This is a genomic window from Mycobacterium sp. 48b (assembly GCF_048282725.1).
GTDB lineage: Bacteria > Actinomycetota > Actinomycetes > Mycobacteriales > Mycobacteriaceae > Mycobacterium.
This window is the reverse complement of the sequence record NZ_JBLVUL010000001.1, coordinates 686447-1137386: the sequence shown is the minus strand read 5'-3', so window position 1 is coordinate 1137386 and position 450940 is coordinate 686447. Positions and strand designations below refer to the sequence as shown.

General features: G+C 67.4%; 418 protein-coding genes, 7 tRNA genes, 1 other RNA gene and 6 pseudogenes (2 of these 432 cut by a window edge). 214 read left to right on the top strand and 218 right to left on the bottom strand.

The genetic code is table 11. From position 1 onward, the window contains the following. The 3 genes from ACNQR1_RS05350 to ACNQR1_RS05340 form a co-directional block, all read right to left on the bottom strand. Positions 1–1024: the 5' portion of a PP2C family protein-serine/threonine phosphatase gene (locus ACNQR1_RS05350; RefSeq protein ID WP_418050283.1), read on the bottom strand. It extends 188 nt beyond the left edge of the window; the window shows 1024 of its 1212 coding nt (coding positions 1–1024); its start codon is at positions 1022–1024; its stop codon lies off the left edge, out of view. 125 nt (positions 1025–1149) lie between these two features. Next, positions 1150–1557, bottom strand: coding sequence for a hypothetical protein (locus ACNQR1_RS05345; protein WP_418044565.1), 408 nt, complete (start codon positions 1555–1557; stop codon positions 1150–1152). Positions 1558–1612: 55 nt separating this feature from the next. After that, positions 1613–2581, bottom strand: coding sequence for a TerC family protein (locus tag ACNQR1_RS05340; RefSeq protein ID WP_418044564.1), 969 nt, complete (start codon positions 2579–2581; stop codon positions 1613–1615). Between the two features lie 237 nt (positions 2582–2818). On the opposite strand from ACNQR1_RS05340, the gene ACNQR1_RS05335 reads away from it, so the two are divergent. The 5 genes from ACNQR1_RS05335 to ACNQR1_RS05315 are packed head-to-tail and all read left to right on the top strand — an operon-like array spanning position 2819 to position 10393. Next, positions 2819–6751, top strand: a complete 3933-nt coding sequence (locus tag ACNQR1_RS05335; protein ID WP_418044563.1) for a Pls/PosA family non-ribosomal peptide synthetase — start codon at positions 2819–2821, stop codon at positions 6749–6751. Then, positions 6748–8085, top strand: a complete 1338-nt coding sequence (locus tag ACNQR1_RS05330; RefSeq protein ID WP_418044562.1) for a M1 family metallopeptidase — start codon at positions 6748–6750, stop codon at positions 8083–8085. The genes ACNQR1_RS05335 and ACNQR1_RS05330 overlap by 4 nt, the downstream gene beginning before the upstream one ends. Further along, positions 8082–9332, top strand: coding sequence for a hypothetical protein (locus ACNQR1_RS05325; protein WP_418044561.1), 1251 nt, complete (start codon positions 8082–8084; stop codon positions 9330–9332). The genes ACNQR1_RS05330 and ACNQR1_RS05325 overlap by 4 nt, the downstream gene beginning before the upstream one ends. A gap of 24 nt (positions 9333–9356) precedes the next feature. Next, positions 9357–10055: a glycosyltransferase family 2 protein gene (locus ACNQR1_RS05320; protein WP_418050282.1), complete on the top strand. Its 699-nt coding sequence runs from the start codon at positions 9357–9359 to the stop codon at positions 10053–10055. Then, a complete protein-coding gene (locus ACNQR1_RS05315) occupies positions 10052–10393 on the top strand; it encodes a DUF2304 domain-containing protein (RefSeq protein WP_163666925.1) in 342 nt (113 codons plus the stop codon). Before ACNQR1_RS05320 ends, ACNQR1_RS05315 begins: the two co-directional genes overlap by 4 nt. Here the strand turns inward: ACNQR1_RS05315 and ACNQR1_RS05310 are convergent. The 3 genes from ACNQR1_RS05310 to ACNQR1_RS05300 are packed head-to-tail and all read right to left on the bottom strand — an operon-like array spanning position 10390 to position 13735. Next, positions 10390–10971 carry a TetR/AcrR family transcriptional regulator gene (locus tag ACNQR1_RS05310; RefSeq protein ID WP_418044560.1) on the bottom strand — a complete coding sequence of 194 codons (582 nt, stop codon included), beginning with the start codon at positions 10969–10971 and terminating at the stop codon, positions 10390–10392. The two genes, ACNQR1_RS05315 and ACNQR1_RS05310, sit on opposite strands and share 4 nt — an antisense overlap. Before the next feature lies 1 nt (position 10972). Beyond that, positions 10973–12754, bottom strand: a complete 1782-nt coding sequence (locus ACNQR1_RS05305) for an N-acyl-D-amino-acid deacylase family protein (protein ID WP_418044559.1) — start codon at positions 12752–12754, stop codon at positions 10973–10975. Positions 12755–12793: 39 nt separating this feature from the next. Continuing rightward, positions 12794–13735 carry a GDP-mannose 4,6-dehydratase gene (locus ACNQR1_RS05300; RefSeq protein WP_418044558.1) on the bottom strand — a complete coding sequence of 314 codons (942 nt, stop codon included), beginning with the start codon at positions 13733–13735 and terminating at the stop codon, positions 12794–12796. Positions 13736–13791: 56 nt separating this feature from the next. On the opposite strand from ACNQR1_RS05300, the gene ACNQR1_RS05295 reads away from it, so the two are divergent. The 6 genes from ACNQR1_RS05295 (at position 13792) to ACNQR1_RS05270 (ending at position 20772) form a co-directional block, all read left to right on the top strand. Beyond that, positions 13792–15555 (top strand): hypothetical protein, encoded by a 1764-nt coding sequence (locus tag ACNQR1_RS05295; RefSeq protein ID WP_418044557.1) that lies wholly within the window; start codon positions 13792–13794, stop codon positions 15553–15555. Between the two features lie 58 nt (positions 15556–15613). Continuing rightward, positions 15614–18058, top strand: a complete 2445-nt coding sequence (locus tag ACNQR1_RS05290; protein ID WP_418044556.1) for an EspA/EspE family type VII secretion system effector — start codon at positions 15614–15616, stop codon at positions 18056–18058. A gap of 230 nt (positions 18059–18288) precedes the next feature. Then, the gene (locus ACNQR1_RS05285; RefSeq protein ID WP_418044555.1) at positions 18289–18954 is read left to right on the top strand and encodes a hypothetical protein; all 666 of its coding nucleotides are present in this window, start codon (positions 18289–18291) and stop codon (positions 18952–18954) included. Positions 18955–19204: 250 nt separating this feature from the next. Then, positions 19205–19507 carry a hypothetical protein gene (locus ACNQR1_RS05280; RefSeq protein ID WP_418044554.1) on the top strand — a complete coding sequence of 101 codons (303 nt, stop codon included), beginning with the start codon at positions 19205–19207 and terminating at the stop codon, positions 19505–19507. Between the two features lie 27 nt (positions 19508–19534). Beyond that, a complete protein-coding gene (locus ACNQR1_RS05275; protein ID WP_418044553.1) occupies positions 19535–19903 on the top strand; it encodes a carboxymuconolactone decarboxylase family protein in 369 nt (122 codons plus the stop codon). After that, complete coding sequence (locus ACNQR1_RS05270; protein WP_418044552.1) at positions 19900–20772, top strand: alpha/beta fold hydrolase; 873 nt, start codon at positions 19900–19902, stop codon at positions 20770–20772. Before ACNQR1_RS05275 ends, ACNQR1_RS05270 begins: the two co-directional genes overlap by 4 nt. 12 nt (positions 20773–20784) lie before the next feature. Here the strand turns inward: ACNQR1_RS05270 and ACNQR1_RS05265 are convergent, their stop codons facing one another. Then, positions 20785–21363, bottom strand: coding sequence for a winged helix-turn-helix transcriptional regulator (locus ACNQR1_RS05265; protein ID WP_418044551.1), 579 nt, complete (start codon positions 21361–21363; stop codon positions 20785–20787). A 129-nt stretch (positions 21364–21492) separates the two neighbouring features. On the opposite strand from ACNQR1_RS05265, the gene ACNQR1_RS05260 reads away from it, so the two are divergent. Beyond that, positions 21493–21912, top strand: coding sequence for a DUF1761 domain-containing protein (locus tag ACNQR1_RS05260; RefSeq protein ID WP_418044550.1), 420 nt, complete (start codon positions 21493–21495; stop codon positions 21910–21912). Positions 21913–21943: 31 nt separating this feature from the next. On the opposite strand, the gene ACNQR1_RS05255 is transcribed toward ACNQR1_RS05260, so the two are convergent. Both ACNQR1_RS05255 and ACNQR1_RS05250 read right to left on the bottom strand, forming a co-directional pair. Next, positions 21944–22019 (bottom strand) — tRNA-Thr (locus ACNQR1_RS05255). Positions 22020–22075: 56 nt separating this feature from the next. Beyond that, entirely contained in the window at positions 22076–23284 is a 1209-nt protein-coding gene (locus ACNQR1_RS05250; protein WP_418044549.1) for a DNA polymerase III subunit delta', read from the bottom strand. Positions 23285–23387: 103 nt separating this feature from the next. Here ACNQR1_RS05250 and ACNQR1_RS05245 point away from each other — a divergent pair, with 103 nt between their 5' ends. Next, complete coding sequence (locus tag ACNQR1_RS05245; RefSeq protein WP_418050281.1) at positions 23388–24971, top strand: adenylate/guanylate cyclase domain-containing protein; 1584 nt, start codon at positions 23388–23390, stop codon at positions 24969–24971. Position 24972: 1 nt separating this feature from the next. Here ACNQR1_RS05245 and topA read toward each other — a convergent pair whose 3' ends face one another. The 3 genes from topA to ACNQR1_RS05230 all read right to left on the bottom strand — a co-directional run bounded on the left by topA (position 24973) and on the right by ACNQR1_RS05230 (position 28778). After that, a complete protein-coding gene (gene topA, locus ACNQR1_RS05240; RefSeq protein WP_418044548.1) occupies positions 24973–27780 on the bottom strand; it encodes a type I DNA topoisomerase in 2808 nt (935 codons plus the stop codon). A 103-nt stretch (positions 27781–27883) separates the two neighbouring features. Further along, the gene (locus ACNQR1_RS05235) at positions 27884–28477 is read right to left on the bottom strand and encodes a hypothetical protein (protein WP_418044547.1); all 594 of its coding nucleotides are present in this window, start codon (positions 28475–28477) and stop codon (positions 27884–27886) included. A 97-nt stretch (positions 28478–28574) separates the two neighbouring features. Beyond that, positions 28575–28778 (bottom strand): cold-shock protein, encoded by a 204-nt coding sequence (locus ACNQR1_RS05230; protein WP_003882601.1) that lies wholly within the window; start codon positions 28776–28778, stop codon positions 28575–28577. 300 nt (positions 28779–29078) lie between these two features. Between ACNQR1_RS05230 and ACNQR1_RS05225 the strand changes: the two genes are divergently transcribed. Together ACNQR1_RS05225 and ACNQR1_RS05220 are read left to right on the top strand one after the other, a co-directional pair. Beyond that, positions 29079–31424, top strand: a complete 2346-nt coding sequence (locus ACNQR1_RS05225) for a DEAD/DEAH box helicase (RefSeq protein WP_418050280.1) — start codon at positions 29079–29081, stop codon at positions 31422–31424. A 295-nt stretch (positions 31425–31719) separates the two neighbouring features. Further along, a complete protein-coding gene (locus ACNQR1_RS05220) occupies positions 31720–32745 on the top strand; it encodes a PAS domain-containing protein (protein WP_418044546.1) in 1026 nt (341 codons plus the stop codon). Here the strand turns inward: ACNQR1_RS05220 and ACNQR1_RS05215 are convergent. The 5 genes from ACNQR1_RS05215 to ACNQR1_RS05195 are packed head-to-tail and all read right to left on the bottom strand — an operon-like array spanning position 32742 to position 34996. Continuing rightward, a complete protein-coding gene (locus ACNQR1_RS05215) occupies positions 32742–33050 on the bottom strand; it encodes an Rv3654c family TadE-like protein (protein ID WP_418044545.1) in 309 nt (102 codons plus the stop codon). The two genes, ACNQR1_RS05220 and ACNQR1_RS05215, sit on opposite strands and share 4 nt — an antisense overlap. A gap of 31 nt (positions 33051–33081) precedes the next feature. Beyond that, complete coding sequence (locus tag ACNQR1_RS05210) at positions 33082–33366, bottom strand: TadE family type IV pilus minor pilin (protein ID WP_418050279.1); 285 nt, start codon at positions 33364–33366, stop codon at positions 33082–33084. A 38-nt stretch (positions 33367–33404) separates the two neighbouring features. Then, a complete protein-coding gene (locus ACNQR1_RS05205) occupies positions 33405–33608 on the bottom strand; it encodes a DUF4244 domain-containing protein (protein WP_418044544.1) in 204 nt (67 codons plus the stop codon). 27 nt (positions 33609–33635) lie between these two features. After that, a complete protein-coding gene (locus ACNQR1_RS05200; protein ID WP_418044543.1) occupies positions 33636–34217 on the bottom strand; it encodes a type II secretion system F family protein in 582 nt (193 codons plus the stop codon). Then, a complete protein-coding gene (locus tag ACNQR1_RS05195; protein WP_418044542.1) occupies positions 34214–34996 on the bottom strand; it encodes a type II secretion system F family protein in 783 nt (260 codons plus the stop codon). Before ACNQR1_RS05195 ends, ACNQR1_RS05200 begins: the two co-directional genes overlap by 4 nt. A gap of 11 nt (positions 34997–35007) precedes the next feature. Between ACNQR1_RS05195 and ACNQR1_RS05190 the strand changes: the two genes are divergently transcribed. The 6 genes from ACNQR1_RS05190 to ACNQR1_RS05165 all read left to right on the top strand — a co-directional run bounded on the left by ACNQR1_RS05190 (position 35008) and on the right by ACNQR1_RS05165 (position 41204). Then, the gene (locus ACNQR1_RS05190) at positions 35008–35223 is read left to right on the top strand and encodes a hypothetical protein (RefSeq protein WP_418044541.1); all 216 of its coding nucleotides are present in this window, start codon (positions 35008–35010) and stop codon (positions 35221–35223) included. 120 nt (positions 35224–35343) lie between these two features. Next, the gene (locus ACNQR1_RS05185; protein WP_003882610.1) at positions 35344–36054 is read left to right on the top strand and encodes a hypothetical protein; all 711 of its coding nucleotides are present in this window, start codon (positions 35344–35346) and stop codon (positions 36052–36054) included. Between the two features lie 61 nt (positions 36055–36115). After that, complete coding sequence (locus tag ACNQR1_RS05180) at positions 36116–37360, top strand: ImmA/IrrE family metallo-endopeptidase (protein WP_003882611.1); 1245 nt, start codon at positions 36116–36118, stop codon at positions 37358–37360. 16 nt (positions 37361–37376) lie between these two features. Beyond that, positions 37377–38579 carry a tyrosine-type recombinase/integrase gene (locus ACNQR1_RS05175; RefSeq protein ID WP_021269098.1) on the top strand — a complete coding sequence of 401 codons (1203 nt, stop codon included), beginning with the start codon at positions 37377–37379 and terminating at the stop codon, positions 38577–38579. Then, complete coding sequence (locus tag ACNQR1_RS05170; protein WP_003882613.1) at positions 38566–40797, top strand: tyrosine-type recombinase/integrase; 2232 nt, start codon at positions 38566–38568, stop codon at positions 40795–40797. Before ACNQR1_RS05175 ends, ACNQR1_RS05170 begins: the two co-directional genes overlap by 14 nt. Beyond that, positions 40794–41204, top strand: coding sequence for a DUF6262 family protein (locus ACNQR1_RS05165; protein WP_003882614.1), 411 nt, complete (start codon positions 40794–40796; stop codon positions 41202–41204). Before ACNQR1_RS05170 ends, ACNQR1_RS05165 begins: the two co-directional genes overlap by 4 nt. Here the strand turns inward: ACNQR1_RS05165 and ACNQR1_RS05160 are convergent. Next, positions 41201–41860 carry a TetR/AcrR family transcriptional regulator gene (locus ACNQR1_RS05160; protein ID WP_003882615.1) on the bottom strand — a complete coding sequence of 220 codons (660 nt, stop codon included), beginning with the start codon at positions 41858–41860 and terminating at the stop codon, positions 41201–41203. The genes ACNQR1_RS05165 and ACNQR1_RS05160 overlap by 4 nt on opposite strands. A gap of 143 nt (positions 41861–42003) precedes the next feature. Here ACNQR1_RS05160 and ACNQR1_RS05155 point away from each other — a divergent pair, with 143 nt between their 5' ends. The 4 genes from ACNQR1_RS05155 to ACNQR1_RS05140 all read left to right on the top strand — a co-directional run bounded on the left by ACNQR1_RS05155 (position 42004) and on the right by ACNQR1_RS05140 (position 46846). Beyond that, complete coding sequence (locus tag ACNQR1_RS05155; protein WP_003882616.1) at positions 42004–42516, top strand: PaaI family thioesterase; 513 nt, start codon at positions 42004–42006, stop codon at positions 42514–42516. Positions 42517–42575: 59 nt separating this feature from the next. Beyond that, positions 42576–43136, top strand: coding sequence for a TetR family transcriptional regulator (locus tag ACNQR1_RS05150; protein ID WP_079710224.1), 561 nt, complete (start codon positions 42576–42578; stop codon positions 43134–43136). Positions 43137–43209: 73 nt separating this feature from the next. Then, complete coding sequence (locus tag ACNQR1_RS05145) at positions 43210–43635, top strand: DUF6188 family protein (RefSeq protein WP_003882618.1); 426 nt, start codon at positions 43210–43212, stop codon at positions 43633–43635. Between the two features lie 124 nt (positions 43636–43759). Then, entirely contained in the window at positions 43760–46846 is a 3087-nt protein-coding gene (locus ACNQR1_RS05140) for an RND family transporter (protein ID WP_003882619.1), read from the top strand. 99 nt (positions 46847–46945) lie between these two features. Here the strand turns inward: ACNQR1_RS05140 and ACNQR1_RS05135 are convergent, their stop codons facing one another. Both ACNQR1_RS05135 and ssd read right to left on the bottom strand, forming a co-directional pair. Continuing rightward, a complete protein-coding gene (locus tag ACNQR1_RS05135; RefSeq protein WP_418044540.1) occupies positions 46946–48016 on the bottom strand; it encodes a TadA family conjugal transfer-associated ATPase in 1071 nt (356 codons plus the stop codon). After that, the gene (gene ssd, locus ACNQR1_RS05130) at positions 48013–49098 is read right to left on the bottom strand and encodes a septum site-determining protein Ssd (protein ID WP_418044539.1); all 1086 of its coding nucleotides are present in this window, start codon (positions 49096–49098) and stop codon (positions 48013–48015) included. The genes ACNQR1_RS05135 and ssd overlap by 4 nt, the downstream gene beginning before the upstream one ends. A gap of 429 nt (positions 49099–49527) precedes the next feature. Here ssd and ACNQR1_RS05125 point away from each other — a divergent pair, with 429 nt between their 5' ends. Further along, positions 49528–50385 (top strand): HAD-IB family hydrolase, encoded by an 858-nt coding sequence (locus ACNQR1_RS05125; RefSeq protein ID WP_418044538.1) that lies wholly within the window; start codon positions 49528–49530, stop codon positions 50383–50385. 427 nt (positions 50386–50812) lie between these two features. On the opposite strand, the gene ACNQR1_RS05120 is transcribed toward ACNQR1_RS05125, so the two are convergent. Beyond that, on the bottom strand, positions 50813–51553 hold the full coding sequence (locus ACNQR1_RS05120) for an oxidoreductase (protein ID WP_418044537.1): 741 nt from the start codon (positions 51551–51553) through the stop codon (positions 50813–50815). A 126-nt stretch (positions 51554–51679) separates the two neighbouring features. Between ACNQR1_RS05120 and acs the strand changes: the two genes are divergently transcribed. Further along, positions 51680–53641 (top strand): acetate--CoA ligase, encoded by a 1962-nt coding sequence (gene acs, locus ACNQR1_RS05115; RefSeq protein WP_418044536.1) that lies wholly within the window; start codon positions 51680–51682, stop codon positions 53639–53641. A gap of 80 nt (positions 53642–53721) precedes the next feature. Here the strand turns inward: acs and ACNQR1_RS05110 are convergent, their stop codons facing one another. Continuing rightward, positions 53722–54357 (bottom strand): S1 family peptidase, encoded by a 636-nt coding sequence (locus ACNQR1_RS05110; RefSeq protein WP_418050278.1) that lies wholly within the window; start codon positions 54355–54357, stop codon positions 53722–53724. Positions 54358–54531: 174 nt separating this feature from the next. Here ACNQR1_RS05110 and ACNQR1_RS05105 point away from each other — a divergent pair, with 174 nt between their 5' ends. Together ACNQR1_RS05105 and ACNQR1_RS05100 are read left to right on the top strand one after the other, a co-directional pair. Further along, on the top strand, positions 54532–55053 hold the full coding sequence (locus tag ACNQR1_RS05105; protein ID WP_418044535.1) for a phage holin family protein: 522 nt from the start codon (positions 54532–54534) through the stop codon (positions 55051–55053). Then, positions 55053–56027: an alpha/beta fold hydrolase gene (locus ACNQR1_RS05100; protein WP_418044534.1), complete on the top strand. Its 975-nt coding sequence runs from the start codon at positions 55053–55055 to the stop codon at positions 56025–56027. The genes ACNQR1_RS05105 and ACNQR1_RS05100 overlap by 1 nt, the downstream gene beginning before the upstream one ends. Here the strand turns inward: ACNQR1_RS05100 and marP are convergent, their stop codons facing one another. From marP to nth, 4 genes are read right to left on the bottom strand one after another with little or no spacing between them, the layout of a single operon-like run. Next, positions 56028–57218: an acid resistance serine protease MarP gene (gene marP / locus ACNQR1_RS05095; RefSeq protein ID WP_418044533.1), complete on the bottom strand. Its 1191-nt coding sequence runs from the start codon at positions 57216–57218 to the stop codon at positions 56028–56030. An 11-nt stretch (positions 57219–57229) separates the two neighbouring features. After that, a complete protein-coding gene (locus ACNQR1_RS05090) occupies positions 57230–58006 on the bottom strand; it encodes an NUDIX hydrolase (RefSeq protein ID WP_418044532.1) in 777 nt (258 codons plus the stop codon). An 11-nt stretch (positions 58007–58017) separates the two neighbouring features. Next, complete coding sequence (locus ACNQR1_RS05085; protein WP_418044531.1) at positions 58018–58665, bottom strand: TlpA family protein disulfide reductase; 648 nt, start codon at positions 58663–58665, stop codon at positions 58018–58020. A 7-nt stretch (positions 58666–58672) separates the two neighbouring features. Beyond that, positions 58673–59353: an endonuclease III gene (gene nth / locus ACNQR1_RS05080; RefSeq protein WP_044521023.1), complete on the bottom strand. Its 681-nt coding sequence runs from the start codon at positions 59351–59353 to the stop codon at positions 58673–58675. A 189-nt stretch (positions 59354–59542) separates the two neighbouring features. On the opposite strand from nth, the gene ACNQR1_RS05075 reads away from it, so the two are divergent. Together ACNQR1_RS05075 and crp are read left to right on the top strand one after the other, a co-directional pair. Then, the gene (locus ACNQR1_RS05075; protein WP_418044530.1) at positions 59543–59770 is read left to right on the top strand and encodes a hypothetical protein; all 228 of its coding nucleotides are present in this window, start codon (positions 59543–59545) and stop codon (positions 59768–59770) included. A gap of 87 nt (positions 59771–59857) precedes the next feature. After that, positions 59858–60532, top strand: a complete 675-nt coding sequence (gene crp, locus ACNQR1_RS05070) for a cAMP-activated global transcriptional regulator CRP (protein ID WP_003883807.1) — start codon at positions 59858–59860, stop codon at positions 60530–60532. A gap of 8 nt (positions 60533–60540) precedes the next feature. On the opposite strand, the gene ACNQR1_RS05065 is transcribed toward crp, so the two are convergent. The 3 genes from ACNQR1_RS05065 to ACNQR1_RS05055 are packed head-to-tail and all read right to left on the bottom strand — an operon-like array spanning position 60541 to position 61948. Beyond that, on the bottom strand, positions 60541–61338 hold the full coding sequence (locus ACNQR1_RS05065) for an MBL fold metallo-hydrolase (protein WP_418044529.1): 798 nt from the start codon (positions 61336–61338) through the stop codon (positions 60541–60543). Further along, a complete protein-coding gene (locus tag ACNQR1_RS05060; protein WP_418044528.1) occupies positions 61335–61790 on the bottom strand; it encodes a RidA family protein in 456 nt (151 codons plus the stop codon). The genes ACNQR1_RS05065 and ACNQR1_RS05060 overlap by 4 nt, the downstream gene beginning before the upstream one ends. Beyond that, complete coding sequence (locus ACNQR1_RS05055; protein ID WP_075908995.1) at positions 61787–61948, bottom strand: DUF4177 domain-containing protein; 162 nt, start codon at positions 61946–61948, stop codon at positions 61787–61789. Before ACNQR1_RS05055 ends, ACNQR1_RS05060 begins: the two co-directional genes overlap by 4 nt. A gap of 44 nt (positions 61949–61992) precedes the next feature. Here ACNQR1_RS05055 and ACNQR1_RS05050 point away from each other — a divergent pair, with 44 nt between their 5' ends. Together ACNQR1_RS05050 and ACNQR1_RS05045 are read left to right on the top strand one after the other, a co-directional pair. Further along, positions 61993–63024 carry an ArsA family ATPase gene (locus tag ACNQR1_RS05050; RefSeq protein WP_418050277.1) on the top strand — a complete coding sequence of 344 codons (1032 nt, stop codon included), beginning with the start codon at positions 61993–61995 and terminating at the stop codon, positions 63022–63024. Continuing rightward, positions 63024–64157 carry an ArsA family ATPase gene (locus tag ACNQR1_RS05045; protein WP_418044527.1) on the top strand — a complete coding sequence of 378 codons (1134 nt, stop codon included), beginning with the start codon at positions 63024–63026 and terminating at the stop codon, positions 64155–64157. The genes ACNQR1_RS05050 and ACNQR1_RS05045 overlap by 1 nt, the downstream gene beginning before the upstream one ends. Here the strand turns inward: ACNQR1_RS05045 and ACNQR1_RS05040 are convergent. The 5 genes from ACNQR1_RS05040 to ACNQR1_RS05020 form a co-directional block, all read right to left on the bottom strand. Further along, positions 64124–64984, bottom strand: coding sequence for a serine hydrolase (locus tag ACNQR1_RS05040; protein ID WP_418044526.1), 861 nt, complete (start codon positions 64982–64984; stop codon positions 64124–64126). The genes ACNQR1_RS05045 and ACNQR1_RS05040 overlap by 34 nt on opposite strands. Then, complete coding sequence (locus tag ACNQR1_RS05035) at positions 64981–66393, bottom strand: amino acid permease (RefSeq protein WP_418044525.1); 1413 nt, start codon at positions 66391–66393, stop codon at positions 64981–64983. The genes ACNQR1_RS05040 and ACNQR1_RS05035 overlap by 4 nt, the downstream gene beginning before the upstream one ends. Positions 66394–66419: 26 nt before the next feature. Further along, entirely contained in the window at positions 66420–67787 is a 1368-nt protein-coding gene (locus tag ACNQR1_RS05030) for a diaminopimelate decarboxylase (RefSeq protein ID WP_418044524.1), read from the bottom strand. Between the two features lie 123 nt (positions 67788–67910). Then, positions 67911–69527 carry a PucR family transcriptional regulator gene (locus ACNQR1_RS05025; RefSeq protein ID WP_418044523.1) on the bottom strand — a complete coding sequence of 539 codons (1617 nt, stop codon included), beginning with the start codon at positions 69525–69527 and terminating at the stop codon, positions 67911–67913. A 92-nt stretch (positions 69528–69619) separates the two neighbouring features. Further along, complete coding sequence (locus ACNQR1_RS05020; protein ID WP_418044522.1) at positions 69620–69949, bottom strand: WhiB family transcriptional regulator; 330 nt, start codon at positions 69947–69949, stop codon at positions 69620–69622. 326 nt (positions 69950–70275) lie between these two features. On the opposite strand from ACNQR1_RS05020, the gene ponA2 reads away from it, so the two are divergent. The 4 genes from ponA2 to ACNQR1_RS05000 all read left to right on the top strand — a co-directional run bounded on the left by ponA2 (position 70276) and on the right by ACNQR1_RS05000 (position 75119). Further along, positions 70276–72726, top strand: coding sequence for a transglycosylase/D,D-transpeptidase PonA2 (ponA2, locus tag ACNQR1_RS05015; protein ID WP_418044521.1), 2451 nt, complete (start codon positions 70276–70278; stop codon positions 72724–72726). Between the two features lie 27 nt (positions 72727–72753). Next, positions 72754–73698, top strand: a complete 945-nt coding sequence (locus ACNQR1_RS05010; protein ID WP_418044520.1) for a metallophosphoesterase — start codon at positions 72754–72756, stop codon at positions 73696–73698. Continuing rightward, positions 73695–74801, top strand: a complete 1107-nt coding sequence (locus ACNQR1_RS05005) for a PLP-dependent cysteine synthase family protein (protein WP_418044519.1) — start codon at positions 73695–73697, stop codon at positions 74799–74801. Before ACNQR1_RS05010 ends, ACNQR1_RS05005 begins: the two co-directional genes overlap by 4 nt. 244 nt (positions 74802–75045) lie before the next feature. Continuing rightward, positions 75046–75119, top strand: a tRNA-Pro gene (locus ACNQR1_RS05000). Positions 75120–75175: 56 nt separating this feature from the next. On the opposite strand, the gene ACNQR1_RS04995 is transcribed toward ACNQR1_RS05000, so the two are convergent. Further along, positions 75176–75418 (bottom strand): cytoplasmic protein, encoded by a 243-nt coding sequence (locus ACNQR1_RS04995; RefSeq protein WP_418044518.1) that lies wholly within the window; start codon positions 75416–75418, stop codon positions 75176–75178. Further along, a complete protein-coding gene (locus tag ACNQR1_RS04990) occupies positions 75411–76538 on the bottom strand; it encodes a serine/threonine-protein kinase (RefSeq protein ID WP_418044517.1) in 1128 nt (375 codons plus the stop codon). Before ACNQR1_RS04990 ends, ACNQR1_RS04995 begins: the two co-directional genes overlap by 8 nt. A gap of 69 nt (positions 76539–76607) precedes the next feature. Between ACNQR1_RS04990 and ACNQR1_RS04985 the strand changes: the two genes are divergently transcribed. Genes ACNQR1_RS04985 through ACNQR1_RS04975 form a run of 3 tightly spaced genes read left to right on the top strand, consistent with a single transcriptional unit; the run spans position 76608 to position 78653 of the window. Then, on the top strand, positions 76608–77102 hold the full coding sequence (locus ACNQR1_RS04985; RefSeq protein ID WP_418044516.1) for an SRPBCC family protein: 495 nt from the start codon (positions 76608–76610) through the stop codon (positions 77100–77102). A gap of 57 nt (positions 77103–77159) precedes the next feature. Continuing rightward, entirely contained in the window at positions 77160–77948 is a 789-nt protein-coding gene (locus ACNQR1_RS04980) for an acyl-CoA thioesterase (protein ID WP_418044515.1), read from the top strand. Positions 77949–77990: 42 nt separating this feature from the next. Continuing rightward, positions 77991–78653 (top strand): phosphodiesterase, encoded by a 663-nt coding sequence (locus ACNQR1_RS04975; RefSeq protein ID WP_418044514.1) that lies wholly within the window; start codon positions 77991–77993, stop codon positions 78651–78653. A 23-nt stretch (positions 78654–78676) separates the two neighbouring features. On the opposite strand, the gene ACNQR1_RS04970 is transcribed toward ACNQR1_RS04975, so the two are convergent. From ACNQR1_RS04970 to ACNQR1_RS04960, 3 genes are read right to left on the bottom strand one after another with little or no spacing between them, the layout of a single operon-like run. Then, the gene (locus tag ACNQR1_RS04970; RefSeq protein WP_418044513.1) at positions 78677–78829 is read right to left on the bottom strand and encodes a hypothetical protein; all 153 of its coding nucleotides are present in this window, start codon (positions 78827–78829) and stop codon (positions 78677–78679) included. 46 nt (positions 78830–78875) lie between these two features. Beyond that, entirely contained in the window at positions 78876–79340 is a 465-nt protein-coding gene (locus ACNQR1_RS04965; RefSeq protein ID WP_211156325.1) for a GatB/YqeY domain-containing protein, read from the bottom strand. A gap of 20 nt (positions 79341–79360) precedes the next feature. Then, positions 79361–80035: an SIMPL domain-containing protein gene (locus tag ACNQR1_RS04960; protein WP_418044512.1), complete on the bottom strand. Its 675-nt coding sequence runs from the start codon at positions 80033–80035 to the stop codon at positions 79361–79363. Positions 80036–80074: 39 nt separating this feature from the next. On the opposite strand from ACNQR1_RS04960, the gene ACNQR1_RS04955 reads away from it, so the two are divergent. From ACNQR1_RS04955 to ACNQR1_RS04935, 5 genes are read left to right on the top strand one after another with little or no spacing between them, the layout of a single operon-like run. Then, positions 80075–81070, top strand: a complete 996-nt coding sequence (locus ACNQR1_RS04955; RefSeq protein WP_418044511.1) for a hypothetical protein — start codon at positions 80075–80077, stop codon at positions 81068–81070. Continuing rightward, positions 81067–81654 (top strand): DUF4129 domain-containing protein, encoded by a 588-nt coding sequence (locus ACNQR1_RS04950; RefSeq protein ID WP_418044510.1) that lies wholly within the window; start codon positions 81067–81069, stop codon positions 81652–81654. The genes ACNQR1_RS04955 and ACNQR1_RS04950 overlap by 4 nt, the downstream gene beginning before the upstream one ends. Beyond that, positions 81651–82778, top strand: coding sequence for a DUF4350 domain-containing protein (locus tag ACNQR1_RS04945; RefSeq protein WP_418044509.1), 1128 nt, complete (start codon positions 81651–81653; stop codon positions 82776–82778). The genes ACNQR1_RS04950 and ACNQR1_RS04945 overlap by 4 nt, the downstream gene beginning before the upstream one ends. Beyond that, positions 82775–83734 (top strand): AAA family ATPase, encoded by a 960-nt coding sequence (locus tag ACNQR1_RS04940; RefSeq protein WP_418044508.1) that lies wholly within the window; start codon positions 82775–82777, stop codon positions 83732–83734. Before ACNQR1_RS04945 ends, ACNQR1_RS04940 begins: the two co-directional genes overlap by 4 nt. Then, positions 83734–85056: a DUF58 domain-containing protein gene (locus tag ACNQR1_RS04935; protein ID WP_418044507.1), complete on the top strand. Its 1323-nt coding sequence runs from the start codon at positions 83734–83736 to the stop codon at positions 85054–85056. The genes ACNQR1_RS04940 and ACNQR1_RS04935 overlap by 1 nt, the downstream gene beginning before the upstream one ends. Here the strand turns inward: ACNQR1_RS04935 and ACNQR1_RS04930 are convergent. Continuing rightward, positions 85053–86045, bottom strand: coding sequence for a stage II sporulation protein M (locus tag ACNQR1_RS04930; RefSeq protein ID WP_418044506.1), 993 nt, complete (start codon positions 86043–86045; stop codon positions 85053–85055). The two genes, ACNQR1_RS04935 and ACNQR1_RS04930, sit on opposite strands and share 4 nt — an antisense overlap. Before the next feature lie 32 nt (positions 86046–86077). On the opposite strand from ACNQR1_RS04930, the gene ACNQR1_RS04925 reads away from it, so the two are divergent. From ACNQR1_RS04925 to lfrA, 3 genes are read left to right on the top strand one after another with little or no spacing between them, the layout of a single operon-like run. After that, a complete protein-coding gene (locus ACNQR1_RS04925; RefSeq protein ID WP_418044505.1) occupies positions 86078–86911 on the top strand; it encodes an RDD family protein in 834 nt (277 codons plus the stop codon). A 52-nt stretch (positions 86912–86963) separates the two neighbouring features. Beyond that, a complete protein-coding gene (locus tag ACNQR1_RS04920) occupies positions 86964–87539 on the top strand; it encodes a TetR/AcrR family transcriptional regulator (protein WP_418044504.1) in 576 nt (191 codons plus the stop codon). Positions 87540–87565: 26 nt separating this feature from the next. Further along, positions 87566–89092 carry an efflux MFS transporter LfrA gene (gene lfrA, locus ACNQR1_RS04915; protein ID WP_418044503.1) on the top strand — a complete coding sequence of 509 codons (1527 nt, stop codon included), beginning with the start codon at positions 87566–87568 and terminating at the stop codon, positions 89090–89092. Here lfrA and ACNQR1_RS04910 read toward each other — a convergent pair. Further along, on the bottom strand, positions 89083–89619 hold the full coding sequence (locus ACNQR1_RS04910; RefSeq protein WP_418044502.1) for a DUF1772 domain-containing protein: 537 nt from the start codon (positions 89617–89619) through the stop codon (positions 89083–89085). The genes lfrA and ACNQR1_RS04910 overlap by 10 nt on opposite strands. Positions 89620–89660: 41 nt before the next feature. On the opposite strand from ACNQR1_RS04910, the gene ACNQR1_RS04905 reads away from it, so the two are divergent. Together ACNQR1_RS04905 and ACNQR1_RS04900 are read left to right on the top strand one after the other, a co-directional pair. Continuing rightward, positions 89661–90413, top strand: a complete 753-nt coding sequence (locus ACNQR1_RS04905; protein WP_418044501.1) for a class I SAM-dependent methyltransferase — start codon at positions 89661–89663, stop codon at positions 90411–90413. Between the two features lie 16 nt (positions 90414–90429). Next, entirely contained in the window at positions 90430–91353 is a 924-nt protein-coding gene (locus ACNQR1_RS04900; RefSeq protein WP_418044500.1) for an AraC family transcriptional regulator, read from the top strand. On the opposite strand, the gene ACNQR1_RS04895 is transcribed toward ACNQR1_RS04900, so the two are convergent. Continuing rightward, entirely contained in the window at positions 91325–92488 is a 1164-nt protein-coding gene (locus tag ACNQR1_RS04895) for a cation:proton antiporter (RefSeq protein ID WP_418044499.1), read from the bottom strand. The genes ACNQR1_RS04900 and ACNQR1_RS04895 overlap by 29 nt on opposite strands. 9 nt (positions 92489–92497) lie before the next feature. After that, the gene (locus ACNQR1_RS04890; RefSeq protein WP_418044498.1) at positions 92498–93808 is read right to left on the bottom strand and encodes a carotenoid oxygenase family protein; all 1311 of its coding nucleotides are present in this window, start codon (positions 93806–93808) and stop codon (positions 92498–92500) included. A gap of 58 nt (positions 93809–93866) precedes the next feature. Between ACNQR1_RS04890 and ACNQR1_RS04885 the strand changes: the two genes are divergently transcribed. From ACNQR1_RS04885 to ACNQR1_RS04875, 3 genes are all read left to right on the top strand, one after another. Next, the gene (locus ACNQR1_RS04885; protein WP_418044497.1) at positions 93867–94385 is read left to right on the top strand and encodes a PadR family transcriptional regulator; all 519 of its coding nucleotides are present in this window, start codon (positions 93867–93869) and stop codon (positions 94383–94385) included. Positions 94386–94455: 70 nt separating this feature from the next. Next, entirely contained in the window at positions 94456–95178 is a 723-nt protein-coding gene (locus tag ACNQR1_RS04880) for a PadR family transcriptional regulator (RefSeq protein ID WP_418044496.1), read from the top strand. A gap of 19 nt (positions 95179–95197) precedes the next feature. Further along, complete coding sequence (locus tag ACNQR1_RS04875; protein WP_418044495.1) at positions 95198–95881, top strand: hypothetical protein; 684 nt, start codon at positions 95198–95200, stop codon at positions 95879–95881. Here ACNQR1_RS04875 and glpK read toward each other — a convergent pair. Continuing rightward, positions 95878–97341 carry a glycerol kinase GlpK gene (gene glpK, locus ACNQR1_RS04870; protein WP_418050276.1) on the bottom strand — a complete coding sequence of 488 codons (1464 nt, stop codon included), beginning with the start codon at positions 97339–97341 and terminating at the stop codon, positions 95878–95880. The genes ACNQR1_RS04875 and glpK overlap by 4 nt on opposite strands. Positions 97342–97442: 101 nt before the next feature. Between glpK and ACNQR1_RS04865 the strand changes: the two genes are divergently transcribed. Next, positions 97443–98207 carry a class I SAM-dependent methyltransferase gene (locus tag ACNQR1_RS04865; RefSeq protein ID WP_418044494.1) on the top strand — a complete coding sequence of 255 codons (765 nt, stop codon included), beginning with the start codon at positions 97443–97445 and terminating at the stop codon, positions 98205–98207. A 6-nt stretch (positions 98208–98213) separates the two neighbouring features. Here ACNQR1_RS04865 and ACNQR1_RS04860 read toward each other — a convergent pair. Together ACNQR1_RS04860 and eccA are read right to left on the bottom strand one after the other, a co-directional pair. Continuing rightward, positions 98214–99203 (bottom strand): annotated as a pseudogene (locus ACNQR1_RS04860) (AAA family ATPase); the annotation flags it as partial. 54 nt (positions 99204–99257) lie between these two features. Next, positions 99258–101066 (bottom strand): type VII secretion AAA-ATPase EccA, encoded by a 1809-nt coding sequence (gene eccA, locus ACNQR1_RS04855; protein WP_418044493.1) that lies wholly within the window; start codon positions 101064–101066, stop codon positions 99258–99260. A gap of 69 nt (positions 101067–101135) precedes the next feature. Between eccA and ACNQR1_RS04850 the strand changes: the two genes are divergently transcribed. The 13 genes from ACNQR1_RS04850 (at position 101136) to ACNQR1_RS04790 (ending at position 110616) form a co-directional block, all read left to right on the top strand. After that, positions 101136–101453, top strand: a complete 318-nt coding sequence (locus ACNQR1_RS04850; RefSeq protein ID WP_418044492.1) for a hypothetical protein — start codon at positions 101136–101138, stop codon at positions 101451–101453. Next, positions 101450–101806: a YbaB/EbfC family nucleoid-associated protein gene (locus ACNQR1_RS04845; protein WP_418044491.1), complete on the top strand. Its 357-nt coding sequence runs from the start codon at positions 101450–101452 to the stop codon at positions 101804–101806. The genes ACNQR1_RS04850 and ACNQR1_RS04845 overlap by 4 nt, the downstream gene beginning before the upstream one ends. Before the next feature lie 260 nt (positions 101807–102066). Further along, positions 102067–102351 (top strand): hypothetical protein, encoded by a 285-nt coding sequence (locus tag ACNQR1_RS04840; RefSeq protein ID WP_418044490.1) that lies wholly within the window; start codon positions 102067–102069, stop codon positions 102349–102351. Positions 102352–102600: 249 nt separating this feature from the next. Next, positions 102601–103668: a hypothetical protein gene (locus ACNQR1_RS04835; protein WP_418044489.1), complete on the top strand. Its 1068-nt coding sequence runs from the start codon at positions 102601–102603 to the stop codon at positions 103666–103668. Between the two features lie 23 nt (positions 103669–103691). Beyond that, complete coding sequence (locus tag ACNQR1_RS04830; RefSeq protein WP_418044488.1) at positions 103692–103985, top strand: PE domain-containing protein; 294 nt, start codon at positions 103692–103694, stop codon at positions 103983–103985. Positions 103986–104033: 48 nt separating this feature from the next. Further along, on the top strand, positions 104034–105116 hold the full coding sequence (locus tag ACNQR1_RS04825; RefSeq protein ID WP_418044487.1) for a PPE domain-containing protein: 1083 nt from the start codon (positions 104034–104036) through the stop codon (positions 105114–105116). Further along, positions 105113–105925, top strand: a complete 813-nt coding sequence (locus tag ACNQR1_RS04820; RefSeq protein ID WP_418044486.1) for an ESX secretion-associated protein EspG — start codon at positions 105113–105115, stop codon at positions 105923–105925. Before ACNQR1_RS04825 ends, ACNQR1_RS04820 begins: the two co-directional genes overlap by 4 nt. A gap of 77 nt (positions 105926–106002) precedes the next feature. Beyond that, the gene (locus tag ACNQR1_RS04815; protein ID WP_418044485.1) at positions 106003–106272 is read left to right on the top strand and encodes a WXG100 family type VII secretion target; all 270 of its coding nucleotides are present in this window, start codon (positions 106003–106005) and stop codon (positions 106270–106272) included. A gap of 20 nt (positions 106273–106292) precedes the next feature. Further along, on the top strand, positions 106293–106583 hold the full coding sequence (locus ACNQR1_RS04810) for a hypothetical protein (protein WP_418044484.1): 291 nt from the start codon (positions 106293–106295) through the stop codon (positions 106581–106583). A gap of 98 nt (positions 106584–106681) precedes the next feature. Beyond that, positions 106682–107461: an ESX secretion-associated protein EspG gene (locus ACNQR1_RS04805; RefSeq protein ID WP_418044483.1), complete on the top strand. Its 780-nt coding sequence runs from the start codon at positions 106682–106684 to the stop codon at positions 107459–107461. Between the two features lie 94 nt (positions 107462–107555). Then, a complete protein-coding gene (locus ACNQR1_RS04800) occupies positions 107556–108464 on the top strand; it encodes a 3-oxoacyl-[acyl-carrier-protein] synthase III C-terminal domain-containing protein (RefSeq protein ID WP_418044482.1) in 909 nt (302 codons plus the stop codon). 42 nt (positions 108465–108506) lie between these two features. After that, positions 108507–108827, top strand: coding sequence for a hypothetical protein (locus ACNQR1_RS04795; protein ID WP_418044481.1), 321 nt, complete (start codon positions 108507–108509; stop codon positions 108825–108827). A gap of 31 nt (positions 108828–108858) precedes the next feature. Beyond that, the gene (locus ACNQR1_RS04790; RefSeq protein ID WP_418044480.1) at positions 108859–110616 is read left to right on the top strand and encodes a hypothetical protein; all 1758 of its coding nucleotides are present in this window, start codon (positions 108859–108861) and stop codon (positions 110614–110616) included. Between the two features lie 4 nt (positions 110617–110620). On the opposite strand, the gene ACNQR1_RS04785 is transcribed toward ACNQR1_RS04790, so the two are convergent. The 16 genes and pseudogenes from ACNQR1_RS04785 to eccCa form a co-directional block, all read right to left on the bottom strand. Further along, positions 110621–110917 (bottom strand): hypothetical protein, encoded by a 297-nt coding sequence (locus tag ACNQR1_RS04785; RefSeq protein ID WP_418044479.1) that lies wholly within the window; start codon positions 110915–110917, stop codon positions 110621–110623. Then, positions 110914–111366, bottom strand: a complete 453-nt coding sequence (locus ACNQR1_RS04780; protein ID WP_418044478.1) for a YbaB/EbfC family nucleoid-associated protein — start codon at positions 111364–111366, stop codon at positions 110914–110916. The genes ACNQR1_RS04785 and ACNQR1_RS04780 overlap by 4 nt, the downstream gene beginning before the upstream one ends. Positions 111367–111368: 2 nt before the next feature. Further along, the gene (locus ACNQR1_RS04775) at positions 111369–112310 is read right to left on the bottom strand and encodes a hypothetical protein (protein ID WP_418044477.1); all 942 of its coding nucleotides are present in this window, start codon (positions 112308–112310) and stop codon (positions 111369–111371) included. 117 nt (positions 112311–112427) lie between these two features. Beyond that, positions 112428–113969 carry a hypothetical protein gene (locus tag ACNQR1_RS04770; protein ID WP_418044476.1) on the bottom strand — a complete coding sequence of 514 codons (1542 nt, stop codon included), beginning with the start codon at positions 113967–113969 and terminating at the stop codon, positions 112428–112430. A gap of 6 nt (positions 113970–113975) precedes the next feature. Beyond that, positions 113976–114212 (bottom strand): hypothetical protein, encoded by a 237-nt coding sequence (locus ACNQR1_RS04765; protein ID WP_418044475.1) that lies wholly within the window; start codon positions 114210–114212, stop codon positions 113976–113978. 2 nt (positions 114213–114214) lie between these two features. Beyond that, the gene (locus ACNQR1_RS04760; protein WP_418044474.1) at positions 114215–114472 is read right to left on the bottom strand and encodes a ubiD family decarboxylase; all 258 of its coding nucleotides are present in this window, start codon (positions 114470–114472) and stop codon (positions 114215–114217) included. Next, positions 114469–117021: a toxin glutamine deamidase domain-containing protein gene (locus ACNQR1_RS04755; RefSeq protein ID WP_418050275.1), complete on the bottom strand. Its 2553-nt coding sequence runs from the start codon at positions 117019–117021 to the stop codon at positions 114469–114471. The genes ACNQR1_RS04760 and ACNQR1_RS04755 overlap by 4 nt, the downstream gene beginning before the upstream one ends. 3258 nt (positions 117022–120279) lie before the next feature. Continuing rightward, positions 120280–120780 (bottom strand): annotated as a pseudogene (locus ACNQR1_RS04750) (alpha/beta hydrolase); the annotation flags it as partial. Between the two features lie 525 nt (positions 120781–121305). Beyond that, positions 121306–122007, bottom strand: a pseudogene (locus ACNQR1_RS04745) (glycerophosphodiester phosphodiesterase); the annotation flags it as partial. A 1455-nt stretch (positions 122008–123462) separates the two neighbouring features. Further along, positions 123463–129273, bottom strand: a pseudogene (locus ACNQR1_RS04740) (alpha/beta hydrolase); the annotation flags it as partial. A gap of 2802 nt (positions 129274–132075) precedes the next feature. Next, on the bottom strand, positions 132076–132372 hold the full coding sequence (locus ACNQR1_RS04735) for a hypothetical protein (protein ID WP_418044473.1): 297 nt from the start codon (positions 132370–132372) through the stop codon (positions 132076–132078). A gap of 4 nt (positions 132373–132376) precedes the next feature. Further along, positions 132377–132841 carry a YbaB/EbfC family nucleoid-associated protein gene (locus ACNQR1_RS04730; RefSeq protein WP_418044472.1) on the bottom strand — a complete coding sequence of 155 codons (465 nt, stop codon included), beginning with the start codon at positions 132839–132841 and terminating at the stop codon, positions 132377–132379. 245 nt (positions 132842–133086) lie between these two features. Further along, positions 133087–134511: pseudogene (locus ACNQR1_RS04725) on the bottom strand (MinD/ParA family ATP-binding protein); the annotation flags it as partial. A 51-nt stretch (positions 134512–134562) separates the two neighbouring features. Further along, positions 134563–135945 (bottom strand): type VII secretion-associated serine protease mycosin, encoded by a 1383-nt coding sequence (gene mycP, locus ACNQR1_RS04720; RefSeq protein ID WP_418044471.1) that lies wholly within the window; start codon positions 135943–135945, stop codon positions 134563–134565. Next, entirely contained in the window at positions 135945–137375 is a 1431-nt protein-coding gene (gene eccD, locus ACNQR1_RS04715; protein ID WP_418044470.1) for a type VII secretion integral membrane protein EccD, read from the bottom strand. Before eccD (ACNQR1_RS04715) ends, mycP begins: the two co-directional genes overlap by 1 nt. Then, positions 137372–141370 carry a type VII secretion protein EccCa gene (eccCa, locus tag ACNQR1_RS04710; RefSeq protein WP_418044469.1) on the bottom strand — a complete coding sequence of 1333 codons (3999 nt, stop codon included), beginning with the start codon at positions 141368–141370 and terminating at the stop codon, positions 137372–137374. Before eccCa ends, eccD (ACNQR1_RS04715) begins: the two co-directional genes overlap by 4 nt. A gap of 85 nt (positions 141371–141455) precedes the next feature. Between eccCa and eccD (ACNQR1_RS04705) the strand changes: the two genes are divergently transcribed. Beyond that, positions 141456–142922, top strand: a complete 1467-nt coding sequence (eccD, locus tag ACNQR1_RS04705) for a type VII secretion integral membrane protein EccD (RefSeq protein ID WP_418044468.1) — start codon at positions 141456–141458, stop codon at positions 142920–142922. Here eccD (ACNQR1_RS04705) and eccB read toward each other — a convergent pair whose 3' ends face one another. Further along, a complete protein-coding gene (eccB, locus tag ACNQR1_RS04700) occupies positions 142923–144428 on the bottom strand; it encodes a type VII secretion protein EccB (RefSeq protein ID WP_418044467.1) in 1506 nt (501 codons plus the stop codon). It lies immediately after the preceding gene. 65 nt (positions 144429–144493) lie between these two features. On the opposite strand from eccB, the gene eccE reads away from it, so the two are divergent. After that, positions 144494–146200, top strand: a complete 1707-nt coding sequence (gene eccE, locus ACNQR1_RS04695; RefSeq protein ID WP_418044466.1) for a type VII secretion protein EccE — start codon at positions 144494–144496, stop codon at positions 146198–146200. Between the two features lie 15 nt (positions 146201–146215). Then, a complete protein-coding gene (locus ACNQR1_RS04690; protein WP_418044465.1) occupies positions 146216–146920 on the top strand; it encodes a DUF5336 domain-containing protein in 705 nt (234 codons plus the stop codon). Here ACNQR1_RS04690 and ACNQR1_RS04685 read toward each other — a convergent pair. Further along, positions 146850–147995, bottom strand: a complete 1146-nt coding sequence (locus ACNQR1_RS04685) for an acyltransferase family protein (protein WP_418044463.1) — start codon at positions 147993–147995, stop codon at positions 146850–146852. The two genes, ACNQR1_RS04690 and ACNQR1_RS04685, sit on opposite strands and share 71 nt — an antisense overlap. A gap of 48 nt (positions 147996–148043) precedes the next feature. On the opposite strand from ACNQR1_RS04685, the gene ACNQR1_RS04680 reads away from it, so the two are divergent. Both ACNQR1_RS04680 and ACNQR1_RS04675 read left to right on the top strand, forming a co-directional pair. Then, positions 148044–149513: a glutamate--cysteine ligase gene (locus ACNQR1_RS04680; RefSeq protein ID WP_418044461.1), complete on the top strand. Its 1470-nt coding sequence runs from the start codon at positions 148044–148046 to the stop codon at positions 149511–149513. A gap of 18 nt (positions 149514–149531) precedes the next feature. Further along, complete coding sequence (locus ACNQR1_RS04675) at positions 149532–150212, top strand: class I SAM-dependent methyltransferase (RefSeq protein WP_418044459.1); 681 nt, start codon at positions 149532–149534, stop codon at positions 150210–150212. Between the two features lie 9 nt (positions 150213–150221). Here the strand turns inward: ACNQR1_RS04675 and ACNQR1_RS04670 are convergent, their stop codons facing one another. From ACNQR1_RS04670 to ACNQR1_RS04610, 13 genes are all read right to left on the bottom strand, one after another. Continuing rightward, positions 150222–151802 carry a DUF222 domain-containing protein gene (locus tag ACNQR1_RS04670; protein ID WP_418044457.1) on the bottom strand — a complete coding sequence of 527 codons (1581 nt, stop codon included), beginning with the start codon at positions 151800–151802 and terminating at the stop codon, positions 150222–150224. A 45-nt stretch (positions 151803–151847) separates the two neighbouring features. After that, positions 151848–152963 carry an ergothioneine biosynthesis PLP-dependent enzyme EgtE gene (egtE, locus tag ACNQR1_RS04665; protein WP_418044455.1) on the bottom strand — a complete coding sequence of 372 codons (1116 nt, stop codon included), beginning with the start codon at positions 152961–152963 and terminating at the stop codon, positions 151848–151850. Next, positions 152960–153925, bottom strand: coding sequence for an L-histidine N(alpha)-methyltransferase (gene egtD / locus ACNQR1_RS04660; protein ID WP_418044453.1), 966 nt, complete (start codon positions 153923–153925; stop codon positions 152960–152962). The genes egtE and egtD overlap by 4 nt, the downstream gene beginning before the upstream one ends. Then, positions 153922–154614 carry an ergothioneine biosynthesis protein EgtC gene (gene egtC, locus ACNQR1_RS04655; RefSeq protein WP_418044451.1) on the bottom strand — a complete coding sequence of 231 codons (693 nt, stop codon included), beginning with the start codon at positions 154612–154614 and terminating at the stop codon, positions 153922–153924. The genes egtD and egtC overlap by 4 nt, the downstream gene beginning before the upstream one ends. Next, complete coding sequence (gene egtB / locus ACNQR1_RS04650) at positions 154614–155900, bottom strand: ergothioneine biosynthesis protein EgtB (RefSeq protein ID WP_418044449.1); 1287 nt, start codon at positions 155898–155900, stop codon at positions 154614–154616. The genes egtC and egtB overlap by 1 nt, the downstream gene beginning before the upstream one ends. Further along, positions 155897–157168: an ergothioneine biosynthesis glutamate--cysteine ligase EgtA gene (gene egtA / locus ACNQR1_RS04645; protein ID WP_418044447.1), complete on the bottom strand. Its 1272-nt coding sequence runs from the start codon at positions 157166–157168 to the stop codon at positions 155897–155899. The genes egtB and egtA overlap by 4 nt, the downstream gene beginning before the upstream one ends. 76 nt (positions 157169–157244) lie before the next feature. Then, positions 157245–157886 (bottom strand): sensor domain-containing protein, encoded by a 642-nt coding sequence (locus tag ACNQR1_RS04640; RefSeq protein ID WP_418044445.1) that lies wholly within the window; start codon positions 157884–157886, stop codon positions 157245–157247. A 17-nt stretch (positions 157887–157903) separates the two neighbouring features. Next, the gene (locus tag ACNQR1_RS04635) at positions 157904–158431 is read right to left on the bottom strand and encodes a hypothetical protein (protein WP_418044443.1); all 528 of its coding nucleotides are present in this window, start codon (positions 158429–158431) and stop codon (positions 157904–157906) included. A gap of 112 nt (positions 158432–158543) precedes the next feature. Next, positions 158544–158981 carry a Fur family transcriptional regulator gene (locus tag ACNQR1_RS04630; protein ID WP_418044441.1) on the bottom strand — a complete coding sequence of 146 codons (438 nt, stop codon included), beginning with the start codon at positions 158979–158981 and terminating at the stop codon, positions 158544–158546. 50 nt (positions 158982–159031) lie between these two features. Further along, on the bottom strand, positions 159032–159469 hold the full coding sequence (locus tag ACNQR1_RS04625; protein WP_418044439.1) for a hypothetical protein: 438 nt from the start codon (positions 159467–159469) through the stop codon (positions 159032–159034). A 204-nt stretch (positions 159470–159673) separates the two neighbouring features. Beyond that, a complete protein-coding gene (locus tag ACNQR1_RS04620; RefSeq protein ID WP_418050274.1) occupies positions 159674–160765 on the bottom strand; it encodes a DUF4185 domain-containing protein in 1092 nt (363 codons plus the stop codon). A gap of 40 nt (positions 160766–160805) precedes the next feature. Beyond that, positions 160806–161840, bottom strand: a complete 1035-nt coding sequence (locus ACNQR1_RS04615; RefSeq protein WP_418044437.1) for an aspartate-semialdehyde dehydrogenase — start codon at positions 161838–161840, stop codon at positions 160806–160808. A 2-nt stretch (positions 161841–161842) separates the two neighbouring features. Beyond that, complete coding sequence (locus tag ACNQR1_RS04610) at positions 161843–163108, bottom strand: aspartate kinase (RefSeq protein ID WP_418044435.1); 1266 nt, start codon at positions 163106–163108, stop codon at positions 161843–161845. A gap of 87 nt (positions 163109–163195) precedes the next feature. Here ACNQR1_RS04610 and ACNQR1_RS04605 point away from each other — a divergent pair, with 87 nt between their 5' ends. From ACNQR1_RS04605 to ACNQR1_RS04595, 3 genes are read left to right on the top strand one after another with little or no spacing between them, the layout of a single operon-like run. After that, positions 163196–163795: a nitroreductase family protein gene (locus ACNQR1_RS04605; protein ID WP_418044433.1), complete on the top strand. Its 600-nt coding sequence runs from the start codon at positions 163196–163198 to the stop codon at positions 163793–163795. A 43-nt stretch (positions 163796–163838) separates the two neighbouring features. Then, a complete protein-coding gene (locus ACNQR1_RS04600) occupies positions 163839–164780 on the top strand; it encodes a UTP--glucose-1-phosphate uridylyltransferase (RefSeq protein ID WP_418044431.1) in 942 nt (313 codons plus the stop codon). Then, positions 164777–166147, top strand: coding sequence for an alpha/beta hydrolase (locus tag ACNQR1_RS04595; RefSeq protein ID WP_418044429.1), 1371 nt, complete (start codon positions 164777–164779; stop codon positions 166145–166147). The genes ACNQR1_RS04600 and ACNQR1_RS04595 overlap by 4 nt, the downstream gene beginning before the upstream one ends. A gap of 7 nt (positions 166148–166154) precedes the next feature. Here ACNQR1_RS04595 and ACNQR1_RS04590 read toward each other — a convergent pair whose 3' ends face one another. The 3 genes from ACNQR1_RS04590 to ACNQR1_RS04580 are packed head-to-tail and all read right to left on the bottom strand — an operon-like array spanning position 166155 to position 168864. Then, positions 166155–166877 carry a GntR family transcriptional regulator gene (locus ACNQR1_RS04590; RefSeq protein ID WP_418044427.1) on the bottom strand — a complete coding sequence of 241 codons (723 nt, stop codon included), beginning with the start codon at positions 166875–166877 and terminating at the stop codon, positions 166155–166157. After that, on the bottom strand, positions 166874–167560 hold the full coding sequence (locus tag ACNQR1_RS04585) for a cysteine hydrolase family protein (protein WP_418044425.1): 687 nt from the start codon (positions 167558–167560) through the stop codon (positions 166874–166876). The genes ACNQR1_RS04590 and ACNQR1_RS04585 overlap by 4 nt, the downstream gene beginning before the upstream one ends. Continuing rightward, complete coding sequence (locus ACNQR1_RS04580) at positions 167557–168864, bottom strand: cytosine permease (protein ID WP_418044423.1); 1308 nt, start codon at positions 168862–168864, stop codon at positions 167557–167559. Before ACNQR1_RS04580 ends, ACNQR1_RS04585 begins: the two co-directional genes overlap by 4 nt. Before the next feature lie 189 nt (positions 168865–169053). On the opposite strand from ACNQR1_RS04580, the gene ACNQR1_RS04575 reads away from it, so the two are divergent. From ACNQR1_RS04575 to ACNQR1_RS04545, 7 genes are all read left to right on the top strand, one after another. Beyond that, on the top strand, positions 169054–170307 hold the full coding sequence (locus ACNQR1_RS04575; RefSeq protein WP_418044421.1) for an ammonium transporter: 1254 nt from the start codon (positions 169054–169056) through the stop codon (positions 170305–170307). A 133-nt stretch (positions 170308–170440) separates the two neighbouring features. Then, positions 170441–171745, top strand: coding sequence for a type III glutamate--ammonia ligase (gene glnT / locus ACNQR1_RS04570; protein WP_418044420.1), 1305 nt, complete (start codon positions 170441–170443; stop codon positions 171743–171745). A 14-nt stretch (positions 171746–171759) separates the two neighbouring features. Further along, complete coding sequence (locus ACNQR1_RS04565; protein WP_418044418.1) at positions 171760–172629, top strand: glutamine amidotransferase; 870 nt, start codon at positions 171760–171762, stop codon at positions 172627–172629. Beyond that, entirely contained in the window at positions 172617–173303 is a 687-nt protein-coding gene (locus ACNQR1_RS04560) for a protein glxC (protein ID WP_418044416.1), read from the top strand. Before ACNQR1_RS04565 ends, ACNQR1_RS04560 begins: the two co-directional genes overlap by 13 nt. Continuing rightward, a complete protein-coding gene (locus tag ACNQR1_RS04555) occupies positions 173303–174595 on the top strand; it encodes an FMN-binding glutamate synthase family protein (RefSeq protein WP_418044414.1) in 1293 nt (430 codons plus the stop codon). Before ACNQR1_RS04560 ends, ACNQR1_RS04555 begins: the two co-directional genes overlap by 1 nt. Continuing rightward, positions 174592–175785 carry an NAD(P)/FAD-dependent oxidoreductase gene (locus ACNQR1_RS04550; RefSeq protein ID WP_418044412.1) on the top strand — a complete coding sequence of 398 codons (1194 nt, stop codon included), beginning with the start codon at positions 174592–174594 and terminating at the stop codon, positions 175783–175785. The genes ACNQR1_RS04555 and ACNQR1_RS04550 overlap by 4 nt, the downstream gene beginning before the upstream one ends. Before the next feature lie 11 nt (positions 175786–175796). After that, positions 175797–176441: a helix-turn-helix domain-containing protein gene (locus ACNQR1_RS04545; RefSeq protein ID WP_418044411.1), complete on the top strand. Its 645-nt coding sequence runs from the start codon at positions 175797–175799 to the stop codon at positions 176439–176441. A gap of 13 nt (positions 176442–176454) precedes the next feature. Here the strand turns inward: ACNQR1_RS04545 and ACNQR1_RS04540 are convergent, their stop codons facing one another. Continuing rightward, a complete protein-coding gene (locus tag ACNQR1_RS04540; protein ID WP_418044409.1) occupies positions 176455–176670 on the bottom strand; it encodes a hypothetical protein in 216 nt (71 codons plus the stop codon). Positions 176671–176988: 318 nt separating this feature from the next. On the opposite strand from ACNQR1_RS04540, the gene leuA reads away from it, so the two are divergent. Further along, the gene (leuA, locus tag ACNQR1_RS04535) at positions 176989–178818 is read left to right on the top strand and encodes a 2-isopropylmalate synthase (protein WP_418044407.1); all 1830 of its coding nucleotides are present in this window, start codon (positions 176989–176991) and stop codon (positions 178816–178818) included. A gap of 50 nt (positions 178819–178868) precedes the next feature. Next, positions 178869–179255: an SHOCT domain-containing protein gene (locus tag ACNQR1_RS04530; protein ID WP_418044405.1), complete on the top strand. Its 387-nt coding sequence runs from the start codon at positions 178869–178871 to the stop codon at positions 179253–179255. A gap of 21 nt (positions 179256–179276) precedes the next feature. On the opposite strand, the gene ACNQR1_RS04525 is transcribed toward ACNQR1_RS04530, so the two are convergent. Next, positions 179277–180266 (bottom strand): DEDDh family exonuclease, encoded by a 990-nt coding sequence (locus ACNQR1_RS04525; RefSeq protein WP_418044403.1) that lies wholly within the window; start codon positions 180264–180266, stop codon positions 179277–179279. Positions 180267–180363: 97 nt separating this feature from the next. Between ACNQR1_RS04525 and ACNQR1_RS04520 the strand changes: the two genes are divergently transcribed. Both ACNQR1_RS04520 and ACNQR1_RS04515 read left to right on the top strand, forming a co-directional pair. After that, positions 180364–181584 (top strand): MurT ligase domain-containing protein, encoded by a 1221-nt coding sequence (locus ACNQR1_RS04520; RefSeq protein ID WP_418044401.1) that lies wholly within the window; start codon positions 180364–180366, stop codon positions 181582–181584. A 5-nt stretch (positions 181585–181589) separates the two neighbouring features. Then, positions 181590–182291, top strand: coding sequence for a type 1 glutamine amidotransferase (locus ACNQR1_RS04515; protein ID WP_418050273.1), 702 nt, complete (start codon positions 181590–181592; stop codon positions 182289–182291). Here the strand turns inward: ACNQR1_RS04515 and ACNQR1_RS04510 are convergent, their stop codons facing one another. Then, complete coding sequence (locus ACNQR1_RS04510; protein WP_418044400.1) at positions 182292–183002, bottom strand: MBL fold metallo-hydrolase; 711 nt, start codon at positions 183000–183002, stop codon at positions 182292–182294. It abuts the gene before it with no gap. Between the two features lie 523 nt (positions 183003–183525). On the opposite strand from ACNQR1_RS04510, the gene ACNQR1_RS04505 reads away from it, so the two are divergent. Next, positions 183526–184797 carry a hypothetical protein gene (locus ACNQR1_RS04505; RefSeq protein ID WP_418044398.1) on the top strand — a complete coding sequence of 424 codons (1272 nt, stop codon included), beginning with the start codon at positions 183526–183528 and terminating at the stop codon, positions 184795–184797. A 108-nt stretch (positions 184798–184905) separates the two neighbouring features. On the opposite strand, the gene recR is transcribed toward ACNQR1_RS04505, so the two are convergent. Together recR and ACNQR1_RS04495 are read right to left on the bottom strand one after the other, a co-directional pair. Beyond that, positions 184906–185517 (bottom strand): recombination mediator RecR, encoded by a 612-nt coding sequence (gene recR, locus ACNQR1_RS04500; protein ID WP_003883644.1) that lies wholly within the window; start codon positions 185515–185517, stop codon positions 184906–184908. Next, complete coding sequence (locus ACNQR1_RS04495; protein WP_418044396.1) at positions 185518–185850, bottom strand: YbaB/EbfC family nucleoid-associated protein; 333 nt, start codon at positions 185848–185850, stop codon at positions 185518–185520. Between the two features lie 148 nt (positions 185851–185998). Here ACNQR1_RS04495 and ACNQR1_RS04490 point away from each other — a divergent pair, with 148 nt between their 5' ends. Next, complete coding sequence (locus tag ACNQR1_RS04490) at positions 185999–186727, top strand: Rv3717 family N-acetylmuramoyl-L-alanine amidase (protein WP_418050272.1); 729 nt, start codon at positions 185999–186001, stop codon at positions 186725–186727. On the opposite strand, the gene ACNQR1_RS04485 is transcribed toward ACNQR1_RS04490, so the two are convergent. Further along, positions 186724–187161, bottom strand: coding sequence for an SRPBCC family protein (locus ACNQR1_RS04485; protein WP_418044395.1), 438 nt, complete (start codon positions 187159–187161; stop codon positions 186724–186726). The two genes, ACNQR1_RS04490 and ACNQR1_RS04485, sit on opposite strands and share 4 nt — an antisense overlap. A 74-nt stretch (positions 187162–187235) precedes the next feature. On the opposite strand from ACNQR1_RS04485, the gene ACNQR1_RS04480 reads away from it, so the two are divergent. Further along, positions 187236–188639, top strand: coding sequence for an FAD-binding oxidoreductase (locus ACNQR1_RS04480; RefSeq protein ID WP_418044393.1), 1404 nt, complete (start codon positions 187236–187238; stop codon positions 188637–188639). Between the two features lie 13 nt (positions 188640–188652). Then, positions 188653–189966 carry a class I SAM-dependent methyltransferase gene (locus ACNQR1_RS04475; RefSeq protein WP_418044391.1) on the top strand — a complete coding sequence of 438 codons (1314 nt, stop codon included), beginning with the start codon at positions 188653–188655 and terminating at the stop codon, positions 189964–189966. 20 nt (positions 189967–189986) lie between these two features. Here the strand turns inward: ACNQR1_RS04475 and ACNQR1_RS04470 are convergent, their stop codons facing one another. The 3 genes from ACNQR1_RS04470 to ffs all read right to left on the bottom strand — a co-directional run bounded on the left by ACNQR1_RS04470 (position 189987) and on the right by ffs (position 193441). After that, positions 189987–192002: a DNA polymerase III subunits gamma/tau gene (locus ACNQR1_RS04470; RefSeq protein WP_418044389.1), complete on the bottom strand. Its 2016-nt coding sequence runs from the start codon at positions 192000–192002 to the stop codon at positions 189987–189989. A 26-nt stretch (positions 192003–192028) separates the two neighbouring features. After that, the gene (locus tag ACNQR1_RS04465) at positions 192029–193312 is read right to left on the bottom strand and encodes an aminotransferase class I/II-fold pyridoxal phosphate-dependent enzyme (RefSeq protein ID WP_418044387.1); all 1284 of its coding nucleotides are present in this window, start codon (positions 193310–193312) and stop codon (positions 192029–192031) included. Positions 193313–193346: 34 nt separating this feature from the next. After that, positions 193347–193441, bottom strand: an RNA gene (ffs, locus tag ACNQR1_RS04460) — signal recognition particle sRNA small type. 71 nt (positions 193442–193512) lie between these two features. On the opposite strand from ffs, the gene ACNQR1_RS04455 reads away from it, so the two are divergent. From ACNQR1_RS04455 to ACNQR1_RS04425, 7 genes are all read left to right on the top strand, one after another. Next, positions 193513–193598, top strand: a tRNA-Ser gene (locus ACNQR1_RS04455). Positions 193599–193682: 84 nt separating this feature from the next. Continuing rightward, a complete protein-coding gene (locus ACNQR1_RS04450; protein WP_418044385.1) occupies positions 193683–194453 on the top strand; it encodes a hypothetical protein in 771 nt (256 codons plus the stop codon). Positions 194454–194504: 51 nt separating this feature from the next. Continuing rightward, positions 194505–195527, top strand: coding sequence for a S1C family serine protease (locus tag ACNQR1_RS04445; protein ID WP_418044383.1), 1023 nt, complete (start codon positions 194505–194507; stop codon positions 195525–195527). A gap of 3 nt (positions 195528–195530) precedes the next feature. Continuing rightward, positions 195531–197063, top strand: a complete 1533-nt coding sequence (locus tag ACNQR1_RS04440) for a PucR family transcriptional regulator (RefSeq protein ID WP_418044381.1) — start codon at positions 195531–195533, stop codon at positions 197061–197063. Positions 197064–197138: 75 nt separating this feature from the next. Then, complete coding sequence (locus ACNQR1_RS04435) at positions 197139–198389, top strand: NAD(P)/FAD-dependent oxidoreductase (protein ID WP_418044379.1); 1251 nt, start codon at positions 197139–197141, stop codon at positions 198387–198389. Positions 198390–198449: 60 nt separating this feature from the next. Continuing rightward, positions 198450–198914: a GreA/GreB family elongation factor gene (locus tag ACNQR1_RS04430; RefSeq protein ID WP_418044377.1), complete on the top strand. Its 465-nt coding sequence runs from the start codon at positions 198450–198452 to the stop codon at positions 198912–198914. A 25-nt stretch (positions 198915–198939) separates the two neighbouring features. Then, positions 198940–199506, top strand: coding sequence for a TetR/AcrR family transcriptional regulator (locus tag ACNQR1_RS04425; RefSeq protein ID WP_418044375.1), 567 nt, complete (start codon positions 198940–198942; stop codon positions 199504–199506). Here ACNQR1_RS04425 and ACNQR1_RS04420 read toward each other — a convergent pair. Continuing rightward, positions 199490–200056: a TetR/AcrR family transcriptional regulator gene (locus tag ACNQR1_RS04420; RefSeq protein ID WP_418044374.1), complete on the bottom strand. Its 567-nt coding sequence runs from the start codon at positions 200054–200056 to the stop codon at positions 199490–199492. The two genes, ACNQR1_RS04425 and ACNQR1_RS04420, sit on opposite strands and share 17 nt — an antisense overlap. 85 nt (positions 200057–200141) lie before the next feature. Here ACNQR1_RS04420 and ACNQR1_RS04415 point away from each other — a divergent pair, with 85 nt between their 5' ends. From ACNQR1_RS04415 to ACNQR1_RS04405, 3 genes are read left to right on the top strand one after another with little or no spacing between them, the layout of a single operon-like run. After that, positions 200142–200933, top strand: coding sequence for an SDR family NAD(P)-dependent oxidoreductase (locus ACNQR1_RS04415; protein WP_418044372.1), 792 nt, complete (start codon positions 200142–200144; stop codon positions 200931–200933). A gap of 46 nt (positions 200934–200979) precedes the next feature. Further along, a complete protein-coding gene (locus tag ACNQR1_RS04410) occupies positions 200980–201846 on the top strand; it encodes an SDR family NAD(P)-dependent oxidoreductase (RefSeq protein WP_418044371.1) in 867 nt (288 codons plus the stop codon). Next, positions 201843–202862 (top strand): aldo/keto reductase, encoded by a 1020-nt coding sequence (locus ACNQR1_RS04405; RefSeq protein ID WP_418044369.1) that lies wholly within the window; start codon positions 201843–201845, stop codon positions 202860–202862. Before ACNQR1_RS04410 ends, ACNQR1_RS04405 begins: the two co-directional genes overlap by 4 nt. Before the next feature lie 10 nt (positions 202863–202872). Here the strand turns inward: ACNQR1_RS04405 and ligD are convergent, their stop codons facing one another. From ligD to ACNQR1_RS04390, 3 genes are all read right to left on the bottom strand, one after another. Next, the gene (gene ligD / locus ACNQR1_RS04400) at positions 202873–203922 is read right to left on the bottom strand and encodes a non-homologous end-joining DNA ligase (protein ID WP_418044367.1); all 1050 of its coding nucleotides are present in this window, start codon (positions 203920–203922) and stop codon (positions 202873–202875) included. Between the two features lies 1 nt (position 203923). Then, positions 203924–204982, bottom strand: coding sequence for an ATP-dependent DNA ligase (locus tag ACNQR1_RS04395; protein ID WP_418044365.1), 1059 nt, complete (start codon positions 204980–204982; stop codon positions 203924–203926). 83 nt (positions 204983–205065) lie between these two features. Next, a complete protein-coding gene (locus ACNQR1_RS04390) occupies positions 205066–205983 on the bottom strand; it encodes an alpha/beta hydrolase (protein WP_418044363.1) in 918 nt (305 codons plus the stop codon). A gap of 61 nt (positions 205984–206044) precedes the next feature. On the opposite strand from ACNQR1_RS04390, the gene ACNQR1_RS04385 reads away from it, so the two are divergent. Next, entirely contained in the window at positions 206045–207073 is a 1029-nt protein-coding gene (locus tag ACNQR1_RS04385; RefSeq protein WP_418044361.1) for an alcohol dehydrogenase catalytic domain-containing protein, read from the top strand. On the opposite strand, the gene ACNQR1_RS04380 is transcribed toward ACNQR1_RS04385, so the two are convergent. Together ACNQR1_RS04380 and ACNQR1_RS04375 are read right to left on the bottom strand one after the other, a co-directional pair. Beyond that, positions 207063–208289: an aromatic ring-hydroxylating oxygenase subunit alpha gene (locus ACNQR1_RS04380; protein WP_418044360.1), complete on the bottom strand. Its 1227-nt coding sequence runs from the start codon at positions 208287–208289 to the stop codon at positions 207063–207065. The two genes, ACNQR1_RS04385 and ACNQR1_RS04380, sit on opposite strands and share 11 nt — an antisense overlap. Beyond that, positions 208286–209212, bottom strand: coding sequence for a metal-dependent hydrolase (locus ACNQR1_RS04375; RefSeq protein ID WP_418044358.1), 927 nt, complete (start codon positions 209210–209212; stop codon positions 208286–208288). The genes ACNQR1_RS04380 and ACNQR1_RS04375 overlap by 4 nt, the downstream gene beginning before the upstream one ends. A 73-nt stretch (positions 209213–209285) precedes the next feature. Between ACNQR1_RS04375 and ACNQR1_RS04370 the strand changes: the two genes are divergently transcribed. Continuing rightward, the gene (locus ACNQR1_RS04370; RefSeq protein WP_418044356.1) at positions 209286–211238 is read left to right on the top strand and encodes a flavin-containing monooxygenase; all 1953 of its coding nucleotides are present in this window, start codon (positions 209286–209288) and stop codon (positions 211236–211238) included. Positions 211239–211241: 3 nt separating this feature from the next. On the opposite strand, the gene ACNQR1_RS04365 is transcribed toward ACNQR1_RS04370, so the two are convergent. From ACNQR1_RS04365 to ACNQR1_RS04345, 5 genes are read right to left on the bottom strand one after another with little or no spacing between them, the layout of a single operon-like run. Then, positions 211242–212531, bottom strand: coding sequence for a cytochrome P450 (locus tag ACNQR1_RS04365; protein ID WP_418044354.1), 1290 nt, complete (start codon positions 212529–212531; stop codon positions 211242–211244). After that, positions 212528–213691: a hypothetical protein gene (locus ACNQR1_RS04360; protein WP_418044352.1), complete on the bottom strand. Its 1164-nt coding sequence runs from the start codon at positions 213689–213691 to the stop codon at positions 212528–212530. The genes ACNQR1_RS04365 and ACNQR1_RS04360 overlap by 4 nt, the downstream gene beginning before the upstream one ends. Before the next feature lie 15 nt (positions 213692–213706). Beyond that, the gene (locus ACNQR1_RS04355; RefSeq protein WP_418044350.1) at positions 213707–214630 is read right to left on the bottom strand and encodes a metal-dependent hydrolase; all 924 of its coding nucleotides are present in this window, start codon (positions 214628–214630) and stop codon (positions 213707–213709) included. Next, entirely contained in the window at positions 214627–215526 is a 900-nt protein-coding gene (locus ACNQR1_RS04350; protein ID WP_418044348.1) for an alpha/beta fold hydrolase, read from the bottom strand. Before ACNQR1_RS04350 ends, ACNQR1_RS04355 begins: the two co-directional genes overlap by 4 nt. Beyond that, positions 215523–217313: an N-acyl-D-amino-acid deacylase family protein gene (locus ACNQR1_RS04345; protein ID WP_418044346.1), complete on the bottom strand. Its 1791-nt coding sequence runs from the start codon at positions 217311–217313 to the stop codon at positions 215523–215525. The genes ACNQR1_RS04350 and ACNQR1_RS04345 overlap by 4 nt, the downstream gene beginning before the upstream one ends. Positions 217314–217362: 49 nt before the next feature. Here ACNQR1_RS04345 and ACNQR1_RS04340 point away from each other — a divergent pair, with 49 nt between their 5' ends. After that, positions 217363–219105: a DUF3556 domain-containing protein gene (locus ACNQR1_RS04340; RefSeq protein ID WP_418044345.1), complete on the top strand. Its 1743-nt coding sequence runs from the start codon at positions 217363–217365 to the stop codon at positions 219103–219105. Here ACNQR1_RS04340 and ACNQR1_RS04335 read toward each other — a convergent pair. Next, positions 219065–219682, bottom strand: coding sequence for a TetR/AcrR family transcriptional regulator (locus ACNQR1_RS04335; protein WP_418044343.1), 618 nt, complete (start codon positions 219680–219682; stop codon positions 219065–219067). The genes ACNQR1_RS04340 and ACNQR1_RS04335 overlap by 41 nt on opposite strands. Before the next feature lie 239 nt (positions 219683–219921). On the opposite strand from ACNQR1_RS04335, the gene ACNQR1_RS04330 reads away from it, so the two are divergent. Further along, entirely contained in the window at positions 219922–220998 is a 1077-nt protein-coding gene (locus tag ACNQR1_RS04330) for an ATP-dependent DNA ligase (RefSeq protein WP_418044341.1), read from the top strand. Here ACNQR1_RS04330 and ACNQR1_RS04325 read toward each other — a convergent pair. After that, entirely contained in the window at positions 220992–221846 is an 855-nt protein-coding gene (locus tag ACNQR1_RS04325; RefSeq protein WP_418044339.1) for a hypothetical protein, read from the bottom strand. The genes ACNQR1_RS04330 and ACNQR1_RS04325 overlap by 7 nt on opposite strands. A 53-nt stretch (positions 221847–221899) precedes the next feature. After that, a complete protein-coding gene (locus tag ACNQR1_RS04320) occupies positions 221900–224701 on the bottom strand; it encodes a helix-turn-helix transcriptional regulator (RefSeq protein WP_418044337.1) in 2802 nt (933 codons plus the stop codon). Positions 224702–225018: 317 nt separating this feature from the next. Here ACNQR1_RS04320 and ACNQR1_RS04315 point away from each other — a divergent pair, with 317 nt between their 5' ends. Continuing rightward, entirely contained in the window at positions 225019–225321 is a 303-nt protein-coding gene (locus tag ACNQR1_RS04315; protein WP_418044335.1) for a hypothetical protein, read from the top strand. Here ACNQR1_RS04315 and ACNQR1_RS04310 read toward each other — a convergent pair. Beyond that, positions 225318–226619 (bottom strand): carboxylesterase family protein, encoded by a 1302-nt coding sequence (locus ACNQR1_RS04310; protein ID WP_418044333.1) that lies wholly within the window; start codon positions 226617–226619, stop codon positions 225318–225320. The genes ACNQR1_RS04315 and ACNQR1_RS04310 overlap by 4 nt on opposite strands. Before the next feature lie 70 nt (positions 226620–226689). Here ACNQR1_RS04310 and ACNQR1_RS04305 point away from each other — a divergent pair, with 70 nt between their 5' ends. The 6 genes from ACNQR1_RS04305 (at position 226690) to ACNQR1_RS04280 (ending at position 232432) form a co-directional block, all read left to right on the top strand. Next, positions 226690–227862: a flavohemoglobin expression-modulating QEGLA motif protein gene (locus ACNQR1_RS04305; RefSeq protein ID WP_418044331.1), complete on the top strand. Its 1173-nt coding sequence runs from the start codon at positions 226690–226692 to the stop codon at positions 227860–227862. Then, positions 227859–228851: a hypothetical protein gene (locus ACNQR1_RS04300; protein WP_418044329.1), complete on the top strand. Its 993-nt coding sequence runs from the start codon at positions 227859–227861 to the stop codon at positions 228849–228851. Before ACNQR1_RS04305 ends, ACNQR1_RS04300 begins: the two co-directional genes overlap by 4 nt. Positions 228852–228893: 42 nt before the next feature. Continuing rightward, entirely contained in the window at positions 228894–229262 is a 369-nt protein-coding gene (locus ACNQR1_RS04295; protein WP_418044328.1) for a hypothetical protein, read from the top strand. A 13-nt stretch (positions 229263–229275) separates the two neighbouring features. Then, on the top strand, positions 229276–230157 hold the full coding sequence (gene gluQRS / locus ACNQR1_RS04290) for a tRNA glutamyl-Q(34) synthetase GluQRS (protein WP_418044326.1): 882 nt from the start codon (positions 229276–229278) through the stop codon (positions 230155–230157). A 95-nt stretch (positions 230158–230252) separates the two neighbouring features. Then, positions 230253–231671, top strand: a complete 1419-nt coding sequence (locus ACNQR1_RS04285) for an ABC transporter permease subunit (protein ID WP_418050271.1) — start codon at positions 230253–230255, stop codon at positions 231669–231671. Next, positions 231668–232432 (top strand): amino acid ABC transporter ATP-binding protein, encoded by a 765-nt coding sequence (locus ACNQR1_RS04280; protein WP_418044324.1) that lies wholly within the window; start codon positions 231668–231670, stop codon positions 232430–232432. Before ACNQR1_RS04285 ends, ACNQR1_RS04280 begins: the two co-directional genes overlap by 4 nt. Here the strand turns inward: ACNQR1_RS04280 and ACNQR1_RS04275 are convergent. The 3 genes from ACNQR1_RS04275 to ACNQR1_RS04265 all read right to left on the bottom strand — a co-directional run bounded on the left by ACNQR1_RS04275 (position 232419) and on the right by ACNQR1_RS04265 (position 235727). After that, positions 232419–232994, bottom strand: coding sequence for a TetR/AcrR family transcriptional regulator (locus ACNQR1_RS04275; protein WP_418044322.1), 576 nt, complete (start codon positions 232992–232994; stop codon positions 232419–232421). The genes ACNQR1_RS04280 and ACNQR1_RS04275 overlap by 14 nt on opposite strands. Before the next feature lie 11 nt (positions 232995–233005). Further along, entirely contained in the window at positions 233006–234352 is a 1347-nt protein-coding gene (gene hpnE, locus ACNQR1_RS04270) for a hydroxysqualene dehydroxylase HpnE (RefSeq protein ID WP_418044320.1), read from the bottom strand. Positions 234353–234413: 61 nt separating this feature from the next. After that, entirely contained in the window at positions 234414–235727 is a 1314-nt protein-coding gene (locus tag ACNQR1_RS04265; protein WP_418044318.1) for an acetyl-CoA hydrolase/transferase family protein, read from the bottom strand. Between the two features lie 73 nt (positions 235728–235800). Here ACNQR1_RS04265 and ACNQR1_RS04260 point away from each other — a divergent pair, with 73 nt between their 5' ends. After that, positions 235801–237009 carry an MFS transporter gene (locus tag ACNQR1_RS04260; protein WP_418044316.1) on the top strand — a complete coding sequence of 403 codons (1209 nt, stop codon included), beginning with the start codon at positions 235801–235803 and terminating at the stop codon, positions 237007–237009. Between the two features lie 7 nt (positions 237010–237016). On the opposite strand, the gene tgt is transcribed toward ACNQR1_RS04260, so the two are convergent. Next, the gene (gene tgt, locus ACNQR1_RS04255; RefSeq protein ID WP_418044314.1) at positions 237017–238261 is read right to left on the bottom strand and encodes a tRNA guanosine(34) transglycosylase Tgt; all 1245 of its coding nucleotides are present in this window, start codon (positions 238259–238261) and stop codon (positions 237017–237019) included. A gap of 78 nt (positions 238262–238339) precedes the next feature. Between tgt and ACNQR1_RS04250 the strand changes: the two genes are divergently transcribed. Continuing rightward, entirely contained in the window at positions 238340–238777 is a 438-nt protein-coding gene (locus ACNQR1_RS04250; RefSeq protein WP_418044312.1) for a lipoprotein LpqH, read from the top strand. Here the strand turns inward: ACNQR1_RS04250 and ACNQR1_RS04245 are convergent. Beyond that, positions 238764–239687, bottom strand: a complete 924-nt coding sequence (locus tag ACNQR1_RS04245) for a haloalkane dehalogenase (protein WP_418044310.1) — start codon at positions 239685–239687, stop codon at positions 238764–238766. The genes ACNQR1_RS04250 and ACNQR1_RS04245 overlap by 14 nt on opposite strands. Positions 239688–239825: 138 nt before the next feature. Between ACNQR1_RS04245 and ACNQR1_RS04240 the strand changes: the two genes are divergently transcribed. From ACNQR1_RS04240 to ACNQR1_RS04225, 4 genes are all read left to right on the top strand, one after another. Continuing rightward, the gene (locus ACNQR1_RS04240; protein ID WP_418044308.1) at positions 239826–240320 is read left to right on the top strand and encodes a lipoprotein LpqH; all 495 of its coding nucleotides are present in this window, start codon (positions 239826–239828) and stop codon (positions 240318–240320) included. A gap of 106 nt (positions 240321–240426) precedes the next feature. Then, entirely contained in the window at positions 240427–241779 is a 1353-nt protein-coding gene (locus ACNQR1_RS04235; protein ID WP_418044307.1) for a PE-PPE domain-containing protein, read from the top strand. Positions 241780–241802: 23 nt separating this feature from the next. Then, positions 241803–243569, top strand: a complete 1767-nt coding sequence (locus tag ACNQR1_RS04230; protein ID WP_418044305.1) for a penicillin-binding transpeptidase domain-containing protein — start codon at positions 241803–241805, stop codon at positions 243567–243569. A gap of 64 nt (positions 243570–243633) precedes the next feature. Beyond that, entirely contained in the window at positions 243634–243864 is a 231-nt protein-coding gene (locus ACNQR1_RS04225) for a hypothetical protein (protein ID WP_418044303.1), read from the top strand. Between the two features lie 10 nt (positions 243865–243874). On the opposite strand, the gene ACNQR1_RS04220 is transcribed toward ACNQR1_RS04225, so the two are convergent. From ACNQR1_RS04220 to ACNQR1_RS04205, 4 genes are all read right to left on the bottom strand, one after another. Continuing rightward, positions 243875–245581 (bottom strand): diol dehydratase reactivase ATPase-like domain-containing protein, encoded by a 1707-nt coding sequence (locus ACNQR1_RS04220; protein ID WP_418044301.1) that lies wholly within the window; start codon positions 245579–245581, stop codon positions 243875–243877. Continuing rightward, on the bottom strand, positions 245578–245910 hold the full coding sequence (locus ACNQR1_RS04215; protein WP_418044299.1) for a diol dehydratase small subunit: 333 nt from the start codon (positions 245908–245910) through the stop codon (positions 245578–245580). Before ACNQR1_RS04215 ends, ACNQR1_RS04220 begins: the two co-directional genes overlap by 4 nt. Beyond that, positions 245907–248126, bottom strand: coding sequence for a propanediol/glycerol family dehydratase large subunit (locus tag ACNQR1_RS04210; protein ID WP_418050270.1), 2220 nt, complete (start codon positions 248124–248126; stop codon positions 245907–245909). Before ACNQR1_RS04210 ends, ACNQR1_RS04215 begins: the two co-directional genes overlap by 4 nt. A gap of 88 nt (positions 248127–248214) precedes the next feature. Further along, entirely contained in the window at positions 248215–249570 is a 1356-nt protein-coding gene (locus ACNQR1_RS04205) for a WS/DGAT/MGAT family O-acyltransferase (protein ID WP_418044297.1), read from the bottom strand. 92 nt (positions 249571–249662) lie between these two features. Here ACNQR1_RS04205 and ACNQR1_RS04200 point away from each other — a divergent pair, with 92 nt between their 5' ends. From ACNQR1_RS04200 to ACNQR1_RS04170, 7 genes are read left to right on the top strand one after another with little or no spacing between them, the layout of a single operon-like run. Next, positions 249663–250067, top strand: coding sequence for a hypothetical protein (locus tag ACNQR1_RS04200; RefSeq protein WP_418044295.1), 405 nt, complete (start codon positions 249663–249665; stop codon positions 250065–250067). Then, positions 250027–251820 (top strand): peroxidase family protein, encoded by a 1794-nt coding sequence (locus ACNQR1_RS04195; RefSeq protein WP_418044293.1) that lies wholly within the window; start codon positions 250027–250029, stop codon positions 251818–251820. The genes ACNQR1_RS04200 and ACNQR1_RS04195 overlap by 41 nt, the downstream gene beginning before the upstream one ends. After that, positions 251817–252287, top strand: coding sequence for a hypothetical protein (locus tag ACNQR1_RS04190; RefSeq protein ID WP_418044291.1), 471 nt, complete (start codon positions 251817–251819; stop codon positions 252285–252287). Before ACNQR1_RS04195 ends, ACNQR1_RS04190 begins: the two co-directional genes overlap by 4 nt. 5 nt (positions 252288–252292) lie before the next feature. Continuing rightward, positions 252293–253654, top strand: coding sequence for a hypothetical protein (locus ACNQR1_RS04185; protein ID WP_418044290.1), 1362 nt, complete (start codon positions 252293–252295; stop codon positions 253652–253654). Continuing rightward, on the top strand, positions 253639–255054 hold the full coding sequence (locus ACNQR1_RS04180) for a Dyp-type peroxidase (RefSeq protein WP_418044288.1): 1416 nt from the start codon (positions 253639–253641) through the stop codon (positions 255052–255054). Before ACNQR1_RS04185 ends, ACNQR1_RS04180 begins: the two co-directional genes overlap by 16 nt. Further along, complete coding sequence (locus tag ACNQR1_RS04175) at positions 255051–255515, top strand: DoxX family membrane protein (protein ID WP_418044287.1); 465 nt, start codon at positions 255051–255053, stop codon at positions 255513–255515. The genes ACNQR1_RS04180 and ACNQR1_RS04175 overlap by 4 nt, the downstream gene beginning before the upstream one ends. Next, entirely contained in the window at positions 255472–256026 is a 555-nt protein-coding gene (locus tag ACNQR1_RS04170) for a nitroreductase family deazaflavin-dependent oxidoreductase (RefSeq protein ID WP_418044285.1), read from the top strand. The genes ACNQR1_RS04175 and ACNQR1_RS04170 overlap by 44 nt, the downstream gene beginning before the upstream one ends. On the opposite strand, the gene ACNQR1_RS04165 is transcribed toward ACNQR1_RS04170, so the two are convergent. Beyond that, positions 256023–256580: a TetR/AcrR family transcriptional regulator gene (locus ACNQR1_RS04165; RefSeq protein ID WP_418044283.1), complete on the bottom strand. Its 558-nt coding sequence runs from the start codon at positions 256578–256580 to the stop codon at positions 256023–256025. The two genes, ACNQR1_RS04170 and ACNQR1_RS04165, sit on opposite strands and share 4 nt — an antisense overlap. A gap of 107 nt (positions 256581–256687) precedes the next feature. On the opposite strand from ACNQR1_RS04165, the gene ACNQR1_RS04160 reads away from it, so the two are divergent. Then, positions 256688–257551, top strand: coding sequence for an SAM-dependent methyltransferase (locus tag ACNQR1_RS04160; protein WP_418044281.1), 864 nt, complete (start codon positions 256688–256690; stop codon positions 257549–257551). 47 nt (positions 257552–257598) lie between these two features. Here the strand turns inward: ACNQR1_RS04160 and ACNQR1_RS04155 are convergent. The 3 genes from ACNQR1_RS04155 to ACNQR1_RS04145 form a co-directional block, all read right to left on the bottom strand. Further along, positions 257599–257689: transfer RNA gene (locus ACNQR1_RS04155), tRNA-Ser, on the bottom strand. A gap of 41 nt (positions 257690–257730) precedes the next feature. After that, positions 257731–258183, bottom strand: coding sequence for a nucleoside deaminase (locus ACNQR1_RS04150; protein WP_418044279.1), 453 nt, complete (start codon positions 258181–258183; stop codon positions 257731–257733). Between the two features lie 9 nt (positions 258184–258192). Continuing rightward, complete coding sequence (locus ACNQR1_RS04145; RefSeq protein WP_418044277.1) at positions 258193–258699, bottom strand: tRNA adenosine deaminase-associated protein; 507 nt, start codon at positions 258697–258699, stop codon at positions 258193–258195. 98 nt (positions 258700–258797) lie between these two features. Between ACNQR1_RS04145 and ACNQR1_RS04140 the strand changes: the two genes are divergently transcribed. After that, positions 258798–259742, top strand: a complete 945-nt coding sequence (locus ACNQR1_RS04140) for a prephenate dehydrogenase (RefSeq protein ID WP_418050269.1) — start codon at positions 258798–258800, stop codon at positions 259740–259742. Here the strand turns inward: ACNQR1_RS04140 and ACNQR1_RS04135 are convergent. From ACNQR1_RS04135 to ACNQR1_RS04115, 5 genes are read right to left on the bottom strand one after another with little or no spacing between them, the layout of a single operon-like run. Further along, positions 259705–260292: a putative glycolipid-binding domain-containing protein gene (locus ACNQR1_RS04135; protein WP_418044275.1), complete on the bottom strand. Its 588-nt coding sequence runs from the start codon at positions 260290–260292 to the stop codon at positions 259705–259707. The genes ACNQR1_RS04140 and ACNQR1_RS04135 overlap by 38 nt on opposite strands. Beyond that, positions 260289–261071 carry an ABC transporter permease gene (locus ACNQR1_RS04130; protein WP_418044273.1) on the bottom strand — a complete coding sequence of 261 codons (783 nt, stop codon included), beginning with the start codon at positions 261069–261071 and terminating at the stop codon, positions 260289–260291. The genes ACNQR1_RS04135 and ACNQR1_RS04130 overlap by 4 nt, the downstream gene beginning before the upstream one ends. Continuing rightward, the gene (locus ACNQR1_RS04125) at positions 261068–261730 is read right to left on the bottom strand and encodes an ABC transporter permease (RefSeq protein WP_418044271.1); all 663 of its coding nucleotides are present in this window, start codon (positions 261728–261730) and stop codon (positions 261068–261070) included. Before ACNQR1_RS04125 ends, ACNQR1_RS04130 begins: the two co-directional genes overlap by 4 nt. Positions 261731–261733: 3 nt before the next feature. Beyond that, the gene (locus ACNQR1_RS04120; protein WP_418044270.1) at positions 261734–262840 is read right to left on the bottom strand and encodes an ABC transporter ATP-binding protein; all 1107 of its coding nucleotides are present in this window, start codon (positions 262838–262840) and stop codon (positions 261734–261736) included. Beyond that, positions 262837–263751, bottom strand: a complete 915-nt coding sequence (locus ACNQR1_RS04115) for an ABC transporter substrate-binding protein (protein ID WP_418050268.1) — start codon at positions 263749–263751, stop codon at positions 262837–262839. The genes ACNQR1_RS04120 and ACNQR1_RS04115 overlap by 4 nt, the downstream gene beginning before the upstream one ends. Positions 263752–263904: 153 nt before the next feature. On the opposite strand from ACNQR1_RS04115, the gene ACNQR1_RS04110 reads away from it, so the two are divergent. Beyond that, a complete protein-coding gene (locus ACNQR1_RS04110; protein ID WP_418044268.1) occupies positions 263905–264300 on the top strand; it encodes a LapA family protein in 396 nt (131 codons plus the stop codon). A 4-nt stretch (positions 264301–264304) separates the two neighbouring features. On the opposite strand, the gene ACNQR1_RS04105 is transcribed toward ACNQR1_RS04110, so the two are convergent. Both ACNQR1_RS04105 and ACNQR1_RS04100 read right to left on the bottom strand, forming a co-directional pair. Continuing rightward, complete coding sequence (locus ACNQR1_RS04105; RefSeq protein WP_418044266.1) at positions 264305–265327, bottom strand: phosphotransferase family protein; 1023 nt, start codon at positions 265325–265327, stop codon at positions 264305–264307. A 9-nt stretch (positions 265328–265336) separates the two neighbouring features. Continuing rightward, complete coding sequence (locus tag ACNQR1_RS04100; protein ID WP_418044264.1) at positions 265337–265945, bottom strand: histidine phosphatase family protein; 609 nt, start codon at positions 265943–265945, stop codon at positions 265337–265339. A 48-nt stretch (positions 265946–265993) separates the two neighbouring features. On the opposite strand from ACNQR1_RS04100, the gene ACNQR1_RS04095 reads away from it, so the two are divergent. Then, on the top strand, positions 265994–266749 hold the full coding sequence (locus tag ACNQR1_RS04095; protein WP_418044262.1) for an SDR family NAD(P)-dependent oxidoreductase: 756 nt from the start codon (positions 265994–265996) through the stop codon (positions 266747–266749). A gap of 66 nt (positions 266750–266815) precedes the next feature. Next, positions 266816–267550, top strand: a complete 735-nt coding sequence (locus ACNQR1_RS04090; RefSeq protein ID WP_418044260.1) for a GntR family transcriptional regulator — start codon at positions 266816–266818, stop codon at positions 267548–267550. Positions 267551–267555: 5 nt separating this feature from the next. Here ACNQR1_RS04090 and ACNQR1_RS04085 read toward each other — a convergent pair whose 3' ends face one another. From ACNQR1_RS04085 to ACNQR1_RS04060, 6 genes are all read right to left on the bottom strand, one after another. After that, positions 267556–268890, bottom strand: a complete 1335-nt coding sequence (locus tag ACNQR1_RS04085; protein ID WP_418044258.1) for an MFS transporter — start codon at positions 268888–268890, stop codon at positions 267556–267558. Positions 268891–269073: 183 nt separating this feature from the next. Further along, positions 269074–269772 (bottom strand): phosphonatase-like hydrolase, encoded by a 699-nt coding sequence (locus tag ACNQR1_RS04080; protein WP_418044256.1) that lies wholly within the window; start codon positions 269770–269772, stop codon positions 269074–269076. A 26-nt stretch (positions 269773–269798) separates the two neighbouring features. Continuing rightward, positions 269799–270938: a TIGR03364 family FAD-dependent oxidoreductase gene (locus ACNQR1_RS04075; RefSeq protein ID WP_418044254.1), complete on the bottom strand. Its 1140-nt coding sequence runs from the start codon at positions 270936–270938 to the stop codon at positions 269799–269801. A gap of 88 nt (positions 270939–271026) precedes the next feature. Further along, positions 271027–272904 carry an alkyl/aryl-sulfatase gene (locus ACNQR1_RS04070; RefSeq protein ID WP_418044252.1) on the bottom strand — a complete coding sequence of 626 codons (1878 nt, stop codon included), beginning with the start codon at positions 272902–272904 and terminating at the stop codon, positions 271027–271029. Between the two features lie 18 nt (positions 272905–272922). Next, the gene (locus tag ACNQR1_RS04065) at positions 272923–273822 is read right to left on the bottom strand and encodes an NAD(P)-dependent oxidoreductase (RefSeq protein WP_418044250.1); all 900 of its coding nucleotides are present in this window, start codon (positions 273820–273822) and stop codon (positions 272923–272925) included. After that, positions 273819–274688, bottom strand: coding sequence for an NAD(P)-dependent oxidoreductase (locus ACNQR1_RS04060; RefSeq protein WP_418044248.1), 870 nt, complete (start codon positions 274686–274688; stop codon positions 273819–273821). The genes ACNQR1_RS04065 and ACNQR1_RS04060 overlap by 4 nt, the downstream gene beginning before the upstream one ends. Before the next feature lie 103 nt (positions 274689–274791). Between ACNQR1_RS04060 and ACNQR1_RS04055 the strand changes: the two genes are divergently transcribed. Then, positions 274792–275130, top strand: coding sequence for a winged helix-turn-helix transcriptional regulator (locus tag ACNQR1_RS04055; protein ID WP_418044246.1), 339 nt, complete (start codon positions 274792–274794; stop codon positions 275128–275130). Between the two features lie 13 nt (positions 275131–275143). On the opposite strand, the gene ACNQR1_RS04050 is transcribed toward ACNQR1_RS04055, so the two are convergent. After that, positions 275144–275644 carry a metallophosphoesterase family protein gene (locus ACNQR1_RS04050; protein ID WP_418044244.1) on the bottom strand — a complete coding sequence of 167 codons (501 nt, stop codon included), beginning with the start codon at positions 275642–275644 and terminating at the stop codon, positions 275144–275146. 62 nt (positions 275645–275706) lie between these two features. On the opposite strand from ACNQR1_RS04050, the gene ACNQR1_RS04045 reads away from it, so the two are divergent. Beyond that, positions 275707–276063, top strand: a complete 357-nt coding sequence (locus ACNQR1_RS04045) for a Fe-S protein (protein WP_418044242.1) — start codon at positions 275707–275709, stop codon at positions 276061–276063. Positions 276064–276164: 101 nt separating this feature from the next. Next, the gene (locus tag ACNQR1_RS04040; protein ID WP_418044240.1) at positions 276165–276542 is read left to right on the top strand and encodes a hypothetical protein; all 378 of its coding nucleotides are present in this window, start codon (positions 276165–276167) and stop codon (positions 276540–276542) included. Positions 276543–276737: 195 nt separating this feature from the next. Here the strand turns inward: ACNQR1_RS04040 and ACNQR1_RS04035 are convergent. Together ACNQR1_RS04035 and ACNQR1_RS04030 are read right to left on the bottom strand one after the other, a co-directional pair. Next, positions 276738–276810 (bottom strand) — tRNA-Arg (locus ACNQR1_RS04035). Positions 276811–276847: 37 nt separating this feature from the next. After that, positions 276848–276939, bottom strand: a tRNA-Ser gene (locus tag ACNQR1_RS04030). Between the two features lie 88 nt (positions 276940–277027). Here ACNQR1_RS04030 and hisC point away from each other — a divergent pair. Both hisC and ACNQR1_RS04020 read left to right on the top strand, forming a co-directional pair. Further along, positions 277028–278110: a histidinol-phosphate transaminase gene (gene hisC, locus ACNQR1_RS04025; RefSeq protein WP_418044238.1), complete on the top strand. Its 1083-nt coding sequence runs from the start codon at positions 277028–277030 to the stop codon at positions 278108–278110. Then, positions 278107–278568 carry a DUF4334 domain-containing protein gene (locus tag ACNQR1_RS04020; RefSeq protein WP_301681388.1) on the top strand — a complete coding sequence of 154 codons (462 nt, stop codon included), beginning with the start codon at positions 278107–278109 and terminating at the stop codon, positions 278566–278568. The genes hisC and ACNQR1_RS04020 overlap by 4 nt, the downstream gene beginning before the upstream one ends. Here the strand turns inward: ACNQR1_RS04020 and ACNQR1_RS04015 are convergent. Then, positions 278565–279110 carry a TIGR03086 family metal-binding protein gene (locus ACNQR1_RS04015; RefSeq protein WP_418044236.1) on the bottom strand — a complete coding sequence of 182 codons (546 nt, stop codon included), beginning with the start codon at positions 279108–279110 and terminating at the stop codon, positions 278565–278567. The two genes, ACNQR1_RS04020 and ACNQR1_RS04015, sit on opposite strands and share 4 nt — an antisense overlap. A gap of 19 nt (positions 279111–279129) precedes the next feature. Here ACNQR1_RS04015 and ACNQR1_RS04010 point away from each other — a divergent pair, with 19 nt between their 5' ends. Further along, on the top strand, positions 279130–279945 hold the full coding sequence (locus tag ACNQR1_RS04010; RefSeq protein ID WP_418044234.1) for a crotonase/enoyl-CoA hydratase family protein: 816 nt from the start codon (positions 279130–279132) through the stop codon (positions 279943–279945). Here ACNQR1_RS04010 and ACNQR1_RS04005 read toward each other — a convergent pair. Next, positions 279932–280840 carry an NAD-dependent epimerase/dehydratase family protein gene (locus ACNQR1_RS04005; RefSeq protein WP_418044232.1) on the bottom strand — a complete coding sequence of 303 codons (909 nt, stop codon included), beginning with the start codon at positions 280838–280840 and terminating at the stop codon, positions 279932–279934. The genes ACNQR1_RS04010 and ACNQR1_RS04005 overlap by 14 nt on opposite strands. Next, the gene (locus ACNQR1_RS04000) at positions 280841–281263 is read right to left on the bottom strand and encodes a hypothetical protein (protein ID WP_418044230.1); all 423 of its coding nucleotides are present in this window, start codon (positions 281261–281263) and stop codon (positions 280841–280843) included. A 46-nt stretch (positions 281264–281309) separates the two neighbouring features. On the opposite strand from ACNQR1_RS04000, the gene ACNQR1_RS03995 reads away from it, so the two are divergent. Next, complete coding sequence (locus ACNQR1_RS03995; protein WP_418044229.1) at positions 281310–282707, top strand: PLP-dependent aminotransferase family protein; 1398 nt, start codon at positions 281310–281312, stop codon at positions 282705–282707. A gap of 13 nt (positions 282708–282720) precedes the next feature. On the opposite strand, the gene ACNQR1_RS03990 is transcribed toward ACNQR1_RS03995, so the two are convergent. The 3 genes from ACNQR1_RS03990 to ACNQR1_RS03980 form a co-directional block, all read right to left on the bottom strand. Further along, the gene (locus tag ACNQR1_RS03990) at positions 282721–282870 is read right to left on the bottom strand and encodes a hypothetical protein (RefSeq protein ID WP_418044227.1); all 150 of its coding nucleotides are present in this window, start codon (positions 282868–282870) and stop codon (positions 282721–282723) included. 61 nt (positions 282871–282931) lie between these two features. Continuing rightward, positions 282932–283660 carry a cutinase family protein gene (locus tag ACNQR1_RS03985; RefSeq protein ID WP_418044225.1) on the bottom strand — a complete coding sequence of 243 codons (729 nt, stop codon included), beginning with the start codon at positions 283658–283660 and terminating at the stop codon, positions 282932–282934. A gap of 140 nt (positions 283661–283800) precedes the next feature. Next, positions 283801–284718, bottom strand: coding sequence for an acyl-ACP desaturase (locus ACNQR1_RS03980; RefSeq protein WP_418044223.1), 918 nt, complete (start codon positions 284716–284718; stop codon positions 283801–283803). A gap of 208 nt (positions 284719–284926) precedes the next feature. Here ACNQR1_RS03980 and ACNQR1_RS03975 point away from each other — a divergent pair, with 208 nt between their 5' ends. Further along, on the top strand, positions 284927–285952 hold the full coding sequence (locus ACNQR1_RS03975) for a linear amide C-N hydrolase (RefSeq protein WP_418044221.1): 1026 nt from the start codon (positions 284927–284929) through the stop codon (positions 285950–285952). Here ACNQR1_RS03975 and ACNQR1_RS03970 read toward each other — a convergent pair. Beyond that, a tRNA-Ser gene (locus tag ACNQR1_RS03970) sits at positions 285953–286042 on the bottom strand. It lies immediately after the preceding gene. A gap of 19 nt (positions 286043–286061) precedes the next feature. Continuing rightward, complete coding sequence (locus ACNQR1_RS03965) at positions 286062–286574, bottom strand: MarR family winged helix-turn-helix transcriptional regulator (RefSeq protein WP_044513800.1); 513 nt, start codon at positions 286572–286574, stop codon at positions 286062–286064. Between the two features lie 67 nt (positions 286575–286641). On the opposite strand from ACNQR1_RS03965, the gene ACNQR1_RS03960 reads away from it, so the two are divergent. Next, positions 286642–287619, top strand: coding sequence for an NAD(P)H-quinone oxidoreductase (locus ACNQR1_RS03960; RefSeq protein ID WP_418044219.1), 978 nt, complete (start codon positions 286642–286644; stop codon positions 287617–287619). Here ACNQR1_RS03960 and ACNQR1_RS03955 read toward each other — a convergent pair. Then, positions 287616–288812, bottom strand: a complete 1197-nt coding sequence (locus tag ACNQR1_RS03955; RefSeq protein WP_418044217.1) for a cysteine desulfurase-like protein — start codon at positions 288810–288812, stop codon at positions 287616–287618. The two genes, ACNQR1_RS03960 and ACNQR1_RS03955, sit on opposite strands and share 4 nt — an antisense overlap. Positions 288813–288936: 124 nt before the next feature. On the opposite strand from ACNQR1_RS03955, the gene ACNQR1_RS03950 reads away from it, so the two are divergent. Genes ACNQR1_RS03950 through ACNQR1_RS03930 form a run of 5 tightly spaced genes read left to right on the top strand, consistent with a single transcriptional unit; the run spans position 288937 to position 293963 of the window. Beyond that, entirely contained in the window at positions 288937–290898 is a 1962-nt protein-coding gene (locus tag ACNQR1_RS03950) for a DUF6541 family protein (protein WP_418044215.1), read from the top strand. A gap of 35 nt (positions 290899–290933) precedes the next feature. Further along, a complete protein-coding gene (locus tag ACNQR1_RS03945) occupies positions 290934–291446 on the top strand; it encodes a bacterial proteasome activator family protein (protein WP_418044213.1) in 513 nt (170 codons plus the stop codon). A gap of 6 nt (positions 291447–291452) precedes the next feature. Continuing rightward, entirely contained in the window at positions 291453–292250 is a 798-nt protein-coding gene (locus ACNQR1_RS03940; protein ID WP_418044211.1) for an ABC transporter ATP-binding protein, read from the top strand. Further along, complete coding sequence (locus ACNQR1_RS03935) at positions 292240–293136, top strand: glycosyltransferase (protein WP_418044209.1); 897 nt, start codon at positions 292240–292242, stop codon at positions 293134–293136. The genes ACNQR1_RS03940 and ACNQR1_RS03935 overlap by 11 nt, the downstream gene beginning before the upstream one ends. Beyond that, positions 293133–293963 (top strand): ABC transporter permease, encoded by an 831-nt coding sequence (locus tag ACNQR1_RS03930; protein ID WP_418044207.1) that lies wholly within the window; start codon positions 293133–293135, stop codon positions 293961–293963. Before ACNQR1_RS03935 ends, ACNQR1_RS03930 begins: the two co-directional genes overlap by 4 nt. 4 nt (positions 293964–293967) lie before the next feature. Here ACNQR1_RS03930 and ACNQR1_RS03925 read toward each other — a convergent pair whose 3' ends face one another. From ACNQR1_RS03925 to ACNQR1_RS03915, 3 genes are all read right to left on the bottom strand, one after another. Next, the gene (locus tag ACNQR1_RS03925) at positions 293968–294387 is read right to left on the bottom strand and encodes a pyridoxamine 5'-phosphate oxidase family protein (protein ID WP_418044205.1); all 420 of its coding nucleotides are present in this window, start codon (positions 294385–294387) and stop codon (positions 293968–293970) included. Positions 294388–294485: 98 nt separating this feature from the next. Continuing rightward, positions 294486–295133: an MspA family porin gene (locus tag ACNQR1_RS03920; protein WP_418044203.1), complete on the bottom strand. Its 648-nt coding sequence runs from the start codon at positions 295131–295133 to the stop codon at positions 294486–294488. A 614-nt stretch (positions 295134–295747) separates the two neighbouring features. Further along, positions 295748–296218 carry a carboxymuconolactone decarboxylase family protein gene (locus ACNQR1_RS03915; protein WP_418044201.1) on the bottom strand — a complete coding sequence of 157 codons (471 nt, stop codon included), beginning with the start codon at positions 296216–296218 and terminating at the stop codon, positions 295748–295750. A 103-nt stretch (positions 296219–296321) separates the two neighbouring features. Here ACNQR1_RS03915 and ACNQR1_RS03910 point away from each other — a divergent pair, with 103 nt between their 5' ends. Then, on the top strand, positions 296322–297680 hold the full coding sequence (locus ACNQR1_RS03910; protein ID WP_418044199.1) for a PLP-dependent aminotransferase family protein: 1359 nt from the start codon (positions 296322–296324) through the stop codon (positions 297678–297680). Here the strand turns inward: ACNQR1_RS03910 and ACNQR1_RS03905 are convergent. Beyond that, positions 297677–298303: a trimeric intracellular cation channel family protein gene (locus tag ACNQR1_RS03905; RefSeq protein WP_418044196.1), complete on the bottom strand. Its 627-nt coding sequence runs from the start codon at positions 298301–298303 to the stop codon at positions 297677–297679. The genes ACNQR1_RS03910 and ACNQR1_RS03905 overlap by 4 nt on opposite strands. Positions 298304–298351: 48 nt before the next feature. Between ACNQR1_RS03905 and ACNQR1_RS03900 the strand changes: the two genes are divergently transcribed. The 5 genes from ACNQR1_RS03900 to katG all read left to right on the top strand — a co-directional run bounded on the left by ACNQR1_RS03900 (position 298352) and on the right by katG (position 303956). Further along, positions 298352–298774, top strand: a complete 423-nt coding sequence (locus tag ACNQR1_RS03900) for a GtrA family protein (protein WP_418050267.1) — start codon at positions 298352–298354, stop codon at positions 298772–298774. A gap of 74 nt (positions 298775–298848) precedes the next feature. Continuing rightward, on the top strand, positions 298849–299763 hold the full coding sequence (locus ACNQR1_RS03895) for a hypothetical protein (protein WP_418044194.1): 915 nt from the start codon (positions 298849–298851) through the stop codon (positions 299761–299763). Between the two features lie 61 nt (positions 299764–299824). After that, positions 299825–301207, top strand: a complete 1383-nt coding sequence (locus tag ACNQR1_RS03890) for an FAD-binding protein (protein WP_418044192.1) — start codon at positions 299825–299827, stop codon at positions 301205–301207. A 102-nt stretch (positions 301208–301309) separates the two neighbouring features. Then, positions 301310–301714, top strand: a complete 405-nt coding sequence (locus ACNQR1_RS03885) for a Fur family transcriptional regulator (RefSeq protein ID WP_418050266.1) — start codon at positions 301310–301312, stop codon at positions 301712–301714. 34 nt (positions 301715–301748) lie between these two features. After that, a complete protein-coding gene (gene katG / locus ACNQR1_RS03880; protein ID WP_418044191.1) occupies positions 301749–303956 on the top strand; it encodes a catalase/peroxidase HPI in 2208 nt (735 codons plus the stop codon). A 64-nt stretch (positions 303957–304020) separates the two neighbouring features. Here the strand turns inward: katG and ACNQR1_RS03875 are convergent, their stop codons facing one another. From ACNQR1_RS03875 to ACNQR1_RS03865, 3 genes are read right to left on the bottom strand one after another with little or no spacing between them, the layout of a single operon-like run. Further along, the gene (locus tag ACNQR1_RS03875) at positions 304021–304650 is read right to left on the bottom strand and encodes a TetR/AcrR family transcriptional regulator (RefSeq protein WP_418044189.1); all 630 of its coding nucleotides are present in this window, start codon (positions 304648–304650) and stop codon (positions 304021–304023) included. Positions 304651–304660: 10 nt separating this feature from the next. Beyond that, positions 304661–304876 carry a hypothetical protein gene (locus tag ACNQR1_RS03870; protein ID WP_418044187.1) on the bottom strand — a complete coding sequence of 72 codons (216 nt, stop codon included), beginning with the start codon at positions 304874–304876 and terminating at the stop codon, positions 304661–304663. Between the two features lie 3 nt (positions 304877–304879). Next, positions 304880–305950, bottom strand: coding sequence for an oxygenase MpaB family protein (locus ACNQR1_RS03865; RefSeq protein ID WP_418044185.1), 1071 nt, complete (start codon positions 305948–305950; stop codon positions 304880–304882). A gap of 139 nt (positions 305951–306089) precedes the next feature. Between ACNQR1_RS03865 and ACNQR1_RS03860 the strand changes: the two genes are divergently transcribed. The 5 genes from ACNQR1_RS03860 (at position 306090) to ACNQR1_RS03840 (ending at position 318527) form a co-directional block, all read left to right on the top strand. Next, complete coding sequence (locus tag ACNQR1_RS03860) at positions 306090–306854, top strand: decaprenylphospho-beta-D-erythro-pentofuranosid-2-ulose 2-reductase (RefSeq protein WP_418044184.1); 765 nt, start codon at positions 306090–306092, stop codon at positions 306852–306854. Beyond that, a complete protein-coding gene (locus tag ACNQR1_RS03855) occupies positions 306854–308725 on the top strand; it encodes a galactan 5-O-arabinofuranosyltransferase (protein ID WP_418044182.1) in 1872 nt (623 codons plus the stop codon). The genes ACNQR1_RS03860 and ACNQR1_RS03855 overlap by 1 nt, the downstream gene beginning before the upstream one ends. Then, complete coding sequence (locus tag ACNQR1_RS03850; RefSeq protein WP_418044180.1) at positions 308715–311984, top strand: arabinosyltransferase domain-containing protein; 3270 nt, start codon at positions 308715–308717, stop codon at positions 311982–311984. The genes ACNQR1_RS03855 and ACNQR1_RS03850 overlap by 11 nt, the downstream gene beginning before the upstream one ends. 79 nt (positions 311985–312063) lie before the next feature. Then, positions 312064–315330, top strand: coding sequence for an arabinosyltransferase domain-containing protein (locus ACNQR1_RS03845; RefSeq protein WP_418044178.1), 3267 nt, complete (start codon positions 312064–312066; stop codon positions 315328–315330). Further along, complete coding sequence (locus ACNQR1_RS03840; RefSeq protein ID WP_418044176.1) at positions 315327–318527, top strand: arabinosyltransferase domain-containing protein; 3201 nt, start codon at positions 315327–315329, stop codon at positions 318525–318527. The genes ACNQR1_RS03845 and ACNQR1_RS03840 overlap by 4 nt, the downstream gene beginning before the upstream one ends. Positions 318528–318604: 77 nt before the next feature. Here ACNQR1_RS03840 and ACNQR1_RS03835 read toward each other — a convergent pair whose 3' ends face one another. The 13 genes from ACNQR1_RS03835 to glf form a co-directional block, all read right to left on the bottom strand. Beyond that, a complete protein-coding gene (locus ACNQR1_RS03835) occupies positions 318605–320014 on the bottom strand; it encodes a phytoene desaturase family protein (protein ID WP_418044174.1) in 1410 nt (469 codons plus the stop codon). A 276-nt stretch (positions 320015–320290) separates the two neighbouring features. Continuing rightward, positions 320291–321844 carry an acyl-CoA carboxylase subunit beta gene (locus tag ACNQR1_RS03830; RefSeq protein WP_418044171.1) on the bottom strand — a complete coding sequence of 518 codons (1554 nt, stop codon included), beginning with the start codon at positions 321842–321844 and terminating at the stop codon, positions 320291–320293. After that, positions 321841–327282 (bottom strand): polyketide synthase Pks13, encoded by a 5442-nt coding sequence (pks13, locus tag ACNQR1_RS03825; RefSeq protein WP_418044169.1) that lies wholly within the window; start codon positions 327280–327282, stop codon positions 321841–321843. The genes ACNQR1_RS03830 and pks13 overlap by 4 nt, the downstream gene beginning before the upstream one ends. Positions 327283–327331: 49 nt before the next feature. Next, positions 327332–329221, bottom strand: a complete 1890-nt coding sequence (fadD32, locus tag ACNQR1_RS03820; RefSeq protein WP_418044167.1) for a long-chain-fatty-acid--AMP ligase FadD32 — start codon at positions 329219–329221, stop codon at positions 327332–327334. A gap of 253 nt (positions 329222–329474) precedes the next feature. After that, positions 329475–330488 (bottom strand): cutinase family protein, encoded by a 1014-nt coding sequence (locus ACNQR1_RS03815; RefSeq protein WP_418044165.1) that lies wholly within the window; start codon positions 330486–330488, stop codon positions 329475–329477. Between the two features lie 39 nt (positions 330489–330527). Then, entirely contained in the window at positions 330528–330980 is a 453-nt protein-coding gene (locus ACNQR1_RS03810; protein WP_418044163.1) for a hypothetical protein, read from the bottom strand. Between the two features lie 74 nt (positions 330981–331054). Beyond that, complete coding sequence (locus ACNQR1_RS03805) at positions 331055–331966, bottom strand: alpha/beta hydrolase-fold protein (protein ID WP_418050265.1); 912 nt, start codon at positions 331964–331966, stop codon at positions 331055–331057. Between the two features lie 167 nt (positions 331967–332133). Beyond that, complete coding sequence (locus ACNQR1_RS03800; protein WP_418044161.1) at positions 332134–333129, bottom strand: esterase family protein; 996 nt, start codon at positions 333127–333129, stop codon at positions 332134–332136. Between the two features lie 321 nt (positions 333130–333450). Continuing rightward, positions 333451–335496 (bottom strand): flagellar motor control protein ZomB, encoded by a 2046-nt coding sequence (zomB, locus tag ACNQR1_RS03795; RefSeq protein WP_418044159.1) that lies wholly within the window; start codon positions 335494–335496, stop codon positions 333451–333453. Beyond that, positions 335474–336415 carry a decaprenyl-phosphate phosphoribosyltransferase gene (locus ACNQR1_RS03790; protein ID WP_418044158.1) on the bottom strand — a complete coding sequence of 314 codons (942 nt, stop codon included), beginning with the start codon at positions 336413–336415 and terminating at the stop codon, positions 335474–335476. Before ACNQR1_RS03790 ends, zomB begins: the two co-directional genes overlap by 23 nt. Further along, positions 336412–336945 (bottom strand): phosphatase PAP2 family protein, encoded by a 534-nt coding sequence (locus ACNQR1_RS03785; protein ID WP_418044156.1) that lies wholly within the window; start codon positions 336943–336945, stop codon positions 336412–336414. Before ACNQR1_RS03785 ends, ACNQR1_RS03790 begins: the two co-directional genes overlap by 4 nt. A gap of 1 nt (position 336946) precedes the next feature. After that, complete coding sequence (locus ACNQR1_RS03780; protein WP_418044154.1) at positions 336947–338887, bottom strand: glycosyltransferase; 1941 nt, start codon at positions 338885–338887, stop codon at positions 336947–336949. Further along, positions 338884–340125, bottom strand: a complete 1242-nt coding sequence (glf, locus tag ACNQR1_RS03775) for a UDP-galactopyranose mutase (RefSeq protein WP_418044153.1) — start codon at positions 340123–340125, stop codon at positions 338884–338886. Before glf ends, ACNQR1_RS03780 begins: the two co-directional genes overlap by 4 nt. A 241-nt stretch (positions 340126–340366) precedes the next feature. Here glf and ACNQR1_RS03770 point away from each other — a divergent pair, with 241 nt between their 5' ends. After that, positions 340367–341311, top strand: a complete 945-nt coding sequence (locus tag ACNQR1_RS03770; RefSeq protein ID WP_418044151.1) for a hypothetical protein — start codon at positions 340367–340369, stop codon at positions 341309–341311. 127 nt (positions 341312–341438) lie between these two features. Next, a complete protein-coding gene (locus tag ACNQR1_RS03765; RefSeq protein ID WP_418044149.1) occupies positions 341439–343055 on the top strand; it encodes an N-acetylmuramoyl-L-alanine amidase in 1617 nt (538 codons plus the stop codon). A 12-nt stretch (positions 343056–343067) separates the two neighbouring features. Here ACNQR1_RS03765 and ACNQR1_RS03760 read toward each other — a convergent pair whose 3' ends face one another. The 3 genes from ACNQR1_RS03760 to ACNQR1_RS03750 are packed head-to-tail and all read right to left on the bottom strand — an operon-like array spanning position 343068 to position 345470. After that, positions 343068–343892: an HAD family hydrolase gene (locus ACNQR1_RS03760; protein WP_418044147.1), complete on the bottom strand. Its 825-nt coding sequence runs from the start codon at positions 343890–343892 to the stop codon at positions 343068–343070. Further along, entirely contained in the window at positions 343892–344710 is an 819-nt protein-coding gene (locus ACNQR1_RS03755) for a lysophospholipid acyltransferase family protein (RefSeq protein WP_418044146.1), read from the bottom strand. The genes ACNQR1_RS03760 and ACNQR1_RS03755 overlap by 1 nt, the downstream gene beginning before the upstream one ends. Positions 344711–344717: 7 nt before the next feature. After that, entirely contained in the window at positions 344718–345470 is a 753-nt protein-coding gene (locus ACNQR1_RS03750) for a lysophospholipid acyltransferase family protein (protein WP_418044144.1), read from the bottom strand. Positions 345471–345560: 90 nt separating this feature from the next. Between ACNQR1_RS03750 and ACNQR1_RS03745 the strand changes: the two genes are divergently transcribed. Beyond that, a complete protein-coding gene (locus tag ACNQR1_RS03745) occupies positions 345561–347144 on the top strand; it encodes a Rieske 2Fe-2S domain-containing protein (protein WP_418044141.1) in 1584 nt (527 codons plus the stop codon). Next, entirely contained in the window at positions 347141–347476 is a 336-nt protein-coding gene (locus ACNQR1_RS03740; RefSeq protein WP_418044139.1) for a hypothetical protein, read from the top strand. Before ACNQR1_RS03745 ends, ACNQR1_RS03740 begins: the two co-directional genes overlap by 4 nt. On the opposite strand, the gene ACNQR1_RS03735 is transcribed toward ACNQR1_RS03740, so the two are convergent. Beyond that, positions 347473–348288 (bottom strand): DUF5718 family protein, encoded by an 816-nt coding sequence (locus tag ACNQR1_RS03735; RefSeq protein ID WP_418044137.1) that lies wholly within the window; start codon positions 348286–348288, stop codon positions 347473–347475. The two genes, ACNQR1_RS03740 and ACNQR1_RS03735, sit on opposite strands and share 4 nt — an antisense overlap. A 125-nt stretch (positions 348289–348413) precedes the next feature. Between ACNQR1_RS03735 and ACNQR1_RS03730 the strand changes: the two genes are divergently transcribed. Beyond that, positions 348414–349190: a hemerythrin domain-containing protein gene (locus ACNQR1_RS03730; RefSeq protein WP_418044135.1), complete on the top strand. Its 777-nt coding sequence runs from the start codon at positions 348414–348416 to the stop codon at positions 349188–349190. Here the strand turns inward: ACNQR1_RS03730 and ACNQR1_RS03725 are convergent. Together ACNQR1_RS03725 and serS are read right to left on the bottom strand one after the other, a co-directional pair. Beyond that, positions 349180–352539 (bottom strand): BTAD domain-containing putative transcriptional regulator, encoded by a 3360-nt coding sequence (locus ACNQR1_RS03725; RefSeq protein WP_418044133.1) that lies wholly within the window; start codon positions 352537–352539, stop codon positions 349180–349182. The two genes, ACNQR1_RS03730 and ACNQR1_RS03725, sit on opposite strands and share 11 nt — an antisense overlap. 30 nt (positions 352540–352569) lie before the next feature. Further along, on the bottom strand, positions 352570–353829 hold the full coding sequence (gene serS, locus ACNQR1_RS03720; RefSeq protein ID WP_418044131.1) for a serine--tRNA ligase: 1260 nt from the start codon (positions 353827–353829) through the stop codon (positions 352570–352572). 166 nt (positions 353830–353995) lie between these two features. Between serS and ACNQR1_RS03715 the strand changes: the two genes are divergently transcribed. The 3 genes from ACNQR1_RS03715 to ACNQR1_RS03705 all read left to right on the top strand — a co-directional run bounded on the left by ACNQR1_RS03715 (position 353996) and on the right by ACNQR1_RS03705 (position 356045). Beyond that, entirely contained in the window at positions 353996–355423 is a 1428-nt protein-coding gene (locus ACNQR1_RS03715; protein ID WP_418044129.1) for a septum formation family protein, read from the top strand. Positions 355424–355426: 3 nt separating this feature from the next. After that, a complete protein-coding gene (locus tag ACNQR1_RS03710; RefSeq protein ID WP_418044127.1) occupies positions 355427–355777 on the top strand; it encodes a metallopeptidase family protein in 351 nt (116 codons plus the stop codon). Positions 355778–355841: 64 nt separating this feature from the next. Next, positions 355842–356045, top strand: coding sequence for a hypothetical protein (locus ACNQR1_RS03705; RefSeq protein ID WP_418044126.1), 204 nt, complete (start codon positions 355842–355844; stop codon positions 356043–356045). On the opposite strand, the gene ACNQR1_RS03700 is transcribed toward ACNQR1_RS03705, so the two are convergent. Together ACNQR1_RS03700 and pheA are read right to left on the bottom strand one after the other, a co-directional pair. Continuing rightward, positions 356042–356731, bottom strand: a complete 690-nt coding sequence (locus ACNQR1_RS03700; RefSeq protein ID WP_418044124.1) for a histidine phosphatase family protein — start codon at positions 356729–356731, stop codon at positions 356042–356044. The two genes, ACNQR1_RS03705 and ACNQR1_RS03700, sit on opposite strands and share 4 nt — an antisense overlap. Further along, complete coding sequence (pheA, locus tag ACNQR1_RS03695) at positions 356728–357672, bottom strand: prephenate dehydratase (RefSeq protein ID WP_418044122.1); 945 nt, start codon at positions 357670–357672, stop codon at positions 356728–356730. Before pheA ends, ACNQR1_RS03700 begins: the two co-directional genes overlap by 4 nt. A gap of 145 nt (positions 357673–357817) precedes the next feature. Between pheA and ACNQR1_RS03690 the strand changes: the two genes are divergently transcribed. From ACNQR1_RS03690 to ACNQR1_RS03675, 4 genes are all read left to right on the top strand, one after another. Further along, a complete protein-coding gene (locus ACNQR1_RS03690) occupies positions 357818–358612 on the top strand; it encodes a DUF2470 domain-containing protein (protein ID WP_418044120.1) in 795 nt (264 codons plus the stop codon). Between the two features lie 46 nt (positions 358613–358658). Beyond that, positions 358659–359408: a CPBP family intramembrane glutamic endopeptidase gene (locus ACNQR1_RS03685; protein WP_418044118.1), complete on the top strand. Its 750-nt coding sequence runs from the start codon at positions 358659–358661 to the stop codon at positions 359406–359408. A gap of 25 nt (positions 359409–359433) precedes the next feature. Then, positions 359434–360696 (top strand): LCP family protein, encoded by a 1263-nt coding sequence (locus ACNQR1_RS03680; RefSeq protein ID WP_418044116.1) that lies wholly within the window; start codon positions 359434–359436, stop codon positions 360694–360696. 138 nt (positions 360697–360834) lie between these two features. Further along, a complete protein-coding gene (locus ACNQR1_RS03675; protein ID WP_418044114.1) occupies positions 360835–361383 on the top strand; it encodes a ferritin in 549 nt (182 codons plus the stop codon). 11 nt (positions 361384–361394) lie between these two features. Here ACNQR1_RS03675 and ACNQR1_RS03670 read toward each other — a convergent pair whose 3' ends face one another. The 3 genes from ACNQR1_RS03670 to ACNQR1_RS03660 are packed head-to-tail and all read right to left on the bottom strand — an operon-like array spanning position 361395 to position 363746. Next, the gene (locus ACNQR1_RS03670; RefSeq protein WP_418044112.1) at positions 361395–362267 is read right to left on the bottom strand and encodes a glycerophosphodiester phosphodiesterase; all 873 of its coding nucleotides are present in this window, start codon (positions 362265–362267) and stop codon (positions 361395–361397) included. Between the two features lie 5 nt (positions 362268–362272). Further along, entirely contained in the window at positions 362273–363364 is a 1092-nt protein-coding gene (locus ACNQR1_RS03665) for a DUF4328 domain-containing protein (protein WP_418044110.1), read from the bottom strand. A 40-nt stretch (positions 363365–363404) separates the two neighbouring features. Beyond that, the gene (locus ACNQR1_RS03660) at positions 363405–363746 is read right to left on the bottom strand and encodes a rhodanese-like domain-containing protein (RefSeq protein WP_418044108.1); all 342 of its coding nucleotides are present in this window, start codon (positions 363744–363746) and stop codon (positions 363405–363407) included. A gap of 436 nt (positions 363747–364182) precedes the next feature. Between ACNQR1_RS03660 and ACNQR1_RS03655 the strand changes: the two genes are divergently transcribed. The 4 genes from ACNQR1_RS03655 to ACNQR1_RS03640 all read left to right on the top strand — a co-directional run bounded on the left by ACNQR1_RS03655 (position 364183) and on the right by ACNQR1_RS03640 (position 367150). After that, positions 364183–364341: a hypothetical protein gene (locus ACNQR1_RS03655; RefSeq protein ID WP_418044107.1), complete on the top strand. Its 159-nt coding sequence runs from the start codon at positions 364183–364185 to the stop codon at positions 364339–364341. 146 nt (positions 364342–364487) lie between these two features. Beyond that, complete coding sequence (locus ACNQR1_RS03650) at positions 364488–365111, top strand: superoxide dismutase (RefSeq protein ID WP_003883955.1); 624 nt, start codon at positions 364488–364490, stop codon at positions 365109–365111. A gap of 208 nt (positions 365112–365319) precedes the next feature. Then, entirely contained in the window at positions 365320–365856 is a 537-nt protein-coding gene (locus ACNQR1_RS03645; RefSeq protein ID WP_418044105.1) for a peptidase, read from the top strand. A gap of 895 nt (positions 365857–366751) precedes the next feature. Then, the gene (locus tag ACNQR1_RS03640) at positions 366752–367150 is read left to right on the top strand and encodes a transcriptional regulator (RefSeq protein WP_418044103.1); all 399 of its coding nucleotides are present in this window, start codon (positions 366752–366754) and stop codon (positions 367148–367150) included. A 53-nt stretch (positions 367151–367203) separates the two neighbouring features. Here ACNQR1_RS03640 and ACNQR1_RS03635 read toward each other — a convergent pair whose 3' ends face one another. The 3 genes from ACNQR1_RS03635 to ACNQR1_RS03625 are packed head-to-tail and all read right to left on the bottom strand — an operon-like array spanning position 367204 to position 370138. After that, a complete protein-coding gene (locus ACNQR1_RS03635; protein WP_418044101.1) occupies positions 367204–368343 on the bottom strand; it encodes a hypothetical protein in 1140 nt (379 codons plus the stop codon). Beyond that, positions 368340–368831 carry an ImmA/IrrE family metallo-endopeptidase gene (locus ACNQR1_RS03630; RefSeq protein ID WP_418044099.1) on the bottom strand — a complete coding sequence of 164 codons (492 nt, stop codon included), beginning with the start codon at positions 368829–368831 and terminating at the stop codon, positions 368340–368342. Before ACNQR1_RS03630 ends, ACNQR1_RS03635 begins: the two co-directional genes overlap by 4 nt. A 38-nt stretch (positions 368832–368869) precedes the next feature. After that, the gene (locus ACNQR1_RS03625) at positions 368870–370138 is read right to left on the bottom strand and encodes a hypothetical protein (protein ID WP_418044097.1); all 1269 of its coding nucleotides are present in this window, start codon (positions 370136–370138) and stop codon (positions 368870–368872) included. 145 nt (positions 370139–370283) lie between these two features. On the opposite strand from ACNQR1_RS03625, the gene ACNQR1_RS03620 reads away from it, so the two are divergent. The 8 genes from ACNQR1_RS03620 (at position 370284) to rraA (ending at position 375492) form a co-directional block, all read left to right on the top strand. After that, positions 370284–370940: a DUF6474 family protein gene (locus ACNQR1_RS03620; RefSeq protein WP_418044095.1), complete on the top strand. Its 657-nt coding sequence runs from the start codon at positions 370284–370286 to the stop codon at positions 370938–370940. A 10-nt stretch (positions 370941–370950) separates the two neighbouring features. Beyond that, positions 370951–371475, top strand: a complete 525-nt coding sequence (locus ACNQR1_RS03615; RefSeq protein ID WP_418044093.1) for a hypothetical protein — start codon at positions 370951–370953, stop codon at positions 371473–371475. Between the two features lie 39 nt (positions 371476–371514). After that, positions 371515–372183 carry a YcnI family protein gene (locus ACNQR1_RS03610; protein WP_418044091.1) on the top strand — a complete coding sequence of 223 codons (669 nt, stop codon included), beginning with the start codon at positions 371515–371517 and terminating at the stop codon, positions 372181–372183. Further along, a complete protein-coding gene (locus ACNQR1_RS03605; RefSeq protein WP_418044089.1) occupies positions 372180–372686 on the top strand; it encodes a copper resistance CopC family protein in 507 nt (168 codons plus the stop codon). The genes ACNQR1_RS03610 and ACNQR1_RS03605 overlap by 4 nt, the downstream gene beginning before the upstream one ends. Continuing rightward, positions 372662–373516 (top strand): CopD family protein, encoded by an 855-nt coding sequence (locus tag ACNQR1_RS03600; RefSeq protein WP_418044087.1) that lies wholly within the window; start codon positions 372662–372664, stop codon positions 373514–373516. The genes ACNQR1_RS03605 and ACNQR1_RS03600 overlap by 25 nt, the downstream gene beginning before the upstream one ends. Before the next feature lie 90 nt (positions 373517–373606). Next, entirely contained in the window at positions 373607–374179 is a 573-nt protein-coding gene (locus ACNQR1_RS03595) for a hypothetical protein (protein WP_418044085.1), read from the top strand. A 44-nt stretch (positions 374180–374223) separates the two neighbouring features. Next, positions 374224–374988, top strand: coding sequence for a MerR family transcriptional regulator (locus tag ACNQR1_RS03590; RefSeq protein WP_418044083.1), 765 nt, complete (start codon positions 374224–374226; stop codon positions 374986–374988). 21 nt (positions 374989–375009) lie between these two features. After that, complete coding sequence (gene rraA / locus ACNQR1_RS03585; RefSeq protein ID WP_418044081.1) at positions 375010–375492, top strand: ribonuclease E activity regulator RraA; 483 nt, start codon at positions 375010–375012, stop codon at positions 375490–375492. A 64-nt stretch (positions 375493–375556) separates the two neighbouring features. Here rraA and ACNQR1_RS03580 read toward each other — a convergent pair whose 3' ends face one another. Then, positions 375557–377026: a flavin-containing monooxygenase gene (locus ACNQR1_RS03580; RefSeq protein ID WP_418044079.1), complete on the bottom strand. Its 1470-nt coding sequence runs from the start codon at positions 377024–377026 to the stop codon at positions 375557–375559. Between the two features lie 79 nt (positions 377027–377105). Between ACNQR1_RS03580 and ACNQR1_RS03575 the strand changes: the two genes are divergently transcribed. After that, entirely contained in the window at positions 377106–377747 is a 642-nt protein-coding gene (locus ACNQR1_RS03575) for a TetR/AcrR family transcriptional regulator (RefSeq protein ID WP_418044077.1), read from the top strand. Between the two features lie 24 nt (positions 377748–377771). Beyond that, positions 377772–379007 (top strand): DNA polymerase IV, encoded by a 1236-nt coding sequence (gene dinB / locus ACNQR1_RS03570; RefSeq protein ID WP_418044076.1) that lies wholly within the window; start codon positions 377772–377774, stop codon positions 379005–379007. A gap of 11 nt (positions 379008–379018) precedes the next feature. Here dinB and ACNQR1_RS03565 read toward each other — a convergent pair whose 3' ends face one another. Next, complete coding sequence (locus tag ACNQR1_RS03565) at positions 379019–379450, bottom strand: hypothetical protein (RefSeq protein WP_418044074.1); 432 nt, start codon at positions 379448–379450, stop codon at positions 379019–379021. 75 nt (positions 379451–379525) lie between these two features. On the opposite strand from ACNQR1_RS03565, the gene ACNQR1_RS03560 reads away from it, so the two are divergent. After that, positions 379526–379816: a YiaA/YiaB family inner membrane protein gene (locus ACNQR1_RS03560; protein WP_090429826.1), complete on the top strand. Its 291-nt coding sequence runs from the start codon at positions 379526–379528 to the stop codon at positions 379814–379816. A 3-nt stretch (positions 379817–379819) separates the two neighbouring features. Here ACNQR1_RS03560 and ACNQR1_RS03555 read toward each other — a convergent pair whose 3' ends face one another. From ACNQR1_RS03555 to ACNQR1_RS03545, 3 genes are read right to left on the bottom strand one after another with little or no spacing between them, the layout of a single operon-like run. Next, on the bottom strand, positions 379820–380824 hold the full coding sequence (locus ACNQR1_RS03555) for a PHP domain-containing protein (protein ID WP_418044072.1): 1005 nt from the start codon (positions 380822–380824) through the stop codon (positions 379820–379822). A gap of 9 nt (positions 380825–380833) precedes the next feature. Beyond that, entirely contained in the window at positions 380834–381211 is a 378-nt protein-coding gene (locus tag ACNQR1_RS03550; RefSeq protein ID WP_418044070.1) for a thiol-disulfide oxidoreductase DCC family protein, read from the bottom strand. A gap of 60 nt (positions 381212–381271) precedes the next feature. Next, positions 381272–382618, bottom strand: coding sequence for an NAD-dependent succinate-semialdehyde dehydrogenase (locus tag ACNQR1_RS03545; RefSeq protein ID WP_418044069.1), 1347 nt, complete (start codon positions 382616–382618; stop codon positions 381272–381274). Between the two features lie 151 nt (positions 382619–382769). Between ACNQR1_RS03545 and ACNQR1_RS03540 the strand changes: the two genes are divergently transcribed. Then, positions 382770–383621, top strand: a complete 852-nt coding sequence (locus ACNQR1_RS03540) for an LLM class F420-dependent oxidoreductase (protein ID WP_418044067.1) — start codon at positions 382770–382772, stop codon at positions 383619–383621. 501 nt (positions 383622–384122) lie between these two features. Here the strand turns inward: ACNQR1_RS03540 and ACNQR1_RS03535 are convergent. The 6 genes from ACNQR1_RS03535 to ACNQR1_RS03510 all read right to left on the bottom strand — a co-directional run bounded on the left by ACNQR1_RS03535 (position 384123) and on the right by ACNQR1_RS03510 (position 394867). Beyond that, positions 384123–384833 carry a hypothetical protein gene (locus ACNQR1_RS03535; RefSeq protein WP_418044065.1) on the bottom strand — a complete coding sequence of 237 codons (711 nt, stop codon included), beginning with the start codon at positions 384831–384833 and terminating at the stop codon, positions 384123–384125. A 16-nt stretch (positions 384834–384849) separates the two neighbouring features. Next, a complete protein-coding gene (locus ACNQR1_RS03530; RefSeq protein WP_418050264.1) occupies positions 384850–385950 on the bottom strand; it encodes a Tox-REase-5 domain-containing protein in 1101 nt (366 codons plus the stop codon). Positions 385951–386004: 54 nt separating this feature from the next. Continuing rightward, on the bottom strand, positions 386005–386325 hold the full coding sequence (locus tag ACNQR1_RS03525; RefSeq protein WP_418044063.1) for a type VII secretion target: 321 nt from the start codon (positions 386323–386325) through the stop codon (positions 386005–386007). Between the two features lie 43 nt (positions 386326–386368). Next, positions 386369–387835, bottom strand: coding sequence for a glutamate synthase subunit beta (locus ACNQR1_RS03520; protein ID WP_418044061.1), 1467 nt, complete (start codon positions 387833–387835; stop codon positions 386369–386371). Next, the gene (gene gltB / locus ACNQR1_RS03515) at positions 387828–392408 is read right to left on the bottom strand and encodes a glutamate synthase large subunit (protein WP_418044059.1); all 4581 of its coding nucleotides are present in this window, start codon (positions 392406–392408) and stop codon (positions 387828–387830) included. The genes ACNQR1_RS03520 and gltB overlap by 8 nt, the downstream gene beginning before the upstream one ends. 401 nt (positions 392409–392809) lie before the next feature. Further along, positions 392810–394867 carry a heavy metal translocating P-type ATPase gene (locus tag ACNQR1_RS03510; protein WP_418044057.1) on the bottom strand — a complete coding sequence of 686 codons (2058 nt, stop codon included), beginning with the start codon at positions 394865–394867 and terminating at the stop codon, positions 392810–392812. 61 nt (positions 394868–394928) lie between these two features. Between ACNQR1_RS03510 and ACNQR1_RS03505 the strand changes: the two genes are divergently transcribed. Both ACNQR1_RS03505 and aqpZ read left to right on the top strand, forming a co-directional pair. Beyond that, positions 394929–395729 carry a PaaI family thioesterase gene (locus ACNQR1_RS03505; protein ID WP_418044055.1) on the top strand — a complete coding sequence of 267 codons (801 nt, stop codon included), beginning with the start codon at positions 394929–394931 and terminating at the stop codon, positions 395727–395729. A gap of 113 nt (positions 395730–395842) precedes the next feature. Continuing rightward, on the top strand, positions 395843–396616 hold the full coding sequence (gene aqpZ / locus ACNQR1_RS03500) for an aquaporin Z (RefSeq protein WP_418044054.1): 774 nt from the start codon (positions 395843–395845) through the stop codon (positions 396614–396616). Position 396617: 1 nt separating this feature from the next. Here aqpZ and ACNQR1_RS03495 read toward each other — a convergent pair whose 3' ends face one another. The 4 genes from ACNQR1_RS03495 to ACNQR1_RS03480 form a co-directional block, all read right to left on the bottom strand. Further along, positions 396618–397442, bottom strand: a complete 825-nt coding sequence (locus tag ACNQR1_RS03495; RefSeq protein ID WP_418044052.1) for a hydrolase — start codon at positions 397440–397442, stop codon at positions 396618–396620. Positions 397443–397491: 49 nt separating this feature from the next. Continuing rightward, the gene (locus ACNQR1_RS03490; protein ID WP_418044050.1) at positions 397492–398043 is read right to left on the bottom strand and encodes a Dps family protein; all 552 of its coding nucleotides are present in this window, start codon (positions 398041–398043) and stop codon (positions 397492–397494) included. Positions 398044–398113: 70 nt separating this feature from the next. Next, positions 398114–399013 carry a DNA-3-methyladenine glycosylase family protein gene (locus tag ACNQR1_RS03485; RefSeq protein WP_418044048.1) on the bottom strand — a complete coding sequence of 300 codons (900 nt, stop codon included), beginning with the start codon at positions 399011–399013 and terminating at the stop codon, positions 398114–398116. A 9-nt stretch (positions 399014–399022) separates the two neighbouring features. Further along, positions 399023–399382, bottom strand: coding sequence for a DUF427 domain-containing protein (locus ACNQR1_RS03480; protein WP_418044046.1), 360 nt, complete (start codon positions 399380–399382; stop codon positions 399023–399025). Positions 399383–399433: 51 nt separating this feature from the next. Here ACNQR1_RS03480 and ACNQR1_RS03475 point away from each other — a divergent pair. Both ACNQR1_RS03475 and ACNQR1_RS03470 read left to right on the top strand, forming a co-directional pair. Continuing rightward, a pseudogene (locus tag ACNQR1_RS03475) lies at positions 399434–400415 on the top strand (aldo/keto reductase). A gap of 21 nt (positions 400416–400436) precedes the next feature. After that, positions 400437–400892 (top strand): SRPBCC family protein, encoded by a 456-nt coding sequence (locus ACNQR1_RS03470; protein WP_418044044.1) that lies wholly within the window; start codon positions 400437–400439, stop codon positions 400890–400892. 38 nt (positions 400893–400930) lie between these two features. Here ACNQR1_RS03470 and ACNQR1_RS03465 read toward each other — a convergent pair whose 3' ends face one another. Beyond that, the gene (locus ACNQR1_RS03465) at positions 400931–402325 is read right to left on the bottom strand and encodes an NAD(P)/FAD-dependent oxidoreductase (RefSeq protein WP_418044042.1); all 1395 of its coding nucleotides are present in this window, start codon (positions 402323–402325) and stop codon (positions 400931–400933) included. Positions 402326–402430: 105 nt separating this feature from the next. Here ACNQR1_RS03465 and ACNQR1_RS03460 point away from each other — a divergent pair, with 105 nt between their 5' ends. Then, positions 402431–402652 (top strand): hypothetical protein, encoded by a 222-nt coding sequence (locus ACNQR1_RS03460; RefSeq protein WP_418044040.1) that lies wholly within the window; start codon positions 402431–402433, stop codon positions 402650–402652. Positions 402653–402709: 57 nt separating this feature from the next. On the opposite strand, the gene ACNQR1_RS03455 is transcribed toward ACNQR1_RS03460, so the two are convergent. From ACNQR1_RS03455 to ACNQR1_RS03440, 4 genes are all read right to left on the bottom strand, one after another. Further along, positions 402710–403528, bottom strand: a complete 819-nt coding sequence (locus tag ACNQR1_RS03455; RefSeq protein WP_418044038.1) for a class I SAM-dependent methyltransferase — start codon at positions 403526–403528, stop codon at positions 402710–402712. A gap of 62 nt (positions 403529–403590) precedes the next feature. Beyond that, entirely contained in the window at positions 403591–404607 is a 1017-nt protein-coding gene (locus ACNQR1_RS03450) for an NAD-dependent epimerase/dehydratase family protein (protein ID WP_418044036.1), read from the bottom strand. Beyond that, positions 404604–405110 (bottom strand): nuclear transport factor 2 family protein, encoded by a 507-nt coding sequence (locus tag ACNQR1_RS03445; RefSeq protein ID WP_418044034.1) that lies wholly within the window; start codon positions 405108–405110, stop codon positions 404604–404606. The genes ACNQR1_RS03450 and ACNQR1_RS03445 overlap by 4 nt, the downstream gene beginning before the upstream one ends. Before the next feature lie 42 nt (positions 405111–405152). Further along, positions 405153–405557: a hypothetical protein gene (locus ACNQR1_RS03440; protein WP_418044032.1), complete on the bottom strand. Its 405-nt coding sequence runs from the start codon at positions 405555–405557 to the stop codon at positions 405153–405155. 35 nt (positions 405558–405592) lie between these two features. On the opposite strand from ACNQR1_RS03440, the gene msrA reads away from it, so the two are divergent. Then, positions 405593–406108 (top strand): peptide-methionine (S)-S-oxide reductase MsrA, encoded by a 516-nt coding sequence (msrA, locus tag ACNQR1_RS03435; RefSeq protein ID WP_418044030.1) that lies wholly within the window; start codon positions 405593–405595, stop codon positions 406106–406108. A 4-nt stretch (positions 406109–406112) separates the two neighbouring features. On the opposite strand, the gene ACNQR1_RS03430 is transcribed toward msrA, so the two are convergent. After that, positions 406113–407474: a cytochrome P450 gene (locus tag ACNQR1_RS03430; protein WP_418044028.1), complete on the bottom strand. Its 1362-nt coding sequence runs from the start codon at positions 407472–407474 to the stop codon at positions 406113–406115. Positions 407475–407567: 93 nt separating this feature from the next. On the opposite strand from ACNQR1_RS03430, the gene ACNQR1_RS03425 reads away from it, so the two are divergent. Continuing rightward, positions 407568–408137, top strand: coding sequence for a TetR/AcrR family transcriptional regulator (locus ACNQR1_RS03425; protein ID WP_418044026.1), 570 nt, complete (start codon positions 407568–407570; stop codon positions 408135–408137). A 19-nt stretch (positions 408138–408156) separates the two neighbouring features. Here ACNQR1_RS03425 and ACNQR1_RS03420 read toward each other — a convergent pair whose 3' ends face one another. Beyond that, a complete protein-coding gene (locus ACNQR1_RS03420; protein WP_418044024.1) occupies positions 408157–408795 on the bottom strand; it encodes a TetR/AcrR family transcriptional regulator in 639 nt (212 codons plus the stop codon). A 68-nt stretch (positions 408796–408863) separates the two neighbouring features. Between ACNQR1_RS03420 and ACNQR1_RS03415 the strand changes: the two genes are divergently transcribed. Further along, entirely contained in the window at positions 408864–410108 is a 1245-nt protein-coding gene (locus ACNQR1_RS03415; protein ID WP_418044022.1) for a zinc-dependent alcohol dehydrogenase, read from the top strand. After that, entirely contained in the window at positions 410105–410551 is a 447-nt protein-coding gene (locus ACNQR1_RS03410) for a DUF4345 domain-containing protein (RefSeq protein ID WP_418044021.1), read from the top strand. The genes ACNQR1_RS03415 and ACNQR1_RS03410 overlap by 4 nt, the downstream gene beginning before the upstream one ends. On the opposite strand, the gene ACNQR1_RS03405 is transcribed toward ACNQR1_RS03410, so the two are convergent. Next, entirely contained in the window at positions 410504–411097 is a 594-nt protein-coding gene (locus tag ACNQR1_RS03405; protein WP_418044019.1) for a TetR/AcrR family transcriptional regulator, read from the bottom strand. The two genes, ACNQR1_RS03410 and ACNQR1_RS03405, sit on opposite strands and share 48 nt — an antisense overlap. A gap of 54 nt (positions 411098–411151) precedes the next feature. On the opposite strand from ACNQR1_RS03405, the gene ACNQR1_RS03400 reads away from it, so the two are divergent. Further along, entirely contained in the window at positions 411152–411823 is a 672-nt protein-coding gene (locus tag ACNQR1_RS03400; protein ID WP_418044017.1) for a class I SAM-dependent methyltransferase, read from the top strand. Here ACNQR1_RS03400 and ACNQR1_RS03395 read toward each other — a convergent pair. The 5 genes from ACNQR1_RS03395 to ACNQR1_RS03375 all read right to left on the bottom strand — a co-directional run bounded on the left by ACNQR1_RS03395 (position 411820) and on the right by ACNQR1_RS03375 (position 416002). Next, positions 411820–412875 carry a prenyltransferase gene (locus ACNQR1_RS03395; protein ID WP_418044015.1) on the bottom strand — a complete coding sequence of 352 codons (1056 nt, stop codon included), beginning with the start codon at positions 412873–412875 and terminating at the stop codon, positions 411820–411822. The two genes, ACNQR1_RS03400 and ACNQR1_RS03395, sit on opposite strands and share 4 nt — an antisense overlap. 33 nt (positions 412876–412908) lie before the next feature. Beyond that, a complete protein-coding gene (locus tag ACNQR1_RS03390; RefSeq protein ID WP_418044013.1) occupies positions 412909–413646 on the bottom strand; it encodes a class I SAM-dependent methyltransferase in 738 nt (245 codons plus the stop codon). Then, positions 413640–414884: a glycosyltransferase family 4 protein gene (locus ACNQR1_RS03385; protein ID WP_418044011.1), complete on the bottom strand. Its 1245-nt coding sequence runs from the start codon at positions 414882–414884 to the stop codon at positions 413640–413642. The genes ACNQR1_RS03390 and ACNQR1_RS03385 overlap by 7 nt, the downstream gene beginning before the upstream one ends. A gap of 130 nt (positions 414885–415014) precedes the next feature. Beyond that, on the bottom strand, positions 415015–415470 hold the full coding sequence (locus ACNQR1_RS03380; RefSeq protein ID WP_418044009.1) for a PPOX class F420-dependent oxidoreductase: 456 nt from the start codon (positions 415468–415470) through the stop codon (positions 415015–415017). Next, entirely contained in the window at positions 415445–416002 is a 558-nt protein-coding gene (locus ACNQR1_RS03375) for a hypothetical protein (RefSeq protein ID WP_418050263.1), read from the bottom strand. Before ACNQR1_RS03375 ends, ACNQR1_RS03380 begins: the two co-directional genes overlap by 26 nt. A 129-nt stretch (positions 416003–416131) precedes the next feature. Here ACNQR1_RS03375 and ACNQR1_RS03370 point away from each other — a divergent pair, with 129 nt between their 5' ends. The 6 genes from ACNQR1_RS03370 (at position 416132) to ACNQR1_RS03345 (ending at position 421616) form a co-directional block, all read left to right on the top strand. Further along, positions 416132–416410 (top strand): hypothetical protein, encoded by a 279-nt coding sequence (locus ACNQR1_RS03370; RefSeq protein WP_418050262.1) that lies wholly within the window; start codon positions 416132–416134, stop codon positions 416408–416410. Positions 416411–416446: 36 nt separating this feature from the next. Continuing rightward, positions 416447–417241 (top strand): DUF427 domain-containing protein, encoded by a 795-nt coding sequence (locus ACNQR1_RS03365; protein ID WP_418044007.1) that lies wholly within the window; start codon positions 416447–416449, stop codon positions 417239–417241. 75 nt (positions 417242–417316) lie between these two features. Then, on the top strand, positions 417317–419146 hold the full coding sequence (locus ACNQR1_RS03360; protein ID WP_418044006.1) for a hypothetical protein: 1830 nt from the start codon (positions 417317–417319) through the stop codon (positions 419144–419146). Positions 419147–419315: 169 nt separating this feature from the next. After that, complete coding sequence (locus tag ACNQR1_RS03355; RefSeq protein ID WP_418044004.1) at positions 419316–419756, top strand: hypothetical protein; 441 nt, start codon at positions 419316–419318, stop codon at positions 419754–419756. Continuing rightward, positions 419753–421039 carry a hypothetical protein gene (locus ACNQR1_RS03350; protein ID WP_418044002.1) on the top strand — a complete coding sequence of 429 codons (1287 nt, stop codon included), beginning with the start codon at positions 419753–419755 and terminating at the stop codon, positions 421037–421039. Before ACNQR1_RS03355 ends, ACNQR1_RS03350 begins: the two co-directional genes overlap by 4 nt. A gap of 10 nt (positions 421040–421049) precedes the next feature. Further along, positions 421050–421616 (top strand): isochorismatase family protein, encoded by a 567-nt coding sequence (locus tag ACNQR1_RS03345; RefSeq protein ID WP_418044000.1) that lies wholly within the window; start codon positions 421050–421052, stop codon positions 421614–421616. On the opposite strand, the gene ACNQR1_RS03340 is transcribed toward ACNQR1_RS03345, so the two are convergent. Next, the gene (locus tag ACNQR1_RS03340) at positions 421609–422424 is read right to left on the bottom strand and encodes an enoyl-CoA hydratase/isomerase family protein (protein ID WP_418043999.1); all 816 of its coding nucleotides are present in this window, start codon (positions 422422–422424) and stop codon (positions 421609–421611) included. The genes ACNQR1_RS03345 and ACNQR1_RS03340 overlap by 8 nt on opposite strands. 52 nt (positions 422425–422476) lie before the next feature. Here ACNQR1_RS03340 and glgX point away from each other — a divergent pair, with 52 nt between their 5' ends. The 6 genes from glgX (at position 422477) to ACNQR1_RS03310 (ending at position 429333) form a co-directional block, all read left to right on the top strand. Next, positions 422477–424612 carry a glycogen debranching protein GlgX gene (gene glgX / locus ACNQR1_RS03335; RefSeq protein ID WP_418043997.1) on the top strand — a complete coding sequence of 712 codons (2136 nt, stop codon included), beginning with the start codon at positions 422477–422479 and terminating at the stop codon, positions 424610–424612. Positions 424613–424912: 300 nt separating this feature from the next. Then, the gene (locus tag ACNQR1_RS03330) at positions 424913–425374 is read left to right on the top strand and encodes a MarR family winged helix-turn-helix transcriptional regulator (RefSeq protein WP_418043996.1); all 462 of its coding nucleotides are present in this window, start codon (positions 424913–424915) and stop codon (positions 425372–425374) included. After that, positions 425371–426198 (top strand): ATP-binding cassette domain-containing protein, encoded by an 828-nt coding sequence (locus tag ACNQR1_RS03325; RefSeq protein WP_418043994.1) that lies wholly within the window; start codon positions 425371–425373, stop codon positions 426196–426198. The genes ACNQR1_RS03330 and ACNQR1_RS03325 overlap by 4 nt, the downstream gene beginning before the upstream one ends. Before the next feature lie 43 nt (positions 426199–426241). Beyond that, on the top strand, positions 426242–426994 hold the full coding sequence (locus ACNQR1_RS03320) for an ABC transporter permease (protein WP_418050261.1): 753 nt from the start codon (positions 426242–426244) through the stop codon (positions 426992–426994). 72 nt (positions 426995–427066) lie between these two features. After that, positions 427067–428224 carry an acyl-CoA dehydrogenase family protein gene (locus tag ACNQR1_RS03315; protein WP_418043992.1) on the top strand — a complete coding sequence of 386 codons (1158 nt, stop codon included), beginning with the start codon at positions 427067–427069 and terminating at the stop codon, positions 428222–428224. A gap of 8 nt (positions 428225–428232) precedes the next feature. Then, complete coding sequence (locus ACNQR1_RS03310) at positions 428233–429333, top strand: acyl-CoA dehydrogenase family protein (RefSeq protein WP_418043990.1); 1101 nt, start codon at positions 428233–428235, stop codon at positions 429331–429333. Here ACNQR1_RS03310 and ACNQR1_RS03305 read toward each other — a convergent pair. Genes ACNQR1_RS03305 through treS form a run of 3 tightly spaced genes read right to left on the bottom strand, consistent with a single transcriptional unit; the run spans position 429283 to position 433871 of the window. Continuing rightward, on the bottom strand, positions 429283–430785 hold the full coding sequence (locus ACNQR1_RS03305) for an MFS transporter (RefSeq protein ID WP_418043988.1): 1503 nt from the start codon (positions 430783–430785) through the stop codon (positions 429283–429285). The genes ACNQR1_RS03310 and ACNQR1_RS03305 overlap by 51 nt on opposite strands. A gap of 18 nt (positions 430786–430803) precedes the next feature. Continuing rightward, the gene (locus ACNQR1_RS03300; protein WP_418043986.1) at positions 430804–432126 is read right to left on the bottom strand and encodes a maltokinase N-terminal cap-like domain-containing protein; all 1323 of its coding nucleotides are present in this window, start codon (positions 432124–432126) and stop codon (positions 430804–430806) included. After that, a complete protein-coding gene (gene treS / locus ACNQR1_RS03295; protein ID WP_418043985.1) occupies positions 432123–433871 on the bottom strand; it encodes a maltose alpha-D-glucosyltransferase in 1749 nt (582 codons plus the stop codon). Before treS ends, ACNQR1_RS03300 begins: the two co-directional genes overlap by 4 nt. Before the next feature lie 285 nt (positions 433872–434156). On the opposite strand from treS, the gene ACNQR1_RS03290 reads away from it, so the two are divergent. Genes ACNQR1_RS03290 through ACNQR1_RS03280 form a run of 3 tightly spaced genes read left to right on the top strand, consistent with a single transcriptional unit; the run spans position 434157 to position 435970 of the window. Then, positions 434157–434546: a hypothetical protein gene (locus tag ACNQR1_RS03290; protein WP_418050260.1), complete on the top strand. Its 390-nt coding sequence runs from the start codon at positions 434157–434159 to the stop codon at positions 434544–434546. Between the two features lie 23 nt (positions 434547–434569). Continuing rightward, positions 434570–435367, top strand: coding sequence for a HugZ family protein (locus tag ACNQR1_RS03285; RefSeq protein WP_418043983.1), 798 nt, complete (start codon positions 434570–434572; stop codon positions 435365–435367). A 33-nt stretch (positions 435368–435400) separates the two neighbouring features. Continuing rightward, positions 435401–435970 (top strand): orotate phosphoribosyltransferase, encoded by a 570-nt coding sequence (locus ACNQR1_RS03280; RefSeq protein ID WP_418043981.1) that lies wholly within the window; start codon positions 435401–435403, stop codon positions 435968–435970. Between the two features lie 119 nt (positions 435971–436089). Here ACNQR1_RS03280 and ACNQR1_RS03275 read toward each other — a convergent pair whose 3' ends face one another. The 4 genes from ACNQR1_RS03275 to ACNQR1_RS03260 all read right to left on the bottom strand — a co-directional run bounded on the left by ACNQR1_RS03275 (position 436090) and on the right by ACNQR1_RS03260 (position 439928). Further along, the gene (locus tag ACNQR1_RS03275) at positions 436090–437130 is read right to left on the bottom strand and encodes an ABC transporter ATP-binding protein (protein ID WP_418043979.1); all 1041 of its coding nucleotides are present in this window, start codon (positions 437128–437130) and stop codon (positions 436090–436092) included. Continuing rightward, a complete protein-coding gene (locus ACNQR1_RS03270; protein WP_418050259.1) occupies positions 437127–437831 on the bottom strand; it encodes an ABC transporter permease in 705 nt (234 codons plus the stop codon). Before ACNQR1_RS03270 ends, ACNQR1_RS03275 begins: the two co-directional genes overlap by 4 nt. A gap of 80 nt (positions 437832–437911) precedes the next feature. Continuing rightward, positions 437912–438784 carry an ABC transporter permease gene (locus ACNQR1_RS03265; protein WP_418043977.1) on the bottom strand — a complete coding sequence of 291 codons (873 nt, stop codon included), beginning with the start codon at positions 438782–438784 and terminating at the stop codon, positions 437912–437914. 7 nt (positions 438785–438791) lie between these two features. After that, a complete protein-coding gene (locus ACNQR1_RS03260; protein WP_418043975.1) occupies positions 438792–439928 on the bottom strand; it encodes an ABC transporter substrate-binding protein in 1137 nt (378 codons plus the stop codon). A gap of 68 nt (positions 439929–439996) precedes the next feature. On the opposite strand from ACNQR1_RS03260, the gene ACNQR1_RS03255 reads away from it, so the two are divergent. The 3 genes from ACNQR1_RS03255 to ACNQR1_RS03245 all read left to right on the top strand — a co-directional run bounded on the left by ACNQR1_RS03255 (position 439997) and on the right by ACNQR1_RS03245 (position 443184). Continuing rightward, positions 439997–440428 (top strand): hypothetical protein, encoded by a 432-nt coding sequence (locus ACNQR1_RS03255; protein WP_418043973.1) that lies wholly within the window; start codon positions 439997–439999, stop codon positions 440426–440428. A gap of 37 nt (positions 440429–440465) precedes the next feature. After that, entirely contained in the window at positions 440466–440894 is a 429-nt protein-coding gene (locus ACNQR1_RS03250; RefSeq protein WP_418043971.1) for a TIGR03668 family PPOX class F420-dependent oxidoreductase, read from the top strand. Positions 440895–441000: 106 nt separating this feature from the next. Continuing rightward, entirely contained in the window at positions 441001–443184 is a 2184-nt protein-coding gene (locus ACNQR1_RS03245) for an elongation factor G-like protein EF-G2 (RefSeq protein WP_418043969.1), read from the top strand. Here the strand turns inward: ACNQR1_RS03245 and ACNQR1_RS03240 are convergent. Beyond that, positions 443181–444455, bottom strand: coding sequence for a cytochrome P450 (locus ACNQR1_RS03240; protein WP_418043967.1), 1275 nt, complete (start codon positions 444453–444455; stop codon positions 443181–443183). The two genes, ACNQR1_RS03245 and ACNQR1_RS03240, sit on opposite strands and share 4 nt — an antisense overlap. Position 444456: 1 nt before the next feature. After that, entirely contained in the window at positions 444457–445017 is a 561-nt protein-coding gene (locus tag ACNQR1_RS03235; protein ID WP_418043965.1) for a carboxymuconolactone decarboxylase family protein, read from the bottom strand. Between the two features lie 82 nt (positions 445018–445099). On the opposite strand from ACNQR1_RS03235, the gene ACNQR1_RS03230 reads away from it, so the two are divergent. The 3 genes from ACNQR1_RS03230 to ACNQR1_RS03220 all read left to right on the top strand — a co-directional run bounded on the left by ACNQR1_RS03230 (position 445100) and on the right by ACNQR1_RS03220 (position 447823). Further along, positions 445100–445669: a TetR/AcrR family transcriptional regulator gene (locus ACNQR1_RS03230; protein WP_418043963.1), complete on the top strand. Its 570-nt coding sequence runs from the start codon at positions 445100–445102 to the stop codon at positions 445667–445669. A 42-nt stretch (positions 445670–445711) separates the two neighbouring features. Next, positions 445712–446428 (top strand): SDR family NAD(P)-dependent oxidoreductase, encoded by a 717-nt coding sequence (locus ACNQR1_RS03225; protein WP_418043961.1) that lies wholly within the window; start codon positions 445712–445714, stop codon positions 446426–446428. Positions 446429–446671: 243 nt separating this feature from the next. Then, a complete protein-coding gene (locus ACNQR1_RS03220) occupies positions 446672–447823 on the top strand; it encodes an MCE family protein (protein WP_418050258.1) in 1152 nt (383 codons plus the stop codon). A 2-nt stretch (positions 447824–447825) separates the two neighbouring features. Here ACNQR1_RS03220 and ACNQR1_RS03215 read toward each other — a convergent pair whose 3' ends face one another. From ACNQR1_RS03215 to ACNQR1_RS03200, 4 genes are all read right to left on the bottom strand, one after another. After that, entirely contained in the window at positions 447826–448491 is a 666-nt protein-coding gene (locus ACNQR1_RS03215; protein WP_418043959.1) for a hypothetical protein, read from the bottom strand. A gap of 44 nt (positions 448492–448535) precedes the next feature. Beyond that, entirely contained in the window at positions 448536–449438 is a 903-nt protein-coding gene (locus ACNQR1_RS03210) for a DMT family transporter (RefSeq protein WP_418043957.1), read from the bottom strand. 115 nt (positions 449439–449553) lie between these two features. Next, positions 449554–449832, bottom strand: coding sequence for a hypothetical protein (locus tag ACNQR1_RS03205; protein ID WP_418043955.1), 279 nt, complete (start codon positions 449830–449832; stop codon positions 449554–449556). A 118-nt stretch (positions 449833–449950) separates the two neighbouring features. Continuing rightward, positions 449951–450643, bottom strand: coding sequence for a histidine phosphatase family protein (locus ACNQR1_RS03200; protein WP_418043953.1), 693 nt, complete (start codon positions 450641–450643; stop codon positions 449951–449953). 29 nt (positions 450644–450672) lie between these two features. Between ACNQR1_RS03200 and ACNQR1_RS03195 the strand changes: the two genes are divergently transcribed. Further along, positions 450673–450940, top strand: the beginning of a protein-coding gene (locus ACNQR1_RS03195; RefSeq protein WP_418043951.1) for an O-methyltransferase. Its footprint extends 392 nt past the window's final position; 268 of the gene's 660 nt are visible here — the first part of the coding sequence; the start codon lies at positions 450673–450675; its stop codon lies beyond the right edge, outside the window.

Genomic DNA, 450940 nt, shown 5'->3' with positions numbered 1-450940 from the left:
CCTCGAACAATCCGTCGGTGAGCAGCACCAGACCGTGTCCTTCCGGCAGGGCCAGTCGGTCTACCGGCCACTCCTTGGCACCCAGACCGAGCGCGGAGCCAGCGGTGGGCTCGATCCATCGCGCGGCACCGTCGCCGTGTACCAGCAGACCCGGATGTCCGGCGCGCACCGCGTCGAACTCTCCGCTGTCGGGATCGAGCGCCAGGCTGACCAGGGTCGCGAAGATTCCCGGTCCGTGGCGCTCCGTGGTCAGGATGCGGTCGAGCTGACGCATCCGCTCGTTGCCCCGCAGCCCGGCGAATGTCAGTGCGCGCCAACCGATCCGCAGGGCCACCCCGAGGGCGGCCTCGTCCGGGCCGTGTCCGGCGACGTCGCCCATCATCACGTGCACGGTCCGGTCGGGGGTCTGCACGATGTCGTAGAAGTCACCGCCCAACAGGGCGTCGCGTCGGCTGGGCAGAGATTTGGTGACGATCTCGACTCCCGGATCGTCCAGCAGCAACGCCGAGGGCAGCAGGCCGCGCTCGAGACGAGCGTTCTCCCGTTCGCGCAGCCGGCTGGCGTGCAGGTCCACCGCGGTCAGCTCGGCGCGCTTGCGCTCGATGGAGTACACCAACGCGCGTCGCAGCATCTCCGGATCGACACGTCCCTTGACGAGATAGTCCTGTGCGCCCGAGGCGACCGCGGATACGCCGAAATGCTCGTCGTTCAGACCGGTGAGCACGATGACCGGGACCGCAGGGTCCAGCCTGCCCAGCCGGTGCAGCGCATCGATGCCCTGAGCGTCGGGCAGATTCAGGTCGAGCAGTACACAGTCGGGTCGGTCATCGACCAACACTCGCTCGGCGGCCGCCATGGACTGCACCCAGACCAGGTCGATGTCGGCGGTATCGGCCACGTCGGCGATCTGCTCTTCGACCAGTAATGCGTCGCCACGGTCGTCCTCGACCAACAACAGTGACAACCGCCGGCCTAGAGGGGGACCGGCCAGTGTGGCAGAGGGGTACGGCTGCTCCGCGCGCATGGGATCACGTCCTTCACTCACTGAGGCCACCCGGTCGCGCTGACCTCTGTTTTAGTGACGACGTGGTCGAGAATACCTAGACGTGGGCGTCAATTCCCCGGCAGTCGACCAATTACCGGTCGGGATCAGGAGGCCCGGGCCTGCGAGCGCAGCTCCAGCCTGCGCAGCACGTCCGCACCGAGGGCACGCGGGTCCTGATCCGCCGCGGCGGCGATGAACGTCACACCGTCGGCGACACCCGCCGCTTCGATGTCGGCGATCAGACCGGCGAGGCCGTCGACGGTACCGACGTAACGGACCTCGGCCGCGGAACCGGCGACCTCGAGTCCCCGGCGCGCAGACCGGTAGTCCCCGGCCACCGCGACCGCGATGTCGAGGATCACCGAGACGGCGTCGTCCTCGGACTTGAGGCCGGACCGGATTCGGCGCGCCTGGGCCAGGTCGGTGGCAGAGATGCGCACCGTCGGCTCGTCGCCGTCGGTCAACTCGGTCCAGGTTTCGGTGTCCGCCACGAATATCCGCACCCGCGCCACGCTATGTGCAGATAGCGCACTTGCACAGAGTTACGTTCAGGCCGAATGCAAGGAACTAACGCGCGTCCCGCACCCGGGTCTTGTACAGGCTCGCGACGGTGGTGACAGCCAACGTGACGATGATGACGCCGAGGCTGGCCAGCGTCGGGATCTCCGGCACGTGCACGGGCTCGCCGCCGTTGATGAACGGCAGCTCGTTCTCGTGCAGTGCGTGCAGCACCAGCTTGACGCCGATGAAGGCCAGGATGAACGCCAGCCCCTGCGACAGGTAGACGAGCCGCTTGAGCAGGTCGCCGAGCAGGAAGTACAGCTGCCGCAGACCCATCAGGGCGAACACGTTGGCGGTGAACACCAGGTAGGGCTCCTGGGTCAGTCCGTAGATCGCCGGGATCGAGTCCAGCGCGAACAGCAGGTCGGTGGTACCCAGCGCGACGATCACCAGGAACATCGGCGTCATCAGCCGCTTGCCGTTCTCGTGCACCCACAACTTCAGGCCGTCCCACTGGTCCGTGGTCCGCAGGTGCTTGCGGGCGAACCGCACCACGCCGTTGTCGCCGTCGTCGTCGTGGTCGGTGTCACGAACCAGGTTGATCGCGGTGTACACCAGGAACGCGCCGAAGATATAGAACACCCAGGAGAACTGGTTGATGGCCACCGCACCGAGCGCGATGAAGATGCCGCGGAAGATCAGCGCCAGGATGATGCCCACCAGCAGGGCCTGCTGCTGGTAGATCCTCGGCACCTTGAAGCTGGCCATGATGATCAAGAAGATGAACAGGTTGTCCACCGAGAGTGAATATTCGGTGAGCCAGCCGGCGAAGAACTCAAGTCCGAACTGGTGGCCGTGGAAGTACCACACCCATACGCCGAAGGCCACCGCCATGCCGATGTAGATCGACAGGTACGTCGCGGTCTCCCGCGTGGTGGGTTCGTGTGGGCGCCGCCCGATCACGACGACATCGAACAGCAGAACGGCGATCGTCACGGCGAGGGTGACAATCCATTCCAGCTGGGTTACCTGCATCAACAATCCTCCGGTCGTCAAAACGCCGGAGGTCTCTTCCACCGGAAACACGCACCGGCCCGCGACACCGATCGATCATTGACGACCGACGTGATGACGACATCGCAGCGAAGGAATACTCCCCTCCGGCGACCAGTCTGCCTGACGGATCCCACGAACCGAAATCGAACCGGCACGCCGCACCGACCCGCCGTGCGCCACTGGGCCGTCGCGGCGGCGGCTTAGTAGTTTGTAGTCGTGACAGCTGCCGCCGGTGCGCACGAGATTCCCCCTCAGTACGTGCTATCCCCACTGGCCCCCGAGCCGCGCACACTCGTCGACATCCTGCACGACACAGCCCGGCGCTTTCCCGACGCGCCGGCCCTCGACGACGGCACCGTCCAGCTCACCTATGCCGAGCTGATCGCCGACGTCGCCGACAGCGTGGCCTGGCTGGCGGCGCGCGGTATCGGCCGCGGCGACAAGCTCGGAATCCGGATGCCCTCGGGCAGCTATGCGCTGTACGTGGCGATCCTGTCGGTGCTGGCGTGCGGCGCGGCCTACGTCCCGGTCGACGCCGACGACCCCGACGAACGGGCCGAGCTGGTGTTCGGCGAGGCCAATGTGGTCGGCGTGATCACCGAGGCCGGCCTGGTGCGCGGGCCGGGTTCGTCGCGCGGCTGGCGGGCCGCGGCGCCGCTGGGTCGTGACGACGCCTGGATCATCTTCACCTCGGGATCCACCGGCACCCCGAAAGGTGTGGCAGTCACCCATCGCAGCGCCGCAGCGTTCGTCGACGCCGAAGCGCGAATGTTCCTGCAGGACAACCCGATCGGACCCGGAGACCGGGTGCTGGCCGGACTGTCGGTGGCCTTCGACGCATCCTGCGAAGAGATGTGGCTGGCGTGGCGGCACGGCGCGTGCCTGGTGCCCGCTCCCCGGTCGCTGGTGCGCAGCGGCATGGATCTGGGCCCCTGGCTGGTGAGCCGCGACATCACCGTGGTGTCGACGGTCCCGACGCTGGCCGCACTGTGGCCGGCCGAGGCGCTGGAAGCGGTGCGGCTGTTGATCTTCGGCGGCGAGGCCTGCCCGCCCGAGCTGGCGGCCCGGCTCGCGGTGGACGGTCGCGAGGTGTGGAACACCTACGGCCCCACCGAGGCGACCGTCGTCGCCTGCGCCGCACCGCTGGACGGCCAGGGCCCGGTCAGCATCGGCCTGCCGCTGGCGGGCTGGGACCTGGCCGTGGTCGACAAGGACGGCCTGCCGGTCGCCATCGGCGACGTCGGCGAACTGGTGATCGGCGGGGTGGGTCTGGCCCGCTACCTCGACCCGGAGAAGGACGCCGAGAAGTACGCACCGATGCCGACGCTGGGCTGGAACCGGGCCTACCGCAGCGGCGACCTGGTGCGACTGGAGGCCGACGGGCTGTACTTCCAGGGCCGCGCCGACGATCAGGTCAAGGTCGGCGGCCGCCGCATCGAACTGGGCGAGGTCGACAACGCGCTCGTGCACCTGCCCGGCGTCAGCGGCGGTGCGGCCGCCGTGCGCAAGACCGCCAGCGGCACCCCGTTGCTGGTCGGCTACATCGCCAGCACCGATCCGGATTTCGACCTGGCCGCCGCGCGCACCGCACTGTCCGAGTCGCTGCCGGCCGCCCTGGTGCCCCGGCTGGTGCTGCTCGACGAACTGCCCACCCGCACATCGGGCAAGGTGGACCGCAATGCTCTGCCGTGGCCGCCGCCCGGAGGCGCCGATCAGGACGCCCCGCAACTCGACGGCACCATGGGCTGGCTGGCCGGACTGTGGCGCGACGTACTCGGCACACCCGTCGAAGGGCCGGAGGCCGATTTCATCGCGCTGGGCGGCGGTTCACTGTCGGCCGCACAGCTGGTGGCGGCACTGCGCCAGCGGTATCCGCTGGTGACCGTCGCCGACCTGTACGACCATCCTCGGCTCGGCTCACTGGCCGGCTATCTCGACGAGCTCAAGCCGCCGCCGCAGATCCAATCCCGCGAGGTCAAACCGACACCGTGGTTCACCCAGGCCGCACAGGTCGCGTTGTCGCTGCCGCTGGCCACCCTCACCGGCATGCAATGGGTGGTCTGGCTGGCACTGCTGAACAACGTGGCCGCCCAGACCGGGATCGTGACGTGGGCGCATCCGCTGAGCTGGTGGTGGGTGCTGGCCGGATTCCTGCTGTTCGTCACACCGCTTGGCCGCATGGGCATCGCGGTGCTGTTCGCCAGGATGCTGCTGAGCGGACTTGAGCCCGGCACGTACCGTCGCGGTGGTCCGGTTCACCTGCGGGTCTGGATCGCCGAGCGACTGGCCGATGCCAGCGGCGCGGAGAACCTCGCCGGTGCGCCGTGGATGGTCTACTACGCCCGCGCCCTCGGCAACAGCGTCGGCAAGGGCGTCGACATGCACTCGGCACCGCCCGTCACGGGCATGCTCAAGATCGGCCACCGTGCCTCGGTCGAGCCCGAGGTGGACCTGACCGGGCACTGGATCGACGGCGACCTCTTCCACGTCGGGCCGGTGACGATCGGTAACGACGCCACGATCGGCGCCCGCACCACGCTGCTTCCCGGGGCGAGCGTCGGCAAGAACGCCGATGTCGCCCCCGGCTCCGCGGTGACCGGCAAGGTCAAGAACGGTCAGTACTGGAAGGGCTCGCCCGCCGTGAAGTCCGGCAAGGCCCGTCACCCGTGGCCCGATCACCGGCCGGGGCGCGCCCCGGTGTGGGTCGCGGTGTACGGCGTGTCCTCACTGCTGCTGGCCGGCCTACCGCTGCTGGCCCTGGCCGCGGGACTCGCGGTGATCGTGTGGGGTGTACGCAACACCGCCTCACCGGCCGACGCCCTGCTACCCGCGCTCGCGTGGACGCCGGTGGCGGCCGGCGCGGCGCTGCTGACCTACGCCGCGCTCACCGTGATCGGGGTGCGCATCCTGTCCATCCGACTGTCGGAGGGCTACCACCCCGTGCGCAGCCGGGTCGGCTGGCAGCTGTGGACCACAGAACGCCTGATGGACGCGGCCCGCAACTACCTGTTCCCGATCTACGCCAGCCTGCTCACGCCGTGGTGGCTGCGTCTGCTCGGCGCGAAAGTCGGTAAGGACACCGAGATCTCGACCGCCCTGTTCACCCCGAAGTTCACCGAGGTGCAGGACGGCGCGTTCCTCGCCGACGACACCATGGTGGCGTCCTACGAACTGGGCGGCGGCTGGATCCACGTCGCCAAGGCGACGATCGGCAAGCGCGCCTTCCTGGGCAACTCCGGCATCACCCAGCCAGGCCGCAAGGTGCCCAATGACGGCCTGGTGGCAGTGCTGTCGGCCACGCCACACAAGGCCAAGGCCGGCTCGTCGTGGCTGGGCAGCCCACCGGTTCGGCTGCGCCGCAACGCCACCGCCGCCGACGCGCTGCGCACGTTCCATCCGTCGGTCCGGCTCAAGATCATGCGCTCGGCGGTCGAGACCTGCCGGTTGATCCCGGTGATCGTCACCTTCGCGATCGGCATCTCCGTGCTCGGCGCGCTGCAGGCGGTGACGATCCGGTTCGGTTTCCTGTGGGCAGCGCTGCTCGGCGGCGTCGTGCTGCTGGTCGCCGGCATGGTGGCCGGGACTGTCGCGGTGATCGCCAAATGGTTGGTGGTAGGCCGAATTCGCGCGGTCGAACATCCGCTGTGGTCGTCGTTCGTCTGGCGCAACGAGGTGTCGGACACCTTCGTCGAAACCGTCGCCGCACCCTGGTTCGCCCGGGCCGCCAGCGGAACCCCGGTGATGAACCTGTGGCTGCGCGGACTGGGCGCCTCGATCGGACGCGGCGTGTGGTGCGAAACCTACTGGCTGCCCGAGGCCGATCTGGTGACCCTGGGCAGCGCCGCCACCGTCAACCGGGGCTGCGTCGTGCAGACCCACCTGTTCCACGACCGCATCATGCGATTGGACAGCGTTGTGCTCGAAGAAGGTTCGACGCTGGGGCCGCACTGTGTGGCGCTGCCCGCCGCCAAGTTGGGCGCCGGCGCCACGGTCGGGCCGGGCTCCCTGGTGATGCGCGGTGACGAGGTGCCGCCGTCGACGCGCTGGCAGGGCAACCCGATCGCACCGTGGAACATGTTCGGCAAGAAGCGCGCGGCCGAGAAGTCCGCCGAAAAGTCCGCCAAGAAGACAGAAGAACCCGCCGCGTGACCCGATCGAAGAAGGCTGCAAAGAAATTGGCACCCCCGCCCGTGATCGACCCGTATCTGCCGCGCAACGGCAACTTCGGGTACCGGGTGTCGCGCTACGAACTCGATCTCGAGTACAAGGTGGCGATCAACCGACTGGCGGGGACGGCCACGATCACCGCGGTGACGTTGGCCGCGCTGCGCAACTTCACCCTCGACCTGTCCGACGCCCTTGCGGTGTCGCGGGTCTCGGTGAACGGGCGCCGCCCGGCCCAGTACCGATGTTCGGGCGGGAAGTTGTCGGTCAATCTGTCATCGGCATTGCCGGCCGGGGCGGCGATGACCGTCGTCGTCCGCTACAACGGAACCCCGCGCCCCATCGAATCGTATTGGGGTGACGTCGGTTTCGAGGAACTGTCGAACGGGGCCCTGGTGGCCGGCCAACCCAACGGGGCGGCCTCCTGGTTCCCGTGCGACGACCATCCCAGCTCGAAGGCCAGCTACCGGATCCAGATCAGCACGGACAGCCCGTACTACGCCCTGGCCAACGGTGAGCTGATCTCCCGCAAGGCTCGCGCCGGTCACACCGTGTGGACCTACGAGCAGGCCGAACCTACGTCGAGCTACCTGATCACCCTGCAGATCGGCCAGTACGAGAGCCAGCGCCTGACCAAGACACCGGTGCCTATGCACGCTGTGTTGCCCGCCCGGTTGCGCCGCGAGTTCGACCACGACTTCGAGCACCAGCCGCAGATGATGAAGTTGTTCATCAAGCTGTTCGGCCCGTATCCGCTGGCCAGCGGTTACACCGTGGTGGTCACCGACGACGACCTCGAGATACCGCTGGAAGCCCAGGGCATCTCGATCTTCGGGGCCAACCACTGCGACGGGCACCGCGGAGCCGAACGGCTCATCGCCCACGAGCTGGCCCACCAGTGGTTCGGCAACTCGGTGACGGCGCGGCGCTGGCGCGACATCTGGCTGCACGAGGGGTTCGCGTGCTACGCCGAATGGCTGTGGTCCGAGCATGCCGGCGGCCACACCGCCGCGGAGTGGGCCGAGCACTATCACGAGCGCCTGCGTGACAAGCCCCAAGACCTTCTGCTGTCCGATCCCGGGCCCGAGGACATGTTCGACGATCGCGTCTACAAGCGCGGCGCGCTGACCCTGCATGCCTTACGAACCCGGATCGGTGACCGGAATTTCTTTGCGCTGCTGAGGGATTGGACCGCCCGCTACCGGCACAGCACCGCCTTCACCGACGATTTCACCGGGCTGGCCGCCGGCTACACCGACGAGCCGCTGCAACCGCTGTGGCAGGCCTGGCTGTATTCGAAAGAGCTGCCGGACCTGTGACCGATGCCGGCGGAGCTCCCGCCACAGGCCCCATCACGCGCAGCAGCGTCGCCCGCGTCGGACTGGCGACGGCGATCAGTGCGCTGTGCGGTTACGCCGTGCTCTACCTGGCCGCGCGTGACCTCGAGCCCGCCGGGTTCTCGATCTTCAGCGTGTTCTGGGGTGCGTTCGGTCTGGTGACCGGCGCCGCCAACGGCCTCCTGCAGGAGGCCACCCGCGAGGTCCGCTCGTCCAGACACCGCGACCTCACCGGCGGCCCCACCACCCACCCGATGCGGATCGCCGGTCTGGTCGGCATCGCCGCCGCCGTGGTTATCGCGGTCAGCTCACCGCTGTGGAGCTCACACGTCTTCGCCGAGTCGCGGGCCCTGAGTGTGGTGCTGCTCAGCGTCGGGCTGGCCGGATTCTGCCTGCACGCCACCCTGCTCGGAATGCTCGCCGGGGTGAACCGCTGGACCGAGTACGGCGCCCTGATGGTCACCGACGCCGGGATCCGGGTGGCGGTCGCCACGGCGACGTTCGTGCTCGGCTGGGGACTGGCCGGGTTCCTGTGGGCCACTGTGGCCGGTGCGGTGGCCTGGCTGATCATGCTGATCGCCGCACCGGCTGCCCGCCTGTCCGCCGGCCTGCTGACCTCGGGCAGCCCCGCGACGTTCCTGCGCGGGGCCGCGCATTCGATCGCCGCGGCCGGCGCCAGCGCCATCCTGGTGATGGGTTTCCCGGTACTGCTCAAGGCCACCTCGGGTGACCTGGGCGCGGCAGGCGGTGTGGTGATCCTGGCGGTGACGCTGACCCGCGCCCCGCTGCTGGTGCCGCTCACCGCGATGCAGGGCAATCTCATCGCGCACTTCGTCGACCAGCGCGACAAACGGCTGCGAGCGCTTCTGGCACCGGCAGCCGCTGTGGCTGCGCTGGGCGCCGTGGGCATTGCCGCTGCCGGGTTGCTCGGGCCCTGGCTGCTGCGGGTGGGGTTCGGCGACGAGTACCGCGCGGGCGGGACACTGCTGGCCTGGCTAACCGCGGGCGCCGTGGCCATCGCGATGCTCACGCTGACCGGAGCGGCGACCGTCGCCGCGGCATTGCACCGGGCCTACGCGGCGGGTTGGATCATCGCCACGGTGGCGGCGGTGGCCCTGCTGCTGCTGCCGGTCGAGCTGGAGACGCGGACCGTCATCGCGCTGCTGTGCGGACCCCTGGTGGGAATCGCGGTTCACCTGGGCGCGCTGGCGCGTGCAGCCCTGAAATGAGCGTGTAGTTTGGTGCCCATCGACATGCGCTTTCACGACGTTTGGATCATCATCCCCGCCTTCAATGAGGCGAGCATCATCGGCGACGTCATCTCCGACGTGCGCTCAGTTTTTCCTAACGTGGTCTGCGTCGACGACGGCAGCCGTGACGGCACCGCCGAATTGGCGCTGAAGGCCGGCGCACATGTCGTCCCGCATCCGGTGAACCTCGGCCAGGGAGCGGCAATCCAGACCGGCGTCGAATACGCGCGCAGCCGGCCCGGCGCCCGCGTGTTCGCCACGTTCGACGCCGACGGTCAGCATCAGGTCAAAGACGTGATGCGGATGATCGACCGGCTCGACGGCGACGAGGCCGACCTCGTGGTGGGCACCCGGTTCGCCAACCCCGACGCCCACGCGGTCACCCACACCCCGCCGCTGAAGCGGATCATCCTGCGCGCCGCGGCATTCCTCAGCCCGCAGAGCCGCGCACTCGGACTCACCGACGCCCACAACGGCCTGCGGGTGTTCGACAAGAAGGTGGCCGACGAACTCAACCTCACCATGAACGGCATGAGCCACGCCGGGGAGTTCATCGCGTTGGCGTACGAAAACCGTTGGCGTGTGGTCGAGGAACCGGTCGAGATCCTCTACACCGACTATTCGAAGTCGAAGGGGCAGCCGCTGCTCAACGGGGTGAACATCATCTTCGACGGGCTGTTACGCAGGAGGATGTCCCGGTGAACTGGATTCAGGCACTGCTGATCGTCGCGGTGCTGGTGCTGTTGGCGTACCTGCTGGGGTCGCGGCGCAGTGCACGGTCCAAGGCGTGGGTGAAGGTCGGTTTCGTGTTGTTCGTGGCCGCGGGCATCTATGCGATCCTGCGGCCCGACGACACCACCGTGGTGGCCAATTGGCTTGGGGTGGACCGCGGTACGGACCTGATGGAGTACATGCTCATCATCGCGTTCGTCTTCGTCACGCTGTCGACATACCTGCGCATCAAGGACCTCGAGCTGCGCTACGCCCGGCTGGCCCGAGCCGTCGCCCTGCAGAACGTGCGGGTGCCGGAGGACACCTAGCGGCTGAGCAACGCCGCAAGCATGGCGATCCGGGCGTCCTCGAGTTCCGGCATCGGCAGCACGCGGCGCACCATGGCCGCGCCGTCGAACGTGTTGATCACGATGGTCAGCAATATGGCGAGAACATCCTCGGGAATCTGATCGGCTCCCGGCGCGCTCTTGGCGGTTTCGTAGATGTTGTCGATGTACTCGGCGAGCACCGTCTGCAGCGGGCCCCGCAGCTTTTCGTCGGTGCGGGCCGCCATCATGAGCTCATGCCACACCGTGTTGGTGTCGCTGCCCGCGATGTCGCGCAGGATCGTCAGCACCGCCGGTAGCGGCGGCTGCTCGGCGGGGATCTCCGCGGCCAGCTTGCTTCCCGACTCCAGCTGTCGGCGCGCCACCTCTTGGGCCGTGGCGGCCATGAAGTCGCTCATGGTCGGGAAGTGCCGGAACAGCGCGCCGTCGGAAACCTTGGCCCGCTTGGCGATCACCGCCGCCGAGGCTTTGGCGTAGCCCACCTCGATGATGGTGTCGATGGCGGTGTCGAGTAGTCGGGCGACGGTTTCCTCGCGGCGCTGCTGCTGGGTTCGGGCCATCTCAGACCGGCGTATGGTCCAGATGCTCAGCGCCGGCGCGCAGGTAGCGACCCGATTTCACCGACTCACCGTAACCGTCGCGGAACTGGCCGTTGCGGAACACCACGGCACCGTTGACCGCCGTCGCGACGACGGCGTCGTCGCTACGGTTCACCATGCGGCTCAGGCCACCATAGAACGGGACCGACTCCTCGTGATAAGCCTCCACCGTGTCGTTCAGCCCCGCCGGGTCGATCACCACGAAGTCGGCCCGGTCACCTTCGCGCAGCGTGCCGGCCGAGACACCGAACCAGTCGGCCACCTCGGCGGTCAGCCGGTGGATGGCATGCTCGGTGGTCATGAACGGTCGCCCGGCCAATTGGGCGTCGCGCACCCGCTTCAGCAGCTTCACCGGGTAGTTGTAGAACGCCATGTTGCGCAGGTGCGCACCGGCATCCGAGAAGCCCATGTGCACCGAGGGATCCTTGGCCAACCGGTCGAGGTACTTCGGGCGGTTGTTGGCCACGATGGTGGTCCAGCGGACGTTGCGCTCACCGTTGTCGACCAGCACGTCGAGGAACGCGTCGAGCGGGTGGATGCCACGCTCGTCGGCGATCTGGCCGAAGCTCTTGCCGATCAGCGTCTTGTCGGGGCATTCGACGATCGTGGCGTCGTGGAAGTCGCGGTGCCACAAGGTCGGTCCGAGCACGCGGCGGTCGAAGGACTTGCGGAACCGGCGGCGGTACTCGGGGTCGGCGAGCAGCTTGTTGCGCTCGAACTGGTCCTTGAGATGCAGGGCTGCGGTTCCCGCGCCGAACTCCTCGAATACCGGCAGATCGATTCCGTCCGAATACAATTCGAACGGCACCGGCAGGTGCTGGAAGCGCACCTTGGCACCCAGGACGCGGTTGAGCAGCCGGACGCCCGGCCCCAGCACCCGCACCGCACCGGGCGAGGACTTGGCGTCGGCGGAGACCAGCAGGCTCATCCGGACGCCCCGGCGGCGGCCGAACATGCCGCTGCTCTCCAGGAAGAAGTTCAGTGCCTCATGGATTTTGGCGACATTCGGCGCGCTCTGCAGCATCCGGCCGCGCTTACGCAGCACCTTGATCAGTCGCCGGCGCTCCCGCCAGGTCGCGAACGTCGACGGCAAGGCACGGGACCGGAACCGGTCTCCGTCGAGCTTGTCGATCGCGGCGTCCATGCCGGACATTCCGAGCATGCCCGCTTCCAGAGCCTCGTCGAGCCGGGCCGCCATGGTCTCCAGTTCGGCGTCGGTCGGCGTCACCCCGCGAGTGGTGGCCCGGTCCAGCCCCAGCACCGAGGCCCGCAGATCCGAATGACCCAGCAGCGACGCGATGTTCGGGCCGAGCGGCAGGTCGTCGATCACCTTCACGTACTCGGCCGGGCCTGACCACGTCTTGTGCTGCTGCAGCGCGCCCAGCACGAACTGACGCGGGACCGCCTCGACGCGGCTGAACAGGTCGGCGGCGTCCTCGGTGTCCGAGTAGACCGTCGACAACGAACACATGCCGAGCAGGACGGTGGTGACGCCGTGCCGCACCGATTCGCGCAGGCCCGGATCGAGCAGGACCTCGGCGTCGTAGTGGGTGTGCACGTCGACAAAACCGGGGAGCACCCACTTGCCTCCGGCGTTGATGACATCCGGGCAGTCGGTCTCATCGAGGGGCGTGGCCGATACGGCAACCACCACCCCGTCGCGAATCCCCAGCGTACGGACCTGCGGCGGGGCGCCGGTGCCGTCGAACCACAGGCCGTTGCGAACGATGACGTCGTAGGACATGACGCAACGCTAGAGCAGAAAGTGAGTACTCACAATCTTTTAGTGAGAATTACCCCGGAAGAATTCGACCGTCCTGGGAATCCCGGCCGCCAGATCCACCTGCGGCCGCCAGCCCAGCACGTCCCGGGCCCGGCTGATGTCGAGCTGGGAACGTCGCAGGTCACCGAGCCGCGGCGGGTGCATCTCCGGCTCGTCTGCGGCGCCGACCGCCAGGGCGATCGCGGTGTGCATTTCCCGGGTCGACGTGTCCACGCCGGTACCGACGTTGAACCGTTGACCGCCGCCATTCGGCCCGGACGCCTTCACGAAGGCGTCGACCACGTCGTCGACGTACACATAGTCACGGGTGTCGCTGCCGTCACCGAAGATCTTGGTCGGCCTGCCGGCCAGCAGCGCCTGGGCGAAGATCGCCACGACACCGGCCTCACCGTGCGGATCCTGACGCGGGCCGTACACGTTGGCCGGGGCGATGTGCGAGCAATCCAGGTTGTACAGATTGCGGAACATGTTGAAGTAGACCTCGCCGGCCACCTTGCTCGCCGCATACGGCGAAGCCGGATTGGTCGCGACGTCCTCGCTCGTCGGATACGTCGGCGGGGTGCCGTACACCGAGCCGCCCGAGGACGTGTGCACCACCTTGCGTACGCCGGCCTGACGCGCCGCCTCGGCCAACCGGACCACGCCCACCACATTCACCGTGGAGTCCAGTTGCGGATCGTCCACCGAGCGCTTCACCGAAATCTGCGCGGCCAGGTGGAAGATCACCTCGGGCTGAGCGTCCTTGAGCAGGCCCAGCAGGTCGGCGTCGACGATGTCGGCTTTGACGAACTCGAAGTTGTCGTTGTTGTCGGCGCTGCTGAGGTTCTCTGCCCGCCCCGAGCTCAGGTCGTCGAGCCCGACGACGCTGTGCCCGTCCGCCAGCAGCCGGTCGACCAGCGTCGATCCGATGAAACCCGCAGCTCCTGTCACCAGTGTTCGCACGGCCTCACCATACCGACGGCGACTGCGGCCCCGCTGTGTCCGTACAGTCGGCAAGAGTGAACAAGGTCGCCCGCACTGCCGCCGCGCTGATCGCGCTGCATCTGGTGGTCCGGGCGATACTCGCGTTCGGGGGCTACTTCTACTGGGACGATCTGATCCTGATCGGCCGGGCCGGGACCCAGGATCTGCTGTCGCCGTCCTTCCTCTTCGACGATCACGACGGCCACGTCATGCCCGCGGCGTTCCTGGTGTCCGGCGCGGTCACCCGGGTGGCACCGTTCTCCTGGGTGCTGGCCGCCGCGAGCCTGGTGGTGATGCAGCTCCTGGCGTCCTTGGCACTGCTTCGCGCGTTGTGGGTGATCCTGGGCTGGCGGCCGGTGCTGCTCATACCGCTGACCTTCGCGTTGTTCACGCCCCTGGCGTTGCCCGGGTTCGCGTGGTGGGCGGCGGGGCTGAACACACTGCCGATGCAGGCCGCACTGGCCTGGGTGGTCGGTGAGGCGGTGCTGTTCGTGCGGACCGGGGCGTCGCGGCATGCCATCACCGGTGTGCTGGTGTTTCTCGGCGGGTTGTTGTTCTTCGAGAAGGCCGCGGTGATCCCGTTCGTCGCGTTCGCGGTGGTGGCTCTCTTGGGATATGTGACGGGGACTTTCTCGGTGCGGGAGGTGTGGCAGCGCGGTCTGCGACTGTGGGTCGGATGCCTGGCGCTGACCGTCGCGTGGATCGGGGTGTACCTCCTCGTCGTCGACCAGAAGCGGTGGAGTTTCGACCTGGCGATGACCTGGGACCTGCTCAGCAGGTCCTTCACCCATGGCATCGTGCCCGGGCTCGTGGGCGGGCCATGGTTCTGGCAACGCTGGGCGCCGGCCTCGCCGTGGGCCACCCCGCCCGTCTCGGTGATGGTGCTGGGCTGGGTGGTGCTTGTCGTCGCCGTTGCGGTGGTGCTGGTGCGCAAGACCCGCATCTGGCCGGTGTTGGTCGTGGCGCTCGGTTATGCCGTGGCCTGCCAGATTCCGATCTATCTGATGCGCTCGTCCCGGTTCACCGCCTTGGAGTTGGCGCAGACCTTGCGCTACCTACCTGATCTGGTCGTGGTGCTGGCACTGCTGGCGGCCGTCGGATTCTGCGCGCCGAACCGCGATTCACGGCTCTCTTCCCTACTCTCTGCGTCTCGCGCCCGGACCTGGGCGTGCGTCTGCCTCGCCGTGCTCTTCGTGGCCAGCAGCCTTTACTCGACCTTCACCTTCTTGAAGGTGTGGCAGGACAACCCGGTGCCGGCCTATCTGAACAACGCCCGGGCGTCGTTGGCGTCCACCTCTTCGGCCGCGCCCCTTCTGGATCAAGAGGTCGATCCATTGATCCTGCAACGGGTGGCGGCGCCGGAGAACCTGGCCAGCCACATGTTCGCCCTGGCGTCACCCAGGCCCGAGTTCGCCTCGGCGACAACCGATCTGCGGATGTTCGACCGCACCGGAAAACTCGTCGACGCCAAGGTGACCTGGGTGCGCACCATCGTCGAGGGCCCGCAGCCGAAATGCGGGTTCCTGGTGCAGCCCGATGAACCCGTCGTCATGCCGCTCGACGGACCACTGCTGCCGGCCGACTGGACCACCGAGATCAACTACCTGGCCAACAGCGACGGCTCACTGACCATGGCCCTCGCTGAAGGGCCCGAGGTGAAGGTCCCGGTCCGGCCCGGGCTCAACCGCGTCTTCGTCCGATTGCCCGGCGCGGGCCAGTCGATCGCCGTGCAGGCCAACACCGCCGCCCTGTCGGTGTGCATCTCCCCCGGACCTGTCGGATTCCTGGCACCGAGGTAGTTCGGGTGCTGAGATACTGAGGGTCGTTTTCGGGATCCTGTGTCGAGGGGGACGGTCTGTGGGCGCGCTGGATGGCTTCTATTCGACGTGGAACAAAGCGCGGGAAACCTTCGGAGTCGGCACCCCTACCGACGGCAGCCAGCACGATGGCAGCTCCCAGCTGCTGAAGATGAAAGGCATGGTCGAGTCGGCGTCCAAGCATGACGGCTGGCAGGGAAAGGGAGCCGAGGCCTACGCCGCGGCGAACAAGCAACACGCCGACGTGTACCAGAAGCTCGCAGACCTCGACAAGAAGATGGCCGCCGAGGTCACCAACGCCGCGAACGTCGTCACCCACGGTCGCACTCAACTCGACACCACGAAGTCCTGGGTCGACAGCGCGGTCAACTCGCTGCCCAGTTCACTCAGCGCCCAAGCCCGCGAGAAAAGCCTGATCCCGATCGCCAAGGAAGGCATCACCCAGGTCAACAACACCGTCAGCACCGCCAACGGGGACATGCTCAAGATCGGCTTCCGCGTCACCGAACTGAAGAACGGATTCGACGAACTCCAGAATCAGAAGCTCGGGCCGGGAGACAAGAAGGGCGACGCCGAAGGCGTCAAAGATGAGGACGGCGACGGCAAGCCTGACGAGGACAAAACGCCGGCCGAGACCGGAGCTCAGGATTCCGAAGCCCTACAAAATGGCGAACTGACACCCGAGGAGCGTGAGCGGCTGATCGCGAACACCACGCTCGATCCCACGCAGCAGGCAGCTCTAGACAGAGGCGACCTAAAGCTCCCACCAGAGCGGATGGCATATCTGCAGGGTTTTTCTCGGGCTTTCGGCGACAAGACGCCAGCCGAGATCGAAGCCATTATGGACAAGGCTGATGCAAAGGCGCCCGGCACTGGTGGACGTGTTGCAGACGTATTCCAACTCGCCTCGAACGAACACATCAAAACTGGACTTTCCGAAACGAACCCACCTTCGATCGATCAGCCGGCGAGCGGCGGGAAGTATGCGCTGCCGGAAGGGGTCCAGAAGGTGCTAGATGGCCCAGCTATGACCCAGGATTACACCGGCGGTGTCTTCCAAGATGGTCGCTGGATAGTTCCGCAAGAACCGGCCGGTCCGCTACATCCGACTCCCGGATTAAACGACCTCGCAGACGTCATTCAGCGAGGCAACCGTGACCTACAGGCTGGCACTGCATTAGATTCGGGACTCTTCGCGAAGAGCCAAGAGATGCTCGACCAGTCGAACCACTTGCCAGTCGCCCAAGTTAACGCACCAGGCGGAGAGGCTGCTGACCGGCCACATTGGTACCACGAACAGGTCGACCCAACGCTGCAGAACATGTTTAATGCGGTCAACAAAGATGACATTGTCATACATGACTCCATGGTCGGTGACCCCAAAATCCACGAACCGTACGGCAACACAACAGTTCTGACCCCCGAAGGGCAGAAATTCCTAGATAATCTCTCGCAGCATCAGTGGCAGGACGACGGCCTAGCGGCAGGCGGCCTATTCGATTGGGTCGGCGACACCGCAAACAATGACGTGAACAACCGAGCCGCCGATACCGCTCATGCGCTGGCCGAGTACACGAGCAACAACAATCATCAGTTGTTGAATCTGGGTGGCGGCGATCAACCGCTCGGCCAGGTGAATCCGGAACTCACACGAGACTGGGCCCGGGCCTTGTCACCCTACTTCGACGACATGGTCGGCCAACACGACAATGACAGCAACGGGGTTTTTTCTCCGTTGGATCCGGACGGCGCACCATCCCCTGAAAACACACGTCACGTAATGAGCGTATTGGCCTCAGACCCTCCACCACCCGGCGCGAAGCCGGATGACGACCACCCGCTCAGTGCTAGTGAAATTGCTTTCAATAGCGTGAAATCGCACGTCGAATCCGCCCTTAGCGAAGCAGCTTTATCTGTCCCCGATCCTAACGTTGGAGACAACGACCAGGCAGCGCGTCACGCCGGGAAATTACAGGCGGCGTTCGATCTGGGAACTTGGGACGAGGCGGCAGACAGGATGAAGAATGACTTCGACGCGAAGCATTCAGCCTGGGAACTGCGGAGTCACCTATTCGATCTGGCGAAGTATGCGGGTGGGATCTCCGGCGTACCCCACGCAGGAGATGTTGGCGGAGCATTCGCGCTCGGCAAAGAGCTCCTCATTGGGCACGAACCAAAGCTGAACACTCCGCCCAATCTAAATTTGCCTGACACGTACCAAATCGACAAACGCATGGCCGAAGCATTGATCGGGGCGAAGTACGGCGATCCATCGATTTTCGGTAACGCACTCGTGGGCAACGAGTTGATCCCTCCGAAGCAATCCGGCACCGACGATTTCAATACCTTCCGGCAGCACATTACAGACTATCTCAACTCAATCGATAATAGGAACCCAGATCCAACTAGCGGGTTCAGCGAGCTGGTGGACAAGTACTGGAAGACTTATACAACGGCCGTCAACGAAGGAACCCCACCGACATGATGACGCGATGGATTGCGGCAATTCTCGTCGCTGCGGCACTCAGTGGGTGCACGCCAGATTCTCAACCACGGCCAGACCGTTCCTCCCCTACGAGCAATCAATTGTTTCCGAACTGGCCCCCGCTGCTGAACGAGTTTAGATTCCATTGGACCGCGGCGCCGGGGATCGACTTGACGACCGGACCCGCTGTACTAGTGCGTGCGTACATCGAGTCATACGAGATCGCCAATATGACATTCGACATTACGAATTTATACCCTGGATTTCTTCGTGCGACGCCCGAGAACCAACCCAACTCCGGCAACTATTCAGCAGAACTCATAGGTATCCGCCCACTGTGGGCCTACACAAATAGCGAACCCCCAAGCGGTGTGCAACATTTTGGATTCAATACCGATCACCTCTTAGAGATCGCTACCGTGGAGCACGGATATCGAGCAACAATTTGCACCGGTTCATACGCCAACTTCATTAAGAGCTCAATTCGCCCCGATGTTTTCGTCTCGGTTTCTTCACGGGAAACCGCGGATGGAGCCATTCCCGATCCCTATTCTGCCATGGCGGGAATATCGGTCCGACAAGTGGAATTCAATCAAGAAGATCCGAGAATTCCTGCAGGCAGTCCCGATGCTGTCAAGGATAAGCAGAGCGGTCCAGCCCCGGCTCCTCAAACCGATGTTTTCGGCAATTGGTTCATAACCGGATCGAGTGGCTCTGGGTGGGGTCCCGTAACACGCCCGGTCCTCGGCAATTTCCCGACACCGGATGTGCTACGACAGTGTAGCGAAGCCATGCCCGACAACGAGTCTCGACGACGGGAGATCATGACGGGATTTAAGGACCAACCGCCATCACATGACGATGCGGTACCTGGTTGGCCACTAAAGGCTGAGTAGCAAATTCAAGGGATTCAGGATCGAATTTCCTATACCCGGCCGCGCCATCATTTCGATGCGTCAACGATCGCAGCGCATTGTCGCCATCGCCGTATGCCTGACTTTCGTTGTACCCGGATGCAATCCAACGTCCAGCCCCAGGAAGACAGCAGGCGAGGCGACGGCAACGGCTTCCAATCAGACCCGGCACGACCTCGAACCCCTGACCAAACGTTTCCCAGCCATCGGCAATCCGACCGCGGCTACGTGGATGAGCGGCACCATCGGCGCACAGTCAGATAGCCGGGTCACGGTGCCGGGTCCCTCGGTCTACTGGATCGAAGCAATCATCGAGCTTGAACCAGCCACTGCAGACACGCTGCGGTCGAAATACGCGCCCACGGCAGCCGGCAAGACTCCGAACCTCAACGACGGCCTTCGGGCCGAGGTACCTGCCGGCACCTTCCTCACCAGCCCCGCGATGGATAGCGCACTCAGCAACAACGATTGGCGATCTACGGCCTATCTGCACAGCAGCTCAAACACCCTGGTAATGCGGTCGGTCGACAATTAATTCGGACGTGATGCCAAGCTGGCAGGCATGACTGACGACGTACGTGAACAAGGTCTGCGGGTCCTCCAAGAGATGGTGCCGCATCTGTCGGAGAAGAACGTCGAGCCCGACGGTTCCTTCGGCGATGAACTGCTGGCAATCGGGGTCGACAATGTCTTCGGCCGGCTGTGGAGCCGTGAGGGGCTGAGCCGCCGCGACCGCAGCCTGGTCACCATGGGCATCCTGATCGCCATGCGTGCCACCGACGAGTTCGAGTCGCACGTCAGGATCGGCCTGCGAAACGGCCTGACGGAGGACGAGATCGCCGAGTTGATCTACCACTCGAGCGGATACGCGGGCTTTCCCAACGCCAACACCGCGATGAAAGTGGCCAAACGGGTACTCGAAGGTTCGTGACCGCAGTAACCCATCACCGGACCACCGTCGACGGCGTCGACACCTTCTACCGTGCGGCCGGCCCCGTCGACGCCCCGGTCCTGCTCCTCCCCCACGGCTACCCGGCCTCGTCCTACGTCTACCGCAACCTCATGGCGCGCCTCGGCGACCGATGGCGGCTGATCGCGCCCGATCTCCCCGGATTTGGTTATAGCGCAACACCTTCACCCGATGACTTCGACTACACGTTCGCCGCGTACAGCCGCTTTCTGCAATCCTTCGCCGACGCGATGGATCTCAGCCGCTACGTGATCTGGTTGCACGATTACGGTTCTCAGTTCGGTTTCCAGCTGGCCATCGCCAAGCCGGAACGTGTTGCGGGCCTTGTCATTCAAAACGGCGACATCTACAAGAACGCCTTCGGCCCGAAATACGACTTCCTCAAGGAATCGTGGAACAACCCCGGGCCCGAGTCACGGCGCAGGATCGCCCAGTACGTCACCCTGCACGGATTCGAGACCGAGTTCCGCGGTGAGCTTCCCGACGACGTCGCCGACCGGATCAGCCCCGACCTGTGGACGCTGCACTGGTCATTGATGTGCACACCGGAGCGCATCGCCAACCTGATCCGGCTGTTGGAGGACCAACCCACCACGCTGGACTGGTTCGCCGACGAACAGGACTACCTGCGTCAGCATCAACCGCCGGCATTGATCGTGTGGGGTCCGCACGACGGCTATATGCCGGAGCAATCCGCGCAGGCATATCGACGCGATCTGCCCGACGCGCCGCTCCACCTGCTCGGCGGCGGTCACTGGCTGCTGGAAACCCACCTTGACGACGTGGTTCCCCTGGTCGACGAGTTCCTGACGAAGACCTATGCCAACTGAGGCACGAACCGGTTACCTGACACCAGCTCGGTCCGGCGGGAACACCGTGCGAAGGATCTGCACGTCACCCTCGAAGACTCCATCGGCGAGCGCTGTGTCCACCGTGATCGCTCCGGCTGCGAGCCCGACGACAGTGTCGGGCGAGGCGCTGAGGACCGAGGCGGGCCGCTCCTGCGGGACGTGTGCACGCGGTCCGTCCTCGTCGATGCACAAGACCATGAGGAAGCCGTCGGTCTCGATTCCGAGTTCGACGGGAGGGCTGGCGGTGACGCCGACCAGCAGGGCTGGCAGGGCAAGCGTGAGCCAGCGAGGTCGGAACACGTCATCGCCACGCCCCGACGCGAGCAGCGGAGCGCCCCACCTTCCCAGCGCTTCCATCGGCTCCCGGAGCGCCGCACCCCAAGGCGTGAGTCCGTACACGACCCCGGTGTCGTCGAGGCGTCGTTCGACGATACCGTCCGCCTCCATGGCGCGAAGCCGCTCTGCCAGCAGGTTGGTGGCTATTCCTCCGAGCGAGGTCTTCAACTCGCTGTAACGCATCGACCCGGGAAGCAACTCCCGCACGATCAGCAGCGTCCAACGGTCGCCCACGACATCTAGCGACCGAGCGAGGGCACAGAACTGCCCGTAGGTACGAGACGCTTTCTGATTGATTTTTTCAACCATACTTGATTTTATCAATCACACTGGGATGGATGTCGAACGGAGGGGGCGATCTCGATGGCGTTGAACATCAGTTGGCTGGCGGTAGTCGTCGCAATGGCGGTCGGAATGGTCATTGCATGGGTTTGGTACAGCGACTGGGGCCTGGTCGGAAGTGCCTGGCGAAAGCTGACCGGAGTAACCAAAGCGGACTCGGACCGAGTCGGCAAGCGCCCCTTCGCAGTTCTACTGGTGTCGCTACTCGTCACGGCGATCGCGCTCACCGTCGCCTGCTCAGTCACCTTCGGGTTCTTCGGCAGCGATTCACTCTGGCTTGCCCTGGCGGTCGGAGTCGCGACCTGGCTCGGGTTGTCGTTGTCAACGTTGGCGCAACACAACGCTTTCGAGTTGAAACCGGCACAGCTCACCGTGATCAACAGCGCGTATCAGCTGGCGCTGTTCGTCGGTATGACTCTTGCCATCGGCCTGCTGGCGTAGCGGGGACGAGCGCATCGGTCCGACCAAAAAATGGAGCCACCCAGGGGAATCGAACCCCTGACCTATTCATTACGAGTGAATTGCTCTACCGACTGAGCTAGGGTGGCGCGCTCGGCGAACCGGGCGGCACGAGTCTACGGCAGTCATGCCCGAGCCTCCAAAGTCACCCACGCAACGCCTGCCCGACGGTCGCCACCATGGCGTCGACCGCGAACTTCGGCTTGACGTTGGTGGCCAGCGCCTCACGGCATTCCAGCACCGCCTCGATACAGCGCAACAACCGGTCCGGTGGCACGTGGGCGGCCATGGCCTCCACTTTCTCGGCCATGTCCGGGTGGTTCGCCGTGACACCGCCTGCTCCCGACGACACCAGCAGCGCATCCCGGAAATAGGTGGCCAGGTCGATCAGGGCCCGGTCCAACGCATCGCGGGAGGCCCTGGTCTGGCGGGACTTCTGCCGCCGCTCCAGCTCTTTGAGCGCTCCGGTGGTGCCGCGGGTGGTGGCCGCGGTGCCTTTTCCGGTCCCGCCGGCGCCCAGGGCGGTCTTGAGCTCCTCGGTCTCGGTCTCGTTGCGCCCGGCGGTCAGCGCGAGCGCCTCGGCCTCGGCGACGGCCACCATCTCCTCGGCGGCGGCGAACGCCCGCGCCGGGGTCGCGGCGTCCCGGGCCAACCCCAACGCCCGTTTCCGGCGCTCCCTGGCCTCCGGATCGGTCGCCAGCCTCCGAGCCCGGCCCACGTGGCCGCCGCTGACCGAGGCCGCCCACCGGGCATCCGCCTCGGACAGCCCGTCTCCGGTGATCAGCACGTCGGCGATGGCATCCACCGACGGCGTGGTCAGCGCGACGTGCCGGCACCGCGAGCGCAGCGTGATCGCGATGTCCTCGGGGTCCACCGAGGGCGCGCACAGCAGGAACACCGTCGACGGCGGCGGCTCCTCGACCACCTTGAGCAGCGCGTTGGCCGCACCTTCGGTGAGCCGGTCGGCGTCCTCGATCACGACGATCTGCCAGCGCCCGGTCCCGGGCCGACGCGACGCGATCTGGACGATCTCGCGCATCTCCTTGACCGCGATCGACAACCCCTCGGGCACGATCCGGCGCACATCGGCGTGCGTTCCGGCCATCGTCGTCGTGCAGGCCCGGCATTCACCGCAGCCCGGAGTCCCCTCGGACGTGCACTGCAGGGCAGCCGCGAAGCACAGCGCCGCCACCGACCGTCCCGATCCGGGCGGGCCGGTGATCAGCCAGGCATGTGTCATGGTCCCGACGGTGGTGCCACTGTGTGGCGAATCACCCCGGGCGGCCAGCGCGGCCGCCACCAGCTCCTGTTCCACCGCATGCTGGCCCACCAGCCGCGCAAAAACCCCGCTCATCGTCCCCAACAGTAGTGGTCAAGCCGACACAACCACGTCACAGCAGGCGCTCAACGTCCCTGCGGCCCGATACGGTGAACGGGTGACCGCGGAGGCAATCCCCATGAGGCGAATCAACGCATTCGTCCGGTGGGTGGCGCGTACCCCGTGGCCGGTGTTCACGCTGGGCATGCTGCAGGCCGACATCATCGGCGCGCTGTTCGTGCTCGGCTTCCTGCGTTTCGGGCTGCCGCCCGAAGACCGCATCCAGCTCCAGGATCTGCCGGTGTTCAACCTGGCGATCTTCCTGGGCTATCTGTTCGTGTCGTTCACCATCGGCGCCTACCTGGCCCTGCGGCTGCTGATCCCGGTCATCCGGTGGCAGCGCCGCGACACCCTGCTGACCAAGTCGGACCCCAGCATCACCGAGCTGGCCCGCGTGCGCGCGCTGAAGATGCCCTTCTACCGCACCCTGATCAGCGTCACGAACTGGTTCCTGGGCTCGATCGTGTTCATCGTGGCCAGCTGGCCGGTGGCCAGCAAGTCCGCTCCGGTCGTCCTGGTCGCCACCGCCCTGGGCGCGACCGCCACCGCGATCATCGGCTACCTGCAGTCCGAGCGCGTGCTGCGGCCCGTCGCGGTGGCCGCGCTGCGTGGCGGCGTGCCGGAGAACTTCCGGGCCCCCGGGGTGATCCTGCGCCAGGTGCTCACCTGGGTGCTCTCGACGGGCGTGCCGGTCCTGGCCATCGTGCTGGCCCTGGTGGCCAGCAAGTTCTCGATCCTGACCGCATCGGCCGACCGGCTCATCACCCCGCTGTTGCTGCTGGCCATCGCCGCGCTGGTGATCGGGCTGGCCGGCACCGTGCTGGTGGCGATGTCGATCGCCGATCCGCTGCGCCAGCTGCGCTGGGCGCTGGGCGAGGTGCAGCGCGGCAACTACAACGCGCACATGCAGATCTACGACGCCAGCGAGCTGGGCCTGCTGCAGGCCGGCTTCAACGACATGGTGCGTGAGCTGGCCGAGCGGCAACGGTTGCGTGACCTGTTCGGCCGGTACGTGGGTGAGGACGTGGCCCGTCGCGCCCTGGAGCGCGGCACCGAGCTGGGCGGCCAGGAGCGCGATGTGGCGGTGCTGTTCGTGGACCTGGTGGGTTCGACGCATCTGGCGTCGACCATCCCGGCCGGCGACGTGGTGAACCTGCTCAACGAGTTCTTCCGCGTCATCGTCGACACGGTCAACAGGCACGGCGGGTTCGTCAACAAGTTCCAGGGTGACGCGGCGCTGGCCATCTTCGGCGCCCCCATCGAGCATCCCGACGCCTCCGGTGGCGCGCTGGCTGCGTCCCGAGAACTGCATGACGAGCTGCTCAGCGTGCTGGGCAGCAACACCGAGTTCGGCATCGGGGTCTCGGCCGGACGCGCGATCGCCGGCCACATCGGCGCTCAGGCCCGCTTCGAATACACCGTGATCGGCGACCCGGTGAACGAGGCCGCCCGTCTCACCGAGCTCGCCAAGTTGGAGGAAGGCCACGTACTGGCCTCGGCGATCGCGGTCAGCGGCGCGCTCGATGCCGAGGCGTTGAGCTGGGATGTCGGCGAGATCGTCGAGCTGCGCGGGCGCACCGTGCCCACCCAGTTGGCCCGCCCGATGAACCTGGTGCTGCCTCGCGACCTGGCGCGCGAAACCGAAAGCGACGTGACGAGCTAGGTCACGCCTTCTTGGCGGCAGCCTTCTTCGCCGGGGCCTTCTTGGCGGGCGCTTTCTTCGCAGCCTTCTTGGTGGCCTTCTTCACCGGGCCGCGGGCCCGACGGTCGGCCAGCAGCTCGGAGGCCCGCTCGTCGGTGATCGACTGCACGTCGTCGCCCTTGCGCAGGCTGGCGTTGGTCTCGCCGTCGGTGACGTAGGGACCGAATCGGCCGTCCTTGATCACCATCGGCTTGCCCGACGCAGGATCGGTGCCCAGCTCACGCAGCGGCGGGGCCGCAGCGGCCTGGCGCCCACGGCGTTTCGGCTCGGCGTAGATCTTCAGGGCCTCGTCGAGGGTGATGGTGAACATCTGTTCCTCGGTGGCCAGCGAGCGAGAATCGGTGCCGCGCTTGAGGTATGGACCGTAGCGGCCGTTCTGCGCGGTGATCTCCTCGTTGTTCGACGGGTCGACGCCGACCACTCGCGGCAACGACAGCAGCTTGAGCGCGTCGTCGAGCGTCACCGTCTCCAGATCCATTGTGCGCAACAGCGATCCGGTGCGCGGCTTGGGGCCCGTCGGCTTCTTGCCCTTCTTGGCCGTCGTCCCGGCATCGGGATCCTCGGGCGGTTCCGGCAGGATCTCGGTGACGTAGGGACCGAAACGTCCGTCCTTGGCGACGATTTCGTGACCCGACACCGGATCGACACCCAGCACGCGACCCTCTTGCGGTGTGGCGAAAGCCTTTTCGGCCAGCTCCAGGGTCAGCTCATCCGGAGTCAGCTCGTCCTTGAGGTTGGCGCGCTGCGGCTTGAGCTCACCGGGATTGTCCGGGTCGGCAATCATCCGCTCCAGGTACGGCCCGTTGCGGCCCACCCGGACCACCACCGCGCGACCCTCGTCATCATCGAAAAGCTTGATGGAGTTGACTTCTCGCGCGTCGATGCCCTCGAGGTTCCCGCCGACGAGGTGCTTGAGCCCACCGGCGCGGGCGATCGAGCCCTCGACGCCGTGCTCGCCGCCGAAGTAGAAGTTCGACAGCCAGTTGGTGCGCTGCTCCTGGCCGTTGGCGATCTCGTCGAGCTCGTCCTCCATGGCCGCGGTGAAGTCGTAGTCCACCAGCCGGCCGAAGTGCTGCTCCAGCAGTCCGACCACGGCGAAGGCGACCCAGGACGGCACCAGCGCGCTGCCCTTCTTCTGCACGTAGCCGCGGTCCTGGATGGTCTTGATGATCGAGCTGTAGGTCGACGGACGGCCGATGCCCAGCTCTTCGAGGGCCTTAATCAGCGAGGCCTCGGTGTAGCGGGCCGGAGGGCTGGTCTGGTGGCCGTCGGCGGTCAGATCGGCAGCATCGACGCGCTGGCCCTGCGTCAGGTTCGGCAGGCGGCTCTCGGCGTCGTCGGACTCCCCGCCGGCCAGCTCGTCGATGCTCTCGACGTAGGCCTTGAGGAAGCCGGGGAACGTGATGGTGCGACCGGATGCGTTGAAGACGACCTGCTCGCCGCCGGCGGCCGTACCGGCGATGCGCAGCGACAGCGTGGTGCCGCGGGCATCGGCCATCTGCGAGGCCACGGTGCGCTGCCAGATCAGCTCGTAGAGCCGGAACTCGTCGGTGTCGAGCTGGGCGTGCAGCTGGCCCGGGGTCTGGAACACGTCGCCGGCGGGGCGGATGGCCTCGTGCGCCTCTTGGGCGTTCTTGACCTTGCGGGTGTACTGCCGCGGCGACGGATGCACGTACTCGGCGCCGTAGAGCTGCTGCGCCTGGTTGCGGGCGGCGTTGATGGCCGACTCCGACAACGTCGTCGAGTCGGTACGCATGTAGGTGATGTAGCCGTTCTCGTACAGCCGCTGCGCGATGCTCATGGTGCGCTCGGAGGAGAACCGCAGCTTGCGGGCGGCCTCCTGCTGCAGCGTGGAGGTCATGAACGGCGCGTAGGGCTTGCGCGTGTACGGCTTCTGCTCGACGGAACTGACGGCCAACTGGGCGCCGCGCAGTCCGGTGGCCAGGGCTCCGGCGCTGGCCTCGTCGAGCACGAGCACCTCGTCGGGCTTCTTCAGCTGGCCCAGCGAGTCGAAATCACGGCCGGCGGCGACGCGGCGGCCGTCGACGGTGTTGAGCTTGGCGGTGAACCGCGGCGGGGTGGCCTGCGGGTCCGACACACTGGCGTCCAGCTCGGCGCTGACGTCCCAGTAGGCGGCGCTGCGGAACGCCATGCGCTCCCGCTCACGCTGCACGATGATTCGCGTGGCCACCGACTGCACCCGGCCTGCCGACAGCTTCGGCGCGACCTTCTTCCACAGCACGGGCGACACTTCGTAGCCGTAGAGCCGGTCGAGGATGCGGCGGGTTTCCTGCGCGTCGACCAGGGCGATATCCAGGTCACGGGGGTTTTCCGCGGCAGCTCGGATGGCGGGTTCGGTGATCTCGTGGAACACCATCCGCCTCACGGGCACCTTGGGCTTCAGTGTCTCCAGCAGATGCCAGGCGATCGCCTCACCCTCGCGGTCACCGTCCGTCGCGAGGTAGAGCTCGTCAACACCCTTGAGCAGGTCCTTGAGCTCGGTGACGGTGCTCTTCTTGTCGGGGCTGACGATGTAGAGCGGTTCGAAGTTGTCGTCGACGTTGACCCCGAGTCGCGCCCAGGGCTCGGATTTGTACTTCGCGGGCACGTCGGCGGCATTGCGCGGCAGGTCACGAATGTGTCCGCGGGAGGATTCGACCACGTAATTGGAGCCCAGGTAGCCGGCTATCTTGCGCGCCTTTGTCGGCGACTCGACAATCACGAGTCGCCGGACATTCTCCTTGCTACCGCTGCCGCTATCGCCAGCCAACTGTGCCTACGCTCCACTTCTTTAGTTGCCGCGCCACGCCCGGCAACTGACAATTTCGCATTACGCGCGAGCCTACGCAAACCGGCTCTCCGCGTATGCACCATTAAATACGTGGCCAATGCGCCAACGCCGCGGGATCCCCGGGTGGTTCCCCCACGTTCTCGACCAGGCGTGATAGCCGTCGCCGCCCACTGATCCGCAGGGCCGGATGGGTTCCTCTGGTCCCGATCAATGTCGGGGCGATCCCCACCCGCATCATGGCCGCGGCCAGCACCGGGTGGGTATCGGGTGCGTGTGGGTCCAGTCCCAGCAGGTAACGGTCGTCGGCCTCAGGTGTGCCTGCCGCCAGCGTCCAGGCCCGCAGCTCGCGGGAACCGGGCAGCCATCCGGCCGGAACCGTCTTGACCGCGCCCCGGGTCCACTCCCCCGCGATCAGCATCAACTGCGGGTCCAGGGCGGTGCGCACCAGCGGGTTGTTCTCGTCGGTCCGCGATATCTCCGATATCAGGCCGGCCTCGCTGATCATCTCGGCCAGGCCTTGCGCGCGCCAAAGCTCGTCGACGACCACCGAAATCCGGGCCGCCTGCTGGCCGCCCTGGCCGGCCAGCACAACCTGCCCCGGCCCGGCGAGCACCCCGGTCAGGTCGGCCACCGCAGGCGGCACCGACTCTGCCGAGAAGAAGGACAGCTGGCTCACAAATTGACACTAAGCCAGCGCGAGCCCCAAAAACGAGAACACCCCCGCGGTGTCCGATGTGGACTCACGCGGGGGTGTCTCGTTGGGTTTGTTTGGCTCAGATGGCCCGAACACCCGTGGCCTGCGGCCCCTTGGGGCTCTGGCCAACCTCGAACTCAACCTTCTGGTTCTCCTCCAGGGTGCGGAATCCGCTGCCCTGAATTTCCGTGTAGTGGACAAACACGTCGGCAGAGCCGTCCTCCGGAGCGATGAAGCCGAAGCCCTTTTCCGCGTTGAACCACTTCACAGTTCCCTGTGGCATCTTTTGTTCTTTCCTTCTCTTTCAACCGGGTGCGGTCCACCGACTTCCGATGCACCGGGCCCGTTCCGACCGCCATCCTTCGTGGAGTCGCCCGGAACTGACCCGACCTACAACCCTCGCAGGAACCGCGATCGCAACGACGATCCTGCGAGTGCGAGTACAAACACAGAAGCTGCGACCGTGATCAGTCAACCATGTTCGGGTCGGCTGCGACAGTCTTGGCGTGCGGCGCGTGGTGAACAATTCGTTTACAAATCCGGGCCGACGTCGGCGGGGTAGATCGCAGGAGGAAGAACAGTGCTGGATCAGGGGTCAGATTTCGGCCGTGAGCTGCTCGCTTGCGCTGTCGACGGCACCCCCTCCGGCGAAGATCCGCTACGCCATGTTGCGGATATCCCTCCGCGGCACGGCAAACCACAACAGTGGCCACAATGGGCCCATCCTGAGGTCGTCCAGGCGTTGACCGACCGCGGGATCACCGCGCCGTGGTCCCACCAACTCGCCGCCGCCGATCTGGCCCACAGCGGGCGCCATGTGGTGGTGTCCACGGGCACCGCGTCGGGCAAGTCGCTGGCCTACCAATTGCCGATCCTGTCGGCACTCGCCGAGAATCGTCAGGCGCGGGTGCTGTACCTGTCGCCGACGAAGGCGCTCGGCCACGACCAGCTGCGCACCGCGCAGAATCTGACCGAGACCGTCGTCGCACTGCGCGACGTGGCGCCCGCACCGTATGACGGCGACAGCGCCACCGAGGTGCGCAGGTTCGCCCGCGAGCGCTCACGATGGATCTTCTCCAACCCCGACATGATCCATCTGTCGTTGCTGCGCAATCACGCCCGCTGGGCAGTGTTCCTGCGTCACCTCAAGTTCATCGTCATCGACGAATGCCATTACTACCGTGGCATTTTCGGTTCGAACGTGGCCATGGTGCTGCGCCGGCTGCTGCGGTTGTGTGAACGGTATTCCGACGGCGGTGCTGGCCTTTCTACGCCGACGGTGATTTTCGCGAGCGCCACCACGGCGTCACCGGCCGAAACCGCCGCCGAGTTGATCGGGCAGACGGTCGCCGAGGTGACCGAGGACGGCTCGCCGCAGGGCGCGCGCACGATCGCGCTCTGGGAACCGGCCCTATTGGACGACCTCATCGGCGAAAACGGCGCGCCGGTGCGACGTTCGGCCGGTGCCGAGGCCGCGCGGGTGATGGCCGACCTGATGACCGAAGGCGCGCGCACCCTGACCTTCGTCCGGTCCCGCCGCGGCGCCGAACTCACCGCACTGGGAGCCCGGGACAGGTTGGAGAACACCGCACCCGAGCTCGCGGATCTGGTGGCGTCCTACCGGGCCGGTTATCTCGCCGAGGACCGCCGCGAGCTGGAACACGCGCTGGCCGACGGACGACTGCGCGGGCTGGCCACCACCAACGCGCTCGAGCTCGGCATCGACATCGCCGGGCTGGATGCGGTGGTACTGGCTGGGTTTCCCGGTACCGTCACCTCGTTCTGGCAGCAGGCCGGCCGCTCCGGCCGACGTGGCCAGGGCGCGCTGATCGTGCTGATCGCCCGCGACGATCCCCTGGACACCTATCTCGTGCACCATCCGGCGGCACTGTTGGACAAGCCGATCGAACGGGTGGTGATCGACCCGACGAATCCGCACGTGCTGGGCCCTCAATTGCTCTGTGCCGCAGCCGAGCTGCCGCTCACCGAGGCCGAGGTCCGGCTGTGGAATGCCGATGCCGTGGCCGAGACCCTGGTCGACGACGGGTTGTTGCGCAAGCGTCCGGGGGGCTATTTCCCCGCTCCTGGGGTGGATCCGCACCCGGCCGTCGACATTCGCGGCTCCAGCGGCGGCCAGATCGCGATCCTGGAGGCCGATACAGGCCGGATGCTGGGCAGCACCGGCGCCGGCCGGGCGGCAGCCACTCTGCACCCCGGAGCGGTGTATCTGCACCAGGGCGAGACCTACGTCGTCGACTCGCTGTCTTTCGAGGACGGGGTGGCGTTCGTGTACGCCGGCGATCCCGGTTACAGCACGTTCGCCAGGGAGCTCACCGACATTTCGGTCACCGGGCCCGGCGAGCGCGCGACGTTCGGCCCGGTCACGGTGGGTCTGGTCCCGGTGTCGGTGACCAACACCGTGGTCGGCTACCTGCGCCGCCGCATCGATGGAGAGGTCATCGACTTCGTGGAGCTGGACATGCCGCCCAGCACCCTGGACACCATGGCGGTGATGTGCACCGTCACCCCGGAAGCATTGCAGGACAACGGCATCGACCCGCTGGCCGTCCCGGGGAGCCTGCATGCCGCCGAACACGCCTCGATCGGCCTGTTGCCGCTGGTGGCCAGCTGCGATCGCGGAGACATCGGCGGCGTCTCGACGGCTGTCGGACCGGTGGACGGCCTGCCCTCGATCTTCGTCTACGACGGTTATCCGGGCGGTGCCGGCTTCGCAGACCGCGGATTCCGCAATCTGGGTACGTGGTGGGGCGCGACGGCCGATGCGATCGAGGCCTGTGAGTGCCCGCAGGGTTGCCCCTCGTGCGTGCAGTCACCGAAGTGCGGTAACGGCAACGACCCGCTGGACAAAACGGGCGCGGTGAAAGTGCTCCGCCTGGTGCTCGGCGCGCTGAGTACTTCCTCAGCGTGATCCCCCGACCGCGTTGACGACCGACCCCTCGACGGCCGACTACGCGGATCGACAACTACGTGGCTGCATTCGGCCACGCCGAACACACAGACGTTGCGACGAACGGTCGGACAACGCGATCCGTTCCCAATCCCGGAGGCCGGGCGCAGTGGCAAATTACGTGAACTCACTCATGTTTGCAACCCGACAGACCCTACTTCCGGAAACTGGTGACCGGAATCCGCAGTTTCATAGTGCGGATTCCGTCGTCATCGGGTGCGAAGCCGGCCGGGGTAGCGCCGGTAAAATCCTCCGCATGACCCACGACTGGCTGCTCGTGGAGACACTGGGTAGCGAGCCTGTTGTGGTCGCACGAGGTCTGCAAACGAAGAACCTCGTCCCGATCAGTGTGTTTCTGCGCCGAAATCCGCACCTGATGGCGATTCAGAGCGCCATCAGGGAAACCGTGCAGGCCGGCCAGGGCCTCAGCAGCATCACGCCCAAGAAGGACCGCGTAATCCGCACCGAGGTGGTGCGGATGTCCGACGGACACATTCACGGGGTACACGTGTGGATCGGGCCGGCCGATGCCGAGCCTCCGCAGCGCCCCGTTCCCGGCCCACTGGTCTGGGATCTGACCGCAGGCGTGGCCACCGACACCGCCGAATCCCTGCACAACAGCGGCATGAATCCGGCAACCGAATCCACCCACGACCGGGCGTTCGCCGACGACCTGCCGGCCCGGGATCTCAACGGCAGTGAGGCCAAAGTGCTGGCCATGACGATCAAACCGGTGGTGGGCAACACCTTGTGCACCACCTGGGACGTCACCGACCATCGCGGGGAGGCGATCACGGTGGGTTTCGTGGCCCGGGTGGTCGCAGAGCCCCACGACGACGGATCCGATCGGCTCATCTGCCGGGCGATGAACTGGCGCAGTGAGCGCGAGAATCCCGTCGTCCGCCCGGACAACCTCGCCCAACGCATCCTCGACGGGCTGGCCCGGCCCGGCGTGCACCGGGCTCTGGTCGGCCTCGACGACTGGAAGCTGCTCAAATGGCTCGACGAGCCCGCACCGTTCTTCGACTGGCGTAACCGCGACGGCGGGAAGGCCCGTATCCACCCGGCCGACGCACGGCACATGGCCCGGATGACCACGGACTTCTCCGACGGCGCCACCACCGCCGTGCTTCGGATGCGCGCCGAGGACGGCGGCTGGCGTCCGGTACACATGACGATCAACCGGGTCGAACTCGACGACGACACGTTCGCGGGGCTGATCGCCCTTCGCCTGCCGACCGACGACGAGGTCGCCGCGGCAGATCTCGACGCGCTCGACTAGCCGTTTTCCACCGGCCCCGCGCGCGCAGCTGCCCGGGCCGGTCCGACTCCCCACCGACCGAGGCGGACCGGGACCGACACCTCGAGCACCACGTCGAGGCCGTCGATCCGACAGCCGTCGAGCACCGACCGCATTCGGACCGCGATCTGAGTGGCCTGCCGGCACGCCGCATCCGGGCCGGACACCACGGCGCCGGCGGCACCCAGGGCAGCCAGGTCCGCCGCGGCCTGCGCCCGGTGCCGGGCCGTCACCGCCGCACCGAGATAGGCGCCGCCTGCCGCGAATGCGATCACCATCGCGATCATGGCGGCGGCCAGCAGTGTGGCCGCGCCCCGCTCATCCCACGCCGGGTTCGGGGGCGGCTGCGGCCTCGGCGGACACCGTGAACCCCGGTAGCACCGTGGCCGCACTGACCCGGGCCACCACCAGACCGCCGTCCTGCCCGACGTGCACCACCGCACCGGACGGAGCGACCCGGCGAGCGGCTGCCGTCGCCGCCTCACCCTCACCACGGGCCGCCAACCGGGCGGCTTCGCGCGCGGCGTCGACGCAGCGGATCTGCATGCCCACGGCGCCGAGGCCACCGACGCACAACACCAGAACCGCCACCAGTGACGCGATCGCGAAGGCGGCCTCGACGGTGACCGCACCCCGGTCATCTAGACGTTGGTGTTCAGTGCCCGGCTGATGATGTTGGTCAGCGCGCTCACGATCGAGTCCCCGGTGACCACGGTGTACAGGATCGCCCCGAAGGCCGCCGCGGCGATGGTCCCGATTGCGTACTCGACGGTGGACATCCCCGATTCGTCGGCCAGCAACAGCGCCGCCCTGGCATTTGCCCTCCGGATCATGTTTCCTGCCATGACTTTTCCTCCCTTTGCGATGTGTGTTCACAACAGACCTGAACCCAGCACGTCACCGGCGAGGCCGGCGACGACAGGTATGACACCCAGACACAGAAACGCCGGCAGGTAGCACAGTCCCAGCGGACCGGCGACCAGAACCGAGGCGCGTTCCGCCACCGCGTCAGCGGAAGTCGCGGCATCGTGCCGGGTCTGGGTGGCCAGCTCCGCCACCCCGCCTGCCAGGGCACTGCCGGAGGCGGCCGACCGGCGCGCCAAGCGCAACAGCGCTTCGGCGTTCCTGTCCGTGGGTGCTGCGATATCCCCTGCGGCCCAGGCCACGCCCGGATCCGCTCCGAGTGCCAGCAGTTCGGCCGCCCTGCGCAGCACCGGCGCAAGCGCCGGTGGAGCTGACGGGGTGACGGCGGCAGCCGCGGTCGATACCGCCATACCGGCGGACAGACAGGCAGCGAACAAGTCGAACGTCGAGGCCGCGGCAAGCGGATCGTCGGCCCGCACCGGCTGCAGATATGTGCGCGTCGGGGGTCCCGGTGCAGCGCGGGTCCGCACCCGGGCCGGGTCCGCACCGATCAGCAGGGCGGCGGCGAGAAGCACTGCTGCCCAGCTCATCTCAGCGCCCGTTCGGTGATCCGATCCGACCACATCAGCCCGGCACAGGCCAGGAGGACACCGATGACCAGCAGCCAGCCGCCCACTCCCGCACCGCACAGGAACGCCAACGGCCGCGCACCGATCAGCTGGCCCAGCGCGATCCCGGCCACCGGCAGCCCGGCGAGCACCGCCGCGGTGGCGCGCGGGCCCGCCATCGCCGCTTCGACGTGCGAGGAGAAGCGTTCACGCTCAACGATGTCGCGCTGCGCAGTGCGCATCAGAGTGGCGATCGAGAGTCCGTGCGCGTGGGCCAGGCGCCAGCATGCGGCGAGCCGCTCCCAGTGCATGGGCAGTTGGGAGGCCGTCGCAACATCTTCCAACCCGGCCGCGACGTCGGCGCCAAGGCGGGCCCGGGCAGCCACGGCGCTCAGGCCCCGCTGAACCGGTCCGGACACCTCGCCGGCCGCGGTGCCGAATGCCGTGACCGGATGGACACCCGTGCGCAGTTCACCCACCAACACGTCGAGGGCGGCCTGCAGTGCGACGGACTCCTGCTGTCGCGCAAGCCGGATGCCGCGGCGCCTGCGCCGGATCACCACCGTTCCGGAGATCACCGCCACGGCGAGGGCGACCGGTAGTGGAACCAGCCAGGCCACAACAACTCCCACCGCCACAATCGGCGCTGCCCGCACCCGGCGCCGCCGGGGTGCGTCTGCCCGCTTGAGTGCGGCTGCCCGTCGGGGCGTGGCGGGCCACAGCAGCAGTGCGGCCGCCAGTGCCAGGGCGCTGGCCGTCACCGCGTCACCCGTTGCCCGACGAGCGCAGCGAGAGCCTCGGCGCCACAACCGAACCCGGTGTCAGCATTCCAAGCCGTCACCACTTCAAGGTCGCCGCGGGCAGCTCGGCGCAGCACCGCGATCTCGGCGAGCCTGCGCTGCCCGGCACCGTCACGCCCGACGTGCAGCAGAACCTGCCGCGTTTATCAGTAGTTAACTACACAATGTGGGCGCACAATGCGTGTTGAACTGCGTATTTATCGTCGGGTACATGTACTCTAAGAGTGTGCGTAGCAATATCAACCCTCTCGCCACGCCGATGCGGCGTGTTGCTTGCGCTCTCTGTTTTTGTGTGCGAAATTCGCCGTGTGAACCTACAAGAGCGGTTGCGCAAGGCGGTGTCGGATCATGGGCCGTCGTTGGCGACTCTGCGTTACGACTTGGAGGTGGTGATCCCCAAGGTTGGCCAGATGTGGCAGCCGTTGTTCGAGGATCCGTTGGATATTCATGGTCAGGCGTTTTGTACGTGTGTGCGCCAGATGGTGTTGAGGATGCGCGAGCTTCGCAAGCCGATCCCTGGGGACACGTTGTTGACTTCTCGTGGCAGTGGGTTGTCGGTGCAGATCGCCGATTCGCGGGGGATGGATTTTCGTGCGCGACGGTGGCCGTCGAAGGTGTTGCACGGGGAGCGAGTTCGGGTGGTGACGCATCCGACGGGCGGCGATCTTCGGGTGCTGCGGCCGCCGAAGGCTCAGGTCGACGAGCAGATGTTGTTGGACGAGGACGAGCCGGCGCAGTTGTTTCCGTCGCCGATTGTGACTCCGGCCGGTACACCGGATATCTTCGCCCTGTGGTGGCCGACCGACGATGGGTGGGGATTGTCGGAGGCGGTGTTGGCGTTCGTGGTGGATGTGGACAATGCGTCGCGGGTGCAGATTTTGGCAACCGAGCCGCTGCCTCCAGTCACCGACTCTCCGCTGGTGACTCCGTCGGCGCAGGGTCAGGGGCCCAGGGACGACTTCGGCGAGTACGAGCCGCCGGCGCTGGGGACGGGCGAGGATCCCGAGGAGCCGGCTTAAGGGGTCGTGGTGTCGGGGGTCGATGCGAATGTCGGCGGGTGGCTGTTGAATCGAGGTCGCAATGACGACGACCGTGGACGTGTATGGGTTGCGGGTCAACCAGGCCCGGGTCATGCGCGCGATGACTGCCACTGCGGTGATGGAAGCGTTGGGCTGGAAGCATTCTCGGCTGAACCGGTTGGAGAAGTCGACCACGACGGCGTTGCCGATCAAGGATTTCGACCGGCTGGTGGCGGTGTTGCGGTTCCCGGCGAAATTTTTCACCACCGCTCCGACGTCGCGGGTGCACCAGTCGGATCTGTTGTTCCGTGCGCCGCGGTCGATCACGGCGACCGAGCGGGAGTATTTGGCGCAGTTCGCGGCATTGGCTGGGGAGTTTCTCGACGAGCTCAATGGCCGCACTCAGTTACCTGCGGTGAAGTTGCCGATACTTCCGATCGACACCGCAGTGACCCAGGCCGCTGCGGCGGTGCGTGCCAGTTGGGGGTTGGAGCACGATCAGCCGATCGAGTACCTGACGCATGAGATCGAGCGCAGCGGTGTGGTGGTCGTGGTGCGCCGCTTGCTGACCTCCTCGTCACGGCGGATCCTGGGTGACGGGGATTCCACCGGCAAGATCGACAAGCATTTGGGTTATTCGGTGCGTGTCGGGGAGTTCAATACCCGGCCGTTGATCGTTGTGCGGCAATCGAATTCGTGGGAACGGACCCGCTGGACGCTGGCTCATGAGGTGGGTCATCTGGTGTTGCATGCCTCGGGCAGCGTCACCGAGGCCTGCGAGGAGCAGGCGTCGCAGTTCGCCTCGGAGTTGTTGGCGCCGGCGGCGGTGCTGGCCAAGGACGTGTCGCGGGCTCCGTCGCTGGCGGAGTTGTTGCCGGTGAAAGCAAAGTGGGGTGTGTCGCTGGGGGCGTTGATCAAGCATCTGCATACCTCGCAGTTGTTGACTGGGGCGCGGTTTGAGGCGTTGCGCCGCCAGCTCTACACCCGGGTCAATCCGGATACCGATACGACGTGGGGTCGGGTGGAGCCGGGCTGGAATGACCGTGAGGTGGAGCGGCCACGATTGATCAGCAAGTGGCTGGAGATGGCGTTTTCGGCGCGTTCGGCGGCGATGCTGGCCCCCTATGACTTGGTGTGGCCGCAGGATCTGCTGGAGGACTTCATGGCCGGGCAGCGGGCCGCCCCGGGCGCGGCGGCGGTGCGGGTGGCCGCCGGCAGCGGCAGAGCGACGGTCGGACCCGGGTCATCGGCGCCCAGTACGGGCAGCAATGTGATTCCGTTGCGGCAGCGAAGCCGGCGCGGCTAGAACACAAGGGGGGCCGGTGGCGCGAGTGCAGCGGGTGATCTTTGCCGACCAGCCTGTCACCTACACGGTCGTTGGCGCCGATCATCTGCCGGTGGCCCCGGCTGCGGAGTATCTGAGGTTTCTGCGTGAGGGGGGCGCGTCCCCGCACACGGTGCGTGGCTACGCCGCGGGGTTGGCGCGGTGGTTCACGATGCTCGAGCACACCGGCCATCGCTGGGATGACTTCCCCACCACCCTGTTCGGGCAGTACTTGCAGTATCTGCGGACTGGGGATCTGCCCGGGACACCGCGCCTGGGTGCCCCCGAGACCAAGATGGTGACCAGTTCTTTGCAGCCGCGGGCGGCTGCGGTGTTGTCGATGTATCGCTATCACGCTGATGCCGGCACCACCGAGGTGCCTTATCGGCGTTTGGTCACTCAGCGGGGCAGCTGGCGGCGCCACAACCGCTACGTCGGGTTCCTCGACGGCGTCGGGCCCCACCGCGACGGCGAGCACCCGATCTACCCGGTGCGCACCCCGCGGCGATCGGCTACCCCTGTCTTGTCGCCTGCCCAGGTGGCCACGATCCTCGATGGCTGCTCGGTGCAGCGCGACGGGGACTGGACCGGCGGGGCCGCCGCGGTGCGCAACCGATTGTTTTTCGCAGTACTGGCCGAAACGGGAATGCGTCTGGGCGAGGCCTTATCACTGCGGCACAACGATTTTCATATCGGCGCCGGTGCGACCCCGTGGATCGACATTGTGGAGCGCCAAGATCATCCCCATGGTGCTCGGGTCAAGACCGGGCCGCGGCGGATCTATGTCGGTGATGACCTGGAGGCACTGTATTCAGAGTATGTGTGGCAGTTGGTCGCGATGAACGCCGACCAGGTGGTCGATGATCTGTCGAATCATTTCGTGTTCGTCAATCTGCAACGGGGACCGCGTTTTTCGCCGATGCGCCAGGAGAACATCTACGAGAAGGTGCGCGGGCTGCGCACAGCGCATCGGAGTCTGCCGCCGGATTGGTCACCGCACTGGCTGCGCCACACTCACGCCACCGCGTTGCTGCTGGCGGGGGTGCCTGAGCATGTGGTGATGCGGCGTCTGGGCCACGCCGATGTGCAGACCACTCTGTCCACCTACGGCTGGGTCACCCAGGACGCGGCGATGCGTTCACTGGCCGAGTGGAAAAACTATGTCGCCGGATGGAAAGGACTTCACGATGGCCAGCAATGAGGGCCGCCTGACCACACCGGTAGGCGACCTCGGTGCGGTGGCGTGGCAGGCGCAGTGGGCCCAGGTACCCGCCGAATGGCGCCGCCCGGCCTATCAGGTGCATCTGCCCCCGGCAGATCGGGTGTTCCTGTCCCGCAAGAACGATCTGCCGCCCGCTGCGACCGCTGGGGTGTACGACTTCACCCCGCAGGCCACACCGGCGCGGTTCGCCGACGAGATCGCCTGGTGGGTGTGGGTGTGCTACCACGAGGGGCTGCGCAAGATCGAGCATTCCCTGCTGCGCTGGGCCACCCAGGCCATCAGCGCCGCCGCGGCCGAGTACCGCAGTGCGCACGGCCGCCACCCGGTGAGCATCACCGACCTGGCGGTCAACGACATGGTGCGCCACGCGGTCGTGGTGTTCGAGCGGCGCAATGCGCGGCTGCCCGCCGGCGGCACACGCCGCAATATTGTGGGCCTGATCGAGCATCTGCACCTGTTTGTGTCGGTGCGGGCCAGCGCCATCGACTGGTGGGCCTATGACACCTGGGATCTGCGGGCCGATCCACGGATCCCGCAACGCGAACACGAACCGTGCCACGAGAAGACGGTGCGCATCGGCGCGATCGAACCAGCGTGGCTGCGCGAAGGGGTGCGGTTTTGGCTGCGCACCTGCCTGGATGCGGAGTTGCTGCGCTGGTCATCGGCAGTCGATCGTGCCCGCGAGATGGCGCGCCATTTCGGTGAATTCGTGATCGCGCGTGGCTACACCGATCCCGTCTTATCCGATGACCCGGCGCAGCTACGCCTGATTTTCACTACCTACAACGAATACCTGCGCTCCCCAGCCGCGGCTGCCCGACCTGACAAGCCGTTGTCTGCCACGGCGATCGGCGACAGCCAATCTCAGATCCAGAGCTTCTACACGTTCATGCTCGACCATGCACCCGAGGCCGCGGCAGCCACCGGCGATGCGCGTTGGGAGAACCTGTCCGCGGCGCACACCCGGTTGTGGGGGCCGGCGTTTCGCACCCGCCGCGCCCACCGCACCCGGGAATTGACCTGGTACTCCACTGGAGAACTGCAGCAGATGCTGGCCTACCTCGACGTGCTCGCCGCCCAACGGGGCGCCCTGGTGTCGGTGACCCATCCCGATGGCACCGTGTCGCTGATCAAAGGCCTCGGCGACCCCCAGGCCGCCCGGATCTGGCTGCTGCAAGCACTGACTGGGCGGCGGGCCTCAGAAATTCTCATGCTCGATCACCACCCGCTCGAAGCGATCCCCGGCGCGGCGCGGCCCACCGCCACCGATGACCCCGATGTGTTCGTGGCCAAACTGCGCTACCAACAGACCAAAGTCGACGGGGTCATCCCCACCATCCTGGTCGAGCAGGCCGTGGTCAACGTCATCGCCGAGCAACAGCGCTGGCTCGCCGACACCCACCCCAGCCTCACCCCGAAATACCTGTTCATCGCGGTCAAACAAAACCTGGCCGGGCGCCGGCCCCGCCCGTATGCAACGTATCGGGCCTCCCTGGACAAGCTCGATGCCATCCATGGTCTCAGCGATGCTGCGGGAAACCCGTTGCGGTTCACCCAAACGCATCGGCTGCGCCACACCCGGGCCACCGAACTGCTCAACGACGGCGTGCCGATCCACGTCGTCCAGCGCTACCTGGGCCACAAGAGCCCCGAGATGACCATGCGTTATGCCGCGACACTGGCCGCGACCGCCGAAGCGGAGTTCCTCAAACACAAGAAGATCGGCGCTCACGGCACCGACATCGGAATCAGCCCGTCTGACATGTTGGACATGACCCAGCTCTCAGTGCGCACCGACCGGGTCTTGCCCAACGGGGTGTGCCTGCTGCCGCCACTGAAAACCTGCGACAAGGGCAACGCCTGTCTGTCGTGCGGGCATTTCGCCACCGACGCCACCCACCTCGACGAACTCAAAGATCAGCACGCCAAGACCACGGCGCTGGTCGAGATCAGACGTCAGCAGTACCGCCAGCGCACCGGCCGCGAACTCACCGATGACAACGTATGGGTCGCCCAACGCCTGCGCGAATTGCATTCCCTGCAAGCCATCCTGGACCGCCTGACCGCAGATCAACGCACCCATCAGGAGGCGATCGCCGGGGCCGGGACGGCCAACCGCATCCCGCTGCAACCTGTGGCCACCCGCGGTGCGCACGATTCAGCACTGCGCAAAGCCGATCCTCACACACCCGCATGACCGTCACCCCCGCCTCCCTCACCGCCCTTGAGGCCAGCGCCCGCAAACGCAGCGCCGACGTCGAGGCCCGTATCGATCGGGCCCTGAAGAAGATGCGCAAGCAGGGCCTCGACATCAACGTCAGCAGCCTGGCCCGCCACGCCGGAGTGTCACGCAGCGTCATCCACCGCCGCCCCCAACTGCGAGAACAGATCCGCACCACCCAGCCGCTGGCCGCCGCCCCCGATCCACCGCCACCACCGGCTACCGACACCGAGAGCAGCATCATCACCGCGCTACGGACCCGCCTGAAGGCACGAGACGCCCAGATCGCCGACCTGAAAGCCCAACTGCGCGAACGCGACCACATCATCGCGACCCTGCACGGGCAACTGGCCGGCAAACCCCACCCGGACACCAACTCCTAGCTGGCTGGTTGTGCGGGTCGCTGCGTGGTTTGCGCGGTGATGAAGTCGTCGACGATGCGGGTGCAGTCGTGGTGGCCGATGGCGCGTAGGCCGGTCATTCTGGCGAAGACCAGGGGGCCGACCAGTTGGCACAGTGCCAGTTCGATGTCGAGTTCGCCGAGTTGGTCGAAGGTTTCGGGGCTGTGCAGGATTTCGTCGAAAGGCCGCCGGTACTGCTCGATCACCCGGGTGCGCAGCATGCTGGCGGTGGCGTGTTGGCCGGTATCGCTGTCGCTGTCGTGCGTTTCGGTGGGGCCCAACGCGGCCCAGGCCAAGGTGGTGACGTGCAGCGGCGCTTCGGCGAACAGGTCGGCTTGGCGCGAGAGCAGTTCGATGAGCCGCTCACGCAGGGTGCCGCTGGTCGGGGCGGGCGGGATGACTTGGGGCAGAAGGCGTTCGAAGGTGGCCGCGAGCAGTTGTGAGGAACTGTTGAAGTGGCGGTAGAGGGTGGTGCGGGCGACCTTGGAGGCTTTAGTGACCGCGTCGATGGTGACGGCTTCGATCCCACCGGTTTTGAGCAGGTTGGCCGCGGCGTCGAGCAGTCGGGTGCGCGATCGGGTGCGGCGCGGGTCGACGTCGTCCTCGTCGTCGGGTGCCGCCGCGGGTTCTGTCCCCACCTGACCTCCTGGTGTTCCGATCGCCGGTGCGTTGCCCCCGCTCTCCCGGTTATGGTACCGATAGTAGCGCAGCGAAACTGCTAGTACCGGCGGTCCCGGGTCGGGACGCGGTGGCGGGGCTGCCCGGGTGTGAGGAGGCCGTGATGGGTGCTGATCAGCCGCAGCGGTTGCCGTCACACACGCCGACCTGCATGGGCTGCGGGCCGGACAATCCGCACGGTTTGCAGCTGGAGGTGTTTCGGTGCGGCGATGAGGTGTTCGCTGATCTGGTGTTCGATGAGCGTCATATCGGTGCGCCGGGGCTCGCACACGGTGGCGCGATCGCCGCGGCCTGTGATGACGTGCTGGGGTTTTCGTTGTGGATCGCGGCCACCCCGGCGGTGACGCGCCGTTTGACGGTGGACTATCTGCAGCCGGTGCCGTTGGGATGTACGCATCGGCTGACCGCGCGGATCGCCACCCGCGAGGGCCGGGCGTTGCATGTGGACGGGGTGGGGGTCGGCGTGGACGGTGTCACCCGGTTCACCGCCTCGGCGGTGTTCATCACGGTGGATGCGGCCCATTTCGCCGCCCACGGTGACATCAGCGGTTTCGGGGAGTTGTTCGCCGAGCTGGCCCGCTACGGTGGCGCCGGCCCCGACGCGGGGTCGCGGTGAGCGCGCCCACCGCCGCACCCCGGGACCGGGTGCGGCGCCCGCGCCGGCCGGCGGCCTCGGTGTGGGCGCGTCGCGAGGCGATCCTGGATGCCGCGTGGACGGTGGCCTCAGCACACGGTTTTGACGGTGTGCAGATGCGTGCGGTGGCCGCGCAGGCCGGCATTGCCGCCAGCTCGCTGTATCGGCATTTCCGATCCAAAAGCCATCTGCTGGTGACGGTGCTGGCCCGCGAATTCGAACGTCTCGACACCGAATTCGTCTGGAGTACCGGTGAACTGGCGCCGCAGGCCCGGCTGGGGCGGTTGACCACCCACCTGCACACAGCCTGGCAGGCCAACCCGCACCTGACCGAGGCGATGGTGCGTGCGTTCGTCGTGGCCGACACCGAGGCCACCAGCGCGATCGAGCACGCTGTCGCGGTGATCGAGGACATGCTGGCCCGCGCCCTGGGCGGGCCCACACCCAGCGCACATGACCGGGACGTGGCCAGCCTGATCGCCGACGTGTGGCTGGCCAACCTGATCGCCGTCATCGGCGGCCGGATCGATGCGGACCTGGCCCGCGAACGCATCGACCGCACAACCCGACAGCTGGTGCACGGCACCCACACCACCACTTAGCGATACTAGTAGTATCGCTGCGCTACTCCCAGTACCATAAAGCGACACAACGACGTGTCGAAGGGAGCCGGGCATGCATACCCCCTGGATCGAGCGGTGCACCGTTCAGCGTGTCTCGTTGCGCGACGGATTGGTGCTCGACCTCGACGATTACAACGAATTGGTGATCGCCACCCCGATCCGGCTGACCCTGCCGCCGATCGGATCGTCTTATCCCGAAGAGCAGGTCCTCATCGACCCGGGCAACGTCTCGGTCCAGCAGCGTCCGTTGCTGGACCTGGCCGGCGCGGTGTGCACGGGGGCGTGGTGCGACGAGGGCGGCGGGTTGCACCTGGGTTTTTCCCGCGGGCATCGCATCGATGTCGCCCCCCAGGAGGCCGCGACCTCCTGGGAGCTCTACGGCAAACGCCACGGCTACATGGCATGCCTGCCCCGCGGGCGGGTGCGGGTGGTGCGCCACGACCTGCCCGACGACGAATCTGAGGACACCGCAAGTTAATTCACCCCCCACCGCGCCCAGCCGCAACCATGGCCCGAAAGGTCGGCGCGGCCCTTCCGATCCTCGTGTGGGACTATTAGTATCGTAGCGATACCGATAGTTTCGTTTCTTGGGAGGCGTGGGGATGGGCGATCGAACCGGAGATGCTGGGCCTTCCCGTGGCCGGCGCGGCGTCGATCTGTCCGGATCTTCGGAATACAGCGCCCGGTTGGGTCGGCTCGCGGCGTTCACGGTGGGCCACAAGGCATTGGTGATCGGTGGATGGATCGCGGCCGCGGTGGTGCTGGCGCTGCTGTTCCCGCAGCTGGAGACGGTGGTGCGCCAACAGTCGGTCGATCTGATCCCGCGTGATGTGCCCTCGTTTCAGACCGTGGACCGCATGAGTGAGGCGTTCGGTGAGCAGGGCTCCAAGACGATGCTGTTCGTCGCGATGCAAGACCCGGCCGGTCTGACCCCCGATAATCAGCTGCGCTATCAGGATCTGGTGGGGCGGTTGCGCGCCGATCACGACCATGTCCTGCTGGTCCAGGATCTGCTGGCCGACCCGGTCACCAGAACCCAGGCGGTCAGCGGTGACGGCAAGGCCTGGTATCTGCCGGTCGGGGTGGCCGGCACGCTCGGTGATCCCACCGCGGCCGAATCCGTGCAAGCCGTGCGCGATCTCACCGACACGGCATTCGCCAACACGTCCACCACGGCCTATGTGACAGGGCCACCGGCCACGTTCGCCGATCAGATCGCCTCAGCCGAGCACGACCTGGTGTTCATTTCGATCGCCACCGCCGGGCTGATCGCGCTGATCCTGCTGATCGTGTACCGGTCGGTGTTCACCGCGCTGCTGCCGCTGCTGGTGATCGGGATCAGCCTGGCCGTCGGGCGTGGGGTGCTCTCTGCCCTGGGGGAAATCGGCATGCCGGTCTCGCAGTTCACCGTGGCGTTCATGACCGCGATCCTGCTCGGCGCCGGCACCGACTACACCGTGTTTCTGATCAGCCGCTACCACGAACAACGCCGCGCCCAGGTGCCCGCCGAGCAGGCGGTCATCGCGGCCACCGCCAGCATCGGCCGAGTCATCCTGGCCTCGGCGGGCACCGTGGCCCTGGCCTTTCTGGCCATGGTGTTCGCCACCTTGAGTGTGTTCGCCGGCCTCGGTCCGGCCTGCGCGGTCGCCGTGGCAGTCGGATTCGCCGCCACCGTGACCCTGCTGCCGCCGGTGCTGGCGCTGGCGGCCACCCGCGGCATCGGCGAACCCAAACCCGACCGCACCCGCCGCTACTGGAACAGCGTGGCCGTGGCCGTGGTGCGTCGCCCGGTGCCGCTGCTGGTCATCAGCCTGACCATCCTGGTGGCACTGTCAGCGGCCGCGGCGACCATGACCATCAGCTACGACGACCGCCAAGGACAACCCCCCACCACCGCCAGCAACCAGGGCTATCAGCTGCTGGACCGCCATTTCCCCAAAGACGTCGTCATCACCGAATTCCTCGTCGTGGAAAACCCGACCGACATGCGCACCGGCAAAGGCCTGGCCGACCTCGACGAGATGGCCTCACGCATCGCCCAAATCCCGGCCGTGACACGTGTTTCCGGGATCACCCGACCGGCCGGGCAACGCCTCGACCAAGCCCAACTGTCCTGGCAGAACGGACAAATCGGCGACAAGATGGCCGACTCGGTCGCCCAGGGCAACGACCGGCGCACCGACCTGGACAAGCTCACCCACGGCGCCGACCAACTCGCCGACGGCCTGGCCCAACTCGACACCACCGTGCGCACCGCGCTCACCCCCCTGGGCGGTGTACTCACCCAAGCCGGCGCCGCCGGTGAGAACATGCAGCGCTTCGGCCCGCTGCTGCAACAACTCTCAGCCACCGCACCCGAGGTCGACACCGCCATCCAAGCCGGCCCCGGCATCCGACCCCTGGCCGAACGCGCCCAGACCGCCATCGCCGCCCTCGACCCGCTCGTCACCGCACTCAACACCTCACCGTGGTGTATCACCACCCCGCAATGCACCCAGATCCGCGACCAGGTCAGTATCCTGACCACCCTGCGCGACAACGGATTCTTCACCCAACTCGCCACCCTGGGCGACCAGTACAACCCGGCCACCAACGCCACCGTCACCGGCACCCTCACCGAAGTGCAACACACCGTGGCCACCATGAACAACGCCTTCAAAACCCTCGGCAACCCCGAAAACCTGACCGCCAACATCGGCCGACTCCAACACGGCATCAGCCAACTGGCCTCCGGCGCACGCGCCCTGGCCACCGGCGTGCACACCCTGGCCGACAGCAACATCCAAATGCTGTCCGGGATGAGTCAAATCGCGGCCCAACTGCAAAACTCCGCCCGCGCCACCGCCGGATCCGATGCCGCCACCGGCTTCTACCTGCCCCCCGAAGCCTTCGACAACCGCCAATTCGCCGACGTCGCCAAACACTTCCTCTCACCCGACGGCAAAACCGCCCGCTTCGCCATCGACACCAACACCGACCCCTACAGCGGCGAGGCGATGAACCTGGCCCGCCAGATCACCGACGTCGCCAACACCGCACGCCCCAACACCTCCCTGGACCACGCCACCGTCTCGGTCGCCGGATTCCCCGCCGTCAACTCCGACATCCAACGCCTGCTCTCATCCGACTTCACCCAACTGGCCATCGCCACCCTGGTCATTGTCGGACTCATCCTCATCGCCCTGCTACGCGCCCTGATCGCCCCGCTATATCTGCTGGGCACCGTCGTGCTGAACTACCTGGCCTCACTCGGTATCGGAGTCATCGTCTTCCAATGGATCCTCGGCCACCAAATCGCTTGGCCCGTACCACTACTAGCGTTCATCATCCTCGTCGCCGTCGGCGCCGACTACAACATGCTGCTCGTATCCCGACTCCGCGAAGAATCCACCCACAACATCCGCGTCGGCGTGCTGCGCACCGTAGCCACCACCGGCTCAGTCATCACCTCCGCCGGCCTCATCTTCGCAGCCAGCATGTTCGGCCTGATGATCGGATCGGTAGCCATCATGATCCAAACCGGACTCATCATCGGCTGCGGACTACTGCTGGACACCTTCCTCGTACGCACCCTCACCGTCCCAGCCATCGCCACCCTGCTCCGCCAAGCCAGCTGGTGGCCACAACGCCCCACCACACCCACAACACACCCCACACCAACACCACAACCAGCCACCGCCACAACCTGACAGCGCTAAGAAATTTCAACCACAGTCACACGCGGCATTCCCGATTCACACCGATCCGCCAAAACCCGCCCCGCAGAGCGCAGATCATCGAGTACAGCACTACAGATAAGCATGTCGCCCACGGTCGCAAACACCATCCCGATCACCGTCAGCGACAGTCGAGGACACCCGCAACCGACCTACAGATAACACGGCCGCAGCCAGCTGACTGACCAACGCTGCGCGGTCCAAACCGCCGAGCGCACCGAGGGCCTCGAGCCGGGCCGGGACCTCCGCGGGGCTGTTGGCGTGCACGGTGCCCGCCCCGCCGTCGTGCCCGGTGTTCAGCGCGGCCAACAGGTCCACCACTTCGGCGCCGCGAACCTCACCGACCACGATCCGGTCCGGACGCATCCGCAATGCCTGCCTGACCAGGTCGCGCACCGTGACCTCACCGACGCCCTCGACGTTGGCGCCCCGGGCCACGAGCTTGACCAGATGTGGATGCGGGGGCGCCAATTCGGCGGCGTCCTCGACACACACGATGCGTTCGTGGGCGGGGACGGCGCCGAGCGCCGCGGCCAGGAGGGTGGTCTTGCCACAGCCGGTACCGCCCGAGATCAGGAACGCGAGCCGGGCCCGGATGATGGCGCGCACCAGGCCCGCGGCCTGAGGCGGGATCGCCCCGGACCGGGTGAGCGTGTCGAGATCCTGCGTGGCCGGACGCAACACCCGCAGCGACAGGCAGGTGCCCGCCGCCGCGACGGGCGGCAGGACCGCATGCAGACGCACGGTGAATGCCCCGATGCCGGTGAGCTGGCCGTCCACCCAGGGTTGCGCCTCGTCGAGCCGGCGCCCGGCCAACAGCGCCAGCCGCTGTGCCAGCCGGCGCACCGCGGCCTCGTCGGCGAAACGCACTGTGCTGCGGTGCAATCCGCTACCGTCGTCCACCCACACCGCATCGGGCGCGGTGACCAGCACGTCGGTGGTCGACGGGGCGCGCAGCAGTGGCTCCAGGACACCTGCACCGGTCAGTTCGGTCTCCAGCAGCCGCAGGTTGCTCAGCACCTCGGTATCGCCGAGCAGCCCACCGGACTCGGCCCGGATCGCCGCGGCCACCGCGCCCGGGTTCAGTGGGGCGGCGTCGGCCGCGAGCCGTTCGCGAACGCGGTCGATCAGTGAGGCGCTCATGCTGCCCCCGCCTCGTGCGCGGGGTGACCGGCCAGCACCGTCAGCACCCGGCGCGCCGCTGATCCCAACGCCGACCGTGGGCGCACCCGCAAGCCACCACGCTCCAAGACCTCGGCGATGCCTGCCTGCGGTCGCATCGCCGCCAGCAGAGGCAGGTCCACGATGCGGGCCACCTCGGCCGCGCGCAGCCCGCCCGGCGACGGGCCGCGCACCACGACACCGGCATTCGGGTTGCAGGCCAGCACCCACGGTCGAGCGGCCGCGGCCGCGGTGCACGACCTCACGTCGGCCGGTGTCACCAGGACCACCAGATCAGCCGCGGCCAAAGCGGTTTCGGCCGCTTCGGTGGCGCGTCGCGGCACATCGCAGACGACGGTGACGCCGCCGCGGCACCCAGCGTCGATGACGGCGCCCAGCGGCCCCGCCTCGATGTCGGCACCCGAGCGCCCGCTGGAGAGCACGCTGACCCCGTCTCGACACGGCAACGCGTCGCGCAGCGCGGGATAACCGAGCCGCCCGGCCTGTAGAGCCAGATCCGGCCAGCGCAGGCCGGCCAGATCCTCACTGCCTGCCACCAGGTCGATCCCCCCGCTCCACGGGTCGACCTCGACCAGCAGCGCGGCCGGGGCTGATTGCGCCAGTGCCACCGCGAACACCGACGCCCCGGCGCCCCCTCGGGCGCCCAATACCGCCACCGCGGGACCTCGACCGGCGTCATCGCGGGAGGCGGCCTCGGACAGGACCGCCACCAGCTCGGCATCCTGCGCAGGAAGCGTTACGAGATGTTGCGCACCGACAGAGATGGCCGCCTGCCAGTCGTCCGAACGCGGGGCGTCGTTGCCGACCAGGATCACCCGGGCGCGCCTGGGCAGCCCCCGGGCAGCGCACCGCTGCGCAGCCGGAGCGTCGAGCACCACCGCGGCAGCCGCCATCCAGGCCTTGCGCCCTGAGGGATCGTCGACGACGACGAGGCCGACGCCGGCGGCAGCGGCCACCCGTGACACGTCATCGCGCAGCGGTGGGTCACCGATCAGCGTCAGCACCGTGCCGGACGGACTGTTCGAGGTGTTCGGGACGGCCATATGCCCACCCTGCGGGCAACCATCGGGCGGGCGCCATCACCAAATCGCGGATTGTGGATGAAGTCCGCGCTGTGGATAGATCCGGGCCGAGAACACGCGAGAACACGCCGGGCGACACGCTGAAAATACGGTTCCGCAACCAACACGGCTGCGCGGCCAAAGATTCTTCCCCCGAAAAAGGGACGACCCCCGCCAGGGGGGAGGAGGCGGAGGTCGTCGTGTATCAGCCCCGGGGGGTCGGGCTGATACACCCTCGGCATAAGCCGAGTAATGCTCACTATACACACGGAACTGCCAAAACATGCAAGAGACACCTGCGCGGGCTACCAGACGGGATTCCGGAATCACCGCCCCGGAGAATGTGTCGTGAACTGCCATTTTGCGTTACCCGTCAGATGGCGGCACACAGGTGCCTCTATGCTGGCGCTTGTGACCGCATCCGATCGGGCTGCCGGGGAATTGATCGCACAGCAATCCGGGCCACAGGATGGTCGGCCAGTGCGCACCGCAGCCTTCTTCGACCTCGACAAGACTGTCATCGCCAAGTCCAGCACCCTTGCTTTCAGCAAACCTTTCTTCAACCAGGGTCTGCTGAACCGTCGCACCGTTCTCAAGTCGACGTACGCCCAGTTTCTGTTCCTGATGTCGGGCGCCGACCACGACCAGATGGACCGGATGCGCAGCTACATCACCAACATGTGCACGGGATGGGATGTCGAACAGGTCAAGTCGATCGTCGGCGAGACCTTGCACGACATCGTCGACCCGCTGGTGTTCGCCGAGGCAGCCGAGCTGATCGCCGACCACAAGCTGTGCGGCCGCGACGTCGTCGTGGTGTCGGCCTCGGGTGAGGAGATCGTCGCGCCGATCGCCAGGGCGCTGGGCGCCACCCACGCGATGGCCACCCGCATGGTGGTCGAGGAAGGCCGCTACACCGGCGAGATCGCGTTCTACTGCTTCGGCGAGGGCAAGGTCGAGGCGATCCGGGCCCTGGCCGCACGCGAGGGCTACTCACTGGACCACTGCTACGCCTACTCGGATTCGATCACCGACATCCCGATGCTCGAATCCGTGGGTCACCCCACCGCTGTCAATCCGGACCGGGGCCTGCGCAAGGAGGCATCCTCGCGCGGCTGGCCGGTGCTGACCTTCACCCGACCGGTGTCGTTGCGCGACCGGATTCCGGCGCCGTCGGGGGCCGCGCTGGCCACCACCGCAGCCGTCGGGATCAGCGCCCTTGCGGCGGGTGCGCTGACATATTCACTGTTGCGCCGCTTCACTTCCTGACCTACCGCATGTAGTAGCTGACGCCCCGGCGTAACGATCAGAAGTCGAGTGCCTTTCACCCTTGCTGTGACCGTGGTCACGTAGTACAAAGGAACCACGGAAGCTTGGATGAGGCCAAGAGTTAGCCGGAAGAGAAGGCTAGATCTCCCGAACCGAGCTCCCCAGCACGGGTTCCGGCACCCACGCGGAGCACATGCCGCGGAATAGGCAAAAGTGTTGCGGGCCTGCGTGATTGCGAAGAGCGGACGGCCACGACGGCCCTTTGGGTAGGGTTGCAGCCGAAGCGCATTGCAAGGACGCCGAGGCCACCCACGCAACCCACCTGGCACGCTTGGTAACCGGTATCCGTGCTAGCGGGCGACGAGCCGAGACATCGTTTCGGACCGTCGCCCGCTTTCGTTTGCTGAGGACCCTTTGAAAAGAACCGTCAGCCCGCCGCGGACTGGGCGATCTGCAGCGCCTCCCGCGCGCCGCCCTTCAGCCCCTCACTACTGAGCAGCAGCCATGCGGTCAGCCCGTCGGGTGTACCCGAGGCGAATCCCCGTGCGGCAGCCCGGTACTCCCCCGACTTCCGCATCCAGTGCACCTCGGGAACCCCGAGCCCGTGCGGGTCCAGCCCGCTGGCGATGGTCACGAGCCGCGAGACCGCGCGGGCCACCACGCCGTCGGCGATGCCGAACGGCGCCAGGCTCAGGAGTTCGCCGTGGGCGACCGCGGCCAGCACCGGGGCGGGAACCTTGGATCCGCCGGCCAGGATCTCGGTCAGCAGCTCGAGGCGACGGCCGACGTCGGGATCGGTCCGCGGCCGGCCCAGGTGCTCGTCGTCGGTGAGGTCCGCGGCGGCCAGGGCGTGCAGCCGGGCCAGTGCCTGCATCGGGGCCCGCTGCCAGACCCCGACCAGCGCGGTGGCGCCACCTTCGAGTGCCTCGGAGACGCGAATGGCGCCCGCGGTGACCGGGTCGGGTTCCCCGTCGGCAGACAGCTGGACGGCCCCGCCGTCGAGCACCGCCGAGGCCCGCGCCGCGCGCAGCGCCGCTTCAGCCGCGGTCTGCGGCCAGCCGCGCAGATTGAACTTGTGTCGATGCGCCCGGCCCAGGGCCTCACGCGCCTCGTCGCTGGCCGCAGAAACACCGGGCAGGTCGACCAGCGGTGCGAGTGGATCGGTCATATGCGAAACGCTAGCCGACCGCTGAACACCATCGCGCCGACCGTTGGGCGCATCAGGACAGCCGCCCGGCAACCGCCTTGTGAGGTCCCAACGCCGCTGCAACCTTTGGTGACTAGGCTCACACCCATGTCAAACGCGCCAGCGACGCCTACCGAAGTCCCGTCAGCCTATCCGCCGCCTGCCGATTTCGCGGCCAACGCCAACGCGACGGGCGAGTTGTACGCCGAGGCCGAGAAAGACCGGCTGGCTTTCTGGGCCGCCCAGGCCAACCGGCTGAGTTGGCAGACCCCGTTCAGCGAGGTTCTCGACTGGTCGGAGGCACCGTTCGCGAAGTGGTTCGTGGGCGGCAAGCTCAACGTTGCCTACAACTGTGTCGATCGCCACGTCGAGGCCGGCAACGGTGACCGGGTGGCGATCCACTGGGAGGGTGAGCCCGTCGGCGACGCCCGCGACATCACCTACGCCCAGCTCAAGGACGAGGTCAGCAAGGCCGCCAACGCGCTGACCGCCCTCGGCCTGACCGCCGGCGACCGCGTCGCCATCTACATGCCGATGGTGCCCGAGGCCATCGTGGCGATGCTGGCCTGCGCCCGCCTGGGCGCCATGCACAGTGTCGTGTTCGCCGGGTTCTCGGCTTCCGCGCTCAAGGCGCGCGTCGAGGACGCTGCGGCCAAGCTCGTCATCACCACCGACGGCCAGTACCGGCGCGGCAAGGCCGCCTCCCTCAAGTCCGCGGTAGATGAAGCAGTCTCGGATCAGCCGTCGGTCGAGCACGTCCTGGTGGTCCGCCGCACCGGCATCGACGTGAACTGGACCGAGGGCCGCGACCTGTGGTGGGACGAGACCGTGGAAACCCAGTCGACGCACCACGATCCGGAGGCGTTCGACTCCGAGCAGCCGTTGTTCCTGCTCTACACCTCCGGCACCACCGGCAAGCCCAAGGGCATCGTGCACACCTCGGGCGGCTACCTCACCCAGGCGGCGTACACGCACTACAACGTGTTCGACCTCAAACCCGAGACCGACGTGTACTGGTGCACCGCCGACATCGGCTGGGTCACCGGGCACACCTACATCACCTACGGACCGCTGGCCAACGGCGCCACCCAAGTGGTCTACGAGGGCACCCCCACCTCCCCCACCGAGCACCGCCACTTCGAGATCATCGAAAAGTACGGCGTCACAATCTATTACACGGCGCCCACGCTGATCCGCACCTTCATGAAGCTGGGCCGCCAGATCCCGGCGGCCCACAACCTGTCGAGCCTGCGGCTGCTGGGTTCGGTCGGCGAGCCGATCAACCCCGAAGCGTGGCGCTGGTACCGGGAGGCCATCGGCGCCAACAAGACTCCGATCGTGGACACCTGGTGGCAGACCGAGACCGGGGCCATCATGATCTCCCCGCTGCCCGGTGTCACCGCGGCCAAGCCCGGTTCGGCGATGACGCCGCTGCCGGGCATCTCGGCCAAGATCGTCGACGACGACGGCAACGAACTGGTGCCCGGCGCCGACGAAGCCGAGCACGTCACGGGTTACCTGGTGCTGGACAAGCCGTGGCCGTCGATGCTGCGCGGCATCTGGGGTGACCCGCAGCGGTTCAAGGAGACCTACTGGTCGCGCTTCGCCGAGCAGGGCTGGTACTTCGCCGGTGACGGCGCCCGCTACGACTCTGACGGCAACATCTGGGTGCTGGGCCGCATCGACGACGTCATGAACATCTCCGGGCACCGCATCTCGACCGCCGAGGTGGAATCGGCCCTGGTCGGACACTCCGGGGTGGCCGAGGCCGCCGTGGTCGGCGCATCCGACGACACCACCGGTCAGGCCATTTGCGCGTTCGTCATCCTCAAGGCCAGCGCCCACGGCGGGGCCGACACCATGATCGACGAGCTGCGCGCCCAGGTGGCCACCGAAATCTCCCCGATCGCCAAACCTCGCGAGATCCACGTGGTGCCCGAGCTGCCCAAGACCCGCAGCGGCAAGATCATGCGCCGGTTGCTGCGCGACGTGGCCGAGGGCCGCGAGCTCGGTGACACCTCGACGCTGGTCGACCCCAGCGTGTTCGAGGCCATCCGCGCCAGCAAGTAGGCCCCCTCCGCGGAACTGCATTCCCGGTTGTCAAGCGCGAGGTTTGACGACCGGGAATGCAGTTCCGCGGCAAGGCGGGATCAGCCGATCGGGACGTAACCCGTTCCCGGTCGGTTCTTGGCGGTGATGTCCGCCAGCTGCGTGTTGAACGACATCGTCACCGCCGGCGTGTGCAGGGGCACGAATTTCACCACACAGGTCGGCAATTCCTCGGAGAAGGCGCCGTGGATCATCCCGACCAGCCGGTTGTTGACCGTGACCGGCGCACCCGAGTCACCGGGCTGACCACACACCTGGTTGACGATGGTGCCGGGGTCCTGACCGGGACCCCACGTGACGCCACATGAATAGCCCGTCGTGCGGCCCAGCTTGCAGGCCACGTCGCCGAACACCGGATCCGGTCCGAGCCCGTCGATCTGGAAACCGTTGACGTTGTTGGTCGGGGTCACCTTGGCCGGGTCGAACTGGATGACGGCGTAGTCCAGGTTGTCGTTGCCTGCCACCATCGTGCCCAGCACTCCGGCGCTGTCGGCTCCTTCGGCAGAGACGGTTGCACCCGGTCCGCCGCAGTGTGCGGACGTGAAACCGATGAGGCGGCCCGCGCCGTCGTGCCCGATGGTGGTGAGCGTGCAGAACGAATCGCCGTTGACGACGATGCCCGAGCCGCCGCCCAGCACCACCGGCGGATCAGCATGTGCCGGGGCCGGAGTCAGCATCGCCACAATGGCGATGATCGGTGCACCAATCAGCCACTGCCAGCGGTGTCTGCTCGTCAAGTGTCCTCCGATCGACGCGCCCGACCCGCGCACTTCAAGAATGCGCTCAGTCTACTAAGACGCGGATGTCGGCCGGGATCGTTAACGGCTTCGCCGCATGGCAACATGAACGCCATGAGCACAGGCGACCGCAGGGACGGCGTTCCGACGACGGTGACCTCGATTCCGCTCGTCGACCCGCATGCCCCCAAGCCGGACCCCTCGATCGGCGACCTGGTCAAGGACGCCACCGCGCAGGTATCCACCTTGCTGCGTGCCGAGGTGGAGCTGGCCAAGGCCGAGATCACCCGCGATGTGAAGAAGGGCCTGACCGGCAGCGTGTTCTTCATCGCCGCGCTGGTGGTCCTGTTCTACTCGACCTTCTTTTTCTTCTTCTTCCTGGCCGAGCTGCTCGACACCTGGCTCTGGCGCTGGGTGGCCTTCCTGATCGTGTTCGGGCTGATGGTGCTGACCACCGGTGCGCTCGCGGTGTTCGGCTTCCTGAAGGTGCGACGGATCAAGGGTCCGCAGCAGACCATCGAATCGGTCAAGGAGACACGCGAGGCACTCACGCCCGGTCACGACAAGGCCGCCGCGGCCATTGGAACGGCGTCGGCTGTCCAGACCAGGCCGGCCACCGACCCGTCAGGCTGGTAATGCCCCCACCCGACCCGTCGATCACCAGGATCGAGGGGCCATGGCGGCATCTGCAGGTGCACGCCAACGGCATTCGCTTCCATGTCGTGGAGGGCGCGAGCTCGCAGCCCGACCGTGTGGTGGAGGGCGAGAGCTCGCAGCCCGACGCGGACCGCCCGCTCGTCATCCTTCTGCACGGGTTCGGGTCGTTCTGGTGGTCGTGGCGTCATCAACTCACCGGGCTGTCCGGCGCCCGGGTCGTGGCCGTCGACCTGCGCGGCTACGGCGACAGCGACAAGCCACCGCGGGGCTACGACGGCTGGACCCTGGCCGGGGACACCGCCGGACTGGTGCGCGCGCTGGGCCACAAGAGCGCGACACTGGTCGGGCACGCCGACGGCGGCTTGGTGTGCTGGGCAACGGCCGTCCTGCATCCCCGGGTGGTCGACGCGATCGCCCTCGTCAGCTCACCGCACCCGGTGGCGCTGCGGGCCTCCACCTTGACCCGCCGTGACCAGGGCCGGGCCCTGTTGCCGTCGATGCTGCGCTACCAACTGCCCGCGTGGCCCGAGCACACGCTGACCCGGCATGACGGCGCCGAACTGGAGCATCTGGTCCGCAGCCGGGCCGGGGCCAAATGGCAGACCAGCCAGGACTTCTCCGACACCATGGGCCATCTGCGCACGGCCATCCAGATTCCGGGAGCCGCGCACTGCGCACTGGAATACCAGCGGTGGGCGGTGCGCAGCCAACTGCGCAGCGAGGGCCTGCGGTTCATGCGCTCGATGAAGCGCCCGATCAGCGTTCCCGTGTTGCACATGCGCGGTGACGCCGACCCGTACGTCCTCACCGACCCGGTGCACCGCACCCAGCACTATGCACCGCACGGTCGGTACGTATCGATCACGGGTGCAGGGCATTTCGGCCATGAAGAACAGCCCGACGCGGTCAACGAGCAGCTGGGCCGATTCCTGGCCCAGCTGCACGCCAGGTGATCAGGAGTTGATGCACGTCCCGGTAGCCACCCGCTGGGTGTTGCCGACCTTGGCCAGCTGACGCTCGACTTCCTTGGCGGTCAGCACAAACCCGGTGTCGGCATCGTCGACGGCCGCACCGAACACCACGCCGAGCACCTTGCCCGCCCGGTTGATCATCGGCCCGCCCGAATTGCCTTGCCGCACCGTCCCCCTGACCGTGTAGACCTCACGGGTGACGGTGGTACTCCGGTAGATGTCGGGTCCGTTGAGCTCGATGATCTCGCGCACGCGGGCCGGGGTGGCCAGGAAGTCACCGCCACCCGGGTAGCCCATCACCACGGCGTCGGTGCCCTTCGGCGCCGGTTGTTCGGCGAACTGCAGCGGGGTGATCGGCAGATCCGGCACGTCGAGGATCGAGATGTCGGCGTTGGGGTCGTAGGAGACCACACCGGCGTCATACGTCTTGCCGTCGGCCTCGATGGTCACGCTGTCGGCGCCGGCCACCACGTGGGCATTGGACATCACCCGGTTGGGCGCGACCACGAACCCGCTGCCCTCCAGCACCTTCTGGCAGCTCGGCGCGATGCCACGGATCTTGACCACGCTGGGCCGGCTGGTCGTCACGATGGGATCGGTGGCCAGGGCGGCGTCGGGGGCGTCGACGTTGACGATCGGCGTCCGGCCGAACGGCTCGAGCACATCGGGCAGCCCCGAGGTGTCCAGGAGGGCCGACAACCGGTTCGGCACCGACCGCATCCAGTCCGGCGCCACTTTGTCGACCTCGGTAAGCACACGCGAATTCTTCACTGCCGCAGCCAGATTGGGCTGATCAGAGGAGGTCAGCAGGCTACCCAGCAGCCAGGAGGCGACCAGGACCGCAACCAGCATCAGGCTCACCCCGACCACCGAGTCCAATGCCCGGAACAGGCGGTTGCGGATGGTGCCGCGCACGGCACGGCCCAGCACCACACCGGCGATCTCACCGATCACCACGAGCGCGAGGATCAGGAACAGCGTCGCGAACAGCTTGGTGCGATCACCGCTGACGTGCGGGATCACGTGCGGCGCCAACAGCACGCCTGCCACCGCACCGAGCACCACACCGATGAACGACAGCAGGGAGCCGAGCGCGCCCGAGCGCCAGCCTGAGATGGCTGCAACGAAGCCGATGCCGAGGATTGCGAAATCGAGCCAAACCGAGGGTGTCATCTATATCCACTTCAACATGGGGCTTCACCGTAACCGTTGTCATGCCCGACGAGGGCCATTGCGTCATCGAGTCCGCGGACGTCCTCGGTGTTCCAGGGCTTGGCCCAGCCCGCGACGTCGAGGATCGCCGAGATGACCTGGCCGGTGAAACCCCACACCAGCATCTCGTTGAGCAGGAAGGCGGGTCCGGCGAACCGGCTGGTGTTGGCCTCGCGGTACACCATCAGCCGGTTCTCCGGGTTGATGAAGGCCCGCACCGGAACCCGCGCCACGACGGCGGTCTCGGATTCGTCGACGACGGCCACCGGGCCCGGGTCTGGCGAATATGCCAGCACCGGGACCACATGGAATCCCGACGGCGGGATGAACATCTTCTCCAAGGTGGCCAGCGGGTAGAGCCGGCTGGTGTCGATGCCGGTCTCCTCCCACGCCTCGCGGAAGGCCGTGCCGACCGGACCCTGGTCGCCGGGATCGGTGGCCCCGCCGGGGAACGCGGCCTGGCCGGCGTGGTGGCGCAGTGTCGAGGCGCGGACCGTCACCAGCAGGTCGGCATCCTCGGGAAGGAGCGGTGGCGCGCCCTCGGGCGGGCCCGAGAACAGCACCAGCACCGCGGCGTCGCGGCGTGCGCCGGCCCGGGCGGCTTGATTGTTGGCCTCGACGATCCCGGCCAGCACGTCCTTGGGCACCCGCCTGCGGTAGGCGTCCGGCACCCGGTCGAGGTTGTCCACCAGCGGCTTGAGCCAGGCCGGGGCGGCATCCGGGAACAGCCCGTCGCGCGTCGATCTCACCCCGGGTGCTCCTATCGGCTAGAGCGGATCTTCTCGTCGACCGCCGCCGCGATCTCGTCGGCGCTGACGAACGAACGGGGGAGGATCCCGGCCACGCTACCGTCCGCGCGCAGTACCACCGTCGCAGGCATGACATTGGGCACCTTGAGCCCGGCCGCGACCAGTCGCCGGCCGTCCTGCAGCGTCGGCAGGTGCACTCCCAGTTCGGCCAGCCGCACCAACGCGGCCGTCTCGTTCTCGTCCTGATGCACGGTCACCACCAGCACGTCGTCACCGACCCGGCGTTGGTATTCGGCCATCGCCGGAAGCTCGTCGGCGCACGGCCCGCACCAGTAGGCCCACAGGTTGAGCACCACGGTCCGGCCCGCGAGCGTGGATGCCACGTCGACGGGCTTCCCGTCACCGGCACAGTCCAGGGTTATCCCGCGCAACGCCTCGGGTCCCTCTCCCTTCCCCGGCCCGGGACACGGCGGCAGATCGGCGCGGGCGCGCGGACCGGCCAGGGCTTCGGGGGTATCGGCGTCGCGGTGATCGCGGGACGTGGACTGCCCCGCCCCGGCCTGCGGTGCCGGCTCGTCGCGCAGTTCCATCCAGAACGCGGTGCCCAGGGCCACCAGGACCACGAGGACCACCACGGTCCAGCGGGCCGATCTGCTCATCGTGCGTTCACAGCCCTGCCAACGCCAGTAGATGCTCAGTCTCGGGGCCTTTGACCAGCGCGGCAGCGGTCTCCGGGTCGGTGGGCCCGAGCCCGAAGGACGGGCAGTCCTTGGCCAGCACGCACACCCCGCAGGCGGGCTTTCGGGCGTGACAGACCCGGCGGCCGTGGAAGATCACCCGGTGGCTGAGCAGGGTCCATTCCTTGCGTTCGATGAGCTCACCGATCGCGAACTCGACCTTGACCGGGTCTTCCTCCGTCGTCCAGTGCCAGCGGCGCACCAGCCGCCCGAAGTGGGTGTCGACGGTGATCCCGGGGATGTCGAAGGCATTTCCCAGGATGACGTTGGCGGTCTTGCGCCCCACCCCCGGCAGGGTCACCAGGTCCTCGATGTTGTCGGGCACCTCGCCGTCGAACCGGGCCACCAGCTCCTGGCCCAGCCGGATCAGCGAGTTGGTCTTGTTCCGGTAGAAGCCGGTCGGCCGGATCAGCTCCTCCATCTCGGTGCGATCGGCCTGCGCGTAGTCCAGCGCCGTGCGGTATTTGAGGAACAACGCGGGCGTCGTCAGGTTCACCCGCTTGTCGGTGCTCTGCGCCGACAGGATGGTCGCCACCGCCAGCTCGAGTGGATTGGTGAAGTCGAGTTCGCAGTAGACGTGCGGAAAAGCCCGGGCCAGTTCACGATTCATCCGTCGAGCCCGACGAACCAGGCCCAGGTGGGTTTCGGTGTCCCACTTCTTGGACCTGCGGGTTTTCCCTTTCGGGGTGGCAGCCGCAGTCACGTCAATCAGCGTACTGACCTCGCCGGACATTCTCCTGCGCGGACCGGTGATGATTCGTGACCCCACTGAGACCTACGCCGTGTTAACTACTGCCTTGTGTCGTGGTTGCTGGTAGCGCTCATCCCGGGCTTGCTCATGCTGGCGGCGTTCGGGCTCGAACGACTCGAATCGGGATTGGCGCGCGAACCGGCCCCCGAGGCCGTCATGCCCCGCGTCAAGCCGATGATCATCGACCTCGATAGTGAGCGTTTGCCGACGCGGTACTACGAGCCGCAGACCATCAATACCGGGTTTCCTGCGTCTCGACCTGTCAATCGTGTGTAGCGTGGGCTAGTCGCGAAACCGCGTACCTCTAGACTGAGCAGGAAGTATCAGTAAGAGGACAACACACCCAATAGCTTAAGGGGCAACGTGGACGAGATCCTGGCCAGGGCCGGAATCTTCCAGGGCGTCGAACCGACCGCCGTTTCGGCGCTGACGAAGCAGTTGCAGCCCGTCGACTTCCCGCGCGGGCACACGGTCTTCGCCGAAGGCGAGCCCGGCGACCGCCTGTACATCATCATTTCCGGCAAGGTGAAGATCGGCCGCCGTTCGCCTGACGGCCGCGAGAACCTGCTGACCATCATGGGACCGTCGGACATGTTCGGCGAGCTGTCGATCTTCGACCCGGGGCCCCGTACCTCGAGCGCCACCACCATCACCGAGGTGCGCGCGGTGTCGATGGACCGTGACGCGCTGCGTGCGTGGATCGCCGACCGTCCCGAGATCGCCGAGCAGCTGCTGCGCGTGCTCGCTCGCCGTCTGCGTCGAACCAACAACAACCTGGCCGACCTCATCTTCACCGACGTTCCCGGCCGCGTGGCCAAGCAGCTGCTGCAGCTGGCTCAGCGGTTCGGCACCCAGGAAGGTGGGGCGCTGCGCGTCACGCACGACCTGACGCAGGAAGAGATCGCCCAGCTCGTCGGCGCGTCCCGCGAGACCGTCAACAAGGCACTGGCCGATTTCGCCCACCGCGGCTGGATCCGGCTGGAGGGCAAGAGCGTGCTGATCAGCGACTCCGAAAGGCTGGCGCGCCGCGCGCGGTAGTGAGCCCGCTAAGCACGCAGGTAGTCCAGCTGGGCCTGTACTGATTTCTCGGCGGCATCCCAGAGTTTCTCGTCGACGTCGGTGTAGACGTGCTCGACGACCTGTCGGGCCCCGGCGTCTTCTCCGAGTTCCCTCAACGCTGCCCGTACCTGGTCCAACCGCTCCTCGCGGTGGGCCAGGTACATCGCGGTCACCGCGTGGAGATCGGGAAGGTCCGGTCCGTGCCCGGGAAGCACGGTGCGGGCGCCCAGCCCCTGCAGCCGGTGCAGGGATTCCAGGTAGTCGCGCAGGCTGCCGTCCTCTGTGTCGATGACGGTGGTGCCACGCCCCAGCACGGTGTCCGCGGTCAGCACCGCGTCGTCGAGCACGAACGACAGCGAATCGACGGTGTGCCCCGGGGTGGCCATCACCTTGATCCGCAGGCCGGCGGCGTCGATCACCTCGCCGTCGGACAACGGGCCGCCCAGACCGCGCAGGAACCCGCTGCCGACCGAGCGCACCACCGCCCCGGTGGCATCCACGAGCTTGTCGATCCCGCCGGTGTGGTCCTCGTGCTTGTGGCTGATCAACACCAGCGCGACGGTGCCCAGCTCGGCGATCCGGGCGATGTGCGCCTCGTCGTCGGGACCGGGGTCGACGACGACGATCTCGTCGCTGCCAGGGCCGCGCAACACCCAGGTGTTGGTGCCCTCCAGCGTCATCAGGCCCGGGTTGTCGCACAGCAAGACGGAGGCCGATACTGTGTCCGTCTCGATGACCGGCCGCAACAGCCCGTAGGCCGGGTGTTCGGTCACGCTGTCACTCACGCGGTTTCGACGATGATCTCGACTTCGACCGGCGCGTTGCGCGGCAGCTCCGACACGCCGACGGCTGAGCGTGCGTGAGCGCCTGCCTCACCGAAGATCTCACCGAACAACTCCGAGGCGCCGTTGATGACGCCGGGCTGCCCGCTGAATCCGGAGGCGGAGGCGACGAACCCCACCACCTTCACGACCCTGACGACGGAGTCGATGCCCACCAGCGCGTGCACTGCCGCCAGCGCGTTGAGGCCGCAGATCCGGGCCAGCTCCTTGCCCTGCTCGGGGCTGATCTCGGCGCCCACCTTGCCGGTGGCCTGCAGCTCGCCGCCCTGGATCGGTAGTTGACCAGCGGTGTAGACGAGATTGCCGGTGCGGACCGCGGGAACGTACGCGGCCAGCGGCGCGACGACGTCGGGCAGTTCGATGCCGAGTTCGGCCAGCCGTGCGGTCACGGTCATTTCGGCCGCTTCAGGTAGGCGACGTGCTGCTCGCCCGTCGGACCCGGCAGCACGGAGACCAGCTCCCAGCCGTCCTGTCCCCACTGGTCAAGAATCTGTTTGGTGGCGTGGGTCAACAACGGCACCGTGGCGTATTCCCACCGGGTTGGTTCGCTCATGGACTGAGCCTATCGGTCGGACTCACAGGCTTGGTTAGCATGCACTGGTGGCAACCACTGAGAGCGGCGCCAAACACGTCGGCTGGCCGTCGCGGCTGACCAAGGCCCGGCTGCATTTCGTAACGGGCAAGGGCGGCACCGGCAAGTCGACCGTGGCCGCGGCCCTGGCACTGGCGCTGGCCGCCGGCGGCCGCAAGGTGCTGCTGGTCGAGGTCGAGGAGCGCCAGGGCATCGCGCAGCTGTTCGACGTGCCGCCGCTGCCGTATGAAGAAGTCAAGGTCGCCACGGCAGACGGCGGCGGTCAGGTCAATGCGCTCGCGATCGACATCGAGGCCGCGTTCCTGGAATACCTCGACATGTTCTACAACCTCGGCCTCGCCGGCCGGGCGATGCGTCGCATCGGGGCCATCGAGTTCGCCACCACCATCGCGCCCGGTCTGCGTGACGTGCTGCTCACCGGCAAGATCAAAGAGATCGTGACGCGCACGGCGAAGGACGCCAAGGGCAAGCGCGGCGTCTACGACGCCGTGGTGGTGGATTCGCCTCCCACCGGCCGCATCTCGCGGTTCCTGGACGTCACGAAGGCGGTTTCCGACCTGGCCAAGGGCGGGCCGGTGCACTCCCAGGCCGATGGTGTGGTCAAGCTGCTGCACTCCGAGCAGACCGCCATTCACCTGGTCACCCTGCTGGAGGCTTTGCCGATCCAGGAGACCTTGGAAGCGATCGAGGAGCTCACCGAGATGGGGCTGCCGATCGGCAGCGTCATCGTCAACCGCAACATCCCGGCGTACCTTCCCGCCGGGGATCTGGCCAAGGCCGCCGAGGGCGACATCGACGCCGACGCGGTCCGAGCCGGTCTGGACAAGGCCGGGATCACGTTGGCCGACAACGACTTCGCGGGCCTGCTCACCGAGTCGATCCAGCACGCCACCCGCATCGCGGCCCGCGCCGAGAGCGCCGAACAGCTCGACGCCCTCGACGTGCCCCGCCTCGAACTGCCCGCGCTGGCCGACGGTGTCGACCTGGGCAGCCTGTATGAACTCGCCGAAGCACTCGAACAGCAGGGGGTCAGATAGTGAGTACCACACCGCCCGCCCTTGACATGCACACGATCCTGTCCGACACCGCCAACCGCGTCGTAGTCTGTTGCGGCGCAGGCGGAGTCGGGAAGACCACCACCGCAGCCGCCATGGCACTGCGGGCCGCTGAATACGGCCGCACGGTCGTGGTGCTCACCATCGACCCGGCCAAGCGACTGGCCCAGGCACTGGGCATCAAAGATCTGGGCAACACCCCGCAGCGGGTTCCGCTGGCGCCTGAGGTCACCGGCGAGCTGCACGCGATGATGCTGGACATGCGCCGCACGTTCGACGAGATGGTGGTGCAGTACTCGGATCCCGGCCGCGCAGACGCCATTCTGGAGAACCAGTTCTACCAAACCGTCGCCACGTCGCTCGCCGGCACGCAGGAGTACATGGCGATGGAGAAGCTCGGCCAGCTCCTGGCCGAGGACAAGTGGGATCTGGTGGTGGTGGACACCCCGCCGTCCCGCAATGCGCTGGACTTCCTTGACGCGCCGAAACGGTTGGGCAGCTTCATGGACAGCCGGTTGTGGCGCATGCTGCTGGCGCCGGGGCGGGGCATCGGCAAGCTCGTCACCGGCGCGGTAGGCCTGGCCATGAAGGCCCTGTCCACCGTGCTGGGTTCGCAAATGCTTTCCGATGCAGCAGGTTTCGTTCAGGCGCTGGACGCCACGTTCGACGGTTTCCGGCAGAAGGCCGACAAGACATACGAACTGCTCAAGCGCCGCGGCACCCAATTCGTCGTGGTTTCCGCGGCCGAGCCCGATGCCCTGCGTGAGGCCTCGTTCTTCGTCGACCGGCTCTCGAACGAGCACATGCCGCTGGCCGGGCTGATCCTGAACCGCACCCATCCCACGCTGTCCGACCTGCACGCCGAGAAGGCCGAGGAAGCCGCCGACGAGTTGGCGGCAGCGGATCCGGATTCGCTGGCCGCGGCGGTGCTGCGCATCCACGCCGACCGGGCCCACACCGCCAAGCGCGAGGTGCGGCTGCTGTCCCGGTTCACCGGCGCCAACCCGCATGTGGCGATCGTCGGCGTGCCTTCGCTGCCGTTCGACGTGTCAGATCTCGACGCGCTGCGCGCGATCGCGGATCAGATCACCGGAGAGGCGGCCGACGCCGCCTGACCGGCGTCCTCCAGATAGCGGCGGATCTCGTTGCCCAGCAGTCCCATCGCGTCCAGGCACGGATCGCGATGGTCCTCACCCCAGGCCCAGTTGGCCAGGACGGCGTAGCCCACCCGGTGTCCGCTGGCGGCGTGCCCGACGCATCCGATGTCGATGCGCGCATCGGAGATGGTTCCGGTCTTGTTCCAGAGTTCGAAGCCGGCGTCGGGCTCGGTGTGGGCCAGTGGGTCCAGGCCGAATGCCCGGGCCACCATGGACAGATCGGTGTTGACGCCGAGCCATCGCCGGACCCGCTCGGACGCCGCGGCGCCGTGGATGTCGCCCGCGTGCAGGCGGGCGACGAAGTCGCACAGTTCGGCGGCGCTGCCCATCGAGAGCGTGAGCGGATCATCCTGGGATCGGTTCAGCCGCACCCGGTCTCGTAATCCGCTGGCGGTGAATCCGAGGTCGCGGGTGGCGCGCTGCACCTCATCGAGCCCGAGCCGGCGAAGCAGCATGTTGGTGGCCATGTTGTCGCTGACCGCACCGATCAGCAGGCACAGGTCATCGATCCGGTGGTCCTGCTGCCGCAGCAGGTAGAGGATGCCGGAATCGGCCACCTGGTCCTCGGCGGTGGCGGAGACGATTTCACCCGGGTCCAGGGTCGCGTCGCCGAACCGGCGCGCCACCTCGGACAGCAAGAAGACCTTCCCCACACTGGCCGTCTTGAGCACGCGGTCCGGGGTGTGTTCCCACAAGATCTGGTCGGTGTTCAGGTCGGTGACGCGGGCCGACCAGGTCGCAGCGTCGGCCAGCCAGGACGAGGCCCGGGAGAAGAAGCCGCTCATGCCAATTCGGCGGCTTCAGCGTCGACGGGCATCCGCCCGAACCGCTTGCGCAGGACGTACGCGACGACGACCACGACCAGGCTCAGCACGCTGGCCAGCAGCTGGACGCGCTGATCGACGTCGAACAGCATGGCCAGCAGGGCCAGGACGAAACACGCGATCACCACGACGGTCAGATACGGGAAGAACCACATCTTCAGCGTCAGCTTGGACGGGTCTTCACGTTCGATGGCCCGGCGTACCCGCAGTTCGGAGATGCCGATCATGATGTACATGAAGATCGCGACCACGCCGCACGAGTTCACCAGGAACAGGAACAGAGAATCGGGTGCGATGTAGGCGAGCACCACGGAGATCCAGCCGATGACCGTGCTGGCCAGCACGGCCCGGGTCGGAACGCCGCGGGAGTTGGTGCGCACCAACCACTCCGGCGCGTCGCCGTGCGATGCGAGGACGCGCAGCATGCGCGAGGACGTGTAGATCGACGAGTTCAGCACCGAGAGCACCGCGGTGAGGATGACGAAGTTCATGATCGCGCCGGCGCCGGGAATCTCCAGTTTGTCCAGCGCGGCCACATACGGGCTGGACAGCACGGACGCGTCGTTCCACGGCAGGATGCACACGACCAGGAAGATCGACCCGACGTAGAACAGGATGATCCGCCAGATGACTCCGGTGGTGGCCCTGGCCACCGACTTCGCCGGCTCGGCGCTCTCCGCGGCGGCGATGGTGACGATCTCGGCTCCGCCGAAGGCGAAGATCACCACCACCACGGCGCCCAGGATCGCCCCGACGCCGTTGGGCGCGAAGCCGCCGTGGGACACCAGATTGCTCAGTCCGCTGGTGTCGCCCGGCCACAGTCCCAGGACCCACAGCAGGCCCAGCACGATGAACGACACAATGGCGGCGACCTTGATGCCGGAGAACCAGAATTCGAATTCGCCGAACCACCGCACCGAGATCAGGTTGGTCACGGTCATCACGGCCATCAACAACATGGCCATGAGCCACAGCGGCAAACCGACCCAGACGGACAGGATCTTCGCCCCGGCAACGGCTTCCACCGCGATGATGATCACGTAGTAGTACCAGTACAACCAGCCGAGGGTGAAGCCCGCCCACGGCCCGATCCCCATCCGGGCGTAGTCGGCGAACGCACCGGTCCTCGGCTTTGCGACCACCATCTCGCCCAGCATGCGCAGGGTGCACAGCACCAGCGCGCCGGCCAGAACGTAGGACAGGATCGCGGCGGGGCCTGCGGTCTTGATGACCGCACCGCTACCGACGAACAGCCCGGCACCGATGGCACCGCCGATCGCGATCATCGTCATGTGTCGCGTTTTCAGCGACCTGGCCAGGCCGGAGCGGGGTTCGTCGGTGGAGGACGACTGGGATGTCGAATCGAGCATATGGGCGGTCGCAATCAGTCGGAGGGTCAGGCGGACGGGAGCAGAGGCAGCGGCGCAAGAGACGGTTCGCCTGCCTCGGCGACGATCTGTTCGATCGTCTGGGCCCGACGGGCGAGCGACCAGCGTCGGTCGCCCTCGGCGTCGGTCCCCACGGTGTAGACACCGGGTCGGGGCAGCGCGTTGTACGAGAAGTGGGTGGAGAAGTAGTAGCCCCCGGTATCCGGAACGGCCACCAGGTCTCCCCCGCGAATGAACGGCAATTCGCGGCCGACGGCCAGCATGTCACCGGTGAAGCAGGCGGGCCCGGCCACATCCTGTACCCGCACGGCGTCGTCGCGGCGCCGTCCCTGCGGGTCGTAGATCTCGACTCGCAGTGGCCACGCCTCGGGCGCGAAGATCGTGCGGGTGGCCACCTGCACACCGGCGTGGGTGATGGCGATCGGCCGGCCTCCGGTGACTTTCGTGTACTCGACCCGGGCGACGATGGTGCCGGCCTTGGCCGTCAGCGCGCGTCCGAATTCGGTCACCAAGGCGTACGTGCCGTCGAACAGCTGCGGCACCGCAGCCTCCAGCACGGCACGGTGATCGGCGAAACTCGGTGTGATGTCGTCGGAATCGAAGTTGACCGGCAATCCTCCGCCGATGTCGATCCGCTGGATCTGCCGGAAGCCGACCCGTGCGGTGATCTCGGCGGCGAGCTCTGCCACCAGCCGTACGCCCTCGGCGGCGTGGTCGAGGCTCATCCCCTGCGATCCACTGTGCACGTGCAACTGGGTCAACCAGGGCCGGGCCGAGAAGGCGTCGATGATTTCGACGCGGTGGTCGGCCAGCCCGATCCCGAACTTGGAGGTGGCCGTGGCCGTACTCATGGCGCCGATGGTGCCTGCGCCGGTCTGCGGATTGAGCCTCATCCCGATCACCGACCGAGGCCGACCCGTCCGAGCGATCGCCTGATCGACGCGTGCCAGTTCCTCGAAGTTGTCGATGTTGAACGACGCACCCAGCTCGAGCGCCTTCTCGATCTCCGTGGTGGTCTTGGCCGGAGAGTCGAACACGATGCGTTGGGCCGGGAAGCCCGCGGCCAGGGCCAGTTCGAGCTCACCGGGGCTGGCCACCTCGCATCCGAATCCCACCTGGGCGAAGCGCGCAAGCACCGGGCGCAGGGTGATCGCCTTGGCTGCGATGGTGTGCAGTGCCGGCATGCCCGGCGGGTATGCCTCGTTCAGCGACCGCATCAGTTCATCGAGGGTGTCCAGGTCGATGACTCCGCACATCGGGTGCAGGTCGCCGATGAATCCCTGCCGAACCACACCGGCCACGATTTCGCCGCGCCGGTTCAGGAGTGTGTCCGGATCCGGCAGTGGTGGCCCGGTGCGCAGTGGTGCATCAATCACAGATAAACCCTATGAATACAGCCCCTGGTGGGGAGAGCCATGCGGGCTGAGGAATTCCGTGCGGATCTTCGTCGGATTCGGAGGAAGCCCCCGAGACCCCGATGGCGGTATCTCCGAAATGCACTAACCGGATCCGCGATTCTTGTCGATGTCGACGGGCGGGCGGCCGGCACGGACCTCACCGCGTCGTTCCCACAGCAGAAGCCCTAGGGATGCGCGGAGCCGGGCTGCCGCCGAGTGCAGGTCGATACCGGAGACCACCCGGATCCGGTCCAGTCGGTACCGCAGCGAATTGGCGTGGATGCTCAACTGGCGGGCCGCTCCGCTCAGGTTGCCCGGGTGGTCGAGCACGGCCCCTACGGTGTCGACGAACGCCGTGCCGTGGTCGGTGTCGTGTCGGCGCAGGGCCGACAGCGGTTCGGTGATCGTGTCGGCCATCGGATCGAGCAGATCGGCCGCCCGGACCAGGGTGAGCGCGTCCTGCACGTCGGCCGCGGTGAGCACCGGCCGACGGTCGCGCGGCTGGTGCGCGGCCTCGAGTGCGGCCGCGTCGAGGACCTGACGCGCGACGATTGCGGAGTTCCGCAGGTAGGCGATGGTGCCGACGACGGGCCCGACTGCGACCGGGCCGGCGTGGGCGGCCGAAACCCGGGTCAAGTGCCTCGACAGACTCTCGGCCAGATCCGCCTCGGCGGACTCGTCGTCCTGCACCGGCAGCACGGCGAAGAGATCGGCCCCGACCCGCGCCGTCCGCGCGCCGGCCCGCAGGGCCTGAACATGGAACATCAGGGAGCGGGACGCGGGCGTATCGGAGCCGAGCGCGACGACCGCATGTCGGGTGTCCGGTTGCAATCCGAGTAGCGTCGCCGGGACTCCGGGGTCCACGCCACGCGAGAGCAGGTCGACCAGAGCCGACTCCTGGAGCCTGCGCTCGTACTGATCGCGGTGCACTTCCCGCAGCATCATCGCCGCGGCGGTCTGGCGGACCTGCAGCAGCAGTTGTCGTAGTTCTTCGCGATCGGTGTCGTCCTCCAGCGCCGCCCAGATCGTGCCGAGCGTTTCGGAGCCGGATTTCATCGCGACCACCATGCGGGCCGGGTCGTCATCCTCGGCGTTGCGCACGACCACGTCATCGGATCGCCAGACCGCGGGCAGAAATCCGGTGGACATCAGCCGTTCGACCCGCCACGCGGGCACCGCGCCGCCCAGGATGGTCTGGTTTCGGATCGGGTCGACACCAGGCCCGACGACGGCATATGCCAGGACTCGAGACTCCAGATCCTCGATCGTCACCGGAGCGCCGGTCTGACTGCTGATCCACCGGGCCAGGGCCTGCAAGTTGTCCACCTGTGGGGCCGGGCTGACGATGCGGCCGGCACCGAGCAGCCGGACCAGGACCCGGAACAGCTCGCTCCAACCCACCCATGGCGAACGGCGGAACAGCCTGGTGCAGTGGCTGGGCAACATCGATACGTCGGTCGTGGCGTCGGGTGGAAGCACAACGGCCGCAGCGGTTCCCACTTCGTCGAGCAACGATCCGAGCGCGAACCGGTCTTCGATGCGAGTGCTGACCAATACGATGGTGCCGCTGTAGTCCGCCCCCGGGATCCCGGGCTCGTGCAGAGCGACGTCACTCAACAACGGATCGTCGCCGGTTTCCTCCGCAGGCAGCGGCATCAACATGCCGGCGGCACCGGAAACCATCGCCGACAACGGAAGAACGCTGACAGGCTCACTCACTGCCGCTGATTACCATGTGCCACAACCGAATACACTACCGTCGGCTGCGATTTGGCGCGCGCGGACAGGGCCCCCGCGCAAGGGCATGGGGATTAGACCGCGCTGCGGTGGTGCTTGCGCTGGGCGGCGAAGAACTCGGCCCAGGAGATGACTTCGGGATGCTGCTTGAGCAGGGCACGACGCTGACGTTCTGTCATCCCGCCCCAGACTCCGAACTCCACGCGGTTGTCCAGCGCATCGGCACCGCATTCGAGGATCACCGGGCAGTGCCTGCAGATCACGGCGGCTTTACGTTGTGCGGCACCGCGGACGAACAGCTCGTCCGGATCGGCCTGACGGCACCTCGCCTGCGAAACCCAGGCGATCCGGGCTTCGCCCTCGCCTCGGTGGACCAGGTTGGGGGCTGGGATGGAAGCGTTCATCTTGTCTGCGACAGTTCGTGTACCTGACACCAGCGATCCCTTCGTTCCAGCCATCTCCCCAGATGGCGGGCGTTGAACCTTCCGGTGTAGAACGCCATTGCGATCTACGCCACATTGCGCCAGCCTGTGTTACCTGGATCGCACTGTGTGTCCAAGCTAGGTGGTCAGAGGGTATTTACGCAACAGTTTGCGAACCACTTTTTTGGGACGGCCGTGCCGTCTGACCGTCTTCCCGGCCCGCCGCGGTATTTCTGCAGGCAAGCGCGATGAGCCGGTGGGCCCCGCTCACAGGAAACGCGCCGCAGGGAGATAGCTACTCTGTACCCATGCCGGAGCAGCCGACACGACCGCCCGCGCAGCCACCCCAAGCGGTCACCATCATCAAGCTTGCCTGGTGCTGCCTGTTGGCCAGCGTGCTGGCGGCCGCGTTCATGTTCCCTGTCGTGGGTGGCATCGGCCTGATGTCCAACCGGGCTTCCGACGTGGTGGCCAACGGTTCGGCGGCACTGGTCGACGGCGAGGTTCCGCAGGTCTCGACCATGGTCGACGCCAAGGGCAACACCATCGCCTGGCTGTATTCACAGCGCCGGTTCGAGGTGCCGAGCGATCAGATCGCCAACACCATGAAGCTCGCCCTTGTCTCCATCGAGGACAAGCGGTTCGCCGAACACAACGGCGTGGACTGGCAGGGCACGCTGACCGGCCTGACCGGATACATGCGCGGCGACGCGGACACCCGCGGCGGTTCGACCATCGAGCAGCAGTATGTGAAGAACTACCAGCTGCTGGTCGTCGCCCAGACAGACGCCGAGCGCCGCGCCGCGATCGAGACCACCCCGGCCCGCAAACTGCGTGAGATCCGGATGGCCCTGACGCTGGACAAGACGTTCACCAAGCCCGAGATCCTGACCCGCTATCTCAACCTGGTCTCGTTCGGCAACGGCGCGTTCGGTGTTCAGGACGCCGCGCAGACCTATTTCGGCGTCAACGCCTCCGAGCTGAACTGGCAGCAGGCCGCCCTGCTCGCCGGCATGGTGCAGTCCACCAGCGCGCTCAATCCCTACACCAACCCGGACGGCGCGCTGGCCCGGCGGAACCTGGTGCTGGACACCATGATCGACAACATCCCGCAGGAGGCCGCGGCACTGCGGGCCGCCAAGCAGCAGCCGCTGGGCATCCTGCCGCAGCCCAACGAGCTGCCCCGGGGCTGCATCGCCGCCGGTGACCGGGCGTTCTTCTGCGATTACGCGCTGGAGTACCTGGCCCGTGCCGGGCTGTCCAAGGAGCAGGTCGCCAAGGGCGGCTATCTGATCAAGACCACGCTGGACCCGGATGTGCAGGGCTCGGTGAAGTCGGCGATCGACAGCATCGCCCGGCCGGACGCCCCCGGCGTCGCCAGCGTCATGAGCGTGATCAAGCCGGGTAAGGAGTCGCATCCGGTCCTGGCGATGGGCAGCAATCGCACCTACGGCCTGAACACCGATGCCGGCGAGACCATGCAGCCGCAGCCGTTCTCACTCGTCGGCGACGGCGCCGGGTCGATCTTCAAGATCTTCACCACGGCCGCGGCCATGGACATGGGGATGGGCATCAACACCCAGCTGCCTGTGCCCGGCTTCTTCCAGGCCAAGGGCCTGGGCAGCAGCGACACCCCGGGATGCCCGAAGGAAACCTGGTGCGTGAAGAACGCCGGCGGTTACCGGGGCTCGATGAGCGTCACCGATGCCCTGGCCACCTCGCCCAACACCGCGTTCGCCAAGCTCATCTCCCAGATCGGCGTGCAGCGGTCGGTCGACATGGCGGTCAAGCTGGGCCTGCGGTCCTATGCATTGCCCGGCACCGCCCGCGACTACGACCCGGAGAGCAACGAGAGCCTCGCCGACTTCGTCAAGCGCCAGAACATCGGCTCGTTCACGCTGGGCCCCATCGAGGTCAACGCGCTCGAGTTGTCGAACGTGGCGGCCACGCTGGCCTCCGGCGGAACCTGGTGCCCGCCCAACCCGATCGGTCAGGTGCTCGACCGGCACGGCAATGAGGTGTCGGTGACCACGGAGACGTGCGAGCAGGCAGTGCCCGAGGGGCTGGCCAACACCCTGGCCAACGCGATGAGCAAGGACGACCAGGCCGGCGGTACCGCCTCCGGGTCGGCCGGTTCGGTGGGCTGGGATCTGCCGATGTCGGGCAAGACCGGCACCACCGAGGCGCACCGCTCGTCGGGCTTCCTGGGCTTCACCAACCAGTACGCGGCGGCCAACTACATCTATGACGATTCCACCAGCCCCGGCGAGCTGTGCTCGTTCCCGCTGCGCCAGTGCGGGGACGGCGACCTGTTCGGTGGCAACGAGCCGGCCCGCACCTGGTTCACCGCGCTGAAGCCGATCGCCAACAACTTCGGGCCGGTCGCCCTGCCGCCGACCGATCCGCGCTACGTCGACGGCGGCCCCGGCTCCGTGGTTCCGACCGTCAACGGCCTGGACGAGACGGCCGCGCGCCAGCGGCTCAAGGAGTCCGGATTCCAGGTGGCCGACGGAGCCGCCTCGGTCAACAGCAGCTCGCGCTACGGCACCGTGGTCGGCACTTCGCCCGCCGGGCAGACGATTCCGGGCTCGATCATCACGATCCAGGTCAGCAACGGGATCCCGCCCGCCCCGCCGCCTCCTCCGGTGGCGTTCCCGTTCCCGGGCGGCCCGCCGCCCGAGATCGGCCAGACAGTGGTCGAGATCCCCGGACTGCCTCCGATCACCGTGCCGGTGCTCGGGCCTCCACCACCCCCGTGACGACCGGTTCGCAGTAGGCTTGCCTGCATGTCAGTGAAGAAGGCAGCTGCCGTCACCGCCAGTTCGTTGGTTGCCGGGATCGGCTACGCGTCCCTCATCGAGCGCAATGCGTTCGTGCTGCGGGAAGCGACCATGCCGGTACTGGCCCCGGGCTCGTCGCCCCTGCGCGTGCTGCATCTCTCCGATCTACACATGCGTCCCAACCAGCGCCGCAAGCAGGCCTGGCTGCGTGATCTCGCTCGCCTTGAGCCCGATCTGGTGGTCAACACCGGCGACAATCTGGCCCATCCGAAGGCCGTCCCTGCCGTCGTGCAGTCTTTGAGTGACCTGCTCTCGGCGCCCGGCCTGTTCGTGTTCGGCAGCAACGACTATTTCGCGCCGCGGCTGAAGAACCCGCTGAACTACGTCACCAACCCGCAGCACCGCTCGCACGGTGAGCCGCTGCCGTGGCAGGACCTGCGCGCGGCGTTCACCGAGCGCGGCTGGCTCGACATGACCCACATCCGTCGCGACGTCGAGGTGGCCGGGCTGCACATCTCGGCGGCCGGTGTCGACGATCCGCACCTCAAGCGCGACCGCTACGACACCATCGCGGGCCGGGCCAACGGAGCGGCCAACCTGACGCTGGGCCTCACGCACTCCCCCGAGCCTCGCGTGCTGGACCGCTTCGCGGCCGACGGCTATCAGCTGGTGCTCGCCGGACACACCCACGGCGGACAGCTGTGCCTGCCGTTCTACGGGGCCATCGTGACCAACTGCGAGCTGGACCGGTCCCGGGCCAAGGGCGCCTCGAAGTGGGGATCGCACATGCAACTGCATGTGTCCGCGGGCATCGGCACGTCGCCGTTCGCGCCGCTGCGGTTCTGCTGCCGTCCGGAGGCCACTCTGCTGACACTGGTCGCGGCGCCGACCGGAGGCGGGCACGTCGGGATCAGGGCCGGGCAATCCAGCCCGACCGTCTCGGCCCGGTGAGCGAACCTGGCTGTACCGCGTCGCACCCCCGGCCACGCCGGTGGGTCGACAATGCGGTGCGGTTGATCGAGGCCGATTCCAAACGCAGCGCGGACACCCATCTGCTGCGCTATCCACTTCCCGCGAAATGGCGCGAGGAAGTGGATGTCGCGCTGTATCTCAAGGACGAGTCCACACACATCACCGGCAGCCTCAAACACCGGCTGGCCCGTTCCCTGTTCCTGTACGGGTTGTGCAACGGCTGGATCGGTGAGGGCACCACGATCATCGAAGCGTCGTCGGGCTCGACCGCGGTGTCGGAGGCATACTTCGCGGCGCTGCTGGGTCTGCCGTTCATCGCGGTAGTGCCCGCCTCGACCAGCGGTTCGAAGATCGCGCTGATCGAAGCCCAAGGCGGCCGTTGCCATTTCGTCGCCGAGTCGTCGCAGGTGTATGCCGAGGCGCACAGGTTGGCCGAGGAGACCGGCGGCCATTACCTGGACCAGTTCACCAACGCCGAGCGGGCCACCGACTGGCGTGGCAACAACAACATCGCCGAGTCGATCTATGAGCAGATGCGCCTGGAACCGCATCCGGTCCCGGAGTGGATCGTGGTGGGAGCAGGCACCGGCGGCACCAGCGCGACCATCGGCCGCTATATCCGCTACCGCAGGCATGCCACGCAGTTGTGTGTCGTCGATCCGGAGAACTCGGCGTTCTTCCCGGGCTACGCGCAGGACCGCGACGACGTCGTCACCGGTGCGTCGTCACGTATCGAGGGCATCGGCAGGCCGCGGGTGGAACCGTCGTTTCTGCCAGGGGTGGTCGATCGGATGATCGCCGTGCCCGACAGCGGATCGGTTGCCGCGGCCCATCACGCGAGCCTGGTGCTCGGACGCCGGGTCGGGCCGTCGACCGGGACCAATCTGTGGGGTGCGTTCGGACTGCTGGCCGAGATGATCGCGCACGGCCGCAGCGGCTCGGTGGTGACCCTGCTGGCCGACAGCGGTGACCGCTACGCCGATACCTACTTCGACGCGGACTGGCTCAGCGCCCAGGGGCTGGACACCTCGGCGTCCGCGGCGGTGCTCTCGGAGTTCGAACGCTCGGGCAGCTGGTCCTGATCGGTCTCGGCCGTCAGGAACAGCCACAACGCTGCCAGGGCGAAGAAACCCAGGTAGATGAAGGCGCCCAACACGGTCATGCGTCGTATAACGCCGCCGAGGTACCCGTTGCTTCCCGTTGCCCGCAGATTTCTACGCCGGGGTCGTAGCCGGTGCCTCGCAACGACCCACAGGTGGAACTCGGCGCCGAGGTGGCCGTTTGGCTTTCGAGGTACCCGGTGCGATACGCTGTCGGAGCTTCACGCGGGGTGTGGCGCAGCTTGGTAGCGCGCTTCGTTCGGGACGAAGAGGTCGTGGGTTCGAATCCCGCCACCCCGACAGTGCAAGCAAGGCCCAGTCCAAAGAAATCCGGTCTGGGCCTTGCTTTTTATCGGTCAGAACCACCGGGCGTGCATCTTCTCCAGGAATGCCGGGCTCATCGGGCAGCCCGACCCCTCAGCAATGACGCTGTCGATTCCGCACCGGGGACACAGAGCGGTCTGACCCTCGTCGATCCACTCGACGATCTCGGTGGGCGGGTAGATCGCCAGACAGTAGAAGCACCCGCACCTGGCGGATTCACCCAGGTGCGCGCGATTGCCACGGCTGTGTGAGTGCGCGGCAACGACGTCACTCATGCGGGTGGCCCTTCTTGCCGTGCCCCTTGCCGTTCCCGTGGCCGTTTCCGTTGCCGATCCCGGGACCCTGGTCTCCCTCGTCCTCCGGTTCCGTCGGCGCGAACGTCGGAATGCTCGTCGCCGCAGGCACGGTCGGCTCGACAGAGGTGGTCACCGGCGTGACCGGAGCCCGCTGCGGTGGCGGGTCGGAGATCAACAGGATGGCCGCGAGGACGACACCGGTCAGCAGACCCGCGGTCAGCAGTGCCATCCGGACGCGCGAGCGGCGGGGCGGAGCCGGCGGTGGCGCGGCGGGCAGCATCAGGGTGGCGGGCCGCGGCGGCGCCGCGTGCAGCGCGGCAAGCATCTCCGCGGCGTCGGCGAAGCGATACGCAGGATCCCGCGCCATCGCGCGTTCCAGCACGTGGACGAGAGCCGGATCGACGTCCGGACGGAGCATCCCGATCGGCATCAGCGGCTCGTCGAGCACCGCGCGCATGGTGGCGACCGGATTGCCGCGTTCGAACGGGAGCTGTCTGGTCAAGGCCTCGTAGCCGAGGACGCCGAGCGCGTAGAGGTCATCCGTCGGCGCGGCCGGCCGGCCGGTGATCCGTTGCGGGCTCAGGTAATTCGCGGTGCCGAACACCATCCCGACGCGGGTGTGGGCGGCGCCCTCGGTCTTGGCTATTCCGAAGTCGGCGAGCTTGGCGGTGCCGGAAGCGGTGATCAGGACGTTGCCGGGTTTGATGTCGCGGTGCAGGATGCCCGCGTCGTGTGCGGCGGTCAGCGCACGGAGCAGGTCGGCCAGCACCCAGCGCACGCGGTCGGCCGGCAGCGGACCGCGGGCGATCTCCTCGGCCAGAGTGGGCCCGGGCAGTCGTTCCATGACGATGTACGGCGTCCCGTGGTCTTCACCGCTGTCGTGGACCGCGACGATGTTGGGGTGGTTCAGCGCGGCAGCGGCCCGCGCCTCGTTCTCGAAACGCCGGCGCGTCACCTCGTCGGCGGCCAGGGACGGATAGAGCAGCTTGATCGCCACCGGACGCGACAGCCTGGTGTCCCAGCCATCGTGCACCTCGGCCATGCCGCCGCGGCCGAGTACGCCGCGTAGCTCGTAGCGGCCGCCGAGCGCCGCCGTCATAGGTCCCCTCTCCGGTAAGCGCTTTGTACCCGAGTATCCCGCAGTGTCGTCGTGCGGCATGCTGGCACCATGCCCCGGTTCACGCTGGAATCCGCGGATGCCGATTTCTTCACCACGGCACCGCACATCTTCACCTATCAGAAGCGGTTCGACGCTCCGCCCGAAAAGGTATGGGAGTCGCTGGTATCCGATGAGTCCCTGGCCGCGTGGGGACCGTCGATAACCGAAGTGAAGTGGTCGACCCCACGCCCCTTCGGCGTCGGCACCTCCCGCGAGGTGACGCTGGCGCCGGGCGTGGCGCGGGTGCACGAGACGTTCTTCCGCTGGGAGGAAGGCCGCCGTTACTCGTTCACGGTCGATCACGCCAGCATTCCGTCGCTGCGCAGGTTCGCCGAGGACTACCTGATCGAACCCGCCGGCCAGGGGCAGACGCAGTTCACCTGGATCGTGGCGATCGAGCCCAAGCCGTTGTTCGCGATTCCGTTCAAGGCCCTGGCGCCGGTGGTGAAGGCTGCCTTCGGCCGGCTGGCCTCGGACGGTCAGCGCTATTTCGCCGACCGCTGAGCCGCAGGCAACCAGGTGTGAGCACGGTCCCAACCAAGCAGTTGATAGCCTCGGCCGATGGCCGCGCTGAGCTGGATCGCCCAACTGTTGCAGTTCGATCGCCACGGCGATGACTTCTGCATCCGCGAGCCCCGCCGAGGTGCGGTCGAGCGGCTGTTCGGCGGCCTGATCGCGGCGCAGTCGCTGGGGGCGGCCGGGGCCACGGTCGACGACGGCAAACTCCCGCAGTCGCTGCACGCCTATTTCGTCCGCGGCGGACGCTACGACGCCGACGTCGAGTTCCACGTCGACCGCATCCGGGACGGACGCGCGTTCGCCACCCGCCATGTCACCGCCAGCCAGGGCGGGGCGGTGATCCTGGAGATGATCGCCTCGTTCCACCATCCCGAACCGGGAATCGACTGGTCCCCGGAAGCACCGCCGGCGCTGGAGTTCGCCGCGGCGGTCCCCAAGGCCGAGGTGCTGGATTTCGGGGACAAGTTCGAACTGCGCACCACCCACGACGACGCCTCGGAGTTCGCCATCCCGCCGTTCTGGGTCAGGGCCAGCACCCCGATCGAGGATGATCCGCTGATCCGGGCCTGCACGCTCACCTTCATGTCCGACCTCGGCCCGGTGCCCTCGGCGCTGCCACCGGATGTCCGGCTTCGTTCCGATCTCGGGTTCGCGGCCAGCCTGGACCATTCGATCTGGTTTCACCGGCCCTTCCACCCGGAACACTGGCATCGCTACGAGATCCAGCCCGCCAACCACAACGACTCGCGGGGTCTGGCGGTCGGATCCCTCTACGACTCCGACGACACGCTGATCGCCAGCGTCACCCAGGAAGCGCTCTGGCGGATCTAACCCAGGCGTTTGCAATGCCCTCTGGGCGGGCAGTCGGTGGTCATGAAAATCTCCGATGCCGCATCCTGGCCGGTCGAACTGGGCGCGTCGGTACGGCACCGGCGGCTGTTCCACCCGAGCGGCGTGCTGGCCCGCGGCAGTCTTGAGCGCACCGCACCCGCAGACAGAGGCCTACCCCTCTATTCGTGTGAGGTCGTCGGCAGATTGTCGAAGGGGATCGGGACACCTGATTCCGTACCCGACATCGCCGGCCTGGCCTGGCGGATGCCACCGCAACTGTCTGGCACACCATGGGACGTGCTGCTGGCCTCGACGCTGGCCGGCAATCGATTTCTGTTGTGGCCGGCCAACTCCTGGGCCGGTATCACCTTCTCCAGCGTGATGCCGATGAGATTCGACGGCGCCTTGTGGTGGCTGCGGGCCCGCCTCAGCACCGAGTTCGACGGCGCCGGACTCTCGCTCGACAGCGTGAACAAACAGCTGGAACGGGGCGGGATCCAGTTCGACATCGAACAGTCCCGGCTCGCCGGTGAATTCGAGCCGCTGGCCCAGCTGTCGCTGCGCGAGAAACTTCCCCACGGCCGCGATGTCTCATTCGACCCCGCTCTGCACACCGCAGCCGAGGTTCACATGGCGCCGGACTGGCTGGCCGATGTCCGGCGGGTCACCTACCGCCGCAGCCGGATCGGCCGCTCCGCTGAATAGCCAGGCATCGGGTGGCCCAGCGCTCAGTCGGGCGGCTCGTGGCTGGTGCTTTCGGACGTATCGACGTCCGGGGTGTCTTCCGGGACTTTCTTGGCTCGGCTCTTGCCCGCCGCGTCGCTGTCGGCACCGCGATTGTCGCGGTGCTCTTCGTCGTAGATCCCCTTACCTGTAGGCATACGCCTGAGATACCCGTTGACTCGGGATTCAACCGGTTTGCAGGTGCTACAGCCGCGCCTTGACCGCCGCCGACAGCCGCGCACCGTCGGCCTTACCCGCGGCAATGGCCGTCGCCGCCTTCATCACCTGACCCATCTGACGCATGCCGGGCCGCTCCCCGATCTGCTCGGCGACCTGCGCGATGGCGGTGTCGGCCACGTCGGCCAGCTCGGCGTCCGTGAGCGGAGTGGGCAGGTATTCGTCGATGACGCGGGCCTCGGCGTGCTCGTTGGCCGCGAGTTCGCCGCGGCCGTTCTGGGTGTAGATCTCGGCGGCCTCACCGCGCTTCTTCGATTCGCGGGCCAGAACAGCGATCACCTCGGCGTCGGACAGCTCCCGGGCCTGCTTACCCGAGACCTCCTCGCTCTGGATCGCGGCCAGCACCATGCGCAGCGTGGCGGTGCGCAGCTTGTCCTGCGACTTCATCGCACCGGTCAGGTCGGCACGCAGCTTGTCCTTGAGGTCGGCCATAGCGTCAACCTACGCTGCGATCAGCCCTCGCCCGCCGTGAATTTCGCATCGACCGACACCGCGACCTCGATATCGGCGGGGGAAAAGTCCAGTTCTGGCGCACCGCCGCCCTTGGCGGCAGCCATCGCGCGCATGGCCACCGGGGCCGATGAACCCTCCGGAGCCCGGCCCAACATCCCGGCGTCGCCGATCGCCACCGGCCGGACCGGTCCGAGGCCCAGCGCGTCGGAGTACCGCTGGGCCCTGGTGACCGCGTCACGCACGGCGCCGGTGTGCACCTGGGCGACGAGCTCGTCGCGATGCCCGGCGGTCAGTGCCCATTCGATCCGCGACAGGGAAAAGCCGCCGGTGTCGGTGACGTGGCCGCCGACCCATCGCGCCATGGCGGTGAAATCGCTGAACTTGACCTCGAACCCGACGCTGGCGTGGTGCACCAGCGGCAACTGTTTGCCCTCGTTGTTCCAGGGCCGGTCGGCCCAGGTGCGCACGTGGCCGGTGGACCACCAGGTGACCGGGCCGCCATCGGGGTTGTGCAGCGGCGTGATCGAGGATTTCACCGCGTCGAGATCGCGGACCACCCGCTCGTACACCGGCTCGATCGCCGGTCCTTCGTAGCCGAGCGTGGCGTGGACCGTCGCACGTTCGGGCGGCTGAAAGGCGGAGAACGACCCGCGCACGATGATCTCGGTCGGCATGCCCACACCGTAGTTGCTGACGGGAACTACGGTGAAGGGATGACGAGCGGCCGACCCCACCTTGCTCACTTTTCGGCAGGGAACGTCATCCCGCTTCGTCCGTTGAGCCTGACCGACATCTTCAACGGAGCGGTCGCCTATGTCCGCACCAACCCCAAGGCCACGCTGGGACTGGCCACCGTGGTGGTGCTGGCCTCGCAGATCATCACGCTCGCACTGCAAATCGGGCCGCTGTCAGCGCTCGGCGAATTCGACTCCACGCTGCAGGGTGAGGCTCCCTCGTCCGGGACCATCGCGGTGTTCGCCGGTGGCGTGTTCACCGGCATCGTCGTCACGACGCTGGCCTCGCTTCTGCTCAGCGGCATGCTCACCGTGGTGATCGGCCGCTCGGTGTTCGGTGGAAGCATCACGATCGGTGAGGCCTGGCAGCGGGTGCGTGGCCGACTGCCCGCGCTGATCGGGCTGACCGTGTTGCAGGCCCTGGCTCTGGCCGTCGTCATAGCCGGCGTGGCGGTGGTGATCGCCGGTGCGGGCAGCGTCGGCGGCGGCCTGGCCGCGTTCGCGGTAGGTGCACCGTTGGTGCTGCTGACCCTGGCCGCGGTGCTCTACGTGTCGACGGTTCTGCTGTTCGCTCCCGCCGTGATCGTGTTGGAACACCTCGGGATCGTCGCGGCGGTCAAGCGCTCATTCACGTTGGTCAGCAAGGACTTCTGGCGGGTGTTGGGCATCTGGGTACTGGCCACGATCGTGGCCGCGGTGATCGGCTGGGGCGTGGGCGCGCCGTTCAACGTGGCCGGGCAGATCATGACGATGATCGCCGACGGCCCCACCATGCCTGCACTGATCCTCAGCGCCGTCGGCTCCGCGATCGGGCAGATCGTCACCGCACCGTTCAGTGCCGGCGTGGTGGTGCTGCTGTACGCCGATCGCCGGTTCCGGGCCGAGGCGTTCGATCTCATGCTGCAGACGGGTGCGGGTGCACCGGTCGAGACCGCCGACCAACTCTGGCTGCCTGCCCCGGTACATCTGAGGTGACGAGCATCGACATCGACCGTGACGCCGCACACGACGCCGCGCAGAACGAACTGTCCAAGCCGATCTACCCCCGGGCTTCACCGGCCGACCAGATCGGCGACTGGCTCCGGGATCTGCTGTACCGGATCAGCGCCGCCGGCTCGACGATCCCCGGTGGCTGGTTCACCATCACGGTGCTGGTGATCCTGGTCGTGGCGGCCGTCGTGGTGGCCGTGCGGATCGCGCGGCGCACGATGCGCACCGCGGGCACCGCGGACCATGCCCTGTTCGGCAGCCAGGAGCTCAGCGCCGCACAGCACCGATCGATCGCTGAACAACATGCCGCACAGGGCGATTGGTCGGCAGCTATCCGGCACAGGGTCCGTGCCCTGGCACGCGGCCTCGAGGAATCCGGGGTCCTCGACGCTGTACCCGGCCGCACCGCGACCGAACTCGCTCGCGACGCCGCAGCGGCGCTGCCCGCGCTGTCCACCGAACTGCACAGCGCGGCAAACACATTCAACGATGTCACCTACGGTGAGCAACCGGGTACCGAATCTGCATACCTGGCGATCGCGGCGCTCGACGAGGTCCGGGTGCGATGAGGCAAGGTTCGGGGAAACACAGACTCCGCACGGCCCGCTGGGTGCTGCTGGCCTTCGCCGTCATCGTCGCGGTGGCTGTGGCGACCGTCTATCTCACGGCCCCGCGCCCGGGCGGGGTGATGGACCCCGAGTCCACCTCACCCGAGGGCACACACGCGTTGGTCAGCCTGTTACGTGACCACGGAGTCGAGGTGATCACCGCCGCCAACGTCGACGAGGTGACCCGCGCCGCCCGGCCCGGCACCCTGCTGGTGGTGGCACAGACGATGTTCCTGTCCAGCGAGAAAACCGTTGCCCGACTGGCCGATGCACCCGGTGACCTGTTGCTCGTCGCACCGACCGGGCTCACCCGGGAGAAGCTTGCCCCGCAGATCCGGCCCGACAAGCCGACGGAGTTCGGTGGCGGTGAGCCGGATTGTGAACTGCCCGAGGCAAACCGGGCCGGCACGACACAGCTGGGCAGCACCGATACCTACGAGGCCGCAGGCAGTACGCCGGTGACCCTCTGCTACGACGGGGCACTGGCGCGCTACCACGACGGGCCACGCACCGTGACCGTGGTCGGCACGGGCGACTTCATGACGAACTCGCGCCTGCTCAAGGAGGGCAACGCGGCACTGGCGATGAATCTGGCCGGCGCCGCCCCGCGGGTGATCTGGTACGCACCACAGCATTTCGAGGCCAGCTCGACGGCGGACGGCAAGCTGTCGGATCTGATGCCGCCACAGGTCCGATGGATCGTCCTGCAGCTGTGCCTGGTGGTTGCGCTGCTGGCGGTGGCCCAGGCCCGGCGGCTCGGCCCGTTGGTCGCCGAATCCCTGCCGGTCGTGGTCCGCGCCTCGGAGACCGTCGAGGGGCGTGGTCGGCTGTACCGCTCCCGCCGGGCCCGCGACCGGGCCGCCGGCGCGCTACGCACCGCGGCACTGGGCCGGCTGTTGCCGAGGCTCGGTTTGAACACCGCAGCGCCACCGCAGGCCGTCGCGGCCGCGGTCGCCGCACGCTGCGGTACTACTGCCGGCTCCGCCGGCCATCTCCTGTTCGGGCCACCCCCGGCCACCGATGCCGAACTCGTCCACCTCGCCCACCATCTCGACGACATCGAAAGGCAGGTCGCACAGTCGTGACTCAGCCCACCTCCGAGAACGCCCGTGAAGCCCTTCTGGCCCTGCGCAACGAGATCGCCAAGGTGGTGGTCGGCCAGGACGCGGTGATCAGCGGCCTGGTGGTCGCGCTGCTGTGCCGCGGGCACGTGCTGCTCGAGGGCGTGCCCGGCGTGGCCAAGACGCTGTTGGTGCGCACCCTGGCCGCGGCGCTGCAGCTGGAGTTCAAGCGGGTGCAGTTCACACCGGACCTGATGCCCGGCGACGTCACGGGTTCGCTGGTGTACGACGCGCGCACCGCCGAGTTCGAATTCCGCTCCGGTCCGGTGTTCACGAACCTGCTGCTGGCCGACGAGATCAACCGGACACCGCCGAAAACCCAGGCGGCACTTCTGGAAGCGATGGAGGAGCGGCAGGTCAGCGTCGACGGAAGCCCCCGGCCGCTGCCCGATCCGTTCATCGTGGCGGCCACCCAGAACCCGATCGAGTACGAGGGCACCTATCAACTGCCGGAGGCCCAGCTGGATCGTTTTCTGCTGAAGCTCACTGTGCCGCTGCCACCGCGGGATCAGGAGATCGCGATCCTGGGCCGGCACGCGCACGGTTTCGACCCGCGTGACCTGTCGGCGGTGCAACCGGTGGCCGGTGCCGCCGAGTTGGAAGCCGGGCGCGACGCGGTGCGCCAGGTGCTGGTCGGCGACGAGGTGCTGGGCTACATCGTCGACATCGTCGGCGCCACCCGGCATTCCCCGTCGCTGCAGCTCGGGGTGTCACCGCGTGGCGCGACCGCACTGCTGGCCACGGCGCGGTCCTGGGCGTGGCTGTCCGGCCGCAACTACGTGACCCCGGACGACGTCAAGGCGATGGCCCGGTCCACGCTGCGGCACCGGGTGGCGTTGCGCCCGGAGGCCGAGTTGGAGGGCGCCACCTCCGACGGGGTACTGGACGGCATCCTGGCCGCCGTCCCGGTGCCACGCTGATGGTTCTCACCGGCCGCGCGGGTCTGGTGGCACTGGTCTGCGTGCTGCCGATCGCGTTGGCCCCCTGGCCGGCAACGGCTTTCGCGGTGCTGGCGGCGCTGTTGGCCGCGGCCGTGGCGACCGATGTCGTGCTGGCCGGCGGTATCGGCGGCCTGCAAATGACCCGCGGCGGTGAGTCCACCGCGCGCCTGGGCCAGACCGTCGATGCGGTGCTCACCGTGCGCAATGCCGGGCGCCGCCGGGTTCGCGGTGCGATTCGCGACGCCTGGCCGCCAAGCGCGTCGGCGCAACCACGCGCACACCAGGTGAACATTCAAGCCGGCCAACAGGTTTCCCTGGCCACGCGGTTACATCCGGTGCGCCGCGGTGATCAACGGTGCGAAGTGGTCACGGTGCGCTCGATCGGCCCACTGGGGCTGGCCGGGCGTCAGCGCTCACAACAGCTACCTGGACAGGTACGCATCCTGCCGCCGTTCCTGTCCCGCAAGCACCTGCCCTCCCGGCTGGCCAGGCTGCGCCAGCTCGACGGTGCCATCCCGGTGCTGATCCGCGGTCAGGGCACCGAATTCGACTCGCTGCGTGAATATGTGGTCGGTGACGACGTCCGTTCGATCGACTGGCGTGCCACGGCCCGGCGCGCCGACGTGGTGGTGCGCACCTGGCGTCCGGAACGCGACCGGAGGGTCGTGATCGTGCTCGACACCGGACGCACCTCTGCGGGCCGGGTCGGGGTGGACCCGACCTCACTGGATCCTGGCGGGTGGCCGCGTCTTGACTGGTCGATGGACGCGGCGCTGCTGCTGGCGGCGCTGGCCTCCCGGGCCGGGGATCATGTCGATTTCCTGGCCATCGATCGGGTGACCCGCGCGGGGGTGTTCAATGCCTCGCGCACCGAACTGCTGGCCGCCCTGGTCTCGGCGATGGCTCCCTTGCAGCCCGCGCTGGTGGAATCCGATGCGACCGCGATGGTTTCGGCAGTGTCGCGCCGGGTGCGGGGCCGGGCGCTGGTGGTCCTGCTGACAGACCTGAATGCCTCTGCCCTCGACGAGGGGTTGATGACGGTGCTGCCGCAACTGTCGGCACGCCATCAGGTGTTACTGGCCGCGGTCGCCGATCCGCGGGTGGACCAGTTGGCAGCCGGTCGTTCCGATGCCGCGCAGGTCTATGACGCCGCCGCTGCCGAACGGGCCCGCAACGACCGCCGGGCGATCGCGTCGCGACTGCGCGGGCACGGCGTCGATGTGGTCGATGCCCGCCCCGAAGACCTCGCGCCGGCGCTGGCCGATCACTACCTGGCGATGAAGGCGGCGGGAAAGCTCTAGGCGGTGGGAACCAGATCGGGTGCGTCCTCGAGGTCGCCGCTCTCCCCCGCCCGGGCGGCCTTGCGCCCGAAGTGGAATACATAGCCCAGGAACGCCAACTCTGCGGCGATACCGATGCCGATCCGCATCCACGTCGGTAGCGGCGACGGGGTCACCAGCGCCTCGATCAGGCCGGACACCAGTAGCACGACCGCCAGTCCGACCGCGGCCGCGACCACTGCCCGGCCCTGTTCGGCCAGCACCTGCGCCCGGGGCCGGTTGCCGGGCGCGATCACAGTCCAGCCCAGGCGCATCCCCACCGCGGCCGCCAGGAACACCGCGGTCAGCTCCAGCAGGCCGTGCGGGGTGATCAGACCGAGGAACAGGTCCCCCTTGTCCGCGCTGAACATCAATCCGGCGATCAGGCCGAGGTTCGCCGCGTTCTGGAACAACACGTACGGGATGGGCAGCCCGAGCAGGATCGCGAACGCGATGCATTGGGCGGCCACCCAGGAGTTGTTCACCCAGACCTGCAGGGCGAACGACCCGGCCGGGTGCTCGCTGTAGTACGACGCGAAGTCGTGGTTGACCAATTCGTCGATCTCGCTGGGGGTTCCGACGGCCGCATGCACCTCGGGGTTGCCCGACACCCACAATGCCAGCGCCACCGTCACGATGAAGAACCCCACGGCCGACCCCAGCCACCAGCGCCAGGACCGGTAGGCGACCACCGGGAAGGACACCGTCCAGAACCGGACGAACTCACGCCACAGCGGGGCGTGCGCGCCGGTCACCGCGGCACGCGCCCGGGCCACGAGCCCCGACAGCCGTCCCACCAGGACCGAATCCTGCGAGGCCGATCGCACCATCGACAGATGGGTGGATACCCGCTGGTAGAGGTCGACGAGCTCGTCGACCTCGGCACCGGTCAACCGGCGGCGTCGTTTTACCAACTGCTCCAACCGGTCCCAGGTGGGGCGATGGGCGACGACGAACGCATCGACATCCACCTGGCAAAGCGTAGTCGGTAGCGTGTCTCGGTATGGTTTGGCAGCCCGCGCCGGTGGTGACCGGCGACGCCGTCGTCCTCGACGTCGCGATCGCCCAGTTGCCCGTGCGCACCCTGGCCGCACTGATCGACATTATGGTGATCGCCGTCGGGTACGTGGTGGGCGTGGTGTTGTGGGCGATCACCCTGACCCAGCTGGACGAGGCATTGTCGGCCGCGATTCTGATCATCTTCACGGTGCTGACCCTGGTCGGTTATCCGGTGCTGATGGAGACCGCGACCCGTGGCCGGTCGCTGGGCAAGATGGCGTTGGGTCTGCGGGTGGTCGCCGAGGACGGCGGCCCGGAACGATTCCGCCAGGCACTGTTCCGCGGGCTGGCCGGCTTCGTCGAGATCTGGATGCTCACCGGTGGACCCGCGGTGATCTGCAGCTTGGTCTCGGCCAAGGGCAAACGGCTCGGCGACATCTTCGCCGGCACCGTGGTGATCAGTGAGCGCGGACCCAGGCTGAACCCGCCTCCGGTCATGCCCCCGGCGCTGGCCTGGTGGGCCGCCTCGCTGGAACTGTCCAGCCTGGGCCCCGAGCAGGCCGAGCTGGCCAGGCAGTTCCTGTCACGCTCGGCTCAACTCGAACCGCGCATCCGCCATGAGATGGGCCACCGAATCTTCGGCGAAGTGGCCTCCCGCATCTCGCCACCGCCGCCGCCGGGTGCGCCGGCCGAGTACGTGCTGGCCGCAGTGCTGGCCGAACGGCACCGACGCGCATTGGCCCGGCTGATGCCTCAGGCCCGCGCAGCGACGTACCCGGCGCCGTATCCCGGTTATCCTCCCGCCCCTCCGACCAGCGGATTCACCCCACCCAGCTAGGGTGTGGGACATCACTGTCTCATTTTGATCCGGCCGTGCTACATTTTGATGCATGACCAGTTCGGCATCGACGCACAGCGGGCCGCGGGAGCGCACCCGTAAGGCGATTCTCGATGCCGCGATGACGGTGCTGGCCGACAATGCGACGGCGTCACTCAGCGATATCGCGACCGCCGCCGACGTCGGCCGCAGCACCGTGCACCGGTACTACCCGGAGCGCACCGACCTTCTGCGTGCCCTCGCCCGGCACGTCCACGACCTCAGCAACGCCGAGATCGACCGCGCGGACCCGACTCACGGTCCCGCCGACGAGGCACTGCGCCGCGTCGTGGAAAGCCAGCTCGACCTGGGTCCCATCGTGTTGTTCGTCTACAGCGAGCCGACGATCCTGGCCGATACCGAGCTGGCGGCCTATCTGGACACCGGCGACGAGGCGATCGTCGAGGTGCTCAACCGAGCGTCAGTCGACAGGCCCGAATATCCCCCAGGATGGGCCCGGCGGGTGTTCTGGGCGCTACTGCTGGCCGGCTATGAAGCCGCCAAGCAGGACGGCACCCCCCGCCACCAAATCGTCGACGCCATCATGACCAGCCTGACCGCGGGCACCATTCAGCTCCCGCGCGGCTGACCCCAAACTTTGCTTGGAGAAACCCAATGTCCACCTGCCTCGAAGGCAGCCCGGCTGTGACGCCGACCCCGAAACGCGCCTGGGTGGCGCTCGCGGTCCTGATGCTGCCGGTACTGCTGATCGCCATCGACAACACCGTGCTGGCCTTCGCCCTTCCGGCGATCGCCGAGGATTTCCGTCCCGCGGCGTCCACCCAGCTGTGGATCGTCGACGTCTACTCCCTGGTGCTGGCCGCGCTGCTGGTCGCCATGGGCGGGCTCGGTGACCGGTTCGGCCGGCGCCGCCTGCTGCTCATCGGTGCCACGGGCTTCGCGATCGTCTCGGCGGCCGCGGCCTTCGCACCGAGCGCGGCCTACCTGGTCGCCGCGCGTGCGGCGCTCGGCGTCTTCGGCGCGATGCTGATGCCGTCGACGCTGTCGCTGATCCGCAACATCTTCGTCGACGCCTCGGCGCGCCGGCTCGCCATCGCCATCTGGGCCTCGTGCTTCACGGCGGGCTCGACGCTGGGCCCGATCGTCGGCGGCGCGCTGCTGCAGCATTTCCACTGGGGTTCGGTGTTCCTCGTGGCGGTCCCGATCCTGCTGCCCCTGCTGGTGCTCGGACCCCGGCTGGTGCCCGAATCACGTGACCCGAACCCGGGCCCACTGGACCTGCTGAGCGTCACGCTGTCGTTCACCGCGATGTTGCCGTTCGTGTGGGCGATCAAGACCGCGGCCCACGACGGCTTCTCCGGCAGTGTCGTCGCCGCGTTCGCGATCGGCGTCGTCTCCGGCGTGCTGTTCGTGCGCAGGCAGAACCGCAGTGCCACACCAATGCTCGACATGGGCCTGTTCTCCTATGCGCCGTTCAGCGCGTCGATCCTGGCGAACTTCCTGTCGATCGTCGGCCTGATCGGGTTCATTTTCTTCATCTCGCAGCACCTGCAGCTGGTGCTCGGCCTGTCGCCACTGGCGGCCGGTCTGGTGACCCTGCCGGGCGCGGTGGTGTCGATGATCGCGGGCCTCGCGGTGGTCAAGGCCGCCAAGCGGTTCGCGCCGGACAAACTGATGATCTTCGGCCTGGTGTTCGTCGCGGCCGGATTCGGCTTGATCCTGGCCTTCCGTCACGACCTGTCGGTGGCCGCGGTGATCGCGTCGTTCGTGGTGCTGGAGTTGGGTGTCGGCGTGTCACAGACGGTGTCCAACGACACCATCGTGGCGTCGGTGCCCGCGGCGAAAGCCGGTGCGGCGTCGGCGGTCTCGGAGACCGCGTATGAGCTGGGCGCCGTGGTGGGCACCGCGACCCTCGGCACGATCTTCACGGCGTTCTACCGCAACAACATCCAGGTGCCCGCCGGACTGACCCCGGCACAGGCCGCCGACGCCGGCGAGAGTATCGGCGGGGCCACCTCCGTGGCCGCCGATCTTCCCGCCGAGATCGGTCAGCGCCTGCTGGATTCGGCGCGTACAGCGTTCGACTCCGGCATCGCGCCGACGGCGATCATCGCGGCGACGCTGGCGCTGACGGCGGCCGGCATCGTGGCGGCCGCGTTCCGCAGACAGGCTCAGCGGTAACGCAGTCCGATCAGCAGCAGCACCGCACCGATGAACCCGGACGCGGTGCGCACATGGTTCCACGCGGTCCAGCTGCTGAGGTAGGCCTGCCATTCCGCGGCCGCGTCGGCCATGTCGATCTTGTCGAGATGGTTGTTGAGCGGCACGTTGAACGCCATGGTGATCAGCACTCCGAGGACGCCGAAGATCGCGCCGGCCAGCAGATACCAACTGCCCGGCCGGCCGATCTGGGCCACCGCGGTCGCGCCGACGATCACCGACAGCAGCGCCGAGCCGAACAGGAACAGCAGAAACGGTGCGTTGGTGTTGGCCTCGGCGTTCATGCCGCGCATGGCGGTGACGGCGTCAACGGGGCCGGTACGGTCGAGGCCGCGCATCACGAACGTGGAGAACGCGTAGAAGATTCCGCCCGCGGCGGCACTGCCGAGGGCTGCGGCTGCGGTGAGCACGACGGCTGGGCTGATGGTCATGGCTTCAGTCAACGACGCCGAGGTGAGACGTTCCATCGCCGAGAATCCCGATTCCATACGCGATCGTCTCGCACACCTCGCGCTGCCAAGATGGACCCGTGACGTTCGACGAGTTGGTGGCCGAGGCCGAGGCGACATCGGTGGACGGCTGGGACTTCTCGTGGCTGGACGGCCGGGCCACCGAGACCCGGCCGTCGTGGGGTTATCAACGCCTGATGAGCCGGCGGTTGGCGACGGTGTCCTCGGCGTTGGACATCCAGACCGGCGGCGGCGAGGTGCTCGCCGGAGCCGCAGAATTCCCACCGACCATGGCGGCCACCGAATCCTGGCCGCCCAACCTCGACCGGGCCACCCGGCTGCTGGGACCTCGCGGCGTCGTGGTGGTCGCCGATCCCGACGAGCCGCCACTGCCGTTCGCCGATGCGGCATTCGATCTGGTACTGAGCCGGCACCCGGCGACTGTGTGGTGGGACGAGATCGCCCGCGTGTTGGCCCCCGGCGGTACGTATTTGGCCCAACATGTGGGCCCGGCAAGTGTTTTCGAGCTGACCGAGTTCTTTCTTGGGCCCCAGCCCGAGGCTCGCAGGGCGCGTGATCCGGAAACCGAGTCCGCCGCGGCGTGTGCCGCCGGCCTCGACATCGTCGACCTACGTGCCGAGCGGCTGCGGATGGAGTTCTTCGACATCGGTGCTGTGGTGTACTTCCTGCGCAAGGTGATCTGGATCGTTCCCGGCTTCACGGTCGACACCTACCGTGACCGACTCGAGCAGTTGCACCGGCAGATCCAGGCCGACGGTTCGTTCGTCGCGCATTCGGCGCGCCACCTCATCGAGGCACGCAAGCCGGGTTGAGCGCTACCCTACTGTCGTGGACGCCCTGGTAGGACTGCTGGACGGGGTCCGCGCTCGGGGTGCGTTCGTGCTGCGGCTGCGCATGGATCCGCCCTGGTCGCTCGCCATCCGCGACGAGGCACCGCTGGCGCTGATCTGTCAGACCCGCGGGGATGCCGTGATCGTAGGCACGCGCAGCGGCACGTTCCGGCTGGGTCCAGGCGACGTCGCCCTGACCCGCGGCACCGAAAACTATGTCTTCGCAGACGATCCGGCTACACAGCCGAGCGTTGTCATCAACCCCGGCCAGCGCTGCACGACCCTGTCCGGTGAGGATCTGCACTTCGAGATGTCGCTGGGCCTGCGCAGCTGGGGCAACAGCGCGACCGGAACGTCGGAGTCGATCGTCTGCGCCTACGAGGGGCGCAGCGAGGTCAGCGCCCGACTGCTCGATGCGCTGCCGGTGTTGCTGGTGCTACGGGCGCACGAGTGGGACACCCCGCTGGTCGACCTGCTGTCCATCGAGGCGGGCCGCGACGGACCCGGGCAGGAGGCCTATCTCGACCGCCTGCTCGACCTGCTGCTGATCGGAGTGCTGCGCACGTGGTTCGACCACGGCAATGCACCGTCGTGGTGGCAGGCCGAACAGGATCCCGTCGTCGGGCCCGCCCTCAAATTGATCTACAACAATCCGGCACATCCGTGGACCGTGGCCAATCTTGCCGCGGCCGTTGGATGTTCGCGTGCCGTGTTCGCCCGCAGGTTCACCGATCAGGTCGGCGAGCCGCCGATCGCATTCCTCACCGGCTGGCGCCTGGCGCTGGCGGCCGACCTGCTGCGCGGCACCGAGGCCACGATCGCCGCGGTGGCCCGGCAGGTCGGCTACTCCACACCGTTCGCGTTGAGCAGTGCGTTCAAGCGGTCCTACGGCATCAGCCCGAACGAACATCGGGCGGTGTGACGGCCGCCCGGCGTGCGGCCAACACCCCGGTGATCGAGGTGGTCGCGATGGTCAGCAGCGCGCCGAGCATCAGGGCCGCGGGCTCGCCCGGCGCCAGCAGGTGCTGCTCGGTGCCGAGGGTGGCGGCAGCGACAGGGACGCCGAGTTGGGCAGCGGAGAACACCGCGAGTGTCACCGGCTGACCGAACAACCCGCCCGCGCTGTGTGCGATCATCGCACCGAGTCCCAAAGCCACACCGAGGACGATGAATTCGGGATGGTCGGCGAGTTCACGCACCTGCAGCGATGCGCCCAGCCAGACGAAGAACAGCGGGCCGAAGAACCCGTCGGTGATACCGAACAGCTGCCGGGCCAGCCGGCGGGGCTCCCCGATGGCCGCCACCACCAGACCCAAGGCGAAACCGGCCAGCATGATCGAGACATGGGTGGCCAACGCGACCGCCGAGAGCCCGAACAGGAAGATCAGGCTGAGCCGAAGCTCGAGCGCGAACTTGTGCTTCGAGGAGTAGTGGTGCAGGCGCCGGCGCAGACCCCGCGCATACGCGGCCCGCAGGACCAGGAACAGCAGGCCCGCGCTACCCGCGATGGCCAGCGCGCCCATCGCCGCACGCGGGGCCCGCTGAATGTCGATCACCAAGGGCAGCAACACGATCGACGCGGTGTCGGCGATCGCGATCTGGGCGGTCACCGACAGCACGTGGGGTCCTTGCAGACGCAGGCCGTCGATCACCGGCAGAGCCAGGGCGGCCGACGACGACGCCATCAACACCGCGTACAGCGCTGCGTGTCCGGTGCCGAACGCGCGGGCGATCGCCACGCCGAGTACCGCGGCCACCGCCCCCACGAACACCGCCCGCAGCAGCGCCTTGGGTATCGCGCTGCGCAACGTGGTGTCGCGCACGGGGACGTGGGTGCCGACGACGAACATCACCAGGGCGAAACCGATGTTGGCCAGCAGCGTGAAGGTCGGGTCGTCGTGGTCGACGATGCCGAATCCGGTTCTGCCGAACACGATCCCGGCGATAAGCTCACCGATCACCACGGGGATGCGCAACCGCGGCACGGCAGCCAGGACCGGCCCGGTCAGGCCGATGACCGCGACCAGAGCCAGTGTGTCGAATCCGAAGCCGGCCACCGGCTCACATTAGGCGCTGATCCAGTTCCCGTGGAACCCGTAGGGCACGCGATGCGGCAGTCTGATGGTGGCGACGGGCTTTCCGCCGAAGTCCGACGCATCCAGGATCACGAGGTCGCTGCCGTCGCGCTCGGGGTTGTACACGTAGCCCAGGTACCACCCGTTGCTCTCGTCGGCCCGGCCCGCACCTGGGACGAACACGGCCTCCCCGGGCCCGCCGGATCCGAGTTCGTGGCGCACGCCGGTACCGGTGGTCAGGTCGTAGCGAATCCAGGCGCTGTCCGCGACGGACACCGAGTACCGGGCGGGCAGACCGGCCAGGCGGTCGTCGATGCGGGGGAACTCCACCCCGAGATCGTCGAGCTGACGTTCGCGGACCGTCCCGGCGGCCAGGTCGATCCGCCACTCCCACAGCACGCCCTCGACGTCGAACCCGCCGCCGTTGCGCCACAGCTCCGGATAGCGAACTGCCTGCAGCACAATCGCATTACCGTCACCATGGGCGTTGGCGACATGGAACACGTAGCACGGATCGATGTCGAACCAGCGGATCGGCGCATCGGGGTCGTCGCGGCGCAGCACACCGAACCGGGCACCGTGGTCGTCGCTCCAGCGGTACGGCATGTCCCCTTCGCCCTTGACCGCGATGTCGAGATCGAACACCACAGGCAGGTCCATGAAGATCACGTGGCCCGCGGTCATCGCGAAGTCGTGCATCATGGTGTGCGCCTTGACATCCACCGGCCGGTTGACGGTCAGTTCGCCATCGGCGTCGGCGCGGTGATAGGTGACGTAGGGCTCGAAGAGGCTGCCGTATCCGAAGAAGTGCAGCTCGCCGGTCGTCGGGCAGATCTTGGGGTGCGCGGTCATCGAGTCGACGAGCTTGCCACCGAAGTCGTAGGCGCCGACGGTTTCCAGGTCGTTGGTGATCTCGTAGGGCAGTGAGGATTCCACCAACGCCAGGGTCTTGCCCGCGTGGTTCACCACGTGGGTGTTGGCGACGGCCGACCGCAAATTTCGCGTGCCGTCCTTGTTGTACAGCGGAAAGTCCTCGATGAAGCTGTCGGTCCGCACCCAGCGGTTGCGATACCACTCGGCGGCGCCGCCCTCGATACGGATGCCGTGGATCATCCCGTCACCGGTGAACCAGTGCTGGGTCGCCTGGCGCGGATTGGGGCCGTTGCGCAGGTACCAGCCGTCGAGTTCGGCGGGGATCACGCCATCGACATGCAGGTGGTGTTCGTCGAGTTCGTCGGCCACGGGTGCGTAGTTGCCGCGCCGGAAGAAGTCGGTCTCGCCGATGGGCAGGGCTGAGGTCATGCACCCCACAGTGACATTCCACAACTGACATGTCAAGAGTGGACGGTAGACTGCCGACATGAGTCTTCGCATGGCGGCACTCGGCCTGTTGGCACAGCACCCCGGCAGCGGCTACGACCTGCTCAAGCGGTTCGAGAAATCGATGGCCAACGTCTGGCCCGCCACCCAGAGCCAGCTGTACGGCGAGCTCAACAAACTGGCGGACGCCGGCCTGATCGAGGTGTCGGCGATCGGCCCGCGCGGCCGCAAGGAGTACCGCATCACCTCGGCCGGGCGCACCGAACTGGAGCGCTGGATCACCAATCCCGCCGCCGACCCACCCGAACGCAGCGCCGGGCTACTGCGGGTGTTCCTACTGGGCGAATTGCCCCGCGACCAGGCCGGCGAGCACCTGGCGGCGCTGGCCGCCCACGCCGACGCCGAGGTGGCTCGGCTCAAGGAACTCGAGGCCTCGATCCCCTGGTCGGACACCGACGAGGACCTCTACGGACACGCGGCGCTGGAATACGGCCTGCGCTTCAACGCCATGCAGGCCGAGTGGGCACATCGACTCAAAAAGGCTATCGACAACCGATAGATTCCGATATATCGTTGACGCATCGGCAGCGCGAACAGCGCTCCTCAACGACAACGAAGGATTTACTCCAATGACCCACCCATTCAATTCACAGAACGGCGGCTTCGGTTTCGTACCGCTCGGCCGCGAAGAGGCTCGCATCATGTTCCGCCAGGCCCGCAACGCCCGCCGGGACATGCGCGAACAGATGCGCGCACAGGCAGAAGCCGCCCGCGAGGGCGTCGACTCCACCTGCCAGACCGGTTTCGGCTTCGACCCGCGCGGCGGGCGAGGCTTCGGCTTCGGTTTCGGCCCCGGACCGCTCGGCGGTGTCGTGGGCGGACCGTTCGGCGGGCACCGTGGCCGCGGCGGGCGCCGCGGTCGACGCGGCGATGTCCGTGCCGCCATCCTGACCCTGCTGACAGAGCGGCCCATGCACGGCTACGAGATGACCCAGGAGATCGCCACCCGCAGCCACAACCTGTGGAAGCCCAGCCCGGGCTCGGTGTACCCGACACTGCAACTTCTGGTCGACGAGGGCCTCATCGTCCCGACCGAATCCGAGGGCAGCAAGAAGACCTTCGAGCTGACCGAGGAAGGCCGCCAGGCCGCAGCCGGAATCGAGACCGCGCCCTGGGACCAGATCACAGAGGACGCCGATCCCGCTGCCATGAACCTCCGCGGCGCCCTCGGCCAGCTGATGGCCGCCGTCGGGCAGTCGGCCTATGCCGCAGGCGAGGACCAGCAACAGCGCATCCTCGACATCATCAACAACGCCCGCCGCGAGGTCTACCAGGTCCTCGGCGAGGAGTAGCGGCCCGTAGGCTGCCTTTGTGAACAGCCTCGTCACAACCATCGCGCCGGCCGTCGTCGCAGTCCTGACCGCGGCCGGCGCGGTCATCGGACTCCAATTCCGTGATGTCGACGCCTACGAGCGCCGGCGCAACATCTGGCAGTGGCTCCTTGTCCTGCTCGCCGCCGCCGCGACATTGGGGGCCGTCGGTTCGGCATCCGGCGTGGGAAGCGTCATCGAGGCCACCATCATGGCGGTGGTCGGGGTGGCCGCCGTCGTGCTCGCGCACGTGTTGTGGCGCCGGCGTGTTCCCGACGCCGAACCCCGCAACATCGCGATCGCGACCGCCGCCGCTGCGTGCGCGGTCCTGGTCATCATCGGCGTGACCATGCTGACCTACACCGGGAGCAAGGGCTGCCGTCAGGCCGATCCCCTGGTGCAGTCCAGCCGCGCGAGCTCCGGCGCCCTCATGCCGACGATCGAGGCCAACCAGGGACCGACGGTCGGCGACTTCAACGACTGGGCCAAGATCATCCGAGAGCAGGCCGATCAGGTGACCGACGGCGAGGTCGCACAGCACGCGCATCGAATGGGCGAGCTGGCAGGACAGATCGCCGAGGCCGTCAGGAACAACGACAAGGCCGAGCACGCGCTGCTCGGCAAGCAGTACTACGACGAACTCGGGTCCATCCTGCAGAAGTGCCAGATCCAGGTGACCCGCTAGATCTCGACCCAGTCCAGGGTGCGCGAAACAGCCTTGCGCCAACCGGCGTAACCCACAGAGCGCTGCGCGTCGTCCCAGTGCGGGCTCCAGCGCTTGCCCTCCTGCCAGTTGGCCCGTAGGTCGTCGGCACTCTCCCAGAACCCGACCGCGAGCCCGGCGGCGTACGCCGCACCCAGCGCCGTGGTCTCGGCCACCACCGGCTTGACCACGTCGACTCCCAGCACGTCGGCTTGGATCTGCATACACAGCGCATTGGCGGTGATGCCGCCGTCCACTTTCAGAACCTCAAGGTGCACACCGGAATCGGCCTCCATGGCCTGCACCACGTCGCGGCTCTGGTAGCAGATCGCCTCCAAGGTGGCCCGGGCCAGATGGGCGTTGGTGTTGAAGCGGGACAGCCCGACGATGACGCCACGGGCGTCGGAGCGCCAGTAAGGGGCGAACAGCCCGGAGAACGCGGGCACGAAGTACACGCCGCCGTTGTCGGTCACCTGCCTGGCCAGGGCCTCACTCTGCGCCGCACCGCTGATGATGCCAAGCTGATCGCGCAACCACTGCACCGCCGATCCGGTCACCGCGATCGAACCCTCAAGGGCGTAAACGGGTTTCGAATCGCCGAACTGGTAGCACACCGTCGTGAGCAGGCCGTTGTCCGAACGCACGATCTTCTCGCCTGTATTGAGCAGCAGGAAATTGCCTGTGCCGTAAGTGTTCTTGGCCTCACCGGGCTCCAGGCAGACCTGCCCCACCATGGCCGCCTGCTGATCGCCGAGGATTCCGGTTACCGGCACCTGCCCGGCCAGCGGACCGTCGTCACGGGTGATCCCGAACGAGGCCGGGTACGACGACGGCTTGATCTCGGGCAGCATCTGGCGCGGAATCGAGAAGAACGACAACAGTTCGTCGTCCCAGTCCAGGGTTTCCAGGTTCATCAACATGGTTCGGCTGGCGTTGGTGACGTCGGTGACGTGCACGCCGCCGCGGTAACCGCCGGTGAGGTTCCAGGTCACCCAGCTGTCGGGCGTGCCGAAGATGGCGTCGCCGTTTTCCGCGTCACGCCGGACCCCCTCGACGTTGTCCAGGATCCATTGGATCTTGCCGCCCGAGAAGTACGTCGCGGGCGGCAGCCCCGCCTTGCGCCGGATCACGTCACCGCGGCCGTCGCGGTCCAGCGCCGCGGCGATGCGGTCTGTGCGGGTGTCCTGCCAGACGATCGCATTGTGATACGGCCGCCCGGTGTGGCGGTTCCAGACCAGCGTGGTCTCCCGCTGGTTGGTGATGCCCAGCGCGGCCAGGTCCCCGGCCACCAGGTTGGTCTTGTTCAGCGCGGTCATGATCGCCGCCGAGGTGCGTTCCCAGATCTCGACCGGATTGTGTTCCACCCACCCGGCCTTGGGCAGGATCTGCTCGTGCTCGAGTTGATGGCGCCCCACCTCGGCACCGCCGTGATCGAAGATCATGCACCGGGTGCTGGTGGTGCCCTGGTCGATTGCAGCTACGAAGTCCGCCACTGTGCCCCTTTCCCGGGTCGCTGTCGCTCCTGCCCGCCGAAACGTCCATCATGGCTTACATGGCTCCCGACCCCTCAGATATCGACCGGATGCCACGGGGCGGGTTCCGCGCGTCGTGCCTGGACCGGCTGCTCGAGACCGACCGGTTGGAGTACCTGGACCGCGACGACGTCAGCGAATCAACCAAGAGCCAGGTGATCGGGGCGCTGGACTGGACCGGCCGGTTCTTCAAGAACCATCAGCGCTTCGCCGCGATCGCCCTCGATCTGCTCGCCGACGTGCCCGATCCGCGGATCCTGGAATTGGGTGCCGGGCACGGCGGGGTGTCGCGCCAACTACTGACCGATCACCCGTCGGCCCGCGTCACCGTCACCGACGTCGACCCGGAATCGGTAGCCCGGATCGCCGCCGGTGACCTCGGCAGCCATCCCCGTGCCGAGGTCCGCCAGATGGACGCCACCGCGATCGACGCCGCCGACGACAGTTACGACCTGGTCCTGTTCGCGCTGTCGTTCCACCACCTGCGCCCCGCACAGGCCGCCCAGGTGTTCGCCGAGGGCACCCGAGTCGCCCGCACCCTGCTGATCATCGATCTGCCGCGGCCACCGGCCCCGCTGCACCTGTTGCGCCTGGCGACGATGCTGCCCGCATCCGTGCTGCTCCCGTTCGTGCACGACGGCGTCATCAGCTCGCTACGCAGCTACAGCCCCTCGGCATTACGCAGTCTGGCCCGCCATGCCGACCCGTCGATCGAACTCACCCTGCGCGGCGGCCTGACCTCGCCCCAGATCGTGATCGCCGGGCGCGCAACATGAATCGTGTCAGGCTCGCCTTTTGACCTGAGGAGTTACCGCGAAGAAGTCGGCCACGGTGGAAGCCAGCTCCAGGAAGGCCTGCCGTGTCGGACCGCTGAGGAAGCCGAGGTCCACCTCCGCACCTTCGGCCAGGTGATCGTCGAACGGGATCACGTGCAGCGCCCGCACCCTGGGCAGGAAATGGTTGGACAGCTGCCCCATGTCCAGACCGAGTGCGCCCGGCCTCGATGCGCTGACCACCACGATCGCCTTCGGCACCAGGTGTGAATAGCCGTTGCGCTCAAGCCAATCCAATGTGGCGAGTGCGCTTCGCGCCGAGTCGATGGCAGGCGAGGCCACGATCACGATCGCGTCCGCAGCGTCCAGCACACCCGCCATCGCCGAGTGCACCAGCCCGGTACCGCAGTCGGTCAGGATGATGTTGTAGAAGCGCTGCAAGACACCGAGCACTCCGCGATAGTCATACTCCGAGAAGGCTTCTGAGGTGGCCGGGTCCCGCTCGGACGCCAGGATCTCCAACCGGCTCGTGCTTTGAGAGGTGTGCCTCCGGATGTCGGAGTAGCGCGAGATACCGTCGTCGAGGAGCACGTCGCGCACCGTGGAGGCGCACTCGTTGGGTCCGCGCTGGGCCAGTGTGCCGAAGTCGGGGTTGGCGTCCACCGCGATCACCCGGTCGCCACGGGTCGCGGCCAGCGTGGCCCCCAACCCGACGGTGGTGGTGGTCTTGCCCACCCCGCCCTTCTGGGACAGCAGGGCGATGTTGAACGGACCGCCGACCACCGGCTGGTTGACGCGGTCCATCAGCGACTTGCGGCCGGCCTCCTGCTCTGAAACTCCCGGGTTGATGCCGGTCGCCCGGTAAACAGCCTTGCGCCAGCCCGTTTTCGGCGTCGGCGCGGCGCGAACCAGACCGAGGTCGCCGTTGCTCGGCACCACCGACGGAGGCTGGATCGCAGCGCTCCCCGGCCTGGTGGACGTGAACGGAGTCTGCTCCGGCGGCCCGAGCGTGAGGCGCTCGTCATTGCTGTCGGTCATGGCTGCTTCCTTCCGTCAACTCGATGCCGTCATGCCGAGCACCTGCTTGAGTGCGGCCTGCATGTCGGCCAACTCGATCCGCATCAGCTGCGACTCGTCGAGTTCCGACAGGTTCATGCCGTGGATCTCGCTGAGCCGGTATTCGCGTTCCTCTTCGGCTGCCTCGATCACGTTGCGCACGAACCGGCCGTTACCGGCGAGGTCGATACCGGGGCGCAGTTGTCCGGTCGAGTCGAGTGCCTCGCTCTGGCACAGCGCGACGCACGAGCTGACGAGTTCCTCATGGGCGGCGTCGGACAGTTCGGAATCCCTGGTGCGGGCGACCAGTTTTCCGATGTCCCCGAGTTCGGTCGGCCCGTACGAACCGAACCGGATCCGTTTGGTGAACCGCGATGCCAGGCCGTCGTTGGAGGCCAGGAAGCGGTCGATCTCGGCGTCGTAGCCGGCGATGATGACGACCAGCCGGTCGCGGTCGTTCTCCATCCGGGCCAGCAGGGTGTCGACCGCCTCACGGCCGAAGGCGTCGCCGCCGGACAGCCCGGTCTGGATCAGCGTGTAGGCCTCGTCGATGAACAGCACCCCGTCCATCGCCGAGTCGATCAGCGCGGTCGTCTTGATCGCGGTGCTGCCGAGATGCTGGCCGACGAAGTCGTGACGCTTGGCCTCCACGATGTTCGGCGTCCGCAGCAACCCCAGCCCGCAGTAGGTCTGGGCGACCACCCGGGCGATCGTGGTCTTGCCGGTCCCGGGCGGGCCGGTGAACGCCAGGTGCAGACTGTGCGCCGCCGAGCTCAGGCCCTTGTCCCCTCGGACCTTTGCCAGCATCGCCGCCGACTTCAGTTTGGCGACTTGAAGTTTGACCTCTGACAGGCCGATCTGCCGGTCCAGCTCCTCCTGCGCCGCCCGCAGATACTCGTTGCCGCGCTCCGACAGATCGTCGGCCATCAGGTCTTCCGCCGACGGCACGCTGGCCGGGTCCCAGCGGTCCGAGCGCGAGTCGACGATCTCCTTCGAGGTGATCACCAGGCGGTACTTCGGATCGGCCAGCGCGGCGGCGTTCGCCTCGAATCCAGGGTCCTCGCTGTAGATCCGTTCGAAGATCACCCGGGCGTCCTGCTCCTCGCCCATCTCCCGCAGGGTGAGTCCCTTGCAGAACTCCGCGGCGCGCCGGGCTCCGGGGACCGGACCCTCGATCGCCCGGTCGAGCCGGCGGATGCCCTCGCCGAACAGTCCCATCTGCGCGCACGCCGACCCGACCATCAGATCGGCGCCGGCGCCGATGTAGCTGTCGGTGAACGATCCCGACCTGCTCAACGCACTCAGTACGTCAGGCCAGCGCTGTGTGGTGAAGTGCAGTACCCCACGGATGTAGGCACAGATCTCGCCGGTGTCGCCGTCGGCCGGCGTTGCGGTCTGTTCCAGCTTGTCCAGCACCTGCTCGGCTTCGTCGAAATCCTTGGCACCAATCATGCTCGCGGCGTACGCGAGCCACATCTCGGTCTTGGTGCTCAACGGGTAGTCGAGATAGAGGCCGGTCTGGAAGCGTCCGCTCAACGCCCGTTGCGGCAGCCCGAGTCGGCGCTGCTCACGAAACAACGAGAGTGTGCTGGTTCGGTAGAGGTGGTAGATGACCTCGGGACTGGAGTCACCGGTGGCCGCGCGACCCAACCACGCATCGCACATGTCCGGGTCGTACTCGGTGGCCCGGCGGAACGCCAGCGCCGCGTACGGCAGGTCGCGCTCGGTCTCCAGCCCGTCGATGGGAATGCCGAGCGACAGCACTCCGGCATCGAAAACGCGCTGCGCATCGGTAGATCCACTCATCGGAGGTGACACATCTCCTCACTGCACGGTCAGCCGCGATTCGCCCGCGAGTGTACTAAGTTGAGCAGAATGGCACAGCCGGTGCAGTCAGCTGGTGGAACGATTGCGGTGCACACCACCGAACGCGGTCTGCCCGTAGCGCTCCGCCTCGACCCCGTCGAGTTGAAGAAGCCGCCTGCGCAACTGGCCGATGAGATCATGGCGCTGTGCCGATTGTCGGCGGCCCGCGCTCAGGTCGACCGCAGGCGCGGCCTCATCGAAAAGGGTTACAGCGCATCGGTTATCGATCCACTGAAGCTGGCCACCGAAGACGAGCTGGCCCGTGCCGAGGACGAGGCGCTCGGCGAGGAGGACGACCCGCCGCCGACCTGGGGCAGGTCGGTATGACCAGTCTCGCCGACTCGCTGGTCGGCCGCATCCGCAAGCAGCGCGATCTTGTGCAGGCAATGGATGAGCACTGCCAATCGATTTCGGCACGCGTCACCAGCCGTGACGGAAATGTCAGTGCCGAAGTCGACGGCATGGGTGCGATGACCGGGCTGTGGCTCGGGCCCGCCGCACACAAGCTGGGCGCCGACGCGCTTGCCAAGCTCATCGTCGAAACTGCCAGCGCCGCTGCACAGGTCGCGTCGGCACGGCAGCAGTACCTCACCGAGGAGTTTGCTCAGCGCATGCAGGAACTCGGCCAGGCGTCGCTGACCCGTTGGGACGGCGGCTCTTTCGAACCCGAGCGTCAATAACCGCCGGGCAAACGACCTCACATTCCGAGGGGCGACCAACGGGTTGCACCCTGAACTGCGGTGCAGTCGTCAGCCTGCCCGCACGACTCGCCCACGAATTGCTTATCCAGCAATTTTTGCCGTCGCACTAATTACCGATTCGAACGATCTACACGCATAATTCGCGCAAAATTCAGTTAGCTGCGAGCCACTGGCGCCGCTATAGTTTATTGGTCTCGTGCCCCACAACCCCCGCGTCAAGCTGGAAAGGTATTAGCACGATGAGCGACATTTTTGCCGCCAAACCCGCCGGGATGGCCACCTTCTCCACTGCCAGCGAAGCCGCAGGATCTGCGATAACCGCGGCCGGCTCCGCCGACTCAGCGGCGATGCTCATGTCGGCGGCGGCGGCGCTCGGCCCGATCGGAGCGGTCTACCTCGCGGCCTTCGGCCCAGCTCAGGCCAATAATCTGGCGGGGACGCTGCTGGTGGGCGGGGTGCATGCCGCCACCAGCGCCGCCACCGAAATGTCCCGGTCCGCCGTCCTGTCCAACGACGACGCCTAGGCCTGACGCGATATGCCCACAGTTTTGCCTCCCCGGCCGGTAACCCCCGTCGGCCAGTTGGCTCAGCAGGTTCCCGGCTACGACGCCACCCCGGTTATCGCTGCTCAAGAACAGAACCTGCAAGAGTTTCTGAATTTGCCAGTACGACAAATTCTGGAACGCCTGGGTTTGCCGCCAATTGCAGATCAAAAGCCCGCGGAAGAACCGCCGCCCGAGGGTCAACCCGAACAGCAGCCGCCGGCCAATCCGATGGATCCGAGCGCATTGATCAGCCCCGTCACCGATGCACTCAGCTCGTTGGGCAGCGGGATGTTCGAGGGCGTCGACCCGACGACGATGCTGCAGTCCATCTCCAAGATGTTCGACTCGACCGGCAGCTCGATGCAGAAGTCTGTCGATTCGGTGGGGGACGCGTGGCAGGGCGCCTCCGGCACGGCCGCAGCGTCCAAGTCAACCTCCGCGATCTCCGACGGGGCCGAGGTCGGTGCCCAATCCGATGCGCTGAGGACCAGCTTGACGGCGGCAGCGGCCGACGTCGGGCAGGCCCGGGTCCGGCTCATCGAGATCATCACCGAATTCGCCGCGACAATCGCGGCCATCGGGCCCATGATCATCTTCCCGTGGGGATGGGCAGCAGCAATCGCCGCTGCCAACAAGGCAATTGCCACCACGGCCGAGGTGATGACCGAGCTGCAGACTTCGCTGGCGGCTCAGGCCGGCAAGGTCACCGCGGCCGGTGCGCCGGTGGGTATCACCGCTGCGCCCGAGGGTGCGTCCTCGCTGGCCGGCATGGCCTCCTTGATGCCGATGGCGATGAAGGGCGCCGAGGCCGGGATGCAGGCCGGCACCGGAGCGGCGTCGGCGGCTGCCAGTCAAGCGGCCGCGAATCCCGCGATCGATCCGATGGACCCGGCCGCCGACGCTGCAGGAGAAGGTGAAGGCGGCGCCGCGATCGCGGGCGCGGGAATGGGCGCGGGCGGTGGCGGCGGCAGTGCGATCGGCGGTGGCGCGCTGGCCCCCCGCTCACTACCCATGTCATCGATGATCCAAGCCGAAAGTGCAAGTACCACAGCGCAACCAGCTGCCGCGCGCGTGGGCGGTGTGGCGTCTCCCGGCATGATGGGCGGCGCACCCATGGGTGCGATGGGCGCCGGGCAGGGGGCCAATGCGTCCTCGAGCAACAACCACACGTCGGCGTCGTTTCTGCACACCACCGACCAAGGCAGCGAGATCGTCGGCGATCTCGGCACTGCGGCACCCCCGGTCCTCGGAGAGGCCGACCCCTATCAGACCCCGGACGTCGAACTCCGGATCTAGCCAGCCAGACAAGGAGAACCGCCATGGCCGACAACGCCGGCATGTCCATCCAGCCCGGAGAAGTCCAGGAGATCAGCCGTCAACTCGACGAGCTCGCCAACCGCGTCCAGCGGGTGATGACCGACGAGGCGCCCAACCTCACGGTGACACCGTCGGCCCGTGACGAGGTGTCGCAACGAATTGCCCGGACCCTCAACGAGGTCCACACCTCGTTCGGTACCTCCACCGACGAGGGCATGACCGAGATTCACGAAGTGGCGGCGACGCTGCGCGGCCATTCGTCCAACATCGCCGCTTCCGAGGACTTCGCCGGCTGATATCCGCACGATCATCTGGTTTCTGTCGACGAGGGGAGGTTTCCGGGCGTGGGGTTCACCGACGTTGCGTGGGAGTCGCGCAGCACTGAGCAGCTGGCTCGCGACCTCACCGAGGGGCCCGGTCCGGCGTCGGTCGGCGGGGCCGGTGCGGCCTGGATCCGGGTTGCCAACGAATTGGCCACCGTGTCTGGTGATTTCGACAAGCTGGTGGCGCGCCTGCGGACCGTCTGGGACAGCCAGGCCTCCGACGCGGCGGCACAGCGCCTGGAAGAGTTCGGCAAGTGGTTGCAGGCGATCAGTCTCAACGCGGCCGGCAACGGTCAGCGTGCTGAAGAAGCGGCCGTTGCCAACACCGTGGCAGTGCTGGCGATGCCCAGCGTGTCAGAGGCGGTCGAGGCCAAGACCGCCCAGGACATGATGGCCTCGCTGGCCGCCTACAACGGGGCCGTGCTGACCGGGACGTTCGCCGAGTTCGACGCGGCCGCCACAGCCGACCAGGCCAATGCTGCGGCCGTGATGCAACAGTACGAGGAGGCCGCCGCTCCACTGGCCCAGCCGTGGGAGCAGCCTCCGCCGCCGCAGGTGTCCAAAGGCAATGCGCTCAAGGCCGAACAGGGCACCGACGCCGGGTCCGGCGCGGGCGGTGGGGCATCCGGCGGTGCGGCCACAGTACCACCGCCGCCGCTGGCCCCCATGCTCGCACCGGGCGTCAAGTCGAGCGCCGACCCGAAGGCGTTGCAGAAGACCGGGTTCACCGGTGCGGGTGGTTCCTCGGGCACCGGGATGAGCGGGGCTCCCTATGCCCCGATGGGCGCCATGGGCCGTAACGACCAGCACCGCGACTACGAATCCGTACAACCGGCGGCGACTCTGGACGGGGCGGGAGAACCGGGAGCCGGGGTATCCGACGCCGGGCAGGCCTGGCTGCCCGCCGCTCAGCAGAACGACGCACCGTTCATGGTGTCGAACGTCAGTTGGGGTCCCGATACCGCGGTGTTCGACGAACTCGCCGCGCCCGAGGTGCCCGCAGGCGAGGGGTTCGCCGACGAACCTGAGCGCACTCTGGAGCAGGTGGACAACCGCTGGGTGACTCCGCCCGTCATCGGCGTCGACCGGGGGCTGAACCTGTGACGGCCTCTCTCGTACCACGGTTCGTCGTCACCGACGACGAACTGCACGTCCTGGCAGCACGTCTCGGAGTCCAGGCGCTGCCGCTGGTGCTGGACCTGCGCACCCGGCACCCCACCGAGACGGCCCGCGCCGAAGCTCTCGGTCATGCCACCCGGAGCCTGACCGAGCGCGGCCTGCTGTCCGCCGGGGAGGTGGGTGCCGAACTCGCCGCGGTCGTGCAGTCGCTGCAGCGGCCAGACCGCGAGCTCGCCATGCGCCTGGTCACCCCTGACGGGCTGGCCCGCGTCACGGTGGTGCGGTATGGCGCGCAATGCATCTCGGGCTGCCGGGTGGGCAACGACATCACGCTGGATCTGGTCGACGACGGCGTAAACCTGTCCAGCGCCGCGGGCGCCCTGTTGCGCCGGCTCCCGGCATCCGCGCCCGCCGAGATCAGCCCGGTCGGCGCCCCGCTCGCCGACGTCAGCCAGGCACTCTCGGACACCCATGACGCCGCGGTGCTGTCCGACCGGATCCGGGCACTGGGGGCCGATCCACGCTCCGCGATGACGCTCGGTTCGGCGCTGGCGTCGCGGTTGGCGTTCGCCGAGATCGTCTACTACGCGCTCGATGACGACCTCGACCGAATCTCGCGGTCCGCCGGGGCGGTCGGCATTTTCTACACCAAGCGGGGACGGATCGCGGCGGCCCCGAGCGCCTCTCCCAGCGGCCAGTTGTGGACCACCCTCAAGCCGGGGTCGGGCCACACGATCAAGCAGGCCGTCGGCCAGCTTGTCGAGCTGTCCAGCTACAGATGGGGGGACTGCTAGATCCGCTCCGTGTTCACCAGCGAATTCTCAACCACCATCCGGCGATTCGCGCCGGACATGACAAAGAGAGGTAAGGCATGACGCTCCATCTGACGCCTGCGGAAGCTCAGCAAAAGATCGAGAACATCGACAAACAGATGATGGATGTCAGGCGGCTGGCTTCCCAGATCCTCGACCAGACCGAGTCCATGACGGCCAGTTCGTGGACGGGCGGCAAGGCGGCGAAGTTCCGCGGCATCATGACGCAGCACCACGAAGACTTCAACTACGTCATCAACAACCTGCAGCACATCGTCGACAAGGGAAAGTCTGACATCAACGCACTTGTCAGCCACGACGCCGACTAGAAATCGAAAGGTTTTGATCAATGGACACGGATAGCATTCGGTATCAGTACGGAGCCAACTACGCGTCCCTGGACGACATTCAGGGAGCGACCAACAACGCGCAGGCCATGCGCGAAGAGGTCAGCCAGGTCTTCGCCGCCCTGCAGGGCGTGTACGAGGGCGAGGCCGCGGCGACGCTGCACCAGAAGCAGGTTCAGATCCTGGAGCAGATGGACGCGATCCTCAACGAGATCACCCAGACCCGCACCGGGGGCAACCAGTCGCAGGAGGACGCTGCGGCGCTCGACGCCCACCTTGCCGGCGGCTTCTAGGACCGCAGTCTCGTCGGCGGGCTCGGTTGTCGGCTCCATCGCGACCGGGCCCGCTTGCGCGTCCCATTTTCCAGTGGCCAGAAAGAAAGGGGCTCAACATGATCACTGACGAAGTGGCCCCGCTGCGCCACGAGGTCGAGCCGTGGTTCATGAGCGGCTTCGCGTTCCGCTGTGTCTGGGAGGCGCTCGGCCTCGACAATCTGCCGTCCCCGCTGTCGTACCGCCACCGCGGGCGGACCTACATGTCCGAGGTCGAGGCCGACCGCACCACCGTGCTGGCCCGGTTGCGCGCCAGCTTGAACCCGAACCGGGTTCGTATCCTTGAGGCTCTGCGCTATCCGGCATACCTGCTGCAGGGGTTCGGCCAGGTCGAGTCCGGCCAGGTGTACCGACTGCTCGGCGTGATCGGCACGACGGGTTACTGCGCGGTCATCACCCAGGACCCCAGCGAGCAGCTCATCTTCGGCGAAGACGTCCAGATCATCGGCTGCGTGAACATCGACTTTCCTCAGGTGGTCCTGGAAGCTCTCCCGGCCTATGAGCCGGGCACCCGGCCCCGTAAGGAAGAACTGCTCGAGGACGAGACTCCGGCATCGGCCCTGCGGGACGCGAAGATCACCGGCTCGATCGTGCTCAGTGGTTCTCCCGAGTTCACCATGGACTATCAACTCCTCAATGCCGATCACCTGACCCTGATCAACCTCGCCGACGACGGTGCGTACGTCGTGAACGAGGGCACGAAAGCGTTTCAGATCATCCCGGCGACGGTGCCCAATCTCATGCAGGTCTTCAAGAAGATCGAGAAGCGGCAATCAGAAGCCCTGGCGGAGAAGCTCTCTGCCGAGCAGGCGGACCGGGAGTTCGATGCCCTACCTTGACACCGTTTCCGTCTACGTACCCGAGGGTGCGGACAGCCAGGGCCGCCCGAAACATCTCGCGACTGCCGCCTCCGAGATGCAGTCGGTCCACGAGATGGTCGAGATGGCCGGGCGTCAGATCGACGGCTCCGCGCTGGCCGCGGCGGCAGACAGTATGGCCGCCTCCTTCCATTGCGGCACTCTGTATCAGGGCGAACATTTCTGGCCGATACAGAATTCACTCCAGCAGTCCATACTCGGCAGAACATCCGCCGGATCCGCCACAGAGATCCGCCAGTTCTGTTCGGGCGGCCTGTACGGCGTGATGCTCGCCGACGCCGTGCTGCAGGCGGGTTGGGCCGGCGACTATGCGATGGTGACCGGCGGCGACAGCATCTTCTACTTCGACCGGCACGAGTATGCGGCCAGCCCCGCCACCGAGGGTTCGCTGCTGGGAGACAGCGGCTTCTGCGCGCTGATGAATCGCGACCACGGGTTCGCCCGCGTTGTGTCTGCCGCCGCACGCTCGCACAATCCGTCTGCCGGCATGATGCACGGCAGGGCTGACGGTGCCATCGACGATCCGACGTTTCCGACCTTGGCGGATTGGATCGCCAGGTGGGAAGACTACGACCGGCGCGGTCAAGGCACGGTGAGAGACAACGCGATAGCCAGTTTCCGGGTGGCCGTCGACACCGTGACCGAATGCTACGAACGCGCAGGCGTGCAACCGGACGCCATCGATTGGTTCGCCCCGTCCTTCATCGAGCCGAGCTATGTCACGGACATGCTGGCCAAACAGACCTTCCTGCAACCTGCACCGGGGCTGTACGAGTTCGCCGCACAGTTCGGGCACCTGACCGTCTCGGATTTCGGCGTGAACCTCGCCTATCTGATGAACAACAGGATCGCCAAGGTGGGCGACCTGGTACTGCTGTTCGCCGCAGGGAATTTCGTCAACTGCGCCGCAGTGCTTCTGCGTATTGAGAAAGAGGTGACCCTGCCATTCAACATGCCGGCGTGACACCGAGATTCACATGAATGATCACCGCAGAGGAGAAAACTCATGACCAACCCGTGGAGCGGCCTGGACGCCGACACCGTGAACAAGAAGCTCTACCTCGACCCGACCGTCATCGCAGATGTCAACAGGGTCTTCGAACCGTATGAGGAGAGTCTCGAAACCCTCATCGGCGATTCGCTCGACGAGACCACGGGATATTTCGGAACGCCGGAAAATCCCCTGGCAGGTCTTGTTCAGAAGGTGTTCGACGCCCGCGGCAAGGAATTGACCGATTACCTGAAGGAGCAGCTGTCGCAGACGCAGGGCTTCGTCAAGACTGCCCGGGATGCGGCGGAGGCCATGCGGACCTCCGAGAACGACTAGACAGAGTACGGACGGGACGGCGTAGAACACCATGAGCGGCTTCGGTAACTACCTCGGCGCCACGATGGGCACGAGCACCAACGAAGAGGGCAAAAGTGGCGCCGTCTATGACAACGCCTTCGTCACCAACTCCAACTACCCCAAACGCGCTGCGCTGATCGGCGAGGACGGCAAGTTCGTCCAGTTGGACTCAGATCTGCAGGACGAGAACAAGGTCGCCGAGTACAAGCCGAACAGCGCGCTGCTCGGCGAAGTCCCCGGATTGATATCGGACAACAGCACGTACCTGGAGGTGCAGGACAAACTCTCCGGTCCCGAGTCCCTGAACTGGGAGGGCAAGTCCTTCATCTTCATGCGCAAGGAGAGGGACTCGCTCAATCCCGGCAAGATCGAACAGCTGGGCAAGGACTGGACGGAACACGGCGAGACACTGAAGACGACCTCCAAGGATTTCAAGGAGACCGTCAACAAGACGATCGAGGGAAAGTGGTCCGGTGAGAGCGCCGCGGCCGCCGAAGCGGCCTCCAAACAGGTGACCAAGACCTCGATCTACGACTTCACCCTGGCTTCCGACGCGATCGCCGACAGACTGACCGTGCTCCACGATGCGTTCACCAGTCTTCGGGACCAGTTCCCGACCTACGCCAACGACCAGTTGATCGAAAAAGGTGATTTCGACAAGGCGAAGCTCGACGCGAAGATCGCCGATTTCAATTCCAAGTACCACATCGACGGCAGTGGCTACCTGCGCAACAACGATGACGGTTACGTGACCGCGGCCGACGCGCTCAAACAGCTGGACGAGATCAACCGCTCCATCGACGCCTATCAGAAGGCGGTTCAGCTGTTTCAGAACATCTACAACCCGACCGTCGGGGCGGTCACGAAGAATTTCCCCAACCTGCCGACCCCGCCGAACATGAAGTACGGGGATCCGACCGCTCCGGGTGGCCCGGGCGGCGATCCCTCCGGCCCTGGCGGGCCCGGTGGCACCAGCCCCTTCAAGCCCGGTGGCGGCAGCGGCATCAAGCCCTTCGACCAGTCCGCCTTGGACAAGTTGAAGACCGACAAGCCGACCGACCTCGACAAGTACAAGCCGATCGACCAGAAGCCCACGGACCAGAACGATTCCACGACCGATCCCACCAAGGATGCCTTGGACAGCCTGACCGATCCGGTCAAGTCCGCGATCGACTCGGCCACCAACGCCGCCAAGGATGCGTTGGGCCAGGCGATGGACGCCGCCAAGAACGCCGCGGGGCAGAACCCGTTGGGGCAGGGAATGCAAGGTCCGCCGGAGGGCGTCCTCGGCCTCGGGCCACAGGGGCTCGGCGGTGCGGGTGCGGGCAAGGGCGCAGGCGGGGCCGGTGGCGGAGTTCCCCTGCGCGGTATGCCAAGTGGTCTTCCGACCACGGCACCCGCGACCACTGCGGCAAAGGTCACCGCCCCGGCCGCCGCGGCGGGCCTGGGCGCGGGCGCGGGCAGCCCCGGTGCGGGTGCTCCGGCTGCCGGCCAGCGCGGCGATCAGAACGGCAAGGGCCACCAGGTCAACAAGGCACTGCGCCGCAAGAAGAACGGCAAGGACGTCATCGGCGACGCGGACGCGTCGGTTCCGGTGGTCGGGGCGAACGAGGAGGCGGAGCAGCCCGAGAACGCGCCCGCCGAGCAGTCCGAGTTCCGTCGCCGTATCCCGCAGCGGGACGGTACCTGGCAGCCCAGCTCGGCAGTCCAGCCCGGTCCGGCGCGCCCGGCCCGTACACCGCAGTTCACGCAGGAACGCTCGGAGTGAAGCCTCAGGGCTTGTCTTGTTGTTCCAGAGCGTCGGCGGTGACCCGCAGGCCCTCGGCGTAGTAGTCGAGCAGGTTGGTCTTGGCGGTGATCGACCCGTCGACCCAATCCAGCTGCGCCTTATAGCCTTTGTCGCCGCTGGCGAACCTGTTGCCGATCTTGTCGTGCCCCCAGGCCTCACCCTCACCGCCGAGGAACTGCATCAGAGCCGAGTGCACGGCTTTCATGTCGTTGCTGACAAAGGCGAGGTATTGCGCGGTGCCCCGCAACTCGGCAGGGGTGACACCCAGCGGCACGGTCATCGCACACTCCTCACGGTGGGGTAGTCGTCCGGTTCTTCCTCGCCGTCGCCATGCGGCACCCGCACCGGCGTATGGGGCGACAACAGATCTCGGATGTCGGGGGCGCCGTCGACGATGTCGGACAGCGAGGGCATCTCCTCGCGCCGTCGCGCCAGCGGCGCAAGGAGTTCCGCGATCTTGCGCTCGACGTCGCGGGCGGCTTCCTGGGCCGCGACGGTGATGTGCCCTCCCAGATCGGCCAGCTCATGTTCATCCAGATAGGATTTGCCGACCGCGGTCCGGATCACCACACCGTCGGAGTCGACGGTGACCGCCACGGTCCCGTCGGCGCGAGTGACTGTGGCGGACAACGCCGCCCGCGCCTTCTCGACCTCGGCGAGCTCGGCGAACTGTTCCTGTACGAGCGCAAGCGCATTGATGAGTTCGTGCCGTGCCGCATCGCTGTCCATGCCTAGTCCCCGTCTCCCCCAGCGGCCGCCGATGCGCCGCCGCCATCGGGCGTCGAAGCCTTGGTGCTGCGCGCCGCGGCTCTACCCCGCACGCCTCCGGTGACGGCAGTGGGCACCGATCCGAGGACTGAGACGGGGTCGATGGGCTGACCGGTGGCCAGTGCGCCTGTCACCTTCTTCGACATGCCGGCGACGTAACCGACGGCAGCACCTTTCAGTGCCGAATTGCCCAGTGCGCGCTGGCCGTAGATGCTGACGGTGCCCTGGGTCGCGCCGCCCACGGTATTGGCCAGTGCGACGACCCCGAGCCGGTTCCAGTCGACGCCGGTCTGATGCCCGTTGGACTGCTGTACCCCTTGAATGAACACTTCTTGTCCCAGGGCTTCGGCGGCCTCGACGCCGGCCTTCTTGATGATGCGGTGCACGGTCGTCTTCGTCATCGCCTTGCCCAGATCGGTCATGACGTCTTTGAGCAGCACCGCCACCATCCGCTGGATCGCGGCGGACGTCGTCGTCTCGATGAGCGGAATCTGGGCTGCCGATGCGCCGAAGGTCACTGACGTCTGAGCCAGTGCCCAGGAGATCTCGAATGCCGCGATCGCCAGCGAGGTCAAGATCTGGAGCTTGGTGTATTCGATGTTTTTGCCGGTGCTTTCGGCGAGCGTCCCGAGCGCCGCCATCGCATCGGCGAGTTTGTCGACCGTGGCGTCGCCGTCGAACAACATCGCAAACTGCTTGTCCGCGGCGCCGGCCGTGACGCCCTGCAGGACCGAACTCGTGCTGGCCCGCATCCGGTTCAGTTCGGGTATCAGATCTCTCAATTGTTCGGCGCGATCACCCCATTCACCGCCGATGCGGTACATGGCGTCTTCGTCGCCCTTCGGCCATTGCGATCCGACGAGGTAGGACACCCACTGTAAAGGGCCGGGAATCTGCAGGGTCACGCGATCCCCCGTCGGCGAAAAGTTCCGTGCAGCATTGAGATTCAACGCTATTGCGCGCTACCGCACTCCGCCATTTCTGACGGCCTTGTTCGCCGAGAGTTCAGCTACCCGCCAGTTCTAGGTCAGAAGACCCGCCAAGCTCAGCTGGTTGGCCGCGGCATAGACCTGCGCGTCGGGACGGTCACCGAAAATCGCTGCGACGTCGTCCACCGTGGCGGTGCGCTCGGTGGCTGTCTCCAACAAGGCCTGGCACGCTTGCACCGTCGCTACTCCGGTCTGGGTCACCATATCGGCCACTGTCTCCTCCGGGGTCCAGATGGCCGGGAACGGCACGTCGAGTTCATCGGATGTGTCGGTGCTGCCGCGATACCACTGACCGTTCGACCACCAGAAGCAAAAACTGAGCAGCCCGTTGCGATTTCGGGTGTTCAGCACCGAGTCATTGACCCACGCAGGCGCTCCCCCGTAGAGATCGGGCAGCGGACCACCACCGTTGTAGGCGGCCTCCAGCAGTTCGGAGTTCCATTTGCCCCCGGAGAGCACCGCACGGTCACCGGGCAGCAGGAACAGCGTCGACCCGCTGCGAACATCACTCTCGAACCAGGCATAGCCGGGATAGATACGCGGGCCCCAACCCGATCCGGTTCCCTCGTAGGCAGCCGAGATCACCGCCCAGCGGGCCAGCAGGTCGGGAAGCGGCGGGATCTGGTCGGTGACGACGCCTTCGCGTCCGGCATCCTTGTCGGCGGCGGCCGCGGCCGCGGCCCGAGCCGCGTCGCGCCCCTGCGCATCGATCCCGGCGGTGTAGCCGGCCAGCCACACCGGCACCTGCCTACGCGGATAGGCGTCGAGGTCGTTGCGGTAGTGCTCGGCCGCAACGATCTGGTCGTCCGGGAACGGCTCGTCGCCATAGTCGTAGTCGACGGTCGCCTGACCGGTGTTGGTGACGTTCAACAGCAGTCGCCACCACGGTCCGGCACTCATGCGGGCCGAGACCTCGCGTTGTCGGCGCACCAGGTCGGCGATCGACTGGGGCACCGGGACCAGGCCGGTGCGGTCCTGTGCCCAGAACTGCAGCTGGGCGATCTGGGAGGTGACGGTGAAGGCGAACGTCGCGGAGAATTCCTCCCAGCCTTCCGGGCCGAGCTGAGCCAGCTGCTGCACGATCGAGTCGATGAGGCGGGACGCCTCCTCGGCCGTCGCGGTGTCTGAACTGGTCGGCGCGGCGCCGGCCGCCGGCGCGGGCGGCTCGTCGACGATCGTGAAGTCGGCGATCGCGGCGGGATCGTCGGCTGCGGCCAGTCGGAACTGGCGCTCGAACTCGGCCATGAAGGCCGACTCGTCAGAGGCGGCACCGTTCGAGGAGGCCGCACCGCTGGGCCGGGTCGCGGGTTCCTGTGCGCTGAACTGGTCGCGGGCCTGTTGCGGCGGGATCGACGACGACACCTCTTCGATGCGCCCGGAATCCCCGACCAGGAAGATCGACCGGCCGACCGGGATGTCGAGGAACGCCATCGGATCGCTGTCGTCGATGTCGACCGGTGCGTACACGCTCCAGCCCTTGTCGAACCGATCGGCCGCCAGACCGTCGGTCGGGTAGTCGAGCCCTCGGGTCCGGATCCAGTCCGTGACCAACGAGATTGCCTGTGCCGCTTCCATTGCCCCCTACCTTCCCAGCTTCTGCTGTTCGGCTTCGATTTCGTCGGCCAGCGCCGAGCGTTCGGCTTGTTGGCGCGCCAGCAGCTCGGCGCTGAATGCGGTCCAGGCCGCGTCCTGCTCGGACGTCATCTGAGTGCCGTGCACCTCGGACTCGACATCCGGATGAATCTCCAAGAACTGGTTGAACAGCGCACCCATCTCCCGGCTGTGCCTTCGGTTGAGCTCGATGCGTCGCGGGTCCATGCCTACTCCTCGTCACCCTCGTACAGCGCCAACTGGTCGAAAACCACCAACGCCACCCGTTCCGGGTCATCGGTCGGGTGCACCCGCAGCGTGTGGTGCGGATTCGGTGCATCGTCGACGATGATCACGTTCTTGATCCCGGCCGGGAGGTTCGCCGGCCAGTCGATCTCGTCGGTGGGCTCCTCGACCAGCACCCGCGCGCGCTTTCCGCGCAGGCCGGTCTGGTCATAGCGCAGCGGCGTGGGCTTCTGGCTGGTCATGTGCTGTCCTCTTCCTGATCCTGCGGACGGTCGTCGTCGGGCCCCCTCATGGGCGGCAGATCGGGCGGATTGTCCGGATCGATGCCGAGACCTGCGTTCACACTGCCACGGCTGCGGGTGGAGCTGGCAACGATGGCTTCATAGATCTCGTCGCCGACGCGCCCCTTGGCGCGGTTCCGCTCGACCAGCTGATCGAACGTCGGGTTCGGTTCGTTTTCGTTCAGCCATTCCGCCATCGCGCGGTCCGCCATCAGGGAGCGGGTCCAGGTGCGGATGGTCGCTCGCATCCCGTACATCGTCCTCGCCCGTTCCTCGGCGCTGACACCGTCGCGCAACAGCTGGTCCCGCAGCTCCCGCATCCGCAGCTCGTACGTGGTGTAGACGGTGCGGGTGTCCTCGTCGGACAGGGTCCCGGCAGAGTAGTGACTGTGCGTGGCGCCGTCGATGATGGCTTCGTAGACCGCGTCGCCCGACAGCCCTTTGCGTTCGTACCTGGCGACCAGATCCTCGAACGACGGATTGCTCTCGTTCGCCGACAGCCAGTCGGCGGCCGGGCGGTTCTCCATCAGCTCCCGGGTCCACGCCCGCAGCGAGCTGCGCAGGCCCGCCAGGGTCCTGGCGCGGTCCTCCGCGCTGACGCCGTCGCGGACCATCTGCTCGTTGAGCGCCCGCAGCCCGAGTTCGAACTGCGAATACACCGCACCGGTCTCGATGTCGGAAAGACTGCCCGGGGCCAGGCGGCTGTGGATCGAGGTGTCGACGATCGCCTCGAAGATCGCGTCCCCGGTCAATCCGCGTTCCGCATTGCGCGCGACCAGCTCCTCGAATGTCGGGTTGGTTGTGTTGCGCGACAGGAACTCTGCGGCGTCCTGGTTGCTCATGAGCTGATAGGCCCAGGTGCGCAACGAGTTCCGCAGTTCCGATAGCTGCCGGGCACGTTCCTCGGCGCCGACGCCCGCCTCGACGAGCCGGGCGTTCAGCTCGCGCATCCGCGCTTCGCCGTCGCTGAACGCCCCGATCGCCTGTGCCTCCGACAGGGAGCCGGATGCGTGGTCGGGAAGGCCGAGCAGGCTGAGCGGATCCGCCCCGGCGATCGGCAGATGCTTGACGAAGTCGATGGAGGTGTTGTCCAGCAGCCGACGTCCGAGATCCGGTTCAGCGTCGGTCTCCAGGATCGCGATGGCGATGGGCTCGGGCAGTCGGGGGTTGTCGACTTCCAATTGCGGCATCATCTCGTCGAGCACCGCCTGGCCTTCGGCGCTGAGCCCGTCGTACATGTCCTCGGCCCGCATCTTGATCTGATACAGAGCGCCTTGCAGGTTCTCGAGATCACTGCCCCAGGTGAACCCGCGACGTGCCCAGGCGTTGCTGCCCTGCCCCTCGGAGGTCAGTTCGATCCGGTGGACCCCGGACCGCACGTAGTGGCGCTCCAGTCCGTCCGACAGTGCCTTGGAGAACCCTTTGCCTCGGTGTTCTCCGTCGAGGGCCATCAGCGCGTTCTCGACCACGAGGTTGCCGTCCTGGTCGCGGGAGAACACCCGGTCGACGGACCCGATCTCGGTGTTGCCGTGCAGGATCGTCCCCGAGAGGAAGACCTCGCCGGTGTCAGGCGATGCCGTGGCCCGGAACTCGACGCGGTAGAGCCCATACGTTCCTGACAGACGCTCGGCAAGCTGTTGCAGGCGCTGCGGATCGGGGCTGTCGACCACGTCGCCGAGCGACACCGCAGAATCCTCCGGGCCGCCCGACACATCGCCGACGGAGTCGGCGGCACCCAGTCGCAACGGCACGTCGTGCAGCGGGTTCACTGCGTCGCCATTGGCGTCGAGATAGCCGACCGCGGTGCGATCGACGGCCGCCTGACCCCAGTGCGGCGGCCATCCCGACCGCTCGCCCGTCTCCCGATCGATCAGGTAGATCTCATCGCCGTCATTGACCGCCAGGTACGCATGCCCGCCGCTGCGTCCGCCCCGCCAGCGCGACGTCACCACAGCCGACGAGCCGTCACCCAGCCGCCGAAGCGTCTGGGCCACGTCGTCGTAGTCGGCAAATCGTGCCGTGGATCCGACAGCTTCGTACAGTGCCCGGGCCGGTACGCCGGTGCGGGTGGGTACGACGTCCACCCGGTAATCGCGGCCGTACCGCTCCGACAGCCGGTCGGTTACATCGTGTGCGCAGTTCTGCACGGGGTTCTGCGCCTCGGCGGTGGCAAGGAGGCCTTGGACGTCACCGATCGCATAGCCGGCATCGGAGTCGACGTACCTGACGGCGTGCCAGTTGGTGTTGGTGAGCAGCCTTTGGCCCAGGTCGGGATGGCCGGGAGCGGTCAGGCGGGCCAGGTCGATGGGCTCTGGCAGGCGTGGGTGGTCGGGTTCGAGCCGGTGGACAACCTCGTCGAGAACGTACTGCGCCTCGGGGCCGACCTGTGCCCGTAGCTTCTGGGCGGAGCTTTTGATGCTGTTCAGTGAATCCTGCAGTTTGGCTGCGTCCGGCGCCCAGCCGAAACCCCAACTGGCCCAGGCGTACGCGCCGTCCCAGGCGGCTTCCATCTCGATCCGGTCGACGCCCGAGTGCACATAATAGGGCTCCAACTGTTTGGCCAGGGCCTTGGAGAATCCCTTTCCGCGATGGGACGCACTGGTGATCTCGATCATCCCGTGGAAGGCGACCAGATTGCCCGCGGCGTCACGGTGATACGACCAGTAGATGGTTCCGATGCGCTTGCCGTCGCTCAGGATGTAGCCGGCGATCCCCGTGGCCTCGTCCGGCACCCGCTGCAGCTCGACCCGGAACGGCCCGTACACCCCGGAGAGATCCTGAGCCATCTGGTGTACCCGTTGCTGATCCGCTGCGTTGTCGACGACATCGCCGACAGGTTCGGCATACCGACTGTCCACCTGACGGGCGGCGGGATCCTGACCGCGATACTCCTGTTGCCTCGCCGGGTAATCGCTGTCCCCCGGATGACCTCGGACATCGCCGATCGCATCGGCGGCATCGAGGTACCTGACCCCGCTCCAGCGGGTTCCGGTCAACAGGTCGCGGCCCAGCTGCGGTTCCTGATCAGTGGCGAGGGCTGCCACATCGAAGGGCTCGGGGAGGTCCGGGCGGCGTGGATCAAGGCGCTGCACAAGGTCATCGAGAACCGCACGCACCTCCGGACTGACCTGATCGCGCAGTTGCAGTGCTGCGTTCCTGACGCTGTCGAGCGACGCCTGCAACTTCGCCGGATCGGGGTTCCAGCTGAAACCTTGACGGGCCCAGGCGTAGCCACCGTCCTGCTCGGTACGCAGCTCGACCCGGTCGACTCCGGAGATCGCGTAGTAGCGCTCCAGCTGCGTACGTAACCCCTTCGAGAAACCCTTGCCGCGGAAGTCTTCGTCGGGAATCTCGATCACGTTCTGATGAGCGACCAGATTGCCGTCCCCGTCGCGGACGAAGGTCACCTGCATGAACCCGATTTCCTCATCACCGTTGAGGATCGCGCCACCGACGATGACTTCACCGGACCGCTCGTCGGCTATCGCGCGGAACATCTCGACGCGGTACGGGCCGTACACACCCGACAGATCCGCGGCCAGTTGCTGCACCTGTCCGGTATCGAGGTTGTCGACGATATGCCCGAGTGGTTCGAGGTAGGTGGTGTCGACCCGGCGGGAGGTGGGGTCTTGCGCCCGGTAGTCCTGTTGTCTGGTCAGGAAGCCGTCGGCGTCCGGCAGACCTTTGACATCGCCGACGCTGTCGGCGGCACGCAGTGAAACCTGTACGGGCTCATCGCCGATCGGGTGGACTGGCTCACCGTTCTCGTCGAGGTATCCGACGGCGGTGCGGTCTACCGCGGCCTCGCCCCAGTGCGGTGGCCACGGCGAGTACTTGCCGGTGCGTGGATCGAAGAGCCGCACCTGCCGGCCGTCGGTGACCGCGAGGTAGGCGTGGCCACCCTGACGGCCGCCACCGGACGCCCAGCGCGACACCACGATTGCCGAGGACCCGGCGGGCCTGCCCAGCAGTTCGGCCTCGATGTCGGCATAGGTCGCGAACTGGGAGCGGGACTGCGCCGCCTCGAACAGCGCCCAGGCAGGCACCCCCGTACTCGACGGTGCGACGGACAGATCGAAGGGCCTGCCGTAGAGCGTCGACAGCTCGCCGGCCACCCCGTAGGCGCAGTTGTCGCTGCCTGTACTCGCAGTCGAGTCACGCCCGAACAGGTTCTGCAGCCAGCCTTTCAGGCCGGTGCGCGTCGGAGCGACGGGTGTGGAGTCCAGATACTTGGCGTAGTGCACGCCGTTACGGCCCGGCACCGCCCCGGTACCGTCCAGCAGGCGCCTGCCCAGATCAGGTTCGGCGGCGGTGGTCAGGTTGGCCAGGTCGATGGGTTCGGGCAACCGCGGGTTGGCTGGATTCAGCTGTTGCACAACCTGATCCAGGAGCGCCTTGGCCTCGTCGCCGACGGACTCGCGCAGCGACGCGGCCGACATCTTCACCCGGTCCAACGACTCCTGCAGTTGGCGAGTACCCGGATCCCAGGCATAACCCCGTCGGGCCCAGGCGAAGGCGCCCTTGTCGTGAGTGGTCAGCTCGATCCGGTCGAAACCGGAGTGCACGTAGAAGCGTTCGAGCTCGGAGGTCACCGCCTTCGAGAATCCCCTGCCGCGCAACGGCGTGCCGTCGGGCAACTTCTCATCGATGACGAAGCCGCTGTGATACGCGACGAGGTTGCCGGCGCTGTCCCTGTCGAACGACCGCTGGACCTTCCCGATCTTGACGTCGCCGTCGAAGATGTCGCCGGTCAGCATGACCTCGCGCGGCAGGTTCACCGCGCTGAATTCGATGCGGTAAGGCCCGTACACGCCGGACAGGTCCTCGGCGAGCCGGCGAACCCTGGCGTGGTCAGAGACGTTGTCGACCACGTCACCCAGCGGCTCGGCATAGCGGGTGTCCACCAGCCGCGTGGCGCGATCCTGCGCGCGATACTCGGCCTGTCGCCGGGTGAAGTCCGGATCAGTCTGGGGGCCTTGCACATTGCCGACCGCATCGGCCGCGTCGAGCTGTAGCGGCACATCGGTGGTCATCGGCCCGACCGGGTCGCCGTTGGTCTGTAGATAGCCGACAGCGGTCTGGGTCACCGCGTGCTGACCCCAGTGCGGGGGCCACGGCGAGTACTTCCGGGTGTGCGGGTCGTACAGCTGCACCTGACCGTCGACCTTTACGGCCAGATAGGCGTGACCCCCCTGCCGTCCACCGGCCCACTGCGACGTCAGCACGGCCACCCGAAGCGACGGGTCACCCAGCAGTCTGGCCTCGACCTCGTCGTAGGTCGCGAACGTTGCATCGGATCCGACGGCCTGGAACAGTGCCCGCGCCGGCACACCGCGCCGCGACGGGGTGGCGTCCAGGCCGAACGTGCGGCCGAACAGCGTCGACAACTCGTCGGCGACCGTGACGGCGCAGTTGGGCGGCCGGCGCCACAGCGCGTTCCAGAATCGTCGGCCCCCCACTCGATCTCCGGCGGGTTCGACGGTGCGCAGCAATGGCTGCCGGCGGCTGCGTCCCATCTCGGTGCGGTGCTGCTCGGTGGTGACGGCATCGGTGGGCCCGGCGGCGACGCGCCCGAGATTCGTCGTCGCTTCCGTGTTCAGGAAGTACGTGTGGTGGGTGCCGCCCGTGAGCAGGCGGTTCATGCCCGACGGCGGCTCGGCGGTGACCCGCACGGCGCCAAAGGAATCCATCGCCGGGTCAGTGCCGAGGCCGATTCCGAGGATCCGGCCGTTGGAGCCGGAGGTACGCCCGCCCAACGCGGTGACGACATCTCGCGATGAGGAGGCGACGAACACGTTGTCTGCGCCGATGCCGAACTCGCCGGCGGTACGCACCGGGCCCGCCCCGGGTGAGCCGACCAGGGACACGGTCCGGACCTGCCCGGCCAATCTCCCGTTCTGACCGGCATATCCGGTGGTGGTCGAACCGTAGGAGTAGCCGAAGACGTGGTTGCCGGTGAAGTGGCTGCCGTCGCCGGCGAGTGTGTCGCGGGCGGCGTTGAATGACGTGATGTCGCTGTAGAGGATGTCACCGCCGGTGCGGGCCATGCCGTGCCCGGCGGCCCGCAAGGTGCTCCAACCGCTGGGGGCGTCGTAGCCGACCCACGCGATCGACGCCGCCGACAATCCCGGGTTCTCCTGCTGCACGGCCTGCAGGTGATGGAGTGCGGAGGTGGTGTTGAAGCCGAGCAGCGAGTCCACCGTGGTACCGACACCCGGCACGTGCCAGGACACCGAGTCCGCGGTGTAAGGGTCCGCGCCGTAGCTGAGTACAGCCCGTCCGTCGCCGCCGAATTCTGTCGTATCAAAGGCCAGCAGCATCGGTCCGTCCACCCCGGCCTGTGCGGCGTCGACGTCTGCCTTGCGCAACGCGAGATCGAGTTTGTCCATCCGGCGGAGGAACTTCTTCTCCGCACCGCTCAGCCGTTCCCCCCGATCCGCCTTCGACTGGACGGCATCCGCCTGTTCCCGCATCTGTTGCAGGACATTGCGGTTCGCGCGGTCGCGGTCGGCAGCGCTGATCCCTTCGGCGTTGCCGATGTGCTGCGGGTATGTCTCTATGACGGCGCTGCGTTGCTCGTCGGTCAGGCCGGACCACCAGCGGGCATTGTTGGCCGCCCGCGCCGACGCCTCCTCGGCCGGCCCCATCGGGTTGCGAAGTTCGTCGGGCCGCACCGGCGGAATCCGCCGCGCCAAGGCATCGTCGGCCACCTGCCGAACCGTCTCGCTGAGGGCGGTTTCCGGCGCAGTCACCGAACTTTCATGCTCGGTGGACGATCGCGTGGGTGCATCTCCGAGCATGCTCCCGGTTCGGCCCGGATGGTCGGTGGCGACCCAGTCCACACCGAGGTCCCGGGCGAACTGCACGTCGGCCTCGTTGTTGACCGTCCAGCAGTAGGTGGCCAGTCCTCGCGCGGCGGCCGCCCCGACGAGTTCGGGATTGTTGCGCAGCGTTTCGATGGACGGGCCGATGGCTGTGGCACCCACGATGCCGGCCAGGTACCGGGCCGACGGGCCCAGCAGTACGGTGGGGACGTCCGGGGCGGCCATGCGAACCCGAACCAACGCGTCCGGGTAGAACGAGATCACCGCCGCCTTCACCAACTGGTCCGACCCCGGATTCGTCAGCCCGTGCCGTTCCAGCGCGGCGACCACCTCGCGCTCGATCTTCAAACCTTGCTGCGCAGGATGTTTGGTTTCGATGAACAACGTCACCGGCCGGTCCGCATCCTGGGCGAGCTGGATGAACTCGTCGAGGGTCAGAATGCCGTGACCGTCGAAGTCGAGCGCCTGCAGCTCGGCCAGCGTCATGTCGCCGACCCGGCCGGTGCCGTTCGACGTGCGGTCCACGGTCTTGTCGTGGATCAGCACCAACTCACCGTCTTTGGTGAGCCGGACATCGCATTCGAGCGCGTCGGCCCCCTGCCGCAAGGCTTCGGTGTACGCGGCCCGGGTCTGCTCCGGGAAGTCGTGGGAAGCGCCCCGGTGGGCGACCACCTGCGTTCCGGCCCGCTCCGCCGGAGTCCGCGAGTCCGCCTGGGTGACAACCTGATTACCGGTGAACGGTCCTGGCTCTCCCAATGTTCGGCGGGTTGCGTGGAATGCGGTGAGGTCCCGGTACAGTGCCCCGCTGTCACCGATCCAGGCAATGGCGGCCGAGTCCTGCGCTCCGGAGGTGTGCAGCCCGTCGAGAGCACGGACGGTCACGGTGCCCAGCTGCTCGATCGATCCGCGTGCGGTCTGCCAGGTCACGCTTGAGGCGTGGTACGGATCGGCGCCGAAGCTGATGACGGCGTGGCCACTGCCGTTGAAGGCCGAGGTGTCCAGGGCAAGCACCAGCGGGGGATCGAGGCCGGCCCGCGCCGCGTCGGCGTCGGCCTGCCGTACCGCGAGGTCGAGCCGGTCGATGCGTTCCAGGAAGGCACGTTCTTCGCGGGTGGTCTGCCCGAACTGATCGAGTTTGGTCCGGATGTGGTCGGCCCGGTCCCGGTAGTGCTGCAACGCAGCACGATTCGCGGTGTCGCGTTCGGCGGCCGGCCTGTTGTCGATGTTCCCGTGCGCCAGACCTTCGGGGAGTCCCTGGACCCTGCCGATGGCGGCCGCGGCGAACTGGTTGTGCCAGCGCCCTCGGTGGACAGGTTCGCCGTTACTGCGCAGGTAGCCGACGGCGGTCTGCGTCACCGCGTCCTGTCCCCAGTGCGGGGGCCATCCCGAATACTGCCGGGTGTGCGGGTCGAACAGGTACACCCGGCCGTCGATGTTGACCGCCATATAGGCGTGCCCGACGGGCTGCCCTCCGCTCCAGCGCGAGGCCATGACCGCCATCGAGCCCGACGGCATGTCCAGCAGCGTCTCCTCCACCTGCATGTACGTCGCGAAATCGGCGCTGGATCCGAACGCCTTGAACATCGCCCGAGCGGGGGTTCCACGGCGTGACGGCGCGACGTCGAGCTGGATGTCGCGGCCGGTCCGTGCCGACACTTCTCCGGCGAGAACCTGGGCGCAGTCGCTGCCCCGGGTCCAGCTCGGGATGCGGTTCCGTTGGTGAGTGTCGGTCGGGTGAAAGGCACCGGGATCGTCGTCGAGCCGCATGACCGGTCGGGCTGCCGCGGGTTCGATGGTGCGGGAACCGTTTCCGTCGACGGTGCGGTGCGGTTCGACGTGCGTCCGCTCGGGATGCCCCGCGGCGATGCGGCCGATGTTGGTCAGCGATTCGGTGCGGACCGCATTCGACGGAGTGACCAGCCACTGCCGGGTCCCCGGACCGTCGGTTTCCAGATAGTCGAAGTAGGCATTGTGAGTCGTCAGGGTGTCCTTGCGATCCATCGAGGCAGGGAATTCGGCACTGACGCGTTGCGCGCCGAACGTATCCATGGCCGGGTCGGTGCCCAGCCCGATTCCGAACCGGCCCTGCGAATCCGACGTTCGCCCACCCAGTCCGGTTACGAAGTCGCGCGACGACGAGGCGACGAAGACGTTGCGGGTGTCGATCCCGAAATCACCGGCACTCCGTATAGGACCGGCACCCGGTGAGCCGACCAGGGTCACCGTGGTGATGTGCGGCGCCAACCGGCCTCCGGCACCCGCGTAGCCCGTGGTGGTCGACCCGTACGAATGGCCGAACACATGGTTGCCGTTGAAATGGCTGCCGTCACCGGCGAATGCGTCGTGCACCGCGTTGAAGGTGCTGATGTCGGTGTAGAGCATCTCGCCGCCGGCGCGGGCCAGGCCGGGCCGCGCCACGCGCGCCGAAGCCGAGTCGTTCGGTGCGTCGTAACCCAGCCACGCGATCGACGCTGACGACAGCGAGGGGTTCTCGGTTCGTGTCGACTGCAGGATGTTCAACGCGCAGTGCATGATGTAGTCGAGCTTGTCCAGCTGCGACCCCAGTCCGGGCACGTACCACGACACCGAATCCGCGGTGTACGGGTCGACTCCGAAACTCACCAATGCGCGTCCGTCACCGCCGAACGCCCCCAGGTCCAGGGCCAGCAACAGCGGATGGCCCACACCGGCCTGCTGGGCCGCCACTTCCGCTCGCTGCATAGTGTTTTCGAGTCGGTTGATCCGTCGTAGGAAGTCCAGGTCGCGATTGCCGGGATCCTCGCCGGCGTCGACTTTGGCCTGCACCGCCGCGGCGCGCTCGGCATGGCGCCGTAGCATCTCCCGGTTGGCGGCGTCGCGAACGGCAGCGGGAATGCCTTCGGCGTTACCGATCTGCTGCGGAAACTCCTGGAGCAGTGCCTGTTGCTGCTCCTCCGACAAACCCGACCACCAGGCGGCGTTGTTGCGGGCCCGCGCCACCGCCTGCGATTCCCTGCCAAGAGGGTGCACCAGGTCGTCGGCGGCCAGCGGCGGAATCCGTTGCCCCAGGGCCTCTTCTGCCACCGCACGCGCCACCGACGGCTCGATCTCGCCGGCGTGCCACCGCGGATTCCACGGCCGTCGCGGGCCTTCGTGCTCTACCTGGGTATCGCCGTCCAGTCGCAGCGGCCGTCCGGCCGCCGGATCCACCGTGCGCCCGTCCACAACCCTTCGGTGTCCCTCGAGGTCCAGCCTGTCGGTGCGGCCGGCAGCGATCCGCCCGGAATTGGCCAGGGATTCGGTGCGCACCGGCGGGCCGTCGCCCTCACTCACATGGTGGTGGTAGCTCTTGTGTGTCCCGACGGTGCTCGCCGTGTTCATCGACGCCGGGAACTCGGAGGTGACCCGGACTGCGCCGAATTCGTCCATCGCCGGATCCATACCCAGCCCGCGTCCGGCGAAGCGGCCGTTCTGCTCCGCCCTGCGCCCTCCGAAGCCGGTGACCGGATCCCGCGACGAGGACGCGACGAACACGTTGCCGGGGTCGAGCCCGAATTGACTGGCATGGTGCATCGGTCCGGCGCCTGGGGAGCCCAGCAGTGTCACGGTGCGAACGTCGTTGGCCAGACGTGCCCCCCGGCCCGCGTAGCTCACGGTGGTCGAGCCGTAGGAGTGGCCGAAGATGTGGTTTCCGGTGAAACGGCTGCCATCTCCGGCCACGGTGTCACGGGCGACATTGAACGCCCGGATGTCGGAGTACAGGATCTCGGCGCCGGCGCGCGCCAACGCTGGGCTCAGTACCCGGCCACTGGCTGCGCCGTTCGGAGCGTCGTATCCGATCCAGGCAATCGACGTGGCCGCGAGTGTGGGATCTTCGCGCATCGTCGACTGCACGTGGTTCAGCGCGTTGCGCATGTTGCCTTCGAGCTTGTCGACCGTGGTCGCGAATCCGGGCACCAGCCACGACACCGAATCCGCCTGATACGGATCGGCCCCGAAGCTGACGACCGCCCGGCCGTCGCCACCGAACTCGAACGGGTCCAGCGAGAGCACCATCGGGCCGCCAACCCCGGCCTGTGCCGCGTTCGCCGCCGCTGCCTGCAGCGCGAGATCCAGACGATTCACCCGCAACAGGTTGGCGAGGTCGGTCTTTCCCGGTCGCACACCACGGTCGATCATCGACTGCACGTGGTCCTGGAAGCGCTTGATCGCCAGGCGGTTCGCGGCGTCGCGGGCTGCCGGCGGGATACCTTCCGCGTTACCGATCCGCGACGGATACGACTCGATCAGCGCCTGTCGCTGCGCATCCGTCAGACCTGACCACCACACGGCATTGTCGCGGGCCCGCGCCACCGCGTCCCCGGCCCTACCCAGCGGATTGACCAGGTCGGCGGCGCCTGCGGGCGGAACCCGCTGCGCCAGAGCCGCATCCGCCACCGCACGGGTTGCCGTGTGCTGGGTCTGGCCGCCGGCCGGGGTCCAGGTGGGTTCGGTGACGGCGTGCTGCGGGTCGACTTCGATGTCGGCATCACGCCACCGCGGATTCCACCAGTTGCGGCCCTGGGTGTTGTTCCGTGCACCCGCCGGTTCGACGGTTTCCCTGCGAGTTCCGAAGAAGCGCCCGGGTCGCTCCGCCATGGTGCGGTGTGGTTCGAGATCGAGTCGTTCAGTGTGCCCGGAAGCGATGCGGCCGACGTTGGTCAGCGACTCGGATCGGACCGCGTTGGCCGGTGTGACCAGCCACTGCCGGGTGCCCGGGCCGTCGGTCTCCTGGAAATCGAAGTACGCGTTGTGGGTCGCGGTGGTGTCCTTGCGGTCCATCGACGCCGGGAACTCCGCGCGGATCCGCTGCGCGCCGAAGGTGTCCATCGCAGGATCGGTGCCCAGACCCCGGCCCCACCGCCCGTGCGAATCTGGCGTACGCCCACCGATGCCCGTCACGAAATCCCGGGAAGACGACGCCACGAACACGTTGCGGGGGTCGATCCCGAAATCACTGGCGCTCTGCAACGGGCCCACGCCGGGTGAACCCAGCAGCGTGATCGTGCTGACGTGCTCCCCCAACCGGCCGCCACGTCCGGCGTAACCGGTGGTCGTCGACCCGTACGAATGCCCGAAGATGTGATTGCCGGTGAAATGGCTGCCGTCGCCGGCGAACGCGTCGCGGGTCGCGTTGAACGCGCTGATGTCGGCGTGCAGGATGTCGCCGCCCGCCTCTGCCAGCTTCGTACTGCCGACCCGGACTGTCGCCGAGTCGTTCGGTGCGTCATAGCCCAACCAGGCGATCGAAGCTGCCGATATGGAAGGGTTCTCGGTTTGCGTCGACTGCAGGATGTTCAATGCGCAGTGCATGATGTAGTCGAGCTTGTTGATCTGCGACCCCATGCCGGGCACGTACCACGACACCGAGTCCGCCACGTACGGATCGACGCCGAAGCTCACCAGCACACGTCCGTCGCCGCCGAACGCCGGCGGGTCGAAGGCGAGGACCAGCGGCTCCCCCACACCGGCCTGCTGAGCGGCCACATGCGCTCGTTGCAGAGCACTCTCCAGCCGGTTCACCCGCAGCAGGAAGTCGAGCTGTGTGTCGTTGGGTTGGGTACCGGCATCGATTTGCGCCTGGATGCCGGCGGCGCGGTCCAGATAGCGTTGCAGCACACGGCGATTGGCCACGTCGCGGTCGGCGGCCGGGATACCTTCGGCATTGCCGATCTGGTAGGGGTACGCCTCGATCAGATCGGCCTGCTGCTGCTCGCTCAGTTCCGACCACCAGGCCGCGTTGGCTCGTGCGCGGGCCACCGCGGCAGGCTCGTTCCCCAGAGGGGTGACCAGGTCTTTGATGGCCACCGGCGGAATTCGTTGTCCGAGAGCCTGATCCGCTGCCACCTGTGCCGCTGACGGCTCCACCTGGCCCGGATGCCACCGCGGGTTCCACCGGCGTGGCTCCCCGGGCCGGTGGGTGTCGATATCGCCGTCCAGTCGCAACGCACGCCCGGCGGCCGGCTCGACGGTGCGCCCGTCGACGACAGTGCGGTACCGTTCGCGATGCAGTCTCTCGGGGTGCCCGGCGGCGATCCGGCCGAAGTTGGCCAGCGATTCCGTGCGCACCCGTGGACCGGTGTCGCCGTCCATGTAGCGGTAGTAGCTTCGGTGGGTGCCGACGCTTCCGCCGTCGTTCATCGAGGCCGGGAATTGGGCGGTAACCCGTACCGCCCCAAACGTATCCATCGCCGGGTCCAAGCCGAGACCCCGCCCGAGGAACCGGCCGTTCTGCCCGGGTGTGCGCCCACCCAATCCGGTGACGGGGTCCAGCGAGGACGACGCGACGAACACGTTGTCGGCGCCGATCCCGAAATCGCGGGCATGCCGCATCGGACCCGCACCCGGTGAGCCCAGCAGCGTCACGGTGCGGATGTCGTTGGCCAGTCGTCCGTTCCGACCGGCGTAGCTCGCGGTGGTGGAACCGTACGAATGCGCGAAGATGTGGTTGCCGCGGAAATGGCTGCCGTCACCGGCCACGGTGTCGCGCGCCGCGTTGAACGCCCGGATGTCGCTGTACAGAATCTCGGCGCCCTGGCGTGCGAGCGTCGGCCTGGCGACCCGGGGGGTGGCCGAATCGTTCGGCGCGTCATAGCCGATCCAGGCGATCGACGTCGCCGCCAGCGTCGGGTTCTCCTGGAGAGTCGACTGCAGGTGGTTCAGCGCATTGCGCATGTTCCCTTCGAGCTTGTCGATCGTCGTCGCGAACCCCGGCACCAGCCACGACACCGAATCCGCCTGATACGGGTCCGCACCGAAGCTCACGACGGCCCGCCCGTCGCCGCCGAACGCGGGCGGGTCGAATGCCAGCACCAGCGGCGCATCGAGGCCGGCCTCGGCCGCTTCGTGCCCCATCTGCTGCAACGCAGCGTCCAGGCGGTTCATGCGCAGCAAGTGGTTCTTTTCCGGCTTGGTCAGCTTTTCGCCGCGATCGAGCTTCTGCTGCACGTGATCCCGGGCCATCTGCAGCGCGGTGCGGTTCGCCAGGTCGCGGGCGGCCGGCGGAATGCCCTCCGAATTGCCGATCTGAGCCGGATACGTCTCGATCAGCGCCTGCCGCTGTTCCTCGGACAGACCCGCCCACCAGCGCACGTTGGACTCGGCCCGGGTCCTGGCGTCCTCGGCCACACCCAACGGGTTGGCCACATCACCGGCGCTTGCGGGGGGATCCCGCTGCGCCAGCGCATCATTCGCGATCTCGCGAGTGCTCTGGACGGGTGGAGCAGTTGGCTCAAGCGCAGCAGTTTCGGTCTCGGCCGACGGTTCGAGCTGGGTGTGGGTCCCGCGGTTCGCCCCGAAGGCTTCCGCCCACGGGTCGACCCCGAGGCTGAGCTCGGCGATTGGCGTCCGCCCGGCCGGCGGGGTGGGGACATCCCGCGACGAGGACGCCACGTAGACGTTCTCGGCCCCGATCCCGAACTCGGCGGCGCGGCGCACGGGTCCGGCTCCCGGCGAGTCGCTGAGGGTGACCGTACGAATGTCATTGGCCAGCCGACCATCTCGACCCGCATAGCTGACGGCTGTCGAACCGTAGCCGTGGGCGAAGATGTGGTTGTCGCTGAAGTGGCTGCCGTCGGCGGCCACGGTGTCGCGGCCCGCATTGAACGCCCGGATATCGCTGTAGAGGACTGCGCCGCCCTCGCGGGCGGACCCGTGCCCGGCCACCCGCCACCCACTCCAGCCACTGGGTGCGTCGTATCCGAGCCACGCGATCGAGGCAGCTGACTGCCCAGGGTTGGCCTGCAGCGTGGCCTGCAGGTGGTTGAGAGCGCCGTCCATGCAGGCACCGATCCGGTCGATCGTGGTGCCCTGCCCTGGCACGTGCCACGACACCGAGTCCGCCCGGTAGGGATCGGCACCGAAACTGACGACCGCTCGGCCGTGACCGCCGAACTCCGAGGCGTCGAAGGCCAACAGCATCGGCGCGTCGATCCCGGCCTCCGCAGCGCGGGCCTGCGCGTCGGCGAGGGAGCTCTGGATCCGGTCCAGCCGAGCCAGCATTCGGCTCTGGCTGCGGGTCAACCGCCGGCCGCTGTCCCGCCAATCCTGCAACTGACGGCGTTGCGCCTCCAGCAGTTGGGTGTTCGCCGCATGGCGGGCGGCCGGAGGGATTCCCTCCGCATTACCGATGTGCTGCGGATGCACATCGATCAGGGCGCGCTGCTCGGGCCCTGTCAGCCCGCCCCACCAGGTCGCGTTGGCGCGCGCCCGGGCATCGGCAGACTCCATCAAACCCAGCGGATTACGCAGGTCACCGGCGTCGACGGGGGGTATACGTTTTGCGAGCGCCTCGTCGGCGAGCTGACTCTGGGGTGTGACGTGCTGCCACTGCTCGCCCGGCGTCTGGTCCGGTGTGCCCTGTACGTCGCCAACCGCGATCGCCGCGGCGAGGTCATCGGGCCCGGACCCTAGCTCGTTCACCGGATTGCCTTGCGCATCAAGGTAACCGACGGCGGTCGTCGACACCGCGCTCTGCCCCCAGGACGGTGGCCAGCCCTGCCGTTCCCCGCGGTGCAGCAGATACACGTCTTTACCGTCGAAGACCGCGACGTAGGCATGCCCGCCCTGGCGCTGTCCGTCGCCTGCCCACGCCGACGTGATGACCGCGGCCGATCCGGGTTCCATGCCCCGCAGCACGGCCTCGATCTCACCGTAGGTGGCGAAGTCGGCCCGCGACCCGACGGCCTGGTACAGGGCCCGCGCGGGCATTCCGGTCGACGACGGCTCCCCGGTGACCGGGTAGTCCCGGCCGAAGTGCGCCGACAGATCGTCGGCGGCATCGAGCACACAGTTCTGGTCGCCACGCGCCGGAACCGAGACCTGCTCGCCGGTGTCCTGCGTGTTGTTCTGGTTGGTGTCCTGGGCGGTCTCCTGGACCCGCGCGGCCGGCACACCGGCGACCTGCGATTCGGACCCTGCGGGCCGCGCTGCCGGAGCGGCCTGCTTCGCTTCGACAGGCTTCGAATCAGATTTCGTCGCAGTCGGTTTGGCGGCTTGCTCGGGTGTGGTGGTCGTGGTGGCGGGTGTGGTGGTCGTGGGTGTGGTGGTCGTGGGCGTGGGCGTGGGCGTGGAGGTGACTGGTGTCGGCGAGATGGCCGACGACGCGGCTTGCGGCGCGGGATCCTGCTGCACCTGCGCCGGATCGGCAGGTGCCTGTGTGACGTCGGGGGCCGCCTGTGCGTCTTCGACGTCCTGCCCACCCTGGACGTCGGGAGTCGCGTCGACCGACACCGGTTCGGCAGCTACCGCAGCGTGTGGCACGTCCGTTGTCGAGATATTCGTCGCCGGATCCGCGGCATCCTGGTCCGGGCTGAGCATGGCTGTGTGTGCGGGCTCATCCGCGGGGATGTCGGCCGAATCGCTGTTGTCATGCTCCGACTTCGCCGAGTCCTGCTGCTCATCCCGGTCGGCGGGCGCATGTTGGCTTTCGGCATCGACATCTGAGTCGACGTCGGAGTCGGCGTCGGCCTTGTCCGATGCCTCGTCGGAGTCCTGATCCGTGGACTCGTCGACCGCACCGTGACGTTCCCCGTTCTTGGAGGTGGTCGCCTTCGAATCCGATTGCGGTGTGGTGTTGTTCGTCTGACCGGTGCCGGCCCGCCCCGCTCCGGCCTTGGCGGGTGCGGCCGACTGCCCGGTGGAATCGTTCTGCGGAGTTCGGTTGGTTGTGCTCTCACCGTCGTCATCGGTGTCCTGCTGTCCGGTGTCCAGCCTCCCATCCGGATTCTCGCCCCGCAGGCCGACATTCGGGGCATCGGGCCGCGCCGGACCCGCCGGATTCGTCTGGTTGCCCTGCTGCGGCGCATGACCTCCGCCGATGCCTTTCAGACCGCCGATACTCGTGCTGGTGGAACTGGCAAGGATCGAGATCGCGTCGAATTCGCCACCGACCGACAGAGTGCCTGCCACGTTGCCCGACACACCGGCGGTGAACATGGTGGTCGCGCCCTTGGTCGCCGCCATGAACCGGTTGCGGGCAGGTCCGAGTCCGTGCGCGACCGGGACGGCAGTGGCTCCGCCGGCGCCGCCACCGACCGTCGAGGCAATCGCAGTCTGCTTGAATCGGTCCCACCGGTAGTCGGCATGTCCGTTGTTGGCCTGGATCCCCTGGACGATCCCCTCTTGAAGCAGCCCCTGCCCAAGCTCCTCGAAGGATTCCTGGATGGTTTCGTGCAGGAGCCTTTTCATCATCGTCTTGGTCAGCAGTTCGGCCATCTTCTCGCCGATACGCCGGATCGCCCACGCGACGAGCGCACGTATCCACGCCATCGTCGTTGTCTCGATGACGGGGATCGCCGCCGTCGACGCCCCGAGCGTTGGGCTCGACATGGCCAGGCTGTACGAGATCTCTGCGGCGGCGAGAGCCAGTCCGACGATGATCGACAGCTTGCTGTATTCGATCTCGGAGCTGAAGTTGGTTGCACCCTCACCCATCCCCGAAATGCCTTGGGCGAGTTTCTCGACTGTGTAGTCGCCGTCGAACAGCATGGCGAACTGCTTCTCCGCGGCATCGGCGGTGTCGCCGAACAGGACCGACATCGTCTCACCGCGGACCCTGCTCAGGTCGGGGACGAGGTCCTGCAGTGCTTCGGCCGCGGCTTGATAGTGCTCACCGATGCGGCGGGTGCGGGTTTCACTGCCTTGCGGCCACTCACCGCCCGCGAGGTATGACACCCATTGGAGCTCGGGTGGGATCTGGATGTCCACGCGGTGGGGTGACCGCTACGGCTGGTCTTGCTGTTCGAAGGAGTCCGCGGAGCCCTTCAAACCGTCCGAGTAGTAATCGAGCAGGTCGGTCTTGACCGCCACGGAGCCGTCGACCCAATCCTTTTGCGCCAGATACCCTCCGCCGCCGTTCGCGAACCCGTCACCCATCTTGTCATCGCCCCATGCGGCACCTTCGGCCGCCAGATTGGCTTGCAGGGATGACAGCACGTTCTTCATCCTGACGCTGACATCGTTCAGGTCCTTCGAGGTTGACCGCAGGTCGGAAGGTCCGACACCGAGTTCGTCAGCCATCGATTCAGCTCCTCACGGTGGGGAAGGCGGATTCGTCCCGGTCATCATCCTCTGGCTGGCTCGCTCGCACGGCCTCGTCATCGTTGCCGTATACGGATCGGGTCAGGTCGCGCAGATCCGGCGCATCGTCGACGATGTCCGACAACGACGGCATCATCCGGCGCCGCTCGTCGATCGGCATCATCAGGGCGGCTGACCGCTGCGCCACCAGTTGCGCCGCGGACTGTGCGGCCTCGGTGACGTGGCCACCGAGTTCTTCTAATTCGTACTCGTCGAGATACGTCTCGTCGATGACGGTTTCGACGACGTGGCCCCGTGCGTCGACCGTCACCTCGACCAGGCCATCGGCCGCCTCAGCGCTGGCGGTGAGCTGCGCCTGCGCGCGCTGCACCGCGGCGATATCGGCCATCTGCTCTTGGACCAAGGCGAGCACCTCGGTCATCTGATGCCGGAGGGCATCGTTACTCATTCGGGCCAGTGTTCCAGATTCGCAAACGCGCCGCCACGTTCTTTGCCGAATTCGATTCTGGCCAACCATATTTGAGCGCTTGAACAATTACGTCTGCGAAATTGCCATCATCGCAATACCACTCACGCCATAATTTGCCACCCGCGCGTAGATAACCGAGATTTACTCGACAGTCCACATCCCCCGCCGATAGCTCTCATGCCACTGACCGAACCGCGCGGTCTTTGCCTTCACCGAGAACCGGGTCACCCGTACTGGGGCGCGCCTCGCAACCGGGGAAACTTTTCCGCCACTGCCGCAGCCAGTTCCAGATACGCCTGCAGCGTGGACGGATCGATCAGGTCGAAGTCGACATCGGCGCCCTCCGCCAGATGCGGGTCGAACGGGATCATGTGCACCGAGCGGCAGCGGGCTTCGAAGTGCTCGTAGACCTTGTCCAGTTTGAGCTTCGCCGATCCGGGCCGTGAGGCACTGAGCACCACATGCGCTTCGCGGACCAACGCGGAGTGACCGTGCTGCATCAGCCAGTCCAGCGTTGCCGACGCACTGCGTGCCGCATCGATCGCCGGCGAGCTGACCAGCACGATCGCATGAGCCAGATCGAGCACGCCCGCCATCGCGGAATGCATGATGCCCGTACCGCAGTCGGTGAGGATGATGTTGTAGTAGCGACGCAGGATGCTGACGGTGCGGCGGTAGTCGGATTCTCCGAAGACCTCCGATACGGCGGGTTCCTGCTCGCTGGCCAGCACTTCCAGCCGGCTGCCCGCCATGCGGGTGTGGTTACGGACGTCGGCGTAGCGCTCGATGTCGGGATCCGAGAGCAGGTCCCGCACGGTCGACTGGCTCGACGCGTCCCGAACCCGTTCGGCCAGCGTTCCGCGGTCCGGATTCGCGTCGACCGCGATCACCCGGTCCTGGCGCATCATCGACAGCGCCGAGCCCAGGCCCAGCGTGGTGGTGGTCTTGCCGACCCCGCCCTTGATCGACAGCACGGCGATCCGGAAGTCGCCGGCGATCGGCTGACGGATCTGGGCCAGCAGATCCTCCCGCTCGCGCTCCCTGCGAGATTCGCCGGGATTGACCCGGCCGGCACTCGCCAGATGCACGGCTCGGCGCCATCCGGAATGGGGTGCGTTGCGGGCCCGGTTGATGATTCCGGCGTCATCGAGCGAAGGCGGCACGGGCGAGTACTGCGGCGGTGGCGCCACACCCGTCGGCGGCGGAAGCAGCGGCGGCAACGGGGGCAGGAAGCCCGGCGGCGGCAACGGCAGCGGAGGGGGCGGAGGCGGAGGCACCGCATGCCTCGGCGGCAGCGGCGGAATCGGGATCAAACCGGTCGGCGGTTCCGCCGGCTCGGGAGCCGGCGGCTCGGGGTCTGGCGCAGCGCGTTGCGGTTCCTGCTCGGCGACATCGAAGCGTTCGGCGAACTCCCGCGATCCGATGGTGCTGTGCATCTGCCACGGCGGTGGGGCAAGCCGGCGGACCGGCGGCGCAGGGGCGGGGGTCGGCTCCGGCGGAGGTGCCACCACGAAGGCGTCGGTCGTGTCATCGGCAGGCGACGTGGCGGTATGGTTCTGCCGGGCCGAGCGTTGTGCCGCAATCTGTTCCAGCAGTGCCGCGGCCCGGGCCTCCACCTCGTCCAATTCGCCAGGTGCCAAGTCGTCGAGCGATGTGGGCTCGCCGATCGGCCGATTCTCGTCCGGCATCTTTCCCCTAACTCACCTGGACCGCCGCCGGGCAGCAGCCACCGCCACCGTCGCCACCATCAACGCAAGACACGCCGCGGTGACGGTGAAGACGATCCTGCGCGCCCGCACATTACCCGGATCGGGTTGCGGCGGGCCGCTGATCGGTGAAGCAGCAGTGACATCGCGGCCGCCGGTCCCCGCCGGGAGCTGGTAGGTCAGTGCCGCGACGGGGTCCACGACTCCATAACCCGTGGCCTGGTTGGGTCCATTCCCCGGGGTGCGGGCCGTGCGTTCGACCAGATCCTTGACCTCGCCGGCGGTCAGGTCGGGGTAGCGCGACCGGATCAGCGCCACCACGCCCGAGACGAACGGCGCAGCGAAGCTCGTGCCGTTCAACGGGGCCAGGCCCTGCTGGCCGAGTTGCCCGTTGCTCAGGCCCGGCCCGCCGGCATCCAACGAGGTGACCCGCTCGCCCGGGGCGGCCACCGCCACCCACGGCCCGTGCAGGCTGAAGTCCGCCGGGGTGGCCGACGTGGTCACGGCGCCGACCGTCAGCACGTAGTCGGAGAACCAGGCGGGGCTGGCAATGGTGCTGACGCTGTTCCAGCCGGTGTCCAGCGGCTGGTTCGGATCGTTCATGTTGTTCTGTGCCTTGCACATGCTGTGGGAGTTGAAGTTGCCCGCCGCGGCCACCACCACGACATTGCGTTCGTAGGCGTATCGCACCGCGAGCCCGAGTTCCCTGTCGTCCATCCCCGCCGAAACCGGCGCGCAGGCCACCTCCGAGAGGTTGATCACCGTGGCACCGAGGTCCACCGCCCGTGCGATCGCAAGTGCGAGCGTGCGCGTATTGCCGTAACCGATCGACGTCGCGTTGGGATCGTCGTTCTGGCTGCTGCTCGTGCCCGCGACGCTGAACGCGCCACTGTTCTGCCGGATCGACAGGATGGTCGCCTCCGGGGCCACCCCGGCGAAGCTGTCACCGTCTGCGGGGGCCGCGCCGATGATGCCTGCGACCAGGGTGCCGTGCGCGTCGCAGTCGACCAGTCCGTCGGTGTTCGACACGTAGTCACCGCCCGGCTCCAGCGCGGGAAGCCGCGGATGGCGGTTGACGCCGGTGTCGATCACCGCCACCTTCTGCCCCGCACCGCGCGAAAAGCGCCAGGCCTTGCGGTATTCCAGCATGGCTTCCGCGCTGGTCTGTTTGGTGAAGTCGGTGCCGGGGAGCACGCCGGTGGGGACGCCGCAGATCGACTTCTGCTCGGTTGGCTGCGCAGGCGCGACGGGCCCGGTCGGCGGCGGGCCGGGTTCGACGACGGGTGGTGTCACCGCACCGGCCGGAGGCGCGCCGAAGCCGGCCAGCGTCACCGTGACAACCACGGTCATCAGCGCCGCGCACCGGCGGGCGCTCATCAGCCGCCCAGCCGTTCGTAGAGTCCGAGTGGCCACAACGCCAGCGGGATCACGGCGGCCACGGCCAGATACTCGAGATACCCGAGGGCAGTCCGGGTCCGGTGAACGTACCGGACCGCGACCCCGCCCACCGCCAACGCCGCGAGTACGACGACCCCGGTGAGCTGCAGCGGCCAGGCCCCGGACTGGGCTTGCACGCACGCCAGCAGCACCAGCGCGCACGCGGGAACGGCGAGCGCAGCGCGTTCCGGCCAGGTCGCCGCCCGACGGCTGTGCAAGGCCGGGACCGCGGCACAGACCAGGGCGAAAGCGAATGCCGCCCAATCTGTATCGACGCGCATCAACGCGATACTGCTGATCAGCGCGGTCGTTGCCGCCCCGGCCAGCAGGCCGGAACGGGTCAGCACCGCCGATTGCACCCGGTCCCACACCTGTTCCGCGCTCGGCATCGGGGTGCCGGGTTCTGCCACGGCGGCAGCCGCGGTGAACGGATCGTGCCCGCGCGACGCGCCTACGGACAGCACCGGGTACTGGTCCAGCCGTGCCGTCAGCACCGGCACCGCCAGACACCCGAACACCGCGACCACCGCGGCGGCCGCAGCCACCACGGAGACCGGCACCCCCAGCGTCCGGGCCCCGAACGCCGCTGTGCCGAAGCCCAGCAGTACCGCCGCGGCCACGTAGGTCCAGTGGCCGGTACCGATCACGCGGTGACATATCCCGGTGAGCACCAACAACACTGCGCATCCGAGCGCCAGGCCGACCGCGCCGTGCGGGGCCGCGAGCACCCAGCCCGCCGCAGCTCCGACGGCGATCACCGGTGGGCCGACCGCTGCGGCGATGTCGGCTCTGCCGAGGACACGACGCACGAGTGCCGCTGCGGCGACCAGCGTCACCGTCGTCAGCGCCGCGGCGACCAGGATCATCGGCCGGTGCGCCGACAGCCCGGGTGCGAGCAGGAGGACCACCCACACGGCCGCGCACAGCCACAACCCGGCGAAGGCCATCATCCGCGCCGCGGTGGCGCTCCAGGCCGCGTAGGACGCGCGGTTCAGCCGGGCTGCCGCGTCCACCACGTCGTCGTACAGCATCGGCGGCGACAGCGCGCGGCGGGCCGAGAGGCGCAGCAGCTCACCGTTTTTCACACCGGCCTCGCGCAGGGTCTGATCGGGTGCCAGCGCGCCGGCACCGAGTCCGTCGCGACTGAGCTCCCAGAACGTCCGCCGCTCGTCCCGATCGGCCAGGTCTTCACTGCGCTCGTCGTCCCGGGACTTGATCAGCCGGGCCAGCTCCGGAAGGAACGCGGCCACCGGGACGTCGGCAGGCAGCGCGACATCGAGTTGGGTGCGCCCGCCGACCACGGACACCCGGATCGCCTCGGGTGCCGCGGACACCACGTGCACCGCGCGGAGTTCCTCGACGCCGGTCACGGGTCGGGCATCCTGGACAGCTGCACCACGCCGCTACGGGTGGTCCGCGAGACCAGCATGCCGCGGCCGGGGGGCATCGCGCTGGCCTTGTATCCGCCGAACAGTCCGCCCTCGTCCTTGCTTCCGCTCATCACCAAACCGTTGCAGGACAGGTCTTTCAGACGTCCGACGATCGGATCCATCATCGCCCGTCCGGCACCGCCGCTGCGCCGGGTGACCACGACGCGCAGGCCGATGTCACGGGCCTGCGGCAGATACTCCACCAGCGGGCCGAGCGGGTGGCTCAGCGAACCACCGGGGATCAGGTCGTAGTCATCGACCATCACGAACAGGTCCGGGCCCGACCACCAGGACCGCTCCTTGAGCTGCTGCTGCGTGATGTCGTTGGGCGGCAGGCGATCTTTGAGCGCACCGGCCAGTGCCGTCATCAGGTCGCTGCACGACTGAGGAGCGGTGGCGTAGCCGCCGAGGTATTCGTCGGGGACGACGCCCAGCATCGAACGACGGAAGTCGACCAGGATGATCTTGGCCTCGACCGGGCTGGCGTTCTCCATCACACCGGCGGCGATGTTGCGCAGCAGGCCCGTCTTTCCGCATTCGGTGTCGGCGAAGGCCACCAGGTGTGGTTGTGAATCGAAATCCAGCACCACCGGGGCGAGCTCTTCCTCGTTGATGCCGATGGCGATTCGGGCCTTGCTGAGCTGGCCGGCATCGCGCGCGGCCCGTACCACGTCGTCGCGGTTCACGTCATGCGGGAGCATCCGCACCTTCGGTGCCTCACGGTCCTGGTAGTGGGCGCGCACCGCCTCGACGGCCCCGGCCACCCCGGCGGGCAGATCCTCCACCGTCGAGCTGGAGTCCAGTCGGGGCAGCCCGATCAGGATGTGCAGCCGCTCGGAGTTGATACCGCGACCGGGCCGCCCGATCGGAACCAGTTCGGCAGACCGGCGCGCCACCTCGCTGTCGATCGGGTCGCCCAACCGGAGCTCGACGCGGGTCCCGAGCATGTCCTTGACCGCGGGCCGGATCTCCATCCACCGCGACGCGGTGATGGCCAGGTGCACGCCGTAGGACAGGCCCTGGATGGCCAGCGACTGGATCACCGGGTCGAGCTGCTCGAAGTCGCTCTTGATCGAGGCCCAGCCGTCGACGACCAGCACCACGTCGCCGAAGTTGTCCTGGCTCACCTCACCTTTGGCCTTGCGCTGGCGGAAGTCGCGCATGGATTCGATGCCGAGTTCACGGAACAGCTGCTCGCGGCTGCGCAGCACCCCGGCCACCTCGGCCACGGTGCGCCGGACGGCGTCGGCGTCCATCCGGCCCGCCACCCCGCCGACATGCGGCAACTTCGCCAGGCTGGTCAGGGTACCGCCGCCGAAGTCCAGGCAGTAGAACTGCAACTGCTCAGGAGTGTGGGTGGCGGCGGCGGCCAGGATCAGTGTCCGCAGCGTGGTGGACTTGCCCGACTGCGGCCCACCGACCACGGCCACGTTGCCCTGGGCGCCGGAAAGGTCCACCATGAGCACATCGCGGCGCTGATCGTAGGGCCGGTCCACCACGCCCATCGGCATCCACAAGCGGCCGTTGAGGTTCTGCGGTGCAGACCAATCGGATTCGGGCAGAAGCTCGTTGACCGCAGGACTGTCGTCGAGCGGCGGCAGCCACACCTCGTGGGCGGGCCTGCCGTGGCCGCGCAGCCGGCTGACCACCATGTCGAGCAGCGTGGTCTTGGTGGGACTCGAACTGACCGGCTCGGCCTCCGGAAAGTCATGCGGTAACGGTGCCCGCGCGGGCACTGGATCCTTCTTGACCGGCGTGGCGGTGAACAACTTGGGGGCCAGCGCGCCCAACTGGGTCACCCGCCCGGTGCGGGCCGATATCCGTGGCTTGACGTACTCCCCCGAGACGTAGCACGCGTTGAACCGGATCGGTTCGGAGGCATCGCATTTCAGGAATGCCGAACCGGGAACGCTGGGCAGGTGGTAGGCATCGGGCACGCCGAGCACGCTGCGCGATTCTCCCGCCGAGAACGTCTTGAGGCCGAGCCGGTAGGACAGGTGCGAGTCCAGGCCGCGCAGCTTGCCCTCCTCCAGCCGCTGCGAAGCCAGCAGCAGGTGCATGTGCAGGGAGCGGCCCAGCCGGCCGATCATCACGAACAGCTCTGCGAAATCCGGTTTCTGGGACAGCAGTTCGGAGAATTCGTCGACCACGATGAACAGGGCTGGCAGCGGTTCGAGGTCCGCACCTGCCGCCCGGGCGCGCTCGTACTCGGTGACGTTCGGGAAGTTTCCGGCGGCGCGGAGCAGTTCCTGACGGCGGTTCATCTCACCGGCCAGCGCGTCCCGCATGCGGTCCACCATGGTCAGTTCGTCTTCGAGGTTGGTGATGATGGCCGCGATGTGGGCGATTCCGTCGAGACCGAGGAACGTCGCGCCACCCTTGAAGTCGACCAGCACCAGGTTGAGCTGCTCGGGTGAGTGCGACGTGATCATCGACAACACCAGCGTGCGCAGGAATTCCGACTTGCCCGATCCGGTGGCACCGATGCACAACCCGTGCGGGCCCATGCCGCCCTCGGCGGCTTCCTTGATGTCGAGTTCTATCGGCTGACCGTTCGGCGTGATCCCGATCGGCACCCGCAGCCGTTCCCGCGGGGATCGCTGCCGCCACACCTGTTCGGGCACGATGCCTGCGGCGTCGGGAATCTTCAACAGCGCCATCAGGCCCGGGTCGACGGCCCTGTTGTCCGCTTCCAGGCTGACGATGTGCGCGGCGTTCGCCGGACGGTAGCGACCGATCCGCCGCGCGGTGGTCTCGGCCTCGGGGATCGTGATGTCGTCCGGGGTCGCGAACCGTTCGACGCCCACCGCGGTACGCGCGGCCACGTCATCACCCTCGACGACCAGTTGCAGGCTGCGCCGGGCCGACGCCCCGGCCCGCAGTCCGTTCAGATCGAGCAGCGTCACACTGTCGAGGCCCGCATCGGTGATCAACTGCTCGTCGCCGGTGACGAATCCGTCGTCCAGCACGACGACCAGCTGTTTGAGCCCCTGCGTCGGCTGCGAGTTGCGGGTGAACCGGCCGCGTTCGGCCAGCTCCGAAGACATCGCCGTCTCCATCAGCTCGAGCGTGGGGAACAGCAGGCGCATCGAACCCATACCGTCGCGGGTCGACGCGTGCTGCGCGTGCGGCAGCCACTTGACCCAGCTCCAGTTCTCACCGTCGGGGTTGGCGGTGACGATCGCCACCTGCACATGGTCCGGACCGTGAAAGGTGCACAGTTCCAACACCATCGACCGCACCAGCTGCTGCGCGAGCTTGCGCTCACCCTCGAAGGTGATGGTCGGGAACGCCCGCAGCGACACCGCGGTCGGCAACGCATGCACCACCGAATGAGTCTTGACGAACCGGCGCAGAGCCACCGTCGACACCGGTTCCAGGTCCTCGGGCGGCCCGGTCTCCGGCGCCATCAATCGTGTCGCCAACCGGTGCGTCCCGATGCCGACCCGGATGTGGCAGTAGTCCGCATCGCTCGGCCGCCGCTCCCACATGCGCCGGGTACCCACCACGTCGGTCAGCGCCCGCGGATCGGGATGGCTCCATTCCAGTGCGGTGCGTTGTTCGGCCCCGGTGGTGTCGGCTTCCTCGCGAAGATTCGCGAGGTAACTGAAGTAGTCCTTGCGTTCCTCGTTGAGTTCGGCAGCGGCTTTGCCATTGCGGTTCCCGCCGCCCATGAACATGCCGACCATCGACATGATCATCATCATCGGGAAGAGCAGGAACATCGGGCTTCTGGCCATGTCCCGGCCACCGACCGTGATCATCAGCGCGATCATGCCGATCACCGCGACCAGCATCACGAACGGCATCAGCCGCATCATCAGGTTGCCCGGGATCGCCCGCGGCACCTCGGGCGGTGGGGCCAGGTTGACCTCGCCACCGGGCATCCGCGGCGGCGCCACCCGAAGGCGGCGGACGAACCCCTGCGTACTCAACCTTCCCTCCCCGGAAGCTGCTGGAGCCGGATGCTGGGTATTGTTCGTGTCGAGCAATCCCATTGCGCAGGAGGCCGACTGGATTGTGACCCTACTTGAGTCAGAGCTCGAAGCCGAGGCCGAACCCGAACTGAGCCGGCTGACCCTGGTGGTCGGCGAGCTCAACATCGACGTCGGGCTGCCCGCACACGTCAGCATCGCCCAGTACATCCCCGATGTCATCGACATCGCGAACGAGCAGATCACGGCGAACGACGCGATCGTCCAGTTCGCCGCCGACGGGCAGTGGACACTGGCACCACTCGGTGGCGAACCGATCGCCCCACACCTGTCGCTCGGCGAAGCGGGGGTTTACGACGGCGACCTGTTGATGATCTGCGTGGCGGGCCAGCCGGTCAGCCCGCTGCTGTTCGACGACGTCGACGACACGCACACAGAGGCCGGACCCGGCGCCGTGCGGAGCTGGTTCGCCGACAACGCCGGCATGCTGGCCCGCTTCGGTGTCACCGCCGCCGCGGCCGTCACGCTGGCCGGTGTGCTGGCACGTTGGGCGACCCAACCCGCGGTACCCGCGGGGGTGCTGGCCCTCGGCGTGGCGGGGGTGGTGCTGGCCTGCCTGGTGGCGCACCGGCCGCCCGCCGCCGCGACGTCGGCCTGGATCGCCGCGGTGTCGATGCCGCTGGTGTTCGCCGGTTCGCTGTACCTGGTACCCGACGGCTCCGGCGCCACCTCGCTGCCGATGGCGTTCGCGCTGACCGCGTTCGGCGCACTGCTGGTGCTGCTCGTCTCGGGCAGTGGATCCGCCGTGTACACCGCGATCATCGCGGTGTGCGCTTTCGGTGGCGTCAGTTCCACGGCAATGTTGCTGTGGCAGCCGCCCATCCGCACGGTGGGCGCTTTGCTCGCGACCGCCGCCGTTATCGTCGTCTATCTCGCTCCGCGGGTGACGATCGGCCTGTCGAAACTGCCGATCCCCCGGGTGCCGACGGCAGGCGAACCACTCGACGACATCGAAACCCAGGGCGGCCCAACTGTCGAGGGCGTCAATGCGATCGGCAAACAGATCATCCCGACCGAGGAAGATCTGATCAGCCGGGTTCGTCGTGCCAATCAGCACCTCACCGGGATTCTCGTCGCGGCCGCCCTCGCGGCCCTGCTCGGCTGCTATCTGGCGGTGGACGTCAGCAACGGGTTCTACTGGCAGGGAACTGTATTCGCCGTCATGGTGGCGACCGTGCTGTGTCTGCGCGGCCGCGGCCACCACGACCTGGTGCAGTCGGCGACACTGATCGGCAGCGGGCTGACCATCGCCGTCGCCGTGGTCCTCAAGACCGCGGTGAACGTCGAGGGCTGGCAGGCCCGTGCCGTGGTCGTGCTGCTCGCCCTCATGGTGCTGATCCTGGCCTGCGGGCTGGTCGCACCTCTGCGCGAGTTCTCACCGGTGATGCGGCGTCAGGTCGAGATACTCGAGTACATCGCGGTGGGATCGCTTTTTCCGCTGTGCTTCTGGATCATCCGGGTCTACGCATTCTTCCGGGAGATGCGCCTCTGACTAAGGCTTGCCGGTCGACACCTTGCTGCTGTCCGGGTCGGCGGCCATGCCGTCATGGGCGACCAGGGCCGCCTCCTGGGACAGCTCCGGTCCGGCAGGCAACAACGACAGCACCGGCCACGGCGCCCACTGCGGGGCGTTGGCAGGGCCGTCGGGAATCTTGACGCCACTGACCCCGAGCACCTCGGCGGTCGGCACATCCTTGATGTGGTACCGCACTCCGGTGTCGGAGACGTAGAACAGCTGCCCCGTCGAGCGGCTGTCCGGATCGCTACCGGTGGCCTGCACATACTCGCCGGCGCCCGGGGTCAGGTACACCGTGTCCGCCCCGGGGCCGCTGCCGTCGGCACTGGCCAGCCGAACCATCTGCGCCCCTTCGGCGGTCGGCAGCCGGTGCCCGACCAGGAGCCGTACATCCGCACGGGCGTCGGTGTTGGACCGTTGCCAGCCCATACACACCACCCGGTCCGGATTCGGCGACACGATCCGGGGCGACACCATCGGATAGTGGTCGACCGGCAGCCGGTGCACGGTGGCCACCTCGGCCAGCGTCGCGGGCGCGATGTCGGCGATCTGCCCGGTGGCCACCTCGCCGGACGCGCTGTAGCGGATGATGTCGGCGGTGGCCTGCGAGACGGGCTGCAGCCCTTCCCGCAACACCACGTAGAGCTGTTCACCGCGGGAGTCGACGGATTTGACGATGGCGCCGACCGGATGCTCCGGTCCCAGCGGACCGGGCTCGCCCGAACCCTGGATCTGCACCGGCGTGATCGGGTCCACCAGCGGGAAGGTGTTGAGCAGGGCCGACGACATCGGCCGTGTCGCCGCGCCCTGCAGGTGAAGTCCGTTGACCAGAACCGGATCTGACACGTCGATCGGTGCTCGCACGCCTCGGTAGACCAGGTAGGTGGTCCCGCCGGTTTCGGTGAGGATCGCCTCGGTGGAATCGACCGGGCGGATACCGCCGTCGAGCACCGGGTCGTTGGCCAGCACCGTGGTCTGCAGGCTGGCGGTGCCAGTGGTTTCGGTGACGGCCGGGGTCAGCAGGTTGTCACAGACTGTCCACGACGACATCGCCAAGTCGTCGCCGCGGTTGATGCTCGCCGGCGCGCCGACGATGCCGACCATGGGCCCGCGCGGTACGGCGTCGAGGAATTTGTCGTCGACCTGCTTGGGGCTCTCGTTCTTGCCGGTGATCAGCCGGGCCGAGGCCAGGTTCAGCACGGGATGGATCTGGTCGCCGATCCGGACGAAGGGCGCGCCACTGGACTTGCTCAGCACGATCTGCGCGTCGCCGATGTTGGGCGTGGGCTTGAAGAACGCCATCACCGCCGCGGCCCCGGTGATCAGGACCGCGATCACCACGCCCACGATCAGGGCCCGCATCTGACCGCGCATCGGATCGTGGATCATCCGCGAATCACCCCGGATGAGTGCGTGCTCAAGCCGGCGGATCAGGAAACGGTAGCCGTTCACCTGTGCGCGAGTGGTAACTTGCGCTGGCATGCGTAGGGTATAGCACGTCCGCACCACCATGACATGACAGCCTGGAGAGCGGCTACTGAAATGCGATGCGTCCATTGACTTTCGCAGCAAAGCTGGCGACTGCCGGCGATACCGGCCCGCAACGGCTCGTCCCCTTGGTCGACCTGATCGCCCTGCAAATACTCGTGGTCGTCGGGACCGTCGTCGCGCAGCAACTGCACCGACCCGGCTGGCAGGGCGCGGCGGTGGGCCTGGTGGTGGCGTTGCTGCTGATCGCTCCGGTCGTCAAGGGCACGACGGCACCGCGGGCGCTGGCGCTGCGTGGGAGATTTCTGCGTAATCGGCGGCGACGCACGGGCAAGTCCGCGCCGGGCTTCCTGCCGAGCGAACCGTTCGACGTTCCGACACCCGACGGTCTGCAGATCGGATTCCGTTGGAACGGTTCGACTTTGCTGTCATTGCTCAAGATCGACGAAAATCCCAGGGCTCTGACGGTTTTGGAGCCGGGGGTCACCGTTTCCGGCGAGATGGTTCCCGTCCAGGCTCTGCTGGACTGCCTCCGCCAGTTCGACATCACCCTCGAGTCCATCGACATCATCAGCCAGGGTGCCCGCTCGGCCGGCCACACCGACGTCGCCGCGGTCTATGACTCCGTGCTGGGGCCGCTGCCCGCGATCGCCCAGCGCACGGTGTGGATTGCCGTGCGGTTCAACCCGTCGCGCTGCGCGGAGGCGGTCCGGCGCCGCGGCGGTGACCGCGACGGCATCCTGCGCGCCGCCACCACGGCGACCCGGCGCGTCGCCAATCGGCTGGCGGAGGCGGGTCTGCAGCCCCAGTTCCTTTCGGCGAGCGGTATCGCGGCGGCCACCAATCAGCTCAGCGACGGAGTCAACCTCGGCACCGTGGAAGAGACGTGGGAGGACTGCCGCGAAGGCCACTTCCGGCTGTCCAGCTTCGCCGTGCAGCCGAACATGCTGACCACGGCCGGCCTCGGGCTGTTGTGGACGGTGCCCAGCTACTCCACCACGGTGTGCCTGTCGCTGCGTGAAGCCCCCGATCACGGCAGCGACGAGGATCTGATCCAGGTCCGTGGACTGGTCCGCTTCGACAGCGACGTGCGCGTCCCCACCCAGTTACGCGGGCTCGTCCCGCTGCACGGCCAGCAGTTCTCCGCACTCGCGGCGACGCTTCCGGTCCCGACGGTTCCCGGGGCCCGCCACATCGAGCACTGGGCGTCCGGCCTTCGCGGCGACGCACTCAGCGACCTGGCCCTGCCGGCTTCGGGCTGCGGTCAGGTGATCGGTGCCGACGAACAGGGGCGGGCCGTCGCTCTCCCCGTGTTCGGCCCGCAGATCCGCCGGGTCGAGATCGTGGGCACGCTGCATCTGGCCCAGCAGGTGGTGCTACGTTCGCTGGCCCTGGGCGCCCGGGTGTTGGTGCACAGCCGGCGCCCGGCTTTCTGGCGCGACATGGTCGAGGTCGTCGGACGCCATGACCTGCTGTGGGTTGCCGACTTCAACCGGCGCGCCATCCAGGCGGGTGCGGAACGCAACTACACCGTCGAGATGTTCGACGGCGTACCGGAGCAATCGGTCCGCATCGGGGTGACCACCATGGTGCTCGCCCCGCCGAACACCCGGCCGTCGGATCAGGCCGACGTGGTCCTCGACCTGATCTCGCTGGAACACGACACCGTCAAGGTGAGCACCCAGGCCGGCTCGGCGCTGGTCACGATGGTCGCCACCGACGACGAGATGCGTTACCTGAGAGCATCTGCGAACAGCATCGACTGATCTGAAGGAGTGACCGTGGTCAATTCACCGAGCCGCAACCTGTCGATCGCGGTGCTGGTGCTGGGCCTGGCCGGCTATTGCGTGAGCTTCGGGCCGGCGGCCGACGGCGGCGGCAACGACTGGCATGTCAGGTTCGCCGTCCTGGCCGGCCTGACAGCCGCAATCGGCTTGCTGCCCAAGCAGACTGCCCTCCCCCGGCTGACCGCGATCCTGGCTGCGGCGGGTTTTCTCGATGCCTTGTCGACCGTGCTGACCTCGTCCTCGGGATGGGTGCTGATCACCATCGCGGTGCTCAACGGATTGCAGGTGCTGGCGGCCGCCGCGGCACTGTGGCTGGCACCGGAGGCGCCGGCCGCGGCCACCGCGGCCGGCGGTTACGAGGCCTACCTCGACTACTACAACCAGGCCGTGCAGCAGTACTACGCGCAGGGCGGGGTGGCACATCCGGATGCGGCGCAGCGCAGTGGCTACGGCCAGGCGTATGCCCAGGCCTACGGCCAGGCTCAAGCCACCCAGCAGGCGCCGCAGTACGGTGACTACGCCGATCTACTCTCGCCACAACAGGATTACGGCCGGACCGCCACCCCGGCTCCCACCCAGCACGGCGGAGCGGTGGCGCCTCCCGGGCGGGCCGGCGCCGGTCCGGCCGTCAACCGCGCGGCCGAGTCAGCCGATGCAGCAGCCACGCCGCAGGCACCGTGGCCACCAACGTCACGATGAACAACACGGTGGCCGAACCGGTGTAGACGTTCCAGCCCAACACGAACGCCATCACCAGGTCCATGGCCACCACGTGCAACAGGAAGACCTCGTAGGAGATCTCCCCCAGCCACACCATCGGCCTGCTGCCCATCACCCGTGCGTAGAGGCCGTCCCCGTCCAGTGCCAGCGGAGCCACCACGAGGGTCGCGATGACCGCGTAGAACAGCGTTTTCGACAGATCCTCGCTCAGGTCGAGGACGGGCGCCGTGACCACGCCCGCGATCGGGGTGGACACCACCAGATAGCAGGCCAGCGCCAGGGGCAACGCCGCCATCGCATAGCAGCGCACGCCCATCGTGCCGAGCACGGCCAGCACCATCCCGCCGACGAACCAGACCAGATAGTGCGGCAGCCAGGCACCACCGCCGACCGGCATCCATTCGGTGTTGTGCAGCAGTACCAACCACAGCGGACTGATCGCGGCCAGGCCGGCCAGCCCGGCCAACATCAGCAGGGGCCGAAAACGCCTGCGACACAACACCACCAACAGCAGATAGGCCAGCAACGGCAGCACCGCGTAGAACGCGACCTCTACCGCCAGGCTCCACATCTGGCTCAATCCCTGGTGCAGGTACTCCGTGAAGTAGTTGTCGCTGTAGATCTGGGTCAGCGTCAGATTGCGTAGCAGGCCCGTCCAGGTGTGCCCGGGATTCGGTTGCACAGGCCGCAGTTCGTAGATGCCGTAGACGACGAGGACCGTGACGACGTAGGCGGGCATGATGCGGCGGAACCGATTTCGGGCATAACGCCGGGTACTGGGCGCGTCGGCCCCCGAAGCGGCCGCATGCACCCAGGGGCGGAACAGCAGCAGCCCCGAGAGAACGAAGAAGATCGCCACCCCGACTTCCAGGCGGGCGCTCATCAGTCCCAGGCACCCCTGAGAGAGCAGGCCGGTGCCATACGCCGCGTGGGTCCCCATCACCGTCAGCGCCGCCACCGCGCGCACCCCGGTGAGCGACGCGACGCGATCCGCGTGCGAAACCTGCTCGAGGCCGCCCTGGTCGTCCTGGTCGTCCTCAACCGGTGAGGTCATTTTGCCATTCTGCTTGCGCGGGCGGCCTCCGCGTTGTTGCATCGCGGTGTGGGTGAAGAGGTCAAGAACACCGAATTCAGCCGCTCGCACCGGCAGGAGTACCGGCGCAAGGTGCAGCTGTGCCTCGACGTGTTCGAAACGATGCTGGCCCAGTCGAGTTTCGAGTTCGAGCGTCCGCTGACCGGCATGGAGATCGAGTGCAACCTCGTCGACGAGGAATACCAGCCCGCGATGACCAACCAAGAGGTGCTGGCTTCCATCGCCGATCCGGCCTACCAGACCGAATTGGGCGCCTACAACATCGAATTCAACGTCCCGCCACGCCCGCTGCCCGGCCGGGCCGCGTTGGAGCTCGAGGACGAGGTGCGGCGCAGCCTCAACGCCGCCGAGATCAAGGCCAGCGAGGACGGCGCGCACATCGTGATGGTGGGGATCCTGCCGACGCTGATGCCCGAGCATCTGTCGGGGCCCTGGATGAGCCAGTCGACGCGGTATCAGGCGCTCAACGACTCGATCTTCACCGCCCGCGGCGAGGACATGCCCATCGACATCGCGGGGCCGGAACGGCTGAGCCTGCAGTCGGCGTCGATCGCGCCGGAATCCGCGTGCACCAGCATGCAGTTGCACCTGCAGGTCTCCCCCGCCGATTTCGCCCGGAACTGGAATGCCGCCCAGGTGCTGGCCGGGCCGCAGCTGGCGGTCGGTGCCAACTCGCCGTACTTCTTCGGCCATCAGCTGTGGGCCGAGACCCGCATCGAGCTGTTCACGCAGTCCACCGACACCCGACCCGATGAGCTCAAGGCTCAAGGGGTGCGGCCGCGGGTCTGGTTCGGCGAGCGTTGGATCACCTCGATCTTCGACCTGTTCGAGGAGAACGTGCGGTACTTCCCGTCGTTGCTGCCCGAGCTGTCCGATGAGGACCCGGTCGCCGAGCTCGCGGCGGGGCGGGCGCCTCAGCTGGCCGAGCTGAGGCTGCACAACGGAACCATCTACCGCTGGAACCGCCCCGTGTACGACGTGGTGAACGGTGTTGCCCATCTGCGGGTGGAGAACCGCGTGCTGCCCGCCGGCCCGACCGTGGTGGACATGCTGGCCAACGCCGCGTTCTACTACGGCCTGCTGCGGACGCTGTCCGAAGAGGACCGGCCGCTGTGGACCAAGATGAGCTTCGCCGCGGCCCACCACAACTTCGTCGAGGGTGCCCAGCACGGTCTGGATGCCCGGCTGTACTGGCCCGGTCTGGGCGAGGTGACGCCCGACGAGCTGGTGTTGCGCAGGCTGCTCCCGATGGCACACGACGGCCTACGCCGCTGGGGTGTGGCGAGCGAGGTGTGCGACCGCTACCTCGGGGTCATCGAAGGGCGTGCGAAGACCGGCCGGACCGGATCGACGTGGCAGGTGGCGACCGTGCAAAAGCTGCAGTCACAAGGGTTGACCAGGCCCAAAGCGCTGGCCGAAATGTTGCGGGAGTATGTCCAGCGGATGCACAGTAATGAGCCCGTCCATACCTGGGATTGAGGCGCGTACGTTGGAGCCATGACATCTGAACAGGTCTTGGACTGGGATGGCGCGTACAAGGGGGAAGCGGGTTTCGAGGGCCAGCCGCCGTGGAATATCGGCGAGCCGCAGCCTGAACTCGCCGCGCTGCACCGGGCCGGGAAGTTCGAAAGCGATGTCCTCGACGCCGGCTGCGGACATGCCGAGTTGTCACTGGCGCTGGCGTCGGACGGCTACACCGTCGTGGGCCTGGATCTGAGCCCGACGGCCATCGCCGCGGCCAACAACGCCGCGCAGGTGCGCGGGCTGTCGACGGCCAGCTTCGCCCAAGCCGACATCACCTCGTTCACGGGTTATGACGGCCGGTTCAACACCGTGATCGACTCGACCCTGTTCCACTCGCTGCCGGTCGAAGGGCGCGACGGATACCTGCAGTCCATCCTCCGCGCGTCGGCGCCGGGTGCGAGCTACTACGTACTCGTGTTCGCCAAGGGCGCGTTCCCCGCCGAGTTGGAGACCAAGCCCAACGAGGTGTCCGAGGAAGAGTTGCGCGCGGCGGTCTCCAAGTACTGGGAGGTCGACGACATCCGGCCGGCCTTCATCCACGCCAATGCCGTCGCGCTGCCCGCCGACGTTCCGTTCGAGTTGCCCAAGCACGGCTTCGACGAGAAGGGCCGCATCAAGTTCCCGGCGTTCCTGCTGACCGCGCACAAGGGTTGACCTACCCGTCTAGAACGGTGGGTCGTCCGGGTCCGGCGGCAGTGGTGGGGGCGGTTCCCAATCCGGGGGTAGTTCTTCGGGCTCGAAGGGATCGTTGATCCAGGTGCAGTACGGGCTGGTGCTCGGCTCATCGCCCTTGAAGAATTTCAGGGTGGCCCGCATCCGGTTCCTATTACGACGCCGGCCAAGTTCCTTGCGTCGGGCCCTCTGGGTGTATCGGTAAGCCTCGTTGACCGGCCGCAGCCGCCTGTTCTTCGCCCGGGTCTGCTCCACCCGCGCTGCCCGGCTCAGCTTCGGCGGGCGCGCCGGGGCGGGCGGTGTGCACGGAGCCGAAGCGAAGCTGTTGAACAGGTCCGCCCCGCCCGGTGTGGTGCGGTAGGTCTTGCCCGACGGCGAGGTCCACACCACGCTGCCGTCGGGGTACTGGGTGTCGCACCATCCGCCAAATGTCTTGAGGCGGTGGTGAAAACGGCACAGGCATTTCAGATTGGCTGGCACCGTGAGCCCACCACGGGCGGGATTGCCGCGGTCGAACGGCACCGTATGGTCAACGTCGCAGTCCTCGGCCGGGCGCTCACAGCCCGGGAATCGGCACGTCAGATCGCGGCACCGGACCCAGCGCTGCACCGACACCGTCGGTTGGTAGCGGAGCGCTGCCGCGGTATCCACGTCCGGTTCGGTCACCAACCGCATCGTGGCTTCGGCGGCGAGTTCACGGACCTGCTCGGCGTCGACAACCCCGAAGCCACACACATACCCGGCCGCCGTCCCGGTCCCGAGGACCGTGTCACGTTCGGCGATCACGTTGACCACGACCTTGACCGGTTCTGACGGCTCGTTCGTCGACCGGACCGGACACTCAGCGCAGCCACACTCGCACGACAGCTCTCGACCCTCCGCCAGAGCTTCGATTGCATCAGAGCGGCGCTGGTCGTTGCTGCGCGGATCTTTCGGGCACAGCCTGGCGGACATTTCCGAAAGCTTTGAGTCGAAGGTCAATCCGGCACGAGTCGTGACGATGGCATCGATCTTGGCCGTGCCATCTCCACGCGCGCTGACCTTGACTCGGCGACGGTTGGTCGCGTGTTCGCGTTCACAGATCGCGGCCGGGTCCAAGGTCCGTACCTTGGCATCCACGGTGGTGGTGATGCGCCCGTCCGACCAGCACTGCCACCCGGTAATCCGCTGCGCCAGCTCCTCGTCCAGCTGCTCCATCACCCTCGGCGAGACGAACCGGGTCCGGGTGATCACGATTTCGACAGTGCGCCAGTCGGTCTGCCCGTCGCTCAACAGCGCGGCCAATCGGGGCAACCGGTCGCGCAATGCCTCGGCCTGCCCGACGAGCCGGCTGGCGGCGCCCGAGGTCAGGTTCAACGCCGCCCCCACCTCAGCGCTCGCGCGGGCGAATCCGGTGAGGATCATGTAGTTCGGGTGCACACCCTCGACATTGAGTTCGGCGGTCCGCTGGGCCAACAAATCCGCCACAGCGGCCATCCGAGTCGCGATCAACCGCGCCTCGGCACGCGCACTGTCGGTCAGCGCATCCACGAGCCGACCCGGTGCCGCCGGATCGAACTCGGTATCGAACATGTGTTCGAGTATAGTCCGATCCACTGACACGTGCCTGAAAACTGGCTAAGGCGCGTCCCGCAACACCCCGGCGAACTGCTCCAAGTCCTCGGCAGTGGTATCGACATGCGGCGAGATCCGCAGCACCGGCTTGGTCATCTCGAACGGAGCCCGCGCGAGTTCGCATGCGGTGGTGACGATTCCGCGCTCGGCGATCAACCAGGCGCGGACGGCGGTCGGATCGGCACCGTCGGTGGGTTCGAGCGTGGTGATCGCCGTGGGCTCATCGACGGCTTCCACTACCCGCCAGCCGGGCACGTCGGCCAGCACCTGCCGCGCCGTGCGACCCACTTCGGCAAGCCGGCCGCGGACGAGTTCAGGTCCGGCGGCGAGATGTTCGCCCAGAGCGACCGAGTAGCCGATGCGGGTCGCTGCGTTGTGCTCACCGTGTTCAAAGCTCTGCAGGACGGTCACCGGCACATCCCACCCGGCCGGCGGCACACGCCGCTGCAGCCGCGCGACGAGTTCGGGCCGCACCGCCAGGAAACCTACACCGCGTGGCCCGGCAAGCCATTTGCGTGACGACGAATAAATCGCGTCGGGGCCGACGCTGCAGTCCAGGTGCCCGAACGCCTGTGCGGCGTCGACCACGATCGGGACGCCCGCAGCGCGGCAGACGGCGACCATCTCCGACAGTGGCTGGGCCACGCCACGGTGACTGGCCAGTGGCGTGAAGTGCACCAAAGCCGGCGGATCAGATGCGAACCGACCGGCCACCTCGTCGACATCGACCCGGCCGTCCCCGTCGACGGGCAACGCCCGCACCTGAAAGCCATTGGCCGCCATGACCGCGAGGTTCGGCCCGAACTCGGCGGGCAGGCAGGCCAGCGTGCGCTCCCCCGGCCAGCTACCGAGCAGGAGGTCCAGGGAATGGTTGGAGCCCGTCGTGTAGACCACGTCTGCGGCATCGAGTCCGGTCAGTGCCGCGACCGCAGCCCGGCCCGCGTTGAGCACCGGCGCTGCCGCCTCGGCGGCGACGTAGCCGCCGACTTCGGCCTCATGGCGCGCATGTGCGGCGACGGCGTCGATGACCGCGAGACTCTGCCGCGAGCAGGCGCCACTGTCGAGGTGAAGGCCGGCGACTTTGGGGCGGGCGTCAGCCCACTGCTGCGCCAGGCTCATCTCACCGCCAGCGACAGGCCGAAGTCACCGGCTTGGTCGGTCCACCAATGAGTCTGCCGGAGACCGGCTTTCGCCAGCTCCTCGGCCACCCCGTCGGCCCGGAACTTGCAGGACACCTCGGTCAGCATCTCTTCACCGGCACCGAATGCGACGTCGAGATCGAGCCCGGCGATCCTGACCTGCTGCGGGGTGTCCGTGCGCAGCCACATCTCGATCCGCTCCTCGTCGGCATTCCACTTCGCCACATGCTCGAACGCGTCGAGGTCGAAATCGGCATCGAGCTCGCGGTTCACCACCGACAGCACATTGCGGTTGAACGCGGCGGTCACGCCGGCGCTGTCGTCGTAGGCACGGACCAGCCGGTCGGTGTCCTTGACCAGGTCGGTGCCCAACAACACGCTGTCCCCGGGCTGCAGGGTCTCGGCAAGCGAGGCCAGGAATTCCGCCCGCGGGCCGGGTGTCAGATTGCCGATCGTCGATCCGAGGAAGGCCACGAGGCGGCGTCCCACCGCCGGGATCTTGCCGAGATGTTCCTCGAAATCGCCGCACACCGCATCGATCTCGATGCCCGGATACTCCTTGCCGATCGCGTCGCCGGCGGCCCGCAGCACGCCGGCGTCGACGTCGAACGGGATGAACCGGCGCAACTGGCCGCCGTCACGCATCGCGTCGAGCAGCATCCTGGTCTTCTCCGAGGTGCCACTGCCCAACTCGACCAGCGTGTCGGCCCCGGCGGCCTCGGTGATCTCCGGCGAGCGGTCCCGCAGGATCTGCGCCTCGGTGCGCGTGGGGTAGTACTCGGGCAGCCGCGTGATCTGGTCGAACAGATCGCTACCGACCGAATCGTAGAACCACTTGGGCGGCAGCATCTTCGGCGACTGGGCCAGCCCCTCGGACACATCGCGGCGGAGCGCGGTGGCAGCGGAATCTGCTGCCAGATAGTTGGACAGGGTGAGCGTCATACCGAACCTTTCAGTGGGGTGAGCTCGACATGCGAGTCAGAGACGTGCACCAGGTGGCGGTCCGGAATGTCCGACCAGCCGGGATCGTCGTCGTAGGGTTCGCTGGCGAGCACGACGCCGTCCGGCAGCCGCAGCATCGACAAGGTATCGCCCCACGTGGTGGCCAGCATACGAGAACCGTTGGCGGCCAGTATGTTCAATCGGGCGTTCGGATCCAGGGCGCCGACTTCGGCAATGGTGTCACCCAACGAATCCAGGCCCCGGGAGAAGATCAGCGCGGCCAGCACCGCGCTGTCCACGGTGGATTCGGCGGCGGCAGTCAACGGCAACACCGCCCGGTCCACCACGCCGTTGTGCGACAGCAGCCACTGCCCGTCGGTGAACGGTGCCGAGGCCGAGGGTTCGATCGGCATGCCGATGGTCGCCGAGCGCACGGCCGCGACCACGCACCCACTGCTCAATGCCGGTGCCACCGACGCGAACGACGCGTCACCCCATAGCGGCTTGTCGCTACGCCACCGACGCGGTACTCCGTCGTCGAAAAATCCTGCACCCCAACCGTCGGCGTTCATCAGGCCGTGCTTCTGGCGACGCGGCGCATAGGACTGCACCAGCAGACCCTGCGGCGGATCCAGCATCAGCGACGCCACCGATCGCGGCGCGCCCAGCCATCCGATATGCCGGCACATCAGGCGTCCCAGGCCAGACGCACGCCGGAGAAGATCTGGCGCCGCATCGGATGGTCCCAGTTGCGGAAGCTCGGCCGCAGGATGTCGGCGGACACCGCCCACGAACCGCCGCGCAGGACCCGGTAGTCGCCAGCCCCATTGCCTTCGAAGAAGGGTTCGGTGTAGCGGTCGTACACCATCGGCGTGAATCCGGGCCATGGCCGCAGTGGGGACGTGGTCCATTCCCAGACGTCACCCAGCATCTGCTCGACGCCGTAGGCCGACGCCCCGGCCGGATACGCACCCACCGGGGCGGGCCGGCGCGCCTCACCGCCGAGGTTGGCCAGCGCCTCGGTGGGTTCGGAAGTGCCCCAGGGGAATCGGCGCCGGCTCTCGGTCGCCGGATCCCACGCGCAGGCCTTCTCCCATTCGGCTTCGGCGGGCAGCCGGGCGCCCGCCCAGGCGGCGTATGCCTCGGCCTCGAAGAACGTGACGTGCTGGACCGGTTCGTCGGCCGGGATCGTCTCGATGTGGCCGAAGCGGGCCCGGGTGCCGTCGGGACCCCAGAACTGGGGTGCGGTCAGACCCGCCTCCTGACGATGGGCCCAACCACGCTCGGACCACCATCGCGACTGCTGATAGCCGCCGTCGTCGATGAACTCGCGCCATTCGGCGTTGGTGACGGGCACCCGGCCGATGCGGAAAGAGGGCAGCTCGACGATGTGCGGCGGACGCTCGTTGTCCAGCGAATGCGGTTCGGTGAGTTCGTCCACGCCGAGAACGAACGAGCCACCCGGGATCAGCACCGAGGTGCCGGCCAGGCCGGGCCGACCGGTGGGCAATGCACTTCCGGTGTCGAGCAGCGGCGGGCCCGACCGCAGGTTCAGCGCCTGCAGCATGGTCTCGTCGTGCTGGTTCTCGTGGCTGATCACCAAACTGAAGTTGAACCCGGAGTCGTCGGCGTCGAGGGAATCGAGGGCGTCGAGGGCGCGGGACCGCACGGTCGCGCAGTAGCTGCGGGCATCGGTGGGCGGCAGCAGGGGAAGTTGGACGCGGCTGGCCCGAGAGTGCACGAAGGCGTCGTAGAGCCGGTCCACTTCCGGGGCCAGCATGCCGGGGCGGTCCTGATCGCCGCCGCGCAGAAGCCACAGCTCTTCCTGCTGGCCGATGTGGGCGAGATCCCAGACCAGCGGGCTCATCAACGGGCTGTACTGACGATGCAGTTCGGCATCGTCGAAGTCGACCAGGCCCAAGGTGCGCTCCCGCGCCCTGGTGAGCTGCTGTGCCAGCGTCTCGCGTGTGGTCAAAGCTCGCCCTTCACCAGTTGGCTCATCGCAGAAGCGGTTCCGTGGCCCACTACCCGGTCGGCGAAATCGTCGGCCGGACAGCGTCCCTCCTGAACCGAACGCGTCAACCGCTCCATCGATTCCGCCAATTCCGCCGGGGCCCGTTCCGCCACGGCCGAAACGCACACCACGGCCGCTTCCTGCAGCCGTCGATCGGTCAGCCCGATCCGGGCCGCCCGATCCCATGCGGTGGCGACCGGTTCCGTCGCCTCGGTGGCGATCGCGGCGGCCTCCGGATCGTCGAGCAGGGTGGTCAACATGAACACCACCGCGGGCCACAGGGCGTCGGGCACGCTGTCGAGATAGCGGATCTCCAGCCAGCGTCGGGGCCGCACCGGCGGGAACAGCGTGGTGAGGTGGTATTCGAGATCGGCCTCGGTGGGGCGCCGGCCACCGAGCACCGCTCGCCCGTCGGCCCAGTCGGCGAACGGCACCCAGTTGGTGACGGGGACCGCTTCCGGGGTGTTGACGAGCATCACCGGCGCCCGCAGGGCGTAGCGCGCCCAGTCGCTGGCCGGATCGTCGCCGTCGGCGCCGAGAACCGGGCCGCAGCGCGCGGAATCCAGCTGGCCCCACACCCGCTGCCGCGAGGACTTCCAGCCGGTGAACCGCCCGCCGAGCATCGGCGAATTCGCAGTGACGGCAATCATCATCGGGCCGAGGGCATGCGCCAGCCGTACCCGCTGGGCCCAGCCGTCCCGCGGGCCGGCGTCCAGGTTGACCTGAACCGAGGCGGTCGACGTCATCATCGCGGCGCCGGGCTCGGCCGACCCGCTGGCCGCGAAGAACTGCTCCATGGCCTGATAGCGCGGGCCCGGGTTGACCCGTCGCGTCGGCCGCACCGGATCGGCACCCAACAGCACCAGGCCCAGACCGCGGCGGTCGAACTCCGTGCGCAACACGGCTCGATCGGCGAGCAGTGCGGCGATCGCGGCCGAGGGTCCGTCCGCCGGTGGGCCGGACAGTTCGACCGCACCCCCCGGCTCGACGGTGATCCGGCTGCCACCAGGCAGCACGGGGACCGAGGCGATGATCTCGGACAGTTCGTCCCAGCCCGGGCGACGCAGCGGATCCTCGAGGTCGAAACAGTGCGCCTCGATTTCCAGGCCCACCTGCCCGACCGGCCCGTCATCCAGGCAGTGGTCTTCGATGAACGCCGCGGCGTGCTCGGCGCTGGTGAATTCGACGGGGGGCAGCCGGGCCGCATCGGCCCTGACGGGTACTGCCATCGCAACCACCCCTCCCGGTCCTCACCGGATCAAACGGCTCGGTTCTGTTCCATCATCCAGATCGGACCGACACGATCTACTGCCCCAGCGTGTTCTGCATGGCGCCGGCCAGCACGTTGACCGCGGGGCCTGCGTTGCCGGACTGACATACCTTCGCTTGTAGCAGCACATTTTCCCGTTTGCGGGTGGTGTTGAAACAACGGCGGTCCGTGCCGGCCTCCTGTTTCACCCAATCCGCGTCGGTGGCGGTCGCGGGGCCGCCGCTGAACGTCCACACCTGGGTCACGAAGTTGTCCAGGTGCATCGCGGTGGTCTGGCCCGAGCAGCCGTTGGTGCGGTCCACCACCCGGTGGAAGGCGCGGTCGGCGGCCTCCGGCGTCGCGAACACCCCGATCGCCTGCTTGACGTAATGGTTGTCGTCACCGGCTGCCGTCTGGGTGGTGGCGCCGTTGAACGAGGCGAGGTCCGGGTCGTTGAACACCTCGGGCAGACCGATGTCAGCCCAGTTGTTGCACACCGGGTTCTCGACCGAGAAAGCCTGGAACGGGACGGTGAATTGGGACTCCCACGTCATCGGAGCGCCGATGATGTTGCCCACCGAGCCCTTGGGCATGACGGCATAGGACACGACACCAGGATCCGAGGGACGCGCACCAGCAGGTGCAGCCAATGCCAGCGCGAGACCGGCCAGCCCGAAACCGACAGTCAGGGCACGCATGGCCTCGATCATGCCAGTTAGTGAACCGTCCGCGTGCAATAGGTTCGCGCCGGCGACGGGTAAGGCCAGGCGTAGTGCCCTGTTTCGGCAGGGCAGGCCGACCCGTCCCGGACATCCAGCCGCTGGGTCACCTGAACCATCACTCCCGGGCCACGTTCGGTACGCGCGGTGCAGTCGGCCAGTTCCACCATGCCCGCGGGCATGCCGAGTTCGTAGCAGTGATCGGCGACCAGATTCGGCACCAGGCACAGACGCGCGGTCGACGGATCGGCGAGCTCGGCAGGCAGGTGCTGGTACTCGGCGCTCGGGCAGGTCCCGGTTCCGTCGGCGATGGCCCCGACGGTGTAGCTGGGGTCGACGTCGCACGACACCTTGCCGGCCCGGCTCACTTCCGGGGCGGCGGGTGTGGCGGCCGGGACGCTCACACAATCACCCACGGCGAAGACCATGGCCGCGCCGCGCTCGGGTTGGGCGCCGGTCGCGCATCCGGCAGCCAGCAGCGGCACTGCGAACAGTGCGGCAACCAGGAGCCGATTGCGCGTCATGGTTAGCGAGACTCTCACGATTCCGGGTACCCCACCCGGTGCTTGGGTGAAAAGCAGGCGCCCCGGCCACCAAGGGGAAGTGGCCGGGGCGTCCGTTGGGCTGCAGAGTGGTCTAGATGGCGGCGCTCGCCTGGCAATCTGCGCAGACTCCCCAGAACACGACTTCGGCTTCGTCAACCGCGAAGCCGGCCAGGTCAGAGGGCTCCAGGCACGGGGTCTCCCCGACGGCGCAATCGACGTCGGCAACCGCACCGCACACCCGGCAGACCAGGTGATGGTGGTTGTCGCCGGCCCGGGTCTCGTAGCGCGCCGAGGAGCCTGCGGGTTCGATACGACGGACCAGACCCGCGTTGACGCAGGCCCGCAGGACGTCATAGACCGCTTGGGTCGACACCGAGCCGAGATTTTCGCGAGCCAGACCGGCCACATCGTCTGCAGTCGAATGCGGATGGTCGGCCAGCGCCTGGAGAACCGCGACCCGCGGCGCAGTGACACGCAGCCCGGCAGCCCGCAACAGGGCTTTGGGGTCGTGGTCATGCACCGTGGTCACGGCTCCAGTATGCGCGCTCTTTGGAGTGAGTCCAAAAGAGCGGACTGTGATTATGGTCGCGCGGGCTGTGCGGGTGTCGGCGGCGTCTCAGGGCGGTCCTGGCCGCTGCCCGGGCCGCCGGGTCCCCAACCGGGTCCACCGGGGCCGAAGGAGCCGGGTCCGGGGCCCCACGGCATCATGCCGTGCGGCGGTCCCATCCGCCCCGGCCCGCCATCCGGTCCGCCGCGGTGGAACATCATCATGCCGCCGCGGTCGTGGCCGCCGCGGTGGTGATGACCGTCGCCACCACCGGAATGCGCACCGAGGAAGAACCCGGTGCCGAAGACGACCGCGACGATGAAGACGGTGCCGGCCGCGATGCCCACCCAGGCCAGTGCCTGCATGAGTCGGCTCGGCTTGTTCTCGGCGGGCGGGACCGCCACGACAGCAGGCTCAGTGGTGGCGACCGGGGCGGTCACCGGTTCAGGATCGGGGGGTGTTTCAGTCATGACACGAGCATGCGAGCGCTGCTGAGGTGCTGATCAAGAATTGGCTGTGAATCAGCTTTGAAAGACCCGGGTTTTTGCTCCGGGTGCGCGCCGCCGCTCGGCGTCGTTTTCCACACCACGGTCGCTCGGACGCGCGAGCCACAGCCCTGCGGTAGAAAACGGCGCGAAGACGTGAGGTGAAACTGCGCGCAGACAGACCGCGGACTATTGCTCCCAGGGCTTGAACGGGTTCACGGCGTACTGGATCACGCGGTACGGCGTGCCGCCGCGGGCCATGGTGTTCCACTGGCTGATGAAAACCCGGACCTGGTCCAGCGTCGATCCCGGCGAGATGTAGCCGCCGTAGGGCTGGGCCAACAGGTTGACCTCTGGCGGGGGCAACGAGTCGACCGGGTCCGGCCAGGCACTCGCGAACACCACCGTGGTGACGGGTGCCGTGCCAAGACCGGTGGGGTCGTAGGCGACCCGCATCTCCATATTTCCGGTGTTGGCGTTGAAGTACGACAGGACGGGCTTGCCGTCGATCTGCCGGATGCTCATCTCCCCCACCCGGTCGGCGAACAACGCCGTCGGCGGCTTGCCCCAACCGCCCGCGGACGACCAGCCCTGCCAGCCGGCCCGGTCGGTGAAGGTCTTGGGATTGGCCCGGTACAGGAACGGCGGGCTGCTGCGGTCGAAATTGTTGGTCAGGATGTAGACCCACCCGTCGGGCGAATCCGGCGCCGGGACCGGGTCGTAGTAGCCCGTGATCTGCGACTGGGCCCCGCCCTGATATGTCGCGTCGCGCACCGAACCGGGTACCGTCGGCCAATTCGGCCGGCCCGCATCGGCTTTCACCAGCCGGGAGCTGTACGGCTTGAGGTTGTAGGTGGTGGTCACCATCATGTAGTTCTCACGGTTGATCGCCACCACACCGGCAGGCAACTGGGAGCCGCCGGGCGGCGTCGGGTCTGCCAGCAGCGGCTTGTCCACCCCGGTGACACCCCGGTAGCGCACACCGCCCGCGTCCTCGATCGAGTCGGCATCGACGTGCAGGGCAACCGGCGAGTGCCAGCCGCCGAAGCCAACGGCCTGCCCGGCGAAGCTGTCACCGCAGACCTGGAGCACCCGGCTGGGAAACTCCATGAACTCACACAGGTCGGTGGCGCCGATGCCGTAATCGCGAGTGGGCGTGCCGGTTCCGGCGCTCGGCCCGATCCGCAGAACCTGGCCGGGAGCCAGCGGAGGAACCGTCGGATCGCCGAAGCCCGGACTCGCCCCGGCGAACGGGGCCTGCCACACCGCCGCAGCAAGCATCGCGACGACGGCGAACCTGCGGGCTGGGTTCACCCGCGGATCAGAGCTCGGCGGCCAGCAGTTCAGCGATTTGAATCGTGTTCAGCGCGGCACCTTTTCGCAGGTTGTCGCCGGACACGAACAGAGCGAGACCACGTCCGTCGGGCACGCCCGGATCCTGGCGGATCCGGCCGACCAGAGACTCGTCGACGCCTGCGGCGGCCAGCGGGGTCGGCACGTCGACCAGCTTCACGCCCGCGGCACCGGCCAGCAGTTCCTTCGCCCGCTCAACCGAAAGTGGCTGGGCGAACTCGGCATTGATCGACAGCGAGTGCCCGGTGAACACCGGAACCCGCACACAGGTGCCGCTCACCAGAAGTTCGGGGATACCGAGGATCTTTCGGCTCTCGTTGCGCAGCTTCTGATCTTCGTCGGTCTCACCGGAGCCGTCATCGACGAGTGCGCCGGCGAGCGGAATCACGTTGAACGCAATGGGCGCAACGTATTTCACCGGCGCCGGGTACGTCAGAGCCGAGCCGTCATGAACCAGCTGCTCCGCCCCGTCGACCACCGCGCGGGTCTGCGATGCGAGCTCCTCGACACCGGCCAGGCCACTGCCCGACACCGCCTGGTAGCTCGACACGATCAGTCGGGTCAGTCCGGCTTCCTCGTGCAGCGGCTTGAGCACCGGCATGGCAGCCATGGTGGTGCAGTTCGGGTTGGCGATGATGCCTTTGGGGCGGTTTACGCCATCCCTCGCGAAGTTGACCTCCGACACCACCAGCGGGACGTCCGGGTCCTTGCGCCAGGCCGACGAGTTGTCGACGACGACCGCGCCGGCCGCGGCGAACCGCGGGGCCTGCACGCGCGACATCGTCGCACCGGCGGAGAACAACGCGATGTCCAGACCCGACGGATCGGCCGTCTCGCTGTTCTCGACCTCGATCTCCTGGCCGCGGAACGTCAGCTTCTTACCTTCGGACCGCGCCGAGGCGAAGAACCGGACCGAGCTGGCCGGGAAGTTCCGCTGCTCCAGCAGGGTGCGCATGACCTGCCCGACCTGGCCGGTCGCGCCTACGACACCGATGTTGACCATGTCTAGCGCCCCGTCCCGCCGTGGACCACGGCCTCTTCCTCGCCGCCGAGGTCGAAGGCCTCGTGCAGCGCGCGGACGGCGGTGTCCAACTCGGTGTCCTTGACCAGGACCGAGATCCGGATCTCCGACGTCGAGATCAGGTCGATGTTGACGCCCGCCTCGGCCAGTGACTCGCAGAACTTCGCGGTGACGCCCGGGTGGCTGCGCATACCCGCACCGACCAGCGACACCTTGCCGATGTGATCGTCGTACAGCACCTGGCTGAACCCGATCTCGTCCTTGAGCCCGGTCAGCTTCTCCACGGCCGTCGGGCCGTTGTCCATCGGGCAGGTGAAGGTGATGTCGGTCTTGCCGTCCTCGACCTTCGAGATGTTCTGCAACACCATGTCGATGTTCACGTCGGCGTCGGCGACCGCGCGGAACACCCTGGCGGCATACCCGGGGACGTCCGGGACACCGACGACGGTGACCTTGGCCTCCCCGCGGTCGTGGGCTACTCCGGTCAGCAGGGCGTCTTCCATGGGGATGTCCTCGATCGATCCTTTGACGATGGTGCCGGGCTTGTCCGTGTACGACGAACGAACGTGAATCGGCACGTTGTAGCGGCGGGCGTATTCGACGCAGCGCAGCATCAGCACCTTGGCACCGCACGCGGCCATCTCGAGCATCTCCTCGAAGGAGACAGTGTCGAGGTGGCGGGCGTTGGGCACGATGCGCGGGTCGGCGGTGAAGATTCCGTCGACATCGGTGTAGATCTCGCAGACGTCGGCCTTGAGTGCGGCAGCCAAGGCGACGGCGGTGGTGTCCGAGCCGCCGCGGCCCATGGTGGTGACATCCTTGCTGTCCTGGCTGACGCCCTGGAACCCGGCGACCAGCACGATGACGCCCTCGTCCAGCGCATCGCGCAGGCGGCCGGGGGTGACGTCGATGATCTTGGCGTTGCCGTGGATGCCGGTGGTGACGATGCCGGCCTGCGATCCGGTGAACGAGCGGGCCTGGGCACCGAGCGACTCGATGGCCATCGCGACCAGGGCATTGGAGATGCGCTCACCGGCGGTCAGCAGCATGTCCATCTCGCGCGCCGGCGGGGCCGGGGAGACCTGACGGGCCAGGTCAAGCAGGTCGTCGGTGGTATCGCCCATCGCCGAGACCACCACGACGACGTCGTTGCCGGCCTTCTTCGTCTCGACGATGCGCTCGGCCACGCGACGGATCCGATCGGCATCCGATACCGAGGATCCGCCGTACTTCTGTACGACGAGCGCCACTATCTAACCCTTCAGAACGCTGGAATGAGTCGAAACAAGGATAAGGGAGACGCGCACGGGATTTTCCCCGCCGGTAGCTTGGCTGACGTGCCTGACACGCCGAACGGCCGCCTGGCCGGCACCAGCGTGCCGATCCATCCCGATCTCGCGGCCCGCTGGAGCCCCCGGGCGTTCGACCCCAGTGCCGTCATTACCGCTGACCAGCTCACCGCGGTCTTGGAAGCGGCGCGCTGGGCCGCCAGTTGGGGCCACCGGCAGCCGGTCCGGTTTGTCGTCGGCCGGCGAGGGGATGAGACCTTCGTTACATTGGCCGGCCTGCTCAAACGCGGCAACAGCTACGCGCATGCGGCCTCCGCGCTGATTCTGGTGTGCACCGATGAAGGAGAAGACGAGCGGACCGCGTTGTACGCCGGTGTCGACGCCGGAGCGGCGATCGCGCAGTTGACCGTCGAGGCGGTGTCGCGCGGACTGATCGCCCATCCGATGGCCGGCTTCGACGTCGACGGAGCCCGGGCAGCGTTCGAGATCCCGGACGGCGTGCGGCCGCTGGCCGTCATCGCGATCGGCACGCTGGGCGACTACGACGCCGTCGACGAAGCCATCGTCGAACGCGACAGCCGACCCCGCGAACGGCTACCGCTGGAGCAGATCGCATTTGGTGAGCGCTGGGGAATTCCGCTCGGCTGACGGGCACACCGGCTAGTTTTGGTGGAGCACCGGAGAGGAACACATGGCAGGACAGGCCATTCGCAAAGCCGTCATCCCCGCCGCGGGGATTGGTTCGCGCCTCCTGCCGCTCACCAAGGCCATCCCCAAGGAGATGCTGCCGGTCGGCGACAAGCCCGTCATCGAACACACGGTGCGCGAGCTGGTCAATTCCGGGATCACCGACATCACGATCGTGGTGTCCGGTGGAAAGAACTTGATAGAGGAGCATTTTCGGCCGAACACGACGCTGGTCGATCAGCTGCGCGCGGACGGCAAGGACGGATACGCCGACGCCGTCGAGGAAGTCGGCGAGCTGTCGGCGCGGGGCCACATCACCTACCTGCATCAGCACGGTCCGTACGGCAACGGCACCCCGGTGCTCAATGCCTCACGCTCGTTCGGTGACGAGCCGGTCCTGGTGCTGTGGCCCGACGACGTCTTCGTCGCCGAGGTGCCGCGCGCCCAACAACTGATCCGGGCCTACGAACAGACGTCGTCCCCGGTGCTGGCATTGATGCCGATGGCTCCCGAGAACTCTCGCCGGTACGGCGTGCCGATCATCGACGAGGATCTGGACGGCGGGCTGCTGCGGATCAGCGGAATCGTCGAGAAGCCGCAGCCGCACGAAGCCCGCTCCGGGTACGCCGCAATCGGTGGCTACGTCGTCACCCCTGGCATCATCGACGAGCTGCGCGAGCAGACGAAGCGCTGGTACGAACAGACCCAGCCCGGTGAGATCTACCTGACCGACGCGATCAACGCCCACGCCAGGGACCACGCCGTCTACGGCCAGGTGATTCAGGGGCACTGGTACGACACCGGCAATCCGGCCGACTACCTGGTCGCCCAGTTCGCGTTCGCATTGGCCCATCCCGAATACGGCCCCGTGCTGCGGCAATTGGCCGACCAGGGCCCAATGTTCCACAAGCTTTCGCAGGAAATCGGGGAGGGCCGACCTACATGAATCTGTCGTTGACCAACGGTCTGATCCCGATCACTCTGCAACTGCTCGCCTTGATCGCGATCGTGGTCGCCATCGGTCGCGGGCGGTCGCAGGAGTGGATGAAGCGGTGGCTGCTCGCCGCGGTCCTCGTCGGCGTGGGGCTGGCCGCGGCCGCGCAACTGTTCGTGCGGGACCAGGGCTGGTCTGCCGACGCCATCTCGTTCGGCACCGTGTTCTGGACGGCGATGTTCGGATTCGCCGCCACCGTTCTCATTGCCGGCTGGCCCGGCAGTGCGTGGTGGCGCCGACTGGTATCGGTTCTGTCGGTGGTGCTTATGGTGGTGTGCGGTCTGGCCGCGCTCAACACCGCCACCGGCTACTTCCCCACGGTTCGGGCCGCCTGGCTCCGGTTGACCCACGCCGAGCCGGAACAGTGGATCGACGAATCCCAGCTCGCCGCGCTTCAACAGTCCGGAGAGATACCCACGCGCGGCACCGTGGTGCGGGTCAACATCCCTTCCGACGCATCGGGTTTCGCGCACCGGACCGAGGTGGTCTACCTTCCGCCGGCCTGGTTCGCCACCAACCCGCCACCGCAACTGCCCGCGGTCATCATGATGGGCGGCGAGTTCAACCATCCCAACGACTGGCTGCAATCGACCGGTGCGTTGGAGACACTCGACGACTTCGCCGCACTGCATCACGGCAATGCGCCGGTCATCGTATTCCCCGACATCGCGGGCAAGTTCAGCAATGACACCGAATGCGTCGACGGCACCCGCGGCAACGCCGCATCTCACCTGACCAAAGACCTGGTTCCCTACCTGATTTCGCGTTTCGGGGTCAGCGCGAAGCCCGAGAACTGGGGACTGGCCGGGTGGTCTTCGGGTGCGACGTGCGCCCTGAACACCGCGGTCCGCAACCCCGAGATGTTCAGCGCCTTCGTCTGGCTGGACGGCACCCTCGGCCCCAATGCGGGCACCAAAGACCAGACCATCGCCCGACTCTTCGGTGGCGACCGGGCGGCCTGGGAGGCCTTCGACCCCAAGACGGTGATCACCCGGCACGGCCCATACGACACCATGGCCGCATGGCTCGGCGTCGGGGAGAACACACCGACCGTCCACCGTGACCCCACGACCACTCCGCCGTCCGAGGAGGCGATCGCCGGGTGGGACACGTTCTCCGAGGAGCATGCCTCCAACGCCAACAAGCTGTGCGCCCTGCTGAGCGGTTACAACGTCGAATGCTCCGTGGTCGGCTACAAGGGCGGGCACGATTTCCAAGCGGCCAGTACGGCATTCGACGCAGCGCTGCCGTGGTTGGCCTGGCGGCTCGGTACCCCGAGTGTGCGGGAACGACCCCTGCCTGGATCGGACGGGAAGTAGTCGCCCGCTACTTCCAGAGCGCCTCCAGCGAGGTCACCGACTGGCCGAGGGATCGAGCGCTCAACGCCCGCAACGCGCGCCGCTCGACCACTTCAAAACTCGCCCCGACATGCTCGTGCAGAGCCGTACGGCCCGCGTCGAGCTGATCGTCGAGCAGGAGGTCGACGATCTGGAGGTGCTCGTCGATGGTGGCGATCACCCGTTCCTCGGTGACGAAGTCATACATCCGGATCAGCCGGATCCGCCGGTTGACGTTGTCGAGCGTGGCGACCATCGCCCTGTTCCCTGACGCCGCGCACAGCTCGATGTGGAACGACTCGTCACGCAACACCATGTCACCGTCCGGTGCCGGCGGGCTCGTCTTGAGGTCCAGCCACTGGGCACGCAGGGCCGCGAGCCGGTCCTTGTCGTACTGCAGCTCTTCGGTTTCCAGGATCCGGGTGATGCCACGCAGTTCGATGGTGATGCGTAGCTCGTAGAGGTCGCGCACGCCCGGGATGTCCAGCGCGATCGGGTAGTACCCGTCGGGCCTGCGTTCGAGCATGCCGTCCGCGTGCAGCCGGACCAGCGCCTCGCGCAGCGGCGTCCGGCTGACGTTGAGCGTCTCGCACAGCTGCGACTCGACCAGCCGGGTGCGGTGGTCGATCTCACCGACCATGAGCTTCTTGCCGAGGTCGAGGTAGACGCGGTCGCGCAGGGAGACCGGTTCCTCGACGTGGGTCGTGGTCACTGCAGTTCCTTGAGCGCGGCCACCACGTCGGAGCTGGTGGCATGGGCCCCGAACACCCCACCCTGCATGGTGATCATGTTCAGCGCCGCAACGTGATTGGCGTAGTCGGTGGCACCGGTGGCATCCGACACCACCAGACACTCGTAGCCCCGGTCGTTCGCGTCCCGCATGGTGGTGTGCACGCAGACGTCGGTGGTGATGCCGGTGAAGATGATGTGTGTGATGCCGCGGCTGCGCAGCACCAGGTCGAGGTCGGTCGCGTAGAAGCTTCCCTTGCCCGGCTTGTCGATGACGGGTTCGCCCGGCAGGGCGGCCATCTCGGGGACCAATTGCCAGCCCGGCTCGCCCCGGGTGAGGATCCGTCCGCACGGTCCGGCCGAACCGATCTCGGCACCGATCCGAGCCGAGCGCCAGCGCTTGTTGGCAGGCAGGTCCGACAGGTCGGGGCGGTGACCCTCACGGGTGTGAATGACGAACAGCCCGGCCGCGCGGGCCGCGGCGAGCACGTCCTGCGCGGGGCCGAGCGGGGTACGCACCAGCGACAGGTCATAGCCCATGGTGTCGACGTACCCGCCTTCACCGCAGAAGTCGACCTGCCAGTCGATGTTGATCAACGCCGTTCGTCCGGTGGGAATGTCACCGTCGTAGGGCCAGACGTAGGGGTTGGCCGCAATCGTGATCATGCGGTCTCCCCCGCCAGAACCGGCTGCGCAGCGCGCACCGGCAGGTACGCCAGGGCGGTGAAGGCCAGGCCGCCGACGACCATCGCCACCACCGCGTCGGAGAGCTGCGGAGCGTAGAAGTGCGTCAGCAACGCTCCGCCTGCACCGATTGCCCAGGCCGCGAACGGCTTCCAGGCCAGCGCCACGGTGGCCCGACGGTGCGCGAACACCAGCTGGTCCAGGATCAGCACGATGCCGATCGGGGGTACCAGCACCCCGAGGATGTTCAGCCAGGTCGCGAAGTACGACCAGATGCCGGCGACCGCGGCGACGGTACCGATGATGCCGAGCACGATCGTCAACTGGCGCATGGTCTTTCCGGTGATGTTGCCGAATCCCACGGCCCCGTTGTACAGGCAGTGGGCGCACACACTGCCAAGGTTGACGAAGACGAACACGATCGCCAGCGGCACCAAGACTCCGCCGGCGCTGACCAGGACGTGCAGGAAGTCGCCGCCGGCGGTGTCCGCCGCAGCTGCGGCGCCGAGGGCGACCACGAGCGCGCCGGCCAGCTGGGCGATGAAGTAGGCGACCGGGAATGCCGCGAACGCTGCCAGCGCACCTTCCTTGCCGTTGCGGGCCCACCGCGTGAAATCGGCTGTCATGGTGCCCGAGTCGGCGAAGCACGCGAAGACCATCGTCACCGCGACACCGAAACTGAACGCACCCGCCCCGGCTCCGCCGCCGTAGGACAACGCCGAGCCGATGCCGTGATCGGCCGCCGCCAACAGCACGGCGACCACACCGAGCGGGATGAACAGGACCGATGCCACCACCCCGATCCAGGAGATCGCGCGGATCCCGACGAAGGTCAGCGCCACGAACAACACTCCGGCCAGCAGGGTGATCCACGGCGCGCTCCACCCCATGGACAGGTTGAGCGTCGATCCCACCATGCCGGTCTGGAAGGCGAACCAGCCGATCACCAGTGCGGACAGGAACGCCGACACGATGCGAAAGCCCTTGGTTCCGAAGGTGTCCGCAGCGGTGAGCGCGAAGTTCTTGCCCGACCGTCCGGCGAGGTAGCTGAGCGTGCCCACGTAGGCCATCAGGATGAGGTCGCCGACAAGGATCGCCGCCATCCCGGTGGCGAAGCCGAGGTTGTAGACGACGATGCCGGCGAACACCGCCGAGGTCATGATCATCGGGAAGCCGACCCACACTGCCGACACCGCGAACAGTGACTTGCGGGCGGACACCGGGACGGGCTGGTTCTCGTACTCCTCACCAAGCGCCGAATGATGTTCGGCGTGCGCTGTATCCATGGCTGTATACGGTCCGGTATACGGATTTCTCCGGCGTTTCGGGCGATGAACGTTCCGTAACGGGGTGCTCACCGCCGTGCGGCGCCGAGCTTTACGTCACCGCAACACAACGAGCGGGTCCACGTAACAGAAACGTCGTCAACTCCCAGTGATCGGCCCGTCCGGGCCGCCACCCCCCAGGAGATGTTGATGGATACAGGAACCACAGCGTTCATGCTGTGTTGCATCATCGGCCTCACGCTGATGATCCCGGGTCTCGCCCTGTTCTACGGCGGCATGGTCTCGGTCAAGAGCTCGACCAACATGATGATGATGACGTTCGGCGCGGTCGCCCTGGTGGGCGTGCTGTGGGTGCTGTTCGGATTCTCGATGGTCTTCGGGACGTCCTACGGCGGATTCGTCGGCAGCTTCACCGAATTCGCCGGAATGAAAGACCTCATGGAACCGATGACCACGGTCGCCGGCCTTCCGGTCAGCTTGTTCTCCATCTTCCAGGCCCTGTTCGCGGCCATCACCGTGGCACTCATCTCGGGCGCGGTCGCCGACCGGATGAAGTTCGGCGCCTGGATGATCTTCGCCGCCGCCTGGGCGGTCCTGGTGTACTTCCCGGTCGCGCACTGGGTGTTCGCCTTCGACGGTGTGGTCACCGAGAATTCGGTCGGCGGCTGGATCGCCAACAAACTGCACGCCATCGACTTCGCCGGCGGCACCGCGGTGCACATCAACGCCGGCGCGGCCGCCCTTGCCGTGGCCATCGTTCTCGGCAAGTCGGCCATGTTCGGCCAGCTGCGCAAGCCGCACAACGTTCCGCTGACCCTGCTGGGCGCGGGCATGCTGTGGGCCGGCTGGTATGCCTTCAACGGCGGATCCGCCCTGGCCGCAGGCAATTCCGCGGCCATCGTGATGGTGACCACCTTCGTCGCCACCTGCGCGGCCACCCTGGCCTGGATCGGTGTCGAGAAGCTCAAGGACGGCCATGTGACCGGCGTGGGCGCCGCCTCGGGCGCGATCACCGGCCTGGTCGCGATCACCCCGGCCTGCGGTGCGGTCACCCCGATCGGCGCGATCTTCGTCGGTGCCATCGCCGGCGCGATCTGCGTCTACGCCGTGGGCTTCAAGGAGAAGCTGGGTTATGACGACTCGCTCGACGTGGTCGGCGTGCACCTGGTCGGCGGCGTGGTCGGCACCCTGCTGATCGGCTTCTTCGCCAGTGAGGGCATGCCCAATGCCACCAACGGCCTGTTCTACGGCGGCGGCTTCGACCAGCTGTGGAAGCAGGCGATCGCGGCCGGTGCGGTGATGGCCTATTCGTTCGCGGTCGCCTTCGCCATCGCGTTCGTACTCAAGAAGACCATCGGTATCCGCATCTCCTCCGAGGAAGAGGAGAAGGGTATCGACTCCACGTTCCACCGGGATTCGGCCTACGAGCTCGAATTCGCCTGACAGTCAGTCCGATTCCCCGGCCCGGCTGCCGTGGACCGCTCTCACGGCAGCCGGTGACCGGGGTTTCCTCGGCTTGCCGATGTTTCCTACTGTGATACCTTGGTTCATAACAAGAGACGAAAGTGTTGGTGCTATGCCCTCCGATCTCGCCGCCCTCGCCGAACAATCCGGCACCAAATTCATCCTCGCGCTCTTCGTCGACCTGCGCGGAAAGCCCTGCGCCAAACTGGTTCCCGTGGAGTCGGTCGAGCTCCTGGCCACCGAGGGCGTCGGCTTCGCCGGCTACGCGGTCGGCGCCATGGGCCAGGAACCCAAAGACCCCGACCTGATCGCCATTCCCGATCCCGCCTCGTTCACCCCGATCCCGTTCATCAAAGAGGGCCTGGCCCTGGTGCATTGCGACCCCCATGTCGGCGGCGCACCCTGGCCGTACGCGCCGCGGGTCATCCTCAAGGGCCTGATCCAGCGCGCCGCCGACGCGGGATTCGAACCATGGGTCGGCGCCGAGGTCGAGTACTTCCTGCTGCGACGCGACGCCGACGGTGCCCTGTCCACCGCCGACGCGGCGGACACCGCCGCCCAGCCCTGTTACGACGCGCGCGGCGTCACCCGCATGTACGACCACCTCACCGCGATCTCCACCGCGATGAACACCCTTGGCTGGTCCAACTACGCCAACGACCACGAAGACGGCAACGGACAGTTCGAGCAGAACTTCGAGTTCTCCGACGCGCTGACCACTGCCGACCGGGTGATCACCCTGCGCTACCTGCTGTCGATGATCGCCGCCGAACGCGACATGGTGGCCACCTTCATGCCCAAGCCGTTCTCCGACCGCACCGGCAGTGGCCTGCACCTGCACCTGTCACTGACCAGCGCCGGGACGCCGGTCTTTCCGGCAGACGCCGACGAGCGGGGCCTGGGCCTGTCCGAGACCGCCTACGCGTTCATCGGCGGCATCCTCGACCACGCCTGCGCACTTCAGTCCGTCGTCGCCCCAACTGTCAACTCCTACAAACGAACCGGTGCCACCTCGACCGCATCGGGCGCCTCGTGGGCCCCTCGCAAGCCCAGCTACGGCGGCAACGACCGCACCCACTACATCCGGGTACCCGACAGTCAACGCATCGAGTTGCGCGGCGGCGACGGCTCGGCCAATCCGTATCTCGCGATCGCCGCGGCGCTGGGCGCCGGGCTCGACGGCGTCAAACGCAGCCTCGATCCAGGGGCAGTGGGAGCCCAGGGTCCGGCGGCTTTGCCACCCACCCTGCTGCACGCGATCGAATCGCTGGAGACAGATCCGATCGTCACCGGCGTGCTCGACGTCGCGGGCGACGGTGTGGCCTCCTACTTCGCCGACGTCAAACGCGAAGAGTTCTTCGCCTACCACGGCACCGTCACGCCGTGGGAGATCGACCAGTACCTGACGGCGTTCTAGAAGGGAGACAACATATGTGCGGGATCGTGGGGCTACACCTGCGCACACCGGAGCTGTACCCGCGGCTCGGCGAATTGCTCGCCGCGATGCTGGGCGAGATGTCCGACCGCGGTGCCGACTCGGCGGGGATCGCGGTCTACGGGGACCCGGAGTGGTCGCCGTACGGGCAGGGCTGTGTCTCGGTGACCGACGTCGCCGACCCACCCGAACTCGGTCCGGATGTGGATGTGGTGCAGGTCGATTCGACCTACCTGCTGTCGGCCGACATGGATTCCGAGGAGCTGCTTGGCCTGGTCCGGGCGGCCTGTCCGACCGCGCTGATCTCCGGGTTCGGCGCCGATCTGGCGGTGCTCAAAGGGGTGGGCCATCCCCGTGCGCTCACCGAGGCCTGGGGCCTGGCCAAGGCCCAGGGATGGCAGGGCGTCGGCCACACCCGGATGGCCACCGAATCGGCGGTGACGCCGTCAGGCTGCCATCCGTACACCGTCGGTCCCGGACAGTGCCTGGTGCACAACGGATCTTTCGCCAACCACGCCACCATCCGCCGCGAGCTGCGCCGGGCCGGTGTGACGTTCGACAGCGAGAACGACACCGAGGTGGGCGCCCGGTTCGTGGCCGAACAGCTGGCCGGCGGCCGCGATGTGGCGATCGCGCTCAAGGAACTGTGCGCCACCTTCGATGGCTTCTACACCCTGCTGGTCTCCGATCACGACTCGTTCGCGGTGGTGCGTGACGCCATCGCCTGCAAACCCGCGGTGATCGCCGAAACCGCCGACTGGGTGGCGATGGCCAGCGAGTACCGGGCGCTGGCCGGGCTGCCCGGAGTCGAGCAGGCACGCATTTGGGAACCGGAACCGGAGGTGGTCTACGCATGGACACGCTAGTTGGGTTTGACCTGCGCACAACACCATTGCGTGAGGTCAACGCGGCATTGCATCAGCCAGGCATCGAAGGCGACTTCGTCATCGCGCATCCCGACGGCGCGCACAATGTGGCCGTCGGTCTCGATGCCCCGGTGCGGGTGACCGTCGAAGGGCACGTCGGCTACTACGCGGCCGGGATGAACCAGCTCGCCGAGGTCACCGTCAACGGCAACGCCGGGACCGGCGTTGCCGAGAACATGATGAGCGGCACGGTGCGCGTCACCGGCAACGCCTCGCAGTCCGCGGGCGCCACCGCGCACGGCGGGCTGCTGGTCATCGAGGGCGATGCGGCCGCGCGCTGCGGCATCTCGATGAAAGGCGTGGACATCGTGGTGGGCGGCAGCATCGGGCACATGAGCGCGTTCATGGCGCAGGCCGGCCGGCTGGTGGTGCGCGGTGACGCCGGGGAGGCGCTGGGCGACTCGATCTACGAGGCCCGCATCTATGTGCGCGGCGAGGTGGCCTCGCTGGGAGCGGACTGCATCGCCAAGCCGATGCGCGCCGAGCATCACGCCGAACTCGCGGAGTTGTTGGCCGCCAGTGGGTTCAGCGACGACGACACCGCGGCCTACACCCGGTACGGCTCGGCACGAAACCTCTACCACTTCCACGTCGACAATGCGAGTGAGTACTGATGCGCGAATCCGCCACCTTCGATCGATCCGCCATCGCCGACATCCAGCGCGCCGCCGAGACCGGCATCTACGACATCCGCGGGTGGGGCGCCAAACGTGCTCTGCCCCACTTCGACGATCTGCTGTTCCTGGGCGCGTCCATGTCGCGCTACCCCTTGGAGGGCTACCGGGAACGCTGCGGTACCGATGTGATCCTCGGTGACCGGCACGCCAAACACCCACTGCACCTGGACATCCCGGTCACGATTGCGGGCATGAGCTTCGGTGCGCTGTCAGGCCCCGCCAAGGAGGCCCTGGGCCGCGGGGCGAGCGAGGCCGGCACCTCGACCACCACGGGCGACGGCGGCATGACGCCCGAGGAGCGCGGGCAGAGCAAGCACCTGGTGTATCAGTACCTGCCCTCGCGCTACGGGATGAACCCCGACGATCTACGCAAGGCCGACGCCATCGAGGTGGTGCTCGGTCAGGGCGCCAAACCCGGTGGCGGCGGAATGCTGTTGGGCCAGAAGATCTCCCCGCGGGTGGCTCAGATGCGCACGCTTCCCGAGGGCATCGACCAGCGCAGCGCGTGCCGGCACCCGGACTGGACCGGCCCGGACGATCTGACCATCAAGATCAACGAACTGCGGGAGATCACCGACTGGGAGAAGCCGATCTACGTCAAGGTCGGGGCCACCCGCACCTATTACGACGTGAAGCTGGCCGTGCACGCCGGCGCCGATGTCGTGGTGGTCGACGGGATGCAGGGCGGCACGGCCGCCACCCAGGAGGTGTTCATCGAGCACGTCGGTATCCCGACCCTGGCCGCGGTACCGCAGGCGGTGCAGGCGCTGCAGGAGCTAGGCGTGCACAGACAGGTCCAGTTGATCGTGAGCGGCGGCATCCGCTCGGGCGCCGACGTGGCCAAGGCCCTGGCACTGGGCGCCGACGCGGTGGCGATCGGCACCGCGGCGTTGATCGCGCTGGGCGACAACCACCCCCGTTACGCCGCCGAGTACGAGAAGCTCGGCAGCGCGGCCGGTTTCTATGACGACTTCCAGGACGGACGCGATCCGGCCGGCATCACCACCCAGGACCCGGAGCTGGCCGCCCGGTTCGACCCGGTCGAGGGCGGCCGCCGGCTGGCCAACTACCTGCGGGTGCTGACCATGGAAGCCCAGACCATCGCCCGGGCGTGCGGCAAGGCTCATGTGTGTCACCTGGAGCCCGAGGACCTGGTGGCAGTGACCATCGAAGCGGCGGCCATGGCCAGGGTTCCGCTGGCCGGCACGAACTGGATTCCAGGGACATGACCTCCCCGAAGAGCCCAGACGTCGTCATCGTCGGCGGCGGTCTGGAGGGGGCCGCGGCAGCCTGGGCCCTCAGCCAACGTGGCGTCACCGATGTGACTGTCCTGGAGCGCAATACCGTCGGCTCCGGGATGACCGGGAAATCCAGCGGCATCGTGCGCTGCCACTACGGGGTCAGCTCGCTGGCCGCCATGGCAACGGTAGGTCTCGAGGTGTTCGAGAAAGCCGAGCAATATTTCGGGACCGACATCGGCTTCCGGCAGACCGGCTACGTCGTCGGCGTCGGCGAACCCAACGTCGACAACCTGCGCAAGAGCCTGGCCGCCCAGCGCGAGGTCGGGGTGCAGACCGAGGAGATCGACGCGTCCGAGGTGGCCGAGCTCTGGCCGTGGGCCGATCTGGAACCGTTCGCGGCCTTCGGCTGGGAGCCTCGCGGCGGATACGGCGACGCCTACCAGACCGCGCAGGCGTTCGCGGTGTCGGCGCGGGCTTCCGGAGTGCGAATCCGCCAGGGCGCCAACGTGACCGGACTGCTGCTCGACGGGGACCGCGCCACCGGTGTCGAGCTGGCCGACGGCACAAGGGTTTCGGCGGGCACCGTCGTCGTGGCCACCGGTGCGTGGACCCGGCCGTTCCTTACTGCCTACGGCGTCGACGTGCCGATCCGGGTGGTTCGGGAGCAGATCGTCACCATCTCCCCCGGAGTTCCGATCGGAGCGGTCCCGGTGTTCTCCGACCTGGTGTCGCTGCAGTACGTGCGGCCCGAACTGGGTGGGGAGATCCTGTTCGGCAACAGCGACCTGGCGCACTGCGAGCCCGCCGACCCGGACGACTACCTGAACCGGGCCACCGACGGCTTCATCGACCTGACCGTCGACAAGGTGGGCACCCGCTTCCCCGGCTTCCCGGACGCGGCGATCACCGGCAGCTACGCCGGCTGTTACGACGTCACCCCGGACTGGAACCCTGTCATCTCCGCGACCGGTATCGACGGCCTGATCGTGGCGGCCGGATTCAGCGGACACGGGTTCAAGATCGCCCCGGCGGTCGGCAAGTTGGTCGCCGACCTGGTGACCGATGGCCGCAGCTCCGACCCGCGGATACCCGAGACGGATTTCCGTCTGGCCCGGTTCGCAGAGGACAATTTGCTCAAGAGCCGGTACCCGTACGTCGGGGCCGGGGAGATGCGTTAGACGGGAGCGCCGTGAGCGACCAGCCTCTGCTGCGCAATTCCGGCACGGCCCGCGAGCGCGATCCGAACGAACCGGTCGAGGAACTGGAGTTCGAGGCGGCGATCGGGCGCAATGTGCGTCAACTTCGTCAGCAGCACGGGCTGACCGTCGCTGAGATGGCCGCGCGGGTGGGCATCTCCAAGGCGATGCTGTCCAAGATCGAGAACGCCCAGACCTCGTGCAGCCTGTCCACCCTGGCGCTGCTCGCGAAGGGCCTCGACGTTCCGGTGACCAGCCTGTTCCGCGGGGCCGACGTCGAACGCCCGGCGGCATTCGTCAAGGCGGGCACCGGTCCGGAGATCGTGCGCAACGGCACCAAACAGGGCCATGAGTATCAACTGCTCAGCTCGCTGCGCGGCGAGCACAAGCGGCTGGAGTGCCTGCACGTCACGCTGACCGAGAAGAGCCAGACCTATCCGCTGTTCCAGCATCCAGGCACCGAGTTCATCTACATGCTCGAAGGCGTCATGGACTACAGCCACAGCCGCTCGGTGTACCGGCTGCAGCCCGGCGATTCGCTACAGATAGACGGGGAAGGCGCTCACGGACCGGTTGACCTGATCGAACTTCCGATCCGGTTCCTGTCGGTGATCGCCTTCCCCGATTCGCAGGTGTGACTCACCACATCGATCACTCGTAGATGCTCATGATCCGCTGCGGGCCGTGGTGGTTGTGCCAGCCGGGCTTCATACCGGGGGCCGGTGTGGCGTAGGTATCAGGGCTGTACAGGTTGCCCGAGCCCTGCGGAGTCTGCGCGGCGGCCGTGCCGGCCAGGCCGAGCGCGACGGCGCCGAAGACGCCTGCGGACAGGATGGGCAGTGCCAGGGCCTTGGTGAACTTGGTCATGATCGTCAATCCTTCTGTCTCAGTTGGCTTTTCGTTTCTTCTAGCGGTTTGTTCCGCCGCTGATACAAGAATGCGATCTGGACGGCCCCGAGTCTGTCGGGCAATCAGGCGATGGGACTGGTGAAGATGCGTTCCCCCGATCGGGGGAAGTGCACGTCAACCTCAGGTTTTGGCCTGGGAATGACGCGGAGTACAGTTGAGCGCGTGCAGCGGGTGCTCCTTCTCGGACGCCGCGACGGGGTCTGATCAGACCGGCTTCCTGTCGCGGGTTTTTGCGATGCGCCGGTCGGGTCCCCCTTCAAACCCCGGAGCAAAACAATGACCACGCCCGACATCTCTGCAGATGCCTTCAGCTCGGTTCGCGCGATCAACACGCCGGCCGGCACCCCCAACCCCGGACAGCCCGTCTGGAACACCCAGCGCGGCTCATCCATGCCGGTCAGCCGCTACCGCAGCTTCGCCGAAGAAGTGCCCGGCGGCAGCCCCGCCTTCGGCACCGGCGTCCCGTTCGATCGCACCTGGCCGGACCGCGTCATCGACACCGCGCCCCAGTGGTGTGCGGTCGACCTGCGCGACGGTAACCAGGCCCTGATCGACCCCATGAGCCCGGCGCGCAAGCGCCGCATGTTCGACCTGCTGGTCCGGATGGGTTACAAGGAGATCGAGGTCGGCTTCCCGTCTGCGAGCCAGACCGACTACGACTTCGTCCGCGAGATCATCGAGGACGGCGCGATCCCGGACGACGTCACCATCCAGGTGCTGACGCAGTGCCGCCCCGAGCTGATCGAGCGCACCTTCGAAGCCTGTGCCGGAGCCCCGCAGGCCATCGTGCACTTCTACAACTCGACGTCGATCCTGCAGCGCCGCGTGGTGTTCCGCGCCGACCGGGCCGCCGTCAAGAAGATCGCCACCGACGGCGCCCAGATGTGCGTCGAGGAGGCCGAGAAGTACCCGCAGACCCGGTGGCGCTTCGAGTACTCGCCCGAGTCGTACACGGGCACCGAGCTGGAATACGCCGTCGAGGTGTGCAACGCGGTCGCCGACATCGTCAAGCCCACGCCCGAGTGGCCGTTGATCGTGAACCTGCCCGCCACCGTCGAGATGGCCACCCCGAACGTCTACGCCGATTCGATCGAGTGGATGAGCAGGCATCTGGCCCCGCGCGACTCCATCATCCTGAGCCTGCACCCGCACAACGATCGCGGAACCGGCGTTGCCGCAGCAGAATTGGGCTACCAGGCCGGCGCTGACCGCATCGAGGGCTGCCTGTTCGGGAACGGCGAGCGCACCGGCAATGTCTGCCTGGTGACCCTGGGCCTGAACATGTTCAGCCGCGGTGTCGATCCGCAGATCGACTTCTCCAACATCGACGAGATCCGCCGCACGGTGGAGTACTGCAACCAGCTGCCCGTACACGAGCGCCACCCCTACGGCGGCGACCTGGTCTACACGGCCTTCTCCGGCAGCCATCAGGACGCCATCAACAAGGGCCTGGACCAGATGAAGGTCGACGCCGACGAGGCCGACGCCGACATGGATGACATCTTGTGGCAGGTGCCCTACCTGCCGATCGACCCCAAGGACGTCGGCCGCACCTACGAGGCCGTGATCCGGGTGAACTCGCAGTCCGGCAAGGGCGGCGTGGCCTACATCATGAAGGCCGACCATGGTCTGGTGCTGCCGCGCCGGTTGCAGATGGAGTTCTCCAAGGCCATCCAGCAGATCACCGACGGCGAGGGCGGCGAGGTCTCGCCCAAGGAGATCTGGGGCGCCTTCTCCGAGGAGTACCTGGCCCCGATCACCCCGTTGGAGCGCATCCGCCAGAAGGTGGTGGCCTCCGAGGTCGACGGTGGCACCGACACCATCACCGCGATCGTGAAGATCGACGGCGTCGAGCGCGAGATCGTCGGTGCCGGCAACGGCCCGCTGGCGGCGTTCGTCGACGCGTTGGGCGCCATCGGCTACGACATCAACGTGCTGGACTACTCCGAGCACGCCATGTCCTCGGGTGAAGAGGCGCAGGCCGCGGCCTACGTCGAGGCGTCGATCGGCGGCAGAACCGTCTGGGGTGTCGGTATCGCGACTTCGATCACAACTGCATCACTTCGTGCGGTCGTATCTGCTGTCAACCGCGCCTCGCGTGATTAGCTGACGTCGGCGTAGACCACTGCGCCGCCGTCAACTACAAGGAGCAGTCCATGGACTGGGGTTCGACTTGGGATTTCCTCTGGCATTTCCTGATCATCTTCGCCTGGATCGCATACCTGCTGGTCCTCTTTCAGATCCTCACGGACCTGTTCTGGCGTGACCACAAGACCTCCGGCTGGGTCAAAGCCGTGTGGGTGATCTTCCTGATCGTGTTCCCGTGGCTCACCGCGCTGGTGTACCTGATCGCCCGAGGCAAGGGCATGTCGGAGCGCGCGCAGGCAGCCGCACTGGCCGCCAAGACGGAAACCGACGCCTACATCCGCGAGGCCGCAGGCCGGTCCCCGGCTCAGGAGATCGCCGACGCCAAGGCTCTGCTGGATGCCGGCACGATCAGCCAGGCCGAGTTCGACGGGTTGAAGGCCAAGGCGTTGAGCTAGCAGACCGCGGCGAGCCGCGAATCAGAAAAGCGTGTACTGATCGCTTTCGGCGGGGATGTCGCAGAACTGCTCGATGTCGGCACCACCGACGACATGGGCCAGCAGGCTCATGAAGGTCTCGTCATCGAGCAGCGGCACCCCCAGCTCGAGGGCCTGGTAGCCCTTGCCCTGGTCGGGTGCCGGCTCGTTGCAGATCACCAACGACGTCTGCTGGTCGACCAGGTCGGTGTAGGCCAGCCCGGCGTGCAGGATGCGCTCGACGAGCTCCTCGTGGGTGCGGGCCACCTCCGCCGACAGGGCCACCCGCATGCCCTGCACCAACGGCCGCCCCGAAACGAATACACCGGGGTTGGCGTACTCGCACGGCAGGCGCGAGGCCAGCACCTTCAACGGCCGCAACTCTTCATGGGTGACGTGGCCGTTGGGCCAGCGCCGTCGGCTCACCTCCCGCAGCGGCAGCCAGACCTTGCGGTCACGGGCCCGGGCCAGGGTCGGCTTGAGGATCTGGGCCAGCACCAACGCGTCGTCGAGCGCATCGTGCGGCCTCATCTGGCTCACACCCCAGTGCGCCGCGAGCGTTTCCAGCCGCAGGTTCTCGGTGCCCAGCGCCAACCGGCGGGCCAGCTCGACGGTGCACATCACGCTGTCTATCGGCAGCTCGGCCCCGACCAGCTCGGCCTCGGCGGCCAGGAAGCTGTAGTCGAAGCCCACGTTGTGCGCGACCAGCGTGCGGCCCCGCAGGACGTCACTCAACTCGTCGACGACGTCACCGAAGGTCGGCTGCCCTTCCAGCATCTCGGTGGTCAGCCCATGGACGTGGGTGGGACCGGGGTCCACACCCGGGTTCAGCAGGGACGCGACGCTGCGCTCGACGTTTCCGTCGTCCCCGACCGCGAGGGCGGCGACGCTGACGATGCGCGCCTGCCCCGGCCGGAACCCCGTGGTCTCCACGTCGACGACGGCCCAGCCCGCGCCCGGCTCATCCGCCGGTCTGCCCCACGCGCTGCTCATATTCGCCAGGATGGCACGCGAGTCCGACAGAGTCCGATTGCCGCGCCGCGATGCCTCGGTCGGCGTCGCAGCGTCTCGTGCCCTTAAAATCGCCGGAATGCTGACCCTTCGCGGGCGCGCCGCACTGGCCGCCGGATCAACCGCGCGCTGGGCGTCACGGGTCACCGGCCGCGGCGCCGGCGCGATGATCGGCGGCCTGGTGGCGATGACGCTGGACCCCTCGATCCTGCGCCAGCTGGGTCAGGGACGCCGCAGCGTCGTCGTGACCGGCACCAATGGCAAATCGACCACCACCCGGATGACCGCGGCCGCCCTGGCCACGCTCGGCCCGGTGGCCAGTAACTCCGAGGGCGCCAACATGGACGCCGGCCTGGTGGCAGCCCTGGCCGGGTCCCGGAAGGCCGGGCTGGCAGCGCTGGAAGTCGACGAGATGCACGTCCCGCATGTCTCGGATGCCGTCCGGCCCGCGGTTGTGGTGCTGCTGAACCTGTCGCGTGATCAGCTGGACCGCGTCGGTGAGATCAACCACATCGAGCGCACGCTGCGCAGCGGGCTGGCCCGCCATCCCGGTGCGGTGATCGTGGCCAACTGCGACGACGTCCTGATGACCTCGGCCGCCTACGACAACCCCAATGTGGTGTGGGTGGCCGCCGGCGGCAGCTGGGCGGGCGATTCGGTGAGCTGCCCGCGATCCGGCGAGATCATCGAGCGCAACGGGCGCGACTGGTACTCGACCGGCAGCGACTTCAAACGTCCGAGCCCGCAGTGGTGGTTCGACGACACCCACATCTACGGCCCCGACGGTCTCGCGCTGCCGATGACGCTGGCCCTCCCCGGCGCCGTCAACCGCGGTAACGCCACCCAGGCGGTGGCCGCCGCCGTGGCGCTCGGCGCCGACCCGGCTGCCGCGGTCGCCGCGGTGTCGACCGTCGACGAGGTCGCCGGGCGCTACCGCACCGTCCAGATCGGCACGCACACCGCACGGATCCTGCTGGCCAAGAACCCGGCCGGGTGGCAGGAGGCGCTGTCCATGGTCGACAAGCACGGCGCAGGCGTCGTCATCGCGGTCAACGGGCAGGTGCCCGACGGCGAGGATCTGTCCTGGCTGTGGGACGTCCGGTTCGAGCACTTCGACGACACTCAGGTGGTGGCCGCCGGGGAGCGGGGCACCGACCTCGCGGTGCGGCTCGGGTACGCCGGTGTCGAGCACTCACTGGTGCACGACACCATCGCCGCGATCGACTCGTGCCCACCCGGGCACGTCGAGGTGATCGCCAACTACACGGCCTTCCTGCAACTGAATCGGCGGATCTCGTGAGTGCGGTGCGGATCGGGCTCGTGCTGCCCGACGTGATGGGGACCTACGGCGACAGCGGCAACGCGGTGGTGTTGCAACAGCGGTTACGGCTGCGCGGTATCGACGCCGAGATCGTGGAGATCACCCTGGCCGACCCGGTGCCCGACTCGCTCGACCTGTACACCCTCGGCGGAGCCGAGGACTACGCGCAACGGCTGGCCACCAAGCACCTGATCCGGTATCCCGGTCTACAGCAAGCGGTTTCGCGGGGCGCGCCCGTGCTCGCGATCTGCGCGGCGATCCAGGTCCTCGGCCACTGGTACGAGACCTCCGCCGGCGAGCGGGTGGACGGCGTCGGGCTGCTCGACGTCACCACGTCGCCGCAGGAGGCCCGGACCATCGGCGAGGTCGCCTCCACTCCCCTGCTCGACGGGCTCACCCAACCCTTGACGGGCTTCGAGAACCACCGTGGTGGAACGGTTCTGGGCCCCTCGGCACGCCCCTTGGCGAAGGTCACCAAAGGCGCGGGCAACCGCTTGGGCGACGGCTACGACGGTGCGGTGCAAGGCAGTGTCGTCGCCACCTATCTGCACGGCCCGTGCCTGGCCCGCAATCCGGAACTGGCCGACCACCTTCTGTCGCAGGTGGTCGGGGAGCTGCCGCCGCTGGAACTTCCTGAGGTCGACCTGCTGCGCCGGGAACGCCTGGCCGCCCCGCGCCGCGCGTAGTCAGGATGCGAAAACGTCGACTGCAGCGGCGATCTTGGCCGCGGCGTCGGTGAGAATCGGCTCACCATGGCCGAAACCGGCGATCTGTGCGCCCGTGGCGGCGAGCCTGGACACGGAGTCGGCGAGCTCGGCACGATCGACGTTGAAGACGCCCCCGATCACCTGACCGTTGAACTCGGCGACGGTATCGCCGGTCAGCACGGCATCGGCCGCCGGCAGATACAGCGCGATGCTGCCGGGAGTATGCCCGGGCACGCCGATCACCCGGGCCCCGCCGGCGAAGTCGAGAACGTCACCGTCGCCGACCACCCGATCCACCCGGCAGGCCGGGCCATTCGGTGGTTCCACGATGTCCGAGCGAAGCGTCCGCTCCGAATCGGTCAGCACCGGAACCGGACCCGGTTCGCCGCGCACGTACCCGGCGTCATCCGTGCCGGCGATGACCTCCACGTCGGACCAGTCCGCGATCTCGGCGGCCGCACCGCTGTGGTCCTCGTGAAAGTGCGTGAGCACGATGCGCTTGACGTGAATCCGCCGCAGACCCAGTTCGGTGAGTGCGTCGTGGATCAACTCCGCGCTGTCGGGCCAGCCGGTGTCGATCAGCGTCACGCCGTCGGACTCGGTCCACAGGTAGCAGTTGAGCAGATGAGCCTGGTCGCCGGGTATGCGCAGTCGATACAGAGAATCGGCCATCTGGAGTAGATCGGGCATGACTCGACGCTAGTGGCTCCTGAGTCGACGCGGTTCCGCGACAGATCTTTGGGGCTTGTCCGCGAATCGGACAATATCGACACCTGTGTAAAGCCTGTGGTTGCCAGGCCCGGTCGACAGCGCCACGATCCACGGCCACGCAGCTACCGGCAGTCGTCGTGATCACATCTCGGCCGCAAACTAGCGCGCGTCACAGTTCGATAAAGTTACCGGCAAGTATGGACTAGTGATTAGACCATTAATCCCGAGCAGAGCTAACTGACGGCAGCGACCGACACTTTGCGGCCACCTCCGCACACATCCGATTTCTCGCCCCCGCGCGGGCCGAAATCAGTTTGCTGCACCACTCTTCGACCCCCTGTGCGCCACCGGGTACGGCAAATGTTCCACGCCTTCAGACCGTCCTGTGGCCGTCTCATTATTTGGACTAACTATGGATTTGACATGGAGTTATGTGTTGAATCTCTTATTACTCTCAAGTAAGTATCAGCTCGCCTCGTGGGAGCAAGCAAAGGAAAGAATGATGGAAATCGCTGTTCGCTCATACCTCACCGCCGGAGTGGCCCTGGCCGGCGCGGGCGTCATCGCCGTCAGCCCGGTGATGCCAACGCCGACTGACATCCAGCTGCCCGCAGTTCATGCGTCTTCTGCAGCGGTAGCACTGTCCGCCCTCACCAATCCCGTCGACGCGTGGGCGCAGACCCTGTCGAACGCGAGCGCCAACCTGCAGTCGCTCGGGGAGCAACTGCTGGCCAGTGACTTCCCGGTCCTGCGGACCGTGATCAGCAATCAGATCGGCAATGCGACGGTCGTCGGCAACGCCTTCCAGGCCTACGCCGACAACCTAGCCACCACGCTGCAGGGCCTACCCGACGCATTGCAGACGGCTTCGGACCTGATCTCGCAGGGCGAGATCACCGCGGCCGTAGACGGCCTCACGGTGAGCCTCCTTCCGGCGATCCTGGGCCTGCTCGACATCACGAACAACACCTGGTCCGCGGTCAGCACGACGGCGCAGAACTTCGTGAACGTGATCAAGCAGGTGCCGAACGTCGTGACCGCGGTGGCGCTGCCGGCCGCCTTCCCGCTCCTGTCCGTGGTGAATGGCCTGGCCGCCACTGCCGAAGAGGTCGTCAAAGCCGCCAACGCGGGCGACACGGAGGGTGCAGTCAGTGCTCTCGTCAACGCGCCGGCGACCCTGACAGACGCGTTCCTCAACGGCAAGGGCACGATTCTGGGGTTCATCCCCGTCCCCGGACTATTGTCGCCGTCGTCCCCGCTCGGCGCCCTGGGCAGCGGGCCAATCGCGTCTCTGCTCGACATCCCCAAGACCATCGCGGGGGTGCTCGACCCGAACCCGCTGGCACCGGTCACCTCGTCCGCGACAGCCACCTCCGCCAAACTGGCCGCGCGCAGCGTGACACTCAGCGTGCCTGCCGCCGAGACCGATTCGGCCAAGACCTCCGATGACGCGGCTACCGAATCCCCCAGTGCGGCAACCGGTTCCGATGCGGACACCCCGACGGCTACGACCGCCGTGGATTCTCAGGACGACGGCTCGACCACGACCGCGACCAAGGCCTCGCCCGAGACGAAGACCGCGACCAAGACGGCGGTCAAGAAGCCGAGCGCGACCGCGAGCCCGGCGACGAAGATCCGCGACAACATCAAGAAGGCCACGCAGCGGTTCGCGGGCAAGACCGGCAAGGGCTCCAGCGCCGCCGGTAGCTCGGACAGCTCGGCGAGCAGTGCCGCCAAGTCGAGCCACAAGCGCGGTGGCGACCACAGCGGGTAGCCACTGACGCTCGAAGTTCCGCCGAGTGTGACGCCCGCGTCGCACTCGGCGGAAAGCTTCAGGCCACCGCGGCGGGCCGCGAATCAGGCCACCGCGGCGGGCCGCGAATCAGGCCATCGCGCGGCGACCGGCCAGTGCGCGGCCCAGGGTGAGCTCGTCGGCGAACTCCAGGTCACCACCCATCGGCAGGCCCGAGGCAATGCGGGTGACCGTCAGCCCGGGGATGTCGCGCAGCATCCGCACCAGATAGGTGGCGGTGGCCTCCCCCTCGGTGTTGGGATCGGTCGCGATGATCACCTCGGCCACGTCGACGCCGTCGACGCGTTCACCGATCCGATTGAGCAGCTCACGGATACGCAACTGATCGGGCCCGACGCCCGACAACGGATCCAGCGCGCCGCCCAGCACGTGATAGCGGCCGCGGAACTCGCGGGTGCGCTCGACGGCCTGCACGTCCTTGGGTTCCTCGACCACGCACACCAGTGAGGCGTCGCGGCGGGGGTCCTTGCAGATCCGGCAGCGTTCCTCGTCGGAGACGTTGCCGCAGACCGCACAGAACGTGACGCCGTCGCGGATGCGGCCCAGCACCGCGGTCAGCCGATCGATGTCCGGCGGCTCGACGCTCAGCAGGTGAAACGCGATCCGCTGCGCGCTCTTGGGCCCGATGCCGGGTAGCTTGCCGAGCTCGTCGATCAGATCCTGGACTGGGCCTTCGAACACTTACAGCCCCGGAAGTCCGAACCCGCCCAGCCCGCCTGCCAGCGGGCCAAGACGGCTCTGCGCCAATGCGGTCACCTGGTTGGAGGCGTCGGCCAGGGCGCCGACGATGAGGTCCTGCAGGGTCTCGGGGTCGGCCGGATCCATCACCTTGGGATCGATCGCCACCGCGACCACCTCACCGCTGCCCTTGACCGTGACCTGCACCAGCCCGCCACCGGCCTGGCCGTGGACCTCGGAGTTGGCCAGCGCCTCCTGCGCCTCCATGAGCTGCTGCTGTACCTGCTGTGCCTGCGCCAGCAGGGCCGACATGTCGGGCGTGCCTCCGGGTTGCATGCGTGGTCCCCTTGCCGTGTTGATTGCGTCTTGGTCTCGACTTGGTTGCTCTCGCCTGTCGGCGGCGATTCGGACTTCCAGCCTAGTCGGCGTGCGGGCTAGCGTGGCGCCCGTGCGAGTCCCAGCCTGCGTGCGTGTCGGCACCGCGATGGTCAGCAGCGTCCTCATCGCCGCGACCGTCCCGGCCGTCGTCGACGCTCCCAACGCCAACGCCGCTCCCTCGAACATCGCCGGCATGATCGTGTTCCTCGATCCCGGCCACAACGGCGCGAACGACGCGTCGATCAGCCGCCAGGTGCCCACCGGCCGCGGCGGCACCAAGGACTGCCAGGCCAGCGGCACCTCCACCACAGACGGGTACCCCGAGCACACCTTCACCTGGGAAACCACCCTGCGGCTACGCGCCATTCTGAACCAGATGGGTGTGCGTACGGCCATGTCGCGCGGCAACGACAACGCACTGGGGCCGTGCGTCGACGAACGGGCCTCGATGGCCAACGCACTGCGACCCAACGCCATCGTGTCCGTCCACGCCGACGGCGGCCCGGCCAACGGCCGCGGTTTCCACGTGCTCTACTCGTCACCGCCGCTGAACAACGTGCAGGCCGGACCGTCCGTGCAGTTCGCCCAGACCATGCGCGATCAGCTGTCCGCGTCGGGCATCCCGCCCGCCACCTACATCGGTTCGGGTGGTCTGGACGCCCGTTCGGACATCGCCGGGCTCAACCTGGCGCAGTTCCCGTCGATCCTGGTCGAGTGCGGCAACATGAAGAATCCGGTCGACTCGGCGCTGATGAAAACCCCGGACGGCCAGCAGAAGTATGCCGAGGCCATTGCCCGGGGTGTCGCCGCGTACCTGGGCAGCCAGGCGCGTTAGCTCTCGACTTCCTTCTTCAGGTTGGCCAGCACCTCGTCCTGGATCTTGCGCAGGCCCAGCGGTGCGAACGTCTTCTCGAAGAACCCCTTGATCCCGCCGGCACCGGTCCAGCTGGTCTTGAGGTTGACCGACGATCCCGCGCCCGCCGGGGCAACGGTCCAGTTGGTCACCAGGCTGGAGTTGGCGTCCTTCTCGATCACCGTGTGGCCTGCGACGTCCACCGACGCCTTGACGTCGCGCACCCGGGACTCGGTCGCCTGCAGCTTCCAGCTGGCCACGGTTCCGGCACCCTGACCGCCCTCGAGAACCTGGTAGTCGCGGTAATGCGAGGAAAGGATCTTCGGGCGCACGGTCTGGTAGTCCGCGATCGCGGCGAACACAGCGGCCGGCTCGGCGTTGATCAGAACCGTGCTGACCGCACTGACCTGTCCCATGACTGAAACTCCTTTTACTCGTGTTGCTCGTGTCTGCGGTCGCATCGGTGGCAACCTCCGACTAGCGTATATGTGTGTCTGTTGTTGCGACTGACGCACAAGCTGTCCATGCCCTGGGCGTGCAGCGCCTATTGGACAGTTACCGCGCCATACCGCCCAATTCGACGGTGCGGCTTGCAAAGCCCACGTCGAACCTCTTCCGTGCGCGAGATCGCAGCGATGCCAAAGGTCTGGACGTATCGGGGCTGACCGACGTGATCGCGGTCGACGCCGAAGCCCGCACTGCCGACGTGGCAGGCATGTGCACCTACGAGGACCTGGTGGCCGCGACGCTGCCGCACGGCCTGGCGCCGCTGGTGGTGCCGCAGCTCAAGACCATCACGCTCGGTGGCGCCGTCACCGGGCTGGGGATCGAGTCGACCTCGTTCCGCAACGGTCTGCCGCACGAATCGGTGCTGGAGATGGACATCCTCACCGGTACGGGCGAAATCGTCACCGCGAGCCGGGATCTGCGCTCAGACCTCTTCCACAACTTCCCCAATTCTTATGGCACGCTCGGGTATTCGACCCGGCTGCGGATCGAGCTGGAACCCGTCACCCCCTTTGTCGCCTTGCGCCACCTACGGTTTCACTCGCTTGCCGACCTCGTCGCGGCGATGGACCGGATCATCGAGACCGGCGGGCTGGACGGCGAACCCGTCGACTACCTCGACGGCGTGGTGTTCAGTGCCGACGAGAGCTACCTGTGTGTCGGTTTCAAGACGACGACGCCGGGCCCGGTCAGCGACTACACCGGCCAGGACATCTATTACCGCTCGATCCAGCACGCCCACGGCGAGAAGCACGACCGGTTGACGATTCACGACTACCTGTGGCGGTGGGACACCGACTGGTTCTGGTGTTCACGGGCGTTCGGCGCGCAGAACCCCACGATCCGGCGGTTCTGGCCGCGCCGGCTGCGCCGCAGCAGCTTCTACTGGAAACTGGTCGGCTACGACCAGCGGTTCAACATCGCCGACCGGATCGAAACGCGCAACGGGCGCCCGCCCCGCGAGCGCGTGGTGCAGGACGTCGAGGTGCCCATCGAACGTTGCGCGCAATTCCTCTCGTGGTTCCTGGAGAACGTGCCGATCGAACCGATCTGGCTCTGCCCGCTGCGGTTACGCGATGACGACCGCACCGGCTCCGGCCGATCCGCAGCCTGGCCGCTGTATCCGCTTCGCCCTCGCCACACCTACGTCAACGTCGGGTTCTGGTCCTCGGTACCCGTCGGCCCCGTGGAAGGCCACACCAACAAGCTGATCGAGGCCAAGGTCAGCGAGCTCGACGGACACAAGTCCCTGTATTCCGATTCCTACTATCCGCGTGAGGATTTCGACGAGCTCTACGGCGGTGAGACCTACAAGACCGTCAAGAAGTCCTACGACCCCGATTCGCGCCTGTTTGACCTGTATTCGAAAGCCGTGTTGCGCCGATGAACGGAGAACAGCGATGACCACATTCAAAGAGCACTCGACGCACGCGACCGATCACAAGCTCAGCCTGGCCGAGATCCTGGAGATCTTCGCGTCGGGTTCGCAGCCGCTGAAGTTCACCGCCTACGACGGGAGCTCCGCCGGCCCCGGTGATGCCACCCTCGGTCTCGACCTCAAGACCCCGCGCGGCACCACCTACCTGGCCACCGCGCCGGGGGACCTGGGTCTGGCCCGCGCCTATGTGTCCGGTGATCTGGAGTTGCACGGGGTGCATCCCGGCGACCCGTACCCGCTGCTGTGCGCACTGGCGGAGAAGATGGCGTTCAAGCGCCCGCCTGCCCGGGTGCTGGCCAACATCGTGCGGTCCATCGGCATCGAGCACCTCAAGCCCATCGCGCCGCCTCCGCAGGAGGCCCTGCCGCGGTGGCGGCGGGTGGTAGAAGGGTTGCGACACAGCAAGACCCGCGACGCCGAGGCGATCCACCACCACTACGACGTGTCGAACACCTTCTACGAGTGGGTGCTCGGGCCGTCGATGACCTACACCTGCGCCTGCTACCCGGAGGCCGACGCCGGCCTGGAAGAGGCGCAGGACAACAAGTACCGCCTGGTGTTCGAGAAGCTGCGGCTACAGCCCGGTGACCGCTTGCTCGATGTCGGCTGCGGCTGGGGCGGCATGGTGCGTTACGCGGCCCGCCACGGGGTCAACGCTCTCGGGGTGACGCTGTCCAAGGAACAGGCCCGGTGGGCACAGGAGGCCATCGTCAAGGAAGGTCTCGAGGACTTGGCCGAGGTGCGCCACGGCGACTACCGCGACATCGCCGAGACCGGGTTCGACGCGGTGTCCTCGATCGGCCTGACCGAGCACATCGGTGTGCACAACTACCCGTCGTACTTCGGTTTCCTGAAGTCCAAGATGCGTACCGGTGCGCTGTTGCTCAACCACTGCATCACCCGCCATGACAACCGAACGGGAGCGGCCGCGGGCGGCTTCATCGACCGCTACGTGTTCCCGGACGGCGAGCTGACCGGCTCCGGCCGCATCATCACCGAGGTGCAGGATGTGGGCCTGGAGGTCATGCACGAGGAGAACCTGCGCAACCACTACGCGATGACGCTGCGCGACTGGTGCGCCAACCTCGTCGAGCACTGGGACGAGGCCGTCGCCGAGGTCGGGCTGCCCACGGCCAAGGTGTGGGGCCTGTACATGGCCGGTTCCAGGCTCGGCTTCGAGACGAACGTCGTTCAGCTACACCAGGTTCTGGCCGTCAAGCTCGACGACCGCGGCAACGACGGCGGCCTGCCGCTGCGGCCGTGGTGGACGCCCTAGGAGCCGGGAACCATCGCGCGTCAGCTCTCGATCTTGCGCGCACCCAGTTCGTTCTGAAGCAGCTCGAGGGCGACCTCTTCGGGATCGCGGCGCGGCCCGGCCTCGCTCTGCGAAGCCTCGGCGAGCATCTCAGCCTCTTCCTGCTCCGGGGACGACGGCGGTTCCGGAACAGGTTCCGGCTCAGGTTCGGGAATGACGCGGCCTGGACGGGTCGGGACCCGTGGCGGGGGCTTGGCAGCCTTCGGCGGGGGCGGCGGGGCCGCCTCCGCCGTGCCGATCTCACAGCGGATCTGCCAATCCACCCCGAGCGCGTCCTTCAACGCATCCCGGATCACGTCGGCGTTGCGCGACTCGGTGAGCCGCTTGGCCAGCGGCGGTGATTCATGGGACAGCACAAGGGTTTTGTCCTCGACCGCCCGCACGATGGCCCCCGACAACATGACCTCGGTGGTACGGCTGCGCTCGCGCACCTTCTCCCGCACCGTCGTCCACATCGAACGCACGGCGGCCGCGTTGGGCTCGCCCCCAGGGGTCACCGAAGCCTGCGCCGGCTGCGGTTCGGGCTCCGGTTCCGGGGCGGGCTCGGGCTCGAAGTCGGGTTCGGGCGGCAGTGGCGGTTCAGGCTCGGGTTCGGGTTCTGGGGCGGGTGGCGGCGGCGCGGGCGCAGGCTCGGGGGTGGCGGCCACGGGCTCGGGAGCAGCCACCGGTTCAGCTTGCGGTTCAGGCGCAGGTGGTGGGGTGGGCGCCGGTGCGGGGACAGGCGCCTCGGCCTCTGCCGGGGCAGCCTGGCTGCGGCGGACGAAGGTCTTGGCCGGCTCGGCTGCGGGGCGGGTGGCCGACGATGCCGCTGCCTCACCGGCCGGGATCGACAGATCCAGCCGGGTTTCGATGCGTTCGATGCGCTGAAGCAGCGCCGATTCGGTGTCGTGCGCCGAAGGGAGCAGCAGCCGGGCACACACCACTTCGAGCAGGAGCCGCGGCGCGGTCGCGCCACGCATCTCACCGAGACCCGCGTGCACGACCTCGGCATAGCGGGTCAGCGTGGCCGCACCCAGCTTGGCGGCCTGCTCCCGCATCCTCTCCAACACGTCGGCCGGTGCGTCCACGACACCGCGGGTGACCGCGTCGGGCACGGCCTGCAGCACGATCAGGTCGCGGAAGCGTTCCAGCAGATCGGTGGCGAACCGCCGCGGATCGTGTCCGGCGTCGATCACCGCCTCCACGGCGCCGAACAACGCGGCCGCGTCAGCGGCGGCCAGCGCCTCGACCGCATCGTCGATGAGCGCCATGTCGGTGGCGCCGAGCAGGGCCAGCGCCCGCTGATAGGTGATGTGGTTGCCGCCGTCGCCCTGCTCCGACCCGGCCAGCAGCTGATCGAGCACCGAGAGCGTGTCGCGAGGCGAACCACCTCCCGCGCGCATGACCAACGGGTACACCGCGTCGTCGACGTGGACGTTCTCGTCGGCGCAGATGCGCTCCAGTAGGGGGCGCATGGTGCGCGGGGCCAGCAGCCGGAACGGGTAGTGATGCGTGCGCGACCGGATGGTCGGCAGCACCTTCTCCGGCTCGGTGGTGGCGAAGACGAAGATCAGGTGCTCGGGCGGCTCCTCGACGATCTTGAGCAGCGCGTTGAAACCGGCCGTGGTGACCATGTGCGCTTCGTCGATGATGAAGATGCGGTACCGCGACTGCGCGGGGGTGAAAAAAGCACGGTCGCGCAGTTCGCGGGTGTCGTCGACACCGCCGTGGCTGGCCGCGTCGAGTTCGGTGACGTCGAGGTTGCCCGGGCCGTTCGGTGCGAGCGCGACGCAGGATGGGCACACCCCGCACGGTGTCGGGGTCGGCCCCTGCTCACAGTTGAGCGAGCGGGCCAGGATGCGCGCCGAGGACGTCTTACCGCAACCGCGCGGCCCGGAGAACAGATAGGCGTGGTTGATCCGGCCCGCGGTCAGCGCAGTCGATAGCGGCTCGGTGACATGTTCCTGGCCAACGACTTCCGAAAAGGTTGCCGGCCGGTATTTGCGGTAGAGAGCCACGGAAGAAGGCTACCGACTGCGTCCGACTAGGACTCGAGCAGTGACTCGGTCGCCGCCAGCAGGGCGCAGGTGGCCAGGCCGTCGATCGCCTCACGCACATCGGGCAGCGACGGGAACGTCGGCGCGATGCGGATGTTCTTGTCCTCGGGGTCCTTGCGGTACGGGAACGACGCACCCGCCTCGGTCACCGCGATACCGGCGTCCTTGGCCAGCGCGACGGTGCGCTTGGCGGTGCCGGGCCACACATCGAGGCTGACGAAGTAACCACCCTTGGGATCGGTCCACGACGCGATCTTCGACTCCCCCAGCCGGTCCTCGAGGATCTCGGCCACCAGGGCGAACTTGGGCGCGATCAACTGCCGGTGGCGCTGCATCTGCAGCCGCACGCCGTCGGCGTCGCCGAAGAAGCGACTGTGGCGCAGCTGGTTGATCTTGTCCGGTCCGATGGTCTTCTTGCCCGCGTGCTGCAGGTACCAGGCGATGTTGCCCAGCGACCCGCCCAGGAAGCTCACTCCCGCTCCGGCGAACGTGATCTTGGAGGTCGAGGCAAACACCAGCGGACGGTTCGGGTTACCGGCCGCCTCGGCCAGACCCAGCACGTCGACCTGGCGGATGAAGTCGTCGGTCAGGGTGTGAACCGCGTAGGCGTTGTCCCACATCAACCGGAAGTCACTCGCCGCCGTGCGCATCTGGACCAGGCGCCGGACGACTTCCCAGGAGTAGGTGACCCCGGTTGGGTTGCCGTACACCGGAACACACCACATGCCCTTGATGGCCGGGTCGGCCGCGACGAGTTCCTCGATCAGGTCCACGTCCGGACCGTCCTCGCGCATCGGCACCGCGATCATCTCGATCCCGAAGGACTCGGTGATGGCGAAGTGCCGGTCATAACCCGGCGACGGGCAGAGGAACTTCACCGCAGATTCTTGGCCCCACGGCCGCACCGAGTCCACGCCGCCGTGCAGCAGCGAGAACACGATGACGTCGTGCATCATCTCCAGGCTCGCGTTGTTGCCCGCGATCAGGTTCTGCACCGGGATGCCGAGCAGCTCGCCGAAGATCTCCCGCAGTTCGGGCAGGCCGTGCAGGCCGCCGTAGTTGCGGGTGTCGGTGCCTTCGCGGTCGCGGAAGGAGTCTTTTTCCGAGCCGGGCAGCGACAGCAGCGCGTTGGACAGATCCAACTGCTCGGGAGCCGGCTTACCCCGGGTCAGGTCCAGGCTCAGCTTCTTGGCCTGCAGCTCGGCGTAGTTGCGCTGTTGGACTTCGTGCTGCGCGAGCAGATCGTCGCGGCCGAGAGACTGGAACGACACCGCGCGCCTTTCACAGAAGCGGAACGAGCTGGACATAAGGGGACCCCGCGCACCCGCCAGAGCCCGTTGACCCTTGCTGCCTTCCGGCCCTGGGGGAGTTCACAGGATGGACGCCGCGCGGGGTCCGAAAGCGAGTGTAATACCCGCCCCTGTCCCCGGCGTTTACGGGACTGGTTCAAGCGTCGGCTACGATTGCCGACGGAGGATTCGCCTAGTGGCCTATGGCGCTCGCCTGGAACGCGGGTTGGGTTAACAGCCCTCAGGGGTTCAAATCCCCTATCCTCCGCGCTCGGGTCCGGGGTGCGACCTGCTGAATCAACCCTGATCAGCAGCTCGCACCCCGGCCCAATTTCAGTACCCGAGGAGGAGTATGGGCCGCACCGTCGCGGTGATCTGGCACGTGTCGTTTTCGATCGTGGCCGCCGGCCTCTACTTTTTCTTCGTCCTCCCCCGATGGCCCGAACTCATGGGCCAGACCTCGCCGACGCTCGGGCTGGTCCTGCGCATCGTCACCGGGGTACTGATCGGTCTCGCGGCCCTGCCGGTGGTGTTCACCCTGCAGCGGACCAAGCGTCCCGAACTGTCCACCCCGGAGCTGGCGCTGCGGTTGCGGACCGCGTCGATATCCCTGCACGTGCTGGCAGCGGTGCTGATCGTCGGCACCGCGGTGTCTGAGATCTGGTTGTCACTGGACAGCTTCGGGCCGTGGCTGTTCGGGATCTACGGCGCCGCCGCCGCGATCGCGCTGCTCGGCATCTTCGCCTTCTACCTGGCGTTTGTCGCCGAACTGCCGCCTCCGCCGCCGAAGCCGGTCAAGACCCGCGAGAAGGCCGAGCGCCGCGGACGCAAGAAGGCCGCTGCGGAGGAGACCGCCGAGGCCGAGGAAGCAGACGAGGTCGTGGAGACCGAGGAATCGGACGAGGCGGCGACCGATGCCGAAGAGACCACGGCTGTCGAAGAGACCACGGCTGTCGAAGAGACCCCGGCCGTCGAAGAGACCAAGGCCGAAGAAGAGTCCGAAGAAGCCGCCGAGGATGCGAAAGCCGAGGGCGCGACTCTGCGTAACCGGCGGCCGTCGGCCAAGAGTGGCACCAAACGCAGGGGCTGGCGCTCGCGCGGCGACGTCGCCACCGAGGACTGACGCAACGCCGTTCGCGTCGACATCGGGTTCTTGCCCAGCCAAGATGGGTACATGAGCAAAGTGGGCTCACACTCGTTCAAAGTGATTCTCGCGGCGGCACTGACCGCCGCGGCTGCCGTCGTCGTCCCGTCGGCACCTGCCGGCGCCGCACCCGGTGACCCGGAGGCGGTGGCCACCCAGGTCGAACCATCGGTGGCGCGCATCGACACCCGGGTGGATTACCAGCAGGCCTATGGCATCGGCACCGGCATCGTGCTGTCCCCGAACGGTGAGGTGCTGACCAACTATCACGTCGTGCAAGGGGCCAACTCGATCAGCGCGACCGTCGGCGGCCAGAGTTTCGCCGCCGACCTGGTCGGCTATGACCGTCAGAACGACATCGCGGTGCTGCAACTGCATGGTGCGGCCGGGCTGCCACCGGCTCCGATCGGTGATTCCAGGGTGCTGGCACCAGGTCAGCCGGTGGTTGCGCTCGGCAATGCCGGCGGTAGCGGCGCGCCGCTGACCCGCGAGATCGGCACCGTCAGCGCGTTCAACCGGACCGTCAACGCCGAAGACGAGCTGACCGGCACCAGCGACGAGATCAACGGCCTGTTCGAGTTCGCCGCACCGGTGCGGGCCGGCGATTCCGGAGGCCCGGTGGTCAACGATGCCGGCCAGGTCGTCGGCATGACGACAGCCGCGTCGGTGAACTTCCGAATGGGCCCCGGCGGAAAGGGATTCGCGATCCCGATCAATGACGCGATGGGTATCGCCGGACAGATCCGGGCACGCACCCCGTCAGCCTCGGTGCACATCGGACCGCCGACGATGCTCGGCGTCGGGGTGCGCACCGCGCAGCGCCAGAACGGCGGCGTGATCGTCCAGGACGTCATCCCCGGCGGACCGGCAGAAGCGGCCGGCCTGATCTCCGGCGATCTGCTCACCACCATCGAGGGCACCCGGCTGGATTCGGCCCGCACCCTGACGCTGGTTCTCGATCAGCACTACCCGGGCGACGTCGTCGGCCTGACCTGGCTGGACCAGGGCGGCCAACAACGCACCGGCAAGGCCACGCTGGCCGCTGGGCCGTAATCCGTGGTCACGCTGGACCGCCTGATCAACGTCCTGGGCGGCTACGGGGTGCGGCTGCGCGCCCCGGCACACGGACCCGGTTCGGCCGTCCGCTCGACCGAGCTGCGCAGCGTCGTGATGCACGAACCCGGGCAGGTCATCGGTGACGTTCTGCTGGCGGTCGGGGCCACCTCGGTCGCCGAGGCGGTTCGGTGGGCGGCCGAGGCGCGCGCCGTCGTGGTGTTGGTCCGCGGGCCCGAAGGTCCCGCCGACGAACCGGTGGCCGACGACCGTATCGCGGTGATGACGGTGGAGCCCGAAGTCTCCTGGAGCGAGCTGGCGGCCGTGGTCTACGGCGTCGTGCTGGAGGGCCGGGAGACCGAGTCCGGGCGCGGCCCAACCGATTTGTTCGCACTGGCCGACAGCGTCGCCGATGCGGTGGGCGGTTCGGTGACCATCGAGGACCGGCGCAGCGCGGTCCTGGCCTACTCACGGTTGCAACAGCACGCCGACCCGGCCCGCGCCGAGACGATCCTCAGCCGCGGCGCACCGGAACGGCTTCGTGCCCTGTTCGAAGCCCGTGGAGTGTTCCGGCATCTGGCCGAATCCGACGAGCCGATGTTCGTCGAGGGTGACGACGAACGCGGCCTGACCGGTCGGATGGTCGTGGCCGCACGGGCCGGCCGCGAATTGCTCGGCTCGATCTGGGTGACGTGCACCGAGCCGTTGCCCGACGCGCGCCGGGCAGCGCTGGCCGACGGTGCCCGCATGGTTGCCCTGCATCTGCTGCGCTCACGTGCCAGCGCGGATCTGGAACGTCAGGTGGAATCCGAGCTCGTGATCCGTCTGATCGAGGGCGCGGCCGACGCCACCACCGCCGCCAGCCGGCTCGGGCTGCCGCAGACGCCCCTGCGGGTGATCGCCCTGCGGGCCCAGACTGCCGACGAGCGGCACGCCGCACTGCTGCTGGCGTTCGAGCGGGCTACCGCGGGCTTTGGCTGGTCGCGGCCCGGGCGCAGCGCCCTGGCCGGCAACACCATCTACACCGTGCTGCCCGGCGCCGAGGCCGATGCCGCCAGCAGTTGGGTGACCGGATTGCGTGCCGCGCTGCCCGAACGCGTGACCGTCCTGGCCGGGATCAGCGGCCCCGCCACCGCCGCCGAGCTGGCGCTGGCGCGCAGTGAGGCCGACGAGTGCCTGGCGCTGCACGAAGTGCGGCGTGAGGGTCCGGCACCGGTGTACGACGAGGCCTGGGACGAGATCCTGCTGCAGCGCCTGCGGATCGCGGCCCGCTCGGGCCGTGCCCCGCAGCGCGGGCCGGTCGCGGAGTTGCGGGCCCACGATCAGGCGCACGGCACGCAGTACGCGGGGACGCTACGGGCCTGGTTGGAGGCCCAGGGGGACCTGGCCGGAGCAGGACGGGCGCTCGGTGTGCACGAGAACACCGTGCGCTACCGGCTGCGCAAGATGGTCGAGCTGACCCAGCTCGACCTGGGCGATGCACGCAAGCGGCTCGCGATGATGATCGAACTCACGGCCACCGAAGAATTGTCGTAACTCGACAATCGCACCCCTTCTGTTTGTCGATTACGTGCAAACAAGCCGAGCCCGGTCAGCCCCACCATGGGGAGCATGAATGGGGTCGAGCGCATTGACGGCGGACCGCGGTCAGCGGTGGTCGTGGGTGCAGGCATCGTCGGCCTGTCCACCGCATGGTTTCTTCAGGAACGCGGGGTCGAGGTCACTGTGGTCGACCGCCGCGGGGTCGCCGCGGGTGCATCCTGGGGCAACGCCGGGTGGGTTTCGCCGACGCTGACCATCCCGCTCAATGATCCGGCGGTACTCCGCTACGGTCTGCGGTCACTGTTCGACCCGGCCGCTCCGCTGCACATCCCGCTGACCTCGGGCCCCCGCCTGCTGGCGTTCCTGGCCCGCTTCGCCATGAACTGCCGGCTCTCGACGTGGACGCGGGTCGCCAGGGCCAACGTCCCGCTCAACGAGGAATGCCTCGAGGCCTACGACGTACTGACCGCCAACGGGGTAGCGGTGCCCACCACCGACGGACCGATCACAGCGCTGTTCGAAACCCCTCGGCAGGCCGAGCATCTGATGACCGAACTGCGCCGGATGGCCGCGGTCGGCCAGACCGTGACCGTCACCGGCCTGTCCGGTGAAACGCTGCGCGAGCACGTGCCGCTGGCGTCGGCGGCGATCACCGCAGGCATCAGCGTGGAAGGCCAGCGCTTCGTCGACCCGGGCCGGTTCGTGCAGGCGCTCGGCGATGCCGTCATCGCCAGGGGTGCGGAACTGGTCATCGGTGAGGTAACCGACATCCGGGCCGACGACTCGGGTGTCAGCGTGGAGCTGCCGGACCGTTCCCTGGGCGCAGACACCGCCGTGATCGCCACCGGGGCGTGGCTGTCGAAGCTCGCCAGGCCCTGGGTCCGCACGCCGGTGCAGGCCGGACGCGGTTACTCCTTCACCGTGCCGGTAGCGCGCCCGATTCTCGGGCCCATCTACCTGCCCGACGCCCGCGTGGCCTGCACGCCGTACCAGGGCCGGCTTCGGGTGGCCGGAACCATGGAGTTCCGCTCCCCCGACGATCCGCTGCAGCCGCCGCGAGTGGACGCGATCATTGCCTCCGCCGCCCCACTGCTCGACGGTGTCGACTGGGATGCCCGCACCGACGTGTGGGTAGGCCCCCGCCCGGTCACCCCCGACGGCCGCCCGCTCATCGGTGAAGTGACACAAGGCATCTACGTGGCAGGCGGCCACGGCATGTGGGGCCTGGCACACGGCCCCGTCACCGGGCGACTGCTTGCCGAATACATCACCACCGGAAAGCAACCCGAAGTCCTGCGGGAATTCGATCCGCTGCGCTGACGGTTCACGGCGCGCGAACCCGCCCCTTACGGCATTTCCGCATCTCGGAAGGAAACCACAATGACTGTCAGCCAACGTGTTTGGTTGTCTCCACAGGCCTACGACCGGCTACAGACCGAGCTGTCGACGCTGCGGGAGCTGATCTCGACCGAAGCCGCTTCGGATTCCGACGAGAACGAGGTGGCCATTCAGCGGGCCCGCCAGACGCGCATCCAGCAGATCCACGATCTGCTGCTCAACGCCGTGGTCGGTGAGGATCCGCCGGACGACGGGGTGGCCGAGCCGGGCATGGTGCTGACCGTGCGCTACGACCGGACCGGTGAGGTCGAGACATTCCTGCTCGGCATCCGCGGCGCCGAATACGGCGATCTGGAGGTCTATTCGGTCAACTCCCCGCTGGGCGAGGCCATCGTCGGCGCCCGCCCCGGCGAGCAGCGGCAGTATCCGGTGCCCAGCGGCGAGGCCGTGCCGGTCACGCTGATCAGCGCGGTGCCGTTCGGGATGCACCTGCCAGCCGCGGGATAGGGCGCGCGCGTCTTACTCTGTCCGAATGGCAGGCGAACGCAAGGGCACGCCCGGCAGCTTGACCGCTGACGACTGGGTGCAGGCCGGGTACGCCCTGCTGGCCTCCGACGGGATGCGGGCGCTGAAGATCGAGCGGCTCTGCGAGCAGATCGGCGCCACCCGGGGCAGCTTCTACTGGCACTTCACCGACATGAAGGGTTACCGCGCCGCCCTGGTGGCGTCGTGGAATGCCTTCCTGGAGCAGGACCGCCGCGCGCTGGCCGAACTCCAGGGTCTGCCGCCGCGCGAGCGACTGTCGCAGATGATGCGGCAGCTGCTGAGCCCACGGCACTGGACCTTGGAACGCGCGATGCGGGAGTGGGCCAGATCCGATGACATCGCCGCGGCCAACGTGCGGGCGGCCGATCACCGGGTGCTGGTCGCCGTCACCAAGGCCTACCTCGACTACGGATTCAGCCCAGAGGACGCGGGTCTGCGCGGCCAGGCCACCTTCGCCACGGGGATCGGGGCGCTGCACCTGATGGACTCGGCGGACGCGCTGACCGCCGCCGACCGCTACGAGAGATTCCTGGACCTCATGCTGGCTCGATGATCGCGGAGAACACGCGCTCGAACAGGTCGGTCAGCTGGCCGGCGTCGGCATCGGTCAGGCCCGGACTCCTGATCACCCGCCGCATCAGCAGGACCCCGCTCATCACCGACAGCATGGCGTCGGTGCGGAGCTGACGGTCGGGCCCGGGGAGTTGGCGGGCCAACCGTTGGCCGACATGGCGTGCGATCGCGTCGCGCACGATGTTCACCGCAGTCGGGTTCGAGACCGAGCGCAGCATGATCAGGAACGGCTCCAGCGGGTCGGCGTCCGGGTCGGAGCGTTCGACCAGTGCGATGGCGGCATCGCGCGCGAGGGCCTCCGGTTCCTCCGCGACGATCGTCGGTGGCGCGAAAGAGGTTTCGACCGCCTCGGCGAACAGCTGCTCCTTGGAACCGAAGTAGCGGTTCACCAGCATCGCGGTGACCCCGGCGTCTCGCGCGATCTCACGAACGCCGACCCCGTCGTACCCGGACAGCGCAAAGTGCCGGATCGCCGATTGCAGGATCGCCTCGCGGGTGGCGGCCGCATTGCGCGGTCGGGATGAAGCCATGCCCAGAACGCTAGGGAATAACCGGTGTCAAGTCTACGTATGTATACCTATCGGATGTATACGGCTGTAGACATAGGAGCGGGTCATGGATCTGGGTCTGTCGGGTAAGTGCGCACTGGTCACCGGATCGAGCACCGGGCTCGGTCAGGCGATCGCCCACACACTTGCGGCCGAGGGGGCTTCCGTCGTGGTGCACGGGCGCGACGCATCGCGCACGCAGGCCGTCGCCGACGGCATTCGAGCCCGCGGCGGCGACGCGGTGCCCGTCACCGGGGATCTGGCCACCGATGCGGGTGCCGACGCCGTCGCCGCGATCGCGGGTGACATCGACATCCTCGTCAACAACGCCGGGTTCTACGACGGGCTCGGATGGTCCGAACTCACGGCCGAGCTGTGGGCGCAGATCTATCAGGCCAACGTCGTGTCCGGGGTGCGGATGATCGAGCGCTTCGTACCCGGCATGCGGCGGCGCGGCTGGGGCCGTGTCATCCAGATCGGTGGCGGGCTGGCGATCCAGCCCGTCGCCATGCAACCGCACTACAACGCGACCCTCGCCGCCCGGCACAACCTCACCGTGTCGCTGGCCCGGGAACTCGCCGGCACGGGCATCACATCCAACACCGTTGCGCCAGGCGCCATCCTGACCGAACCCGTGCGTGACATGGCCATCCGTGCCGCCGCGGTGCACGGATGGGGCTCAGCGTGGGAAGACATCGAGCGAGCCGCCGCGACCGAATGGTTTCCCAACGATGTCGGCCGGTTCGGCAGGCCGGAGGAAATCGCGTCCGCGGTCGCTTTTCTGGCCAGCGTGCACGCCGGCTACATCAGCGGCGCCGATCTGCGCGTCGACGGCGGGACGATCCGCAGCGTCGCCTGACCCCGTGCTCCACCCCAGATATCTCAACCGAAAGTAGGTAACCGCAATGTCGTACGTGTTTCTCGTTTCCGGCGCGTCCCGGGGTCTGGGCCGCGCGATCGTCGAGGCCGCGTTGGGCACGGGGCACCGCGTCGTAGCCGGTGTGCGCTCCTCGACCGCGCTGTCCGACCTCGCCGCCCAAGAGCCCGACCGGCTCGCCGTTGTCCAACTCGACGTGACCGACGACGACCAGGTGCGTGCGGCCGTGGCCACCGCAGTCCAGCGGTTCGGCCGGCTCGACGTACTGGTCAACAACGCGGGCTACGCGAACATGGCTGCCATCGAAGACTTCGACTTCGACGACTTCCGCAGCCAGATCGACGCCAACTTCCTCGGCGTCGTACGGCTCACCCAGGCCGCACTGCCCGTCATGCGGGCCCAGCGCGCCGGCCACATCGTCCAGATCTCCTCGGTGGGCGGACGACTCGTGCGCGCCGGCCTGGGCGCCTACCAGTCGGCCAAGTGGGCGGTGACCGGATTCTCCGGCGTGCTCGCACAGGAAGTCGCACCTCTAGGGATCAAGGTCACGGTCCTGGAACCCGGTGGCATGCGCACTGATTGGGCCGGCTCGTCGATGCGGGTCGACACAGTCCGCGACGAGTACGCCGACACCGTCGGTGCGTCGATCGCCCGGAGCACTCCGGAGAACCTCGGCGCCAGCGATCCGGCCAAGGTGGCCGAACTCGTCCTCACCATCGCCGAGATGAGTGAACCCCCGGAGAGACTGCTCGTCGGCCCCGATGCCTACCGCTACGCCACCGCTGCCGGACGCGACCTGCTCGCCGACGACGAGAAGTGGGAGGCCCTCAGCCTCTCCGCCGCGGCCGACGACGTCACCGCCGATCAGGTCGACCCGCTGGGAGCCGTCAAATGACGACAACAACCCTCGGGCATTCGGAGTTGACGGTGCACCCGATCGGCCTGGGCTGCATGGGGATGTCGCAGTCCTACGGCGACGCCGACGACGGCGAGTCGATGGCCACCATTCGCGCCGCACTCGAACTCGGGGTCGACTTCCTCGATACCTCCGATGTCTACGGCGCATCCGACATCACATTCGGTGTCCCGATCCGCGGCTTCGGTCACAACGAACAGCTGATCGGCTCAGCGATCGAGGGGCACCGGGACGAGGTCGTGCTGGCGACCAAGTTCGCGGCGAAGATCAACGACGCCGAGAACGGGATCGCGATCGACGGCCGTCCCGAATATGTGCGGACGGCGTGTGAGTCGAGCCTGCGGCGGCTGGGTACCGACGTCATCGACCTGTACTACTACCATCGCCTCGACCCGAGCGTGCCGATCGAGGAAACCGTGGGCGCCATGGCCGAACTCGTCGCGGGCGGCAAGGTCCGTGCCATCGGACTCAGCGAGGTCGGCGCGGATCAGATCCGCCGCGCACACGCCACGCACCCGATCTCCGCTCTGCAATCCGAGTACTCCCTGTGGGAACGGCACGTCGAGGACGGCATCACGTCGACGTGCCGGGAACTGGGCATCACCCTCGTGCCTTACAGCCCGCTGGGCCGCTCGGCGCTCACCGGATCCCTTAAGGCCGGCAGCACCTTCGCCGCGGGCGACTTCCGGTCCACCAACCCGAGGTTCTCGGCCGAGAACCTCGCGGCCAACCTCGAGCCCGTCGAACAACTTCAGGCCCTGGCAGTGGAGAAAGGTTGCAGCCCAGGACAACTGGCGCTGGCCTGGTTGCTCGCACAGCCGCTCGATGTGGTGCCGATCCCCGGAACCAAACGGATTTCCTTCGTTCGGGAGAACATCGCCGCCGCCGACGTTGCGATCAGTGCGGACGAAGTGGCACTTCTGGCCGGGATATTCGCACCGGGCCGCGTCGCGGGCGAGCGCTACGCCCCGGCTCACGCCCGGACGATCCGGTGAGGCGCGGCGGCTAGTCCGGGCGCCGGTTGCCGTGCTCGTCCCAGTGTTCGGCGACCTTCTTGCTCGGCTGCACGCGGGGCGGCTCACCGGGCATCTTCGGATAGCTCGGCGGGTACGGCAGATCACCCAGGCCGCGTTCCTCGTCAGCGGCCACCAGGTCCAGCAATGGCTGCAGTGACTGCTTCTTCTTGTCGATGTCGGCCCACGGATCCTCGCGTCCGGCAAGGAAATCCGGCACGGTGGCGATCGTGTAGTCGTCGGGGTTGGCCGTGCGGAGCTCGTCCCAGGATAGCGGCGTCGACACGGTGGCGATCGGGGTCTTGCGGGCTGAGTAGGCCGAGGCGAACGTGCGGTCGCGGGCGTTCTGGTTGTAGTCGATGAACAGCCGCTCGCCGCGCTCTTCCTTCCACCACGAGGTGGTCACCGCATCGGGGGCACGGCGCTCCACCTCGCGGGCCAGGGCGATCCCGGCCCGGCGCACCGCGATGAAATCCCAGTCAGTCGTGATCCGCAGGAAGACGTGCACGCCGCGACCGCCCGAGGTTTTGGGATAGCCGACCAGGCCCAGTTCATCGAGCAGTGGCTTGAGCACGTCGCAGGCGACGGCCGCGGCCTCGGCGAATCCAGTGCCCGGTTGCGGGTCCAGGTCGATGCGCAGCTCGTCGGGGTGTTCGGTATCCGGGCACCTGACCTGCCACGGGTGCAACGTGATCGTGCCCATCTGCGCGGCCCACGCGATCGACGCCGGGTGGGTCACCTTGAGCGCGTCGGCGGTTCGGCCGGACGGGAACGTGACGACGCAGGTCTGAAGGTAGTCGGGATGCTTCTGCGGCACCCGCTTCTGGTAGATCTCCTCGCCCTCGATGCCGTCGGGGAACCGCTGCAGATGGGTGGGCCGGTCCTTCAGCAGCGTGACCATGCGGTCGGCCACGCCGAGGTAGTACTCCATCAGCTTGCCCTTGGTGCCGTCCTTGCCCAGCTTCGGGTAGTACACCTTGTCCGGGTTGGTGAACCGGACCTTGATTCCGTCGACATCGAGTTCGGTTGCCGGTGTTGCCATTTCAGCTCTCCCCCGCGAGGACGTCGTACAGGTCGTAGTTCAGGGGCACGTCGAGCTGATCGAACGTGCAGCTCGACGGTTCCCGGTCCGGGCGCCAGCGCATGAACTTCACCGCATGGCGAAAACGTCTCCCGTGCACGGTGTTGCCCTCCATCTGGTCATACGCCACCTCGCACACGTTCTCCGGGCGCACCGGGATCCAGCGCTTGTCGGCAGCCGAGTTCCAGCGGCTGGGGTCGCCCTCGCGAACTTCGTCGCCCTCCCGCAACGGCTCCAGGTCGGCCAGCAGCTTGATCCGGTCCTTGACGCTGAACGAGGCTGCGCCACCGACCATCTGCAGCTCACCGTCGGCGCGGTAGAGGCCCAGCAGGATCGAGCCGACACCCTCCCCGCTCTTGTGGATGCGGTAACCGATCGCCACACAGTCGGCGTCGCGATGGTGCTTGACCTTCACCATCTCCCGCTTGCCCGGCAGATACGGGCCGTCGAGCTTCTTGGCGATCACCCCGTCGAGCCCGGCCCCCTCGAAGGTCTGCAACCACTGGGCGCCGAGGTCGGGATCGGTGGTGGTCCGGGTGACATGACACCACTGTTTGGCGTGCACGGCCTCGATCAGCGCCTCCCGACGCACCCGGAACGGCTCGGCGAGCAACGACCGGTCCCCGGTAGCCAGGGCGTCGAAGCCGATGAAATGCGCCGGCGTCTGTTCGGCGAGCATCCGCACCCTCGACTCGGCGGGGTGGATGCGCTGCGACAACGACTCCCAATCCAGCCGTACCCGGCCGTCGATCTCACGCGGCACCACCACTTCACCGTCGAGGACGCAGCGGTCGGCGATTTCGTCACGCAGCGCGTCGAGCAGTTCGGGGAAGTAGCGACCGAGTTCCTTTCCGCTGCGTGACTGCAGCACCACCTCGTCACCGTCGCGGAAGGCCAGCGCCCGAAAGCCGTCCCACTTCGGCTCGTAGGACCAGACGCCCTGGTCAGCAGGCACCTTGGTCTGGGCTTTGGCAAGCATCGGTTCCAGCGGTGGCATAACGGGTAGGTCCACGGGCTCCATCCTGCATCGATCGGCCGACACCTATCTAGACCGACATACGGTCCGAAAATCATCGGACTGGCGCGGGGACGCTCGCGAAGAAACTAGGAGGGCAGGACCTCGTCGATGAGCACCGACCGCAGTGCTCTGCACTGGCTGGCGAAGAAGCGTTCCGATACAGATGCTTTCGGCACGATCATGTCGAATGCATGAAAGGCACCGGCGGCGATGTGCAGATGCGTCGGCACGCCCGCATCCCGTAGCCGGCCGGCGTACCCCACCGATTCATCGTGAAAAAGGTCGAGGGAACCAACGCCCACCCATGCCGGTGACAAGCCGGCGAGATCGGTTCGACGAGCCGGAACAGCCACTGCCGGGTTCGCCGAACCCAAATACCACTGCCAGGCGATCTGGTTGTCGCGCCCGGACCACATGACGCGCGGGGACCGATCCGCGGCGCCGGTACGGTCATCGAGCATCGGGTAGACCAACAACTGCAAGACGGGTGCGATCTCGCCACCATCTCGGGCGAGCAGCGCGAGGGCCGCCGCAATACCGCCGCCGGCACTCGCGCCTCCGATCGCGATCCGGGCGGGATCCACCCAGGGTTGATCAGCCAGCCAACGCAGCGCCGAATAGCAGTCTTCCACCGGCTTCGGATAAGGGTGTTCGGGTGCCAACCGGTGATCGACGGCCACCACCGGCACATCGGTGAAGTTCATCAGCTTTCGGCAGAAGCCGTCCTCCTGCGCTGCGGACCCCATCACCGTGCCGCCACCATGAATCCAGAGCAGTGCCGGGCCAGGTACCGCCAAGTCGGCTCGCCGGTGGACGCGGGCGGTGACGTCCCGATCGACCACGACGGTGTCGACGCCGTCGAGTCGGCCGGCACGGCCCGCGAGGTTCATCAAGATCCGTGGCAGGCCCAACCCGCGGTGCAGGGCGTACCCGCCAGGCAAGGCTCGGGCGGCTCGCCTCAGCTCGGGGTCAACCTTGGCGAGTTCGGATCCGATCCCGGCCATCACCCATCCTTAGATTGGACACTTATTACTTTCCGTCCACCCATAGGTTAGCATCGCGCTCATGCGTGCGGTGATCATGAACAGCGGCGGTTCCATCCGTGTCGAGTCGGTGCCCGACCCTCAGTTGCCAGGACCCGACGGAGCAGTGATCGCCGTGAACGCCGCAGCGATCTGCGGATCTGATCTGCACTTCTACGAGGGTGACCTCCCATCGGTCGACAGTCTGTCCATCGGTCACGAGGCCGTCGGTACTGTCGTCGAGATCGGCAGCGCCACAAGTACGGTCGCTGTCGGCGACCGGGTGATGGTCTCCTGCATCACAGGTTGCGGACACTGCCCAGGGTGCGGCGCCGGGGATCCGGCGACGTGCGACCGCGAGTCGGCGATCTTCGGTTTCGGCGCCGGGTTGGGCGGTGCGCAGGCCGAATTACTTGCCGTCCCGAGGGCTGATTACACGCTGATGAAGCTGCCCGACTCGATCGACGACGAGGCAGCCCTTCTGCTCACAGACAACCTGGCGACCGGCTGGACCGCGGCGCGGCGGGGCGGCGTTGGACCAGGCTCCTCCGTACTCGTGCTCGGCCTCGGGGCCGTCGGACTGTGTGCGGTTCGGGCTGCGCTGGCTCTCGGCGCCGCCCGAGTCTTCGCCTTCGATCCGGTCCAGGGCCGGCGGTCGAATGCCGAAGCCTGCGGTGGCATCCCGCTCGACGGGGATGTCGCGAACGCGATTCTTGTTGCCACCGACGGCCGCGGTGTCGATGTCGCCATCGACTCGGTGGCCACCGACAAGTCGCTGGATTCGGCCTTCGGCGCGGTGCGTACGGGCGGCACGATATCGGTAGTCGGCATCCACGATCTCGCGCCGTACCCGATGCCGATGCTCATCGGCGTGTACAGGTCGATCACGCTGCGGATGTCCATGGCCGCGGTCCAGTCGACCTGGCGTGAGACGTTGCCGTTGATCGAGGCCGGAAAGCTCGATACCCGTGGGGTTTTCACCGATCGCCTGCCGCTGGAGCAAGCCGCGGACGGCTACGCGAAGATCGCGGCGCGCACCGCTGACTGCACCAAGGTCATGCTCACGGTGTGAGCGCCGCATCCCACTGACGATGCAGGTGGGCAACAAGCGCCTCCGAGCGCCCGATGATCGCGTTCTGCAGTCCGTGCTCCATACCTCGCTGGCAGGCCTCGGCGGCCGGGAAATCCTCATCGCGCAGGACGGTGGTAGCTCCGTCGAATCCGGCTTGCGCCAGAAGCCGATCGTCATCGGTCACCATCGGGTGCAGGGCGCCGCCGATCATGTGCACGGTGCACGACGCTGCCGACTGGCCGGGATAGACCCGCAGCATGAGTGTCGAGACCGGCGACTCGACCAGGACGCAGCTTGGGAAGATGCCGTACACCACCGACCCGCTGAAGCGCTCGGGCCAATCCCGTTCCGGGACATCGCGGAGTTCCTCGATGTTGCGGAACGGAAAGGCCCACCGGCAATGTGCGCCGAAGATGTCGAACACCGAGTTGTTGGTGACGATGGGCGCCAGCGTGTCCTTGTGCAGGAACGGGAAGTGATATCCCTCGAAGTTGACGTCCACGGCCAACTTCCAGTTCGCCCGTAGCTCGAGGTCGGCACTGACCGCGTGCGCATAGCGGCCGAACCCGAAACTCGCGAGATCCTCCCCGGCATCATCGAGAAAGCCCTCCACCTCGACGGACTCGTCGAGCGCGACTACGATCAGCCCGGCCTGCTCGCTCGCGGGCAGCGGGCGCAGCCGCAGCGCGGACAGGTCCACCCCGTCGAACATCCGGCGGCCGGGCACGGTGGCCAACCGGCCGTTGAGGTCATAACTCCAGGCGTGATAGGGGCAGGTGAATCGGGTCGCGTGCCCGCAGCCCTGCGCGACCTGCGCGCCGCGGTGCGCACATACATTGACGAATGCCCTTGCGCTGCCATCCTTGTCGCGGACCAGTAGCAAGGGGGTGCCCATGACGTCCTTGGTCGTGTAGTCACCGGGTGCGGCGATCTCCCCACCCCACGCGACGACGTGGGGAACCCGGCGCATCATGGCGCGCTCGGCGGTATGTCGCTGCGCACCGGTGAACACGTCGGCGGGAACGATCACCACGTCGTCGGCGATGTCGAGGCTCTTACCGTCGAAGTGGTCGAGCACCCGCCGCGTCATCGATCGCACGAACGGCAACTGCGCGGTGACAGTTTCGGCCGCCTTGCGTACCGGTGCCAGTACGTCGTCGATATCGCCGCCCGTCTCGAAGGAGAAGGCTGGCCCCTCGGTGCGCTGCTGGGTCACGACCTGACCCGCTGTCCCAGCGAGTACCACCGGGCGACGCTCTTGGGCTCGGCGTGGAACCGCTCGAACCACCGGCCCGCGAACGGCGGCAACTGCTCGGTGGCCGGGTCATGACCGGGCCCCTGGGAGCGGATCAGGCCGATCATCATGGCCAGCAGCTCCCTCCGCGGGACACCCGCATAGGTGGCGTGGCCAGGCTTGGACAGCTCGCGGGTCGCGCGTTGTGCGGCACGTAATACGCTGAACGACAGACCCGTTGGGATCAATGCCGCGTACTCACCGCCGTCGGCGTTCGGCACGTGGGCGCGGAATCCGCCGGAGACGATGCCGAGGATCTCATCGATGTGCCTGACGACGCCGGCGATGGTCGCAAGCCGGTACAGATAACTGTCGTGCACGGCGTCGTACACCCGCAGGGCCGAACTGCGATGTTCGATCTCCTCGACGAAGTGCCACAGGAAGAGCGACGCGACACGTTCGTCACCCGGAGCGAACAGTTTGTCTTCGTGATCGAGGAACACCTTGAAGTACGGCGTGAACGTCGCCTCGACGACGGCGGTATAGGCCAGACGCCAGGCCAGCGGTTTGGTGGCCGTGAGGCGGTCGAAGGACGCCGTCACCTCTTCCATCGTGTCGCGCAGTCCCGGCCACCGGCGGGTCAGGGCGCGGATGTGGCTGACGTGCGCGGCGGAGTGCTGCGCCTCTTGTCTCAGATAGGCGTTGGCTTCCTGCACGATCTCGGGATCGCGGATGAGTGGAAGCGCTTCTCGGGTGGCGTCGACGATGAACTTCTCGAAACCCGGCGCGAAGAACGAGATGAGGTTGCACTGCATCGCGAACGCCGGCCGATCGGTGTTCCAGTTGAACGGCACATCGTCACCGGCGAAGTCGAACCGCACTCGCCGTACTTGGAGGTCTGTCATCGCGACCGCGTCCCTCGAATCTCGACTGGACATTCATTGTGATGTGTCCAGTCTATCGCTAGCATTGCCCGTCATGCGGGAGAATGACCTTTTGCAGCACTACGCGCCGGATGCACTGCTCGGGCTGTCCTTCGACGCCTCCGACGACATCATCCGAACGGCGATCGACGAGGCCAGCGTGCCCGCCCTGCTGATGTCGATGGTGCACATGACCGGCGATATGTCCTTGCTGGACGATCTCCCCAAGCCCTTCATGCTCATCCCGATGGACCTGCAGGGCGGCATGAACGAGGCCGACAAGCAGATCGTGCGCGACCGCGCGTACGACGTGGTGCGCAATTACCGGGACCGCGGGTGCCCGCCGCCATTCGTGCCGAACGAGGATCAGATGCGGGTCATGCTCGACGTCATGTCCGCCGGCCAGGTCACCGAGGACTACGTCGACTATGTCGCCGCCGACGTTCGCCTGTCCGACTCCGACCAGTCGGGTCCACCGCTGTCCTCAACGGCCCAGCAGCGCAGCGCTTTCCCGGTGGTGATCATCGGCTGCGGAGAGGCCGGCCTGCTGGCCGGGATCAAACTCAAGCAAGCGGGCATCCCGTTCACGATCGTGGACAAACAGGACGGAGTCGGCGGTACCTGGCGCGCCAACCGCTACCCGGGCTGCCGGGTCGACATCGCCAACCAGTACTACGCCTACTCCTTCGAGCCGACCGACCACTGGACCCATCATTACTCCGAGCAGCCTGAGATCTTGACCTACCTCGAAAACGTGATGGCCAAGCACGACATCGCGCCGCACGTGCGGTTCTCCACCGAGGTCACCCAGGCACAGTGGGACGACGACTCCTCGACCTGGCGGGTGATCATTCGTTCTGCCGACGGCCCCGAGGAGGAGTTGCGGGCGCGGGCACTGATCTGCGCAGTCGGCCAGTTCAGCAATCCGGTCATCCCGGATATCAAGGGCGCCCGCACCTTCTCCGGACCGTCGTTCCATACCGCGGACTGGCGCGAAGATGTCGACCTCACCGGCAAGCGGGTCGCGGTGATCGGCGCCGGGGCCAGCGGCTTCCAACTCGTCCCGGCCATCGCCGATCGCACCGAGCAGGTTGATGTGTACCAGCGCACCCCGCAGTGGATGGCCCCCAACATCGCCTACCACGACGCCATCCCGGACGGTGCCCGCTGGGCGACCCGGCACCTGCCGTATTACGGGCGTTGGTTGCGCTTCATCTCGTGGTGGCCGCTGGCCGACGCCGCCGAGGAGCGGGTGATGGTCGACCCGGAGTGGGACACCGGTGGGCTGTCCTGCTGTGAAGCCAACCATGCCGTCCGCGAGATGCTGATCGCCTGGATGCGGGCCTTCACCGACGACGAGAACCTGCTGGCCAAGGTCATCCCGGATTACCCGCCGATGGGAAAGCGGATGCTGCAGGACAACGGAACCTGGCTGACAACACTGCAGCGGGACGACGTCGACCTGATCCGCAACGGCATCGCGGAGCTCACCGCGAACGGCGTCAGGACCGTCGACGGGGTTCACCGCCCGGCCGATGTCCTGGTGTGGGCCACCGGTTTCGACGTCAATCACCAGCTGGGCCCGATCGACATCCGTGGCCTGGACGGCCAGACGCTCAACGAGGCCTGGGGCGAATCCCCGTATGCCTACCTCGGTATTACCGTGCCCGGATTCCCGAACTTCTACTGCATGTACGGTCCGGGTACCAACGCGGTCAACGGCACCAGCATCATCTACAACTCCGAGTGCCAGATGCGCTACATCCTGAGCTGCATCGACATGGTGATCGCGAGCGAGGCCCGCACCGCGACGGTGCGGCCCGAGGTGTGCGAGGACTACAACCGCCGCAACCAGGACCGCTTGAACACGATGGTTTACACCTACCCGAACGTCGCGAGCTACTACAAGAACTCGGCCGGTATGACGCCCAGCCTGTACGGCTTCCGCATCGCCGACTACTGGAAGTGGACCAGCCGAGCTGACCCGGACGACTACAACCTGCGCTGAACCTCACACCTCGACGGGCAGCTTCACCACCGCGTCCATGAATGTCGACGGCATCCGCTCGGCCGGCCCGGCGACCCGCAGACCGGGGCAGGTCTGCGCCAACTCACCCAGCATGCTGGCCAGCTGCAGCCGGGCGAGGCGAGTACCCAGGCAGAAGTGGGCGCCGTAGCCGAACACCACATGCGGGTTGTGTTCTCGCGCAAGGTCGATCCGATGCGGGTGGTCGAACACCGCCGGATCCCGGTTGGCGGCGTTCATCCACACCACCACCTTGTCGCCGGCTCGGATACGCTGGCCGCCCAATTCCGCATCCCGAGTGGCGGTGCGCCGCATGTGCATCACAGGTGACACGTAGCGGAGCAGTTCGTCGACGACGGTCGCCGATACCGTGCCGCCGACAAGCTGGGCCCACTGCCCGGTCTCGTCGAGTGACCTCACCGCCCCGGCCAAGGAGTAGCGGGTCGTCTCAGTGCCGGCCATGATGAGCATCAGGTAGAACCAGCAGAACTCGTCCTCGGTGAACTCGACGCCGTCAACGGTCGCATTGGCCAGCTGGGACATCAGGTCGCCGGTGGGTTGTGCACGGCGCCCAGCCCGGACGCCCTTCGCGTACTCGAACAGGTCGGCCATCAAGGCGATGATGGCGGCCCCGCCGTCTTCGAGGCCGGGGCTCTCCACGTCGCTGATCTTGGCCCACTGCAGCACGCGGCCCCGCTCCTCGTCTGGTATACCAAGCAGGTTCGCCAGCACGCGCACGGTCAACTCGACAGCGACGTCGGACACGAAGTCGCCACCGCCGGCGCGGGCGAAATCACGCGCGATATCGCGTGCGTTGCCCTCCACGTAACCGTGCATCGCCTCGATCAGCCTCGGGGTGAAGAACGGTGACAACAGCTTTCGTTGCAGGGCATGCCGCGGGTCGTCCATGTTGATCAGGATCATCCGCAGCCCGGCCAGGGACAGTTCGTCGACGTTGGTCATCAGCACACCGCCGAGCTCCGACGAGAAGGCGGCAGCGTCGCGCAGTACCGCCTGCGCTTCGGCGTGTGCGGTGATGACCCAGAATCCCGGTGACGGAGGTGTCGGAAGTCCGGTTCGCAACTCCGCGACGCGGGAGCGATGCTCCCGCTCGTCCTGCCACGCGACGGACGCCTGCGCGCGCAACGCATCGAAGGCCGCATGCGGTGGCCCATCGATGAACGTCTCCGGGGATGAAAGGTCGACGCCACAGATGTCCGCGACCCGTGGCACACCCCGCGGTGCGGTATCCGGTTGTACGACAGTGACCGTCATTCGGCGCGGCCCTGGCCGCTGGCCGCCGGCACCGCCACTTGGGCTGACCCGGCGGTACGTCGCGGGCGGACCGCCGCGAGCAGCAGTGCGCACACCAGCCAGCAGGCGAGTGCGTACGGCAGGCTCCCGGTCAGGGTGCCGCTCGCGGTGACCCCATCCGCGGCGGCGAAGTACGCGGGCAGCGACACGGCCCACAGCAGCGCGAAGACAGCGAGATACGCACTGCCACTGAGCCATACCAACGGCGCCGCCGAGGTCAGCGGCTGGTCGGCGCGTCGCAGCCAGGCGCCGCCCAAGAACCACGCGCCGACGGCGAGGAACGCCACGGTGAGCAATCCCAACACCACCGCCTGCGCGCCGACGTTGGGCTGCACACCACTGCCGCCCGCGATCCGCCCGGGCACACCGACGATGATCAACCCGATCGGTGTCACGACGCCCGCACACAGGATGGCCCCGACCAGCCTCGGAAAAGTATCCAGGCCGGTGCCATCGCGGCGTCGGTTGATCGCCAGGATCACGGCCGTCACCAGGATCGGCCCCACCGTGGCGAACAGGAAGATGCTGTTGGCCGGTACCGCGGCGACCGCGGGCTGGTTCGCCTCAGAGGCGGTGTTCCACAACCACCAACTGCGCTGCGGCCCTAGGTGGTCGAACACCTCGTAGAAGCAGTGGTGCACGAACCCGACCGACATGGCGCCGGCCAGGATCCCGCGGCGCGCGAACACACCGAACGCGCGCACCACTTCGTAGGCGAGGACGGTCATCGCGGGGTAGATGGCAACGATGTACAGCGGCAACCGATCCCACAGGAACTCGACCGCGAAGACGTTGTGCACGAACACGACACCCATCGAGTTCTCGGTGTTCTCGGCCCCGACCAGATTCGGGAAGTACACCGGGATCTCGATCACCAACAGGTAGACCACCGGTGCCCACCACAGGGCCATCGGCACCCGATCACCGGCCCGGTACCTGCGCACGGCGTGCACCAGCGCGAGCACCGCACACGCGACGATGAGTACCTCCAGTACCGGCAGGGTCCAGTTGGTCAACCCGAACGGGTTGCGCAATCCGATGACCGGTTGCGCACCGTCACAGGTGAATCCGCCGAGTTCAGCGGCCATCCGCGCGAAGTCTGCGGGACAGGGACCTGCCATCGGTAGTGCTCCCCTCTAGCGGCCGGTGACGGCCGTGATGCCGTAGTAATGGGCCATGTCCTCGCCGTCGTGGTAGCTCTTCATCCAGGTGTGATACCAGGGCGGAACGGCGACGTTCGCGGTGTGGTGGTGCGGGAGCTGCGAGCGCACCAGGCCGCCGACCAGCTTGAGCAGTCTCCGCAATGGGATCCCGGCATAGATGCTCGGTGGCGCCGAGGCGGATCGCCGATGCCTGAAAAGCGGTGCCCTCGAAGCGAATTCGTCTCTCCAAAATGCCTGCGTCGCCGCATCCACACACACCCCGATCTCATCGGCCGGGACATGGGCGCGGAAACCCTCGGCGATCAGTTGCGCAAGCCCGACGATGTGTCCCATCGAGGTGCGCAGCGTGCGCAGCCGATAGAAGCGGTCACCCACCACTCCGTCGAAGATGAGCTCGGCCGAACTGCGGTGCTCGATCTCCTCGATGTAGTGCCACAGGAACAGCGATGCGATCCGGGAGTCTCCGTTGAACAGGTGCTCGCGCTGCTCGATCATGAATGTGAACAGCGGAGGGAAGGTGGCTTCCAGGCTGGCGATGTAGGCCAGGTGGAATTTCAGCGGCCGGCTTGCGTATAACTCCTCGTAGGACTTGTTGACGTCGTTGAGGACCTGCCGCAGCCCGGGATGGCGGGCGATCATCGCGTTGACGTGTTTGCGGTGCGCGGCGGTGTGCTGCGACTCCTGGGCGATGAAGACCTCGGCCTCCTCGCGCAGTCCCGGGTCGGTCATCGTATCCAGCGTCTCGCGTACGGCGAGCACGAGGTATCGCTCGAACCCCACGGCGATGAAAGAGATCATGTTGGCCTGCACACCAGAGGCCGGGTTGGCGGGATTCCACTGGAACGGAATCGACTTGTCCACGTCGAACCGCATCTTCCGGAAGGTCACGTTTGTCATGACGCCACGTACTCCTTGATCAACCCGTGCACCATGCCCTGCTGATCGAGATGCATGAAATGCCCTGCATCGTCGATGAGTTCGTGCCTGCTACCCGGCGGGAGCACGTGGGTTCCCAGCGCCCCCATGCGTGCATCGATCGCCCCGTCCACCCGACCGTGCATGACCAGCATCGGCACGATCGGCGGCCGTCCCATCGCGTACTCGTCGAGGTCACGATGGCGCCGTGCGCGGCGCAGCGGGCGAAACTGTGCGCGGTAGTACGACAGTGCGGCGGTGCGGCGTTCGGGGCTGGACAGGCTCTCGTCCAGCCGTTCGAGGTCCGCGCTCGCGTCGTAGCCGGGCGGGCACCAGTCCCGCCACAACTTCGGCAGCACCCAATCCAGGCTCCGCTCCGAGACCCTCGGAATCTGTTGGAACAGGACGTACCAGCTCATGCGCAACTGCGCCGGCAGCAACCGCAGCAGGGCGCGCCCGCGACCGGCGCCCGGCTTGAGCCCGGCCACCAGTGGCACACCCATCGAGACCACCTTCGAAAACGGGTTGCCGGGATGGGCGGCGATTCCGTTGGCGGCCAGGCCACCCCAGTCGTGGCCGACCAGGACCGCGTCGGGGCCGCCACCGAGCGCGGTGTGCAGCGCCAGCGCGTCGTACATCAGGGCACCGATTCCGTAGTCCCCGTCGCGCGCCAGCTCGGTCGGCGAGTAGCCGCGCATGAACGGGGCCACCACCCGGAATCCCTGTGCGGCGAAGGAAGGGCCGACATGTCGCCATGTCCACGCGGTGTCCGGATAGCCGTGCAGGCACAACATCAGCCGGCCGTCCTGCGACCCCCAGGCCAGTGCCTCGTACCGCAGATGGGGAAGGTCGATGGTCAGTCGTTCGGGTTCGTTCATGCCGTGACCACGCTCGGGCGCTCGGTGTCACGGGGAAGGGGCGCGTTGCGCGGGCGCCCATCGGCCCGCAGGAAGCTACCCGTTCGTTGTCGGCCCACCAGCTCGGTCGGACGACCGTCGGCGAATACCGTGTGTCCGGCGACCATGACGGTCTTGACGGTGGCGTCGTTGCGGTTGACCATTCGCCGCAGACCCCCGAAGGCCTCGATCGGAGCTTCGTGGTACTCGTCCAGTGTCGCGTCGAGCCGCTGCGGGTCCACCACCACGAGGTCCGCCCAGTCCCCGATCCGAAGATGGCCGGCGTCCAGGTGATACCAGTCGGCGAGCTCACCGGTGAGCCGGTGTACCGCCCGTTCGACAGTCATGAACTCCCGGCCCGCGCGCTGCGCGTCGCGCACGTGACGCAGCAGCCGCAGCCCGCAGTTGTAGAACGCCATGTTGCGCAGGTGCGCTCCGGCGTCGGAGAAGCCCATCTGGATGCCGCCCTTGACCGCGAGCTGTCGCAGCATCTTGGGCCGGTGGTTGGAAATCGTGGTGCGCCAGCGTAATTGCGAACCGTGCTCCAGGACGAGGTCGAGGAAGGCGTCCACCGGGTGCAACCCGCCGCGCTCAACGCCGACGTCGCCGAACGACTTGCCGATCAGCGTCGCATCGGGGCACCCGACGATCTCGGCGTCGAAGAAGTCCCGGTGCCACGCCCGCGGGCCGAACCTGTTGTCGTAGTCCTTGCGGAACGCCCGGCGGTAGGCCTCGTCCTTGATCAGCTCGTTGCGCTCCATCTGGGTCTTGAGGTGCAGGGCTGCCGCACCGGAGCCGAACTCCTCGAAGATGACGAGGTCGATCCCGTCGGCGTACACCTCGAACGGGACCGGCAGGTGCTGGAACCGGAAGTCTCCGCCGAGCCGGTTGGCGATCGCGGCCAGCACCACAGTGATCCACATACCTCCGGGTGCGGACTTCATATCGGCGGCGGCGAGCAGGCTGGTCTTCAGGCGCGGGCGGCCGATTCCCACCGACTGCAATGCCTGCGACACGATGTTGTGCGGGTGGGTGATGTCGGGTCCCGACTGCAGCGCACGGTCCCGCCTGCGCAGCAAAGATTTGAGCCGGCGCAGTTCCCTGGGCTTGGCATAAGTCGAGGGCAATGTGCGTGACCGGCACACATCGCCGTCGATGCGGTCGAAAAGCAGCTGCTGCGAAGACAACCCGATCAAGCCGGCGTCGAGAGCCTCGGTCAGCATGCACTCCAGGCGGGCCTGTTCGGCGCGGGTCGGTCGAACGTCCTTACGCGTGGCCCGGTCCAGGCCCATCACCGCCACCCGCATATCCGAGTGCCCGATGAAGGCCGTGACGTTGGGGCCGAGCGCAAGCGCCTCCAGTGCCTCGACATACTCCTGCGCACCGGTCCAGGTCTTGCACTCGCCCACGATGCGCACGACGTGCTCGTGCGGAATGGCCTCGACCCGGCCGAACAGATCAGCCGCCTCAGACGCGCTGACGTGCACCGTGGACAACGAGCACGACCCCATCACGATCGAGGTCACGCCGTGGCGCAGGGATTCCGTCAGCGCGGGCGCTGCCAGCACCTCCGCGTCGTAGTGGGTGTGAATGTCGATGATCCCCGGGATGACCCAGTGTCCGGTGGCATCGATGACCTCGACCCCGTCAATCGGTTCGGTGGTGACCGCTGCGATACGGCCGTCACGGATCCCGAGGTTGCGAACCGCCGACGGACCGCCCGTCCCGTCGAACCACCGGCCGTTGAGTATCGCGGTGTCAAAGCTCATGGCTGGACAGTTTACTCAAAACGTCAATTCTATGTGTTAGCTTCTCGCCGTGGGATTCCTCAAACCCAACATGCCGCACATCGATATCGCCGAGTGGCAAACCCGCAGCCGCCCCGACCGGATCAAGCCGATGGCACAGCACATCGCCGAGAACGGGATGGGCAACCCCGATGTGTTCACCCTGCTGTACGTGGTGAAGATCGGGCTCTACATCCTGGGCGGCCTGCTGTTCGCGCTGTCGACCACCGGCATCGACCGATGGGGCGATATCGAAACCTGGTGGAGCGAGCCGATCGTCTTCCAGAAGGTGGTGCTGTGGTCGCTACTGTTCGAGGTCCTCGGCCTCGGGTGCGGGTTCGGGCCGTTGACCGGCAAGATCGCGCCGCCGATGGGTTCACCGCTGTATTGGCTGCGCCCGGGAACCATCCGACTTGCACCGTGGCCCAACAGGATTCCGCTCACCGGCGGCGACAGTCGGTCGATCTTCGACGTCGCGCTCTACACCGGTCTGCTCGGGACCACGGTGTTCGCGTTGCTGTCCGACGGCACCGGCCCCATCGCCCAACTGGACACCTCCGTAGGCGTCATCCCCACCGGCAAGATCGTGCCGATCCTGGCGTTGTTGGCGGTCCTCGGCCTGCGCGACAAGGTGATCTTCCTGGCCACCCGCGGTGAGGTGTACGGCAGCCTGACGGTGACGTTCCTGTTCGCCGGACCCAACATGATCGTCGCCGCGAAGCTGGTCATGCTCGCCATCTGGATAGGGGCCGCGACGTCGAAACTCAACCGGCACTTTCCCTTCGTGGTCGCGACCATGATGGCCAACAACCCGCTGGCGCGGGCGAAGTGGATGAAACGGAAATTCTTCCGCCGCTTTCCGGACGACCTGCGCCCCGGGTTCATCGCGCGGTTCCTCGCCCATTTCGGGACGGTGATCGAGATGGGCGTGCCGCTGGTGCTGTTCTTCTCCGACGGCGGCACCCTCACCTACCTGGCCGCATTCGTGATGATCGTGTTCCACCTGGTGATCCTCACCTCGATCCCGCTCGGGGTGCCGCTGGAGTGGAATGTGTTCATGCTCTTCGGCATTGGCACCCTGTTCGTGGACAAGGCAGCCATCGGCTGGACTGACGTGACGCAACCGTGGCCGATCGCGGCACTCCTGGCCGTCATCGTCGCCGGCATCGTCATCGGGAACATCGCCCCGCCCAAGGTGTCGTTCCTGCCGGGCATGCGGTACTACGCGGGCAACTGGGACACCTCGCAATGGTTCTTCACCGAGGCCGCCAGCCAGAAGCTGGCCGACCACCGGATCGGCCTGGGGCTGGTCCAGCACAAGCAGATCGAGAAGCTGTCCTCACCGGAGGGCACGCAGGCCTCCCTGTCCCTCGGGCATGCCTTTCGGGGGATGTACGCCCATGGCCGGGGCCTGCTGACCCTGTGGGACCACGTCATACCGCCCGGCCGCGACGCCGATTACACCGTCATCGACGGCGAGCCGGTGGCCGGCTACGCGGTGGGGTGGAGTTTCGGGGACGGGCACCTGCACAACGAGCAGTTGATCGACGCCCTTCAGCGGCGGTGCCACTTCGAACCGCAGGAGCTGCGCGTGCTCATACTCGACGGACAACCGATTCATCGGCAGCGCCACGAGTACCGGATCGTCGACGCCGCCACCGGCGAGTTCGAACGTGGCACCTTCGAGGTCGCCGATCTGGTGGACAGGCAGCCGTGGGAGTTGGACGTGCCGGTCACCGTCCTGCGCCGTGATGCCTCGCGATCTCGGATGTGACGACAGGGCCGAGCCAGCGACGCACGTAGCTACGAAGTGCCTTGCCGGTGCGCGCCGGACGGCCCGGGTCGATCATGAACGACTGCAGCATCCGCAACATGTATTCGACCAGGTCGTCGATACCCTCGTCATCGAAGCCGAGCGCCTTCCAGTCGACGTCCAGGCCTGCCAAGATGCCGTGACCGAATTGTTTGGCCATATCCGAAGTCACTTCGTTGGATGTACGACCGAGATCGTTGGCAAGCATCAACTGGACCGGCTTATCGTTGGGTAGCCACTCCAGCGTGTAGGCGAAACTCTCCACCAGCGCATCAACCGGATCGGTGATACCCCTCAGGTGCTCGGCGAGGCTTTCGAGGTAGCGCAACCCCGACCGGGTGGCCACGGCCTCGAGAAGTGAATCACCGGGAAAGTAGTTGTAGACAGTCTGTCGCGATATCTCCAGCGTCCGGGCGACATCAACCACGCGCATGGCCGCACCTCGCTCTTCGATGGCCGCGCTTGCCGCATCGAGAATCCGTTCGATGGCCTCGTCGTCACTCGCGGGGGTGGCACCACCCCACCCGTGGGTGCGCATGGATTCGAATCCTAGACGTTGGACCCGACGGCCAGAGTTCGCTGTCACCACCCGGCGCATGGGCGCACTATTCACACGCGCATGCCGGCGGCGGGTGGGACCAGTCACGCTCTGCTTGACGCATACCCGAGGGGCCGCCTGAAACCCGGTGCTCCCGCTCTTGTCTCGCGACTCGGCCGGACTGTGTCGCGCATACTGGATAGCCACAAACTGCCCACTCCACACCCAGATCCGGATTCATGCTGCTACCCGTGATGCCGCCCGTGTCGCCGATGCTGGCCAAGCCGGCGACCGTGATACCACCCGACGCGTCCTATGAGCCGAAATGGGACGGCTTCCGGGCGTTGGTATTCCGCGACGGCGACGAAGTCGAACTGGGCAGCCGCAATGAGCGACCGATGACCCGGTATTTCCCCGAACTCGTCGAGGCGGCCAAGGCCGAACTCCCGCCGCGGTGCGTGGTCGACGGCGAGATCGTCCTGCCCACCGACCGCGGCCTGGATTTCGAGGCGCTGCAACTGCGTCTGCATCCGGCGGCCTCGCGGGTGCGGCTGCTGGCCGAACAGACACCCGCCTGCTTCATCGCGTTCGACCTGCTCGCACTGGGCGACGACGACCTCATGGGACGCCCGTTCGGTGAACGTCGTGCCGCCCTGGTCGACGCGCTGGGTCCGGGCCCGTCGTTCCATCTCACCCCGGCCACCACCGATCCGGCGACCGCGCGGCGCTGGTTCGACGAATTCGAGGGAGCCGGGCTCGACGGGCTGATCGCAAAACCGCTCACCCTCACCTACCAGCCCGACAAGCGGGTGATGGTGAAGATCAAGCACCAGCGGACCGCCGACTGCGTGGTCGCCGGCTATCGGCTCCACAAGTCGGGCCCCGACGCGGTCGGCTCGCTGCTGCTCGGGCTCTACACCGATGACGGTGAGCTGGCATCCGTCGGCGTCATCGGTGCCTTCCCGATGGAACGACGCCGGGCCCTGTTCACCGAATTGCAGCCCCTGGTCACCAGTTTCGACGATCACCCGTGGAACTGGGCGGCCCAGGTGGCAGCCGATCCGGACCTCGCGCGCAAGTACGGCGGCGGCTCCCGCTGGAACGCAGGCAAGGACCTGTCCTTCGTGCCGTTGCGACCCGAACGCGTCGTCGAGGTCCGCTACGACCACATGGAGGGCCGGCGCTTCCGGCACACCGCCCAGTTCAACCGCTGGCGGCCCGACCGGGAACCACGCTCGTGCACCTACGAACAGCTGGAGCAGCCCGTCACCTTCGGGCTCAACGACATCATCCCGGGCCTGCTCCCCAGTCAGTAGTGGTCCGCCGGTTGCAGCCAGGTGGCGAGATTGCGGACGTAATCCTTGAACACGCCCAGACGGGACGGATCCGCCCCGATCTGCCAGCCGGGCCGATCGGTGACGAACGACGGCGCCCCATGTGCCAGGTCCCAGTTGTAGTCGGCGAAGTGGTGAAAGGTCGACTCGGCAACGGCTCGCCCCATCGGCCTGCCCTCCGGCGTGCGCTCACCGTCGAGCGCCACCGCGAGATTGAACAGCCTGCCGGTGGCGGTGCTGCGACCCTGAGCCACTACCGTCGCGAACGGCCCCCGTGCCGAAACCGCGCCCTCATGCGGGTGAGCCGGGAACCACTCGATGCGGCCGGTGGCGGTCCGGGCGGTGCGCAGCAGCTGGTGCACGGGCTCGTCGGCCAGCACCGGCTGGTAGTCGCCGTTGGCGCCCGAGTGGTAGTTGGGCCACGAGATGTCCGGATTGCCCTGGTCGTCGCAGCGCGACGCCGGATCCAAGCTGGCGTCGTGGAATTCGTTGACCTGCCCCAAGGATCCCAGTCCCTTCAGACAGCTGCCCAGGTCCTGATGATCACGGGCAGTGAGCACCCCGCCGCCGAGCCTGCGGAACCGGCCGATCGCCGCGCATTCGTCGGCCGTCAGTCCATTGCCCACATCGACGGCCATCAACCACAGCTGGTCGAACCCGAGCTCGTCGAGATGGCTGAGCACCGGATCCTGCCCGGCATGATCAGTCCGGTTACGGGCCAGCACCTCGTGGCCGTCCGCTCGCAGCTCGGCGGCCAGCATCGAGAACCGGCTGACATCCCAATCGTCGGGATTCGCTGTGATCGTGGTTTGCAGCAGGATTGTCGCCATGCGGTCCAGCCTCGCCGCCGCCGTCAGGCTTGGGACCCTTGAAAACCCGTGGTTCAGCTGGTCCAAGACACGGATCGCAGCTGCCTGCGGGACCGGACACCGAGCTTGACGAAGACCTTGCGCAGGTGCCATTCGACCGTATGGGTGCTGATGAACAACTGCGCGCCGATCTCCTGATTGGTCAGCCCGTCACGAGCCAACTGGGCGATCTGAGCTTCCTGGGCCGTCAACACGTCACCTGAGGCCATCGGCTGTTTGCGCACCTTCTCCCCGGTGGCGGTCAGCTCACGCCGGGCCCGCTCGGCGAACCCGGTGGCGCCCATCTTGGTGAACATCTCGTAGGCGGCGTTGAGATGCTCGCGGGCACTGGTGCGTTGCTTCTGCCGACGTAACCATTCCCCGTAACGGAGATGGGTCCGCGCCAACTGCACCCCGATCCGAGTTCGGCTCAGGCGCTCGACTGACTCCTTGAACAAGACGTCGGCCTCGGTGTCATCGGCCACCAGTGCCCGGGCCGCGGCCAATACTCCCAGCCCCCAATCGCTTTCGCTGGACTCCGTACATATCTCCAATCGTCGCACCGCGTCCTCGGCGACATCCCGCTCGCCGACCCGCATCGCGGCCTCTGCCAGCTCGATCAGGGTCCAGCAGTAGAACCCGATGTCGTGGAATTCGCACGTCTGCTTTGCAGCTGTCAGGGCCTCCTCGTAGCGGCCCAAGCCGTTGTAGAGCACTGCGGCGGCGTAGCCGGCAGCCCCGAGCAGTCGGCCCTCGCCCTTTGCGGTCCCCTCGGCCATACCCGCCTCGATGAGGTCGCCGGCCTCGTCGAGATCGCCGCGCCAGGCAGCCAATTCCACCTTGTGGTACTTCATCGGACGGTGGCCGATCGCCTCCGAGATAGAGTCGGCCTCCTCCATAAGTCTTGCAGCTGCGACGAATTCGCCTTTATGCGTCTGGACCCCGGCCTGGTAGGCGATCGCCGGCGGCAGGATCGCCAGCGCGCCCGTGGCGCGCGCGTAGCCGATCATGTCGGTGGCCAGCCGGTCGACCAGCTCGTCGTCCCAGATCTCATGGGCAGCGGATTCGTGCACGATCGGGAAGGCCAATGCCAACCAGCGCAACGCCCGGCCGTCGTGCCGTCGGGTGTGTTCACTCCACAGCTCCAACGCGGTGCGCAGGGGTTCGGCCGCCGCGGGCAGTCCATCGGTGATCAGGTTCGCCATACCGATGAGGAGTAGATCGATGGGCCCGGACGGCGCCTCGACCCTTTCGACTGCGGCGCGCGCCGCCTCGGCGGCCACCACGAGGGCTTCCGGTTGGCTGCGCGAAGCGAACATCGCGGCGGCCAGCGCCTCGATGTAGGTCTCCCGGGCCAGCTCGTCGTCGAGGTTCTCCAGCCGTTTGGCCGCCTCGAGCAGCAGTGCTGCGGCATGACGAACCGGCGGTGCCCCGGGCAGACCGCCCCGGCTGCGGGTGAACTCCATCTGCGCGCGCAACCGGGCAACCTGGCCCCGCTGCAATTCGGTCAACGGGCTCAGTTCGGCCAGCGAGAGCAGCTCGTAGGCAGCCTCGGGCGCGGCCGCGTCCCGCTTGGCCGAAGCCGCCGCGATCGCCCGGGAACTGCGCAGGGCCGGATCCGCGGTCAGGACCGCCGCCCGCTCGAGGAAGGTGGCCGCGGCGGCGATCCCGCCCCGGCTCTGGGCCCGCCAGGCCGAGGCTTCCAGGTCTGCAGCCACCGCGTCGTCGGGACCGGCCGCCGCGTTGGCCGCGTGCCAGGCGCGGCGGTCTGGGTCGAGGTCGGGGTCGGTCGCAAGAGCCAAGGCGCGGTGTACTTCCCGGCGGTCGGCCACATCCGCCGCCCGGTAGGCCGCCGACCGGACCAGCGGGTGGTGAAACCGCATACGGGGGCCGAACTCGATCACCCCGGCGGCCTCGGCCGGGGCCAGCGCATCGATGCCGATCCCCAAATGCCCTGCGGCACGCGCGAACACCACCGGGTCACCGACCGGATCGGCCGCCGCGAGCAGCGCCAACTGCCGGGTGTCCGCGGGCAGCGACTGGATTCGGCGGACGAAGCCCTCCTCCACCTGCCCGACCGCTGGCCGCGTCCCGGCGATCCAGAAGCCGCCGGCCCGCTCGGCCGCCGAGACATTCCGCGGCACTTCCAGCAGCGCCAGCGGATTACCGCGGCTTTCGGCGATCAGCCGATCCCGGACCCGCTCGTCGAGCCGCCCCAGAACCACCGAGTCCAGGAGGTCCCTGGCATCGGTGTCCGACAAACCTTCGAGCCGCAATTCCGGCAGGCCGGGAAGGACGTCGACGCCGCTGCCGTCGCGATCGTCGCGGGCCGCGAACACCAAGACGACCGGTTCGGCCAGCAGCCGCCGCGCGACAAAACCCAGGGTCTGCACCGACACCTGATCGAGCCACTGCGCATCGTCGATCACACACAACAGTGGCTTCCTGCCGGCAGCGGCAGCCAACAGGGTGAGCACCGCCAGACCGACCAGAAACCGGTCCGGCACAGGGCCGACGCCACGGCCGAAGGCCACCGAGAGCGCGTCGCGCTGCGGTTCGGGGAGCTTGTCGAGATGATCCAGCAGCGGCGCGCACAGCTGATGCAATCCGGCGAAGGCCAGTTCCATGTCGGATTCGACGCCGGCCACCTGGGTCACCCGGAACCCCGGTGCGTGTTCGACGACGTAGTCGAGCAACGCCGTTTTCCCGACGCCCGCCTCGCCGCGCACCACCAGCACCGCGCTGCCGCCGGAACGGCCGCCCGACACCAATGCTCGAAGTGCCGCGCATTCGCTGACGCGGCCACGTAGAGACGGGACTGCGCCCATAATCGCCATCACACCACCGAGTCCGAATTTTGCCGAAACCTTATCAAGGGCACCTACGTTCGGCGCCCTCGTCAGGCTGCCCCAATGATTCGCCCGGGCGCGTGCGGAATCGGGGCCCGACGCCGCGCGGCGTCGAACGTCCGGATCCGGCCGACTACAGATATGCCGGTAACACTGAGCAAATTCCGTGCGATAGTTGGTTATCTGCGCCGCAACGCCGGATGGCGGCCTGTTTGCGCAGTTCGGTACCGAGCCGGAAGGCGGCAAGCATGTCTGGACCGGGCACTTTTTGCAAGAGCAAGCAAACTTTTCTCCGGTGGGCCGCGATGCCTGTCATGCTGGGCGCGTTCGTGTTGACCGCGCCGGAGGCGAATGCGATCCCGGAGGGCACCATCAAGGCCGAATGCAAAGACGCCGGCGGTACGTACAACACGTCGTCGGTCAACGGGCACCAGTACTCCAGCTGCGACTACAAGGACGTCGACGGTGGTTGGCACAGTGACCAGTACACCGACGGTGAGTACACGGGCACCATCGACATCGACAAGGGCGCTCCCCCGCCCACCGGCAAGACGTCTGCGGCACCGCTTCCTCCTGCGCCCGATCCGGGGATGGCACCGGCCCGCTAGCCGAACCGCAGCGTCGGCGCGGGCAGCGACTCGACTCCGCGGTGCGCGAATTGTGTCCAGCGAGTGCGCATTTCGGCGGCGAGCTGGTTGTCGATCGCCCGCTGCGGGCCGAGCATCGGTGCATCCGCCCAGGTCTGCGGCGAGCCGAACAGGAAGGGCAATTCCATGCAGTGGCAGGCGCCCAGCGGGGCACGGGCCGGTGTCCAGTCGAAGCGATAGGTGCCCACCCGGCCGCCGTGCGTGCGCCAGGCCGCGGCCAGGCGCTCGGCGGGGCCGGAGAACGCCTGCTTCGTGACCGTCTTCGAACCCGCCCGGACGGCCAGCCTGCCGAGGACCGGCACCCGGTTGAGCCTGGCCACCCGCGGGTCCATCGCCACGAACGGCGCCGCGTCGTCCTTGGTGTAGCCGATGAGCAGTTCGATGCGTCCCGCGGCGGCGGCGATGGCATCGGGTAGGTCTGCGGGTGCAGGCAGGGCGGCCCGGCCGAGCCGCGGTGCGAACGCGAGTCCACCCAGGAGGCCGAAGCCCTGCGCAGCGGCGACGGCGGCTGCTTCTGCGGCGAGCAGCTGTTCGATGCTGGCCTCGGCCGGATCTGCACCGGCCAGAGAGGTGGCCATCGCCGAGCCCATCGCCCGGGCCATGTCGTCGCGGCCGTCGTCCAGCTCCAGCGGGGCGCTCTGCAGGATCGCGCGGTGAAACAGCCCGTCGGCCTCGTCGGACAGCATCAGCGACCAGACGGAATGCGCGCCGGCCGACTGACCGAACGCGGTGACGTTGGCGGCGTCGCCGCCGAACGCGGCGATGTTGTCGTGCACCCAACGCAGCGCCAGGATCTGATCGCGCAGGCCCAGGTTGTCCTCGCCCGCCCCGGGCGGCGCCAGGTACCCGAAGATGCCGAGCCGGTAGCTGACGTTGACCACCACCACGTTGCCGGCCCGGGCCAGGGCACCGGCGTCGTATTTGGCCGACTCCCCGCTTCCCGCGACGTACGCACCGCCGTGGAACCACACCATGACCGGTAGCCGGTGCGCATCGGCCGGGGCCGTGACGGTCAGCACCAGACAGTTCTCGTTTGTCGACAGGCCCGCGAGTGCGTCGCCGGTCACCCAGCCCAGCCGCGACGGCCGCTGCGGGCAGGCCGGACCCGATCGGGTCGCGTCACGGACGCCCGACCAGGCCGGCGGGGGTCCGGCAGCCTCGAATCGTCTGGCGGCGCCGTAGCGCACCCCCCGCGCGCGCACCAGCCCGTCTTGATGGTCGACCTGGATCGTGCCGCCGGTGATTCTCCGCTCTGCCATTTCCTGAACGTTAGCGGGAAGAGCTTCGAACACCAGATTGACGGCATCGACAATTGGGTATCGATAGCAGGTGGGTCGAACTTCGCCCCTTGCGCAGGAAGTCTTGGACGTCGATGCACGCCTGACGGAGATCGAGCGCGAGCTCAACTTCCTGCTCAACGTCACTCCGATCAACGGAGCCGAGGCGTGGCGGGATTTCGCGCGCTCGGGGTTCGAGTCGGTACCCACCCTGCAGTCGAGACCGCTGGACTTCGACCCGGATCTGGTCAGACGCGACCTCTACGGAGTGGAGATCGAGGTGGTCGAGAACCCGGCGCTCAACTCCCTCTTCCGTGCGAAACGCGACGAGATCGCGCGGCAGGTCACTCTGATCGAGGACCGAGGCACGTCGCGGTTCCGGTACGGCGCGCTGCAGCTCTACGGAGAACCAGGTGACTCGCTGTGCACGACAGCTCGCTCACTGCTGGAGCTCATCGATCCGCCACCGATCACGTCGACCAGCGTCACCGCCATGGACTTCGCGCAAGCGGCACGTGCGGAACTGGAGTCGGCCTATCCGCAGTTTCCCGTAGCGGTCGAAGTGCGCGACGACGTCGCCGATCTGATGGTGTCGTTCGGGAGGCTATACATCCCTGCCACTGCCTCCTTCCGCGCGAACCGGGTACAGCCACTGATCCAGCACGAGGTGGGAACCCACGTGCTCACCTATCGCAACGGCGAAGCGCAGCCCTTGGGTCTCCTGGCCGTCGGGCTACCGCTGTACGAGGAGGCGCAGGAAGGACTGGCCGTGCTGGCCGAGTACGTCGTCGGCGGGCTCGATCCCCGACGCATGCGGGTCCTGGCTGCACGAGTCGAGGCGGCATCCATGATGCTGGCGCACGCAGATTTCATCGAGATCTTCAAACACCTGACCGACGTCCATGGCTTCGCACCCCGCACCGCGTGGTCGGTGACGAGCCGCGTGACATACGGCGGAGGCTCGACGAAGGACATCATCTATCTGCGCGGTATCGAACGAGTCCTCGGATACTTCGCCCAAGGCCGCAGCATCGATCCCCTACTCGTCGGGAAGCTCTCACTCGACCACGCGCCGCTCGTGGAGGAATTGATTCAGCACGGGATTCTCGAACCTCCGCGGGCGCGCCCACGCTGGCTGTCTGTGCCCGGGGCAGAAGTGCGGCTCGAGCGCATGCGTGGCGGGATGAGCGCCGCCGACCTACTCGAAATGGATGTGGCCGCATGAGGATTGCATTTCTGGTCAATCGCGCGGAGACCGAGGTCGACGAGTATGCGACCACCCGCCTCGCGAAGGCGGCCGCCCTGATGGGCCACGAGGTCTGGTACGTCGGGCTGAGCGACGTCAGTATCGGCGAACCCGACGGTGAGATCGGGGCGCATGCACGTCCCGGCATCGCCCGGGACAAGGACACTTTGACCGCGTTCGTCGATCGCATGAAGGAGAGTTCGGCCGAGCACATCCGCATGGACGAACTCGACGCCGTGTTTCTGAGGAACGACTCTGTCGAGGATCGACACGATCGGCCATGGGCCAGCAGCTTGGGTTCCATGTTCGGTCAGCTACTCGTCGCGCACGGCGTCACCGTCGTCAACGACCCGGCAGTGCTCATGCGTGCGGCGCTCAAGGTTTACCTCGACGAGTTCCCCGCGCAGATCCGGCCGCGATCCCTGGTGACGCAGAACGTGGACGACGTCCGAAACTTCATCTCCTCCGAAGGCCGGTCCATCATCAAACCGCTGTGCGGCGCGCAAGGGCGCAACGTGTTCATGATCGTCGGCGACGACGAGCCCAACCTGAACCAGATGATGGAGTCGGTGCTCGAAGACGGCTACATCTACGCCCAGGGATACGTCGACGGCGCAGAGAAGGGCGACATGCGGATCTTTCTGCTCGACGGAGAGCCCATCGAGGTAGACGGATATCCCTCCGCTTTCCGGCGGGTGCCGGACGGAAACGACCCGCGAGCCAACATCTGCAAGGGCGGCAGAGTTCAACCCGAAAAGGTCACCGACAAGCAGCGCGCGGTGATAGAAGCCATGCACGACAAACTCGCGCACGATGGGATGTTCTTCGTCGGCATCGACATGGTCGGCGACAAGGTCATCGAGATCAACGCCGAGAGCCCGGGCGGCCTGCAGGCGATGGAGCATCTGTACGGAGTCGACATCTGCCCGGCCGTGATCGAAGCGCTGGAGCGCCGGTGTAGTGCGTGAGTGGCGGGTTTACCGCCGCCCGCAGCCGGGCATGCCAACAGCATGTCTGTAACCGCATTTCAGGACCTGCCGCTGGCGGACCGGGGCCGGGAGTGGGACGGCGACGCCGCCGACAAACGGGTCCGCAAATGGGCCGACGCGCAGGACGAGCCCAACGAGAAGTACCGCGACGCGCATGTCTGGTACGACAAGGACAAAAAGGACAACTTCACCGCATACAAGCTGCTGATCGCCGACGTGGTCGGCGGCAAGCTCGAAGCCGTGCCCCGCGGTGTGATGGCCGCGGGCGGGATCATGGACGGCGCCCGCGGTGGGGTCGATCTCCCCAAAGACGACATCGACCGGGTGAAAAGCCACCTGGCGAAGTACTACGAGAAGATGGGCGAGACCGCGCCCTGGGACCGCGATTAGCTAGATTGCGGGCGTGAGCCTCACCCCCGCCGGGCGGTTCGCGCCGAGCCCGTCGGCCGACCTGCACATCGGTAACCTGCGCACCGCGGTGCTGGCCTGGTTGTTCGCCCGGTCCACCGGGCGGCGCTTCCTGCTGCGGGTCGAGGACCTCGATGACCGGACATTCCCCGAGGTCGGTGCGCGGCAGGTCTCCGATCTGGCCGCCATCGGATTGACCTGGGACGAGCCGGTGCAATGGCAGACCAGTCATCAGGACCGCTACGACGCGGTGATCGAACAGCTGCTGTCCGACGGCTCGTTGTACGAATGCTATTGCAGCCGAAAGGATATCGCCCAGGCTCCGCGGGCCCCACACGCTCCCGAGGGCGCGTACCCGGGCACCTGCCGGGACCTCACCGAGGCCGAGCGCTCGCAGCGCCGCGCCGAAATCGGCCGCCCGCCGGCCCTGCGGCTACGCACCGACACCTTCGTCGGCACCGTCACCGACCTGCTGCACGGCAGCTATACGGGAATCATCGACGACTTCGTGGTGCGCCGCGGTGACGGCGTGCCCGCCTACAACCTGGCCGTGGTGGTCGACGATGCCGCCGGCGGCATCGACCAGGTGGTGCGCGGCGACGATCTGTTGAGTTCATCCCCGCGCCAGGCGTATCTGGCCCGGGTGCTGGACTATCCGGAACCCGTCTACGCCCACGTTCCGCTGGTGCTCAACGAGGACGGTGCCCGGCTGGCCAAACGCGACGGCGCGGTCACGCTGGCCGAGATCGGCGTCGAGCGGGCCCTGCAGCAGATCAGTGCATCGCTGGGCTGGCCGGCACTGAGCCTCGACGGCATGCTGGACCGGTTCGACCCGGCGAGGCTGCCCCGGCATCCATGGATATATCAGGCGGGCTGAGCAGAAACCTGCAGAACCTCCCGCACCCCTGTTAGCGTCCGGCCGTGCGCTCCCGACGAATTCCGCTGCTGGGACTCCTCCTGATCGTCGCGGTAATGCTGGCCGCGTGCGGGCCGAAACCCGGCGATACCGACGATCCGCTGAAATCGGCCGGTGTGCTGCGGGTCGGCACCGAAGGTGTCTACTCGCCGTTCAGCTATCACGACACCGCCACCGGTCAGCTCGTCGGCTACGACGTCGACGTCGCCCGTGCGGTGGGCGACAAACTCGGTGTCAGAGTCGAATTCGTCGAAACACCATGGGATTCGATCTTTGCCGCGCTCGAGGCCAACCGGTTCGACGTGGTGGCCAACGAGGTCACGATCACGCCGGAACGGCAGGCCAAATACGACCTGTCCCAGCCGTACTCGGTCGGCGAGGGCGTCATCGTCACCCGCGCCGACGACGACTCGATCAAGTCCCTCGCGGATCTGAAGGGCAAGGTCGCCGCCGAGAACGCCACCAGCAACTGGTCGGAGATCGCCCGCAAGGCCGGCGCCCGGGTGGAGGCGGTCGAAGGGTTCACCCAGGCCATCAAGCTCCTCAACCAGGGCCGGGTCGATGTCGTGGTCAACGACAGCATCGCGGTCTACGCGTATCTGGCCGAGACCAACGACACGTCGGTGAAGATCGCGGGCACCGTCGGAGAGAAGAGCGAACAGGGCTTCGCCGCGCGCAAGGACAGCGGCCTGCTGCCCGAACTCAACGCCGCGCTCGACGAGTTGCGGGCCGACGGCACGCTGGCCACCATCTCGCAGCGCTACCTCAAGGCCAATGCGTCCGGGGCACCTGCGGAAGGTGCCCCGGCTGTCCGGTCGACCTGGCAACTCATCGCCGACAATCTGTGGCCACTGGCCAAAGCCGCTCTGACGATGACCATTCCGTTGACGATCATCAGCTTCGCCATCGGCCTGGTCATCGCACTGGCCGTGGCGCTGGCCCGGTTGTCGCCGAATGTGGTGCTGAGCAACATCGCCCGGTTCTACATCTCGATCATCCGCGGGACGCCGCTGCTGGTGCAGCTGTTCATCGTGTTCTTCGCGCTGCCCGAGTTCGGGGTGAAGATCGACCCGTTCCCCGCCGCGGTGATCGCCTTCAGTCTCAACGTCGGCGGCTATGCGGCTGAGATCATCCGCTCGGCGATCCAGAGCATCCCGAAGGGCCAGTGGGAGGCCGCCGAGACGATCGGGCTGAACTACACCGGAACCCTGCGGCGCATCGTCCTGCCGCAGGCCGCCCGGGTGGCGGTACCGCCGCTGTCGAACACGCTGATATCACTGGTCAAAGACACGTCTCTGGCCTCGACCATCCTGGTGACCGAGCTGCTGCGGCAGGCCCAGATCATCGCGGCGCCGACGTTCGAGTTCTTCGCCCTCTACGGCACCGCCGCGATCTATTACTGGGTGATCTGCCTGGTGCTGTCGTTCGGCCAGAGTCGCCTGGAACGCCGATTGGAAAGGCACGTTGCGCGATGACCACAGAACGCGAAGACCGGATCGTCGCCACCGATGTGCACAAGGCCTTCGGTGACTTCCAGGTGCTCAAGGGGGTGTCGTTCACCGTGCCGCGGGGCACCGCGACCACGGTGATCGGCCCGTCAGGTTCCGGGAAGACCACGCTGCTGCGCACCCTGAACGCGCTGGACGTCGCCGACTCCGGGGTGATCCGGGTGGGCGACACCGAACTGGATTTCTCCGAGCCGGTGCCCAAGGACCAGCTGCGCCGCTACCGGGCGCAGAGCGGGTTTGTGTTCCAATCCCACAACCTTTTTCCGCACAAGACCGTCCTGCAGAACGTCACCGAGGGCCCGCTGGTGGTGCAGAAGCGCCCACGCGAGGAGGTGCTCACCGAGGCCACCGAACTGCTGGGCCAGGTCGGCCTGGCCGACCAACGGGACAAATATCCCTACCAGCTCTCCGGCGGCCAACAGCAGCGCGTCGGCATCGCCCGGGCCCTGGCGCTGAAACCGAAGGTCGTACTGTTCGACGAGCCGACCTCGGCACTGGACCCGGAACTGGTCGGCGAGGTGCTCGCGGTGATCCGGGACCTGGCTGTCGAAGGCTGGACGCTGGTGATCGTCACGCACGAAATCCAGTTCGCCAGACAGGTTTCCGATCAGGTGCTGTTCACCGACCGCGGGGTGATCCTGGAGCAGGGGCCGCCCGCCGCGGTGATCGGCGACCCCAAGGAAGAACGCACCCGCCAGTTCCTGCAGCGGATCCTCAACCCGCTGTAGTCTTTCGCGCGGTGCCCACCGCCCACGCGACGAGCGAGCGCAGATGGGTCAGCACTTCCTCGTCCGGATGGCCCTGGGGGTCCTCCAGATGCAACCGGGCAAGTTCTTCTATGGCGGACAACAGGATTCGTACGGTCGTCCCGTCCGGGTCGATGTCCACGCCCGCCGCGCGGGACAACTGCCTGGCGCCGACCTTCCTGGCGTAGGTGCGGCCCAACTCGACGCGCTCACGTACCTGCGGGGGCACGCCGTCGGGCGGCCGCAAGATGATGCGCCAGCTCGTCGGCGCGGCCTGCAGGTAGTCGAGAATGCCGCGGCCGAGCTGCTCGGGATCGAGATCGGGCTGGTCCACCGTGCCCATTCCGGCGAACGCGATCGCCGACTCACGATCCAGCAGCGCGGTGGTGAGCCCGGCCAGGTCGGTGAACTGCTGGTAGACCACAGGCCTGGTGACACCCGATCGGCTCGCGACACGTTCGATGGTCAACTCCGGGTAGCCGCCGTCGGCGACGATATCGCGGGCGATGTCGAGCAATTGCGCCCGGCGCTCGGCGCCGGACATGCGGCGCTGGATCATTTCCGGCCCAGCAGCAGGTCCACGGCCCTGGCAGCGCTCTGCACCGCGCTCTCCATGGTGGCCGACCAGTCGGTGGCGGTCCAGTCGCCTGCCAGCACCAGGGTGGGCACCGAGGTCTCTTGCGGCGGCCGCAATGCATCCGTGCCCACAACCTGGGAGAACGTTGCCTTGGGCATCTTGACCACCTGTGCCTGAACGACTTTCGCGTCCCGCGCCGCCGGGTAGTACCGACGCAGCAGCGCCAGCTGCTCCTCGACGATCTCGTCGTTGCTCTTGTGGATCTGCTCGTAGGCGCCGCTGGTGGTCAGGCAGTACAGCCAGGCCCGGTCGGTGTTGCGGCCGTGCATGATCTGGCGGTCGAAGACCTCGTCGATCACCCCGGTTCCGCCGATCAGCCCCTCGAACGCCGATTCGGTACCCAACGGCCGGTCCAGATACAGGTTGGTGCTGACGATCGGGGTGTAGCCGAGTTTGTCTGCCGCGGCATAGATCTCGGGATGCTCGGGCAGATCGTCGAGCAGGCCGGCGATGTTCGAGTTGGGCACTGCGCAGACCACGGCGTCGGCGGGGATGTGCGAGCCGTCGGACAGCGTGATGCCGGTGACCCTGCCGTCGTCGATCACGATCTTTCGGGCCACCGAGCGGTAGCGGACATCGACCCCGCGCTCCTCGAAAACCCTCAACGCCCCGGCGATGTAGAGCGTGTCGAGATCCACCGTGGGGTAACCGATGGTGACCGGGGTGCGGTGTTTGACGCTGAGCCGGAAGCCGGTGGCCATCACGTTGGCGAACACCTTGGCCGATTCACGTGCCACCGGTTCGGCTGCGATCCCCAGTGCGAGCCAGTCCCACAACGCTTCTCGCGCCGGGGCGGGCATACCCACCCGATCGAACCACTGCTCGGTGCTCAGGTCCGCCAGGTCGGCCGGTTGATGCAACGCCTGCCAACCCAACCGCAGCGTGGCGCGGGCCGCTCGCAGCCGGTCGGCCACGCCTGCGTCGGGATGGACCCCGAACAGCGTGCGGATCGCGCCGAGGCCGGTCGTCTGCATGGTGGTGCTGCGTCCGTCGGGCCAGCGCAGTGTCGAACTCTTGGGAAATGCGATGAACTGCCGGGTGCCCACACTGGTGAGGTAGCGCCACAGGTGCTCATATCCGCTGGCCACCACATGCTGGCCGTTGTCGGGTGTGTCCTGCGCGATTTCGGCGCGCATCGCGTGAGTGCGCCCGCCGAGCTGACCGCGGCGTTCCAACAGGGTGACGCTCTTTCCGGCTTCGCTCAGCCACACCGCGGCGGCCAGGCCGGCCAGCCCGCCGCCGATCACCACGTAGCGCTCCCCCATGCTGCGACCCCTTCGTCGATCAACTTACAAACTGTAAGTTATCCGGTCGGCGGCGCGGGCGCTACAGAACGGGCGAACGGCCCTGCGCCGCGCGCCCGGCGGCGGCCAGCAGCTGGCCGCGGAACTCGGGATGGGCGATCGCGGCCAGCGCCTCGCCGCGCTCGCGGACCGTCTTACCCTCCAATTCGGCTGCGCCGTACTCGGTGACGATCACGTCCACCTGATGCCGCGGCGTCGTGACCACGGCGCCGGGGCCGAACCACGGCACGATCCGCGACTGCAGCACGCCGTCCTTCTCGAACGTGGAGGGCAGGCAGATCAACGAGCGGTCCGACAGCTCGAGACCGACGCCGGCGACGAAATCCTCGGCGCCGCCGATACCGCTGAACTGGTCGCCTGCGATGGTGTCGGCGACGACCTGACCCTGGACGTCGACCGCGAGCGCGCCGTTGATCGTGACCATGTCGTTGTTGGCACCGATCACCTCCGGCGCGTTGACGATCTCGACGGGGAGGAACGCGACGTCGGAATTGCCGTCGAGCCACGCGTAGAGGTCGGACGAGCCGAATGCGAAGGTCGTCACGCTCACACCGTCGTACAGGCCTTTGCCGAGATTGGTGACCTTGCCCGCACGGTGCAATTGCATACACCCGTCGGTGAACATCTCACTGTGCAGGCCGTACCCGCCCCCGTCGCCCTCGGCCAGCAGCGTGGCGATCTGGCTGGGAATCGAGCCGATACCCGTCTGCAGGGTCGCGCCGGGCCGGATGTATTCGACGGCATGCCTCGCGATCGCCCGGTCGACGTCGGTCGGCGATGCCGAGGGAAGCGCGAGCGGTGCGTCGGTCGAGTGCACGAGGATGTCGATCTCGTCGACGTGCAGCGCATGGCGATACCCGTCCAGCCCGAATGTCCGTGGATAGGCGTCGGAGGCCTCGACGACGAGCAACCGCTGCGGATCGGCGCCCGCGCGGCGCAATTCGCCGACGGTGGCACCCGCGTGCAGCGACAGCGAGCACCAGCCATCCGCGTCGGGAGTCGCCGCCACGGTCGTCATCACGCGCGGCGCCTGACGCTCGAGCAACGGGGCGAACCGACGGAAATCCGCGGGCGCGAACTCCACGTCGGCGCCCATATCCCGCAAGATCCGCTCGAAGGGACCGAAGAAGCCGGACAGGTAACGGACACCCGGCCGGGCGAACAGTTCGGTCCCGACTCCGAGCAGTGCGCCGTAGACACGCAGGTCCGTCCAATCCGTGCGCTCCCCGAGTGCGCGCAGGAATGCCGGCGGCTGGCCGGGCCCAAGCGGGATCCCGAGTGTGTCGGCGGTCGCCAGGCGCGCAGCGGCCTGTTCGGCGGTGAGCTCTTCCGGCATGGCGTCACTCTCCCACACCGCATGGTCCGATTTCCGCCAGCACGCTGACCTGGCCGCTCATAGCGTCACCAGCATGACAGCGCAGCCTCAAATGACCCGAATCACCGTGTGGTTCATGGCGATTGCCGCCGCCCTCGGCACTGCCGCGATCTATCCACTGCAACCTGCGGTGTCCGATGTCGCCGGCAGTCTTGACACCTCGGTCGCCCACGTCGGTATCGCGCTGGCATGCGGTCCCATCGGCTATCTGACGGGGCTCGCGGTGCTCGTACCGCTGGTCGACCGATTCCCGCCCAATCGCGTACTCGCCGCGCAGTTCGGCGCGTTGGCCGTGGCGTTGGCAACCAACGCCGCCGCAGGCACCCTGTGGATTCTGGGGCTCACCATCGGGGTGATCGGCGCCTGTTCGACGGTCGGCGCCCAGTTGAGTTCGACAACCGCACGTTTCGTCCCCGACGGCAGTCGGGCCACCGCACTCGGAATTGTGACGGCGGGTATCTCGGCCGGGATCATCGGCGGCCGCATCGTCGGTGGTTGGCTGACGGAAGTGGTGGGGTGGCGGGCGGGCTTGCTCGGGTTCGCACTCGCGTGCCTCGTCGTCGCACTGGTCGCATCACGGACCCTGCCCACCACAGCTGGTTCTTCCACGCACAGCTATCTGGAGACGCTCCGTGGACTGCCCGGCCTGTACCTGCGATTCCCGGTGTTGCGCATCGCCGCGGTCCGCGGCGCGCTGTGGTTCTTCTCGTTCTGCGCGGTGTGGGCCGGCCTCGCTGTCGCGCTGGCACAGCCGCCGTACTCCTATTCGGCCGAACGGATCGGCCTCTACGCCCTTGCCGGTCTTCTGGGCATTGTCGCCACGCGCATCGCAGGCGTGTGGACCGACCGGGTCGGCGCACGCCGGGTCATGGTGATCGGACTGCTCATCGCCGCCCTCGGCGCGATCGTTCTTGCCGGCTGCCTGTCGAACACCGTTGTCACCCTCGTCTGCCTGGCCGTGTTCGACGCCGGACTGTTCGCCGCCCAAGTGGCCAATCAGAGCACGGTTCTGACCATCGATCCCGCCGCACCGGCACGGTTCAACAGCGCTTACATGGTGGTCTACTTCGTGGGCGGCAGCCTGGGCACCGCATTCGGCGCGGCCGCTGTCGGGTGGCTGGGCTGGCCCGCGACCGCAGCCGTCACCGCCGCCGCGATCGCTGTCGCGCTACTGCTCAGCGCCACCGACCGTCACGCCAGAGTGGCTGCCGTCGCCGAATGCCACGCCAGCGTGACAAAGTGAGGGCCGGTCAGTTGACGGGCACCCCGTAGTACCGGCCGAGCACATGTGCCCGCAGCTCGTCGAACTCACCGGCCACGATCGATGCCCGGATCTGGTCGACCAGCCGGATCACGAACCGCTCGTTGTGGATCGTGCACAGCGTCGCCGACAGCATCTCCTTGGCCTTGAACAGATGCCGGATATAGGCGCGCGAGTAATTGGCGCAGGTGTAGCAATCACATTCGGCGTCGATCGGGGTGAAGTCCCGCTTGTACCTGGCCCCGGTGATGTTGAACCGCCCGGTCGCCGAGTACACCGCCGCATTTCGCGCCACCCGCGACGGCGATACGCAGTCGAAGGTGTCGGCTCCGGCGGCCACGGCGTCGAACAGGTCATCGGGCTCGCTGATCCCGAGCAGATGCCGGGGCTTGTCCGCGGGCAGCTCGCTGCTGACCCAGCCGACGATGGTGGCCAGGTTCTGTTTCTCCAGCGCGCCGCCGATGCCGTAGCCGTTGAAGCTCAGTCCCTCGGCGGGCCCGGCTTCCTGCCCGATCGAGGCCAGGCCGCGCGCGGCCTGGCGGCGCAGATCCTCGTACTGGGCGCCCTGCACCACGCCGAACAGCGCCTGCCGGGGCCGCTCCGGTGAGAGTCCCTGCAGCCGGTGGTGCTCGGCCAGGCACCGCACCGCCCACTCATGGGTGCGTTGCACCGAACTTTCCTGGTAGGCGCGGGTGTTGACGAGCGTGGTGAGCTCGTCGAACGCGAAGATGATGTCGGCGCCGAGTTTGTTCTGGATGCCGATCGAGATCTCCGGGGTGAACCGGTGCTTGGAACCGTCCAGATGGGAGCGGAACGTGACGCCGTCGTCGTCCACGACGGCCAGCCGTTCCTTGCCCTTGGCGATGATGTCGTCGGTCTGCAGCCGCTCGGTGTCCATGGCCAGGACCTTCTTGAACCCGACGCCCAGCGACATCACCTGGAAGCCGCCGCTGTCGGTGAAGGTCGGACCGGGCCAGTTCATGAATGCCCCGAGTCCGCCGGCCTCGGCCACGACGTCCGGGCCCGGTTGCAGGTACAGGTGGTACGCATTGGCCAGGACGGCCTGGGCGCCAAGCTGTTTCATGGTCTCGGGAAGCACCGATTTGACGGTGGCCGCGGTGCCGACAGCGATGAACGCCGGGGTGTGGATATCGCCGTGCGGAGTGTGAATGGTCCCGACCCGGCCGCGTCGGCCGGGCAACTCGGCCTCCACGGTGAAATACGGCTGGTCCACACCACGTATTCAACCGGATGCGCGTCCGATTTCCGTCATGGGGGCGGACGCGACCATACTGCGGACGTGAATTTGGTCATGAGCCGCCCCATTGTCATTGCCACCGGATTTGCCGTGTGTCTGGCCGCTGTCGCCGGATGCTCGTCGCAGGAATCGGGTTCGTCCACGAAGTCCGGCCAGGGTCGGGCGACCTTCGGTCCCAACGACGTGGGCCCCGTCACCAGCGTCAGCTGCGAGACCAAGGACGGACTGACCACGATCGGCATCGAGGGCAAGATGCCGGCCTCCGTGGTGCTGACCGACGGCGAGGCCCCCGAGGTGCAGTCGGTGAACATCGGCGACGTCAACGGCGAGGGCGCTTCGCTGACCTATCTCTCCGGCCTGTCCGGCGCACCGGTCGTGGCCGCGCGCGACGGCAAGGGCTACACGATCACCGGCACCGGCATGGGCATCGACCCCAACGAGCCGGGCACGCCGGTGGACATGCCGTTCGACATCGCGGTCACCTGCCCGTAGGCACACGGTCGGCGAGGAACTCGACGATCGCCTCGGCGAGTTCCTCGCCGGCATCCTCCTGCAGGAAATGGCCGGCATCGCCGATCACCGGATGGTCGATCCCCTGCGCGCCACGCATCTCCCGCTTGAAGATGGGCGCCATGCCGCCGGTGATCGGATCGCTGTCGCTGAAAGCCACCAGCATCGGAGTCTGACTGGCTGACAAGACCTTCCATGCCGACCGGTTGGCTGCCGAGGCCGGATCATCGGGGCCCGTGGGCACCAGACCCGGCATCGCGCGCGGACCCGCGCAGTAGGAGTCGTCGGGGAACGGCGCATCGTAGGCCGCGCGGACCTCGTCGCTGACCGGGCGGCGGCAACCCGAGGCGACGAACCTGCCGACGTCGATCGTGGGCAGGTTCTGGATGGCCGTGCGGAACTGCCACCAGATCTCGGGCATCGGAATGTCGCCGGTCGGCAGCCCCGTGTTCGCCGCGACGATATGAGCGAACCGGTCCGGATGTTCGGCAGCCAGGCGCAACCCGATCAGTCCGCCCCAGTCCTGACCGACCAACGTCGCCCGCCGCAGATCGAGGACGTCGAACGCGAGCGCGCGCATCCACTCGACGTGCCGCGCATAACTGTGGTCCTCGATGCGGGCGGGTTTGTCCGACCGGCCGAAGCCGACCAGGTCCGGACAGACCACCCGATGCCCGGCCGCGGCCAGGATCGGGATCATCCGCCGGTAGAGAAAAGACCAGGATGGTTCCCCATGCAACAACAGGATCGGGTCGGCATCCAGCGGTCCGGCTTGCACCCAGGCCATCCGCAGCCGGCCACCGTCGCCGTCGTCGACATCGGAATACTCTGGCGAGTAAGGAAATTCGGGCAACTCACCGAAGCAGGCATCGGGCGTGCGCAGTATCTGCATGACGCCGAACATACGAGCGCACCGTCACCGCTACGAACAATTCGCCCAAATCCGCGCCCACGACCTGCACCAACCCCAATACTTCTGCCTGACAGTCCGCCACTTGCGACGGGCTGCACAACCGTGAGGAGAGCAGTGGTGAAGCGTGAGTTCCTGGTAGCCGTAGGCGGCGCCGCGATCGTCATCGCAGGCCTGTCTGGCTGTTCGTCGAGCGACAAGAAAGACTCCGACACGAAGGCCACCGCGTCGGCGTCCGCGTCGGCCTCGGTCGAGTCCGGCGACGCCAAGGCGACAACCGGCTCGGGCACCGCCCGGGTCACCATCGACGGCAAGGAGCAGCAGCTCGAAGGCACGGTCGTGTGCGCCACGGTCGCAGGCAACGTCACCCTCACGGTGGGACAGGGCATGTCCGGGGTCAGCGCCACCCTCGGCGAGGGCGACAAGCCGTCGGTGACCGCTGTGGCCCTGGGCAACATCGACGGCGTGAGCCTCGGCTACACCCCCGGAGTGCCCGGCGGCAGCGCCGAAGCCACCAAGGATGGCAACAAATACACGATCAAGGGCGACGCGACCGGTGTGGACGGAATGAACCCGGTGACCAAGTCTTTCGAGCTCGAAGTCGCCTGCCCGTAACAAAAAGCTGACATCTAGCAAATAACTGGCATAGTGTGGGCCCGGACTGAACCCGGGCCCACACTCCGTTCTCAGTCACTTTGCATCGGACGACCGGAGGTGCGCCGTGGCCGATCACCGCAAGCGAGCGCGTTCATCCGCTGCCGCCGTGGCCGGAGCCACCGCAGGCATGGCGGCGGTGCTCACCTTCGGGCATGTCGCCGACGCACTGGCCGCCACCCTGCCGGGCACCGTCGCCGTGGTCGGCGTGGGCGGGAAAGACGACACCCTGGGTGCGCGGATCCCGGACAAATTCGGCGGCAATTACGTGCCGTACAACGGCGGGTACGCCGGGCCTGCGGATGACCGGTACTACCCGGTCCACTATTCGGCCACCCTGCCCATCGACACCAGTGTGGCCGACGGTCGTCAACCGTTGATCGACCAGGTCGAAGCCGCCCGTACCGGGGTGGGTGCGGGCGGGACGGTCTACATCGTCAGTTACTCCGAGGGAACCATCGTCGCCGAGAAGTACAAGCGTGAACTCGACGCCCAGGGCGGCGAAGGCACCGGCACGCTGAAATTCGTGTACATCGCGGCGCCGACCGTTCCCAACGGCGGCATCTACGCCCGCTTCCCGGATCTGGGGCCGCTCGGACTCCTCGGGTTCACCAGCACCGGCGCCGCCGAACAGTCGCCGTACGACGAAACCTTCATCACCATCGAGTACGACCCCGTCGGTGACTTCCCGGCCTATGCCAACCCGCTGTCGCTGGCCAACGCCGCCGCCGGGTTCATCTACCTGCACGGCGATCCCACCCCGGACGCGGCCGACCTCAACGATCCGGACGCGATCATCGTGACACCGGTGAGCACGACCGGTGGCGGCACGGACACCTACATTCTGGTCAAGACCGAGCACCTGCCGTTGCTGCAGCCGTTCCGCGACTTCTCCACCGCCCTCAACGCCACCGCGTTCACCGAACCGGTGCTCGGCGCGATCGAGCCGACGCTCAAGCTCGCCGTCGACATGGGCTACACGGACCGGGACTACTCCGATCCCGCCACGCCGACCCGCTTCTCGCTTATCACCCCGCCGAAACGCGTCATCGAAACCGTGAACGCTCTGCCCGGGGCCATCCAGGAAGGTGCCGACAACTTCAAGGACGGATTGCCTTCCACCGCATCACCTTCTACGACGTCGGGGCCCACCGAGCGAAACGCGGTGAACAAGGACGTCCCGAAGATCGCCCCCAAGCTCGCCCCCAAGATCGTCGAACCGAAGGACGAGACGACCGACGAGGCCGACGTCCCCAAGAAGCCGGTCAAGCGCACCCCGGCACAACGCCGCGACGACGTGCGTAACGCCGTGTCGGACGTGGCGAAGAACGTCAGGAACTCGTTCAAGCCGAAGCCCAAGCGCGAGGCCAAGCCCGAACACGAGTCGGACCGCGGGGCAGACACCGACAAGGCCGCCTGACTCGCTGATGTCATGCTGGGGGTATGACTCGATGGCGCGCCTTGCTCTTGCTGCTGTGCCTGTTTCTCCCGATCGTGGGATGTTCCTCGTCGCCCGACCCGGCTGACCGCTTCGCCGCCTTCGCCGACGCCCTGCAGCGCAAAGATGCCGGCGCAGCAGCCGCACAGACCACCGATCCTGCCGCCGCCGAGCCGGCGATCAAGTCGATGTTCGACGGCATGGGCGATGCCGCCTCGGTCAAGGTCGGCGCCGAACCCGAGGACGGCGACGAGGCCGGCGCGGTACTGAAGTATCAGTGGTCCTGGGGTGAGGGCCACGACTTCGGCTATGACGCCACCGGCACCGCAACCAAAGCCGGCGACGACTGGCGTATCTCCTGGACGCCGACCCTGCTGCACCCGGATCTACGGGACGGCTTGAGGTTTCAGTACAGCACCGACAGCGATCTGCAGACCCCGGTGCTGGACCGGACCGGTCAGCCGTTGATGACGTGGCAGACCGTCGGTGTGATCACCCTGGACCGCGCTCATCTGGATTCGGCCGCCCCGCTCGCCGCGCTGCTGGTCCCCTTCGATGCCACCACCACGGCGGAATCCATCGGCGCACAGTTCGCGTCGAACAACGATGACCGGGTGACGGTGATGAAACTGCGCGAGGACGACCTCACCTCGGTGCGTGATCAGCTCACCCGGGTTCCCGGTGTCACGGTGGCCGAGCAGGGCGACCTGCTGACTGCCGACCGCCAGTTGTCCTCACCCGCCATCGGCGGCCTGTCCCAGCTGTGGCACGACCGGATCACCAAGGCCGCAGGGTGGTCGGTCTATCTGGTCGACAAGGATGGCGCGGCCGCCCAACGGCTGACCTCCCGGCCACCCGCACCCACCGACCCGATGCGCACCACCCTGGACTTGCGGCTGCAGTTGCTCGCCCAACAGGCAGTGGCCCAGGAGACCCGGCCCGCCGTGGTGGTCGCGATCTCCGGTTCGACCGGCGGCATCCTGGCGGCCGCGCAGAACACCGCCGCAGATCCGCAAGGCGCCATTGCCTTTTCGGGTCTCTACCCACCGGGGTCGACGTTCAAGACCATCACCACCGCTGCCGCACTGGAAGCCAACCTGGCGACCCCGGAGACCCCGGTGGCCTGCCCCGGCCGGTTGACGATCGAGAACCGCACCATCCCCAACGACGACGACTTCGACCTGGGCACAGTGCCGTTGGCGTCGGCGTTCTCCCATTCGTGCAACACCAGCATGGCGGCGCTGTCGGACAAGCTGCCCGCCGATGCGCTGACCAAGACCGCCCGCGCGTTCGGCATCGGAGTGGACTTCACCATCCCGGGGCTCACCACGGTGACCGGCCGGGTTCCCAACGCGGACACCGCGGCCCAGCGGGTGGAGAACGGTATCGGCCAGGGCACCGTGACGGTCAGCCCGTTCGGTCTCGCGGTCGCCGAGGCCAGCCTGGCGCACGGGTCGACGATCCTGCCCAGCCTGGTCGACGGCGACAAGGTGACCGCCGATACCCCCTCGGAGACACTGCCGGCCGGCGTCACCGCAGCGCTGCGGGACATGATGCGCAAGACCGTGACCGAGGGCACCGCAAGCCAATTGAGCGACATCCCCGATCTCGGCGGCAAGACCGGAACCGCCGAGTTCGGCGACAACACGCACTCGCACGGGTGGTTCGCCGGGATCGCAGGCGACATCGCGTTCGCCACCCTGGTGGTGGGCGGTGACTCGTCGGCGCCCGCAGTGAAGATCTCGGGAGATTTCCTGCGGGCTACCGGCTAGCCCTACCTGCGAGATGGGTGTCAGCAGCGACGACACCGAGCTGCCTGGGCGACAGGATCGAGGCATGAACAACCCGATGAAGTTCGTCGCCACCGCACTTGCCGCCGCCGCGATCGGTGGGGCGGTCGCCTTGGCCCCGGTCGCCGCAGCCGCCCCTGCACCCACACCGATGAGCGGCACCGACCCCCTGGTCCCCTACGGCACGAATCCCTATCTGCCCTACCCCCAGGGCTACGTCGATTCCAACCATGACGAGGTCTACACCACGAACGGCAGTGTGGAACTCCCGTTCTGAGGCCGTGCCGTCAGCTCCGAGCAGCGGTGGCGCACAGGTGCACAAGCCCGGACGCCACCGCGAACCGCGGACCGTGTACCCCGTCGATATTGGCTCGCCCCACCACGACCCCGACGCCGCGCAGGGATTCGCCGACGGTGCGCAGCAGTTCGTCGTCGAGCGCCCCGCCGCCGGCCAGCACCAAGGCGGTCGGGGGTTTCTCGAACGCGGCCAGGCAGCGGGCGATGTTGGCCGCGACGGTCTCCTGTTTGATCGCCAGCCGTAGGCTGCGCCATTCCTCGGCAGCCAGTTTGGTCGAGAACGGCACCAGCCCCACCGTGCCGCGGGTGCACAGTCGGCCGATCGCATCGGCCGGAGCGGGCGCGTCGAGGAACAACCGCCGCCCGTCCTCCTCGTGCGCCACGTGCGGGCCCTCGACCCGGATTGCCGGAGTGCGCTTGACCCGCTCGGCCAGTGCCCGTGGGATGTTCAGCATGCGCGCCACCGCGACCGTGATGGCCTCGCCCGCACCCGCCGCCGTGACCGTGCGATCCGGTCCGATCAGATCGATGGTGCCGCCGCCGATGTCGCACACCACCGAATCCGGCGGCAGCCCCGGCGTGGTCCGGGCACCGCGTGCGGCGGCCTCCGGCTCTCCCGCGATGGTGCGTGCCGGGCGCCCGGTCAGTTCGGCAAGTGTCGTCGCGGCGTCCTCGACGTGATCGGCCGCCAGCAGGGCCACCACCGTGCCCCGCGCATCGGCCACGCCACGGCGCAGCCAGGTTCCGCTGTCCAGCGCGGCGAGATCGGTGAAAAAGGCGTCGTCGACCGCGATCTGATGATCCGCGGTCGGGATGGAACGCAACCGGATCCGCACCACGCTGCCCGGCGGTTCACGCCGCAGGATGGCGTGGGCCTGGGCGGGCGAGTACCTCACGTACGCTCCGCCGATCCTGAACTCGACATAGTCGTCGTCGACCGCGGGCGGTTCCGGGTCCTCGGTGCGCGCCGTCACGGCAATGGCCGGGGAATCCGAGAGCTCCCTGGTGAACTCGGCGATGTCGTGGATCTGCCCATGACCGAGTTCCAATGCCGCGCACAGCGCGATCGGGTCTGCCAGGGCCCGGTAGGCGCGCCCCTCGGCCACCACCTCCACCGCGACGAGCGCTCCGGACGCCAGCCCGTCGAGGATCACCTCGTCGACCACCGGAACGTCGAGCGGAATCCGGTTGCGGATCAACACCGCATCGTCCTGGGCCGCCAGTACGCCCTGGATGGTCCACCCTCGGGACACCGCGGCGGTGATCGCGGCCGCGGCGACCTCGAAATCGGTGTCGCCGTCCACCGAGACGATCACCGGGCCGGCCTGCGGTTCGGCAGCCAGTTCCCCCAGCGGCACATGCCTGCCGACCGCGTACCCGGTACCGGCCGGGGTGCTGGCGTCGGGCTTGCGCAGGCTGCGTACCGGTGACCGGGGAGACGGCGCCGGGGCCAGCGGGGCGGTTTCGGTGTCGACCGGCCGGATCGCCGACAGCGCCAACTCATCGGCCCGCACCTGTGCGTCGACCTCGATGCGGTGCAGCAGCGCCGCCGCGCCCTCCAGCGAATCCCGCGATCCCTTGCGGCCCCGGGTCGGTGCCTGACCATGGCTCAGCGGCTGCACCTCACCGTCGACGACGCGGGCCAGGACGATCTCGGTGGTGTGGTTACCCACGTCGATCCCGGCGATGACCCTCACCGCAACAGATTTCGCCGGGCGTATACCGTCGCGGCTTGCCGGACCAGCTCGGCGCACCGGGTCGCACCGCGGGTTTCCAGGGACGCCTGCAGCGCGTCGAGTTCGGCCGCAGTGGAGCGGTGCGGGCGCAGCGCCTCGTACAGGCCCATCACCTCTTCATCGTCGATGGTGGCCAGTTCGGCCGCGCGCAGGAAGTTCTCGGCGAGCTGGGGGTTGCCGTTCTCCTCGGCGACCACCGCCTGGTGCGCGAGTGCCGCGGGGTCCATCCGCAGGTCCGACAGGTCGAGCTTGCCGTCGACAGCGGCTGCGACGGTGAATCTTTCGCTCATGCCCTGTTCACCTCCACTGTGACGGGCGCCTGGCCGGGCTCGCTGGCGTCACGCTCCAATGCGACCAGGGCCACCGCGCGGGCGTGGTAGCGCGCCGAGATCGATTCGTCGGTGCCCCCGGTCAGGATCGGCACCGGAGCCATGCCTTTGGCGTGGCGGGCCGCGTTGCGGCCGAGTTCCCGATAGTTCCGCGCCGTCAACAACGGGGCCACGCTGAACAGCTCCAGGTTGGCCAGCGGTGCCAGATCACGACGGTGGATGAGCGCAGTGCCCTTGCCCTGCAATCCGATTCCGATCCCCGATCCGGACAGCTTGGCCGCCGTCAGGCCGATCAGGCCGACGTCGATGGTCGAGCGCACCCGCACGAACCGTGGGACACAACCCTCCTCCTCCAGCCCGGCGGAGAGTTGGCGGATCACCTCACCGATCGGGAGGCCGCACAGGCTCAGCCACACACTGCGGCCCAGCGCCGGCGACAGCCCGATACAGACCTCCCGCGGATCGCTGCCCTGCCGGGCGGGTTCGAGATCGGTGACCGTGATGTGGCCGGCATGAGCGGCCTGGTCGGCCGTCAGCTCGGTCCCGTTGCGCTGTTGGCGGATGTTGTCGATCTCGGCCCGGCGCTCGCCGGTCGGCGTGTAGCCCGTTCCGGGACCGGTGTAATCGTTCGGGTCGGTGATCTTGGACAGCACCCGGAACTGCTCGTCGAAGATCGCCGAGGTCTGCAGCTGGTCACCGCGCAAGCGCTCGGCGGTAAGCCGCATGATGGCCTCGGCCTCCTCGTCGTAACCGGTGCGCTTGAGGGCGGCGACCACGTCGAACACCGTGAGCTGCTTGGCCTCGATGGCGTTGGCCGCCTCCGCGACGGCCTTCGGATCGCCCGGCGGCAAGTCACGCGACCCGTTGGCGATGACCACCTCCTCGATGTGGCTGTCGTCGAAATCCGCCAGCCCCAGGTCGCGGTACACCGCCTGCACGGCCGTCGCAGCCCGCCGCCGGACCGCGGCCAGGTGCTCGGGCGATACCGTGCGCAGACCGCCGTCGGCTCCCCAATCCCGTTGCAGGACCAGGAAATCATCCATGTCGTCGGAATTGAAGTTCGACAGGGCGAACGCGTTGTCGTAGCGCGGGATCGAGCCGAACCCGGAGAAGATGAAATCGGCACCGGCCAGCAGCACCGGCAGGGTGTGCGCACTGCGGCGGATGTCGGATTCGGAGATCAGGTTGTCGTTGCCCGCGCAGGACTCCAGATCCCGCATCATCACCATCAGGTTCTCGGCGAGCAGCTCCTTCATGCCCTCGGGGACCGAGGCCACCACGCCGACGCCGTCGATGCCGCCGTTCTGCACACCCTGGGAACCCAACGCCCGCGCCAGCGACACGCAACGCGACTCCAGGTAGAGGATCGAGCATTTCTCGGCAGCGCCCATCAGCACCTCGGCACCGCCCCCGCTGGTGACCCGCATCTTGAGCCCGCGTGACGCGTAGGCGCTCGTCAGGATCGCTTTGGAGAAGGGGGTGTCGTCACCGTCGACGAACACCTGCTCGGTGCCGTAGATGGAAATGGTCTCGGCGTAACTGGTCAGCCCGCGCATACCGAGCCGCAGCTCCAGCGCCTCCTCGATGGCGCACTGCGCCATCGCGCCCGGTGTCCCCACCTGCGAACCGATCAGCAGCGCAACGGCATTCGACGACGCATCGCCGAGCACCGGCACGGTGGTCTCGACCTCGCGGAACCCGTAGGCCACCGCACTGGCCGCGTCGGCGGCGATCAGCATCGGATCGTCCAGCTGGTTGGTGACGTGGGCCTGGTTGCTCGGGGTACGCCGGGCCCGCATCTTGGCCATCGCCATCTGCATCTCGACCGGCGTCAGTACGGCGATGACCCTCGCGAGTTTGGCCGGCGTCGTGCCGCCGATCAGCCGGACCACCTCAGCGCGCGGCACGTTGAGGTCGACGGTCTTGCGGGCCAGTTCGGCGTCGGACATCGCCATGGCCTCGGGCGCGACGGCGAGGTCGAGGCCGTAGCGGGCGATGAACTCGTCGATCACGTCGAAGTCCGCGGCCGCCTTGCCGTCCATCTCCATGACCTGCCCGTCACGCAGCACCAGCGACGGTTCCGGATCATGCGGGCTGCGCATCGCGACCAGGCCCAGCTCCGGGTTGGTCACGCTGAACCCGTCGAGGTTCACCGGTTTCGCATCGAGGATCCGCATCCTGCCGAGGTAGGCACCGCCGTCATCCGCCACGCCGACCATTTTGCGGGACGAACCCTATTTGGTCTACCCATTACGCCTTTTGGTGTCAGACCCCCGACGCGACCTCCAGCGCCTTCAACGAGTCTTCCAGGTGGCTGAGCATCCGCTGCAGATGCGGCACACTGCGCCGGCAGCCGACCAGACCGAAATCCAGATTGTCGGCATTGTTGGCCAGGGTGATGTTCATCGCCTGCCCGTCCAGCGCGATCGACAGCGGATAATTGCCGTCCAGCCGAGCACCATTCCAGTACAACGGGTTTCGCGGGCCGGGCACGTTGGAGATGACCAGGTTGAACGGCGGCGAGGTGGCCCCGACGAAACCGGGAACGGCGGCCAGGCCGAGCGGGGCGATCATCATCGCCGACAGCGCCAGCGCCTGCACCCGCGGCAGCTCGGAGAACACCTTCTTGTTTCCGCGCATCGACTCGCCGATGACGGCGAGCCGATCGCCGGGATCCTCCAGATCGGTACCGAGATTGCACAGGACCGAGCCGACCAGATTGCCTCCGGCGTCGGCCTCGTGTTCGGCGCGCAGGCTGACCGGCACCATGGCGATCAGCGGCCGGTCGGGAAGCGCGTCCTGCTCCAGCAGATAGGCCCGCAAGGCGCCGGCGCACACCGCCAGCACCACGTCGTTGACCGTGAACCCGGCCGCCCGCGATATGCGCTTGAACCGCTCCAGCGGCCAGGACTGCGCCGCGACGCGACGGGCGCCGCCGATCTTGACGTTGAACATGGTCTTGGGAGCTGCGAACGGCAATGTGAGCTGCTGCTCCAGCAGTGCCGAGCGGGCCAGCCGCAGCGTCGACGGCGCCAGGCCCGCGACCGATCCGGCCGCGTCGGTGACGGTCCGCAACAGCGACGAACTCTGCCTCGGACGCTTCCTGCGCGGCAGCGCCCACGGCACCCGCACCTCGGTGTCACCGGGATCCTCCGACAGCGTGCGCATCAGGAGCTTGAGCGCCGATACCCCGTCGATCAGCGAATGGTGCATCTTCGTGTAGACCGCGAACCGGCCGTCGGCCAGCCCCTCGATCAGGTGGGCCTCCCACAGCGGACGGTGCCGGTCGAGCAGACCGCCGTGCAGGCGCGAGGTCAGCTCGAGCAGATCACGCACCCGGCCCGGTGACGGCAGCCCCGAGCGGCGCAGGTGGTAGTCCAGGTCGATGTCGTTGTCGTAGGTCCAGCCGACGTTCGCGATTCCGCCCAGGATGGTCGCCGGGTGCTTCCGGAACACGGGCTCGACCTCGGTGTGGGCGGCCATCTGCTCGTACAGCGCGCGCACGAAGTCGCGGTCCGCACCGGCGGGAGGCTCATAGAGCGCCAGGCCGCCGACATGGAACGGATGCTCCCGGGTCTCGGCGATCAGAAACATCGAATCGGTCGGCGACATCAGCTCCATGGACACATTCAACGCGGATCGGCCTGAGGGCGTGCGAAAACAGGTAGCCGACTACGCGTTCCCACGTACCGATCAGCCCGCAAGATCTGAGCATGGGCAACGTGGCGCGCAAGCTGTTGGCGCTGATCAGAATCTTCAACGGGGCGGCCGCACTACTGGCACCCGAGAAGCTGCTCGGCCGCCTCGGGGTCGACACCACGACGGACCGGGCAGGCACCTACCCGTTCCGGATGTTCGGCATCCGAACCGTCCTGATCGGACTGGACCTGTTGCTGCTCCGGGGAACCGAGCTGCGCAGGGCCGAAAAGCTCGCCGTCCTCATCCATGCCACCGACACTGTTTCTGCCGCCGTCACCGCAGCCCGCGGCGATCTGCCGCGCAAACAGGGCCTGGTGGCGATCGTCATCTCATCGATCAACACCGCACTCGCGCTCGCCGCATGGAAAGGAGGCCGGGATGCCATCCCTGCTGACAACGTGGTTCATCAAAGCCACTGAGGTTGTCGACCGCCGGATCGGGTGGGACAAGCTCCCACCGTGGATCGGACTCAGCGTCCTGATCGGCGTTCGCGACGCACTACGCGAGCACAATCTCTACGACTCCTACCGGGGCAATCCCCCGGCGGCGCCGGCACACACTCCTGCCGAATATCTCACCGTCAGGACCGTCGACGGCTCCTACAACGATCTGTCGGCGCCGTCGATGGGTATGGCCCACACCCGGTTCGGGCGCAACGTGCCGCTGGACGATGGACATGCCGAGCAGCCGCCCAACCTGATGGACCCCAACCCACGGGCGATCAGCAACGAGCTGCTGCGCCGCGACACGTTCAAGCCGGCCACCACACTCAACGTCCTGGCGGCAGCCTGGCTGCAGTTCGAAACCCGCGACTGGTTCAGCCACGACACCGACCCCAGCCGGATGATCGAGATTCCGGTGCCCGACGGCGACGAGTGGGACGAGTCCACCATCCGGATCCCGTCGACGCCGGCGGACCCGAACCCGACGCCGGGCGACTCGACGTTCATCAACACCGAGACCCATTGGTGGGATGCCTCGCAGATCTACGGCAGCAACCAGCTGTTCCAGGATGCGATCCGCACGAAGGACAAGAAGGACGGCAAGGTTCGCATCGACGCCGATGGTTTCATCGACCTCGATCCGTCGTTGCTCGGCGCCTCCGGCGGAGCGGACGGCTGGTGGCTCGGCCTGGAACTGATGGGCACGATCTTCCTGCGTGAGCACAACGCCATCTGTGATCGGCTGGCAGCCGCCTACCCGACCTGGTCCCCCGACCAGATCTTCCACAAGGCGCGCATGATCAACGCGGCCCTGATCGCCAAGATCCACACCATCGAATGGACGCCGGCGATCCTGGGGCACCCGACGCTGCAGATCGGTATGCGGGCCAACTGGTTCGGTCTGGCCGGCGAACGCGTCAAGCAGCTGTTCGGACGGATCAGCCCCAGCGAGGCGCTCAGTGGCGTCGTCGGGTCGGCGACCGATCACCACACCGCGCCGTACTCCATCACCGAGGATTTCGTCACCGTCTACCGCATGCACCCGCTGGTGCCGGACGACTACGAATTCCTCAACCTGGCCGGCAAGGCCGAGCCGCAGCAGCTTGCCTTCGACAGCATCCACGGCGGCGCCAACTCGCGCGGCGTACTCAAGAGCGTGGGGATCTCGAACTGCATCTACTCGCTGGGCGTCGCGCACCCGGGGGCGGTCACCCTGCACAACAGTCCCAACTTCATGCGCCGCTTCGACCGCACCGACGGCCACGTCATCGACATGATCTCGACCGACATCATCCGCTCCCGCGAGCGAGGGGTGCCGCGCTACAACGACTTCCGCCGCCAGCTGCGATTGAAGCCGGCGACGTCGTTCGACGAGATCAGCGGCGGCTCGAAGGAGACGGCGGCGAAGATGAGCGAGATCTACGGCGGTGACATCGAGAAGGTCGACGCCATGGTCGGCATGTTCGGCGAGAAGCTGCCCGAGAAGTTCGGGTTCAGCGACACGGCGTTCCGCATCTTCGTGCTGATGGCGACCCGCCGGCTCAAGAGCGACCGGTTCTTCACGGTCGACTTCACCCCGCGGATCTACACCCCGGAGGGGATCGCCTGGATCGCCGACAACGACATGTGCTCGGTGCTCATCCGGCACTACCCCGAGCTCGAACCGGTGCTGCGCGGCCACACCAACGCGTTCGCACCGTGGCCCCGACTCGGGCAGGAGCAACGATGACAAGCCCTGAGCCGGAGCTGACCCGGCGGATGGCGCTCGACGAGTCGCTGTTGCTCGGCTACCCCAACAGCGCGTTGGACCTGCTGTTCCGACAGTCCGAAGCCGGGCCCATCCCCGACGGGGATACCCGGGGCACGCTGCTGGCGTGGCCCGGGACGTGGCTGGCCAAGCCGCTCGCCCTGCTGGTCCGCCTGATCATCTGGCAGGGCAAGGTGCTCGACCGTCGCGAGGGCGTGCTGCGCAACAAGGTGACCCCGTTCGGTCTTCGGCTCGTCAAAGCCCGGCTCTCGATCGCATCGAGCTGGGTGGACGACGGTGACTGCGTGCTGATCGACTACTCCACGACGTCGTTCCTCGCGCGCATGGTGCGCGACGAGATCCGCCAGGTCGGCCCCGATCTCTACCTCGGAGTCGTATGGCTGTGGCGGAAACGCGTCGGGTGGTTCACCATTCGCTCGACCGGGTGATCCCGATGCCACACCAGGAAGCGTTCACCGTGCTCGCCGAGGTCGATCGCGACCGGCTGGCCTCGCTACGAGACCTGCTCGGGCGTATCCCCGAGCACGTCGAGAGGTGGGACGTGCTGCCGTTCGAGAGGTTGAGCGGCCTGCACTTCGCCAGGCTCGTGCTGTTCGACCCGGCCGAGGATCTCGACGGGCGCCCGGTGCCCCCTCAGCTGGCGTTGCTGACCGACGTCGACGCACCCCTGCGCGGGCATGTCGACGAGCTGGCGACGATCGGCGGCCCCGGCCTCGACACGGTCTTCTCCCACTGCGTCGGCTACCCGGGCACGGCATCCGTGCCGGACCGGCGGGCATTCCTGCGGGCACATCAGGTCAAAGCCGCTGCGGCACACATCAACCGGCGAGGCCGCTCGGTCGGCCAGATCCGGCAGGAGGATCTGCTGCAGCGCGAGATCAACACGTTCCTGGACGGCGGCGACCTGGGGTCGCTGGATCCAGGGAAGATCAAGAGCGCGATCGTGGACTTCGTGCGCGACCGCGACGACCTGGCCTGGGCACTGAAACCGGCGGAGAGGCCGTCGTTGGCGTGGCGGTCCAAAGAGGCTCTGCACAAGTACTTCTGGATCGCCGCACTGGTAGTGGTGACGGTGCTGTTCCTGCCGCTGGTGCTGCTCGGGTTGGGCCTGTTCACGGTCGCGTTGCGCTACCACGAGAAGCGCGACCTGCCCGACACCCGCGGCGCCGCACCCGATGTGGTCCGGGCCTACCGCGATGACGAGGACTACTGGGCGCACAACCAGATCGTTGCCGTCGGATTCCTCAAGCCCGGGCCGTTCCGCCGGCTGACGACGACAGCGATCCTGTTCCTCACCGACTACGCGACCCGCCACATCTACAACCGCGGAACCCTGTCCGGGCTCAACACCATTCATTTCGCCCGGTGGGTGCGGATGAACGACAACCGCGGGCTGTTCTTCTCCAGCAACTACGACGGCAGCTTGGAGAGCTACATGAACGACTTCATCGACAAGGCGTTCTGGGGGCTCAACGCCATCTTCAGCAACGGCGATGGCTTCCCGCGCACGCGCTTCCTGTTCTTCGGCGGCATCACCGACGAGAAGGCCTACAAGAAGCTGCTTCCCACCCGGCAGGCCCCGAGCAATGTCTGGTACAGCGCCTACCCGCATCTGACGACCAAGAACATCGCCAACAACGAAGCCATCCGCCAGGGCCTCTCGGACAAGATGGACGATGCCCAGACGCGGCGCTGGCTGCGCCGATTCGGTTGCGGCAACGACCTTCCCGAATCCAATTGGGCGGCCCGTAAGCTCGACAGCATTCCCTGGGACCGGCTATGGCTCTCCAACTAGACGACATCCAGGGCGTCATCCTGCACGGCTACGGCGCGCTGGAGGACGCGGCGTTCCTGCTCCTGGCGATCGACGACGTCGCGGCGGCCAAGCGATGGCTGTCGTGGCTTCCCCTGCGCGACAGCACAGTCCGGCCCGAAGCCACCGACACCTGCACCAACATCGCTTTCACACCGTCGGGCCTGGCGCGGCTGGGCCTGCCACCCGAACACCTCGGCATGCTGGCCGGCGAGTTCCGTGAGGGGATGTCCGGCACCGAGCATCGCCGCCGCATCCTCGGCGACCACGGCGACAGCTCCCCGTCGAGTTGGGGATGGAACGGCGACGACATCCACGCGCTGTTGCTGCTCTATGCGCGTGACGCTGCCGCGGTCACCGAACTGGAGAACGGCCACGACCTGCCCGGCTCCGGGATGCGTGTCGTCAGGCGACTCGATTCGCTGACGCTGCCGGGACGCAAGGAGCACTTCGGTTTTCGCGACGGCATCTCGCAACCGTTGATCGACGGCTACGACGAGGGCGGACCGGCGGGGAACACCGTCGCGCCGGGCGAGTTCGTGCTCGGCTATCCCAACGCCTACGGGCAGTACACCGACCGGCCACTCGTGGATCCGTCCGCCGACCCGCGAAACCTGTTGTCAACAGCGGTCGACGCGCCGGCGCTGCGTGACCTCGGCAAGGACGGCAGCTACCTCGTCTTCCGGCAGCTCAAGCAGGATGTGGCGGGGTTCTGGAACAGCCTGGCCGAACGATCGGCCGACGTGCTCGACCGGGTGCCGGCATGCGTCGGGCTGGCAGCCAAGATGGTGGGGCGCTGGCCCGGCGGTGCGCCGCTGGTGAAGTCGCCGACCGCCGACGATCCCGCACTCGCCGACGACAACGACTTCATGTACTTCCGGTCCGAGGATCCCGACGGTCTGAAGTGCCCGATCGGCTCGCACCTGCGGCGGTCCAATCCACGCGACGCGCTCGACCCCGTGCCCGGGTCCGACCGCTCGATCGATGTGGGCAAGCGCCACCGCATCATTCGTCGGGGCCGGGCCTACGGTCCGCCCCTGGCCCCGTCCATGGACCCGGCCGACATGATCGGGGCCGGCGACGACGGCGTCGAGCGCGGCCTGCACTTCATCTGTTTCAACACCCAACTCGGGCGGCAGTTCGAGTTCATCCAGCACACCTGGGTCAACAGTTCCAAGTTCGACGGCGGCTACGCCGAAGATGATCCGATCGCCGGCGCCCGTGGCAACGGAAACGGCAACGGGCACGGGACTTTCACGGTCCAGCAGGAGCCGATCCGCCGGCGCGTCACCGGCCTGCCCCGCTATGTCCACACCGTGGGTGGTGCCTACTTCTTCATGCCCGGCGTCGCCGCCACGCGCTATCTCGCGGCCCTGCCATGACGGCCTGGCAGCAGTGGGCTCCGCTGCCTCTGCGACTGTTCCTCGGCGGCGGGCTGATCCTGCACGGCGGGATCAAACTGTTCGCGTCCGGTGGGCACGCCAACATCGCCCACCTGGTCGGCCGGCTCGGGGTGCCGTTCCCCGACGCGGTCGGCTGGCTGGTGGGCGTGGTCGAGTTCGGCGGTGGGATCGGCATCCTGCTCGGTGTCTTGTTCCGGCTCGCCACGGTGGTGAACGTGCTCAACGTCGCCGGCCTGTTGGTGTTCGGCTTCGTCGCGGGCGGCATCCCCGCTCCGCTGCCCGGCGGTGATCCGCTGCCCGGTTTCCGGGAGGCACTGCTGATCCTGGCCGGCCTGGTGAGTCTGCTGCTCAGTGGACCCGGCCGATTTTCTCTGACCGGGAAGGTAGGAGGTCATCATGCGCAGCGACAGCCTGAGTGGGATACGTCGAGTCGAGCTTGAGAGCCGGCCCCGGTGGAAGCGGCAGCTGTTCTGGTTGATCGGCGGCAAATTGTTCACCACCGAACGGGCCGCGGCATTCTGGCGTCGGCGGGTGGCGCCGCTGGAGGCCCCGCTGATGAAGGCGACCCGTGGGCGGGCACGGCTGAGTTTCAGCATCCCAATATTGGTGCTGACCTCAACCGGCGCACGCAGCGGCAAGCGGTACGAGACCCCGCTGGCCTACTTCACCGACGGCGACGACGTCGTGCTGATCGCCTCCAACTACGGGCGGGACCGGCACCCGAGCTGGTACCACAACCTGCACGTGCATCCGGAATGCGAACTGCACATCGGGCCGCGCGGTGGGCGGTTCGTCGCACGCGAGGTCACCGGCGCCGACCGCGACCGGCTCTACGCGCTGGCCGCCGACCGGCTCAACAAGGGCTGGAATGTGTACGAACAACGCACCGACGGGATCCGGACCATCCCGGTGCTGCGGCTGTCGCCCGGTGGACTGCGACAGCAGAGCTAGTAGCTGCGTTCGTAGATGTCTGAGGCGATCGCGATGGCGGTGTCGTTGCATTCCTCGTCGGTCAGCGGGAGGTCACCCATCATGGCCACGCTCCAGGAGATGGTCATCAGCGCCTGCCGGGCGTGATACACCGCGACGGGCTCATGATCGGGCGCAGTCATGGCATCGGCCACGGTCCGGAACTGATAGCGCAGGTCAGCCCCTACCCCGAGCCGATTGAACGCCGCGTAGTTCTCGTGCATGAACCGCGTCATGACTCGACCGGTGCCGTGCAGGACGGTGCCGTACCGTCGCAGCACCTCGCGTCCGGTTTGCTTGCCCGGCGGCTGACCGGCGGCCCAGCTCAGGATCTCGTCCACACCCGTGCGCAGATCGTCGGCGAGACTCACCACGATGTCTTCCTTTGCCGGGAAGTGATAGTAGACAGCGGCTTTCGTGATTCCGAGGCGCTCGGCGATCTGCCGGATCGAGGTCTGGTCATAGCCGTGGACGGAGAACAGTTCGAGCGCCACGGCCCGGATCTTGTCGCGGGTATCGGTCCGTCGGCCTGCCATCGCCACCCCTTCCATTACTTGACGCCCGGCAAGGGATGAGTTTAGCGTGGTCGCACCATTACTTACCTGCCGTCAAGTAATGGATCTGCGCCTTGGAGGGGGATCGAATGAACACATCACAGCTGCCCACCACGCTGACCGGCCCACCGCTCACCGCCGTCGGTGTCGCCGTTATCCGGGCCCGCGAAACCGAACGGGACGACCGTCTCTACGCCGATCCGTACGCCGCGCGGTTCGTCGCAGCGGCACAGGAGGCATACCTGGACCCGGCCGCACCCGAGGGCGCCGCCGACACCTGGGCAACGGTGCTGCAGCTGGCCGACGCGATGTACGAATCCCGCACAATCGGTGTCCGCCTCGTCGACGACGCCCTCACCGAAGCCGCAGCGGCCGGGTGCTCGCAGATCGTGCTCATCGGGGCCGGGCTGGACACCCATGCGTTCCGGCTGACCTGGCCTGCACCCGTCGACCTTTTCGAGATCGACCTGCCCCAGCTGTTCGCATTCAAGGAACCACTACTGCGCGACGCTGCCACGACCTGCGAACGTCACGTCATCGAGGCCGACCTCGCTGCGAGCGATTGGCCCGACGCGCTGGTGACCAACGGGTTTGACCCCACAATCCCCACGCATTGGGTCGACCACGCACTGATGACACTGCCGACGTCCACGGCTCGTGCCGGGGTCGAGGCGATCACCCGGCTGTCCGCGCCCGCCAGTCGGTACGGATTTCCCACGATGGGCAGCCAGAGCTTCAACACGACCCTGAAATCGGTGGCCGGTGCCGCAGGCCTATACCGGAACATGTCCAATGTCGACCGCGGTCTCGGTGATGACGCCCGGCAATGGATCGAAAGCCTGGGATGGTCAACGTCTTTCAACAGCTTCGCCGAACTCGCCGCGCCCTATCCCCGCGGAGTCGGTCCAGATACCGGCAGTGGGACCGTCACCGCCACGCGTTTGGCGGCGTAGCTGCCGCGCAAAAAACCCGCTACCTGTCTTGACAGGAAGCGGGCTTATGGCGGTGGCGGAGGGATTTGAACCCTCGGACGGGGGTTACCCGTCACACGCTTTCGAGGCGTGCTCCTTAGGCCGCTCGGACACGCCACCGTGTGGCAGCTTACCGGGCGAGCGCCGCAAGCCCTAATCGCTCACCGCTGGGCCGCGAAGAACTCCTCCAGCAGGGTCGCGCACTCGTCGGCCAGCACTCCGCCGACCACCTCGGGACGATGGTTGAGCCGGCGATCGCGCACCACATCCCACAGCGAGCCGACCGCCCCGGTCTTCGGTTCCCACGCGCCGAACACCACCCGGGCCACGCGGGCCAGCACCAGAGCGCCCGCGCACATCGTGCACGGCTCGACTGTCACGGCCAGTGTCGCGCCTTCGAGCCGCCAGCCGTCGCCGAGCACCTTGGCGGCCTCGCGCATCGCGACGATCTCGGCATGCCCGGCCGGATCCCCGGTGGCCTCGCGGACGTTGGCGGCGCGGGCCAGCTCGGTGCCGTCGGCGGCGAACACGACCGCACCGATCGGCACGTCGCGAGGACCGGCCGTCCGGGCAGCTTCCAGGGCAGCGCGGATCAGGGCTTGGTCAGAAGTCACCGTGAGACGTCACCGACCGAGCCGGTCGAGCACCGCCGACAGCTCGTCGGCGAAGCCCATCTCGCGGGCGATGCGCCCGATCTGCTCATCGGCGTACAGATCGGTTTCGGACAGGATCACGCCGAGCACGTCCTCGTGCAGACCGACGTCGGACAGCACGGACAGGTCGCCCTCCTCGAAGGGATCGGAGTCTTCGAGATCCTCTTCTTCCAGGTCAGCGTCCAGATTCTCCAGCGCCTCGGCGGCGATGTCGTAGTCCAGCGCAGCGGTGGCATCCGAGAGCAGCAGCCGGGTTCCCGCCGGAGCGGGCCGGACGATCACGAAGAATTCGTCGTCCACATCGAGCAGCCCGAAGACCGCACCGGCGCTGCGCAACTCACGAAGCTCGGTCTCGGCAGCGGTCAGGCTCTTCAACGAGGACGACCGCATGGGGGCGCACCGCCACTTGCCGTCCTCCCGGACAACGGCCACCCCGAACCCATCGGGCAGGTCTGCCGGCGCACGCTGTGCCTCCATGCCCGCCTACGGTAGTCGCCGACCAGCAATTTTGACAGGGATCACCCTCGGCCCCGGCGTAGCCGGTATGCCAATCTTGAACCGTGACGAACACACCGGTGTGCGTGCTGGGCCTTGGCCTGATCGGCGGCTCGCTGATGCGTGCCGCCGCCGGGGCCGGCCGCGAGGTATTCGGCTACAACCGGTCGGTCGAGGCCGTCGCGGCCGCAAAGTTCGACGGGTACGACGCCACGGAGAATCTCGACGAGGCGCTGAGCCGGGCCGCCGACCGCGAAGCACTGATCGTGCTGGCCGTGCCTATGCCTGCCCTGCCGCAGATGCTCGACCACATCCGCAACATCGCCCCCCTGTGCCCGCTCACCGACGTCACCAGCGTCAAAGGCGCAGTGCTGGAAGAAGTCGGCAACTTCGGGTTGCTGCAGAATTTCGTCGGCGGCCATCCGATGGCGGGCACCGCCCACTCGGGCTGGTCGGCCGGTGACGCCGCACTGTTCACCGGCGCGGCCTGGGTGGTCAGTGTGGACGATCACGTCGATCCGCGGGTCTGGTCGCTGGTCACGCAGCTGGCCCTGGACTGCCGCGCGGTCGTGGTGCCGGCCCGCTCCGATGAGCACGACGCCGCCGCAGCGGCCATCTCGCACCTGCCGCACCTGTTCGCCGAAACCCTGGCCGTCATCGCCGGCGAGGTGCCGCTGGCCTTCGCTCTGGCGGCCGGGTCGTTCCGGGACGGCACCCGTGTGGCGGCCACCGCGCCGGACCTGGTGCGGGCCATGTGTGAGGCCAATTCCGACCAACTGCTGCCCGCGCTGGAGCAGGCCATCAAATTGCTGAACCGCGCCAAGAAGACACTGGCGGCCACGGGCTCGGTGGCCGAGCTGGTCGAGACCGGTCATGCCGCGCGAATGCGCTACGACAGCTTCAGCCGTCCCGAGATCATCACCACAGTGGTGGGCACGGACAACTGGCGGGCCGAGCTGGCCGCTGCCGGACGAGCCGGCGGGGTGATCAGATCCGCTCTGCCAGTCCTGGGTAATCAAGGATGAAGCCGTCGGAGTCGACGGTGATCGAGGTGTCTGCGACCGGCGAGCGCAGCTTCACCGGGGCCCCCGGGCCCGAACTGGTGTAGCTGATGTTGGCGGTCTCCACCGAGAATTCCGGCAGCCGCACGTAGACGACCGGCAGGGTCACCGACTCGGCCCGCTGATGCAGGCCGGTCCGCCGGATCGGCAGGGCGTTGAAGAACGGGCTGAACACGACGTCGACATCGAGCGCGCCGCCGAAGTCCGAGCGCTTGGTCTGAGTGTGGTCCTGCACCAGCCACATGTTCTCCTCATCGCGGGCGATGGAGAGCTGGCGTTCCCGCTCGGCCAGGGTGACGGTGAGCGACAGCCGCTTGGTGGCACCCGTCTCGTCGGTGACCAGGTCGTAGGACGCCGAGAACGCCGGGTGGGATTCGGTGGCGGCGGCCACGATCCGGCCATAGGCCTTGATCCGGTTGCCCGACAGCTGAACCCGCACGGACTCCATCCGGGGTTCATCGTGCGCCCGCCACGTCAACACCGCCGGCCAGACGCGATCCTTCTCGTCGCTCACCCGTCTACCGTATGCGACGAGACTCGGCCTTCGTAGCCGAGTCCGGAACTCCCCCGGGCAGGTGACTCGAGAGCCACCTCGTCACCGAGCAACGGCTGCGGAATCCGTCGCCGGCCGCTCAACCGGCCACTACCGGGCATCGACAACCACACCGCGAACGCCAGTGCGGCGTCCAGGATCAAGGCCAACGCCGTGACCATGAGCGCGCCCACCAAGGCGATGTGGAACTGGCGCACCTTGATGCCGTCGATCAGATACCGGCCCAGCCCGCCGAGGCTGGCGTAGGCGGCGACCGTCGCCGTCGCCACGATCTGCAACGTCGCGGTGCGCAGCCCGCCAACGATCAACGGCAGCGCGTTGGGCACCTCGACCCCGAACAGCACGCGCCGCTCGGTCATGCCCATCGAGCGGGCCGCGTCGACCACGGCGGCGTCCACGTTCGCGATGCCGGCATAGGTCCCGGCCAACAGCGGCGGGATACCCAGCAGCATCAGCGCGACCGTCGGCGGCACCAGGCCCAGCCCCCACAACAGCACGCCGAGCAGCAGCACCCCGAGGGTGGGCAGGGCGCGCAATGCGTTGACCCCAGTGACGACAAGGAAGGTGCCGCGTCCGGTGTGCCCGATGAGCAGGCCGACCGGAATCGCGATGACCGCGGAGGCCACCACTGCGACGACGGTGTACTGCAGGTGCTCGACGATGCGGGCGGCCAGGCCGGCGGGCCCGCCCCAGTTGGCGGCGGTGAAGATGAAGTCCAGTGCCTGCTGCAGGAAGTTCATGCGGCCGCCTTGACCCGTTGGCGTCGCGGCGTGCGATTCCACGGCGTGATCGCCCTGCCGGCCAACATGATCAGGCTGTCGATGACGACGGCCAGCACGAAGATCGCGATGATCCCGGCGATGATCTGGTCGCTCTTGTTGGACTGATAGCCCTCGGTGAACCAGGTGCCCAGGCCGCCGATACCGATCACCGAACCCACCGACACCATCGAGATGTTGGTGACCGCCACCACGCGCAGACCCGCCACCAGCACCGGGATCGCCAGCGGAAGTTCGACCTTGAGCATCCGCACCAGCGGCCGGTAGCCGATCGCCGTCGCCGCGTCGCGCACCTGTTCGGGCACCGCGTCGAGCGCCTCGGGCACTGCGCGCACCAACAGTGCCGTGGTGTAAAGAGTCAGCGCCACAATGACATTGGCCTCATCCAGGATGCGGGTCGGGATGATCAGCGGCAGCACCACGAACAGCGCGAGCGACGGGATGGTGAAGATGATGCTCGCGGTGAGGGTGGTCATCCGGCGCAGCGCGGTGGTGCGCTGCACCGCGGCCCCCAACGGGACGGCGATCAGCAGCCCCAACACGATCGGCACCAACGACAACCGCAGGTGCACGACCGTCAGCACCCACAGGTCGTCGAGGTGGTTGAGCAGGTATCGCATGAGCTACCCCAGCTCCGGGACGCGGCGCTGCTCCTTGAGTGCCTCGAGCACGTCGTCGGCGCGCACGCCCCCGACGAGCGTGCCGTCCTCGTCGACCGCCACGCCGAGCCCACTCGGCGAGGACAGCGCGGAGTCCAGCGCCTGCCGCAGGTTGCCGTCGGGCGGAAAGAACGAGCCGCCGCCGATGGTGCTGTCGTAGAGCGCGTTGCCCTTGCGATGCACCTCCACCCCCTCGGCGTTGATCCACGCGAACGGCGTGCCGGACTTGATGACGAGCCGCCACTCCCCCGGGCTCAGGTTCAGCGCGTCGATGTCGTCCTCGTCGACGTGTTCGATCTCGTGCAGGGGCAGCCCGCTGGCGTGAAAGAACTGCAGCCCGCGGTAACCGCGGTCGGCACCGACGAATCCCGACACGAGTTCGTTGGCCGGATTCGACAGGACGAAAGCGGGGTCGGCGTATTGCAGTAGCGCCCCGCCGCGGCCGAACACCGCGACCTTGTCGCCGAGCTTGACCGCCTCGTCGATGTCGTGCGTGACGAACACGATGGTCTTGCGCAGTTCGCTTTGCAATCGCAGGATCTCGGCCTGCAGATCTTCGCGCACCACCGGGTCGACCGCGCTGAACGGCTCGTCCATCAACAGGATCGGCGGGTCTGCGGCCAACGCGCGGGCCACCCCGACCCGCTGCTGTTGCCCGCCGGACAGCTGCGCCGGATAGCGGTCGGCCAGCTTCGGGTCGAGCCCTACGCGTTCCATCACCCCGATCGCGGCCTTGCGGGCACTGCGCCGGGATTCGCCCCGCAACACCGGCACCGTCGCGACGTTGTCGACCACCCGCAGATGCGGCATCAGCCCGGCACTCTGGATGACGTAGCCGATGCCGAGCCGCAGCTTGACCGGATCGACGGTGCTGATGTCGTCCCCGTTGACCGTGAGGGTGCCCGAGGTGGGATCGATCATCCGGTTGATCATCCGCATCGAGGTGGTCTTGCCACAGCCCGACGGACCGACGAACACCGTCAGCGTGCCCTGTGGCACTTCCAGATTGAGGTTGTCGACGGCAACCGTACCGTCGGGATACTGCTTGGTGACGTTCTCGAAGGTGATCATCGCGTCACCGGCTTGTCGAATCCGTTGTCCCTGACCCATTTTTCGGCCGCCTCGTCGGGGTCGACGCCGGCGTTGCCCTCCACCGCGGTGTTCAACTCGATGAGGGCTTCCGTGGTGAGTTTGGCCGACACCGCATCGAGCACGGTCTTGAGTTCGTCCGACATCTTCTGCGAGGCCACCAGTGGAACCACATTGGCGGCCAGGAAGACGTTCTTGGGATCCTCCAGCGGCACCAGGTGGAACTGCTCGATCGCCGGTGACGTGCTGAAGATGTTCGCGGCGGTGACGGCGCCGCTGTTCAGCGCCTGCACGGTCGCCGGGCCGCCACCGTCACTGATGGCGACGAAGTTGACCGGTGCGATGTCCAGGCCGTACCGGGACTTCAGGCCGACCAGCCCGGTCTGACGGGTCTGAAACTCCGATGGTGCACCGACTTTCACCTCGGCCGAATGCGCGGCCAGATCGGCGACGGTCTTGAGGTTCCACCGCTGGGCGGTCTCGGCGGTGACCGCGAGGGTGTCCTTGTCCTCGGCCGGTGAGGGATACAGGATCGACAGGTCCCCCGGCAGGGCCTTGAACAGCGCGATCAACACTTCGTCCGGTGTGGTGGCAGTGGCTTCCGCGTCGAAGTACTGCAGCAGGTTTCCGGTGTACTCCGGGATCAGATCGATCGAGTGATCCTGCACCGCAGGCACATACGTCTCGCGGCTGCCGATGCCGAACTGCCTGCGGATCTGAAAGTCATTGGCCTCCAGAGCCTGGGCATAGATCTCGGCGATGATCTTGGACTCCGGGAAGTCGGCGGAGCCGACGGTGATCGATTTCAGGTCACCCGAGATGGGTCCACCGCCCAGCGGATTGGAGCTTCCGCAGGCCACCGCCAGCGGCACGATCAGGGCGAGCAGGGTCATCGCGATTGCCAGGGGTCTGCGCTGCACAGGCGCGTCCTTTCGGCGACGGCGGCCGGACTTTCAGCCTCCCCGACCCTAACGGCACACCCGACATGCCGCCGCGCTTTACCTCATGGTGTTTGCTTTGAGGCCTTGACGGGCAAAGATGTCAGTATGACCAGCGATCCGTCTGCATCGCCCGATTTGCCTGAGCCGACGCCGCATGTGCCGGTGACACCGACTCCCGACCCAGGCAAAGTCCCCGATGCCGGCAAGTCCCCCGCCAAGTCGGGTAAGGCCGCCGAGCCCAAACTGACCCGCGCCGGCGCACTGTGGTCAGCATTGATCCTGGGTTTCCTGGTGCTGATCGTGCTGCTGATCTTCATCGCCCAGAACACCGAACCGGTCCCGATGACGTTCCTGGCCTGGCACTGGTCGCTGCCAACGGGCGTGGCCATCCTGGGTGCCGCGGTGGCCGGCGGGCTGCTGACCGTCGCGGCCGGATCGGCCCGGATCTTCCAGCTGCGCCGCACCGCCAAGAAGAATTTCAAGGCCGCTCAGCGCAGCTGACGCGTCAGCTGATGGCGCGCAGGCCCGAGGCGATCGCCGGAGCGACCGCGGCACCGACGCTCGTGCCGCCCGGCGCCTCGGAACCCTGGCGGGCACGGAAGTCGATACCGGCGGCGATGATGGCGGCCTTGAAGTAGGCCAGCGCCATGTAGAAGTCCCAGTGTGCGAGTTCCTGGCCGGACTGCACCGAATAGCGGTTGGCCAGATCGTCGGCCGACGGCATCTGCGGTGAACTCCACGCCGCTTCCATGCTCAGGATCAGGTTGAACATGGGATCGCGGTACACGCACATCAGCGCGGCGTCGCTCAGCGGGTCGCCCAGCGTCGAGAGCTCCCAGTCCAGCACCGCGAGGACCTTCGTCGGGTCCTGTGCATCCAGGATGGTGTTGTCGATGCGGTAGTCGCCGTGCACGATCGAGTTGCGGCTCTGCGCCGGAACCGAATCCGCCAGCGCCTGATGCAGACGCTTGACGTCGTCGTCGCGGGGATCGTCGGGCAGCCGGACCAGGTCCCACTGCGAGCCCCAGCGGCGCACCTGGCGCTCCAGGTAGCCCGCGGGCTTGCCGAAGTCGCCGAGACCGACCGCCTCGGGGTCCACCGCGTGCAGGTCGGCCAGCACATGGATCAGTGCGTCGACGCTGTTGCTGATCACCTGCTCGTCACCGAGCGCGGCGAGCTCGTCGGCGCTGCGGACCACCTGCCCCTCGACGTTCTCGACCATCTGGAACGGCGCGCCCAGCACCGAGTCGTCGTTGCTCATCGTCACCGCACGGGCGACGGGCACCGCGGTGCCTGCCAGCGCTGCGACCACCTTGTACTCGCGGGCCATGTCGTGCGCGGACGGGGTCAGACCGTGCAGCGGCGGACGCCGCAGCACCCACGCCGACGCGTCGTCGCGCACCCGGAAGGTCAGGTTGGAACGGCCACCGGCGATCAGTTCGGCCCGGAGCTCACCGTTGCGGGCGACACCCTCCGAACGCAGGTGCCGGTCCAGGGCGGTGAGGTCGAGACCCTCCAGATTTGTCACCGTCACTGTTTACCACCGGACATTTCTCGGCAGCAGGTCCCATACATGTTCGGTGCCGTTGACCGAGGCGACGGCCAGCTTGCCCGAGCGGGACGACAGCAGCCGGGTGACCGATGCGTAGTCGACGTGGAAGGACAGCAGCCGCTGGGTCTGCAGGATCTGGTGCAGCAGCACGTTGATCACCCCGCCGTGGCTGAACACAGCGACGGTCCCGTCATGGTCACCGGCGTCCACCAGGTCCTCGACCGCCGCACTGATCCGGGCCATGAACGCGTTCTCGTCCACGCTGCTGGGCAGGTGGCCGTTCACCAGCCGCGCCAGTTCCTCGGGGTTCTCCTTGGCGATCTCCTCGATCGGCACGTAGTGCGACATGTCGCGGTCGTACTCGGCGAGCCGCTCGTCGACCTCGACCTGCAGGCCCAGCTCCCTGGCAACCGGTCCCGCCGTCTGGATCGCGCGCCGCTGCGGGCTGCTGACGAGGCGGCTGACGGGGAACCGCGCCAGGGCGGCAGGCAGCCGCTCCGCCTGGGCGATGCCTTCCTCGGACAGGTCGGGATCGGACCCTTGACCGGGCTCGCTGCGCAGCGGTAAAGCATGTCGGACCAGAAGCAGTTGCACCGTGTCACCATAGGGCCGCGGTGACGAAGGGCCGGAGAGGGTCATCACATGGGATATGCCGACGAGTTGTTCGACCTCACCGACCGGGTCGTGCTGGTCACCGGCGGCAGCCGCGGACTGGGTCGCGAGATCGCGATGGGGGCCGCACGGTGCGGCGCCGACGTGGTGATCGCCAGCCGCAACCTGGAATCCTGCGAGGCCGCGGCCGAGGAGATCGCCGCGGCCACTGGTCGCGCCGCGCTGCCCTATCAGGTGCACGTGGGCCGGTGGGATCAGCTCGACGGCCTGGTTGACGCGACCTACGAGCGATTCGGCAAGGTCGACGTGCTGGTCAACAACGCGGGTATGTCACCGCTGTACGAGTCACTGGGCTCGGTCACCGAGAAACTTTTCGACTCGGTCTTCAACCTGAATCTCAAAGGGCCGTTCCGGCTTTCGGCCCTGCTCGGTGAGCGCATGGCGGCTGCCGGCGGCGGCGCGATCATCAACGTCAGCTCATCCGGATCGCTGCGCCCCGACCAGTACATGCTGCCCTACGCCGCGGCCAAGGCCGGGCTCAACGCCATGACCGAAGGACTGGCCAAGGCGTTCGCGCCGACCGTGCGGGTCAACACCCTGATGGCCGGGCCGTTTCTCACCGATGTCAGCAAGGCCTGGGACATGGCAGGCGACCCGTTCGGACACCTCGCCCTGCAAAGGGCCGGCAACCCGCCCGAGATCATCGGCGCCGCACTGTTTCTGATGTCGGATGCGTCCAGCTTCACCACCGGGTCCATCCTGCGGGTGGACGGCGGCCTGCCCTGACCGCGGCACGGTAATGTAGCGCTCGTGGCAAACTTGTCATGACAAGCTGACCGGAAGGTGATGCCGATGGCGGGGCCCCGTTCGCGCCACGAGCACGTCGCCGCCGAACTGCGTCAGCGCATCACACGTGGGGACTACGCCATCGGGCAGCCGCTGCCCACCGAGAGTGCACTGTGCGCGGAGTTCGACGTGTCCCGTGGCCCGGTCCGCCAGGCCCTGGCCACGCTGAAGAACGAGGGCCTGATCCGGGTATCCCGCGGCAAGCCCGCGGTGGTCCGCAGCCATGACGCCACCCAGACGCTGGACACGTTCACACCGTTCACCCAGTGGGCAGAGCGCGTCGGCCGCACCGCGGGCAACCGCACCATCGAGGTGGCGCGCCGCCGCGCCTCCGAAACCGCCATCGAGGCATTGGGTTTGACGCCGGACGACTTCGTGGTCGAGGTGCTGCGCGTACGCCTGCTCGACGGCGAACCGGCGATGATCGAGCGCAGCACGTTCATCGAATCCGTTGGTTCCCTTCTGTTCGAGTTCGACACCGATTCGGGCTCGATGACCGACTACCTCGCCGGCCGCGGGGTGTACTTCGATTCCATGGAGCACGTGCTCGACGCGGTGGCGGCCGGACCGGACGACGCCGCGAATCTCGGTATCGCGCCGGGCAGTCCGCTGTTGCGGGAGCGACGTGTCTCGCGCGACCAGCACGGCGTGGTGTTCGAGTGCGCGGATGATCGCTACCGGCCCGATGTCGTCACGTTCAGCATCGTCAACGCCCGCACCAAGTTCTCCTCGGCCGAGTAGACGGATCAATCCGCGGCCGGCATCCGGTTCCAGTGCGGGATGAGCAGCAGCATGGACAGCAGTGCGGCGCCGGCGAATCCGTAGAACAGCGTCGACGTGCTCAGGTATCCGGGCAGCAGGCCGCCGAGGATCGCACCGACCGAACCGCAGCAGTTGATGAACCCGGCCGCGGTGCCGGCGTGCTTGGAAGTGCCGAAGTCCACCGCGGCGACACAGGAGATCATCGCGTCGGCGCCATAGACACTCAGGCCGATCAGGCCGAGCACCACCACCATGACCCAGGCACTGCCCGTCGCGGTGAGCGGACCGAACAGCGCGAGCACCGCCACCAGGATTGCCAGGCTGATCACGCAAGCGGGGACCCGTCGGGCACTGAACACCCGGTCAGAGATCCGGCCGAGCAGGATCGGGGCGATCACGCCTGCGACCCCGAACGCCACCGGGATGGTCACGGCCTGGAACTTGTCACCGTCCACCAGTCGCTCCGCGACGATCACCGGACCCCAGAGCAGGATCGCGTAGCGGGCCGGCTTGAGCAGGAAGTACGACGCACCAAGGGTTCTCACCATGCTGTCACCGAGCACCGCCTTCAGCGATTCCCGCCACGACGGGGTCGGTTCGGTGACCGCCTCGGCTTCGGGCGAATCATCGAGTTCCACGCCTTCCCTGGCGTCCTGGGCCGCGCGGTATTCCTCGATCGGCGGCAACCCGACGTCCTGCGGCTTGTTGCGCTGGAACAGCAGCACGAGTACGAACACCCCGACCACGATGGCGGCACCGGTGAAGAACGCCGCCCGCCACGAACCGAACACGTCGTAGGCGGCCCAGCCCAGAATCGGAGCGGCCACCAGGCCGCCGAATGCGTAGTTGGTGCTCCACAATCCGAGCACGCGGCCACGTTCGCCGATCGAGAAGAACTGGGCCATGTTGCTCAGCGTCGGAGACCAGCCGGTGGACTGGGCCAGACCCTGCACGATCATCAGCGGCAGCAGGAACACCAGGGCGGGCAGCAGGCCCATGAACACGGTGGCGATCGCCGATATCGCCAGGCCGCCGAGGATGACCACGCGCGGACCGAAGCGGTCGGAAACCTGGCCCCAGATGAACTGTCCCACCGCATAGGCCGCGAGGTAGGCGGCATCGAGGTTGGCCAGGGTGCTCTTGGTCAGATGCGTGCTCAGGATCGGGTCTTCGAGAATGCCGAGCTTGGCGACCGAGAAGGCCTGGCGGGTGAAGTAGAAGCCGGCGTAGGCGATCCAGGTGACGGCGAAGATCTGGATGCGCCAGCGCTTGTAGCGCGGAACGATCGTTGTAGGGGCGGGAATCGCGGTTTGGGTCATGAGATTGCACCTCTGGTGGGCGTGCTGCAGGCAGGCGGTGTGCTGACGGGCCGGGGCAGATTGCCGAGCGAGTGTGGCCGAACGTCAAAGGCAGGTTTCTCTTGCGAGAACGGTGCAGAGGAGGTGCGGCGGTCGGGAGGCGAGGCCTGCGACCGACCGCCGCTGGGCGTATCGGTCGGTGACCTACCGGAGGGCTGCCACCAGCGCGGGGAGATCGGCGACGCTGTCGAGGATGTGGGTGGCTCCCGCCTCGGACAGCTGAGCCCGGTTGTGGGCTCCGGTCAGTACGCCGATCGAGGCCCGCGCTCCGGCGCGCAGTCCGCTGATGACGTCCGAGGACGAGTCGCCCAGCACGATCATCGAACGCACCGAATCGGTTTCGGTCTGCATCAGCGCGGTCAGCGCCATGTCCGGGTAGGGCCGGCCCCGCACGCCCGGCGACGGGCACAGCACCACGTCCGCGAGGTCGTGCCAGCCGAGTGCGTCGATGATGGCCGACTGGGTCTCCCGGGCGAATCCGGTGGTCAGCGCGGTCTTGATACCACTGGAGCGCAAAGATGTAATGACATCTTCGGCACCGGGGATGGGGCTGCAGTTGCCCTCGGAGACCAGCTGGGCGTAGCAGCGTTCGAACTCCTTGTTCGCGGCCTGTGCCTGCTCCTCGTTGCCCTTGGCCAGGTGCCGGAAGACCACGATCTTGGACTGGCCCATGGTGTCGGAGACATAGCGCAGCATCTCCTCGCGGTCATCGTCGGTCTTCGACAGACCCGCGTGATTGTCGGCGGCCAGGAAGGACTGCTGAACCAGCCCGCTGTCCTCGACGGTGGTTCCGGCCATGTCGAACACGACGAGGCTGATCGGATCAGTTGCTTTGGTGCCCATTGGTTTATCCCTTCGAGTTGGATCGTTCAGACGGTGGCGACGAGTCGGTCCAGCGCGTTGCCGACGCTGGCGTGGGCGAGGCCCATGCTGGTGGTCATGCCGATACCGGTGGTGACGGTGACGACGTGGGTGCCCTCGACGGGCTGTTCGATGAGGAATTCCTGGCCGGGCGCAGAGGTGTACACGCCCTGCCAGCGCTCGCTGACCTCGATGTCTTTGACACCGAACAGGTTCCGGGCCTCTTCGAGGAGGACGGCGAATCCCTCCTCTGACTGGAACGGCGGGGCGTCGATGCCGCGGTAGTGGGTGTCACCGATCAGCAGTGAGCCGTCGGGCTGCGGGGTGTACATCTGGTGCAGGTCGATGGCGACGTAATCGGGGTGCTCGGCGCGCAACCGGCCGGCCACCGCCTCGGTGCTCGGGAGCCCCTCGAATCCGGAGTACCTCAGCAGCGACCACCCGGTGAACAACGGCGCGGGCAGCGCAAAGGCCAGCGGCAGCCGGGCCCGCAGCATGTGCAGCCTGCACCGCAGCAGACCGTCACGTTCGGCCAGGGCCGGGAAGAGGCGGTCGACGTCGTAGTTGACGGTGACGAACGTCGTACCCGCGCGCAGTGGTCCGCGCGAGGTGTGCACCACCCCCGGCTCGAAACCGGAAGCCGCGGTACGCCAATGGAAGTCGACGCCCTCCGATTCCAGCCACCGCGCAATGGACGGAGCGGCCGTACGTGGGTCGACCTGCAGGTCGTTCGGCAGGTACATGCCGCCGGTGACCCCGGCCGCCACCACCGGGATCTGCTCGAGGATCTGGTCGCGGCTCAGCAGCCGCACCTCGTCGTCCCCGCGCAGGGCGGCGAACTCGTCCATCACGGCGAGTTCGTCGTCGTGGCGGGCGACGCAGAAGGTGCCCGACTCGGCCGACCAGAACCCCGCCTTGCGGGACAGGTCGAGCCAGTGCCTGCGCCCGTCGCGCGCGTAGTGCCGCGCGACGCCGGACTGCGCGGTGATGCACGCGTGGCCGAAGTTCTGGACCGATGCGCCGACGACACCGTCGGCGTGATCGACAACGGCGACGCGCAGTCCCCGCTGATGCGCGTGGTAGGCGTGCGCCAGGCCGACGATGCCCGCGCCGACCACGACGACGTCGTAGCTGTGGTGATTTCCCATGCGGATACTGTGGTCCGCATCACCACAACTTGTCAATACAAGTTACGAGTTTTTACCTCGTGTCTATATATGTAAAGTTCCGTTCACCTCACGGCGTGACGATGTCGAAGTTCGGGTCGGGCCGGTCCAGCACCGCCAGCAGCGACGGCAGGGCCTCTACGTCGCCGGTGACATCCAGGCCGGGCGAGGCCGTATCCCCCGCAGCGAACGCCAGCAGTCGCAGCTTGTTCGCCAGCCTCACGGTGGCGTGCGCACTGGCCTCGTCGGCATCGGCCTCGCGGTAGACCAGCACTCCGTTGCGCAGGGTGAGCCGGTAGTTGACGGCGGTATCGACGAAGGTCACGTCGATGGCCAGGTCCAGATCCCATGAGCGCGGGCCGTTCACGTTGATCGCGAAGGTGTCGAAGATCTGCTCGGGGGTGAGCTGTCCGAGCAGCGACGGCGATGCCGAGGTGGTCGGGGTCCCGAAGTTTCCCTCCCGCAGTTCGGTGGCACCACTCAGGAAGAAATTGCGCCACGTGGCGTTCTCCGCGCCGTAGGCCAGCTGCTCGAGCACGTCGGCGTAGAGTTCGCGGGCTCGCGCGTGGGTCTCGTCAGTGAAGATCACGTGGTCGAGAAGCGTTGCCGCCCAGCGAAAATCGCCTTCTTCGAAAGCTTTCCCGGCCAGCTCGACCACACGGTCGGCTCCACCGATGGCCTCGACGTAGCGCGGGCCGAGCGCCTCTGGCGGGTGTGGCCACAAGCGCCCCGGGTTGCCGTCGAACCAGCCCATGTAGCGCTGGTAGACCGCCTTGACGTTGTGGCTCACCGAACCGTAGTAACCGTGGGCATGCCAGGCCTTCTCCAGCGCAGGTGGCAGCTGGAAGGTCTCCGCGATCTCGACCCCGGTGTAGCCCTGATTCAGCTGGCGCAACGTCTGGTCATGAAGGTAGGCGTACAGATCCCGTTGCAGCGAAAGGAATTCGACAATCTGCTCACGACCCCAGGTGGGCCAATGGTGCGAGGCGAACACCACGTCGGCACGGTCGGAGAAGGTGTCGATGGCCTCGGTGAGATAGCCCGCCCAGCCGTGCGGGTCACGTACCAGGGCACCGCGCAGGGTCAGCAGGTTGTGCAGATTGTGGGTGGCGTTCTCCGCCATGCACAGGGCCCGGAATTTCGGGAAGTAGAAGTGCATCTCGGCGGGCGCCTCGGTGCCCGGCGCCATCTGGAACTCGATCTCGATGCCGTCGATGGTGTGGGTCTCGCCGGTTTCGCGGATGTCGAGGGTCGGCACGATCAGCGCCACCTCGCCCGTTGAGCCGACCTGCCCCAGCCCGCAGCCGACCTGACCCTGCGGGCTGCGGTCCAGCGCTGCGCCGTACATATAACCGGCCCGGCGCGCCATCGCGGTGCCGGCATAGACGTTCTCCTGCACGGCGTGCTCGGTGAAGTGTTCCGGCGCGACGATGACCACCTTGCCCGCATCGACATCGGCCTGGCTGGTCACGCCCAACACGCCGCCGAAGTGGTCGACGTGGCTGTGGGTATAAATGACGGCGCTGACCGCACGATGCCCCCGGTGCGCCCGGTACAGCCCCAGCGCGGCGGCCGCAGTCTCGGTGGAGATCAGCGGATCGATGACGATGACGCCGGTATCGCCCTCGATGAAGCTGATGTTCGACAGGTCCAGGCCGCGCACCTGATAGATGCCCTCGACCACCTCGTAGAGGCCCTGTTTGGCGCACAGTTGCGACTGGCGCCACAGGCTGGGATGCACCGACGCGGGCGCATCGCCGGCCAGGAAGTCATAGGCGTCGTTGTCCCACACCACTCTTCCGTCGGCGGCCTTCACCACACAGGGTTCGAGGGCGCCGATGAAGCCCCGGTCGGCGTCCGCGAAATCCCGGGTGTCCTCGAACGGCAGATTCTTCAGATGCGCGCGGTGGGCTGTCTCGATGACTGCGTTGGGTGGCTTCTGCTCCATACCGACGAGCGTGCCACCTCAGGGTGTCGGCACGGTCACGGCTGCCGGAATGATCCGGCTGATCTCGTCGGCGCCGTGGCCGGCGGCGACCGCGGCATCCACGTAACCCCGGAACGCCTCCAGCGCGCCGGCATCCAGGCCCGCCGAAGCCGAGGCCGCGATCAGATGCCGGACCGAGGCGGCCACCGACGACACCGAGGCGCTGGCGTCGCCATGCCGGTCGGCTTCGATGCGTTCGGCGATCTCGCCGAAGACCGGCGGCAGGATCGCGGCGATGTTGCCCGCGTGCGGCAGCAGCTCGGTGGGGGCGATGCCGTGCGCGCTCGACATCGCCAGCGCGTGCACGAATCCGCTGACCGATGTCCAGAACACATCGAGCAGCGCCATGTCGAAGGCCGCGGCGCGGCCGATGTCCGCACCGACCCAGCTGACCGTCGCGAGCACATCGAGCACCGGCCGGTGGCTGTCGAAGAGATCCCGCGGTCCGGCGAGAAGAATGCTGGCGCTGGGTGTTCCGATGGTGTCGGTCGGCGTCATGATGGCGCCGTCGAGGTAGCGTCCGCCGCGCGCGGTCACCAGTTCCTCCGTGCGGCGTGCCGAATCGGGGATGTCTGAGGACAACCCCACGACCACCCGCCCCGCGATCGCGTCACCCGCGGCGTCCAGCACAGCGTCCGCGGCCGCCTGATCGACGACGTTGACCAGGACGAGATCGCCGGCCGCCACCGCCTCCGCGGGCGTATCGGCCCACACCGCACCGCGGGCACGCAACGTGTCGGCCTTGGCGGGTGTCCGATTCCACACGGTGGTGCGGTGATTCGCCGCCACCAGCGCCCCGGCGAGTGCCTGTCCCATCGGCCCGAGACCGAGCACGGTCGTGCCCACGCGCGATCCCGCTCCGCTTCTCGCTGTCGTCATGCGGCCGCCTTGATGCTCTCGATGACGCGCGCGAAGCCGTCGTCCCCAAAGCCGGCGTCGATCTGCCGGTGGATCAGCCGTTGCACGACGTCGACGATGTCGGTGCTGATCCCCTGGTCCCTGCTGGCGGCGACGATGTCACTGATGTCGGAGAAGTGCAGGCTCTGCTGGCCGGGGACGCTGTAGTCGCCGCCGTCGATGACCGTCGCGTATCCGGCGATCGCGGGCATCAGGGCCGGCAGCCACGCGGCGGTGCGGGCGGCGAACTCCTTCGCGGGCACCCCGGCGGCGCCCACCATCGCCGCGCCGTGGAAGAAACCGGCGAACATGACGTACATGGCCGACAGGAGCGCCAGGTCGTACAACGACGCCATGCCGGCGTCGTCGCCGAAGTACTCAGTGCTGCCCCAGAGTTCGAAGAGCTCGCGATGGTCCTCGAACAGCGCGGCCGAGCCGCTGTAGAGGATCGCCGCTTGCGGCGTCGCGATCATCTCCGGCGTCGCCATGATGCCGCCGTCGAGGTAGTCGGCCCCGTGGCCGGTGGCCCAGCGGGCCAGTTCGCGTGCCCCTTCCGGTGACGTCGTGGTCAGGTTCATAAGGCGGCGTCCGGCGAGCCGGTCCGCCACCGGGTCGAGAACCTCGCGCACCGAAGCCTGGTCGAACAGGCAGACCACGATCAGGTCCGCGGCGAGAGCCTCCGCCGGATCGGCTGCCGCAGTGGCACCCTCGTCGACGAGCGCGGCCGCCCGTGCCTGGGTGCGATTCCAGACGATGGTCGGATGCCCTGCCTTGATCGCGGTGCGGGCCAGCGCTGAGCCCATCTCACCCAGACCGATGAAACTGACCGAATGGCGTGTGGTTGTCATGCCACCATCGTTGAAGGGACACTGACCGCCGGACAAGTACCCACTAAAAAGTGGGATACTTACCTTTTTGAAACTATTGAGCCTGAACTGCGAGGATCCTGTCATGAGCCAGCTGGGCAAGTACACCTGTGGACTCGACGCGGCGTTCGCAGTGGTGGACGGAAAGTGGAAGCCGCTGATCCTCTGGGAGCTTCAAGAAGGCCCGAAGCGCTTCAACGCACTGCACCGCAGCCTGCCCGGGGTGTCCCAGAAAATGCTGACCCAACATCTCAAGGAACTCCAGCGTCATGGCGTGGTGCACCGGGAGAGCTACCACGAGGTGCCTCCGCGGGTGGAGTACTCCATGACGCCCGCGGGCCGGGAGCTACTCGATGCCCTTGAACCGCTGGGCGATTGGGCCACCAAGCACATCGGGCTGATCTGCGCCGGCGAGGCAAGCTAGCCGCAGGGGATGTTCAGGGCCGGTCCAGGGTGTGCAGGCTGACGTCGCACAGCACGCCCGCCGCGATGCGCGCCGTCATGTACGTGCAGTACGGCTGGCGCCTGCGGTCGGTCGGCGACCCCGGATTCAACAGGCGCAGACCGGTTTTCGCGGTGGTATCCCACGGGATGTGACTGTGCCCGAAGGCCAGGACGTCGGTTCCGGGGTAGTCCCTGGCCATCCGGGCCTCTCGCCCGGTGGCCGCACCGGTCTCGTGCACGACTGTGAATCGCAGACCGCCCAATGTCACGTCGGCCCGCTCGGGCAGTCGCCTGCGCAGTTCCGCCCCGTCGTTGTTACCCCAGCAGCCGATCAGCTGCGCCGACCGCGAGCTGAGCGCGTCGAGCAGTGTGGGGTCCACCCAATCACCGGCGTGGACAACGACATCCGCCTGGTCCACCTCATCCCACACCTGGGCCGGGAGATCCTTGGCGCGCTTGGGTACGTGGGTGTCGGCGATGAGCAGCAGCCGCATCCGGCGAGCCTACGTGACCAAAGCCGACGCGCCCGGGATCCCGCACCGCTTACACTCCGACCATGGATCTACTACGCAACGTAGTTGTTTACGCACATCTCATCGGATTCGCGGTCATGGTCGGCGCCTGGATCGCCGAGGCCGCGGCCCGGCGCTACCTGATCACCCCGGTGATGACCTACGGCATGACGCTGTCTCTCATCACCGGCCTGGCCCTGGCCGCACCATGGCCGGCCGGCATCGTCCTGAACTACCCCAAGATCGGCACCAAGCTGATCATCCTGGTGGCGCTCGGCGCGGTGCTGGGCATCGGCACCGCACGTCAGCGTCGCGCGGGCGGCCAACCTGTCATGGGACTGTTCATCGCCGCCGGCGTATTGCCCCTGCTCGCGTCAGGGATCGCGGTGCTGTGGAACTGAGGCGCACGCCGAATCTGAGCTGAACCTGAGACATTCCCGTAAAGTTAACTGGCAAACAACAATTGTCGGCAGGTACGGGAACGATGGGTCACAGACACGCCATGGCGACCGCCAGGGTCATGCGCACGGCGGCATTCACCGGATGCGCTTCACCGCACGGCGACATCCGTGTCCGCGCCAGGACGCGGCCTGAGGCGCCCGCACGTCAAGCCCACCACGGGCAGCGCAGGACCTCGACATCCACGGTGGCCGACCGGTCACCGTGGATGAACGACCGCGTCACCGCGCTGCGCGGGTTCCTCGCCGATCTGCACGGGCTGCACCTGCCGCTGGAGCTGGCCCGGGTTCAGGTGGCCGGCCACATCGAGCTGTTGGTCTCGGTGCTGCGACTGGACCGCCAGACCGCGCGCCAGTTCGTCACCGACGACGTGTTGCGCGAGATGGCCATCGACATCGCGACCGCTGTCGCTTCTGACTGAGCCCGCCGGGGCTTGGCCCTCGGCCGCACCTCCGCACCTCCGCGTCTCCGCGCCTCCGCGCCGAAATCGACACCAGGGTTGTCGCTGCGCGCGAATCACAGCCCCGGCGTCGAAATGGACGCATCAAGGGTCCGCCGAGATCTCCGAATACAAATCGAGGCGCGGTCTGCTGACCGCGCCTCGATTTTTCTAGAGTGCGCCCGAAGGGATTCGAACCCCTAACCTTCTGATCCGTAGTCAGATGCTCTATCCGTTGAGCTACGGGCGCCTAGCGTTATTCAGTTGTGCGGTTGACAGGTCAACCGTGGCGGAGGCGAGAGGATTTGAACCTCCGGTCCCCTGTAAGGGGGACAACTCATTAGCAGTGAGTCCCATTCGGCCGCTCTGGCACGCCTCCTTTGAACTTCTGTGAGGGTACCGGACTCCGTCCTGTCGCCCGAAACCGCCGAGGGCACACAGTACACAGCCTCCCCTATTCTGGCCAAGTGAGTATCCGTCTGCGCCCCGAAATGGCCGATCTTCCGGCGTACACACCAGGCAAAACTGTCCCGGGCGCAATCAAGATCGCGAGCAACGAAACCGTGTTCCCGCCGCTTCCCAGCGTGCGCGAGGCGATCCTGCGAGCCACCGAGAACATCAACCGCTACCCCGACAACGGGTACCTTGACCTGCGCGAACATCTGGCCAAGCACGTCGGCTTCGCGCCGGAGAACATCGCCGTCGGCTGCGGTTCGGTGAGCCTGTGCCAGCAGTTGATACAAATCACATCCACCGTCGGCGACGAAGTCGTGTACGGATGGCGCAGTTTCGAGATCTATCCGCTGCAGATCCGTACCGCCGGCGCGACGGGTGTCGCGGTGCCGCTGCGTGACGAGACTCACGATCTCGACGCCATGCTCGCGGCGATCACCGACCGCACCCGGCTGATCTTCGTCTGCAACCCGAACAACCCGACCTCCACCGTCGTCGAACCCGAGGCGCTGGCCCGGTTCGTGGCGGCGGTGCCGTCGGACATCCTGATCGTGCTCGACGAGGCCTACGTGGAGTACATCCGCGACGGGTTGGTGCCCGACAGCTTCGGGCTGGTCCGCTCGCATCGCAATGTCGTTGTTCTGCGCACCTTCTCGAAGGCCTACGGGCTGGCCGGCATGCGGGTCGGCTATGCGGTCGCCGATCCGGAGATCGTGACCGCCCTGGGCAAGGTCTACGTGCCCTTCAGCGCGACCAGCGTGTCCCAGGCCGCGGCCATCGCCAGCCTGGAGGCCGCCGACGAACTCCTCGCCCGCACGGACGCCGTCGTCGCCGAACGCATCCGCGTCAGCGCGGCATTGCGCGACGCCGGATTCGAGTTCCCACCCTCGCAGTCGAACTTCGTCTGGCTGCCGCTGGCCGAACGCACCCTGGACTTCGTAGCCAGGGCCGCCGACAACCGCATCATCGTGCGCCCGTACGGTGAGGACGGCGTGCGGGTCACCATCGGCGCCCCGCACGAAAACGACGCCTTTCTGGACTTCGCCCAGCGCTGGACCGCGGGTGACGCCGGGACTCGGACAGGAGAGACCAAGTGAGCGACGCACGCGGCACGTTCGACGGATTCGTCAGCCGCGAGGGTCAGATCCCCGACGCCGAACTCGACGCGTTCTGGGCGCTGCTGCGGCCCGCCAGCATCGACTTCATGCTCGGCGAGTGGAAGGGCGGCGAGTTCCAGACCGGGCACAAGGCCAACGGATTCATGAACCGGCTCAACTGGTTCGGCAAGACATTCCGCTCGGCCGCCGAGGCCCAGCCGCTGGTCTGCCTGGACGCCGACGGCAACAAGTTCTCCAACACCGAGGCCATGAACGGCGAGGCCAGCCTGTGGCTCGAAGAGTTCCGCGGCGAGGTGACCGCGACCATGGTCTACGACGGCCGCCCCGTGCACGACCACTTCAAGGTGGTCGACGACAACACCGTGGTCGGCATCATGAACGGCAAGGGCGCGGTTGTCGACGGCCGCTATCTGTACTTCTACCTGCAGCGCGTCTAGCCCGTCGGCCGGCGGCCCGTGAAGGCCAGCAGCCGGTCGAGCGGCTGTGCGTCCGCCCCGATCTCGACCGGGTCGTCGAAGCCCGCGCGCACTCGCCCCTCCGGCGTGATGATCTCGCGCGCCCACCCCAGGACGCACTCGGGCTGCTGATCCGGCACGTCGACCGTCTGCCCCGTGGCCGCGGCGTAATCCCAGGCGTGCACCAGGAATTCGAGCGACAGGATCCGGGCCATCATCTGCGCCGGGGCCTCGCCCGGCCCGAACGGCACGGTGCCGTCCACCCCGCGCTGTCGCCATGCCTCCACCGCGGGCCGCGCCGCGCGCAGCACCTGATCCTGCACCGAGGTGTCGCGGTCGCGTTCGGGAATCCGCGCACCGGCCGCGGAGCCGATCACGGTGATCGAGTTCAGCAGATGGTCCGTCAGCCCCGCCACGTCGAACTCGCGGCACGGTGTCGGACGGGACAGGTCGTCCGCGGTGACGCCGTGCAGCACGCGTTGCAGCACGTCGAGCGTGGCCTCGGCGCTATCGAGTTCATCCATACTCGGTAGTGTCCACCCCATGGCTGACACGTACGAGTCCGTTTCCGTCGAGATCAAGGACCACGTCGCCCAGGTGACGCTGCTGGGTCCCGGCAAGGGCAACGCGATGGGCCCGGCGTTCTGGGCCGAGATGCCGGACGTGTTCGAAACCCTCGACGCCGACCCGGACGTTCGCGCGATCGTGCTGACCGGATCGGGCAAGAACTTCAGCTACGGCCTTGACCTGCCTGCCATGGGCGCCGAGTTGCCCGGCCTCGACGCCGGCGCCGGTGCCCGCGCGGGCTTCCACAAGCGGCTGCAGAAGATGCAGGGCGCCATCACGGCCGTCGCCGACTGCCGCACCCCGACCATCGCCTCGATCCACGGCTGGTGCATCGGTGGCGGCGTCGACCTGATCAGTGCGGTGGACATCCGCTACGCCAGCACCGACGCCAAGTTCTCGGTGCGCGAGACCAAGCTGGCCATCGTCGCCGACGTGGGCAGCCTGGCCCGGCTGCCGCTGATCCTGTCCGACGGGCACCTGCGCGAGCTGGTGTTGACCGGTAAGGACATCGATTCCGCGCGGGCCGAGAAGATCGGACTGGTCAACGACGTCTACGACGACGCCGAGGCCTCGTTGGCGGCCGCCCACGCCACGGCCGCCGAGATCGCCGCCAACCCGCCGCTGACCGTCGCCGGGGTCAAGGACGTGCTCGACCAACAGCGCACCGCCAGGGTGGCCGAGAGCCTGCGTTACGTGGCCGCGTGGAATTCGGCCTTCCTGCCGTCGAAGGATCTGGCCGAGGCGGTCACCGCGATGTTCCAGAAGCGCCCGCCTCAGTTCACCGGGGAATAGGCGTCCAGCCGAGTTCGGCCTTGGCCTTCGCGTTCGACAGCGGAAGCCAGGCCTGGCCGAACGCGGTCGCGGGGTACGAGGCCACCAGACCGACCAGTCGATGCGAGATCGGCACCGGTCGGGGCCGGTGCAGCTTGCGGCTCAGTTCCCTCACGTAGTCGCCGAACGACTGCGGCCGGTCGTCGACGATGTTGTAGATCTGGCCTCCGCGGCCCTTCTCGAGAGCGTCCGCGGTGGCCCGGGCGACGTCGTCGATGTGCACCCAGGACAGGATCCCGGGACCGGTCAGCGCCGGTAGCGCCCACCACTTCGCCAGGCGCGTGAACAGTTCGTCATGGATCACCTCGGGGCCGTAGAAAACGCCGTAGCGCAAGACGATTCCCTCGGTCCCACTGTGTTCGCCGGAGGCCAGCACGGTGCGTTCCATGCCCCGCAGTGCCTCCAGGAAGTCTGCACCGTGCGGCGGCGGTGGTCCCGGATAGGGATCGCTCTCGTCGATGAGGGCCGGCCCGCTCGAGCCATAGCCGTAGGCGAAGACGACCGATTCCGCGACCACCCGGCGCACGCCGGCGCGCTGAGCCGCGGCCACCAGGTTCGGGGCCCCTCGGCTCCACAACTCCGTCGCGGGACCGAAGTCCTTGGGCCGCTTGGGCCCCCACTTCGGCAATGTGGTCAACAGGCTCACCACCGCCTCGGGGGCGAACTCAGCCAGCACGGCGTCGATCTGGCCCACGTCGAACACGTCGGCCACCACGGGCTTGGCCCCGGCCGCCGAGATCTGGTCGGTCTTCGCCGAAGACCGCGTCACCCCGATCACCTCGTGGCCGCGCCTGTTGAGCTCACGCAACAGTGGGATTCCCGGAACACTGGTCGCACCGGCCACCAGGACACGCATCTATGGTTCTCCTGCCTTGTCGTCGGACATGCTGACACGCAATGCGATTGCCAACAGGACGGTGGTCGCCACCAGGCCAGCGGCCTCCAGCCAACCCACCCAACTGCCTGCCGCGTGGTTCGTGTCGATCAGGTGGCTCAACGAATGCAGGGCCCAGTGCAGGGTGGCGAACGCCAGCGCCGGCACCCGCCACCGCGGCCACTTGAGGGCCGCCAGCATCATCAATCCGAGCGGAAGCTCGAAGGAGGCGTTGTCGAGGATGTAGTGATCGTTGCGCACGCCGAAGGCACCGAGGGTGTCGAAGAACGGGCCCGGTGCCAGCAGCATGAACAGACCGAGCATCACCGAGTAGACGCCGAACACGGCAAGGACCACTTCGGGGTAGCGCCGGGTTCGTGTCGCCGGGCCCGCAGCGTTGGCCATGTCAACACGCTAACGCCGCAGTGGTCTCCGAGTAGGCTCCAATTTCATGGCAACTTCGGGTACCAGTTCGGCCCCGGAACTGCTGGTCGAATTGGACCGGAACAGCAAGCGCCCGTTACACCGCCAGCTCGCCGACGGCCTGCGCGACGCCATCCGGTCCGGCCGGTTGACTCCCGGGTCCCGGCTGCCGTCCACCCGCGTGCTGGCCGCCGATCTCGGGGTGTCGCGGCGGCTGGTGGTCGAGGCCTACGGACAGCTGACCGCCGAAGGCTTCCTGCACAGCAGCCAGGGCGGCTGCACCCGCGTCGCGGCCGTCGACACCGTCCCGTCTGGCCACGTCCAGTCCGACCGTGCCCGACCCCGCTTCGACATCGACTTCGCCCCAGGCTCACCCGATCTCACCAGCTTCCCGCGTCAGGCGTGGTTGCGGGCCATGCGCCAGGGCCTGGCCGAGATCGAGTCCAGCTCATTCGGCTACGTGGCACCGCACGGACTGCCTGCCGCCCGCACCGCGGTGGCCGACTACCTGCGGCGCACCCGCGGGGTGGTGGCCGACCCCCGTCTCATCGTGTTGTGTTCGGGCGCAACACAAGCCGTGGCATTGCTGGCCCGATGCCTGGACGGCCCGGTGGCGACGGAGGATCCTGGATTCTGGCTCCACCGAATGGTTCTGCAGCACAACGGCATCGACCCGCTGCCCATCCCCGTCGACGGCAACGGCATCGATGTCGGCGCGCTGACCGCCAGTCGCGCGGCCACGGTGCTGACCACTCCGGCCCACCAATCGCCGACCGGCGTGGTGCTCTCGGCGACCAGGCGCACCGAACTCCTGGAATGGGCACAGCACGGACGGTTGATCATCGAGGACGACTACGACGCCGAGTACCGCTACGACCGGGCCCCGGTGGGCGCACTGCAGGGGGTGGCGCCGGACCGGGTGGTGTACCTCGGCTCGACGAGTAAGACCCTGGCGCCCGGACTGCGAATCGGATGGATGGTGGTGCCCGGCCATCTGATCGACCGGGTCAGAACCGCCAAAAGCCTTGCCGACACCGGTAGTTCGGTGATGGACCAGATCGCGTTCAGCCAGTTCCTGGCCTCCGGCGGCTACGACCGTCACCTACGGCAGATGCGCCGCCGCTACCCGGTCCGGCGCAACGCCCTGCTGTCCGCACTGGCGCGCCATCTACCGCAGGCCGAGGTTCTCGGCGCGGCCGCCGGCGTGCACCTGACCGTCCGGTTCCCGGCCGGCTTCCCCATCGAAGAGTTCACCCGCCGCGCCACCGAATCACGCATCCGGCTGGAGGCCCTGGCGCCCTGTTACGCCGACCCCGCTACCGCACCACCCGGGCTGATCCTGGGGTACGCCAACGTCACCGAATCCCAGATCGCCACGGGGGTGCAGAGACTCGGTCAGGCCGCGCGCCAATTGGGTGCGACCTGACCGTGAGGCTTCGTCAGCCTGCCTCTTTGGCCGACTTCCGCTCCGCAAGCTTGTACTTCACAAGAGCGACCAGCGCCTTCGGATTGCGCGCGAACGCACCTGCGGCCTGAAGGTACAGCTTGGCCTTCTGCCCGGCGGTCAATTGCTGCTCTTGTTCCGTCACTGAATCTCCCCTATCCGAGAACGTGCTCGAACAATAGCGTGAGCCGTCTCAGGGGTTGCGGCTACCGGTGCCCGGCGGCTTGGTCCACGCTCCGGTTCGACCGCTGACCGTTCAGTCGCGACACCACGTAATCGGCCGCCTGATCGGTCAGCCCGTTGGCGGCATACAGGTTGTGCGCGTTGCTGTCACCACCGGTCGGCGAGCACACCGGGTCCTCCGGGATGCACAGATCATCGGTCTTCGCGACGTACCGGGGGCCAACCGTGATCGGCGGCGCGCCCGTGTAGATCATCTGCAGGAAGCCGCTCGACGGCTTGCCGAACAGCGCCACCGCGGCGACATGATCTGCCACCTCCGCAGGCAGCGGGCCGGTGATGCTCGGCGGCAAGACGAAGCCCTGCGGCACGGCATCCTCGGTGAGGTAGGCAGCCACCGCCGCACCCTGGGAGAAGCCGCCGAGCACGATCTTGCTGTCGGGGCAGGCCGCGACCGTGGCCTGGACCTTGTTACTCGCGTCCGCGACCCCGTCGGCGGCCGTCGCGAAGTCGAGCGATGCCGGGTAATTCACCGCGTAGACGTCAACGGACTTCCCGCCGGCCTTGGCCCGAAGCGCATCGGTGAACGCCTCGCCGACGCCACCCACACCCGGCGGCTCGAACGTGCCCCGCGCGAAGACCACCTGTACATCCGCACAGGAGTCCGCAGATGCCTGCCCGGCGGCGGCGATGCACCCGCCCGCCAGGAACACTCCCGATGCCACCGCACTCAACCAACGACCGATCCGATTCATTTTTCGACCCCACTCGTTACGACCCGCGACAACTTTTTCGCACCAACATCTCCTCGATACCCAAGATCAATAGTGGGTGAATCTCCCCGAGTGTGTGATGTACGACACGTCTGACGGGCTAAGCGGAAGTCGTCGAGTTGCTAGGAAGCCGCCCCGACACGCGTGCGCTCACGTTTCTCCTCGTAGAACCGGGCCCGCTCATCGACCACGTCCAGGAATTGGGCCAGCTCCTCGCGGGCCTTCTCACCCTCGGGCCCGAAATCGGTCCGATCGAAGATCCGCCAGAAGCGCAACACCGGCTGCACCACATCGTCGTGATGGACCCGTAGGTCGTAGATGCCCGCCTTCGCGATGGTGATGGCGTTCTGCGCGAAGTCGGACATCCCGAGACCCGGCATCGCGAAGTTGACCACCTCGTCGCGGATGGCCGTCATCGCCGCGTCGGGCGTGATGTCCAGGGCCGCCGCCATGAGGTTGCGGTAGAACACCATGTGCAGGTTCTCGTCGGCGGCGATCCGGGCGAGCAGCTGGTCGGCGATGGGGCAGCCGGATGCCCGCCCGGTGTTGCGATGAGACACCCGGGTGGCCAGCTCCTGGAACGACACGTAGGCCATCGCCGCCAGGGGCGTCTTGTCACCCGAGTCGTACCCGGCGACAGTGTGCGCCATGCGAAGACGCTCCAGCGCAACGGGATCGACTCCGCGTGTGACGACGAGGTAGTCGCGCAAGGCGATGCTGTGGCGGCCTTCTTCCGCCGTCCACTGCCCGACCCAGGTGCCCCACGCACCGTCGCGGGAGAACCGCGTGGCGATCTCACGGTGGTAGGACGGCAGATTGTCCTCGGTCAGCAGGTTGACGGTCATGGCCACCTTGGCGACATGGTCCAGCGGTGAATCCTCGGGCTGCCAGTCCTCCCCGTCCAGGAAGGCGAAGTCGCGTCCCCTGCTCCACGGGACGTAATCGTGCGGGAACCATTCCTTCGCCATCGACAGATGGCGGTCGAGGTTGCTCGCCACAACCGGTTCGAGCTCGTGGAGCACTCCGCTCTGGGCGTCCATTCGTGTCCTCCCAACATCTTCGGCAGGCGGTGGATATCAGCTGCCGTTCAAAACCTACGGTACCGTAGGTTACGGAACCGTAGGTTACTTTTGGGTGAAGCGGACCCAACCGCTCGAAGTTCGACACCTCACCAGCGAAACCGTCAGTCGCACTTGATTTTTCGACGTCATCGCCCTATCGCCACGGCCCGACACTAGGCTCGCCGGCATGTGCACGCGAGTCATCTGGCCCGAAGCGGGCGATGCGGTCCTGGTCGGCAGGAACATGGATTTCCACAGGGACCTGATGACCAACCTGTGGAAACAACCCCGCGGCGTCGAACGTGACGACGCGGTCGCGGGCAAGCTCACCTGGACCTCGAAGTACGGCAGTGTGGTCGCCTCCGCCTTCGACATCACCTCCGTGGACGGGATGAACGAGGCGGGCCTGGCCGGGCACATCCTGTGGCTGGCCGAATCGACCTACGGCGAGCCCGACGCCTCGCGTACCCAGCTCGGCCAGGCCATCTGGCTGCAGTACTTCCTGGACAACTTCGCCACCGTCGCCGAGGCGACGGCGTGGGTCGCGGAAACCGATGTTCAGGTGGTCCAGATGGACGATCCGACCGGCGGCGCCCGCCCCGGACTGCACCTCGCCCTCGACGACGCGACCGGGGACTCGGCGATCATCGAGTACGTCGACGGCCACGCCCAGGTGTATCACTCGAAGGACTACCGGGTGATGACCAATTCACCGACCTTCGATCAACAGCTGGAGCTGGTGAAGGCGTTCACCGGACTCGGTGGCGACCAGCCGATTCCGGGCTCGACCCTGGCCAGCGACCGCTTCGCCCGGGCCACCTATTACGCCGGCCGGTTGCCCACACCGTCCAGTCAGGTGGAGGCCATCGCGGGCATGTTCTCGGTGATCCGCAACGCCGCGCAGCCGTTCCGCATCCCCGACCCGGGCAAGCCCGATGCCTCCCAGACCATCTGGCAGGTGGTGCTCGACCTCACCAACAAGCGGTACGTGTATGAATCCACCACCCGCCCCAACATCGTGTGGGTCGACCTGGCGGATCTCGACTTCTCCGAGGGCAGCCCGCAGCTCAAGCTCGACCTGATCGGCGAGCTCGCGGTCCAGGGCGGTATCGCCGGGAATGTAGCCGACAAGTTCGCCGACAAAGGCCCGATGACCTTCCTGTCGTTGAAGATCATGGAGGCACTGGAAACCTCGGCCACGCACAAGAACTGATGGCGGTGGCGGAGGGATTTGAACCCCCGGACGGTGTTAGCCGTCTCTCGCTTTCAAGGCGAGTGCATTAGGCCGCTCTGCCACGCCACCGCCGACAAGAGTACGGGTTTCAGACCCGACCGATGTGGGCGGGCGGGGATCCGTTCTTCAGCGCGACGCTGATCCGGCGGCAGTTCTCCCCCATCGCCGCGATCTGCGGGCGTGAGAGCCTGCCGAGAAAGTGCGAACGGACGCCCTGTCCGTACGTCACCATCGCCTCGCGGACAGCAGCCCGGCCTTCTTCGGTGATCGTGGCGACAACGCCACGCCCGTCGTCGGGACTAGCACACCTGGTCACCAGGTTCTGAACTTCCAGCCGCCGGATCTGACGGGTCACCCGGCTGGGCAGGGACATCAATCGCTCGGCCAAATCACCCATCCGAGCCGAGCCGGTCGGGGATTTGTCCAAGATATCGAGCAGGCGCACATCGTTCAGCGTCAGATGATGCGCATCTACCAGCGACCGGTTCAAGGTCGCATACATTCGCAACGCCGAGTCGAGGTAGTTCTGCCATGACCTCTGCTCGGCGATGTCCAGGCCCGGCATGTCACCCGCCGTGCGCCCCGCAATCATCCCCACCATGGGCGCAATCGTAAGGGACGTCAGTATTGCTGCGCTTGGGAAATAGAAGGCTTGTAGCGTGGAAAAAATGCATGCAATCGCCGCCTCCGCCGATGGCCATCTGACCTGGGAAAACGTCGCTGATATCACACCAGCAAACGATGAGATTCTGATTCGGGTTCACGCCGCCGGCGTCAATCGCGCCGATCTGCTCCAGGCGGCGGGCAAGTATCCGCCCCCGCCAGGCGCCAGTGAGGTCATCGGATTGGAGGTTTCGGGCACCGTCGCCGCCCTCGGCGCAGATGTTACCGACTGGTCAGTTGGGCAACCCGTGTGCGCATTGCTCGCAGGCGGCGGATACGCCGAGTATGTCGCCGTGCCCGCCCCGCAAGTGATGCCATTGCCCGATGGCGTTGCTCCCAATGATGCCGCAGGACTGCCGGAGGTGGCCTGCACGGTGTGGTCGAACCTCGTCATGACCGCAGGTTTGGCGCCCGGTCAACTCGTTCTGCTGCACGGCGGCGCCAGCGGGATCGGCACCCACGCCATTCAGGTGGCCCATGCGCTCGGCGCGCGCGTCGCCGTAACTGCAGGGTCGGCGGACAAGCTGGCGCTGTGCCGCGAGCTGGGGGCCGACATCACCATCAACTACCGCGACGAGGACTTCGTCGAGCGGCTCCGGGCCGAAACCGGCGGCGCGGGCGCCGACGTGATCCTCGACATCATGGGAGCGGCCTACCTGGACCGCAATGTCGACACCCTGGCCACCGGCGGGCGCCTGGTGATCATCGGCATGCAGGGCGGCATCAAGGCCGAACTGAACATCGCGAAGCTGCTCGGCAAGCGGGCCGGGGTCATCGCCACGTCGCTGCGGCCCCGTCCGGTGGACGGACCCGGAGGCAAGGGCGAGGTGGTGCGTGCCGTCCTCGACAACGTCTGGCCGATGATCGCCGACGGGCGGGTCCGTCCGATCGTCGGCGCCGAACTGCCCATCCAGGAGGCCCAGCGCGCCCACGAACTGCTGGCTTCCGGTGAGGTGTCGGGAAAGATCGTCCTGACGGTTTAGCCGAGCGAGGCCAGTGCTCGCACGAGCTGGTCGACCTCGGCGCCCGTCGAGTAGTGCGACAGCCCGACCGTCACCGCACCACCGATGTCGTTCACGCCGATCACGTCGAGCACACGCGAGCTGGCATTCGAGATCGCGAGGATCCCGTTGTCGGCCAGCCGTTGCACCACGCGCTCGGCCGGGATGTCCCGCACCACGAAGCTGAGGACCGGAATCTGCGACTCGGGCCTGCCGATCACCATCACCAACGGCAAGGAGCGCAGCGAGGACACCAGGTACTCGAACAGGCGGTCCAGATACGCGCCGGCCGACTGCATCGAGACCGTCAGCCGTTCGCGGCGCGAGCCACTGGCCGTGTCGTCGAGGTTGGACAGGTACTCGATGCTGGCCACCACTCCGCCCAGCAGGCCGTACTGGTGCGCGCCCACCTCGAGACGGGCCGGCCCGGTCGCCTGCGGGTTCAGCGACACCGAGGCCAGGGCATCGATCGCCGACGGGTCGCGGAACACCAGGGCACCGATCGGCGGGCCGCCCCACGGCACGGCGTTGAGGGCGACGACATCGGCGTCGATCTCGTTGATGTCGATGAGCCGGTACGGGGCCGCGGCCGAGTGGTCCACCACGACCATGCCCCCGACCTCATGAGTGAGCTTCGTCACTTCGCTCAGATCGGTGACGGTTCCCAGGGTCGACGAGGCCGACGCGATGGCGACCAGGCGGGTCGGCTTGTCGATCAGCCCTTCCCACTGCCAGGACGGCAGCTCGCCCGTCTCGATGTCCACCTCGGCCCACTTGACCTTCGCGCCATAGCGATTCGCCGCCCGGAGCCAGGGCGCGATGTTCGCCTCGTCATCCAGGCGGGTGACCACCACCTCGTAGCCGAGCCCGACCCGGCTCGAGGAAGCCTCGGCGAGCGCGGTCAGCAGCTGGGCCCGGTCCGCGCCCAGGACCACGCCCCGGGGATCGGCGTTGACCAGGTCTGCGACAGCCTGGCGGGCAGCGGTGAGAACGGCCGCGCTGCGGCGAGCCGATGGGTGCGGTCCCACAGCGGTGGGCATCGAGCCGCGGAAGGCGGTAGAAACCGTCGTCGCGACCGAATCGGGCACCAACATGCCGTTCTGGGCATCGAAGTGGACCCACCCATCGCCCAATGACGGATGCAAGCCACGCACCCGGGCGACGTCGTATGCCATGCCAGCCACCTTAGAGCGTCCGCAAATATCACAAACCGACACGATTTGGTGAGCGCCCGACCGCACGTTTGCACTTCCGAGACCATGCTCGGACCGGGTCGCCCTGGGCAGCCATACTAGTCCAGTGGGCTTCGGGTTCGGAGTGCTAATCGCACTGTTGTTGCTGGTGATACCCGGGGCGCTGATAGCCAGGGCGGGCGGACTTACCGTGTCGGCGGCGGTCGCAGTGGGTCCAGCCTTGACCTACGGCACCGTTGCGCTGACGATCGTTCCGCTCGGGGCGCTCGGCGTGCCGTGGAACACGTGGACGGCGTTGTTTGCTGTAGCCATCGTCGCAGCCATTGCGGCCGGGTTGCGGAGGGTGCTGGCCGGCTATCGCGACCCTGACGCCGAGGCGTCGGGGATGACCAGGAAGCCCGCCTTGCTGGTGGCGGCCGGGGTGCTGCTGGGTGCCGCACTGATCGCCGCCGCGGCATTCGCCGGGCTGGCGCACTGGCAATCCGTCCCCAGTACCTGGGACTCGGTCTGGCACGCCAACACGATCCGGTGGATCCTCGAGACCGGCCAGGCGTCGCCGACCCACATGGGCGAACTGCGCAACGTCGAGACCCACGAGGCGCTCTACTACCCGTCGGCCTTCCACGCCCTGGCCGCCGTCTACTGCCAGCTCACCGGTGCCGCGGCGACCACCGCCTACACCGTGAGCTCGGTCGTCGCGGCGGTGTGGCTGTTCCCGGTCAGCGCCGCGGTGCTGACGTGGAAGATGGTCCGCCCGCACGCCTGCGAGATGCGCACCGCCGTCGCTGCGGCCACCGCGGCCGCGCTCGCCGCGTCGTTCACCGCGGTGCCCTACGTGGAATTCGACGTGGCGGCGATGCCCAACCTGGTCGCCTACGGGCTCGCGGTGCCGGTGTTCGCCCTGATCATCTCGACGCCGGCGCACCGCGACCGCGTCGGTCTGGCCGTGCTCGCCACGGTCGGTGTCTTCTCGGTGCACCTGACCGGCGGTGTCGTGACCGTGCTGCTGGTCGGCGTCTGGTGGCTGGTGGAGGCGGTGTGGCATCCGGTGCGCAGCCGGCTGTCGGACTTCTTGGCGCTGGTCGCCGTCGCGGTGCCGAGCCTGCTGATCATGCTTCCCCAGTTTCTCGGGGTCCTTCAGCAAGCCGACATCATCGTCGGGCACGCCTTCGTCAACCACCTCGGCAAGAAGTACTCGCTGTTTGCGGCGGTCGTCCAGCACACCCGCCACCTCAACGACTTCCCGATCCAGAACGCGCTGATCGCGCTGGCCGCCATCGGCGGCCTGGTCATGCTGGTCAAGAAGATCTGGTGGCCGCTGGCGGTGTGGCTGATCCTCATCGCGTCGATCGTGCATTCCGGTGCGCCGTTCGGCGGGCCGCTCGGCGTCATCACGGGCAAGTTCAGCGACCTGTTCTACAGCGACCCGCGCCGGCTGTCGGCGGTGGTCACGATGCTCTACGCACCGATGGCGGCGATCGGCCTGTGTGCACTGGTCCTGCTGGGCGCCGCCGCCCTGCGCCGGACCGGCGCCCGCCCGGCCTGGATCCGCGCCGCGGCCGCCGTCGCGCTGGTCGCCACCACCGTGGGATTGGCCTGGCACTACTTCCCCCGGCACAAGTACCTGTTCGGGCAGAAGTACGACTCGGTGATGGTCGGCGCCAAGGACCTCGAGGCGTTCGCCTACCTGGCGCAACTGCCCGATGCTCGCACCACGCTGATCGGCGACGCCAACACCGACGGCACCGCCTGGATGTACGCGGTGTCCGGGCTGCACCCGCTGTGGACCCACTACGACTACCCGGTCCAACAGGGCCCCGGGTATCACCGGTTCATCTTCTGGGCATACGCAGATGATGCCGACACCGATCCGCGCGTTGCCGAGGCGGTCGAGGCACTCAACATCCGCTACGTGCTCACCAGCACACCGGTGGTCCGAGGGTTCGTCATGCCCGACGGACTAGTGTCGCTAGACAGCTCACGGTCGTGGGAGAAGATCTACGACAACGGTGAGGACCGCATCTACCGCTGGCACGGAGAGAACGCGGCCACCAGGGCCAAGAACTGACACGACCCGGAACTGACAAGACGCAAGGGAAGGCGATGACCATCAACCCCGACGATGACAACATCGAGATCCTGGCCAGCACGGCCGACGAGGCCGATGCCGACGCTGACGGCAAGTCGCTGACAGACCTCGTCGAACAGCCGGCGAAGGTCATGCGCATCGGCACCATGATCAAGCAGCTGCTGGAAGAGGTGCGGGCAGCTCCGCTCGACGACGCGAGCCGGGAGCGGCTGCGCGACATCCACCGCACCAGCATCCACGAACTCGAGGACGGTCTGGCCCCCGAACTGCGTGAGGAGCTCGAGCGGCTGACGCTGCCGTTCACCGAGGACAACGTGCCGTCCGACGCCGAACTGCGCATCGCGCAGGCGCAGTTGGTGGGCTGGCTGGAAGGCCTGTTCCACGGCATCCAGACGGCGTTGTTCGCCCAGCAGATGGCTGCCCGCGCACAGCTCGAGCAGATGCGCCAGGGCGCCCTGCCGCCCGGACTGCAGGTCCCGAGCGGGCAGCGCGGCCCGTCGCACCCCGGCACCGGTCAGTACCTGTAGGTCGCGTTGTCTGATCCGTTTATCTCGACGCGCGAAGCATGGGTGGAGTTCCCCATCTTCGACGCCAAGACCCGATCGCTGAAGAAGGCGTTCCTCGGCAAGGCCGGCGGCGCCATCGGACGGAACGAGTCGAACGTCGTCGTCATCGAAGCACTCCGCGACATCACGATGTCACTGAAAATGGGCGACCGGGTCGGGCTGGTCGGCCACAACGGTGCGGGTAAATCCACACTGCTGCGGCTACTTTCGGGCATCTACGAGCCGACGCGAGGCTCTGCCACGGTGAGTGGCCGGGTGGCCCCGGTGTTCGACCTCGGCGTCGGGATGGACCCCGAGATCTCGGGATTCGAGAACATCATCATCCGTGGCCTGTTCCTGGGACAGACCCGCAAGCAGATGCTGGCCAAGGTCGACGAGATCGCGGACTTCACCGAACTCGGCGAGTACCTGTCGATGCCGCTTCGCACCTATTCGACCGGTATGCGCGTGCGTCTGGCGATGGGCGTAGTCACCAGCATCGACCCCGAGATCCTGCTGCTCGACGAGGGCATCGGGGCGGTCGACGCGGATTTCTTGAAGAAGGCGCAGTCACGGCTGCAGAGCCTGGTGGAACGGTCCGGAATCCTGGTGTTCGCAAGCCATTCCAACGAGTTCCTGGCCCGCCTGTGCAAGACCGCGATGTGGATCGACCACGGCACCATCAAGATGACCGGCGGCATCGAAGAGGTCGTCGGCGCGTACGAGGGCCCCGACGCCGCGCGCCACGTGCGCGAGGTGCTGGAGGAAACGGCCCGTGGAGCCTGAATCCGTCATCGCGGTGATCGTGACGCACCGGCGTCGGGAACTGCTGACCAAATCCCTTGCCGCAGTGGCGGACCAGGACCGCAGACCCGACCACCTGATCGTCGTCGACAACGACGACGACGAGGCCGTCCGCGATCTGGTCCTCGAGCAGCCGGTGCCGGCCACCTATCTTGGTTCCCGTCGAAACCTCGGCGGCGCAGGCGGTTTCGCGCTGGGCATGCTGCACGCCCTGGCCCAGGGGGCCGACTGGATCTGGCTGGCCGACGACGACGGCCGCCCCGCCGACAACACCGTGCTGTCCACCCTGCTGGCCTGCGCCGAGCAGTACAGCCTTGCCGAGGTCTCGCCCATGGTGTGCAACCTCGACGACCCGGACCGGCTGGCGTTCCCGCTGCGCCGAGGACTGGTGTGGCGGCGGTTGGTCAGCGAATTGCGTACCGAGGGCGAAGGCGATGTGCTGCCCGGTATCGCATCGCTGTTCAACGGCGCCCTGTTCCGGGCCGCAACGGTCGACGCCGTCGGCGTCCCGGATCTGCGCCTGTTCGTCCGCGGCGACGAGGTCGAACTGCACCGGCGCCTGGTGCGCTCCGGCCTGCCGTTCGGAACATGCTTGACCGCAAGCTATCTGCACCCGTGCGGCACCGACGAGTTCAAACCGATCCTCGGTGGCCGGATGCACGCCCAGTATCCGGAAAACGGTACTAAACGTTTTTATACCTACCGCAACCGTGGCTATCTGCTGTCCCAGCCGGGATTGCGCAAACTCCTGCCCCAGGAGTGGGTCCGGTTCGGCTGGTACTTTCTGGTGTCCCGACGCGACCCCGCGGGTCTACGCGAATGGATTCGCCTGCGGCGGTTGGGCAGGAGCGAAAGGTTCCAGAGATGACATTCACCGACGCGGCATCCGAATCCAAGACCATGACCCGGGCGGTACGCGATCTCCGCGAAGGTTTCCGCAAGCGCGAGCTGTGGCTACACCTGGGCTGGCAGGACATCAAGCAGCGCTACCGGCGCAGTGTGCTCGGCCCGTTCTGGATCACCATCGCCACCGGCACCACCGCGGTGGCGATGGGCCTGCTGTACTCGAAGCTGTTCAAACTGCCGCTCGAGGAGCACCTGCCCTACGTCACGCTCGGCCTGATCATCTGGAACCTGATCAACGCCTCGATCCTCGAAGGCGCCGACGTCTTCATCGCCAATGAAGGCCTGATCAAACAACTTCCGACCCCGCTGTCGGTCCACGTCTACCGGCTGGTGTGGCGGCAGTTGATCCTGTTCGGCCACAACATCGTCATCTTCGTGGTCATCGCGATCATCTATCCGAAGCCGTGGAAGTGGACCGACCTGGCGGTGATCCCCGCGCTGGGGCTGATCGTGCTGAACTGCGTATGGGTGTCAATCTGTTTCGGCATTCTCGCCACCCGCTACCGCGACATCGGACCGCTGCTGGCCTCGATCGTGCAGTTGCTGTTCTTCATGACCCCGATCATCTGGAACGAGTCGACGCTGCAGCAGCAGGGCGCCGGGTCCTGGGCCAAGATCGTCGAGCTCAACCCCCTGCTGCACTATCTGGACATCGTGCGCGCGCCATTGCTGGGTGCCGACCAGGAAGTGCGGCACTGGGTGGTGGTGCTGGTGCTCACGGCGATCGGGTGGGCGCTCGCGGCGGTCGCCATGCGCCAGTACCGCGCCCGCGTCCCCTACTGGGTCTGAGCCGCTACCCGTCCTCCGACAGGCCGCCGAACACGAATCGCCGCCCGGAGATCTCTTTGGGCCGGATCCGCACGTAGCGGCGTTTCGTGGTGGCGATCCACGACAACAGCTGAGCGCGCTCGGCCTCGGCGATCTCGTCCGGTGCCTCAAGAAGCTGTGGCACGCCCCGCACGATGACGCTCCACCCGCCGACGCCCGTGTGGTCGTCTGCCTCGAACAGCACCCGGTCGTTGAACAGCGTGCTGATCAACTTGGTGCCCTCGGCTGTCCGGAACAGCACCGTGCGGTGCTGGACGACGAAGTTGACCGGGAAGATCTCCAGCCTGGTGCCGATGGTCGAGACGAGGCGGCCCAGGGTCACGCTGGACAGCAGCTGCCAGCTCTCGTCCTCCCCGAGCACCGAAACCGGGCTCTGCGGCGTCATGAGGCCACCGTAGCCGCCATATGACAATCGGCGCGCCCTGCTTCTCGAGAGAAGCGGGACGCGCCGATCGGGAGGATGACTACTGGACGTTCATGTCCTTAATTCATATTCCAAGGCTCGCCGTAGGTGGTGACGCTGTCGCCGGTCGAGGCGATCAGCCGGGCGAACGGACGCAGCAGCACACCACCGGCCGCACCGGTCACCGTGCCGTGTGCGTTGGACACCGCCACACCGCCGGCCGCGCCCTTGACGTCCACCGAGAAAGTCGCCACTTCCTGGATGCCCGGGCCGTTGCCCAGATCCGCACTGATCGACACACCCGGGAACAGGTTCGGGGTGATGACCGACTCCAGGCCGAAGGGCGGGCCGGTGATGTCACCATCGTCGATCAGGATGTTCGGGGTGGTGTAGGAGAAGTTGATCCCCACACCGAGTGACCAGGGGAAGCCGATCTGGTAGCCCAGCTCCAGCGTGCCCTCGAAGTCGTCGGCACCCGGGCCCGCCACCGTGTATTTGGCGCGACCGGAGTGGAACCACTCACGGGTCAGCCGGTTGCGGTCCAGGGGGAACACACCGTTGAGGAAGGTGTCCCACTGCTGAACGGTCAGGGTCCGGTCCTGACCGTCAACCAGGCTCAGTTCATTGTCCAGACCCGCATGTGAAGTGCCCGTGCCTATGAAGAGGCCAGCGATGACCCCGGCCATTGCGGTCACCAATGCGACCAGCACCCGACTGAATGCCAACATGTTCTCCCTAGCTATGTCGGTGATCCGATTCGTTCTTCACCAACCAGGGCCTCGCCCCAGAGATCCTCGGGCGAGATGCCGCCCGATTAGGGAGGTCACACCCGGTTCTCATGCCTTGCTCATGATTGGCAGGAGGAAACGTAACCGGGCGGCATCCGGGCGGCAACGGCAACCCGTTTCCGCCCGCCCGCCAGACAAATGGCGGTACAAAGTTTGCTAGATCAACATTGACACGCGTCACACTGCCGCTGTCAATTACCTGTGAGCGCCGGGCTTCGAACCCGCATGGCGCGGGCGGCCAGTCGTCGGGCAGGGACCGCGCCATGGGGTCAGAACTGGCATTTCACCCCTTCCGTAGAGCGCGGGCCGGTCAATCACGATGAGCGGAATGGTTGCCGTCACCATCGTCAATATCGCGGACCGGCCCGCCGACCGCCCCGGGTTTGCGCTTGCTGTGTAAACGTTCCGTTACACAGCGCCGAACACCCGGATTAACTGAACGGCCGAAGATCGATTCAACGGACCGGCGCCCGATATTCCGATTTGTGGTTGACATCACACGCAAAGGGGTGGCGGAAGCGCCTTCACGCGCGTCCGGCACATCTCGCGCGGGATCAGCGCCGCGGAGCGGGCATCCGCACGGTGACGTTGATCCGGTTCCATGCATTGATGGTTACGGCCATCGCGATCACCTGGCCGAGCTCGCGTTCGGTGAACGCCGCGGCGGCGCGCGCGTAGACCGCGTCGGGGACGTGGCCGTTGCCCAGCTCGGTGATGGCCTCGGTCAGGGCCAGCGCCGCCTGCTCCCGTTCGGTGAACAGGTCACCCGCCTCCTGCCAGGCCGCGATCAGCGCGAGCCGCTGCTCGGTCTCGCCCTGCTTACGGGCGTCGTGGGTGTGCATGTCGAGGCAGAACGCGCAGTGGTTGATCTGCGACGCGCGGATCTTGACGAGTTCGCCGATCGTGGGGTCGACATCTTTGGCTGCCGCGTTGGACAGCGTCATCATCGCGTCGTAGAGCTCGGGCGAGACCTTGTAGATCTTGAGTCGGTCAACGGTCGCGGCTGGTTCGAGTGTCTGTGTCATGCCGTCAACGCTAGCCCGGAAAATACCGCCTAGATGGTTCAATATCCCAGTGACTTCGCGGGCCAATTTAGGCAGCCGGGACTTGCACCTCGAGCTGCGCGAGATGATCGAGCCCGGTAGCCGAACCGCCCGCGAGCAGCTGATCACCGCACTTCGGGAGGGGATTCGCAGTGGCAGCCTGAGCACCGACACCCGGCTGCCGCCGTCACGCACGCTGGCCTCCGACCTGGGACTGGCCCGCAACACCGTCGCCGAGGCGTACGCCGAACTGGTCGCCGAAGGCTGGCTGGCCTCCCGCCAGGGTGCGGGCACCTGGGTCGCACGCCCCACGGTCCCGCGGCCGGCGCCGCGCCCGCGCCGCATTCCCGCTGTCCCGCGGCACAACCTGATGCCCGGTTCCCCTGATGTGTCGGAGTTCCCTCGGTCGGCCTGGTTGGCGTCGGCACGCCGCGCCGTCACGAACGCACCGGTATCGGCACTGCGGATGGGCGACCCACGCGGACCACTGGCGTTGCGCGAGGCTCTCACCGAGTACCTGGGCCGCGTGCGCGGCGTGCGGGCCACCCCGGAATCGATCGTGATCTGCTCCGGGGTCCGCGACGGCGTCGACCTGCTGGGCCGGGTGTTCGGCACCCGGCGACCGATCGCCGTGGAGGCCCACGGGCTGTACATCTTCCGCGACGCGCTCGCGTCGCTGGCCGTACCGACGGCACCGATCGCCGTCGACGAACACGGCGCGGTGATCGGCGATCTGGATGGGCTGGACACCCCGGCGGTACTACTCACTCCCGCGCATCAGAGCCCGTTCGGGATGGCCCTGCACCCGGGGCGCCGCACCGCAGTCATCGACTGGGCGCAGCGCACCGGCGGATATGCCGTGGACGACGACTACGACGGCGAGTTCCGCTACGACCGCCAACCGGTCGGCGCCCTGCAGGCACTGAACCCCGAGCGGGTCGTCTACCTGGGCTCGGCCAGCAAGAGCATGGCCCAGGTGCTGCGGGTGGGCTGGATGGTGCTGCCCGACGCACTGATCGATCCGGTCATCGCGGCGGCAGGCGGGGCGCAGTACCACGTCGACGCTCTCACGGCGCTGACGCTGGCCGACTTCATCCGCAACGGCGACTACGACCGGCACATCCGTCGGATGCGCAACCGCTACCGGAGGCGACGCGACACCCTGACCGCCGCGCTGGCCGGATTCGACCTCGGCATCGGCGGGCTGGCCGCGGGCGTGAACATGCTGCTGACCCTCCCCGACGGGGCCGAACCCGAGGTGCTGCGTCGGGCCGGTGAAGCCGGTATCGCGTTGAGCGGGCTGTCGATCATGCGCCATCCCCTCGCCGGACCGGACACCCCCGATCCCGACGGGGTGATCATCGGATTCGGCGCACCCGCGGACCACGCCTTCGGCCCTGCCGTGGACGCACTGTGCGGCGTGCTGTCAGCGACGCTGCGTTAGGAATCCTCGCGCGCGATCAGATCGGACGGCCCGGTGGGCAACCGCCAGTGGAATGCCAGCCCGGCCAGGCGCAGGGTCGTGGCCAGCACCGTACCCACCAGCAGGCCGATCCACTGTGGGCCGAAGTAGTCGATGACGGCGTACGTCGTCGCACCCATCAATGCCGGGACGGCGTACAGGTCGTCCGGCCGCATCAGCATCGGGATCTCCCGGACCAGTACGTCGCGGATGATGCCGCCGCCGATCGCGGTGGTCATGCCGATCAGCACGGCCGCGAACCAGCTGGCACCGTGGTCGACGGCGAACGCCGCACCGGAGGTCGCGAAGAAGCCCATCCCGATCGCGTCCAGCGGCAGCACGATGTGGTTGAACCGGATGAGGTGCTTGGCGGTGAGGGTCGCCACGGCCGTCGCGGCCACCGCGACCGTGATGTTGGGCCAGTGCTGGATAGAGGTGGGCGGATGGACGCCGAGAAAGAGGTCACGGACCACCCCGCCACTCACACCGGTCAGCACGCCCAGCGCCGCGATACCGAACAGATCGAAGCCCTTGCGGATCGCGACCATCGCCCCCGAGGACGCGAACACCGCGATCCCGAGGTCGTTGAGCACCGTCTGCAGCACGAGTGCACCGTACGGCCTCGCTAAGCTGCCTGAGTGGCTGAGCCCGTAATGTCGCCGACCCTTGACCTCAAAACGCAGGCGTTCCGATTCATCGTGACCGGCGGGTTGGCGGCGATCGTGGACTTCGGCCTCTACATCACCTTCCTCCGGCTCTTCGCCACGTTCTGGCACGTCGACGAGGACATCCGGGTCAATGTCGCGAAGACCATCAGCTTCATCGCCGGCACCGCCACGGCGTACCTGATCAACCGGCGCTGGACCTTCCAGGCACCTCCGAGCACGGCCCGGTTCATCGCCGTCTGTGTTCTCTACGCCGTGACCTACGCGGTGCAGGTGGGCATCAACTTCGTGTTCTACGTGCAGTTCGAGAACCAGCCCTGGCGGGTGCCGGTCGCGTTCATCATCGCCCAGGGCACCGCAACGGTGATCAACTTCATCGTCCAGCGCGCGGTGATCTTCAAGCTGCACTGAATATCGGGTAGCCGGGTACTCTATCCAGCTCTTTCGACGGCCTCGAAGATTTTCTTGAGGCGGAAGGAGCTGCCATGAATGCCGACCAGGTTCTGCAGATCGTGATCGCCGTTGTGGCTCCGGTCGTCACAGCCGCCGTCGGATTCGCCGCCCTGACGGTTGGCGACTGGCGGCAGCGACGAACCGAGGCCGGACGCCGAAAGCTGGCCTTTGAAGACGCCACGCGGCAGGTGGCATTCGCCGCCGAATGGGTCAACGCTGTCGGACTGACGGCAGATGATCCCGAGGCGAAGAAACTGGCCAGCATGCAAGCCACTCGATGGCTGGAGGAAGCGAGTGGGCTGGTTGGCGCTGCCAAGCCGCTAGCGACCGATCGCCCCGGAATCACGCTCCGCCGGCTGTTGCTGGCCTACCCGCTGCACAGCCGGGCGGCCAGGTTCTTCCGGGCAATGTTCTACATCACGGTTTGTTTGGTGCCGTGGGGATTGGGCATGTTCGTGCAAGGGCTGCTCGACTGGACGGCGAAACCTGATGGAGGAGGCAGCGGTGATGTGCCCGGCGGCCTCATCATGCTGATCATCGTCGGCCTGCTGAGCTTCGGTTTTCGAACTCTCGCCGCTCGCGCCGAGGACACCTCCGATGAACACCTGGAACCGCACCAACGCCCGATACGGCGCGCCCTGCTGCTCTACCGGTTCCACGGAGCCCCTGCCAAGTCCATCCGCTTGCTGTTCCACTGCTGGGTCCTTTGCGCGGTGATCCCAGCCCTCGGAATAGCCATGGGCACTTTTTCCAACTTTCTCGAGGTACCTATGCCGCTGTTGCTCACCGCGATGCTCGTCGGCTATGCGATCGTGCTCCGGTCCTGGGCTGCGGCGAGCGATCAACGACGCATGCAGGCAATCACCACGCCGGACGCAAGCCATCCGATTGACGCTGGTAACAGCGGCGAACACCTGGTCCGGACCGCCGCTCAATATCAGAAATAATCAACACTGAACACAGGCATCGTTGATCCCGCGGCGCTCAACACCGGTACGCTTCTCAGCGATGTCGACTACCGATCTGCCGACCACTCCCAAGCGCCTGACAGGCTGGGGCCGGACCGCACCGACCGTGGCACAGGTGCTTTCAACCAGCGATCCCGAGGTCATCGTCCGGGCCGTCGCGCGCGCCGCCGAGCAGAAGGGCAGGGGTGTGATCGCCCGCGGCCTGGGCCGCTCCTACGGCGACAACGCGCAGAACGGTGGCGGTCTCGTCATCGACATGTCGTCGCTGAACCAGATCCACTCGATCGATGCCGGCTCCAAGCTGGTCGACGTGGACGGCGGGGTGAACCTCGACCAGCTGATGCGGGCCGCGCTGCCCCACGGACTGTGGGTTCCGGTGTTGCCGGGCACCCGACAGGTGACGATCGGCGGCGCCATCGGCTGCGACATCCACGGCAAGAATCACCACAGCGCAGGCAGTTTCGGCAACCACGTGCGCTCGATGGAACTGCTGACCGCGGGCGGCGAGGTGCTGCACCTGACGCCGGAGGGCGAGAACGCCGACATCTTCTGGGCCACGGTCGGCGGCAACGGCCTGACCGGCATCATCCTGCGCGCCACCATCGAGATGACGCCTACGGAGACTGCGTATTTCATCGCCGACGGCGATGTCACCAAGACACTCGACGAGACCATCGAATTCCACAGCGACGGTAGCGAGTCCAACTACACCTACTCGTCGGCCTGGTTCGACGCGATCAGCAAGCCGCCGAAGCTCGGCCGCGCCGCGATCTCGCGAGGTTCACTGGCGACCCTGGACCAGCTGCCGCCCAAGCTGCAAAAAGACCCGCTGAAATTCGATGCGCCACAGCTACTTACGTTGCCCGACGTGTTCCCGAACGGGTTGGCCAACAAGCTGACGTTCATGCCGATCGGCGAGTTGTGGTACCTGAAGTCGGGCACCTACCGCAACAAGGTGCAGAACCTGACGCAGTTCTATCACCCGCTGGACATGTTCGGGGAATGGAACCGCGCCTACGGTCCGGCGGGATTCCTGCAGTACCAGTTCGTGGTTCCGACCGAGGCCGTCGAAGAGTTCAAGGGCATCATCCTCGACATCCAGCGCTCGGGGCACTACTCGTTCCTCAACGTGTTCAAGCTGTTCGGCCCGGGAAATCAGGCACCGCTGAGCTTCCCGATCCCGGGCTGGAATGTCTGCGTGGACTTCCCGATCAAGGCCGGACTGAACGAGTTCGTCACCGAACTCGACCGTCGGGTACTGGAATTCGGTGGCCGGCTCTACACCGCCAAGGATTCCCGCACGACAGCCGAGATGTTCCACGCGATGTACCCGCGCATCGACGAGTGGCTGGCCGTGCGCCGCAGGGTCGACCCGGACGGCCTGTTCGTGTCGGACATGGCACGCCGGCTGGAGCTCGTCTAGCCCCTCACCGCCCCACTCGGAATCGCGAGAATTTTATTCTTGACTAATTCCAGAAAAGGGACAAGACTTCGGTCCGTGGCGACAACCGCGGACTTCCAGCAGATGCTGCGAAGCGCCGACATGCGTGTGACCCGCCCCCGAGTGGCGGTGTTGCACGCAGTCCATGCGCACCCGCACGCTGACACGGACACCATCATCCGGTCGGTGCGCGAAGACCTGCCCGAGGTCTCCCACCAGGCCGTATATGACTCGTTGCATGCGCTGACCGCAGCAGCACTGGTGCGGCGCATCCAACCCTCCGGTTCAGTCGCCCGGTACGAATCCCGTATCGGCGACAACCACCACCACGTCGTGTGCCGATCGTGTGGCGCAATCGCCGACGTGGACTGCGCGGCCGGGTCGGCCCCATGCCTGACCGCGTCACACGACCACGGTTTCGAGATCGATGAAGCCGAGGTCATCTATTGGGGTACTTGCCCCGAATGTTCCACCGCCCCAACTAGATAACCCCTTAACCCGCCAGCCCCGGAAAGGATTTGTCATGGCCGACGCCGAAACTCACCCCCCGATTGGTGAAGCACAAACCGAACCCGCCGAAAGCGGTTGTCCCATGCTGATCAAGCCTCCCGTCGAGGGCGGCAGCAACCGCGACTGGTGGCCCAATGCGGTCAACCTGAAGATCCTGCAGAAGAATCCCCCCGCCATCGACCCGACCGACGAGGGCTACGACTACCGCGAAGCGGTCAAGTCTCTCGACGTCGAGGCGTTCCAGCGCGATTTCGACGAGCTGCTGACGAATTCGCAGGACTGGTGGCCCGCCGACTTCGGGCACTACGGCCCGCTGTTCGTCCGCATGTCGTGGCACGCCGCAGGTACCTACCGGGTCGAGGACGGCCGCGGAGGCGGCGGGCGCGGTATGCAGCGCTTCGCCCCGCTGAACAGCTGGCCCGACAACGTGAGCCTGGACAAGGCCCGCCGCCTGCTCTGGCCGCTGAAGAAGAAGTACGGCAAGCAGATCTCGTGGTCCGACCTGATCGTCTACGCCGGCAACCGCGCGATGGAGCACATGGGCTTCAAGACCGCCGGGTTCGCCTTCGGTCGCCCGGACTTCTGGGAGCCCGAGGAGGACATCTACTGGGGCGCCGAGCACGAGTGGCTGGGCTCTCAGGAACGCTACGCCGGCGCCGACGGCGACCGGACCAAGCTGGAGAACCCGCTGGGCGCCAGCCACATGGGTCTGATCTACGTCAACCCTGAAGGGCCCGAAGGCAATCCGGACTACCTGGCCGCTGCCATCGACATCCGCGAGACGTTCGGCCGGATGGCGATGAACGACATCGAGACCGCGGCACTGATCGTCGGTGGTCACACCTTCGGCAAGACCCACGGCGCCACCGACATCGAGAACGGCGTGGAGCCCGAGGCCGCACCGCTGGAGCAGATGGGCCTGGGCTGGTCCAACCCCGGCCTGGGTAACGACACCGTCAGCAGCGGTATCGAGGTGACCTGGACGCACACCCCCACCAAGTGGGACAACAGCTTCCTGGAGATCCTCTACAGCAACGAGTGGGAGCTGACCAAGAGCCCCGCGGGCGCCAACCAGTGGAAGCCCAAGGATGGCGGCTGGGCCAACTCGGTGCCGATGGCGCAGGGCACCGGCAAGACCCACCCGTCGATGCTGACCACCGACCTGTCGATGCGGTTCGACCCGATCTACGGCGAGATCACCCGCCGCTGGCTCGATCACCCCGAGGAACTGGCCGAGGAGTACGCCAAGGCCTGGTTCAAGCTGATCCACCGCGACATGGGTCCGGTGACCCGCTACCTCGGTCCGCTGGTGCCCAAGCAGACCTGGGTGTGGCAGGACATCATCCCGGCCGGTAAGCAGCTGTCCGATGCGGACGTCGCCACCCTCAAGACGGCGATCGCGGACTCGGGTCTGACTGTCCAGCAGCTGGTCGACACCGCATGGAAGGCAGCGGCCTCGTACCGCTCCAGCGACATGCGTGGCGGCGCCAACGGCGGCCGGATCCGGCTGCAGCCGCAGCTGGGCTGGGAGGCCAACGAGCCCGAGGAGCTGGCCCCGGTGATCGCCAAGCTCGAGGAGATCCAGGCCTCGTCGGACAGCGGGGTGTCGTTCGCCGACCTGGTGGTTCTCGCCGGTGTCGTCGGCCTCGAAAAGGCGATCAAGGACGCCGGTTTCGACGTCGCGGTGCCGTTCACCTCGGGTCGCGGCGATGCTTCGCAGGAGCAGACCGACGTCGACTCGTTCGCCTACTTGGAGCCCAAGGGCGACGGCTTCCGCAACTTCGTCGCCAAGGGAGACAGCCTGCCGGCCGAGTACCGCCTGATCGATCGGGCCAACCTGCTCGGCCTGTCGGCTCCCGAGCTGACCGTGCTGATCGGTGGCCTGCGGATGCTGGGCGCCAACCACGGCGGCTCGGACCTCGGTGTGTTGACGGACAAGAAGGGTCAGCTGACCAACGACTACTTCGTCAACCTGACCGACATGGCCACCAAGTGGGCACCGGCACCGGCCGATGACGGCACCTATGTCGGCACCGACCGCGCCAGCGGCTCCCCGAAGTGGACCGCCAGCCGGGTCGATCTGCTGTTCGGCTCGAACTCGCAGCTGCGGGCCCTGGCCGAGGTGTACGCCGAGGACGATTCCAAGGAGAAGTTCGTCAAGGACTTCGTCGCGGCCTGGACCAAGGTGATGGACAACGACCGGTTCGATCTGGACGCCTGATCGCCTGACCGACAGGTAACGCAACACCCCGCGGGCTTGAAGCCCGCGGGGTGTTGTTGTCGCACTAGGGTTTTGCGCGTACGGCCCGATAAGCCGCCTTGCCGAACATCTCGGCCACCAGCTCAGGGTCGTCATCGTCATCGGTGTCGAGCATCTTCCGGACCGCCGCCTCGCAGATCGCCAGGAAGACCTCGACCAGCATCGGCAGCGCGACGTCGACATCGGCGACCTGCCACCGCTGCAGCAGCGGGCGCATCGCGGTCGCGAGCTGGTCCCGGATGCGCTCACGGCCGGCGACGATCGCGGCGGTCAGCACCGGATCGGGATCGGCGGCGAAGATGATGCGCCACGAGGCAGGACGCTCGCGCACCGTGCTGCTCAGCGCACGGAACCCATCGACGAACAGTTGCTCGATGGAGCCGGTGCGCTGCGGTGGCAGCAGTTCGAGCAGGCTGGCCAGCACCGCATCGGTCTCCCGATCCAGCAGTGCGGCAAGCACTTCCCCGCGGCCGGGGTAGCAGGCGTAGACCACGGGACGGGTGACGCCCAGGCGCTTCGCGATGGTTCCCATCGTCACGTCGGCCAGGCCCTGCTGTGCAGCGATCTCCAGCGCGGTGTCGAGTACCTGCGGCCGGCGCCGGTCCGGGCCCAGATGCTCGGCCCGGGCCCGGTTGGCGATTGCTGCTTCGTTCACTGCGCTCCGCTCATGTCAGCGTGACATCGGCGATGATCAGCACCGGCCACGCGACGATCTCGCCCAACAACGAAAACAGCTTGTCCAGACCCGTGAGCCCGGCGATGTGATCGCTGTGGGTGGAGGCCCAGACCGCGCCGATCACGAAGTACGGCAGACCCACCACGATTGCAAGGTAGACGAGTTGCCGGATGCTCAACCGGTAGTCGAAAAGATTCTTGATCACGGGTCAACCGATCCCACCGAGAATCGGCTGCGACTCGATGATGCCCTCGTCACTCGGCGCGAGGCCGTCGCCGAACACGCGGACCTGCTGACGTTCCCGAAGCGAGAAGTGTGCCTGACTCGGCGCGTCGTAGCCGAAGCGACGCTGGGCCTCTCGCGGTGTCGTCGTGATCGGATCCTTCGGCGGAACCGCCAGCAGCACCCGTGCACCGATCGGCAGGGTGGCCGGTGAGAGCAGCCGCAGCAGGATCAGCTGGAGCCGTTTGCTCATGGCGATCACCGTGAACGACGCGCTCAGCGGCGGCACCACCAGCGCGTCGAGCACCCGGGATGTGCTGAGACCGGCCATCTCTCGCATCCAGCGCGGCATGGTCGCCAGTGTGCCGCGGCGCAGGAACGCGGTGATCACCCTGGTGCCGGGACACAGCAGCAGCGGCATCTTGGGCAACATCACCTCGGCGCCCAGCAGGTGGTGCATCGCCTGCCGGGCGATATCCGAGCCGATCAGTTCGGGCCGCATCTTCTCGAAGTACTCGCGGATGCCCTCGCGGGTCAGGGGGACATCGGACGGATCGCAGGTCTGCAGTTCGGCGGCGATCGCGCATTCCCGCCAGTACTGCAACTCTTCCTCGGGCGGCAGCGGGCCGGGGCCGTACTTCTCGTAGGCCACCAGGATGGAATGCCACGCGGTCAGGTGGATCCACAGCTGTGAACCAGGATTGTTGGCGTCGTAGGTCTTTCCGGTGACCGGGTCGGTGCCGATGGCCTTGGAGTGGATCTTGACCAGGACGTCGGCGGCCTTGGTGGTCGAGCGACTGTCGTCGAACGCCACCATCGCGAAGTAGCGCAGCGTCCGGTCGTAGCGGGTACGCGGGCGCGAGTAGATCTCGTGGGTCTTGTCGACCGCGGCGACGAGCGCCGGGTCGAGTTCTTCGATGACGACGGCACGCTGGAACCCGATGGACAGCGAGGTGGGGTAGCTCCACACCTCCCAGGTCACCGAATCGGGGCCGAAGAACCCGTAGTCCTCCCCCGGTTCCGTCTCGGGCAACGTCAGCCAGTCACGGATGGTCATGGTCTCCCCCATTTCCTACAAGGTGTAGAAAAAAGCTACGTCGTGTAGGAAATGCGGTCAAGATCCTGCGCTCGGATTTTCGGGGGAAACCGCACGGTACCCTCGTCACGATGTCCCCCGAGGCTTGGAGCTGCGCTAGATGGTGTTCGACGCCGTAGGTAACCCCCAGACGATTCTGCTGCTCGGCGGCACTTCAGAGATCGGGCTGGCGATCTGTGAGCGCTATCTGCGCGACGCCTCTGCCCGCATCGTGCTGGCTGCCCTGCCCGGCGACCCGGGCCGCGACGACGCGGTGGCCCAGCTGCGTGCCGCCGGCGCCAGTTCGGTCGAGGTCCTCGACTTCGATGCAGTCGACACCGCCAGCCACCCCGATGTGATCGACAAGGCGTTCGCCTCTGGTGACGTGGATGTCGCGATCGTCGCGTTCGGCCTGCTCGGCGACGCCGAAGAGTTGTGGCAGAACCAGCGGAAGGCGGTGCAGATCGCCGAGATCAACTACACCGCAGCGGTTTCGGTCGGTGTCCTGGTCGGCGAGAAGATGCGCGCCCAGGGCTACGGCCAGATCATCGCGATGAGCTCGGCCGCCGGCGAGCGGGTGCGCCGGTCCAACTTCGTCTACGGCTCCACCAAGGCCGGACTCGACGGGTTCTATCTCGGCCTCGGCGAGGCGCTGCGCGAATTCGGTGTGCGGGTCCTGGTTATCCGCCCCGGCCAGGTGCGCACCCGGATGAGCGCCCACGTCAAGGAAGCCCCGCTGACCGTCGACAAGGAATATGTCGCCGAACTGGCCGTCACCGCGTCGGCCAAGGGCAAGGAGCTGGTCTGGGCGCCGGGTGCGTTCCGCTACGTGATGATGGTTCTGCGGCACATCCCGCGGTCCATCTTCCGCAAGCTTCCCATCTGATGCAGGCCCGTCCGGCCAGGGTCATCGGACACATGGTGATCGCCCTCATGCTCGCCTCGGCAGTGGCGGGGGTGTCGATCGCGGCGATCGCCCAGGTCCAATGGCCGGCCTACAACACGTCCAACCAGTTGCATGCGCTCACCACCGTGGGCCAGGTCGGCGCGCTGGCCGGAATCTTCGCCGCCGGACTGATCTGGCGTAGAGGCCGGCGCACCCTGGCCCGGCTGGCCGGGCTGATCTTCCTGTCGGCGTTCTCGGTCGTCACCCTGGCGATGCCGCTGGGCGCCACCAAGCTGTACCTGTTCGGGGTCTCGGTCGACCAGCAGTTCCGCACCGAGTACCTGACCCGGCTGGCCGACGCCCCAGGCCTGCACGACATGACCTACTTCGGGCTTCCGCCCTATTACCCCGCCGGCTGGTTCTGGATGGGCGGGCGCATCGCCGCGGCCACCGGCACCCCGGCCTGGGAGATGTTCAAGCCCTGGTCGATCGTCTCGATCACCATCGCCGTGGCGCTGGCATTCGTGCTGTGGGCAACCATGATTCGGTTCGAGTACGCGCTGATCGTCACCACGGCGAGCACCGCCGCGATGCTGGCCTACTCCTCGACCGAGCCCTACGCCGCGATCATCACCGTGCTGCTACCTCCGGTGTTCGTCCTCGCGTGGTCCGGATTGCGCGGTCAGACCCGCAACGGAGGCTGGGCCGCCGTCGTCGGCGTCGGGATCTTCCTCGGGGTGACCGCCCTGCTCTACACCCTGCTGTTCCTGTACTGCGCCTTCACGCTGGCCATCATGGGACTGGTGTTGGCCGTTGCCCGCCGCCGTTTCGACCCGCTTCTGAGAGGCGTTGTCATCGCGGTGATCGCCGGCGCCATCGCCCTGCTCACCTGGGCCCCATATCTGTTGGCCGCGCTGCGCGGCACACCGGCCGAGAAGGGCACCGCCCAGCACTATCTGCCCGACGCCGGCGCCCAGCTGACCTTCCCCATGCTTAGCTTCACCCTGCTCGGCGCACTGTGCATGCTCGGCACGCTGTGGCTGGTGGTCCGGGCGCGCAGCTCGACGCGGGCCGGAGCCCTGGCGATCGCGGTGCTCGCGGTCTACGCCTGGTCGCTGCTGTCGATGCTGACCACCCTGGCCGGCACCACTCTGCTGTCCTTCCGGTTGCAGCCCGCGCTGACCGTGCTGCTCACCACCGCGGGGGCGTTCGGGTTCGTCGAAGCGACGCAGGCCATCTCCAGGCGGTATCAGCCGGAAACTGCGCGGCGGGTGGTCGCCGCGGCCACTGCCATCGGCGTGATCGGCGCCGTCACCTTCAGCCAGGACATCCCCGACGTGCTGCGCCCCGACATCAACGTGGCCTACACCGACACCGACGGAACCGGGCAGCGGGCAGACCGCCGGGCACCCGGCGCCGAGCGCTACTACCGCGAGATCGACGCCAAGATCGCCGAGGTCACCGGTGTGCCACGCAACCAGACCGTGGTGCTGACCGCCGACTACAGCTTCCTGTCGTACTACCCCTATTACGGGTTCCAGGGCCTGACGTCGCACTACGCCAACCCGCTGGCCGAATTCGACAAGCGCGCCAAGGCCATCGAGGGCTGGGCCACGCTCAGCAAGGCCGACCAGTTCGTGAAGGCACTCGACGAGATGCCCTGGAAGGCGCCGACCGTGTTCCTGATGCGCCACGGCGCGAACGACACCTACACGCTGCGCCTGGCCTCCGACGTCTACCCCAACCAGCCGAATGTGCGCCGCTACCACGTGGCGCTCGATGCTGCACTGTTCAAAGATCCACGTTTCGAGGTGACCGACATCGGCCCATTTGTCCTGGCGATCAGAAAGCCCGCTCCCAATGGCCACTGATACGCCGATAGCATCAGAGCCCGTGACGGGACCGCAGGGAACCGCCGGCAGCAACCACCGGACGGTGCGGCTCATCGCGATCGTCGCCGGTTTGCTCGGCGTATTGATGGCGGTGGCAACACCACTGCTTCCGGTCAAGCAGACGACCGCCCAGCTGAACTGGCCGCAGAACGGCACCTGGCAGAGCATCAACGCGCCGCTGATCGGGTACGTCGCCACCGACCTGACCATCACCGTGCCGTGCCAGGCCGCCGCAGGCCTGGCCGGACCGGAGAATCGCGGCCGCACCGTCCTTCTGTCCACGGTGCCCAAGCAGGCGCCCAAGGCGATCGACCGCGGCCTGTTGATCGAGCGGGTCAACAACGACCTGCTGGTCATCGTGCGCAACACCCCGGTGGTCAGCGCGCCGCTCGATGCGGTGCTCAGCCCGGCCTGTCAGTCCCTGACCTTCACCGCGCACGCCGACAAGGTGACCGGCGAATTCGTCGGACTCACCCAGGCCGCCTCCAGCGACACCGCCGACGACCCCGACGCCCCGCTGCGCGGTGAGCGCGGCGGCTACGACTTCCGCCCGCAGATCGTCGGCGTCTTCACCGACCTGTCCGGCCCCGCACCCGAGGGCCTGAAGTTCTCGGCCACCATCGACTCCCGGTACAGCAGCGCGCCGACGCTGCTCAAACTGATGGCGATGATCATCGGCGTCGCGATGACCGTCATCGCCCTGGGCGCGCTGCACCGCCTCGACACCGCCGACGGCGTCCGGCACCGGCACTTCCTGCCGCCCCGCTGGTGGTCGATGACGCCGCTGGACGGACTGGTCACCGCCGTCCTGGTGTGGTGGCACTTCGTCGGGGCCAACACGTCCGACGACGGCTACATCCTGACGATGGCCAGGGTGTCCGAGCACGCCGGCTACATGGCGAACTACTACCGCTGGTTCGGCACCCCCGAGGCGCCGTTCGGCTGGTACTACGACCTGCTGGCGCTGTGGGCACACGTCTCCACCAACAGCGTCTGGATGCGGCTGCCCACCCTGCTGATGGCGCTCGCCTGCTGGTGGGTGATCAGCCGTGAGGTGCTGCCGCGGCTCGGTAGAGCCGTCAAGACCAACCGCGCGGCCGCCTGGACCGCGGCGGGCATGTTCCTGGCGTTCTGGCTGCCGCTCAACAACGGCCTGCGGCCCGAACCGATCATCGCCCTCGGCATCCTGCTGACCTGGTGTTCGGTGGAGCGCGGGGTGGCCACCAACCGCATGCTGCCGGTGGCCATCGCCATCATCATCGGCGCGCTGACGCTGTTCTCCGGGCCCACCGGCATCGCTGCCGTCGGCGCCCTGCTGGTCGCCGTGGGACCGCTGAAAACGATTGTGGCCCGGCATACCTCACGCTTCGGCCACCTGCCCCTGCTGGCCCCGATCCTGGCTGCCTGCACCGTGACGATCATCCTGATCTTCCGCGACCAGACCCTGGCCGGCGAACTGCAGGCCAGCACCTTCAAATCCGCCGTCGGCCCCAGCCTGGCCTGGTTCGACGAGCACATCCGCTACTCACGGTTGTTCACCTCAAGCCCCGACGGTTCGGTGGCGCGGCGCTTCGCGGTGCTGACGCTGCTGGTGGCACTGGCGGTGTCGGTGGCGATGACGCTGCGCAAGGGCCGTATCCCCGGCACCGCGGCCGGCCCGAGCCGGCGCATCGTCGGCATCACGATCATCTCGTTCCTGGCGATGATGTTCACCCCGACCAAGTGGACGCACCACTTCGGCGTGTTCGCCGGGCTGGCCGGATCCCTTGGCGCGCTGGCCGCGGTCGCGGTGACCGCCGCGGCGATGAAATCCCGGCGGAACCGGTCGATGTTCGCCGCGCTCGTACTGTTCGTGGTGGCGCTGTCCTTCGCCACCGTCAACGGCTGGTGGTACGTCTCCAATTTCGGCGTGCCCTGGTCGAACTCGTTCCCCGAGTGGCACTTCGGGTTCACCACGATGCTGCTGGGCCTGTCGGTGCTGACCCTGCTGCTGGCGGCCTGGTTCCATTTCAGCGGCCGGGACGAGTCCCCGGACGACGTGCCACAACGCCGCTGGCAGCGGATTGTGCAATCGCCACTGGCGATCGCCGCGTGGGTGCTGGTGATGTTCGAGGTGGTCTCGCTGACCCTGGCGATGACCAATCAATACCCGGCCTGGTCGGTCGGGCGCTCCAACCTGGAAGCGCTCACCGGCAAGACCTGCGGATTGGCCAGCGACGTGATGGTCGAGGAGAACGCGAACGCCGGCCTGCTGGCACCGATCAGCGAGCCGCCCGGGCAGGCCCTCGGCGCGGTCACCGCGCAGGGCTTCGGCCCCAACGGCATCCCGTCCGACGTCTCGGCCGACCCGGTGATGGAACAGCCCGGCGCAGGCAACTTCGCCGACACCGACTCCGGCACCGTGACGGGCAGTGAAGTGGGCACCGAAGGTGGCACCACCGCGGCCGCCGGGGTCAACGGTTCCCGGGCCCGGCTGCCCTACGGACTCGACCCGGCCACCACCGAGGTGCTGGGCAGCTGGCGCGCCGGCACCCAGCAGCCCGCGATCATGCGCTCGGCCTGGTACCGGCTGCCCGACCGCGACAAGGCCGGACCGCTGCTGGTCGTCTCGGCCGCGGGCCGTTTCGATCCGGGCGAGGTCGTGGTGCAGTGGGCCACCGACGCGCAGGCCGCCGAGAACAAACCCGGCGGCGGCATCGGATTCGCCGATGTCGGCGCCGCCCCGGCCTGGCGCAACCTGCGGGCCCCGATGGCCGCCATCCCGCGCGAGGCCACCCAGATCCGATTGGTCGCCTCCGACGACGACCTGGCCCCGCAACACTGGATCGCGGTGACCCCGCCGCGCATCCCGCAGCTGCGCACCCTCCAGGAAGTGGTCGGGTCGCAGGACCCGGTCCTGCTGGACTGGCTCGTGGGTCTGGCGTTCCCCTGCCAGCGACCGTTCGGCCACCAGTACGGCGTCACCGAGGTGCCCAAGTGGCGGATCCTGCCGGACCGCTTCGGCGCCGAGGCCAACTCGCCGGTGATGGACTACCTGGGCGGCGGCCCGCTGGGTATCTCCGAACTACTGCTGCGGCCGTCGAGCGTGCCGACCTATCTGCGCGACGACTGGTTCCGGGACTGGGGCTCTCTGCAACGGCTGACGCCGTGGTACCCGGACGCCACAACGGCCCGCCTGGACCTGGGCACCGCGATCCGCAGCGGACTGTGGAGCCCGGCGCCCCTGCGGCACAGCTAGGACACAGTCCGGACAACTCTCCTCGGAGCGCGGCAGGGCAGACCGGGCCTCACATACGGGTCGCATAACATCGAGCCTCGTGCCTTCCGATGAGCCAACCGACCGTGTTGTGGGCATCGCACGCCTGATCGCCATCGTCGCGGGCATCGCGGGTGTGGTGTTGTGCGCGCTGGTGCCGCTGCTGCCCGTCAAACAGACCACCGCGACCATCCTGTGGCCGCAGGGCACCGATGCCGGAGGAAACGTCACCGCGGTGACGGCACCGCTGGTGTCGGGCGCCCCGCAGTCGCTCGACGTGTCCATTCCGTGCTCGGCGATCGCGACGCTTCCGGCCGAGGGCGGCCTGGTGTTCTCGACGATCCCCTCGGGCGGCATCGACGCCAGCCGCAACGGGCTGTTCGTGCGGGCCAACACCGAAACCGTGGTCGTGGCGTTCCGCGACTCCGTGGCCGCCGTCGCCCCCCGCGCGGCGATCAACGCCGGCGGATGCAGCGCGCTGCACCTGTGGGCGAACCTCGGCGGCGTCGGCGCGGACTTCGTCGGCATCCCCGGCGCCACCGGCACGGCGGCCGTGGAGAAGAAGCCTCAGGTCGCCGGACTGTTCACCGATCTGAAGGTGACCCCGCAGCCCGGGCTCAGCGCCCGCGTCGACATCGACACCCGCTTCATCACCTCCCCGACCGCACTGAAACTGCTGGTGATGGCGCTCGGAGTGGTGTGCGTGGTGGCCTCGATCATCGCGCTGGCCGTTCTCGACCGGCGCGCAGGCCACACGGTTCGGGGTGCCTGGCGGCGCTTCGTCAAGGTTCCGCTCTCGACCTGGATCGCCGACATCGGCGTCATCGGCGGCCTGCTGCTGTGGCACGTCATCGGCGCCATCTCGTCGGACGACGGCTACAACCTGACCATCGCGCGGGTATCGGCCGACGCCGGCTACACCGCCAACTACTTCCGCTACTTCGGCGCCACCGAGGCCCCGTTCGACTGGTACCAGTCCGTGCTGGCCCAGTTCGCCACGATCAGCACGGCCGGCATCTGGATGCGCGTACCCGCCACCCTGGCCGCCATCGGCACCTGGCTGCTGCTCAGCCGCTGGGTGATCCCCCGGCTCGGACGGCGCGTCGCGCGCAACCGGGTCACGATGTGGACCGCGGGCGCGGTCTTCCTGGCCGCCTGGTTCCCGTTCAACAACGGACTGCGTCCCGAACCGCTGATCGCCTTCGGCGTGCTCGCGGTGTGGGCGCTGGTGGAAAATACGATCGCCACCCGCCGCATCTGGCCCACCGCGCTGGCGATCATCGTCGCCGCCTTCACCGTGACCCTGGCCCCGCAGGGCATCATCGCGCTGGCCCCGCTGCTGGTGGGCGCGCGCAGCGTCGTCGGCATCATCCGCAGCCGCCGCGTCACCCTGCCCGCACTCGCCGCGCTCGCCGGCTCGGCCGCCCTGATCTTCGTCGTCGTGTTCCGCGACCAGACCCTGGCCAGCGTCGCCGAATCGGCCCGGATCAAGTACACCGTCGGCCCGACCATCTCCTGGTACCAGGAATTCCTGCGCTACTACTTCCTGACCGTGGAAGATTCGGTGGACTCGTCACTCACCCGACGGTTCGCCGTGCTGGCCATGATGCTGTGCCTGTTCGGCATGATCGCGGTGCTGCTGCGCAAGGGCCGGGTGCCCGGGCTGGCCAGCGGCCCGGTCTGGCGACTGATCGGCACCACCGCGATCGGGCTGCTCCTGCTGCACTTCACCCCGACCAAGTGGGCCGTGCAGTTCGGCGCCTTCGCCGGGCTGGCGGCTGCCCTCGGGGCGGTGACGGCATTCGCCTTCGCCCTCGTGGGCCTGCACAGCCGACGCAACCTGGCCCTCTACGTCACCGCGCTGCTGTTCGTGCTGGCGTGGGCCACCTCGGGCATCAACGGCTGGTTCTACGTCGGCAACTACGGCGTGCCCTGGTTCGACCGCCAGCCCGTGATCGCCGGATTCCCGGTGACCACCATCTTCCTGGCGCTGGCGATCGTCACCGCGGTACTGGCCGGCTGGCTGCACTTCCGGATCGACTACGCCGGGCACACCGAGGTGGCCAACACCCGCCGCAACCGGGCACTGGCGTCGACGCCGCTGCTGGTGGTCGCGACCATCATGGTGGTGCTCGAAGTCGGGTCGATGACCAAGGGCTTCGTCCAGCGCTACCCCGTCTACACCACCGCCAAGGCCAACCTCTCGGCGCTGACCTCAGGTCTGTCGTCGGACAGTTGCGCCATGGCCGACGACGTTCTGGTCGAGGCCGACACCAATGCGGGCATGCTGCAACCGGTCGAAGGCCAGACCTACGGCGAGTACGGCCCGCTGGGCGGCGAGAACCCGATCGGGTTCACCCCCAACGGAATCAGCGACACGCTGGAACCGCCGAAGCCCGTCGTCGCCAACCCCGGCACGGTGAACTCCGACGGATCGCCCAACAAGCCCAACGTCGGCATCGCCTACGCCGCGGGCACCGGCGGCGGCTACGGACCCGTCGGCGTCAACGGGTCCCGGGTGTACCTGCCGTTCGGCCTGGACCCGGCGCGCACCCCGGTGATGGGCAGCTATAAGGAGAACACCGTTGCCGCCAAGGCCACCTCGGCTTGGTACCAACTGCCGCCGCGCACCGCGGACCGGCCGCTGGTGACGGTCGCCGCCGCAGGCGCCATCTGGTACTACGACGAAGAACACGAGTTCCACTACGGCCAGTCGCTGAAGCTGCAGTGGGGCGTGCACCGTCCCGACGGCAGCTTCCAGGCCCTCGACGCCGTTCAGCCGATCGACGTGTTCGCCCAATACGCCTGGCGCAACCTGCGTTTCCCGCTGGCCTGGGCGCCGCCGGAGGCCAACGTGGCGCGGATCGTCGCCGACGATCCGAACCTGTCCGATGACCAGTGGTTCGGCTTCACCCCGCCGCGGGTGCCGACCCTGCAGACCGCGCAGCAGTTCCTCGGCGCGCAGACCCCGGTGCTGATGGATATCGCGACCGCCGCGAATTTCCCCTGCCAGCGCCCGTTCTCCGAACGTCTCGGCGTGGCCGAGCTGCCGGAGTACCGCATCCTTCCCAACGTCAAGCAAGTGGTGGTGTCGTCGAACATGTGGCAGTCCGCCCAAAAGGGTGGTCCCTTCCTCTTCATCCAGGCGCTGCTGCGCACGTCGACCATTCCGACGTATCTGCGTGACGACTGGTACCGGGACTGGGGCTCGATCGAGAAATACGACCCGGTGGTGCCGGCCGGACAGGCGCCCGTCGCCAACGTCGATGAAGGAACCCAGCGAGTGTTCGGCTTCAGCCGGCCCGGACCGATCCGGGCCCTGCCATGACCACGACCGTGCGCGAACACAGCGCTGACAAGGGTGTTCAGCTGACCCGCTGGGTCGCGATGATCGCCGGCCTGATCGGCTTCCTCTGTGCGGTGGCCACACCGCTACTGCCGGTGGTGCAGACCACCGCCACACTGAACTGGCCGCAGGCCGGCCAGATGAACAGCGTCACCGCGCCGTTGATCACCCAGACGCCGGTCACCATGTCGGTGACGGTGCCGTGTGAGGTGATCCGGTCGATGCCGCCCGAGGGCGGCTTGGTGCTGGGCACGGCCCCCAAGGAGGGCAGGCAGGCCGCGCTCAACGCGCTGTTCGTCAACGTCAACAGCAAGCGCGTCGACATCACGGACCGCAACGTGGTGATCGCGAGCGTGACGCGGGATAAGGCCAACTCCGCGGCCTGTCAGCGGATCGAGATCACGTCATCGGACGCGGGCACCTTCGCCACGTTCGTCGGGCTGAGCGGCACCGACGGTAAGGAGCTGCGCACCGGGTTCGCCGACCCGAACCTGCGGCCCCAGATCGTCGGAGTCTTCACCGAGCTGAGCGGGCCTGCCCCGCAAGGGCTTTCCCTGTCGGCCACGATCGACACCCGGTTCACCTCCAAGCCCACCGCTCTCAAGCTGGTGGCGATGCTGCTCGGCATCGCCGCCACGGTGGTCGCGGTGCTGGCGCTGTGGCGGCTGGACCGGCTCGACGGCCGGCGGATGCACCACCTGATCCCGTCACGCTGGCGCACGTTCAGCGCTGTCGACGTGGTGGTGGTCGGCGGGTTCCTGAGCTGGCATGTGATCGGGGCGAACTCGTCGGACGACGGCTACATCCTGCAGATGGCGCGCGTGGCCGACCACGCCGGCTACATGTCGAACTACTTCCGCTGGTTCGGCAGCCCCGAGGATCCGTTCGGCTGGTTCTACAACCTGCTCGCCCTGATGACCCATGTCAGCGACGCCAGCATCTGGATGCGGCTGCCCGACCTGATCTGTGCGCTGGTGTGCTGGCTGCTGCTGTCGCGTGAGGTGCTGCCGCGCCTCGGCCCCGCGGTGATCGCCTCCAAGCCGGCACTGTGGGCGGCGGGCCTGGTTCTGATGGCGGCCTGGATGCCGTTCAACAACGGCCTGCGCCCCGAGGGCCAGATCGCCACCGGCGCCCTGATCACCTACGTGCTGATCGAACGGGCCATCATCTCCGGAAGGCTCACACCGGCCGCCATGGCGATCATCTCCGCGGCCTTCACCCTCGGCATCCAGCCGACCGGCCTGATCGCCGTCGCCGCGCTGCTCGCCGGTGGCCGTCCGCTGCTGCGCATCCTGGTGCGTCGCGGCCGCACGCTGGGCGTATGGCCGCTGGTGCTGCCGCTGCTGGCCGCGGGCACGGTGATCCTGACCGTGGTGTTCGCCGACCAGACACTGGCAACGGTGTTGGAGGCCACCAGGATTCGCACTGCGATCGGCCCGAGCCAGGAGTGGTACACCGAGAACCTGCGCTACTACTACCTGATCCTGCCGACCGTCGACGGCTCGCTGTCCCGCCGGTTCGGCTTCATCATCACCGCGCTGAGCCTGTTCGCCTCGCTGTTCATCATGTTGCGGCGCAAGCGGGTTCCCGGCGTGGCCCGCGGGCCGGTATGGCGCCTGATGGGCATCATCTTTGCCACCATGTTCTGCCTGATGTTCACCCCCACCAAGTGGGTGCACCACTTCGGTCTGTTCGCCGCGGTGGGTGCCGCGATGGCAGCGGTGGTGACGGTGCTGGCCGGGCCTGCGGTGCTGCGCTCGGCACGCAACCGGATGGCCTTCACCGCGGCGGTGCTCTTCGTGCTCGCGCTGTGCTTCGCCACCACCAACGGCTGGTGGTACGTGTCCAGCTACGGCGTGCCGTTCAACAACGACAAGCCCAACATCGGTGGAATCACCGTGAGCGCCATCTTCTTCGCACTGTTCGCCGTCACCGCCCTGTGGGCGTACTGGCTACACCTGCGTCCCTCGGCCGAGGGACGGCTGGCGCGGGCACTGACCACCGCACCGGTGCCGGTTGCGGCCGGCTTCATGGTGGTGGTGTTCGTCGGTTCGATGCTCTACGGGGTGGTGCGCCAGGACGGCACCTACTCCAACGCGTCGTCGAACCTGCGTGCCTTCGCCGGTGGCTGCGGTCTGGCCGACGACGTGCTCGTCGAACCCGACACCAACGACGGGTTCCTGACCCCGCTGCCGGGTGACTACGGACCGCTGGGACCGCTGGGCGGCACGGCACCGACCGGGTTCACCCCGAACGGCGTGCCGGACCATATTGTCGCCGAAGCGATCCGGATCACCGTGCCGATGCCGGGCATCGACGCCGACTGGAATGCGGCCGCAGAGCTGAAGACCCCGGGCGTCAACGGATCGACGGTGCCGCTGCCCTACGGGCTCGACCCGGCGCGGGTTCCGCTGGCAGGCAGCTACGTCGAAGGCCCGGCTCAGCAGGAGAGCAAGCTGGCCTCGGCCTGGTACCAACTGCCCGCGCCCGACGCCGCCCACCCGCTGGTCGTCGTCACCGCAGCCGGAACCATCACCGGCAACAGCATTTTCAACGGCCGCACAGAAGGGCAGACGGTCCAGCTGGAGTACGGACGGCCCGGCCCCGACGGCGCTGCGGTGCCGGCCGGCCGCGTGCTGCCCTATGACCTCGGACCGATCCCGTCGTGGCGCAACCTGCGGTTCGATCGCAGCGAGATTCCCGCCGATGCGACGTACGTCCGGGTCATCGCCGAGGACAAGTCGCTGAGCCTCGGCGACTGGATCGCGGTCACGCCGCCGCGTGTGCCCGAGGTCAAGACCGTGCAGGAGTACATCGGCTCGCAGCAGCCCGTGCTGATGGACTGGGCTGTGGGCCTGGCCTTCCCGTGCCAGCAGCCGATGCTGCACGCCAACGGTGTCACCGAGGTGCCGAAGTTCCGGATCACCCCGGACTACAACGCCAAGATGAAGGACACCGACACCTGGGAGGACGGCATCAACGGCGGCCTGCTGGGCATCAGTGACCTGCTGCTGCGCCAGCACGTGATGGCCACGTACCTGAACAAGGACTGGGGCCGCGACTGGGGCTCGCTGCGCAAGTTCGACACCATCGTCGACGCGACGCCGGCGACGATCGAGCTTGGGACTGCGACACATTCCGGGCTCGACAAGCCGGGCCGCATCCGCATCAAGCCCTAGCCAATCCGCCGCCGATTTCTACACAAGGGTTGCGTTCCGCGAAAGTTGCAGCCCGCGTGTAGAAATCGGCGCGGTGGCTAGCGGCGCAGCTGAGCCAGCGCGCGGGTCGCGGCATTGGCGCCACACATTCCGTGTGCACCCGGGCCAGGCGGCGTGGCGGCCGAGCAGATGTACATTCCCGGAATCCCGAGGTCATAGGGCGCCAGCGTAGGCCGGGGCCCGAACGCCAGCTGGCGGATGTCCTTGGCGCCCGTGCAGATATCGCCGCCCACATAGTTCGGGTTGTACACCGACATCTCGGTCGTCGAGCGCACCGCAGTAGCGACGATCCGGTCGGCGAATCCCGGCGCGAACCGCTCGAACTGCGCGACGATGGCATCGGTCGCGTCACCGGTATATCCGTTCGGCACATGGGCGTACGCGTAGACGGGATTGATGTCCCCGGCCGATCGCCCCGGATCGGCCAGGTACTGCTGGCCCACCAGGACGAACGGCCGGCCCGGCATACGCCCGGCATGGATCGCCCGCTCGGTGGCCGCGATCTCGTCGAAATCGCCGCCCAGGTGCACCGTCCCGGCCCGGCCCACCTCAGGATTGGTCCACGGCACCGGGCCACGTACCGCGAAATCCACCTTGAATGCGCCTGGACCGTAACGGAATCGACGGAAACCGCGAGCTGTCCGGCGCGGAAGCCGGTCGCCCAGGATTTCCGCGACAGCCGTCGGCGCGAGGTCGAACATGGTGATGTCGGCCGGCGGCAACTGAGCTGCGGCAGTGACCGCCACCCCGGTGTGCACCTTGCCGCCGAACTGCGTCAGCGCCGAGACCAAGGCATCGGTGATGGCCTGGGACCCGCCTTCGGCAACGGCCCAGCCGTGCCGGTGTCCGGCGGTGAGGATACCCAGCCCGATCGCCGAGGTCAGCGGGTAGTGCAACGGCCGGAAGGTATGGGCCGCAACACCTCCGAACAACGCGCGGGCCTCCGGGGTCCGGAAGATCCGGGCCAGCACCGACGCGGGCAGAACCGTGGGTGCCCCGAACCGGGCCAGCGTCAACGGATGTGCGGGAATGCGCAGCAACGGGCCCATGATGTCGTCGGCGAGCGTGTCGAAACGGGCTGCGGGGCCACCGAACAGGGCTCGCCAACGCGGGCCGTCGCCACCCAGCCCGGACGCGGTCTGCTCGACACTGCGATGCAGCAGGCCGGCGGCACCGCCGTCGAGCGGATGCGCGCAGTCGATTTCTGGCCAGCGCCAACGCAATCCGTGCCGCTCCAGGTCCAGCCCGGCCAGAAACGCCGACCCCACCGCCATCGGGTGTATCGCCGCGCAGTGGTCGACCACCACACCGTCGAGGGTCCCCGAGCGCACACCGCCGCCGACTTCGTCGGCCGCCTCAAGCACGGTGACCTCGTGCCCAGCCCGGGCCAGCACGATGGCGGCCGCGAGCCCGTTGGGCCCACTACCCACGACGACAGCAGTGCTCACAGGCGATCCCCTTTCGCCCTCAGACTAACCAGCCGATCATCCAGCCAACACGGGTGTCCTGTGGATAACTTGTGGATAGTTTTCCCTGGGCCCGCCGTCACCGCAGTTCACAAGGTGCGATTTCGAATTACACGCTTGTGAGTAAGACTGTGCGCTGGCCGCTCACCGCAAACCACGGCAGGCGATGCACGCTCGCGCGTGACGAGTGTGCGCGGGCTGCTGCCCGATCACGGCGTTTCTGGCAGCAGACACGCACGCTCGCGGTGCCGGAGGGAACTACAGCGGCAGCAGGCCGTGTTTGCGCTGCACCTTGGGACCGTTCTGCTTGTCCCGCAACAGCTTCAGGGACTTGCGCAGCAGCAAGCGGGTCTCGTGCGGCTGGATCACGCCGTCGATGTAGCCACGCTCGGCCGCGATCCACGGCGTCGCCATGTTGTCGTTGTAGCCCTTGATGAAGTCCGCGCGGATCTTCTGCACCTCGGGGGCGGTCGGATCCGGGAACCGCTTGACCAGGAGCTGTGCCGCGCCTTCGGCACCGATCACCGCGATCCGCGCGGTGGGCCAGGCGTAGTTCAGGTCAGCCGTCAGCTGCTTGGAACCCATCACCGCGTACCCGCCGCCGTAGGCCTTGCGGATGATCACGGTCACCTTCGGCACGTCGGCCTCGACGATGGCGTTGAAGAACCGGCCGCCGCGCTTGATGATGCCGCCCGTCTCCTCGGCGACACCCGGCATGGCACCCGGGGTGTCGACCACGAAAACCAAAGGCAGGTTGTAGGAATCGCAGAACCGGATGAAGCTGGCCGCCTTGTCCGAGGCCTCGTTGCCGATGGCACCCGACATGAACATCGGCTGATTGGCAACCACACCGACCGGGTGACCGTCCACCCGGGCGAACGCGGTGATCAGCTCCGGAGACCGCTGATCGGCGATCTCGAACACGTCGCCGTCATCGAAGATCCGCAACAGGATCTCGTGCATGTCATAGGCCATGTTGTCGGCGTCCGGGACGATGGAGTCCAGCTCCAGATCGTGCGGGGTGATCTCGGGCTCCAGGCCGGGGTTGATGACCGGCGCGTCGTCGAAGTGGTTCGACGGCAGGAAGCTCAGGTAGTCGCGCACGTACTGGTAGGCCGCGGCCTCCGACTCGACCACCTTGTGGATGTTGCCACGCTGCGCCTGCACGTCGGCCCCGCCGAGTTCGTCGAAGCTGACGTCTTCGCCGGTGACGTCCTTGATCACGTCCGGACCGGTGATGAACATGTAGCCCTGGTCGCGCACGGCCACCAGCAGGTCGGTCTGAATCGGCGAATAGACCGCTCCGCCTGCACATTTGCCGAAGATCAGCGAGATCTCCGGGACCAGGCCGCGCAGCATCTCGTGCCGGCGACCGAGTTCGGCGTACCAGGCCAGCGAGGTAGCGGTGTCCTGGATGCGGGCGCCCGCGGAGTCGTTGATACCGATGATCGGGCAGCCCACCATCGCGACCCACTCCATCAGCCGGGCCACCTTGCGGCCGAACATCTCGCCGACCGAGCCCTGGAACACCGTCTGGTCGTGGCTGAACACACCGACCGGTCGTCCGTTGATGGTGCCGTGACCGGTGACGACGCCGTCGCCGAAGAAGGCGCTCGGATCACCGGGCGTCTTGGCCAGCGCGCCGATCTCCAGGAAGCTGCCCGGATCGAGCAGCGCATGGATGCGGGCGCGGGCGCTCGGGATGCCCTTCTTGTCGCGGCGGGCCTTGGCCTTCTCATCGCCCGGATCGGAAGCCAGTTCCAGCTTCTCGCGGAGCTCGGCCAGCAGTTCAGCCGTGGTTTTGTTCGTCACTTGCTCTCGCTCTCCGCTTCGATACGGTTGATCGCCTCGCTCAGGTGAGCACCGACTTTGGCAATGTACGGCTCGTCGATGGCCTGAATGTGCTCGCCCCCGATGTGCACGACCTCCAGGTCCGAGGCCGCTTCGCCCCAGCCGCCGTCGGGCTGGCGGGTCGCGTAGGCGGGCTCGAACACGATCGCGTCATCGTGGTAGCGGTCGGCCATGTAGAGCGTGACGTGTCCGTCGTACGGCTGGATCTCGATGGTGTCCAGCGCGCGGTTGTCCAGGTAGGACGTGCGCTGGTGCTCGATGATGCCGCCGGGGATCTGCACGCCGCTCTGCGCGACGACCTCAAGCACGAACTTGACCTGGCCCTCGTCGTCGAGCTTCTCGAGCTCCTCGTAGGGGATCGCGGGGACCTCGACGTTGAAGGTGCGCTCGGCGAACCGCGCGTAGCGGTCCCAGCGGGCCCGCATCCCCGCCTGGCTCTGGTCGATCGGCTCGCCGGGGCGAACACAGTCGATCAGGCCCACGAACCGGACATCGGCGCCGGCCTGCTTCAGGCCGATCGCGCACGCGTAGGCCAGAGCCCCGCCCAGCGACCAGCCGGCCAGGATGAACGGGCCCTTGTACATCTCCAGCAGCTTGGGCACGTACTCGGCGGCGCGCTCCTCGATGGAGCCCTCGACCCGCTCGATGCCGTAGATCGGGGTATCGGCAGGCAGCCGCTTGATCAACGGTTCGTAGACGACGGTGGATCCGCCGGCCGGGTGGAACACGAACAGCGGGATTTTTCCGGAGGTGCCCGCAGTGCTTTCGCTGGGAGCCCGCAGGGTACGGACGAACCCGTCCACCACGCCCTCTTCCAGCTGATCGCGCACGATCGTGGACAGCTCTTCGATGGTCTTGGCCGAACGGACCTGCTCGACCGTCACGGTGCCCTCGGCGCGCTCGGAGAGCCGCTCGGACAGCTTGGTCGCCGTCTCGACATCGACGAAGGGCAGCTCGTTGAAGATGCCGCCCGGCGACTTGCCGGTGACGATCGCCCAGGTGGCGAAGGTGACCCGCTCCGCGGCGTCACGCGGGGGCACGTCGGCGCCAAGCGCCTCGGTGACCGCCTCCTGGGTGAGCACCTTGGCGGCGGCCGCAGCCGCGGTGGCCTTGCTGGGGCCGGCCGGGCCCGACGGATCCGACGGCGGCGGCGGAACGGCCGGACCACTCGGATCGCTCGGCGCCGGTGGGATCTCCAGGCCCTCGATGGCGGCGGCCTCGGCAACCGGGTCCACCCCGGTGACCTCATCGGCCTTCTCCCCCACCGAATGTCCGGCCTCGGCCAGCTTGGCCTCGAGCTCGGCCACCGTGGAGGCTCCACCCAGGAGCTCGGACTGCTCGGCGGCGATCTCCTCGGCCGTCTTGCCCTTCTGGGATTCGGCGATCTGATCGACCTCGTCGCGGTGCTCGATCGCGTACTTGATCAGGTCCTCGACGTTGTACAGGTTCGCGTCACGCACCGCGGTCAGCTGGATCGGCGGCAGGTCGAAGTCGTACTCGACGCGGTTCTTGATGCGCACCGCCATCAGGGAATCCAGGCCCAGCTCGATCAGCGGCACCTCCCATGGCAGGTCCTCGGGCTCGTAGCCCATGGCACCGCCGACGATGGTGCCGAGCCGCTGCGCGATGGTCTCGCCGGAATCCGGTGACCACTTGGCAAAGCCGGCACCGAGGTTGGCGCCTTGAGTGAGGTTGTCGGTCAGGATCTCGGCGTCATCTTCGGCGTCGGGCTCGGGCTCGGCCAACGCCGGGGCGGCCGAAACCTGCTCGGCGACAACACCCGCACCCACCGCGGTCGGCAGCGCAGCCGCCGCACCACCGCGGGTCACGATCGCGTCGTAGACCAGGGTGAAGGATTCATCGATCCGCGCGTGCACCTGCACCGAGGCACCGCCCGGGTGCCGGGTCAACGTGGTGACCAGGCGGGAGCCGTCGGCGGGCACCGCCCGCTGCTCCGACGCGGTCAGCTTGGCGTCCGGAAGCACCTGCGCGGCAGCGGCTTTCACCAGGGCAGCCAGGTCAGCGGTGCCCTTCGACACGAACTCCCAGACGTGCTTGCCGTCGGGTGTGGCGACGTGGTTGCCGGGCATCACCGTGGAGCTGTCGCCGGTGAAGTGCGCGTCCAGCCAGTGCTGCTTGCGCTTGAACTTGGTCGGCGGGATGTTGGCGAAGTCCAGCGCGCCGGCCAGGCCGGTGGACTTGCGCGGGAACAGGGTCCGCAGGTCCAGGTCATGGCCGTGGACGAACAGATGCGCCATGGCCGTGACCATCGAGGTGACCTCGTCCTGCTTGCGGGCCAGGGTCGCGATCAGCTGCGCGTCGTGCAGCCCAGCCGAAGCCGTCGTCAGCCCAACCTGCATGAGCGCCACCGGGTTCGGTGCCAGCTCCAGGAACGTGGTGTGACCGTTGTCCACCGCATTGCGGATGCCGTGGGTGAAGTAGACGCTGTGTCGCAGGCCCTTCTTCCAGTACTCCACGTCGTGGATCGGCTCGGCGCCGGCCCGGATGAACTTGCCCTCGTGCACGGTCGAGAAGTAACCGGTGCTCAGCGGATGCGCTTCGATGCCCTGGATCTCGGCGGACAGCTCACCGAGCAGCGGGTCCATCTGCTGGGTGTGGCTGGCGCCCTTGGTCTGCAGCTTGCGGGCGAACTTGCCCTCGGACTCCGCCCGGGCGATGATCGCGTCGATCTGCTCCGGCGGGCCGCCGATGACGGTCTGGGTCGGAGCGGCGTACACGCACACCTCAAGGCCCGGGTAATCGGCGAACACCGTCTTGATCTCGTCGGCCGAGTACTCGACCAGCGCCATCAGGCGGATGTACTCGCCGAACAACATCGCTTCGCCCTCACCCATGAGGTGCGCGCGCGAGCAGATGGTCCGGGTGGCATCGGCCAGCGACAATCCGCCGGAGAAGTACGCGGCGGCCGCCTCACCGAGTGACTGCCCCACCACTGCACCGGGTTTCGCACCATGGGCCTTGAGGAACTCACCGAGCGCGACCTGGATGGCGAAGATCACCGTCTGGACCACTTCGATGGGGTATTCGCAGGTCTCGTTGGTGTAGTCGATCGCGTCGTCGAGGATCAGCTCGACGACCGAGTACCCGCGCTCATCCTGGATATGGGCGTCGACCTTGTTGATCCACTCGGCGAAGACCGGCTCACGCAGGTAAAGCTCTTTGCCCATCTTGCGGTGCTGCGCACCGAAACCGGCGAGCACCCACACCGGGCCGTTGGTGACCGGGCCGTCGGCCGAGATCACACTCGGATGCTGCTTGCCCTCGGCGACCGCCCGCAGGCCCTTGACCGCCTCGTCGTGGTCGTGGGCCAGCACGATGGCACGCGAGCGGCCGTGGTTGCGGCGAGACAGCGAGCGTCCGATGGACTCGAGCGACGACGCCCGCCCCTCTTCGCTGTCGATCCAGTCCGCCAGCGCGGCGGCGGCGACCTTCTTGCGCGAGGTCAGGAAGGCCGAGACGGCAAGCGGGACAACCTTCTTGACGGGCTCGGCGGCGTCGGCGGCGGCCAGTTCCTCGCGAGACGCCTCGATCAGGCGCTTGGCCTCATCGGTCAGACCAGGCAGCTCATGCGTCGCCTCGTCGTAGGCCGGGTATTCGTCTGCTTCCGACTCATCGTGGATGAACTCGCCGTACTCGTCCATCCGCACACCGCCGACGTAGGTCGCGCTGGCGTCATCGGCAGCCGACTTGTCCTCGGCAGCTTCAGGTTCCGGCTCCGGCTCGACCAGATCCGACGGCAGGACCTCGCGCAGCACCAGGTGCGCGTTGGCGCCACCGAAGCCGAAGCCCGACACACCGGCGATCGCATGACCGCTGTAGCGCGGCCAGTCCGACACGGTGTCGTTGACCTTGAGGTGCTCTTTGTCGAAGTCGATGTACGGGTTGGGCCCGGCATAGTTGATGGACGGCGGCAGCTTGTCGTTGGCCAGCGACAGCGTCATCTTCGCCAGGCTCGCCGCGCCTGCCGCCGACTCCAGGTGGCCCACATTGGATTTCACCGCACCGAGCAGCGCGGGTTTGTCCGCCTCGCGACCACGTCCGACCACGCGACCCAGGGCGTCGGCCTCGATCGGGTCACCCAGGATGGTGCCGGTGCCGTGCGCCTCGATGTAGTCGACGGTCCGCGGATTGATCCCGGCGTCCTTGTAGGCCTTCCGCAGAACCGCTTCCTGCGCATCGGGATTGGGGGCGAGCAGGCCGTTGGACCGGCCGTCGTGGTTGATCGCGCTACCAGCGATGACGGCCAGGATCTGGTCGCCGTCGCGACGGGCGTCGGACACCCGCTTGAGCACCAGCATGCCGCCGCCCTCGGACCGGGCGTAGCCGTCGGCGTCCGAGGAGAACGACTTGATGCGGCCGTCCGGGGCCAGCACGCCGCCGACCTCGTCGAAGCCGACCGTCACCATGGGGGTGATCAACGCGTTGACACCGCCGACGATGGCCACATCGGCCTCACCGGAACGCAGCGCCTGCACACCCTGGTGGGCTGCCACCAGCGAGCTCGAGCATGCGGTGTCGACGGCGACCGACGGGCCGCGGAAGTCGTAGAAGTACGAAACCCGGTTGGCGATGATCGAACTCGCGGTTCCGGTGATGGCGTACGGGTGGGTCACCGACGGGTCCGAGACCGCCAGGAACTGGTAGTCATTGGTCGAGTTGCCCACGAACACACCCACACTGGTGCCGCGCAGACTCGACGCCGGAATCCGGGCGTGCTCCAGGGCCTCCCAGGTCAGCTCCAGCGCCATGCGCTGCTGCGGGTCGATGTTGTCGGCCTCCATCTTCGACAGCGCGAAGAACTCGGAGTCGAAACCCTTGATGTCGGACAGGTAGCCGCCCCGGGTGCGGGCCTTGGCCACGCGCTCGGCGATCCGCGGCTCGGCGAGGAACTCCTCCCACCGGCCCTCGGGCAGGTCGGTGATGCAGTCCTTACCGGCGAGCAGGGCCTCCCACATCTCGTCAGGGGTGTTGAGGTCCCCCGGGAAGCGGGTGGCGACGCCGACGATCGCAATGTCTTCTACGTCGCGGGCCCGCGACCAGTCCTCGTCGTCGGTGCTCGGGGGTTCGGGCTCGCCCTCGATGATCACCGTGGCCAGCGACTCGATGGTCGGGTGCCGGAAGAGCACCGTGGCCGTCAGAGTGACACCGGTGAGGTCCTCGATGTCGCTGGCCATGGCCACCGCGTCACGCGAGGACAGACCCAGTTCGATCAGTGGGGTGGTCTCGTCGATCACATCGGGTGACTGACTCGTGGCGTTCGCCACCGCCTTACGCAGCCACTCGCGCATCTCCGCGACGGTCAGGTCAGGGCGCGAGGACGGCTGGCCTGCAGACTCGGTGGTCGCTGGAAGATTCGAATTGCTCTGGGTTTCATCCATGTTCAAGTCACCTTCGTCGTGCAATGGGCGGCGTGATGCCTGGCTCAGATCAGTCGGTCTCGTCGGGGAACGCGTTGGCGATCTTTCCGCTGCGCAGGCTGCCGTCCAGGTACGCCGAACGGCAGGCCCGACGGCCGATCTTGCCGCTGGAGGTACGCGGAATGGCGCCTGCCGCGGTCAGCAGCACGTCGCGCACGGTGACACCGTGCCGCACGGCGATCGCGGCCCGGATGTCGTCGGTGATCGGCCCGACTTCGAGCTTGTGCGAACCGGGAGCCCGCTCGGCCACGATGACCAGCTGCTCGGAGCTGTCTTCGTCGTCACGGTGCAGGCCGGCGTGCGCGTTCTCGAACACCTCGTCGGGCAGCTGGTTGGCCGGCACCGAGAAGGCCGCGACGTACCCGGTGCGCAGCGCCTTGCTGGCCTCCTGCGCCGAGTACTCGAGGTCCTGCGGGTAGTGGTTGCGGCCGTCGATGATCACCAGGTCCTTGACGCGGCCGGTGATGTAGAGGTCGCCGTCGTAGAAGGCGCCGTAGTCGCCGGTGCGGACCCAGGTGGCGTCGTCGTCGGCGCCTTCGGCGTGCGACGGGCTGGTCCGCGACTTGAGGATGTTCTGGAAGACATTGATGGACTCTTCCGGCTTCCCCCAGTAGCCCGTACCCATGTTCTGGCCGCTCATCCAGATCTCGCCGACCTGGCCGTCGGCCAGTTCGGTCGCGCTGTCCGCATCGACGATGACGGCCCACTCGGAGACACCGACCTTGCCTGCCGAGGCCTGGGCGACCGCCTTGGGCGAGTCGCCGTCCACCTCGACGATGCGACCGGTGTTGAGCTCGTCGCGGTCGACGTAGATGATCTTGGGCTCTTCGGCGGCCGGCGTGGTCGACACCATCAACGTCGCCTCGGCCAGACCGTAGGACGGCTTGATCGCCTTGGCCGGGAAGCCGAACGGGCTGAACGCCTCGTTGAACCGGCGAACGGTGGCCGCCGAGATCGGCTCGCTGCCGTTGAGCACGGCCTTGACGTTGGACAGGTCGAGCGGCTCCCCGTCCTTGGGCACACCCCGCGCAGCGGCGTGGTCGAACGCGAAGTTCGGGGCCACCGAGATGACGCCGCCGGTGTCGCCTTCCTTGCGGGCCATCTCCCGGATCCAGCGCTCAGGACGGCGCACGAAGGCGGCCGGGGTCATGAAGGTGAAGTAGTGACCGATCATCGGCGCGATCAGCCCGGTCACGAGGCCCATGTCGTGGAAGAACGGCAGCCAGGACAGACCGCGGTCGCCTTCCTCGCCTTCGAGCGCCTCGACGATCTGCACGATGTTGGTCGCCATGTTCAGGTGGGTGATCTGCACACCGGTCGGGATCCGGGTCGAGCCGGAGGTGTACTGCAGGTAGGCGATGGTGGTCTCGTCGGGCCCCTGCGGGTGAACCCAGGTGGCGGCGACGTCGTCGGGCACCGCATCCACCGCGATGACGCGGGGACGCTGGTTGGCCGGACGGCTGCGGAAGAACTTGCGGACGCCCTCGGCGGCCTCGGTGGTGGTCAGGACCGCCGACGGGTGGCAGTTGTCCAGCACCGCGTGGAGGCGGCCGACATGGCCGGGCTCGGACGGATCGAACAGCGGCACCGCGATGCGCCCGGCGTAGAGCGCGCCGAAGAAGGCCACGAGGTAATCGAGGTTCTGCGGGCACAGGATGGCGACGCGGTCGCCTTCCTGGGTGACCTGCTGGAGCCGGGCGGCCACCGCCTTGTTGCGCGCGCTGAACTGCGACCAGGTCAGGTCGCGCGCGACGCCGTCACGCTCGGTCGAGAAGTCCAGGAAGCGGTATGCCAGCTTGTCGCTACGAACCCTGGCCCAACGTTCGACGTGCTCAACGATGCTGGCGCCGTCAGGGAACTTGATCTGACCGTCCTTGATGAACGGATTGATGAACGGCATATAACTCTCCTGTCAGAGCCGTACTCGTCGCGTTGTCGCACGTCACTGGCGGTGCGTTGCAGCCACTCGGCGGCCGTACGTACCCAAACCCGGACGATCGTACCGGGCGCGGCGACCACGCCTACGAGTCAGCTGACGGCTCTAGTCAACCAACCACGCACGCGCAAAGCTCTTATTTTTCTCTTAATGTTAAGGGACCGTGACGGTCCCGGCCAAATCCGCCGCGCGAGTCGTGTTCCGGGCGTGTTCTGTGTCAACCGTGCTTGGGATGAGGCGCATTGTCCACCAGATCCTTGGCCCAGCTCAGCGTCCACTGCGTGGCGGTCTCGCCGTTCTCCACCCAGAACTGCGGTGTGTTGTACAGCGCGTGCACCGGCCCGGCCGCGCTGCCGGTCAGTGTCTCCAGTGTCTTGGGCAGGTTGAAGATCGAGAACGCCTCTTCAGGCGCCGAGCAGATCAGGTCTCCCTTGCCGCAGATCTGGTTGGTCCGTTTGTCGAGCGCCCCGAAGCCGCCCTGCCGCGGGCCCGTCATGGTCAGGCCCATCTCGGAGAGCACCGGAACCTCGTGCAGCGTGATCTCGGCGCCCTGGCCCGGCGGGTTGGGGCCGATGTCCTGCCCGACACCGAGCTGGCGGCGGCCGTCGGCGATCAACGTCACGCCCAGCACCAGGTCTTCGTCGACCGGCCCCCGGCCGTTGCCGATGTCGCTGGCGAGGTCACCGCCGATCACCGCGCCCTGGGAGAACCCGGCGATCACGTAGCTGGTCAGCGGGCAGCGGTCGTTCATGTCCGTCATCGCCTTGACCGCGGTGCGCTTTCCCTCGGCACGGCTGTCGTTGTACGACATCTGGTTGTCGGCGGAGAACGGGTTATGGAACTGCGCGGTGTACGGCACCGTGTAGACCTCGAGCCGGTCCTTCCCGAACTGCTCGCCCATCGGCCGGCTGATGTTGCTCATCAGCGACAGGGGGAACTGCGTCGGGTTGAACGGGTCGTCCTGCGGTGACGACTCCCAGGTGCCGGGAATCGAGACCAGCATCACGTCGGGGCAGTCGGCGGACTGGAACTCCGGCCGCGGCTTACGCGTGGCCGACGGGCCCGGCACGCCGGCCGGCGGCTCGGCCGACGGCGGCGCCGACGGGGTTTCGGGACGACGCATCACGATCACCACGATCGTCACCACCAGCACCACGACGAGTGCCATCGCCGCGGCGGCGATCAGGGCCAGGATGCGGTGACGCTTCCTGCGGCTGGCGTTTTTTGCCATGGGTTACTCGGGCTCCTCGCGTGCGTGCGGTGATCTGCGCTAGCAGAGATGATCGGTGGCGATACGGATGTAGTCGGTGGCGGCGGTGTCGATCTCGCCGGGCGTGGGGCCTTCCTGGCCGCTGGGCCGGGCGGCTCGGACATCGCTGCGTACCAGCGGCAGGACGAACTCGCGCACGGCCTGGTCATCCTGCTTGGCGGCGCGGCCCTGGCACACGTACGACCCGATCGACAGGGCCAGCAGCTCACTGGACGGCTTGATCCCGGCGGCCTTGAGCTCATCGAGATAGGAGTGCTGCTGCGACGTGATCGCCAGCTCACCGCCGCGGCCCTGCTGGGGCTGCGCAGACGCCGCCTGCGGCTGCGCACCGTTGACCTGTGACGTCGGCAGGGCAAGCGGCGCCATGATGTCACCGCCTGCGTCGCATGCCGTGAGCAACGACGCAGCGGACACCGCTACCACCAGGGTGGCCGACCGTACCGTGTGCTGCACGCTTCCACCGTACCGGCCGGTGAAATGTGTCCCGGCGCAGCTGATTCTGGTCACTACGACGAGCGCCCGGACGTCTACTTGATGGTCGCGACCAGTTCGCCCGACATCTGCGCCAGCTGCGGGGCCCAGCTGCCCCAGTCGTGCTGACCCCCGGCAGGCATGTCGAAGTGCCCGTTGCTGCCGCCGACGGAGCGGTAGTGCTGGTAGAACGACCTGTTGCTGCCCTGGGCAAGATCGCAGACACCGATCATGGCGGCCGGGTCGCTGCATGTCAGCGTGCCCGGGCTGTACACCCACAGCCGGGTGTTGGCATCGGCCAGCAACTGCACGTGCACGTCGGGGTCATGCCACTTCCAGCGGCCCAGCTGTGGGGCACCCCACATGCCGTAGCTGTCGACCCCACCGAACTGCGCCAGGCCGGCGGTGATCGCACCGTTGAGGGTGGTGGCCGACGGGGTCAGGAACCCCGAGAGCGATCCGGCGAAACGGAACCGGTCGGGATGGAACGCGGCCAGCGTCAGCGCGCCGGTACCGCCCTGCGAGGCGCCCACGATCCCGTGCCCGCCCGGGGCGAGACCCTTGTTGGCGGCCAGCCAGTCCGGCAGCTCGGCGGACAGGAAGGTCTCCCACTGCTTGCTGCCGTCCTGCTCCCAGTTCGTGTACAGGCTCCAGGCGCCGCCCGCCGGGGCCGCCACCGAGATCCCACGGCCGGCCAGCGTCGACATCGCGTGGCCGGCGTTGACCCAGTTGCTCACGTCGGGAGCCGCGTTGAACGCGTCGAGCAGGAACACCGCGTGCGGGCCACCGCCCTGGAAGGCGACAGGGATGTCACGGCCCATCGCGGCCGACGGGACCATCAGGTACTCGACACCGTCGGCGCGGGCGGGAGCGGCCGTCGTCGCCGAGGCGGCCCAGAGGGCGGCACCGAGCACGGGCGCCAGCAGGGCCGGCAGCATCGCCCGCATCAGACTCAACGCACGTCTCATCATCAACCTCTCCTGCTGCCGGTCGTTCGAAGTGCCCCCGCACACGTAACCCGCGTTGTAGTGAACCACATCGCAACCACGCCCGGGGCCCGGAAACGGCTGACGGCGGCGATCCGTGAGGATCGCCGCCGTCGTCCGTGTCTTACCTGGTGCTACGTGCCGTCCGCTCAGGCGGTCGGGGTCGCGCCCAGGACGCGCTGCAGGTCAGGCTTCATGGCCTGCAGCTGCTGGCCCCAGTAGGCCCAGTTGTGCGTACCGCTCTGCGGGAAGTTGAACACCGCGTTCTTGCCACCGGCCGCGATGTACTTCTCCTGGAAGGTGGAGTTCGTGCGGCACACGAAGCCCTCGAGGAACTTCGCGGGCATGTCGGCGCCACCGAGCTCGCCCGGCTTGCCGTTACCGCAGTACACCCACAGGCGGGTGCCGTTGTTGGCCAGGGTCGCGACGTTCTCGGTCGGGTCGTTGGCCTTCCAGGCGTTGTCCGGATCGCCCGTCTTGCCCCACATGTCGTCGGCCTTGTAGCCGCCGGCGTCACCCATCGAGATACCGATCAGCATCGGCCACCAGCCCTCGGACGGGTTCAACGTGCCCGACAGGGAGGAGGCGTAGATGAACTGGTCCGGGTGGCGAGCCGACAGCATCAGCGCCGACGAACCGGCCATCGACAGACCGACCACGGCGCTGCCGGTCGACTTCACGTCCTTGTTGGCCGCCAGCCACGCCGGGAGCTCCTGGGTCAGGAAGGTCTCCCACTTGTAGGTCTTGCAGCCGCCGTCCTTGGTGCCACAGGCAGGCTTGTACCAGTCGCTGTAGAAGCTGGACTGGCCGCCGACCGGCATGACAACCGAGATGCCGGAGTTCAGGAACCACTCGAACGTCGGCAGTTCGATGTCCCACCCGTTCTGGTCTTCGCGAGCGCGCATACCGTCGAGCAGATAGAGCGCAGGTGCACCCGCGCCACCGCTCTGGAACTCGACCTTGATGTCACGTCCCATCGCTGCCGACGGAACTTCGAGATACTCGACCGGTAGGCCGGGCCGAGACCAGGCTCCAGCGGTTGCCGAGCCGCCTACGACGCCAACCAGGCCAGGCAGCACGGCTGCTGCGGCGACCGCAACCGTCAACCGGCGCGACAGGCCGCGCATCTTCCCAACGAACTTCATACCGCTCCCTATCTGAATCTCTTCTTCGTATTCCGCACATCGATCGAGGACCGACGTAAGCGGCTCACGTGCCCGTGTAGTCAACCACACGAACGCGCGGTGCTTCTCTGCAGCAGTTCTCGTCCCTGGTCGGCCCTGCGCCATTGCCGGTCGCGATCAGGTCTGGTTCGGGTGCCTGCGACCAGGTGTCGATACCAGAGGTCAACATCGGTTTTTCGTACCGTCCGTTCAAGATCGGTGTGCAGGCTCGTCTGGGTATCGGTCCGGACGGGCCGCGCGTTACCAAACACACAGAATTCCTCGGAACAGAGCCGGAACCGGTTACGGACCGGTGGCCGGCATCCCGGTGTACGGCGGGTTTTTGGGCTCGGGCACCGGCAGTCCGCACCGCTTCAGGTCATAGAGCGGCACCCGGTCGATCCGGTACTTGGTGAACTCGTACGCGTGCGCCAGGTTCGACAGGAACCGCCGCGGGCTCATCTCCCCGCGCACCGAGTTGAGCATCGACTCGGTGGCCGGGCAGGCCAGCGCGGCCTCGGCCTGGGCGATCCATTCCTCGTCCAGGTAGGCCGGGATGTAGGGGCGGGTCTTGAGGAACGGCCCCTCGGCAACGGCCCAGTCCGGGAACAGGTTCTTGTCGTGACCGATTCGGCCGTCGGTCAACCGTTGCGTATGCATCGCAAGCGGATTCGTCAGACCGATCTGATCGATGACCCGAACATCGAGTCCGACATTCATGCCCAGCATGCCCATGTTGGTGAAGAACACGGTGTGAGGTGTGGCCAACGCCCGCCGGTCCGCCGGGCTGAGATCGGCGGGCGGCGGGTAGGCGGGAACGACGTCCCACACGTCGTAGTTGCCCGACGGCAGCAGCAGTGCCCCGTCCGGGGTGTTCTCGATCGCCGTCAGCACCGCACGCATGCGCGGGTAGTCCAGGTAATCGGCCGCCGTCAACGGGTGGGCGTGGCCGGTTGCCTGCGAGTAGAACCGGCGCTCGTCGACGATCCCGGTGTAGGTGACACGCGTGCCGTCGGCGCCCAGGCCCGACGAGTTCGCCGCCCAGATCGACCACCCCACCACCGCGGCCCACAGCACGCTGGTGGCGGCGGCCAGCAGGTAGCCCGTCTCCCTGGTGAACTTGGTGCCGTCGGGCAGCACCACGGGGATCACCGCGACCGGCATCAGCAGGCAGAACAGCGGCGTCAGCAGCACCCGGCCGTGCATGAAGTCACCGCCCTGGCGCACCCAGTAGATCGCTTGCAGCAACCCGCTGGCGAACATGAAAAGCACTACGGCAGCTGGACTTTGAACGGTACGGGCCAGCCAGCCGTAGCCGCGGGGCACCTGATGGCGCACCCACCACGGCCTGGTCCTTGTGGTCAGCAGGACGGCACCGAGCGCGCCCAGCAGCATCACCGGCACCCACAGCAGGTACGGCTGGTTGAAATTGGTGAGGTAGGTGAAGCCCTGGGACCACTTGGCGCCCGAGGCGTCCTTGGCCACCGCGGTGCCCGGCACCAGCAGTCCGTAGTAACCCATCCGGAAGATCTGGTAGGCGACCGGCAGCAGTCCGCCTGCGACGACGATCAGGGCCCGACGGCGCCAACCGCGCGCCGCGATCAGCATCATGACCAGTGCGCCGACGCCGATCAGCGCCAACTCGGGGCGGATCAGCACGCTCAGCCCGGCCAAAGTGGCCAGCGCCCCGTCGAAGTACTTGTTGGAGGCCGGATTAGGGGCATTCTTCGGGCTGCCACGACCGACCGTCTTGGGGGCCGCGCGTAGCGCTTGCGACCAGCACACCATCATCCACCACAGCAGGCCCAGATAGGCCAGCACCAAACCGTTTTCGAGACCCGAGGTGGCGAAGTCGCGGGCCGGCGGGACCGCGATGTAGACCAGCGCGCCGGCGGGCAGCAGCAGCGCCCGGCGGCCCTGCAGGCTCGGGGCGTACAGCCGGCCGGTGCCCAGCATCGCCAGCACCACACCGAGCACACTCAGCGTCAGCGCGAAAGCCAGTGCCACGTACTCCATCCGGACCGGACCGCCGAGCCATGCACCCAGCGTCACCAGATACGTCCATACGGTGGAGGTGTTGGCCTCGATCCGCTCACCCGCGTTGAAGACAGGTCCGTTGCCCGCCAACAGGTTCCGCACCGTGCGCAGCACGATCAGGCCGTCGTCGGCGATCCAGCGTCGCTGCCAGGCGCCCCAGCCGAACAACCCGGCCACCACGACCACGCTCACCCACAGGCTGATCCGCACCGTGATGTCGTACGGAAACACCGGCCACCGCGCCAGCCGGTCACCCACGCCACCTGCCAGGCGGCGCAGCGTAATCCGGTCAGCTGAAGTAGATGGCAGCACCGATGGTTCCGATCCACGCCAGGAACAGGATCTGCAGAACTCGGTCTTTCAGCGCGATCTCCTCTGGCTCACCGGCGATGCCGCCATCGATGTCAACGGCATAGCGCAGGATCGCGATGGTGAACGGAACCATCGTGATGGCGTACCACGACGCATCCTGGCCGTCGAGCCCCAGAACGTCGTTGGCACTGTCGCGCCCGAACGCCCACAGGCCGTAGCAGAGCACCATCGCGGTGGCCGACAACGTCCACACGAATCGCAGGTAGCTGCTCGTGTAACTCTCCAGCGACTTGCGGATCTTGGCACCCGTGCGCTCGGCCAATTGCAGCTCGGCGAACCGCTTTCCGGCCGCCATGAACAGTGAGCCGAAGGCCATCACCAACAGGAACCACTGCGACAGCGGGATGTCGGCGGCCACGCCACCGGCGATGGCGCGGAGCAGGAATCCGGAGGACACGATGCAGATGTCGAGCACGGCCTGGTGCTTGAGCCCGAAGCAGTACGCCAGCTGGATGGCGATGTACACCGCCATCACCACCGCCAGATTCGGGGTCAGCAGCCACGAGATACCCAGCGAGGCCAGCGCGAGCACGACGGCCAGCACGTAGGCCAGCGACTCGGGCACCACACCGGCGGCGATGGGCCGGAACCGTTTCGTGGGATGGGCGCGGTCGGCCTCGACGTCGCGGGCGTCGTTGACCAGATAGATCGACGACGCGGCCAGGCAGAACACCACGAACGCGATCGACACCTTGTAGGCGAGGTCGGCGTAGTTGTACTCGATGCCGCTGCCGACCGCGGCGAGCGGCGCGGCGAGCACGAGCAGGTTCTTGATCCACTGGCGCGGACGGATCGCCTTGATCAGCCCGGAGGCCAGATTCTTCGGCGGCCCGATCTCCGGCTGCGCTTCCTCACTCATCGGCCACAGTCTCCTTCGGCCCCGACACCGGCAGTTTTACCGACCACAGAACCCACGAGTGTCCCGACGGCCACGCCGGTCAGTACGTCGGTGGGATAGTGCACGCCCAATACCAGACGCGACAGCGCCATCGGCACCACCAGCGCCGCCCGCAGCGGCAGACCCGTCGTCCGGGCCAGCAGCACGGCGGCCGCGGCGGTCGAGGTGGCATGTGCCGACGGGAAACTCAACCGACTCGGCGTCCCGACGTTCACGGCGATGTCCGGGTGATGCGGCCGTTCACGGCGCACCACCCGCTTGATCAGTACGGCCGCGGCATGGGCCAGGAACGCCCCGGCGCCCACCGCCAGCCATGACTTGCGCTTGGCCGGCTGGGCCAGGGCGCCTGCGGCCGCGAGCGCGAGCCAACCGAGACTGTGCTCACCGAAGTGCGAGAGCGCACGCGCGCCGCTCAGCACGCCCGGCCGGGTGGCCAGGGCAGACTGCACGGCTACCAACACGGCGTCTTCGCCGCGCGGGGCATCGGTCATGTCAGTTTTTCTCCGCCGACTCTGTCAGCAACACCGTCTCCCACTTCTGGGTGCTGGTCAGCACCGGCAGCGCCTCACGATAGACCTTGCGCATCCGGTCGAATTGACGGACCACGCGCAGCTGCTGGCGCAGCGAGGCCCGCAGCAACGCGAACATCTTGGCGCGGTCCCGCTGCCGGTACACCACACCGCGCCCATCGGCGGTGGTGACGGTGACCCCGTCGACGCGGCACAGCGAGAACCAGCGGGCATCCTGGGTGGCCACGTTGATCTGCGGCCGGACATGGGTCTCCGGATCGTGCTGGCGCAGTTGGTGGACGACGCCGCGGGCCAGGTTCACCAGGATCGCCGGCTTGGAGACCGGGATGCCGATCTTCTTGCGCTTGAGGTCCGATGCGGCGGGCAGTTCGGTGGCACCGGGCAGCACGACGGCGTCGGGGTAGGCCTGACGCATCTTGCGGACGTCGGGTAGGGCCGATTCGAGGATCGAGAAGATGTGTTCCGGTCCGGCCAGGAAGTCCTCCATGGCCTGGTTCTGGATGGCGACCGTCGAATACTCAAGGCACAGCAGGTGTTTGAACGTCGCCTTGAGGTGGCTGGCCAGCAGGCCGCGCGCGTCGCCGTCCCAGTGGATCGCGGCGATCACCAGTCGGTTGCGCAGGTGGAAATAGGCCTGCCAGTCGATCGCGTCGTCCTTGTCGCTCCAGGCCATGTGCCAGATCGCCGCACCGGGCAGGGTGACGGTGCGGTAGCCGTGCTCGGCGGCGCGCAGGCCGTACTCGACGTCGTCCCACTTGATGAACAGCGGCAGCGGCTGCCCGAGTTCTTCGGCCACCTGCCGCGGGATCATGCACATCCACCAGCCGTTGAAGTCCACGTCGATCCGGCGGTGCAACAGCTTGCTCCGGGCGGAGTCGGTGTCGTCGAGCGCGTGCTTGGCGAAGTCGTGGTCGTATTCGGCGTTGGGGGCGGCCGACCACATGAAGTTCGTCCGGTCCACCATCTCGCCCATGATGTGCAGGTGTGACGGTTCCTGCAGGTTGAGCATCTGCCCGCCGACCAGCATCGGCTCCTTGGCGAACCGGTTCATGGCCAGGGCCCGCAGGATCGAATCGGGCTCGATACGGATGTCGTCGTCCATGAACAGAATCTGTTCACAGTCGGTGTTCTTCAGCGCCTCGTACATCACGCGGCTGTAGCCGCCGGACCCGCCGAGGTTGGGCTGGTTATGAATCGAGAGGCGGTCGTCACCCAATCTCTCCGCGGCGGCCTCGAAACCGGGGTGGTCCTTGGCCTTGCTGGTGCCCTGGTCGGACACGATGACAGCGCTGATCACCTCGTCCACCAACGGATCCGAGGTCAGGGCGGCCAGCGCGTTGACGCAATCCGAGGGCCGGTTGAAGGTCGGGATGCCGACGGCGACGTTGGCCCGTCCGGGCGCGGGCGTCGGGGCGTACCAGCCGGCGCTGTGCACGCGCACCGCGGTGTCGGTGGTGATGTCGAACCAGATCCAGCCGCCGTCCTCGAAGGGGGTCAGGTCGATCTCGAATTCCACACTTGCCGGTTCGGCGGAGTCGCCGCTGGACACCGGGGCGCCGCCGACGGTGATGCGGGCACCCGTGGCCTTGGACCGGTACACGTCGACGCGGGCCGTACCGGTCAGCTCGACGCGCAGGACCACCGATTTCAGGGTCGACCAGCGACGCCAGTAGCTGGCCGGGAAGGCGTTGAAGTAGGTCGCGAACGAGATCCCGGACTCGGTGCCGATCTCAAGGGTGGTGCGGGTCGGCGCATGTGCGCGCCGGGCATTGGTCGAGTCCTCGACGAGGTAGAGCTTGCGGACGTCCAGCGGCTCGCCCGGTCGCGGCAGGATGACGCGGGCCAGCAGACTGACGGCCCGCGATTCCCCGGCGTCAAGGGCGCCAGATGGGATGTCACTCATGCTTTGCTGCTTTCCTCTTCGGTAGTCAGCGGCGCACCGTCGGACAGGTGCGGTGCCAGGGTGTTGTCGTACATGTTCAGCGCACTGGCGATGGCCATGTGCATGTCGAGGTACTGGTAGGTGCCCAGCCGGCCACCGAAAAGGACCTTCGCCGAGGCGGTTTCGGCCTTGGCGCGGGTCCGGTAGGAGGTCAGCAGAGCGCGGTCGGCCTCGGTGTTGATCGGGTAGTACGGCTCGTCGTCTTCCTTGGCGAACCGCGAGAACTCCCGCATGATCACCGTCTTGTCCGACGGGTAGTCCCGCTCGGGGTGGAAATGGCGGAACTCGTGGATCCGGGTGTAGTCCACGTCGGCGTCGTTGTAGTTCATGACCGGCGTGCCTTGAAAATCACCGCAGTCTGTCAATACCTCAAGATCGAAATCCAGTGTGCGCCAGCCCAGCCGGCCCTCGGAGTAGTCGAAGTAGCGGTCCAGCGGACCGGTGTAGACCACCGGCGCGTCGGGGTTGGCAGCGCGCAGTTCGTCGCGGACGTCGAACCAGTCGGTGTCCAGCCGCACCTCGATGCGGTCGTCGGCGGCCATGTTCTCCAGCCAGGCGGTGTACCCGTCGACCGGCAGGCCCTCGTAGGTGTCGTTGAAGTAGCGGTTGTCGAACGTGTAGCGCACCGGCAGCCGGGTGATGTTGGCCGCGGGCAGTTCCTTGGGGTCGGTCTGCCACTGCTTGGCGGTGTAGGCCTTCACGAACGCCTCGTACAGCGGGCGCCCGATCAGTGAGATGGCCTTCTCTTCGAAGTTGGCCGCCTCGTGGCCGGCGATCTCGCTGGCCTGCTCCTTGATCAGGGCGCGAGCCTCGTCGGGGGTGAAGTAGCGCCCGAAGAACTGCGAGACCAGGCCCAGCCCCATCGGGAACTGGTAGGCCTGGCCGTCGTGCATCGCGAAGACCCGGTGCTGATAGCTGGTGAAGTCGGTGAACTGCCGCACGTAGTCCCACACCCGCTGGTTGGAGGTGTGGAACAGGTGGGCGCCGTACTTGTGGACCTCGATGCCGGTCTGCGGTTCGGCTTCGGAGTAGGCGTTGCCGCCGATATGCGGGCGGCGTTCTATAACAAGGACACGCTTGCCCAGCTGCGTTGCCACGCGCTCGGCGATCGTCAGACCGAAGAAACCGGAACCGACGACGAATAAGTCGAAATGTCCGCTGGACTGGTCTGTAGCGACCCGGGGAGATAAGGACGTCATCGGCAGCCAGGGTATCCGACCGTGCCCCCGCGCCCCGAATTAGACAAAGGGCCCAGGTCGCAATTCGCTCACAATTCAATATCGTCACTCTAGACCCATGAGTCACAGCCTTAACATCGATCTCGTTGGCATTCATGGGCTTCACAGCATCTGGTCCGGAACCGCCGATGAAGAAGCGGAGAGCACCCCACGTGCGATCCGAAGTGCAGTGCTTCGCTGCAAACATATTGAGGAGACTTCCGTGCCGAACCGCCGTCGACGCAAGCTCTCGACAGCCATGAGCGCAGTCGCCGCAGTGGCAGTCGCAAGTCCAGTCGCCCTAGTTGCCATGTCGCAGCTTTCCCCCGCGCCGCAGGAGCGTGAGTTCACCCAGGCCGCACTGGTCACCGACCTCCCCGGGGAACTGATGTCCGCCCTGTCGCAGGGCCTGTCCCAGTTCGGCGTCAACCTGCCGCCGATGCCGTTTCTCAACAGCTCCACGCCGGCACCATCACTGGGTTCACCGACCCTGACCTCGCCGGGTCTGGCGTCCCAGGGCCTGACCGCGCCGGGCCTCACCCCGGCCGGGCTGCCGGGACAGGGGCTGACCGCACCCGGACTGGCCTCGCCTGACCCGACCCTGACCAGCCCCAACGGGTTGTCGCCGACCCTGGGCGCACCGACCGGTGCGCTGCCGTCGGCGACCGGGTCGCTGACCGATCCGGCGTTGACGCCGGCCGCCGGGGGGAACCTGACCAACCCGGCGCTCACCCCGCCGACCACCGGATCGCTGACCAATCCGGCGCTCACCCCGGCCGGCGCTGCACCGGGTGGGTTGACGACCACCCCCACGGCGCTGGGCGGCACGGGCCTGACCACCTCGCCGGCGGGCCTCGACCCGTCACTTTCCGGCGGTCTGGGCGGCCTGCCCGCCCCGGGTGAGGTGCCGATCTCGGCTCCGATCGGGCTGGATCCCAGTGCGGGCACCTACCCGCTGCTGGGTGCCGACCCGTCGTTGTCCGCGATGCCCGCAACCAGCAGCGGCGGTGGCGGCCTGTTCGGTGATCTGTCGAGTGCCGCCAACCAGCTCGGCGCCGGCCAGGCGATCGACCTGCTCAAGGGCATGGTGATGCCGGCAATCACCTCGGCGATGAAGGCTCCGGCCGCGGCGGCCCCGCCGCCTCCGGTCCCCGCGCCGGCCCCGTAAGAAAGGCCCGTTTGAAAGGACGGCACCGCAGAAGCCCTCTGGCTCTGCGGTGCCGTTGTGTGTGAAACACGACGCGCGGGCCGTGTCGAATCATTCGTAACACCAGACTCATACGTAACATCAGTCCGTGCAGTCCCGTCGTCCCGCGCCGTCGATCCTCTTCACCGCGCTTGCGGCGACGGTCGTGATCGTCCCGTGGGCGATCACCGGATCCGACCTGGGCAAAGCGCCCGACCCATCCGAAACTGCGCCGCAGCTCACACAGCAACCGCTGGACAACCTCGCGGTCGGCGAGAGCATCCGCGAGGTCCATCAGGACACCCCGTTCTCGATGGTCGCGCTCACCTCGCCGGACCTGCGCGGCACCTCCGCCCGGGTCCGGGCCCGCAAGGACGACGGCAGCTGGGGGCCCTGGTACCAGGCGGAGAACCTCGACGGCGTCGGCGCCGACACTCCCGGCCCCCGCGGCACCGAGCCGGTGTTCGTCGGCCGCACCACCACCGTGCAGATCGCCGTCACCCGCGCGCCCCAGGCACCCCCGCCGCCGACCGGGAAACCCGGTAAACCAGGTCCGGCCAAACCGGCGCTCGGCTATGTGCCCGCCAATGTCGAGGCACCCATCGGCCAGAACGTCACCGCGGTGCTCATCAGTCCGCCCCAGGCCCCCGTCGACGTAGGCCCGCTACCGACCGCCGCCATCGCCCCCGGCCAACCGCCGACCATCATCAGCCGGGCGCAGTGGGGCGCCAACGAGTCGATGCGATGTGGAAGCACCGTGTACGACAAGGGCATTCGAGCCGGAATCGTGCACCACACCGCGGGCAGCAACGACTACTCCCCCGCGGATTCGGCGGGCATCATCCGGTCGATCTACGAGTACCACACCCGCGAGTTGGGCTGGTGCGACATCGCCTACAACGCGATGGTCGACAAGTACGGCCAGGTTTTCGAGGGGCGCGCGGGCGGCATGGACAGGCCCGTCGAGGGCTCGCACACCGGCGGCTTCAACATCGACACCTGGGGGGTGGCGATGCTGGGCGATTTCGACGTCGTTCCGCCCACCGAGATCCAGGTGCGCAACACCGGCCGACTGCTGGGCTGGCGACTCGGCCTCGATCACGTCGACCCGCGCGGCACCGTCGTGCTGACCTCCGCCGGCGGGTCGTTCACCCACTTCCCCCGCGGAGCCACCCCCACCCTGCCGACGATCTTCACCCACCGCGATGTCGGCATCACCGACTGCCCCGGCAACGCCGCGTACGCCCAGATGGACCGCATCCGCGACATCGCCGCCCGGTTCAACCAGCCACCCGGCCCCGCCGACCTGGCCGACCAGATGCGGGGCGGCGCGATCTACGCCCGGTGGCAGTCCGAAGGCGGCGCCAACGGGCTGCTGGGCAATCCGACGTCACCCGAGGCTGCCGGTGAAGGGACGGCGCGCTACGCGACCTTCGAGCGCGGCGTCGTGTACTGGTCACCGGACAGCGGCGCCGAGCCGGTCACCGGTGCCATCTACGAAGCCTGGGGAACGCTCGGCTTCGAGCGCGGAATCCTGGGCCTGCCGACCAGCTCCGAGATCCCCGAACCGCAGTGGATCGTGCAGAACTTCCAGCACGGCACGCTGAACTTCGACCGGGAGAAGGGCACGGTCACCCGCGTGGTCGACGGCGTGCCGGTGGAACTGCCCCCGCCTTCACCCGATCAGCAGCCGGTGCAGCTGGAGCGCTTCACCCCGATCACCTGATCGCTCAGCGGATCAGGACCACCAGCGTTCCAGCACCCGGGCCACCCCGTTCTCGGAATTGGTCACGGTGACCTCGTCGGCCGCGGCCACCGCTTCAGGGTGGGCATTGCCCATCGCCACACCACGGCCGGCCCAGCTCAGCATCGGTATGTCATTGGGCATGTCGCCGAAGGTCACCACGTCGGTGGCGGCGAGCCCCAGCGGGGCGGTCAACTCCGCGACGCCGGTGGCCTTGCTGATGCCCAGCGGCACCACCTCGATCAGACCGTTGTTGGTCGAATAGGTGATATCGCCTTGTAAACCAACGTGTTTGAGCAGTTCGGCCGCCATGTCGGCGCTGCGCGCCCCGGCCTTGCGGATCAGCAGCTTTACGGCGGGGGCACTGAGCAGGTCCTCGACCGACACCTCGGTGTTGTCCGGGTTGAGCCAGGCGTGTTCGTAGCCCGGCGAGCTGACGAACTGCGGGGTCGCGGCGTCGTGCGCGGAACGACCCACCCGTTCCACGGCCAGCCCGGCACCCGGGATCACCCGCGTGGCGATCTCGGCGAGCTCACCGAGCACCTCGGTGGACAGCGTGTGCGCCGACACGATGCGGTCGGTGGCCGGGTCGTAGATCACGGCGCCGTTGGCGCACACCGCCATCGGTGCCAGGCCGAGGCCGTCGACCACCGGAGCGATCCAGCGCGGCGGCCGTCCGGTGGCCAGCACGAACGTCGCCCCGGCCTCGACCGCCGCCTGTACCGCCGCCCGCGTGCGCGGCGTGACCTTCTCGTCTTCGTCGAGCAGCGTTCCATCCACGTCGGAGGCGATCAGCCCCGGCGCCCGTTCGTCGCTCATCAATTATTTCCCGTCGCTTCGCTCGCCCGGCCACTATTTCCCGGCGCTTCGCTCGCCCGGCCACTATTTCCCGGCGCTTCGCTCGCCCGCTTACGCGCGCGTTCGGCCAGTTCCGCCTCGTCGAGCAGCTTGGCCTCGGCGGGCGTGGGTGCACTTCCGCCGAGCCGTTTCGGCACCCAGTACGCCCCGGCCGGCTCGGCGTAGTCCTGATGGGCCTGGTCGAGCAGTGCCGACATCGCGGCCCGCAGGGTTTCGTCGATCTGGGCCACCGAACCAGTCGCCCAGATCGGTTCGCCGACGACCACGCTCACCGGAATTTTCTTGCGCCCCAATGACTTCGGATGGTCTTTGGTCCAGATGCGCTGCGCGCCCCAGACGATCAGCGGAATGATCGGCACGCCGGCATCCAGAGCCATGCGGGCCGCACCGGTCTTGAACTCCTTGAGCTCGAAGCTGCGGCTGATCGTCGCCTCCGGGTACACCCCGACCAGCTCGCCGCGGCGCAACGCGTCCACCGCCACGGTGTAGGCGCCCGCTCCTGCCCTGCGATCCACCGGGATCGTCCCGGTGTGTTTGATCAGGTAGCCCACCGGCTTCACCTGCTCCATCTCCGCCTTGATCATGAACCGCATCCGACGGCCGCGTTCGGTCGCGGCCAGGGCAGCAGGCAGGAAGTCGACGTAGCTGGTGTGGTTGATGGCGATGACAGCACCACCCGTGGCGGGAAGGTTGTCCACCCCGCGGAAGGTGATCCGGGTTCCGGTGGCCCGCACCACGAGCCCGGCGACAATCTCCAGACTTCGGAAAACCGGTTCCATACGCGCCTTACCCGGAGGCTCGCTTGGCCGCCTTGGCCGCAGCCTCCTCGGCATCCATCCGGTTCGCCTCGGCCAGCGTCGGCGCCGAACCACCGAGGCGGTGCGGCACCCAGAACTCACCGGGCGGGTACGGCCCGTAGGCGTCCTGCACCTGGGCGAGCAGATGTTGCATGCGCGAATGCAGCAAGGCGGTGAGTTCGGCCGCGGGCAGCGTCGGCTGGATGGGCTCGCCCACCGCGATCGAGATCGGCACCTTGGGCCGGTACAGGTTCTTCGGATGGCCCTTGGTCCAGACGCGCTGGGCGCCCCACACGATGTGGGGCACGATCGGCACCCCGGCCTCGATCGCCATCCGCGCCGCGCCCGACTTGAAGTCCTTGATCTCGAAGCTGCGGCTGATCGTCGCTTCGGGATACACCCCGACCAGCTCACCGGCCTTGAGATAGGCGACGGCGGACTCGAACGAGGCGGCCCCGCTGTCGCGATCCACCTCGATGTGACGCAGGCTGCGCATGATCGGCCCGGTGATCTTGTTGTCGAAGACTTCCTTCTTTGCCATGAACCGCACCTTGCGGCCGCGCTTCTGCAGGTAGGCAGGCAAGCCGGCAAAGGTGAAGTCGAAGTAGCTGGTGTGGTTTATGGCCACCACCGCACCACCGGTGACCGGGAGGTTCTCCACCCCGGTCACGGTGAACTTCAGCCCCTGCAGACGCCAGGCAGCTCGAGCAAGTTGTATGACAGTCCCGTACACCGGTTCCACGTAGCCAGCCTAATCCCAGCCCGGATCGGCCCGTCACCCAACTCGGGCTAGGCTGGGCGGGCATCGAAGTACTTCACCGAAAGGCCGTTTGTGCAGGTCACCAGCGTCGGACATGCCGGCTTCCTGATCGAGACCAAGGCTGGCAGCATTCTGTGCGACCCCTGGGTCAACCCCGCGTATTTCGCCTCGTGGTTCCCGTTCCCTGACAACACGCAGTTGGATTGGGACACCCTCGGAAATGTCGACTACCTCTACGTGTCGCACCTGCACAAGGACCATTTCGACCCGGAGAACCTGCGCCGCCACGTCAACAAGGACGCCGTGGTGCTGCTGCCCGACTTCCCGGTGCCCGATCTGCAGCGCGAGCTGCAGGCACTGGGCTTCCACCGGTTCTTCGAGACCACCGATTCGGTCAAGCACACCGTCAGCGGCCCCAAGGGCGACCTCGATGTGATGATCATCGCGCTGCGCGCACCGGCCGACGGCCCGATCGGCGATTCGGGTCTGGTGGTCGACGACGGTGAGACCGTCGTGTTCAACATGAACGACGCGCGCCCCGTAGATCTCGACATGCTGCACTCGGACTTCGGCCAGATCGACGTCCACATGCTGCAGTACTCGGGGGCCATCTGGTACCCGATGGTCTACGACATGCCGGCCCGCGCCAAGGAGGCCTTCGGCATCCAGAAGCGGCAGCGCCAGATGGACCGATGCCGCCAGTACATCGCGCAGGTCGGCGCGACCTGGGTGATCCCCTCGGCCGGTCCGCCGTGCTTCCTGGATCCCGAACTGCGCGATCTCAACGACGACCACGGCGATCCGGCCAACATCTTCCCCGACCAGGTGGTATTCCTGGACCAGATGCGCCGCCACGGCCACGACGGCGGCCTGCTGATGATCCCCGGCAGCACAGCGGATTTCACCGGCTCGCAACTGAATTCGTCGACCCACCCGGTCGAGGACCCGGAGGCGATCTTCACCACCGGCAAGGCCGCCTACATCGAGGACTTCGCCCAGCGGATGGCCCCGGTGCTGGCCGCGGAGAAGGCGGCATGGGCGCCGGCGGCCGGAGAGCCCCTGCTGCCCGGCCTGCGCGCTTTGTTCGAGCCGATCATGAGCCAGACCGACCAGATCTGCGACGGTATCGGCTATCCGGTGGAGCTGCGCCTTTCCGGACCCGACCACAGCGAGACCGTGGTGCTGGACTTCCCGAAACGTCTTGTCCGCGAACCCATCGCGGATGAGAAGTTCCGCTACGGGTTCGCGATCCCACCCGAGCTGGTGCGCACCGTGCTGCGCGACAACGAGCCGGACTGGGTCAACACCATCTTCCTGTCCACCCGGTTCAAGGCCTGGCGCGTCGGCGGATACAACGAGTACCTGTACACGTTCTTCAAGTGCCTGACCGATGAGCGCATCGCCTACGCCGACGGCTGGTTCGCCGAAGCCCACGACGATTCCTCGTCGATCACCCTGGACGGTTGGGAGATCCAGCGCCGGTGCCCGCACCTGAAGGCCGATCTGTCGAAATTCGGTGTGGTGGAAGGAAACACCCTGACCTGCAACCTGCACGGCTGGCAGTGGAATCTGGATAACGGCAAGTGCCTGACCACCAAGGGCCACGAGTTGCGGTGCGCACGCGAGGAGCAGAGAACGCCGGGCAGCAAGTCATGACCCCGCCGCGCCAGTACTACGACGACGGGCTGATCCAGCTGGATCGCGAGGCGATCACGTTGCGGCGCTACCACTTCCCGTCGGGAACCTCGAAGGTGATCCCGTTGCGGGACATCCGCTCCTACAAGGCCGAGTCACTCGGGCTGTGGATGCAGCGCTTCCGGCTGTGGGGCAGTACCGACCTGCGCCGCTGGCTGCCGTTGGACGTGCACCGGCCGCTGCGTTCGACGCTGATCACGCTCGACGTGCCGGGCACCTACCCCAAGCCGGCGTTCACCCCGGCCCGTCCTGACGAGTTCGTCGCCAGCCTGGACGAACTGCTCGGCCGCTAACGGGCCGAGACCACCTGCCGCAGTTCCGAAGCCGCACTCGATGCGCTGTCGTAGACCCGCACGATGGCCTCGTCCCCTGGCTTGAGGTACGTCGACTCACCCAACGGCGTATACCGGGTGGCGCCGATACCGATGAGCACGTTCTCGGGATGGTCGCTGGCCACCATCAGTGCGCCGACGTCCTCCAACGGCGTGTCAGCAGAACCCTTCTGGTTTGCCAGCCGTTCGACGATCCAGTCGAGCAGCACCTCGCCGTAGTACGAATAGCCCACCAGCGGTGAGTCCACCCCGTAGGCGTGCTGCTGGCCGCCGTCCTGGCTCAGGTAGCAGACCAGCCGCATGGTGGCGGTGGGGCCGTCGGGCGTGAGGTCACTGATCTCGAAGAATTGCGGCGCAACACCTTTGGAGGCCGCGCCCCAGTTCTTCTTGTAGCTGATCTTCGGCGCACCCGGCCTGCGGATCGAGCAGTCGTTGAAGGCGCCGAGGGCGAACGGCTCCAGCCGCGCCACGGTGTCGCCGTTCCACACCACCCGGCAGGCGACGCCGACCTCGGGCTCGATCTGCAGGTTCAAGGGGCCTTCGATCTCACCGGGTTCCGGCAGCAGGATGGCATCGCTGGACAACGGGAACTCACCGAGAAAATCGTCTCGGCCGGGTGCGTACCACGGGAAGATACCTTTGGGCGCATACCCTTCGGTAACAACCTTGACGAAATCCCCGGCCTCCCCAGCCTGTTCGAGGTGGCCTGCGAAGTTGCCGGCGACACCGAAGCCGAACCAGTTGCGCACTTCGCCCAGGTCGATATCGATCATGGCTGCAACCCTACTGTGGCCACGACAAGCCGGATACAAGTCGCTCTTAAGTCGCCGACAGCAGGCTGTGCTCGTCTGACTTCCGATCCACCAACCGGGGATCGCCACAGACGAGGAGATCCGCCGTGTCAACCACCGTCACCGTCGCACCCCGCCGCGCAGGCGATCCCGAACCGGACCTGCTGGGCATCACCGTCGCGCACCGCGTCATGCTGGCCGACCTGCGGCGCCTGACCGACCTGGCGATCGCGGTGCGCGACCGCGACGTCATCTGCACACCACACCGGGCCCGCGCCATCTCGCGGTACGTGGAGCTGCTCTGTGACTCCATCCATCACCACCACACCACCGAGGACGCCGTCCTGTGGCCCGTGATCGAGGCGAGCGGTGGCAGCCACAGTGACTTCAACGGACCGAGCGAGCTGAGCGAACTGGCCGACGATCACGCCGCCCTGAACCCGCGCCTGGACCAGCTGCGGGCCCGGGCCGCATCGCTGCGGCTGTCGATGGGCGACCGCCAGGTCGCCAGCCTGATGGTCATCGAGCTGGCCGAACTGTCGGCCCTGCTCACCGAGCACATCGAGGAAGAGGAACGCGAGGTGTTCCCGCTCGTCACCGAGTACGTGTCGGTGGCGGACTGGGCGACCGTCGAGGCGGCTGCCCGGGCCGGCGGACGGTTGTGGTTCGAGGGTCCGCGCTCGCTGGCCGCGATGACGGACGACGAGCGTGCGCACCTGACCGCGCAGGCGGGGTTCGGCCTGCGGATCATCCTGGCCGTCGTCGGGCTGCGGTACCGGCGGCTGGAGCGGGCGGTCTTCGGAACGCGGATCCCCCGCGAGATCGAGGTCCTGCACGACGACGGCGACGGCGACGGCGACGAGACGCTCGACGTCAGTCGATGAAGATCTGCGCCTCTGCGGCCAGCCGGTCCCGGAGCTCCGAGGCGGCCTCGCGGTAACCGTGCGCCTGATCGGGTCGGCCCAGCGCGTCCGCGGCGGCGGCGAGTGCATCGTCGACCGGTCCCACCATCAGCCCGTCGACACCGAGTCCGGCGATCCGGCCCGAGTACGTGCCGAGGTCGGCGGCCCGGGCCCGGGCCTCCTCGAGGTCGCCGAGCGCCACCGCGGCATTGACGCGCAGCACGGTGAACGGCAGCCAGAAATATGCCCGCTCGATCGGCCTGCGGTCCCGCCACAGCTCACGAGCCTCGGCGTCGCGGCCCCGCGCGATCAGCGCCAGCACGGCGGCGTCCAGTGCGGCGACCGACACCTCCCGGTAGAAGAACACCAGCTCGTCGGCCAGCAGACCCAGGTCCCCCAGGCAGAACTCACCGGTCACCCGGCCCACCATCGCCAGCTTGGCGCCGTTGGCGGCACCGTTCTCCACCATCCGCGCCGCCAGATCGGTGTAGGCGCTGACGGCCGCGTCGAGGCGCCCCGCCAGCAGGTACATCCGGGCCCGGAACAGGCCGAGCACACCGAGCAGGTGGACGAGCTGTCCGGTGCCGGCCCGGGCCACCGCGATATCGACGTGTTTTTTGGCCGTCACCAGATCGGACCGGTGGCCGGCGGCCAACGACAGCAGCCAGTGCGCCACCGCCTGATAGTCAGCCTGTTCGGTGGCCTCGGCGGTGTGCAGTAGTTCGGCTGCGGTCGAATCACGTTCGGCATCGAGGTCGGGCCCCAGCGCGCAATAGGCCCGGACGTTGAGTGCGGTGCACAGCAGCCGGCCCGACGATCCCGGGTCCTCGGCGTAGGCCTGTCGCGCCAACTCGAGCAGCTCCGTGCTCGCGGCCAGCGCCCCCTCCGGGTCGGTGCCCTCCAGTTCCACGTACAGCGCCTTGAGCAGCCGGATCCGCTCGGCCACTGTGAGTTCGGTGGGCTGTCCGCTTCCGCTACCGGCCAGCACCTGGCGCAGCAGCCCGATCATCTGGGTGTCGGATTCGTCGTATTCGCGGTCCCGCCACACCAGCGGGGTGTCCCACGCGGTGAGCACGCGCACCGTCAGGTCGTCGCGCGACTGCCCGGTCAGCAGTTGCAGCGCGGCCTTCGTCTCGATGCGCGCCGCGACGGCGTCGCCGGACTGGGCCAGCGCGGAGATCAGCCCACACCGGGCGTCGGTCTGGCGCTCCAGGCCGTCGCCGGCGGGCAGCAGCCGACGGCCGGCCGCCAGCTCCAGCATCTGCACGGCGGCCCGCCACTGCCGCGCGGCCTCGGCGTGGGCACCGACCGAATCCGCCTCACGGGCCGCCTCGGTGGCGAAAGCCGCTGCAGCCAAGGATGTTTCGGCTGTCGCCGCGGCCACGGCATGGTGCGCCAGGGCGGCCGGGTCGACCGATCGCCCCGGTGCGCGGAGCAGCTCCAGTGCCGCCGCGTGCAACCGGGACCTGCGCAGCTTCGAGGTGTCCTCGTAGAGGGTGTCGCGCACCAGCGCGTGGGCGAACCGCAACCGGCCGGGCTCGGGCTCGTCCAGCAGACCCAGCAGGACGGCAGGCTCCAGCGCGTCCAGCAGGTCGTCGGGGTCGCTTCGGCCCAGCTCGGACAGCAGGTCGACATCGATGTCGCGGCCCAGCACGGCGGCCTGGCGCAGCGCGGTGACGGTCTGGCCGGGTAGCCGGGCCAGACGGCGCCGCAACACATCTCGAACCCCGACCGGCACCGACGCCCACACCGCGTCGGGCCCTTCGGCCGCCATCAGCCTGGCCAGCTCCCGGACGAACAGCGGGTTGCCGCCGGTCCGCTCACGCAGCAGCCGCAGGGCCTCCCCACTGGCGGCGGTCATCCCGCAGTCGGCGGCCAGCGCGGCGGTCGCCGCGGCGTCCAGCCCGCCGAGATTCAGATGCGCCGCGGTGTGCACCGTCAGTGCCGCCCGGGCGACCTCCAGTTCACCCCGGTCCTCCGAGGGCCGGTAGGTACCGATCACCAGCACCGGAAGGTCTTTGATCCGGTCGGCCACCAGGCGCAGTAGCTCCAACGTCAGACCGTCGGTGCGGTGCAGGTCGTCGAGCACCACGACCAGTGGCCGGTCCTCGGCGGCCGCACTCAGGACGTCGGCCACCGCGTGCCCCAACCAGAACGTGCCCGGCTCTGACACGGCGACGTCGTGCAGCAACGGGGCCAGCGTCTGTCTGTCGTCGGCCGGGGCGCCGGCTTCAAGAAGTTCCCGCAGCACCTCGGTCCACGCCCAGCCCGCCGGGGCGCCGTGCACCTCCGGACTGCGGCCGTGCACCGCCCGCCAGCCCGCCGCGCGCAACCGGCCCGTGGCGGCGGCCGCCAACGTGGTCTTGCCCGATCCCGCCTCTCCCGCGATCCACAGCACCGCGCTGCCGCCCGCGGCGACTGCGCGTGCGGCACTGTCGATCTCCGCGAATTCCTCGGCTCGGCCATAGGCGGCCAGTTCGGCACGGCCGCGGGCGGCCAATTCGGCACGGCCGGGCGACGCGACCTCCGGGATCACCGGCTGCGCCGGACGGGACGGCTCCAGATGGTCGGCCTGGCGCAGGATGTCGCGCTCGAGTTCGCGCAGTGCCCGGCCGGGTTCCAGACCCAGCTCGTCGACCAGGTGATCGCGCGTGCGCCGCAACACGTCGAGCGCGTCGGTCTGGCGTCCGGTCCGGTAGAGCGCCGTGGCCAGCACGGCGGCGGCACCCTCCCGGCCCGGCCGCTCGCGGACATGCCGTTCCAGGGCTGCGACGGCGGTGCCGTAGCGGCCGAGCTCGACCTGCGCGGCGGCCAGAGCCTCGACCGCACTGAGCCGCAGTTCGGTCAGCCGCGCCACCTCGGGCGCCGCCCACAACGCGTCGCCGGCGCCTGCGAACGGATCCCCCGCCCAGCCGGACAGCGCCTCCTCCAGCAGGCGCAGCCGCTGTTGCGGGTCCGATTCCTCGTACGCCGCGGTGACTTTGGCTTCGAACTGCCAGGAATCGACGGCGTCGACCGGCAGTCGGAGGCAGTATCCGGGCGCGGCACTGACCAGGATGCGGGCCGGGGCCCGGCGTTCGCGGCCGGGTTCGAGCGCGCGGCGCAGATGCGAAACATAAACCTGCAGAGCCGATAACGCCTTGGGCGGCGGCTCGCCCTCCCACAGGTCGTCGATGAGCCGGTCGACGGACACCGTGTGGCCATGTGCGGCCACCAGCCGGGCCAGCAATGCGCGCTGCAGCCGGGCCCCGAGATCCACCGGTTCGTCACCGACCCAGGCCTGTACCGGGCCCAGCACCCTCACCCGCACCAGCGGGCCATCCCCCGTCATCGTCCGCAGCGTTACTGGGCCACGGGGTGGTTACTTACCGGGCTCCAGCACCGCGGTGCCGACGAACGGCACCAGTGCATCGGGGACCCGCACGCTGCCGTCGGGTTGCTGGTGGTTCTCCAGGATCGCCACCAGCCAGCGGGTGGTGCCGAGCGTGCCGTTGAGCGTCGCGGCGATCTGCGGCTTGCCGTTCTCGTCGCGGTAGCGCGTGGCCAGCCGTCTGGCCTGGAACGTCGTGCAGTTCGAGGTGGACGTGAGCTCCCGGTAGGTCTGCTGGGTGGGCACCCACGCCTCGCAGTCGTACTTGCGTGCCGCCGACGAGCCCAGATCGCCTGCGGCGACGTCGATCACCCGGTAGGGCACCTCGATGGCCGTCAGCATCTGGCGCTGCCAGCCCAGCAGCTTCTGATGCTCGGCGACCGCGTCTTCGGGCTTGCAGTAGATGAATCCCTCTACCTTGTCGAATTGATGCACCCGGATGATGCCGCGGGTGTCCTTGCCGTAGCTGCCCGCCTCGCGCCGGAAGCACGACGACCAGCCGGCGTACCGCTTCGGGCCCGCAGACAGGTCGAGGATCTCGCCCGAGTGGTAGCCCGCCAGCGGCACCTCGGAGGTGCCGACCAGGTACAGGTCGTCAGCCTCCAGCCGGTAGATCTCGTCGGCGTGGGCGCCGAGGAATCCGGTGCCCGCCATGACTTCTGGGCGCACCAGCACCGGCGGGATCATCAGGGTGAAGCCGTTCTGCACAGCCACCTGGGTGGCCAGTTGCAGCAGTCCCAGCTGCAGCAGCGCGCCGGCACCGGTGAGGAAGTAGAAACGCGAACCCGACACCTTGGCGCCGCGTTCCATGTCGATCAGCCCGAGCGTCTCACCCAGCTCGAGGTGGTCCCTGGGGTTCTCGATCGCCCGCGGTTCGCCGACGGTGTCGAGCACCACGAAGTCGTCCTCGCCGCCGGCCGGAACGCCGTCGATGATCACGTTGCCGATCGCCATGTGGGCGGCGGTGAAGGCACTCTCGGCCTCAGCCTGAGCGCCCTCGGCGGCCTTGACCTGCACGGCCAGGTCCTTGGCCTGCTGCAGCAGGGCCGGGCGCTCCTCGGGCGTCGCCTTGCCCACCAGCTTGCTGGCGGCCTTCTGCTCGGCACGCAGGTTGTCGGCCGTGGAGATGGCGGCGCGCCGCGCCGTATCAGCCTGCAGCAGCGCGTCGACGCGCGCCGGGTCCTCTCCGCGAGCCCGTTGCGACGCACGGACGGTGTCGGGATTGTCGCGCAGCAGCTTGAGGTCGATCACGGGCGCAACCCTACTTTTTGAAGTGCGGCGACGTACATCTGAGGTGGTCGATCGAGGGGCCGGAAGCGACGGCGACCTGGTTCCCACCACCGCCGGGCACAACCTCGCAACATTACAACCGCATCACTTGTCACAGGGGCTGACACGCCTGTCACAATGGATGGCAATGTTGGAAGCACCCGAGCACCCCGAGCACCCCGAGCACGGGGACCTGCTCGCCGAACCTCTTCCGGACGAACAACCCGCGAGGGAACGGTGGTGGCAGAGCCTGGCAGCCGCGTCGACGCGACGCGCGCTGCTGTTGACCGCGCTCGGCGCGCTGCTGATCGCCGGCCTCATCACCGCGTTGCCCCGAAGCGAAGGGGCCAACTCCGGGCCGGGCGCGATCGCCCTGGGTCCCCGCGGTAACGACACGTTCAATCACGTCAAGCGTGGCGACTGCCTGAACTGGCCCGGTCGTAACCCCGACGCCGCCCACATCGTCGACTGCAAGGACGGCCATCGCTTCGAGGTCGCCCAGTCCGTCGACATGCGCACGTTCCCCGGCAGCGAGTACGGGCCGGGCGCGCCGCCACCGACGGTGGACCGGATCAAGCAGATCAGCCAGGAGCAGTGCACCCCGTCGGTGCGCGGTTATCTGGGCCCGAAGTACGACCCGAACGGCAAATACACCATCGGCCTGCTGTGGTCCGGCGAGAAGGCCTGGAAGCAGTCCGGTGAGCGCCGCATGCTGTGCGGCCTGCAGTTGCTCGGCCCGGGCGACAGTCAATTGGAGTCCGCGGGCAAGGTGTCCGACGTCGATCAGTCGAAGGTGTGGGCCGCGGGCACCTGCCTCGGTATCGACGCCGCCACCAACCAGCCCACCGATGTCCCGGTCGACTGCGCGGCACCGCACGCCATGGAGGTCACCGGAGCGGTCAACCTCTCCGAGAAGTTCCCCGGCGGGCTGCCGTCGGAGGGCGACCAGGACAACTTCATCAAGGACGCCTGCACCGCGCAGACCGACTCCTACCTGGCCCCCGTCCAGTTGCGCACCACCACACTGGCACTGAGCTACAGCACGATCTCGCTGCCCAGCTGGTCGGCCGGCAGCCACCAGGTGTCGTGCAGCATCGGCGCCACCCTGGGCAACGGCGGCTGGTCGACGCTGGTCAACAGCGCCAAGGGGCCGCTGATGATCAACGGCCAACCCCCGGTCGCACCGCCCGACATCCCCGAGGAGCGGCTCAACATGGAGCCCATCCCGATGCCGGATGTCGACGAGCCGTCGTCGTCATCGAGTTCCGGATCGTCGTCGTCCTCCGGCTCTTCGGGATCGGGCTCATCGGGATCGTCGGGCTCGAGTTCGTCGTCGGGGTCCTCGGGATCGTCGGGGTCCTCTGGTTCCGGCTCGTCGGGTTCGTCGGGTTCGTCGTCTGGCGGCCAGCACCTGCCGCAGGCCGCGACCACGGCGGCACCGGCTCCCACGCAGGCCAACACCTTCAACCCACCCCCGCCTGAGCAGGCCCCGGCGCCCGCTCCGGCTCCCGATGGCGGGGCGCCGCCCGCCGGACCCCCGCCGGGTGAGCCGGTCCCCGTACCGCCGGGGCCGTAACCCGTGCCGGTGCGGATGAGCCCGCAGCGTTTCGACGAGTTGGTATCCGACGCACTCGACCTGATCCCGCCTCGGTTGGCGGCCGCGATCGACAACGTCGTCGTCCTGGTCGAGGATCGCGATCCCGACGAGCCCGAGATCCTCGGTCTGTACCGCGGAGTCGCGCTGACCGAGCGGGATTCCTGGTACGCCGGGTCGTTGCCGGACACCATCACGATCTACCGCGAAGCCCTGCTGGATTTCTGTGACAGCGAGGCCGACGTGGTCGACGAGGTGGCGATCACCGTGATCCACGAGATCGCACACCATTTCGGGATCGACGACGAGCGGCTCCACGAACTCGGCTGGGGATGAAGCAAACGGGCCGAGCCAGGCGCGGCAACCGCGTTTTGTCGGCCCGCAGTGCTATCAACGGGCTATGAACACCATCCAGTGCCGGGAGTGCGCAGCCGGTCTGGAGCATTGCCACGGCACCGTGATCCACCATGTCCGGTACCGCGTGGAGTGCACCGACGCCGGCTGCACCACCCCGGAAGCAGCGCACACGTTCAGCATCGACTGTGAGGCGGTGGGCTGCACGTGCGCAGATGAGGGCATGCTCTCGATCCGGCGCTACGCCTAGCCCATCGGGTCGGCGTCGGACGTCACGGCGTCCGCTACCGGTGTCGCCGCCGGCTCCGGATAGAAGGGCGGAGTCACCGCCGCCCATTGCACACAACTCCAGCGCCCGTCCGTGATCGGTGCCAGCACAATCGATTCGGTGTTGGCCAGGTGATGGTCGAGGGCGAAACTGCCGTCGACGCCGGCCAGCACGGCGGCCACCAGCCGGATCGCGGCGCCATGGCTCACCACCACGATGTCGCTGTGGAAGTCCTGGTCGTCGAGGTAGCGCAACCGAAGTTCGGTGAGCACCGGCACATAGCGGCCGAGCACCGCCTCGGCGCTCTCGCCGCCGGGCATCGGCACGTCCAGTTCGCCCCGGTGCCAGCGTTCGTAGATCCGGTTGAACTCGGCGACCGCATCGTCGTCGCTGCGATCCTCCAGTTCACCGACCTGAACTTCGTGGACCCCTTCGAATTCGAATGGGACGAGGCCGGTTTCGCTGCCGATTCCGGCGGCGGTCTGCGCTGCGCGGCGGGCCACGGAGTGGGCCAGGATCGACGGGCGCTGACTGAGCGTGCCGGCGAACCGCCGGGCCTGGTCGTGACCGAGGTCGGTCAGCTCGGCACCCGGCGGCCGGGTGTCCAGACGCCGGGCGACGTTGCCGTGGGACTGACCGTGACGGACGAGTATCAGCCGTCCACTCATGAGCCATTCGTCCCGTCACGCAAACCGGTCAACCACCGTGTGGCCTCGTCCAGACGCGGCGGGGGCGCACCCGCGCTCGCTCCGGTCGGCCATGAACCCAGATATCGCACATCGGTACAACGTCGGTGCAGCGCTTTGAGTGCCTCGGCCACCGAATCGTCGTCGATGTGTCCCACGCAGTCCAGGAAGAACATGTATGTGCCCAGCTCGGTTCTGGTGGGCCGGGATTCGATCCGGGTGAGGTCGATGTCACGGATCGAGAATTCGGTCATCGCAGTGACCAGTGCGCCGGGGACGTTGTCGAGGCGCAGCACCACCGAGGTGCGATCGGCGCCGGTGGCTGCCGGCGGCACGCCGGGCGGGCCGACCAGGACGAAGCGGGTTCGGGCGTTGGCCTCGTCCACGACATCGGCGGCCAGGATGTCCAGGCCGCAGCGCTCGGCGGCCAGCCGGGTGCTCACCCCGGCGTCGGCGTGGCCCTCGGCGACCTCATGGGCGGCCGCGGCGTTGGAGGTGGCCGGCACGATGACGGCGTCGGGCAGGTTGGCGGCGAGCCATCGGCGCACCTGCGCGAGGGCCACCGGGAACGCCGCCACCGTCTGCACCGGCCCGCTGTGTCCGGGACGGGTGACGATGGTGAAGGCGACGTCGAGGGTCAGTTCGGCGTAGATCTGCAGCGGCTTCCCGACCGCCAGGTTGTCCAGTGTGGGCAGCACCGATCCCTCGATCGAGTTCTCGATCGGCACGCAGGCGTAGTCGGCCCGGCCGTCACGGACCGCGGCCAGCGCACCCGGGGTGCTGTCGGTCAGGACGGGGGTGAATCGGTCTTTGCCGTCACCGGACGCCGCTTGCAGGCCGGGCACCATCTCGTGGGCCACCATCTGCAATAACGCCACTTCGGTAAAGGTTCCCTCCGGTCCGAGGTAGGCGATGCGCGGCACATCCCAACCCTATCGGGTCGGCGCGCGGGCTACGGGTCGATAACGGCCGGGGCGGTGTTTCACGGAAGCCTTGCCCGCACCGCACCGTCCAGTTAAGTTAGGCTTACCTCACCTAAAGACCTCACCTAGTTTCGAAGGCGGCGAGATGGCCATAGCGACACCGACGACAGCCGAGCGGATCCGCAGTGCATGCGCACGAGGCGGCGGCGCCATGCTCGCGGTCGAGGGCATCGAGCCGGTCGCCTCGCCCGTTCATCACCTGCTCGACGACGGGTCCTTCGCGATCACCGTCCCGGAGCACAGCCCGCTGGCCGGCATGACCATGTCAGCCGGCTCGGCCGGTGTCCAGGCCGTGCTGGAGATGACCGACTACGCCCCGCTGCCGCTGCGCGAGCCGGTCCGCTCCCTGGTGTGGATCCGCGGCCGCCTGCAGCACGTGCCGTCGGCGGAGGTTGCCGCACTGCTCGATCTGGTCGCCACCGAGAACCCGAATCCGGCCCTGCTGCAGGTGAACTCCAGTTCCCAGTCGGGCGGCGGACACGACGACGACAACTACACGCTGATGCGCCTGGAGATCGAGTCGGTGGTGGTGGCCGATTCCACCGGCGCCGAGTCGGTCGGCCTCGGGGCCCTGCTGCAGGCCCGTCCCGATCCATTCTGCGCAATGGAATCCGGCTGGCTGCAACACATGGAGTCTTCCCACCGCGACGTGGTGGAGCGGCTTGCCACGCGGCTGCCGATGACGCTGCGCCAGGGACGGGTCCGCCCGCTGGGTCTGGACCGCTACGGCGTACAGCTGCGGGTGGAGAACGAACACGGCGACCACGACGTGCGGTTGCCGTTCGCCAAGCCGGTCGACGACGTCACCGGCCTGAGCCAGGCCATCCGCGTGCTGATGGGCTGCCCGTTCCTCAACGGCCTGCGCGCGCGCCGGATCTGACCCGCACGATCCGCTCCGCGGCCGGGGCGCCGCTACCGTAGCTGCGGTGACGACTTCGGCGACCAGGCGCACGCTCAAGATCGAGATCGCGGTCGTGCTGGCGGTGACCTTCGGGCTCAGCGCCTACACCGCGGGGCTGCGGCTCGTCGAAGCGGTGCTGCTCGGTCTGTCCGGGCAGACCGTGGCGCTGAACCCGAAGCGTTCCCCGTTCGACCTGATCGACCTCGGCCTGCACCTCGCCGTGGTCCTGCAGTTGCTCGCCTGGGGCGCGTTGGCCCTGTACTTGTTGTGGCGCAGCGGCTTCGGACCATCCGCGATCGGACTGTCGCGTCCGCAATGGCGTGCCGACGGGCTGGGTGGACTGGGCCTGGCACTGCTCATCGGCCTGCCGGGACTGGGCTTCTACGTGCTGGCCCGCGTCCTCGGGCTCAGCGCCGACGTCGAACCGGCCGAACTCTACGACACGTGGTGGCGGATCCCGATGCTGCTCGGCGTGGCGTTCGCCAACGGCTGGGCCGAAGAGATCATCGTGGTGGGGTTCCTGCTGACCCGGCTGCGCCAGCTCGATGTCAGCCCCGCGCGGGCGCTGGTGATCTCCAGCCTGCTGCGCGGCGCATATCACCTGTACCAGGGCTACAGCGCGGGCCTCGGCAACGTCGTGATGGGCCTGGTGTTCGGCTACGCATGGCAGCGCACCGGGCGGCTGTGGCCACTGATCATCGCCCACACCCTGATCGACGCGGTGGCATTCGTCGGCTACGCGTTGATTGCGGATCATCTGAGCTGGCTGCGATAACGCATCGGCCACGTACATTTCTGCTGTGGACGACTTCAGCGCATCGCGCGGACATCCCGACCCGCGCTCGCGGCGTCCGGGACCACGCCGCCCTGCCGCCGAGCCGCCTCAGGTGATCCGACGCGACCCGAACTACCGCCCGGCCTGGCCGCCGAATCCGCCCACGCCGTCACGCACACCGCCGCCACCCAGGCAACCCCCACCGCCCAGGCAACCCCCGCCCAGATCGGCGCCGCCGCCTCCACCGCGTCCACCCCGGGCGTCGCACCCGCCCCGGCCCGTCGCCGCCCGACCGCCCGCACCCACGCCGGCGCGCAAGCCCCGGCGCCGGCGGCACTGGGGCCGCCTGGTGCTGGCCGTCCTGCTGATCGCGGTGCTGGCGGTGATCGGCGGCGGCTTCTGGGTCGACTCGTCGCTGCACCGCATCCCCGCTCTTGCCGACTATCCCGAGCGCCCCGCCGCGGCTCAGGGCACCACCTGGCTGTTGGTCGGATCCGACAGTCGCCAGAACCTCAGCCCCGAACAGCAGGCCGACCTGGCCACCGGTGGGGACATCGGCAATGGCCGCACCGACACGATCCTGTTGGTGCACATCCCGGGCATCGGCTCGAGCACCCCGGCCACCATGGTCTCCATACCGCGGGATTCCTACCTGCCGATTCCCGGCTACGGCGAGGACAAGGTCAACGCCGCGTTCTCCCTGGGCGGGGCACCCCTGCTGGCGCAGACCGTCGAACAGGCCACCGGCCTGCATCTCGACCACTACGCCGAGATCGGTTTCGACGGTTTCGCCGCACTCGTCGACGCCGTCGGCGGGGTGACGATGTGCCCGGCCGAACCGATCAGCGATCCGCTGGCCGGGATCGACCTGCCTGCAGGCTGCCAGGAGCTCGACGGCCGCAGTGCGCTCGGATACGTCCGGACCCGCGCCACGCCGCGCGCCGACCTGGACCGCATGACCCACCAGCGGGCATTCATGTCGGCGTTGCTGCACCGCGCCACCAGCCCGGAGGTGCTGCTGAACCCGTTGCGGTGGCAGCCCATGGCCCGCGCCGCCACCGACTCGGTGGCCGTCGACGAGGACGCTCACGTGTGGGACCTCGGGCGGTTGGCCTGGGCGATGCACGGCGACGACATGGTCACAACGACGGTTCCGATCGGCGAGTTCACCGGCAGCGACTCGGGCTCGGTCGTGGTGTGGGACAGCGACGCGGCCGGCCGCCTGTTCACCGCGCTGGCCAACGACGCGGCGGTGCCGGACGACGTCATCGAAAAGCCCGAGCCTTAAGCTTAGGCAAAGCTAAATTAGGCAACAGCAAATTCGCGATACTGAATGTAATGCGCACCACACCACTAAGGTAAAGCTGACCTCAATGAGGTCAACCTTCGATGACAATGCGCCCTGACCTGCTATATCCTCGCGGTCATGACGACGACCAGTGAACTCGACACGAAATTCCACGCCCTTATCCAGGATCAGATCCGCAGCGAGTTCACCGCGTCACAGCAATACATCGCAATTGCGGTTTATTTCGACGGCGCCGACCTTCCGCAGCTCGCCAAGCACTTCTATGCGCAGGCCGTCGAAGAGCGCAACCACGCCATGATGCTGGTCCAGTACCTGCTCGATCGGGACATCGACGCCGAGATCCCTGGTGTCGACGCGGTGTGCAACCGCTTCGATGCTCCCCGTGACGCACTCGCGCTGGCACTCAGCCAGGAACGCACCGTCACCGAGCAGATCAGCCGGCTCGCCAGTGTCGCCCGCGAGGAGGGCGACTACCTCGGCGAGCAGTTCATGCAGTGGTTCCTCAAGGAGCAGATCGAAGAGGTTTCGTCGATGGCGACGCTGGTGCGCATCGCCGACCGCGCCGGCGCCAACCTGTTCCACATCGAGGACTTCGTGGCCCGCGAGCTCGCCGGCGGCGCCGGGGCGGACGCGAGCGCGCCGAAGGCCGCAGGCGGCAACCTCTAACCGACTCTCTCTCAGTCCCGGCCCGCGCCGGTCAGGCCGTTCTGCAGCCAACTCTTGGTGCGGCCGGGATGATTCGTGGCCACCCAGCCCACACCGATGTCGCGGCAGAACTGGACGTCCTCGTAGTGGTCGACGGTCCAGCAGTACAGCGCGCGTCCCTGGGCGGCGGCCCGGTCGACCAGTTCGGGATGCTCACGCAGGGTTGCGATGGACGGTCCGACCGCCGTGGCCCCGACCGTGGTGGCCGCGCTGCCACCCAGGTACCGCGACGTCTCACCGAGCAGCACCGTCGGCAGCATCGGGGCGGCCCGGCGAATCCGCCACACGGCCGCGGCGGAGAAGGACATCACCACCGCACGCGACAGATCGGCCGAGGCAGGCGCGGCGATGCCGTACCGGTGCAGCAACGCCAGCACCTTGTTCTCCACCAGCGCGCCGTAGCGCACGGGATGTTTGGTCTCGATGAAGAGTTTGACCGGCCGGTTCCAATCCAGCACCAGCGAGACGAGGTCGTCGAGCGTCAGCAGTCCGGTGTCCCCGACGGGACCGGCCTCCGGGTCGTCCGCGTCGTCACCACCGGAGCGGCCGCCGGCGTGCCATGAGCCGTAATCCAGCCGGCGCAGCTCGGCCAGCGTCATCTCGCTGACCAGACCGGTGCCGGTCGAGGTGCGGTCCACCCGGCGGTCGTGCACACACACCAGGTGCCCGTCGCGGGTCAGCCGCACATCGCATTCCACGCCGTCGGCGCCCTCGCGCAGGGCGAGGTCATACGCGGCGAGCGTGTGCTCGGGTTTGTCGGCGGATGCACCCCGATGGGCCACCACGAACGGATGCCCAGGCCCCGGGGTCGCCTGCGCAGCGGCTCCGCCGTCGCCCGTTTCCATACGGCCTATGCTGCCGGGTTCTGCCCTTGGGGCTCAACCGGAACGGCCGATTCAGCCGAATCCTCACGATTCTGCGGCGGCTCGGCCGCCTGCGACTCGGATGCCTGCGGCTCGATCACCACCCAGCGCCTGACGCTGCGCTCGGCCGTCGTACCGGTGCCCTCGAATCCGGTGAACACCTTGGCGGTCAGCAGGAAGGCCGCCAACGCCAGCAGGTACCCGACGATCACGGCCACCGTGTTGTCGGCGATGTTCTGCGGGACGTCGTTGAAGAACGTCACGTACACGGTGCTGCCCATCGACCACGCCGCGACCACTGCGCTGAGCACCCAGACGATCCACCAGACCACGATCGGTCGCCGCAGGTGCGAGAGGCGCCCTTCCAGGGCGGCCAGTTCCCACACGAACACCGGTGCCATCACCAGGTTCACCCCGGGCACCAGACAACAGAGCCACAGGGTCGTGGTGCTGCGCGGATCCACCTCGCCGTGGGCGGCGTATCCGGCCGCCCGGCGCGCGATCAACCAGCGCACCAGTGCCACCACCGTGATCACCACGACGACGATCGCCACGACGCTGGCCAGCAGGCCGATCACCAGGCCGCCGATCGCGATCAGCGGGTGCAGCAGCACGCTGCGGTTGATCAGCAGCAGCACATAACGGATCACGTGGGCGAAGGCCGCGATACCCAGCACCACCATGGCGGCGACGAGCATCAGGCGCACCGTGCCGACGCCGGACTCGTCGGCGACCGTCTCCGGCTGATCGTCGCCATCGAAGTACTGGTGCAGGCCCCAGCTGGGGATCGTGCGGTAGCGCGGCGTCGGCCCGAGCTGACGACGGCGGCTCCGCTGATGTGGCGGAGCGCCCGGTCGCAGGGCGATCCAGCGGTAGCCGGGCGCGAGTTGCGGCGTGCGCGGTGCTGTCGGTGACTGCGACGACGCAGGAGACGAGGGCGACTGCGCAGCAGGTCCCCACGGGGACTGGGGCGACGACGCAGAGGGAGCCAACAACGACCCGCCGCACCGGGGACACCACGACCGCTGCCGGTCACGCACGTTCCAGCGCGTCCCGCACTGCGAACACACCTGGATCATCCGACCAGCCTAGCCACGATCTCCCGACGGGTCGCCGCGGTCAGACGCTTCCCGGGCCACCGGCGTCGGTGATGACCGGACGTCCGGCCCCGGCCCAGGCCAGCATTCCGCCCTCGACGTTGATCGCGGTGTAGCCGTTGCGGGCCAGGTAGTTCGCCACTCGCAGAGAGCGTCCACCCGCATGGCAGATCACGTAGAGCTCGGCATCCGGGTCGATCTCGGCGATCCGCGTCGGGACATCGCCCATCGGGATGTGCTGCGCGCCCGCGGCGTGACCGCGTTGCCATTCGTCGTCCTCGCGGACGTCGAGCAGCACCACCGACCCTTCGAACGTGGTGGGTACCGCAGCGATGTCTGCCTGCCCGACTTCCACATCGTCCATGCCCTCAATGCTCGCATGCCCGCGGCGCCGGATGCACCCGACCCTGTGCCTTGCGGCGGCGTTAGCAACGGGAAGCTATCCACAGTTTCCACAGGTTCATCCACAGGCCCGGCACCAGCGGAAAACCCCACGATGAGGGGATTACTGTGCGGTAGCTGTCCTTCACTGTGGATAAACCTGGGGTGTTCGCGGCAGCGATCAACAACCATCACCGGCGCCGAGCGAAATTAAGCATTCGGCTAAACGCCGCGGCCACGGACGCTTCGCCCCGCTCGATTGGGATCAGCCTGATTCCAGCCGCCGGGCGCGCTCGCCCCACTTACGCGGAGGCCGATTTTCCCTTGACCATTACAGGGTCTATGATCGGCGTCACACCAGCTGTTGTGACAGAACTCACTGGGGGGCAAGCATTGATCGTGCAGGTCAGGAGTGTTTGATGGCGTCACATCCGATCGGATCGGGATCAGCCTTTCCGCAGCCCGAATGGCATACGTCCGGGCATCTGCACACTCGTAACCAGTCCATGGCCTTCCTCCGGGCCGGCGTGATCGCCCTGCTGCTGCTGGGCGTGCTGGCCGTCATGGTCTTGTTCTGACCGTCGCCCCATCGGGTATACGTGAGGTCGGCGCGCGCGTCCTTGCGGTGCGCCCTGCGATGGAGCAAGGTTGGCAGCGATCTTGACGAACTTCAGGATCGTCGAAGACGCCTGGCTCCATCGATCGATAATGAGGAAGGAATCTCGTGGCTGAATACACTTTGCCGGACCTGGATTACGACTACGGAGCGCTGGAGCCCCACATCTCCGGGCAGATCAACGAACTCCATCACAGCAAGCACCACGCGGCCTACGTCAAGGGCGTCAACGACGCCGTCGCCAAGCTCGACGAGGCGCGGGCCAACGGTGACCACGCGGCGATCTTCCTCAACGAGAAGAACCTCGCGTTCCACCTCGGCGGTCACGTGAACCACTCGATCTGGTGGAAGAACCTGTCCCCCAACGGTGGCGACAAGCCGACCGGCGACCTGGCCGCGGCCATCGACGACCAGTTCGGCTCGTTCGACAAGTTCCAGGCACAGTTCACCGCCGCCGCCAACGGACTCCAGGGTTCGGGCTGGGCCGTGCTCGGTTACGACAGCCTCGGCGACCGGCTGCTGACCTTCCAGCTCTACGACCAGCAGGCCAACGTGCCGCTCGGCATCATCCCGCTGCTGCAGGTCGACATGTGGGAGCACGCCTTCTACCTGCAGTACAAGAACGTCAAGGCCGACTACGTCAAGGCGTTCTGGAATGTCGTGAACTGGGAGGACGTGCAGAACCGCTACGCGGCAGCCACCTCCAAGACCAACGGCCTGATCTTCGGCTAGATCCGGCTTCGGTCCGATTCGAGGGCTGGATCGGTTTTCTGATCTCTCACCAAGGGGCGTCGCGCGCACAGCGTGACGCCCCGCCCTCGTTTCTGGGCCGTGTCGCCTTGCACCGTTCCCGCCGCTGTCGCATTCTGAACTGATCGACCCACAGACGTGTCGGAGCACCGATCAGCCGGTGCACCAACACCGATGTCCCGGAGGCGATATGGATACGACGGGGTCCGGCCGGGCGATCGAGATCGCCCCCTTCCATTCCGGCGGCGCGCTCAAAGGCTTTGTGGTCTCGGGTCGATGGCCTGATTCCACCAAGGAGTGGGCGCAGCTTCTCATGGTGACCGTCAGGGTCGCCTCACTTCCCGGATTACTCTCCACCACAACGGTTTTCGGAGTCCGCGAGGAATTGCCCGACCAGCCCCTGCCCGGCACGGTCGGTCTGGTCATCGCCGAGGGGCCGGTGGTCGGCGAATCCGCGGTGCCACCCGGGTATTTCGCCGAGCATCAACCACCGGCACTGCTGATGCTGCACCCGCCCTCGGAGACGACGCCGTCACTTCCCGAGTGCACCGGCGCGGCGTCGGGTTGTGTACTGCTACCCGGACTTCCGTATCTCGGGCTGGAACACCGGGCCGCCTGGGTGGAAGCCGAATCAGACGGCACGGTGACATCGATGGTCAGCCGGGTGGGTGTCGATCCGATCAGCCACCCCGACACTGCGATCCTGGCGATGCTCCTGGCGGCATGAGGCTGCCAGTCGAGGGACACCCTCTCCAACAAGGAGAATCCGGCTACCCGAAAAAGATAAGAAATGTAGCGAGCTCGGCCGACAAGAGCTATGGTCCTCAAGATCAGCGAAGGGCAGCAGCCCGCAATCGTCTTGTCGACACGCTGGCGTCAGGCCCGGCCGACAAGCGGCGATGCGGTGGGTGAGACCTTCGACCGTATGTAAGTGCGCCGCGTAAGCGGCACATACCGGCGGTGTGTCGAAAGGTCGCCATGTCCGCAGCCGCAGGCGTCTGCGCCGGCGTCAGCAGCAGGGTCGCCGTATTCGGCTACCCGTCGGGACCCTCAGATAGCCGTGGCGCCCCGCCGCAACCGTGCCCGCGGCCGCATTTGTGCCATCGATTGTCCATCGACGGTGCAAACGTCCACCCGTTTCAGCCCCGCAACCACGCCTGGAATCGGCGCCGGAATCCTCCCGAGGCCGTCTGGCTATCGCACGCAAGGGGGCTGATGCACATTCCATCGCCCAACCTGTAACGTGTTCCACGTCGTTCGACAACTGCCTTGCGCGCAATCCGCCGCGACGAGGGGTCCGCGCTCCAGCAAATATCCGTTTCCGCTAGTCACGGCGGCGCCCTGGTTGCCGGCCCCGAAGTTGATCATGATCGAGCGCACCTGTGAGCGCAGCTCACCGCGCCCAATACAACGCGACCGTCACCTTTTGCATTGCCAGACGGCGCAATCCCGCGCCACCTCCACGGCGAAGCCCTCGGTTTCCGTGCCGGAGGCCTCCAAAACGCAAAGCCAGTTTAACTTTTGTGGCGTTTGCACTTGGTTGTCGTCACAACACTCGCTACCATAGTCAGCAAATACGCCGCCTATTCGTACCGCTCGTGAAGCATGTGGAGGTCAAATCGATGAGCAAGACGTTCGCCGCCCGCCTAAACCGCCTGTTCGATAGGGTTTATCCGCCTGGGCGCGGACCCCATACGTCTGCCGAGGTGATCGCCGCACTCAAGTCCGAGGGCGTCACCATGTCGGCCCCGTACCTGTCGCAGCTCCGTTCGGGCAACCGGACCAACCCGTCGGCGGCAACCATGGCCGCACTTGCCAACTTCTTCCGGATCAAGCCGGCTTACTTCACCGACGACGAGTACTACGAGAAGCTCGACAAGGAGCTGACCTGGCTGGCCAGCATGCGTGACGAGGGGATCCGCCGGATCGCCGCCCGCACCGTCGGGCTGTCCAACGAAGCTCAGCAGGACCTGGTCCAGAAGGTCGACGAGCTGCGCCGCCGGGAACACCTCGACGACTGATTCGTCAGGCTCGTCTGGCGTTTCACCGCAGCTGAAACCCACGTCAGTGGGTTTCAGCTGCGTGCGGCCGCGCGGTCCAGATCCCGGTACTGCTCGGCGATCGCCAGAATCCATTCCCGGTCCGAATAGGACTCGGGCTGGCTGAGCCACGCCAGCCCCGGGAACGCTGACGTTTCATCAGCCTCTCGGGTGTCGTAGATCCACTGGGCGATGGCCTGCGCCTGATCCCGCGGCGACACTTGAGGTCGTTCGGTATCCCCCAATTGTGTTGCGCCACTTCCACTTGAACCGGTGGATCCGCGTGGCGCGGCGGTTTCGTGCCGCCGCTCGTCGGCGGCGGTCGCCTCCAGGTACAGCGCGTCGGAGATCAGCGACATTCGTTCGGCGACGCGGAACACCAGCGGTCCGCGCGGACGGACCCCGATCCCCACATCGGGCTGGCGCCGGGCCAGTTCGGTCAGCAGCGGTTTGATGGTCCGCAGTTCCTGCTGCGCACCGAACCAGTCCTCGACGCTCGGCAGCAGCGATCCGGCGGCGACGATGACCATCGCACACCCGAGCAGGGTCGCCGCGGCACCGACACCGACGGGCTCGGTCCGCCGCGCAGCCCGCAGCAGCACGAAGCCGCTGGCAGCCACGATCAGCACCATGCCGACGGTGAACAGGAACAGCGCCCGCCCTCGCCGGCTGCGGTTCGAGTAGCGCAGGCCGGCCCACGCCACCAGGGTGAGGGCCAGGAACACGTAGAGCAACGGCAGCAGCCACGAGGTGCCGCTCGATCCGAGATCCCGCTTGAGATACTCCGAGGGCGACATCTCCGGCTGCCTACCGGCGCGGAAGAAGATGACCAGGCTGATGACGGCCACCACACCGGCGATGCCGTACTGGATCATCGCGATACGACGGGTGAGTACGGCCGAATGGCCCGAGGACGCGGTGGTGATCATGACGCAACTGCCTGCAGCACAAGCGATCAGCGCGACCTGACTCAGCCCGGCGGCGATGTTGGGCCAGTGCACCACGGTGTCGATCAGCAGGGCGAGCGGCGGCCAGTTCAGCGCGGCCACAACGCCGAGGCTGCCCAACGACAGGATCATCGCGGAGCTGACCAGGGACTGTTTGTTGACCAGTGCCCAACCGATGCGCAGGCCGGTAGCCAGGCCGAGGAGGCCGGCGATCACCCAGACGATCAACCAAATGCCTCTCCGAGGCGAACCTGCACGATCGAAGAGCGGTCGGAGGGCAGCCGGCCCAGGCGGTAGAGCAGGAGTGCGGCGAAGTCCTCGGCCTCCTGCTCGATGTCCTCGCCGTTGGGCCCCATGCAGCCGGTCCGCTGATTGAGCATGTAGCTGATCAGATCCGAGGTCGCCACCTCGACGGTGGCCGCGGCCGCGTCGACGATCGAGATGCCCTCGTGGCCGAGCACCAGGTGGCCGAGCTCGTGGGCAAGGGTGCGGTCCCAGGCCGGCAGGCCCTGCTGGATCAGGAACACGTCGCGGTCGGCGTACTGCCGCCACTGCCCGCAGACCCCGGGCGGGAGCTCTGCCATGGTCAGTTCGATCGGCCTACCGCGGTCTGCGCTCACCGCTTCGACCAGACGGGTCAATGTGACCTCGCCCTGTCGAGGAGCGAGGTCGAGAACCTCGTTGACAGCACGCGTGACGCTTCGACTGGCGGACATGATCCCCCCTTTCCACCCGTGATTCTCCCAGGTCGTTCCTAACGCATGAATCGACTGGCGTCGATTCGGACCGTACGGCCGGCTTTGGCCTGCCGGTAGCCCACGAGCCCGCCCAGGCCGGTCAGTGCCATCATCCCGGTCACGCCGGGCAGGGCCATCGCCGCGATCTCCATCGTGTTCGCGGTACGCAGGTAGTCCGTGTAGCCCGCCCGGAAGGACGCCGGAGGGAGGCCCGCATCCAGACCGACGGCGGCGGGAGGCCTTGTCTCCGTCCGCATCTTGATGTTGGGCTGCACGTCGGGTCGCGACCCCGACGGACCTGAGTGCGGCCCGTGGTCGGAGTCCGGAGCGCCCATCGGCACGGCGAGCGGCGGCACGATGACCGGCAGTACGACGACCGGAACGGCGATCGGCGCCACCCCGGCCGCAGCGGCCAGGCCGGGTGGGGGCGGCACGTCCAGGTCGGGGACCTGTGCCTGCGGTGCAGGCAACTGCATCTGCGGCGGGCGCGGGAAGTTGAACGGCGCGGGGACACCGGGTCCGTCTTTACCGCCGACGGCGCCACCGATCAGGGTCGTGGTGGTTTCGGTGGTTTCGGTGGTCCCAGAAGTCGTCTCCGAGGTCGACTTGGTGGTCTCCGAGGTCGACTTGGTGGTCTCGGTCGTCTCGGTCGTACGCGAGGTGGTCTCGGTCGTGGCCGTCGTCGCAGAGGTCGTCGTCACGGAGCTCTCGGTCGTGGACACCGCCGTGGACGTCACCTCGGAGCGTGAAGTCGTGGGTGTCTCCGACTCTGAGGGCTGCGTGCTGGCCGTCGCAGTGTCGGTGTGGGTCGGGGTCGCCGTGTCGGTCCCGGTTTGCGGAGGCGTCTGCGTGCCGGACGGTTGCGACGGTTCGCCGGGTTCGTCGGTCTTGGTCGGTTTGCCCGTCGTCTTGGTCGGCTTGCCGCTCGTCCTGGTGGGCTTGCCGGTCGTCTTGGTGGGTTTGTGGGACGTACGGGTGCCCGGCGAGCCGGTGTCGTCGCCATCATCGCCCTGGGAGTCGCCGTCCTGACTGTGGCCCTGGCCGTGATCCTTGCCGTCGTGCCCGTCGTGGCCGTTGCTGCCACTGTTCGACGAACCCTGACCGCTGTCGGGCCTGCCTCGATCCGGATCGGCAAATGCCAGCGCTCCCCCGACACCGGCGATGATCAGGCCAGAAAGCACCAGACCAGTCGAGGCGGCGACGCGCAACCGCGAACGCACGTTGTCACCACCCTTTCGCGCACCGCCCAGCAGCTTCGTTGACGAATTCGATTCTTGCACAAACATGCAGTCCAAATTTGCTAGCTGAAGCGATTCACCACCCCGATCGTGGGGAGCCGCGGCGGAGCAAATCCACCGGACGATACTGTGGGTCTGCAGCAGTTCTGCGGTGACGACCAACACACGACGAATTGACCGGGAGGCAACCGGAATGGGCCTGTTCACGCGACGAAAAAGCCGCGCCACCCGCCGCGCCGAAGCCCGCGCCATCAAGGCCAAGGCCAAGCTGGAAGCCCGGCTCACCGCAAAGAACGAGGCCCGTCGCATCAAGTCCGACCGAAAAGCCGCGGAGCGGGCCCTCAAAGCTCAGGTCAAGGCGCAGCGCGACAGCGACCGCACGGCTCTCAAGGTGGCCGAGACCGAATTGAAGGCCGCCCGCGAGGGACGTCTGTTCGCCCCCGCCAGGATTCGCCGTCTGCTGACCGTGACGCGTTTGCTGGCGCCGGTCCTCGTGCCGTTGATCTACCGGGCCGCCACGGCCGCGCGGGGCGCCCTGGACGAACGTCGCGCCGACCGCCTCGGTGTCCCGCTGGCGCAGCTCGGTCAGTTCTCCGGGCACGGTGCAGAGCTGTCCGCGCGGATCTCCGGGGCCGAGCAGACGCTGCGCCAGGTCGCCGAGAAGAAGCCGAAGGACGCCGAGACCAAGCAGTTCGTCGCGGCGATCAACGAACGGCTCACCGATCTGGCCGCGGCGGTCACCGCCGCCGAGAACATGCCGACGCCACGTCGCCGCGGCGCGCACGCGGCCATCGCCGCCCAGCTCGACGGCATCGATGCCGACCTGATGGCGCGGCTGGGACTGGTCTGAGTTCGACTTCATGACCGGCGTCCGTATCGACTCCGCAGCCCCGCTGCGCGGTACGGCCGTCGGCTCTCTGACCGCCGCACTGGCCGTCGCGGCCCATGGCGTCGCCGGCGGAACCCTGCCCGGCGGGGCCGTCGCCGCCCAGCTCGCCGTCCTCGCGGTGACCCTCGGAGCGGTGGCCGCGACCGTCGCCTGCGCACACCGCACCGCGGTGTTGTGGGGGCTGCTGGGTACCGGCCAGCTGCTGGCCCACGCGCTCCTGGCGACGGCCGGTCACTCCCACAACGCCCAGCCCGGCTTGATGATGTTCGGTGCGCACCTGGCGGCGGTATCGGTCGGCGCAGGCCTGATCGCCTGCGGTGCCCGGTTGTGGGCAGCGCTGTCGGGCGTGGTGCGTGCGGTGGCGCGGGAACGGCGCACCGCACCGGTGCCGACTGTCCGCGTGATGGCGCGCGGCACCGACCAACCGCTGCAATCGGCCCTCCTGCTGGCCGCGTCGGTGTCTCACCGTGGCCCACCGGTCGGCGTCAGAGCCTGACCGTCCCACCCCGATCCAACTCCAGAAAGACACCGACACATGCCACCCCTCACCGGGGCGTCCTCGCGCGCCCTGCTCGCGACCGCGGCAGTAGCCGTCGCCGGCCTGCTGACCGCCGCACCGGCGTGGGCCCATGTCCACGTCGACGCCGACAATCCGACGCCGGGAACCACCTCGGTGCTCACCTTCCGTGTTCCCGGCGAGTCCGACACCGGTGCGCTGACAACACGATTGACGGTCGATCTGCCCGACGTCGCCTCGGCCCGCACCGAGGTCATGCCAGGTTGGACGGCCAAGCTCGACCGTGACACCGCAGCAGGCACGGTCCGGACGGTCACCTGGACCGCGGCACCCGGGGTGGGCATCTCACCCGAGCAGTTCGCGCTGTTCCGGGTGTCGGTCAAACTGCCCGATGCGCCGACGGCGAGCTTCCCCGTCACCCAGACCTACTCCGACGGCTCCGTCGTGCGATGGGACCAGCCCCCGCTGCCCGGCGGCGGTGAGCCTGAGCACCCCGCACCGCAACTGACCCTGACCGGAACCGCGCCCGCGCCGGATCAGACCGCGCCTGCGCCGGATCAGACCGCGCCTGCGGTCGCCCAGCCCGCGGGCACCGTCGACAACTCGGCCCGCTGGCTGGCGGGCGGGGCGTTGATCGTCGCTGCCGCCGCCGTGGTGGCAAGCCTCCTGACCCGGCGGCGCTCATGAACCGGCTGCTGGCTGCGACCCTCACCGGGCTGATCCTGGCCGGCTCCGCGCTGGTCGGAGCGCCTGCGGCTTCGGCGCACGCTGCCAGGGTCGCGGCAGACCCGGCCGAGCACTCGGCGCTCAGCACCTCACCGGCGCGGGTGAGCGCCACGTTCAACGAGGCACTGCAGCCGGCCTTCGCCAACATGACGGTCGTGGGCCCGGACAACAACCTGTGGTCCGAGGGAGACCCGAAGGTCGCAGGCGCGGTGCTCAGCGTCGCGGTCCGCCCACTCGGTCCGGCCGGTACGTACACGGTGAACTACCGGGTGACCTCCGCCGACGGGCACGTGGTCTCGGGTTCGTGGTCGTTCGACCTGACCGTCGCCGGTGCGGGCACGCCGGGGCCCGCCGCCTCGTCACCGGCGCAGTCCGACGGAGGCATCGTGGTGTGGCCGTTCGTGTTGATCGCCGTCGTCCTCATCGGCGGCGGAGCCTGGTGGGCGGTCCGGCGTCAGCGGTGACCGGCGCGCTGATCCGGGCGCTGGCTGACGGCGCCGCCATCGTCACCCTCGGCCTGGCCGCGGTGCCGCTGCTCGAATCCGACCGCTACCGAGCCGAATTGAGCCGGAGAGCGGCCGGACCGCTCGCCCTGGCCGCGGCGATCTGGCTGCCGGCCGAGATCGTGCGACTGACCGTGGAGGCGGCCCAGACCGCCGGAGTCGGGTTCTGGCGGATCGGCGTGCACACCCTGACCGACTTCGGCCAGTACACCGCTGCCGGACGTTCAGGGTTGGTCGGCATCGGGGCGGCCCTGATTGTCGGCGTGGTGGCGATCCTGGCCCCGCGGGGCGCCACCACCACGGTCGCGACCGTCGGTGTGGCGGCCGTCGGAATGGCCGCCAGGACTCTGACGGGCCATCTCTCAGAAAGCCCGATCGGCGGGATGGCCGTGGCGGTGCACGCACTCGCGGCAGCGGTGTGGTGCGGCGTGCTGGCCGCGCTGGTGCTGACCGTGACGCATCGCGGCCAGTGGGCCAGGGTGCTGCCCCGGTTCTCGCAGTTGTCGCTGTCCTGCGTGGGTGTGCTGCTGGTGGCCGGCGTCGCCGGGGCGGCGGTCAAGTTGAACTCACCCGCCGAGTTGTGGGGCACCGGCTACGGCCGGGTGCTGACGGCCAAAGTGGTGGTGACGGCGGTTCTACTGGCTCTGGCCTGGCGAAACCGGTCGCAGTGGCTGCCCGCGGCCCGGGCGCACCGCAGCAGCGCCGCGTTGTCGCAGGCCCGTTCGTTGGTGGAGTTGGGCATCATGGCTGTTGCGGTCACCCTCGCCGCGGCTCTGGCCGTCACGGGTTGACCTCCTCGGGGCCTGGCATGATGGGAAACACTGCCGGGCCCCACCCACCGCGCTGGCGCGGAACACCGGATACTGCAAAGGAGCAGCCAGATGGCAGAGCAGCAGGATCAACCCGCCGAGAAGCCCGAAACCGCATCCGCGTCGGCTGCGGCCGAGTCGGCTGCGACCGGCGCGGATCCTGCTCCGCCCACTCCGGCTCCGCCCACTCCTGCTCCGCCCACTCCGGCCCCTCCAACTCCGGCTCCGAAACCCGGTCCTCCGCCCGCCAAGAAGGCTGCGGCGAAGAAGGCTCCCGCCAAGAAGGCCGCCGCGAAGAAAGCCCCCGCCAAGGCCGCCAAGAAGGCTCCGGCGAAGAAGGCCCCGGCCAAGAAGGCTCAGCCTGCCCCGCCGGCGGCCCCGCCCCCCACCAAGGCCGCTCCGGCTCCCGCCAAGGCGGCCCCCGCTCCCGTCACCCCCGTGCCGGACGTCGCCAAGGCAGCCAAAGAGGCTGCGGCGCAAGCAAAGTCGACTGTCACCTCAGCCGCCAACCCGGTGTCTGGTCCGGTGCCGGTTCCGATGAGCGAGAGTTCGTCGTCCAAGGTGCCGCTCGCCGCGGCGGTGGCCGTGGGCGTCTTGGCCGTGCTCTTGGTGCTGCTCAGTCGCCGTCATTCCGACGAAAGCTGATCTGGACTTGACCCTGACGCGACGTCAGGGTCGATAGTGGCCTCATGCACGCAGATCCGCAGGTGAGATCCGTCGGCGCGGTGGCCGCGCTGACGGAGATCTCGGTGCGGACTTTGCATCACTACGACCACATCGGTCTCGTGGTGCCCAGCGTGCGTACCGCGGCGGGTTATCGCGGCTACACCGACGTCGACATCGAGCGGTTGCACCTGGTGCTGGTGTACCGATCGGCGGGGCTGGCGCTGGATGAGATCCGGTCCCTGCTCGACGATCCGGATGCCGACGTGCTCGCCCATCTGCAACGCCAGCACAGCGTCCTGTGCGATCAGGCCGAGCAGCTGCAGCAGTCCATCAAGGCAGTGGAGGAATTGATGAGCGCCCACAACAGAGGAATTCAGCTGACCGCCGAGGAGCAGGTGGAGATCTTCGGCAGCGCCGTTTTCGACGAGCACGCCGAGGAGGCCGAAGCGCGCTGGGCCGGTACCGAGGAATGGAAACAGTCCCGGCAGCGCACTGCGCAGATGACCAAACAGGACTGGATCGAGTTCAAGGCCGAGAACGACGCGCTGCTGGAAGCCCTCGCCGAGGGTAAGCGCGCCGGGGTTCGGCCCGGCTCGGCGCAGGCCGGCCAGCTGGCGGCCCGGCACCGCGCCAACATCTCGCGGTTCTACGACTGCAGCGACGACATGCACCTGTGCCTGGCGCAGATGTATCTGGCCGACGAGCGGTTCACCCGCTACTACGACGACACCGAACCGGGCCTGGCCCAGTTCGTGCACGACATCATCGTGCAAAGCATCGCCGGCTAGCCGTACTGCGATAATCGCCGGGTGAGTATCGAACCGCGCGCCACCGCTGATCTGGTCGACGAGATCTACCCCGACGTCCGCAGCTGCGATCTGCAGTTACAGAACTACGGCGGCAAGACCATGTTCGCCGGACCGATCACCACGGTGCGCTGCTTCCAGGACAACGCACTGCTCAAGTCGATCCTGTCCACCCCGGGCAACGGCGGGGTGCTGGTGGTCGACGGCGGTGGGTCGCTGCACACCGCGCTGGTCGGCGACATCATCGCCGGACTGGCCCATGACAACGGTTGGTCGGGCGTGGTCGTCAACGGACCCGTGCGGGATGCCGCGGCGCTGCGCACCATCGACGTCGGCATCAAGGCGCTGGGCACCAACCCACGCAAGGGCACCAAGACCGGCGAGGGTGAACGCGACGTGCCCGTGGAGTTCGGCGGGGTGACCTTCGTCCCGGGCGAGATCGCCTACTGCGACGAGGACGGCATCGTCGTGGTCGCCGCTTCGTAACACCAGACGCGAGAAAAGCCCCCCACCGTGCGGTGGGGGGCTTTTCTCGCTTTTCGACGGGTGACTAAACCGTCACTGCGGCACGGTGTTTGGTGAACATCAGCGCCTCCTCGTCGACCTTGCCGTACCGGATGGTCCGCATGTCGAAGAAGTAGTTCTGCTTGAGCTTCCACGGTGCTTCCGAACCCGACTTGGGCAGGGAGTCCATGGCCCGCCGGAAGTAGCCCGGGGTGAAGTCCATGAACGGCAGCTCGTCGACGCTGTCGCCGGGGTGCTGCGGCTCGACCCGGTCGAAGCCGTTGGCGTCCATGTAGTTCAGGACGCGGCAGATGAACTCGGACACCAGGTCGGCCTTCAGCGTCCAGGACGCGTTGGTGTACCCGAACGTGATGGCCATGTTCGGCACACCCGAGAGCATGAGGCCCTTGTAGGTCATCGACCTGGTCAGGTCGATCGGCTCGCCGTTGCGGTGGGCCACCGCGCCGCCGAACAGCTGCATGTTCAGACCGGTGGCGGTGACGATGATGTCGGCCTGCAGCTCCTCACCGGAGGTGAGCCTGATGCCGGTTTCGGTGAAGGTGTCGATGGTGTCGGTGACGACGCCGGCCTTGCCGGAGCGGATGGCCTTGAACAGATCCCCGTTGGGGGCCAGGCAGACTCGCTCGTCCCACGGGGCGTAGCTCGGGCTGAAGTGCTTGTCGTAGTCGAAGCCCTCGGGCAGGCGGCGGGTTCCCATCTTGCGCAGGAACTGCTTGAAGACCGACGGGAAGCGGCGCGCGACCTGGTACTGGCCGGTGCTGTAGCCGATCTGCTTCCACCGGTTGACGAAGTGCGCCAGGTTCTTGGGCAGGTACTTGTTGGTCTTCACGGCCACCGGGTCGACCAGCGGCAGGGATCCGATGTAGGTCGGTGAACGCTGCAGCATCGTGACGTGTCCGACGCCGCCGCTGACCAGCGACGGGATCAGCGTGATGGCGGTGGCGCCGGATCCGATCACCACGACGTTCTTGCCCGTGTAGTCCAGGTCCTCGGGCCAGTGCTGCGGGTGGATGATCTGGCCCTTGAAGTTCTCGGACCCCGGGAACTCCGGCGAGTAGCCCTCGTCGTAGTTGTAGTAGCCACTGCACACCGACAGGAACGACGCGGTGATCTGCTTGGCTTCGCCGTCGTGCTCGACGTCGACGGTCCAGCGGTTGTCGGCGTCCGACCAGTCCACCGAGAGCACGCGGTGGCCGGTGCGGATGTGGTTGCGGATCCCGTTCTCGTCGGCAGCCTCGTTGATGTAGTTCCAGATCGACTCGCCGTCGGCGATGGATTTGGCGGACTCCCACGGCTTGAACCGGAATCCGAGGGTGAACATGTCGGAGTCGGAACGGATACCCGGGTATTTGAACAGGTCCCAGGTGCCGCCGATGTTCTCCCGGCGCTCGAGGATCACGTAGCTCTTGGTCGGGCAACGGTCCTGCAGGTGCCAGGCCGTGCTGATGCCGGAGATGCCGGCACCGACGATCACAACATCGAAATGTTCGGTCATGGGACCGACGGTATCAACACCATGTTGAGTCGGTCAACAGTGTGTTGAGAAACTCAACGCGGTGTTAGGCTGCTTGATTGTGACCAGCTCCAGCACGACGCGCGCCCCCCGCGGCCGCCGTGCCACCCGCCCGTCGGGCGACGACCGCGAGGCGGCGATTCTCGCGACCGCCAGGCGGCTGCTGGAGACCAAGAAGTTCGCCGACATATCGGTCGATGACCTGGCCAAAGGCGCCGGGATCTCGCGGCCGACGTTCTACTTTTACTTCCCGTCGAAGGAAGCCGTCGTGTTGTCGCTGCTCGATCCACTGATCAAGCGCGCGGACACCGGTTTCGACAGCGCACTGGAGGCCATGCCGGCCGACCCCAAGCGGGCGATCCGCCGCGGCATCGAGATCTTCTTCAGCTCGTTTGGGTCGGATCCGGCCACGGCCCGCGCCGGCACCGAGGCATTCAACAGCAGCCCGGAGTTCCGCGCGCTCTGGTCCGGGCTCATGCAGAAATGGATCGCCCTGACCGCCGCCCTGATCACCGCCGAACGCCAACGCGGCGGCGCCCCGGAAACCATCCCGGCCATGGACCTCGCGACGTCACTCAACCTGATGAACGAGCGGACCATGATGGCGGCCCTGAGCGCCGAACAACCCGCCGTCGACTACGACAAGGTGGTCGACACCCTCGCCCACATCTGGCTGACCAGCATCTACGGCGAGGCCCTCTGACGCGTCCGCCGGCTATGCGAACATATGTTCGTGTCCGATGCTGCGCGATCCCCATTGCCTGCTCCGCAGGCGGCGGCCATCATGCACGCTGACCTCGACTCGTTCTACGCATCGGTCGAGCAGCGCGACGATCCGGCCCTGCGCGGCCGCCCGGTGATCGTCGGCGGCGGGGTGGTGCTGGCCGCCAGTTACGAGGCCAAGGCATTCGGGGTACGTACGGCGATGGGCGGGCGCCAGGCGCGGGCGTTGTGCCCGCAGGCCGTGGTGGTGCCGCCGCGCATGTCGGCGTATTCGGAGGCCAGCCGGCACGTCTTCGAGGTGTTTCACGACACGACGCCGGTCGTCGAGCCGTTGTCAGTGGACGAGGCGTTTCTCGACGTCTCCGGGTTGGCCCGGGTATCGGGAACCCCGGTGGAGATCGCCCGGCGGCTGCGCGAGCAGGTCAGCGAGCAGGTGGGCCTGCCCATCACCGTCGGCATCGCGCGCACCAAGTTCCTGGCCAAGGTGGCCAGTCAGGTGGCCAAACCGGACGGCCTGCTGCTCGTCCCGCCCGACCGCGAGCTGGCGTTCCTGCATCCGCTGCCCGTGCGCCGGCTGTGGGGTGTCGGCGCCAAGACCGCCGAGAAATTGCACGCTCACGGCGTCGAGACCGTCGCCCAGGTGGCCGAGTTGCCCGAGTCGGCGTTGGCCACCATGGTCGGCAGTGCGATGGCTCGGCAGCTGTATGCGTTGTCGCGCAACATCGATCGACGCCGGGTGACGACGGGCGTCCGGCGCAGTTCGGTCGGGGCCCAACGCGCACTCGGGCGGCGCGGCAACACGATGTCGGCCGCGGAGGTGGACGTCGTGGTGGTCAACCTCGTCGACCGCATCACCCGCCGCATGCGCGGGGCCGGACGTACTGGGCGAACCGTCGTATTGCGTTTGCGCTTCGACGATTTCGGCCGCGCCACACGGTCGCACACCCTGGCCCGGGCCACCGCCTCGACCGATGCGATCCTGGCCGCCGCCCGGGTGCTGGTGACAGCGGCCGCGCCGGTGATCGCCGAACGCGGGCTGACCCTGATCGGGTTCGCGGTGTCCAACATCGATCCCGAGGGCAGCCAGCAGTTGGAGTTGCCTTTCGAATCACAACCCGATCCGGTGGCCATCGACGGCGCCATCGACGAGGTACGCCAGCGGTTCGGCAATGCGATGTTGACCCGCGGAGTGCTGGTCGGCCGCGATCCCGGATTGGAGATGCCGACGCTGCCGTACTGACGGGCCGCCTTCTAGAACAGTTGCGCGGCAACGAATCCGGCGAGCAGCACGGCAAACCCGCCGATCTCACCGACGATGAGTGCGATCATCCCGGCGTGCAGTCCCGCGCTGGGATGCTCGAACTGGTTGGCGGTGTCCTGTCTGGCGCCGTGCTCGATGTAGCTGAGGATGGCGACGACGAAGAACAGCACCAGCACCATGGCCGCGGTGAGGTTCACCCAGGTGGGCCAGGCACTGAGTTCCACGAACACCGCCACCAGGAGTGTGGCGAAGGAGTACAGCAGGGCGGCCCGGTGGGCGATGTCGACGTACGGGTGGGCCAGGTGGTTCTCACTGGTCGCCATCTGCCGGTACTTCCACACCCCGAGCACCAATGCCAGTAGAAAGATCAGGCCGGCTGCCAGCAGGGTGATGACGGTGTCGATGCCGAGATCCGCGTGCATCGCGTGAGCTTAGACCGAGGCGATTTGAGTAGTCTCACGCATCCGGCGAATCGTGTCCTACGCCAGGCTCGGGGCATGATCGCACTCAACGACAGTTCGAGAGTCACCGCCGCGTTCGCGCTGCAGGCCACCATCGCCTTCGGGGTGAGTTTCCTCGGTGTGCTCGGCGGGATCTTCTTCCTGCCAATCGACTCCTGGCAGCGGATGTTCCTGGCGATGTCGGTCCTGTTCCTGGTGACCAGCGCGTTCACCCTGGCCAAGGTGATCCGCGATCAGCAGGAGGCGGCGACCGTCCGGGTCCGTCTCGACGAGGCCCGAATGGAAAGGCTTCTGGCCGAGCATGATCCGTTCACGTCGGGGACGTGAAACTCAGCCTGCGGTCCACTCGAGCAGCTGCTCGGCCGGCCAGGTGTTGACGATCCGGTCGATCGGCACCTCTGCCTCCAGGGCCCGCTGGGCCCCGTAGCCGAGAAACTCGAGCTGACCGGGCGCATGGGAATCGGTGTCGATGCTGAACAGGCAGCCGATCTCCAACGCCAGGTTCAGCAGCCGGGTGGGTGGGTCACGCCGTTCCGGCCGGGAATTGATCTCGACGGCGGTGCCATGGTCGAGGCACGCCGTGAAAACCTTCTCGGCGTCGAACTTCGACTCCGGGCGCACGCCGCGCCCACCGGTGACCAGGCGTCCGGTGCAGTGCCCGAGCACGTCGGTGTGTGGGTTCGACACTGCTTTGACCATGCGCCGGGTCATGGCCGCCGAGTCCATGGCCAGCTTGGAGTGAACGCTGGCCACCACCACGTCGAGGCGCTCCAGCAGTTCGGGTTCCTGGTCCAGCGACCCGTCTTCGAGGATGTCGACCTCGATCCCGGTGAGGATGCGCATCGGGGCCACCAGCTCGCGGAGTTCCTCGATGACGTCGAGCTGCTCGCGCAACCGCTCCGGGGACAGCCCGTTGGCCACCCGCAGGCGCGGTGAGTGGTCGGTCAGCGCACAGTACTCGTGGCCCAGGTCGCGCGCGGCCAGCATCATCTCCTCGATCGGGGCCGATCCGTCCGACCAGTTGGAGTGCACGTGCAGGTCGCCTCGCAGCGCGGCACGCACCTCACCACCGCCGAGATCCTTTGCTGCCGAACGTAATTCGACGAGGGTGTCGGGCTCGTGGCCGGACCAGGCCTGGGCGATGACCTTCGCGGTCTTGGGCCCCACACCCGGCAGTGACTGCCAGCTGTTCGACGCGCCCAGCCGCTCGCGCTGTTCGTCGGTCAGCGCCTCGACGATGTCGGCGGCGTTGCGATAGGCCATCACCCGTCGCGGGTCCTCCCGCGCCCGGTCCTTGTAGTACGCGATCTGACGCAGTGCGGTCACCGGATCCATCGGCACTGCTCAGCAGTCGCCCGGCCGCGCCGCGCAGTGCGGCGTGGTGCCCGGGAACCGGTACCGGTGGCTCGCCACCCAGCGGTAGGCGGCGTTCTGCACCTGACGCACACCCGGAATCCGGTACACCCCCAACGGAATCCGGCTACCCATCCCGGCCGAGAGCGCGGCGTTGATCGCCTCGGCGCCGCGGTAGACGTCCCCCGAAGAGTCCTTCCACCACGCCGCTTCGAGCATCTCGTCGTTCGAGACGCCGAGGATCTCCGGCGTACCGGGACGCTGGAACGGCTCGATGTGCAGATCTCCGGTCCGTTGCCGCCGCATCAGGGAGTTGACGCTGCGCGTGCACATGCCGCAGTTGCCGTCGAAGTACAGGACGCCGCTCATGTCTTCAGTGTGCCCGCATTTGCGACGCCGCAACCACCCGACCTACTGCCCGCTCACACGTCAGCTGACCGTACGGATCAGCTTCTTGTTGACGAACTCGTCCATGCCGAACTTGCCGAGTTCACGCCCGAATCCGGACCGTTTGATGCCACCGAACGGCAACTCGGCCCCTTCGGCGCCGACGGCGTTGACGAACACCATGCCCGCATCGATGCGGTCGGCCACCCGGGCCGCCTGATCGGCATCGGTGGTGAAGACGTAGGAACCCAGACCGAACGGGGTGTCGTTGGCGATCTCGACGGCCTCGTCCTCCGAGCCGGCCTTGTACACGACCGCCACCGGACCGAACAGCTCCTGCCGGTAGGCGTCGTTGTCCACCGTGACACCGGTCAGCACGGCCGGCGGGTAGAAGGCGCCGCGGCGCTCCCCCGCCGAGGTCAGCTTCGCGCCCTGATCGACGGCGGCCTTGACCTGCTGCTCAAGCCGCTCGGCGGCCAATTCCGAAGACAGCGGCGCGATTCCGTCGGCGGCGGCGAGCAGCTTCTCGGTGAACTTGGTCAGGAAGTCGTCGTAGAGGTTCTCGGCGACGATGAACCGCTTCGCGGCGTTGCAGGCCTGCCCGGTGTTCTCCATCCGGCCCTCGACGGCGGCCTGTACGGTCGCATCGAGGTCGTCGGTGGACAGCACGATGAACGGATCGGAGCCACCGAGTTCCAGCACGCACTTCTTGAGATTGCGGCCGGCGATCTCGGCCACCGCGGCGCCCGCCCGCTCGGAACCGGTCAGCGACACCGCAGCCACCCGCGGGTCGGCGATGATGTCGGCGACCTGGTCGTTGGTGGCACGGATGTCGACGTAGGCGCCCTGCGGTAGCCCGGCCTCCAGGAAGATCAGCTGCAGCAGCTCGGCGGATTCGGGGCACTGCGGCGCATGCTTGAGCAGAATTGTGTTGCCCACGATCAGGTTCGGGCCGGCGAACCGGGCCACCTGGTAGTAGGGATAGTTCCACGGCATGATGCCGAGCAGCACGCCGACCGGGCCGCGCTTGACCACCGCGCTGCCCTCGCCGTCGAGCAGGGTGATCTCCTCGTCGGCGAGGAACTTCTCCGCGTTGTCCGCGTAGTACTGATAGATGGCGGCGCTGAAGTCGACCTCACCGAGGGCCTGGTCGCGCGGCTTGCCCATCTCACGCACGATCACGTCGGCGAGCTGCTCGCGGCGCTGCTCGTGCAGGGCGGCAACCTTACCGATGAGCGCGGCCCGCTCGGCCACCGTGGTGGTGCGGGCCCAGCTGCGGCCCGTCTTGGCAGCGGCCTCGATCGCAGCCTGGATCTCGGCGTCGGTCGAGGTCGGGTAGGTGGCGACCACCTCGGCGGTCGCCGGATCGGTGACTGCGTACTCGCTCATGTTCACTCCAGGATGAGTCAGATCGGGGGATTTCGTATATTTCCCTGCCCGAGACTACCGATTGCGACGCCAAAATGGCACCGAAGATACGGAATCAGCACAGCCGAGCTCACCAGGAATGAATCGTCGGACAGGTCTGGTTTTTCCTGGAGTGCGCTTCGCCTTCAAAACATCCCCGCAGAACACGACCTGGGCCGACATGCTTGCCATCTGGAAAGCTGCCGACACGATCGACGTCTTCGAGTCCGGCTGGACGTTCGACCACTTCTATCCGATCTTCTCCGACTCGTCCGGCCCGTGCCTCGAGGGCTGGACGACGCTGACCGCGCTGGCGCAGGCCACTGAGCGGTTACGCGTCGGCGTGCTCGTCACCGGCATCCACTACCGCCATCCCGCCGTGCTGGCGAACATGGCCTCCGCACTCGACATCGTCTCCAACGGCCGCCTGGAACTCGGCATCGGCGCCGGCTGGAACGAGGAAGAATCCGGCGCCTACGGCATCGAACTGGGTTCGATCAAGGAACGCTTCGACCGGTTCGAGGAGGCCTGCCAGGTGCTCAAAGGCCTGCTGACGCAGGACACGACGACGTTCGACGGCAAGTTCTACCAGCTCAAGGACGCCCGCAACGAGCCCAAGGGCCCGCAGCAGCCGCACCCGCCGTTCTGTATCGGCGGAAGTGGCGAGAAGCGCACCCTGCGCATCACCGCGCAGTACGCCGATCACTGGAACTTCGTCGGCGGTCCGCCCGAGGAATTCGCCCGCAAGCGCGATGTGCTGGCCGCGCACTGCGCAGACATCGGCCGCGATCCCAAGGAGATCACCCTGTCGGCGCACGTGCGCCTCGGCGAGGACCGCGACTACAAGAAGGTGGTCGACGAGGCCGCCGCACTCGGCGCCGAGGGGCTGGATCTGGCCATCATCTACCTGCCGCCGCCCTACGACCCGGCCGTACTGGAGCCGCTGGCCGAAGCGATCAGGGATTCGGGTCAGCTGGCCCGCTGACACATATAGCTACGCCCTCGGATCGGCGCTGTCGCGCCGGTTCGAGGGCGTTGTGGACTGTGACGGATACCCGTCAAACACCGAACCGAATTAGCTCGTCTGCCGTGGCCAGGCGCTCGTTCTTGGCCGGAAACTCACGACTCTTCATCGGATGACGGAACAATGACCAGGCAATACGACCCATCCGTGACCGACTGATCGGGTTCATGTACACGGTGATCACTCCTGCGAATTTCTCGTTGCTATACCCGTAGTTCCACGTTACCGCAGCACTCTCACTACGTCATTAGATACCCGATATCCGGCAAACAGCATCAGACTCGCCGCACAATGATCTGATGTTTCCAATGAGACTATTGGGGCAAATGTGGCGTCGAAAAGCGCCCCAGAGGAGACCTGCATCACTTTTCACCCCTGGTCAGCGCCACCCAGCCATGTGATGCAGGTCATATCAGTTAATTAAGAAAACTCTCAAAGTCGGCACATCGCAACCTGAACTCGTCAGGCGGAGTATCCGAGCGCGCGACGGATCGCCAACGCCTGATCGAGGGACGGATCTTCGGGCGTCCCCGACAACGTCAGGTACCGACCACCGTCACCCGCCTCGATGTGCACTTCGGCCGGCACGGCTGACATGTCCAGCGGGACGTCGTCGCGGATGTACGTCATCCAACCGACTCGTACCTGCTGGGGCTTCTTATGCCGTTGCGCCTTGTGAAAGGCGTATGTACACACTGACACGTACTCCGGCTCCCACGCGGCAACCAGCGCAGTGAGGTGACCCCGCACAACCGCGCTTTCGTCGGCAGGATTCCCCGCGGCTGGGTCGAGCTCCAGAAACACGTGGTTGCGTAGCGCACGCGGCCCGGAAAAGCCGCACCGCACCTTGTACGAAAATAGCGGGCCTCCGGCCGCGACCACCGGCTCGTCCAGCCTCTCCCGCACGAATTCAAGGTAAACCCCGGGCGCAGTCCGAGGTCCCTCGTTGATTCGCTCGGTCACCGAACTGACTGCATCGACGATCGCATCGAGGTCATCGGCGGGCACTGGCTGTAGCTGCAGCACATCTTCGGCATTCCAGAGTTTCAATGACCAAGGCGAATACACACCCGGCTCGTGCGGAAGCAATTGCCACGAGCGCTGCATGCGTTCGGCCGACTCTCGCAATGACTCCGAGCGGTCACCCCATGAACCTATGAAATCCAACGTCATTTCCACCATCCTCGAATCATGCAGGCGGCACGTGTTCGACATTGATCACGTCGCCATAACCGCCATCGGCAACCATTTTCTCAAGCGCTTCCGCGACTCGAGGTTCGGCAACCCGCCACTCCACTTCTTTGCCTGCCTGTCGTGCAGCGTCAGCTTGGCGGCTGAGTTGGTCCTCCAGCTTGTCTACAGCCTTGAGATCTTTGAAATTGCCGTCCTTGCCGACCATCCAGTCATAACCCTCGCCCTTGGCTTCGATCAGCAGGCCGTCGCCATCGTTGGCTTCCTTGTCCCAGCCATCGAACTTGACGGGGTTCTCCCCCTCCCGCGGCACCTCGTATTCGGTGCCCGCTGGGGCGCCGGACACTTGTTCTTCGTACGCCTTCGCCCTTTCTGACATGCCATTGCGGTTCGCCTCTATCCATTCGCCCGGGCCACCGTCGGACTTCACATCCGAGGGCATTATGTCGATGAGGTCGCCCAGATCGACAGCCGGAAAGTGCTCCGCGGTGAAGGCCAAGATCGCCGCGAACGTGACGATTCCCGCGGCCAGCGCCGCCAGCAGTGCCAAGTCAGCGGCCACAAGGACGGGGACAAAAGTCTTCATGTCACCCGAGCCATAGCTCATTGCGGTGGCCTGACGAAGGTTGCCGGCCAAAGCGGCGTCCTGGCTACCGAATTGGGCGAGCAGCGTTTTCATCTGGAGTGAGTTGCGCGCCGCCAGCTGCCGAATCTGCATGGCGGCGACAGGACTCTTTCGTGCCATCTGATCCAGCGGGCCGCCGGCTCGCACGCTGACCGTGCCATCGTTGGACACGTCCCAGCCCTGTTGCTTCAGCTGCGTGACGTTGTCGACGATCGTCTGACGCGTCGCACCAAGCTGACTTCCGCCGGACTGCAACGCCTCCTGCGTTCGTGTCAACGTGTCGTGCAACTTCTTCTGACGGACCGTCGTCTCGTCCGCGGAACGCACCGCAGCGTCTGCGGATGAACCTTCCCAGGCGTTTCGCAGCTTGCTCACGACGCCACGATGCGAATCTATTTGGGCACCCACAGCCGCAGCCGCCCGCCCCACGTTGGCAGCCTCCGCGACAAGCTGCTCGGGTCGGGATGCTTCCACGACGCTGATCGTGACCGCCGTGCCGCCGCTGGTCGGTGTTGCAGGCACGTGCGCTCAGACGCCCTCGTAGCGGACCGGTCCGGCGAACTTGCCCAAGGCCTCGGCAGCCGCGCTGTCGGTCTTCTCGTACTCGGTGGCCGCACTGCTCAACTTCGTCGCATACTGCGACATTTCGGTGCTCAACAGGTCTCTGGCCGTCTCGAGCACCATCTCGCACTGACTGCACGCGGCAGCGGACTGGAGACCCGCCAGGGCTGCGGCACTCGTCGCCAGCGGTTGTCCCACTGTCAATGCCGCCAACTCCGAAGAGAGTGTCTCCTCCTGCTGCGCCGACGTCGTCAGCACCGGCGGATTCACTTTGAGTGTCGGCGGCACTCAGCAATTCTAATCGGCCTGCGATGGAGGCCGATTCACCAATCTAGCGCTGCGGCGCGGCAGTGGGCTTGATGACCGCCGGCAGGGCGGTGTTGCCCATCAGGTAGCGATCGACGCCCGCGGCAGCGGCCCGGCCTTCGGCAATGGCCCACACGATCAGCGACTGTCCACGGCCCATGTCGCCGGCGACGAACACGCCCGGCACGGTGGTCTGGAAGTTGTTGTCGCGGGAGACGTTTCCGCGGTCGGTCAGCTCGACACCGAGCTTGGTCAGCAGACCTTCCTTCTCCGGTCCAACGAAGCCCATCGCGAGCAGCACCAGGTCGGCCTTGAGCTCGAAGTCGGTCCCTTCGACCTTCTCGAACTTGCCGGCGTTCATCTTGACCTCGTGGGCACGCAGGCCGGTCACGCGACCGTCGGTGCCGGTGAATTCCTCGGTGTTGACCGAGAACACGCGGTCGCCACCCTCTTCGTGGGCCGAGGACACCCGGAACATCAGCGGGTAGGTCGGCCACGGGGTCGAGTCCGCACGGGTCTCCGGCGGGCGCGGCATGATCTCGAACTGGTGGATGCTGGCCGCGCCCTGCCGGTGCGAGGTGCCCAGGCAGTCCGCGCCGGTGTCGCCACCGCCGATGATGATGACGTGCTTGTCCTTGGCGGTGATCGGCGGCTGGCCGGTCTCGTCGAGGACGTCATCGCCGAGCTGAACCCGGTTGGCCCAGGGCAGGAACTCCATGGCCTGGTGGATGCCGTCGAGCTCGCGGCCCGGGATCGGCAGATCGCGCCAGGCGGTGGCACCGCCGGCCAGGACGACCGCGTCGTAGTTCAGCCGCAGCTGGGCCACCGTGATGTCGACACCGACGTTGACGCCCGGACGGAACTGGGTGCCTTCGGCCGCCATCTGCTCCAGGCGCCGGTCGATGTGGCGCTTCTCCATCTTGAACTCGGGGATGCCGTAGCGCAGCAGACCGCCGATGCGGTCGGCACGCTCGAACACCGTCACGGTGTGTCCGGCCCGGGTGAGCTGCTGGGCGGCGGCCAGTCCGGCCGGCCCCGACCCGACGACGGCGACCTTCTTGCCGGTCTGCACGTCGGGCATCTTCGGGACGACCCAGCCCTGGTCGAAGGCGTTGTCGATGATCTCGACCTCGACCTGCTTGATGGTCACCGGATCCTGGTTGATGCCAAGGACGCAGGAGGCCTCACACGGGGCGGGGCACAGCCGTCCGGTGAACTCCGGGAAGTTGTTGGTGGCGTGCAGCCGCTCGATCGCGTCGCGCCACCGGTCCTTGTAGACCAGGTCGTTCCACTCGGGGATCAGGTTCCCCAGCGGGCAACCGTTGTGGCAGAACGGGATACCGCAGTCCATGCATCGCGATGCCTGGTCGGCCAGCTTGTCGTGGGAGAAGTCCTCGTAGACCTCTTTCCAGTCCTTCAGGCGCAGCGGAACCGGCCTGCGGGTCGGAAGCTCCTTGGAGGTGTGCTTGAGGAAACCGCGCGGATCAGCCATTGGCGGCCGCCATGATCGCCTCGTTCACGTTCTCGCCGGCCTTTTCGGCCTCGGCGATCGCGGCCAGCACGCGTTTGTAATCGCGCGGCATGACCTTCACAAAATGCTTCAACTCGTTAACCCAATCAGACAGGACCCGTTGTCCCACAGCCGAATCGGTTGCGTCGACATGGGCGGTGAGAATGCCCTGAAGCCATTCGACATCAGAATCTTCGAGGCCTTCCAGCTCCACCATCTCGGTGTTCAGGTTCTCCCCCAGCACACCGGCCGGGTCGTAGACGTAGGCGACACCGCCGGACATGCCCGCCGCGAAGTTGCGGCCGGTGGGCCCGAGGATGACGACCTTGCCGCCGGTCATGTACTCGCAGCCGTGGTCACCCACACCCTCGACGACCGCGTGGGCGCCGGAGTTACGGACCGCGAACCGCTCGCCGACCTGACCGCGCAGGAACGCCTCGCCGCTGGTGGCGCCGAAGAGCACCACGTTGCCGGCGATGATGTTGTCCTCGGCGGTGAAGTCAGCCGGTGCCTCGTCGGCCGGGCGCACCACGATCCGGCCACCGGACAGGCCCTTGCCGACGTAGTCGTTGGCGTCGCCGTAGACCCGCAGCGTGATGCCCTTGGGCACGAATGCGCCGAAGCTGTTGCCGGCCGACCCGTCGAAGGTGATGTCGATCGTGCCGTCGGGAAGTCCTTGCCCACCATAGGCCTTGGTGACCTCGTGGCCGAGCATGGTGCCCACCGTGCGGTTGACGTTCGTGATCTTTGTCGAGAACCGGACGGGCGAGCCGGAGTCAAGGGCCTCGCGGCTCTGGGTGATCAGCTGCTGATCCAGTGCCTTGTCGAGGCCGTGGTCCTGACGCGAGCTGCAGTACAGGTCCTGGTTCATGAACGCCGACTCGGGCTCGTACAGCACCGGCGTCAGGTCCAGCTTGTGGGCCTTCCAGTGCTCGGCGGCCTGGGTGGTGTCGAGTGCGCCGACCTGTCCGACCATCTCGTTGATGGTTCTGAAGCCCAACTGCGCCATGAGTTCACGAACTTCTTCGGCGATGAACATGAAGAAGTTCTCGACGAACTCGGGCTTGCCGTTGAAGCGCTCACGCAGCACCGGGTTCTGGGTGGCCACACCCACCGGGCAGGTGTCGAGGTGGCAGACCCGCATCATGATGCAGCCCGAAACCACCAGGGGCGCAGTGGCGAAGCCGAATTCCTCGGCGCCCAGCAGCGCGGCGACGACCACGTCGCGGCCGGTCTTGAGCTGACCGTCGACCTGGACCACGATGCGGTCCCGCAGGCCGTTGAGCAGCAGGGTCTGCTGCGTCTCGGCCAGGCCCAGCTCCCAAGGCGCACCGGCGTGCTTCATCGAGGTGAGCGGGGTGGCACCGGTTCCGCCGTCGTGGCCGGAGATCAGGACGACGTCGGCGTGTGCCTTGGAGACACCCGCGGCGACGGTTCCGACACCGTTTTCCGACACCAGCTTCACGTGAACGCGCGCACCGGGGTTGGCGTTCTTGAGGTCGTGGATCAGCTGAGCCAGATCCTCGATCGAGTAGATGTCGTGGTGCGGCGGCGGCGAGATCAGGCCGACACCCGGGGTCGAGTGCCGCACCTCGGCCACCCACGGGTACACCTTGTGCCCCGGAAGCTGGCCGCCCTCACCAGGTTTCGCACCCTGGGCCATCTTGATCTGGATGTCGGAGCAGTTGGTCAGGTAGTGGCTGGTGACACCGAACCGGCCGGACGCCACCTGCTTGATGGCGCTGCGGCGCCAGTCGCCGTTCTCCTCCGGCTCGAAGCGGTGCACGCTCTCGCCGCCCTCACCCGAGTTCGACCGTCCACCAAGGCGGTTCATCGCGATGGCCAGGGTCTCGTGGGCCTCGGCGGAGATCGAGCCGTAGCTCATGGCGCCGGTGGAGAAGCGCTTGACGATCTCGGAGGCCGGCTCGACCTCGTCGATCGAGATCGGCTTCCGCACATCATCTTTGAACTTCAGCAGGCCGCGCAGCGAGGCCATCCGCTCGCTCTGGTCGTCGACCAGCGCGGTGTACTCCTTGAAGATCGAGTACTGACCCGTGCGGGTGGAGTGCTGGAGCTTGAACACCGTGTCCGGGTTGAACAGGTGGTACTCGCCCTCGCGGCGCCACTGGTACTCACCGCCGACCTCGAGCTCGCGGTGGGCGCGCTCGTCGGGGCGGTCCAGGTAGGCCAGCGAGTGGCGGGTGGCCACGTCGGCGGCGATGTCATCGAGGTCGATGCCGCCCACCGGGCAGCTCAGCCCGGTGAAGTACTGGTCGAGCACTTCCTGGGAGATGCCGATCGCCTGGAACAGCTGCGCACCGGTGTAGGAGGCCAGGGTGGAGATGCCCATCTTGGACATCACCTTGAGCACGCCCTTGCCCGCGGCCTTGACGTAGTTGGCCTTGGCCTTGTCGCTGTTGATCCCGGAGATCACCCCGCGGTCGACCATGTCCTCGATCGACTCGAAGGCCATGTACGGGTTGACCGCCGCGGCACCGAAGCCGCACAGCATCGCCATGTGGTGCACCTCGCGGGCGTCACCGGCCTCGACCACCAGGCCGACCTTGGTGCGGGTGCGCTCGCGGACCAGGTGGTGGTGCACGGCCGCCACCGACAGCAGCGACGGGATCGGCGCCATGGTCTCGTTGGACTCGCGGTCGGACAGCACGATGATGCGTGCGCCCTCACGGATGGCCTCGGACACCTTGGCGCGGACGTTGTCCAGCGCCTCTTTGAGGCCCTGGCCGCCCCGGTTGACGGGGTACAGGCAGCGGATCACCGCGGCACGCATGCCGTGCTTGTGGCCGCGGACCTCGTGGTCGGGGTCGACACAGATCAGCTTGGACAGATCGGCGTTGCGCAGGATCGGCTGCGGGAGCACGATCTGCCGGCACGATTCGGGGCCCGGGTTGAGCAGGTCGCCCTCGGGTCCGATCACGCCCTGCAGGCTGGTGACCACCTCTTCGCGGATGGCGTCCAGCGGCGGGTTGGTGACCTGGGCGAACAGCTGCTGGAAGTAGTCGAACAGCATCCGGGGCCGGGCGGAGAGGATGGCGACCGGGGTGTCGGTGCCCATCGAGCCCAGCGCCTCGGCACCGGTCCGCGCCATCGGCGCCACCAGCAGGTTGAGCTCCTCGTAGGTGTAACCGAAGATCTGCTGACGCAGGACCACGCGGTGGTGCGGCATCCGGACGTAGTCGCCCGGCGGCAGCTCGTCGAGCGGGAACAGGCCCGCCTCGATCCATTCCTGGTAGGGCTGCTCACTGGCCAGCTGAGCCTTGATCTCCTCGTCGGAGACGATGCGGCCCTGCTCGGTGTCCACCAGGAACATGCGGCCGGGCTGCAGACGCAGCTTCTTGACGACGGTGGACGGGTCGAGCGGCAGCACGCCGGCTTCGGACGCCATCACGACGAGGCCGTCTTCGGTGACCCAGATGCGGGACGGGCGCAGGCCGTTGCGGTCCAGCACGGCGCCGATGACGGTGCCGTCGGTGAAGCACACCGAGGCCGGTCCGTCCCAGGGCTCCATGAGCGAGTCGTGGAACTCATAAAAAGCCCTGCGGGCGGGATCCATCGACTCGTGGCGTTCCCACGCCTCGGGGATCATCATCAGCACGGCGTGCGGCAAGCTGCGGCCGCCGAGGTGCAGCAGCTCGAGCACCTCGTCGAAGCGGGCGGTGTCCGATGCGCCGGGGGTACAGACCGGGACGATCTTGTCCAGGCCGTCGGTGCCGAACACGTCGGTGCGGATCAGTGCCTCGCGGGCGCGCATCCAGTTCTCGTTGCCGGTGACGGTGTTGATCTCGCCGTTGTGGGCGATCCGCCGGAACGGGTGGGCCAGCGGCCACGACGGGAACGTGTTGGTGGAGAAGCGGGAGTGCACGATGCCCAGCGCGCTGGTCATCCGCTCGTCCTGCAGGTCCAGGTAGAACGCCTTGAGCTGCGGGGTGGTCAGCATGCCCTTGTAGACGAAGGTCTGACCGGACAGGCTCGGGAAGTACACCGTCTCGCGACCGGGGCCGTCCTGGCCCGGGCCCTTGGTGCCCAGCTCGTGCTCGGCCCGCTTGCGGACCACGTAGGCCTTGCGCTCCAGGTCCATACCGGAGGCGCCGCCGATGAACAGCTGCCGGAAGCTCGGCATGGCATCGCGGGCCAGTGCACCGAGCGAGGAGTCGTCGGTGGGCACCTCACGCCAGCCCAGCACCTGCAGGCCCTCGGCCTCGACGATCTTCTCGACGGCTTCCGCGGCCACCGCGGCGTCGCGTGACGACTGCGGCAGGAAGGCCATGCCGGTGGCGTAGCTACCGGCCTCGGGAAGCTGGAAGTCGACCACCTCGCGCAGGAACGAATCCGGGACCTGCAGCAGGATGCCTGCGCCGTCGCCGGTGTTCGGCTCCGCGCCCTGAGCACCGCGGTGCTCCAGGTTCACCAGTGCCGTGATGGCCTTGTCCACGATGTCCCGGCTGCGGCGACCATGAATGTCTGCCACCATTGCCACACCGCACGCATCATGTTCGTATGCGGGGTTGTACAGCCCGACCTTGCTGGGCGCCATTCCCACCTTGCCCTTCAACACGCTTCTACGAAGAAGCCGGCTCGGCGTGGGTGGCCTCCGTGCAGCACTGGACGACGGCTATGTCCCACACGCCATAAGTGGAGAAAACGATAAGGCAACTACCATGGCAGATGCCAACTTAGCCAAGCCTAACGATACCTACTTGGCGGCTTTCGCCCGCGCGCGCCGACCTACCCTCCGGCCCGCGAATCACATTGCAACCCTTGCGATTTCATGCACTCCCAACATAGGGAACATCACCCCCCATCTGGGTCAACCACCGCCCGACTCGTCAATTTCGTTTGCTGAACCGATTCATTCTACTCGTTATAGTGCTGTTATATGAATATTTGATCTTTGCAGGAAAGCTTAGTCAGATTCTTAGATTTGGGCAGGCAAGGTCACGAGACCCGGGCGAGGCTGCGTGCACCGGCCTCGGGTCGCAGGTCGAGGCGACGTAGCGACTGCGCGTTGAGTGCCACGACAACCGTCGACGCTGACATCAATATCGCTCCGATGGACATCGGCATTACAAAACCCAGCGGAGCGGCTACGCCGGCCGCCAACGGCACCGAGATCAAGTTGTAACCCGCTGCCCACCAAAGGTTCTGCTTCATCTTGCGGTAGGACTGCCGGGACAGCTCGATCACCGAGAGCACCGATCGTGGATCGGAACTCGCCAGGATGACGCCCGCCGAGGCGATGGCGACGTCGGTACCCGCTCCGATGGCGATGCCCACGTCTGCGGCGGCCAGCGCGGGCGCATCGTTGACGCCGTCGCCGACCATGGCAACCGTGAGACCTTCGTGCTGGAGTTCGGCGACCTTGGCGGCCTTGTCTTCAGGCCGCACACCTGCGAATACGCGGTCGATACCGAGCTCTGAGGCCACCGCCGAGGCCACCGGGGCGGCGTCGCCGGTGATCATCACCACTTCGACGCCCTGAGCGTGCAGCGCGTCGACGGCCTGGCGGGATTCCGGCCGGATCTCGTCGGCCAGAGCCAACGCGCCGGCCAGGCTCCCGTCGACCAGGATGTGCAGCACGGTGGCACCGTCCCACCGGGCGGTGTCCGGCAGCGGGGCCTGCGCGGCCTGTTCGAGTAGCGCGGGCCCGCCGACCTGGACCCGCTGCCCACCGACCAGCGCGCTGACCCCGACCGCGGGTGAGGAGCTGAAGTCGCTCGCCGGCGGGATGTCGAGGCCGCGATGCTGTGCCGCGGCGACGATGGCGCGGGCCAGCGGGTGTTCGGAATCCGCCTCGGCGGCCGCGGCCAGCGCCAGCACCTCGTTCTCCGTGCGGTCCGTGGCCACCACCGCGGTGACGGCCGGCTCCCCCCTGGTGAGGGTCCCGGTCTTGTCGAACAGCACCGCGCCGACGGTGCGCATCGTTTCCAGTGCCAGACGATCCTTGATCAGCACCCCACCCCGTGCGGCCCGCTCGGTCGCGATGGACACCACCAGCGGAATGGCCAGCCCCAGCGCATGCGGGCACGCGATGACCAGCACCGTGATGGTCCGGACCACGGCCTGGTCGGGTTCACCGAGCAGGGTCCACGCCAGCGCCGTCAGCACCGCCGATCCCAATGCGAACCAGAACAGCCAGCCCGCGGCCCGGTCGGCCAGACGCTGCGCCCGGGACGAGGAGTTCATCGCCTCGCCGACCAACCGCTGGATGCCTGCGAGCGCGGTGTCGTCACCGACGGCCGTCACCCGGATCCGCAGACCGGAGTCGGTGGCGACGGTGCCCGCGACGACGTCGTCGCCCATTCCCCGGCGCACGGTCCGCGACTCTCCGGTGACCATCGACTCGTCCATGTCGGCCGCACCGTCGACGATGCGGCCGTCCACGGGCACGCTGCCGCCCGGCCGGACGATCACCAGGTCACCGACACGTAGCTCCGACGGGGCCACGGTCACCACCTGCTCGGCATCGCCGTCGTTCTCGACGCGTTCGGCCTCGTCGGGCAGCAGCGCGGCCAGCGAGTCGAGTGCGGAGGTGGTCTGGGCCAGCGAGCGCATCTCGATCCAGTGGCCCAGCAGCATGATCACGATCAGCAGCGCGAGCTCCCACCAGAAGTCCAACTGGTGATGCAGCACGCCGAGGCTCGCCCCCCACGACGAGATGAACGCGACCGTGATCGCCAATCCGATCAGCAGCATCATTCCCGGTGCGCGCGAACGTATCTCGCTGACCGCGCCGGTCAGGAACGGCCGGCCGCCCCATACGTACATGACGGTGCCGAGCACCGGCGAGATCCAGCGCGCCCCGGGGAAGTCCGGGAGGTCGTAACCGAGGAGCATCGCGAACATCGGTGAGAGTGCGACCGTCGGCACGGCCAGTGCCGCCATGACCCAGAACAGCCTTCGGAACTGGGCGACGTGGTCGCCGTGGCCGCCGTGCCCCGCATGACCGGTGTGCTCGTGTTCGTGCTCGTGCATCTCGTGTTCGGTCGTGGTCATGTCGCCACTGTATACCCCTAGGGGGTATCTAGCCACCGTGATGGGCGTAACTGTTGACGCGATGCACTATCCGCTGAACACCCCGTTGGGCCGCATGGGCGTACAAACCCTTGAGGAGGGCCCGGACCGCTGCGTGGCGTCCATACCCGTGGGCGGTCTCCTCAATCCGCTGACGCACGTCCCGACCGTCGCCCCGCTGGCCATGCTGGTCGACCACGTCGGCGGCCTGGCCAACCACTATCGCCGCGGTGAGGACGAGTGGACGGTGTCCAGCGAGCTCGCCGTCGAGCTGACCCCGCACGTGCTGGAACTCGTTACGACGGCGCCGGAGGTGCCCGTGGTGGCGACCGCACAGCCGTTCGGCCCGAAGGGCACCGGTTCGTTGAGCCTGTGCGAGCTGACCCACGGGGACCAGCTGGTGGGGACGGCGACGGTTCGGTCCTTCCACATCCACACTCCCGGGCACGTCGTCGCATGGCCGTCCGACTCGACCGAGGGAACACCCCCTGCCGCCCTGGAAGACCGGATGGCGGTCGAGGTCGCCGAGGCCGGCAGCCATGCTGCGGTGTTACGGCAGCTGTCGGATCCCGTCATCAACAACAGCATCGGCATCGTGCACGGCGGAGTGTCCGCCGCGGCGCTCGAACTCGTCGGCTCCGCGGCCCTCGGTATCGACGGCGGCGAGCCCTGGCGCACGGCTTCGCTGCGGGTCAACTACCTGCGACAGTTCCGGGGCGGTAACGAATCCCGTTATGAAGCGAGGGCATTACGCGCCGGACGAAGCTCCGGAGTGGCCGATGCGCAGGCCATCGGCGACGACGGCAAGGTGGCCCTGGTGGCCAGGCTGACCGCATACCGCTGATTGCGGTGCCGCAACGTAAATTTCATTGTCGAATCGATTTCGCAACAACGATCCTGCCATTGCACACTGGCGTGAAACGCTCCGGATGAACCACATCTACGGAGGAGTTCGCCATGAGTACGCCAACCATGTCGCATCGATTGGCAGCCGAGTTCATCGGGACGTTCTGGCTGGTCCTGGGCGGTTGCGGTAGCGCGGTGTTCGCCGCGAAGTTTCTCTCCGACGGCTTCTCCGTAGGGATCGGTTTCCTCGGGGTCGCCCTCGCGTTCGGCCTGACTGTGCTGACCGGCGTGTACGCCTTCGGCACCATCTCGGGCGGGCACTTCAATCCGGCGGTCACGCTGGGCGCCGCACTGGCCCGCCGTGTCGAGTGGGCAGCCGTTGTGCCGTACTGGATTTCACAGATCGTCGGCGGTCTGGTCGCCGGCCTGGTGATCTACGTGATCGCCCGCGGCAAGGACGGGTGGTCCGCCACCGGGAACATGGCCGCCAACGGTTACGGCGAGCACTCACCCGGCGGGTATTCGCTGGCTGCGGTGCTTCTCGCCGAGGTGATCCTCACCGCGGTGTTCCTGCTGGTCATCCTCGGCTCCACCGACGACCGCGCGCCGAAGGGCTTCGCCGGTCTGTCGATCGGGCTCACGCTGACGCTGATCCACCTGATCTCGATCCCGATCTCCAACACCTCGGTCAACCCGGCACGTTCGACCGCGGTGGCGTTCTTCAACGGGAATGGTGCGCCGGCGCAGCTCTGGGCGTTCTGGCTGGCCCCGTTGGTCGGCGCGGCCATCGCAGGCCTGGCCTATTCGTTCCTGTTCGGGGTCGCCGACGAACTGGCCGACCGCCCGGTGCGCGAGGACGCCCTGGACCAGCAGCGCGACCGGTAGATCAGGTCAGGTGATCGAATTCACCGCTGACCCAACGGATATGGGTCTCGGCTGACCGGCGCACCACATCCTTGGCGGCGCTGTCTATCTCATCGCCGCCAAGGGTGTAGAGCCGGTCGTAGTCGTATTCATCGAGCCGGTCCACGATCCGGCGCACCACCGCGGCCGACAGCGGGACGTGCTTGGGGAAGTTCCGTTGGAACGACACCCAGTTCCGGGCCAACCCACCGGAGATGGTGTCTCCCACCAGCAGCGTGCCGTCGGCCGTCAGCGCCACCGAACTGCCCCGCATATGACCGCCGACGTGTACCAGCCGTAGTCCGGGCAGTGGTTGACACTGCCCGGACCACAGCTCGATCAGCGGATCCTGACCCGGGAGCCACTCCGCATCGAGCGAGTTCACATAGACCGGCACTCCACCGAATGCCCTGCTCCAGCTGAGTTGCGCACCGAACATGTGGGGATGGCTGGCGGCGACAGCAGCGACACCTCCGAGACCGTGCACGAGGCCGACGATCTCGTCGTCGAGGTAGCCCGGCGAGTCCCACAACAGGTTTCCGTTCGCGGTCTGCACCAGGAATGACCGGTGCCCGATGGCGAACCTGGGGGCCCTGCGCAGGCTGTGCACTCCGCGGCCGTGGTCGACGTGCTCGGTGTGGTGCGACTGGGCCGCGAGGTCATCGAGCGTGGTCCAGATCCCGTGCGGCGGCAGGTCGCCACGTTCCTCGATCGACACCGTCTCGGAGGTGAGCACGCAACTGCTCGCCGGTTCGGTATCGGAATCCGGGTGTTCCACACCGCATCCCGTGCAAATCCAGGTAGGCATGTCACCGAGCCTGGCACCTCAACAGTGGTTCAGGTCAAGCGCTGGAGTCCTACGCGCTCTTACGCCTTGCCTTGCCGGCCGCGCCTCGCTCGGTGGGAGCGCCTTCATGGGCGAGCGTGCCCCCGGCACTCTCCAGGTGTGCCCGGACGAACCACTGGAACTTCTCGAGTTCGGCGGCGTGGTCGATGAGGATGTCCTGGGACACCAGGTCGAGCTTCTCCAGCCGGTCGATCGCCTTACGGGTGTCCTCGATCACGCCGTTGTAGACCAGGTCGAGGGCCGCGAGGTGCGCTTGCACGTTGTCCCGCCCGACGGAGTAGTCATCCCAGGTTCGGTCGGAGATGATGGCGCCCGGCGTGCCCTTCGGCGATTTGCCGAGGGCAGCAATTCGTTCGGCAACCTCGTCGGCGTAGGACCGCACCAGCTCCACCTGCGGGTCGATCATCTCGTGTACCCCGATGAAATTCGGGCCGACGACGTTCCAGTGGACGTGCTTGAGCGTCAGATGCAGGTCGTTGTACGTGCTGAGCTGCTTCTGCAACAGCTGGGCCACGTCGCTGCCCTGCTTGTCGGTCAGACCGGGGATGGTGAATGAGGTCATTAGGGCTCCTTTCGATTCACGATCGGTCCCGCCCCGGGTACCCGACAACGGCGCCCGGCAATCACCCCGGCTACAGGGCGCGCAGATTCGGAATGGCCTGCCGCGCCCCGAAGCGCGGATTGTGCGCCAGCCCACTGGCTTCCAGTAACCGAACGGCGCGCTGACGGTGCGGGCGCAGTGGTTCGAGCAGTTCCACCATGGCCGCATCATCGATCGGCCGGCCCAGCAGGGTGCGGCCCACCATCGTCGCCAGGTGATAGTCCCCCACCGACAGTGCGTCGGCGTCGCCGAAGGCACGTTGCACAGTTTCGGCCGCCGTCCATTCGCCGACGCCGGGCAACGACCGCAGCGCCGTGACGGCCCGTTCAGCGGTGATCCGCTCAAGCGCGTCGGCGCGCTGAGCGCACCCGACGATGGTCCGGGCCCGGCCCGGGTCCACGTTGGCCCGGTGGAATTCCCACGACGGGATCCGGCGCCATGCCTCGGCGGTGGGCGGCACCCGCATCCCGGCGGGCACCGGCCCGGGAGCCGGGGCGCCGTACATCGTCACCAGCCGTCGCCAGGCACGCCAGGCATCCATTCCCGAGACCCGCTGCTCGATGATTGCGGGCACCAGCGCCTCCAGCACGCGCCCGCTGCGCCCGAGACGCAGGTGCGGCACCCGCCGGTGGGCCTCGGCGATCGTGGGCTCGACCGGGTCGAAGCCGGTCGAGTCGTCATCGGCACCCACCAGGGCCGCGAATCCGTCCAGAAATTCCGCGCTACCGGCGCCCCATGCCTCGCAGTCCACGGTGTCGGGGGCCGACTTGGTGATCCGCGCGCTGACCGGGCCGCTCGCCATCGCACTGGTGCGCCAGATCGCACCGTCGGCGCTGATCCGGTTGGACGGGTCGACGCCGCCGCGCCGCCATGGGGCCAGCGTCAGGCCCGGGCTGGCCGGGCCCTCGAAGATGACGCTGATGGAGGGCACGGCACCAGATTAGGCCAGGGCTATGACTGCCTTGTCCGGATAGAACGCCAGGTGGCCGGCGATTTCGGCGACCGCGGGATACGGGTCCTCATAGGTCCAGGCCGCGTCTGCGACCCCGCCGACGTCGTAATAGTTCGCCTCACCCTTGTACGGGCAATAGGTGGTGTTGGCGCTGCGGGTCAGCGTCTCGAACACCACGTCGGCGCGCGGAATGTACTGCACCGCTGGATAGGTCGACTCCTGCAAGGTCAGCGCACCGTCGGTCTGCGCGACGATCGCGCCGCCGATCGTGACGGTGACCCGACGCCCGGTCGGAGTGATGGTGATGGGGTGGGCTGCGCTGGGCAGCAGCACCTGGCGCTCGGTCATATCCGGGACAACGTCTGGTTGCGACCACCGATTCCCGGGCAGACTGGGGCGATGGCAACTTTGCAGACGGCGCGCTTGGGTGATCTTGAGGTCGCACGGATCGGCCTGGGCACGATGGGCATGTCATTCGCCTACGGCAGCGCGGGTCGCGACGACGCGGAGTCCGTCCGCACCATTCACCGGGCGATCGACCTGGGCGTCACCCTCATCGATACGGCCGAGGTGTACGGACCGTACGTGAACGAGGAGTTGGTCGGCCGGGCGCTGCATGGCCGCCGCGACGAGGTGGTGCTCGCCACCAAGTTCGGGATGATCTCCCACACCGGGCGCGACGGGGTGGACAGCAGCCCGGCCAACATCCGCACCGCGGTGGAGGGGTCGCTGCGCCGCCTGGGCACCGATCACATCGACCTCTATTACCAGCACCGTTTGGATCGGTCCACGCCGATCGAGGAGACCATCGGTGTGCTCGCCGATTCTCATCGCCGAGGGCAAGGTCGGCCATATCGGGTTGTCCGAGGTGGGAGTCGAGACCATCCGGCGTGCCCATGCGGTCCACCCGATCAGCGCACTGCAATCGGAGTACTCGTTGTTCACCCGCGATCCCGAGGACGGGATTCTGGACACGTTGCGCGAGAACGGGATCGGCTTCGTCGCGTACTCACCGCTGGGCCGCGGGTTCCTCACCGGGCAGATCCGGTCTGTCGACGATCTGGCCGACGACGACACCCGCCGCGACAACCCCCGGTTCACCGGTGAAAACTTCGCGGCGAATCTGCGGCTGGCCGACGAGGTGCGGGCGATCGCCGACGCCGCCGGCGCAACGCCTGGCCAGGTCGCGCTGGCCTGGCTGTTGTCCCGCGGCCCCGATATCGTGCCGATCCCCGGAACCAAACGGGTCGAGCGGTTGCAGGAGAACGTCGCAGCCGACTCCGTGACGCTCAGCGCCGACCAGTTGTCCAGGCTGGACAACCTCGCCCCGGCCGCCGGAGACCATCACACCGAGGCTCAGATGCGGATGATCGACCGCTAGCCCGGGTCTACGATCAGGCCCATGACCGAGCCTGTGAAAGCCACTGTGTCCATCGCCGCCGACCCCGCAGCGGTGTACGCACTGATCACCGACCTGCCCACGATGGCGTCGCTCGCCGAGGAGGCTCATGCGATGGAGTGGCAGAAGGGCACTTCCGCCACCCCCGGTTCGGTATTCAAGGGGCACAATCGCAATGGCTCCAAGGCCTGGAGCACCGTCTGCACGGTGACCGACGCCGAGCCGGGCAAGACGTTCGCGTTCGACGTGAAGTCTCTCGTGTTCCCGGTCGCCCATTGGCGCTACGACATCGCCGCCTCCGAGGGCGGCTGCACGGTCACCGAGTCCACCTGGGATCGCCGCGCGGGCTGGTTCAAGAAGGTCGCGGGGCTGGCCACCGGGGTGACCGACCGCGACAGCGCCAATGCGCAGCACATCCAGCTCACGCTGCAGCGGCTCAAAGAACGCGCCGAGGGGTAAAGCGACGGGCTCAGAACGGCGGTGGTGGCCGGGTCTGCCTAGTGTGGCTTGCGGGTGATGACGTCGGCGACGCCGGCGATCGGCGAGGTCCGGGGCCGTCCGCCGGCCTCATGCCGGTCAGCCAGCTTGTAGGCGACGTAGAGTCCGCGCACCCCCAGCCAGCGCAACGGCTCGGGTTCCCAGCTGCGTGACCGGTGCCCGACCCACGGCAGTTCGGTGATCGGGGTGTCGCGCCCCAGGACCAGGTCGGCCAGGGTGCGCCCGGCGAGGTTGGTCGCGGTGACGCCATGGCCCACGTAGCCGCCGGCCCAGCCCAGGCCGCTGGCCCGATCCAGCACCACAGTGGCCTGCCAATCACGGGGTACGGCCAGCACTCCGCACCAACCGTGGGCGATCGGCACCTCGCGCACCTGCGGCAGGATCGAATGCAGTACGTCGGTGAGCAACCGGATGGTGCGGGCAGGTACCTGCCCGTCGACGTCGGTGCGTGACGCGTAGCGGTATGGGACGCTACGCCCCCCGATCGCGATGCGGTCGTCGACGGTGCGCTGCGCGTAGAAGAAGCCGTGGGCGCTGTCCCCCACGGTTTCGCGTCCTTCCCAACCGATTTCGTCCCACAACGCCGAAGGGATGGGGTCGGTGGCGATCATCGAGCTGTTCATCGGCAGCCATGTTCGGCGCAGACCGGGCAGTGCCGGGGTGAAGCCCTCGGTGGCGCGCAGCACGATCGGCGCCCGCACCGTGCCCCGGGCGGTGACGGCTCTACCCGGACCGATCTCGGTGACCGTCGTGTCTTCATAGATCGTCACACCGTGGCGTTCGACGGCTTCGGCCAGCCCGCGGGCCAGCCGGGCCGGCTGGATTCGCGCGCAGTGCGGGGTGTGGAACGCCGACACCACACTGTCGAACCGAATGCGTTCGGCAGCCTGGTCTTTCGTCAGTTCGGTGACGTCTTGGCCCCAGCGCCGTTCCTCGGCGATCGCTTCTGCGAGCCGGGCGGCCTGGGCAGCGTTGCGCGCGATCTCAAGGGTTCCGCCCTTGACCGCTCCGGCGTCGATCCCCTCGCGGTCGGCTACCGCGATGACCTCGTCGATGGCGTCGTTGAGGGCCTGCTGCCAGGCCAGGACCCGGTCACGTCCGTGCTGTGCGGCCATCTGGTGCCGGTCACCGGGTATCAGACCGGACAGCCAGCCGCCGTTGCGACCCGAGGCCCCGAAGCCGGCGAATCGTGCCTCCAGCACGGTGATCCGCAGCGACGGGTCAGCCTGTGCGAGGTAGTAGGCGGTCCACAGCCCGGTGTATCCGGCGCCGACGATGCACACATCGGCGTCGCGGTCCCCGGGCAGCGCCGGCCGGGACGCTGGGAGCTCGTCGAACCAGTGGGAAACCTGACCGTTGACCGTGTTGGGCACCGCTGGATTCTGCCTGAACATGCTTCTTTCTGCCATGAGTCGATCAATTTCTGCCATCGGAAATTGTCGCTCTGAGCTCTCGGTTTACACAGTCATAACCCGCATGAGACAGAGAGAAGCAGGGAAATGAAGAAGTTCGGATTCGCCGTGATCGCCGCCAGCGGACTGAGTGCAGCCGTCCTTGGGCTGGCCGCACCGGCACTGGCTGCCGAGCCCGCTCACATCGCAGCTCCCAGCACCGTCACCATCTCGGCAGGTGTGGACCACTTGAACTGGCTCGACCAGCTGCACCCCAAGCCGATGGTTCCCAAGGTGGACAACACCGTTCGCCACAGCGGCGCCCGCTGACATCGACAGCGCGAGAGGGGCAGCCCGGAATGGGCTGCCCCTCTTCGCCATTGGGGCTCAGAATGCGTAGCGGTGATACTGCGCCATGTACCGCAGCACCGGTACCGGCTTCATGACGGCCAGCATCAGCCGGTAGTACCAGGGCAGCGTGTTGAACACCTGGTCGTCGAATGGCGAGTTCCAGGCCAGGAGCCTGGTGCCCGGTACCGCGCGCAGGATGTCCTCGGGTTTGTTGATGGCCCAGTGCAGTTTGGCCCCGGACCGGCGCACCACGGTGTTGCTCCACTGCGCCTTGATGCCGAGCGTGTTGAACGCATCGAATTGCAGTTCCCCTGACGGAAATCCGTCGACGATGCGGCGCAGCAGCGCGATGCCGTCGTGCTTGGTGAGATACATGGTGAGGCCTTCACCGATCATCAGGGTCGGCCGGTCGGCGGGGATGTCGCGCAACCAGGCCGGGTCGGTCACCGAGGCGGCCACCACGTGATAGTGCTCGGCCGACGGGTAGAGCTGCTCACGCAGGTGCGCGACATCGGGGTAGTCGATGTCGTACCACTCGACACCGGGCCCCGGCCGCAGCCGGAAGAACCGGCCGTCCAATCCACAGCCCAGGTGCAGCACGACGGCCTCGGGGTGCACGGCCAGGAACTGCCGGGTCCACCGGTCGAAGTGCGCGCTGCGGGTGGTCACCGACGGTGACGTCGCCCCGGTGATCGAAGTGCGGCTCCAGTCATAGTCGATGCGGTCGGCGATCTCTTTCGCCATCTGGTCACCGAGGATCGGGTTGGGCATCCCCGCGTCGAGGGCTTTGGCGTAGAACGTCGCCAACATCGTCTGCGGAGCCCCGGACAGGTCGACTTTCAGCTTGTCGGTCATATCGCCAGGCTAGGCCGCAATGCACTTGCCGCCCAGTGGCTTAACACCTCTCGGCGTGGTGTTCAGCTGGCCTTCTGTGCGCGTTTGGCCGCCCGCAGACCCACCCAGAACTTTGCTGCCTCGGCGATCGACTCCTCGACCGGCCTTGGCTGCCAACCGAGTTCACGCACGGCCTTGGAGTGGTCGAGCTCGGCTTCGGCCCGCATGAGTCGTAGGGATTCCAGTGAGAGCCGCTCGTCGGTGCCGCGCAGCGTGCCCTTGAGGGTGCCGGCTGCGGCCAGCGCATACGACACCGGTAGCGGAATGGAGCGCTGCGGGGGTGCGACGCCGGCCGCCTCGGCCGCCAGCCTGGCCACCTCGGCGTTGCTGATCATCTTCTCCGAGATGAGGTAGCGCTCACCGGGAGTTCCCCGATCAGCGGCCAACAGCATGGCTTGGGCCGCGTCGTCGATTCCGACGGCCTCCAGGTCGATGCCGCTCATCACGAACGGCAGCTTGCCGAAGGCGGCTCCGGCGATGATCGCGCCGTGCGGGGTCCGGCCCCAGTCACCGCTGCCGTAGGTGGTCGACACGCACATCGCGACGGCAGGCAGACCACGCTCACGCGCGTACTGCAGCACCAACTCCTCGGCCTGCACTCGCGAGCGCACGTACGGCGTCACCTTCGACGCGTCGACGATGTCTGCTTCGGTTGAGCGCTTGCCTCGCTTGCGTCCGACGGTGACATAGCTGCTGGTGTAGACGAACTTGCGCAGACCGGGGATTTCCGCGGCGACTTCGAGCACGTTGCGGGTGCCCTCGACGTTGGTGCGAAACAGCGGTGCCGGGTCACGCAACCAACCGCGGGCATCGACGACGCAGTGATAGACGACGTCGCAACCGGTCATCGCCTCGCGCAGGGCCCCGGTGTCGAAGACGTCCCCGTGAACCCGCGTGACGTCGAGATCATCGATGCCGATGGTGTTGGCGTTCGGCCGCACCATGGCCCGGATCTCAGACCCGTCGTCCGCGGCGACCAGTTGCCGCAGCACATGCGAGCCCAGGAAACCGTTGGCCCCGATGACCAGTTTGGCGCTCACTTGCCGCCCCCGAACTGCTTCCACCACGCCTCGGCCTCCTCGGTCAGCGTGCCCAGTTCGGCGGCCTTGCGGCACCACTTGCGGGCGGCAGAGGCAAATCTGAGCGGGTTGTAGACGTCTTCCTGACGTGACCACAGGCCGTCGCCGGCGTAGGTCAGGATCGAGATGTTGGTGGCGCTGATGATGGTGCCGTCACCCGGGTCGCGCATCGGGTTGTCCAGTTCGCAGATGATGCGGCCGGTGGGCTCGTCGATCACCGACCACAGCGACGGGAAGGCCGTCATGTAGCTGCCGGGGAAGGTGGTCATGGTCTTCCAGATCCAGGGCCGCACCTGCTCGCGGCCCTTCATGGTGCCCACGGCGTGCTCGATGTAGTCGACGTCGACGGTGTAGTGGTCGGCCCACACATCCCAGTCCTTGGTCTGGGCGGCCCGGTCGACGGTCTGCTCGAACGTTTCGAAGGCAGCGGCGAGTTCCTCGCGGCTGAAAGACCTACTCGTCACCCCAAAACTAGAACACGTTCTATCAGCCTTTGTCGAGGCCCGTCACTGCACCGCCAACACCTGCCGGGAACCCAGCGGGGCCTGCAACTCCACCTCGGCACTGCCCTGCACCGCGAGGGCGATGCACATCCGGCCGACGGACTCGGGTGGGGTTCCGCCGCGAAGGTCGATCGTGACCGCGTCGGCGGTCTCCCGCGTGACCAGGTGGACGCCGAAGCAGTCCGGGGTGCCCGCGGTGAAGTTGACCAGCAGGCCGTCCTCGTGACGGCTGAAGGATTCGATGCGGGTCATGTGCGGGTCGACGATCGCGGGGTTGTCGGTGAACAGCGTCCGGCCGGGATCTGACGGCACCTCCGGCACCGCGACCGGGTTCGGTTCGGCCGCCGCGGAGGGGCATCCGGCCAGCAGGAGTAAACCGGTGAGCGCTGCGGTTGCAACTTCACGCATGACCACCACGGTAACCACGGAGCACAATGGGGCACATGGGTAACTATTCGACAGCGATCCTGGCAGGCGGCTGCTTCTGGGGCATGCAGGACCTCATCCGCAAGCAACCCGGTGTGGTCTCCACCCGCGTGGGCTACACCGGCGGCCGCAACGATCACCCGACGTACCGCAATCATCCGGGCCACGCGGAAGCCGTGGAGATCGAATTCGATCCGACGCAGACCGATTTCCGCGCCTTGCTGGAGTTCTTCTTCCAGATCCACGATCCGTCGACCAAGGACCGGCAGGGCAACGACGTCGGCACCAGCTACCGGTCGGCGATCTTCTATCTCGATGACGAGCAGAAGCGCGTCGCGCTGGACACCATCGCCGATGTGGACGCGTCGGGCTTGTGGCCGGGCAAGGTGGTCACCGAGGTGACCCCGGCGAGCGACTTCTGGGAGGCCGAGCCGGAACACCAGGACTATCTGGTCCACTACCCGAATGGGTATACGTGCCACTTCCCGCGCGCGGGCTGGAAGCTGCCCAGGCGCCAGGCCGCGACGCAGTAGCCGGTCAGGCTCCCAGCGGCGTGGCGCGGCGACGTACGACGATGCGCCCGCCCGCCGCGGGGGTGTAGGCCACGCCGCGGGAGTGCACCTTTTCTCCCGGCGCGGTGGTGGTCTCGATGACGAAGTGGCGCAGCACCGTTCGCAGCACCACATCCATCTCTACGTTGGCGAAAACCGCACCGACGCAGCGCCGGGTTCCGCCGCCATAGGGGAGCCAGCCCAGCCCGGGCCGGCTGCCGACGAATCGTTGTGGATCGAAACGGTCCGGATCGGCGAACTCCTTCTCGGCCTCCTGAATCTGCGAGATGGCCACGATGATCGAGTGCCCACGCGGAATCTCCCACTCCCCCAGACGGATCGAGGGTGCGTAGACGTGACGGCCGGCGAAGTCGATGACGGTGCGATTGCGCTGCACCTCCAGGATGGTGGCCTGACGGTATTCGTTGCCGTCGGTGGCGGCCTCGGCCACCAGTTCGGACAGCACCTGTGGATGACGGCTGATGCGCTCGAAGGCCCAGCCCAGGGTCGATGCCGTGGTCTCATGCCCGGCGGCCAGCAGAGTGAGCAGCTCGTCGCCGATGTCCTTGCGGGACATGGCCGATCCGTCCTCATACGTGCTGCGCAGCAGCAGCGCCAGAATGTCGTCGCGGTTGTCGAAGTCGGGGTCGGCCTCCACGCGGTCGATCAGCCGGTCGATCACGGTGTCGTAGCGCCGGCGGTACGACGCGAGCCGGCCCCACGGGCTGAACCGGCCGAACGTGCGGGTCGGGGTCGGTACCACCACAAGCCTCGAGCCGAGGGTGACCCAGGGCGGGATGATGCGGCGCAGCTCGTCGAGCTGTTCCCCGTCGGCGCCGAACACCGCACGCAGGATCACGTTGAGGGTGATCCGCATCATCGGCTCGAGCGTTTCGAACTCCTGCCCCTCGGGCCAGGTCGCCATTTCCCGCAGCGTCTCCTCTTCGAAGATCTGCTCGTAGTTCTTGATGCTCTTGCCGTGGAACGGCGGGGTGAGCAGCTTGCGGCGGCGCCGGTGATCGGTGCCGTCGAGGGCGAACACCGATCCGGAACCGAGGATGCGGCTCAGGTTGGGCTGGATGTTGCCGACGTCTTCGGTGTTGGCCGTGAAGAGCTGCTTGGCCAACTGAGCGTCGGCGACTATCACCGTGGGTCCGAAGATCGGGAGTTTGAGCTTGAAGACGTCGCCTTGTCGGCGGGTGATCTGCTTGACCACCCAGCGCCTGGCCAGGGCGAAGCCGATGGCCTGTAACGGTTTCGGGACCCGCGCGGGCGGTGGCATCCGGCCCGGCGGGGTGCTCGCGATGGACTTCTCGGTGGTCTTCTCAGCCGCTGCCAGCTCGGTCATACCATCTCCAGCCAGTTCTGGTACCGCTCGGTACCAATCAGTTGTGAGGTACGGTACTCCCAGGTACCAGGCAAAGCAAGGGGGTCAGCCACGATGACCTACCGGCTGCGATTGCTCGACGGACTCGCCGCGGCGATCAACGACAAGGGCTATCGCGAGAGCACGGTGGCCGACATCGTCCGCCACGCCCGCACCTCCAAGCGCACGTTCTACGACCAGTTCGGCACCAAGGAGGACGGCTTCCTCGAGCTGCTGCGTGCGAACAACGCCGCACTCGTCGACGGCATCCAGGCCGCTGTCGACCCCGAGGCGCCCTGGCGGGACCAGATCAGTCAGGCGGTGGGTGCCTATGTCGACCACATCGCGTCCGCCCCGGCGATCACCTTGAGCTGGATCCGCGAACTGCCCGCGCTGGGCAGCAGGGCTCGCCCCCTGCAGCGGGCGGCCCTACGGGAGCTGACCGATCTGCTCATCGAACTCAGTGGCAGCGCCGGCTTTCAGCGGGCCGGCCTGCCCCGGCTCACCGAGCCGATGGCCATCATCCTGCTCGGCGGACTGCGCGAGTTGACCGCGCTGATCGTCGAGGACGGCCGCGACATCCACGAGATCTACGGGCCCGCGGTGGCCGCGTCGACCGCGATCCTGGGCCCCGCACCGGCCTAAAAATAAGAACTGCGTCGTATCACTTTGAGGCGTCGGACAGCCGATCCAGAACAGCCAGGACAAGTACGTGGGCGGCGTCGATCAGTTGTGCGCGCGGGCGGCGGCGGTGATCCAGTAGCCACTGTGTCGCAATCGTGGTGATCGCCCCGATGATGCCTTGGGCGATGATGTGTAACTGGGGCTTTGTGAGCGCACTGGCCTTGAAGGAACTGTCGGCCAGGACTTCGACGGAACTGGCAAACCGCTCGGTTTGGGCCGCGTAAGCGGCATCGACGGTGGGACTGACCCCCAAAATCTCGAGCAGGGTGATCCGCGCCCTCCGCTGATCGGCGTCGATCGCACCGAAATAGCCTGTGAGAGCGGCGCGCAACTGGGCGTCGACGGTGTCCTCCGCCTCGACCACGGCGCTCACCATCGCGCCGTGAATCTCGTCGGCGCAGCGCTCGTAGCAGGCGAGCAGTACAGCCTCTCGGTCGGTGAAGGATTCGTAGAAGTACCGCTTGGACAATCCCGCTCGCGCGCAGATGTGGTCGACGGTGGCGGCGCCGTATCCGACGGTTCCGAACACGTCGACAGCCGCGTCGATGATCTGCGCACGCCGCTGCTCGACCCGCTCGAGTGGCGCCACTCCCCGATAGGCCCGCGTCCCTGGCTGCACACGTCGATATTGACACATCACGGTTCCTGATATGAAACTGGAACGAAGTCGTTCCCGAAAGGCGGGTAATGGTTGCCGACAAGGTCGTGCTGAACACCCATCGGATCCGGCCGCGTAGTCGGGTTGGCCACTACGCGAGGTTGTTGACGCCTGACGCGTTGGCCGCCGCAAAGCTGCCGCTGGCCCGTGACCTGCCGATGCGGGTCGAGCGCATCACTCGGCTGGCACGCCGGCCACGCAACCGCAACCACGAACGGATGCGGAGCCTGGTGGTGTCCGCCGGCGGGGAGTTTCGGTGGCGTGCGGTGCCGAGTCCCGCCCTGCCCGGCCGGCGCGGTGCGCTGGTACGTCCGCTCGCCGTCGCAACATGCGACGTCGATCGAGCGATGATGTTGGGCCGCACCATTTTTCCCCTGCCCCTGCACCTCGGGCACGAATGCGCCGCCGAAGTCGTCGAAGTGGGCGAGCAGGTGAGTGCCGTCCGGGTCGGCGATCGAGTCGTGGTCCCTTTCCAGATCAGCTGTGGGACGTGCAGCTCATGCCGGCGCGGCCACACGGCGAGTTGCACGGCAGTACCGCCGACATCCGTGTACGGGTTCGGGATCTCGGGCGGGTTGTGGGGTGGGGCCCTGGCTGACCTGATGGCGGTACCGTTCGCCGACGCCATGCTGGTGAGACTCCCCGACGGTGTCGATCCGGCCGCCGCGGCAGGTGTTGCAGACAACATCAGCGACGCCTACCGGCAGGTGGCGCCCCATCTTCCCGGCCTGCTGGCCGCCGACCCCGACGCCGAGGTGCTGATCGTGGGCCGCTTGGAACGCAACCACCCGTTCACGTCGAGCGCTGTGCTCTTCACCGCATTGATCGCCCGAGCATTGGGAGCTCGGCGCATCGGCGTCGTGGACACGTGGCCGGTACTGCGTGAACGCGCCGAGGAGTTGGGTTTTCAAGCCTGGGACCCGCACCGACCGCGGACATGGCCCACGGCAGCGCTGACTGTCGATGCCACCGGCACCCCCGCAGGACTACGCCACGTTCTGCGGCACACCGCTCCCGACGGCATCTGCACCTGTGTGTGGTCACTACACCGCAGGGCCGGCGTGCCACTGGCGGCCTGCTACGTACGCAATGTCACGCTCCACGTGGGCCGAGCCCACGTGCGCTCCGTGATGCCCGACGTTCTCGGAATGATTGCCGCCGGCGAACTCCGGCCCGAACTGGTGACGACAAACATCGCCTCCTTCGACGACGCCCCCGCCGCGCTGCGCGAACACTGCTACGGCGGTGCTCTCAAGACCATCCTGACAGTGTGAGCAGGTCACCCGTGATCATCAAGATTCTCAGAACTCTCGGCGCCGTGGCGGGGATCGCGCTGATCGCCTTGGGCGCGGGTCGCGTTCTTTTCCCGATCGACACGATCCCAGGAGGAAACGCGCTCAATCCGAGTCTGGATACCGAAACCCGGGCGGGCGGTGCACTTTTGATCGCGTTCGGCTGCAGCTACGTCTGGGCGACATGCCAGTGGCCGATTCCATCAGCCCTGTTGCGCTTCCTCGCGGCGACCATGGCGCTTCTCGCGGTAGCGCGGGTGATCTCGATGGTCGACACCGGTATGCCGCACTGGATTTTCGTGGCGTCAACCGCCGTCGAGTTCACCGCGGCTGCACTCACCTACTGGTACTCGACGATGCGCGACGACCAGTCCAGATCAGGTGCCGACCGTCGCCCCGGTCTGGCCGAGCACGAGCCGGGCTGACTTCTCCAGCCGGCGTACAACGCCCGGATATGCCTCGTACCCCATCCCGGCCCACACCAAGGTGCCGGTGTAGAGCAATTCCAACGCCTCGATCACATCCGAGTCGACGTCGGGTCCGAGGGCCGCGACGAGGCGGCCGCGGATGTCCGCGCCGATACGCTGCCGCAGCACGTCGACGTCGGGGTCCTTGCCGAGCAGGGCGTTGGTCACCGCCCCGGCGAACTCCGGCTCGTCGGCCACCAGCGACGCGATGTGCTGCAACACCTCCACCACCCGGGTGGCCGGGTCGGCGGAGGTGTGCGCGGCCGGCGGTGCGGCCGAGAGCCGGCGCCAGAACACCTCGGCCACGAGGTGCTCCTTGGAGGAGAAGTAGGTGTAGGCCGTCGCCGCCCCGACCCCGGCCTCGGCAGCCACCCGGCGCACGGTCAGCCCGGCGAATCCATCCCGGGTGATCAGCTGCAATGCGGCCTGGCCCAGACGTTCCACGGTGTCGGCCTGCCGGGCGCTCAGGCGGCGGCGCGTCGACTCCAGGGCCGCATCAGACACGTGTCCGGACGCTACTACAACTGCCAGTGGCCAGCAACGGTAGGTTGTGCATTCATGAGCACTGCTGACACCGCCCTGCCACCCCGCGCCGAGCGCCTGTTCGCCCTTGCCGAGCAGGTCACCGGCTTCATGCCCGCCGATGAGGGCCGCGCGCTCTTCGATGCCGGCCTGCGTTACCTCGGCGGCGGGGTCGGGGTCGAGATCGGCACCTACTGCGGCAAGTCGACCGTGATGCTGGGCGCGGCCGCGCAGGAGACGGAGTCGGTGCTGTACACCGTCGATCACCACCACGGCTCGGAGGAGCATCAGGTCGGCTGGGAGTACCACGACACCACCATGGTCGACCCCGTGACCGGGCTGTTCGACACGTTGCCCACCATGCGCCACACGCTGGACGCCGCAGGCTTGGACGAGCACGTGGTTGCCGTGGTCGGCCGTTCACCCGTGGTGGCCCGCGGATGGCGGACGCCGTTGCGGCTGTTGTTCATCGACGGTGGCCACACCGAGGAGGCCGCGCAGCGGGACTTCGACGGCTGGGCCCGCTGGGTCGAGGTCGGTGGCGCGCTGATCATCCACGACGTGTTCCCCGACCCCGATGCCGGTGGTCAGGCGCCCTTCCACATCTACCAGCGCGCACTGGCGACCGGGGCCTTCGACGAGGTGACCGCGATGGGCTCGATGCGGGTGCTGGAGCGCACCTCCGGCGAACCGGGACAGCTGGACTAGCGGTCCCCGGCCTTCCGGCCGACGCACTCGCAGTCGTACTCGCCCTCCAGGCCGCGCGGCAGCCCAACACCGCGGAAGATGCCGCTGGCCGCGGTGGTCTGCGACAAGGCGTCGGCGGCCAGGATCATGGCCGCGCCGGTCCAGGTGGTGCGTTCCTCGGGCCAGCGCTTGCCGTCGGCGAAAACCAGCCCGGTCCAATAGGATCCGTCGTCCTCACGCAGGTGCTGCATGGCCGCGAACTGCTCGTGGGCCCGACGGGTGTCACCGATGGCGTCCAGGGACATCACCAGCTCGCAGGTCTCCGCGCCGGTGACCCAGGGGCGGTGATCGACGCACCGGATGCCCAGCCCGGGCACCACGAAGTCGTCCCAGCGTTCGTCGATCCTGGTTTGGGCCGCCGCCCCGCGCAGGGCGCCGCCGAGCACCGGGTAGTACCACTCCATCGCATGGGTGTCCTTGGCGGAGAACGCCTCTGGATGGGCGGCGATGGCGTGGCCGAGACGTCCGACGGCGACTTCCCATTCCGGCTGCGGGTCGTCGAGGTAATCGGCGAGGGCCAGCCCGCAGCGGATGCTGTGGTACACACTGGCGCAGCCGGTCAGCAGCGCCTCCTCAACGGGACCGGACGGGCTTGCCGCCCAGTAGATCTCGCCACCGGAGGCCTGCAGACCCAGGACGAAGTCGAGCGCCCGGGTCACCACCGGCCACATCAGCTCGGCGAAGGCCCGGTCTCCGGTGATCAGCACGTGGTGCCAGACGCCGGCGGCCACGTAGGCGCAGAAGTTGCTGTCACTGTTGGCGTCCTCGACGACGCCGTTACGCAGCTGGATCGGCCAGGAGCCGTCGGCGCGCTGCACGGTGCGGCACCAGTCGAAGGCCGCGCGGGCCGGTTCGATCAGCCCGGCCACGGTCAGCGCCATGGCGTTCTCCACGTGATCCCACGGGTCCGTGTGGCCGCCGTCGAACCACGGCAGCGCGCCCGAGGATTCCTGGGTCGCAGCAATCGACCGTGCCGTCTGCAGGCAGTCTTCTGGCGTCAAAACTCCGGGCACACTGGGGATCTCAGGCACTAGCACCGCTGCGGCCTACCCGTTCGATTCCTGCGCGGGGAGGTCGGCCTTGACGAAATACATGGCCACGCTCTTGCCGATCACCGGGTTCAGCAGCGATTCGGCGGTGCGGGTGACCCAGGGCCGGCCCATCATGTCCCACACCAGCAGCTGGTGATAGGCCTTGACCGCGAAGTGATCGTTCTTCTCGGTACCGACAAGACATTTGAGCCACCAGTACGGCGCGTGCAGCGCGTGCTCGTGGTGCGTGTGGGTGAGCTTGAGCCCGTGCGCCAGGACCTTGTCGCGCAGCTCGTCGGCCTTGTAGATGCGGATGTGTCCGCCCTCGTTGGCGTGGTATTCGTCCGACAGCAGCCAGCAGACCTTCTCGGGCAGCCAGCGCGGGACCGTGATGGCCAGCGAGCCACCGGGTTTGAGGACACGCACCAGCTCGGCGATGGCGCGGTCGTCCTCGGGGACGTGCTCGAGGATCTCCGAGGCGATCACGCAGTCGAAGCTGGCGTCGGGATAGGGAAGGTCGAGCGCGTCGCCCTTGACGGCCTCGCCCTTGGCCGACAGCGGAACCTCGCCCTCTGCCCGCATCGCCTGCAGCATCGTGTCGACGTCGTTGAGGTCGGACACGCTCTGGTCGAAGCCGACCACAGCGGCTCCACGCCGGTAGGCCTCGAAGGTGTGCCGGCCGGCGCCACAGCCGACGTCGATCACCGTGGTGCCCGGTCCGACACCGAGACGATCGAAATCGACGGTCAGCATGACGTCACCTTTCCTGCCCGGTCCCGGGCCATCTCGTACACCGATACCGTCTGCGCGGCAACCGATTCCCAACTGAAGACGTCGAGTGCCCGCTGCCGTCCGGCGGCGCCGAGCTTGCGCCGTTCCGACGGCGAGTCGAGCAGTTCACCGAGCACCGCGGTCAGCTCGTCGACGTCGGCCGGGCGCACCAGCCGGGCGCAGGCACCGTCGTCGCCGACCACCTCGGGCAGTGCACCCGTGCGGCTCGCCACGATCGGGGTGCCGCTGGCCATGGCCTCCACGGCGGGCAGTGAGAAGCCCTCGTACAACGACGGGATGCAGGCCACCTCGGCGGAGGCCAGCAGCGCGGCGAGCTCCTCGTCGCTCAGCCCGCTGGAACTGTGCACGATGTCGGAAATGCCGAGCTCGGCGATGAGTTTCTCGGTCGGCCCGTTCGGTTCGAGCTTGGAGACCAGCTGCACGTCGAGGTCGCGCGCCACCCGCAGCCTGGCCACGGCATGGAGGAGATGGCTGACCCCCTTGAGCGGGACGTCGGCGCTGGCGATCGCGATGATGCGGCCGGGCACCCGCCGATCGCTGGGCTTGAACAGTTCGGTGTCCACCCCCAGCGGCACGATGTGCAGCTGATCCGGCGTCACCCCGAAGTCCTCGGCGATGTCGGCGGCCGAGGACGACGACACGGTCAGCAGCTCGGGGATTCTGCGGGCCACCTTCTTCTGCATCTCGGCGAAGCCGTACCAGCGCCGCACCAGGGGTTTGCGCCACCACTTGGCGGCGGCGATCTCGAGAACCCGGTCCCGCGTGATCGGGTGATGCACGGTGGCCACGACCGGCAGGCCGCTCTCGGCGATCTTGAGCAGCGCCGAGCCCAGGCTCTGGTTGTCGTGGACGACGTCGAACTCGTCGCGGCGCTCGGCCAGGATCCGGGCGACCCGCATGGTGAAGGTCCGTGGTTCCGGGAACCCGGCGCTCCACATCGTGGCCAGTTCCAGGGCGTCGATACGGTCGCGGATCTCGCTGGGCTTGGGCACGCGGAACGGGTCCGGCTCGCGGTAGAGGTCCAGGCTCGGAACCTTGGTCAGCGTGACCCGGGGGTCCAGCCCCTCCGGGTAGGGCTGGCCGGAGAACACCTCGACGTCATGGCCGAGTTCGGCGAGCCCACGGCTCAGATAGCGCACATAAACGCCCTGGCCACCGCAGTGAGTCTTGCTCCGATAGGACAGCAACGCGATACGCATAATCAGTTCACCCGACGGCCGGAGACGTGCTGAGCTGGGAATACACGCTCACGCGTCGACTCCGAACCCTCTGGACATGTGTCCAGACTATAGTTTGACCTGCTAGCCAACGCAACGCGTCGGCCTGCGGTCAGCCCGGGGGGAAGCCCCCGGTGGCAACCGGGCCCCAGCGCACCGGCGTGACCCGGATCAGACACTTGCCCTGGTCCACCATCGCCTGCCGGTATTCGTCCCAATCGGGGTGTTCTCCGGCGACTGCACGGAAGTAGTCGACCAGCGGTTCCACCGCCTCCGGCAGTTCGATCACCTCGGCATCGCCGTCCACTTGCACGTACGGACCATTGAACTCGTCGGACAGCACCGTCACGCTGGCCCTGGGCGTGCGCCGCAGATTGGCGGACTTCGCCCGCTGCGGATAGCTGGCGATCACGATGCGGCACTGATCGTCCACCCCTCCCGTCACCGGTGAGGTCTGCAGCGAGCCGTCAGCGCGGAACGTGGTGAGCACCATGTGGTGTCGCGGTCGAACGAAGTCCAGGAGTTCGCCGATACCCACGGTGTCAGCGGTCGCATACTTTCGGGCCATGCTTCGACGGTAGGACAAAGGCGAAGGGCCGTGGGAAACCCAGCCCGGTCAGCCTGGCACCCCGCACGGCCGCGACATCGACCGGTAGCACCTTGCCCGACGACGGTTCGTAGCACTCCAGGACATCCTGGCCCGCGCCGACGATCAGCACCCAGTGCCGCGGAATCCCGCGCTCGCCGATGAGCATCGCCACCGGCCAGCCCTCAGCGACGGCGTTCTGCACATCCGACAACGCGTCCCGGGCACCGCGGAAGTGCCGCCATCGGTAGGCCACTCCGCGTTTCGCACTGTGGTCGGTCAGCGCGCGGGCCATCCCCGCGGGCGTGGTCCCCAGTCTTCGTGGCCAGATTCGGTTGACGGCGGCGTGAATTCGGCCCTGCTCGGCGGCGAACCAGGCCTCGCCGTCGGGGTTCAGCAACTCCGCGCTGTACGTGTGATCCAGCATGGCGCCGGCCACCACCGCGACCGTCGGACCACAGGTGATCCCGTCGCGCTGCCGCAGCCGCAGGGCCGCCAATCTCCCTGGCTTCACACAGATCCGGTCATCGGGTCGATCAATTTCTGCCATCGGAACTAAAGCTTCTGAGCTGCCGGTTCTACCGGACATACCGCAGCGTAGCGAATACCGGAAACAAAGAAGGACACTCCAGTGCGAAACACAATCGGGAAGTCACGAACCGTCGCCGCCGTCGTCGGTGGGCTGGCGGCCGCCGTCATCGCATCGGCCGGCATCGCCGCCGCCGCGCCCAGCGGCCCCAGCAATGCCCAGCAGACCATCAGGCAACTTCAGTCCCAGGGCTACACCGTGATCGTCAACCGCCTGGGATCGTCTCCGCTGGATCAGGCTTCGGTCGTCGCAGTGCGGCCCGGGCCGAACTTCAGCCGCACGGACACGCTCAGCGCCGTCACCACACGCACGGTGTACGTGGACGTCAAGTAGCAGACAGCCGCTGCCGTCGGAGTCGATAATGGCCGGATGGCAGTGAAAATGGGCGATCTGCTGGGTCGCAACCTGGATGCTCTGCGATACCAGCCCACTGCCAAACGAATTCGGATCTGCCTGGGCGGTGAACCGGTCGCCGACACCGGTGCGGCGGTCCTGATCTGGGAGCCGCGGCGGGTGGTACCGACGTACGCGGTGCCGCGTTCGGCGTTGACGGCGCAACTCGTCCCGGCCGGCGGGGATGTGGGTGACGACGAGATCCCCGGGTTCCTGGATCCGTCGGTGCCGTTCACCGCGCACACCTGTCCAGGGACCGCGTTCGACGTCATCGCCGGCGACGAAACCGGCGCCGCCGCGGCGTATCAGCCAGACGATCCCGAGCTGGCCGGCTACGTGATCCTGGACTTCGCGACCTTCGAATGGCGCGAGGAGGACGAGCCGATCGTCGCGCACCCGCACGATCCGTTCCACCGGATCGACATCCGGCGCAGCCGCCGCCGCATCCGCATCGAGCTCGACGGCAAGGTGCTGGCCGAATCCGCCAGTCCCATGCTGTTGTTCGAGACCGGTCTGCCCACTCGCCACTACCTCCCGCGCGAAGACGTGACCGCTGTTCTCGACGTGAGCGACACCGTCACCTACTGCGCGTACAAGGGACGGGCCACCTATTATTCGCTGCCCGGTGGACCTGCCGATCTGGCCTGGTCCTATCACGAGCCCTTGATCGACGCGGTGCAGGTCCGCGACCATATCTGCTTCTTCGACGAGCGGGTCGACGTATTCGTCGACGGTGAGCGAATGGATCGTCCCGTCACTCCATGGAGCTGACGGAACGTCTGTTTGGAGCCGCCCTGTTCTGGCAACATCAGTCACCGACACACAGTCGGTTGACCGGAGGTCATGATGGGCTCATCGGATGTCACGCTCACCGCGGCCGCCGGAACGGAAGGCGGTGGTGCCGCACTCGATCAGGTGATCGGGATGTCGGTGGTCGCCCTGATCGTCACGGTCGCTCTGCTGTGGATCGGCTACCTGCACCGCAACCGGCGCATCTCCTGGCTGAACAACTTCGCCGAATGGCTGGGCCGTAAGTTCCACCGGCCGCCGTGGGTCGCGCTGCAGGTGTTCCTGTTCACCGCGACCATCATCTGCGCGCTGTTCGGTTTCATCTGGGACGTCAGCCTGCACATCGGCAAGGGACGTGACGCGGGCCCCCTGGCCAACCCGGCGCACTACTTCATCCTGATCGGTCTGTTCCTGCTGTTCATCGCCGGCTCGATGGCCATCGTGCTGCCCTACGACAAGCCCGGCCCGGCCGCCCTCCGGATAACCCGCACCTGGTACGCCCCGGTCGGCGGTGTCCTGATGGCGCTGTGCGGGCTCTACGCGCTCATCGGGTTCCCGCTCGACGATGTCTGGCACCGCATCTTCGGCCAGGACGTCACCCTTTGGGGCCCAACCCATCTGATGCTCATCGGCGGTGCGGGATTGTCGCTGATCGCCGTGTTGTTGCTGGAACACGAAGGCCGGGTGGCAATGGGCCCGGAAGGCATGGCCGAAGACAGCAAGTTCAACAAGTTCCTCTACTTCCTGTCCTTCGGCGGCCTGTTCATCGGGCTGTCGGTGTTCCAGATCGAATACGACTTCGGCGTCGAGCAGTTCCGCCTGGTACTGCAGCCGATGATGATCGCGGCCGCGGCCGCCCTGGCGGCCGTCGCGGCCCGGCTGGTGCTGGGCCCGGGAGCGGCGTTGATCGCCGCCGGGTTCGCGATAGCCCTGCGCGGCGCCGTGGCCTTCATCGTCGGCCCGGTACTCGGTGCGCCGACGAGCTGGTTCGCGCTCTACCTCGGTCCGGCACTGGTGGTCGAGCTGCTTGCCCTGACCCCACTTGTCAAGCGGCCCATCCTTTTTGGTGCGGTGGGCGGCCTCGGTGTGGCGACCGTCGGACTGTGGCTGGAATCGTTGTGGATCGGCGCGGTGTATCACTACCCATGGCCCACCAGCATGTGGGGCGAGGCGCTGGCGATGGCCATCCCGGTGGCCGTCGCGATGGGCCTGTGCGGCGCGCTGCTGGCGCTGGTGCTCACCGGTCAGCCACTGCCCCGCCCCGCGGTGGGGATCTCCATCGTGGTGGCCACCGTGCTGGTGATCGGCGGCGCGGTCGCCAACGGACTGCGTACCGAAGTTCCGCAAAATGCAACCGCCACCATCACTTTGACGGACCTGCCGGCTGACAACGGGCACCGGATGGCCTCCGCCGACGTTCAGATCACCCCGGCAGACCTGATCGGCGACGACCCGGAGTGGGTGTCGATCCTGGCGTGGCAGGGCGGCCTGGCCAACCATCGCGGCTTGATCATCGACCGGTTGGAGAAGGTGGGCCCGGGGCACTACCGCTCGACGCAGCCCATCCCGGTGTCGGGCAGCTGGAAGACCCTGCTGCGCGTGCAGGACGGGACCACGATGGCCGGTGTGCCGATCTTCCTGCCTGCCGATCCGGGTATCGGTGCCGCCGAGACGCCTGCGCTGTCCTCGAGCACCCGGGATTTCGTGCAGGAGATCACGATTCTGCAGCGCGAACGCAACCTCGACCACCCGACCTGGCTGTACAACGTGGCCTCGCTGGTGGTCCTGGTCTGCACGCTGATCCTGATCGCAGGGCTGACCTGGGGTGCCGGCCGGATCAATGCCAGGGAGCTGGCCGCGGGACGTGAACCCGCCGGGCTCACATGATCCTCGCCGACCACACGTTGCTGTTGGCGTTGCCCGCCTTCGCTCCGGCCCTTGTCGTGGTAGGGGTCGTGGTGTACGTCGCCATGCGGGACAGGCGCCGCGGCGACGACGAAGCCCAAGATGACGCTCAAGAAGAAACTCCGGACCTCTCAGGCGAAGATGGTTCACCGTGATCAACCTCAAAAGCAGTGTCATCGTCCTGGCGTCCGCTCTCGCCCTGGTGACAGCCGGTTGTGGCGGCTCCGGCGAGTCTCAGAAGACCGACGGCCCAGCCGGTTCGGCCGCTCCTTCGGCCACCACGGTGAATCCGTCGGACATGACCAACCAGCAGCAGGCGCCCACCAGGCTGCTGATCGACGTCACCATCAAGGCCGGCGAGGTCACCCCGACCAACCAGCGCCTGCAGGGCAAGGTCGGCGAGCCGATCGTGGTGCGGGTCAACAGCGACGCCGCCGACGAGCTGCATGTGCACTCCAATCCCGAGCACAGCTTCAAGATCGAGCCGCGTAACGGCCAGCAGTTCCAGTTCACCGTCGACGTACCCGGCACCGTCGACATCGAGTTGCATCAGCTGAACCGCACGGTCGCCAGCGTGCAAGTGCAGCAGTGACGCCCCGGTCGACCGCGGTACTGGCCCATGGCCTGGGTGGTTCGACCGATCTCCCGATCCCCTACACCTATGCGCTGATCGGCGCGGCGTGGACGCTGACGTTCACCTTTGCGGTGGTGGCACTGGCCTGGCGGCGGCCCAGGTTCGATCCGGACAAGCCGGGCCTGCCACTTCCGGCCTGGGTGACCACGACCGTGGACGCCGCCGTGACGCGCTGGGTGGTGGGGCTGCTCTCGCTCGCCCTCACCGGCTGGGTGGCGTACACCGCGTTCACCCGGCCGGCCGGCGCCAACCCGCTGCCTGGCGTCTTCTACGTCCTGCTGTGGGTGGGCCTGGTCGCGGCCTCGGTGTTGTTCGGCCCGGTGTGGCGGCTGATCTCTCCCGTCCGCGCGCTGTACCGGTTCCTGCCGGGCCCCGACCGCCGCCGCTATCCGGAACGGCTCGGCTACTGGCCTGCCGCCGCGGGGTTGTTCGCCTTCGTCTGGCTGGAGCTGGCCAGTCCGGATCCGGGATCGGTTGCGGCCATTCGTAACTGGCTGCTGGTCTACCTGGCGGTGACGCTCGCGGGCGCGTTGGGCTGCGGGCAGCGCTGGCTGGAGAGCGCCGACCCGTTCGAGGTGTACAGCACTGTCGCTTCGAGGCTGTCGCCGTTGCGCCGCCACGACGGTCGGATCGTGCTCGGCAACCCGTTCGACCACCTGCCGTCGTTGCCGGTGCGGCCGGGGCTCGTCGCCGTGCTGGCGGTCCTGCTGGGGTCCACCGCGTTCGACAGCTTCTCGGCAATGCCCCAGTGGCGCAACTTCGTCGATGCGCATTCCGGATCCCCCATGGGCTCCAGCCTGATCCGCACCGCGGGCCTGTTGGTGTTCGCCGCCACGGTGGCCGTCACGTTCTGGGCGGCCACCCGCACCACCGGCGGGGTCGATCGCCGGTTGCGACGGGAATTGCCGGGGCTGATGGCACATTCCCTGATCCCCATCGTCATCGGCTACGTGTTCGCGCACTACCTGTCCTATCTGGTGGAGCGCGGTCAGCAGACGCTGATCCTGCTGTTCGGGCTCCACGATGTGCAGGTCAGCTACTTCCTGTCCGCTCACCCAACGCTTTTGGCCAGTCTCAAGGTCGGATTCGTCCTGGCCGGGCACGTCGCCGGGGTGATCGCGGCACACGACCGGGCCCTGCGCCTGCTGCCGAAACAGCATCAGCTCACCGGCCAGCTCGCCACCATGCTGGTGATGGTCGGCTACACCTTCACCGGGCTGTATCTGCTGTTCGGCGGGTAGCGTCGCAGTCATGACGCCGAGGCAGACCCGGGCACTCATCGTCGTGGACGTGCAGAACGATTTCTGCGAGGGCGGCTCGCTGGCGGTCGCCGGGGGTGCCGCGGTCGCGCGGGACATCACCGCGCTGCTGGCCTCCGACCACGGCTACGACCATGTCGTGGCCACCAAAGATTTCCACATCGACCCGGGCGGGCATTTCTCCGACACCCCCGACTACAAAGTCTCATGGCCGCGGCACTGCGTGGCCGAGACCGCTGGAGCGGAGTTCCACCCCGATCTCGATCCGTCCGCGGTCGAGGCGGTGTTCGAGAAGGGCCACCATTCGGCGGCCTACAGCGGATTCGAGGGCATCGATGCCTCCGGGACGACGCTGGCGGACTGGCTGGCCAGGCGTGGCGTGGAAGCGGTGGACGTGGTGGGCATCGCCACCGACTACTGCGTCGCGGCCACCGCAGCCGACGCGGTCAGGGCCGGGCTGCGCACGCGGGTGCTCACCGGTCTGACCGCCGGTGTCGCACCCGAGAGCTCTACGGCCGCACTCGACGAACTTCGCAGTGCGGGAGTGGAAATCAGCTAGTCGGGTCGACGGGACGTCCGGTCCAGCGCGGGTCCCGGCGCTCGACGTAGGCCCGCACCCCTTCGCGCGCGTCGTCGTGCGCCATCAGGCGCAGATGGATCTGGGTCTCCCGGGCACCGACGCCCGCCCGGTCGAGGTCATATGAATCCCACAGCAGCCTCTTGCTGGCCGCGACCGACATCGGCGCGGTGTTGACCGCGATGTCGTGCGCGAGTTCGAGCGCGGCGGGCAGCACCTGATCGGCCGCCATCACCCGGCTGCCCAGACCGAGTTCGACAGCGCGGTGCCCGTCGAATGTGGCTCCGGTCAACAGGATCTCCGCGGCGTTGGCCAGGCCCACCATCCGAGGCAGCACCCAGTGAGAGTAGGCGTCGCCGACCATGCCGCGACGGGCCTGCACCACGCCGTAGCGCGCATCCGCGGCGAAAAACCGGATGTCGCACTGCAATGCGAGGGTCAGGCCGATTCCGATGGCGTGCCCGTTGACCGCGGCGATCACCGGCTTGCCGAGACTCCACGCAGGCACAGCCAGGCCCGCGGCGCTGAATTCCTGACCGGGCTCGGTGAAGGTCTGCTCGCCCGCGCCGAGGTCCGCGCCGGCGCAGAACGCGGGAGGCGCACCGGTCAGCACGATCACCCGGATGGCGTCGTCGCCGTCGCAACGGCGGTAGGCCTCGGCCAGTTCCTCGCGCATGCCGCCGCCGAAGGCGTTGCGTTGCTGCGGGCGATCCAACGTGATGGTCGCAACGGAATCGTCGACTGTGACCCGGAGGGTCCGGTACTCCGGGTTCTCGGCATCGGCGGTCACCCCGGTAACGTACCGCCGCCCGTTCGTCCGGCCACAGTCCCCCGAGCGCCGTATGGTCGATTTCGTGACCTTGGAAACGTGGCGAGGCAGGCCGTACCCACTCGGCGCCACCTACGACGGGTCGGGGACCAACTTCGCGTTGTTCAGTGAGGTCGCCGACCGTGTCGAGTTGTGTCTGTTCGACCCCGACGAATCCGGGGTGCTGAACGAGACCCGGGTGACGCTGCCCGAGGTGGATGGATTCGTCTGGCACGGTTTCATTCCCGGGATCGAACCCGGTCAGCGCTACGGCTACCGGGTACACGGACCGTACGACCCGGCGTCGGGTCAGCGCTGCAACCCGAACAAGCTCGTGCTGGACCCGTACGCCAAGGCCATCGAAGGCGCCTTCGAATGGGGGCAGCCGCTGTTCTCGTACAACTTCGACGACCCGGGCAGCCGCAACGACGACGACTCGGCGGCAAGCATGCCGAAGGCCGTGGTGATCAACCCGTACTTCGACTGGGGTGTCGATCACCCGCCCAGTCACGAATACGCCGACACCGTCATCTACGAGGCCCACGTCAAGGGTCTGACCCAGACCCACCCCGACATCCCCGAGCAGTTGCGGGGAACCTACGCTGCCGTCGCCCACCCGGTGATCATCGAGCATCTGAAAGCGCTGCGGGTCAACGCCATCGAACTGATGCCGGTGCACCACTTCGTGGATGACTCCACGCTCGCCGAGAAGGGCTTGTCGAATTACTGGGGCTACAACACGATCGGATTCCTGGCGCCGGACCCCCGCTACAGTTCGGCAGGCACCCCCGGCGGTCACGTCCAGGAATTCAAGGCCATGGTGCGCGAACTGCACGCCAACGACATCGAGGTGATCCTCGACGTCGTCTACAACCACACGGCAGAGGGCAACCACCTGGGGCCGACACTGTCGATGCGCGGTATCGACAACGCCGCCTACTATCGGCTGGTCGACGACGACAAGCAGTACTACATGGACTACACCGGTACCGGCAACAGTCTCAACGTCGGCCACCCCCATTCACTGCAACTGATCATGGACTCGTTGCGGTACTGGGTCACCGAGATGCACGTCGACGGCTTCCGCTTCGACCTGGCCGCGACGCTGGCCCGGGAGTTCTATGACGTGGACCGGCTGAGCGCGTTTTTCGAACTGGTGCAACAGGATCCGATCGTCAGCCAGGTGAAGCTGATCGCCGAGCCGTGGGACGTCGGCCCTGGCGGCTACCAGGTGGGCAACTTCCCGCCGCAGTGGACGGAGTGGAACGGCAAATTCCGCGACACCGTGCGCGACTACTGGCGGGGCGAGCCGGCCACTCTCGACGAGTTCGCCTACCGGCTGACCGGTTCGGCCGATCTGTACGAGCAGACCGGCCGCCGCCCGTTCGCCTCGATCAACTTCGTCACCGCCCATGACGGTTTCACCCTCCGTGACCTGGTGTCCTACAACGAAAAACACAACGAGGCCAATGGCGAGGACAACCGCGACGGGGAGAGCAACAACAAGTCGTGGAACTGTGGCGCCGAAGGTCCGTCGGACGATCCGGAGGTCAACGCGTTGCGGTCCCGCCAGCAGCGCAACTTCCTGGCCACTCTGCTTCTTTCCCAAGGCGTTCCGATGCTCTCGCACGGTGACGAGCTCGGGCGCACCCAACACGGGAACAACAACGTCTACTGCCAGGACAACGACATCTCCTGGATCGACTGGGACACTGCCGATTCCGATCTGATCGAGTTCACCCGCTCGGTGTCGGCGCTGCGCGCGGCACACCCGGTGTTCCGGCGCCGCAGGTTCTTCGACGGCAGGCCGGTACGCGAGGCGGGCACGGAGGGACTGCCCGACATCGCCTGGTTCGCACCCGACGGCTCGGACATGACGGCCGAGGACTGGGAGACCGGGTATGCCAAGTCGGTGGCCGTGTACCTGAACGGGCAGGGCATCGCCGATCCGGATGTCCGGGGCCAACGCGTGGTGGACGACTCGTTCCTGCTGTGCTTCAACGCCCACTACGAGCCGATCGAGTTCGTCGTACCACCGGCACAATTCGCCGGCCGGTGGATTCCCGCGATCAGCACTTCGGCAAACTCCACACGGGATGCGGTGGCCGCCGGCAATGCGGTGAAAGTGGATGCCCGCGCCGTCCTGGTACTGCAATCAGAATCAGATTGAACGTCAATTCAAGAAGTTGCTCATCGGGCGGATGTCCCTGTCCTAACCAGGAAGTCTGGTACCTTGAGCATGTAGCAGCCGTGGTCGCCTAAGTAGACATTGAGCGCTTGTTCGATGTCACCGGCCGGGCGGGCTGGGGGGTACGAGCCGAAGAGCGGCGGCAACTACCCTGCGGCCACGGCTGCGGCCTCACAGCGGTTTCGCCGCGCCACCCGATCCTCAACCGAGCCGGTTCATCCAATGTTCACCGGGCGGCCTCTCGTCTTCAAATACCTCTGCTACAGAGGTATTGTGGGAAACATGCAGGAACAGCGTGATCTCGTCGGCGAGCTGTTCATGGTCGTCGGCCGCTTCCGCAGGCAGCTGCGCCGATCCACCGGCGGCGGATTCGACGCCACCGGATTGACCCAGTCCCAGGCCGAACTGTTGCGCCTGGTCGGACGCCGGCCGGACATCTCGGTGCGGGAATCGGCCGCCGAGCTCAGCCTGGTTCCCAACAGCGCGTCCACGCTGGTGTCACGGCTGGTCGCCGACGGACTACTGACCAGAACCACCGACGACGCGGACCGCCGGGTGGTCCGCCTGCGCCTGACCTCACCCGCACAGGCGATTGCCGACGAGTCGCGGGCTGCCCGCCGGGCGGCGCTGGCGGCGGCGCTGGCGCAGCTCGATGACGGCCAGATCGCGGACCTGGCAAACGGATTGGATGCAATGACCGAACTCACCCGGCTGCTGCACGAGGGCGAGAAGGGGGAACAGTGAGCACTCCGGCCATCGACTGCAGGCACCTGACCCACCGGTACGGCACGTTCACCGCCGTCGACGACCTGACCCTTCAGGTCCATCGCGGCGAGACACTGGGACTGCTCGGCCCGAACGGGGCAGGCAAGACCACCGCGGTGCGGGTGCTGACCACCCTGACGCCGGTGCAGCAGGGCGAGGTATGGATCCTCGGCCTCGACGCCGCCCGGCACACCATGGACATCCGGCACAACATCGGCTATGTGCCGCAACAACTCTCGATCGAGGCGGCACTCACCGGCCGACAGAACGTCGAATTGTTCGCCCGGCTGTACGACGTGCCCCGCGCCGAACGAAAGGAGCGGGTGAACCAGGCGCTGGAGTCGATGCAACTGCTCGACGTCGCCGATGCCGTGGCCGGCACGTACTCCGGCGGCATGGTGCGCCGCCTGGAGCTGGCCCAGGCACTGGTCAACCGGCCCCTGCTGCTGATCCTCGACGAGCCCACGGTCGGGCTGGATCCCATCGCCCGCGACAGCGTCTGGACGCAGGTCGGCCGGATGCAGGACGAGTTCGGCATGACGGTGCTGCTCACCACGCACTACATGGGTGAGGCCGACGCGCTCTGCGATCGGGTGGCCCTCATGCACCACGGCCGGTTGCAGGCACTCGGGACGCCCGCCGAACTGAAGGAGCGGGTACCGAAGGCCGCCGATGCCCGGGAAGCCACGCTCGAGGACGTATTCCGGTATTACGCCGGTTCCGATCTGACCGACGACGGGCAACAGCCCGGTGCCATGCGCGAGGTGCGCGCGACCCGCAGGACGGCCCGCCGTGTCAGCTGACGCTCTGGTCCTGGCCCCGCGCGGAATGCGCCGGGTCCGGGCGATGGCCCGGCGGATGTCGGCCTTCGCCCTCGTCGAACTGCAGAAGCTGCGCCACGACCGCACCGAGCTGTTCACCCGGATGGTGCAGCCCGCGCTGTGGCTGCTGATCTTCGGCCAGACCTTCAGCCGGTTACATCTGGTCGACACCGGCGGCGTGCCCTACCTGGCCTTTCTGGCGCCCGGGATCATCGCCCAGTCGGCCCTGTTCATCTCGATCTTCTACGGCATCCAGATCATCTGGGACCGCGACGCCGGGATCCTGGCCAAGCTGATGGTCACCCCGGCGCCGGCTTCGGCACTGGTGGCGGGCAAGGCGTTCGCGGCTGGGGTGCGCTCGGTGGTGCAGGTGCTCGGCGTCGTGCTGCTGGCCTATCTGATGGGGATCGCGATGACGGTCAACCCGCTGCGCATCCTGGCGGCGATGGCCGTGGTGGCGCTGGGCGCGGCGTTCTTCGCCTGTCTGTCGATGACACTGGCCGGGCTGGTGCGGAAGCGGGACCGGCTGATGGGGATCGGCCAGGCCATCACCATGCCGTTGTTCTTCGCGTCCAATGCGCTCTATCCCGTCGACATCATGCCGACCTGGCTGCGTTGGCTGTCCACCGTCAATCCGCTCAGCTACGAGGTCAACGCGTTGCGCGGGCTGCTGATCGGCACCCCGACCAATTGGACGCTGGACATCGGTGTGCTGATCGCGTCGGCGGTGCTCGGCGTGGCCGTCGCCTCGTCGTTGTTGCGCCGGCTGGTTCGCTAGACGCAGACCGCGGTAGGCCCAACCAACCGGGTGGTTTAGTGTGCAGACAGATCCACCGACAGGGAGACGGTCATGCAACTGGCGCTCACACCGGAGGAAGCAGCTTTCCGCGATGAGCTGCGCACCTTCTACACGACGAAGATTCCCGCCGAGATTCGCGAGCGAAACCGGCTCGGGCTGCCACTCGGCAAAGAGGGCATCGTCACGGCGCACAAAATCCTCCACGAGCACGGCCTCGCGGTGCCCAACTGGCCCGTCGAGTGGGGCGGTAAGGACTGGACGCCCAACCAACACCAGATCTGGCTCGACGAGATGCAGCTGGCCAGCGTCCCCGAGCCGCTGACCTTCAACGCCCGGATGGTCGGACCGGTGATCGCCGAGTTCGGCTCGCAGGAGGTCAAGGAGCGCTTCCTGCCGCCGACCGCGGCGCTCGACATCTGGTGGTGCCAGGGCTTCTCCGAGCCAGAGGCCGGCTCCGACCTGGCTTCGCTGCGCACCACCGCGGTGCGCGACGGCGACAGCTACGTGGTCAACGGTCAGAAGACCTGGACCACGCTGGGTCAGCACGCCGACTGGATCTTCTGCCTGGTCCGCACCGATCCGCAGGCGCCCAAGAAGCAGGCGGGCATCTCGTTCCTGCTGTTCGAAATGGACACCCCCGGTGTCACGCTGCGTCCGATCAAGCTCGTCGACGGCAGCTACGAGGTCAACGAGGTGTTCTTCGAAGACGTCCGGGTGCCCGCCAACCAGCTCGTCGGTGAGGAGAACCAGGGCTGGACCTACGCGAAGTTCCTGCTCGGCAACGAGCGGACCGGCATCGCCCAGGTGGCCCGCACCAAGGTTCGGCTCGCCGAGGTCAAGGAACGCGCCGCGGCCAACGGCCTGCTGGCCGATCCGCTTTTCGCCGCACGCCTGGCCGAAGCCGAAAACGACCTGCTGGCACTGGAACTCACCCAGATGCGGGTGACCTCGGATTCTGCCGACGGCAAGCCCAGCCCGGCCTCGTCGGTGCTGAAGCTGCGCGGCAGCCAGCTCCAGCAGACCGCCACCGAGCTGCTCGTCGAGGTGGCCGGCGCCGACGCGCTGCCCTACGAGGCCGGCGACATCGCCTCACCCGAGTGGGCCCAGAACGCCGCCCCGCACTACCTCAACTACCGCAAGACGTCGATCTACGGCGGTAGCAACGAGGTGCAGCGCACCATCATCTCGTCCACCATTCTCGGATTGTGAGTTGAGCCATGGACTTTCAGCTGACCGACGAACAGACCCTGCTGGCCGACACCACCCGTGACCTGCTGTCGGGTTACGACACCGAAAAGCGTAACAAGGTGGTGGAATCCGAGCCCGGATTCGACCGTCAGGTTTGGGGACAACTCGCCGAGATCGGCGTTCTGGGACTGGGGTTCGATGAGGACTCCGGCGGCCAGATCGAGATCATGGTGGTGCTCAACGAGATCGGGCGCCGACTGGCACCCGAGCCGGTATTGCACGGAGCGATCGGTCCCGGGGCGATCATCGCCGAGGCGGGTACCGACGCTCAGCGCGCACTTCTGGACGAAGTCGCCTCCGGCGAGCGGATCCTGGCCTTCGCCCACACCGAACCGGGCGTGCGCGGATCGGCCGGCGTGACGACGACCGCGACCCGCAGCGGCGACGGGTGGACCTTGAGCGGCACCAAGAACCCGGTGCTGGCCGGCGACGTCGCCGACACCCTGATCGTCAGCGCCGCCCTTCCCGATGGCGGCACCGGACTGTTCCTGGTCGACGCCGCGAACGTCACCCGCCAGGGCTACCGCACCTTCGACGGCCAGCGGGGTGCCCAGGTCACCCTGGATGCCACGCCCGCCGAACCCCTCGGCGAGGCCGTCGATGCCAGTGCCGCGATCAGCCATGCGCTGGTGCGGATCTCGGCCGGCCTGTGCGCCGAGGCGGTCGGCGTGATGGACGAGTCGCTGCGCCTGACCACCGATTACCTCAAGCAGCGCAAGCAGTTCGGGGTCACGCTGAGCAAGTTCCAGACCCTGACCCAGCGCGCTGCCGACATGTACATGTCGCTGGAGTTGGCGCGCAGCATGGGCAACTACGCGGCGATGTCGATCGCCGATGGTGAGCTCGACCCCGTGATCGCGGCCCGCGCCAAGCTGCAGATCGGACGGTCCGGCCGGCACATCTCACAGGAGTCGATCCAGCTGCACGGCGGCATCGGTGTCACCGCGGAGTACCCGGTCGGCCACTACGCCGCCCGGCTGACCGCGATCGAGCACACCCTCGGCTCGTCCTCCGATCAGCTACGGACGCTGGTGGGCCAGCTCGACAGCTACGAGATCGCCACCCTCTGAGACCAAACGCTCAGCCGCTTCTGAAAGCGCCCCGTCCGGTTCCGTTTCGCCCGGCCGGGGCGCTTTCGGTATCGCCATGGCGATGAGGGCCGCACCGGCCGCCGCGACCGCGGCGATCAACAGGGCGACGCGGAACCCACCCAGCGACGGCAGCGCGTGCCCGGCGACCGTGACGGTCATCTGGGCCAGCACAGCGGTCATCACCGCGCTCGAGGTCGAGGTGCCCAGTGACCGGGCCAGTGAGTTGATGCTGTTGGCCGACGCGGTTTCCGACACCGGTACCGCGGCGTTGATCAGGGCGGGCAGGGCGGCGAAGGCGAACCCGACGCCGAAGCTGACGATCAGGCCGAGCACCATCACCCCGACCGGGGTGCCCAGCAGGACGGTGCCCGCCAGATAGCCCGCGGCGATGATCACGCTGCCGATCACCAACACGATCTTCGGCCCGCGCGCGGCCACGACCCGGGCGGCCACAGGTGCGGCTGCCATCATCGCCAGCCCACCGGGAGCCATCCACAGGCCGGTGGCGATCATGCTCTGTCCCAGCCCGAATCCCGTTTCCCGGGGCATCTCCAGCAGCTGCGGTCCGACGAGCGACAACGCGAACATTCCGAAGCCCACCGCGATGGACGACAGATTCGTCAGCAGCACCGGACGTTTCAGCGTGGTCCGCATGTCCACGATCGGCGAGGGCGCCCGGTACTGCCACCAGGTGAACACCCCGAAGGTCACCGCGGCCGCCGCGAACAGGCCAAGCGTGGTGACACTGCCCCAGCCCCACATCCCGCCCTTGGAGATCGGCAGCAACAGCATCACCAGCCCGATCCCCAGCGTGAGAGCACCCAGGGGGTCGAAGCGGTGATCGGATGACACTGGTGCCAGGTCAGGTACCAGCAGGACGAACAGGATGCCCGAGGCCAGGCCGAGGAAGGCCGAGCACCAGAACAGGGCATGCCAGTTGAACTGCTCGGCGATCACCGCCGACAACGGCAGGCCGAGCGCACCGCCGACCCCCAGTGAGGCACTCATCAACCCCATCGCCGAGGCCACCCGTTCGGGTGGCAGCGCGGCCCGCAGCACGCTGATGCCCAGCGGGATCACCGGGGCGCCGAATCCCTGCAGCCCGCGCCCGATGATCAGCGGGATCAGCGAGGTGGTCGTGGCGGCGACGAGCGATCCGGCGAACAGCAGCGCGGCGCAGAGCACCAGGATCCACTTGGGGCCGTACATGTCTCCGAGCCGGCCCAGCATGGGGGTGGCCACGGCGCCGGTGAGCAGGGTCGCGGTGATCGCCCACGATGCGTTGGCTCCGCTGGTGTCGAGCAGCGCGGGCAGTTGCGGGATGAGCGGGATGATCAGGGTCTGCATGAGCGAGACGCTGATACCCGCGGCGGCGAGCACCGCGATCAGCAGCCCACCGGACGCCGATCGGCGCGTGGGCTGATTAGGCATGCTAATGAAGATAGGCGACTAACTGAGCAGGCGCGCCACCGACCCCAGCGGGATGGGCAACCAACTCGGCCGGTACCGGGCCTCATAGGCCGCCTCGTACACCGCCTTGTCCAGCTCGTAGGCCGCCAGCAGCGCGGCATGCTCACGCGGATCGGCGCCGGCCACCGTGGCATAGCCGTCACAGAACGCCGCGCTGTTGCGGTCGGCCCATTCCCGTGCCCTGGCAGCCACCTGCCGGGCCCGGTCGTCGTCGGTGGCGAGCTCCACCAGGCGCGCATACGCCGCGTATTCGAACGACCGCACCATGCCCGCGACGTCACGCAATGGGGAATCCGGGCTGCGGCGCAGGTTCAGCGGCTGGCCGGGTTCCCCTTCGAAGTCGATCAGCAGCCACCGTTCGGGGGTCCGCAGCACCTGGCCCAGATGCAGATCGCCGTGTATCCGCTGCACGCTCACGTGCTCGTCGGCCAGTTTGCGGTAGCGGTCCTCGATCAACGAGACATGCTGGCGCAGTTCGGGTACCGCCTCGGCGGCGGTGGCAAGGCGGGCGGACATCAGATCTGCCGGGAACGGCACCGAACCGGTGCCGAGCTGGTCGGCCAGGCAGGCGTGCACCGAGGCGACCGCTTCACCCAGGCGGTAGGACTCGGCCGCGAAGTCGCCGCCCACCTCGTCGGCGTACAGGTCGCCCTCGGCGAACAGATCCCGGGTGCTCGCGGTGGCCATGTCCCAGCCCTCGGCGGAGTTGGCGGCGAACTCGGTCACCATCCCCAGTGCGTAAGTCTCACCGTCCCAGTCGATGTCCATCGACCCGAGCAGCGTCGCCACGTGCGGGTTGCCGGCCCTGGCCAGCACCCGGTTGAGTTCGATGTCGGGGTTGACGCCGGGGGTGATCCGGCGGAACACCTTGAGCACGGCGTCCTGCCCGAACACCACGCTGGTGTTGCTCTGCTCGGCGGCAGAGACCCGCGGCGGGGCGTCCAGCGGCAGGACCGCGCCCGGTTCCTTGCCGCACCTGAGCCCGTCCACCGTGGCAGAGCGGTCGATCAGCTGCAGCAGGTGCCGCACCGCGTCCTGGTCGTACAGGGCGTCATAGGCGGTCCGCCCGTCGGCACTGCCGATCGTGGCCACCGAGCTGTACTCGTCGAGCGGTTCGGCATCCCACTTCACCAGCACCTGGTACCGCTCCGTGGCCCCGTCGGCGTAGGCGACCTTCAGCAGCGTGAGCTCGAGGCCGTCGCCGAGCGCGACAACCAAACCTGGTGTGGCGGAGACCAACTCGCGGCCACGGCCGGCATACCACCGTTGCTGGCCGAGCCAGTCACCGAATTCGACGCTCATTGCTGCACTCCAGGGTCTTGCTCGGGCTCGCGGAGCTGGAACCAGTAGAACCCGTGCCCCGGCAGGGTCAGCAGGTAGGGCAGCTGGCCGATGCTGGGGAACTCCACGTAGCCGGACATCTCGATGGGCGTATACCCGTTCCACTCCTGCAGATTCAGTTCGATGGGCTGCGGGAACCTGGACAGGTTGTTGACGCACAGCACCGCGTCGCCCGCGCCTTCGATCTGGCGCACGTAGGCCAGCACGGACGGATTGGAACCGCCGAGCTCACGGAACTTCCCGATCGCGAACGCCTCGTGGCGGCCACGGATCGCCAGCATGCTCCGGGTCCAGTTCAGCAGCGACGTCGAACTGTCGCGCTGGGCTTCGACATTCACCGACTGGTACCCGTACACCGCGTCCTGGTTCGGCGGCAGGTACAGCCGGCCCGGGTTGGCCGTGGAGAATCCGGTGTTGCGGTCGGGTGTCCATTGCATCGGGGTGCGCACGCTGTCGCGGTCGCCCAGCCAGATGATGTCGCCCATGCCGATCTCGTCGCCGTAGTACAGCATCGGCGACCCGGGCAGGGACAGCAGCAGCGCGGTGAACAGTTCGATCTGGTTGCGGTCGTTCTCCAGCAGCGGGGCCAGCCTGCGGCGGATGCCGACGTTGGCCTTCATCCGTGGATCCTTGGCGTACTCGGCGTACATGTAGTCGCGCTCGTCGTCGGTGACCATCTCCAGCGTGAGCTCGTCGTGGTTGCGCAGGAAGATCGCCCAGTGCGCCATGTCCGGGATCTCCGGTGTCTGGGCCAGGATCTCCGAGATCGGGAACCGCGACTCCCGGCGCACCGCCATGAAGATCCGCGGCATCAACGGGAAATGGAATGCCATGTGGCACTCGTCGCCGCCGGTGCTCGGATCGCCGAAGTACTCCACCACGTCGGCGGGCCACTGGTTGGCCTCGGCCAGCAGCACCCGGCCGGGGAACTCGTCGTCGACGACCTTGCGGCAGCGTTTGAGGAAGGCGTGGGTCTCGGGCAGGTTCTCGCAGTTGGTGCCCTCGCGCTCGAACAGGTAGGGCACCGCGTCCAACCGGAAACCGTCGATGCCCAGATCCAGCCAGAACCGCAGGACGTCGATCATCGCTTCCTGCACTGCGGGATTGTCGTAGTTCAGATCCGGCTGGTGCGAGAAGAACCGGTGCCAGTAGAACTGGCGGCGCACCGGATCGAACGTCCAGTTCGACTCCTCGGTGTCGACGAAGATGATGCGCGCGTCGGCGTACTTGTCGCTGGTGTCGTTCCAGACGTAGAAGTCGCCGTAGGGACCGTCGGGGTTGTGCCGCGACTCCTGGAACCAGGCGTGGGAATCGGAGGTGTGGTTCATCACCAGGTCGGTGATGACCCGAATACCACGTCGATGTGCCCCGTCCAGCAGCGTGACGAAGTCCTCCACGGTGCCGAACTCCGGCAGCACCTTGTAGAAGTCCCGGATGTCGTAGCCACCGTCACGCAGCGGCGAATCGTAGAACGGCGGCAGCCAGAGGCAGTCGACGCCCAGCCACTTCAGGTAGTCGAGCTGCTGGGTCAAGCCCTTCAGATCGCCCACGCCGTCGGCGTTGGAGTCGTAGAACGCGCGGACCAGAACCTCGTAGAACACCGCGCGTTTGAACCAGTCGCGGTCGGTCGGCAGCGTTCTGGCATGGCCGAAGTCCTCGGCGGTCGGATGCTCGACCACCTGGTGGCCGTCCTGAACGTTGTCCATACAGCTTCCCAACGTACCCACTTCGACGGTACTCAACACCTTGAGGAAACCGGACAACCCGAAACGATCCTGCAGCAACGTTTTTCGCCGGCACGGCCGTGTTTGCGGAAAAACTAACGGTTGAATAAGAGACCGGGACGGGTTACGTTTTTCCCGCATTTGATCTCCTCGTCGGCTATGGGCCGGCGATCACGAACATTCGACGAGGGATGGCCTGTGGGTGAGTCCGCACCAAATGACGGTGAAGCACCAGTAATCGTTGGACTGTCTGATGCGGCGATGCACATGTACATCGCAGCGATCGACGCGCTACCGCCGATCGGCGACCCTGAGTACGCCGACCGCGCCGCGGTTGTCCTCAGCGGTCTGCGCAAGCTGCAGACGTCGCTGTCGGAGGCGGCGGGACGCAGCCGCGTCACGCCCTCCGTCATCGTCGCGCTCAGCGGCGTGCGGCACCGCTACGACGAGCTGATGACGACGGCGTCCGAGGGCCCCGCCGCCACGCTCGGTCAGCGGCTCTATGTCGCACGCGGCCGCGCCAAGCTGTCCACCCAGGAAGCCGCGAACGGCGTCGGCTTGCGCAAGGACCTCATCGAGGCCGTCGAGGCCGAAGAGCCCGCGACCGAGGCCGAAACCGCTCAGATCAAGGATCTGATCGCCGCCCTCGGCGGCTGAGCCCACGGCGGTAGGGTCGCTGCGTGACTCGCGATCATGGCGACCCCGGTGATGCCCCCTCGGTTCCTCCCCCGTTGACGGAGGTGACCCAGGGGGCACGTCCGTCTGCGGCCGAGGAAGCCCGCACCGTCGCCGCGTCGACCAACGCGGGCACCCTGGCCTCCCTCACCGCCGACGGCGACCCGTGGGCGTCCTTCGTCACCTACGGGCTCCTGGCCGGCGCACCGGTGCTGTGTGTGTCGAACATGGCCGAGCACGGCCGCAATCTCAGCGGGGACCCTCGCGCCAGCATCTCGATCGTGGCGCCCGACACCGGGTCGGATCCTTTGGCCGGCAGCCGGATCACCCTGGCCGGGGTCGCCGAACGCCCCACCGGCGACGAGCTGGCCGCGGCCCGCCAGGCCCACCTGGATGCGGTGGCCGCCGCCCGCTACTACATCGACTTCAGTGACTTCTCCCTATGGGTGCTCCGCGTGCACCGGGTGCGCTGGGTGGGCGGATACGGCCGGATGGACTCGACCACCGGCGATGCCTACGCCGCGGCCGAACCCGATCCGGTCACGCCCCACGCGGCAGGAGCCATCGAGCATCTCAACGCCGATCACGCCGATTCGCTGGCCGACATGGCCCGCACCCTCGGCGGCTATCCCGACACCAACATGGCGGTGTGTACCGGCGCCGACCGCTACGGCCTGGATCTGCGGGTCACCACCGAACGCGGGGTGGCCTACACCCGGGTCGGCTACGCCACGCCGATCAGCGCATACGGCGAGTTGCGAGCGGCCACAGTCGAGTTGGCCCGGCGCGCCAGGCAGGCCTGAGACCCGCTCACCCCGTGCAATACGATCGCGGGTATGCCTGAGCGCCCGGAGACCTGGCAAGCCGCCTTCGACCTGATCCGCAGCCGCGGTTACGAACACCGCGAGGAACCGTTCCGGCTCGCCAGCGGGCAGCTGAGCCACGACTACATCGACGGCAAGTTCGCCATCGACACCGGCGAGCGGATGGCCATCGTCAGCCGCGCGGTGGCCGATCTGGCGGCCGCGACCGGCATCGAGTTCGACGCGGTCGGCGGTCTGACCATGGGCGCCGACCCGCTGGCCCACGGTGTCGCGATGGTCACCGGCAAGGCATGGTTCTCGGTACGCAAGGAACAGAAGTCCCGCGGCCGTGAGCAGTGGATCGAAGGCACCCGGCTCGAGCCGGGCACCCGCGTGCTCCTGGTCGACGACGTGATCAGCACCGGCGGCTCCACCGAGATCGCCTACGAGCGCGTGACCGCCGTCGGCGCCGTCGTCACGGGTGTCATCCCGATGGTCGACCGCGGCGACGTCGCCACCGGGCGGTTCGCCGAGCGCGGCGTACCGTTCGCGGCGCTGGTCACCTACCGCGATCTGGGCATCGAACCGGTCAAGGACGTCTAGGGCCGAGGCCTGAGGGTACTGCGCCCGGATTTCCGTCGCCGTTTTCCACGCCACGGCTGCGCATCCACAAAAGTTGCCGCCCTCCGGTAGAAAACGGCGGGCGGCGCCGAGACGCGGAGCTAGACCACCAGCACCGGCGCCCGCTCCAGCGCGAGGCTCACCACCAGCCCCGGCCTGAAGGCGCGCGCCCGCGAACTCGGCAGCTGCGCGTGGATCATCGAGCCGTCGGGCAGTGACAGGTACACGTGGGATATCGGTCCCAGGAACGCCACCGATTCCACCACCGCATGCCCGTCCGGGTCCGCGCGCACCCGGAACGATTCCGGACGCACCATCGCCGTCCCGGCTCCCGAGGTCACCGATCCGGGCAGGGTCGGCACCACCGTCCCCAGCAGCCGGGCCCGGTCGCCCGAAACCCGTGCCCGCACCTTGTTGTGCAACCCGATGAACTCGGCGACGAACCGGGTCGACGGACGGGCGTAGAGCACGGCCGGGGCCGCCAACTGCTCGAGTTTGCCGTGGCTCATCACACCGACCCGGTCCGCAACGGACATGGCCTCCTCCTGGTCGTGCGTGACGAACAGGGTCGTGGTGCCGACCTCCAGCTGCACCCGGCGGATCTCGTCGCGCAACTGGGAGCGCACCTTCGCGTCGAGTGCCGACAGCGGCTCGTCGAGCAGCAGCACCCTCGGCTCGATCGCCAGGGCCCGGGCCAGTGCCACGCGCTGCTGCTCGCCCCCGGACAACTCGGTGGCGAACTTGCCCTTGTGCGCCGCCAGGCCGACCAGGTCGAGCATGTCTGCGGCTCGGGACAGCCTGTCCCGCTTGGATTTTCCGCGCATCTTCAAGCCGAAGGCGACGTTGTCCAACACGGTCAGGTGCGGGAACAGGCTGTAGGCCTGGAACACCATGCCCATGTCCCGCCGGTTGGCCGGCACCGAGCTGATGTCACGCCCGTCGACCACGACGGTGCCCGAGCTGGCCTCCTCCAGCCCGGCCAGAATCCGCAGCGCCGTGGTCTTGCCGCAGCCCGACGGCCCGAGCAGCGCCACCAACTCTCCCGGCTCGATGCACAGGCTCAGCCCGTCGAGCGCGTTCACGTTGCCATAGGTGCGGGTGAGGTCACGAAGTTCAACCCGCACACCGACACTGGCACTCACGCGTGGACTCCTGACCTTCTGCGACGGCCACGGGTGAGGACCGCCAGCACCAACAACAATGCGAATCCGAACAGCAGGGTGGCCAGCGAGGCCGCCACCGAGGTCGGGCCGTCGCTCTTGCCTATCGCGACGATCTGAACCGGCAGCGTCTCAAAGCCGCTCAGCGAGGCGACGGTGTACTCACCGAGCACCACCGCGATGGAGATGAAGGCCGCGGACAGGATGCCGGACCAGATGTTGGGCACGATCACCCGGCCGATCGTCGACCACCAGCCTGCGCCCAGCGATCGGGCGGCCTCCGCCAACGTCTGCAGATCGATGGCGGCCAGCGCGGAATCGATGGACCGGTAGGCGAACGGCAGCACCAGCACCACGTACACGAACGTCAGGGTGAGCGCCGATTCACCGAGAAGGTAAGTCACCCAGAGGTACACGTTGCGCAGGCCCACCACGATCACCAGCGCCGGGATGGTCAACGGCAACAGACAGAGAAACTCCACGAACCGCCCGGCCCACTGCGCCCGTAGCCGTACCCAGATCATCGTCGGCACCAGCAGCACCAGCATGGCGACGACCGTGAACACCGCGAGCAGCATCGAGACCAGGATCGCCTGGTACAGCGCCTCATCGGCCACCAGGTTGCGCCAGGCCACGGCGGTGCGCCCACCGGCGATGAGGTTGCGGGTGGAGAAATCCGCCATGGCGTACAGGGGGAACAGGAAGAAGAGGCCGAACAGCACCCACAGTGCGCACCGCACAGCCGAGCGCAGGTACACCCGGTTCACTTGAGCCACCTCGCCGTCCGGCGCACCAGCGCGTTGTAGGCGATCATGACCGCGGCCACCACCACGATCATCTCGCACGCCAGCGCATAGGCGAAGCCGGACTGTCCCAGCACGACCTCGCTGGTGAGGGCGGCACGGATCAACAGCGGCACGATCGGACTGCCCTGACTGACCAGCGCGGCCGCGGTGGCATAGGCGGCAAAGGCATTGGCGAACAACAGCAGTGCCGAGCCGAGGAAGGCCGGGCTCAACAGCGGCACGGCGACTTCCCGCAGGTATTGCCACTGTGACGCGCCGAGGTTCACCGCGGCCTCGTGCCACTGCGCACGCAATCCCTCGACGGCCGGCAGGAACACGATCACCATCAGCGGGATCTGAAAGTAGGTGTAGACCAGGATGAGCCCGGGCAACCCGTACAGCCAGCCGGAGCCGGCCAGGTCCCAGCCGAGGTTCTCCTTGACCCACAGCGTCAGGACACCGTTGAGCCCGATGGTGGCCAGGAACGCGAATGCCAGTGCCACGCCGCCGAACTGGGCCAGCACGCTGCACAGGGCGAGCACCGAGCGCCGGAGCATCGACGTCGGTGGGCTGCTGACGATCAACCAGGCCAGCACGGCACCAAGCACCGCGCCGATCAGAGCTGTACTGGCCGACAGCGCAATACTTTTGGCCAGCGCCGCCAGTGCGGTCCCGGAGAACAGCGCGACGATACGGTCCAGTGAGAATGACCCGTCGGCGAAGAACGCCATGACGATCACCGTCACCGTGGGGATGATCAGGAACACCGTCACCACTGCCACGAACGGCAGCAGCGGCAGTGCGTCACGGATACCCGCGCGCAGGTCCCGTCGAGAAGTACCGCCCGGCATCGAGGCCTCAGCCAATGGCCTTGGCCCAGTTGTCGGCCAGATACTTGTTGGCGGTGTCGGTTTGGGCCTGGGTCGCGACGGTCACCGGGCCGTCGATCGGGGGCAACTGGCCGAACGCCGCACGGTCGGCCGTACCCGCCAGGATCATCTTGTCGGCGCGCACCGGGCGGACCCCACCCTTGGCATAGAGGTTCTGCCCTTCGTCGCTGAACAGGAATTCCTGCCACAGCCGGGCCGCCGCCGGATGCGGCGCATCCTTGTTGACAGCCTGGTGGTAGTAGCCGGCGACCAGGGCCTCATGTGGAACGATCACCTGCCAGCCCGGGACCTTCTGACTTTCGGTGCCGTTGAGGTAGTTCCAGTCGATCACCACCGGAGTCTGTCCGGATTCGATGGTGGCCGGGGTCGGGTCCAGCGGCAGGAAGTTGCCCACCTCGTTGAGCTTTGCGAAGAACTCGACCCCGGGGGCGATGTCGTCGGCCGATCCGCCCTGCGCCACCGCTGCCATCAGCACCCCGGCGAACGCGGCGCCGGCCTGGGTCGGGTCGCCGTTGAGGGCGACCTTGCCGTGGTACTCGGGTTTGAGCAGGTCCTCGACGGAGGTGATCGGCGGAACCTTGGTCGAGTCGAATCCGATCGACATGAAGCCGCCGTAATCGTTGACCCAGGTGCCGTCGGGGTCCTTGAGCTTCTCCGGGATGTCGTCGAACGTGGCCACCTTGTAGGGCGCGAACATCGACGTATTCGCCAGTGCGACCGACTGCCCCAGATCGAACACGTCGGGCGCGGTGCTCTTGCCCTTCTGCTGGTTGGCGGCGTTGATCTCTTCCTGGCTGGAACCGTCGGGCTGTGCCGAGTTGACCTTGATGCCGTACTTGTCCGAGAAGGCCTTGATGATGGCGCCGTAGTTCGCCCAATCCGGAGGCAACGCAATCACATTGAGTTCGCCTTCGGCCTTGGCCGCCTCGACGAGCTTGTCCATGCCGCCGAAATCGGAGGCGGACCTGGCCTCGGCGACCTTGACCCCGGTATCGGTGTCGCCACCGGCGGCGTCCTTCTGCGGTGGCGCGCACGCCGCCACGCCCACCGCGACCAGTGCCGACGCGGCGAGGGCGGATACCTTCACGATCCGGGATGCGATCATTGCCAATTCCTCCGATGCTCTCCGAGCGCGCACCGGCACCCTATCGCGACGGGCGTTAGCATCGCGTGATGTCTGTTCCCGGTCCCGGAGGCGGCTTCGAGCTCGACGGCTGGAGCTTCAAGCCGGCAGCGGTGCCCTGGTACCGCACCCGCCCGGCGGTGATCGCCATGCTCGCCGCCGCCGTGGCCGCGGGCGCCATCGTGGTCTCGGGTGTGCTTTTGTTGCTGAGGGATTCACCTGCCGGCCAAGAGCCGGCCACGGCGCCGCCACCCTCGCCGTCGGCCACTGCCCCCACACCGTCGCCCTCGCTGCGGGTGGGTGTGCCGCCCGCTCCCCCGGCACCGCCGCCTGCCCCGCCTCCGGAGACCCAACAGGCCCCGGTGTACCGGCCCACCCACCGACCCACCGAGACCAAGAAGCCCGAGATCGGCGTCACCCGCACCCCGGTCACCCGCTCACCGATCAGCGTGGCCCCGCAACCGCGACATCCCCGCAACTGAGACCTCCGCCCCACGGAGTGCGCCTACCCTGGGGCCCATGTCCGGGCTCGAGGCCATCGACCAGTTCGCAAACGCACCCTGTGCGGTGCTCGCCACGCTGGGCGCCGACGGCGCACCGCACCTGGTGCCGGTGGTGTTCGCGGTCCACGTGCCCACCGACCCGGACGGCGCGGCCACCATCTACACCGCGGTCGACGCCAAACCGAAGTCCACCCAACGCCTGCGGCGGCTGGCCAACATCGAGGGCGACAGCCGGGTCAGCGTGCTCGTCGACCACTACACCGACGAATGGGCGCACCTGTGGTGGGTACGCGCCGACGGGCGGGCCTCGGTCCATCACAGCGGTGACGCGATGGCCACCGGTTACGGGCTGTTGCGCGCCAAATACCCGCAGTACGAGCGCATTGCGCTGAACGGTCCGGTGATCACCGTCGACGTCACCCACTGGTCCTCCTGGCAGGTCTGACCACCGGCATACGGCGGGACTTGTGTCGTAGGTCACATCAGGGAATGGTGGAGAGCAGGTCCGGCGGGCCGCAGCGGGGCGCCCCGGGGACACCAGGAGGAATGCCATGGCGGACAAGACTCACTCAGCCGGCAACGGGACTGTTCCCACCGCGGACAGCCCCGCCACCATTCGCAACGTGGCACTCGTCGGCCCGTCCGGTGCGGGTAAGACCACGCTCGTGGAAGCGCTCCTGGTCGCCGCCGGGGTGTTGACCCGGGCGGGTTCGGTGGTCGACGGGTCGACGGTGTGCGATTTCGACGACGCCGAGATCGGTCAGCAACGCTCGGTCAGCCTGGCGCTGGCCCCGTTGCAGCACAACGGGATCAAGGTCAACCTGATCGACACTCCCGGCTACGCCGATTTCGTCGGGGAACTGCGCGCCGGGCTGCGGGCCGCCGACTGCGCACTGTTCGTCATCGCGGCCAACGAGAACATCGACGAGCCGACGAAGTCGCTGTGGCAGGAGTGCGCGGCGGTCGGCATGCCGCGTGCCGTCGTCATCACCAAGCTCGACCACGCCAGGGCCAACTACGCCAATGCCCTGGCCGGTGCCCAGCAGGCCTTCGGTGACAAGGTCGCGCCGCTGTACTTCCCCGCCGGAGACGGGGTGATCGGGCTGCTCACCCGCACGTACTACTGCTACAGCGACGGCACCCGTACCACCCGGCCGCCCGACGGCGCCTACGACGACCAGATCGCCGAACTGCGGGGCTCCCTGATCGAGGGGATCATCGAGGAGTCCGAGGACGAGACGCTCATGGAGCGCTACCTCGGCGGCGAGGAGATCGACGAGGCCGTGTTGATCGCCGACCTGGAGAAGGCCGTGGCCCGCGGCTCGTTCTTCCCGGTGATCCCGGTGTGCAGCGGATCCGGGGTCGGCATGCTGGAGCTGTTGGAGATCGCCACCCGAGGCTTCCCGTCACCGCCCGAACACCGCCTGCCGGAGGTGTTCGCCGCCAGTGGCGCCGCCCGCAAGCCGATGGCCTGCGATCCGTCCGGTCCGCTGCTGGCCGAGGTGGTGAAGACGACGTCGGATCCCTATGTCGGCAGGGTCAGCCTGGTCCGGGTGTTCTCCGGCACCATCAGGCCCGACGCCACCGTGCATGTGTCGGGCCATTTTTCTGCCTTCAACGGATCGGTGGCCCCGGCCGGGGCGCACGGGCATGCCGACTCAGGCTCAATTGCCGGCCACGCCGACCATGACGAGGACGAGCGGATCGGCACCCTGTCCTTCCCCCTGGGCAAGCAGCAGCGCCCGGCACCGACGGTGGTGGCCGGGGACATCTGTGCGATCGGGCGGCTGAGCCGTGCCGAGACCGGCGACACCCTCAGCGACAAATCCGATCCCCTGGTGCTGCGCCCGTGGACGATGCCCGACCCGCTGCTGCCGATCGCGGTGCAGCCGCGTGCCAAGACCGACGAGGACAAACTCTCGGTCGGGTTGCAGCGGCTGGCCGCCGAAGATCCCACGCTGCGCATCGAGCAGAATCCAGAAACCCACCAGATCGTGCTGTGGTGCATGGGTGAGGCGCACGCCGGGGTGGTGCTCGACGCACTGTCGCGGCGCTACGGGGTGTCGGTGGACACCGTCGAGTTGCGGGTGCCGCTGCGGGAAACGCTCGGTGGCAAGGCAAAAGGACACGGCAGGCACGTCAAGCAGTCGGGCGGGCACGGCCAGTACGCGGTCTGCGACATCGAGGTCGAGCCGCTGCCGGAGGGCAGTGGATTCGAGTTCGTCGACAAGGTCGTCGGTGGAGCCGTACCGCGCCAGTTCATCCCGAGCGTGGAGAAAGGCGTGCGGGCCCAGATGGAGAAGGGCGTCGGATCGGAGGTCGGGTATCCCGTCGTCGACATCCGGGTGACGCTGGTCGACGGCAAGGCACACAGCGTCGATTCGTCGGACTTCGCGTTCCAGATGGCCGGCGGGCTGGCATTACGGGAGGCAGCCGAAGCAGCCGGGGTCAACCTGCTGGAGCCGATCGACGACGTGACCGTGGTGGTGCCCGACGATCTGGTCGGCGCGGTGATGAGCGATCTGGCCGGGCGGCGCGGCCGGGTGCTCGGCACCGACAAGGCCGACGAGGACCGGACCATGGTGAAGGCCGAGATTCCCGAGGTCGAACTGACCCGCTACGCGATCGACCTGCGGTCGCTCTCGCATGGCGCCGGTGCCTTCACCCGGGGGTTCGCCCGTTACGAGCCGATGCCCGACGCGGCCGCTGCCCGGATGCGTAAGGCGGCGGTCTAGCGGAGCGTGACCTCCAGGTGCAGCGCGGTCAGGCCCCGCAGGATGTAGGTCGGGACGTAGTCGAACCTGCGCGCGCCTTCGGGGCCGTGTTCGGCTTCTGACAGCCGGATCTGTCTGGTGCGGGCCAGGATTCGCTCCAGGCACACCCTGGTCTCCGCCCGGGCCAGCGGCGCCCCGGGGCAGGAGTGCACACCGCGACCGAACGCGATGTGCCTGCGGGCATTCGGGCGGTCGACGTCGAAGGTGTCCGGGTTCTCGAACTGGCGTGGGTCCCGGTTGGCCGCACCGTTGCACACCATCAGCGTGGCGCCGGCCGGAACCTCGACGCCGCCGATCGTGGTCGCGCTACGCGCCAACCGGAAGTCGCCCTTGATAGGGCTCTCCCACCGCAACGCCTCCTCGATGAAATTCGGGATCCTGGCGGGTTCGGCGCGCAGCAAGTCCTGCAGATCCTGGCGTTCGGCGAGCAGTTTGAGCGCGGAACTCAACAGCCGCACAGTGGTTTCCTGACCGGCCAGGTAGAGGTTGGCGGCCAACCGCACCACGTCGATGACCTCCGGCGTCGAGCCGTCAGGGAATTTCGCCGCGGCCATCCCCGTGAGGGTGTCTTCACGCGGGTTCTCCCGGCGCTCGGCGATGTAGGCCGAGAACTTCTCGTACAGGTACTCCAGCGGATTCTGTTCGACGGACTGCTCGGCGGTGCTGCCGATGCCGGCCTGATCGTGCCCGCCCATCCGGGCCGCGAACTCGGCGCGGTCGTCCTCGGGCACACCGAGCAGGTCGGCGATCACCAGAAGCGTGAACGGGCCTGCGAATTCGGAGATGAACTCGCCGCCACCGCGGGCCAGATAGGGCTCGAGCGTCTGATCCGCCAGCCGCCACATGAAGTCCTCGTTCTGCTTGAGGCGCTTCGGCGTGATCAGGCCCATCAACAGCGCGCGGTGCTGGGTGTGAGTGGGCGGGTCGAACGTGGTGATCTGGTCGCTCATGGGCAGTTCGTCCCGATGCCGGTCGATGAGCTCGCTGATCTCCTGATCGGAATGCCCCTCCAACGCGACCGGGAATCCGGGGAACGGCCCGGTCACCGAGGTGGCCGAGGAGAAGGTCGCCGCGTCGCCGCACACCGCGACGGCCTCGTCGTAGCCGGTCACCATCACCACGTTCTGATGCGGTTCCCGCTGTACCGGGCAACGCTCCCGCAGCCCGGCCAGGAACGGGTACGGGTCGGGCACGAGGCTCTCGTCCCTGAAGAAGTCCCGGATGTCGGTCATCTCAGCTCCCCATCGATGCGTAGAACTCGTCGGTGCCCGCGCCGTCCTCGAGTTGGACGTCGAAGGTGTTCAGGGCGAATGCCAGCGTGCTGTAACCACCGAAGGTGAACATGAGGTCCATCCGCTGCCGGTCGTCGAGCCGCAGGCCCAGACGCTCCCAGGTCGGTGCCGAGATCCGCGACCCGCTGTGCAACTCGTCGACCGCGTCGAGCACCGCCTGATCGAATTCGTCTGCCGTTGAACCGCTTTGGGTTGACTCGACATCGGCTTCGGTGAGCCCGACCTGCAGTGCCATCGCACTGTGGTGCCCCCACTCGTATACGCAGCCGTGGTGGAACGCGGTACGCAGGATCACGAGTTCGCGGAGCCGCTCGGGCAGCGTGGACTCCTTTTGCAGGTAGGTGTTGAACGGCAGGAAGGCGCCGGCCAGGACCGGGTGCCGGACCAGGGTCGACAGCGCGTTGCCCGCGTCGTCGGGGTTGCGGCGCTCCGGCGGCACCGTTGAGGCCAGCGCCTCGCGCGCCTGGTCGTCCCAATCCTCTGCGGGCAACGGCGTCAGCATCTGCACAGTCCTTCCAACATCCCGATCTGCTTTACGATCGACTAGTAACGTCCTTTACGATCGTAAAGTAGATCGGCTAAGAATGCACACGGAGGGAGGACCCGTGGACGCGACCCGCGAGCGACTCGTCGAAGCCGCCGTCCGGCTGATCACCCGGCACGGCTTCGCCGGCACATCGCTGCAGATGATCGCCGACGAGTTGGGGTTCACCAAGGCCGCGATCTACTACCACTTCCGCACCCGCGAACAGTTGTTGAGCGCGGTCGTGGAGCCGTTCCTGAACCGGTTGCAGACCGTCATCGACGACGCCGAAGGCCGGCGCAGCGCGTCCGCCCGCGCCGATCAGATGGTGTGTGGCTACGCCGACCTGGCGGTCCGCAACCGCGCCCTGGTGTCAGTCCTGGCCAGCGATCCGAGCGTGAACGAGGCGCTGCGGAACCGGCCGGAATGGGACGGCGTGATCACCCGGCAGATGGCCCTGCTGGCCGATGTCGATCCGGGCCCGGCCGGGACGGTCAAGGCGGCCATGGTGTTCTCCGGAATCGCGGGGGGTGCCGGCGTCGCCGGCGAGGACACCTGCGATGAGGACCTTTCCCGCTACCTGATCGACGCAGCGCGCCGCACGCTCGGCCTGCGTGTGCCCCGGCGCTGACGAAAACGCCTGATATTCAACGAATTTACCGAAAGGAACAAAATGACCGCCCCGCAGCAGAAAACAGCTTTGGTCACCGGAGGCGCCTCCGGCATCGGCAAGGCGATCGCCGACCGGCTCGCCGCCGACGGATACCGCGTCGCCACCCTCGACCTCAAATCGACCGACGACGAGCACTCCTACGCCGCCGACGTCACCGACCGGGCCCAGGTCGATGCCGTCTTCAAAGCGGTCCGCGAGCAGCTGGGCCCCGTCACGATCCTGGTCAACTCAGCCGGCCTCAGCGATTTCACGCCGTTCACCGACCTCACCTTCGAGCGTTGGCAGAAGGTCATCGACGTCAACCTCAACGGCGTCTTCCACGTCGTCCAGGCCGCTCTGCCCGACATGATCGAGGCCGGCTGGGGCCGCATCGTCAACATCTCCTCGTCGAGCACCCACTCGGGCGTGCCCTACATGTGTGATTACGTCGCCGCCAAGTCCGCCGTCAACGGGTTGACCAAGTCGCTGGCGCTGGAGTTCGGTCCGGCCGGGATCACCGTCAACGCCGTGCCGCCGGGCTTCATCGACACGCCGATGCTGCGCGCCGCCGAATCCCGGGGTGAGCTCGGCGACATTCGCAACACCATCGAAGCCACGCCGGTGCGCCGAATGGGCAAGCCCGAGGACATTGCTGCCACGTGTTCGTTCCTCATTTCCGAAGAAGCCGGGTACATCACGGGACAGATCGTCGGCGTGAATGGCGGTCGTAATACCTGATCAGGGCCTACGCTGTGACGGGGGTCTCCCGGTGCAGGCGGATTTGATATTCGCCGCACCGGGCCTCTGGTAGTTGCACTTATCTCTAATTGTTTGGGACAGTTTGCAGACCTTAGTTGCTGGCTGCGTCAATAATTCGGAGGTTTGCGCGTGGCCTCATCCACCGCGACACTGCGGGACCGCTTCGAACAGCGGTTCAAGCACTGGCGGTACGACCCGCCGTACAAGACCGCGTTCGCGGCCATGGCCATTTTGCTGATCGCGGTGCTGGTGTTGACGTGGATGCAGTTTCGGGGTGTTTTCGAGGCGAAGACTCAGCTCACCGTGCTGTCCAACCGGTCGGGCCTGTCGATGGACCCGGGCTCGAAGGTCACCTTCAACGGGGTGCCCATCGGCCGGCTGACGGCCGTGGACGTGGCGGAGGTCGACGGCGAGCAGCAGGCCCGGCTGACCCTGGACGTCAAGCCTCAGTACCTGAAGCTGATCCCGGAGAACGTGACCGCCGAACTGAAGGCCACCACGGTGTTCGGCAACAAGTACATCTCGTTCGTCGCCCCCGACAATCCGTCGCCGCAGCGGGTCTCTCCCGACACGCCCATCCGCGCCAAGGGCGTGACCACGGAGTTCAACACCCTGTTCGAGACGATCACCGCGATCTCCGAGCAGATCGACCCGATCAAACTCAACGAGACCCTGACTGCCACCGCCCAGGCTCTCGACGGGCTGGGCGACAAGTTCGGCCAGTCGATCGTCAACGGCAACGACATCCTGGCCGACCTCAACCCGCGCATGCCCCAGATCCGCCGCGACATCGCCGGACTGGCCGACCTGGGTGAGGTCTACGCCAACGCGGCCCCAGACCTGTTCGACGGTCTGACCAACGCCGTCACCACCGCCCGCACCCTCAACGAGCAGCGCGGCAACCTGGACCAGGCGTTGGTCGCCGCGGTCGGGTTCGGCAACACCGGCGGCGACATCTTCGAGCGCGGCGGGCCCTACCTGGTCCGCGGCGCCCAGGACCTGCTGCCGGTCAGCGCGATGCTGGACCGCAACAGCCCCGCGCTGTACTGCATGATCCACAACTACGCCGAGGCCGCCCCGAAGTTCGCCCAGCAGACCCGCAACGGCTACGGATTCGAGCTGCAGGACTTCCTGGTCGGCGCTCCCAATGCCTGGGTGTATCCGGACAATCTGCCGCGGGTCAACGCCACCGGCGGGCCCGAAGGCCGCCCCGGCTGCTGGCAGCCGGTCACCAAGGACCTCTGGCCGGCTCCGTACCTGGTGATGGACATCGGTGCCTCCATCGCGCCGTACAACCACTTCGAACTCGGCCAGCCGCTGGTGTCCGAGTACGTGTGGGGCCGCCAGATCGGCGAGCACACGATCAACCCGTAGCCTCAGCCGTTACGGGCCTTGGTCACCTGCTCGGTGAACACCGTGTTGAGCATGTCGACATCCGGCACGACGCTGCGGACGCTCGACACTCCGCCGATCGCGACGCACATGACGATGATGTCGCCGACCTGCGCGGTGTAGCCCTTGATCATCATCTTCACCGTCTCGCCACCACCGCCGGCGGTCGACGTCATGTCGAAGCCGACCTGAGCGTCCGCCTTGCTGGCGGGCGGTTCGAGACGCTGCACTGCCGCTTCGGCTCTCACGCCGCCCTTGTCCACGGTGAACTCCTGACACCGGCTCAGCCATTTCTCGGTCACGGCCACCAGTTCGGAGCCCGGATCACGGCTGAGGGTGGCGATCACCCCGGGGGCGCCCTGCCGCTCGCTGACCATGGCGGCCACCCCGCTGGTCAGCGAGGTCTTGTCCGAGGAATCGCACTCCAGAGGGTCAGCCTTGCCCGTATCGGCACCGGCCGACGCTTCGGCCATCTTCTGGCTCACGTCCTCCACGTGCCAGCCCGCCGGGAGGTCGCTGCCGGTGACCAGGAGCCCGGTCAGCGACGAGTCGACCGACAACGTCGGCTCATCGGAGCATCCCGCCACCACCACCGCGGCGGCCAGCAGTGCTCCAGCCAGCTTGCCGAGCTTCCGGATGTTTGGCTGCATACCGGTACCGTAAGCAGGCTGCGAGGCCCCTCGGCGCACCAATTTCAGCCGGGTCGCCCCGCCTTGAATTCCAGATCGGCTTCGAGCTTCTCCTCGTAGGCGCCCTCGTCACGGCCCAGCGCGATGGTGGCTGCGGCCATTGCGCCGATCGCCACCGACAGGGCCACCGGTTCCCAGCCGGTGATCGACAGGTGCTCGCCCAAGACGACAGAGCCGAGCACCACCGCCACCACGGGCTCGAGCACCAGCATGGTGGGTACTGAGGTCTGCAGCGATCCGGCGTGAAATGCCGACTGCTGCAGCAGCGTCGCGACCACCCCGAGCGTGACGACCAGGTAGAGGGCGGGTGTGGTCAGCACGGCGACCACACCGTCCACGGCGATCGTGTGCATCACGATCTTGGTCAGTACCGCGACCACACCGAACATCACGCCCACCGCCAGTGCCAGCAAAACGGCACGGCGCCAGTCGGTGCTCCGGGTGGCAGCCAGGACACACAGACCGACCGCCGCCGCGCACACCACGACGACGGTGACCGTGGTGGCAACCGACACCCCATAAGTTCCGGTGCTGGCCCTGGCCAGCGCGACGAACACCGTGAGCGCTCCGGTCAGCAGCAGCGCCCACAGCCATTCAGCGCGGCTGACCCGACGGTGGGCAAGCCGGGCGCTGAGCGGAAGCGCGAACAACAACGCCGACACCAGGACCGGCTGGACGAGCAGCAGCGAGCCGAAACCGAGGGCCAGTGCCTGGAACACGTACCCGGCCACCGCGGACGCGGTTCCCGCCCACCACAATTTGCGGCGCAACAGCGTGCGCAGCATGACCGTGCTGACGCCCTTCTCGGGCGGTACGTCCATGGTCGCGCGCTGCCGCACCACAATGCCGACAGCTGCGAAAACCGCTGCGCAGAGGGCGAACAGCACCGCCAGACTGTTGCCGAGCAAGCCTCGTCAACCCCTTTCGGGCCAGTGTGTCGGCCGCCTCTGGAGGGGAGAAGGCCAGTGCCCTCCAACCGTAGAGCGCGCGCGGTGCTCGCGCCGCCCGGGGTTGGACCGGGGCCTAGACCACCTGCAGATGCCGCTTCGGAGGCTCGTCGGAGGTGCCGGACTGCGGCTCGGGGGCGATCTTGTCGTTGACGTTGGCGACTGCCAGGTCGACGCGGTTCACCGCGTTGTCGCACATGTCGCGGACCCGGCCGCTGGCGGTCTCGACCTCGTCGGCGGCACTGCGCAGGTAGGCCCTGAGGTTGACCCGGAGCCGATCGCCTGCCCTGCGGGCCCGCAGCCGTACTCGGTCGTCGACCTCGACGGTCACGTATGGCAACAACCGAAACCTCATAGCCCCGCTCCCATCTGCGATTGCCTTGGCACACAGTATCCGCGCCCGGCCCTGGTTCGAGCCAGACGTGATCGGCGCCGCATTTCGGCAGTCTATGACCGGCGGGTCACATCGGCAGCTAGCTTCCGGCCCCGTCCCAGTCGGTCAGGGTCCAGCCGTCGGTCGGATTGCCCTTGATGACGACATAGCCGGTGTTGTCCAGCGGGTGCTGCATGAGCAGTCGAGGATCGGGGTTGCGGACGTTCATCTGCACCCACAACATGATCGCGGCGCCGTGCGAGTACGCGACGGGGTTGTCGTCGCCGGTGTCGTAGATCTGCTGGACCGCTTCGTCGAAGCGTCCGTCGAACTCGTTGCCGTCGATCGAGCCGGGTATCCGGGCGCTGCGGTCCCCACGCAACCACTGCTCCGGAGCCGCGAAGTAGGTCTGCACCGCACTCGCCTCGGGTTGGCCCTCGTAGATGCCTGCCTCGACCTCGTGGAGCCCGGGCAGCACGGTGATCGGCTCGTGCAGGGTGTCGGCCATGGGCTGGGCGGTCTGCTGGGTCCGGATCATGGTCGAGGCGAAGACGCCGTCGTAGTGGTGGCCCGCCAGTCGCTGCGCGCTGGCGACGGCCTGTGTCCGGCCCAGATCGGTCAGTGCGGGACCCGGTGTGGAGCTGTCGATGAGCCCCGAGGCGTTACCGGCCGACTGCGCGTGCCGGACGAAGGTCAGGGTGATGGAGCGGTAGCCGCCCGCGGCCGCCGGCGGGGCCAGCAGGGTTGCGACGACGAGCGCGGTCACCGCGCACAGGGTTTGTAGCCGACCCATTCTCAGCCTCTCCGCGTAGTTTCATTAGCATGACTACCCTTAACGATGACAGGGTCGCACGGGCCCTGGACCGGATGTACACCGCATCCTCCGAACAGTTCGCGAAAATGCGCGAAGACGGCTCACGCCGATTCGCCGATCTGTCCAATGCCACCGCACAGGAACGTGCGGATGCGCTCAGCGACATCTACATGCCGGTGACCCGGGAGGCCGGCCGGTTGTTGTACTCCCTGGTTCGGGCCACCAAGCCGGCGATCGTGGTCGAGTTCGGCATGTCGTTCGGGCTCTCGGCCCTGC

What these genes read in the sequence shown, in the direction of transcription:
- ACNQR1_RS05135 (WP_418044540.1), bottom strand. Translation starts at nt 48,016, where the DNA reads ATGAGCGCCTCACTGATCGACCGCGTTCGCGAACGGCTCGCGGCCGAC.
- ACNQR1_RS04675 (WP_418044459.1), top strand. Translation starts at nt 149,532, where the DNA reads ATGACATCTGAACAGGTCTTGGACTGGGATGGCGCGTACAAGGGGGAA.
- ACNQR1_RS05165 (WP_003882614.1), top strand. Translation starts at nt 40,794, where the DNA reads ATGACCGTCACCCCCGCCTCCCTCACCGCCCTTGAGGCCAGCGCCCGC.
- ACNQR1_RS04475 (WP_418044391.1), top strand. Translation starts at nt 188,653, where the DNA reads ATGACCACATTCAAAGAGCACTCGACGCACGCGACCGATCACAAGCTC.
- ACNQR1_RS04510 (WP_418044400.1), bottom strand. Translation starts at nt 183,002, where the DNA reads ATGCCCGATCTACTCCAGATGGCCGATTCTCTGTATCGACTGCGCATA.
- ACNQR1_RS04200 (WP_418044295.1), top strand. Translation starts at nt 249,663, where the DNA reads ATGGGCAACGTGGCGCGCAAGCTGTTGGCGCTGATCAGAATCTTCAAC.
- ACNQR1_RS03705 (WP_418044126.1), top strand. Translation starts at nt 355,842, where the DNA reads ATGAACACCATCCAGTGCCGGGAGTGCGCAGCCGGTCTGGAGCATTGC.
- ACNQR1_RS04685 (WP_418044463.1), bottom strand. Translation starts at nt 147,995, where the DNA reads ATGACCTCACCGGTTGAGGACGACCAGGACGACCAGGGCGGCCTCGAG.
- ACNQR1_RS03665 (WP_418044110.1), bottom strand. Translation starts at nt 363,364, where the DNA reads ATGATCCAGGTGTGTTCGCAGTGCGGGACGCGCTGGAACGTGCGTGAC.
- ACNQR1_RS04880 (WP_418044496.1), top strand. Translation starts at nt 94,456, where the DNA reads ATGACCCACCCATTCAATTCACAGAACGGCGGCTTCGGTTTCGTACCG.
- ACNQR1_RS03385 (WP_418044011.1), bottom strand. Translation starts at nt 414,884, where the DNA reads ATGCGTATCGCGTTGCTGTCCTATCGGAGCAAGACTCACTGCGGTGGC.
- ACNQR1_RS03800 (WP_418044161.1), bottom strand. Translation starts at nt 333,129, where the DNA reads ATGAAGTTCGTTGGGAAGATGCGCGGCCTGTCGCGCCGGTTGACGGTT.
- ACNQR1_RS03480 (WP_418044046.1), bottom strand. Translation starts at nt 399,382, where the DNA reads ATGACCGAGCGCCAGGTGCTGCTGCCCAGCGCAGCCCACCCCATCACC.
- ACNQR1_RS04735 (WP_418044473.1), bottom strand. Translation starts at nt 132,372, where the DNA reads ATGGCTGACGAACTCGGTGTCGGACCTTCCGACCTGCGGTCAACCTCG.
- hpnE (WP_418044320.1), bottom strand. Translation starts at nt 234,352, where the DNA reads ATGGGGGAGCGCTACGTGGTGATCGGCGGCGGGCTGGCCGGCCTGGCC.
- ACNQR1_RS03220 (WP_418050258.1), top strand. Translation starts at nt 446,672, where the DNA reads ATGGCCATTTTGCTGATCGCGGTGCTGGTGTTGACGTGGATGCAGTTT.
- ACNQR1_RS03860 (WP_418044184.1), top strand. Translation starts at nt 306,090, where the DNA reads ATGGTGTTCGACGCCGTAGGTAACCCCCAGACGATTCTGCTGCTCGGC.
- ACNQR1_RS03465 (WP_418044042.1), bottom strand. Translation starts at nt 402,325, where the DNA reads ATGTTCAGGCAGAATCCAGCGGTGCCCAACACGGTCAACGGTCAGGTT.
- ACNQR1_RS04090 (WP_418044260.1), top strand. Translation starts at nt 266,816, where the DNA reads ATGGCGGGGCCCCGTTCGCGCCACGAGCACGTCGCCGCCGAACTGCGT.
- ACNQR1_RS03995 (WP_418044229.1), top strand. Translation starts at nt 281,310, where the DNA reads ATGGCAACTTCGGGTACCAGTTCGGCCCCGGAACTGCTGGTCGAATTG.
- ACNQR1_RS04540 (WP_418044409.1), bottom strand. Translation starts at nt 176,670, where the DNA reads ATGACCAAGTTCACCAAGGCCCTGGCACTGCCCATCCTGTCCGCAGGC.
- ACNQR1_RS04620 (WP_418050274.1), bottom strand. Translation starts at nt 160,765, where the DNA reads ATGCTTGCTGCGGCGGTGTGGCAGGCCCCGTTCGCCGGGGCGAGTCCG.
- ACNQR1_RS03670 (WP_418044112.1), bottom strand. Translation starts at nt 362,267, where the DNA reads ATGGAAACGGGCGACGGCGGAGCCGCTGCGCAGGCGACCCCGGGGCCT.
- ACNQR1_RS03660 (WP_418044108.1), bottom strand. Translation starts at nt 363,746, where the DNA reads ATGGACGATGTGGAAGTCGGGCAGGCAGACATCGCTGCGGTACCCACC.
- ACNQR1_RS04670 (WP_418044457.1), bottom strand. Translation starts at nt 151,802, where the DNA reads ATGTTCGATACCGAGTTCGATCCGGCGGCACCGGGTCGGCTCGTGGAT.
- ACNQR1_RS03675 (WP_418044114.1), top strand. Translation starts at nt 360,835, where the DNA reads ATGACGACGACCAGTGAACTCGACACGAAATTCCACGCCCTTATCCAG.
- ACNQR1_RS03590 (WP_418044083.1), top strand. Translation starts at nt 374,224, where the DNA reads ATGCACGCAGATCCGCAGGTGAGATCCGTCGGCGCGGTGGCCGCGCTG.
- ACNQR1_RS03985 (WP_418044225.1), bottom strand. Translation starts at nt 283,660, where the DNA reads ATGAATCGGATCGGTCGTTGGTTGAGTGCGGTGGCATCGGGAGTGTTC.
- ACNQR1_RS04125 (WP_418044271.1), bottom strand. Translation starts at nt 261,730, where the DNA reads ATGCGATACCTGCTCAACCACCTCGACGACCTGTGGGTGCTGACGGTC.
- ligD (WP_418044367.1), bottom strand. Translation starts at nt 203,922, where the DNA reads ATGGCAACACCGGCAACCGAACTCGATGTCGACGGAATCAAGGTCCGG.
- ACNQR1_RS03610 (WP_418044091.1), top strand. Translation starts at nt 371,515, where the DNA reads ATGCCACCCCTCACCGGGGCGTCCTCGCGCGCCCTGCTCGCGACCGCG.
- ACNQR1_RS03855 (WP_418044182.1), top strand. Translation starts at nt 306,854, where the DNA reads ATGCAGGCCCGTCCGGCCAGGGTCATCGGACACATGGTGATCGCCCTC.
- mycP (WP_418044471.1), bottom strand. Translation starts at nt 135,945, where the DNA reads ATGAGCGCCCGCCGGTGCGCGGCGCTGATGACCGTGGTTGTCACGGTG.
- ACNQR1_RS04180 (WP_418044288.1), top strand. Translation starts at nt 253,639, where the DNA reads ATGGCTCTCCAACTAGACGACATCCAGGGCGTCATCCTGCACGGCTAC.
- ACNQR1_RS03365 (WP_418044007.1), top strand. Translation starts at nt 416,447, where the DNA reads ATGGCAGTGAAAATGGGCGATCTGCTGGGTCGCAACCTGGATGCTCTG.
- ACNQR1_RS04005 (WP_418044232.1), bottom strand. Translation starts at nt 280,840, where the DNA reads ATGCGTGTCCTGGTGGCCGGTGCGACCAGTGTTCCGGGAATCCCACTG.
- glnT (WP_418044420.1), top strand. Translation starts at nt 170,441, where the DNA reads ATGCCCTCCGATCTCGCCGCCCTCGCCGAACAATCCGGCACCAAATTC.
- ACNQR1_RS05205 (WP_418044544.1), bottom strand. Translation starts at nt 33,608, where the DNA reads ATGGCAGGAAACATGATCCGGAGGGCAAATGCCAGGGCGGCGCTGTTG.
- ACNQR1_RS03425 (WP_418044026.1), top strand. Translation starts at nt 407,568, where the DNA reads ATGACCTACCGGCTGCGATTGCTCGACGGACTCGCCGCGGCGATCAAC.
- ACNQR1_RS05200 (WP_418044543.1), bottom strand. Translation starts at nt 34,217, where the DNA reads ATGAGCTGGGCAGCAGTGCTTCTCGCCGCCGCCCTGCTGATCGGTGCG.
- ACNQR1_RS04435 (WP_418044379.1), top strand. Translation starts at nt 197,139, where the DNA reads ATGAATGGGGTCGAGCGCATTGACGGCGGACCGCGGTCAGCGGTGGTC.
- ACNQR1_RS04370 (WP_418044356.1), top strand. Translation starts at nt 209,286, where the DNA reads ATGCGGGAGAATGACCTTTTGCAGCACTACGCGCCGGATGCACTGCTC.
- ACNQR1_RS03925 (WP_418044205.1), bottom strand. Translation starts at nt 294,387, where the DNA reads ATGACGCCGCAGAGCCCGGTTTCGGTGCTCGGGGAGGACGAGAGCTGG.
- ACNQR1_RS04975 (WP_418044514.1), top strand. Translation starts at nt 77,991, where the DNA reads ATGAAAATCTCCGATGCCGCATCCTGGCCGGTCGAACTGGGCGCGTCG.
- ACNQR1_RS03235 (WP_418043965.1), bottom strand. Translation starts at nt 445,017, where the DNA reads ATGCTGACGCCGTTGCCCGCAGAGGATTGGGACGACCAGGCGCGCGAG.
- ACNQR1_RS04080 (WP_418044256.1), bottom strand. Translation starts at nt 269,772, where the DNA reads ATGGGCACCAAAGCAACTGATCCGATCAGCCTCGTCGTGTTCGACATG.
- ACNQR1_RS04415 (WP_418044372.1), top strand. Translation starts at nt 200,142, where the DNA reads ATGGATCTGGGTCTGTCGGGTAAGTGCGCACTGGTCACCGGATCGAGC.
- ACNQR1_RS04565 (WP_418044418.1), top strand. Translation starts at nt 171,760, where the DNA reads ATGTGCGGGATCGTGGGGCTACACCTGCGCACACCGGAGCTGTACCCG.
- egtC (WP_418044451.1), bottom strand. Translation starts at nt 154,614, where the DNA reads ATGTGCCGGCATATCGGATGGCTGGGCGCGCCGCGATCGGTGGCGTCG.
- ACNQR1_RS03960 (WP_418044219.1), top strand. Translation starts at nt 286,642, where the DNA reads ATGCATGCAATCGCCGCCTCCGCCGATGGCCATCTGACCTGGGAAAAC.
- ACNQR1_RS03290 (WP_418050260.1), top strand. Translation starts at nt 434,157, where the DNA reads ATGTACATCGCAGCGATCGACGCGCTACCGCCGATCGGCGACCCTGAG.
- ACNQR1_RS04795 (WP_418044481.1), top strand. Translation starts at nt 108,507, where the DNA reads ATGACCAACCCGTGGAGCGGCCTGGACGCCGACACCGTGAACAAGAAG.
- ACNQR1_RS05320 (WP_418050282.1), top strand. Translation starts at nt 9,357, where the DNA reads ATGCGCTTTCACGACGTTTGGATCATCATCCCCGCCTTCAATGAGGCG.
- ACNQR1_RS04410 (WP_418044371.1), top strand. Translation starts at nt 200,980, where the DNA reads ATGTCGTACGTGTTTCTCGTTTCCGGCGCGTCCCGGGGTCTGGGCCGC.
- ACNQR1_RS03645 (WP_418044105.1), top strand. Translation starts at nt 365,320, where the DNA reads ATGGATACGACGGGGTCCGGCCGGGCGATCGAGATCGCCCCCTTCCAT.
- ACNQR1_RS04755 (WP_418050275.1), bottom strand. Translation starts at nt 117,021, where the DNA reads ATGGAAGCCGCCTGGGACGGCGCGTACGCCTGGGCCAGTTGGGGTTTC.
- ACNQR1_RS04505 (WP_418044398.1), top strand. Translation starts at nt 183,526, where the DNA reads ATGGAAATCGCTGTTCGCTCATACCTCACCGCCGGAGTGGCCCTGGCC.
- fadD32 (WP_418044167.1), bottom strand. Translation starts at nt 329,221, where the DNA reads ATGCCGTTCATCAATCCGTTCATCAAGGACGGTCAGATCAAGTTCCCT.
- ACNQR1_RS03510 (WP_418044057.1), bottom strand. Translation starts at nt 394,867, where the DNA reads ATGACCACGACCGAACACGAGATGCACGAGCACGAACACGAGCACACC.
- ACNQR1_RS03865 (WP_418044185.1), bottom strand. Translation starts at nt 305,950, where the DNA reads ATGACCATCCGTGACTGGCTGACGTTGCCCGAGACGGAACCGGGGGAG.
- ACNQR1_RS03430 (WP_418044028.1), bottom strand. Translation starts at nt 407,474, where the DNA reads ATGACCGAGCTGGCAGCGGCTGAGAAGACCACCGAGAAGTCCATCGCG.
- ACNQR1_RS05230 (WP_003882601.1), bottom strand. Translation starts at nt 28,778, where the DNA reads ATGCCACAGGGAACTGTGAAGTGGTTCAACGCGGAAAAGGGCTTCGGC.
- ACNQR1_RS04330 (WP_418044341.1), top strand. Translation starts at nt 219,922, where the DNA reads ATGCTGCTACCCGTGATGCCGCCCGTGTCGCCGATGCTGGCCAAGCCG.
- ACNQR1_RS04055 (WP_418044246.1), top strand. Translation starts at nt 274,792, where the DNA reads ATGAGCCAGCTGGGCAAGTACACCTGTGGACTCGACGCGGCGTTCGCA.
- ACNQR1_RS03605 (WP_418044089.1), top strand. Translation starts at nt 372,180, where the DNA reads ATGAACCGGCTGCTGGCTGCGACCCTCACCGGGCTGATCCTGGCCGGC.
- lfrA (WP_418044503.1), top strand. Translation starts at nt 87,566, where the DNA reads ATGTCCACCTGCCTCGAAGGCAGCCCGGCTGTGACGCCGACCCCGAAA.
- ACNQR1_RS04920 (WP_418044504.1), top strand. Translation starts at nt 86,964, where the DNA reads ATGACCAGTTCGGCATCGACGCACAGCGGGCCGCGGGAGCGCACCCGT.
- ACNQR1_RS05155 (WP_003882616.1), top strand. Translation starts at nt 42,004, where the DNA reads ATGGGTGCTGATCAGCCGCAGCGGTTGCCGTCACACACGCCGACCTGC.
- leuA (WP_418044407.1), top strand. Translation starts at nt 176,989, where the DNA reads ATGACCACGCCCGACATCTCTGCAGATGCCTTCAGCTCGGTTCGCGCG.
- ACNQR1_RS04805 (WP_418044483.1), top strand. Translation starts at nt 106,682, where the DNA reads ATGATCACTGACGAAGTGGCCCCGCTGCGCCACGAGGTCGAGCCGTGG.
- ACNQR1_RS04885 (WP_418044497.1), top strand. Translation starts at nt 93,867, where the DNA reads ATGAGTCTTCGCATGGCGGCACTCGGCCTGTTGGCACAGCACCCCGGC.
- egtA (WP_418044447.1), bottom strand. Translation starts at nt 157,168, where the DNA reads ATGGCAGTACCCGTCAGGGCCGATGCGGCCCGGCTGCCCCCCGTCGAA.
- ACNQR1_RS04580 (WP_418044423.1), bottom strand. Translation starts at nt 168,864, where the DNA reads ATGGATACAGCGCACGCCGAACATCATTCGGCGCTTGGTGAGGAGTAC.
- ACNQR1_RS04245 (WP_418044310.1), bottom strand. Translation starts at nt 239,687, where the DNA reads ATGCAGATACTGCGCACGCCCGATGCCTGCTTCGGTGAGTTGCCCGAA.
- nth (WP_044521023.1), bottom strand. Translation starts at nt 59,353, where the DNA reads ATGAATCGTGAACTGGCCCGGGCTTTTCCGCACGTCTACTGCGAACTC.
- egtD (WP_418044453.1), bottom strand. Translation starts at nt 153,925, where the DNA reads ATGACGCTCACCCTGTCCAACTATCTGGCAGCAGATTCCGCTGCCACC.
- ACNQR1_RS04095 (WP_418044262.1), top strand. Translation starts at nt 265,994, where the DNA reads ATGGGATATGCCGACGAGTTGTTCGACCTCACCGACCGGGTCGTGCTG.
- ACNQR1_RS03380 (WP_418044009.1), bottom strand. Translation starts at nt 415,470, where the DNA reads ATGGCCCGAAAGTATGCGACCGCTGACACCGTGGGTATCGGCGAACTC.
- ACNQR1_RS03805 (WP_418050265.1), bottom strand. Translation starts at nt 331,966, where the DNA reads ATGAGACGTGCGTTGAGTCTGATGCGGGCGATGCTGCCGGCCCTGCTG.
- ACNQR1_RS04130 (WP_418044273.1), bottom strand. Translation starts at nt 261,071, where the DNA reads ATGAACTTCCTGCAGCAGGCACTGGACTTCATCTTCACCGCCGCCAAC.
- ACNQR1_RS04945 (WP_418044509.1), top strand. Translation starts at nt 81,651, where the DNA reads ATGAGGCAAGGTTCGGGGAAACACAGACTCCGCACGGCCCGCTGGGTG.
- ACNQR1_RS04925 (WP_418044505.1), top strand. Translation starts at nt 86,078, where the DNA reads ATGGTTTGGCAGCCCGCGCCGGTGGTGACCGGCGACGCCGTCGTCCTC.
- ACNQR1_RS03785 (WP_418044156.1), bottom strand. Translation starts at nt 336,945, where the DNA reads ATGACCGATGCCCCGCGCGGCGAAGACGCCGTGTTGGTAGCCGTGCAG.
- ACNQR1_RS04000 (WP_418044230.1), bottom strand. Translation starts at nt 281,263, where the DNA reads ATGGCCAACGCTGCGGGCCCGGCGACACGAACCCGGCGCTACCCCGAA.
- ACNQR1_RS03230 (WP_418043963.1), top strand. Translation starts at nt 445,100, where the DNA reads ATGCACACGGAGGGAGGACCCGTGGACGCGACCCGCGAGCGACTCGTC.
- ACNQR1_RS03790 (WP_418044158.1), bottom strand. Translation starts at nt 336,415, where the DNA reads ATGAGTGAGGAAGCGCAGCCGGAGATCGGGCCGCCGAAGAATCTGGCC.
- ACNQR1_RS03245 (WP_418043969.1), top strand. Translation starts at nt 441,001, where the DNA reads ATGGCGGACAAGACTCACTCAGCCGGCAACGGGACTGTTCCCACCGCG.
- ACNQR1_RS04365 (WP_418044354.1), bottom strand. Translation starts at nt 212,531, where the DNA reads ATGACGGTCACTGTCGTACAACCGGATACCGCACCGCGGGGTGTGCCA.
- ACNQR1_RS04730 (WP_418044472.1), bottom strand. Translation starts at nt 132,841, where the DNA reads ATGAGTAACGATGCCCTCCGGCATCAGATGACCGAGGTGCTCGCCTTG.
- ACNQR1_RS03225 (WP_418043961.1), top strand. Translation starts at nt 445,712, where the DNA reads ATGACCGCCCCGCAGCAGAAAACAGCTTTGGTCACCGGAGGCGCCTCC.
- ACNQR1_RS05245 (WP_418050281.1), top strand. Translation starts at nt 23,388, where the DNA reads ATGAGGCGAATCAACGCATTCGTCCGGTGGGTGGCGCGTACCCCGTGG.
- ACNQR1_RS04615 (WP_418044437.1), bottom strand. Translation starts at nt 161,840, where the DNA reads ATGGTCAACATCGGTGTCGTAGGCGCGACCGGCCAGGTCGGGCAGGTC.
- ACNQR1_RS03735 (WP_418044137.1), bottom strand. Translation starts at nt 348,288, where the DNA reads ATGATCGATATCGACCTGGGCGAAGTGCGCAACTGGTTCGGCTTCGGT.
- ACNQR1_RS04490 (WP_418050272.1), top strand. Translation starts at nt 185,999, where the DNA reads ATGGTCAGCAGCGTCCTCATCGCCGCGACCGTCCCGGCCGTCGTCGAC.
- ACNQR1_RS05170 (WP_003882613.1), top strand. Translation starts at nt 38,566, where the DNA reads ATGGCCAGCAATGAGGGCCGCCTGACCACACCGGTAGGCGACCTCGGT.
- ACNQR1_RS04175 (WP_418044287.1), top strand. Translation starts at nt 255,051, where the DNA reads ATGACGGCCTGGCAGCAGTGGGCTCCGCTGCCTCTGCGACTGTTCCTC.
- ACNQR1_RS04265 (WP_418044318.1), bottom strand. Translation starts at nt 235,727, where the DNA reads ATGCCGGAAGAGCTCACCGCCGAACAGGCCGCTGCGCGCCTGGCGACC.
- ACNQR1_RS04050 (WP_418044244.1), bottom strand. Translation starts at nt 275,644, where the DNA reads ATGCGGCTGCTGCTCATCGCCGACACCCACGTACCCAAGCGCGCCAAG.
- ACNQR1_RS04230 (WP_418044305.1), top strand. Translation starts at nt 241,803, where the DNA reads ATGACTCGATGGCGCGCCTTGCTCTTGCTGCTGTGCCTGTTTCTCCCG.
- ACNQR1_RS03715 (WP_418044129.1), top strand. Translation starts at nt 353,996, where the DNA reads ATGTTGGAAGCACCCGAGCACCCCGAGCACCCCGAGCACGGGGACCTG.
- ACNQR1_RS04065 (WP_418044250.1), bottom strand. Translation starts at nt 273,822, where the DNA reads ATGACGACAGCGAGAAGCGGAGCGGGATCGCGCGTGGGCACGACCGTG.
- ACNQR1_RS04640 (WP_418044445.1), bottom strand. Translation starts at nt 157,886, where the DNA reads ATGCGTGCCCTGACTGTCGGTTTCGGGCTGGCCGGTCTCGCGCTGGCA.
- ACNQR1_RS04060 (WP_418044248.1), bottom strand. Translation starts at nt 274,688, where the DNA reads ATGACAACCACACGCCATTCGGTCAGTTTCATCGGTCTGGGTGAGATG.
- aqpZ (WP_418044054.1), top strand. Translation starts at nt 395,843, where the DNA reads ATGAGTACGCCAACCATGTCGCATCGATTGGCAGCCGAGTTCATCGGG.
- ACNQR1_RS04160 (WP_418044281.1), top strand. Translation starts at nt 256,688, where the DNA reads ATGAACACATCACAGCTGCCCACCACGCTGACCGGCCCACCGCTCACC.
- ACNQR1_RS03840 (WP_418044176.1), top strand. Translation starts at nt 315,327, where the DNA reads ATGACCACGACCGTGCGCGAACACAGCGCTGACAAGGGTGTTCAGCTG.
- ACNQR1_RS03755 (WP_418044146.1), bottom strand. Translation starts at nt 344,710, where the DNA reads ATGGAACCGGTTTTCCGAAGTCTGGAGATTGTCGCCGGGCTCGTGGTG.
- ACNQR1_RS03850 (WP_418044180.1), top strand. Translation starts at nt 308,715, where the DNA reads ATGGCCACTGATACGCCGATAGCATCAGAGCCCGTGACGGGACCGCAG.
- ACNQR1_RS04310 (WP_418044333.1), bottom strand. Translation starts at nt 226,619, where the DNA reads ATGGCAGAGCGGAGAATCACCGGCGGCACGATCCAGGTCGACCATCAA.
- ACNQR1_RS05010 (WP_418044520.1), top strand. Translation starts at nt 72,754, where the DNA reads ATGTCAGTGAAGAAGGCAGCTGCCGTCACCGCCAGTTCGTTGGTTGCC.
- ACNQR1_RS05275 (WP_418044553.1), top strand. Translation starts at nt 19,535, where the DNA reads ATGACTGACGACGTACGTGAACAAGGTCTGCGGGTCCTCCAAGAGATG.
- ACNQR1_RS03550 (WP_418044070.1), bottom strand. Translation starts at nt 381,211, where the DNA reads ATGAGCGGCGTCCTGTACTTCGACGGCAACTGCGGCATGTGCACGCGC.
- ACNQR1_RS04520 (WP_418044401.1), top strand. Translation starts at nt 180,364, where the DNA reads ATGCTGACCCTTCGCGGGCGCGCCGCACTGGCCGCCGGATCAACCGCG.
- ACNQR1_RS04790 (WP_418044480.1), top strand. Translation starts at nt 108,859, where the DNA reads ATGAGCGGCTTCGGTAACTACCTCGGCGCCACGATGGGCACGAGCACC.
- ACNQR1_RS04815 (WP_418044485.1), top strand. Translation starts at nt 106,003, where the DNA reads ATGACGCTCCATCTGACGCCTGCGGAAGCTCAGCAAAAGATCGAGAAC.
- ACNQR1_RS03360 (WP_418044006.1), top strand. Translation starts at nt 417,317, where the DNA reads ATGGGCTCATCGGATGTCACGCTCACCGCGGCCGCCGGAACGGAAGGC.
- ACNQR1_RS04910 (WP_418044502.1), bottom strand. Translation starts at nt 89,619, where the DNA reads ATGGAATCGGGATTCTCGGCGATGGAACGTCTCACCTCGGCGTCGTTG.
- ACNQR1_RS03455 (WP_418044038.1), bottom strand. Translation starts at nt 403,528, where the DNA reads ATGACCGACAAGCTGAAAGTCGACCTGTCCGGGGCTCCGCAGACGATG.
- ACNQR1_RS03470 (WP_418044044.1), top strand. Translation starts at nt 400,437, where the DNA reads ATGACCGAGCCTGTGAAAGCCACTGTGTCCATCGCCGCCGACCCCGCA.
- ACNQR1_RS03400 (WP_418044017.1), top strand. Translation starts at nt 411,152, where the DNA reads ATGAGCACTGCTGACACCGCCCTGCCACCCCGCGCCGAGCGCCTGTTC.
- ACNQR1_RS04485 (WP_418044395.1), bottom strand. Translation starts at nt 187,161, where the DNA reads ATGGGACAGGTCAGTGCGGTCAGCACGGTTCTGATCAACGCCGAGCCG.
- ACNQR1_RS04890 (WP_418044498.1), bottom strand. Translation starts at nt 93,808, where the DNA reads ATGACCTCAGCCCTGCCCATCGGCGAGACCGACTTCTTCCGGCGCGGC.
- ACNQR1_RS03265 (WP_418043977.1), bottom strand. Translation starts at nt 438,784, where the DNA reads ATGCCGGGCGGTACTTCTCGACGGGACCTGCGCGCGGGTATCCGTGAC.
- ACNQR1_RS04525 (WP_418044403.1), bottom strand. Translation starts at nt 180,266, where the DNA reads ATGAGCAGCGCGTGGGGCAGACCGGCGGATGAGCCGGGCGCGGGCTGG.
- ACNQR1_RS04385 (WP_418044361.1), top strand. Translation starts at nt 206,045, where the DNA reads ATGCGTGCGGTGATCATGAACAGCGGCGGTTCCATCCGTGTCGAGTCG.
- ACNQR1_RS03580 (WP_418044079.1), bottom strand. Translation starts at nt 377,026, where the DNA reads ATGACCGAACATTTCGATGTTGTGATCGTCGGTGCCGGCATCTCCGGC.
- ACNQR1_RS03945 (WP_418044213.1), top strand. Translation starts at nt 290,934, where the DNA reads ATGACCATCAACCCCGACGATGACAACATCGAGATCCTGGCCAGCACG.
- ACNQR1_RS03270 (WP_418050259.1), bottom strand. Translation starts at nt 437,831, where the DNA reads ATGGCGGATTTCTCCACCCGCAACCTCATCGCCGGTGGGCGCACCGCC.
- ACNQR1_RS05100 (WP_418044534.1), top strand. Translation starts at nt 55,053, where the DNA reads ATGCCCCCACCCGACCCGTCGATCACCAGGATCGAGGGGCCATGGCGG.
- ACNQR1_RS04770 (WP_418044476.1), bottom strand. Translation starts at nt 113,969, where the DNA reads ATGGAAGCGGCACAGGCAATCTCGTTGGTCACGGACTGGATCCGGACC.
- ACNQR1_RS05060 (WP_418044528.1), bottom strand. Translation starts at nt 61,790, where the DNA reads ATGACCGTGACCGCACGGCTGGCCGAACTCGGCATCGAACTGCCCGAC.
- ACNQR1_RS04275 (WP_418044322.1), bottom strand. Translation starts at nt 232,994, where the DNA reads ATGTCCGGCGCCGAGCGCCGGGCGCAATTGCTCGACATCGCCCGCGAT.
- ACNQR1_RS03640 (WP_418044103.1), top strand. Translation starts at nt 366,752, where the DNA reads ATGAGCAAGACGTTCGCCGCCCGCCTAAACCGCCTGTTCGATAGGGTT.
- ACNQR1_RS04010 (WP_418044234.1), top strand. Translation starts at nt 279,130, where the DNA reads ATGGCTGACACGTACGAGTCCGTTTCCGTCGAGATCAAGGACCACGTC.
- ACNQR1_RS05220 (WP_418044546.1), top strand. Translation starts at nt 31,720, where the DNA reads ATGACCCACGACTGGCTGCTCGTGGAGACACTGGGTAGCGAGCCTGTT.
- ACNQR1_RS05140 (WP_003882619.1), top strand. Translation starts at nt 43,760, where the DNA reads ATGGGCGATCGAACCGGAGATGCTGGGCCTTCCCGTGGCCGGCGCGGC.
- ACNQR1_RS04585 (WP_418044425.1), bottom strand. Translation starts at nt 167,560, where the DNA reads ATGATCACGATTGCGGCCAACCCCTACGTCTGGCCCTACGACGGTGAC.
- ACNQR1_RS04760 (WP_418044474.1), bottom strand. Translation starts at nt 114,472, where the DNA reads ATGACCAGCCAGAAGCCCACGCCGCTGCGCTATGACCAGACCGGCCTG.
- ACNQR1_RS03535 (WP_418044065.1), bottom strand. Translation starts at nt 384,833, where the DNA reads ATGACGTTGGATTTCATAGGTTCATGGGGTGACCGCTCGGAGTCATTG.
- ACNQR1_RS04995 (WP_418044518.1), bottom strand. Translation starts at nt 75,418, where the DNA reads ATGAGTGACGTCGTTGCCGCGCACTCACACAGCCGTGGCAATCGCGCG.
- ssd (WP_418044539.1), bottom strand. Translation starts at nt 49,098, where the DNA reads ATGGCCGTCCCGAACACCTCGAACAGTCCGTCCGGCACGGTGCTGACG.
- ACNQR1_RS03725 (WP_418044133.1), bottom strand. Translation starts at nt 352,539, where the DNA reads ATGACGGGGGATGGCCCGCTGGTGCGGGTGAGGGTGCTGGGCCCGGTA.
- ACNQR1_RS04040 (WP_418044240.1), top strand. Translation starts at nt 276,165, where the DNA reads ATGGCGACCGCCAGGGTCATGCGCACGGCGGCATTCACCGGATGCGCT.
- ACNQR1_RS04195 (WP_418044293.1), top strand. Translation starts at nt 250,027, where the DNA reads ATGCCATCCCTGCTGACAACGTGGTTCATCAAAGCCACTGAGGTTGTC.
- ACNQR1_RS03890 (WP_418044192.1), top strand. Translation starts at nt 299,825, where the DNA reads ATGTCGACTACCGATCTGCCGACCACTCCCAAGCGCCTGACAGGCTGG.
- ACNQR1_RS05260 (WP_418044550.1), top strand. Translation starts at nt 21,493, where the DNA reads ATGGCGTTGAACATCAGTTGGCTGGCGGTAGTCGTCGCAATGGCGGTC.
- ACNQR1_RS03490 (WP_418044050.1), bottom strand. Translation starts at nt 398,043, where the DNA reads ATGACCTCATTCACCATCCCCGGTCTGACCGACAAGCAGGGCAGCGAC.
- ACNQR1_RS03920 (WP_418044203.1), bottom strand. Translation starts at nt 295,133, where the DNA reads ATGTTGGCATTCAGTCGGGTGCTGGTCGCATTGGTGACCGCAATGGCC.
- ACNQR1_RS05280 (WP_418044554.1), top strand. Translation starts at nt 19,205, where the DNA reads ATGAGCGGCACCATCGGCGCACAGTCAGATAGCCGGGTCACGGTGCCG.
- ACNQR1_RS04145 (WP_418044277.1), bottom strand. Translation starts at nt 258,699, where the DNA reads ATGGAGGCACAGCGTGCGCCGGCAGACCTGCCCGATGGGTTCGGGGTG.
- ACNQR1_RS03330 (WP_418043996.1), top strand. Translation starts at nt 424,913, where the DNA reads ATGCAGGAACAGCGTGATCTCGTCGGCGAGCTGTTCATGGTCGTCGGC.
- ACNQR1_RS05035 (WP_418044525.1), bottom strand. Translation starts at nt 66,393, where the DNA reads ATGCTCGATTCGACATCCCAGTCGTCCTCCACCGACGAACCCCGCTCC.
- ACNQR1_RS03520 (WP_418044061.1), bottom strand. Translation starts at nt 387,835, where the DNA reads ATGGCTGATCCGCGCGGTTTCCTCAAGCACACCTCCAAGGAGCTTCCG.
- msrA (WP_418044030.1), top strand. Translation starts at nt 405,593, where the DNA reads ATGGGTAACTATTCGACAGCGATCCTGGCAGGCGGCTGCTTCTGGGGC.
- ACNQR1_RS04315 (WP_418044335.1), top strand. Translation starts at nt 225,019, where the DNA reads ATGCCTGTCATGCTGGGCGCGTTCGTGTTGACCGCGCCGGAGGCGAAT.
- ACNQR1_RS03460 (WP_418044040.1), top strand. Translation starts at nt 402,431, where the DNA reads ATGAAGAAGTTCGGATTCGCCGTGATCGCCGCCAGCGGACTGAGTGCA.
- ACNQR1_RS04530 (WP_418044405.1), top strand. Translation starts at nt 178,869, where the DNA reads ATGGACTGGGGTTCGACTTGGGATTTCCTCTGGCATTTCCTGATCATC.
- ACNQR1_RS05110 (WP_418050278.1), bottom strand. Translation starts at nt 54,357, where the DNA reads ATGCTGACTCCGGCCCCGGCACATGCTGATCCGCCGGTGGTGCTGGGC.
- egtE (WP_418044455.1), bottom strand. Translation starts at nt 152,963, where the DNA reads ATGAGCCTGGCGCAGCAGTGGGCTGACGCCCGCCCCAAAGTCGCCGGC.
- ACNQR1_RS04260 (WP_418044316.1), top strand. Translation starts at nt 235,801, where the DNA reads ATGACAGCGCAGCCTCAAATGACCCGAATCACCGTGTGGTTCATGGCG.
- ACNQR1_RS04085 (WP_418044258.1), bottom strand. Translation starts at nt 268,890, where the DNA reads ATGACCCAAACCGCGATTCCCGCCCCTACAACGATCGTTCCGCGCTAC.
- treS (WP_418043985.1), bottom strand. Translation starts at nt 433,871, where the DNA reads ATGGACAACGTTCAGGACGGCCACCAGGTGGTCGAGCATCCGACCGCC.
- ACNQR1_RS04115 (WP_418050268.1), bottom strand. Translation starts at nt 263,751, where the DNA reads ATGACCCTGCTCGCCCTGATCGTGCCGCTGGCGGTGGCCTGCGGAAGC.
- ACNQR1_RS04170 (WP_418044285.1), top strand. Translation starts at nt 255,472, where the DNA reads ATGCGCAGCGACAGCCTGAGTGGGATACGTCGAGTCGAGCTTGAGAGC.
- ACNQR1_RS03895 (WP_418044194.1), top strand. Translation starts at nt 298,849, where the DNA reads ATGAATGCCGACCAGGTTCTGCAGATCGTGATCGCCGTTGTGGCTCCG.
- eccE (WP_418044466.1), top strand. Translation starts at nt 144,494, where the DNA reads ATGCGTCCATTGACTTTCGCAGCAAAGCTGGCGACTGCCGGCGATACC.
- dinB (WP_418044076.1), top strand. Translation starts at nt 377,772, where the DNA reads ATGTTCGTGTCCGATGCTGCGCGATCCCCATTGCCTGCTCCGCAGGCG.
- ACNQR1_RS05340 (WP_418044564.1), bottom strand. Translation starts at nt 2,581, where the DNA reads ATGCAGGTAACCCAGCTGGAATGGATTGTCACCCTCGCCGTGACGATC.
- ACNQR1_RS03250 (WP_418043971.1), top strand. Translation starts at nt 440,466, where the DNA reads ATGTCCGGGCTCGAGGCCATCGACCAGTTCGCAAACGCACCCTGTGCG.
- ACNQR1_RS04635 (WP_418044443.1), bottom strand. Translation starts at nt 158,431, where the DNA reads ATGACGCGCAATCGGCTCCTGGTTGCCGCACTGTTCGCAGTGCCGCTG.
- ACNQR1_RS04285 (WP_418050271.1), top strand. Translation starts at nt 230,253, where the DNA reads ATGCTGGCCGCGTGCGGGCCGAAACCCGGCGATACCGACGATCCGCTG.
- ACNQR1_RS03260 (WP_418043975.1), bottom strand. Translation starts at nt 439,928, where the DNA reads ATGATCGCATCCCGGATCGTGAAGGTATCCGCCCTCGCCGCGTCGGCA.
- ACNQR1_RS04335 (WP_418044343.1), bottom strand. Translation starts at nt 219,682, where the DNA reads ATGCGCACCCACGGGTGGGGTGGTGCCACCCCCGCGAGTGACGACGAG.
- glf (WP_418044153.1), bottom strand. Translation starts at nt 340,125, where the DNA reads ATGACGTCCTTATCTCCCCGGGTCGCTACAGACCAGTCCAGCGGACAT.
- ACNQR1_RS03200 (WP_418043953.1), bottom strand. Translation starts at nt 450,643, where the DNA reads ATGGGTCGGCTACAAACCCTGTGCGCGGTGACCGCGCTCGTCGTCGCA.
- ACNQR1_RS03310 (WP_418043990.1), top strand. Translation starts at nt 428,233, where the DNA reads ATGGACTTTCAGCTGACCGACGAACAGACCCTGCTGGCCGACACCACC.
- ACNQR1_RS04110 (WP_418044268.1), top strand. Translation starts at nt 263,905, where the DNA reads ATGACCAGCGATCCGTCTGCATCGCCCGATTTGCCTGAGCCGACGCCG.
- ACNQR1_RS03505 (WP_418044055.1), top strand. Translation starts at nt 394,929, where the DNA reads ATGCACTATCCGCTGAACACCCCGTTGGGCCGCATGGGCGTACAAACC.
- ACNQR1_RS03315 (WP_418043992.1), top strand. Translation starts at nt 427,067, where the DNA reads ATGCAACTGGCGCTCACACCGGAGGAAGCAGCTTTCCGCGATGAGCTG.
- katG (WP_418044191.1), top strand. Translation starts at nt 301,749, where the DNA reads ATGGCCGACGCCGAAACTCACCCCCCGATTGGTGAAGCACAAACCGAA.
- ACNQR1_RS04360 (WP_418044352.1), bottom strand. Translation starts at nt 213,691, where the DNA reads ATGGCAGGTCCCTGTCCCGCAGACTTCGCGCGGATGGCCGCTGAACTC.
- ACNQR1_RS04575 (WP_418044421.1), top strand. Translation starts at nt 169,054, where the DNA reads ATGGATACAGGAACCACAGCGTTCATGCTGTGTTGCATCATCGGCCTC.
- ACNQR1_RS04840 (WP_418044490.1), top strand. Translation starts at nt 102,067, where the DNA reads ATGAGCGACATTTTTGCCGCCAAACCCGCCGGGATGGCCACCTTCTCC.
- ACNQR1_RS05020 (WP_418044522.1), bottom strand. Translation starts at nt 69,949, where the DNA reads ATGAACGCTTCCATCCCAGCCCCCAACCTGGTCCACCGAGGCGAGGGC.
- ACNQR1_RS03740 (WP_418044139.1), top strand. Translation starts at nt 347,141, where the DNA reads ATGACCCCGCCGCGCCAGTACTACGACGACGGGCTGATCCAGCTGGAT.
- ACNQR1_RS05215 (WP_418044545.1), bottom strand. Translation starts at nt 33,050, where the DNA reads ATGATCGCGATGGTGATCGCATTCGCGGCAGGCGGCGCCTATCTCGGT.
- ponA2 (WP_418044521.1), top strand. Translation starts at nt 70,276, where the DNA reads ATGCCGGAGCAGCCGACACGACCGCCCGCGCAGCCACCCCAAGCGGTC.
- ACNQR1_RS03440 (WP_418044032.1), bottom strand. Translation starts at nt 405,557, where the DNA reads ATGCGTGAAGTTGCAACCGCAGCGCTCACCGGTTTACTCCTGCTGGCC.
- ACNQR1_RS04300 (WP_418044329.1), top strand. Translation starts at nt 227,859, where the DNA reads ATGAGGATTGCATTTCTGGTCAATCGCGCGGAGACCGAGGTCGACGAG.
- ACNQR1_RS03815 (WP_418044165.1), bottom strand. Translation starts at nt 330,488, where the DNA reads ATGGCAAAAAACGCCAGCCGCAGGAAGCGTCACCGCATCCTGGCCCTG.
- ACNQR1_RS04935 (WP_418044507.1), top strand. Translation starts at nt 83,734, where the DNA reads ATGGTTCTCACCGGCCGCGCGGGTCTGGTGGCACTGGTCTGCGTGCTG.
- ACNQR1_RS05085 (WP_418044531.1), bottom strand. Translation starts at nt 58,665, where the DNA reads ATGAGCAGATCGGCCCGCTGGACCGTGGTGGTCCTCGTGGTCCTGGTG.
- ACNQR1_RS03760 (WP_418044147.1), bottom strand. Translation starts at nt 343,892, where the DNA reads ATGAGCGACGAACGGGCGCCGGGGCTGATCGCCTCCGACGTGGATGGA.
- ACNQR1_RS05040 (WP_418044526.1), bottom strand. Translation starts at nt 64,984, where the DNA reads ATGAGCGGCTTCTTCTCCCGGGCCTCGTCCTGGCTGGCCGACGCTGCG.
- ACNQR1_RS03965 (WP_044513800.1), bottom strand. Translation starts at nt 286,574, where the DNA reads ATGGTGGGGATGATTGCGGGGCGCACGGCGGGTGACATGCCGGGCCTG.
- ACNQR1_RS03900 (WP_418050267.1), top strand. Translation starts at nt 298,352, where the DNA reads ATGTCGCCGACCCTTGACCTCAAAACGCAGGCGTTCCGATTCATCGTG.
- pks13 (WP_418044169.1), bottom strand. Translation starts at nt 327,282, where the DNA reads ATGGATGAAACCCAGAGCAATTCGAATCTTCCAGCGACCACCGAGTCT.
- ACNQR1_RS04445 (WP_418044383.1), top strand. Translation starts at nt 194,505, where the DNA reads ATGAGCAAAGTGGGCTCACACTCGTTCAAAGTGATTCTCGCGGCGGCA.
- ACNQR1_RS04295 (WP_418044328.1), top strand. Translation starts at nt 228,894, where the DNA reads ATGTCTGTAACCGCATTTCAGGACCTGCCGCTGGCGGACCGGGGCCGG.
- ACNQR1_RS03560 (WP_090429826.1), top strand. Translation starts at nt 379,526, where the DNA reads ATGATCGCACTCAACGACAGTTCGAGAGTCACCGCCGCGTTCGCGCTG.
- ACNQR1_RS03630 (WP_418044099.1), bottom strand. Translation starts at nt 368,831, where the DNA reads ATGTCCGCCAGTCGAAGCGTCACGCGTGCTGTCAACGAGGTTCTCGAC.
- ACNQR1_RS03625 (WP_418044097.1), bottom strand. Translation starts at nt 370,138, where the DNA reads ATGTTTGTGCAAGAATCGAATTCGTCAACGAAGCTGCTGGGCGGTGCG.
- glpK (WP_418050276.1), bottom strand. Translation starts at nt 97,341, where the DNA reads ATGATCTTCGATCACGGCGGTGCCGAGGTGGGGCGCCATCAACTCGAG.
- ACNQR1_RS03780 (WP_418044154.1), bottom strand. Translation starts at nt 338,887, where the DNA reads ATGAGTGACATCCCATCTGGCGCCCTTGACGCCGGGGAATCGCGGGCC.
- ACNQR1_RS04980 (WP_418044515.1), top strand. Translation starts at nt 77,160, where the DNA reads ATGGCCGCGCTGAGCTGGATCGCCCAACTGTTGCAGTTCGATCGCCAC.
- ACNQR1_RS03545 (WP_418044069.1), bottom strand. Translation starts at nt 382,618, where the DNA reads ATGAGCGAGTACGCAGTCACCGATCCGGCGACCGCCGAGGTGGTCGCC.
- ACNQR1_RS04390 (WP_418044363.1), bottom strand. Translation starts at nt 205,983, where the DNA reads ATGGCCGGGATCGGATCCGAACTCGCCAAGGTTGACCCCGAGCTGAGG.
- ACNQR1_RS03915 (WP_418044201.1), bottom strand. Translation starts at nt 296,218, where the DNA reads ATGACACAGACACTCGAACCAGCCGCGACCGTTGACCGACTCAAGATC.
- ACNQR1_RS04595 (WP_418044429.1), top strand. Translation starts at nt 164,777, where the DNA reads ATGAATCTGTCGTTGACCAACGGTCTGATCCCGATCACTCTGCAACTG.
- ACNQR1_RS04845 (WP_418044491.1), top strand. Translation starts at nt 101,450, where the DNA reads ATGACCAGTCTCGCCGACTCGCTGGTCGGCCGCATCCGCAAGCAGCGC.
- ACNQR1_RS04600 (WP_418044431.1), top strand. Translation starts at nt 163,839, where the DNA reads ATGGCAGGACAGGCCATTCGCAAAGCCGTCATCCCCGCCGCGGGGATT.
- ACNQR1_RS04350 (WP_418044348.1), bottom strand. Translation starts at nt 215,526, where the DNA reads ATGAACGAACCCGAACGACTGACCATCGACCTTCCCCATCTGCGGTAC.
- ACNQR1_RS05285 (WP_418044555.1), top strand. Translation starts at nt 18,289, where the DNA reads ATGACATTCGACATTACGAATTTATACCCTGGATTTCTTCGTGCGACG.
- gltB (WP_418044059.1), bottom strand. Translation starts at nt 392,408, where the DNA reads ATGGCGCCCAGCAAGGTCGGGCTGTACAACCCCGCATACGAACATGAT.
- ACNQR1_RS03300 (WP_418043986.1), bottom strand. Translation starts at nt 432,126, where the DNA reads ATGAGCGTCGAATTCGGTGACTGGCTCGGCCAGCAACGGTGGTATGCC.
- ACNQR1_RS03975 (WP_418044221.1), top strand. Translation starts at nt 284,927, where the DNA reads ATGTGCACGCGAGTCATCTGGCCCGAAGCGGGCGATGCGGTCCTGGTC.
- ACNQR1_RS03390 (WP_418044013.1), bottom strand. Translation starts at nt 413,646, where the DNA reads ATGCTGACCGTCGATTTCGATCGTCTCGGTGTCGGACCGGGCACCACG.
- ACNQR1_RS03700 (WP_418044124.1), bottom strand. Translation starts at nt 356,731, where the DNA reads ATGAGTGGACGGCTGATACTCGTCCGTCACGGTCAGTCCCACGGCAAC.
- ACNQR1_RS03215 (WP_418043959.1), bottom strand. Translation starts at nt 448,491, where the DNA reads ATGCAGCCAAACATCCGGAAGCTCGGCAAGCTGGCTGGAGCACTGCTG.
- ACNQR1_RS05145 (WP_003882618.1), top strand. Translation starts at nt 43,210, where the DNA reads ATGCATACCCCCTGGATCGAGCGGTGCACCGTTCAGCGTGTCTCGTTG.
- marP (WP_418044533.1), bottom strand. Translation starts at nt 57,218, where the DNA reads ATGACACCCTCGGTTTGGCTCGATTTCGCAATCCTCGGCATCGGCTTC.
- ACNQR1_RS04045 (WP_418044242.1), top strand. Translation starts at nt 275,707, where the DNA reads ATGGATCTACTACGCAACGTAGTTGTTTACGCACATCTCATCGGATTC.
- ACNQR1_RS04450 (WP_418044385.1), top strand. Translation starts at nt 193,683, where the DNA reads ATGGGCCGCACCGTCGCGGTGATCTGGCACGTGTCGTTTTCGATCGTG.
- ACNQR1_RS03615 (WP_418044093.1), top strand. Translation starts at nt 370,951, where the DNA reads ATGACCGGCGTCCGTATCGACTCCGCAGCCCCGCTGCGCGGTACGGCC.
- ACNQR1_RS03415 (WP_418044022.1), top strand. Translation starts at nt 408,864, where the DNA reads ATGGTTGCCGACAAGGTCGTGCTGAACACCCATCGGATCCGGCCGCGT.
- ACNQR1_RS04765 (WP_418044475.1), bottom strand. Translation starts at nt 114,212, where the DNA reads ATGGACCCGCGACGCATCGAGCTCAACCGAAGGCACAGCCGGGAGATG.
- ACNQR1_RS04955 (WP_418044511.1), top strand. Translation starts at nt 80,075, where the DNA reads ATGACGAGCGGCCGACCCCACCTTGCTCACTTTTCGGCAGGGAACGTC.
- ACNQR1_RS04420 (WP_418044374.1), bottom strand. Translation starts at nt 200,056, where the DNA reads ATGGCTTCATCCCGACCGCGCAATGCGGCCGCCACCCGCGAGGCGATC.
- ACNQR1_RS03980 (WP_418044223.1), bottom strand. Translation starts at nt 284,718, where the DNA reads ATGGACGCCCAGAGCGGAGTGCTCCACGAGCTCGAACCGGTTGTGGCG.
- ACNQR1_RS04355 (WP_418044350.1), bottom strand. Translation starts at nt 214,630, where the DNA reads ATGACAAACGTGACCTTCCGGAAGATGCGGTTCGACGTGGACAAGTCG.
- ACNQR1_RS05120 (WP_418044537.1), bottom strand. Translation starts at nt 51,553, where the DNA reads ATGACCGATCCACTCGCACCGCTGGTCGACCTGCCCGGTGTTTCTGCG.
- ACNQR1_RS03910 (WP_418044199.1), top strand. Translation starts at nt 296,322, where the DNA reads ATGATCGAGCCCGGTAGCCGAACCGCCCGCGAGCAGCTGATCACCGCA.
- ACNQR1_RS04800 (WP_418044482.1), top strand. Translation starts at nt 107,556, where the DNA reads ATGGTCGAGATGGCCGGGCGTCAGATCGACGGCTCCGCGCTGGCCGCG.
- ACNQR1_RS03320 (WP_418050261.1), top strand. Translation starts at nt 426,242, where the DNA reads ATGGCCCGGCGGATGTCGGCCTTCGCCCTCGTCGAACTGCAGAAGCTG.
- ACNQR1_RS05180 (WP_003882611.1), top strand. Translation starts at nt 36,116, where the DNA reads ATGACGACGACCGTGGACGTGTATGGGTTGCGGGTCAACCAGGCCCGG.
- ACNQR1_RS04015 (WP_418044236.1), bottom strand. Translation starts at nt 279,110, where the DNA reads ATGGATGAACTCGATAGCGCCGAGGCCACGCTCGACGTGCTGCAACGC.
- ACNQR1_RS04830 (WP_418044488.1), top strand. Translation starts at nt 103,692, where the DNA reads ATGGCCGACAACGCCGGCATGTCCATCCAGCCCGGAGAAGTCCAGGAG.
- ACNQR1_RS04850 (WP_418044492.1), top strand. Translation starts at nt 101,136, where the DNA reads ATGGCACAGCCGGTGCAGTCAGCTGGTGGAACGATTGCGGTGCACACC.
- ACNQR1_RS05105 (WP_418044535.1), top strand. Translation starts at nt 54,532, where the DNA reads ATGAGCACAGGCGACCGCAGGGACGGCGTTCCGACGACGGTGACCTCG.
- ACNQR1_RS03345 (WP_418044000.1), top strand. Translation starts at nt 421,050, where the DNA reads ATGACGCCGAGGCAGACCCGGGCACTCATCGTCGTGGACGTGCAGAAC.
- ACNQR1_RS04405 (WP_418044369.1), top strand. Translation starts at nt 201,843, where the DNA reads ATGACGACAACAACCCTCGGGCATTCGGAGTTGACGGTGCACCCGATC.
- ACNQR1_RS05055 (WP_075908995.1), bottom strand. Translation starts at nt 61,948, where the DNA reads ATGAGCGAACCAACCCGGTGGGAATACGCCACGGTGCCGTTGTTGACC.
- ACNQR1_RS03885 (WP_418050266.1), top strand. Translation starts at nt 301,310, where the DNA reads ATGCTGCGAAGCGCCGACATGCGTGTGACCCGCCCCCGAGTGGCGGTG.
- ACNQR1_RS04810 (WP_418044484.1), top strand. Translation starts at nt 106,293, where the DNA reads ATGGACACGGATAGCATTCGGTATCAGTACGGAGCCAACTACGCGTCC.
- ACNQR1_RS04280 (WP_418044324.1), top strand. Translation starts at nt 231,668, where the DNA reads ATGACCACAGAACGCGAAGACCGGATCGTCGCCACCGATGTGCACAAG.
- ACNQR1_RS03955 (WP_418044217.1), bottom strand. Translation starts at nt 288,812, where the DNA reads ATGGCATACGACGTCGCCCGGGTGCGTGGCTTGCATCCGTCATTGGGC.
- ACNQR1_RS04960 (WP_418044512.1), bottom strand. Translation starts at nt 80,035, where the DNA reads ATGCCGACCGAGATCATCGTGCGCGGGTCGTTCTCCGCCTTTCAGCCG.
- ACNQR1_RS04780 (WP_418044478.1), bottom strand. Translation starts at nt 111,366, where the DNA reads ATGGACAGCGATGCGGCACGGCACGAACTCATCAATGCGCTTGCGCTC.
- ACNQR1_RS04205 (WP_418044297.1), bottom strand. Translation starts at nt 249,570, where the DNA reads ATGGAGCTGATGTCGCCGACCGATTCGATGTTTCTGATCGCCGAGACC.
- ACNQR1_RS03205 (WP_418043955.1), bottom strand. Translation starts at nt 449,832, where the DNA reads ATGAGGTTTCGGTTGTTGCCATACGTGACCGTCGAGGTCGACGACCGA.
- ACNQR1_RS04985 (WP_418044516.1), top strand. Translation starts at nt 76,608, where the DNA reads ATGCCCCGGTTCACGCTGGAATCCGCGGATGCCGATTTCTTCACCACG.
- ACNQR1_RS04070 (WP_418044252.1), bottom strand. Translation starts at nt 272,904, where the DNA reads ATGGAGCAGAAGCCACCCAACGCAGTCATCGAGACAGCCCACCGCGCG.
- acs (WP_418044536.1), top strand. Translation starts at nt 51,680, where the DNA reads ATGTCAAACGCGCCAGCGACGCCTACCGAAGTCCCGTCAGCCTATCCG.
- ACNQR1_RS03620 (WP_418044095.1), top strand. Translation starts at nt 370,284, where the DNA reads ATGGGCCTGTTCACGCGACGAAAAAGCCGCGCCACCCGCCGCGCCGAA.
- ACNQR1_RS04965 (WP_211156325.1), bottom strand. Translation starts at nt 79,340, where the DNA reads ATGGCCGACCTCAAGGACAAGCTGCGTGCCGACCTGACCGGTGCGATG.
- ACNQR1_RS03495 (WP_418044052.1), bottom strand. Translation starts at nt 397,442, where the DNA reads ATGCCTACCTGGATTTGCACGGGATGCGGTGTGGAACACCCGGATTCC.
- ACNQR1_RS03655 (WP_418044107.1), top strand. Translation starts at nt 364,183, where the DNA reads ATGGCGTCACATCCGATCGGATCGGGATCAGCCTTTCCGCAGCCCGAA.
- ACNQR1_RS04970 (WP_418044513.1), bottom strand. Translation starts at nt 78,829, where the DNA reads ATGCCTACAGGTAAGGGGATCTACGACGAAGAGCACCGCGACAATCGC.
- ACNQR1_RS04835 (WP_418044489.1), top strand. Translation starts at nt 102,601, where the DNA reads ATGGATCCGAGCGCATTGATCAGCCCCGTCACCGATGCACTCAGCTCG.
- ACNQR1_RS04215 (WP_418044299.1), bottom strand. Translation starts at nt 245,910, where the DNA reads ATGAGCGAAAGATTCACCGTCGCAGCCGCTGTCGACGGCAAGCTCGAC.
- ACNQR1_RS04625 (WP_418044439.1), bottom strand. Translation starts at nt 159,469, where the DNA reads ATGACTGAAACACCCCCCGATCCTGAACCGGTGACCGCCCCGGTCGCC.
- ACNQR1_RS04320 (WP_418044337.1), bottom strand. Translation starts at nt 224,701, where the DNA reads ATGGCGATTATGGGCGCAGTCCCGTCTCTACGTGGCCGCGTCAGCGAA.
- ACNQR1_RS04425 (WP_418044375.1), top strand. Translation starts at nt 198,940, where the DNA reads ATGGCAGGCGAACGCAAGGGCACGCCCGGCAGCTTGACCGCTGACGAC.
- ACNQR1_RS03255 (WP_418043973.1), top strand. Translation starts at nt 439,997, where the DNA reads ATGTCTGTTCCCGGTCCCGGAGGCGGCTTCGAGCTCGACGGCTGGAGC.
- ACNQR1_RS04210 (WP_418050270.1), bottom strand. Translation starts at nt 248,126, where the DNA reads ATGCGGATCCTCGATGCGAAACCGGTGAACCTCGACGGGTTCAGCGTG.
- ACNQR1_RS05250 (WP_418044549.1), bottom strand. Translation starts at nt 23,284, where the DNA reads ATGAGCGGGGTTTTTGCGCGGCTGGTGGGCCAGCATGCGGTGGAACAG.
- eccB (WP_418044467.1), bottom strand. Translation starts at nt 144,428, where the DNA reads ATGCCAGCGCAAGTTACCACTCGCGCACAGGTGAACGGCTACCGTTTC.
- ACNQR1_RS04325 (WP_418044339.1), bottom strand. Translation starts at nt 221,846, where the DNA reads ATGGCGACAATCCTGCTGCAAACCACGATCACAGCGAATCCCGACGAT.
- eccA (WP_418044493.1), bottom strand. Translation starts at nt 101,066, where the DNA reads ATGAGTGGATCTACCGATGCGCAGCGCGTTTTCGATGCCGGAGTGCTG.
- ACNQR1_RS03305 (WP_418043988.1), bottom strand. Translation starts at nt 430,785, where the DNA reads ATGCCTAATCAGCCCACGCGCCGATCGGCGTCCGGTGGGCTGCTGATC.
- glgX (WP_418043997.1), top strand. Translation starts at nt 422,477, where the DNA reads ATGGTCGATTTCGTGACCTTGGAAACGTGGCGAGGCAGGCCGTACCCA.
- ACNQR1_RS04225 (WP_418044303.1), top strand. Translation starts at nt 243,634, where the DNA reads ATGAACAACCCGATGAAGTTCGTCGCCACCGCACTTGCCGCCGCCGCG.
- ACNQR1_RS05305 (WP_418044559.1), bottom strand. Translation starts at nt 12,754, where the DNA reads ATGTCCTACGACGTCATCGTTCGCAACGGCCTGTGGTTCGACGGCACC.
- ACNQR1_RS03930 (WP_418044207.1), top strand. Translation starts at nt 293,133, where the DNA reads ATGACATTCACCGACGCGGCATCCGAATCCAAGACCATGACCCGGGCG.
- ACNQR1_RS04495 (WP_418044396.1), bottom strand. Translation starts at nt 185,850, where the DNA reads ATGCAACCCGGAGGCACGCCCGACATGTCGGCCCTGCTGGCGCAGGCA.
- ACNQR1_RS04165 (WP_418044283.1), bottom strand. Translation starts at nt 256,580, where the DNA reads ATGGCAGGCCGACGGACCGATACCCGCGACAAGATCCGGGCCGTGGCG.
- ACNQR1_RS04075 (WP_418044254.1), bottom strand. Translation starts at nt 270,938, where the DNA reads ATGGGAAATCACCACAGCTACGACGTCGTCGTGGTCGGCGCGGGCATC.
- ACNQR1_RS04190 (WP_418044291.1), top strand. Translation starts at nt 251,817, where the DNA reads ATGACAAGCCCTGAGCCGGAGCTGACCCGGCGGATGGCGCTCGACGAG.
- ACNQR1_RS04375 (WP_418044358.1), bottom strand. Translation starts at nt 209,212, where the DNA reads ATGACAGACCTCCAAGTACGGCGAGTGCGGTTCGACTTCGCCGGTGAC.
- ACNQR1_RS04550 (WP_418044412.1), top strand. Translation starts at nt 174,592, where the DNA reads ATGACCTCCCCGAAGAGCCCAGACGTCGTCATCGTCGGCGGCGGTCTG.
- ACNQR1_RS04430 (WP_418044377.1), top strand. Translation starts at nt 198,450, where the DNA reads ATGACTGTCAGCCAACGTGTTTGGTTGTCTCCACAGGCCTACGACCGG.
- ACNQR1_RS04560 (WP_418044416.1), top strand. Translation starts at nt 172,617, where the DNA reads ATGGACACGCTAGTTGGGTTTGACCTGCGCACAACACCATTGCGTGAG.
- ACNQR1_RS04555 (WP_418044414.1), top strand. Translation starts at nt 173,303, where the DNA reads ATGCGCGAATCCGCCACCTTCGATCGATCCGCCATCGCCGACATCCAG.
- ACNQR1_RS03555 (WP_418044072.1), bottom strand. Translation starts at nt 380,824, where the DNA reads ATGGATCCGGTGACCGCACTGCGTCAGATCGCGTACTACAAGGACCGG.
- ACNQR1_RS04395 (WP_418044365.1), bottom strand. Translation starts at nt 204,982, where the DNA reads ATGGAGCCCGTGGACCTACCCGTTATGCCACCGCTGGAACCGATGCTT.
- ACNQR1_RS03690 (WP_418044120.1), top strand. Translation starts at nt 357,818, where the DNA reads ATGGCCATAGCGACACCGACGACAGCCGAGCGGATCCGCAGTGCATGC.
- ACNQR1_RS03595 (WP_418044085.1), top strand. Translation starts at nt 373,607, where the DNA reads ATGGCAGAGCAGCAGGATCAACCCGCCGAGAAGCCCGAAACCGCATCC.
- ACNQR1_RS04865 (WP_418044494.1), top strand. Translation starts at nt 97,443, where the DNA reads ATGGCTTACATGGCTCCCGACCCCTCAGATATCGACCGGATGCCACGG.
- ACNQR1_RS03240 (WP_418043967.1), bottom strand. Translation starts at nt 444,455, where the DNA reads ATGACCGACATCCGGGACTTCTTCAGGGACGAGAGCCTCGTGCCCGAC.
- ACNQR1_RS04785 (WP_418044479.1), bottom strand. Translation starts at nt 110,917, where the DNA reads ATGACCGTGCCGCTGGGTGTCACCCCTGCCGAGTTGCGGGGCACCGCG.
- ACNQR1_RS04345 (WP_418044346.1), bottom strand. Translation starts at nt 217,313, where the DNA reads ATGAGCTTTGACACCGCGATACTCAACGGCCGGTGGTTCGACGGGACG.
- ACNQR1_RS04990 (WP_418044517.1), bottom strand. Translation starts at nt 76,538, where the DNA reads ATGACGGCGGCGCTCGGCGGCCGCTACGAGCTACGCGGCGTACTCGGC.
- ACNQR1_RS03565 (WP_418044074.1), bottom strand. Translation starts at nt 379,450, where the DNA reads ATGCACGCGGATCTCGGCATCGACACCGTCATCACCCTGCTGGCAGCC.
- ACNQR1_RS03280 (WP_418043981.1), top strand. Translation starts at nt 435,401, where the DNA reads ATGCCTGAGCGCCCGGAGACCTGGCAAGCCGCCTTCGACCTGATCCGC.
- ACNQR1_RS04120 (WP_418044270.1), bottom strand. Translation starts at nt 262,840, where the DNA reads ATGATCACCTTCGAGAACGTCACCAAGCAGTATCCCGACGGTACGGTT.
- ACNQR1_RS04250 (WP_418044312.1), top strand. Translation starts at nt 238,340, where the DNA reads ATGAGCCGCCCCATTGTCATTGCCACCGGATTTGCCGTGTGTCTGGCC.
- ACNQR1_RS04185 (WP_418044290.1), top strand. Translation starts at nt 252,293, where the DNA reads ATGCCACACCAGGAAGCGTTCACCGTGCTCGCCGAGGTCGATCGCGAC.
- ACNQR1_RS05310 (WP_418044560.1), bottom strand. Translation starts at nt 10,971, where the DNA reads ATGGCCCGAACCCAGCAGCAGCGCCGCGAGGAAACCGTCGCCCGACTA.